The sequence below is a fragment of the Pseudodesulfovibrio profundus genome, from assembly GCF_900217235.1.
GTDB classification, from domain to species: domain Bacteria; phylum Desulfobacterota; class Desulfovibrionia; order Desulfovibrionales; family Desulfovibrionaceae; genus Pseudodesulfovibrio; species Pseudodesulfovibrio profundus.
Genome location: NZ_LT907975.1, coordinates 2,676,730 through 3,138,102, shown reverse-complemented (window position 1 = coordinate 3,138,102; position 461,373 = coordinate 2,676,730). Strand labels below are relative to the sequence as shown.

General features: G+C 54.1%; 437 protein-coding genes, 2 tRNA genes, 1 pseudogene and 1 riboswitch (1 of these 441 only partly in view). Of the genes and pseudogenes, 217 read left to right on the top strand and 223 right to left on the bottom strand.

What is annotated here, in order from left to right; all coding sequences use genetic code 11:
• The 17 genes from DPRO_RS14790 to DPRO_RS14710 form a co-directional block, all read right to left on the bottom strand.
• Nucleotides 1-706 carry the 5' end (the start) of a methyl-accepting chemotaxis protein gene (locus DPRO_RS14790; RefSeq protein ID WP_097012755.1) on the bottom strand. 1,706 nt of this gene lie to the left of the window's left edge, so only the first 706 of its 2,412 coding nucleotides appear in the window; the start codon lies at nucleotides 704-706; its stop codon lies beyond the left edge, outside the window.
• 196 nt (nucleotides 707-902) lie between these two features.
• Nucleotides 903-2,804 carry a YgiQ family radical SAM protein gene (locus DPRO_RS14785; RefSeq protein ID WP_097012754.1) on the bottom strand — a complete coding sequence of 634 codons (1,902 nt, stop codon included), beginning with the start codon at nucleotides 2,802-2,804 and terminating at the stop codon, nucleotides 903-905.
• Between the two features lie 14 nt (nucleotides 2,805-2,818).
• The gene (locus tag DPRO_RS14780) at nucleotides 2,819-3,622 is read right to left on the bottom strand and encodes a hypothetical protein (protein WP_097012753.1); all 804 of its coding nucleotides are present in this window, start codon (nucleotides 3,620-3,622) and stop codon (nucleotides 2,819-2,821) included.
• 15 nt (nucleotides 3,623-3,637) lie between these two features.
• Complete coding sequence (locus DPRO_RS14775; protein ID WP_097012752.1) at nucleotides 3,638-5,410, bottom strand: DEAD/DEAH box helicase; 1,773 nt, start codon at nucleotides 5,408-5,410, stop codon at nucleotides 3,638-3,640.
• Nucleotides 5,411-5,758: 348 nt separating this feature from the next.
• A complete protein-coding gene (locus tag DPRO_RS14770) occupies nucleotides 5,759-6,259 on the bottom strand; it encodes a GDYXXLXY domain-containing protein (protein WP_157917499.1) in 501 nt (166 codons plus the stop codon).
• Complete coding sequence (locus DPRO_RS14765) at nucleotides 6,241-7,329, bottom strand: DUF4401 domain-containing protein (protein WP_162291183.1); 1,089 nt, start codon at nucleotides 7,327-7,329, stop codon at nucleotides 6,241-6,243. The genes DPRO_RS14770 and DPRO_RS14765 overlap by 19 nt, the downstream gene beginning before the upstream one ends.
• Nucleotides 7,330-7,342: 13 nt before the next feature.
• Complete coding sequence (locus tag DPRO_RS14760; protein WP_157917498.1) at nucleotides 7,343-8,374, bottom strand: DUF2157 domain-containing protein; 1,032 nt, start codon at nucleotides 8,372-8,374, stop codon at nucleotides 7,343-7,345.
• 421 nt (nucleotides 8,375-8,795) lie between these two features.
• Nucleotides 8,796-9,152, bottom strand: coding sequence for a DVU0259 family response regulator domain-containing protein (gene divK / locus DPRO_RS14755; RefSeq protein ID WP_097012748.1), 357 nt, complete (start codon nucleotides 9,150-9,152; stop codon nucleotides 8,796-8,798).
• Nucleotides 9,153-9,265: 113 nt separating this feature from the next.
• Entirely contained in the window at nucleotides 9,266-9,667 is a 402-nt protein-coding gene (locus DPRO_RS14750) for a response regulator (protein WP_097012747.1), read from the bottom strand.
• A 17-nt stretch (nucleotides 9,668-9,684) separates the two neighbouring features.
• Nucleotides 9,685-10,605 (bottom strand): universal stress protein, encoded by a 921-nt coding sequence (locus DPRO_RS14745; RefSeq protein WP_097012746.1) that lies wholly within the window; start codon nucleotides 10,603-10,605, stop codon nucleotides 9,685-9,687.
• Nucleotides 10,606-10,609: 4 nt separating this feature from the next.
• Nucleotides 10,610-11,146 (bottom strand): hypothetical protein, encoded by a 537-nt coding sequence (locus DPRO_RS14740; RefSeq protein ID WP_097012745.1) that lies wholly within the window; start codon nucleotides 11,144-11,146, stop codon nucleotides 10,610-10,612.
• 16 nt (nucleotides 11,147-11,162) lie between these two features.
• Complete coding sequence (gene tmcA, locus DPRO_RS14735) at nucleotides 11,163-11,561, bottom strand: acidic tetraheme cytochrome c3 TmcA (RefSeq protein WP_097012744.1); 399 nt, start codon at nucleotides 11,559-11,561, stop codon at nucleotides 11,163-11,165.
• A gap of 9 nt (nucleotides 11,562-11,570) precedes the next feature.
• A complete protein-coding gene (tmcB, locus tag DPRO_RS14730; protein ID WP_097012743.1) occupies nucleotides 11,571-12,890 on the bottom strand; it encodes an electron transfer complex ferredoxin TmcB in 1,320 nt (439 codons plus the stop codon).
• Between the two features lie 35 nt (nucleotides 12,891-12,925).
• Complete coding sequence (gene tmcC / locus DPRO_RS14725; protein ID WP_097012742.1) at nucleotides 12,926-13,585, bottom strand: TmcC family electron transfer complex membrane anchor subunit; 660 nt, start codon at nucleotides 13,583-13,585, stop codon at nucleotides 12,926-12,928.
• Nucleotides 13,586-13,600: 15 nt separating this feature from the next.
• On the bottom strand, nucleotides 13,601-14,857 hold the full coding sequence (gene tmcD / locus DPRO_RS14720; RefSeq protein ID WP_097012741.1) for an electron transfer complex subunit TmcD: 1,257 nt from the start codon (nucleotides 14,855-14,857) through the stop codon (nucleotides 13,601-13,603).
• A gap of 81 nt (nucleotides 14,858-14,938) precedes the next feature.
• A complete protein-coding gene (locus tag DPRO_RS14715; protein ID WP_097012740.1) occupies nucleotides 14,939-15,271 on the bottom strand; it encodes a NifB/NifX family molybdenum-iron cluster-binding protein in 333 nt (110 codons plus the stop codon).
• A 175-nt stretch (nucleotides 15,272-15,446) separates the two neighbouring features.
• On the bottom strand, nucleotides 15,447-16,796 hold the full coding sequence (locus DPRO_RS14710) for a sigma-54 interaction domain-containing protein (protein WP_097012739.1): 1,350 nt from the start codon (nucleotides 16,794-16,796) through the stop codon (nucleotides 15,447-15,449).
• Nucleotides 16,797-17,411: 615 nt separating this feature from the next.
• Here DPRO_RS14710 and DPRO_RS14700 point away from each other — a divergent pair.
• Both DPRO_RS14700 and DPRO_RS14695 read left to right on the top strand, forming a co-directional pair.
• Nucleotides 17,412-18,215, top strand: a complete 804-nt coding sequence (locus tag DPRO_RS14700) for a sulfite exporter TauE/SafE family protein (protein WP_097012737.1) — start codon at nucleotides 17,412-17,414, stop codon at nucleotides 18,213-18,215.
• Between the two features lie 21 nt (nucleotides 18,216-18,236).
• Entirely contained in the window at nucleotides 18,237-18,653 is a 417-nt protein-coding gene (locus DPRO_RS14695) for a MarR family winged helix-turn-helix transcriptional regulator (RefSeq protein WP_097012736.1), read from the top strand.
• Here DPRO_RS14695 and DPRO_RS14690 read toward each other — a convergent pair.
• The 3 genes from DPRO_RS14690 to DPRO_RS14680 form a co-directional block, all read right to left on the bottom strand.
• The gene (locus DPRO_RS14690; RefSeq protein ID WP_157917497.1) at nucleotides 18,650-20,161 is read right to left on the bottom strand and encodes a diguanylate cyclase domain-containing protein; all 1,512 of its coding nucleotides are present in this window, start codon (nucleotides 20,159-20,161) and stop codon (nucleotides 18,650-18,652) included. The two genes, DPRO_RS14695 and DPRO_RS14690, sit on opposite strands and share 4 nt — an antisense overlap.
• Before the next feature lie 143 nt (nucleotides 20,162-20,304).
• Entirely contained in the window at nucleotides 20,305-20,655 is a 351-nt protein-coding gene (locus DPRO_RS14685) for a thioredoxin family protein (RefSeq protein ID WP_232005613.1), read from the bottom strand.
• A gap of 177 nt (nucleotides 20,656-20,832) precedes the next feature.
• Complete coding sequence (locus DPRO_RS14680; protein ID WP_232005612.1) at nucleotides 20,833-23,724, bottom strand: sigma 54-interacting transcriptional regulator; 2,892 nt, start codon at nucleotides 23,722-23,724, stop codon at nucleotides 20,833-20,835.
• Nucleotides 23,725-23,875: 151 nt separating this feature from the next.
• Between DPRO_RS14680 and DPRO_RS14675 the strand changes: the two genes are divergently transcribed.
• The 3 genes from DPRO_RS14675 to DPRO_RS14665 all read left to right on the top strand — a co-directional run bounded on the left by DPRO_RS14675 (nucleotide 23,876) and on the right by DPRO_RS14665 (nucleotide 25,409).
• Nucleotides 23,876-24,118: a hypothetical protein gene (locus DPRO_RS14675; RefSeq protein ID WP_097012733.1), complete on the top strand. Its 243-nt coding sequence runs from the start codon at nucleotides 23,876-23,878 to the stop codon at nucleotides 24,116-24,118.
• Between the two features lie 167 nt (nucleotides 24,119-24,285).
• The gene (locus DPRO_RS14670) at nucleotides 24,286-24,678 is read left to right on the top strand and encodes a response regulator (protein ID WP_097012732.1); all 393 of its coding nucleotides are present in this window, start codon (nucleotides 24,286-24,288) and stop codon (nucleotides 24,676-24,678) included.
• Nucleotides 24,679-24,860: 182 nt separating this feature from the next.
• Nucleotides 24,861-25,409: a peptidylprolyl isomerase gene (locus DPRO_RS14665; RefSeq protein WP_097012731.1), complete on the top strand. Its 549-nt coding sequence runs from the start codon at nucleotides 24,861-24,863 to the stop codon at nucleotides 25,407-25,409.
• 66 nt (nucleotides 25,410-25,475) lie between these two features.
• Here DPRO_RS14665 and DPRO_RS14660 read toward each other — a convergent pair whose 3' ends face one another.
• From DPRO_RS14660 to DPRO_RS14640, 5 genes are all read right to left on the bottom strand, one after another.
• Nucleotides 25,476-27,305, bottom strand: coding sequence for an AMP-binding protein (locus DPRO_RS14660; RefSeq protein ID WP_232005611.1), 1,830 nt, complete (start codon nucleotides 27,303-27,305; stop codon nucleotides 25,476-25,478).
• 67 nt (nucleotides 27,306-27,372) lie between these two features.
• Complete coding sequence (locus DPRO_RS14655) at nucleotides 27,373-30,315, bottom strand: response regulator (RefSeq protein WP_232005610.1); 2,943 nt, start codon at nucleotides 30,313-30,315, stop codon at nucleotides 27,373-27,375.
• A gap of 123 nt (nucleotides 30,316-30,438) precedes the next feature.
• Nucleotides 30,439-31,131: an aspartate/glutamate racemase family protein gene (locus DPRO_RS14650; protein WP_097012729.1), complete on the bottom strand. Its 693-nt coding sequence runs from the start codon at nucleotides 31,129-31,131 to the stop codon at nucleotides 30,439-30,441.
• A gap of 12 nt (nucleotides 31,132-31,143) precedes the next feature.
• Nucleotides 31,144-31,470, bottom strand: coding sequence for an AzlD domain-containing protein (locus tag DPRO_RS14645; protein WP_097012728.1), 327 nt, complete (start codon nucleotides 31,468-31,470; stop codon nucleotides 31,144-31,146).
• Nucleotides 31,455-32,165, bottom strand: a complete 711-nt coding sequence (locus DPRO_RS14640; RefSeq protein ID WP_232005609.1) for an AzlC family ABC transporter permease — start codon at nucleotides 32,163-32,165, stop codon at nucleotides 31,455-31,457. The genes DPRO_RS14645 and DPRO_RS14640 overlap by 16 nt, the downstream gene beginning before the upstream one ends.
• A 120-nt stretch (nucleotides 32,166-32,285) precedes the next feature.
• Here DPRO_RS14640 and DPRO_RS14635 point away from each other — a divergent pair, with 120 nt between their 5' ends.
• The 5 genes from DPRO_RS14635 (at nucleotide 32,286) to hgcB (ending at nucleotide 36,612) form a co-directional block, all read left to right on the top strand.
• Nucleotides 32,286-33,728, top strand: a complete 1,443-nt coding sequence (locus DPRO_RS14635) for an aminotransferase-like domain-containing protein (RefSeq protein ID WP_097012726.1) — start codon at nucleotides 32,286-32,288, stop codon at nucleotides 33,726-33,728.
• An 80-nt stretch (nucleotides 33,729-33,808) separates the two neighbouring features.
• A complete protein-coding gene (gene rarD / locus DPRO_RS14630) occupies nucleotides 33,809-34,720 on the top strand; it encodes an EamA family transporter RarD (RefSeq protein ID WP_097012725.1) in 912 nt (303 codons plus the stop codon).
• An 88-nt stretch (nucleotides 34,721-34,808) separates the two neighbouring features.
• On the top strand, nucleotides 34,809-35,117 hold the full coding sequence (locus tag DPRO_RS14625; protein ID WP_097012724.1) for an ArsR/SmtB family transcription factor: 309 nt from the start codon (nucleotides 34,809-34,811) through the stop codon (nucleotides 35,115-35,117).
• Nucleotides 35,104-36,315, top strand: a complete 1,212-nt coding sequence (gene hgcA, locus DPRO_RS14615; RefSeq protein WP_264175420.1) for a mercury methylation corrinoid protein HgcA — start codon at nucleotides 35,104-35,106, stop codon at nucleotides 36,313-36,315. Before DPRO_RS14625 ends, hgcA begins: the two co-directional genes overlap by 14 nt.
• Nucleotides 36,316-36,324: 9 nt before the next feature.
• On the top strand, nucleotides 36,325-36,612 hold the full coding sequence (gene hgcB / locus DPRO_RS14610) for a mercury methylation ferredoxin HgcB (protein WP_097012721.1): 288 nt from the start codon (nucleotides 36,325-36,327) through the stop codon (nucleotides 36,610-36,612).
• Nucleotide 36,613: 1 nt separating this feature from the next.
• On the opposite strand, the gene DPRO_RS14605 is transcribed toward hgcB, so the two are convergent.
• The 3 genes from DPRO_RS14605 to DPRO_RS14595 form a co-directional block, all read right to left on the bottom strand.
• Nucleotides 36,614-37,681 carry a (Fe-S)-binding protein gene (locus tag DPRO_RS14605; protein WP_162291182.1) on the bottom strand — a complete coding sequence of 356 codons (1,068 nt, stop codon included), beginning with the start codon at nucleotides 37,679-37,681 and terminating at the stop codon, nucleotides 36,614-36,616.
• 149 nt (nucleotides 37,682-37,830) lie between these two features.
• A complete protein-coding gene (locus DPRO_RS14600) occupies nucleotides 37,831-38,211 on the bottom strand; it encodes a pancreas/duodenum homeobox protein 1 (protein ID WP_097012719.1) in 381 nt (126 codons plus the stop codon).
• Nucleotides 38,212-38,318: 107 nt separating this feature from the next.
• Nucleotides 38,319-39,608 carry a DUF401 family protein gene (locus DPRO_RS14595; protein WP_097012718.1) on the bottom strand — a complete coding sequence of 430 codons (1,290 nt, stop codon included), beginning with the start codon at nucleotides 39,606-39,608 and terminating at the stop codon, nucleotides 38,319-38,321.
• A 105-nt stretch (nucleotides 39,609-39,713) separates the two neighbouring features.
• Between DPRO_RS14595 and DPRO_RS14590 the strand changes: the two genes are divergently transcribed.
• Both DPRO_RS14590 and DPRO_RS14585 read left to right on the top strand, forming a co-directional pair.
• The gene (locus DPRO_RS14590) at nucleotides 39,714-40,781 is read left to right on the top strand and encodes an IS5 family transposase (protein WP_097010253.1); all 1,068 of its coding nucleotides are present in this window, start codon (nucleotides 39,714-39,716) and stop codon (nucleotides 40,779-40,781) included.
• A gap of 254 nt (nucleotides 40,782-41,035) precedes the next feature.
• Nucleotides 41,036-41,512 carry a hypothetical protein gene (locus tag DPRO_RS14585; RefSeq protein ID WP_097012717.1) on the top strand — a complete coding sequence of 159 codons (477 nt, stop codon included), beginning with the start codon at nucleotides 41,036-41,038 and terminating at the stop codon, nucleotides 41,510-41,512.
• 84 nt (nucleotides 41,513-41,596) lie between these two features.
• Here DPRO_RS14585 and DPRO_RS14580 read toward each other — a convergent pair whose 3' ends face one another.
• Nucleotides 41,597-42,631, bottom strand: coding sequence for a TIGR00341 family protein (locus DPRO_RS14580; protein WP_097012716.1), 1,035 nt, complete (start codon nucleotides 42,629-42,631; stop codon nucleotides 41,597-41,599).
• Nucleotides 42,632-42,757: 126 nt separating this feature from the next.
• Nucleotides 42,758-44,017, bottom strand: a complete 1,260-nt coding sequence (locus DPRO_RS14575) for a glutamate-5-semialdehyde dehydrogenase (RefSeq protein ID WP_097012715.1) — start codon at nucleotides 44,015-44,017, stop codon at nucleotides 42,758-42,760.
• A 332-nt stretch (nucleotides 44,018-44,349) separates the two neighbouring features.
• Here DPRO_RS14575 and DPRO_RS14570 point away from each other — a divergent pair, with 332 nt between their 5' ends.
• The 5 genes from DPRO_RS14570 to DPRO_RS14550 all read left to right on the top strand — a co-directional run bounded on the left by DPRO_RS14570 (nucleotide 44,350) and on the right by DPRO_RS14550 (nucleotide 50,941).
• Nucleotides 44,350-45,003 (top strand): tetratricopeptide repeat protein, encoded by a 654-nt coding sequence (locus DPRO_RS14570; protein ID WP_097012714.1) that lies wholly within the window; start codon nucleotides 44,350-44,352, stop codon nucleotides 45,001-45,003.
• 36 nt (nucleotides 45,004-45,039) lie between these two features.
• Nucleotides 45,040-46,875 carry an indolepyruvate ferredoxin oxidoreductase subunit alpha gene (gene iorA, locus DPRO_RS14565; RefSeq protein ID WP_097012713.1) on the top strand — a complete coding sequence of 612 codons (1,836 nt, stop codon included), beginning with the start codon at nucleotides 45,040-45,042 and terminating at the stop codon, nucleotides 46,873-46,875.
• On the top strand, nucleotides 46,875-47,471 hold the full coding sequence (locus tag DPRO_RS14560; protein ID WP_097012712.1) for an indolepyruvate oxidoreductase subunit beta: 597 nt from the start codon (nucleotides 46,875-46,877) through the stop codon (nucleotides 47,469-47,471). Before iorA ends, DPRO_RS14560 begins: the two co-directional genes overlap by 1 nt.
• A gap of 96 nt (nucleotides 47,472-47,567) precedes the next feature.
• Nucleotides 47,568-49,148, top strand: a complete 1,581-nt coding sequence (locus DPRO_RS14555; RefSeq protein WP_097013771.1) for a sigma-54-dependent Fis family transcriptional regulator — start codon at nucleotides 47,568-47,570, stop codon at nucleotides 49,146-49,148.
• A gap of 152 nt (nucleotides 49,149-49,300) precedes the next feature.
• Nucleotides 49,301-50,941, top strand: a complete 1,641-nt coding sequence (locus DPRO_RS14550; protein WP_097012711.1) for a glycosyltransferase family 2 protein — start codon at nucleotides 49,301-49,303, stop codon at nucleotides 50,939-50,941.
• Nucleotides 50,942-50,977: 36 nt separating this feature from the next.
• Here the strand turns inward: DPRO_RS14550 and DPRO_RS14545 are convergent, their stop codons facing one another.
• Complete coding sequence (locus DPRO_RS14545; protein ID WP_097012710.1) at nucleotides 50,978-51,526, bottom strand: hypothetical protein; 549 nt, start codon at nucleotides 51,524-51,526, stop codon at nucleotides 50,978-50,980.
• Between the two features lie 130 nt (nucleotides 51,527-51,656).
• A complete protein-coding gene (locus DPRO_RS14540; protein ID WP_097012709.1) occupies nucleotides 51,657-53,285 on the bottom strand; it encodes a glycosyltransferase family A protein in 1,629 nt (542 codons plus the stop codon).
• An 83-nt stretch (nucleotides 53,286-53,368) separates the two neighbouring features.
• Between DPRO_RS14540 and DPRO_RS14535 the strand changes: the two genes are divergently transcribed.
• On the top strand, nucleotides 53,369-55,060 hold the full coding sequence (locus tag DPRO_RS14535) for a glycosyltransferase (protein WP_097012708.1): 1,692 nt from the start codon (nucleotides 53,369-53,371) through the stop codon (nucleotides 55,058-55,060).
• Between the two features lie 39 nt (nucleotides 55,061-55,099).
• A complete protein-coding gene (locus DPRO_RS14530; RefSeq protein ID WP_097012707.1) occupies nucleotides 55,100-55,423 on the top strand; it encodes a hypothetical protein in 324 nt (107 codons plus the stop codon).
• Nucleotides 55,424-55,498: 75 nt separating this feature from the next.
• On the opposite strand, the gene DPRO_RS14525 is transcribed toward DPRO_RS14530, so the two are convergent.
• Both DPRO_RS14525 and DPRO_RS14520 read right to left on the bottom strand, forming a co-directional pair.
• Nucleotides 55,499-55,729, bottom strand: a complete 231-nt coding sequence (locus DPRO_RS14525; protein WP_097012706.1) for a cold-shock protein — start codon at nucleotides 55,727-55,729, stop codon at nucleotides 55,499-55,501.
• A 64-nt stretch (nucleotides 55,730-55,793) separates the two neighbouring features.
• Entirely contained in the window at nucleotides 55,794-57,287 is a 1,494-nt protein-coding gene (locus tag DPRO_RS14520; protein ID WP_097012705.1) for an ATP-binding cassette domain-containing protein, read from the bottom strand.
• Nucleotides 57,288-57,367: 80 nt separating this feature from the next.
• On the opposite strand from DPRO_RS14520, the gene DPRO_RS14515 reads away from it, so the two are divergent.
• Genes DPRO_RS14515 through DPRO_RS14505 form a run of 3 tightly spaced genes read left to right on the top strand, consistent with a single transcriptional unit; the run spans nucleotide 57,368 to nucleotide 61,476 of the window.
• The gene (locus DPRO_RS14515) at nucleotides 57,368-58,288 is read left to right on the top strand and encodes a DUF362 domain-containing protein (protein ID WP_097012704.1); all 921 of its coding nucleotides are present in this window, start codon (nucleotides 57,368-57,370) and stop codon (nucleotides 58,286-58,288) included.
• A 44-nt stretch (nucleotides 58,289-58,332) separates the two neighbouring features.
• Nucleotides 58,333-60,666, top strand: coding sequence for a carbamoyltransferase HypF (gene hypF / locus DPRO_RS14510; protein ID WP_097012703.1), 2,334 nt, complete (start codon nucleotides 58,333-58,335; stop codon nucleotides 60,664-60,666).
• A gap of 3 nt (nucleotides 60,667-60,669) precedes the next feature.
• Entirely contained in the window at nucleotides 60,670-61,476 is an 807-nt protein-coding gene (locus DPRO_RS14505; protein ID WP_097012702.1) for a DUF3298 and DUF4163 domain-containing protein, read from the top strand.
• Here DPRO_RS14505 and DPRO_RS14500 read toward each other — a convergent pair.
• Entirely contained in the window at nucleotides 61,463-63,613 is a 2,151-nt protein-coding gene (locus DPRO_RS14500) for a HAMP domain-containing methyl-accepting chemotaxis protein (protein ID WP_157917495.1), read from the bottom strand. The two genes, DPRO_RS14505 and DPRO_RS14500, sit on opposite strands and share 14 nt — an antisense overlap.
• Nucleotides 63,614-63,682: 69 nt before the next feature.
• Here DPRO_RS14500 and DPRO_RS14495 point away from each other — a divergent pair, with 69 nt between their 5' ends.
• A complete protein-coding gene (locus DPRO_RS14495; RefSeq protein ID WP_097010253.1) occupies nucleotides 63,683-64,750 on the top strand; it encodes an IS5 family transposase in 1,068 nt (355 codons plus the stop codon).
• 532 nt (nucleotides 64,751-65,282) lie between these two features.
• Nucleotides 65,283-66,350, top strand: coding sequence for an IS5 family transposase (locus DPRO_RS14490; protein ID WP_097010254.1), 1,068 nt, complete (start codon nucleotides 65,283-65,285; stop codon nucleotides 66,348-66,350).
• Nucleotides 66,351-66,729: 379 nt separating this feature from the next.
• Here the strand turns inward: DPRO_RS14490 and DPRO_RS14485 are convergent, their stop codons facing one another.
• Nucleotides 66,730-67,872 carry a pyridoxal-phosphate-dependent aminotransferase family protein gene (locus DPRO_RS14485; RefSeq protein WP_097012701.1) on the bottom strand — a complete coding sequence of 381 codons (1,143 nt, stop codon included), beginning with the start codon at nucleotides 67,870-67,872 and terminating at the stop codon, nucleotides 66,730-66,732.
• A 365-nt stretch (nucleotides 67,873-68,237) separates the two neighbouring features.
• On the opposite strand from DPRO_RS14485, the gene DPRO_RS14480 reads away from it, so the two are divergent.
• Both DPRO_RS14480 and lepB (DPRO_RS14475) read left to right on the top strand, forming a co-directional pair.
• Nucleotides 68,238-71,762, top strand: coding sequence for an FAD-binding and (Fe-S)-binding domain-containing protein (locus DPRO_RS14480; RefSeq protein WP_097012700.1), 3,525 nt, complete (start codon nucleotides 68,238-68,240; stop codon nucleotides 71,760-71,762).
• 195 nt (nucleotides 71,763-71,957) lie between these two features.
• A complete protein-coding gene (gene lepB / locus DPRO_RS14475; protein WP_157917494.1) occupies nucleotides 71,958-72,785 on the top strand; it encodes a signal peptidase I in 828 nt (275 codons plus the stop codon).
• Here the strand turns inward: lepB (DPRO_RS14475) and DPRO_RS14470 are convergent, their stop codons facing one another.
• The 6 genes from DPRO_RS14470 to DPRO_RS14445 form a co-directional block, all read right to left on the bottom strand.
• Nucleotides 72,786-73,808, bottom strand: a complete 1,023-nt coding sequence (locus DPRO_RS14470) for a Ppx/GppA phosphatase family protein (RefSeq protein WP_097012698.1) — start codon at nucleotides 73,806-73,808, stop codon at nucleotides 72,786-72,788. It lies immediately after the preceding gene.
• 74 nt (nucleotides 73,809-73,882) lie between these two features.
• Nucleotides 73,883-74,947: an endolytic transglycosylase MltG gene (mltG, locus tag DPRO_RS14465; protein WP_097012697.1), complete on the bottom strand. Its 1,065-nt coding sequence runs from the start codon at nucleotides 74,945-74,947 to the stop codon at nucleotides 73,883-73,885.
• Complete coding sequence (gene ruvX, locus DPRO_RS14460) at nucleotides 74,926-75,336, bottom strand: Holliday junction resolvase RuvX (protein WP_097012696.1); 411 nt, start codon at nucleotides 75,334-75,336, stop codon at nucleotides 74,926-74,928. Before ruvX ends, mltG begins: the two co-directional genes overlap by 22 nt.
• Nucleotides 75,337-75,382: 46 nt before the next feature.
• Nucleotides 75,383-76,405: a glycosyltransferase family 2 protein gene (locus DPRO_RS14455; RefSeq protein ID WP_097012695.1), complete on the bottom strand. Its 1,023-nt coding sequence runs from the start codon at nucleotides 76,403-76,405 to the stop codon at nucleotides 75,383-75,385.
• Nucleotides 76,405-77,328: an ATP-binding protein gene (locus DPRO_RS14450; RefSeq protein ID WP_097012694.1), complete on the bottom strand. Its 924-nt coding sequence runs from the start codon at nucleotides 77,326-77,328 to the stop codon at nucleotides 76,405-76,407. The genes DPRO_RS14455 and DPRO_RS14450 overlap by 1 nt, the downstream gene beginning before the upstream one ends.
• Nucleotides 77,329-77,338: 10 nt before the next feature.
• A complete protein-coding gene (locus tag DPRO_RS14445) occupies nucleotides 77,339-77,536 on the bottom strand; it encodes a hypothetical protein (protein ID WP_097012693.1) in 198 nt (65 codons plus the stop codon).
• Between the two features lie 220 nt (nucleotides 77,537-77,756).
• Between DPRO_RS14445 and DPRO_RS14440 the strand changes: the two genes are divergently transcribed.
• The 6 genes from DPRO_RS14440 to DPRO_RS14415 all read left to right on the top strand — a co-directional run bounded on the left by DPRO_RS14440 (nucleotide 77,757) and on the right by DPRO_RS14415 (nucleotide 83,029).
• Nucleotides 77,757-78,128, top strand: coding sequence for a response regulator (locus DPRO_RS14440; protein WP_097012692.1), 372 nt, complete (start codon nucleotides 77,757-77,759; stop codon nucleotides 78,126-78,128).
• A 163-nt stretch (nucleotides 78,129-78,291) separates the two neighbouring features.
• Complete coding sequence (locus DPRO_RS14435; RefSeq protein WP_097012691.1) at nucleotides 78,292-79,263, top strand: HD-GYP domain-containing protein; 972 nt, start codon at nucleotides 78,292-78,294, stop codon at nucleotides 79,261-79,263.
• A gap of 70 nt (nucleotides 79,264-79,333) precedes the next feature.
• Nucleotides 79,334-79,999 (top strand): site-2 protease family protein, encoded by a 666-nt coding sequence (locus DPRO_RS14430; protein ID WP_097012690.1) that lies wholly within the window; start codon nucleotides 79,334-79,336, stop codon nucleotides 79,997-79,999.
• Between the two features lie 12 nt (nucleotides 80,000-80,011).
• Entirely contained in the window at nucleotides 80,012-81,001 is a 990-nt protein-coding gene (trpS, locus tag DPRO_RS14425) for a tryptophan--tRNA ligase (RefSeq protein ID WP_097012689.1), read from the top strand.
• Nucleotides 81,002-81,334: 333 nt separating this feature from the next.
• Nucleotides 81,335-81,763, top strand: a complete 429-nt coding sequence (locus DPRO_RS14420; RefSeq protein ID WP_097012688.1) for an FKBP-type peptidyl-prolyl cis-trans isomerase — start codon at nucleotides 81,335-81,337, stop codon at nucleotides 81,761-81,763.
• A gap of 90 nt (nucleotides 81,764-81,853) precedes the next feature.
• Nucleotides 81,854-83,029: a pyridoxal phosphate-dependent aminotransferase gene (locus tag DPRO_RS14415; RefSeq protein ID WP_097012687.1), complete on the top strand. Its 1,176-nt coding sequence runs from the start codon at nucleotides 81,854-81,856 to the stop codon at nucleotides 83,027-83,029.
• Between the two features lie 376 nt (nucleotides 83,030-83,405).
• On the opposite strand, the gene DPRO_RS14410 is transcribed toward DPRO_RS14415, so the two are convergent.
• Nucleotides 83,406-85,685: a cysteine synthase gene (locus DPRO_RS14410; protein ID WP_097012686.1), complete on the bottom strand. Its 2,280-nt coding sequence runs from the start codon at nucleotides 85,683-85,685 to the stop codon at nucleotides 83,406-83,408.
• 150 nt (nucleotides 85,686-85,835) lie between these two features.
• Here DPRO_RS14410 and DPRO_RS14405 point away from each other — a divergent pair, with 150 nt between their 5' ends.
• Both DPRO_RS14405 and DPRO_RS14400 read left to right on the top strand, forming a co-directional pair.
• On the top strand, nucleotides 85,836-87,605 hold the full coding sequence (locus tag DPRO_RS14405) for a motility associated factor glycosyltransferase family protein (protein WP_097012685.1): 1,770 nt from the start codon (nucleotides 85,836-85,838) through the stop codon (nucleotides 87,603-87,605).
• A gap of 190 nt (nucleotides 87,606-87,795) precedes the next feature.
• Complete coding sequence (locus tag DPRO_RS14400; protein ID WP_097012684.1) at nucleotides 87,796-88,407, top strand: hypothetical protein; 612 nt, start codon at nucleotides 87,796-87,798, stop codon at nucleotides 88,405-88,407.
• A gap of 14 nt (nucleotides 88,408-88,421) precedes the next feature.
• Here DPRO_RS14400 and pgm read toward each other — a convergent pair whose 3' ends face one another.
• Entirely contained in the window at nucleotides 88,422-90,059 is a 1,638-nt protein-coding gene (pgm, locus tag DPRO_RS14395; RefSeq protein WP_097012683.1) for a phosphoglucomutase (alpha-D-glucose-1,6-bisphosphate-dependent), read from the bottom strand.
• 409 nt (nucleotides 90,060-90,468) lie between these two features.
• On the opposite strand from pgm, the gene DPRO_RS14390 reads away from it, so the two are divergent.
• Complete coding sequence (locus tag DPRO_RS14390) at nucleotides 90,469-92,379, top strand: methyl-accepting chemotaxis protein (protein ID WP_097012682.1); 1,911 nt, start codon at nucleotides 90,469-90,471, stop codon at nucleotides 92,377-92,379.
• 56 nt (nucleotides 92,380-92,435) lie between these two features.
• Here the strand turns inward: DPRO_RS14390 and DPRO_RS14385 are convergent, their stop codons facing one another.
• On the bottom strand, nucleotides 92,436-93,668 hold the full coding sequence (locus DPRO_RS14385; RefSeq protein ID WP_097012681.1) for a M48 family metallopeptidase: 1,233 nt from the start codon (nucleotides 93,666-93,668) through the stop codon (nucleotides 92,436-92,438).
• A 250-nt stretch (nucleotides 93,669-93,918) separates the two neighbouring features.
• Here DPRO_RS14385 and DPRO_RS14380 point away from each other — a divergent pair, with 250 nt between their 5' ends.
• Complete coding sequence (locus tag DPRO_RS14380) at nucleotides 93,919-94,782, top strand: tetratricopeptide repeat protein (RefSeq protein WP_097012680.1); 864 nt, start codon at nucleotides 93,919-93,921, stop codon at nucleotides 94,780-94,782.
• A 29-nt stretch (nucleotides 94,783-94,811) separates the two neighbouring features.
• Here DPRO_RS14380 and DPRO_RS14375 read toward each other — a convergent pair whose 3' ends face one another.
• Nucleotides 94,812-95,075, bottom strand: coding sequence for a hypothetical protein (locus DPRO_RS14375; protein WP_097012679.1), 264 nt, complete (start codon nucleotides 95,073-95,075; stop codon nucleotides 94,812-94,814).
• 48 nt (nucleotides 95,076-95,123) lie between these two features.
• Nucleotides 95,124-95,594, bottom strand: coding sequence for an SMP-30/gluconolactonase/LRE family protein (locus tag DPRO_RS14370; RefSeq protein WP_097012678.1), 471 nt, complete (start codon nucleotides 95,592-95,594; stop codon nucleotides 95,124-95,126).
• Nucleotides 95,595-95,690: 96 nt separating this feature from the next.
• Between DPRO_RS14370 and DPRO_RS14365 the strand changes: the two genes are divergently transcribed.
• Complete coding sequence (locus DPRO_RS14365) at nucleotides 95,691-96,605, top strand: LysR family transcriptional regulator (protein WP_097012677.1); 915 nt, start codon at nucleotides 95,691-95,693, stop codon at nucleotides 96,603-96,605.
• 40 nt (nucleotides 96,606-96,645) lie between these two features.
• Here the strand turns inward: DPRO_RS14365 and DPRO_RS14360 are convergent, their stop codons facing one another.
• Entirely contained in the window at nucleotides 96,646-97,572 is a 927-nt protein-coding gene (locus DPRO_RS14360) for an FkbM family methyltransferase (protein WP_097012676.1), read from the bottom strand.
• A 276-nt stretch (nucleotides 97,573-97,848) separates the two neighbouring features.
• Between DPRO_RS14360 and DPRO_RS14355 the strand changes: the two genes are divergently transcribed.
• Both DPRO_RS14355 and DPRO_RS14350 read left to right on the top strand, forming a co-directional pair.
• Nucleotides 97,849-98,181: a hypothetical protein gene (locus DPRO_RS14355; RefSeq protein WP_097012675.1), complete on the top strand. Its 333-nt coding sequence runs from the start codon at nucleotides 97,849-97,851 to the stop codon at nucleotides 98,179-98,181.
• 423 nt (nucleotides 98,182-98,604) lie between these two features.
• Entirely contained in the window at nucleotides 98,605-99,402 is a 798-nt protein-coding gene (locus tag DPRO_RS14350) for a substrate-binding periplasmic protein (protein ID WP_097012674.1), read from the top strand.
• Nucleotides 99,403-99,627: 225 nt separating this feature from the next.
• Here the strand turns inward: DPRO_RS14350 and groL are convergent, their stop codons facing one another.
• The 3 genes from groL to DPRO_RS14335 form a co-directional block, all read right to left on the bottom strand.
• Nucleotides 99,628-101,280 carry a chaperonin GroEL gene (gene groL / locus DPRO_RS14345; RefSeq protein WP_097012673.1) on the bottom strand — a complete coding sequence of 551 codons (1,653 nt, stop codon included), beginning with the start codon at nucleotides 101,278-101,280 and terminating at the stop codon, nucleotides 99,628-99,630.
• Between the two features lie 55 nt (nucleotides 101,281-101,335).
• Complete coding sequence (locus tag DPRO_RS14340; protein WP_097012672.1) at nucleotides 101,336-101,617, bottom strand: co-chaperone GroES; 282 nt, start codon at nucleotides 101,615-101,617, stop codon at nucleotides 101,336-101,338.
• Nucleotides 101,618-101,831: 214 nt separating this feature from the next.
• Nucleotides 101,832-102,236: a bacteriohemerythrin gene (locus tag DPRO_RS14335; protein ID WP_232005607.1), complete on the bottom strand. Its 405-nt coding sequence runs from the start codon at nucleotides 102,234-102,236 to the stop codon at nucleotides 101,832-101,834.
• Between the two features lie 182 nt (nucleotides 102,237-102,418).
• Between DPRO_RS14335 and DPRO_RS14330 the strand changes: the two genes are divergently transcribed.
• The 7 genes from DPRO_RS14330 (at nucleotide 102,419) to DPRO_RS14305 (ending at nucleotide 111,364) form a co-directional block, all read left to right on the top strand.
• Entirely contained in the window at nucleotides 102,419-102,760 is a 342-nt protein-coding gene (locus DPRO_RS14330; protein WP_097012670.1) for a hypothetical protein, read from the top strand.
• A 214-nt stretch (nucleotides 102,761-102,974) separates the two neighbouring features.
• Nucleotides 102,975-104,123, top strand: a complete 1,149-nt coding sequence (locus DPRO_RS20530; RefSeq protein ID WP_232005606.1) for a lysophospholipid acyltransferase family protein — start codon at nucleotides 102,975-102,977, stop codon at nucleotides 104,121-104,123.
• Nucleotides 104,054-104,815, top strand: coding sequence for a GNAT family N-acetyltransferase (locus tag DPRO_RS20525; RefSeq protein ID WP_232005605.1), 762 nt, complete (start codon nucleotides 104,054-104,056; stop codon nucleotides 104,813-104,815). The genes DPRO_RS20530 and DPRO_RS20525 overlap by 70 nt, the downstream gene beginning before the upstream one ends.
• Nucleotides 104,816-104,977: 162 nt before the next feature.
• Nucleotides 104,978-107,203: a methyl-accepting chemotaxis protein gene (locus DPRO_RS14320; protein ID WP_157917493.1), complete on the top strand. Its 2,226-nt coding sequence runs from the start codon at nucleotides 104,978-104,980 to the stop codon at nucleotides 107,201-107,203.
• 67 nt (nucleotides 107,204-107,270) lie between these two features.
• Nucleotides 107,271-107,909 carry a DsbA family protein gene (locus tag DPRO_RS14315; RefSeq protein ID WP_097012668.1) on the top strand — a complete coding sequence of 213 codons (639 nt, stop codon included), beginning with the start codon at nucleotides 107,271-107,273 and terminating at the stop codon, nucleotides 107,907-107,909.
• A gap of 324 nt (nucleotides 107,910-108,233) precedes the next feature.
• Nucleotides 108,234-110,003 carry a methyl-accepting chemotaxis protein gene (locus DPRO_RS14310; protein WP_097012667.1) on the top strand — a complete coding sequence of 590 codons (1,770 nt, stop codon included), beginning with the start codon at nucleotides 108,234-108,236 and terminating at the stop codon, nucleotides 110,001-110,003.
• 251 nt (nucleotides 110,004-110,254) lie between these two features.
• Nucleotides 110,255-111,364, top strand: coding sequence for a DUF6884 domain-containing protein (locus DPRO_RS14305; RefSeq protein ID WP_197706469.1), 1,110 nt, complete (start codon nucleotides 110,255-110,257; stop codon nucleotides 111,362-111,364).
• A gap of 63 nt (nucleotides 111,365-111,427) precedes the next feature.
• Here DPRO_RS14305 and DPRO_RS14300 read toward each other — a convergent pair whose 3' ends face one another.
• From DPRO_RS14300 to DPRO_RS20250, 5 genes are all read right to left on the bottom strand, one after another.
• Nucleotides 111,428-111,709, bottom strand: a complete 282-nt coding sequence (locus DPRO_RS14300) for a peptidylprolyl isomerase (protein ID WP_097012666.1) — start codon at nucleotides 111,707-111,709, stop codon at nucleotides 111,428-111,430.
• Nucleotides 111,710-111,968: 259 nt separating this feature from the next.
• Nucleotides 111,969-112,688, bottom strand: a complete 720-nt coding sequence (locus DPRO_RS14295) for a transporter substrate-binding domain-containing protein (RefSeq protein WP_157917492.1) — start codon at nucleotides 112,686-112,688, stop codon at nucleotides 111,969-111,971.
• A 216-nt stretch (nucleotides 112,689-112,904) separates the two neighbouring features.
• Nucleotides 112,905-113,114: a hypothetical protein gene (locus DPRO_RS14285; RefSeq protein WP_232005604.1), complete on the bottom strand. Its 210-nt coding sequence runs from the start codon at nucleotides 113,112-113,114 to the stop codon at nucleotides 112,905-112,907.
• A 135-nt stretch (nucleotides 113,115-113,249) separates the two neighbouring features.
• A protein-coding gene (locus DPRO_RS14280) for an IS3 family transposase (protein WP_456154009.1) occupies nucleotides 113,250-114,370 on the bottom strand; the annotation gives its coding sequence in 2 pieces (ribosomal slippage) (nucleotides 113,250-114,092 and nucleotides 114,095-114,370; 1,119 coding nt in all).
• 38 nt (nucleotides 114,371-114,408) lie between these two features.
• Nucleotides 114,409-114,507, bottom strand: coding sequence for an LOG family protein (locus DPRO_RS20250; protein ID WP_232005603.1), 99 nt, complete (start codon nucleotides 114,505-114,507; stop codon nucleotides 114,409-114,411).
• A gap of 332 nt (nucleotides 114,508-114,839) precedes the next feature.
• Here DPRO_RS20250 and DPRO_RS14275 point away from each other — a divergent pair, with 332 nt between their 5' ends.
• Nucleotides 114,840-117,896 carry an HsdM family class I SAM-dependent methyltransferase gene (locus tag DPRO_RS14275; protein WP_097012663.1) on the top strand — a complete coding sequence of 1,019 codons (3,057 nt, stop codon included), beginning with the start codon at nucleotides 114,840-114,842 and terminating at the stop codon, nucleotides 117,894-117,896.
• Entirely contained in the window at nucleotides 117,893-118,543 is a 651-nt protein-coding gene (locus DPRO_RS14270) for a hypothetical protein (RefSeq protein WP_097012662.1), read from the top strand. Before DPRO_RS14275 ends, DPRO_RS14270 begins: the two co-directional genes overlap by 4 nt.
• A 131-nt stretch (nucleotides 118,544-118,674) precedes the next feature.
• Here the strand turns inward: DPRO_RS14270 and DPRO_RS14265 are convergent, their stop codons facing one another.
• From DPRO_RS14265 to DPRO_RS14255, 3 genes are all read right to left on the bottom strand, one after another.
• The gene (locus tag DPRO_RS14265) at nucleotides 118,675-119,259 is read right to left on the bottom strand and encodes an LOG family protein (RefSeq protein ID WP_097013768.1); all 585 of its coding nucleotides are present in this window, start codon (nucleotides 119,257-119,259) and stop codon (nucleotides 118,675-118,677) included.
• 211 nt (nucleotides 119,260-119,470) lie between these two features.
• Nucleotides 119,471-119,797 (bottom strand): DUF2958 domain-containing protein, encoded by a 327-nt coding sequence (locus DPRO_RS14260; protein WP_097012661.1) that lies wholly within the window; start codon nucleotides 119,795-119,797, stop codon nucleotides 119,471-119,473.
• 133 nt (nucleotides 119,798-119,930) lie between these two features.
• Nucleotides 119,931-120,374, bottom strand: coding sequence for a MucR family transcriptional regulator (locus tag DPRO_RS14255; protein ID WP_097012660.1), 444 nt, complete (start codon nucleotides 120,372-120,374; stop codon nucleotides 119,931-119,933).
• A gap of 1,313 nt (nucleotides 120,375-121,687) precedes the next feature.
• Here DPRO_RS14255 and DPRO_RS14250 point away from each other — a divergent pair.
• Nucleotides 121,688-123,172, top strand: a complete 1,485-nt coding sequence (locus DPRO_RS14250; RefSeq protein ID WP_097012659.1) for a primase-helicase family protein — start codon at nucleotides 121,688-121,690, stop codon at nucleotides 123,170-123,172.
• 66 nt (nucleotides 123,173-123,238) lie between these two features.
• Here DPRO_RS14250 and DPRO_RS20090 read toward each other — a convergent pair whose 3' ends face one another.
• Nucleotides 123,239-123,382, bottom strand: a complete 144-nt coding sequence (locus DPRO_RS20090) for a hypothetical protein (protein WP_157917491.1) — start codon at nucleotides 123,380-123,382, stop codon at nucleotides 123,239-123,241.
• 33 nt (nucleotides 123,383-123,415) lie between these two features.
• On the opposite strand from DPRO_RS20090, the gene DPRO_RS14245 reads away from it, so the two are divergent.
• From DPRO_RS14245 to DPRO_RS14225, 6 genes are all read left to right on the top strand, one after another.
• Entirely contained in the window at nucleotides 123,416-124,000 is a 585-nt protein-coding gene (locus DPRO_RS14245) for a hypothetical protein (RefSeq protein WP_097012658.1), read from the top strand.
• 582 nt (nucleotides 124,001-124,582) lie between these two features.
• Nucleotides 124,583-125,182 carry a tyrosine-type recombinase/integrase gene (locus tag DPRO_RS14240; protein WP_097012657.1) on the top strand — a complete coding sequence of 200 codons (600 nt, stop codon included), beginning with the start codon at nucleotides 124,583-124,585 and terminating at the stop codon, nucleotides 125,180-125,182.
• Between the two features lie 147 nt (nucleotides 125,183-125,329).
• Nucleotides 125,330-125,566 carry a helix-turn-helix domain-containing protein gene (locus DPRO_RS14235; protein WP_097012656.1) on the top strand — a complete coding sequence of 79 codons (237 nt, stop codon included), beginning with the start codon at nucleotides 125,330-125,332 and terminating at the stop codon, nucleotides 125,564-125,566.
• On the top strand, nucleotides 125,567-126,592 hold the full coding sequence (locus DPRO_RS14230) for a tyrosine-type recombinase/integrase (protein WP_097012655.1): 1,026 nt from the start codon (nucleotides 125,567-125,569) through the stop codon (nucleotides 126,590-126,592).
• 62 nt (nucleotides 126,593-126,654) lie between these two features.
• On the top strand, nucleotides 126,655-126,864 hold the full coding sequence (locus DPRO_RS20520; protein ID WP_232005602.1) for a hypothetical protein: 210 nt from the start codon (nucleotides 126,655-126,657) through the stop codon (nucleotides 126,862-126,864).
• 30 nt (nucleotides 126,865-126,894) lie between these two features.
• Nucleotides 126,895-127,863, top strand: coding sequence for a hypothetical protein (locus DPRO_RS14225; protein WP_232005601.1), 969 nt, complete (start codon nucleotides 126,895-126,897; stop codon nucleotides 127,861-127,863).
• Here DPRO_RS14225 and DPRO_RS20085 read toward each other — a convergent pair.
• From DPRO_RS20085 to DPRO_RS14215, 3 genes and pseudogenes are all read right to left on the bottom strand, one after another.
• The gene (locus DPRO_RS20085; RefSeq protein ID WP_157917490.1) at nucleotides 127,860-128,036 is read right to left on the bottom strand and encodes a hypothetical protein; all 177 of its coding nucleotides are present in this window, start codon (nucleotides 128,034-128,036) and stop codon (nucleotides 127,860-127,862) included. The genes DPRO_RS14225 and DPRO_RS20085 overlap by 4 nt on opposite strands.
• A 348-nt stretch (nucleotides 128,037-128,384) precedes the next feature.
• A complete protein-coding gene (locus tag DPRO_RS14220) occupies nucleotides 128,385-130,166 on the bottom strand; it encodes a caspase family protein (protein ID WP_157917489.1) in 1,782 nt (593 codons plus the stop codon).
• 442 nt (nucleotides 130,167-130,608) lie between these two features.
• A pseudogene (locus tag DPRO_RS14215) lies at nucleotides 130,609-130,968 on the bottom strand (LOG family protein); the annotation flags it as partial.
• A 264-nt stretch (nucleotides 130,969-131,232) separates the two neighbouring features.
• On the opposite strand from DPRO_RS14215, the gene DPRO_RS14210 reads away from it, so the two are divergent.
• Nucleotides 131,233-132,126 carry a hypothetical protein gene (locus tag DPRO_RS14210; RefSeq protein WP_157917488.1) on the top strand — a complete coding sequence of 298 codons (894 nt, stop codon included), beginning with the start codon at nucleotides 131,233-131,235 and terminating at the stop codon, nucleotides 132,124-132,126.
• A gap of 3 nt (nucleotides 132,127-132,129) precedes the next feature.
• The gene (locus tag DPRO_RS14205) at nucleotides 132,130-132,783 is read left to right on the top strand and encodes an RHS repeat-associated core domain-containing protein (RefSeq protein ID WP_269459715.1); all 654 of its coding nucleotides are present in this window, start codon (nucleotides 132,130-132,132) and stop codon (nucleotides 132,781-132,783) included.
• On the opposite strand, the gene DPRO_RS14200 is transcribed toward DPRO_RS14205, so the two are convergent.
• Complete coding sequence (locus DPRO_RS14200; protein ID WP_097010253.1) at nucleotides 132,746-133,813, bottom strand: IS5 family transposase; 1,068 nt, start codon at nucleotides 133,811-133,813, stop codon at nucleotides 132,746-132,748. The two genes, DPRO_RS14205 and DPRO_RS14200, sit on opposite strands and share 38 nt — an antisense overlap.
• Before the next feature lie 450 nt (nucleotides 133,814-134,263).
• Here DPRO_RS14200 and DPRO_RS14190 point away from each other — a divergent pair, with 450 nt between their 5' ends.
• Nucleotides 134,264-134,956, top strand: a complete 693-nt coding sequence (locus DPRO_RS14190) for a hypothetical protein (RefSeq protein ID WP_157917487.1) — start codon at nucleotides 134,264-134,266, stop codon at nucleotides 134,954-134,956.
• Between the two features lie 226 nt (nucleotides 134,957-135,182).
• Here the strand turns inward: DPRO_RS14190 and DPRO_RS14185 are convergent, their stop codons facing one another.
• From DPRO_RS14185 to DPRO_RS14175, 3 genes are read right to left on the bottom strand one after another with little or no spacing between them, the layout of a single operon-like run.
• A complete protein-coding gene (locus DPRO_RS14185) occupies nucleotides 135,183-136,223 on the bottom strand; it encodes a threonine aldolase family protein (RefSeq protein ID WP_097012649.1) in 1,041 nt (346 codons plus the stop codon).
• A gap of 3 nt (nucleotides 136,224-136,226) precedes the next feature.
• Nucleotides 136,227-136,805: a GDSL-type esterase/lipase family protein gene (locus DPRO_RS14180; RefSeq protein ID WP_097012648.1), complete on the bottom strand. Its 579-nt coding sequence runs from the start codon at nucleotides 136,803-136,805 to the stop codon at nucleotides 136,227-136,229.
• A 3-nt stretch (nucleotides 136,806-136,808) separates the two neighbouring features.
• A complete protein-coding gene (locus tag DPRO_RS14175) occupies nucleotides 136,809-137,255 on the bottom strand; it encodes a pyridoxamine 5'-phosphate oxidase family protein (RefSeq protein WP_232005600.1) in 447 nt (148 codons plus the stop codon).
• A 49-nt stretch (nucleotides 137,256-137,304) separates the two neighbouring features.
• Here DPRO_RS14175 and DPRO_RS14170 point away from each other — a divergent pair, with 49 nt between their 5' ends.
• The 7 genes from DPRO_RS14170 to DPRO_RS14140 all read left to right on the top strand — a co-directional run bounded on the left by DPRO_RS14170 (nucleotide 137,305) and on the right by DPRO_RS14140 (nucleotide 142,403).
• Nucleotides 137,305-138,021, top strand: coding sequence for a TIGR04283 family arsenosugar biosynthesis glycosyltransferase (locus tag DPRO_RS14170; RefSeq protein WP_097012646.1), 717 nt, complete (start codon nucleotides 137,305-137,307; stop codon nucleotides 138,019-138,021).
• Nucleotides 138,021-138,686: a TIGR04282 family arsenosugar biosynthesis glycosyltransferase gene (locus DPRO_RS14165; protein ID WP_097012645.1), complete on the top strand. Its 666-nt coding sequence runs from the start codon at nucleotides 138,021-138,023 to the stop codon at nucleotides 138,684-138,686. Before DPRO_RS14170 ends, DPRO_RS14165 begins: the two co-directional genes overlap by 1 nt.
• Before the next feature lie 30 nt (nucleotides 138,687-138,716).
• Nucleotides 138,717-139,094, top strand: a complete 378-nt coding sequence (locus DPRO_RS14160; RefSeq protein ID WP_097012644.1) for a PH domain-containing protein — start codon at nucleotides 138,717-138,719, stop codon at nucleotides 139,092-139,094.
• Between the two features lie 96 nt (nucleotides 139,095-139,190).
• Nucleotides 139,191-139,391, top strand: coding sequence for a hypothetical protein (locus tag DPRO_RS14155; protein ID WP_097012643.1), 201 nt, complete (start codon nucleotides 139,191-139,193; stop codon nucleotides 139,389-139,391).
• A gap of 46 nt (nucleotides 139,392-139,437) precedes the next feature.
• Nucleotides 139,438-140,067: a phosphatase PAP2 family protein gene (locus DPRO_RS14150; protein ID WP_097012642.1), complete on the top strand. Its 630-nt coding sequence runs from the start codon at nucleotides 139,438-139,440 to the stop codon at nucleotides 140,065-140,067.
• Nucleotides 140,068-140,075: 8 nt separating this feature from the next.
• Nucleotides 140,076-141,698, top strand: coding sequence for an ArnT family glycosyltransferase (locus DPRO_RS14145; protein WP_097012641.1), 1,623 nt, complete (start codon nucleotides 140,076-140,078; stop codon nucleotides 141,696-141,698).
• 48 nt (nucleotides 141,699-141,746) lie between these two features.
• Entirely contained in the window at nucleotides 141,747-142,403 is a 657-nt protein-coding gene (locus DPRO_RS14140) for a BON domain-containing protein (RefSeq protein ID WP_232005599.1), read from the top strand.
• Nucleotides 142,404-142,506: 103 nt separating this feature from the next.
• Here the strand turns inward: DPRO_RS14140 and DPRO_RS14135 are convergent, their stop codons facing one another.
• The gene (locus DPRO_RS14135) at nucleotides 142,507-143,427 is read right to left on the bottom strand and encodes a Gfo/Idh/MocA family protein (protein WP_173806799.1); all 921 of its coding nucleotides are present in this window, start codon (nucleotides 143,425-143,427) and stop codon (nucleotides 142,507-142,509) included.
• Nucleotides 143,428-143,566: 139 nt separating this feature from the next.
• On the opposite strand from DPRO_RS14135, the gene lpxB reads away from it, so the two are divergent.
• Nucleotides 143,567-144,697, top strand: coding sequence for a lipid-A-disaccharide synthase (gene lpxB / locus DPRO_RS14130; protein ID WP_097012639.1), 1,131 nt, complete (start codon nucleotides 143,567-143,569; stop codon nucleotides 144,695-144,697).
• A gap of 47 nt (nucleotides 144,698-144,744) precedes the next feature.
• On the opposite strand, the gene DPRO_RS14125 is transcribed toward lpxB, so the two are convergent.
• Together DPRO_RS14125 and msrB are read right to left on the bottom strand one after the other, a co-directional pair.
• Nucleotides 144,745-146,622: a methyl-accepting chemotaxis protein gene (locus tag DPRO_RS14125; protein ID WP_097012638.1), complete on the bottom strand. Its 1,878-nt coding sequence runs from the start codon at nucleotides 146,620-146,622 to the stop codon at nucleotides 144,745-144,747.
• Between the two features lie 279 nt (nucleotides 146,623-146,901).
• Entirely contained in the window at nucleotides 146,902-148,017 is a 1,116-nt protein-coding gene (msrB, locus tag DPRO_RS14120; RefSeq protein ID WP_097012637.1) for a peptide-methionine (R)-S-oxide reductase MsrB, read from the bottom strand.
• A gap of 231 nt (nucleotides 148,018-148,248) precedes the next feature.
• Between msrB and DPRO_RS14115 the strand changes: the two genes are divergently transcribed.
• Complete coding sequence (locus tag DPRO_RS14115; protein ID WP_097012636.1) at nucleotides 148,249-148,545, top strand: late competence development ComFB family protein; 297 nt, start codon at nucleotides 148,249-148,251, stop codon at nucleotides 148,543-148,545.
• Between the two features lie 110 nt (nucleotides 148,546-148,655).
• Here DPRO_RS14115 and DPRO_RS14110 read toward each other — a convergent pair.
• The 4 genes from DPRO_RS14110 to DPRO_RS14095 form a co-directional block, all read right to left on the bottom strand.
• A protein-coding gene (locus tag DPRO_RS14110) for an IS3 family transposase (protein WP_097010824.1) occupies nucleotides 148,656-149,887 on the bottom strand; the annotation gives its coding sequence in 2 pieces (ribosomal slippage) (nucleotides 148,656-149,533 and nucleotides 149,533-149,887; 1,233 coding nt in all).
• A 106-nt stretch (nucleotides 149,888-149,993) separates the two neighbouring features.
• Entirely contained in the window at nucleotides 149,994-153,164 is a 3,171-nt protein-coding gene (locus DPRO_RS14105) for an efflux RND transporter permease subunit (protein ID WP_097012635.1), read from the bottom strand.
• Between the two features lie 9 nt (nucleotides 153,165-153,173).
• Complete coding sequence (locus tag DPRO_RS14100) at nucleotides 153,174-154,253, bottom strand: efflux RND transporter periplasmic adaptor subunit (RefSeq protein ID WP_097012634.1); 1,080 nt, start codon at nucleotides 154,251-154,253, stop codon at nucleotides 153,174-153,176.
• Nucleotides 154,254-154,267: 14 nt separating this feature from the next.
• Nucleotides 154,268-154,735 carry a MarR family winged helix-turn-helix transcriptional regulator gene (locus DPRO_RS14095; protein WP_097013766.1) on the bottom strand — a complete coding sequence of 156 codons (468 nt, stop codon included), beginning with the start codon at nucleotides 154,733-154,735 and terminating at the stop codon, nucleotides 154,268-154,270.
• A 93-nt stretch (nucleotides 154,736-154,828) separates the two neighbouring features.
• Between DPRO_RS14095 and DPRO_RS14090 the strand changes: the two genes are divergently transcribed.
• Nucleotides 154,829-157,951 (top strand): UvrD-helicase domain-containing protein, encoded by a 3,123-nt coding sequence (locus tag DPRO_RS14090; RefSeq protein ID WP_097012633.1) that lies wholly within the window; start codon nucleotides 154,829-154,831, stop codon nucleotides 157,949-157,951.
• A gap of 13 nt (nucleotides 157,952-157,964) precedes the next feature.
• Here the strand turns inward: DPRO_RS14090 and DPRO_RS20340 are convergent, their stop codons facing one another.
• Nucleotides 157,965-158,108, bottom strand: coding sequence for a hypothetical protein (locus DPRO_RS20340; protein ID WP_173806797.1), 144 nt, complete (start codon nucleotides 158,106-158,108; stop codon nucleotides 157,965-157,967).
• An 82-nt stretch (nucleotides 158,109-158,190) separates the two neighbouring features.
• On the opposite strand from DPRO_RS20340, the gene cbiR reads away from it, so the two are divergent.
• The 4 genes from cbiR to polA all read left to right on the top strand — a co-directional run bounded on the left by cbiR (nucleotide 158,191) and on the right by polA (nucleotide 163,399).
• Nucleotides 158,191-159,018 (top strand): cobamide remodeling phosphodiesterase CbiR, encoded by an 828-nt coding sequence (gene cbiR, locus DPRO_RS14085; protein WP_097012632.1) that lies wholly within the window; start codon nucleotides 158,191-158,193, stop codon nucleotides 159,016-159,018.
• Nucleotides 159,015-159,524 carry a bifunctional adenosylcobinamide kinase/adenosylcobinamide-phosphate guanylyltransferase gene (locus DPRO_RS14080; protein WP_097012631.1) on the top strand — a complete coding sequence of 170 codons (510 nt, stop codon included), beginning with the start codon at nucleotides 159,015-159,017 and terminating at the stop codon, nucleotides 159,522-159,524. Before cbiR ends, DPRO_RS14080 begins: the two co-directional genes overlap by 4 nt.
• A 3-nt stretch (nucleotides 159,525-159,527) precedes the next feature.
• Nucleotides 159,528-160,523 (top strand): DHH family phosphoesterase, encoded by a 996-nt coding sequence (locus DPRO_RS14075; RefSeq protein WP_097012630.1) that lies wholly within the window; start codon nucleotides 159,528-159,530, stop codon nucleotides 160,521-160,523.
• 224 nt (nucleotides 160,524-160,747) lie between these two features.
• The gene (polA, locus tag DPRO_RS14070) at nucleotides 160,748-163,399 is read left to right on the top strand and encodes a DNA polymerase I (protein ID WP_097012629.1); all 2,652 of its coding nucleotides are present in this window, start codon (nucleotides 160,748-160,750) and stop codon (nucleotides 163,397-163,399) included.
• Nucleotides 163,400-163,585: 186 nt separating this feature from the next.
• On the opposite strand, the gene DPRO_RS14065 is transcribed toward polA, so the two are convergent.
• Both DPRO_RS14065 and DPRO_RS14060 read right to left on the bottom strand, forming a co-directional pair.
• Nucleotides 163,586-164,179: a hypothetical protein gene (locus DPRO_RS14065; RefSeq protein ID WP_097013765.1), complete on the bottom strand. Its 594-nt coding sequence runs from the start codon at nucleotides 164,177-164,179 to the stop codon at nucleotides 163,586-163,588.
• A gap of 72 nt (nucleotides 164,180-164,251) precedes the next feature.
• The gene (locus DPRO_RS14060) at nucleotides 164,252-165,403 is read right to left on the bottom strand and encodes a glycosyltransferase (protein ID WP_157917486.1); all 1,152 of its coding nucleotides are present in this window, start codon (nucleotides 165,401-165,403) and stop codon (nucleotides 164,252-164,254) included.
• Between the two features lie 178 nt (nucleotides 165,404-165,581).
• On the opposite strand from DPRO_RS14060, the gene DPRO_RS14055 reads away from it, so the two are divergent.
• A complete protein-coding gene (locus tag DPRO_RS14055) occupies nucleotides 165,582-165,791 on the top strand; it encodes a DNA-binding protein (RefSeq protein ID WP_097012627.1) in 210 nt (69 codons plus the stop codon).
• Nucleotides 165,792-165,797: 6 nt separating this feature from the next.
• Complete coding sequence (locus DPRO_RS14050) at nucleotides 165,798-166,325, top strand: hypothetical protein (RefSeq protein ID WP_097012626.1); 528 nt, start codon at nucleotides 165,798-165,800, stop codon at nucleotides 166,323-166,325.
• A gap of 110 nt (nucleotides 166,326-166,435) precedes the next feature.
• On the opposite strand, the gene DPRO_RS14045 is transcribed toward DPRO_RS14050, so the two are convergent.
• Nucleotides 166,436-166,747, bottom strand: a complete 312-nt coding sequence (locus tag DPRO_RS14045) for a zinc-ribbon domain-containing protein (protein WP_097012625.1) — start codon at nucleotides 166,745-166,747, stop codon at nucleotides 166,436-166,438.
• Between the two features lie 268 nt (nucleotides 166,748-167,015).
• On the opposite strand from DPRO_RS14045, the gene DPRO_RS14040 reads away from it, so the two are divergent.
• Nucleotides 167,016-168,569, top strand: a complete 1,554-nt coding sequence (locus DPRO_RS14040) for a hypothetical protein (protein ID WP_097012624.1) — start codon at nucleotides 167,016-167,018, stop codon at nucleotides 168,567-168,569.
• Nucleotides 168,570-168,688: 119 nt separating this feature from the next.
• Here the strand turns inward: DPRO_RS14040 and purU are convergent, their stop codons facing one another.
• Nucleotides 168,689-169,564, bottom strand: coding sequence for a formyltetrahydrofolate deformylase (gene purU, locus DPRO_RS14035; protein WP_097012623.1), 876 nt, complete (start codon nucleotides 169,562-169,564; stop codon nucleotides 168,689-168,691).
• Nucleotides 169,565-169,768: 204 nt separating this feature from the next.
• On the opposite strand from purU, the gene DPRO_RS14030 reads away from it, so the two are divergent.
• Nucleotides 169,769-170,389 carry a D-sedoheptulose 7-phosphate isomerase gene (locus DPRO_RS14030; RefSeq protein ID WP_097012622.1) on the top strand — a complete coding sequence of 207 codons (621 nt, stop codon included), beginning with the start codon at nucleotides 169,769-169,771 and terminating at the stop codon, nucleotides 170,387-170,389.
• A gap of 253 nt (nucleotides 170,390-170,642) precedes the next feature.
• Here the strand turns inward: DPRO_RS14030 and DPRO_RS14025 are convergent, their stop codons facing one another.
• The gene (locus DPRO_RS14025) at nucleotides 170,643-171,020 is read right to left on the bottom strand and encodes a hypothetical protein (protein ID WP_173806795.1); all 378 of its coding nucleotides are present in this window, start codon (nucleotides 171,018-171,020) and stop codon (nucleotides 170,643-170,645) included.
• 196 nt (nucleotides 171,021-171,216) lie between these two features.
• Here DPRO_RS14025 and DPRO_RS14020 point away from each other — a divergent pair, with 196 nt between their 5' ends.
• Nucleotides 171,217-171,585: a hypothetical protein gene (locus DPRO_RS14020; RefSeq protein WP_232005598.1), complete on the top strand. Its 369-nt coding sequence runs from the start codon at nucleotides 171,217-171,219 to the stop codon at nucleotides 171,583-171,585.
• A 3-nt stretch (nucleotides 171,586-171,588) separates the two neighbouring features.
• Here DPRO_RS14020 and DPRO_RS14015 read toward each other — a convergent pair whose 3' ends face one another.
• The 3 genes from DPRO_RS14015 to DPRO_RS14005 are packed head-to-tail and all read right to left on the bottom strand — an operon-like array spanning nucleotide 171,589 to nucleotide 174,289.
• The gene (locus tag DPRO_RS14015; protein WP_097012621.1) at nucleotides 171,589-172,392 is read right to left on the bottom strand and encodes a metal ABC transporter permease; all 804 of its coding nucleotides are present in this window, start codon (nucleotides 172,390-172,392) and stop codon (nucleotides 171,589-171,591) included.
• Nucleotides 172,389-173,207, bottom strand: a complete 819-nt coding sequence (locus DPRO_RS14010) for a metal ABC transporter ATP-binding protein (protein WP_097012620.1) — start codon at nucleotides 173,205-173,207, stop codon at nucleotides 172,389-172,391. The genes DPRO_RS14015 and DPRO_RS14010 overlap by 4 nt, the downstream gene beginning before the upstream one ends.
• Before the next feature lie 53 nt (nucleotides 173,208-173,260).
• Entirely contained in the window at nucleotides 173,261-174,289 is a 1,029-nt protein-coding gene (locus DPRO_RS14005) for a rhomboid family intramembrane serine protease (RefSeq protein ID WP_097012619.1), read from the bottom strand.
• Between the two features lie 96 nt (nucleotides 174,290-174,385).
• On the opposite strand from DPRO_RS14005, the gene DPRO_RS14000 reads away from it, so the two are divergent.
• Entirely contained in the window at nucleotides 174,386-175,492 is a 1,107-nt protein-coding gene (locus DPRO_RS14000; RefSeq protein WP_232005597.1) for a glycoside hydrolase family 3 protein, read from the top strand.
• Nucleotides 175,493-175,571: 79 nt separating this feature from the next.
• Here the strand turns inward: DPRO_RS14000 and DPRO_RS13995 are convergent, their stop codons facing one another.
• The 4 genes from DPRO_RS13995 to DPRO_RS13980 form a co-directional block, all read right to left on the bottom strand.
• Nucleotides 175,572-176,039 carry an META domain-containing protein gene (locus DPRO_RS13995; protein ID WP_097012618.1) on the bottom strand — a complete coding sequence of 156 codons (468 nt, stop codon included), beginning with the start codon at nucleotides 176,037-176,039 and terminating at the stop codon, nucleotides 175,572-175,574.
• Nucleotides 176,040-176,044: 5 nt separating this feature from the next.
• Nucleotides 176,045-176,503 (bottom strand): META domain-containing protein, encoded by a 459-nt coding sequence (locus tag DPRO_RS13990; protein WP_097012617.1) that lies wholly within the window; start codon nucleotides 176,501-176,503, stop codon nucleotides 176,045-176,047.
• 127 nt (nucleotides 176,504-176,630) lie between these two features.
• Complete coding sequence (locus tag DPRO_RS13985) at nucleotides 176,631-177,974, bottom strand: TrpB-like pyridoxal phosphate-dependent enzyme (protein ID WP_097012616.1); 1,344 nt, start codon at nucleotides 177,972-177,974, stop codon at nucleotides 176,631-176,633.
• Nucleotides 177,975-178,259: 285 nt separating this feature from the next.
• On the bottom strand, nucleotides 178,260-179,000 hold the full coding sequence (locus DPRO_RS13980) for an SIR2 family NAD-dependent protein deacylase (RefSeq protein ID WP_097012615.1): 741 nt from the start codon (nucleotides 178,998-179,000) through the stop codon (nucleotides 178,260-178,262).
• 173 nt (nucleotides 179,001-179,173) lie between these two features.
• Between DPRO_RS13980 and icd the strand changes: the two genes are divergently transcribed.
• From icd to DPRO_RS13965, 3 genes are all read left to right on the top strand, one after another.
• Nucleotides 179,174-180,316, top strand: coding sequence for an NADP-dependent isocitrate dehydrogenase (gene icd, locus DPRO_RS13975; protein ID WP_097013761.1), 1,143 nt, complete (start codon nucleotides 179,174-179,176; stop codon nucleotides 180,314-180,316).
• A 220-nt stretch (nucleotides 180,317-180,536) separates the two neighbouring features.
• Entirely contained in the window at nucleotides 180,537-181,091 is a 555-nt protein-coding gene (locus DPRO_RS13970; protein ID WP_097012614.1) for a HyaD/HybD family hydrogenase maturation endopeptidase, read from the top strand.
• Nucleotides 181,060-181,317, top strand: a complete 258-nt coding sequence (locus DPRO_RS13965) for a HypC/HybG/HupF family hydrogenase formation chaperone (protein WP_097012613.1) — start codon at nucleotides 181,060-181,062, stop codon at nucleotides 181,315-181,317. Before DPRO_RS13970 ends, DPRO_RS13965 begins: the two co-directional genes overlap by 32 nt.
• 73 nt (nucleotides 181,318-181,390) lie before the next feature.
• On the opposite strand, the gene DPRO_RS13960 is transcribed toward DPRO_RS13965, so the two are convergent.
• From DPRO_RS13960 to DPRO_RS13940, 5 genes are all read right to left on the bottom strand, one after another.
• Nucleotides 181,391-181,720 carry a DMT family transporter gene (locus tag DPRO_RS13960; RefSeq protein WP_097012612.1) on the bottom strand — a complete coding sequence of 110 codons (330 nt, stop codon included), beginning with the start codon at nucleotides 181,718-181,720 and terminating at the stop codon, nucleotides 181,391-181,393.
• A 27-nt stretch (nucleotides 181,721-181,747) separates the two neighbouring features.
• A complete protein-coding gene (locus DPRO_RS13955) occupies nucleotides 181,748-182,155 on the bottom strand; it encodes an RNA-binding protein (protein ID WP_232005596.1) in 408 nt (135 codons plus the stop codon).
• Nucleotides 182,156-182,284: 129 nt separating this feature from the next.
• Complete coding sequence (locus DPRO_RS13950; RefSeq protein ID WP_097012610.1) at nucleotides 182,285-182,914, bottom strand: LysE family translocator; 630 nt, start codon at nucleotides 182,912-182,914, stop codon at nucleotides 182,285-182,287.
• Between the two features lie 960 nt (nucleotides 182,915-183,874).
• Complete coding sequence (locus DPRO_RS13945; protein ID WP_097012609.1) at nucleotides 183,875-185,593, bottom strand: nickel-dependent hydrogenase large subunit; 1,719 nt, start codon at nucleotides 185,591-185,593, stop codon at nucleotides 183,875-183,877.
• Between the two features lie 61 nt (nucleotides 185,594-185,654).
• Nucleotides 185,655-186,641, bottom strand: coding sequence for a hydrogenase small subunit (locus DPRO_RS13940; RefSeq protein ID WP_097012608.1), 987 nt, complete (start codon nucleotides 186,639-186,641; stop codon nucleotides 185,655-185,657).
• 549 nt (nucleotides 186,642-187,190) lie between these two features.
• Between DPRO_RS13940 and DPRO_RS13935 the strand changes: the two genes are divergently transcribed.
• Complete coding sequence (locus DPRO_RS13935) at nucleotides 187,191-187,496, top strand: MTH1187 family thiamine-binding protein (RefSeq protein WP_097012607.1); 306 nt, start codon at nucleotides 187,191-187,193, stop codon at nucleotides 187,494-187,496.
• A 140-nt stretch (nucleotides 187,497-187,636) separates the two neighbouring features.
• On the opposite strand, the gene DPRO_RS13930 is transcribed toward DPRO_RS13935, so the two are convergent.
• Nucleotides 187,637-188,389, bottom strand: coding sequence for a UPF0280 family protein (locus tag DPRO_RS13930; protein ID WP_097012606.1), 753 nt, complete (start codon nucleotides 188,387-188,389; stop codon nucleotides 187,637-187,639).
• A gap of 75 nt (nucleotides 188,390-188,464) precedes the next feature.
• On the bottom strand, nucleotides 188,465-189,118 hold the full coding sequence (locus DPRO_RS13925) for a lactate utilization protein (protein WP_097012605.1): 654 nt from the start codon (nucleotides 189,116-189,118) through the stop codon (nucleotides 188,465-188,467).
• Between the two features lie 245 nt (nucleotides 189,119-189,363).
• Between DPRO_RS13925 and rpmH the strand changes: the two genes are divergently transcribed.
• From rpmH to DPRO_RS13885, 8 genes are all read left to right on the top strand, one after another.
• Entirely contained in the window at nucleotides 189,364-189,498 is a 135-nt protein-coding gene (gene rpmH, locus DPRO_RS13920) for a 50S ribosomal protein L34 (RefSeq protein WP_097012604.1), read from the top strand.
• Complete coding sequence (gene rnpA / locus DPRO_RS13915; RefSeq protein ID WP_097012603.1) at nucleotides 189,486-189,857, top strand: ribonuclease P protein component; 372 nt, start codon at nucleotides 189,486-189,488, stop codon at nucleotides 189,855-189,857. The genes rpmH and rnpA overlap by 13 nt, the downstream gene beginning before the upstream one ends.
• A 14-nt stretch (nucleotides 189,858-189,871) precedes the next feature.
• Nucleotides 189,872-190,147, top strand: coding sequence for a membrane protein insertion efficiency factor YidD (gene yidD, locus DPRO_RS13910; protein WP_097013760.1), 276 nt, complete (start codon nucleotides 189,872-189,874; stop codon nucleotides 190,145-190,147).
• A complete protein-coding gene (gene yidC / locus DPRO_RS13905) occupies nucleotides 190,120-191,766 on the top strand; it encodes a membrane protein insertase YidC (RefSeq protein ID WP_097012602.1) in 1,647 nt (548 codons plus the stop codon). The genes yidD and yidC overlap by 28 nt, the downstream gene beginning before the upstream one ends.
• A 54-nt stretch (nucleotides 191,767-191,820) precedes the next feature.
• Nucleotides 191,821-192,912 (top strand): Jag family protein, encoded by a 1,092-nt coding sequence (locus DPRO_RS13900; protein WP_097012601.1) that lies wholly within the window; start codon nucleotides 191,821-191,823, stop codon nucleotides 192,910-192,912.
• A gap of 155 nt (nucleotides 192,913-193,067) precedes the next feature.
• A complete protein-coding gene (mnmE, locus tag DPRO_RS13895; protein ID WP_097012600.1) occupies nucleotides 193,068-194,459 on the top strand; it encodes a tRNA uridine-5-carboxymethylaminomethyl(34) synthesis GTPase MnmE in 1,392 nt (463 codons plus the stop codon).
• 2 nt (nucleotides 194,460-194,461) lie between these two features.
• On the top strand, nucleotides 194,462-194,740 hold the full coding sequence (locus DPRO_RS13890; protein WP_097012599.1) for a hypothetical protein: 279 nt from the start codon (nucleotides 194,462-194,464) through the stop codon (nucleotides 194,738-194,740).
• Entirely contained in the window at nucleotides 194,741-195,193 is a 453-nt protein-coding gene (locus tag DPRO_RS13885; protein WP_097012598.1) for a GNAT family N-acetyltransferase, read from the top strand.
• A gap of 35 nt (nucleotides 195,194-195,228) precedes the next feature.
• Here the strand turns inward: DPRO_RS13885 and nhaA are convergent, their stop codons facing one another.
• Together nhaA and DPRO_RS13875 are read right to left on the bottom strand one after the other, a co-directional pair.
• A complete protein-coding gene (gene nhaA, locus DPRO_RS13880) occupies nucleotides 195,229-196,593 on the bottom strand; it encodes a Na+/H+ antiporter NhaA (RefSeq protein ID WP_232005595.1) in 1,365 nt (454 codons plus the stop codon).
• 226 nt (nucleotides 196,594-196,819) lie between these two features.
• Nucleotides 196,820-199,243, bottom strand: a complete 2,424-nt coding sequence (locus DPRO_RS13875; RefSeq protein ID WP_097012596.1) for a GGDEF domain-containing protein — start codon at nucleotides 199,241-199,243, stop codon at nucleotides 196,820-196,822.
• A 196-nt stretch (nucleotides 199,244-199,439) separates the two neighbouring features.
• Here DPRO_RS13875 and panC point away from each other — a divergent pair, with 196 nt between their 5' ends.
• From panC to DPRO_RS13855, 4 genes are all read left to right on the top strand, one after another.
• Nucleotides 199,440-200,288, top strand: a complete 849-nt coding sequence (panC, locus tag DPRO_RS13870) for a pantoate--beta-alanine ligase (RefSeq protein WP_097012595.1) — start codon at nucleotides 199,440-199,442, stop codon at nucleotides 200,286-200,288.
• Nucleotides 200,289-200,292: 4 nt separating this feature from the next.
• Nucleotides 200,293-200,670 carry an aspartate 1-decarboxylase gene (panD, locus tag DPRO_RS13865; RefSeq protein WP_097012594.1) on the top strand — a complete coding sequence of 126 codons (378 nt, stop codon included), beginning with the start codon at nucleotides 200,293-200,295 and terminating at the stop codon, nucleotides 200,668-200,670.
• 38 nt (nucleotides 200,671-200,708) lie between these two features.
• Nucleotides 200,709-201,878 (top strand): methionine adenosyltransferase, encoded by a 1,170-nt coding sequence (gene metK, locus DPRO_RS13860; RefSeq protein WP_407681390.1) that lies wholly within the window; start codon nucleotides 200,709-200,711, stop codon nucleotides 201,876-201,878.
• A gap of 109 nt (nucleotides 201,879-201,987) precedes the next feature.
• Nucleotides 201,988-202,725, top strand: coding sequence for a substrate-binding periplasmic protein (locus DPRO_RS13855; protein ID WP_097012592.1), 738 nt, complete (start codon nucleotides 201,988-201,990; stop codon nucleotides 202,723-202,725).
• A gap of 1 nt (nucleotide 202,726) precedes the next feature.
• Here DPRO_RS13855 and DPRO_RS13850 read toward each other — a convergent pair whose 3' ends face one another.
• The 3 genes from DPRO_RS13850 to DPRO_RS13840 form a co-directional block, all read right to left on the bottom strand.
• On the bottom strand, nucleotides 202,727-203,959 hold the full coding sequence (locus tag DPRO_RS13850; protein ID WP_232005594.1) for an EAL domain-containing protein: 1,233 nt from the start codon (nucleotides 203,957-203,959) through the stop codon (nucleotides 202,727-202,729).
• A gap of 123 nt (nucleotides 203,960-204,082) precedes the next feature.
• Entirely contained in the window at nucleotides 204,083-204,415 is a 333-nt protein-coding gene (locus DPRO_RS13845) for a P-II family nitrogen regulator (protein ID WP_097012590.1), read from the bottom strand.
• Nucleotides 204,416-204,458: 43 nt separating this feature from the next.
• The gene (locus DPRO_RS13840) at nucleotides 204,459-205,817 is read right to left on the bottom strand and encodes an ammonium transporter (protein WP_097012589.1); all 1,359 of its coding nucleotides are present in this window, start codon (nucleotides 205,815-205,817) and stop codon (nucleotides 204,459-204,461) included.
• A 539-nt stretch (nucleotides 205,818-206,356) separates the two neighbouring features.
• On the opposite strand from DPRO_RS13840, the gene DPRO_RS13835 reads away from it, so the two are divergent.
• The 14 genes from DPRO_RS13835 to arsB all read left to right on the top strand — a co-directional run bounded on the left by DPRO_RS13835 (nucleotide 206,357) and on the right by arsB (nucleotide 219,997).
• Entirely contained in the window at nucleotides 206,357-207,157 is an 801-nt protein-coding gene (locus tag DPRO_RS13835) for a 2-amino-3,7-dideoxy-D-threo-hept-6-ulosonate synthase (protein ID WP_097012588.1), read from the top strand.
• 11 nt (nucleotides 207,158-207,168) lie between these two features.
• A complete protein-coding gene (locus DPRO_RS13830; protein WP_097012587.1) occupies nucleotides 207,169-208,152 on the top strand; it encodes a 3-dehydroquinate synthase II family protein in 984 nt (327 codons plus the stop codon).
• Between the two features lie 126 nt (nucleotides 208,153-208,278).
• Entirely contained in the window at nucleotides 208,279-209,379 is a 1,101-nt protein-coding gene (gene pheA, locus DPRO_RS13825) for a prephenate dehydratase (protein ID WP_097012586.1), read from the top strand.
• Nucleotides 209,376-210,716, top strand: a complete 1,341-nt coding sequence (gene aroA, locus DPRO_RS13820; RefSeq protein WP_097012585.1) for a 3-phosphoshikimate 1-carboxyvinyltransferase — start codon at nucleotides 209,376-209,378, stop codon at nucleotides 210,714-210,716. The genes pheA and aroA overlap by 4 nt, the downstream gene beginning before the upstream one ends.
• Nucleotides 210,717-210,741: 25 nt before the next feature.
• Nucleotides 210,742-211,512 carry a prephenate dehydrogenase/arogenate dehydrogenase family protein gene (locus DPRO_RS13815; RefSeq protein WP_097012584.1) on the top strand — a complete coding sequence of 257 codons (771 nt, stop codon included), beginning with the start codon at nucleotides 210,742-210,744 and terminating at the stop codon, nucleotides 211,510-211,512.
• Nucleotides 211,513-211,788: 276 nt separating this feature from the next.
• Complete coding sequence (locus DPRO_RS13810; RefSeq protein ID WP_097012583.1) at nucleotides 211,789-213,246, top strand: anthranilate synthase component I family protein; 1,458 nt, start codon at nucleotides 211,789-211,791, stop codon at nucleotides 213,244-213,246.
• Nucleotides 213,227-213,799 carry an anthranilate synthase component II gene (locus tag DPRO_RS13805; RefSeq protein ID WP_097012582.1) on the top strand — a complete coding sequence of 191 codons (573 nt, stop codon included), beginning with the start codon at nucleotides 213,227-213,229 and terminating at the stop codon, nucleotides 213,797-213,799. The genes DPRO_RS13810 and DPRO_RS13805 overlap by 20 nt, the downstream gene beginning before the upstream one ends.
• A 4-nt stretch (nucleotides 213,800-213,803) precedes the next feature.
• Nucleotides 213,804-214,811: an anthranilate phosphoribosyltransferase gene (gene trpD, locus DPRO_RS13800; protein WP_097012581.1), complete on the top strand. Its 1,008-nt coding sequence runs from the start codon at nucleotides 213,804-213,806 to the stop codon at nucleotides 214,809-214,811.
• Entirely contained in the window at nucleotides 214,801-215,571 is a 771-nt protein-coding gene (locus DPRO_RS13795) for an indole-3-glycerol phosphate synthase TrpC (protein ID WP_097012580.1), read from the top strand. Before trpD ends, DPRO_RS13795 begins: the two co-directional genes overlap by 11 nt.
• Nucleotides 215,571-216,200 (top strand): phosphoribosylanthranilate isomerase, encoded by a 630-nt coding sequence (locus DPRO_RS13790; RefSeq protein ID WP_097012579.1) that lies wholly within the window; start codon nucleotides 215,571-215,573, stop codon nucleotides 216,198-216,200. Before DPRO_RS13795 ends, DPRO_RS13790 begins: the two co-directional genes overlap by 1 nt.
• Before the next feature lie 81 nt (nucleotides 216,201-216,281).
• The gene (gene trpB, locus DPRO_RS13785; protein ID WP_097012578.1) at nucleotides 216,282-217,445 is read left to right on the top strand and encodes a tryptophan synthase subunit beta; all 1,164 of its coding nucleotides are present in this window, start codon (nucleotides 216,282-216,284) and stop codon (nucleotides 217,443-217,445) included.
• A 98-nt stretch (nucleotides 217,446-217,543) separates the two neighbouring features.
• On the top strand, nucleotides 217,544-218,305 hold the full coding sequence (trpA, locus tag DPRO_RS13780) for a tryptophan synthase subunit alpha (RefSeq protein ID WP_097012577.1): 762 nt from the start codon (nucleotides 217,544-217,546) through the stop codon (nucleotides 218,303-218,305).
• 232 nt (nucleotides 218,306-218,537) lie between these two features.
• Complete coding sequence (locus DPRO_RS13775; protein ID WP_097012576.1) at nucleotides 218,538-218,885, top strand: ArsR/SmtB family transcription factor; 348 nt, start codon at nucleotides 218,538-218,540, stop codon at nucleotides 218,883-218,885.
• 20 nt (nucleotides 218,886-218,905) lie between these two features.
• Nucleotides 218,906-219,997 (top strand): ACR3 family arsenite efflux transporter, encoded by a 1,092-nt coding sequence (gene arsB / locus DPRO_RS13770; RefSeq protein WP_097012575.1) that lies wholly within the window; start codon nucleotides 218,906-218,908, stop codon nucleotides 219,995-219,997.
• A gap of 82 nt (nucleotides 219,998-220,079) precedes the next feature.
• Here the strand turns inward: arsB and DPRO_RS13765 are convergent, their stop codons facing one another.
• The 4 genes from DPRO_RS13765 to DPRO_RS13750 form a co-directional block, all read right to left on the bottom strand.
• Entirely contained in the window at nucleotides 220,080-220,811 is a 732-nt protein-coding gene (locus DPRO_RS13765) for a tetratricopeptide repeat protein (protein ID WP_097012574.1), read from the bottom strand.
• Nucleotides 220,812-221,024: 213 nt separating this feature from the next.
• A complete protein-coding gene (locus DPRO_RS13760; protein ID WP_097012573.1) occupies nucleotides 221,025-221,492 on the bottom strand; it encodes a TadE/TadG family type IV pilus assembly protein in 468 nt (155 codons plus the stop codon).
• A gap of 9 nt (nucleotides 221,493-221,501) precedes the next feature.
• The gene (locus DPRO_RS13755) at nucleotides 221,502-222,812 is read right to left on the bottom strand and encodes a TadE/TadG family type IV pilus assembly protein (protein ID WP_097012572.1); all 1,311 of its coding nucleotides are present in this window, start codon (nucleotides 222,810-222,812) and stop codon (nucleotides 221,502-221,504) included.
• Nucleotides 222,742-223,128, bottom strand: coding sequence for a TadE/TadG family type IV pilus assembly protein (locus tag DPRO_RS13750; protein ID WP_097012571.1), 387 nt, complete (start codon nucleotides 223,126-223,128; stop codon nucleotides 222,742-222,744). Before DPRO_RS13750 ends, DPRO_RS13755 begins: the two co-directional genes overlap by 71 nt.
• A 250-nt stretch (nucleotides 223,129-223,378) precedes the next feature.
• Here DPRO_RS13750 and DPRO_RS13745 point away from each other — a divergent pair, with 250 nt between their 5' ends.
• The 17 genes from DPRO_RS13745 (at nucleotide 223,379) to DPRO_RS13665 (ending at nucleotide 246,642) form a co-directional block, all read left to right on the top strand.
• The gene (locus DPRO_RS13745) at nucleotides 223,379-224,767 is read left to right on the top strand and encodes a sigma-54-dependent transcriptional regulator (RefSeq protein ID WP_097013759.1); all 1,389 of its coding nucleotides are present in this window, start codon (nucleotides 223,379-223,381) and stop codon (nucleotides 224,765-224,767) included.
• A gap of 82 nt (nucleotides 224,768-224,849) precedes the next feature.
• Nucleotides 224,850-225,983 (top strand): phosphatase PAP2 family protein, encoded by a 1,134-nt coding sequence (locus DPRO_RS13740; protein WP_097012570.1) that lies wholly within the window; start codon nucleotides 224,850-224,852, stop codon nucleotides 225,981-225,983.
• Nucleotides 225,984-225,992: 9 nt separating this feature from the next.
• Entirely contained in the window at nucleotides 225,993-226,157 is a 165-nt protein-coding gene (locus tag DPRO_RS13735) for a Flp family type IVb pilin (protein WP_097012569.1), read from the top strand.
• A gap of 422 nt (nucleotides 226,158-226,579) precedes the next feature.
• Nucleotides 226,580-226,762 carry a Flp family type IVb pilin gene (locus DPRO_RS13730; RefSeq protein ID WP_097012568.1) on the top strand — a complete coding sequence of 61 codons (183 nt, stop codon included), beginning with the start codon at nucleotides 226,580-226,582 and terminating at the stop codon, nucleotides 226,760-226,762.
• Between the two features lie 150 nt (nucleotides 226,763-226,912).
• Nucleotides 226,913-227,458, top strand: a complete 546-nt coding sequence (locus tag DPRO_RS13725; RefSeq protein ID WP_097012567.1) for an A24 family peptidase — start codon at nucleotides 226,913-226,915, stop codon at nucleotides 227,456-227,458.
• Between the two features lie 16 nt (nucleotides 227,459-227,474).
• Nucleotides 227,475-228,296, top strand: a complete 822-nt coding sequence (gene cpaB, locus DPRO_RS13720) for a Flp pilus assembly protein CpaB (protein ID WP_097012566.1) — start codon at nucleotides 227,475-227,477, stop codon at nucleotides 228,294-228,296.
• 9 nt (nucleotides 228,297-228,305) lie between these two features.
• Nucleotides 228,306-229,739 carry a type II and III secretion system protein family protein gene (locus DPRO_RS13715; RefSeq protein ID WP_097012565.1) on the top strand — a complete coding sequence of 478 codons (1,434 nt, stop codon included), beginning with the start codon at nucleotides 228,306-228,308 and terminating at the stop codon, nucleotides 229,737-229,739.
• A 19-nt stretch (nucleotides 229,740-229,758) separates the two neighbouring features.
• Nucleotides 229,759-230,040 carry a hypothetical protein gene (locus DPRO_RS13710; RefSeq protein ID WP_097012564.1) on the top strand — a complete coding sequence of 94 codons (282 nt, stop codon included), beginning with the start codon at nucleotides 229,759-229,761 and terminating at the stop codon, nucleotides 230,038-230,040.
• An 85-nt stretch (nucleotides 230,041-230,125) separates the two neighbouring features.
• Nucleotides 230,126-231,313: an AAA family ATPase gene (locus DPRO_RS13705; protein WP_097012563.1), complete on the top strand. Its 1,188-nt coding sequence runs from the start codon at nucleotides 230,126-230,128 to the stop codon at nucleotides 231,311-231,313.
• Nucleotides 231,310-232,692: a CpaF family protein gene (locus DPRO_RS13700; protein ID WP_097012562.1), complete on the top strand. Its 1,383-nt coding sequence runs from the start codon at nucleotides 231,310-231,312 to the stop codon at nucleotides 232,690-232,692. The genes DPRO_RS13705 and DPRO_RS13700 overlap by 4 nt, the downstream gene beginning before the upstream one ends.
• A 2-nt stretch (nucleotides 232,693-232,694) precedes the next feature.
• Nucleotides 232,695-233,669 (top strand): type II secretion system F family protein, encoded by a 975-nt coding sequence (locus DPRO_RS13695; protein WP_097012561.1) that lies wholly within the window; start codon nucleotides 232,695-232,697, stop codon nucleotides 233,667-233,669.
• Nucleotides 233,670-233,678: 9 nt separating this feature from the next.
• Nucleotides 233,679-234,626 (top strand): type II secretion system F family protein, encoded by a 948-nt coding sequence (locus tag DPRO_RS13690; RefSeq protein WP_097012560.1) that lies wholly within the window; start codon nucleotides 233,679-233,681, stop codon nucleotides 234,624-234,626.
• A 23-nt stretch (nucleotides 234,627-234,649) separates the two neighbouring features.
• On the top strand, nucleotides 234,650-235,993 hold the full coding sequence (locus DPRO_RS13685; protein WP_097012559.1) for an SPOR domain-containing protein: 1,344 nt from the start codon (nucleotides 234,650-234,652) through the stop codon (nucleotides 235,991-235,993).
• A gap of 2 nt (nucleotides 235,994-235,995) precedes the next feature.
• Complete coding sequence (locus DPRO_RS13680; protein ID WP_232005593.1) at nucleotides 235,996-238,326, top strand: hybrid sensor histidine kinase/response regulator; 2,331 nt, start codon at nucleotides 235,996-235,998, stop codon at nucleotides 238,324-238,326.
• A 140-nt stretch (nucleotides 238,327-238,466) separates the two neighbouring features.
• Nucleotides 238,467-242,267 carry a DUF748 domain-containing protein gene (locus tag DPRO_RS13675; protein ID WP_097012558.1) on the top strand — a complete coding sequence of 1,267 codons (3,801 nt, stop codon included), beginning with the start codon at nucleotides 238,467-238,469 and terminating at the stop codon, nucleotides 242,265-242,267.
• 53 nt (nucleotides 242,268-242,320) lie between these two features.
• Nucleotides 242,321-245,095: an ABC transporter substrate-binding protein gene (locus DPRO_RS13670; RefSeq protein ID WP_097012557.1), complete on the top strand. Its 2,775-nt coding sequence runs from the start codon at nucleotides 242,321-242,323 to the stop codon at nucleotides 245,093-245,095.
• A complete protein-coding gene (locus DPRO_RS13665; protein WP_097012556.1) occupies nucleotides 245,092-246,642 on the top strand; it encodes a response regulator in 1,551 nt (516 codons plus the stop codon). The genes DPRO_RS13670 and DPRO_RS13665 overlap by 4 nt, the downstream gene beginning before the upstream one ends.
• Here DPRO_RS13665 and DPRO_RS13660 read toward each other — a convergent pair.
• The 4 genes from DPRO_RS13660 to ispH form a co-directional block, all read right to left on the bottom strand.
• On the bottom strand, nucleotides 246,639-249,509 hold the full coding sequence (locus DPRO_RS13660) for a bifunctional diguanylate cyclase/phosphodiesterase (protein WP_232005592.1): 2,871 nt from the start codon (nucleotides 249,507-249,509) through the stop codon (nucleotides 246,639-246,641). The two genes, DPRO_RS13665 and DPRO_RS13660, sit on opposite strands and share 4 nt — an antisense overlap.
• Before the next feature lie 115 nt (nucleotides 249,510-249,624).
• Nucleotides 249,625-250,629 (bottom strand): GTP 3',8-cyclase MoaA, encoded by a 1,005-nt coding sequence (gene moaA / locus DPRO_RS13655; RefSeq protein ID WP_097012555.1) that lies wholly within the window; start codon nucleotides 250,627-250,629, stop codon nucleotides 249,625-249,627.
• Nucleotides 250,630-250,631: 2 nt separating this feature from the next.
• Nucleotides 250,632-250,994 (bottom strand): molybdenum cofactor biosynthesis protein MoaE, encoded by a 363-nt coding sequence (locus tag DPRO_RS13650; protein WP_097012554.1) that lies wholly within the window; start codon nucleotides 250,992-250,994, stop codon nucleotides 250,632-250,634.
• Nucleotides 250,995-251,100: 106 nt separating this feature from the next.
• Nucleotides 251,101-251,949: a 4-hydroxy-3-methylbut-2-enyl diphosphate reductase gene (ispH, locus tag DPRO_RS13645; protein WP_097012553.1), complete on the bottom strand. Its 849-nt coding sequence runs from the start codon at nucleotides 251,947-251,949 to the stop codon at nucleotides 251,101-251,103.
• A gap of 138 nt (nucleotides 251,950-252,087) precedes the next feature.
• On the opposite strand from ispH, the gene DPRO_RS13640 reads away from it, so the two are divergent.
• On the top strand, nucleotides 252,088-252,714 hold the full coding sequence (locus tag DPRO_RS13640; RefSeq protein ID WP_097012552.1) for a TetR/AcrR family transcriptional regulator: 627 nt from the start codon (nucleotides 252,088-252,090) through the stop codon (nucleotides 252,712-252,714).
• A gap of 129 nt (nucleotides 252,715-252,843) precedes the next feature.
• Nucleotides 252,844-253,659 carry a glutaminyl-peptide cyclotransferase gene (locus DPRO_RS13635; protein ID WP_232005591.1) on the top strand — a complete coding sequence of 272 codons (816 nt, stop codon included), beginning with the start codon at nucleotides 252,844-252,846 and terminating at the stop codon, nucleotides 253,657-253,659.
• 6 nt (nucleotides 253,660-253,665) lie between these two features.
• Here DPRO_RS13635 and lgt read toward each other — a convergent pair whose 3' ends face one another.
• Nucleotides 253,666-254,478 (bottom strand): prolipoprotein diacylglyceryl transferase, encoded by an 813-nt coding sequence (lgt, locus tag DPRO_RS13630; RefSeq protein ID WP_097012550.1) that lies wholly within the window; start codon nucleotides 254,476-254,478, stop codon nucleotides 253,666-253,668.
• Nucleotides 254,479-254,594: 116 nt separating this feature from the next.
• On the opposite strand from lgt, the gene DPRO_RS13625 reads away from it, so the two are divergent.
• The 3 genes from DPRO_RS13625 (at nucleotide 254,595) to DPRO_RS13615 (ending at nucleotide 256,751) form a co-directional block, all read left to right on the top strand.
• Nucleotides 254,595-255,341 (top strand): hypothetical protein, encoded by a 747-nt coding sequence (locus DPRO_RS13625; protein ID WP_097013756.1) that lies wholly within the window; start codon nucleotides 254,595-254,597, stop codon nucleotides 255,339-255,341.
• Nucleotides 255,342-255,354: 13 nt separating this feature from the next.
• Nucleotides 255,355-255,987 carry a hypothetical protein gene (locus DPRO_RS13620; RefSeq protein WP_097012549.1) on the top strand — a complete coding sequence of 211 codons (633 nt, stop codon included), beginning with the start codon at nucleotides 255,355-255,357 and terminating at the stop codon, nucleotides 255,985-255,987.
• A 146-nt stretch (nucleotides 255,988-256,133) separates the two neighbouring features.
• The gene (locus tag DPRO_RS13615; protein ID WP_097013755.1) at nucleotides 256,134-256,751 is read left to right on the top strand and encodes a 3'-5' exonuclease; all 618 of its coding nucleotides are present in this window, start codon (nucleotides 256,134-256,136) and stop codon (nucleotides 256,749-256,751) included.
• 44 nt (nucleotides 256,752-256,795) lie between these two features.
• On the opposite strand, the gene arfB is transcribed toward DPRO_RS13615, so the two are convergent.
• Nucleotides 256,796-257,224 carry an alternative ribosome rescue aminoacyl-tRNA hydrolase ArfB gene (arfB, locus tag DPRO_RS13610; RefSeq protein WP_097012548.1) on the bottom strand — a complete coding sequence of 143 codons (429 nt, stop codon included), beginning with the start codon at nucleotides 257,222-257,224 and terminating at the stop codon, nucleotides 256,796-256,798.
• A 111-nt stretch (nucleotides 257,225-257,335) separates the two neighbouring features.
• On the opposite strand from arfB, the gene DPRO_RS13605 reads away from it, so the two are divergent.
• Nucleotides 257,336-257,824 carry a YchJ family protein gene (locus tag DPRO_RS13605; protein WP_097012547.1) on the top strand — a complete coding sequence of 163 codons (489 nt, stop codon included), beginning with the start codon at nucleotides 257,336-257,338 and terminating at the stop codon, nucleotides 257,822-257,824.
• Nucleotides 257,825-257,898: 74 nt separating this feature from the next.
• On the opposite strand, the gene DPRO_RS13600 is transcribed toward DPRO_RS13605, so the two are convergent.
• Complete coding sequence (locus DPRO_RS13600) at nucleotides 257,899-259,929, bottom strand: methyl-accepting chemotaxis protein (protein WP_232005590.1); 2,031 nt, start codon at nucleotides 259,927-259,929, stop codon at nucleotides 257,899-257,901.
• 149 nt (nucleotides 259,930-260,078) lie between these two features.
• On the opposite strand from DPRO_RS13600, the gene ispG reads away from it, so the two are divergent.
• From ispG to dxs, 7 genes are all read left to right on the top strand, one after another.
• Complete coding sequence (gene ispG, locus DPRO_RS13595) at nucleotides 260,079-261,149, top strand: flavodoxin-dependent (E)-4-hydroxy-3-methylbut-2-enyl-diphosphate synthase (protein ID WP_097012545.1); 1,071 nt, start codon at nucleotides 260,079-260,081, stop codon at nucleotides 261,147-261,149.
• Between the two features lie 4 nt (nucleotides 261,150-261,153).
• Nucleotides 261,154-262,890 carry a proline--tRNA ligase gene (locus tag DPRO_RS13590; protein WP_097012544.1) on the top strand — a complete coding sequence of 579 codons (1,737 nt, stop codon included), beginning with the start codon at nucleotides 261,154-261,156 and terminating at the stop codon, nucleotides 262,888-262,890.
• 166 nt (nucleotides 262,891-263,056) lie between these two features.
• Nucleotides 263,057-264,484, top strand: coding sequence for an exodeoxyribonuclease VII large subunit (gene xseA / locus DPRO_RS13585; protein WP_097012543.1), 1,428 nt, complete (start codon nucleotides 263,057-263,059; stop codon nucleotides 264,482-264,484).
• Nucleotides 264,484-265,473 (top strand): M23 family metallopeptidase, encoded by a 990-nt coding sequence (locus DPRO_RS13580; protein WP_097012542.1) that lies wholly within the window; start codon nucleotides 264,484-264,486, stop codon nucleotides 265,471-265,473. Before xseA ends, DPRO_RS13580 begins: the two co-directional genes overlap by 1 nt.
• Nucleotides 265,474-265,560: 87 nt before the next feature.
• Nucleotides 265,561-265,797, top strand: a complete 237-nt coding sequence (gene xseB / locus DPRO_RS13575) for an exodeoxyribonuclease VII small subunit (protein WP_097012541.1) — start codon at nucleotides 265,561-265,563, stop codon at nucleotides 265,795-265,797.
• On the top strand, nucleotides 265,787-266,680 hold the full coding sequence (locus DPRO_RS13570; RefSeq protein WP_097012540.1) for a polyprenyl synthetase family protein: 894 nt from the start codon (nucleotides 265,787-265,789) through the stop codon (nucleotides 266,678-266,680). The genes xseB and DPRO_RS13570 overlap by 11 nt, the downstream gene beginning before the upstream one ends.
• A 21-nt stretch (nucleotides 266,681-266,701) precedes the next feature.
• Complete coding sequence (gene dxs / locus DPRO_RS13565) at nucleotides 266,702-268,600, top strand: 1-deoxy-D-xylulose-5-phosphate synthase (protein ID WP_097012539.1); 1,899 nt, start codon at nucleotides 266,702-266,704, stop codon at nucleotides 268,598-268,600.
• Nucleotides 268,601-269,063: 463 nt separating this feature from the next.
• On the opposite strand, the gene DPRO_RS13560 is transcribed toward dxs, so the two are convergent.
• From DPRO_RS13560 to DPRO_RS13530, 7 genes are all read right to left on the bottom strand, one after another.
• On the bottom strand, nucleotides 269,064-269,522 hold the full coding sequence (locus DPRO_RS13560) for a 4Fe-4S binding protein (protein WP_097012538.1): 459 nt from the start codon (nucleotides 269,520-269,522) through the stop codon (nucleotides 269,064-269,066).
• A 12-nt stretch (nucleotides 269,523-269,534) separates the two neighbouring features.
• Nucleotides 269,535-270,614, bottom strand: coding sequence for a hydrogenase large subunit (locus DPRO_RS13555; RefSeq protein ID WP_097012537.1), 1,080 nt, complete (start codon nucleotides 270,612-270,614; stop codon nucleotides 269,535-269,537).
• 9 nt (nucleotides 270,615-270,623) lie between these two features.
• Nucleotides 270,624-270,992: an NADH-quinone oxidoreductase subunit C gene (locus DPRO_RS13550; protein WP_097012536.1), complete on the bottom strand. Its 369-nt coding sequence runs from the start codon at nucleotides 270,990-270,992 to the stop codon at nucleotides 270,624-270,626.
• 21 nt (nucleotides 270,993-271,013) lie between these two features.
• Nucleotides 271,014-271,457, bottom strand: a complete 444-nt coding sequence (locus DPRO_RS13545; protein ID WP_097012535.1) for an NADH-quinone oxidoreductase subunit B family protein — start codon at nucleotides 271,455-271,457, stop codon at nucleotides 271,014-271,016.
• 3 nt (nucleotides 271,458-271,460) lie between these two features.
• Complete coding sequence (locus tag DPRO_RS13540) at nucleotides 271,461-272,309, bottom strand: respiratory chain complex I subunit 1 family protein (protein WP_097012534.1); 849 nt, start codon at nucleotides 272,307-272,309, stop codon at nucleotides 271,461-271,463.
• Entirely contained in the window at nucleotides 272,309-274,210 is a 1,902-nt protein-coding gene (locus DPRO_RS13535; protein ID WP_097012533.1) for an NADH-quinone oxidoreductase subunit 5 family protein, read from the bottom strand. Before DPRO_RS13535 ends, DPRO_RS13540 begins: the two co-directional genes overlap by 1 nt.
• 338 nt (nucleotides 274,211-274,548) lie before the next feature.
• A complete protein-coding gene (locus DPRO_RS13530) occupies nucleotides 274,549-275,232 on the bottom strand; it encodes a phosphoadenosine phosphosulfate reductase family protein (protein WP_097012532.1) in 684 nt (227 codons plus the stop codon).
• 61 nt (nucleotides 275,233-275,293) lie between these two features.
• Here DPRO_RS13530 and DPRO_RS13525 point away from each other — a divergent pair, with 61 nt between their 5' ends.
• From DPRO_RS13525 to DPRO_RS20080, 3 genes are all read left to right on the top strand, one after another.
• On the top strand, nucleotides 275,294-275,716 hold the full coding sequence (locus DPRO_RS13525) for a pyridoxamine 5'-phosphate oxidase family protein (RefSeq protein ID WP_232005589.1): 423 nt from the start codon (nucleotides 275,294-275,296) through the stop codon (nucleotides 275,714-275,716).
• A gap of 60 nt (nucleotides 275,717-275,776) precedes the next feature.
• A tRNA-Arg gene (locus DPRO_RS13520) sits at nucleotides 275,777-275,853 on the top strand.
• A 280-nt stretch (nucleotides 275,854-276,133) separates the two neighbouring features.
• Complete coding sequence (locus DPRO_RS20080) at nucleotides 276,134-276,313, top strand: hypothetical protein (RefSeq protein WP_157917484.1); 180 nt, start codon at nucleotides 276,134-276,136, stop codon at nucleotides 276,311-276,313.
• A gap of 26 nt (nucleotides 276,314-276,339) precedes the next feature.
• On the opposite strand, the gene DPRO_RS13515 is transcribed toward DPRO_RS20080, so the two are convergent.
• From DPRO_RS13515 to DPRO_RS13485, 7 genes are all read right to left on the bottom strand, one after another.
• Nucleotides 276,340-276,537, bottom strand: coding sequence for a YgaP family membrane protein (locus DPRO_RS13515; RefSeq protein ID WP_097012531.1), 198 nt, complete (start codon nucleotides 276,535-276,537; stop codon nucleotides 276,340-276,342).
• 49 nt (nucleotides 276,538-276,586) lie between these two features.
• Entirely contained in the window at nucleotides 276,587-278,320 is a 1,734-nt protein-coding gene (locus tag DPRO_RS13510; RefSeq protein WP_232005588.1) for a M14/M99 family metallopeptidase, read from the bottom strand.
• Entirely contained in the window at nucleotides 278,283-278,987 is a 705-nt protein-coding gene (locus tag DPRO_RS13505; protein WP_097012529.1) for a hypothetical protein, read from the bottom strand. Before DPRO_RS13505 ends, DPRO_RS13510 begins: the two co-directional genes overlap by 38 nt.
• Nucleotides 278,984-280,243 carry a L,D-transpeptidase family protein gene (locus DPRO_RS13500; protein WP_097012528.1) on the bottom strand — a complete coding sequence of 420 codons (1,260 nt, stop codon included), beginning with the start codon at nucleotides 280,241-280,243 and terminating at the stop codon, nucleotides 278,984-278,986. The genes DPRO_RS13505 and DPRO_RS13500 overlap by 4 nt, the downstream gene beginning before the upstream one ends.
• A 53-nt stretch (nucleotides 280,244-280,296) precedes the next feature.
• A complete protein-coding gene (gene pyrE / locus DPRO_RS13495; protein ID WP_097012527.1) occupies nucleotides 280,297-280,857 on the bottom strand; it encodes an orotate phosphoribosyltransferase in 561 nt (186 codons plus the stop codon).
• Between the two features lie 5 nt (nucleotides 280,858-280,862).
• Nucleotides 280,863-282,158 (bottom strand): adenylosuccinate lyase, encoded by a 1,296-nt coding sequence (purB, locus tag DPRO_RS13490; RefSeq protein WP_097012526.1) that lies wholly within the window; start codon nucleotides 282,156-282,158, stop codon nucleotides 280,863-280,865.
• An 82-nt stretch (nucleotides 282,159-282,240) separates the two neighbouring features.
• The gene (locus DPRO_RS13485; protein WP_097012525.1) at nucleotides 282,241-282,552 is read right to left on the bottom strand and encodes an FmdB family zinc ribbon protein; all 312 of its coding nucleotides are present in this window, start codon (nucleotides 282,550-282,552) and stop codon (nucleotides 282,241-282,243) included.
• 431 nt (nucleotides 282,553-282,983) lie between these two features.
• Between DPRO_RS13485 and DPRO_RS13480 the strand changes: the two genes are divergently transcribed.
• Nucleotides 282,984-283,487, top strand: a complete 504-nt coding sequence (locus DPRO_RS13480; RefSeq protein ID WP_097012524.1) for a hypothetical protein — start codon at nucleotides 282,984-282,986, stop codon at nucleotides 283,485-283,487.
• Nucleotides 283,488-283,590: 103 nt separating this feature from the next.
• Here the strand turns inward: DPRO_RS13480 and DPRO_RS13475 are convergent, their stop codons facing one another.
• Both DPRO_RS13475 and DPRO_RS13470 read right to left on the bottom strand, forming a co-directional pair.
• Nucleotides 283,591-283,794 carry a hypothetical protein gene (locus DPRO_RS13475; protein WP_097012523.1) on the bottom strand — a complete coding sequence of 68 codons (204 nt, stop codon included), beginning with the start codon at nucleotides 283,792-283,794 and terminating at the stop codon, nucleotides 283,591-283,593.
• Between the two features lie 140 nt (nucleotides 283,795-283,934).
• On the bottom strand, nucleotides 283,935-284,528 hold the full coding sequence (locus DPRO_RS13470; protein WP_097012522.1) for a hypothetical protein: 594 nt from the start codon (nucleotides 284,526-284,528) through the stop codon (nucleotides 283,935-283,937).
• Between the two features lie 333 nt (nucleotides 284,529-284,861).
• Between DPRO_RS13470 and DPRO_RS13465 the strand changes: the two genes are divergently transcribed.
• From DPRO_RS13465 to DPRO_RS13445, 5 genes are all read left to right on the top strand, one after another.
• On the top strand, nucleotides 284,862-285,134 hold the full coding sequence (locus DPRO_RS13465) for an acylphosphatase (RefSeq protein WP_097012521.1): 273 nt from the start codon (nucleotides 284,862-284,864) through the stop codon (nucleotides 285,132-285,134).
• A gap of 142 nt (nucleotides 285,135-285,276) precedes the next feature.
• Nucleotides 285,277-286,698 (top strand): HAMP domain-containing sensor histidine kinase, encoded by a 1,422-nt coding sequence (locus DPRO_RS13460; protein WP_097012520.1) that lies wholly within the window; start codon nucleotides 285,277-285,279, stop codon nucleotides 286,696-286,698.
• Nucleotides 286,698-288,044: a sigma-54-dependent transcriptional regulator gene (locus DPRO_RS13455; RefSeq protein ID WP_097012519.1), complete on the top strand. Its 1,347-nt coding sequence runs from the start codon at nucleotides 286,698-286,700 to the stop codon at nucleotides 288,042-288,044. The genes DPRO_RS13460 and DPRO_RS13455 overlap by 1 nt, the downstream gene beginning before the upstream one ends.
• Before the next feature lie 123 nt (nucleotides 288,045-288,167).
• Entirely contained in the window at nucleotides 288,168-289,130 is a 963-nt protein-coding gene (locus DPRO_RS13450) for a chemotaxis protein CheV (RefSeq protein ID WP_097012518.1), read from the top strand.
• 6 nt (nucleotides 289,131-289,136) lie between these two features.
• The gene (locus tag DPRO_RS13445) at nucleotides 289,137-290,726 is read left to right on the top strand and encodes a DUF885 family protein (protein WP_097012517.1); all 1,590 of its coding nucleotides are present in this window, start codon (nucleotides 289,137-289,139) and stop codon (nucleotides 290,724-290,726) included.
• A gap of 10 nt (nucleotides 290,727-290,736) precedes the next feature.
• Here the strand turns inward: DPRO_RS13445 and DPRO_RS20515 are convergent, their stop codons facing one another.
• Genes DPRO_RS20515 through DPRO_RS13435 form a run of 3 tightly spaced genes read right to left on the bottom strand, consistent with a single transcriptional unit; the run spans nucleotide 290,737 to nucleotide 292,882 of the window.
• On the bottom strand, nucleotides 290,737-291,417 hold the full coding sequence (locus tag DPRO_RS20515) for an HD-GYP domain-containing protein (protein WP_232005587.1): 681 nt from the start codon (nucleotides 291,415-291,417) through the stop codon (nucleotides 290,737-290,739).
• Nucleotides 291,414-292,484 (bottom strand): GAF domain-containing protein, encoded by a 1,071-nt coding sequence (locus DPRO_RS20510; RefSeq protein ID WP_232005586.1) that lies wholly within the window; start codon nucleotides 292,482-292,484, stop codon nucleotides 291,414-291,416. Before DPRO_RS20510 ends, DPRO_RS20515 begins: the two co-directional genes overlap by 4 nt.
• Before the next feature lie 17 nt (nucleotides 292,485-292,501).
• Nucleotides 292,502-292,882 (bottom strand): response regulator transcription factor, encoded by a 381-nt coding sequence (locus DPRO_RS13435; RefSeq protein ID WP_097012516.1) that lies wholly within the window; start codon nucleotides 292,880-292,882, stop codon nucleotides 292,502-292,504.
• Between the two features lie 305 nt (nucleotides 292,883-293,187).
• Here DPRO_RS13435 and DPRO_RS13430 point away from each other — a divergent pair, with 305 nt between their 5' ends.
• Nucleotides 293,188-294,336 carry an IS4 family transposase gene (locus tag DPRO_RS13430; protein WP_157917345.1) on the top strand — a complete coding sequence of 383 codons (1,149 nt, stop codon included), beginning with the start codon at nucleotides 293,188-293,190 and terminating at the stop codon, nucleotides 294,334-294,336.
• A 38-nt stretch (nucleotides 294,337-294,374) separates the two neighbouring features.
• On the opposite strand, the gene DPRO_RS13425 is transcribed toward DPRO_RS13430, so the two are convergent.
• The gene (locus tag DPRO_RS13425; protein ID WP_097012515.1) at nucleotides 294,375-297,026 is read right to left on the bottom strand and encodes an ATP-binding protein; all 2,652 of its coding nucleotides are present in this window, start codon (nucleotides 297,024-297,026) and stop codon (nucleotides 294,375-294,377) included.
• Nucleotides 297,027-297,233: 207 nt separating this feature from the next.
• Here DPRO_RS13425 and DPRO_RS13420 point away from each other — a divergent pair.
• A protein-coding gene (locus tag DPRO_RS13420) for an IS5 family transposase (RefSeq protein ID WP_097010290.1) occupies nucleotides 297,234-297,987 on the top strand; the annotation gives its coding sequence in 2 pieces (ribosomal slippage) (nucleotides 297,234-297,571 and nucleotides 297,570-297,987; 756 coding nt in all).
• 280 nt (nucleotides 297,988-298,267) lie between these two features.
• A complete protein-coding gene (locus DPRO_RS13415) occupies nucleotides 298,268-298,699 on the top strand; it encodes a DUF2721 domain-containing protein (RefSeq protein ID WP_097012514.1) in 432 nt (143 codons plus the stop codon).
• Here the strand turns inward: DPRO_RS13415 and DPRO_RS13410 are convergent.
• Nucleotides 298,690-299,181, bottom strand: coding sequence for a hypothetical protein (locus DPRO_RS13410; protein WP_097012513.1), 492 nt, complete (start codon nucleotides 299,179-299,181; stop codon nucleotides 298,690-298,692). The genes DPRO_RS13415 and DPRO_RS13410 overlap by 10 nt on opposite strands.
• 198 nt (nucleotides 299,182-299,379) lie before the next feature.
• Nucleotides 299,380-299,847, bottom strand: a complete 468-nt coding sequence (locus DPRO_RS13405; RefSeq protein WP_097012512.1) for a hypothetical protein — start codon at nucleotides 299,845-299,847, stop codon at nucleotides 299,380-299,382.
• 368 nt (nucleotides 299,848-300,215) lie between these two features.
• Here DPRO_RS13405 and DPRO_RS13400 point away from each other — a divergent pair, with 368 nt between their 5' ends.
• Both DPRO_RS13400 and DPRO_RS13395 read left to right on the top strand, forming a co-directional pair.
• On the top strand, nucleotides 300,216-301,475 hold the full coding sequence (locus tag DPRO_RS13400; protein ID WP_097012511.1) for an HD-GYP domain-containing protein: 1,260 nt from the start codon (nucleotides 300,216-300,218) through the stop codon (nucleotides 301,473-301,475).
• A 93-nt stretch (nucleotides 301,476-301,568) separates the two neighbouring features.
• On the top strand, nucleotides 301,569-302,315 hold the full coding sequence (locus tag DPRO_RS13395) for a substrate-binding periplasmic protein (RefSeq protein WP_097012510.1): 747 nt from the start codon (nucleotides 301,569-301,571) through the stop codon (nucleotides 302,313-302,315).
• Nucleotides 302,316-302,390: 75 nt separating this feature from the next.
• On the opposite strand, the gene DPRO_RS13390 is transcribed toward DPRO_RS13395, so the two are convergent.
• The 9 genes from DPRO_RS13390 to DPRO_RS13350 all read right to left on the bottom strand — a co-directional run bounded on the left by DPRO_RS13390 (nucleotide 302,391) and on the right by DPRO_RS13350 (nucleotide 311,988).
• Nucleotides 302,391-303,215 (bottom strand): carbohydrate ABC transporter permease, encoded by an 825-nt coding sequence (locus tag DPRO_RS13390; RefSeq protein WP_097012509.1) that lies wholly within the window; start codon nucleotides 303,213-303,215, stop codon nucleotides 302,391-302,393.
• A 2-nt stretch (nucleotides 303,216-303,217) separates the two neighbouring features.
• Entirely contained in the window at nucleotides 303,218-304,336 is a 1,119-nt protein-coding gene (locus DPRO_RS13385) for a carbohydrate ABC transporter permease (RefSeq protein ID WP_097012508.1), read from the bottom strand.
• Nucleotides 304,337-304,492: 156 nt separating this feature from the next.
• Nucleotides 304,493-305,749 carry an ABC transporter substrate-binding protein gene (locus tag DPRO_RS13380; RefSeq protein WP_097012507.1) on the bottom strand — a complete coding sequence of 419 codons (1,257 nt, stop codon included), beginning with the start codon at nucleotides 305,747-305,749 and terminating at the stop codon, nucleotides 304,493-304,495.
• A gap of 75 nt (nucleotides 305,750-305,824) precedes the next feature.
• Nucleotides 305,825-306,922, bottom strand: a complete 1,098-nt coding sequence (locus DPRO_RS13375) for an ABC transporter ATP-binding protein (RefSeq protein ID WP_097012506.1) — start codon at nucleotides 306,920-306,922, stop codon at nucleotides 305,825-305,827.
• A 28-nt stretch (nucleotides 306,923-306,950) separates the two neighbouring features.
• Entirely contained in the window at nucleotides 306,951-308,006 is a 1,056-nt protein-coding gene (locus DPRO_RS13370; protein ID WP_097012505.1) for an aldose epimerase family protein, read from the bottom strand.
• Nucleotides 308,006-309,028 (bottom strand): LacI family DNA-binding transcriptional regulator, encoded by a 1,023-nt coding sequence (locus tag DPRO_RS13365; RefSeq protein WP_097012504.1) that lies wholly within the window; start codon nucleotides 309,026-309,028, stop codon nucleotides 308,006-308,008. Before DPRO_RS13365 ends, DPRO_RS13370 begins: the two co-directional genes overlap by 1 nt.
• Nucleotides 309,029-309,030: 2 nt before the next feature.
• Nucleotides 309,031-310,338, bottom strand: coding sequence for a galactokinase (locus DPRO_RS13360; RefSeq protein WP_097012503.1), 1,308 nt, complete (start codon nucleotides 310,336-310,338; stop codon nucleotides 309,031-309,033).
• On the bottom strand, nucleotides 310,338-311,378 hold the full coding sequence (locus tag DPRO_RS13355; RefSeq protein ID WP_097012502.1) for a UDP-glucose--hexose-1-phosphate uridylyltransferase: 1,041 nt from the start codon (nucleotides 311,376-311,378) through the stop codon (nucleotides 310,338-310,340). The genes DPRO_RS13360 and DPRO_RS13355 overlap by 1 nt, the downstream gene beginning before the upstream one ends.
• Before the next feature lie 196 nt (nucleotides 311,379-311,574).
• Nucleotides 311,575-311,988, bottom strand: a complete 414-nt coding sequence (locus DPRO_RS13350; RefSeq protein WP_097012501.1) for a hypothetical protein — start codon at nucleotides 311,986-311,988, stop codon at nucleotides 311,575-311,577.
• A 190-nt stretch (nucleotides 311,989-312,178) separates the two neighbouring features.
• Here DPRO_RS13350 and DPRO_RS13345 point away from each other — a divergent pair, with 190 nt between their 5' ends.
• The gene (locus DPRO_RS13345) at nucleotides 312,179-313,186 is read left to right on the top strand and encodes a Gfo/Idh/MocA family protein (RefSeq protein WP_097012500.1); all 1,008 of its coding nucleotides are present in this window, start codon (nucleotides 312,179-312,181) and stop codon (nucleotides 313,184-313,186) included.
• 89 nt (nucleotides 313,187-313,275) lie between these two features.
• On the opposite strand, the gene DPRO_RS13340 is transcribed toward DPRO_RS13345, so the two are convergent.
• From DPRO_RS13340 to purM, 6 genes are all read right to left on the bottom strand, one after another.
• Nucleotides 313,276-315,462: a glutamine synthetase III family protein gene (locus tag DPRO_RS13340; RefSeq protein WP_097012499.1), complete on the bottom strand. Its 2,187-nt coding sequence runs from the start codon at nucleotides 315,460-315,462 to the stop codon at nucleotides 313,276-313,278.
• A 443-nt stretch (nucleotides 315,463-315,905) separates the two neighbouring features.
• Complete coding sequence (locus DPRO_RS13335) at nucleotides 315,906-316,553, bottom strand: RluA family pseudouridine synthase (protein ID WP_097012498.1); 648 nt, start codon at nucleotides 316,551-316,553, stop codon at nucleotides 315,906-315,908.
• A complete protein-coding gene (locus DPRO_RS13330; RefSeq protein ID WP_097013753.1) occupies nucleotides 316,553-317,332 on the bottom strand; it encodes a hypothetical protein in 780 nt (259 codons plus the stop codon). Before DPRO_RS13330 ends, DPRO_RS13335 begins: the two co-directional genes overlap by 1 nt.
• A gap of 70 nt (nucleotides 317,333-317,402) precedes the next feature.
• Nucleotides 317,403-317,897, bottom strand: a complete 495-nt coding sequence (gene greA / locus DPRO_RS13325) for a transcription elongation factor GreA (protein ID WP_097012497.1) — start codon at nucleotides 317,895-317,897, stop codon at nucleotides 317,403-317,405.
• Nucleotides 317,898-318,102: 205 nt separating this feature from the next.
• Nucleotides 318,103-318,522, bottom strand: coding sequence for a rhodanese-related (seleno)protein (locus tag DPRO_RS13320; RefSeq protein WP_407681389.1), 420 nt, complete (start codon nucleotides 318,520-318,522; stop codon nucleotides 318,103-318,105).
• Nucleotides 318,523-318,735: 213 nt separating this feature from the next.
• On the bottom strand, nucleotides 318,736-319,797 hold the full coding sequence (gene purM / locus DPRO_RS13315; RefSeq protein ID WP_097012495.1) for a phosphoribosylformylglycinamidine cyclo-ligase: 1,062 nt from the start codon (nucleotides 319,795-319,797) through the stop codon (nucleotides 318,736-318,738).
• Nucleotides 319,798-319,958: 161 nt separating this feature from the next.
• Between purM and DPRO_RS13310 the strand changes: the two genes are divergently transcribed.
• The 3 genes from DPRO_RS13310 to DPRO_RS13300 all read left to right on the top strand — a co-directional run bounded on the left by DPRO_RS13310 (nucleotide 319,959) and on the right by DPRO_RS13300 (nucleotide 321,474).
• Nucleotides 319,959-320,243: a hypothetical protein gene (locus tag DPRO_RS13310; RefSeq protein WP_097012494.1), complete on the top strand. Its 285-nt coding sequence runs from the start codon at nucleotides 319,959-319,961 to the stop codon at nucleotides 320,241-320,243.
• 50 nt (nucleotides 320,244-320,293) lie between these two features.
• Nucleotides 320,294-321,313, top strand: a complete 1,020-nt coding sequence (gene amrS / locus DPRO_RS13305) for an AmmeMemoRadiSam system radical SAM enzyme (protein ID WP_097012493.1) — start codon at nucleotides 320,294-320,296, stop codon at nucleotides 321,311-321,313.
• Nucleotides 321,314-321,397: 84 nt separating this feature from the next.
• Nucleotides 321,398-321,474 (top strand) — tRNA-Pro (locus DPRO_RS13300).
• Between the two features lie 503 nt (nucleotides 321,475-321,977).
• On the opposite strand, the gene DPRO_RS13295 is transcribed toward DPRO_RS13300, so the two are convergent.
• The 4 genes from DPRO_RS13295 to DPRO_RS20750 form a co-directional block, all read right to left on the bottom strand.
• Nucleotides 321,978-322,502, bottom strand: a complete 525-nt coding sequence (locus tag DPRO_RS13295) for a hypothetical protein (protein WP_097012492.1) — start codon at nucleotides 322,500-322,502, stop codon at nucleotides 321,978-321,980.
• A 135-nt stretch (nucleotides 322,503-322,637) separates the two neighbouring features.
• Nucleotides 322,638-323,075, bottom strand: coding sequence for a hypothetical protein (locus DPRO_RS13290; protein ID WP_097012491.1), 438 nt, complete (start codon nucleotides 323,073-323,075; stop codon nucleotides 322,638-322,640).
• An 81-nt stretch (nucleotides 323,076-323,156) separates the two neighbouring features.
• Nucleotides 323,157-323,834, bottom strand: coding sequence for a recombinase family protein (locus DPRO_RS13285; RefSeq protein WP_097012490.1), 678 nt, complete (start codon nucleotides 323,832-323,834; stop codon nucleotides 323,157-323,159).
• Nucleotides 323,835-324,132: 298 nt separating this feature from the next.
• Complete coding sequence (locus tag DPRO_RS20750; RefSeq protein WP_097013752.1) at nucleotides 324,133-324,462, bottom strand: PDDEXK family nuclease; 330 nt, start codon at nucleotides 324,460-324,462, stop codon at nucleotides 324,133-324,135.
• Between the two features lie 426 nt (nucleotides 324,463-324,888).
• On the opposite strand from DPRO_RS20750, the gene DPRO_RS20075 reads away from it, so the two are divergent.
• The gene (locus DPRO_RS20075) at nucleotides 324,889-325,065 is read left to right on the top strand and encodes a hypothetical protein (RefSeq protein WP_157917483.1); all 177 of its coding nucleotides are present in this window, start codon (nucleotides 324,889-324,891) and stop codon (nucleotides 325,063-325,065) included.
• Nucleotides 325,066-325,491: 426 nt separating this feature from the next.
• Here DPRO_RS20075 and DPRO_RS13270 read toward each other — a convergent pair whose 3' ends face one another.
• The 4 genes from DPRO_RS13270 to DPRO_RS13255 all read right to left on the bottom strand — a co-directional run bounded on the left by DPRO_RS13270 (nucleotide 325,492) and on the right by DPRO_RS13255 (nucleotide 329,119).
• Nucleotides 325,492-326,520: a hypothetical protein gene (locus DPRO_RS13270; RefSeq protein ID WP_097012488.1), complete on the bottom strand. Its 1,029-nt coding sequence runs from the start codon at nucleotides 326,518-326,520 to the stop codon at nucleotides 325,492-325,494.
• A gap of 10 nt (nucleotides 326,521-326,530) precedes the next feature.
• Nucleotides 326,531-326,806: a hypothetical protein gene (locus tag DPRO_RS13265; RefSeq protein ID WP_097012487.1), complete on the bottom strand. Its 276-nt coding sequence runs from the start codon at nucleotides 326,804-326,806 to the stop codon at nucleotides 326,531-326,533.
• 299 nt (nucleotides 326,807-327,105) lie between these two features.
• A protein-coding gene (locus tag DPRO_RS13260) for an IS3 family transposase (protein WP_097010279.1) occupies nucleotides 327,106-328,268 on the bottom strand; the annotation gives its coding sequence in 2 pieces (ribosomal slippage) (nucleotides 327,106-327,993 and nucleotides 327,996-328,268; 1,161 coding nt in all).
• Between the two features lie 290 nt (nucleotides 328,269-328,558).
• Nucleotides 328,559-329,119 carry a recombinase family protein gene (locus DPRO_RS13255; RefSeq protein ID WP_097012486.1) on the bottom strand — a complete coding sequence of 187 codons (561 nt, stop codon included), beginning with the start codon at nucleotides 329,117-329,119 and terminating at the stop codon, nucleotides 328,559-328,561.
• A gap of 1,047 nt (nucleotides 329,120-330,166) precedes the next feature.
• On the opposite strand from DPRO_RS13255, the gene DPRO_RS13250 reads away from it, so the two are divergent.
• Nucleotides 330,167-330,385 carry a hypothetical protein gene (locus DPRO_RS13250; protein WP_097012485.1) on the top strand — a complete coding sequence of 73 codons (219 nt, stop codon included), beginning with the start codon at nucleotides 330,167-330,169 and terminating at the stop codon, nucleotides 330,383-330,385.
• A 241-nt stretch (nucleotides 330,386-330,626) separates the two neighbouring features.
• Here DPRO_RS13250 and DPRO_RS13245 read toward each other — a convergent pair whose 3' ends face one another.
• Together DPRO_RS13245 and DPRO_RS13240 are read right to left on the bottom strand one after the other, a co-directional pair.
• A complete protein-coding gene (locus DPRO_RS13245) occupies nucleotides 330,627-332,162 on the bottom strand; it encodes a bifunctional GNAT family N-acetyltransferase/carbon-nitrogen hydrolase family protein (RefSeq protein WP_097012484.1) in 1,536 nt (511 codons plus the stop codon).
• Between the two features lie 36 nt (nucleotides 332,163-332,198).
• Entirely contained in the window at nucleotides 332,199-333,227 is a 1,029-nt protein-coding gene (locus DPRO_RS13240) for a succinylglutamate desuccinylase/aspartoacylase family protein (protein ID WP_097012483.1), read from the bottom strand.
• 306 nt (nucleotides 333,228-333,533) lie between these two features.
• Here DPRO_RS13240 and DPRO_RS13235 point away from each other — a divergent pair, with 306 nt between their 5' ends.
• The 4 genes from DPRO_RS13235 to DPRO_RS13220 all read left to right on the top strand — a co-directional run bounded on the left by DPRO_RS13235 (nucleotide 333,534) and on the right by DPRO_RS13220 (nucleotide 337,186).
• Complete coding sequence (locus DPRO_RS13235; RefSeq protein WP_097012482.1) at nucleotides 333,534-333,875, top strand: cytoplasmic protein; 342 nt, start codon at nucleotides 333,534-333,536, stop codon at nucleotides 333,873-333,875.
• A gap of 456 nt (nucleotides 333,876-334,331) precedes the next feature.
• Nucleotides 334,332-335,816, top strand: a complete 1,485-nt coding sequence (locus DPRO_RS13230) for a sodium-dependent transporter (protein WP_097012481.1) — start codon at nucleotides 334,332-334,334, stop codon at nucleotides 335,814-335,816.
• A 9-nt stretch (nucleotides 335,817-335,825) separates the two neighbouring features.
• Nucleotides 335,826-335,927, top strand: a complete 102-nt coding sequence (locus DPRO_RS13225) for a MetS family NSS transporter small subunit (RefSeq protein ID WP_097012480.1) — start codon at nucleotides 335,826-335,828, stop codon at nucleotides 335,925-335,927.
• Nucleotides 335,928-336,079: 152 nt separating this feature from the next.
• Nucleotides 336,080-337,186 carry a substrate-binding domain-containing protein gene (locus DPRO_RS13220; protein WP_157917482.1) on the top strand — a complete coding sequence of 369 codons (1,107 nt, stop codon included), beginning with the start codon at nucleotides 336,080-336,082 and terminating at the stop codon, nucleotides 337,184-337,186.
• Here DPRO_RS13220 and trhA read toward each other — a convergent pair whose 3' ends face one another.
• The 7 genes from trhA to rlmD form a co-directional block, all read right to left on the bottom strand.
• Nucleotides 337,187-337,828 (bottom strand): PAQR family membrane homeostasis protein TrhA, encoded by a 642-nt coding sequence (trhA, locus tag DPRO_RS13215; protein WP_097012478.1) that lies wholly within the window; start codon nucleotides 337,826-337,828, stop codon nucleotides 337,187-337,189. It lies immediately after the preceding gene.
• A 139-nt stretch (nucleotides 337,829-337,967) separates the two neighbouring features.
• The gene (locus DPRO_RS13210) at nucleotides 337,968-338,414 is read right to left on the bottom strand and encodes an RrF2 family transcriptional regulator (RefSeq protein ID WP_097012477.1); all 447 of its coding nucleotides are present in this window, start codon (nucleotides 338,412-338,414) and stop codon (nucleotides 337,968-337,970) included.
• Between the two features lie 44 nt (nucleotides 338,415-338,458).
• The gene (locus tag DPRO_RS13205) at nucleotides 338,459-338,770 is read right to left on the bottom strand and encodes a hypothetical protein (RefSeq protein ID WP_157917481.1); all 312 of its coding nucleotides are present in this window, start codon (nucleotides 338,768-338,770) and stop codon (nucleotides 338,459-338,461) included.
• 110 nt (nucleotides 338,771-338,880) lie between these two features.
• Entirely contained in the window at nucleotides 338,881-339,468 is a 588-nt protein-coding gene (locus DPRO_RS13200; protein WP_097012475.1) for a hypothetical protein, read from the bottom strand.
• Between the two features lie 3 nt (nucleotides 339,469-339,471).
• Nucleotides 339,472-340,089, bottom strand: coding sequence for a cobalt transporter CbiM (gene cbiM, locus DPRO_RS13195; RefSeq protein WP_097012474.1), 618 nt, complete (start codon nucleotides 340,087-340,089; stop codon nucleotides 339,472-339,474).
• A gap of 183 nt (nucleotides 340,090-340,272) precedes the next feature.
• The gene (locus DPRO_RS13190; protein WP_097012473.1) at nucleotides 340,273-341,520 is read right to left on the bottom strand and encodes an HD domain-containing protein; all 1,248 of its coding nucleotides are present in this window, start codon (nucleotides 341,518-341,520) and stop codon (nucleotides 340,273-340,275) included.
• A 131-nt stretch (nucleotides 341,521-341,651) separates the two neighbouring features.
• Entirely contained in the window at nucleotides 341,652-343,034 is a 1,383-nt protein-coding gene (rlmD, locus tag DPRO_RS13185) for a 23S rRNA (uracil(1939)-C(5))-methyltransferase RlmD (protein ID WP_097012472.1), read from the bottom strand.
• A gap of 101 nt (nucleotides 343,035-343,135) precedes the next feature.
• Here rlmD and DPRO_RS13180 point away from each other — a divergent pair, with 101 nt between their 5' ends.
• Nucleotides 343,136-343,408 carry a hypothetical protein gene (locus DPRO_RS13180; protein WP_232005584.1) on the top strand — a complete coding sequence of 91 codons (273 nt, stop codon included), beginning with the start codon at nucleotides 343,136-343,138 and terminating at the stop codon, nucleotides 343,406-343,408.
• On the top strand, nucleotides 343,405-343,674 hold the full coding sequence (locus tag DPRO_RS13175; protein WP_097012470.1) for a hypothetical protein: 270 nt from the start codon (nucleotides 343,405-343,407) through the stop codon (nucleotides 343,672-343,674). The genes DPRO_RS13180 and DPRO_RS13175 overlap by 4 nt, the downstream gene beginning before the upstream one ends.
• A gap of 44 nt (nucleotides 343,675-343,718) precedes the next feature.
• Here DPRO_RS13175 and DPRO_RS13170 read toward each other — a convergent pair whose 3' ends face one another.
• Nucleotides 343,719-344,039, bottom strand: a complete 321-nt coding sequence (locus tag DPRO_RS13170) for a helix-turn-helix domain-containing protein (protein ID WP_097013751.1) — start codon at nucleotides 344,037-344,039, stop codon at nucleotides 343,719-343,721.
• A gap of 197 nt (nucleotides 344,040-344,236) precedes the next feature.
• Entirely contained in the window at nucleotides 344,237-345,007 is a 771-nt protein-coding gene (locus DPRO_RS13165; RefSeq protein WP_097012469.1) for a DUF3108 domain-containing protein, read from the bottom strand.
• A gap of 142 nt (nucleotides 345,008-345,149) precedes the next feature.
• Here DPRO_RS13165 and DPRO_RS13160 point away from each other — a divergent pair, with 142 nt between their 5' ends.
• Complete coding sequence (locus DPRO_RS13160) at nucleotides 345,150-345,635, top strand: CBS domain-containing protein (protein ID WP_097012468.1); 486 nt, start codon at nucleotides 345,150-345,152, stop codon at nucleotides 345,633-345,635.
• Between the two features lie 247 nt (nucleotides 345,636-345,882).
• Here the strand turns inward: DPRO_RS13160 and DPRO_RS13155 are convergent, their stop codons facing one another.
• The 3 genes from DPRO_RS13155 to DPRO_RS13145 all read right to left on the bottom strand — a co-directional run bounded on the left by DPRO_RS13155 (nucleotide 345,883) and on the right by DPRO_RS13145 (nucleotide 349,170).
• Nucleotides 345,883-346,887, bottom strand: a complete 1,005-nt coding sequence (locus tag DPRO_RS13155; RefSeq protein ID WP_097012467.1) for an HD-GYP domain-containing protein — start codon at nucleotides 346,885-346,887, stop codon at nucleotides 345,883-345,885.
• A complete protein-coding gene (gene pyk / locus DPRO_RS13150) occupies nucleotides 346,887-348,329 on the bottom strand; it encodes a pyruvate kinase (protein WP_097012466.1) in 1,443 nt (480 codons plus the stop codon). Before pyk ends, DPRO_RS13155 begins: the two co-directional genes overlap by 1 nt.
• A 181-nt stretch (nucleotides 348,330-348,510) precedes the next feature.
• Complete coding sequence (locus DPRO_RS13145) at nucleotides 348,511-349,170, bottom strand: IS1595-like element ISDae1 family transposase (RefSeq protein ID WP_013515367.1); 660 nt, start codon at nucleotides 349,168-349,170, stop codon at nucleotides 348,511-348,513.
• A 202-nt stretch (nucleotides 349,171-349,372) separates the two neighbouring features.
• On the opposite strand from DPRO_RS13145, the gene DPRO_RS13140 reads away from it, so the two are divergent.
• From DPRO_RS13140 to DPRO_RS13065, 16 genes are all read left to right on the top strand, one after another.
• On the top strand, nucleotides 349,373-349,819 hold the full coding sequence (locus tag DPRO_RS13140) for a division/cell wall cluster transcriptional repressor MraZ (RefSeq protein WP_097012465.1): 447 nt from the start codon (nucleotides 349,373-349,375) through the stop codon (nucleotides 349,817-349,819).
• Nucleotides 349,819-350,802 (top strand): 16S rRNA (cytosine(1402)-N(4))-methyltransferase RsmH, encoded by a 984-nt coding sequence (gene rsmH / locus DPRO_RS13135; protein WP_097012464.1) that lies wholly within the window; start codon nucleotides 349,819-349,821, stop codon nucleotides 350,800-350,802. Before DPRO_RS13140 ends, rsmH begins: the two co-directional genes overlap by 1 nt.
• Nucleotides 350,799-351,083, top strand: coding sequence for a hypothetical protein (locus DPRO_RS13130; RefSeq protein ID WP_097012463.1), 285 nt, complete (start codon nucleotides 350,799-350,801; stop codon nucleotides 351,081-351,083). The genes rsmH and DPRO_RS13130 overlap by 4 nt, the downstream gene beginning before the upstream one ends.
• A gap of 174 nt (nucleotides 351,084-351,257) precedes the next feature.
• Complete coding sequence (locus tag DPRO_RS13125) at nucleotides 351,258-353,216, top strand: penicillin-binding transpeptidase domain-containing protein (RefSeq protein WP_097012462.1); 1,959 nt, start codon at nucleotides 351,258-351,260, stop codon at nucleotides 353,214-353,216.
• Nucleotides 353,191-354,708: a UDP-N-acetylmuramoyl-L-alanyl-D-glutamate--2,6-diaminopimelate ligase gene (locus DPRO_RS13120; protein ID WP_097013750.1), complete on the top strand. Its 1,518-nt coding sequence runs from the start codon at nucleotides 353,191-353,193 to the stop codon at nucleotides 354,706-354,708. Before DPRO_RS13125 ends, DPRO_RS13120 begins: the two co-directional genes overlap by 26 nt.
• Nucleotides 354,705-356,093: a UDP-N-acetylmuramoyl-tripeptide--D-alanyl-D-alanine ligase gene (locus tag DPRO_RS13115; protein ID WP_097012461.1), complete on the top strand. Its 1,389-nt coding sequence runs from the start codon at nucleotides 354,705-354,707 to the stop codon at nucleotides 356,091-356,093. The genes DPRO_RS13120 and DPRO_RS13115 overlap by 4 nt, the downstream gene beginning before the upstream one ends.
• The gene (gene mraY, locus DPRO_RS13110) at nucleotides 356,093-357,169 is read left to right on the top strand and encodes a phospho-N-acetylmuramoyl-pentapeptide-transferase (RefSeq protein WP_097012460.1); all 1,077 of its coding nucleotides are present in this window, start codon (nucleotides 356,093-356,095) and stop codon (nucleotides 357,167-357,169) included. Before DPRO_RS13115 ends, mraY begins: the two co-directional genes overlap by 1 nt.
• A 4-nt stretch (nucleotides 357,170-357,173) precedes the next feature.
• Nucleotides 357,174-358,487 carry a UDP-N-acetylmuramoyl-L-alanine--D-glutamate ligase gene (murD, locus tag DPRO_RS13105; RefSeq protein WP_097012459.1) on the top strand — a complete coding sequence of 438 codons (1,314 nt, stop codon included), beginning with the start codon at nucleotides 357,174-357,176 and terminating at the stop codon, nucleotides 358,485-358,487.
• Entirely contained in the window at nucleotides 358,484-359,608 is a 1,125-nt protein-coding gene (ftsW, locus tag DPRO_RS13100) for a putative lipid II flippase FtsW (RefSeq protein ID WP_097012458.1), read from the top strand. Before murD ends, ftsW begins: the two co-directional genes overlap by 4 nt.
• A gap of 2 nt (nucleotides 359,609-359,610) precedes the next feature.
• Nucleotides 359,611-360,684 carry an undecaprenyldiphospho-muramoylpentapeptide beta-N-acetylglucosaminyltransferase gene (gene murG, locus DPRO_RS13095; protein WP_162291206.1) on the top strand — a complete coding sequence of 358 codons (1,074 nt, stop codon included), beginning with the start codon at nucleotides 359,611-359,613 and terminating at the stop codon, nucleotides 360,682-360,684.
• Between the two features lie 79 nt (nucleotides 360,685-360,763).
• Nucleotides 360,764-362,152, top strand: a complete 1,389-nt coding sequence (murC, locus tag DPRO_RS13090; protein ID WP_097013749.1) for a UDP-N-acetylmuramate--L-alanine ligase — start codon at nucleotides 360,764-360,766, stop codon at nucleotides 362,150-362,152.
• Nucleotides 362,153-362,155: 3 nt separating this feature from the next.
• Nucleotides 362,156-363,037, top strand: a complete 882-nt coding sequence (gene murB, locus DPRO_RS13085; RefSeq protein ID WP_097012456.1) for a UDP-N-acetylmuramate dehydrogenase — start codon at nucleotides 362,156-362,158, stop codon at nucleotides 363,035-363,037.
• On the top strand, nucleotides 363,034-363,885 hold the full coding sequence (locus DPRO_RS13080; protein WP_097012455.1) for a cell division protein FtsQ/DivIB: 852 nt from the start codon (nucleotides 363,034-363,036) through the stop codon (nucleotides 363,883-363,885). Before murB ends, DPRO_RS13080 begins: the two co-directional genes overlap by 4 nt.
• A gap of 124 nt (nucleotides 363,886-364,009) precedes the next feature.
• Nucleotides 364,010-365,245, top strand: coding sequence for a cell division protein FtsA (ftsA, locus tag DPRO_RS13075; protein ID WP_097012454.1), 1,236 nt, complete (start codon nucleotides 364,010-364,012; stop codon nucleotides 365,243-365,245).
• Nucleotides 365,246-365,305: 60 nt separating this feature from the next.
• A complete protein-coding gene (gene ftsZ / locus DPRO_RS13070; protein WP_097012453.1) occupies nucleotides 365,306-366,577 on the top strand; it encodes a cell division protein FtsZ in 1,272 nt (423 codons plus the stop codon).
• 70 nt (nucleotides 366,578-366,647) lie between these two features.
• Complete coding sequence (locus tag DPRO_RS13065; RefSeq protein WP_232005583.1) at nucleotides 366,648-368,411, top strand: radical SAM protein; 1,764 nt, start codon at nucleotides 366,648-366,650, stop codon at nucleotides 368,409-368,411.
• 120 nt (nucleotides 368,412-368,531) lie between these two features.
• On the opposite strand, the gene glyA is transcribed toward DPRO_RS13065, so the two are convergent.
• The 8 genes from glyA to DPRO_RS13025 form a co-directional block, all read right to left on the bottom strand.
• Nucleotides 368,532-369,770 (bottom strand): serine hydroxymethyltransferase, encoded by a 1,239-nt coding sequence (gene glyA, locus DPRO_RS13060; RefSeq protein WP_097012452.1) that lies wholly within the window; start codon nucleotides 369,768-369,770, stop codon nucleotides 368,532-368,534.
• A 378-nt stretch (nucleotides 369,771-370,148) separates the two neighbouring features.
• Nucleotides 370,149-371,387: a beta-ketoacyl-ACP synthase II gene (gene fabF / locus DPRO_RS13055; protein ID WP_097012451.1), complete on the bottom strand. Its 1,239-nt coding sequence runs from the start codon at nucleotides 371,385-371,387 to the stop codon at nucleotides 370,149-370,151.
• A 97-nt stretch (nucleotides 371,388-371,484) separates the two neighbouring features.
• Nucleotides 371,485-371,718, bottom strand: coding sequence for an acyl carrier protein (locus tag DPRO_RS13050; RefSeq protein WP_097012450.1), 234 nt, complete (start codon nucleotides 371,716-371,718; stop codon nucleotides 371,485-371,487).
• Between the two features lie 35 nt (nucleotides 371,719-371,753).
• Nucleotides 371,754-372,497 (bottom strand): 3-oxoacyl-[acyl-carrier-protein] reductase, encoded by a 744-nt coding sequence (gene fabG / locus DPRO_RS13045; protein ID WP_097012449.1) that lies wholly within the window; start codon nucleotides 372,495-372,497, stop codon nucleotides 371,754-371,756.
• Nucleotides 372,498-372,638: 141 nt separating this feature from the next.
• Nucleotides 372,639-373,628, bottom strand: coding sequence for a beta-ketoacyl-ACP synthase III (locus DPRO_RS13040; protein ID WP_097012448.1), 990 nt, complete (start codon nucleotides 373,626-373,628; stop codon nucleotides 372,639-372,641).
• A 193-nt stretch (nucleotides 373,629-373,821) separates the two neighbouring features.
• On the bottom strand, nucleotides 373,822-374,871 hold the full coding sequence (gene plsX / locus DPRO_RS13035; protein ID WP_097012447.1) for a phosphate acyltransferase PlsX: 1,050 nt from the start codon (nucleotides 374,869-374,871) through the stop codon (nucleotides 373,822-373,824).
• On the bottom strand, nucleotides 374,864-375,043 hold the full coding sequence (rpmF, locus tag DPRO_RS13030; RefSeq protein WP_097012446.1) for a 50S ribosomal protein L32: 180 nt from the start codon (nucleotides 375,041-375,043) through the stop codon (nucleotides 374,864-374,866). Before rpmF ends, plsX begins: the two co-directional genes overlap by 8 nt.
• A gap of 79 nt (nucleotides 375,044-375,122) precedes the next feature.
• Nucleotides 375,123-375,641: a YceD family protein gene (locus DPRO_RS13025; RefSeq protein ID WP_097012445.1), complete on the bottom strand. Its 519-nt coding sequence runs from the start codon at nucleotides 375,639-375,641 to the stop codon at nucleotides 375,123-375,125.
• A gap of 195 nt (nucleotides 375,642-375,836) precedes the next feature.
• On the opposite strand from DPRO_RS13025, the gene rpmB reads away from it, so the two are divergent.
• The 4 genes from rpmB (at nucleotide 375,837) to DPRO_RS13005 (ending at nucleotide 379,884) form a co-directional block, all read left to right on the top strand.
• Nucleotides 375,837-376,052 carry a 50S ribosomal protein L28 gene (gene rpmB / locus DPRO_RS13020; protein ID WP_097012444.1) on the top strand — a complete coding sequence of 72 codons (216 nt, stop codon included), beginning with the start codon at nucleotides 375,837-375,839 and terminating at the stop codon, nucleotides 376,050-376,052.
• 319 nt (nucleotides 376,053-376,371) lie between these two features.
• Entirely contained in the window at nucleotides 376,372-377,538 is a 1,167-nt protein-coding gene (locus DPRO_RS13015; protein WP_157917480.1) for an ABC transporter substrate-binding protein, read from the top strand.
• On the top strand, nucleotides 377,531-379,444 hold the full coding sequence (locus tag DPRO_RS13010) for an ATP-binding protein (protein ID WP_097012442.1): 1,914 nt from the start codon (nucleotides 377,531-377,533) through the stop codon (nucleotides 379,442-379,444). Before DPRO_RS13015 ends, DPRO_RS13010 begins: the two co-directional genes overlap by 8 nt.
• Before the next feature lie 164 nt (nucleotides 379,445-379,608).
• Nucleotides 379,609-379,884 (top strand): SHOCT domain-containing protein, encoded by a 276-nt coding sequence (locus DPRO_RS13005; RefSeq protein WP_097012441.1) that lies wholly within the window; start codon nucleotides 379,609-379,611, stop codon nucleotides 379,882-379,884.
• 94 nt (nucleotides 379,885-379,978) lie between these two features.
• Here DPRO_RS13005 and gltX read toward each other — a convergent pair whose 3' ends face one another.
• The 11 genes from gltX to DPRO_RS20070 all read right to left on the bottom strand — a co-directional run bounded on the left by gltX (nucleotide 379,979) and on the right by DPRO_RS20070 (nucleotide 389,919).
• Entirely contained in the window at nucleotides 379,979-381,364 is a 1,386-nt protein-coding gene (gene gltX / locus DPRO_RS13000) for a glutamate--tRNA ligase (protein ID WP_097012440.1), read from the bottom strand.
• Between the two features lie 138 nt (nucleotides 381,365-381,502).
• A complete protein-coding gene (locus tag DPRO_RS12995) occupies nucleotides 381,503-381,727 on the bottom strand; it encodes a NifU family protein (protein WP_173806791.1) in 225 nt (74 codons plus the stop codon).
• Between the two features lie 64 nt (nucleotides 381,728-381,791).
• Complete coding sequence (locus DPRO_RS12990) at nucleotides 381,792-382,865, bottom strand: HDOD domain-containing protein (protein ID WP_097012439.1); 1,074 nt, start codon at nucleotides 382,863-382,865, stop codon at nucleotides 381,792-381,794.
• Nucleotides 382,866-382,969: 104 nt separating this feature from the next.
• Nucleotides 382,970-383,176, bottom strand: a complete 207-nt coding sequence (locus DPRO_RS12985; protein ID WP_097012438.1) for a hypothetical protein — start codon at nucleotides 383,174-383,176, stop codon at nucleotides 382,970-382,972.
• Nucleotides 383,148-384,188 carry an OprD family outer membrane porin gene (locus DPRO_RS12980; RefSeq protein ID WP_157917479.1) on the bottom strand — a complete coding sequence of 347 codons (1,041 nt, stop codon included), beginning with the start codon at nucleotides 384,186-384,188 and terminating at the stop codon, nucleotides 383,148-383,150. The genes DPRO_RS12985 and DPRO_RS12980 overlap by 29 nt, the downstream gene beginning before the upstream one ends.
• Before the next feature lie 81 nt (nucleotides 384,189-384,269).
• Nucleotides 384,270-384,902, bottom strand: a complete 633-nt coding sequence (locus DPRO_RS12975; RefSeq protein ID WP_097012436.1) for an MBL fold metallo-hydrolase — start codon at nucleotides 384,900-384,902, stop codon at nucleotides 384,270-384,272.
• A gap of 5 nt (nucleotides 384,903-384,907) precedes the next feature.
• Nucleotides 384,908-386,308, bottom strand: a complete 1,401-nt coding sequence (locus DPRO_RS12970) for a sigma-54-dependent transcriptional regulator (protein ID WP_097012435.1) — start codon at nucleotides 386,306-386,308, stop codon at nucleotides 384,908-384,910.
• Between the two features lie 103 nt (nucleotides 386,309-386,411).
• Entirely contained in the window at nucleotides 386,412-388,190 is a 1,779-nt protein-coding gene (locus tag DPRO_RS12965; RefSeq protein WP_097012434.1) for a two-component system sensor histidine kinase NtrB, read from the bottom strand.
• A gap of 10 nt (nucleotides 388,191-388,200) precedes the next feature.
• Nucleotides 388,201-389,028, bottom strand: coding sequence for a DUF4405 domain-containing protein (locus DPRO_RS12960; RefSeq protein ID WP_097012433.1), 828 nt, complete (start codon nucleotides 389,026-389,028; stop codon nucleotides 388,201-388,203).
• 170 nt (nucleotides 389,029-389,198) lie between these two features.
• Entirely contained in the window at nucleotides 389,199-389,696 is a 498-nt protein-coding gene (locus DPRO_RS12955) for a Spy/CpxP family protein refolding chaperone (protein ID WP_097012432.1), read from the bottom strand.
• Between the two features lie 52 nt (nucleotides 389,697-389,748).
• Nucleotides 389,749-389,919, bottom strand: coding sequence for a hypothetical protein (locus DPRO_RS20070; RefSeq protein WP_157917478.1), 171 nt, complete (start codon nucleotides 389,917-389,919; stop codon nucleotides 389,749-389,751).
• A 278-nt stretch (nucleotides 389,920-390,197) separates the two neighbouring features.
• Between DPRO_RS20070 and DPRO_RS12950 the strand changes: the two genes are divergently transcribed.
• The 6 genes from DPRO_RS12950 to DPRO_RS12925 all read left to right on the top strand — a co-directional run bounded on the left by DPRO_RS12950 (nucleotide 390,198) and on the right by DPRO_RS12925 (nucleotide 394,565).
• The gene (locus DPRO_RS12950) at nucleotides 390,198-390,407 is read left to right on the top strand and encodes an FmdB family zinc ribbon protein (RefSeq protein ID WP_097012431.1); all 210 of its coding nucleotides are present in this window, start codon (nucleotides 390,198-390,200) and stop codon (nucleotides 390,405-390,407) included.
• Between the two features lie 125 nt (nucleotides 390,408-390,532).
• Nucleotides 390,533-391,282, top strand: a complete 750-nt coding sequence (locus DPRO_RS12945) for a substrate-binding periplasmic protein (protein ID WP_157917477.1) — start codon at nucleotides 390,533-390,535, stop codon at nucleotides 391,280-391,282.
• Between the two features lie 93 nt (nucleotides 391,283-391,375).
• The gene (locus DPRO_RS12940) at nucleotides 391,376-391,834 is read left to right on the top strand and encodes a deoxycytidylate deaminase (protein WP_097012429.1); all 459 of its coding nucleotides are present in this window, start codon (nucleotides 391,376-391,378) and stop codon (nucleotides 391,832-391,834) included.
• On the top strand, nucleotides 391,806-392,969 hold the full coding sequence (gene ribD, locus DPRO_RS12935; RefSeq protein ID WP_097012428.1) for a bifunctional diaminohydroxyphosphoribosylaminopyrimidine deaminase/5-amino-6-(5-phosphoribosylamino)uracil reductase RibD: 1,164 nt from the start codon (nucleotides 391,806-391,808) through the stop codon (nucleotides 392,967-392,969). The genes DPRO_RS12940 and ribD overlap by 29 nt, the downstream gene beginning before the upstream one ends.
• A 120-nt stretch (nucleotides 392,970-393,089) precedes the next feature.
• Complete coding sequence (locus DPRO_RS12930) at nucleotides 393,090-393,869, top strand: substrate-binding periplasmic protein (RefSeq protein WP_157917476.1); 780 nt, start codon at nucleotides 393,090-393,092, stop codon at nucleotides 393,867-393,869.
• Between the two features lie 39 nt (nucleotides 393,870-393,908).
• The gene (locus DPRO_RS12925) at nucleotides 393,909-394,565 is read left to right on the top strand and encodes a riboflavin synthase (protein ID WP_097012426.1); all 657 of its coding nucleotides are present in this window, start codon (nucleotides 393,909-393,911) and stop codon (nucleotides 394,563-394,565) included.
• Between the two features lie 104 nt (nucleotides 394,566-394,669).
• On the opposite strand, the gene cobT is transcribed toward DPRO_RS12925, so the two are convergent.
• Complete coding sequence (gene cobT, locus DPRO_RS12920; RefSeq protein WP_097012425.1) at nucleotides 394,670-395,740, bottom strand: nicotinate-nucleotide--dimethylbenzimidazole phosphoribosyltransferase; 1,071 nt, start codon at nucleotides 395,738-395,740, stop codon at nucleotides 394,670-394,672.
• A 56-nt stretch (nucleotides 395,741-395,796) separates the two neighbouring features.
• Here cobT and DPRO_RS12915 point away from each other — a divergent pair, with 56 nt between their 5' ends.
• Entirely contained in the window at nucleotides 395,797-396,735 is a 939-nt protein-coding gene (locus tag DPRO_RS12915) for a WcbI family polysaccharide biosynthesis putative acetyltransferase (protein WP_232005582.1), read from the top strand.
• The gene (locus DPRO_RS12910) at nucleotides 396,725-397,717 is read left to right on the top strand and encodes a glycosyltransferase family protein (RefSeq protein WP_097012424.1); all 993 of its coding nucleotides are present in this window, start codon (nucleotides 396,725-396,727) and stop codon (nucleotides 397,715-397,717) included. The genes DPRO_RS12915 and DPRO_RS12910 overlap by 11 nt, the downstream gene beginning before the upstream one ends.
• Here DPRO_RS12910 and DPRO_RS12905 read toward each other — a convergent pair whose 3' ends face one another.
• A complete protein-coding gene (locus tag DPRO_RS12905) occupies nucleotides 397,718-399,097 on the bottom strand; it encodes a sigma-54-dependent transcriptional regulator (protein ID WP_097012423.1) in 1,380 nt (459 codons plus the stop codon). It lies immediately after the preceding gene.
• A 1-nt stretch (nucleotide 399,098) separates the two neighbouring features.
• Nucleotides 399,099-401,369, bottom strand: coding sequence for an ATP-binding protein (locus DPRO_RS12900; RefSeq protein WP_097012422.1), 2,271 nt, complete (start codon nucleotides 401,367-401,369; stop codon nucleotides 399,099-399,101).
• Nucleotides 401,370-401,685: 316 nt separating this feature from the next.
• On the opposite strand from DPRO_RS12900, the gene DPRO_RS12895 reads away from it, so the two are divergent.
• The 3 genes from DPRO_RS12895 to DPRO_RS12885 all read left to right on the top strand — a co-directional run bounded on the left by DPRO_RS12895 (nucleotide 401,686) and on the right by DPRO_RS12885 (nucleotide 404,172).
• On the top strand, nucleotides 401,686-402,255 hold the full coding sequence (locus DPRO_RS12895; protein WP_097012421.1) for a cytochrome c3 family protein: 570 nt from the start codon (nucleotides 401,686-401,688) through the stop codon (nucleotides 402,253-402,255).
• A 9-nt stretch (nucleotides 402,256-402,264) separates the two neighbouring features.
• Nucleotides 402,265-403,626 (top strand): multiheme c-type cytochrome, encoded by a 1,362-nt coding sequence (locus DPRO_RS12890; protein ID WP_097012420.1) that lies wholly within the window; start codon nucleotides 402,265-402,267, stop codon nucleotides 403,624-403,626.
• Nucleotides 403,627-403,818: 192 nt separating this feature from the next.
• Complete coding sequence (locus tag DPRO_RS12885; RefSeq protein ID WP_097013745.1) at nucleotides 403,819-404,172, top strand: hypothetical protein; 354 nt, start codon at nucleotides 403,819-403,821, stop codon at nucleotides 404,170-404,172.
• Between the two features lie 41 nt (nucleotides 404,173-404,213).
• Here the strand turns inward: DPRO_RS12885 and DPRO_RS12880 are convergent, their stop codons facing one another.
• Both DPRO_RS12880 and DPRO_RS20505 read right to left on the bottom strand, forming a co-directional pair.
• Nucleotides 404,214-404,528, bottom strand: coding sequence for a heme biosynthesis protein HemY (locus DPRO_RS12880; protein ID WP_097012419.1), 315 nt, complete (start codon nucleotides 404,526-404,528; stop codon nucleotides 404,214-404,216).
• Nucleotides 404,529-404,674: 146 nt separating this feature from the next.
• Nucleotides 404,675-405,019: an IscA/HesB family protein gene (locus tag DPRO_RS20505; protein ID WP_232005581.1), complete on the bottom strand. Its 345-nt coding sequence runs from the start codon at nucleotides 405,017-405,019 to the stop codon at nucleotides 404,675-404,677.
• Nucleotides 405,020-405,186: 167 nt separating this feature from the next.
• Between DPRO_RS20505 and pyrR the strand changes: the two genes are divergently transcribed.
• The 4 genes from pyrR to sppA all read left to right on the top strand — a co-directional run bounded on the left by pyrR (nucleotide 405,187) and on the right by sppA (nucleotide 408,028).
• Entirely contained in the window at nucleotides 405,187-405,729 is a 543-nt protein-coding gene (gene pyrR, locus DPRO_RS12870) for a bifunctional pyr operon transcriptional regulator/uracil phosphoribosyltransferase PyrR (protein ID WP_097012417.1), read from the top strand.
• Between the two features lie 2 nt (nucleotides 405,730-405,731).
• Nucleotides 405,732-406,268, top strand: coding sequence for a homoserine kinase (thrB, locus tag DPRO_RS12865; protein WP_097012416.1), 537 nt, complete (start codon nucleotides 405,732-405,734; stop codon nucleotides 406,266-406,268).
• Entirely contained in the window at nucleotides 406,265-406,879 is a 615-nt protein-coding gene (locus DPRO_RS12860; RefSeq protein WP_097012415.1) for a hypothetical protein, read from the top strand. Before thrB ends, DPRO_RS12860 begins: the two co-directional genes overlap by 4 nt.
• Nucleotides 406,880-407,053: 174 nt before the next feature.
• Nucleotides 407,054-408,028, top strand: coding sequence for a signal peptide peptidase SppA (gene sppA / locus DPRO_RS12855; protein ID WP_097012414.1), 975 nt, complete (start codon nucleotides 407,054-407,056; stop codon nucleotides 408,026-408,028).
• Nucleotides 408,029-408,187: 159 nt separating this feature from the next.
• Here sppA and DPRO_RS12850 read toward each other — a convergent pair whose 3' ends face one another.
• The 11 genes from DPRO_RS12850 to DPRO_RS12800 all read right to left on the bottom strand — a co-directional run bounded on the left by DPRO_RS12850 (nucleotide 408,188) and on the right by DPRO_RS12800 (nucleotide 419,979).
• The gene (locus DPRO_RS12850; RefSeq protein WP_097012413.1) at nucleotides 408,188-409,426 is read right to left on the bottom strand and encodes a phenylacetate--CoA ligase family protein; all 1,239 of its coding nucleotides are present in this window, start codon (nucleotides 409,424-409,426) and stop codon (nucleotides 408,188-408,190) included.
• A gap of 241 nt (nucleotides 409,427-409,667) precedes the next feature.
• Nucleotides 409,668-410,468, bottom strand: coding sequence for an ABC transporter ATP-binding protein (locus DPRO_RS12845; protein ID WP_097012412.1), 801 nt, complete (start codon nucleotides 410,466-410,468; stop codon nucleotides 409,668-409,670).
• A 156-nt stretch (nucleotides 410,469-410,624) separates the two neighbouring features.
• On the bottom strand, nucleotides 410,625-411,842 hold the full coding sequence (locus DPRO_RS12840; RefSeq protein WP_097012411.1) for an ABC transporter substrate-binding protein: 1,218 nt from the start codon (nucleotides 411,840-411,842) through the stop codon (nucleotides 410,625-410,627).
• A 98-nt stretch (nucleotides 411,843-411,940) separates the two neighbouring features.
• A complete protein-coding gene (locus DPRO_RS12835; RefSeq protein WP_097012410.1) occupies nucleotides 411,941-412,987 on the bottom strand; it encodes a branched-chain amino acid ABC transporter permease in 1,047 nt (348 codons plus the stop codon).
• Between the two features lie 125 nt (nucleotides 412,988-413,112).
• The gene (locus DPRO_RS12830; RefSeq protein ID WP_097012409.1) at nucleotides 413,113-414,000 is read right to left on the bottom strand and encodes a branched-chain amino acid ABC transporter permease; all 888 of its coding nucleotides are present in this window, start codon (nucleotides 413,998-414,000) and stop codon (nucleotides 413,113-413,115) included.
• Entirely contained in the window at nucleotides 414,001-415,911 is a 1,911-nt protein-coding gene (locus tag DPRO_RS12825) for an AMP-binding protein (RefSeq protein ID WP_097012408.1), read from the bottom strand.
• Between the two features lie 62 nt (nucleotides 415,912-415,973).
• On the bottom strand, nucleotides 415,974-416,771 hold the full coding sequence (locus DPRO_RS12820) for an ABC transporter ATP-binding protein (RefSeq protein ID WP_097012407.1): 798 nt from the start codon (nucleotides 416,769-416,771) through the stop codon (nucleotides 415,974-415,976).
• Between the two features lie 113 nt (nucleotides 416,772-416,884).
• A complete protein-coding gene (locus tag DPRO_RS12815) occupies nucleotides 416,885-417,541 on the bottom strand; it encodes a CBS domain-containing protein (RefSeq protein WP_097012406.1) in 657 nt (218 codons plus the stop codon).
• 233 nt (nucleotides 417,542-417,774) lie between these two features.
• Nucleotides 417,775-418,779, bottom strand: a complete 1,005-nt coding sequence (locus tag DPRO_RS12810; protein WP_097012405.1) for a 4Fe-4S binding protein — start codon at nucleotides 418,777-418,779, stop codon at nucleotides 417,775-417,777.
• A gap of 92 nt (nucleotides 418,780-418,871) precedes the next feature.
• Complete coding sequence (locus DPRO_RS12805; protein WP_097012404.1) at nucleotides 418,872-419,303, bottom strand: GNAT family N-acetyltransferase; 432 nt, start codon at nucleotides 419,301-419,303, stop codon at nucleotides 418,872-418,874.
• Between the two features lie 190 nt (nucleotides 419,304-419,493).
• The gene (locus DPRO_RS12800) at nucleotides 419,494-419,979 is read right to left on the bottom strand and encodes a PocR ligand-binding domain-containing protein (RefSeq protein WP_097012403.1); all 486 of its coding nucleotides are present in this window, start codon (nucleotides 419,977-419,979) and stop codon (nucleotides 419,494-419,496) included.
• Nucleotides 419,980-420,161: 182 nt separating this feature from the next.
• Here DPRO_RS12800 and DPRO_RS12795 point away from each other — a divergent pair, with 182 nt between their 5' ends.
• The 4 genes from DPRO_RS12795 (at nucleotide 420,162) to DPRO_RS12780 (ending at nucleotide 423,889) form a co-directional block, all read left to right on the top strand.
• A complete protein-coding gene (locus DPRO_RS12795; RefSeq protein WP_097012402.1) occupies nucleotides 420,162-421,040 on the top strand; it encodes a YitT family protein in 879 nt (292 codons plus the stop codon).
• A gap of 12 nt (nucleotides 421,041-421,052) precedes the next feature.
• On the top strand, nucleotides 421,053-421,874 hold the full coding sequence (locus tag DPRO_RS12790) for an SAM hydrolase/SAM-dependent halogenase family protein (RefSeq protein ID WP_097012401.1): 822 nt from the start codon (nucleotides 421,053-421,055) through the stop codon (nucleotides 421,872-421,874).
• Nucleotides 421,874-422,611, top strand: a complete 738-nt coding sequence (locus DPRO_RS12785) for an adenosylcobinamide-GDP ribazoletransferase (RefSeq protein ID WP_097012400.1) — start codon at nucleotides 421,874-421,876, stop codon at nucleotides 422,609-422,611. The genes DPRO_RS12790 and DPRO_RS12785 overlap by 1 nt, the downstream gene beginning before the upstream one ends.
• 90 nt (nucleotides 422,612-422,701) lie before the next feature.
• Nucleotides 422,702-423,889 carry a pyridoxal phosphate-dependent aminotransferase gene (locus DPRO_RS12780; protein WP_097012399.1) on the top strand — a complete coding sequence of 396 codons (1,188 nt, stop codon included), beginning with the start codon at nucleotides 422,702-422,704 and terminating at the stop codon, nucleotides 423,887-423,889.
• Between the two features lie 369 nt (nucleotides 423,890-424,258).
• Here the strand turns inward: DPRO_RS12780 and DPRO_RS12775 are convergent, their stop codons facing one another.
• From DPRO_RS12775 to DPRO_RS12750, 5 genes are all read right to left on the bottom strand, one after another.
• Entirely contained in the window at nucleotides 424,259-425,680 is a 1,422-nt protein-coding gene (locus DPRO_RS12775) for a DUF697 domain-containing protein (RefSeq protein WP_097012398.1), read from the bottom strand.
• Between the two features lie 148 nt (nucleotides 425,681-425,828).
• Nucleotides 425,829-426,707: an Mrp/NBP35 family ATP-binding protein gene (locus tag DPRO_RS12770; RefSeq protein WP_097012397.1), complete on the bottom strand. Its 879-nt coding sequence runs from the start codon at nucleotides 426,705-426,707 to the stop codon at nucleotides 425,829-425,831.
• A gap of 578 nt (nucleotides 426,708-427,285) precedes the next feature.
• Nucleotides 427,286-428,611 carry a sigma-54 interaction domain-containing protein gene (locus tag DPRO_RS12760; RefSeq protein WP_097012396.1) on the bottom strand — a complete coding sequence of 442 codons (1,326 nt, stop codon included), beginning with the start codon at nucleotides 428,609-428,611 and terminating at the stop codon, nucleotides 427,286-427,288.
• A 196-nt stretch (nucleotides 428,612-428,807) separates the two neighbouring features.
• Nucleotides 428,808-429,467: a hydrogenase nickel incorporation protein HypB gene (hypB, locus tag DPRO_RS12755; protein ID WP_097012395.1), complete on the bottom strand. Its 660-nt coding sequence runs from the start codon at nucleotides 429,465-429,467 to the stop codon at nucleotides 428,808-428,810.
• Nucleotides 429,468-429,486: 19 nt separating this feature from the next.
• Entirely contained in the window at nucleotides 429,487-429,834 is a 348-nt protein-coding gene (locus DPRO_RS12750; protein ID WP_407681388.1) for a hydrogenase maturation nickel metallochaperone HypA, read from the bottom strand.
• Nucleotides 429,835-429,994: 160 nt separating this feature from the next.
• On the opposite strand from DPRO_RS12750, the gene DPRO_RS12745 reads away from it, so the two are divergent.
• Nucleotides 429,995-431,857: a sensor histidine kinase gene (locus DPRO_RS12745; RefSeq protein ID WP_097012393.1), complete on the top strand. Its 1,863-nt coding sequence runs from the start codon at nucleotides 429,995-429,997 to the stop codon at nucleotides 431,855-431,857.
• Between the two features lie 95 nt (nucleotides 431,858-431,952).
• A riboswitch (FMN riboswitch) is annotated at nucleotides 431,953-432,100 on the top strand.
• Nucleotides 432,101-432,211: 111 nt separating this feature from the next.
• Complete coding sequence (gene ribB / locus DPRO_RS12740; protein ID WP_097012392.1) at nucleotides 432,212-432,868, top strand: 3,4-dihydroxy-2-butanone-4-phosphate synthase; 657 nt, start codon at nucleotides 432,212-432,214, stop codon at nucleotides 432,866-432,868.
• A 580-nt stretch (nucleotides 432,869-433,448) separates the two neighbouring features.
• Here the strand turns inward: ribB and DPRO_RS12735 are convergent.
• The 6 genes from DPRO_RS12735 to DPRO_RS12705 all read right to left on the bottom strand — a co-directional run bounded on the left by DPRO_RS12735 (nucleotide 433,449) and on the right by DPRO_RS12705 (nucleotide 438,529).
• The gene (locus DPRO_RS12735) at nucleotides 433,449-434,189 is read right to left on the bottom strand and encodes a cephalosporin hydroxylase family protein (protein ID WP_097012391.1); all 741 of its coding nucleotides are present in this window, start codon (nucleotides 434,187-434,189) and stop codon (nucleotides 433,449-433,451) included.
• Nucleotides 434,186-435,277 carry a class I SAM-dependent methyltransferase gene (locus DPRO_RS12730; protein ID WP_097012390.1) on the bottom strand — a complete coding sequence of 364 codons (1,092 nt, stop codon included), beginning with the start codon at nucleotides 435,275-435,277 and terminating at the stop codon, nucleotides 434,186-434,188. Before DPRO_RS12730 ends, DPRO_RS12735 begins: the two co-directional genes overlap by 4 nt.
• Nucleotides 435,274-436,122 (bottom strand): NAD-dependent epimerase/dehydratase family protein, encoded by an 849-nt coding sequence (locus tag DPRO_RS12725; RefSeq protein WP_097012389.1) that lies wholly within the window; start codon nucleotides 436,120-436,122, stop codon nucleotides 435,274-435,276. Before DPRO_RS12725 ends, DPRO_RS12730 begins: the two co-directional genes overlap by 4 nt.
• Nucleotides 436,123-436,829: 707 nt before the next feature.
• Complete coding sequence (locus DPRO_RS12715; protein WP_097012387.1) at nucleotides 436,830-437,027, bottom strand: hypothetical protein; 198 nt, start codon at nucleotides 437,025-437,027, stop codon at nucleotides 436,830-436,832.
• A gap of 276 nt (nucleotides 437,028-437,303) precedes the next feature.
• Nucleotides 437,304-438,236, bottom strand: coding sequence for a hydroxymethylbilane synthase (gene hemC / locus DPRO_RS12710; protein ID WP_097012386.1), 933 nt, complete (start codon nucleotides 438,234-438,236; stop codon nucleotides 437,304-437,306).
• 44 nt (nucleotides 438,237-438,280) lie between these two features.
• Nucleotides 438,281-438,529, bottom strand: coding sequence for an FmdB family zinc ribbon protein (locus DPRO_RS12705; RefSeq protein WP_097012385.1), 249 nt, complete (start codon nucleotides 438,527-438,529; stop codon nucleotides 438,281-438,283).
• 313 nt (nucleotides 438,530-438,842) lie between these two features.
• Here DPRO_RS12705 and DPRO_RS12700 point away from each other — a divergent pair, with 313 nt between their 5' ends.
• The 3 genes from DPRO_RS12700 to DPRO_RS12690 are packed head-to-tail and all read left to right on the top strand — an operon-like array spanning nucleotide 438,843 to nucleotide 441,383.
• Nucleotides 438,843-439,766 carry a tetratricopeptide repeat protein gene (locus DPRO_RS12700; RefSeq protein ID WP_097012384.1) on the top strand — a complete coding sequence of 308 codons (924 nt, stop codon included), beginning with the start codon at nucleotides 438,843-438,845 and terminating at the stop codon, nucleotides 439,764-439,766.
• Nucleotides 439,759-440,355 carry a hypothetical protein gene (locus DPRO_RS12695; RefSeq protein ID WP_097012383.1) on the top strand — a complete coding sequence of 199 codons (597 nt, stop codon included), beginning with the start codon at nucleotides 439,759-439,761 and terminating at the stop codon, nucleotides 440,353-440,355. Before DPRO_RS12700 ends, DPRO_RS12695 begins: the two co-directional genes overlap by 8 nt.
• Before the next feature lie 14 nt (nucleotides 440,356-440,369).
• Nucleotides 440,370-441,383, top strand: coding sequence for a tetratricopeptide repeat protein (locus DPRO_RS12690; RefSeq protein ID WP_097012382.1), 1,014 nt, complete (start codon nucleotides 440,370-440,372; stop codon nucleotides 441,381-441,383).
• Nucleotides 441,384-441,494: 111 nt separating this feature from the next.
• Here DPRO_RS12690 and lon read toward each other — a convergent pair whose 3' ends face one another.
• The 5 genes from lon to lptE all read right to left on the bottom strand — a co-directional run bounded on the left by lon (nucleotide 441,495) and on the right by lptE (nucleotide 446,641).
• On the bottom strand, nucleotides 441,495-444,035 hold the full coding sequence (gene lon / locus DPRO_RS12685; RefSeq protein ID WP_097012381.1) for an endopeptidase La: 2,541 nt from the start codon (nucleotides 444,033-444,035) through the stop codon (nucleotides 441,495-441,497).
• Between the two features lie 98 nt (nucleotides 444,036-444,133).
• Complete coding sequence (locus tag DPRO_RS12680) at nucleotides 444,134-444,406, bottom strand: acylphosphatase (protein ID WP_097012380.1); 273 nt, start codon at nucleotides 444,404-444,406, stop codon at nucleotides 444,134-444,136.
• Nucleotides 444,406-445,089, bottom strand: a complete 684-nt coding sequence (radC, locus tag DPRO_RS12675; RefSeq protein WP_097012379.1) for a RadC family protein — start codon at nucleotides 445,087-445,089, stop codon at nucleotides 444,406-444,408. The genes DPRO_RS12680 and radC overlap by 1 nt, the downstream gene beginning before the upstream one ends.
• A gap of 53 nt (nucleotides 445,090-445,142) precedes the next feature.
• The gene (locus DPRO_RS12670) at nucleotides 445,143-446,132 is read right to left on the bottom strand and encodes a DNA polymerase III subunit delta (RefSeq protein WP_097012378.1); all 990 of its coding nucleotides are present in this window, start codon (nucleotides 446,130-446,132) and stop codon (nucleotides 445,143-445,145) included.
• A gap of 11 nt (nucleotides 446,133-446,143) precedes the next feature.
• A complete protein-coding gene (gene lptE, locus DPRO_RS12665) occupies nucleotides 446,144-446,641 on the bottom strand; it encodes an LPS assembly lipoprotein LptE (RefSeq protein ID WP_097012377.1) in 498 nt (165 codons plus the stop codon).
• Nucleotides 446,642-446,905: 264 nt separating this feature from the next.
• Between lptE and DPRO_RS12660 the strand changes: the two genes are divergently transcribed.
• The 6 genes from DPRO_RS12660 to leuS all read left to right on the top strand — a co-directional run bounded on the left by DPRO_RS12660 (nucleotide 446,906) and on the right by leuS (nucleotide 453,809).
• Complete coding sequence (locus tag DPRO_RS12660) at nucleotides 446,906-447,634, top strand: glycosyltransferase family A protein (protein WP_097012376.1); 729 nt, start codon at nucleotides 446,906-446,908, stop codon at nucleotides 447,632-447,634.
• A gap of 207 nt (nucleotides 447,635-447,841) precedes the next feature.
• Nucleotides 447,842-448,687 (top strand): GGDEF domain-containing protein, encoded by an 846-nt coding sequence (locus tag DPRO_RS12655; RefSeq protein ID WP_097012375.1) that lies wholly within the window; start codon nucleotides 447,842-447,844, stop codon nucleotides 448,685-448,687.
• Between the two features lie 232 nt (nucleotides 448,688-448,919).
• Nucleotides 448,920-450,131: a bifunctional 3,4-dihydroxy-2-butanone-4-phosphate synthase/GTP cyclohydrolase II gene (locus DPRO_RS12650; RefSeq protein WP_097012374.1), complete on the top strand. Its 1,212-nt coding sequence runs from the start codon at nucleotides 448,920-448,922 to the stop codon at nucleotides 450,129-450,131.
• Nucleotides 450,132-450,261: 130 nt separating this feature from the next.
• Nucleotides 450,262-450,729: a 6,7-dimethyl-8-ribityllumazine synthase gene (gene ribH / locus DPRO_RS12645; protein WP_097012373.1), complete on the top strand. Its 468-nt coding sequence runs from the start codon at nucleotides 450,262-450,264 to the stop codon at nucleotides 450,727-450,729.
• 3 nt (nucleotides 450,730-450,732) lie between these two features.
• Nucleotides 450,733-451,179, top strand: a complete 447-nt coding sequence (nusB, locus tag DPRO_RS12640; RefSeq protein ID WP_097012372.1) for a transcription antitermination factor NusB — start codon at nucleotides 450,733-450,735, stop codon at nucleotides 451,177-451,179.
• A 128-nt stretch (nucleotides 451,180-451,307) separates the two neighbouring features.
• Entirely contained in the window at nucleotides 451,308-453,809 is a 2,502-nt protein-coding gene (gene leuS, locus DPRO_RS12635) for a leucine--tRNA ligase (RefSeq protein ID WP_097012371.1), read from the top strand.
• 92 nt (nucleotides 453,810-453,901) lie between these two features.
• Here the strand turns inward: leuS and DPRO_RS12630 are convergent, their stop codons facing one another.
• The 3 genes from DPRO_RS12630 to lepA all read right to left on the bottom strand — a co-directional run bounded on the left by DPRO_RS12630 (nucleotide 453,902) and on the right by lepA (nucleotide 457,474).
• Nucleotides 453,902-454,795 carry a class I SAM-dependent methyltransferase gene (locus DPRO_RS12630; protein ID WP_157917473.1) on the bottom strand — a complete coding sequence of 298 codons (894 nt, stop codon included), beginning with the start codon at nucleotides 454,793-454,795 and terminating at the stop codon, nucleotides 453,902-453,904.
• A gap of 229 nt (nucleotides 454,796-455,024) precedes the next feature.
• The gene (gene lepB, locus DPRO_RS12625; protein WP_097012369.1) at nucleotides 455,025-455,645 is read right to left on the bottom strand and encodes a signal peptidase I; all 621 of its coding nucleotides are present in this window, start codon (nucleotides 455,643-455,645) and stop codon (nucleotides 455,025-455,027) included.
• Nucleotides 455,646-455,668: 23 nt separating this feature from the next.
• Complete coding sequence (gene lepA / locus DPRO_RS12620) at nucleotides 455,669-457,474, bottom strand: translation elongation factor 4 (RefSeq protein ID WP_097012368.1); 1,806 nt, start codon at nucleotides 457,472-457,474, stop codon at nucleotides 455,669-455,671.
• A gap of 316 nt (nucleotides 457,475-457,790) precedes the next feature.
• Between lepA and DPRO_RS12615 the strand changes: the two genes are divergently transcribed.
• Nucleotides 457,791-458,483: a type 1 glutamine amidotransferase domain-containing protein gene (locus DPRO_RS12615; protein ID WP_097013744.1), complete on the top strand. Its 693-nt coding sequence runs from the start codon at nucleotides 457,791-457,793 to the stop codon at nucleotides 458,481-458,483.
• Nucleotides 458,484-458,675: 192 nt separating this feature from the next.
• Nucleotides 458,676-461,357 (top strand): cobyric acid synthase, encoded by a 2,682-nt coding sequence (locus DPRO_RS12610; RefSeq protein ID WP_097012367.1) that lies wholly within the window; start codon nucleotides 458,676-458,678, stop codon nucleotides 461,355-461,357.
• The last annotated feature ends 16 nt before the right edge of the window (nucleotides 461,358-461,373 follow it).

The following is a 461,373-nucleotide window of genomic DNA, read 5'->3' as shown; positions in this document are numbered from 1 at the left end:
GACCCTTTCCTCCCACGTTGACATTCCGAATGAAGCGGCTGAACTCATCGGATATGACGGGTCGCGCCACCTCCAAGGCCCCCATGACGTTTTCATCAAAGTCGCGGATGGCCTCATAGGCGACCACATACCATCCCCCGCCCATCCGCATGATGCCTTCATATCGGTCCCCTGCGAGAATCGCGCGATACGCTTTGTTGCCAGACGGTATGTACACCCCTTTGGCCGAACTTCCGCCAGCAACAGGTATAGTGGTGCTCACTCGAATGAGCTTTTCGTCACTCAACTGAAGCACCGAAGACAATACGCCCGATGTTTCGGCCATTGTATCGACCAGTGTTGAGGACTCGTGAAGATATTTTGATCCGAGTTTGAAGGCAGGAATGGTGACGTCACGAGTTGTCCCTGTCACCTGATCGGTTATGGTCATATCAACATCATAGAGCATCTCGAACATGGGGAGACCGCTTACCCCCATGGTCGATTTGAATATATTCAGATCAGAAATGATTTTCTTGCGGGCGAGGTGATCCTGCATGGCAACGGTTTCCGCCAGCGTAGCAGACACATCTTCGAGTGCAGCGATCCCACTTTCGAGATACTCGCTTCTTGAATTGACAAAATTAACACCTGCCATGCAGGCAATGGTCAAGACGACAATGAACAGCGTGGCAAGGGTCAGCTTGCTCTGAAACCCTAGAGACATGTGGTAACCGCCTGATATAGATTATTCAGATTTCAGGACGGACCATACCCCCGGAATGCGCCGATCATGTTAAATCGGCGTTACGATCAGGCAACAATCCCCGGTCAACCGCAAACAAATGCGCTGCGGTATCAAACTGTTATGACAGTGAAATACACGCTGAAGCGGTTAGTGAGCAGCAAAAGGAATCAACGCCTTAACGTTTCTGCTTTTTGCGCCCTTTACCAGGGGCATCATGACGGGACGGCTTGCCCGGTCGCGACGGTTTACCTGACCGAGCTGGCTTGGAAGATCGGGCGGGCTTGCCGGAACGCGCCGGTTTGGATGAACGCGCTGGTTTGCCGGAGTGTTTTTTTCCCTTTTGAGGAGGACGCCCCCGTGTGGGCATCAAGATGGCGTGCTGACGCAACCGATCGGCATCTGTCTTGGCTACGTAGATAGGCTTTCCATCCATGTCGGTTTCCGCATGGAACATGGCTGCAGCAGCGGTTCCCGGAAGCGGAATGAAGCACTGGACCTGTTCGGGCTTCCATCCCTGGGACCGGAGCCAGTCTCCAAGAGCACGCATGTCGTCATCGGTACAACCGGGGAAAGCACTCATGAGATACGGAATCACGTATTGCTTTTTTCCGGCCTTGCGAGACTCGTGGTCAAACAGTTCAAGAAATTTTTCAAAGGCGGAGAACCCGGGTTTACGCATGAGTTTGAGCACATGGTCCACCTGATGCTCCGGTGCAACCTTGGCTTGCCCACCCACAAATTCACGAATCATGCACGACAGAGAACGCATATCCGTCAAGGCGAGATCAATTCGCCAACCAGAAGCGACTCGCACATGCTTCACGGACTGCATATCAGAGATCGACCGAAGCAGATTCACGAAATCCGACTGAGCAACCTTGTAGTGTTTACAAACGGCAGGAGTTAAACAACTGGAACGCTTGCACTTTGATTGATCTGAAGCACAATGAGCACCCCACATATTCGCGCTTGGGCCACCCACATCCGAGATGGAACCGGTCCACCCTTTGACCTCGGTGACACGCTCCACCTCATCCATGATGGATTCCTTGGTGCGTGAGCGAATCTGTCGCCCCTGATGCAGGGCAAGCGTGCAGAACGAGCAGCCACCGGCACAGCCGCGGTGGGTTGTTACCGAGGTTCTGATCATGTCCGCAGCCGGAATCCGTTCCGTATATGAGGGATGAGGTTGACGAGAAAACGGCAGACCGGCCAACTCATCCAGTCCGGTAGTATCGAGCGGCTCGCCTGGCGGTGTGATGATAACCGCCCTGCCGCCGGTTTCCTGAACAACCACTTCCCGATTCTGGTGGACCTGTCGCTCCAGCATGAGGGTCGCCTTGATCAACTCCTGCGGGTCTTCCTGAATGGCTTCATGGGAAGGCAGTTCCATTACCGGTTTATCTTCCGGCACATCCTTTTTGGCTCCGGCAACCACCAATCCGTTGATTTGCAACAACTTCGGACGAAGTGCCTTGATCGAACGATCTTCTGAATCGCGAAGACACTCGGCGAGTGACACGATGGAATTTTCCGCCATGCCATATGTGATGGCTGTGGCCTTTGAATCGAGCAGAACAGAACGCCGAACCGCATCGACCCAGAAATCATAATGAGAAATGCGGCGCAGGGATGCCTCGATGCCACCAAGGATGACCGGCAACCCCGGAAAGGCGCGCTGCACGATATTCGTATATGCAATACACGCCCGGTTTGGCCGCGCTCCGGCCTGACCACCGGGAGTATATGCATCGTCACTGCGCTTTTTACGAAATGCCGTGTAATGGGCGAGCATGGAATCCAGTGAACCGGCAGTGACTCCGGCAAAGAGTGTGGGTCTGCCCAGCCGCATGACATCATCGGGCCGACCCCAGCGTGGCTGGGCTGAAACACCCACCCGAAAGCCATGATGGACGAGCCAACGACCAAGCAGGGCCGCACCAAACGACGGGTGGTCCACATACCCATCCCCGGTGACGAGAAGAATGTCGATTTCGTCCCAGCCAAGTTCATCCATTTCCTTGCGGCTCATGGGCAGAACCGATGGCTGACTGATTGATGCTCGTGTAGTGCTCATTGTCTGATGATGTCCTAATCAGCGTTTTTCGTCCATGCGAATTGCTCTCGCACGCGCCGAAACAACTCGGGTTTACGGTCATATTGATGCACGACGTGGACGACTTCCCCTTGATCATTGAGAACCTCGCCAGCTTCATTCAGCGGCGGTTCTCCCTGATAGTAGCCCAGAGTCAAAATGGGATTGCCGTTTTCATGCAGTGTCACATCTGGAAGCAGATCGGTACGGATCAACACATTATGCACGCCCTGATCAAAACCGCCCATGCACTCACCCCCGGCAAAGGGAAGAAAGCGGTTTGTCATACGCTCCAGATATTCAACCATTGATTCATGATCGCCCACAGTGGTCCCGGAACAGGAAATGGTATTATCGCTGACCGCAGCCAGCGCCTCTTCTCCCATATGCTCTTGCACCCACCGCGAATTGAACGGGCACGATCCAATGGTCATCTCCTCGTCCTCAAGGGCGCAGTGCAATCCACGGCCCCACGCATACGCAAACGGATCGCGCTGAAACAGCACGTCCCGCACATCAGTAATCATCACATGCTCGAATGGACCTGCCTGTTGCAGATACTCAAGATACAGATAGTACCGGTAGGCATTGTAGGAAACGTGGGCCAAATCATACGGCCGCTCCATGGGAATGATGACAGCACCATGGGCTGCCATCCGTTCCGTATCCCGTGTGGTTTCCGAAACGAACAGCACGCATGTCCCGGCAAACTGCACACGCTCCAGCGAACGCAGAAACGGCGCGACATCGCCATAATGATACCCGGCGGCCAAGCCAAGTATAAGTGTATTGGCTGACATATATGTGACTAGCGGCTAGCGGCGTCTTCTACGACGAGGGCGTCTGCGTCGGGGACGCGACTTGGTACCGGACTCGCCGTCACCACCTTTATCAGCACCGGAAGATTGCTCAGGCCTTCTCTCCGGGCGCGGCTCAGACTGCTGTTCACCGGCAGGCCTGGAAGGCTTCCTCGGCTTGGGTTTGTCACCCGAACGATTTTCGTCGTTGCGTTTGCCTTTGGGACGCCTGTTCTCGGAGGGCTTATCATCGGACCGATTTCCCTCTGACCGGTCATTGCCCGAAGGTCGACCGTGTCCACCATGGTCGCCGCCGCTCCGAGGCTTACGATTCCGCTGCGGCTTTTTGCCATTGCCTTTGGAGGGCTGGTTGGGCTTCCGTTGCTCTCTGGGCTTTTCCTGTTCAGCAACAGGCACTTCGGGCTTGCCGTGCAGAGTATTCTGATAAATTTCGTCCAACAACATGGCGATCAACCCAACCGCTTCTTCATCTGCGGCATACTTCTGAACAAGCGGCAGGAAACGGGCAGCACGTTCACGCTCAAGCGGCTTGAGCTTTCTGAATCGCTTCTCAAGCAGTGCGGTAAGGCGCTCTTCAATGATAGCTGCGACATCTTCTTCGGTCGGGTCCTTGATCTCTTCGAATTTGATCTTGAACCGTGTGGCGATACGCTCAAGCTCCATCTTCTGGATGACATCCACCATGGTGATTGCCTTGCCCGATGCCCCGGCGCGACCGGTTCGCCCTGCGCGGTGCACGTAGGACTCCGGGTCTTCCGGTGGTTCCATCATGAAGACATGAGAGAGTTCGGGGATATCGATACCACGGGCTGCCACATCTGTAGCGACCAGAAAACGCAGTTGTCCGGCCTTGATGCGGGCCATGAGTTGTTCGCGCTTGTTCTGGCTCAGGTCCGAGGTCAATCCTTCGGCATCGAATCCGAACTGTGACAGAAGCGCTGCCGTAAATTCAACATTGCGCTTGGTATTGGCAAAGATAATGGCCGAAGAAGGATTCTCCAGTTCAATCAGCTTGATCAGCTTGCGTTCCTTGCCCATGGCCTGGACCTCGACGAACTGATGCGCAATGGCCGACACGTTGGTCTCATCGCTGGACAGGCTGAGAAATTCCGGATCAACCATGAATTCCCGCGCCAGACGCAGGACCGACTGCGGGAAGGTAGCGGAAAACATATAGCTGCCATCAATTTTTGGGGGCAGGTATCGCTTAACCTCGACCATATCGGGGTAAAAACCGACAGACAGCATCCGGTCGGCCTCATCGAAAATCAGCACTTTCAATTTATGCAGATCAAGGCTTCGCCTGACCAGGTGGTCCAGGATACGACCGGGCGTACCGACCACGAGCTGAGCGCCGTCGCGGAAGGCATCCAACTGCTGCTTGTAACCAACGCCACCATAAACAGCGACGACATTGATACCCTTGTCTCCTGCCAAAGTACGGGCTTCGCTCGCAACCTGTTGCGCCAGTTCGCGTGTGGGTACCATGACCAGAGCCTGACATTCCATCAGGTCTGCATCGAGTTTTTCCAGCAGGGGAAGCACAAATGCACCGGTCTTGCCGGAGCCGGTCCGAGCCTGGACCATGACATCGTTGTCATTGAGCAGGAAAGGCAACGCCAACTCCTGCACCGGCATCAATTTATCCCAGCCCACGCGCACGCACGCATCGTGCAACCGCTCAGGCAGATCCTCAAAACGCATCTTCGGGAGCGAAGAATCTACAGCTTCGTTCTCGTTCACCACTTCGTTGGTGTTTTCCTTTTCCATGATAAAAAACCTATGATGTATGTTATGAATCCCGGCTTGTTGACTGACAATATGAAAGGCCGGGATATAAAAATCGTATTCAAACCGTGGGCACAGTATACCTTTTACCATCGTTTGTACAATAGAGCGGCAATACGACGTTTACGGAGATTAGGGAGATTGGCGGGATTAGCGGGCTTGAGCATAAGACGAAAAGACCGGCCTATTGCAGTCGTGTCGGTAAAAAGAATGGTGAGCTTCTTTTCCCTGTAGCTTGCAAATAGAGAACGAGATCCCCCTGTACGCCCTGCGGAATTCGATTCAGTATGGGCAGACGCTCGTGTTCTCAACACGCTACAGTTTAACGTATCAATTCATAGGCTGTCGTGCTGATAGTAACTCACCATCCGCATCCGCCAACCCAATGAGTAGATACTGGCCTGAGTCTCCCAATGTAAACACACCATATTTGGCATTTTCATAATACTGGGCGTGTCCCTCCTGAAACATGAATGAATCAGGTACAATCTTCGCCTTACCGGTATCATTCAGAAAACGAAGCAGATATTCACCCTCAGCCAGATTCTCTTCCTTATATACTCGAACAAAATGCGCTACCAGCTTCCCGTCCAGGCGAATCACCAGATATCCACGCTTTCCATGCTCGACTAAATCCTTGGTTGGCACATCACGCTCCATTGCATATCGCAGGCGCATGTAATCTCCCTGCATGAGAGAACGCGGGTCAACCGGAGCCAGTTCAAGTAAAAACCTTTGACCGTTTTTTATGATCTGCTCTTTCTCATAGATTCCATAATTGAAAACAATAAGGACAAGCACGGAAAAAACTATCATGAGTTTTGTGCGCATGAGGCTCCTCCATTGTCCCATCCCTTACGCTTCAGGTACACCCTGCCAGCCAATAATATGATTCCACTTCCAACAAGAACCAAAGACTTCTGCAGGAGTGATACATCGAGATTGTAATAATAGATGCTTAGAAACAAAGGCATGAGCAGCACACCGGTAATACTTAGTATTGTTTCATGCTTTGCATACCCAAGCACCATTAATCCGATTGCCAGCAGGATACCGGGCGCAGTAATTGATCCCAGTATCACTGTACCAATTGAAGCCAAGGCCAATGGTTGGGATTTCAGTTTATTGAAGCCCCCTGCAACCCAAGCGAATAAGGCTATCAACCCTCCGGTCAACACCATGTTGATGATGAATGGGTGTTTCAGTGCAGTCTCGGCAAAAAAACCAAAACGAATTCCTGAAGCCGACAGGAGTACACTCATGCACAGTGACAGAATAAAAGCATACGAGAGTGGTATGTACTCACGTTTGATTTTTCCATGCGTTACTAAAACAGCAGCACATATGAATTGAGCGAAAAAGAATCCATTAAACACCAACTCCCACACACCTCGCACATCATGATCCAACGAGAGGTTGATCAAAATAGACAACAGTACCCCGAAAGAAGACAGAAAACGGTCTATCGACATGCGGTATACGGGATAGGTAACGCAGGTGATAACGAGCAATCCCACAGTTGCCCCCCACCCAGTATTCATCAACTGCTGCAAGCCAAATACGAACAACGTCTTTCCAATGCACATTGAAGCAAAGGAAGATTGTATAAAGAAACTACGCTTGACCGTGTACTTATGACCAGTTGCTCGCTGAAGAGCGATAGCCCCCGCGACAAACAAGATCCCTACCAGGATAAGGGACTCTTCATTTGAAAGATCAATCAAGCCGACAAGCCATAAGAACCCCACAAAGAAAAATGACGCAATGGTTGCTCCAAAGCCAGCCAATATCCGAATGTAGAGCGGCAACTCTTTTTCCGGGAGCCGGGAGACCACAAAAGAAGACACACCTTCGTCGATAGCAAACCCCTTGCTTCCAAGCTCATCAAGCAACTGAGCCACAGAGTATATGGGTTTAGGATGAGACATGATCGACCTTCATTTTTTTCGAAACACTGGAGAGATAGGCGACTGCGCAGGCAAATAGGATTATGGTCGCAATCCCCATTACCAGAAAAGTAATACTTTCCGATTTCAACAAGCGGTCACTTACCATTGTATCGACAATAACGGTTTCGACTATAATACAAGCCGATAACACCGCAGCCGCCAACGACCACATATCCGGGAATTTGAAGCGATACAGATAAAACACCAATCCATGAGCAACAAAACCGACAGCCCCACTCACCATGACAGATATGGATGGTTCTCTTTCTCCAGTGATCAAAGAAATGATAGGGACTACAACAATTGATAAAACACCAATGACAAGAAAGCCGCGGGTCCATCTCCCTTTGAGCCATGCATATGTCTTTTTTGCCGACAAGTATTCGCGCAGCCCCAAAGCTGCACCATTCAGCAAGGCCATGTAGGTATGGATCAGGTGTTTCATCTCATGGGAGGGCAGCGCAGCCTGCTCCCACCATAGGATGAGAGAAGTATTTGCGATCACCAACCAGAAAACCCATTGGGGAGCAAAGTTGGAGATTAATGTCCACCCGAGCGTGAGCAATGCCCACATCATGAAGAGTTGATATGCATCGGCTCCTGTTTGGTACACCTGCCCGAAAACGGCAAAAAAGACACCCACCAACATACTTGCCGAAAGCAGTAATATCTGACCAGTCAAGCGTCGTAACGAATAGAACCAGGCTCCAACCAGACAACCAACCAGACCGAACTGGATGGAGAAAAGCTTTATTGTTGGCGTGATTTTTGTCCAATTGAAAGCAAAGAAATAAACGATGCCTGACAGCACCAAGAGAGTTCCGAGAGTGAGCAGTATTCGAGATACCCATAGCCCCCAATGATTATGAGGGTAAAGAGCTTCCAAAGCATACTCCCGTGCTTCCATGGTGATCTTCCCATGGGAATAGAGCTCATCTATTATTCGACGGTCTGCTGTAATATGCTCAAGCGGGGAGCTGCCATCATCTGACTTCATAGTGCTACCAATCATATTTGAGACATCTTCATATTCCAGATGACGTATTTTTTTTACATATTACTTACTCAACACTTCCCTTTCAAAAGCAAGACACACTACCGTTTAAAGGGCAACAATTATCTAATGATACAGTAAGCCTCTTTTACTCCGTACAAAATGTTCATAACAACGTAAAGACCGAGAAAAGAAAATTACATAACACTTTTCAAACACAATAAAGCCATCCCGAAGGACGGCTTTATTGGATACGTTTGGAAGAAAAGCTTAACAATGGAGCATTTGGAACTCCTCTGCTCTGCGCTTCACGACGATGCAGAAAGCAAATGCTCCACTCCACCAGTAGTGAGTATTCAGCCTTGCAGAGGGCTTCCCGGCGGCAGGGGCATGCCGCCGGGAAACACTAGCTGTAAGGGTTCCCCTAGGATTCCAGAGTTTTCCGAATCGCTTCCAGAAGCTCCTGGGGATTGAAGGGCTTTTTAAACGAGGCCACTGCGTTTTTAATGGCCAGATGAATGCCAGACAGACCGGAAACGACGATCACGGGGACGTCCTTGTACTCCGGATCCTGCACCATTTTACGGTAGAAGCGTGGCCCCCACTCGTTAGGCATTTCCAGATCAAGCGTTACGAGATCCGGATTTTCCTTCTTCAGCAACCCGATGGCCTCCTCCACATTGGACGCCGTGCAGGTGCTGAACCCGTCGTCCTGAAGAATGTCCTCGAGGTATTTGACGATATAAGGATCGTCATCAATGATGAGAATTTTATGAGACATGAATCGACCCCCTGTTTATCAGTGTTTCCCGACCCGGCGTTGCCCGGGGTGGGCAGGGATTACTCCCCGCTTATCGATATCGTATTTCCGACATTTTTCATAGTTTTCATCAATTATCGCACCAACGCATGATCGATGATGGCCTTGATGTCGTCCGGTTTGGGTGGCTTCTGAACGTACGCAAAGGGATCTGGGTAGTTGGATTGTCCCACACCCATGATTTTCAGGGCGTGCTTGAAGGTGTCGGCCCCCACTGCGGAGAGCATGATGACCGGCACCTTCCTCAAATCCTTATCTTCCTGTAACCCTTGGTACATTACCAACCCACCTTCTCCGGGCATCATTACGTCGAGGATGATCAGGTCCGGCTTCAATTCCCAGGCCCGCTTGAGCCCCTCCCGCGCATTTCGCGCAAGGTGAGGCTCATACCCGCTGGTTTCGAGCAGCGTCTTGAGAAAGAGCCGGATGTTCATCTCGTCGTCCACTACCAGGACTCTCTTGGTGGCTTCAGTCATGGCGTATCGCCGCCTGTTTAGTCGACTATCCAGTCAGGATGATTGACGCTGGCCACCGGGCAGGCCGAACGCAGAACTACCTCTTCCAGGGTGGTACCGATCTCGGCATCTTCAGGCGGCAGATCCTTGGAATGGTGCGCCATGACGATGAGATCGCCTTCCTTCTCGCGAGCATACTTGAGGATTTCGACGTGGGGAGCACCTTCGCGCACGTCCACTTCGACCATGTTGAAGTCGCCCACCTGTGAGAGGTACTTTTCTTCAATCTTCTTCCGGGCCTCGGCAATCTTCTCTTCAATGGCTTCCTGGCTGGGCTTGCCGCCAAGATCCTCGGAGTTGATGTTCACGGCATGGAAGATGTGCAGCGGACACCCGATATCCTTGGCAACCTTCAGGGCGAAGGTGAAGGCGTAGTCCGCGGCCTTGGTAAAGTCCGTGCAGTACACGATGCTGGAAAAGAGATTCCAGCAGGTGTTGCAGGGGCTGTTGACGATGAGGACAGGACAACGGGCGCGCTTGGAAACCGTCAGCATGGTGTTACCCATGATGGCCCTGAATCGACCGCCTCCCTCTTCCGGGCGGGTGTTGGCACCCATGACGATCATATCGGTGTTTTCCTTGCGGGCAAGACGGAGAATCTCGGTGGCGGGAACGCCGACCGTGGTCATGATCCGGGTCTTTTCCCCGTACAGCTTCAATTGGTTATCATAGGTGTTGCTCAACTCTTCGCGGACCCAGGCTTCGTAATCTTCACCCAGGTTTTCCTTTTCACCCGTGCGGACGTCCGTGGCTTCAACGCTGAATCCTCTGGAGGGGACACCGAGAACGTGGAAAAGAAGCAATTCCGCGTCTTCGCGTTCCGCCAGGTCAAAAGCAATCTTGGCAGGGCTGTCACAAACGGGAGATCCACTGGTCGCAAACATGATATTATTAAACATAATCCTATCCTTTTATGCTGCAATGTTCCGGGAATCGCTGGAAACCGAGTTCCCATGCAATCCCTTCAATGAATTCAAACAGATTGTAATCCGTCTCGAATTCCATGATGTTCACCGAATCCCCGAAGACCGAGTGCTTGAGCATTCCCAACTTGACGGGCATGTCGAGCAACTTGTCGAAATGAAACACTCTGAGTTCCTGTTCCATCTCGTGGTGCCACCCGGTCAAGGAGCAGAGAAAGTTAAACCGGGGTTCGCCCGGAAAACCGACCATCTCCACCCGCTTGACCACTGCCAGGTGCGTCATTCCCTCCGTGACACAGCCCGACTGGGGACATCCGGCACACTCTTCAATAAAGGGCGGTATGAATACGCTGATTTCCTGAAAGACGTCGTACCGGCGCATCATTTCGTAATACGAGCGCAGGGTGTATCCGGTCTCCAGGGAAATCTTGCCCGCAAGGGCCGAGAGCGGACGAGCCACTTCATTCCCCTGTTCCGAGATGAGCATCCCGTTTCGTGCGAGCTTGATGGTATTCATACGTGCTCCCTTTCAGTTACTTTTTGTGACACTCGCCGCAGGCCACAGGCCCTTTGAGCGATTGTTTGTGACAGTCGATACACTGGCGGTGGTAGGCGCGCATGAGCGGGGTCTTGCCATCGGTGGGTTCCACCGCATGACAGGATTCGCAGGACTCGCCTTCGCTGGACATTTCCATGTCGCGTTTGCCGTCGTCCGTCATGGAGTGGTGGCAAACCACACAGTCGTCCAGCTCTGCCTTCTCATTGTGCAAGTCGTGCTGGAAAGCGGCTTGTGGCCGCTCCAGTTTGCCGAAGGCGTCCACCGGAATGTGCGTCATGTCCTCCTGAGAGAAAGCCATTGGCACCATGTACAGAGTCGTCAGCGCCAGGATGGCTGCTCCAAAGACAACGAGTTTGATGTGTTGCTTGTTCATGATCCCCTCCTACACTTCCGGCTTTTCCATCAGTTCGTAGATGATGTCCCCGATGAACTTGCCGTGCATCCCGAGATCGTAATAGCCGATGATGTCTTCCAGGCCGCCGTGACAGTTGTGACACGGGATGACCACATCCTTGACGCCGGTCGCCCTGAGCTGGTCGGCTTTGACCCTGTTGCCCTCCATGCGGGTGTTCTTGAACGGCGGACCACAGTTGATCACACCGCCGCCGGCACAGCAGCAGTAGTTGTGTTCGCGGTTGGGGGTCATTTCCACGACCTCTTCGCAGAGCATGTGGACGACCTCGCGGAGCTTATCCATGAGCCCTCGGCCGCGAATGATGTTGCACGGGTCCTGAATGGTGACAGGACGGTCAAACTTCTTCGGTATCTTAATTTTGCCCGAGGTCAGCAGCTCGTGGTAGAATTCCACGGAGTGAATGACCGGCACCGGCATCTTCTTGTAACCGAGCCAGCGGTTACCCATGTCGTACACGGACCGGAATGCGTGTCCGCACTCGCCCATGACGATGCGCTTGACCCGCAGTTTCTGAGCGGATTCATAGTGTGCACGCTTGAGGCGACCCATATTTTCGAAGTCTCCCACGAACATGCACATGTCCGAGTTATCCCAGCCCGGCTCGGACGGCATGGTGTAATCCACGCCCGCCGCATGCATGATGGCGGCAGCCTGATAGATGAGCTGGGTTCGGAACTTGGGTTCCGGCGCGATGACCGAGTAGTAGACCTCGGCCCCTTCCTTATCGAGGGGGATGCGCAGATTGGGGAACTCGTCGCGGGCCTCGTCTTCCTGCCACTGCAGGGAGTCGATCCATTCGTCATCCTTGACCCACATCTGGTTCATGGTCGACGCATGGGAGTGAGAGGTGTCGCGAATGTACTGCGGGACGACATCCAGCAGGTAACAGATACGGCGTACCATGGACATGATGTAGCCGATATCGATGCCAACCGGACAGTAGTGGGCGCACCGCTTGCACAGGTTACACTCGGTAAAGGCTATCTGCGCCATCTCATAAATGCGTTGCGGCGCAACCTTACCCTTCTTGTCCATGAGTTCGTACATGGTCTCTGTGGCCTTGTTGACCGGGGAGTAACTGGGATCGTCATCATGGGACTTGTAGTAGTGGCAGGCCTGCGAGCACAGTCCGCACCGCATGCAGGTCTCATGATATGCCTTGAGTTTGGCTCCGGTTTCCCCTTCGAGCATCCGGGTGACCACTTCCTGAATCCTTTCGGTAGTCAGGGCGGCCACACCGCTCTCGAGCCCGGGGTCGGAGATTAATCTGTCAGCTATGTGACTCATTGTTCGTACCTCGTATTGCTTGTGGTGGTTGCGGCCTACCAGTCATGGGCGTTACGCACGGCACCGAATTCGGAGCCCATGTACGCCCTGGTAAACGGAACGAAGAGCGCATGGCTCAGTCTCGTGAACGGGATCAGCGCGAGCAGGACTTCGCCCGCCAGGATGTGCAGCGTCGTCATGAGCAGCACCGGGCCAACCTGATGATACGCCAGCACGCCGGTCAGAAACGGCATGACCACGAGGATAAGAGCGAACCAGTCCTTGCTTTTCGTTACACCTTTGACATGAGGCAGCGCCACGCGCCGGTATGCGAATACCGCGCAGGCACCGATGACCACGAAGCTGATGATGTCGCCGACAACCGTGGGCAGACTCGGGAGCGAGATGCCGAAAGCGGTATCCCAGAGCACCACGTGCCCACCCAGGAAAACGGCGACGAGCACGAAGCCGATATGGAACAGGAAAGTGGCCACGGTCATGAGCGGATCAGACTTCCAGCCCAAGGTGCCAAACGGGATCGCCCATCGGAAGATGGAACGCAGGCCGAACGGCAGGCTCATGTAGGCAATGGAAGAGCCATCCTTGGCCTTGGCCAGATTGTACATGGTCACCAGCCGATAGATGGACCCGACGATGAATACGCCCCAGGCAACCCAGGCCAGAGGTCCGCTGACGAAGTTATACAGTTCGATCATAGCGTATCCCTCCGCCTAGAATTGGGCCACATCCGCGACAATGCGGACGTAGCTGTTGTTTTCGAGGGCACGGATGAGCACTTTGGTGCCGTCTTCACTGAAGATCGGCGGCCAGGCACGATCAAAGTCGCGCTCAAAAGGCTTGCCGTTGACCAGAATAATGTAACGACCGCCCTTTTCCACCAAAGCCGCCACGTTGCGGCTGTCGGGTGAAAAGACGGCGGGCCAGGCCATATCGTAGGTATTGGACCAAGCGGTACCATCCACGACGATCTGGAAGTTTGCATTGTCTTCGTTGGCGAGAATGGCTGCACGATCACCACTCGGGGCGACCACCAGATCGGTGACGACTGGGAAGGTTTCGCCCCATGCCGCATCATTGCGACAGGCAGTGAACTGGCCGTAGCTGGTGGCGACGATGGCCCAGAGATTTTCACCATCTTCTGAGAACTGCAGGTTCAGACATTGGATGTAGCGATTGCGCCAGGTCAGGCCGCCGTCCTTTGCCACGCCCCACTTACCCGCCACGCGAACAGGGGCCACGACATACTGGCCGGAAGGATGGAACACGGGTTCCCATACCTGATTGAACGTATCGGTCCATGGCACGTCGTCCACGGCGATGGTGTAGTTGTGTACGGAAGTACGGACCTGCGCAGCGACCTTGCGACCATCCTTGCTGAACGTCGGCGTCCAGACATTGAGGTACTTTCCGGGCCAGCGCTTGCCGTCCACGACCACGGTAAAGATGCCCTTCTTGAACCCTTCGATGTCCGCCTGTCCCAGCGATTCGACCTGGGCGACTCCGGCGGTGTGCGCACCGTCTTTGGTCAGAGTGTACTGGTTGACGTTTTCAAACAGCTCCGGCCATGGCTCGCCATTGACGGCCACACCGTAACGTTCCATTCCCTTGTACATGCAGGCAATGACAGACCCGTCCTGACTAAACTTGGCGTTCCAGACGTAATCCGTGGTCTCGCCGAGCAGTTCGCCATCAACGGCAAGCGCCCACTCCATGTCCTGCTGACACAGTGCAGTGAGCCGGTTGTCGGGCGAAAAGCGGAGCCCCCAGATTTTCTCGAATGTGTTTTCCCAGATGCCGTCATTGATACGGACGGAAAATTCGCCTTCGTCCACTTGAACGACTGCTGCCAGTGTTTCACCGTCGTAGGATACGTACGGCTCTTCCTGCCAGCCATGCCCTTGTTTTGGGGAGAGAGATTCGACGACCGTTTTCTGGCCGACCTCCCAATCCCAGTTGGATATACCCATAACACCCCCTTGGGTTGCGCGTTCGCCGAATTGGCGAACTGTTCGTCAACATGGGGTCGGGTATCGTCGAGATGGCGGTGGTCAGGTTCTGCGCCCGGGCATGATCATCGTTCCAATTCGGTCCTCGTTGAAGGCGTTCAGCACCTCTTCGATGGGACCCTTGACCCAGGGGATGATCTGTATGCCCATGGCTTCAAAGCCGTCTTTCGCAGCCTTTGCCAGGCCGCCGCAGATGACGATTTCGACACCCATGGCCTTGAGGTAGCCCGGAAGAGCCGCGGGGCCGGCAAGCGGCATAGCCGTCATGCCGCTTCGAACCACGTTGCTTTCTTCGAGCGTGTACACCCTCAATTCCGTTGCTGTTTCCAGCAGGGTCGCCACCCGGTTTTGATAGCCAGCGATACAGATTTCCATAGAACCCGAGTCGTTTGTGAGGCCATGTTCCCTTCCCGGACCAGCGACATGACCTCATTGTGCACAGTCCGTACCAACAATAAAAACTACACTATTTCAAATACTTAAACTCTTTCAGCTAACATTTGCCAGCTACAAACTGACGTATTTTGCCGCGCTTTTCTGTCGACATGCCTTATTTTGCTGCTTGCCGCTTCAGTATGCGCCGAACCGTGTCACGGGATATTCCCAAGGCACGGGCAGCGGCACTTTTATTACCGTTATGCTGCTCCAGAGCAGCCAATACCGCCTGGTATTTATGATCTTCCATAACCGCCTTGCTATTGCCCAGACAGGGAGCACAGGTACCGCCATCTTCAGGTGTGGGCTTCAGGTATTCGGGCAGATGATCAATCTCGATCATTTCACCGGAGCATAAGATGAAGGCATACTCAATGACGTTCTCCAACTCGCGCACGTTACCGGGGTAATCGTGCCCCAGCAGGATTTGATGGACCGCTTCAGAGACCGTCTGAATCGATTTGCCCTTCAGGGAATTCTGCTGACGAATGAAGTGATTGATGAGCAGAGGGATATCCTCTGTGCGCTGCCGCAACGGCGGGATATCCATACGGACAACATTGAGTCGGAAGAACAAATCCTGACGAAACTCGCCGTTGCGCACCATCTCCTCAAGGTCACGGTTGGTTGCCGCAACAAATCTAACATCCGCACTCATGGACTTCACGCTGCCCAGCGGCTCATAGACCCGCTCCTGCAAGACACGAAGCAGCTTGACCTGCAAGGGCATGGGCATATCACCCACTTCATCAAGGAAAAGCGTACCACCCTGGGCCAATTCCAGACGCCCCGGTTTATCCTTGCGGGCGTCGGTAAATGCTCCGGCCTTGTACCCGAACAATTCGGACTCCAGCAGATTACCGGGGAGTGCGCCGCAGTTCACGGCCACAAACGGTTCGTTTTTTCGCAGGGAAAGATTGTGAATGGCCCGGGCGAACAGTTCCTTACCGGTACCGGATTCACCAAGAAGCAGGACAGTGGAAGTGGACTGGGCAATGGGCGGAAGAATCTGGAGCGTTCTGATCATATGCGCGTTATTGGTGCGGATGTCCTCCACGGAATACCGCTCCTCCACCTTCTGCATCAGTTCGTGGATGGATGTCAGGTCGCGAAAGGATTCAACACCGCCAACGACATTGCCGTCGTTATCTTTCAGGGGCGCTGAGGAAATACCAATGGGAATCTTCTCGCCGTCCATACGAAGGAGAAAACCGGACTTGGAGACCATGGGGTGGTCATCTTCAAGGCAGGGACGCATGGGGCATCCACCGTCGCAGACATTGGAGGCAAAGACCTCCCAGCATTTCTGCCCAACCGCCTCGGACGCGGCAATGCCCGTTATGTCTGCAGCGGCCTGATTGAAAAAAGTAATGTTCCAGTCCAGGTCCACAGTGAAAATCCCTTCCGCCACCGAATTCAGCACGGATTCCAAGGGGATATTTTCAGGCAGCCTGGCTGTGGGCATGTGTTCTCTCCACACACAAACGGTTTATTTACGAGACCAATAAAGGCACCGTAGCAGAGTGCAGCAAAATGCGCCAGTTGCAAAAATCTGCTGCAGTCACATTCATCTGCCCCAGAGTCAACGACTATTCCCCCACACTTCAGGAGGAAATTATAATCAGACCCAACTGATTTCATTACCTCTGATCAACAGGAGCCCACCGGCGTTATATTCACCACCAAAAACTTGCATCACCTGCCCTCTGTCGTATGATGCAACCATAGTCCAATACCCCTCTTCCAACCTCGTGGTGGACGATGTTAACCCCAGTCCGCCCACGTGTCTTGGTGCGGGCCCAAGGGTCCCTGCAAATGCCCCGGCCCGCACCACATCCTCTTCCATAATCGAACCGATAGCTACACGCTTGCAGCAATGGTTTTCTCCACTGCTTCGCATGGCCGACTCTTTTGCTGTTGCCGACGCACATGGCCGGTAAAGGTATACCTCAACGAGCACTTTCTCCGATTAACAACCTGAAAACGCAGGTCTTATATCAGATAAACATTTTACCTTGACTATCAAACAATCCACCCATAAAGTCTTTTGACTTTCAAGATATAAGGAGCACAAAGCGATATGGACTCACTCTTTTGGGTTGCCATGCAATCCAGCCTCTTCCTCGGACTCATTCACGGCGTCAACCCCTGCGGACATTCCTGGGTCGTGCTGGCCCCATTCGTTGCCGGAGACAAAAGCGGCAAACGGGTCTTCAGCCTGACAACCGCATTCATCATCGGCACCACTGTCGGCTGTCTCGCCATCGGCCTTTTTCTTGGGAGCGTTTCCGCAAGTCTGCCGGAATCGACACGCTATTTCACCGACATCATCACGGCATCCATCATCATCCTGCTGGGAGCCATCCTGCTGTGGCGACCGCACTTGCTGCACAGCCACGACCACGATCACGACCATGACCACGGTTGCGGCTGTCCGGGCCACGGACATGACCACGGGCATACCTGCTCCGAGCACGATCATTCGCATGAGCATGACCACGATCACTCGCACCAACACGAGCACGATCATTCACACGGCCATCACCACCATGCACACAAACCCATCAGCGCCAAACGCTCAACGATTTGGGGACTCGCCACCCTCGGCTTCGTAAACATGATCGTGCCATGCCCTACTGTCGCCATCATGTACTCCTACGCCCTTGAGTCGGCCAGTCCGATGCAGGCGGTATCGGTTTTCGCCAGCTACGCTTTAGGTACGGCGATTGCGCTTGCCGGAGTGATTTATGCAATATACAAGGTAACGGATTTGATGCGTAAATTGCAAAAACCGTGGATCGAGCCAGCCATCATGCGAACGGTGGGCGTGCTCACGATCTTCTTTGGCTTTTATACCCTGTACCTTGACTTTGCCCCGGCCTAGTGCCGACGCGGAGAACTGCGAATGTCCGACCCAACCCTTCTGACACAACGTATCGTGGAATTTTATGAAAAACTCTCTTCATGGGAGCACAGCGTGGTGCGCGATCAGGGGCTGACCCTGCCGCAGGTCCACGCACTGGAGATACTGGGCACGCATAAGGCACTTCGCATGAAGGAATTGGCAGAGAAAATGGGCGTCACCACCGGAACCCTGACAGTCCTTGCCGACAGGCTGGTGAAAGCCGAAATGATTCAACGCAAGCCCCATGAAAAGGACAGGCGTTCGATACTGGTGGAGTTGACGGAAAAGGGGCAGGCGGTCTTTGAAGAGCATGATGCCCTTCACCACCAACTGACTCACGACATCACCGTTTCCCTGTCGGAAGAGGAATGCGAGCAGTTCTCCTCGCTGCTGGAAAAAATCAACAGGGAATTCTAGTCGCTCACCAGCGGCTTGCCAATCCGTGCGGCGGCTTTCAGTTGCACGGCAGTCTCGCCATCCTCCGGGAAGATGGCAAGGCCAACATGTATCTCCGGCGTGAACCTGTCCCCTTTGGATACGAACGGTTCAGTTAATACCTGACGGCAAGCAGCTATGAGTCGCTCTCCTTCATCCCGATTCTTTATCTGCTCTAGGAGGACACCCAACTCATTGGAATCTGTCCGGGATAAAACCGCCTCTTCCGGCAGGATACTTCTGACACGAACCACCACCTGCAACAGGATATCGTTAGCCAATTCAAATCCATAGTCGCCAATGAGATTCTCGAAATCCTCGAACCGAACCACAATCAGCGCAGATCGCCTTTCCTCATCCCGACATTTTCTTACGGTTTCCTGCAAAAGAGTGGAGAACGATTCATAATCGTGAAACGAAATTTGCAGATCACACCGTCCGCACATCTGATAGAATCGGTTGCGCATCGTTAAAAACGACACACCGAGCGCAAGCAGGGCCACCGAAGCCGCACCAACTGCTCCCTTGGCGAAATAATTAAGGAACTCCTCGTACGACTGCTCGTATTTATGCGTATTGGACACAAAGGAAATCAGCTTCCAATAATAATCCTGCGCGTTAAGCACGCCTTGACTCTCCCCAAAAGGAGCAGATGATCCCGGGCTCCATAAAAACTCGTCACGAAGCGGTTTGATTGTCGTAAATGAAATGAGGACATTTCCTTTGATGATCTGGCCGCGCTCGCTGTTCTGTATGGCGTCCCAGTACTGAGGAAACCGGCGGGAAAATCGTCGATTGGTGCGTTCGGGAAACATGAATCCCCACTGATCCTCCACATCCGGAGCAAGCAACCAATACCCATCCCTGTTGACGAGCATGGTTTGCCCCTGAGTCAACTGCCCGGTTTTACGCAACAACCCCAACAAGCGATCAGCCATGTAGTTGATGATCAACACGCACGACAATTCATAATTCTCATCATACAGGGGGACGCCGAAACGGATCATCGGTTTGAACGGGATTTCCACCTTGCCCTGTTCGATGTTCAGATCCATGGGCGAAACGTACACCTCGCCGGGTCGGAGCAAAGCGGTGTCCTTGAAATAGTAGCGAAGCCCTTTGAACTGCAATTGATCGGCACCAACAGCCACGGGAAGACCGCTGTTACGATTGACGCGTACCAGCTCCATCCCCTTGGCATCGAGGAGTCGAATCTGATCATACACCTCGTTTTCACGAATGAATGCCATGAAAAGTTCCTGCACTCCCTCCAACTGATCCTTGTTGCCAGTGGTGGCATACTTACGAATCTGGGCAACGTCTTTCAAAATACTGAGGTCGGTATCAACCCTGTCGAGGTGCTCCTCGATCATCACCGTACGCAGGTCAACGCCTGCCATCTCCTGTTCCAGGACCCAACTGACGACCGATCTGAGTTCATAGGAATAGAAAGCATAGGCAAGGCCGCCTACCAGAGAAGAAAGAATCACTGACAGAGTGAAAAATTTTCTGAAGGATTTTCGAATGGCAGAGTTTATGTCGTTGCTTTGCGTTGGCACACTATCTCCGATGGTTAATTGCGGATAGTGCGCACAGGGTACGACAAGGGGAAATTTATATCAATCTACGGATATTATAATCTGGTAGCTACGTCCTCTTCCAATGAAGAGCGTACGAACTCCTCCAGTGATTCGCTGTCGGTTTCACCGATCAATCTGTTGACCTCCTGCCCTTCGGAAAACAGCAGGAAAGTCGGCGTTCCCTTGATCTTGAAACGCTCCATTGCCGTATCGAGGTAGTCGAAATCATATACAAAGCACTCCAGAGGGTACCCAAAACCATTGCACGCCCTTGTCAGGACATCGGTCTGGCTTCTGAAGCGTTCATTGCGCTTGAGAAAAGCTAAAAGTAGAAGGGAAGTCCCTTGCAGCTCCACATCGAATCGTTGTGGCTCAAGGACTTCTACCAAATTATTCTGTTCCAAAGAGACACCGCCTATCATAATATCCTTTTCACTACATAATTCGCAAAAAAAGAATACCACCACCCGAAAGGCAATGCATCATGTTGACCCGTTATACCGATTATAATTTCCGGATAATGTGTTTCAAACAGGGATGAAATCGACGAAAGGAAGGAACCAGAGAGACCTGTTCCAGAGCTATTCTTCCAGCCCCCATCGCTTCAGTTTGCGGTACAGGGTTGCCCGATGGATTCCCAGCTCCCGCGCTGCACGAGCCTTGTTGCCACCACACTGGTTGAGAACTTCCAGAACGACTTCCCGTCCCACCTTGCGATTGTGATTGATCGGAATGGACTGTTCTCTCATGGCAATCATGCCCTCATCCCGCTCGGCAAAAGGTAAATTAGCCGCTGTCGGATAGGCGCTCATTCGCATCTGCTCCACGAGATCGCGACGCATATGCCGCAACTCGATGGCCCCACCAGGGCACAGAATGCAGGCATGCTCAAGAATGTGCCGCAACTCGCGGACATTACCGGGCCAGCCATAACTCATGAAAATATCCATCACCTCATCCGAGACTTTGGAGAACGTCTTCTTGAACTGGCGGGAAAAGACTTCCAGAAAATGATCGGCCAGGAGAGGGATATCCGCCTGACGCTCTCGCAGGGGCGGCAGTGCCACGGGCATGACATTCAACCGGTAATACAAATCCTCACGAAACGTCCCCTGCTTGACGGCCTGCATGAGATCCACGTTGGTTGCGGCTATGATACGCACATCCGCGGAATGGGTTTTTGATTCACCCACGCGCTCATATTCCTTCTGCTCAAGGAACCGAAGCAGCTTGAGCTGAATGAGTGGAGAAATATCCCCGATTTCATCCAGAAACAACGACCCGCCCTGCGCCGCCTGAATCCTGCCGACCTTGTCACGGACCGCACCGGTGAATGCGCCGCGTACATGTCCGAACAGTTCGCTCTCGAGAAGACTCTCGGAAAGGGCCGAACAGTTGACCTTGATCATGGATGCACTGGCCCTCGGACCGCCGTAATGCAACGCCTCGGCTACAAGTTCCTTGCCTGTGCCGGATTCGCCAAGGATAAGCACGGTGGATTCCAGGGACGAAAGCTGCTCCAGGAGCTTGTACATGTCCTGCATGCGCGAGCTTCGACCGATAATGCCACGGAAACCGTGACGCTCATGCAGTCGTTTCTCCAAATCAACAATACGCGAGACATCGCGAATAACCAGGACCGCACCGGAATGTTCCTTGTCGGGATCGATCAGCGGCGTGCAATTCAGTTCCACCATGCGCTCGCCAAGGGATGGGAGGTCCAGCTTTGCCTCGTACCCGCGAACCGGTTTCCCGCTGGTCAAAACCTGTTTGACCACGGTCAGGCAGGGATTGCCGGAATCGGCGACCAGATCTTCCATGGCCTTGCCGCGGACCTTGGCCCGCTCAAGCACGAGAAAAGGGCTGGCCGCGCTGTTGGTGGCGATCACCCGACACTGGCTGTCCACGGAAATAATGGCGTCAGGGATACTTCGGAATGTCGCTTCCAGATTCCGCCGGTACCGTTCTTTTTCCTCGGTGGCGACGCTTAATGCCCGTTCGGCTTCCCGACGTTCGGTGACATCCCGGCCCACTGCCTGGACCTCCTGCACTTCGCCCCGATTGTTGAGTATGGCCCGATTGGTCCATAACAACCACCGCGGTTCCCCATCAGAACGCAGAACCTGCTGCTCCCTGTCGAAAACCGGCTCGGCAGGACCGGCTTGGCGAACCCAGTGACGCAGGTCACGCCGTTCCTGTTCCGCCAGTTCCGGGAAAAATTCATGGCCGATGATTTCATCCTCATCCACACCGAAGAACCGGGCATAGGCACCGTTGACGAAAGTCAGCAGCCCATCAGGCGCATAGCGGCAGATCAGTTCAGTCTGGTCCTCGACCACGGCCCGGTACAGACGGGCGCCTTCCTGCAGGGCTTCCTGCACCATTTTATGCTGGGAAATATCACGAATATATGCGGTGCAAACATCACGGTCGTTGTTCATGAAATGACTCATGGACATTTCCACCGGGAACTGTGCGCCGCCTTTGCGGACATGGTATTGCAACGGCACACGTCCTGTACCGGAGCGGATGACATCCATGGATCGCTCCGGCTCGCCGGAAAGATCGGCTATGGACATCTCCAGCATGGCTTCTTCGGAGTAGCCATAGAGTCTGCGGGCAGCTACGTTGCAATCAAGGATGGAGCCGTCGGCCCTGTCGAACATGATGATGGCATCACGCGCAGCGTCATATACCGAACGGTACCGCTTTTCACTTTCAGCCAATCCTTCCTCCGAACGACGCTGGGCAGAATGATCACGCGTGACAACAACCATACCCGATAATACGGCCCCTTCAAAAACCGGACGAACTGTCGTCGAGTAGACATGCCCGTTGACGAATTCCTCAACGCGACGTTCCTTGCCGGAAGCCTTCACCTGCTCCAATGTCTCTCGCAACAGCTTGGCCGAAGGGCGCGGAAGCAGGGACAGGTACGGCCTGCCAACAACGTTATCTGAATCCCCTCCAATCTGACGGAGCCCCACATCGTTGGCCACGGAAAGATACATGTCGGCATCAAGCAGAAAAACAGCATCATCAACGGCTTCAAGCACTTCCTGCATTTGGAGCCCACTGTGCGGACAAGCACCATTGTCCGACAGGGCTTTCCAGCAGCGATGCATTTCAATACCCTGACGGGCCAGCGATTCGATCAGATCACGCGTCAGCGGCATTTTCATGTGGGCCATGCCACCAATGTCGGCAATATAATCAGAAGGATGCTCCAGATGGGAATCGACCAGAGCCACGACAGGGATATTCCGGCTCCGACAACGATATATGAATCCTGCCACATCACCGTCCAGACTCATGTCGACAAACGCGACTTCAGCGCCAGTCGTACCGGTCATGTTCTCAGCCTCCTCAAGAGAAGACGCCGACAGAACCCGACATCCCCGTCGGGAGAGAATGTCATGGATCAGCGTGTGGATGGCGGCATCGCTCATGGCGACAAGTATTGTCGAACTCACCGGTAAATCTCCTGAAAAACACTCTTACATCACTTGGCGCACGTTAACCACCCCCTATTCCGGTTCCTGTGAATTATCCTGTCACTTTTCCTTATAAGGGTGTATGGGGAAGATGCGGCAATGTCCTACCAAGGAACAAAGGAGGCGCACTATGTCTACGTTTAAGGAAACCGACCTGCCGATCGACGTACAGCATGGTCAGATGGTTCAACTCGACGATGGAACCACCATTCGATTCGAGTCCAATGGAGAAGCCAAAGATGTCATGATCAATGACGGATTCCAACCAGCGGTGACGTTATTCCCCGGCAATGATTTCTCGGTGGAAGCCAGCGGCTCCACCTACATCATTACCTGTGAATTTGGTGATTGCATGCATATCAAGAAGAAATAACCCCAACAGCTCAAGCCCGTCAGTCCCCGGACCAGACGGGCTTGGGTCATTGAACATATAACCTGCGATCCCTTTACATTTGAAAAAAATGGGATAGGATATAGCAAACCACATTGGCCTGAAATTCGTATTCACCATTCGACACAGGACCTAGCAGGGAGTTGGTCATGAAAAAAATTCTCATAGCCGAAGATGACAGGATATCGCAAAAGCTGGCGGCTAAAATCATTGAGGACATGGGGCATATGCCGTTTGTCAGCCCCAACGGAGAGCACGCGTACGAGGCCTTGATGAACAACAGCGACTTTGACCTGCTCATCACTGATATCATGATGCCGAAAATGGATGGTCAACAATTGATCAAAACATTACGCGGCGACCAGCAGTTCATGACATTTCCCATCATCATCATGTCAGCGGTAGTCGGCGTGAGTGATATATCCAACCTGCTTGAACTCGGAGCCTCCCTCTTCCTTCCCAAACCCTTGGAAAAGGATGAAGTGGTGGATTACGTCAACCGATGTATCAGTAAACAGAACTGCCATTACGTACAAAAGTAATGCCTCTATCACGGCTCCACTGACTTCAGTCACTACACAGTACGCACCCTCAAGGCCGAGTCTTGAGCGGTTGAGGCATGCCAACTCTCCCCCCTTGCGCATGACGAGATTTCCCCGTAAATCAGTGCGTTCAACGGACGTATCACTCGTTGAACGCACAACCAACAACAAGAGAGAACATCATGCGTCATTTCATCAAAAAACTCATTCTGGCCTCCTTGCTCGCCGTCTGCATTATCGCCCCGGCCAATGCGGCCGACCCGGAAAACACCCTGTACCTCGATCTCGAAGACGGCCGTGTCGTCATCGAGATGCAGCCTGAACTCGCTCCGCAGCACGTGAAACGGATCAAGGAACTGGTTCGCCTGAAATTTTACGACGGCATCGTTTTCCATCGCGTGATCGACGGCTTCATGGCGCAGACAGGCGATCCCACCGGAACAGGTCGTGGCGGCTCCGGTCAAAATCTGCCGGCGGAATTCACCGACGCCCCGTTTGAGCGCGGCACTGTCGGCATGGCCCGCGCCCAATCCCCGGATAGCGCAGACTCGCAATTTTTCATCTGCTTTGCGCCAGCACCCTTTCTCAACGGTCAGTACACTGTTTGGGGACAGGTGGTCAGCGGCATGGAGTATGTAGACATGATCAAGAAAGGAAGCGGCCGCAATGGCATCGTTTCCAATCCTGACAAGATTGTTCGCATGCAGATCGCTGCCGATGTCGCGCAATAGCCGGACTCATTATCAAAAAAAAAGGGCGCATCCTAAATGGATGCGCCCTTTTTTTGCGGTAACGTATTATTTTTCCAGATAGATAAATCGCTTGATCTTCTGGGTAGGCGTCTTCTCAAACGGCTCGCTCTGTTCCTTGACGCGGGCAAGGCGTGCAAAGGAAGAGACCTTGGAATTCACATCCTTTCGGACATCCTCCAGAATACCTGCGACCTTTTCGCGCACATCGGATTCGATCAACTTGCTGACGTCGAACACTTCATCCAGCGCGTCGTAGTTCAGGTGGATACGGGCCACGAGTTTACCATCGGATTCGTACACCAATGACTCCATGACAAAATCATGGGTATTGATGATGGATTCCACCTCTTCAGGGTAGATATTCTCTCCACTGGGACCGATGATGACATTTTTCAGACGGCCCTTGATGAAAACATATCCGTCCTCGTCAATGATGCCGAGATCACCGGTAAGCAACCATCCGTCTTCGGTGAAGGTCTTCTCGGTATCCTTGGGCGCCTTGTAGTACTCGCGCATCACATTGGGGCCCTTGGCGATGATTTCACCTTCGCCGGTTGCCGGATCGGCGTCGAGAATGCGCAGTTCAACTCCCGGCAATTGAGGACCGATTCCACGAAGGCGCTGCCGCCCGGGACGCGTTCCAGCCAGGAGCGGTGATGTTTCGGTCATGCCATACCCGATGGCATAGGGGAACTTGGCATCAGAAAGGAATTTCTCCACTTCAGCAGCCAGTGCCGCGCCGCCGATACACATGCAGCGCAGTTCTCCACCAAAAGCCTCTACGAGCTTTTTACCTGCAATTTCGGACACCTTGCGACGGGCGACTCCGATTTTAAGCAGACTACCCACCACGCCCTTGCGATTGAGCTTGGGCTTGATGCGTTTTTTGTAAATTTTCTCAATGATCAGCGGCACGACGTTCATCACCGTGGGCTTGACCTTCTGCATGGCCGGGAGCAACGTCTTGGGAGTCGGCGGCTTTTGCAGATAGTAGACGGATGCACCACAGTAGACCGGCACGATGAGTCCGACAGTACACTCGTAAGTATGGGCCATGGGCAGCACGGAAAGGAAACGGTCGGTTTCAAAAACCGGGATGGTCTTGATGCCGGCGACAGTGTTTGACACCAGATTGCGGTGGGTCAGAACGACACCTTTCGAGTGTCCTGTCGTGCCTGAAGTGTAAAGGATGGCCGCCACGCTGTCCGGCGTCAGGTCAAAGGCCTTGCCTGTTTTGCGGTCAATGAGATTACGTGCTTTTTCGCTCAGTTCATCGAGCTTCTCACGAGCTGAATCAACGGCCTCGGACACCTTTTTCAAGGTTTCCTCATCCGTCCGGCGGTCGAACATTTTTCTGGCCTGGGAGCTGAGGACTTCGAGCTTTTCCCTCGCCACTTCAACAGCTTCGGTAAAGCTCGTGGACTGCGGTTCTTCCTCCGGCTCCACCTCTTCCTCGTCATTGACGATGGAGAGGTCGTCCATACAGATGACCGTCTTGAGGGAAACAAAGTTGTCCCCTTCGACCTTATGGATGTAGCGATTGGACGCCACAACCACCTTGGCCTCCGAGTGCCGCAGTATGTGATGGACTGCACTGGAGTGAAATTCCTGCAGAATGGGAACAGCAATTGCGCCCATGGATGTCACGGCAAAATACGTGATGGCCCAGTTGGGCATGTTTTCACTGATGATCGCGACTTTGTCCTTGGGTCCCACACCGCAACTGGCCAGCAAAGCACACAGCTCGCCAACTTTCTCATAAAACTGAGTATATGTAATCGGCTCGCCACCAACGAAACCAAGAGCCACCCTGTCTCCATGGCGCTCCACAGTCGCTTCCAGCAAGCTCTTAAGAGTCATGTCCTGATCGTTCACACGGTCCTCCAAATTGTACTACGCACAAAAAAGTGCGCAAACAGCCATATCATGTCAGGCCATGGGGTCAAGTATTGGATTTTCGTCGCCATATGCCGGGAGATATTTGAGCGAGGCTTCCGGCCAGATCGGTGAACTCCACCGGTTTGGCAAGATAATCGTCCATTCCGGCTTCCATGAACTTGTCCCGGTCGCCTTTCATGGCGTGCGCGGTCAATGCAATGATGGGCACTTGCGACTTCTCTCCAAGTGACGAATCCGTGCGAATTTTACGAGTGGCCGTCAATCCGTCCATGTTCGGCATTTGCACATCCATGAGCACGACATCGATATCCTGCCACGGAAGTATTTCAAGAGCCTGCAATCCATCATGGGCCTCGATAACTGTATGTCCCATCTTTTCCAGATGCTTGCGCATGGACAAGCGGTTCACCCGTTCATCCTCGACCAGCAGGATATTCATGGTGGGAATTTTCACCGACATGGGAACAGCATTTTCCGAAGCAAGCAGAACTTCAGGACTCTTGTGGACCCGAACAAAAAAGTGGATTTTCGTCCCGTTTTCGTCACTCTCAACGGCAATCTCACCACCCATGAGATTGACCAGCCGCTTGACGATACTCAACCCGAGCCCGGTCCCGCCATAATTTCGGGTATACGACCCATCCGCCTGTGAAAACGCGTTGAAAAGGGAATCGATCATATCGTCGGCAATACCTATCCCGGTGTCAGCCACCGTAACAAACAGGCGCATCGCGTCCTTCCCCTCTTCCGGGGGAAGCGACCATGACTCTACCGAGACAGAACCTTGATGAGTGAATTTGACACCGTTACCGACCAGATTGAACAAAATCTGCCGCAACCGTGCCTCATCTCCTCGGATAACCGCTGGGACGCTGTCATCAACATCAATATTCAATGACAATTTCTTTTCCGCGGCCTGTACCTTGAAATTGTCGAGAACGTTCCCAAGCATTCTACGGAAATCAAAGGGCGATGCCTCCAGTGACAACATACCGGCTTCCATCTTGGAAAAATCGAGAACATCATTGATGATACGCAGCAATCCACGGCCCGAGAGAAGCGCTGTTTCAATGTATTCCTTCTGCTCAACCGTCAATTCGGTTTCCTCGACCAACTGCAGCATGCCGAAGATACCATTGAGGGGCGTTCTGATCTCATGGCTCATGTTGGCAAGGAACTCACTCTTGGCGCGGTTGGCCGATTCAGCCACTTCCTTTGCTTCAAGAATCTGCTCGCCAAAAAGCTTGCGTTCCTCTTCCACTCGAATGGCAGAGGTCAGGATTCCAAACAGTTTTTCATCGCTTTCCTGCAGCGCGTAGCTATTCTTGAAAACAACGCTCAGGATACCGGCAACACGCCCGTTCGCCATGACCAACTGCCCGATGTATGTTTGCAATCCCAGTTCGGGAACGCTCGGATCGGTTCTGGAATATGACGTGTCCGGCAGATCGGTAATGCGAATCAACCCTTGCTGCCCTCGGCCGAGCAGGTCGACGGAAATATGACCTGGCCCGACAACCTTTTTTTGCAGGCTGGCCGGAACATTCCATGACCGCAGGAGCGACAACTGTCCCTGCCGTACCCGGAGGTAATATGCGGCATCACCGCCCATTTCCTCTCCGGCAAGCTTCATGAGACTTTCGATGTTCTTATCCGGATCGGGACCAAGGGCAAGGACGCATTCGTTGATGTTGGCCAGTCGATTGGCACTGCGGATTCGATCAGTGATATCGACCACTGTCACCAGGTATTTTTTTACATCCTGAACATACAACCGGCTGACGAACAGTTCCACATCCCGCACTTCACCGCTGCGAAGCCGGTGCCTGGAGATGACCTGACTGCTCCCCTGCTCAATTTCCCTGACAACCCGCTCCCTTGTTACTTCATCGGCTATGCTGATACTTCGGATGTCTTTCTTGAGCAGTTCCTCATTGCTGTAACCATAGAAAATCTCTGCTGCCGGATTCATTTCAACAATTGTCAAATCATTCGCATCAATGAGGAATTGCGGAAACTTGTTATCCGTGAACATGGCACGGTGACGCTCAAGACTTTCCCAGAGAGCGATCTGTGCCCGCTTGCGGACTTCGGTCTCTTCCTCCAGCTCAACCTTTCGCTGTTTGGCTTCCGATGTAGAGGAGGAAAGTCGGCGAAACACCCAGATGCCGAGGCCTATCTGTGTCAGGATGAAGAAGAAGACGCCTGTCCAGAAAACAGGAGATCGCCAGAGTAACGAATGTCCTTCAACGGGCGACAGCCATTTTTTGAGGGCGATGTGGTAGGCGGAAGAAGGGTCGCTCTTCAGGGTTCCCAGTGCTGCATCCAACTCGCCAAGGAGTTTTGCAGAACGCTGAGGCGCGACTGCCATTCGCAAACTGACAGGGTCAAAGTGAATCTCGGTCTTCACGACCCCGAACGATGCGGAATAACGGGTTCCGTAGAGTCTGCTCAGGATACCGGCCGCAAGATCGCCCGATTCTATTTTTTGCAGTATTTCATTATAGCTGGAAAATTGAACAAGGGTGTAGCTGATGTTCTGGCGGTTAGCCATGGTTTTCAGGGCTTCGGTGTACCTGTTATCCTGTGGCACACCTATGCGCAGTCCCCCCAGTTCGTGCAGATTGGAGATGTGGCGGTCGTGTGTGTAAATGGTTCCCCAGTCCTCTATCAGGGAATTGCCGGTAAAATGAACCGACTCCATCAGCGTGTACTCGAAAGGAATGGAGAGGAAAATGTCGACTTCGCCCCTGTGAAGGCGCTTGAGTCCGTTCTGGGCAGTCCCGGGAACATAGGAAACGTGCCACCCCTTTTCCTGAGCGATGGCATTCATGACATCAATGGCAAACCCTTTTTCAACGCCATCTTCCATGAATGCCAACGGCTCTTCAGGGACAAATCCCACACGCAGTTCAACGGCGCAGGCTTGTTGCCCCCCAAAGAACAACAATACCCACATGCACAACCAGATTGAAAAGCGTTTCAAAGCAGAATCTCCTTGAAGCCCGCACGTTAATCGACAATAAAATGCAAAGCAGGAGATCACATTAGACTAAAAATAACAAGTCATCCATTATTCTTTGTATAAACAGAGAGTTGAAACGGTGATTTAGGAGGAAACAGCACGCCCGACAGCCTGCTGTGCATGGATGACACAAGTATCCAGCAAAGTGACGGAGGTATCATCCTGATTGACCAGCAACCCTATTTCCGTGCATCCGAGTATTGCAGCATCTGCCCCATTGGAGGCTAATTCATCAATTATACGCAGAAATTCCTTACGCGAATCCCGGGTAAACCGCCCTTTGCACAGCTCATCAAAAATGACGGCATCAATGAAGGATCGGTCCTGCTCTGAGGGGACGACCACCTCCATGCCGTGTTCGGTCAGGCGATCAATGTAGAATCGCTCTTCCATGGTGAAGCGGGTACCAAGCAGTCCAAGGGTACGCGCTCCTTTCTTACGCGCCACTTCAGCCGTTGCATCCGCAATATGAAGCAAGGGAATATCTACAGCCGCCGCCACGGTCGGAGCGACCATGTGCATGGTGTTGGTGCCAATCACCAGCAAGTCGGCTCCGCCCTGTTCCAGAACCTGTGCCGCTCGGGCCAGACGTTCACCGATGCCTTCCCAATCGCCTGCCAGCATCTGTTTCCGAAAGGGAGCAAAATCCACACTATTCATGAGAATTTTGGCTGAGTGCAATCCACCCAGATGCTGCTGAACAGCCTCGTTCATTACCCGATAGTAATGTGCCGAAGATTCCCAACTCATGCCACCCAGCAATCCGATTGTTTTCATATCAATCTCCCATTATCCCAGGAAGTAACGACCGGCGGCAACCAATCCCATGCCAAGGGCGACGGTGCCGAAAAACGACTTGGTGCGCCAGGCAAGGATAAAGGCAGGAATGGCGGCCCACAGGAAATAGTTTTCCACGGAAAAATCAAAAGACGTGTCCTTGAGGAGCAGTGACGGCACCAGCATGGCGGACAAAACCGCTGTCGGAACATACGAAAGCCAGCGGATCAGCGGCTCGGGCAACGTGCGGGAGGCAAGGGCCAGCACAGGCACAAACCGGGGGATATACGTCACCAGCGTCATGCCGACGATGGTCAACAATACTATTTGTTCTTCCATGTCTCCACTCCTGCTCCAAAGGTTGCGCCAAGAACGGTGGCAAGAATGACGCTCCACTGATCCGCTCCCATCTGAATGAGGGCAATGGCGGCCAGACCCGAGAAACCAGCCACAAACACATGCAGTCCATTCTTGATCTGCATGGCAAGCAACGCGATGAACATGGCCGGAAGCGCGTAATCAATACCCAGCGGCTTGATGTCCGGTATGGCTGATCCGGTCATGAATCCAAGCCAGGAAGCGATCACCCACGAGGCGTGGGCAAAACAGTTGATACATATGGAAACGGTACGGGACCTATCTCCCTTGGCAAAACGGACAGAGTGAATTGCAAAGGATTCATCAGTAATCTCGTAGCTGAACAGAAGCAACTGCCACTTGCGCCACCCTTTCAGATTGGGAGCCAGGGACGCGCTCATTAACAGGTGCCGAAGATTGACCACAAAAGTTGTGGCAACAATGGACAGGGGCGGCAGGCCGGCAGCAAACATGGCTACTGCGATCAACTGCGCCGACCCCGCATAGACCATCAACGACATGAGCACTGTCGCGGTCATGCTCAGGCCGGTCTTGTGCGCCAGTACGCCAAAGGCTGCTCCCACAGGCAGGTACCCCATGACGATGGGTGCCACCTGTTTCAGGGCCGAGACCACCGGTGTCTGCCCGGGAGTCTCTGAAATAGTTTCCGAATGCAAAACGTCTCTCTCCTTCATCCGTTGTTTTTCTCTCATCAGTCCCTTGCAGTAAAGCCGAAAAACTGCCACCAGTACAGATACAAAACAATTTGAATTTGTACGTAACAGTTTGGAGAGACCATGACAGAACAAGCGGTTGCAAACGATCAGTTCCGATATCAGGCAGTGGAACGACACATCCTGTCCATGATAGACAAAGGAGCCCTCGGCCTTGGCGATAAGCTACCGTCGCTGCGGACCATGAGCACCAACCTCGGTATGTCCATCTCCACTGTGAATCAGGCCTACGTCGAGCTGGAGCGCAAGGGCGTGGTGGAAGCGCGCCCCCGCTCGGGTTTCTATGTTCAGCGCCGCTCCATACGCCTACCCAAAACAGAAAGCGCTGCCGCCCCCATGGATGCACCACGGCCGGTCACGCGTAGCGGCCTGATCCAGACGGTCCTCGAATCCGTTGGGCGGGACGATGCCGTGGAATTGTGCGTCATTGCACCGGGCGCGGAACTGCTGCCGCTCAAGGAACTGGGCAAGATCACCGCGTCCATGATCCGCGAGCACCCGGAACGGGCATTGGGGTACGCCCCCATTCCGGGCGACCCGGAACTGATCCGGCAGATCGCCTTCCACTCCATGGAGCACGGTATCCCGGTCCAGCCGGACGATCCCATCATCACCGCCGGATGCATGGAATCACTCAATCTCGCCCTCCGCTCCGTGTGCCGCCGGGGAAATACGGTCCTGATCCAAGGGCCGACCTATTACTGTTTCCTGCAGCTACTCGAAACACTGGGCCTGCGCGCCATTGAAATCCCGTCCAATCCCGAAGGCGGTGTTTCGCCGGATGATCTGGCCCATGCTCTCAAGACCTTTGACATTTCTGCCTGCATTCTGGCGCCTAATTTCAACAACCCGGACTCCAGCCTCACGCCCGACGATGCAAAGGAAGAGATTGTATCGCTCCTCGCTCGTCGTGACATACCGCTCATAGAAGATGATGTGTCCACGGACCTGCACTTCACCCCGAAGCGTCCGGGTACCTTCAAGCAGTTCGATCGCAAGGGGCTGGTGATGCTCTGCTCCTCTTTTTCCAAAACACTGGCCCCGGGCTACCGCGTGGGCTGGCTGCTGCCGGGACGGTTCCGCGACAAGGTGCTTGAGATGAAGGCAACCACCAATGTCTCCACATCCGCTCCCGCACAAATGGCCATCGGCGAATACCTGCGGCAGGGGCGCATGGCCCGACACCTCAAGCGGTTGCGATTACAACTGGAGAAGCAGATGGACACCATGCAATTCCATCTGGAGCGTCATTTCCCCAAAGGCACACGGGTCACCCATCCCACCGGCGGCATGGTCCTGTGGCTTGAGTTGCCGGGTGATGTGGACACGGTGGAGTTGTTTTTTCAGGCCCGTTCACGCTCCATCGGCATTGCCCCGGGAGCCATCTTTTCCACCCAGGACAAGTTCAGCAATTACATCCGCCTCAGTTGCGGCACCCCTTGGTCGCAGCGGCTGGACGAGGGCATTCGCCAACTGGGAACCATGGCCGCTGCAATGGGACGATGACCGCATAAAAAGGGCTTTACCACCAAACACTTCGGGCGTACTGTCCGCATCTTCCACCAACCGATGCACCGAGGAATGACATGGACAATCGCCCCGACGCCGAAAAAACAGCCGGTTTCCTGGCCGCGCTCAGCGCCTTTCTCATGTGGGGGCTACTCCCACTGTACTGGAAGGCAGTCCAGTCCGTGGACTCCATGGAAATCCTGTGTCACCGCATTGTCTGGTCGTTGGTATTTATCGGGATCATCCTGACATTCAAGGCACGTTGGCGTGAAACACTGGCCCCCCTGCGCTCTCCTCGAAACCTCGGCATACTCGCGCTCAGCTCCATCTGCATCGGGATCAACTGGCTGATCTACATCTGGGCGGTCAATGCCAATCATGTTCTGGCAACCAGCCTTGGCTATTACATAAATCCATTGGTCAACGTGCTGTTCGGGTTCCTCTTTTTCAAGGAACGCCTGAATCGAATGCAAGGTATCGCCATCGGACTGGCCGCGCTCGGAGTGATCAATTCCGTCATCAATTACGGGGCACTGCCCTGGATATCCCTGACACTGGCCGTCAGCTTCGCCTGCTACGGGGTATTGAGAAAAATAGCTGCCGTTGAATCGCTGCCCGGCCTGTTTCTGGAAACATCCGTCCTCACTCCTGTGGCCCTGCTGTATCTGGGCTACCTCAACAGTCAGGGTGTCGGCGCCTTTCCCGGAGCCGAAACGCACATCAACCTGCTGCTCATCGGCGCCGGTGCCGCCACGGCCATGCCGCTCATCGGATTTGCCTACGGCGCCCGACGGCTCCAGCTCACCACGCTGGGGATCTTACAATATCTGGGCCCGAGCATCGCCTTTCTTCTGGGCGTTTTCGTCTTCGGAGAGCCGTTCGGCACCAGCCAGTTCATTACCTTTTGCTTCATATGGGGTGGGCTTGCCGTCTACACATTCGACTCCATCCGCAACTTGCGTCGCCAACGGCGCATAGCCAGACAGTAGTCTTTTCGTTGTCATACTCAGGGCATTGACACCGCCTGCATCATCGCCTATCGTCGATTAACGATTTAACAGGAACCCAAGGATTACCATGCTTGAGGACAAACAAATTGCCGCTATCTGCAAAGCGCTGGGGCATCCGGCCCGCATTCAGATTTTGCGGCATCTGATGGAAGAAGATCGCTGCATCTGCGGCAAGATAGTGACCGTCCTGTCCCTGGCCCAATCCACAGTCAGTCAGCATCTGAAAATATTGAAAGAAGCCGGACTGGTTCAAGGAGAAGTGGAAGGACCGAGGACCTGTTATTGTATCAATAGAGAGACACTTGCAGCTTTTAATACAACCATGAACGCCTTTGCCGCGACCGGCCTTGTGGAGATCCTCGATGAAACTGGATAAAGGAATGGCTGACGAATGTTGTCAGCCTGACATGCAGCCCGGATTACAACCGCCTTTCCCAATGGCTCCATTGGAGCCACAACCATGCGAAGAAATCGACGACGCTCCCTGTTGAGGCCCCAAGCCTGATCCCCGTGCCGGGATCCATGAAAAGCCGGGCTACCGCATCGAGCCGTTTGTCGAAGAATTTCTCTCCACACCAATTGGAGCCGTTCCCCGCGTCGCAACACAGCTTTCCTTTCGCGATCATATGGGAACTCTTTCCGTTCGATTCGGCCAGTCACGCTACGATTACAAGGTGACACCGGGACTGTACTGCGTCGGAACACCGACCAGCCAATCCCCGGTCATCGTCACCGGCAACTACAAGTTGACCTTTGATGTGGTTCGCAGAGGACTGGACGGTACGGATGCATGGGTGCTCGTCACCGATACCCGCGGCATCAACATCTGGTGCGCGGCAGGCAAAGGCCTGTTCTCCACTCAGGAAGTGGTCCGCAGCGTCCGTGACTCCCGACTTGCAGAGGTCGTGCAGCACCGCGACATGATACTCCCGCAGCTTGGCTCCACAGGTGTAGCAGCCCACACGGTCAAAAAAGAATGTGGATTCCGCGTTCACTACGGCCCGGTTCGGGCGGATGACCTTCCGGCTTATATCGAAAACAATCTCGTGGCTGATGAAACCATGCGGTCCGTAACCTTCACTCTGAAAGAACGGGCCGAGCTGATTCCGGTCGAGTTTCACGAGTTCGGAAGAGCGCTTCTTGCCATCATTGCCATTGGATTTGTTTTGTCCGGTATCGGGCCTGATTTCTTTTCCCTTTCAGCCGCCTGGAGCCGTGGGGCGATATTTGCTTTGTCGACGCTGGCCGGAACCATTGCCGGTGTCGTGGCTCTCCCCCTGCTCCTGCCATACCTGCCTTTGCCGGCCTTTTCAGCCAAGGGAGCGTTGACGGGCGGACTGATGGCCCTGCCACTCATGGCATACGCATCGAACACCGTTGGTGCCGCAGAACTGGCAGCCATTCTGCTGTGGACTGTGGCCAGCAGTTCCTATCTGGGTATGAACTTCACCGGCTCCACCCCCTTCACATCCCCCACCGGGGTCGAGAAGGAAATGCGCCGCGCCCTGCCGTGGCAGGCGGGAGCAACCGTGGTCGGCCTGCTTATTTGGATTGCAGCACCCTTTTTCAATTAGGATAATAGCATGAAATCATTCAGATATATTCCGGATGTCGCCACACTAAAATTGAACAGGGACGAGTGCGTCGGGTGCGGCATGTGCCACGCCGTCTGTCCGCATCGGATTTTTCAGCTACGGGAAAAAAAGGCCGAGATAGTCGACCTGGACGCCTGCATAGAATGTGGTGCATGCGCCAAGAACTGCCCGACTGCGGCCATCTCGGTGAACCCGGGAGTCGGATGCGCCTCCCTGATCATGTCCATCTGGTGGCATCAACTGACAGGTAAAGAGATCAAGAACACCTGCTGCTAGGTCAGCCCACGTTGCGATTGAACCACCGCTTGAGCCTCCAGCGCTGCCAATAGGTCATTGGCGGGCGATGTGCTGATTTGCCCTCGGGATTGAACAGCACATCCAGAATGTGCGTCACATCCATGTGCTGGCCCAAGAAGCCTGTGCACCCTGCGCAGGCTGTCACCACCGGAGTGCCTTTGGTAGCCTCCACGCGTTTGGCCGTCCATGCCCGGGCAAATTCGGGACGCACGAAGCCGACCATGCCACCTTCACCGCAGCACTGCGTCAACTCACGTTCCTTCTTTATCGGCTTGAGTGTCAGGCCGGCCTTCTGTGTGAGGGTTCGGACCGCATCCTGAAATGGTGTCGCATGGCGTATGGGACAGGGATCGTGGACAATGACGTCCCCGCTCATCGCAGAGGGCTCGACATCTGTATCCGCCAGAACTTCATAGACTGACACCACATCCACACCTTCGCCATAGGTACTGAAAATCTTGTAACAATTGGGACAGGCCGTCAGTACGCGACTGACGCCACTATCCAGCAAACGCTCAAGCAATCGTGCGTAGCCTGTTTCAAAACGATCCTGCCTCCCCAGGTCATGGGACGGCTTAAGGCAACACCCCAGCGCGACTCCGATCTTTGAATCCACCTGCTGCAACGAACGGAACAGCCGACGCACTACATGCGGCCGTGTTCCCGACAAGGTGCATCCCGGAAAAAAAACGGTATCACCACCTTCCGGCATCTTGATAGTGGACAGCAAAGAACTTTCGCCAAGCGATTCGTATGTCAGAATCGGACGATAGGGTTTCAGGTCCACGATCCCGGTTTGCACCCGTTCTCGCCGCATGGACAGGAACAGCGCCTCGGGGGTCAGCTTTTCAGGGCAGACTTCCGTGCACAACCCACACAGAGAACAATGGAATGGATCAGGACATTGTGAATCAGACAACAACGATTGATGCGCGATATCACCTGGCAGGCCATATTCCTGCAGGAAACTGCACCCTATCTGACACTTGCCGCAACGAGTGCATGCGGCATCGATAACCCGAGAATACTGTGTTATGGAGTTATGCATAGTGCTGGAACAATATGCTCTCAAACTCATTCAAACAATGCCCAAATCAAGATTCGATCAACCGCACTTATTACATTGATACAATCTATAGATAAACAAAAAGGGCGTCGATACAACCGACGCCCTGATTTTGCCAAACCGTAAGAAATTTATGTCAGTTCTATCTGCAAAGGAATGACATGCAGCTTGTTTGTCATCTCACGAGTGGCCCCAAGCTTCCAGGAGCCAAGCTGCTTGCCGGTGGCATCAGCAACGGCTTCAGCCACACCCGGAATGTTGATAATCGGGTGGCGGGAAAAGACCTGGGGCAAACCGTAGGTCAGGTTGCACGCCAGACATTTTCCGGGGCGCTGAGTCAGACGAAGCTCAAAATCGAGGACATCCCCATTTGAACCGCTATAACCGACTGCAATATCATAGCTTCCTTCTTCTGCATCACCAAACAGAGCTTCAAAGAAATCGTCGGCACGGTCAGCCGGGAAAATGGATTCCAACTTTTCTTCCGTAAAAATATCAGCGTATTGGCTCATAATCGAAGCACCCTCTAGATAATTGTTTACCCATGAAAGAGCAGGGATTACAGCAAAACAGGGATTCCATCAAGCAGAACAGGTCTCAATCCGCCGCAAATGTTGCTCTACAGCCAAATCCAGAACAGTAGCGCCCCGCTCGACATAAGTACGACGCAAGGCAGAACGAGTTTTCGCCATGTCCCCATCAGATCACACCCGAAATACTGACAGGTAAGAATGAAGCAGATGTGAATGGGGGAAACCATCACACCGGTGAATCCGGCAAACGTTGCCAGAATGAGGTACGGCACGACCTGCGCATCCATGCCCATGTTGGACAGAAGCCCCAGAAGCAACGGAAAAGTAGCACCCACGAATGCGACATTGATCCCTGCCACCAACCCGACAAGAAACGGCAGGAACACGGCAGCGGCAAACAGCGCGGCACCGCCCCCGGACACACGGGCCATTTCCTCGACCACACCAGCGGCCTGCATGACATCCTTGAAAACAAAGATCGCCACGATGACGAACAGCATGGACCAGACGGATTTTCTGGTGATCACGTCCCGCAAAAACGGCATGCCGAGACTCGTATTCTGTACCATCACGCAGATCACGCCGCCGCCAAGAGCGACCACGACGCCCCACTCGAAATCCACACTCGGCACAAAGACTGAAATAAGTCCCTCCAGACCGATGGCACCGCCAATGGCAACCAGCAGCGGCAGCCCTTCCCTGAGCACGATGCGTTTTTTCCCGCCAGAGGGGATGGGCTGCGCCATGAGTTCTCCGGCACCCAACACGCCGGGCCGAAGGAAGAAAAACCACCCGGCACCGATCATAGCCAAGGTTCCCGGCCAGGTCTTGGAGATCAGTTCAATAATGGTGATATCTGCCAGCGACACCGTCAGGATGATTCCGGGGTACAGCGGCCAGCAGACCTCCCAGACATGCCGAAACCAGTAGTTTACCACTGCCCTGTCACTGTTGGAAACGCGCATTCCTTCGGAGACTGTCTTGACCATGGGTGCAGAGAAAACAGCTCCGCCCGGCATGGGGAGCATACCGATGAGGGCCGGGAAAAACACCAGCCGCAAACGAGGGCTTTGCAAATAACCGGACAAGGCGTCCATAAGACGACGAGACTGTCCTGATCGTTCCATGGCGTCGGACAGCACCAGGATCAGTCCCACGATGGCTATCAAAAACAGAAACTTCTCATGGGTCAGGGCATGCATGCCGGTGACAGCCCACGAAGGAATGGACATGCCGAACAACATCGCCAACACGAAGCCACCCCCGAGAATGGAGGGACCGATGCCAGCCCTCAGCCGAATACCGGCCAGCATGACGACAAACGCAGCCAGCACTTTGAGAAATGGTAGTAACGATTCCACGGAAAATCCTTTCATAATAAGGGAGGATGAAGACTGATCTACGCCTTTTGAAAAATAAAGCAAACAGAGACCTCTGCACGGCAAATCCCACACTTTTACTCTTTAACTATTTGATTTATTATGCTATTATTTCTCCATCCAAAGGAGGAAGGCATGGCTATTCGGCAGAAAGGACCTCGGTTGGGTGATTACTTCCTGGGGCACCGCAGAACCAAGACCACATTTCTGGATGAGATCAACGAACTCATCGACTGGCAGCCCATCAACGCCTTTCTGTGCAAGAAGATCAGGCGCAAGGCCAACGCCGTGGGCAATCCCGCCTATCCGCCTCTGGCGATGTTCAAGATTCTGCTCTTGCAGCGTTGGTACAACCTGAGTGATCCGGGCGTGGAGCAGGCGCTGCTCGACCGGCTCTCCTTTGTCAGATTTACCGGTTTTTCCATCGAGGACGACGTGCCGGACGAGACCACCATATGCCGTTTCCGTAACGGTTTGATCCGCCTGAAGGTGCTGGACTCCTTGCTCGACATGCTTAACCGCCAGCTTGAAGGACAAGGGCTTCTTGTCCGTGAGGGAGCCGTGGTGGACGCCTCGGTAGTCGAGTCGCAGCGGCGGCCGCGCAAGGTTATCGACGTGATGCCTGAGGACCGTTCCGAGGACGCCGAAGAACAGGATGGGCCGGTGGACTGCCGGGTCAGCTATTCGGATGACGAGGAGGCGGCCTGGCTCCGCAAGAGAAATCGGGCCTATTACGGCTACAAGCTCCATGCCGCGACGGACAGTCGAGACGGGTTTCTGCTCTGTGGTCACATCACTCCCGCGAACCATTCGGACACGGGCGAATTCGAGCGGCTCGTGAATGGCGTCGGCCTTGATCCCGGCGCACGGGTTTATGCGGACAAGGGCTATTGCAGCGGGAAGAACCGGGACATTCTGTTTGATCGCGATTTGGAGGACGGAACCATGGACAAGACGCCTCGTGGCGGCAGGCTGACAGACTTCGAAAAGACCCGCAACCGTGACATCAGCAGCATTCGGCAAATAGTCGAGCGGGCCTTCGGCACACTCAAACGTGGCTACGCATTCTTTCGGTCCCGATACGTGGGTCGTGAGAAGGTGGAGGGAGAGTTCCACATCCTCGCCATGGCGTTCAATTTGAAAAAAGCTGTTCGACTGGCGCGAGCCTGAAGGGAGAGGTGCGTCCAAAATCCGGCATTTCGGCCAGAAATGGCAGGAAAAGGCCGGGAATGAGCCCAAGCTGGGGTGCGGTCAGAACATCAAATTGGGTGCGGAGCGCAAGGCACGGACGCGAAAAGGGGATGCGCAGAGGTCTCAAACAAGATATCAATAGAATTACTTATACCCTTGCTGTAAAGCTGACATTGGTCTAGACTGTCTCGGCCTGAACGGATGAATATCGTAATCAATCGGAGACTTATCAGATGCCCATGGACGCCAAGCAGATTCGAGACCACATTTATCGCATCATCCTCGACAAGGTTGAAGAACAGGATGAAGGCAAACGCCAGGAAGCGCTCAATGAATTCATGGCCGTGACCGGCACCGCCGGCAATGCTTCCGAAAAGGTCGCAAGCCTCATTCCGCCCATCATGCATGACCTGTATGATAAATGGATCACCATGTTCATCGATCGACTACTGGAAACCGTTCCTACCCAGAACATCGAGTTGCTGTGCGACGGTTCAGAAAACAACAAGGGCGCTCTGGTCCTCGCTTACATCATGTTTCTCGAATCCGAACGCATGGAAAAGCAGATCGACAAGGACCTGCGGGAACATGGACTGGCTGCCTCCGGGCAGGACGATCTCGGGGATCTCGCTGCCAACTACATCCGCGCCCAGATGACTAAAATCGCGGCTCAGGCCAAAGACGACGATGAGCTTTGCGGCACCTGTTAGTATCAGCAAATAGCTATTTCAAGCCCGTTTCCCTTGGGGAAGCGGGCTTTTTTATGGCTAATAGATTGAAAGCAGCCCTGAGAGTCAGAAGGGAAGAAATGACTCCGGCCAGGCATTGGGAACTGCCGGTTGGGCGTAATGGATTATGACGCTCAACAATATGAGCAAGGCGACCCACAACGTGCCCATGCGCAGAACCAGCGTCAATGCCCGCTCCTTTTCACGACGTCTTTGCGGCTTGACGCCCTGCACCAGGAACATGCCGACTCCGGCAAGATTGAGGCAGATGACGTTGGTGAAAAACAGCAGGATGGCACCGCCTGCCTCCTCGAATTGGCCTGCTCCCACCAACAGTCCGGCAGAAGCCAGTGGCGGCAGCAGAGCCAGCGCGACCATGACACCGACAACCGACGATGGCACACCCATGGTAAACGCCAGAATACCAGCACCTCCGGAAGCAAGGGCCAGCGCAATATCCGAATAGCGTGTCTCGCACCTGTCCAGCAGTTGTTGCGATTCCATTGGTGCACCAAAGAAGTACCCGACACTCAGCGCAATGATAAAGGCGATGATCACGCCGGTGGTCAAAGTCATGGAAGCACGCAATGCCAGTTTGATATCAGCCAGCGTCGTGGCAAGCGCCAGTCCGACGTTCGGCCCAAGCAGCGGTGCCAGGACCATGGAACCGATGATCACAGCCACATTGTCGCGCATCAAGCCAATGACCGCCACGATGGATGAAAACAGGATGAGCAATAGGTAGCTGGGCGTGGTCAGCGAGGTGTCGAGTACATCACTATACAACTCCTCCCGACTGATGCGCCCCTTTTTCTCGGCTTCCCCGTTCTCATCTTCCGGGTCCAGACGCGGCAATGTCGCCTGGGCCGGATACACCACGATTCGATATTGCTCGCCAAAGGACATTTCGTTATCGAGCATGTCAATGACGTTTTCCGATTCCTGCACATCCAATACGATGCGAATGCACAGCATATCCTCATCATCCAAAGGAGATACCCAGAAGATATAATCTTCATCAGGATGATGCTTTTTCAAAGACTCCCGAATGGGCTCTTCATCTTTGCGCGGGGTGACCAGCTCGATAACTCGTAAGGGCATAGCTGTTAGCTATCACCTTTTCTCAACCAAAAGCAATAAAGCGGTTACCGGAAGGCCGCAAAGGAAGAAAAAAGCCTCGGACCAAAACGGTCCGAGGCTGTGTGAGATATATAACGGTATTTTCGGCTACTCGCGAATCTGCCCTTCGCCCAAAAGGACGAACTTGGCACTGGTCAATTCCTTGATCCCCATGGGACCGTAGGCGTGGAGCTTGGAGGTAGAAATACCGATTTCGGCACCAAGACCAAGCTGTCCACCGTCATTGAACCGCGTGGTGGCATTGGCAACAACCAGAGAAGCGTCCACTTCGCGAATAAAACGCATGCAGCGCTCATAGTTTTCGGAAAGGATCGATTCCGTGTGGTTGGAACCATGCTCGGCAATATAATCCATGGCTTCATCCATGGAGTCGACCACCTTGACGGCCATGACCAGATCAAGGAACTCAAATCCCCAGTCAAGGGGACCGGCAGCTTCGGCGTAGTCGCCAAGAAGCGGCAAGGAACGCTCGCACGCCTTGAACTTGACGCCTTTGGGACCGATGGTTTCCGCCACCTTGGGCAGCAGCTTCTCGGCGACATCCTTGTGGACAAGCAGGCACTCCAACGCATTGCAACCGCTGGGGTACTGCATCTTGGCGTTCTCGACGATGGGGACGGCCTTTTCGATATCACAGGCATCATCAGCGTAGATATGGCAAACACCCTTGTAGTGCTTGAGCACGGGCATGGTGGCCTGTTTGGTGACGGCGCGGATCAACCCTTCGCCACCGCGCGGGATGACCACGTCGATGTATTCTTCCAGCTTGAGCATTTCGGCCACTGCTTCACGGTCGGTGGTAGGCGGCACCTGAACGGCGTCCTTGGGCAGTCCGGCACGCTCAAGAGCGGCATGCATCAGTTCAGCAAGGCATTTGTTGGAGTGGAACGCTTCGGAGCCACCACGAAGGATGACAGCGTTTCCGGCCTTCAGGCAAAGAATACCCGCATCAATGGTTGCATTGGGACGGGATTCGTAGATCATGGCCACAACGCCAAGGGGCACACGCATACGGCCGACCAGCATGCCGTTGGGGCGCTTGGTCATGCCTTCGATCTCGCCCACCGGATCATCCATGGCGGCCACTTCGCGACATCCCTGAATCATGGAGTGCAGCACCTTGTCGCTTATGGTCAGACGCTGGACACGCGCCTTATCCAGTCCGCGTTCGGCGGCAGCATCAAGATCAAGCTTGTTGGCCTTGGCAATGGCGTCCTTTTCAGACTCCAGCAAATCCGCCAGAACAAGCAGGGCCTCCTGCTTTGCCTTGCCCGATGCACTGGCCAGACCACGCGCTGCTTTCCGCGCTTTTTTACCCATATTCACCATCTGTTCGCGAATATCCATACAATCTCCTTGAAATATTTGAGAATAATCAACCGAATGAAATTCTCTTCATCATGAACCAAATGTGCTAAACCGGGGCGGCCATAAAAGTCAAACCATGGCTGAACGCATTTTGTTCTCAATATGATGTGTTAAAACGCTGATTTTACGTTTTTTGTCATTTGACGACTAGGACCAATAACCAAAACGGTTGATTTTGTCGAAAACCAACCGTTTTCACAAAATAGGCTTTGACCTTTTTTACAATTTTGCTTATCTAGCCCATTGCGAAGCTGGGCCTCATTTTCCGGCCCTGCAGACCGTATATACACCTTAGGGAGGACTGTAAAAGCATGGTTGAAAATAATACTGAGCAGCAAGGCTCACACGAACAGGTTACCCCAACCCATTCGGGCCAAATGAACCCCTTTATCGAGGCTCTCGTCAAGCACCAGAAAAACATCCTGTTTGGTGCCGCAGGCCTGATAGTCGCTGCCGCCATCTATGCTGGCTTCAACACCTACAGCGAAAAAGCTGAAGGTTCAGCCACCGCCAAACTCGGCACCATTCTCATTGAGACCTCCGGAAAAGAGAAGATCGCTCAACTGGAGACACTGCTCGGCGACAGCCCTTCCAGTGTCAAGCCGGCTATCCTGATCGAACTGGCCCGGACCTCCATGATCAACGCCGATTATGACAAGGCCGTTGAATACTGGGACAAGGTCGCCGCTGAAACCGGATCAAATCTCGAATTCGTCGCCCAGCTCGGCAAGGCCAAGAGCCTGACCATGGCTGGCAAGGCAAAGGAAGCACTGGCTGTCCTGCAGGGACTGTCCGAATCCGCTCCCGAGAGCTTCACCATTCCCCTGAACCGTCAGCTCGCCGTAGCTGCCGAACAGGCACAGGATGACGCCGCTGCCCTGGCCGCATACGAGAAGCTCGCACAAGAGAACCTGCCCGACAAGCAGTTCATCGAATACAAAGTCGCTCAACTGAAGAACAAATAACCGCGCACAGCGCAGACCAATTACGGAGAGACACTTATGGCAAATCCGCTTTTGGCCGACACTCCCGGCGCAACCCATCTGCTCCTCGGCAACGAAGCTATCGTTCGCGGAGCAATTGAGGCCGGAATACAGGTCGTCACCTGTTATCCCGGCACGCCGTCGTCGGAAGTCCCTGACACGTTCTATCGTATTTCCCCTGAAGGGAAGTACTATTTTGAATACTCGGTCAATGAAAAGGTTGCTTTGGAAGTAGCCGGTGGCGCGGCCCTGTCCGGGGCCATGACCCTGTGCACCATGAAACACGTTGGTGTGAACGTCGCTGCCGACCCCCTGCTGACCCTTTGTTACACTGGCGCCCCCGGTGGCCTGGTCCTGTTGTCTGCGGACGACCCGGGTTGCCACTCCAGCCAGAACGAGCAGGATAACCGCTACTACGCCCGCATCGCCGGTCTGCCGGTTTTCGAGCCATCCACCGCTCAGGAAGCCAAGGACATGACCCGCGACGCCCTCAAGCTGGGTAAGAAGTACGGCGCACCCATCATGCTGCGTACCACCACCCGCGTGAACCATCTCCGCGGTCCGGTTGAATTCGGCCCCGCCCCTGATCCGGGCGAAGCTGAAGGCTTCAAGCGCAACCCTTCCCAGTTCGTGCCCATCCCGGCATTTGCCCGTCCCATGCACCTCGCCCTCATGGAGCGCATGGAACAGATGCGCGAAGAAGCGGAAAAATCTCCGTATAACACCGTCACCGGCGAAGGCGATTTCGGTATCGTCTGCTCCGGCATCAGCCGCGCTTACGTGGCAGACGCCCTTTCCAACATGGGGCTGGAAGGCAAAGTCAAAGTGTTTGAGCTTGGCTTCTCCAATCCGCTCCCGGAAAACATGTGCCTCGACTTCCTCAAGTCCGTATCCAAGGTGCTTGTCGTAGAAGAACTGGAACCCATTGTCGAAAACGAACTGCGTGTACTCATCCAGAAGAACAAGCTGGACACCGAGATACTCGGCAAGGACGTTCTGCCCCGCAATGGCGAATTCCACGTCACCCAGGTCGAGAACGCCATCCGCGAACAGGTCGGTCAGGAACAGATCGTCAACTGTGCATGCGAGCTGCCCGAGCTGCCCATGCGTCCACCGAACCTCTGCGCTGGTTGCCCGCACCGCGGCACCTACTTTGCTGCCAAAAAGGTTTTCGGCGACGACGCCGTATACTCTTCCGACATCGGTTGCTACACCCTCGGCATCCTGCCCCCGCTGCAGGCAGCCGACTTCCTGCTGTGCATGGGTTCCTCCATCTCCGCAGGTGGTGGCGCATCCAAAGTCGCCAATCAGACTGTGGTCGCTTTCATCGGCGATTCCACCTTCTTCCACTCCGGTCTGACCGGTATCGCCAACGCGGTCTTCAACGATCATGACGTGCTGGTCGTCGTTCTCGACAACCGGACCACTGCCATGACCGGCCACCAGCCGCACCCCGGCGTGGACAAGACCGTCATCGGTGATAACGAGCACCCTCTGGACATCGAAACCGCCATTCGCGGACTGGGTGTCTCCGAGATCATCGAAGTCAATCCGTTCAACCAGAAGAAGACCCTTGCCGCGTTCGAGGACCTCAAGGCCAAGAAGGGTGTGCGTGTTCTGATCGCCAAGGAACCCTGTCCGCTGTATTCCCGACGCGTGTACAAGAAAGTCGCTCCCATGGTCGCCTACGTGGCCGACTCCTGTGACGGGCGCTTCGAATGTCTCGACAAGCTGGCCTGCCCCGCCATGTACAAGGAAGGCGGCAAGGCTGCGGTGAACCCGATCCTGTGCAACGGCTGCATGCTCTGCCTGCAGGTTTGCGGACACATCAAAGCAAAGAAGAGGGGCAGCTAATGTCTGATACCAAGCAAATTCGTATATTCATGACCGGCGTTGGCGGACAGGGAACCCTGACCGCGACCACACTGCTCGCCAAAACCGTCCTGAGCCAGGGCCTCCCGGTGACTTCCGGCGAGATCCACGGCATGGCCCAGCGCGGCGGCGTTGTCGAATCCACCGTCCTGATCGGCTGCAAGTCGCCCAAGATCGGACACGGCGAAGCAGATATCCTCATCGGCTTCGAGCCCATGGAGACCATGCGTGCGCTGCCCTACCTGAAGTGTGACGGACTGGTTTTGTCCTCCACCGAGTTCATGCCGCCCCTTTCGGTCGCCATGGGCAAGCAGGAGTGTCCGACCATCGACGACATCAAAAAGGCCGTCGCCGGTTGCACCAACAAGATATCCTTCATGCCCAGCCAGACCATCGGTCTGAAAGCGGGCGCTGTTCAGGCGGGTAACATCGCCATGCTGGCCGCCCTGTGCGCCTCCGGCGAACTGCCGTTCGGACCGGAAGCCCTTGAGGCAACCATCAAGGCCAATCTCCCCGAGAAGATTCAGGCCGTGAACCTGAAAGCGCTGGAACTCGGCGTCGCTGCACTGAACGCCTAACCATTTAAGAAAGGCTGTCCTCAAACGATCGTGCATTAATGATATACAACGCATTATCGCACGGGAGTTTGGGGGCAGCCAATGAGCAACATCATCATGGCTAACACAACACAAGACCCCTCTGATCTGAGCTATCTCCATACGCTCAAACTGATTCAGGAAACCCTGAAGCGAGACACCCCGCTTGAGGAGTCTTTGAATGCGTTGCTGAAAATCCTTGCCAGGGACATGGAATACGTCCGGGCGTTCATGGTCATCATGGACCCCAAGACCGAGAATCTCAAACTCTCGTTGACCTATTCCCCAGCCCAGGCAGAGGACGTGACCTACTCTCCCGGCCGAGGCATCATCGGTCGGGTTTTCGATTCCGGCGAGTCCATCACCGTGACCCGGATGTCGGACGACCCTGAATTCCTGAACAAAGCTTTCGGTCGCAGTGAGGAAGAACTCAAGAAGCTCGGCTTCATCTGCGTCCCTGTCATCAATCGCCGCGCCGAAGACGAAGAAGTCATCGGCGCTCTTTCCGTAGACGTCCCGCTCATTCCGGCAGACGACATGTCCGCCCATCGTCAATTCCTGGAAGTAGTTGCCGGCATCATCGCCGGTCATGTGGCCCAACTCCAGGAAGAGATGGCTGCCCAGAACCACATGATGACCCAGGGCATGATGGCTGGTGGGGCTGATGCCGCACCACCCAAGGATTTCGTGGCCGCATCCAAGGCCATGCGATTGGTATTGCGCCAATCGCGCCAGGTAGCACCGAGTCGAGCCACTGCACTGCTTCGCGGCGAATCAGGCACCGGTAAGGAACTGCTGGCCGAGGCCATCCACTCTTCCAGCCCGAGGGCCGACAAGCCGCTCATCAAGCTCAACTGCGCAGCGCTGCCGTCCGAACTCATCGAATCCGAGCTGTTCGGTCACCAAAAAGGTGCCTTCACAGGTGCTTTCCAGACCAAGCGCGGCCTGTTCGAGGTAGCGGATCAGGGAACGCTGTTCCTTGATGAAATCGGCGAACTGTCCATGGATGCACAGGCCAAGGTGCTTCGCGCCATTCAGGAAAAGGAAATTCAGCGTGTGGGTTCGGAACAGTCCATCACCGTTGATGTCCGCCTGATCTGCGCCACCCACCAGCCGCTGGAAGAACTCCTTGAAAAAGGCCGTTTCCGCGAAGACCTGTACTACCGGATCAACGTCTTCCCCATCTTCATTCCGCCCCTCAAGGAGCGTCGCGAAGACATCCTCCCCCTTGCAGAACATTTTCTGACCGAATTCTGCGACGAGTACGGCAAGGAAGTGAAGCGCATCTCCACCCCGGCCATTGAACTGCTGGTCATGTACCACTGGCCCGGCAACGTTCGTGAGCTCAAGAACTGCATGGAGCGCGCGGTCCTGCTGTGCGAGGAAGCGGTCATCCGCACCTACCACCTGCCGCCCACCCTCCAGTCCGCCGAAAGCTCGGCCACCGGCACCAACCTTTCCTTTGGAGAGGCTGTCGCCAAGTTCGAGCAGGAACTGCTGGTCGATTCCCTGAAGAAGACAGGCGGCAATATGTTGCAGTCGGCACGGGACCTCCGCGTCTCCTACCGCATCGTCAACTACAAGGTGAAGAAGTACAACATCGACGTGAAGAAGTTCTCGCAATCAAAGAAGAAATCGAAGAAGAAGCTGGAAAACTAACCCAGCCTCGACATCGAATAAAAGCCCCTTGATCTCTTTTTGGTCAGGGGGCTTTTTTGTTGCGAGCCTAAATTAATCCAGTTGCCGAGGCGGTTGATTAAAGCATGTGAACTCCCTATTCCTTTGCCTTGAGGCATCTGCTACGTTGCCCCATGCATAACAGTTCACGACTCGTTCGCCAGCTTATTACTCTCGTTCGCAACAGTGGCTACCTCCGCCCCGATCACGCCATGGCCGTGGCAGGCAACATTCTCGACGCCCGCCCGCTCCCCGATGCATTCGCCATTCTTTCACCAGCCCTGATTCGACACGCTGCCCTGTTCGATCCCTTTGACCGGGAAAAGCTAAGACTGGCTGAGGACGTCAACAGTCGTGTCCCCCATGAGCCGTTCACACAGTGGGTGGATTCAGCTCGCCGACTGACCGACATGGACCCGGTTCCCGAATACATTACCGCCCCGGACCCGAGTACGGCGTCGCCCGAAGCTTTCGTCCAGTATATTCGTGAGCAACCATCCAATGACAACCGTTTTTCAGCCATACTTCACTTGTGGCAGACCGGTGCCGAGAAAGCATTCCTTGAGGCAGTTCAGATTATCACCGCCTCACCATCGGGCCTGCTGGCCGCGCCTGTCATGGCATGGGGAGCCTATGCGGCAAACCAGGCAGACCTTGCCGGCATGCTGCTCGATGAGGGCGCCAGAACATTTCAGTCAATCAACCTGCGCGCACGGATGGCGTTGGACAATGGCGACACAAAACAAAGCATCGACCTGTTGCGGGAATCACTGGACATGGAACCGTTCCAGCCAGCGATCATCGAGCAACTGGCCAGCCTGGAGCACTCCTCATCACCGGCTCCAACTGCCGACACCCACATCTGTCTCTATACCTGGAACAAGCCGGACACACTGATACAAACCATCACCAGTCTCGCACAAACAGACATCGGCGACGCACAGATTACCATCCTGAACAACGGAACCACCACCTGTTCTCCTGATGCACTTGAACAACGGGTCAGGGAGGCGGCCCCACAGCTTTCCATCCGCTGGCTGCATTTGCCGGTCAATGTCGGAGCACCCGCCGCACGCAACTGGTTGCTGGCCGACGAACAGGTCCGCCAGTCCGACTATGTGGCCTTTCTTGATGATGACGTTCTGCTACCGCCTGATTGGTTGACCCGTTTTCATTCGACCCTTGCCAGGTTCCCAAAGGCTGCGGCTGTCGGGGCCAAGTGTCTCAATGCCCCCATGCGGACCCTGCAGTACGCCTTTCGCAATTTCGAGGATATCGGTGAACTGACAATCCGTTTGACAGCTAACGCCCCAACGCTCATGGACATGGGCCAATTCGACGCGCCACGCCCCTGCCTGACCGTCATGGGGTGCTGTCATCTGTTGGATCGAAAGAAACTGGAATCACATAATGTGCCCGACTTTGACATCCGCTTTTCACCCTCACAAGTGGACGACATCGAACACGATCTTCAGATTTGGAAAGCGGGGGCGCAGGTCATTTATGACGGCGGCGTGCAGGTTGTTCACTTGCAGGACACCGGCAAAGCCCCCAGTCAGGCCGCCATCGGACAAGCCTACGCCAATCATTACAAGATGGAGCGCAAGTTCTCACTGACAGACCTCAAGCAGATGGATGAAGCCGTAAAAGCGGCTGATGAGAAAGCGTTTCGACAAGCCCTTCATGCCGTACTGCCAACCATCACAGGATCAGCCCGGGTCTTTTGGCAGACTCTGGCCCCCCTATTGCGCACCATAAAAAAGGCGAACAGGTAATCCTGTCCGCCTTGAATCTACGTTACTTTTCGCTAGCTATTTGAAGGAACGGGCAAACAGTTCTTCAAGCGCTTTTTTGCCGTTGTCCTCAAGGAAGCGTGTGCCGGTTCCGGTGAAATGCGTGGAGGTGATGACCGGTGCTTCCACATCGACCCACTGGCCTTTCTCCCACTTGAACCAACCGTCCTTGACCTGACCGAAAACAAACAGGTCCTTGTTGCAAATCTTGGCGAACTCCGCACCCCAGCCGGTTCCACCCTTCACGGTGCCGTCTTCCTGAATGGTACCGACAACGAAAATCTGATCGCCGGACTCAATCTGATGCATGACGGTCTGGAGCACCTTGCGCATTTTTTCCGCGTTGGTGAAGCGGCGATTGAGCAGCTTGGAGACATAGGTCAGGCTGACGTCTTTTTTGGTCAATTCCTCGGTCGTGAGTACACGAACGCCGCGTTCGCGCTCGATGCGATGCCCTTCAAAGGTGTAGTTGACTTCGCCGAGGCCGTAGTATTCGGCCAGTTTGCCGAACTGTGCTTCCGCGCCCTGGGCGCCGCCGCTGAACAAGGTGTAGGACTCGTTGGACATGTTCTCTCCTTGAAATTGTATGTCGATGAAATGGATTCCTTACTGCAAATTTCTGTTGCCAATACACGCCTCCGGCATGCGGAGCAATGCCATGTGCATTATTATTTCTGAAATATCCAGCCCTTTCTCGTTATAACTTTGTGCCGCTTTCGCCAAGTGCTTTTATCTTTTTTTGCACATCATCCAGCAAAACCGCATCCATAACCTTGGCCATGGCCTCGAATTCTCCGTCCGAATACTTGGCGAGCAGCTTGTGCATATTGGCTGTTGCCCCACCAGCTTCGGGCTTGCCGGTTTCGCTCAGAGAACCGGATCGCCGTTTGTGCGGGATAGCCAGAAATCCCGTGTAAGCAGCATATCCACCACTGAGCACCATGCGCAGGTCCCGATCCAAATCATCGTACTGGGTGGGAGAAAAGCGCAGGTCGAAATCACCGTTTTGCAACAGACGCGAGGTGCGAAACAGATGTACACAACCTGTCACCGAAGCACACGGGCGCATATAATCCATCTGCCCGAAGTCGCTGTCCTGCAACATCAAGGTCGACATCAGCGTTTCCCTTCGCATGCCGGGAACGGGATAAAGATTGTGTTCGCCGCACTGCATGCGGGATGGGCCATGGTAATCCACAACCTTGCATCCCCAAACACCTGCCTCGGGGTAGCGCGAAGCCACAGCACCCAACCGCTTGAGCCAGTCGCCGGGGAGTTCGATATCGTCATCAATAAATGCCACATGCTCCGATTCACGAACCTCCGGCAGGTGCATCAGCCAGTTCCTCGCTGCCGGAGCACCCACGTTGACCGGCATGGTCACCACAGACGCTTTATCCGAGCCGAACTTATCGATAAACTGTCGGATCACCTCGGGCGTCCGGTCCGTACTGCCGTTATCAAGCACACGAACCTGTACCGACTCCAGGTCAGATCGAACAAGGGAATCCAGCGTCGCAGCCAGATCATCCGCCTTGTTCCAACTGTATGCCAGAACCATGGTCTGACCGGCAGGAGCAGCCAGCGCATTCGCTCCATCCACGGCCAACTCATACTGACGGAGTTGCAGGCTGACATTCCATGGGCGAGAGGCTGCACACTGCTGAAGCAGCAGCAATCCTTCGTCTATCTTCCCACGTCCCAACCATGCCATGGCGAGACGTTCGTCGATAATCGGTAACGGCAACTTCGCAAGCAGATCACCGTACAGAACCGACGCGGCCTTTCTGTCTCCCTTGGCAAAGAGCGCATGGCCCAACGCACAGGAAAACACGCGCGCCAAGCCCTCGGGTGCCTGCGCCTCGGACATCTGCTCGCGAAAAGCGGGCCAGTCACCATGTATGCGGGCGTATTCATACAAATGATGCCACCAGAACAGATTCCGCAGCTGATGACGCAGTTGATCGCGCAGGAAGGTCAACTGCTGGGAACCGCTCCCCTGCATGGCAACCTGCGCCTCGGGGGTCACCTCCGGCTGCCAGTGGGCAAGGACCGATTTGATGGCGGGCAGCAGTCGCTTGCTCACCGCAGGCAACTTGTCCATACGTCCGGCTAAAGCCGCTACGCAATTGCCATCCAGGGGATTCTCGCCCCATGCGGCAAGAAGCATGTCGGCAGCCATGCGAGCGTATAGATCATCAGGTCGACGGCTATGGTTCAAAACCACTTCCACCGCGCCATGGAGATGGGGTCTCCCGGAAAACCCGAGAAGAAGGTGCCGACGAATATCTTCCGGCATTGCTGCGAAATCAAAAGAATCGTTCATGATATTCAACTAGGCGGCAACTCGATGAAAGTCAACATCAGCTACTTTCAGGGCATGGCGTTTTCTGCTATTCATCGAAAATCATGCACCAATTCACATTCGACAATCCATTGCCCCCGACCCGCGGCATCCACCCCGCTTTCAAGGACCGTTTCTCCGGCTGGCACCTCGGCATGGGGCTGCCCGAAACACTCCTTGGCATCATTGGCGGCCTGCACACGCTGGGCAAGGAAGATCGTGCATGCGCAGACACGGCCTGCGCCATGGCTTACTGGGGAATGCAGGCCCACCCGCTGACTCCGGGCATGGCCGCGTGGCTATGCCAATTCGCGGATTCAGGACTGAACGCTCCAGCTCCTTTTATGGATATGTGTCGGTATCTGGCCGCTGTCCCACCACTGGATGATAGCGACCGCGAATCCATGGAAACGTGGTACGCCCTTGTCCGGCAGGATGACCGCTCACTTATCCTCCGTTTTCTGATGGTCACACTGGGGCATCCGGTCAAGGGATTGGCGTGGCTGAACCACTGCTGGCAGGACATGATCCACCTTGGGCAGCCCGAAATAGGCAAAGCCGCACTGGATATGGTCGCATGGGGTCCGGCCGCGCTCCTTAGGCAGCGCATGCAGGCGGAATGGGCGCTACACAGTCTGGAGCCTGCTGGAGCGATCGAGCATGTCGAGGCACTCAATCCTGATCTATGGGGCATGTGGCGGGCATACGCCGGAGCCGAGCTGCTACTACGCATGGGCAGACAGGGCGAGGCCAAGGGCGCGCTCGCCGGATTGTGGAAAGCCATACCGTGGCACGTGAACCTGACGCTCAAGCTTCATGATCTATTTCAACCGACACCAAGTGGAACGGACGCCGACACCGCAGATGTCGCCATCCTCGCCTATTCGTGGAACAAGGCGGATCTGCTGGCAGATACCTTACGATCGTTGGCCGAAAGCGACATCGGCAATGCGCAGATTTTTACCCTCGACAACGGCTCTACCGATCACACGCCCGAGGTGCTCAAAGAGGCGCAACAACGATACGGCAGTGAGCGATTCCACATCGAGACCCTGCCCGTGAACGTGGGCGCTCCGGCTGCACGGAACTGGCTCCTCGCCCTGCCCGGGGTGAAGGCTTGTCGATGGGCCGCATTTCTTGATGACGATATCGTGCTGCCCAAAAACTGGTTACGCCATCTGCTCGGCACTGCCGGAAAATACCCCAACGCCGGGGCCATAGGCTGCCGCATTACTGCGGCCACACCTCCGTACGGGCTGCAATCAGCGGATTACAATCTGTTCCCGACCCCGCCCAAGCCCACCGAACCGGGGCAACTGCCCAATCGAGTTCTCGTTTTCGATAACTGCGCCGGCAGTCCCGACACAGGCATGTTCACCTATGAACGGCCCTGCCTGTCGGTTTCCGGCTGCTGTCACCTGATCAATATGGAGGCCGTGGATAAGGCGGGCGGCTTCGACCTTCGCTACACCCCGTCGCAATTCGACGACCTCGACCGCGACCTGCGTTCCGCTCTGAGCGGCATGCCTGCCGTGTATGCCGGAGGACTGGCCATTCGGCACATTCAGCACTCCAGTCTGGCAAAGTCTCAGACCACGCGACAGATCGGCCATGTCATGGGCAACAAGTACAAGCTCGACACCAAGTACAGCGACGAAGAACTTGTTCGTTTAGGCACCGAAAACAAGGCACAGCTCTGGGCCGATTTACAAACGAAATACGATTTTCTGGTTGACCGCCTGAATTCCGGTGCTTAATTCTTCCTGACCAAACAACTCCGAATTACAGAGGTACATATGGACGACGTAAGAGTTTACGGCGATTTTCATCGCATTACGCCAGAAATATTTGAGAAAATCAAAGAATCCATTCCTTTCGATCAGGTGGAATACGATGGGGATGTGCTCCGTCTGGACCATGAAGGGAATTACCTGATGATCGATGATTTCATCGAAGGCATCAGCGAACTGCTCCCGGAAAACGGGTATGGGCATGTGGAGTTCATCGACAACCTCGAATGGGAAGTCACCCGCTATACCATCAAACCCGGCAAGATCGAGGAGAAGAAGGTCAAAGTGGATAACGTCCTTGACGCCCACATGCGTGATCACGGCCTGTAAACCGCAGAGAATTTGAACAAAAAAACGCGCCCGCAATTGATCTTGCGGGCGCGTTTTGCTTTTGAAACATCGTGTTTACAGGCGGGTGATCTGCGGGCCGTCGGATACCAGTCGCACGTCGAGTGCCTTCAGGCCCACCTCTTCGCCGGTCACTTCATACGTCACGGCTTCGCCCGGCTCCAGTGTCTGGAATCCATCACGAACGATCTCTGTATAGTGAACAAAAACGTCCACGCCATCATCACCCGTGATGAAGCCGAATCCCTTCTGCTCATTAAACCAGCTTACTGTTCCGTTCTGCCGCACATTGACCTCCGGGTCTGAAAACTACACGCATCGTATCGTTGCTGAAGAAACTTGGCAACAACCATTAATGACTTGCACTCTTCTCGTATTCTTCCAGCGTACCGACGAACGCCTGGCGACCGTTCTCAATGGTCATGACACGGTTGATGGCCGGGATGCGGTCCTCGGCGTGATGCGTCACCATGATGATCGGAACGCCCGATTCAGCAAGCTGCTGCAGCAAGCCCAAAAGCACGCCGCGAGAAGCGGCATCAAGCCCGGTCATGGGCTCATCCAGCAGCAACAGGGCCGGAGCCGGGGCCATGGCCCGCGCCAGAAAGACACGGCGCTGCTGGCCGTAGGACAACCGCCGCAAGGGACGTTCCGACAAATGATCAAGCCCCACATGCTTCAGCCACTTCCGGGCACCTTCCAACTCCTCATCCGTGGGCTGATCCAGCATCCCCACCGAACCACGATACCCGGACAGAACGGTTTCCAGTGCCGTCACTTCCCATGCCAGTTCACGGGCATAGTTGATCTGCAAGGCCGGGGATACGACCCCGATCCGAGGGCGGGCCTCGTCCACGGTCAACCCACCAAGACGCTCGACAGTGCCAATCCCGTCGTCATCGTCGGCATAGGGAGCCACTTCGCTGGTGATCAATTTAAGCAGCGTGGATTTACCGGCCCCATTGGCACCGAGCACCAGCCAGTTCTCACCAGGGAGCACGGTCCAGTTGATGTCATGGAGAATGCGCGTTCCGCCCACAACCACCGAGCAATGGCGCAATCGAAGCAAGAAATCATAGGTATCCCGCAACTGTCTGTCGGGCAGATCACAGGCCATCAGTTCCATGCGCCGTTCACCAAGATGATCAACGATGTGCTGGCGAGACCCCGATACCACCACAGTTCCGCCTTCAATGACCACGGTCTGTTTAATGGTTTCAGGGACATCCCCGATTCGATGGGCTGCACAGACCAACGTTGAGATGTTCCCGGCTTTATCGAGCAGGGACCGCACTTCCTCGCGGGAAGCCGCGTCCAGCCCTTCCATGCTCTCATCCAGCAAAAGCACATCCGGGCGCGGAGCAAGAGCGCGGGCAATGACCAGTTTGCGCATCTGACCAGTGGACAAGGTGCCTAGGTCAGCATCTGCCAGATCATGGATGCCAAGAGTATTGATGATCGCGTCTGCCTGAGCTTCCTGCTCGGGAGAAGGCGTGGAATACAGCAAGGGGGTATCGAAAAAACCGGCCAGAATGATGGAGCGGCCACTGGTACGCGGGGCATGGAGCGTATAGTATTCCTGCAACTCCGCCGACACCAGACCGATACGGTGCCGCAGACCTAGGGCGGATGACTGCTCGCCCTCCCCGAAATCGTACAGGCGGATGCCACCGCCATCCGGCGGAAATTCTCCACGCAACAGACGAAGCAGCGTGGTTTTCCCCGAACCGTTCGCACCGATGAGTGCCAGGTGTTTTCCCCGCTCAATGGTCAGGGAAACCGGTCCAACAAGCCGCGATCCGTTGCGTGTAACCGTGCAATTATTCAAAGAAATAAGTGGACACATACCCTATCATTGCTCCAAGTTCCGGGAAAGGCAAGCCTTCTGTCTTGTAAAAGGGAGGAGCTATGACGTACCATGGGTCAATGACCACATCCGTTGCCATCGCCCGCATACAGGAATATGAATCCACGCTGCTGGATTCCGCCACTGCCCTGCTTCTTGAAGAGATCGGATTCACCCCGTCCCCGGGAGAACGAATTCTGGTCAAACCCAACCTCGTTTCAGGCACCAACGCCCGCCATTGCTGTTCCAACGGATTGGTGGTCAAGGCGGCTTGCGCCTACCTGCTGGATTGCGGCGCACACGTGACCGTGGCCGATTCCCCCGGGTATGGCCCGGCCTCTCAGGTAGCCAGGAAGGCGGGACTGACCGAACCGCTCGGAAAACTGGGCCTTTCCGTCCAGACCTTGAAACGAGCCACCCCACTGGAATTGACTGGCGGTGGCACCATCGGCATCTCTCAGGACGCACTCGAAGCAGACCGCATCCTCAACATCCCAAAGCTCAAGGTCCACTGCCAGATGACCATGTCCGGCGCGGTGAAGAACCTCTTCGGCTGCGTGGTCGGATTTCGCAAAGCCGTGGCCCACAACCGCCTTGGACACTCTCACGACGTCTTCCGATCCATGCTCATGGATGTATACGAAGCACTCCCACACGCCAGCCATCTTATGGACGCGATTCATCCCCTGCACAAGGATGGCCCGATCAACGGCGAACCATATGAACTCGGCATGCTGACCGCCTCATCCAGCGGCATCGCCATCGATACCGCCGCCTACCACATTTTAGGACTCCAGCCGGATCAGATACCCCTGTGGCAGGAAGCCATCAGCCGGGACATGGACGGAGCCACCGCCGAATCAATACGCTATCCACTTGAGCAGCCCGAGCTGTTCACCCATGACGGTTTCATCCTGTCCGAGGAGCGGCCACTGGATTTCCACATCATGCGCATCCTCAAAGGGCGAGTGCGAAGTCTCCTCAAATATTTCAAAAAATAGCTACCCCCCTTGCACTCACTGTCTTCGGGGGCTATGACAAATTCATGAATTTTCTTCGTCACCGCTTCATCATAACCGGACAGGTTCAGGGCGTTGGATTTCGTCCCTTTGTCTACAGGGTGGCTCTGGAGAACAGGATCACAGGTTCTGTGAACAACTCCAGCGAAGGCGTCATCATCGAGGCACAGGGAAGTGTCGAGCAGGTGGAGCAATTCGGCAATGACCTTGCCGAGCAGATTCCGCCCCTGGCACGGATCGTGACCTTTGATATGGAATCCATCCCGGTAGTGGAAGGCGAAGAAGGATTCATCATCCTCAAATCGACCGGCGGCCAAGGGCATTCCGTGCTCATCAGCGCCGATGTTGCCACCTGCCCTGATTGCATGGCGGACATGAACGACCCTGCCAACAGGCGACACCGCTACCCCTTTACCAACTGCACCAACTGCGGCCCGAGGTACACGATCACGCGGTCCATTCCCTATGATCGCCCGCATACGTCCATGGCCTGTTTCCCGCTGTGCAAGGAGTGCCAGGCCGAATACGACGACCCGCTCGACAGACGGTTCCACGCCCAGCCCAACGCCTGCCCCCGCTGCGGCCCCAAGGTCTGGCTGACGGACAATGCACAGGTGATGATTGCCCAGGGCGATGAATCGGTCCGCAGGCTGGCCTGTGAACTAGCCGAAGGGAAAATAGCCGCAGTCAAAGGGCTTGGCGGATTTCATCTTGTCTGCGATGCCCGCTCCGACAGGGCGGTATCGGCCTTGCGTCAACGCAAACATCGCCCGGACAAACCGCTGGCGGTCATGGTCCCCGATCTCGACATTGCGCGGGAACTGGCCCACATCGGCCCCCATGAGGAAGAATGGCTGACCGGCATGCAGCGGCCCATAGTTCTCGCAGCAAAACAACAGAATTTCCCCCTGTCCAAACTCGTTGCCCCAGACACCAATTTCATCGGCCTGATGCTCCCCTACACCCCGCTGCACCACGTGCTGCTCGGCGACTTTGCCGAAAAGGCCGCATCCAACATCCCGGCGCTGGTCATGACTTCGGGCAATCTTTCCTCGGAACCTATCGCACTGGGTAACCGCGAAGCATTTGATCGATTGCAGGAAATAGCCGATCTCTTTCTCCACCATAACCGCGACATCCTGATCCGTACCGACGACTCCGTAGTCAGAACCGTCCCTGACAGTGACGAATCCGTCCTTATGCGCCGTGCACGCGGGTTCGCACCGGCTCCGGTTTTTCTGCCGCAGTCCACTGATACGGTCATGGGTACCGGCCCGGAACTCAAATGCACCCTGACCTTGACCAAAGGCGATCAGGCGTTTCCTAGCCAGCATATCGGCAACCTGACGAACCTTGAAACCCTCGAATTCTACAAGGAAATACACGCGCACCTTGAAGACATCCTGCAAGTCAAACCGTCACTCATCGTCCGCGACCTGCACCCGGACTACATGACAAGCGAGCTGGCCGATGATCTGGGCAAGGAGCGTGGCATTCCGGTTGAAACACTCCAGCACCACTACGCGCATATCCACGCGGTACTGGCTGAAAACAAATTTACCGAACCGGTCATCGGACTGGCGCTCGATGGCACCGGTCTGGGCGAGGACGGCACCATATGGGGCGGCGAATGTCTGATGGTCATGCCCGAAGAGTTGGAACATCAACGTCTGGCCCACTTCACCCACATACGACTTCCCGGTGGAGAGACCGCTGTTCGTGAGCCATGGCGCATCGCACAGGCCGCGCTGTGGGAGCTGGGCATCACCGAGCCGGGAAGCTATGAATGGCCCTGGCTCAAGGACTTTACGCAGGAGTCGAAATTTCTTCCCCAGTTGCTTGAAAAGGAAATCAATACACCCAAGACCTCAAGCTGCGGACGGCTGTTTGATGCTGTGGCCGCCCTGTGTGGGCTGGCAAATACCATCACCTACGAAGGACAGGCTGCCATCCGACTGGAGAAAGTACAGGACATGCAGGAGACCGGCGCGTATCCATGCCCGCTGACCTCTGCAGACCCGGTTGCCCTAAACACCCATGAGCTTATCAGGGCGGTGCTGCACGATCTGGATAGCGGTGTTCCTGTGCCGGTCATAGCGCGCCGCTTCCATCGAGGGCTGATCAACGGGCTGGCGGAAATTGCCTACTCATTCTCCATGGTGCTCGATATCCACCACGTAGCCCTTTCCGGCGGTGTCATGCAGAATCTGACCATGGCAAAAGAACTGCCCGAAGCCCTGCGTGCAACCGGCCTCATCCCGCTGACACACAAACATGTGCCACCCAATGACGCCTGCATCTCTCTGGGACAGGCTGCCTGGGGCCAGTACAAATTGTTACTTGATCAAAACAAAGGATAATCCGTGCGGACCATCTTCTATTGCTTTTTCATCCTCCTGATAACCTGTCCGGCCCTTGCTGCCAGTCCCTGTGCGACCGATGCCCCCTGCTCCCCGGCTCTGGTTGATTCGGTGATAATAGATGAGGAAACAACCGGCTTTGATATCAACGTCAACTACCCGGTCCTCTGCTCGGAGGAGGCCACACGGACCATTCGCGACGCCGTGCTCAACGGACTCAACAAGTTCAAGTTGATCCACCCCGACCACGATCTGACCGATTTTCCCCATCGCTACACCATGGACACCCGTTATGCAGTGCAGAGCGCGGCGAATGGTCGCCTGGCATCGGTGCTGCTGCATGTCTCCGTGTATACCGGTGGCGCACACGGCAATCACTGGCCCGTCACATGGTTATTTGAAATGGGCAGAGGGCAGCAGGTCTTTTTGAGCGATATCTTTACTGATGCGCAACAGGGGCTTCACGCTATCACCCCAATGGTTCGTCAGCAGTTACGGGACAAACTCAAGGAGTGGACAGCCGAAGATATGCTCTTGGACGGCACCACGCCGGTGCTGAGCAATTATGAAGATTTTCTGGTCAGTGATGAGGGAATGACATTTCACTTCGCACACTATCAGGTGGCCCCCTATGCGGCGGGAGAACAGACCGTTTTCATTCCGTGGGCAGATATCCGACAGCTTGTCCGGCCAGAATTCATGGCGGTCTTCCTCAGCGGAGCTGAAGTAAGCGCCCGTAACAAAGCAAATGACAAGGCCCGCCGTGATTCTCACGGCGGGCCTTGTTCTGGTTTAATTACAACCGACTGAACTCATCGTCATCATCGGATGGAGGCAACGCTCCGACCGGTTCTCTCCGCTTAGGAGCAACATCCCCCATCTCAAAGAAACTGATGGCTATCTGCAACTGCTGCGCCTGAGCAGCCAACTGTTCGGATGTCGAAGCCAACTCTTCGGATGCGGAGGCGTTCTGTTGCACCGACGAATCCAGGTGACTGACACCGGCGTTGATCTGGTTGACACCCTGAGACTGTTCATGGCTGGCTGCGGCAATATCCTGAACCAGTTCCGATGTCTTCTGGATGTCGGGCACCATCTTCTGGAGCATGTCACCGGCCCGTTCAGCCACGGCCACACTGTTGCTGGAGAGTTCACTGATCTCGGAAGCCGCCTTACCGCTTCGCTCGGCCAGCTTGCGAACCTCGGCTGCCACGACGGCAAACCCCTTGCCCTGCTCACCGGCACGAGCGGCCTCGATGGCGGCGTTCAGTGCCAGCAGGTTGGTCTGGCGTGCAATTTCCTCAATGATGCTGATCTTATCGGCAATATCACGCATGGCAGTAACGGTTCCGGCAACAGCCTCACCACCACTTTCGGCATCCTCGCGGGCCTGATTCGAGATGGACTCGGTCACTGCGGCATTTTCCGAATTCTGGGTGATGCTGGCGACCATTTCATCAACGTTTGAGGAAATCTCCTGCACATTACCGGCCTGAGAATTGGCGCCTTCCGATACGATCTCAGCGGTTGCAGATAGTTCTTCCGCGCCTGAAGCGACCGTTGCCGCAGCCATCGACACCTCATTGAGGGTACGATTGAGCTGATTGACCATGGCCTGCATGCATCCATACACGGAATCCGGGCTGAAGTTGCCAGTAAACCGCACACCCAGCTTTCCTGCAGCAATCTGCTTGGTCACATTCACCAACTGAATGGGGTCCTTACCAAGAACACGGAGAGTCGTTCTCGTGATCAGTATACTTACACCAATACCAAGGAAGATACCGATAAAGCCGATGGTCATGGCCACAATGCCACTTGTCTCGGCGTTGTCATCCGTTGATATGACCTTGGCCTCGACCAGCTCCTTTGCCAAGGCAGCAATGGCATTGACTTCCGGTTCAATGGCATGGACGGCAGCACGCATATCGCCGATTATGCCCTTGATGCGCGTATCCTCTGCGACCAAAGCCTCAAAGGACTGACGATAGGCATCCGCCATCCGCACGGCATTCTCCACGTACTCAGGAGCAGCATCGGAATCCTTGAATGCTTGCACCAGCTTGTCGAGGCTTGCATTGGTCCTGCCCACGTACTTGTCGCTACCACGCAGAAGGTAATCCTTCTCGCCACGACGGACCATCAGAAGCAGCCCCTTGACGTCTGGCACAAATAACTGCTTGAGCGGCTCTTCCATCTGATGAGCAGCATCCCGAACCGACTCGTATGCCCCTTCGGACAAGGTGTTTCTGTATAGATCAAACGCGGCGACATACCTGTTGAATCCACTTTCGACAGCGGTCAGCTTCGCATCCTTTTCGGTTCGATCTGCCAATTCCTGTCGAAAAGACTCCATGGTTGCCAGCATCCGACGCGTATACTTTGCATCATTGGTGCGCGCAAAATCCTTTTCCCAACGTCGCATAAGCAACAGGTCAAGATACAGATCCTGCACCTGATGCTTGGAAAATGCCTCTTCTGCATCATGAACCACGGAACGAAACGCTCCCTGAAGCCCGGATTCATGGTCCAATCCGCGACGCTGCCACGCTTCAACCAATGAGTTGAACGCTGCTTCGTATTGTGCAGCAGAAGCCTTGATGGATTGGGCCTTGGATTCAAGATCAGCCTCGCCGATATCTCGTGCCAGTGATTCGATCAACTGAGCGTTATCAACGACTTTGGCGAGATTCTCCTTGAGTTGGCCGGTGTACTTCATATCCTTGCGGAGAAGAAAATCCTTCTCGTTTCGGCGGCACTCAAGCATGGCTATTTCGGCATCAAGAGCCAATGTCTCAATACGTACTTCCTTATCAATGAGGCTGTCGAACTCGCTTACGGCACTACTCATTGAGAACTGATAGATTCCCATGACAGCCAGCAGCAAGGCCAGAATCAGCCCAAAACCACCCAAGAGTTTTGTCTTCAATGTCACATCATTGAACATAGTGATCTCCAATATGAGACCTCTGCACGGCAAATCCCACACTTTTACTCTTTAACTATTTGATTTATTATGCTATTATTTCTCCATCCAAAGGAGGAAGGCATGGCTATTCGGCAGAAAGGACCTCGGTTGGGTGATTACTTCCTGGGGCACCGCAGAACCAAGACCACATTTCTGGATGAGATCAACGAACTCATCGACTGGCAGCCCATCAACGCCTTTCTGTGCAAGAAGATCAGGCGCAAGGCCAACGCCGTGGGCAATCCCGCCTATCCGCCTCTGGCGATGTTCAAGATTCTGCTCTTGCAGCGTTGGTACAACCTGAGTGATCCGGGCGTGGAGCAGGCGCTGCTCGACCGGCTCTCCTTTGTCAGATTTACCGGTTTTTCCATCGAGGACGACGTGCCGGACGAGACCACCATATGCCGTTTCCGTAACGGTTTGATCCGCCTGAAGGTGCTGGACTCCTTGCTCGACATGCTTAACCGCCAGCTTGAAGGACAAGGGCTTCTTGTCCGTGAGGGAGCCGTGGTGGACGCCTCGGTAGTCGAGTCGCAGCGGCGGCCGCGCAAGGTTATCGACGTGATGCCTGAGGACCGTTCCGAGGACGCCGAAGAACAGGATGGGCCGGTGGACTGCCGGGTCAGCTATTCGGATGACGAGGAGGCGGCCTGGCTCCGCAAGAGAAATCGGGCCTATTACGGCTACAAGCTCCATGCCGCGACGGACAGTCGAGACGGGTTTCTGCTCTGTGGTCACATCACTCCCGCGAACCATTCGGACACGGGCGAATTCGAGCGGCTCGTGAATGGCGTCGGCCTTGATCCCGGCGCACGGGTTTATGCGGACAAGGGCTATTGCAGCGGGAAGAACCGGGACATTCTGTTTGATCGCGATTTGGAGGACGGAACCATGGACAAGACGCCTCGTGGCGGCAGGCTGACAGACTTCGAAAAGACCCGCAACCGTGACATCAGCAGCATTCGGCAAATAGTCGAGCGGGCCTTCGGCACACTCAAACGTGGCTACGCATTCTTTCGGTCCCGATACGTGGGTCGTGAGAAGGTGGAGGGAGAGTTCCACATCCTCGCCATGGCGTTCAATTTGAAAAAAGCTGTTCGACTGGCGCGAGCCTGAAGGGAGAGGTGCGTCCAAAATCCGGCATTTCGGCCAGAAATGGCAGGAAAAGGCCGGGAATGAGCCCAAGCTGGGGTGCGGTCAGAACATCAAATTGGGTGCGGAGCGCAAGGCACGGACGCGAAAAGGGGATGCGCAGAGGTCTCGATACAGGTGTATTCCATACCTCTCCTTGAGCCCTTGCGGGCCAGTGTCTTGCTCTATTCCAGTACTTCAAACATGGTTGATTCATAGTGAAACCCCATGCAAAAAAAGAGTAGATCAAAACTGACCTTACATACACCTTTCGCTCAATTTTAACAATAGACACGTGCTATTAAGAATGACCTAGCGAAAGCATATGTGGACCACCTTTCAAATTGTAAACATATGTTTGTTATTGTTTGTTTTTTTGCTTTTTATGTGCTGGGTATCCAGTGAATTCGATGACATAGGTGGTCCCGGCCGATTTTCCATTTTGGAAAATTTTTCACAACATGAGACCTCTGCACGGCAAATCCCACACTTTTACTCTTTAACTATTTGATTTATTATGCTATTCTTTCTCCATCCAAAGGAGGAAGGCATGGCTATTCGGCAGAAAGGACCTCGGTTGGGTGATTACTTCCTGGGGCACCGCAGAACCAAGACCACATTTCTGGATGAGATCAACGAACTCATCGACTGGCAGCCCATCAACGCCTTTCTGTGCAAGAAGATCAGGCGCAAGGCCAACGCCGTGGGCAATCCCGCCTATCCGCCTCTGGCGATGTTCAAGATTCTGCTCTTGCAGCGTTGGTACAACCTGAGTGATCCGGGCGTGGAGCAGGCGCTGCTCGACCGGCTCTCCTTTGTCAGATTTACCGGTTTTTCCATCGAGGACGACGTGCCGGACGAGACCACCATATGCCGTTTCCGTAACGGTTTGATCCGCCTGAAGGTGCTGGACTCCTTGCTCGACATGCTTAACCGCCAGCTTGAAGGACAAGGGCTTCTTGTCCGTGAGGGAGCCGTGGTGGACGCCTCGGTAGTCGAGTCGCAGCGGCGGCCGCGCAAGGTTATCGACGTGATGCCTGAGGACCGTTCCGAGGACGCCGAAGAACAGGATGGGCCGGTGGACTGCCGGGTCAGCTATTCGGATGACGAGGAGGCGGCCTGGCTCCGCAAGAGAAATCGGGCCTATTACGGCTACAAGCTCCATGCCGCGACGGACAGTCGAGACGGGTTTCTGCTCTGTGGTCACATCACTCCCGCGAACCATTCGGACACGGGCGAATTCGAGCGGCTCGTGAATGGCGTCGGCCTTGATCCCGGCGCACGGGTTTATGCGGACAAGGGCTATTGCAGCGGGAAGAACCGGGACATTCTGTTTGATCGCGATTTGGAGGACGGAACCATGGACAAGACGCCTCGTGGCGGCAGGCTGACAGACTTCGAAAAGACCCGCAACCGTGACATCAGCAGCATTCGGCAAATAGTCGAGCGGGCCTTCGGCACACTCAAACGTGGCTACGCATTCTTTCGGTCCCGATACGTGGGTCGTGAGAAGGTGGAGGGAGAGTTCCACATCCTCGCCATGGCGTTCAATTTGAAAAAAGCTGTTCGACTGGCGCGAGCCTGAAGGGAGAGGTGCGTCCAAAATCCGGCATTTCGGCCAGAAATGGCAGGAAAAGGCCGGGAATGAGCCCAAGCTGGGGTGCGGTCAGAACATCAAATTGGGTGCGGAGCGCAAGGCACGGACGCGAAAAGGGGATGCGCAGAGGTCTCAATATATAAAACTTACAACTAACGTGAATCAATTATCGCCGATAAAGCAGACGACACGCTTTCAGCATGCAGGACGTGCAAAGCCCCAGACAATGATAATTGTTAAATCGGTTGGGTTTAGCTGCTCATACATGAACATTCCGATGGATTAACCGAATGATTCGGTTGAGCAGAAAAAAGGGCTGAACCTGATGGCTCAGCCCGTATTCTATACTGAATCGGTTTTGCCTGTCCTACACGAGCTTTTTCAGCTCTCCTTCCAAAACCGCAAGATACTCTTCAAGCATTTCCGGCTGGATGTCACCCATGTGTCCGATCCGAATGATCTGGCGACAACCGGATTGTTCCAAGGCAGCGTTGAGCTTGCCATAGCCCGGGTCCATCAAATATCCATGAGCGCGCATGGCTTCCTTGATCCCCAGCTTGAGCTGTGCCTGGGTAACTCCTTCCGGGCACACCACAGTCGACACCGTGGGAGAACGGTAGCCTTCGGGAGCGAACATTTCAAAACCGTCGAGGCCATCCACCCACTTTTCCACCATGCCGCGCATCTGCAGATGGCGGTCGAACCGGTTCTGTACACCTTCCTCGTTCACGATACGGTCGAGCTGCACGTACATCTGATTGGCGAGGGTGCAGTTGGGGGTGGTCAGTGTCTGATTCTTACGGGCAGGGACCAACTGTCTGGTGATATCGGTCGCGTGTCCCTTGTTGGTAACCCGTTCGGCTTTCTCTTCAGCTTCCTTGGAGACAAAGCCAATGCCGAAACCGGCAGGCAGGGCCAGTGATTTCTGAGTGGCGGTAACATAAATGGCCGCGCCGGAGTTGACGAGATCAAGGTCGGTCCCGCCAAAAATCGATACACCATCCACCATGGGCAGGGCGTCATATTTTCTAATGAGCGCACAAACCGCTTTCATGTCGTTCATCACGCCTGTGGAAGTCTCGTTGTGCGTGAAGGAAACAACAGCAGGTCGCAGGCTGTCCAGTCGCTCCTCCAGCTTTTCCAGATCAATGGGCTGCCCGTACTCGAACTTGAGATTCTCGGCGTTTTTCCCGTTGGCAACGGCAATATTGTAGTAATGATCGCCGAAAGCGCCCACAGACACGTTGAGCAGTGTTTCATCGTCCGCAACGAGGGAACGTATCGAAGCTTCCATGGCGGATGAACCGGAACCGAGGAACAACACTGGCTCGTACATGTCACCGCAGCCGGACAACTTGCGCAGATTCTCGCGAATGGGGCCGAAGCGAAGTTCGTTTTCCGCATCGCGATGGCCGAATTCAGGTAACAGAGCGGCCTCTTTGACGTCCTGTCGGATATATGTAGGTCCGGTAATGAAGAGTTTCAATTGGGCGAAATTCGGCTTCGTCATGGTATATGTCCCCCTTGGATAGGTGTGGTTCGGATGGGACACCGTTAATATACCGGCAAAAGGCGAAAGTCCAGAGCTGGAGGGGCTTGATGCATGATAAAAGAATTCCCTTAATGCAATATTGACAAGCACCCCTGTACCGTGTTCCGAAAAGGAGCGGGACTTGCCAATGGAATAAAAAAGATTATCGTTTCCCAAGGGAGACACAGACAGACACAAGTCCGCATAACCCCGAAAAATGCAGGTTGATCACCACACTGCTCGCATTGCTGCGTGCAGGGTGTATCGGTTTCCGATACTTGCCAACCATAGAAAGAGGGCGTAATCAAATCCTCTTCACCTTTTTCCATGGAGATTATCTAGACATGGCCCAGTTAGGACCCCATATATCCATTTCCGACGAACAATTGATTTCGCGCGCCCTTGGCGTGGTTGACATGGAACAGTACCAGCACTGGCCTGAGGGCGTGAAGATGCTCGCATCCAATCTCGCCGCAGAGCTGTTCATGGTCCGTTACAACCCGTTCATCGACCCTGACCTTGTGCGCAAGTCCGTGGACCGACGCCTCAACATGTCCAAACCGATGCTCGACAGGGAGTTTGCCACCATCCTGTCCAACGGTATCGATCTTTTCTGGGAACGGTTTGACGCCGAACAGTCTTTCCGCGACGAACTCGTGGAACAACTGAAAATTTTCATGCCCGAGAGCGGCATTGGCGACGCACCGAACCTGCGCATCGAATCAGCCACAGACGCCACCGACCTGCGTATGGAACTGCCGCTGCTGGTTCTTTTCCCCGAGACCGAAGCCCAGATCAGAGGCATCGTCCGACTGGCCAATGAGCTTGGATTCGGCATCATCCCCCGCGGTGGCGGAACCGGTGCGACCGGCGGTGCCATTCCGGCCACAGAGCGCAACGTCATTCTGTCGCTGTCCCGCTTCAAAAAGATTCTCGACGTCGATGCACAGGACAAAACCATCACGGTCCAGGCCGGTGTCATCACGTTGGACGCCATCAAGGCCGCGGCAGAGAAAGACCTGCTGTTGACCGTGGACCCTGCTTCCAAGGCCGGTTCTTCGCTGGGTGGTAACATTTCGGAAAACGCTGGTGGCCCGTTCGCCTTTGAGTACGGCACTACCATCGACAATATCCTGCACTACCGCATGGTCACCCCCACTGGCGACCTGATCGAGGTACGCCGCAAGGATCATCCTCGTCACAAAATCTACGAAACGGATACCGCTGTATTCGAGATATTCGACGAGAACGGTCGTCAGATCGACACCGTCAGCCTGGGCGGCAACGACATCCGTGGCGAAAAGCTGGGCAAAGACGTTTCCAACAAGTACCTGGGCGGCCTGCCCGGTGTGCAGAAGGAAGGCGTTGATGGTATCATCACCGAAGCCAGCTTCATCTGCTACCCCCGCCTCACACACTCCCGCGTCCTGTGCCTCGAATTCTACGGCCGATCCATGATCAACGCCATGTACGTCATCAAGGACGTGGTCGGTCTGCGCGACAAGATTCGCGACGAGGGTGATCTGGTCAAGATTTCCGCTCTCGAAGAATTCGGCCCCAAGTATGTACAGGCCATCGAGTATCAAGCCAAATCCACGCAGTACGAAGGCGACCCGATTTCCGTCCTTATCCTGCAACTGGATTCCGACGATCAGGAAGCACTGGATGCGGCAAGTCAGACCATTGTCGCCCTGGCCCAGCCGTATGAGGGTGTGGATATTTTCAGCGCCCGCGACGAGAAGGAAGCCGAGTTGTTCTGGGAAGACCGCCACAAGCTGTCGGCCATTGCCAAGCGCACTTCCGGCTTCAAGATCAACGAGGACGTCGTCATCCCCATGGATGTCATTCCGGATTTCTCCGACTTCCTCGAAGACCTGAACCTGATCTACCTGGCAAAAATCTACAAGACCACGCTGGAAAAGATCGTGGCCATTGAAGCGGTCAACAACGAAGACCCGGATATAGCCGAGGCCTTTGAGCGTGTGCGCGCCATTCTTGACGGCGAGATCACATCCAAGGATTTCTCCGACACCGAGCAGGAAGCCCAGTGTCGGTTCCTGTTCCTCAAGCTGCGCGACACCTATCCGAAGGCAGATCGTGAAATCAAGGCGTTGTGGCAGGACATGCAGCTCAAGCGCATCGTCATCGCCAACCACATGCATGCCGGTGACGGCAACTGTCACGTTAACCTGCCCGTCAACTCCAACGACCAGGAAATGCTCGCCTCGGCCCACGAAGCCGCGGATGAAGTCATGACCAAGGTTCTCGAGATGGGCGGTGAGGTTTCGGGTGAGCACGGCATCGGTATCACCAAGATCGCGTTCCTCGGCGAGGAAAAGATCAAGGCGCTGGTGGACTACAAGAAGATCGTGGACCCGAAGAACGTCTTCAACCCCGGCAAGCTGACCCAGCGCCAGTTGCCCAGCAAGCCGTTCACTTTCTCCTTCAACCGACTCATCAACGACATCGACGCTACGGAGTTGAAGGATCGGCAGGCGCTCATGGCCCTGCTCAAGAACATCCAGACCTGCACCCGCTGCGGCAAGTGCAAACAGGTCTGCCCCATGTACCATCCGGTCAAGGGAATGATGTTCCACCCGCGCAACAAGAACATCTCCCTCGGTGCGCTCATCGAGGGTATCTACTACTCGCAGATCCAGACCGGTGAGCCTGCTCCCGAGCTGATGGATCAGTTGCGCGATCTCATGGACCACTGCACGGCGTGCGGCAAGTGTCAGGCGATCTGCCCGGTCAAGATCGACTCTGCGGGGTCCGCGCTTTCCATGCGTTCGTTCCTGGACAGCAAAGGCAAGTCGGGTCATCCGATCAAGCAGATCATTTTAAAAAACCTGGCCAAGAATCCGGCTGGCAGCGTCCCGGTAACTGCCAAACTGCTGTCTGTTGGTCAATCGGTGCAGGACAAGACGCTGGGCATGATCCCGGCGCGCTGGCTGTCTCGGGTCGAATCCCCGATGTTCAAGCATCGCAGCCCTTCCGTTGATTTCAAGAACCTTTCGGAAGAACTGAATCTCGAATCCGGTTCCATTTTCAAGAACCCCCGTGCCAAGCGGGACGAGACCGTCCTGTACTTCCCCGGTTGCGGAGCATCGCTTTTCTCCCGGTCCATCGGCATGGCCTCGGTTTACCTGCTGCTCAAGTCAGGGGTGAACGTAGTGCTGCCCGATCACCACATGTGCTGCGGGTATCCCCTGCTCGCCAGTGGTTGCGAAGAGGCGTACAAGACGAACCGTCACCGCAACATTCAGGAATTCCTCGACCTGCTGGTCAAAACCGGTAAGGCCGGCCTGAAGGCAACGACCCTGCTCACGGCCTGTGGAACCTGTCGCGAATCCCTGGGAACCTATGATTTCTCGGGCGAGCTGGCCGATCCGCTTGCGCATATGGATGTCATGCAGTTCCTCATGGATCGCATGCCCTCTCTGCGCCAGACCGAACCCATCGTGTACCACTCTGCCTGCCATGCTGAATGGGTGGATGCGCCCAAGCTCAAGGCAGCGGAGATGTACCGCTCCGGTTTGGCAAAGATCACCAACACTGATGTTGCTCTCTCCCCAGGTTGCTGCGGCGAATCCGGCCTCGGAGCACTGACGTCACCCGGCATCTACAATCAGTTGCGCGGCCGGAAGCAGGATCAGTTGCAATCCGATCTTGCCGGTAACAGCGAGAAGCCGATCGTGGTTGGTTGCCCGTCATGTAAAGTCGGCATCAAGCGCTCCATGCTCCAACTGAAACGGAACAACCGCGTCATGCACACAGCCGAATATCTGGCCGAATGCGTGGGCGGCAAGAAGTGGACAAAAGAACTCAAAGAGCTTTTGCAATCAGTTGAACGCAAAGGCAACGCCTAGTAAAAACGATCCCCCGAAAGTCCTGACTTTCGGGGGATTTTCATTCCTTCCATATTCCTTTTCTGTTTGAATTCTGGCATTCTGTCCCCATTGAACGACATACACGAATCGGGTTTTCCCGGTTGTTGATCACACTGCCATCATGTTGCCATGACTGGCGATTACAATGGAAACTTTGACCAACGCAGAATAATCATGGAAGACACCATCACCAAACCCCGCACCCCCTGGATCGCCGCCGCCATCAGCTTCCTCGCCACCGGACTGGGCCAACTTTACAACGGGCAATGGCAAAAAGCGCTGCTGTTTTTCGCTGCCGAATTGCTCGCGGGAGTCGGTATCCTGCTGAACATGGGGACCTTTCAGTCCATGCTGCTCGGCATCAGCGCATTGCTTATCATCAACATCGCATTTGCAGCCGAAGCGTACATCGCAGCCCGCAAGCTGTATGACTACACGCTCAAACCCGTAAACAAAATGTGGGTCTATGTGGTTTTTCTTGTGGTGACGGCGGCCATCAGCGGTTCGCTCGATTCCTTCCTTAAAGACAAATCCTACGAGACCTTCAAGATCCCCTCCTCGTCAATGCTCGACACATTGCGACCGGGCGACCACCTCATGGCCGAACGTCTGGCTATTGGAGAGCCGATCGAACGCGGGGACATTGTCATATTCACAACCCCCGACTCTGATAAGAACTTCATCAAGCGAGTGGTAGCGCTCCCGGGTGAGACCATCGAAATCGCCGACAAGACAGTGTTCATCAACGGAAGGGAACTGGAAGAACCGTATGCCCAGTTCACCAAGGATGACTATGAGGCCGACCGTGATACTTTGACATCACGCCAACTCGAAGACGATCAGTTTTTCCTGATGGGAGACAACCGCGACGAATCGTACGATTCTCGTTTTGTTGGAGCAATACCACGCAAAGCCATCATCGGCAGAGCGTTGTACATCTATTTCCCGGGAGGAAAAGAGGAACGGGGCTGGTTCAGCCGATTCGGCATTCCTGTCCAGTAATCACCATAGCTCAGGGGAAACGAGTACGCCCTGCGTCATGTTGACCTTGAGAGGGTATACTCTGGTGATGTCGAGCGCCTCCATGTAGCCCAACACCAAAATGAGATTGGTCAGTCGGCTCGGGGCAAAGGCGCTCTTGAAATCACTGTCGTCCTTTGCTGTCCACTGGGCAAGGGCTTCATGCACCTGCGAGCGCGTATAGTATGGAAGCCGTTGTCCCAACAATTCGGGGATGGCATAAAAATGCACGCCACCAATGCCGACAATGCGCTGTGTGCCGGACTGTATCCGGTTGACCAAATCTGATGGCATGTTCAGGTTTGCGTGCGTTTTGACAAACTGCAAGGCGCGCTGCGCTTCTTCTTCGCTTATGGGGTTGGGAGAGGAAAAACGGTTGGCATTTTTGCCCTGAATGATGCTGATGACGGCGTTTTTGAAGGGAACCGACGCCATTTGGTCGGAGAAGAACAACATACCGCCATCATCTCTGCGGGTGGTCATGGTTTGCAATCCGCCGCCGATATCCCAGACCAGCAGTTCGTCATCCCTGCTTTTGGTGGATTCGCGAACCGAGTGGTAACTGATCAGTGATGCCTGTTCCTTCGAGAGAATACGGCACTGGATACCCAGTTCTTCCTCAATGATGGCAAAGAATGCTCGCCCGTTCTTGGCTTCGCGGAATGCAGAACCGCCCACTGCAGAAAAATGCATGGCTCCAACCCCAAGCGCCGCCTTCTTCATGGCTTCCAGCGCGACCATGCCCTCTTCGAGGGTCTCCCTACTGTAGTTCCCATCGTAGGAACGGGCCATGTCTTCAGCGAAGTCGACCTTCCGGGCATCTTCGTAGACCACCTTGGTGATCTCACCCACCAGAACATCCACATCAGCCACTGTACATTTGATGACGGCTGAACCAATGTCAAAAGCAGCCCGCCGAACAATACGCCTTTGCTCGGCCAGTCCGGAACTGCTGACGATCAGAGCGCCCAGCAGGCACGTAAAGAAAACCACTCGATGAAACATCGACAACGCCTCCCCGCGTTTATAGCGGGGATTGTAGTAAAAATAACTGAAAGCCGCAATAAAGAGAAAATCTTTTACTGCTTGGTTGATCGATAGGTCTTTTTATTCCGTCGCAACTGGTATTTACGGACAGCTCGATTGTGTTCTTTCAGGGACTTGCTGAAGTAATGTGAGCCGTCGCCCTTGGCCACGAAGTACAGATACGAATGGGATTCCGGCTCAAGCACGGCCTTGATGGCATCCAGGCCGGGAGAGCAAATGGGACCGGGGGGCAGTCCTCGGCGCGTATACGTATTGTAGGGATTACTCTTGTCCTTGAGATGCACGCGACGCAGGTCTCCGTCGAACGCCTCGCCAAGGCCGTATATGATTGTGGGATCGGACTGGATGAGCATTCCCCGCTTCAAACGGTTCTGAAACACCCCGGCAATACGGGCGCGCTCGGTTACGTCCCCGGTTTCCTTCTCCACGATGGAGGCAAGGATGACCGTCTTGTGCAGCTCTTCCCACTCGGGAAGGCCGTCCGGCCACGCTTTGCGGGCATTGTTGAAAAATTCCTTGATCATGGTCTCGGCCATGTACACGGACTGATCGCCCTGCGGTGGGGTCAGAAGATATGTTTCGGGGAAAAGATACCCTTCTGCGGTGTCGGCCTGTATGCCATAGCGGTCGAGGAGTTCCCGGTCGGCAACGGCACTGGCAAAGCTTTCACGGCTGCCAATACCCGCTTCTTCGACCTTGATTCCCGTCTGCCACCATGTCAGCCCTTCACGGACCGACACCCGTTTCATGATACCGGCGGAGGTGGTCAGCTCATGCAGGATTTCCCCAGGCACCCAGCCGGTGTTGAGCTTGAATTTTCCAGCACGAATAGAAGAACTTTTGCCCTGTTCCATGGCCAGGCTACGGAACCGAAGCGTATCGGTTATCAAACCGGCTTCCTTGAGATTTCTGGCAATGGTGGTGAATATCTGTCCCGGTTCCACCCGAAAGATGACATCGCGCCCGGGGGTCTCGGGAGGCACGGTAAGGAATTGCTCCTGCTGCCACGCCTTGAAATAGAAATATCCGCCGCTTCCGAGGGCTGCCATGAGCAACAGAGAAGTAAATGCTATGATCAGTGTCCGCTTTCGAGCCATGAACGTAAAATAATGACGGCGGCCTGACTGTCCAGTGCCATCTTGCGTTTCCTGCCGCGCACGTCGGCAGCATTGAGTTCTTCTTCGGCCTGCGCGGAAGAGAGCCGTTCGTCCATGAGGAGAATCGGCTTGTCCGTACGCCGTTCCAGACTCTGGGCAAAGTTCCGAGCCTGTCGGGTCGTCAGCGTATCCTCACCATCAAGGGAAAGAGGCAACCCGACCACCACGGTTTCGATGGATTCCTTTACAATGATATCGAGGATTTCGTCAAAGAGAGCGTCACGCGTGGTCCGGACAATGGTTTTATAGGGAGAAACCAGCGTTCCGGTCGGATCGGACACAGCCAATCCCACACGCTTGAGGCCAAAATCTATTCCAAGGGCTCGCATACCAGGAGTGCTCCTCTAAATGGTACCGTGATCACCGTTAGCGCCATCAGGCGGCAGGGATATAATTGCTGCCAAGAACATACCCTCGTCCTTCCAGAAACTCCATAATATCATCGCGCGCTCCCCGGCTGCCCACATACGGAATACAGAAGCCATCGCCCGGAACCGGGATTTCATTCCTGTTGCGAACAGGTATGCCGTTGACCACGTTTCCGATCTTGCGGGGGTCGACATCATAGTAGGCAGCGAACTCCACGCCACACTCCAGCAGCAGGTCTGCCCGCTTGCGCGTGGTCCGTCCCGAGCCGAGGATGTGCACCTCGGGATGATGAGGATTATTGGCCGCCAACCAGCGTGCGAGATATTCGGTCTTGATGCGGTAAAAGGCGTCCACATCATAGCGCGGATGATTACGCGACAAGCGTGTGGGCGGATCGTTCCAGACCATCAGCTCGTCATCGACTTTCGCCATCCTGACTCCGGCTTCCAGCCAGCGAAGCAACAGTTCGTAATCTTCCGGGAAGTCGCCATCAATGTACGGGCCATGCTTCTCGATACACTCCCGTCGGTACATGATGGACGGATTGGGGACCGGAAACTCCACGAACCGGTTCAGGCTGATGGCCTCGTTGGTCAGCAGCGTATTGGTCCAGTCCACATAGTAGGCGTATCCGGCGCATTCCGAACGACACCCGCCGAAACGGACACGGCAACCGACCAGTCCGACATCAGGGTTCTCGTCGAGAAGTTGCGCCTGCGCACGCAAACGATGGGGCAGCATCTCGTCATCCGCATCCATCCGCGCAATGTAACGACCGACGGACGCTTCGATGGCGGCATTGGCTGCGGCAATGACACCGCCATGCTCTATGGAAAAGGTACGAATGCGGGAATCCCGGCGCGCATATTCGGCCAGGATTCCCGCAGTATCATCAGTTGAGCCGTCATCAACGGCCACCACCTCGAAGTCCACCCCCACCTGTGACAGCACACTGTCCAGCGCTCCGGCCACGGTATCCCCGCAATTGTAGCAAGGCATGGTCACGGATATGGAGGGACTGACCGGCATTACACCAGGCCTGCCTCGGTCTTTTTCTGGTGGACGGATTTCTTGATCCGGCAAATGGAGCAGACACCGACACTGGTCGGGGAGCCACACTCTTCGCACGGTTTCAAATCAGCGCCGATCTCCTTTTCCAGTTCGGCAAAGGCTGCCTTACCACGCTGAAGGAACCCGTTGTAGAACTGGAACTTCTGCCCGGGACTACGGTACTCCAGCTCTCCCCACAACTCCTTGTGGTTGGTGAAGCTGGCGCCGGTTGAATAGGGACACGGATCGGAATGAATCTCGATGCCCTTGAGGAATGCGTAGTTGGCGGTTTCGAACTCCGTCAGTCGGAACAGCGGCTTGACCTTGCGGACAAACCCCTCGGCTGCGGGCAGTACCGGACCCTGATCGGAAAGAAACGCCGTATCCCATCGCAATGTATTGGCGAACAGGCGGGCGACTTCATCATCAAGGTTGTGACCGGTGGCCAGCGCATCGTATCCGCCTTCACGGGCGATCCTATTGAAGTGATGGCGTTTCATCTTGCCGCAGACGGCACAGACCGGGCGATCAACGAATTCGTTCACATCGCTGATCGGCAGGCCCCACTTCTCCATCTCGAACACTTCGAGATTCAGTTCATTTTTTTCGCAGAAATCTTCGACCTTTTTCCGCGCCTTCCAGGAGGAATCGGGAATACCAAGGTCAATATGCAGGCCGGTGACATCGTATCCCTGCAACTTCAGCTCAAGCATGAGGCCAAGGGAATCCTTGCCGCCGGAAAGGGCAACCAGAATACGCTCGTCATGGGTGAACATCTTTTCGCGGCGGATGGCTGTTGCCACCTGCTTGGAAAAAAAGAGCGGGAAACATTCGGGGCAGAAGCCGGCGTTATGGCTCGGCAATGCCACACAGGCCAGTTTTTTACAGCGGGAGCACTTCATTGATTCCTCCCTATCCAGCTGATGTGACTTTTCGAACCATCAATGTATCGCCCATGTGCAGCTTGCGATCCGCCGTGAGCAGTTCGCCATCGCGAACAACAATTGCCATGGTCGAACGGAGTTTCAGCCTGTTCAGGACTGCAAGCACGGTCTTGGTGTTGCCGAGCTCGACTACTTTTCCGTCCGGTTCCAGATGGACTGTTACCATATCGTTATCTCCTTTCCGTCAACCATATTGACTGTCAACGGGCTGAGGGACACTACGCAGTAACCTTGGTGAGTTCAAGCATTGAAAAGTGCACGAAACCGAATATACTGGCACCTTTCCGGGTTGAGGTTAGAATCTTTCAAAATAAAAAGAACCATATTGACCCAAAAGTGTTCTATCGATTAGGATAGGTCACAGGTTGTATTCCAAGGAGGATTTCATGAACCAACCGAAGATTCTCGTTGTCGACGACGAAAAACACATCCGCATGCTCTACAGGGAAGAACTTGAGGCGGAAGGATATACCGTTGCAACTTCCGACGGTGAAGAAGAAATTCTTGACGTTATCGAAAGGGAAAAACCGATAATTGTCATTCTGGACATCAAGCTGGGCGTAAATCGATCTGGCCTTGACCTGCTGCAGGAGATCAGAGCCAAAGACCAGCAGATTCCAGTCATCCTTTCCACCGCCTACGACTCGTTCCAGCACGATCTCAAATCCATTGCCGCCGACTATTACGTCGTAAAATCCGTAGACCTGACGGAACTGAAAGACAAAGTCAGAATGGCCCTCAATAAGGCTGGCGTTTAGGCAACCCCTAACGACACCCCTTTTACCGGCGTTTCTCTTCACCGAGAAGCGCCGTTTTTGTTCCGACTCGGTTTGACACGGTCAAGTTAGCAAAGTACATGCAGATTGCACGACTCGGTAGCGCATATCGCGTTGTACCACCCGTTCGAATCAGGAGACCTTGATGTCGCAATTAGCAAATAATAACCAATACTTTGCCATATCGCCCCTTATTATCCGCCCAAACTCATGTGCTGAGTTCGGCGTATATTTGCGACATGAAAACTACTACGTGCTGTTCAATGCCGGAGGCCGGACATTCACCCAGGACAAACGGCAGGAACTGGTCAATAACAATGTCCTGCAGGTCTATATCGCCAACAGGGATCGGGACCTGTACCGGCACTATCTACTGGAAAACATCTCCGGCGTTCTGGATGATGAAAGCATCCCAGTAGCGGAACGTGCGCAGGCCTGGACCAATTCGGCCACCGTGCTCGGCAAGGAACTGTTTGAGGACAACCTGCCCGGACCAGCGTTTGAAAAGCGGTACCTACGGTTTGAAAAACTCATTGAGTCCACGGCCACATTCCTGCAGTCGCCCAAGTCGCTCAAGCATCTTTCAAGCCTCATCAACAAGGGGTATGAAACTTACCACCACGGCATCAGCACCATGGTTTATGCCGTCACTCTGATGCAGGAATTCGAGTATGACGAGTACAAAACCCTGACCTGTGGAATGGGGGCGCTCATTCACGATATCGGCAAGACAGCACTCCCTGCCGAAATTATCAATCAGGACCCGGACAAGCTGGAGCCGGACGAACAGGACATCCTCGCCCTGCACCCCATGGTCGGAGCGCGGACGTGTGCGACCTTCAATCTGCCGACCATCGCGACCAACTGTATCCTGTTTCACCATGAACGGGCCGACGGCAAAGGGTATCCGACCAAAGCGGTCAGCTCCGATCTGCCCATGCACACCAAGATCGTCGCCCTGGCCAATACGTACGACAACCTGACGCGTAACCAGCCATATAGAAAAGCCTTGAAACCATTTCAGGCACTCAAGGCCATCATGGAAGACGACGGGGCCACGGACAAAATTTTGCTCAAGAAATTCATTGAGTTGCTCTCACGAGCAAAGATCACCTAACCCCGGTTTATCCGCGTCAGTCACCGACATTCCGCTTGCCCAGCGGCACGGTACGTGGTAGCCGCTTCAAATGTTCGATTTCTTTTCACCCGAAGCGCTGCAGCGGTATGCCATACTGGCTCCCGGCCTGCTCATCGCTCTGGTCTGTCACGAGGTAGCCCACGGCTATGTGGCCTATCTGCTCGGTGACCCTACGGCTAAATCACAAGGACGCCTGACGCTCAACCCGATCAAGCATCTTGACCCACTGGGAACGCTCGCCTTTTTCCTCGTTCATTTCGGATGGGCAAAACCGGTCCCCATCAATCCGAATTTCTTCAAGAATCCACGCAAAGGCATGTTACTGACGGCCATTGCTGGTCCCGGCGTCAACTTTCTGCTTGCCGCCATATTCGCCCTGGTCATCCACATTCTGACATTCACACATTTTGAACAATCCCAGTTTACGGATACGGTCATCGTACCCCTGTATCTGATTTCGCAGGCAGGCGTTTTCGTGAACCTTATTCTGGGCGTGTTCAACCTGCTGCCCATTCCGCCACTGGACGGCAGCAACGTATTGGCGTACTTTCTCCCGCCTAACTTGGCATACAAGTACATGAGCCTGAACCGATACGGATTCATTATCCTCATCGGTATCATCATGGTCGGGCAGTTTTCCGGCTACTCCCTGGTCGGCGCGGTCATATTCCCGCTGGTCCGCGGAGCCGCGAGCCTGCTCGGCGTAACCATTTAACCCACATATATCATGAGCGAAAACAAACGCATCCTCTCCGGCATGAGGCCCACCGGCCCCCTCCACCTCGGTCACTACTTCGGCGTTATCGCCAACTGGCTCAAACTCCAGGAAGAGTACGACTGTTATTTTTTCGTGGCCGATTGGCACGCCATGACCAGCGAATACGCGAACCCCACCAAGATCAAGGAATTCGTTCCCGGTCTGGTTAAGGACTGGGTCGCAGCCGGTCTCGATCCCGAGAAGTGCGTGATCTTCCAGCAGTCCATGGTCAAGGAACACGCTGAACTGTATCTCTATTTCTCCATGATTACCCCGCTGGGTTGGCTGGAACGCAACCCGACCTACAAGGAAATCAAGGGCGAGTTGACGCAGAAGGATCTGAACACCCATGGTTTCCTCGGATACCCGGTTCTTCAGGCAGCCGACATCCTGCTGTACAAGCCTGCAGCCGTTCCCGTTGGCAAGGACCAACTGCCGCACCTGGAATTGAACCGCGAGATCGCTCGCCGCTTCAACCACCTCAACGGCACGGAGCTGTTCCCGGAACCGGCTGATATGCTCACCGAAGAAGCCAAACTGCCCGGACTCGATGGACGCAAGATGTCCAAATCCTATGGCAACTCCATCATGCTTTCCGAACCCATGGATGAGATCGTTCCCAAGGTTCGCGGCATGAAGACCGATGAGAACCGCCTCCGCAAGTCCGATCCGGGCGATCCCGATATCTGCAACCTTTACCCGTACCACAAGCTGATGACCGATCCGGCCAAGCTGCCCGAGATTCAGGAAGGCTGCCGCAACGCAAGCTGGGGTTGTGTGGACTGTAAGAAGGTGCTGCTCGAATCCCTGGAACGTTTCCTCACCCCGCTGCACGAGCGCCGCGCCGCCTGCACGGACGAGCGCGTTCAGGAAATCCTTGAGGCAGGTAACGCAAAGGCACGCACTTTTGCCGAGCAGACCATGGCCGAAGTTCGAAAAGTCACCGGATTCGACTTTTAATGAAATAACAATGACCGGATGGCCGCTTGCACGGCTGTCCGGTCAATGATGTATTCCCCGTCCCTTCTTTTTGGGCAGGCAATACATCTTTTTATTTCAACCATTGTCAGTAAGACTGATTATGGTTACATAAAATTAAATAGAAACGCCCTCGCGCCGAGACATGTTGTCCGAGCGCCGCCTTCCTTCCCCCCGTTCGATGGCCAGACCGTTGATACGTCAAGCAAGGGAGAAAGGATGGGGGTCTGGGGTAAGGGGAGAGGGAACCTCTTTGTACAGGGAGGTTCCCTCTCCCCTTACCCCAGCCGCCGGAGGCCAAAACAAGGAGTCATTATGACTGCGCAAAAAGGTAGCACGGTTAAGGTTCACTACACAGGAACTCTGAAAGACGACGGCAGCCAGTTCGATTCGAGCGAAGGCCGCGACCCGTTGGAGTTCAAGCTCGGCGAAGGCATGGTCATCGCCGGTTTTGAAAAAGCTGTCATCGGTAAATCCGCTGGCGACTCCGCCACCGTGGAAGTACCGCCCGAAGAAGGGTACGGCGAGCCCAACGATCAGTTGGTATTCCAGGTTCGTAAAGAACAGATTCCGCCGAATGTTGAACTGGAAAAAGACATCATGCTTGAAATCCGCACCGAAGACGGTCAGCCCGCTTACGTGCGTGTCACAGATTTCGACGAAGAGATGGTCACCCTCGACGGCAACCATCCCCTCGCTGGCAAAACGCTGGTGTTTGATATCAACGTTGTCGAAGTTGCTTAAATAATTGCATGTTGATTAAATAAACGCCCCGCCCTTTGCTGTTTCGCTCGGGGCGGGGCGTTTTATATTGAGAGATGAGAGAGTTGAGAGATGAGTATTTCCAAACGCTGTTGTGACATCACCCCGTTTCTGGTCATGGAAGTTCTTGAAGCCGCACAGGAAATGGAACGTAACGGTGAATCCATCATCCATATGGAGGTGGGCGAGCCGGACTTCGATACCCCGGACTGCATCAAGCGGGCATCCTGCAAGGCGCTGGACAACGGGCACACCCACTATACCCACTCGCTGGGCATCATTGAATTGCGCGAAGCCATCGCAGAGGATTACCGGAAGAACTACGGAGTATCTGTTCAACCGGGGAACATTGCAGTCACGCAGGGAACAAGCCCGGCAATGCTCGCCCTTTTCTCGGCAATTCTTGAGGAAGGCGACAAGGTCATCACGTCCGATCCCTGCTATGCCTGCTACGACAACTTCATCACCTTTGCCGGTGCCGAGTCGCTGAAAATCCCGGTCAGTGAAGAGGATTCCTTTCAGTTTCGTGTCTCTGCCATCCGCGAAGCCATTGCTGCCAATGACAATGTCAAAGCCATTCTGATCAACTCCCCGGCCAACCCGACAGGCACCCTGCTCTCCGAAGAACGCATGAAAGCCATTGCCAAACTGGCGGAAGAGTTCAATCTGTGGATCATTTCCGACGAAATATACAATGGCCTTGTATACGAAGGAGAGGCACATTCCATCCTCGAATACACGGATCGCGCCTTTGTTTTGAACGGATTTTCCAAGCTCTATGCCATGACCGGCTGGCGTCTGGGCTATCTCATTGCACCACAGGACTTCATCCGCACGCTTCAGACTGTCTGTCAGAACTTCTTCATTTCCGCGAACAGCATGGCCCAATGGGGCGGCGTGGCGGCACTGAAGGAAGCGGACCTCGACGTTGCGCACATGAAAAAGACCTACAACGAGCGGCGCATTTACATACTCGACCGCCTCAAAAAGATGGGATTTGACATCAAAAACGATCCGACTGGCGCATTTTACGTGCTGGTTAACATGCGCCATTTGGCCGAAAAATTCGACGGCTCCTCCCTCAAATTGGCCTATGACATTCTTGAAAAAGCCAAGATCGGCGTCACTCCCGGTATCGACTTCGGGCCCGGCGCAGAAGGATTCATCCGTTTTTCCTACGCCACGGCAATGGATGACATCAAAGAGGGCATGGATAGACTGGAGAAATATCTGGAGCTTTACGCGTAACACCCTGACCAGATTAAAACAGCATTTACAGCAAGATACACCCCTTTCACGCCCTGAAATCCAATCAGGGTGTGAAAGGGGTTTCCATTGTGCTACCGCTCAAAACTGTTAATTCTTCTTCGCAAAAATCCTGATAATCACCGCTATCCTGCAACTTAAAAACCAATAACTGCTTACAAAACCACGCTCCCCATAGCTTCAGCCTACCTCATTCAGCAGTTTTTCATCATCCAATATCCCCGCATATCATCTTGATGGCTTCCACGTTTTTCCCCAAAAAAAAGAGACTCTCAAACAGTTTTGAGAGTCTCAAGTTTTCATCAACCAGGGATATGTACGCTACAATCTGTAGATCGCCACAGCTTTTCAGCACTCACTATGCACGAAATACACGCGGAACATTGGCAGTATCTTCAAGACGAAATCCGGCGTTCATGATCTGATCGCGCAGTGAATCCGATGCTTCAAAGTCCTTGCTCTCACGCGCTTTTTGTCGATCTGCGAGCATCCCCTGCACCTCTGCGGGGAGATCGGAAAGCGGAATAGGCATCTGTGCGTGATCAAGAATACCAAGAATTCCATCCACGACCCGCAATTCTTCAAGGCAACTTTTTGCAGCCGCCCCGGTAAGTATCCCCTTCGCGGCCCAACCGTTGACCTCTTTCACGAACTTGAAAAGCACAGGCCAGAAGTGATGCAGGGCCGCATCGTCTTCCATTGCCGTCTTGAAACCGGCCTTGAGATTGAACACTGCCTGCTCTACTTCCGAGGATATGACATCCCCATGATTGTCGCTGGCCAATGTGAGCACTGCGGCACATTCCTGAATCTTGCGCCAGTTACGCGCCCACATTTTCAGGTTGTCCTGGGATGCACACAGCGGTTTGCGGCTTGCGGCCGAGAGCAGCCAGAAACGAGCCGCGCGGAATCCGCCCAGTGTTTCAGCTACGGAGATCAGGTCACCATCGGCACCGTCCGTTGCCTGCTGGCAGACCATCCATGCCTGCAACTCACGCCCTGCCGTGGACCAGATAGCCCGCAGGTTTTCAAGATGCGGAAAGCGATGCTTCTCGCTACCGATCATGATGTCGGTCCGCTTCTGCGTGGTGAGAGCCGTTGCCGCGTGCTGCAGGAACCAGCTTGGGCGCACATTGCCCCACTCGGTTTCCAGCACTTCCCCGCGTTTGAGATCAAGAAGCGTAGCCCGTTTCAACAAGGTAAAATCAAGGGGGTTGTCCTTTACATAGCTTCCGAGATCGACGGTTCGTCCACCGGACACCTTATCCATATCCACGGTTCCGATCTCGCCGTAGCGCTTGTCACGGAAGACGTCAAAATATACGGACCGCAGCTTTTCGTACGCCAACCCCTTACCGAGAAGCTTGCGGCACAGCTCAAGAGACATCTCGTCAGAGGCAGAGGACAGCGGAAAAGACACGCTGCTATCCACGCCCATATCTTCAGCCCGACGCAAAATGGCCTCGCGGCGATCGGCCGCAAAGGATTCACGGGAAATCCCGGCCTCACGGGCCGCGGTAAGCGTCCGGTCATCCATATCGGTAAGCCCCACGGCAAGCGAGGTATTCACGCCGCGTGATGCCAGATGACGCGCCATGACATCCTGCAGAACAACACGTCGCCACGCATCGAGCCCGTCCGGATTATCCAGTGACGGCCCCATGGTGTAGAGCCCAAGTCCTGCATTGGTATCGAGATGTTTCTGTTTGCCCGACGCCATATCGAAAACAGAGACGCCACTCCCGCTCTGCTGTTTGTACAGGTGGGTGGAAAGATACCGCTCCCCTGAATCGGGGAAAATGGTGACGATCAGGCCGGACTCCACCCGCTCCGCCATCTGGATGGCTCCGGCCATGGCAGCACCGGAACTCATGCCCACGAAAATCCCTTCTTCACGGGCAAGACGACGACACATATCAAAGGCAACGTCATCCTCAACGTGCAGGATTTCATCAAGGTTGTTCTTGTCGTAAATTCCGGGGGGATAGGACTCCAACATGTTTTTGAGGCCCTGAATCTTGTGCCCTGCGTACGGCTCCACCGCCGCCACATGCACGCCACCTTCCTCATGCAACCGCTTGGCAATGCCCATGGCCGTGCCGGACGTACCGAGCGTCATGACACAATGGGTCACTTCGCCGTTGGTCTGCTCCCAAATCTCGCGGCCAGTGCCGTTGTAATGCGCATCAATGGATGCCGGATTGTTGAACTGATCCATCAGCACGTAAGTTTCCGGCTCTTCACGGGCATAGCGGTACGCCTGCTCGATGGCCCCGTCCGTGGAAAGATGGCCCGGTGTCAGCTCCAGTTCGGCACCATAAGCGGCCATGATCATCTTGCGCTCTTCGCTCGCGGTCTCCGGCATGAGCAGCTTGATGCGGTATCCCTTGATAGCCGCAACCATGGCCAGCCCAACCCCGGTATTGCCCGAGGTGGCTTCAATAATGATCTTGTCTTTTGTCAACTCGCCCGAAGCCTCGGCAGCTTCGATCATGGCTGCGGCTACCCGGTCCTTGATGGATCCGCCGGGATTCTGCGCCTCGATTTTCGCCAAAATCTTGACGTGCGGATTGGGATTAAGATGGCGGATTTCCACCAGCGGGGTCTCGCCGATGAGCGCCAAAAGGTCTATATTCATGGTACTCCCCTGAAATCATGGGCAAAGTATTAATTATTGGTCCCAGCACAGTAGGTCAAAAAGCGCCTTCACGCAACTGGCACATTACGTGCAATTGTCTCAGCGATCGATCAACAGAGCAATCTGCAAACAGTAGTGTGAGGAAATGGCATGACAGCGTACCCGTTTTTACAAGACAACATTGAATATCTCCAGCGAACCGGCAATCCCGTTTACCAGTGGCTGACCAATCAAGAGTTCAAGGAAGAAGCACTCCTCAACAATATCTTCATCAATGAGATGGGGATTCACGACTGGCGCATGGAAAGCGGCAAGGGCATGCTTGAATCGCTGGTGCCCAACGGGCTGTATGCCAACTGGACCAAGAACGACAAGCCCGACACCTCGGCCACGTTCATCGTCGGCGCGAACCTGGGTTACGGCGTGAACCACGTTCTGACCAACACACCCGACACGCACAAAGTCATGCTTTTGGAACCCCGTGCGGAAATGCTCCTCGCCTGCCTCGGCCAGACCGATTACCGCCCCTTTTTCGAGTCCAAGAAATTTCACCTCATGATCCCGGATCAGGACTTCATCTATGAAGTCATCCGAAATCTTGATCTCCAGTTCATCTACGGCCAGATTCACCTCAAGGGCGATATTCCCAGCCAGCAGCTTGGCAAGGAGTACGCATGGTGGACCAAGACAGTTCGCGACAAACTCGAAAACTTTTCGCTGGAACTCTCCACCCTGCGCTACCGGCAGGACGTCATGGTCGGCAATGAAGTTCAGAACTTCAAACGAGCTCTGTCGGACGGTTCGCTCAAGGGCCTTGAAAACAAGGCGGGCGGCGTGGGTGCCGTCATCCTCGGTGCCGGACCAAGCCTGGAGCATCACGCTCCCAAGCTGCTTGAGCACAAAAATCATGTCCTTTATACATGCGGCCTGCAAACCGTCCCCGCCCTCCAGAACATCGGGCTGAAGCCCCACTTCTGCATGGCTATCGACTATGACAAGTCCATGCTCGACATCTTCCACCGGCTGGACCCTGACTTTGTGGCGGATATTCCGCTCATATATTCCACCAAGGTCAACCCGGAAGCGATCAAGCGGTACACTGGGCCGACCATCCCCCTGTGGACCATAGGCGGCATGGGCACTTACGTCATGAAGGATCACGATCTGGTCCTCGACGCGGGTGGCAATGTCTCGGTCACGCTATCCCGCTTCCTGCGCTGGGCCGGAGTCAACCATCTGGTCATGGTCGGGCAGGATTACGCATGGATCAACAACCAGTCCCATGCAGGCGGCCACCACGGTTTCAACAAGAATATGACCATGCGCAGCTTTCATCAGATGACCAAGAACATGGACGGAGAAGAGATTCTGACCACCGTCCAGTACATGACTGCCAAGCGTGAATTGGAAGACGACCTGCGAAAGGCCGCCTTCCCCATTTACAATATTTACGGTGGCGGTGCCGTGATCAACGGTACCAAGGCCATGGATATCGAGACAGCCCTGAAAGAAGGTGTGCTCGCCTCTGCCCCGGGCAGTGTTGATCGATTCATGGGTGAGTTCATTGGCTGCCGCGAAGCGACCAACAGTTTGACGCTCGAACCCCGCGGCCCAATGTGGTCTACATCCATGCGCAATGCTGAAAAGCATCTGGCAAAATTATTCAAAAACATGAACAAGAACCAACAGGAAATCCACCAGACATTCCAGCGCATCGAAGCATTCATCAAACAGGACCCGCTCTACATGCCGTACTTGTTCAACGAGTGCATCGACCTCGCCGGCCTGACCCGTGCCAAGCATTCCTATGACACAAAGGATTTCCCGGAATTCAAACGAATCGCCAAAGCGGTCATGAAAAAGGTTCGCGAGATCGACAAGCTGGTCTGCACGGAAAAGCCAAAGCAAGCGGTCGCGTAAAAGTACAATAACGGAATCATCACAAGGGGAGCTTCATTGCTCCCTTTTTTTTGTTTGCAATCCAAATCCACGCGCCCCCTTCGTTTCGTTTCCTGCTGACGGATAGCCCCCAATCACCAATGATGGCACGGCTTATGCTTGATCCGGCAAAGGGAAAAAAGTTCCACCAACTTCAACTTGTGAGTTTCTCATGACCACTTCCAGCATCGGCAGCAGCGTATATTCGGAAACCAGTTCGCTCTTGAAACAACTGGCTGAACAAACCGGCACCGAGACCTCGACGACCAAAGCATCAGAGCAGACCGCCAACTCCCGGGTTATGAGTTCCATGGGGAGCGAGATACAAAGATATCTTGAGGATATCCCCAAAGGCAGCGACGGCAAGCTCTCGTTTCGCGAGGTCGAGGAGTATCGCAAGCAACTGGAAGTGACATGGGACGCCTCGGTCATGGCCGACCTTGAAGCGCTCGGCGTGGACATCAGCAAGGAATTCCCCCTGACCTACGATCCTGTCACCGGGAAGGTCACCACCGCCGAAGGTCATCCTAACAAGGAGACCATCGACAAGTACTTTGAAGACAACCCGGAAAAAGTGGATGAATTCAACAAGATCATCCAGCTGGGTAAACTGACCAAAGTATCAGAAAACCAACTGACCAACACGGAGCTGAAGCAGAGCCTCCAACAGCAGGCCATGTCCTGGTGGTACGAGGACAACAGCGATCCTACCAACTGGTTCAAGGGCGGCGGGTTGATGCTGGGCTACGGACAGAGCTACACCGGACTCAATCTGACGGTATAATGACCGCCCTGTGATTAGAACAGGGCGGAAACAATTGCCTGCGCTTCTTCCTGAATGGCCTTCAAATGGTCCTGCCCTTTGAAGGATTCGCCGTAAATTTTGTAGATGTCCTCGGTGCCGGATGGTCGAGCTGCGAACCAGCCGTTTTCCGTGGTCACTTTGAGGCCCCCTATTGCAGCGCCGTTGCCGGGGGCATGGGTCAGCTTGGCCGTGATCGGCTCACCAGCCAGAGTGTCGGCCTTCACCACATCCGGCGACAGCGACGCAATGGCGGCTTTCTGTTCCCGCGTGGCCGGAGCCTGCATGCGCTCGTATATGGGCGAACCGTGTTTCTCTTCCAAATCCTTGTACAATTCACCGGGGTCACGCCCTGTCCGCGCCGTTATTTCCGCGGCCAGCAGGTTCATGATGATGCCGTCCTTATCCGTGGTCCAGACAGACCCATCGAACCGCACAAAGCTCGCACCGGCTGACTCTTCTCCTCCGAAAGCACACGAACCATCCACCAGACCATCCACAAACCACTTGAACCCCACAGGCACCTCATTGAGATGTCTGCCAAGGTCTGCTGCCACGCGATCTATCATGGAGCTGGACACCAGGGTTTTGCCGATGGCCGCCTTGGTGCTCCAATCCGGTCGATGAGAAAAGAGGTACTGCACGGCAACGGCGAGATAGTGATTGGGATTCAACAGGCCGCTGCTGCGGGTGACGATGCCGTGGCGATCGTAATCGGGGTCATTCCCGAACGCGATGTCATAGGAATCCTTGAGCTTGATCAGCGAAGCCATGGCATAGGGGGACGAGCAATCCATGCGGATTTTCCCGTCCCTGTCCACGGTCATGAATGAAAAGGCAGGATCAACAACCGTATTGGTCAGCGTCAGGTTCAGGCCGTACTTTTCTGCCATGGGCTCCCAAAAGGCAATGCCTGAGCCGCCCATGGGATCCACACCGATCTTTACACCGGCGCTGCTGATCAAATCCATATCCACGACATTGGTGAGATCGTCGACATACGGCGTGATGTAGTCGTACATGACAGTGGTGTCAGCCTTGAGCGCCTTTTCAAAAGGTATGCGGCGGACATCCTTCAGCCCGTTTCGTAAAATTTCGTTGGCTCGGTTTTCAATGGCAGAGGTCACCTCACCTGGAGCCGGACCACCTGCCGGGGGATTGTACTTGTACCCACCATCACGGGGCGGATTGTGGGACGGCGTGATGACCACTCCGTCAGCCACCCCTGATTGACGACCGGCATTCCAGCTCAAGATTGCATGGGATATGACGGGCGTCGGCGTGTATCCAAGCCCTTCCTGCAACCTGACATCAACCCCGTTGGCAGCAAAGACTTCCACAGCCGAGGCCAGTGCTGGCTCGCTGAGAGCATGAGTATCCATACCCAAAAACAATGGCCCGTCTATTCCGGCGGCAGCCCTATGTTCACACACGGCCTGAGATACAGCCAGAATGTGGTCTTCGTTGAAGCTCCCATCCAGAGAAGACCCACGATGCCCGGAAGTCCCAAACGACACCCGGCACCCCGGCTCGGCAGGATCGGGTTTTGTCAGGTAATAGGCCGATACCAATCGGGGGACATTGACAAGCAAATCCTGGGGAGCGGGCTGACCCGCCAACTCATGCAAAGCCACGTTACGACTCCATTGTTTTATTGATCAAGCGATGAACGAGCATCCGTGAAACACCGAGCGCACGGTACCATGTAACAGCTACGTAACCACTTATTAATTTGACATATCCTCTACACGATTTCCATGCAACCGATACACGCCCACTGGCTGATTCAGCTATCCTGCCAGCACGCTGCAGACACTACTGCCGACAGAAACCAACTTTCCAAGGGATTAAAACCAATTGAACCTATCTCTTTTCTCAACCCTATCCATTGATAAGTATAATCATAATTATAATTGTTAGTTAGGATGCGCCACTCTACGTCACACAGAGATAACCTAAACAATTATTCAAACAGCGTTAGAAGGATTTTAACCAAAACAACATAAGATAATATTTTTAAATCACCTAAAAGAGGGCAAAAAAATGTTACACTGGATATCCAAAAGCCTCAAAAGAACCATATTAATCCCAATCGTCCTAACCATCTCAGTAGCCATCACCGGCCTTGTACTCTACGTCAATGACTCCTCTTACGATATGATTCTTGCCTCGGAATCGTCTGCTGCCGCATCCCAGACCAACAATATTGCCGCCGCCATGCAGCTTTTTATCGAGGACAGTCAGGCCGCCACACACGCGTTGGCCGACAGATGGGAAGTTGTCAGCGCCCTTCGCACGGAGGAAGTTGGTCAAGCCCAAGAGATCCTCTCCGAATATGTTAGCAACAATGACAACCTCTACGGTGCAATCGTTGTCAATCCGGCGGGCAGATGCGTGGCCGGTGTCATTGGAGACAAGAACATCGTCGGGCTGGACCTGAAACAGCGCGGGTATGTCCAGGCCCCCCTCCGTGGTGAGGAGAACGTGATTTCCCAAACGGTGATGCAATCCGTAACCGACGACTCCCTGTTCTTCGCGATCAGCACACCGGTATTCGACAACAATGGGCAAATCATCGGTGCGGTCGCACTGCTGGCCCAGTGGGAATCCTTTTGCAAAACATTCATCGATCCGGTGGTTATCGGCAAGGAAGGGTATGGTTTCATCATCGATGCAACCGGGCGATTCATATACCACCCCAAAGAAAAATCGATCATCCTTGAAGATCGCAGCAGCGACTCATTCGTCAGGACCGCCATTCAGCAGAAAAACGGCCAGATAACCTATGCATGGGAAGGCCGTGACAAGATTCTGGTATTCAAGGAAGACCCGACCACCAACTGGATCGTCTGCATGTCCGCCTATGAAAGCGACCTTGCATCCGGAGCCATTCAGCAAGGTTACGTGCTTGCCGGAACCGGATTCGGCATCATCATGCTGGTCGGTGGTATCGTCATCGCATTCCTGAACAAGTTCGCCATCCGACCGGTAACCGACGGGATGGGCATGGCCGAGCGCCTCTCTAGCGGTGATCTGATTTCAAATATACACAGCGAGTCCCCCAGCGAGTTGGGACGACTCATCCGTTCACTGGGCAGAATGCTTCATAAGCTACGAGATGTCGTGGGAAGTGTAAAAAAATCGGCCGAGATGGTCGCTTCCGGCAGCGAGGAGATTGCAGCATCGGCACAACAGATGAGCGAAGGGTCGGTGGAACAGGCTGCCAGCGTCGAAGAGATTTCCGCATCCATGGAACTCATGTCACAGAACATTGCCCAGAACCTGGAGACCGCACGAAAGACCCGCGACATCGCCGTCCGAACAGCCAATGATGCGCAGGAAGGTGGCGAGGCTGTCAAAAAGACCGTCCAGGCCATGCGGGATATTGCTGAACGCACATCCATCATTGAAGATATCGCACGCCAGACCAACCTTCTGGCACTGAACGCCGCCATTGAAGCCGCCCGTGCCGGAGAGCATGGCAAAGGATTTGCCGTAGTCGCAGCCGAAGTCCGAAAGCTGGCCGAGCATTCCGGCACCGCTGCATCGGAGATCAGCGAACTGACAGGCAATAGCCTTGAGGTAGCGGAAAAAGCCGGAACCATGTTGGAGCAGGTGGTTAAAGACATTAAACATAACGAGGAACTGGTGCAGGAAGTTGCCGCCGCCAGTGGCGAGCAGCACGAATCAGCCCAGCAGATCACCACCTCCATTCAACATCTCGATGTCGTAGTGCAGAAAAATGCGTCCTTTTCTGAAGAACTGTCTGCCACCTCGCAGGAGCTTTCGAGCCAGGCTGTACAATTGCAGCAGGCCATGGAGTTCTTCCAGGTCGAACACCACTCCCGACGCAATGTCTCAGTGGTCACATCAAGACCCAACTCTTTGCAGGCCACGCAACCTAGAGCGATAGGCAACTATGCGGACGACTCCGATGAGTTTGAAAAGTTCTAAGCAATAACCCAAATAACAGTGCTGCAATCACCTGCGGCACTGTTATTTTGGAATACTCATCTGTTTTTCAGAACCCGTACTCGTTCGAGCACCGGAGGGTGACTGTACTCCAACCAGACAACGAGTGGGTGTGGGGTCAAGTTGGAAAGATTGTTGGCTGACAGCTTCTTGAGGGCGGAAATCATGGCGCCCGGATTGTTTGTGGTCTCGGCAGCAAAGGCATCCGCTTCAAACTCGTATTTACGCGATAGATAGTTCCCGACCACACCGAGAACCATTGAAATGGGCGTATACAGCAGGGTAAAAAAGACAAGTCCTGCGTAGACCGACATGTGCTCCATTCCAAAAGCATCGAACAGTCCTTTGGAGTCCAGGAAAAGCGACAACAGATAAAACACGGCACCTGTCTTGATCGTGGCAAGAATCAATTGTTTGCGAATATGACCCCGCTTGGAATGGCCGACTTCATGGGCAAGAACAGCCGTTATTTCCTCCACGCTCTGCTCCTTGAGCAACGTGTCGAACAAGGCGATTCGCTTTCGCTTACCGAATCCAGTAAAAAACGCATTGCCCTTGGAGGTCCGGCGCGATCCATCCATGACAAATATCCCTTCCAGTTCAAAATCGGACTTTCGCGCATAGGCTTCAAGGGCTGTACGCAACTCCCCTTCTTCAAGCGGGGAAAAGGTATTGAAAAGGGGAAGTATCCAGGTGGGAGCAACATAGGTAATACCCAAACTGAATGCCACAGCCAGTACCCAGCACCACATCCAGGCCCATTCGCCTGCACTGCCAAAGAAGTAAAGCACTCCGGCCAGCAAACCACCGCCAAGGATTGCGGTCAGAATCAATCCTTTCAGTCGATCAACGACAAATGTCCATGGCGTTGTATTATTGAATTGGAAGCGGCTCTCAAGAACGAAAGTCTGATAGATTTCAAAGGGCAGACTGACAGTCCAACTGGCTAAGCTCAACAGGCCGATATAGGCAAGTCCACTCAACAGTGGAGCAAGTTCCCAGGAGCGGACAAGTTGATCAAGCCAGTTGAAACCGCCCAGAAGGATGAACCCAATGGTTATTGCCATGCTGATTGAATCCGCAATGGACGAAAAACGCATATTTGCTCTGGCGTATTCCTGGGATTCCGAGTACTTCCGATCATCGTAGACATCGCGAAACTCATCGGGAAGACGAGAAACCATATGTCGTTTGTTGTAGTAGTTGGAGACAATTCCCAACAACCAACTCAAAACAAGAGATGCAAGAATTACGACAAGATAGGTATTCAATTCGACTCCACAAGTAAGATGAATCACAGAATATGGGATGGGCAGGTAAATTATACAGACTCGACAGTCGCGTCAATGGCATGTGAGAAAAATCGACTCCACTTGTCAGCACTGTGGGTGTTTTTCCTTGTGGAAAACTCGCCCCGTCTGCCTGAAACTAGTGGTAACTTCCCATCCTGCTTGCTAAAACCTCATACCTGTATTAGCGTACATGTAAAAACTTAGACAAAAATGGTAAAACTTAATCACCATGTCTCAAATATCAGCAAAAACCATACGCGAAGACATTGCCCGGGCTCGTGCATATGCTAAAAAGAACGAGTACCTCAGGACACTTGAGTGCCTGGCAAACGCACTGAAAAATCTGGTTACCAGCCCCATTTTCGGAGCTGAAAAGTTCGAGATACACGCGCACCTGGATGAAGCCATGCGCGATCTCAACAAGATGCCCATGATCCAGAAGCTGTTCCCCAACGGCCTCACCTACCAGAAGGGCAAGGAAAAGGCTTTTTACGGCAAACTCATTCGCCTGCACAAGAAGCTCGGCGAAGCCATGGAGAAAGCCCGTGTTGCCAAGTTGCGAAAAAGACTGGGCGTGCTTGATGACAACCTGATCAAGGCGGAAAAACTGGTCAAGTCTGACAATCAACTGGAAGCACGGAAGCTGTATCGGAAAATTTCAGAATACTTTCAGGATATTGAAGGGATAGACTCGGATATTGGAAACCGTCTGGCAAACTTCGGCATGTTTCCCGAAGCAGTTGAATACCTTGTGAAAGCCATCCAAGTGCAGCAAAATGATATCCGCGCGCACAATGCGCTGATCCTCTGCTACGAAGGAATGGAGGAAACAGACAAGGCCATCAACGCGATCAAGGAGTGCATGCGCTACGTTGGTTCCAGCGAGAATCTCTATCTTCGCCTTGCCAAGTTGCATCTCAAGAAACGGGAATGGGGCGAGGTATTCAACAACGCTTCGGCCGCTGTTGATCGCAATCCGCTCAATGTCGAAGCAAAGAAACTGCTCAAACAGGCAGAACCGAGAGTTTTCGCCGCATCAAGTGCTTCACCCAAGCAGACAAGTAAGAAAAAGACACACGATCTGAACTTCTAACGTTCAGTGCGTAGAGAGGCGATTCCGGCTTATTTGTTCCGGCAAAAACAGGACTTCACAGGGCGAAGAAATGCTGTTCCGACGCTTATCCCCTGTTTAAGCGTCTTTTTGATCGTACGGTTTTCATCCGTAATGATCAGATATGCCAGGAACATGGCGGCACCCAAATAGATTCCCAACAAAGCACCACCGAGCAAGTTGCACCACAAGGGAGCGGCAAGGAGCAGTTCGACAACTGCCCATATGTATCCGCATAGCCCAACTATGCCCATGGTTGCTACTATAGCTTTCATACCTTTCCTTATCGTCAAACATACAGAAAAACAATAGCATTATATTCACTATTCTTCATTAACAAGTGAACCGAATGGCACCCATTGTATGCGGCCAGTGTCGAGCATAACGACCAGTCCGCCATCCCTGTCCACATTCAACGCGACCGGCACTCCGTCCAAGCGGTAAACCAACTTGGCCCGTCCCTCGGGCCTGACACGGAAAACTCTTCCATCTTCCACTGCCACGAAAACTGAACGCCTTCTGTCCACTCCCATAGCTGTGATGCGCCCTTCTATGGAAGCCAAAAGCCTGGGTTCATCACCGGGAGCAACAACAAACACCTCTCCTGATTGACTATTTGACGCATAAACCGTTCCCCGCCTGTCAATAATCAAGCCTGCATCACACAGTACGGCAGGACAAACTGAAACTGAATCATGATTCTGACGCTCTACCGAATCATTTGCAAAAGCCACGCCGACAGCGAAAAAAACGTGCACACTCAAAACAAGTAATAATGGAATCAAATACTGCATAATGGACCTCCAAGGGCTTTTTCAGAAGCTAGAAAAGCACCATGAATATGTCCAATATATCTTTACAATTTTATTGATACATATTAAGTCTGAATCATGGAACTCAGACAGATCAAATACTTCATTGCCGTTGCAGAAGAACTCCACTTCGGCAAGGCTGCACAGCGGTGCCATATAGCCCAACCCCCACTCTCTCAACAGATAAAACGACTGGAAGAAGAGCTGGAGGTCAAGCTGTTGGAGAGAACCAGTCGGCGCGTATCGCTCACGCCCGAGGGAGAAGAATTTCTGGTTCGCTGCAGGGATATTCAGGACCGCCTGACCGAAGCTGTGGCCTGCATTCAGGACATGGCACAAGGCCTGGAAGGCATGCTGCGCATAGGTTTCATCGGCCCTGCGTCGCTGAGCCAGCTTCCCATGGCGATCCGTGCATTCCGGGAGGCCAATCCCAATATTCGTCTTGATTTTTCTGCCAAGTCGACCACCGAGCAGTTGCCGGTTCTCCGCAGCGACCGTTTGGACATCGCGTTTGTGCGACTGTTCGGGCATGACACGACAGGCCTTAAGTCCATGCTGTTTCTGCGTGAACCATATGTCCTTGCCATTCCGGATGGGCACCATTTCTCGAAAAAAGACCGGATTGACATTCGCGATCTGGAGGGCGAACCGCTGATCTTCAACCAGCGAATCGCCCAACCTGCGCTGTATCGATCGCTGATAGGTTCATTCCACAAGGCGGGATTCATGCCGAACATCGTGCAGGAGGTCAACACAGAACAATCCACTGTGGCACTTGTTTCCACTGGGTTGGGTGTTGCATTGGTGCCTGCCTCCAGTGCAAGGGACAAGCGGTCTGGCGTCTCCTTCAAACCACTGGATGGTGATTTGCCACAGTGGGAAATCACGGCGCTTTGGAAAGCGAAAAATGAATCTGTGATTCTCAAGAAATTTATAGAGACACTGAAGGAATTCCAGGAGATAGCGGAAGAGCCAGCCATTTGGCCCCGATAATTGAAAGAGCCTTATCCCGTCAGGGTTGACAGAAAAGGCCCTACTTCCTGATTTCAAAAGACCATGGGGTGAAGTTCTTCTTCGGCATCTCCGTACCAGCGGGACAGGCGATGATATTCGCATTGCCTCCGGTGGCAACAGCCCTAACAGGCAGGTCAAAGTCGAAATCAACCACGGTATAGAAACCGCGGCGGCAGTTGTGGTAACGGTAAGCGCCACGACGATCAAACTGGTAAAACTCATACCCTTCAGGGAAAAGTTCACGCATGCCTTCAAAGGAACCGTAGGATGCCTTGTTCTCTTCGGCGTGCTCGAAAATGACCAGAGGCCGGTACTTTTCCAGCGTTTCCCCGATCCCCTTCAGCACAAAATGTTCATAGCCTTCGACATCGATCTTGACGGCAGCAATGGACTCGGGATTCAGCTCTCTGATCGCTTCGTCCCCCTGACGAATAGAGATCTCCTCTCGCGGAACATTCGTATCGGGTTTTCTGACGATGCTTGATGAGCCGGAATACTTACTTATGTGGTAGATATAGTCCGTCTTGTTTTCTTCGCCCAGAGCAAAGGGACAGACTTCAATATTCCCCACCTCGCTATTTTCTCTCAAAATATTACGGAGCCGTTCATGGAGGCGTTTCTGAGGTTCGAATGCATACACCTTGTCGGCATACTGCGACATCCAGATGGCATGGTTACCGGAGTTGGCGCCGATATCAAGAAAAACGCCTCCTTTGGGTAACATGGCATAATAGTCGCGTAAAAAATTGAGCATGAATTTTTCATCGCCATCGTACAAATAGATAGACCGTTGAGTACCATCAAACATATTGATTGGTATCTGGACACCGCAGTAGGTGAAATCGATTTCAAACGCACCTTTGTCGTGGGAGCGTACCCGCTTGAGAATCGAGTATTTCATCTTTCGCGAAACGGGCAGATCCATCTGCATGAATTTTTTAAGCATGGTGTCCTCTTATTGGGGGAAGAATCATTAACCGAGCCAAGAAACAGGCCATACGTACACATGCAACGCCTATATATCAAGTTTTTAGCCATAGTCGACCAAAAAACAAACTTGATCGTCAGCCGCCTTCCCTCTTCGACGCCGCTTGCGTCAAAACAACTCATTAATGCTAAGGGGGGCCGATATTACGGAGCGAGTAAAAAGGGAGCCTAATCAGAACTCTCCATACAAAAGAAACAAATTGCCAAACGACAAAGCCGGAGCTACATCATTCGCATGACATCTACAGATACGAACGCTCCACGCACAATCAACCAGTTGAATGAAGAGCAGCAGGAAATCGAAAAGCAAATCGCCGCCTTCAACAGCCACTGGCTGAACCATGAGCACCTTGTCTCCGGCTTTGCTGTTCTAGTCATGGCTCTTATATTTCTCGGCATGCTTATCCCCTCTCTGGAGATCACCGTGTGGAGTCTGTGTGGCATACAGACTGTCACTCTGGCAGGCGTCATGGTCTGGAGAAGAAAGATAGCCAACGATCTGAACGAGCAGATGCAGTCGATTCAACAGGCGATCAAAGTTAAGAAAAGAAGTCGACGGAAAAAATAATCAGTCACTCAGTCTTTTCCCACTTCCAGCTCTCGTTTTCTGACTCTCACGCTGCAGGGCCTTCAGATTTTCCTGTTCTTCATCCGCCGTGCATATGACCTGCTCCAGATCATTTTCATCCAGCCATCCACTGCTTGTTGTTTGAAAACCCCTACTACTCACAAGCCTCTTTCCAGCCAGGCAGGTCTACACATTATAATCACCTTGCAATGAACGACAGAGTCGCTATTAGACGTGCCTGACAATCTGGAAGCAAGATGATACGTTACAATATCGCAATTCATTGAGTCCCCATTCGCCCGACTTCTCTTGTGACCTGATTGCCACTGACCGAACCACGATTAACTGATCTATTGCAGGATAGAAAACGAGCCTCCAAGGCTCCAATCGTGTTGATGAAGAACACACTCTCGGGAGCGAATAATGCCAAGGACAATCACACAGACCCCATTGTTTATTATTCTTTTGGGGACTGTCATTTTTGCCATGACTCCCTTCTCCAAATCACATGCGGATGCTCCCGATACCCAGAAAACAGTCGTGGTTTCGATCGCAGCTCCGGGTTGGCCTCCCTATGCCATTCTCGATGGACAAAAGGACTCGGAGAACCGCGGCATCATGCTTGATGTAATGCACGCTGTCCTTGAACGGTTAGGATATGGACTCAAACTGGAAAGCCATCCTGCGAAGCGGGTAATGATGCTGCTTGAGGACGGGGAAATAGACGCCACCTTGAAAGCGAAGGAGTGGGTTACTGACCCGGACCATTTCCTCTGGAGCAATGCGATACTTCATTCCGAGGATGTTCTGGTCAGTCGCATCAAATCCTACACAGAGCTTGAAACGTTGATAAAACACAAGGGCGCAAGAGTAGCTGGCAAACTCGGCTTCTCCTACCCAAGCCTCCAAGAGGCGATAGAGCAAAAAAAGATCCGGTGGTATACGGCAACGACAACCGAGAACCTGTTACAGATGCTACGCCATGGGCATGTAGATGCGATAGTAACCAACAAACTTGTTGTGAGATGGGCTGTGGAGTCATCCGATGAAGCACAGTCGACTTCATTTTATTACTCCCCCACTCCAATAGCCACCACGCCCTATCGCTTTGCTTTTGCCAGGAAAGAAGCAATGTATCCTTTCGTGAAGCTGTTCAATGAAGAACTGGAAAGACTCAGAAAGGAAGGGGTCATCGCAAACATCATTTCAAAATATCAATAAGATCCGTCACCAAACGATGGATATCCTCATCTATCCTCTCTTCCTCTATCCTGTTTCGCTCACGCCCTTCTTCCGAGTATCTAGTTTTTATATCTTGCCCCAAGTCTCAAACGAGAGATGCTCACCAATGACCGATCTCCTCCAATAATACATTCCTTCAAAAACAAAAAACCGGCCCGCGACAGTGTCGCGGGCCGGTCGATTTTGGCTAGGATAGCGGGATGTCTAGTACATGCCGCCCATGCCGCCCATGCCGGGCATGCCGCCGCCCATACCGGGCATACCGGCAGGACCGTCGTTCTTTTCAGGCTTGTCAGCAATGGCGCACTCGGTGGTCAGCAGCAGACCGGCTACGGAAGCAGCGTTCTGCAGTGCGGTGCGGGTGACCTTCTTGGGATCGATAACACCGGCTTCGATCAGATCTTCGTACTTGTCGGTAGCGGCGTTGTAGCCCATGCCACCTTCAGTTTCCTTGATCTTCTCAACCACGATGGAACCTTCCAGACCGGCGTTACCGGCGATCTGACGGAGAGGCTCTTCCACGGCGCGAGCGATGATGTTGATACCGGCCTGCTCGTCGTCATCTTCGGCGACTACAGAGGCGACAACCTTACCGCAACGGGCCAGGACGACACCGCCACCGGGCACGATACCTTCTTCAACAGCAGCGCGGGTAGCGTTCAGAGCATCTTCCACGCGAGCTTTCTTTTCTTTCATCTCGGTTTCGGTTGCAGCACCAACGTTGATGACAGCGACACCACCGACGATCTTTGCCAGACGCTCCTGGAGCTTCTCGCGATCGTAGTCGGAAGTGGAGTCAGCGATCTCAGCGCGGATGGTTGCGATACGACCCTTGATTTCTTCAGCGTTACCAGCACCGTCGACGATGGTGGTGTTTTCCTTGTCGATGACAATGCGCTTGCAGGAACCGAGATCGTTGACGGTCAGGTTCTCCATCTTGATACCGAGGTCTTCGGAAACAACCTGGCCGCCGGTCAGGACAGCGATGTCCTTGAGCATGGCCTTACGGCGTTCACCGAAACCGGGAGCCTTGACAGCAACAACGTTCAGGGTGCCGCGCAGCTTGTTGACAACCAGGGTTGCCAGAGCTTCACCTTCGATGTCCTCGGCGAGGATCATGAGGGGCTTGGACATCTTGGCGCACTGCTCCAGAACCGGCAGCAGTTCTTTCATGCTGGAAATCTTGGATTCCTTGATCAGAATCAGCGGCTCTTCCATTTCGCAGGTCATGCGCTCGGTGTTGGTCACGAAGTAGGGGGACAGGTAACCGCGGTCAAACTGCATGCCCTCGACGACGTCCAGAGTGGTTTCCAGGCCTTTGGCCTCTTCCACGGTGATAACGCCTTCTTTACCGACCTTGTTCATGGCTTCGGCGATGATGTTGCCGATAGTCGCATCGTTGTTGGCGGAGATGGTGCCGACCTGCGCGATCTCTTTCTGATCACGGGTGGGCTTGGCGACTTTTTCGAGCTCAGCGACGATGGCGTCGACAGCTTTGTCGATACCGCGTTTGATAGCCATGGGGGAACGACCGGCAGCAACGAGCTTCACGCCTTCGTTGAAGATGGCCTGACCAAGGATGGTAGCAGTGGTGGTACCGTCACCGGCAACATCAGAAGTCTTGGAGGCAACTTCCTTGACCATCTGGGCGCCCATGTTCTCGAACTTGTCTTCCAGCTCGATTTCCTTGGCAACGGAAACACCGTCTTTGGTGATGACCGGGGAACCGAAGGATTTTTCGATCACGACGTTACGGCCCTTGGGACCGAGGGTGACCTTAACGGCGTTAGCCAGCTTATCCACACCGGCTTTCAGCTTTTCACGAGCCTTGGCATCGAAAAGAATTTCTTTCGACATTGATTATTCTCCTTAAAAAAATTGGTTGTAGAAATACGCGTCGGTAAGATCGGCGTTATTCAACGATGGCAAGGATGTCGTCCTCACGCATGACCAGAGTCTCGTCGCCATCGATAGCGGAACCTGCGTACTTTGTGAACAGGACGATATCACCGACCTTGACGGTCATGGCGATGCGCTCACCGTTGTCGTCCAGCTTGCCGGGACCAGCGGCAACAATCTCACCCTTCAGGGGCTTTTCCTTGGCGGAATCAGGGATGTAAATACCACCTGCGGTCTTCTCTTCAACTTCCAGACGCTTGACCAGAACGCGATCGTTCAACGGTTTCAGCTTCATTCCTTTATACCTCCAATAATAATTGTCATTCATTGGTCAAAATCATGAACGGCGAACCGTCCAATAGACTTCGCCACCCTGACGACAAGCCATGCATATCGTCGGGCTGTGTGAAAGATAAACATGGTCGACTGAGAGTCAAGCGCCCGAACAAAAAAAAATGCCCGCACCATTCAATTAACGGTACGGGTTGGGAACAGCTTGATAATACATGCTAATTTTTTGAGTAAAACTCGCCAAACGGCTTGTCCAGATTACGAACATGGTCGCGGTACCAATCGTTGAGAAAGTTGTAGACCTTGATCGCCGGGATGGCCGACCCGTTCATCAGCTCGGCCTCCATTCGGGTCAGATCCGTCAGGAAGCGCTCATGTTCACTTTTCTGCTGTTCCAGCTCCGGATAATCGACCTCGCTCATGTAGTCTTCCTCAGTGCGGAAGTGGAGCAGTGCGAACTCGCGCAGATCATACAGAGCGTCAACAACATCATCCACCTGATCATCGTCCATGGGTTTGTACATGTCAGGCACTAGTTGTCCTATCTTCGACATCATTTCATGAAAAGTCTGATGCTGTTCATCAATTTCCGGGATGTCCAAAACAAGTTCTTCGTCACTCACGTCAGTTTTACTCCTAAATTCATTGTGTCTCCCCCAGAACACTATATTGCAATTCATGATTTATATAGACAGATTTCCGGCACATGTCACGCCAAACGCTAAAAATTCTTGTCACGACGCATATAATAGCAAAAGGGGTCCGCGTCTTGCATAATTTAGGTAAACAGGAAAAGGAGGCCACTATGTCCGGTATGCACCAACCAGTTACGCAAAAGCCGCTCGACAATGCTGCGGATTCCGCGCCTGTTCTGCACGTCATCGACTTTGAAGATGTGGCGCTCTCCAGAGAAGGAGCCAAGCTGGTCGTCGAAGGCGCCCGCGCCATTGTTCGCCAGTTCATGCCCGCAGCCGATCACGAAAACCTCACTCCTGCCCAGGCCATTGCCCTGTTCATTGATCAGGTATTCTGGGAGGAAGGATCTGGCGGACTTATCATGTGCGCCGATATGCCGGGCACCAGTCTGTGTCTTCCGGTTCCCAAGGGGCACTGGACAGTGAGAGATGATCTGGGCCAGGTCCAATAAACAGGTAAGCAATACATTATTATAGCTGATTACAGTCCGGCTCTGTTGCACATTACAAGCGACAGAGCCGGTTTTTTGTCCGATTTTTCCGTACATCCCGTCATGAAACAGACTGAAAACTGTCACCTTTAAACAGACATTCGTCACACGCACGGCGTGATGGCAAATCTACGCCCTCGTACTATCTGCCCAACTACATGACGGAGGTAGTACAATGAACAGCCAGACAAACGGCCCGCTGCTCAACCTGAATTCCCCCTTTGACGATCCTGTTCGGCACACGCTCTTTTCTCTTGTCAAAAAGCCCCTGTCGAAAATGCTCCGACTGGAAACTCTCAACTCCCTGTACTCGGAACTCCACAAAAACGAGAGTGCCGAGCCATTTGTTCAACGGGCGTTGGAAAAACTGGGGATTCAGTTCTCCATCGATGGACAACCTGTCAGTCGTATACCTAAAACAGGGCCACTGATGGCGGTATGCAACCACCCTTTTGGCATTATCGAAGGGTTGTTGCTGGTCAATATTCTGCGCACAGTCCGTACCGATATCAAGATCATGGCCAACTTCATGTTAAGCAAAATTCCGGAACTTGAAGACCTGATCGTTGAAGTCGATCCATTTGGAAAAACCGGGTCGAAAACCAAGAACATCAATGGCCTGAGACAATCCATGCAATGGCTCAAACAAGGCGGCATGCTCATTGTCTTTCCCGCAGGCGAAGTGTCCAGCATCAAGGTGAACAAGCGCATGGTGGCAGACCCACAGTGGTCGCCGATGGTCGGACGCATCATCCGCAAGACCGGCGCCAACGTGCTGCCGGTTTTTTTTGAAGGGCGAAACAGCGGCCTGTTTCAAACCCTTGGGATGATACACCCAAGCCTGCGCACGGTTCTCCTGCCCCATGAAAATCTGCGCACAGCATCCAAAGGAACCATTCGCGTGGCCTTCGGTTCAATCATCGATGGAGCAAAACGTGCTGTTGACTCAAGCGATGAGGAGTTGATCGATTACCTCCGCTTTCGGACCTACCTTCTTCGCAAAGAGAATAAGTCCAACTTCACCTTTGCCCCGCGAGAGAAGAAACGCAAACTCGCTCCCATCGCCAATTCACGAGGCAAACACATTCTGGCCAGCGAGGTCGCCTCCCTGCCGGACGAAGCAGTCCTCATCGAAAGTGGCGATTTCACCGTCTTCCAGGCGAACGCGTTTCAGATTCCACGTATCATTCGAGAAATAGGTATCCAGCGAGAAGCGACATTCCGACTGGTGGGCGAAGGCGCACAGGTCGCCCCATGGACATCGATGCATTCGACGACACGTACCGGCATCTGGTTCTGTGGAATCGCAAGGAACGGGAAGTAGCTGGAGCGTATCGGTTCGGCTTGACTGACGAGATTCTCAAAGAACATGGAGCGCAAGGACTCTACACCTCCACCCTCTTCGATTACGATCCCGGCATGCTGGAGAGCATGGGCCCTGCCCTGGAAATGGGACGATCATTCATCATTTCGAAATACCAGAAGAACTACCAGCCGCTCCTGTTGTTATGGAAAGGGGTGGCCGAATTCATCATCCAAAACCCCAAGTACACTAAACTCTTCGGGTGCGTGTCGATATCCGGGGAATACTCCGGCATTTCCCGCGAGTTGATCGTTGGATTCCTGCAACGCCACTGTTCATTGCCGGAACTGGCGAACATGACTCATCCCAAGACTCCGCCGAAGAATCGTCGGCTGAGCAAGGTGGACTTTACCCTCCCCGCCAATGCATTCAATGACCCGGAAGACATAACAGCCATGGTTAGCGATGTTGAAGGCGGCACATCCATCCCGGTACTGCTCAGACAGTATCTCAAGCTGGGCGGTAAAATCATTGGTTTCAACGTTGATCCCGACTTTGGCGACTGCCTCGATGGTCTGATTCTGGTCGACCTGTTACAATCTGATCCCAAGGTGCTCGGACGATTTATGGGCAAAAGCAACGTAAAATCATTTCTCGAAACCCATCGCGCAAACAGGAAACCACAACTGACGGTAATCGAAACGGCGGCCTGATACCCACTCCCTATATCCATTCAAGTATATGCAAAGAAGAGGGACAGTCATACTTCCTCTTTTCGTAACCACCTGTTTAAAAATCGATTTATAATATGACCACACATAACACTGGGCTATTTTTTACTCAAAGCATAATGCAACAGAGTAGGGAGAAACCCAGTGAATATCTACTGTAAACGGGCATCACTATCCATAACGATCATAATCTGGGTCGCATGTTTCGGCGGGTTGGCTGCAACAGCATCTTTTGCGGCAACATCTCCAGTCACTTCGTCTACCGCCATTTCTCTGGCTGACGAAAGCACCATGCAAATATTGCAGACAGACTATCTTTCTGAAACGGAAACTGCTCTTTCCGTGGACTTTCATGCAGGACTGACCGCAGTCTTCTGGTGTGTTATCGGGACCATAGTCGTTATGGCGGCCTCCTTCCTGGTTCTGGTCCTGACCGGAGTTTTCCGCAATCTTGCCATTGCCAAAAAGCTCTACGTGAGCTTCGGATATCTCATTCTTACCGCGTCGGTCCTCGGCGGTGGCGGTTATTATTACCTCAACCACGCCACATCATATGGCGAGCTTGCCAGACTGTTCACGGCCATTGACCTGCTGGGCAGCGAGACCGGCAAGGCCCAGGCGAACTTTCTTCTCCATGGCATCGAAAACAAGAATTACGGTGAACGCCGTGTCGATGAAATCCACTCCAACCTGAAAAAAATTCAGGAACGAATCGACTCCATCAAAGCATCCGGCCTGCTCAACAAACTGATGGCTGAGAATCTATCCAAACTTGAAGCCATTATCCCGAAATATTCGGCGGATATGGAGCGCATTATCAAGGCATTCCATGAGATCGAAACATTCAAGGAAGACCTGGCGCACAAGGCTGCCAGCATGTACAACACGCTGCAATCAACGCTGGGCCACCAAAAAAAACTATTGGCTGAAGCCGAGGAATCGGCCTTCAATATGGATGAAATTCGGCGCAGGACGCTCATTGTCGAGCATCTGGCCGAGGCTGAAGTACAGCTTCTGCTCGCCGCCCGAAACGAGGTCGGATTCCTGCTCGACAAAAATCCCGAGCGCGTGTCCGCCATGGAAGGTCAATTCAGTGCTTTTCTCGACCTTATCCGCCGATTACAGAGTGAAATTCGCAATCAGGAAGAAACCACTCAACTCAAAAATGTTGAATCCACTGCCGGAGAGTACATTGCCGAACTTCGTTTGCTGATCAAGGACGAAGCCATCATTGCCAAGAACAGTGCCGAACTGGATGTGTTGCTCAATCGGTTCATCGCACTGGGCGCGGAGTTGGCGCACGAGGCAGAACTCATGGCCGAGGAAGCCGTGTACGAAGCGGACCTCGCCATCATCATACTGCTCCTCTTCTCGCTCGCCTTCGGGATTCCGGTTTCCATCTACATAGCCCGCCTCATATCCCGACCGGTCATCGAAAGTTCGGCTCTGGCAAACGCCATGGCCGGAGGCGACCTGACCCAAAGTATCGAATACCAGTGCAGTGATGAAGTCGGCATCATGTGCGCTTCCCTGAACAACATGTGCCACAAGCTCAACAGCACACTGATGGCGATTCAGGAGAGCGCGGAAAACGTTGCCAGCGGCAGTGAGGAGCTCTCTGCCGCTGCCGAGAATATCGCCCAGACCGTCGAGGAACAGGCTTCTACCGTAGAAGAAGTTTCAGCAGCCATCGAGGAAATCAACGGTAATGTGAGCAAGACAACCGACCACTGCCACGAGACGGACTCCATCGCGAAAAAGGTCGCGGACGAAGCTGGCGAGGGTGGTGCTGCCGTCAGCCAGACGGTTGTCGCCATGCGGGAAATCGCCGAACGGATCACCATTGTCGAGGAAATCGCCCGCCAGACCAATCTGCTCGCGCTCAATGCCGCCATTGAAGCCGCACGAGCCGGTGAGCACGGCAAGGGATTTGCCGTGGTGGCCGCCGAAGTGCGCAAGCTGGCCGAACGCAGTGGCAAGGCAGCCGGAGAGATCAGCGAGCTGTCCCAATCCAGTACGGCTGTGGCGGAAAAGGCCGGAGCCATGCTCTCGACCATGGTCCCCGAGATTCAGAAGACCTCGCAATTGATCGGGGGAATCACCAACGCCACCGAAGAACAGCAGACTGGCATCGGCCACATCTCAACCGCCATCACGCAGATCGATCAGGTGACACAGTCCAATGCTTCGGCTTCCGAAGAAGTCGCCTCCACCTCTGAGGAACTGGCCGCACAGGCAGAGGTGTTGCAGCAGGAGATCGCATTCTTCAAGGTCAAGTCCGGCGGTTCGACGCGCCATACCGCTGCCCTGCCCGAAGGATCATCCTCACCGGAGGAAGACGGAATCGACGATGCATTCATGCGATATTGATAACCGCCCCGCCTGGTAGCCCAACCGGAGACTTGGCAACACGGCCCGATACGTATAGAGTTTGGGTATGCGAAAATACTTTTTTCTCACCTCATTGGCACTGGCTCTGATCATTCCTTCCTTTGCGCTGGCCGCAGATAAACCCGTTACCGGCTGCTCTCCCCAGTACGCAGCCATCACGGATAGCGCCAAGGTCATTTTCGAAGGAACCGGGGACCTCGACATCACCGTCATTACCGATCCCCTGTGCTGGCACTGCCGCCTGGGTCACAAGCTGCTCAATGAATACCCGAAGCTGTACGGCAAGGTGCGGATGGTCTTTTTCCCGCGCACACAGTTCATCGGCTCGGATATGGCCGCCTGGATTCTTGAGGACGCAGCAGGCACGGATTCGCTCAAAGACAAGGTCGATTTCGCATACAAGCATCTCAGACAACCCACCACAGAGGATATAACCGAAGCACGCATGGTCGTGCTCTCCCAGTTCCTCGTCTTCTTCCCGGAAATGCTCGAAGGCACGTCCATGGAAGAACTCTACCTCCGCCTGCAAAACGACCACGAGGCCCATGTCCTCGAAACAGCCAGACTGTGTGAAGAAGCCGGTCTCGCCGGTACACCCGTACTGTTCGCCGGGAAAGTCGTCCTTGTCGGCTACGGCGCAGGGCCGTGGATCAAAGCCCTCGAAGAGAAGCAGGCCTGCGATTAGCCTTTCCTTCATCCACTGCTAAAAAATCAAGCAAGCCCCACTAAAAGAATCAGTGGGGCTTGCTATATTGATTTTTATTCGGTCAGAAGCACTGGCGTGGATGAATGTTTCCAATAATTCATACTATAAAAGTCGGACTTCAATAGAGACGTTTACTGAAGGCAAGAAGAAAGCACTGCCTAATTGATTTTGATTATTTTTTTCATTTGCTCGCCATACTGTTTGCGTGTATTTTTCTCTTCACCGCTCACCCTATGAGCATTCAATTTTCACACTTGAAGAGGTTTTGTTTTGGGAAATCTTTCGCTTAGCAAGAAATTCGTAATGCTGCTTGTTACGACTGTAGCCATACTCACGGCCGTCATTTCTTTTTGCGTCTATTCATCCTATTCGCTTGTGGACGAGGATGTAAGAAAAGCTCAGGAACTCATGTTGGAAGGCCAGCAGGAGAAGATCGAGGTAGCAACAACCTCAATGGCCCAGGCACTTTCAAAGGCCGTGGCCGGTGTCGATGACGAGCAGGAAATGCTGACCATCTTCCGATCAATCATTTCGGATGCGTTTTTTGAGAAAGATGCATCCGGCTATTTCTTTATCTACGAAGGCACTACAAACGTTGCCCACCCCGTAAAACCGGCTCTTCACGGCAAAGATCTGAAAGGCCTGAAGGGTAAGGATGGCGTGTACTCTGTTCGTGAACTGGCGAGTGCCGCCCGTTCCGGCGGCGGGTTTGTCCACTTCATGTGGGACAAGCCGGGAAGCCCCGACCCCATGCCGAAGCTTGGATACGCCACAATGATTCCCGGAACCAACTACTGGGTCGGGACCGGAGTCTATATCGATAACATCGACGCCCGCGCCGCAAGCATCCGCAAGGAGATGCGAGGCAAGAGCGTCGGTTGGATCCAACTTCAGGCCGGAGTGGCTGCAATACTTTTCCTTTTTATCCTTCTTCCACTCAGCATCACCGTTTCCCGTGGGATCATCCGCGCCGTAAACGACACCAAGCTGGCTGCGCAGAATATCGCTGCCGGAGATCTGGATACAACGCTTGTTCCGACAACCAATGACGAGATCGGCGATCTGCAGAAAGCCCTGACATCAATGGCCCAATCCCTGCGCAAGAGCATGGAAGAAGTGGTAGCCAAGGAGCAGGAGGCAGCCAGGAAGGCGAAGGAAGCCGTACTTGCCACCGAAGAAGCCACAAAGGCAAACAGGTTTGCGGAAGAAAAGACCCAAACATTATTGGCTGCAGCCCATCAGCTTGATCAGGTTGTTGATTCCGTTTCCGAGATTTCCGACCACCTCAAGTCACAGATAGAGCAATCCACCAGAGGCGCCGAAGAGCAGGCCGACCGTGTCGGAAGTACGGCCACGGCCATGACCGAGATGAGCGCCACGGTTCAGGAAGTCGCGGTTAATGCTTCTGCCGCTGCCACCACTGTCGAGGAAGCCCGGAAAATGGCCGACAATGGGGCCGAAGTCGTGCTTCGCGCTGTCGAGGGAATCGGACAGGTTTCCACTCAGGCCCAAAACCTCATGGAAGACATGCAGACACTCGGCAAGCAGGCGGAGAGCATCGGCGCCATCATGAATGTCATCAACGACATTGCCGACCAGACCAATCTGCTCGCCCTCAATGCGGCCATTGAAGCGGCCCGTGCAGGCGAGGCCGGACGAGGTTTCGCCGTTGTAGCCGATGAAGTCCGCAAGCTGGCGGAAAAGACCATGTCGGCAACCAGCGACGTGGGCAATGCTATCTCCAATATCCAGCAGGGAACACGTAAGAATATCGAGAACACGGTCCAATCCGTTGAAACCATTGATCTCGTCACCGAAGAGGCCAATCGTTCCAAGGAATCCCTGCATCACATCGTATCACTGGTGAACGACGTCACTGCACAGGTCCAATCCATTGCCTCGGCAGCCGAGCAGCAATCGGTCACCAGCGAGGAGATAGACAGAAGTCTCACCGACATCAACGAGATAGCAAACCAGACGTCCAACGCCATGGTCTCATCATCCCAAGTCGTCGCACAATTGACAGAGGAAGTGAAAACCCTCTCCACCCTGACCACGGAAATGAAGTCATAGGAACGAGAGTTGAGATTGATGACTGAAAAGGCAGCCCTACACTAGTTTGATCTGCTGATACGTCGAAAGACTGGTTATTTGAAAGCCCCGCCAATGTGATTGGCGGGGCTTTTTTTGTTTGGGTAGATGGAGGGTGTTATAATTTTGGGAGTGGGAAAGCATTCAAGTCGTGCACTTTACATAGAAGGTTGGGGCAAATGAGGCTTTCTAAGACCATTGATTTTACTTTGTGGATAAGGCAGATTCCATGAATGATCATATATCTTGTATCGTGTGTTAAGACTAAGCGGCAGGGGACACACCCCGCCCAAGAATTATACACATCCACCTGGTTTCGATACGCTAAAAAGTATGCAATCACTAAGGCCGATAGATGGTTCATTCTCTCGGCAAAGCATGGTCTCGTATACCCTGATAAGAAAATTGCTTCCTATGAAGAAACACTGAATTCGAAGAAAAAAGTCGAGCGTCAGCACTGGGCAGAAACTGTTTATGAACAGCTCAAAGACGCAATTTCCCCAGAAGATAAAATCGTTTTCCTAGCAGGAACCAACTACCGTGAGTTCCTTATACCCAGGCTTCAGGAACTCGGTTGCGAAATACAGATTCCGATGAAGGGCCTAATGCAGGGGCAACAAATGAGCTGGCTCAAAAAGAACACTTCCCACCGAATCGACCATCTCAAAAGATTGTACGAGTTACTCGATATTTTAGAAACGCGCGTCGGTGGTAAATTTTTGCTTCATGACAGTGATGGGCGAATGGGATGGCCTAAACAAGGGCTCTATCTATTCTTTGAAAATGGTGAAGAACGTTCTGAATCAGGCAAAGGACCAAGGATCGTACGAGTCGGTACTCATGCTGTCTCGGATGGTTCCAAAACAACGCTCTGGAACCGGATTTCTCAACACAAAGGCATCGTGAAATCTGGAGGAGGGAATCATAGAGGTTCCATCTTCAGACTTATAGTAGGTGAAGCCATTCAACAAAAAGATCCGACTGAAATCGTTCATTCATGGGGGAAGGGATCATCCGCCCCAAAAGATATAAGGGACAACGAACTTCCCTTGGAATGCGCAGTCTCTGACATTATCAGGTCAATGCCATTTTTATTCATTGATGTGCCGGGGATTTCAGCGAAAGATAATGACCGCAGCTTATTAGAACAAAACCTCATTGGCCTCCTGAGCAACTACGACAGAGAAACACTCGATCCTCCGAGTCCGAATTGGCTCGGGAGATCGTGTCCACGTAACCTTATCCAATGCTCCGGACTATGGAATTCTCAACATGTGGAGAAAGGGTACACCCCTGACTTCCTTGATCTTCTTGAAAAGTACATATTGAATACCACTATATAGCCACCCACAAAAAAAGGCCCCGATAAAATCGGGGTCTTTTTTATTACAGCAATGAAGAGGTAATTAATCTTCGCGGCTTGTGATCTCCAGCAGGTGGTAGCCGAACTGGGTTTTTACCGGGCCATGGACTTCGCCGATGGCTTCGTTGAAGACAACGGTGTCGAATTCCGGGACCATGTCGCCGGGGCCGAACTGACCGAGGTCGCCGCCACGCTGGCCGGAGGGGCAGCTGGAGTGCTGCTTTGCGATTTCACCGAAATCTGCGCCTTCCTGAATCTGTTTTTTCAGGTCCAGGCAGGTCTGTTCGTCACTAACCAAAAGATGGCGGGCAGTTGCTTTTGCCATGTGCGTGCTCCTGTAAGCTTGAATGTATGTTTGTAATCAACCATGTGTTCATGGCGTTGCGACTCTGTGTCGCAGAAAACTGACTTACATGGATACGCGCTGACTGCAAGGGTAAAACCCGCACTGGACTGAGGATATCACCCCTTTTTTCAACAATAGGTCAGCACGATATCATCTTCACCTGACTGATCCGGACTGCGGAAACCTGTTTGTTTTCATAGGCCTATTTACACAGCACCAGCCTAGTGGATTGGAAGCCCTACTGGCGCCACCGGTTGATGATAGGCTCCAGTTTTCCCTGTTGCTTCAACTTCTCCAACCCATCATTGATCTTTTTCAGCAGCGCGCCATTACCCTTTTTGACCGCGATACCAACGGGTGAAGCCGTAAGCGGTAACGGAAGTGTCTTGACTTGGACCTCGTGCTTTTTCGCCAGATAAAACCCAACAGCTTTTGGAGCGATGAGCGCAGTCACCCGTCCTTCCTTGAGCAACCGCATGGACTCGTCCTTGCTGTTGGTTTGTATAATGCGAATCTTATTCTTCAACCCTATTTCACTGAAATACTCCTCAACAGCCGAATGCCTGTCACCGGCAATCACCCGCCATACAAGATCGTCCAAGGTTTCTATGCGGGCCTCTCTCTCCAAAAGGAACAAAGAAATTTCCCTGATATAGTACGGGACAGAAAAATCAAAGGATTCCAGTCGAATTTCGCTCATCTCCATGCCGATGGCACAGTCGAGATCGCCGTACCGCAGATTGGCGACAACATCATCCCAATCCTTTTGCTCAAAACGATAAGGAACATCTATTATTGTGAAAACCTGGCTTAACACCTCAACATCAAGCCCTATTGGACGACCTGATTCATCCCGAAATTGATATGGGGGGTACCCTTTTGCCACGCCGCAGACAATCGGATGTGGTTCCGCATGGGCAGAGACTCCTGCGAACAGACAAGCTAAAAAAAAGTACATGAAAAGACGCAGGCTCAAATGCACGCAGACCTCAATATCGGTTGGAAGCTAGTTCTGACTGGCATTATGCACATACTCCCTTCACGCTTGGAAAGTGTCAACCAGAGGTTTTTTGGTCATTATCCTACCGAAAAAACGAAAAGTGGAATTATGCTCTGGGACAAAAAAAAGCCCACCGAAAAACCGGCAGGCATTTTTATTCAGAGATAACAGGCTTTACAATCCCTTCTTCTTCTCAATCCACTTGTCCACCTGTGGCGGATCATAGGTCTCGAACTGATCAAGCAGGCCGCCAGGCGTGGAATCGGTCAGGACCATGCGCCGGTGTTCCGGCACGAGGAACCCCTGATTGACCATGCGGTCCATATGCTCGGCAAGGCAGGTGTAATGCGCCTCCCCCCATCCTTTGGACCACTGATCGGCCATTTTAAGGTGGAGTCCTGCGTCCGAGTTTGTGCCTCCGTGGAGGCGGTTCGCCGCAGCCGTTGTGGAGCGTAGCCCGTCCCCGCAGGGGCGGCCCGAAGGGCCGAGGGCGGAGCGGAGCAACGGCTGCGAGCCAAGTCAATGAACATTCAGGTTGCCTCTGTATACGGCAGCGGGAGTTCTTTTGTCCAACGACGAATGTCCGCGCTCTTCGTTGTAATACCGAAAATAGCGCGTAAGCCCATGGTATAGCTCGATTCCATCAGAATACGCCTTGGGGTAAACATCCTCGTATTTCACCGTCCACCACAACCGCTCGATAAATACGTTGTCGATTGCACGGCCTTTGCCGTCCATGCTGATTGCAATGCCCTTGCTCTGCAAAACGCCGGTAAATTCACGGCTCGTGAATTGCGCTCCCTGGTCCGTATTGAACATCTCTGGCGTGGAGATGCGCAATGCCTTGCTCAGTGCGTCCACGCAAAACGAACTGTCCATGGAATTTGACAGTTCCCAAGCCAATACGAATCGGCTCCACCAGTCAATCACTGCCACCAGATACAGAAAGCCGCGCTGCATGGGGATGTAGGTGATGTCAGCACTCCAGACTTGATTCTTTCGCTCAATGGCAACTCCTTTCAGCAGATAAGGAAACACGGGATGCTCCGGGTTGGGGACACTCGTATGCGGCCCTGGAGTAATCGCTTGCAAGCCCATCAGCTGCATCAGTCGCTCAACTCGCTTGTGGTTGATCTGATGGCCTTGTGTCTTCAGCCAATCCGTCATGCGCGGCGAGCCGTAATCCGGCTGACGCAGATACTGCTCGTCGATGAGACGCATCAAGGCCAAGTTCTCATCGGACTCGGCTGCAGGTTTGTAGTAAAACCCCGAGCGGGAAATGCCTGCCAACTTGCATTGCCGCCGGATGGAATACTCCCGATCCGGTTTGATCCACTGGCGGCGTACCTCAAGCGGCAGGCTTACAACTTTTTTTCAAGCCACTTGATATCCATCTTGAGCCGACCGATCTCCTCGAACAAAGGTGCGGTGACCTCCTCCTGGCTCTTGGCTTTCTTGCCACCGGAAAAGATTCCTTCGGCATTTTCAAGGAGCTGCCTTTTCCAGGTGGATATCTGGTTGGGATGCACTTTGTACTCCGCAGCCAACTGCGCCAACGTTTTCACGCCACGGATAGCTTCCAGCGCGACCTTGGCCTTGAACTTATCCGAATGCTTCCGTCTTTTGTTGCTCTTTGTCATACGTCCTTCCTTATCGGTTTAAGGACGCAGATTCCACTTTAACCGGTGGTCCGAATTTCGGGGGAAAGCGCATAATACCCGTTCACATCCAGCAACCCACACGGCTTGGCGTGGTAGCCGAGTTGATTCCAGGTCAAATGTTCAAGCGACGAGTTGCGCTAGCTCCGTTCGGACAAGATCAGCTATGATATCAATCTGCTACCAGCATATCCCGTCGACAGTCAAATCCACCTTGTCAGGCTTTGATATACGCGGTTGATATACATTTGAGTGCAAGGGGATATCCTGGGGTGGACAGGGTGTATACTTAGTTCGAGTCCTTGCGCCCTATTCAGTAGGTCGTGGGTTCAAATCAACTACGCTCAATCAATAATCATAACAACTTAGAATCATTTCTTTCTCAGCTTTTTTTACAAAGCAGAAACCTCAGCTATTGTTTTGATAGCGTTTTTCGTATAATTCTCCAAGAATGGAGAGGGTAAGCACCATCAAAATCCCAGATCAATGGATTCAGGCACTGGAACTTGAACCAAGGGTTGGTCATGGAGTTCTTGTTGAAACGAATCATGATAGCCCTTATGCATCTGTTTTAGAAGATATTTTTAATCTGGGCGTAAGTGCTGTCCATTGTGTTGAAGGAGTACCAAGTGCGGTAATCCTGCACGATGAGCACAACGATCTGATTATGGTCGACCGTGTCCATCAATCTCTTTGGAATCAGGGGCTCGCTGATTTTCTATTCATTGTCCGTGATGATGCTATAACGATTCACACCTTATGGGAATCAACCCCCAATCTCGAAGAGAAGACCACAGACACAAGGCTGCTTGATTGCCTTCATCTTGTAAATCAAGCCGATAGCATTGCAACACTGATACCTAGAATTGAATCTGGTCGTCTCTTTGCCGACTATTCAAAGAAGCTAAATTCAGAAAGCAAAGTAGATGCACGACTCATTAGAGATCTTGCCGCGTACCGAGAGATTCTAGTCAAGTCAGATGGCATTTCAAAGAATGAAGCTCATGAGGCTCTTCTTCAAGCCATGTTTCTTCGCTATCTGTGGGACAGGCAGATCATTTCTTCAGAGCACACACAGCACTATAGCCACGGTACATACAATACTCTTCACGATCTGCTAGTTGGTTCGGAAAGTGGCTGGTATGACTTTTTGTCTTTTTTAAGCAAGGCTTTCAATGGAAGCATGCTTCATCCAAACGATTCGGTATGGAGCAAAGGCAAAAAAACGCTATCGTTATTTTTGCAAGGTGAATTCGATCCAATAACTAGGCAACGCCTATTGCTCCAATTATATCAATTTGACCATATTCCTGTTGAATTGATCAGTGAAGTGTATGACAGGTTTTTAGAGGGCGGAGATGAAAAAGGGACTGCCGGAGCCTATTATACCCCCCGTCGTTTAGCAAATTTGGTTGTTGACCAAGCATGGCCAAAAATTGAAGCATTCTTGAACAACAACTCATCCTTTCGAATTCTTGACCCTACCTGTGGCTCTGGAGTATTTTTAGTCTCCATTTTTCAACGTATTTCTGCATATTTAAGATCGCAAAGCACTGCTGTTGATTGGGATGATTTAAAGCAATTTGCTTCATGTTTACACGGGACAGACATCAATCCTACGGCTGTTAGGATCGCAGCTTTTTCACTTGCATTAGCTATGCTTAACGAGCGCCAACCTAAAGAAATTGAAGCCCGCCTATCTGAAGATGCCCCCCTGCTGCCCCCTTTGATCAATAACAGCATAAGAAAAAAGAACTTTTTTAAGTTAGCTGACTCAGAAAAGTATCAGATCGTAATCGGCAACCCTCCTTGGGGCCAAACCAAAGGAGATGAGCGACAACCAGGTGAAGTCTGGTGCTCATCCGACAAGCAATACAGGCAACCTCCAAACAGAGAAAAATCTTGGCCCTTCCTCTGGAAATCCTCTTTGCATTTAGCCGAAGAAGGGCAACTTCATCTTTTGTTGCCCATGAAAGGCTGCGTGTTGAATAAGGATGCTGATGTTTGCCTAGACATTCTTGCTAACACTCTCCGCATTGAATCATTTTTTGACCTCTCTGACTTGAGAAATATCCTTTTCTCAAAGGCCAAGGTGCCAGCCTGTATCCTTAATGGAACACAAGTGAATGAAAAGGGTATTTCCCATTTTTATGAGCACATTTGCCCTAAAGCCGACTATCATTCGTCTCAATCTGGAAGGATTCTTTTGGCCCCTGAAGATCGGCATAGCACTTGGGTTAGTGAATTGATCAACACCCCCCGATTGACATGCAAACGCTTAATGTGGGGACTGCATAAAGAAGCACAAATCCTTTCGCAATTACAAAGGATGCCCAAGACAAGTGACTTTCTGCGCGAAACGGATCAAGCTCGAAAAGAAGCTGAAAATGATACCCCTGAGTGGGGTGTGGGGCTTGGAGTTCAGTTCTATAACAAGTCGGGCAAAAAAGAGGTTAAGGTTCCTGGCATTGAAAATAAAATGCACTTGGTCTCATCAAAAGCTCTAATCAGATTAGCTCAACCAACGATATCTACAGAATATCCAGGTACGCCTATTCAGTGGAAAAATTTTTATGAAGCCTTTGAAGCACCACACATTGTTGTGGTGCCATCTACTCCAGCGAACTCGGGTTATAGATTAAGGGCAACCTATTCAGAGCAGCCTTTCAGCTATACGAAAAGCATGATTGGTGTCGCGGTGCCAGACACCAGTGCAGGAAGAGAGTTTGGCAAGATATTAACTGCATTGCTGAATAGCTCACTGATCGGTTGGTATTTATTTTACACGACAGATGTTGGGACTGATCGAGAAAGAATTTCACAGAGCAGCACCTTCTTACTGAGTCTTCCGTTTCCTGCATATTGCAGTTTCAAAGACTCTGATTCTGCTTTGGCTGCACATGGTTCGATTATCCAAGTTATGGATGAAATCATAGGGTCAAACCGTCCCCCCACTTCTGCACAGGAAGCGATACTCGACGACTTGGTTTTCAAGCTGTTTCACATACGCTCCGAAGATGCTGCTCTTATAAAAGAGTTCGTCAAAGAAGTAAGGCCCTCTATGCATCCAGGAAGTATAAAATCTCCTGTCTTGTGGGATTCGGTTAGGAAGGAAGAGAGAGATAATTATTGTGAAATGTTGAGTCTAATGCTGTCGAAAAAAATGAAGGGAGACAGGCGGTTTTATAGCCATGTTTTACATTCCTCTCCCAAATACGCTCTTGTGAGGATATCGCGAAAGTCCAAAGAGTCAAAAGAGCAACCAGACACAATTAATGCTTGGGGAGAGTTGCTAGGGTCTGATTCCTTAAATGGTCTTCTCTTCAAAGCTTTGAGGCACAACGTCTATATTGAGCGAGCAGTATTCTTTTTCTTAGGTGATGATGCATACCTGCTTAAACCTATGCAAAGAAGATTCTGGCTAACTCGGTCTGCATACAGGGATGCAGACAGGTTTATTGATTACTTACTGAGTCCCGATGCAGAAGAGAGTAATTACCCACAATGAATAATGATGAAGTAGTAGGTAAGGCAGGATGGAGGCAGCTCGTCCGGCCTGAGTGCACACCTGAAGGAGCAAACATTGCTTTCATCAAACGACTTGGGGAAGCTTGGGAAGCCAAGAGTAGCTGTTTCACTCCTGCAGACCTCGAAGACCACATTAGTCGCACGCTTGCCGCTTGGATTGACGAGGAGCAAGTTCGGTTAGATGGCGAATGGACGGTCGTTTGCCAAGCAGAATCGCTGAAAAGCGTTATCGGAGGCAAAGCTGTGCTTATCGGCCGGTGTGATCTCGTACTAACAATACGAAACCATAAAATAATTTATGAGTGTAAGCGCTTAGGGCTTGTCTCCAAAGGCAAGTATTCCTCTAATGCAGGCCCATATGTCAAAGATGGCATGCACAGGTTTACAGTAGATCAAAAATATCCATCGCGTACCGGGCTCTGCGGAATGATAGGATATGTTATGGACGGGAATGTGAAAAAGGCGTTAGGTGCCGTTCTTGGCAAAATTAAAGAGCTTTCTCCGCAGGGACGACTCATTAACCCCTATCCTCCGACTCCCCATAGGCTAGCACACCGTTTTAAAACTGAACACTTGGTAGACGAAACACATAGGTTGAAAGCTCATCATCTACTATTCCCTGTTTAGTTACAATGGGCTGCTTGTTGCTGCTCCACACACCCGCCCCTCTCACTCTCATAATTTCAAGCCGTTTGACCTTTCTCATGCAGGGCCGCGTATGTTGCGACTAAAGGGAGGTAAGTATATTCCTCCGCAGATCATAGCCCCTTCTTTTTCTCAATCCACTTGTCCACCTGAGGTGGATCATAGGTCTCGAACTGATTCAGCAGTCCACTAGCAGTGGCATCGGTAAGGACCATGCGGCGGTGTTCCTGCACAAGGAATCCGTTCAGGACCATACGATCCATGTGCTCCGCAAGGCAGGTGTAGTAGCCCTTCACATCAAGCAATCCGCACGGTTTAGCGTGGTACCCTAGTTGGTTCCACGTTAAAACCTCAAAAAATTCTTCCAGCGTGCCGATGCCACCGGGCAGGGCGATGAAGCCGTCGGACAGGTCGGCCATGAGTTGCTTGCGCTGGTGCATGGAGTTGACCACATGCTGCTCGGTCAAGCCGTTGTGGGCGACCTCTTTCTCCACCAACAATTCCGGGATGACGCCGACGACTTCGCCTCCAGCCTCAAGACAGGTGTTGGCCAGCAGGCCCATAAGGCCTGAGCTGGAGCCTCCATACACCAATCCGATGCCACGGGCTGCCAGTTCTTTCGCCAATGCCTTGGTTGCTTCCGCATAGGCTTCGTCAAAACCGGGATTAGAGCCGAGATAAACACAGATACGTTTCATGATGTCACCTTGATGATTCTTCAATGTATTTCGCCGGCTCGTCATACGGGAGGTATCTACTTGGTGTCAATGAACGACTCGAAGCAAAACGCTTCACCCCTCTTTCACTTCCGCGATCACATCTGCAAACCGCCTGACCTTGTTCCGACACAGGCCCATATTGCAGGTCTCCCCAAGCCTAGGCTACTTTGACGCGTATTTCCTCCACCCCTCAGCCAAGCCATCCACCTCCGTGCCGTTCATCCATGACCTCTCTGAACTCACGAACCAACCACCTGTCCTCGATGCAAACCACTAACGGCCCCACCCTGAGCTCGGTCAGCTCCGCCAGCGAGAAGTATCCCCACTCCGAGTTCATCATGTCGCCGTTCAGGACCGCGTAGCCGAAGAACGTGTCCTTGCCGTCGAACTCGGCGGCGTACCAGTGGGAGTCGCCGATGAAGAAGTGCGCCCAGATCAGCTTCTCGTCGGCGGGCGTGTCCTCGGTATCGTACAGCCTGGGCATCCTCGGCACCAAGCCTTTGCTCTTGATCGTCATGTTGTGCTCCTGCCGCGCCGCCAGGGCGCGGCTGCTTCGCAAGTTGGAGAATCATGCCGAGCTAGGAGCGTCCGCCCCTGCTCGGCCCTTAAAAAACGAAAAGGCCCGATGCGATCGCGTCGGGCCTTCCTGCTTAGGCATCTTTGGGAGCACCCTTGGCTTTGACCTTGGTGGGCTTCTCCTTGTCGTCGGGCTTCTTGCCCGTCCGCGTCCAGAGCTTCATCTCCTTCATCCGCTCAGACCGCGCCTTGGCCGTCTCCCTGCAAGATAGCGGAGCCCGCTTCTTGTAGCCCCACTTAGCGCGGTACTCGTCCGGCGTCAGCCCGTGCGACTCAAGGTGCTTCTTCGAAAGGGCCTTGAACGTCCGACCGCACTCCAGGCACACGATGGACTTGTTCCTGATCGCCCGCCTGGGATCGCAAGGCGGCTCCTGCCTGGGAGGCTCAATGTACCCATCAGCGATCTTCCGAAGCCTGTCGCTCAGGCTCTTGACCATCTCGCAGGCCTCGTCGGCAGTCATCGGCCTGACCCCGGCCTGCGCCTCCACGACCTTAAGGGCGTTCTCAATGTGACTCATGCTCATCTCCTTGTTTTAGCTTGAGATTCAAGGAGACGTCGTTATCTCGCCCTTTGGGTTTCGTACACCCCAAACGCAAAGAAGGGGGCTATGGTTGCTTTCGTCTCCCCACGATAGGTAGGCTCATTTGGAGGGGAATTCACGCCTCTTCATATACCCCATACCACTCCAACCACTCCGCCATTGATCAACAACCACTTCCTCTCGGAAAATCCTCAAACCATCTCAACTGCCTATACACACCTACCCCTACTACCACTTTCTCCATTACCTCCTAATTCATACACAATCACTCTCTCCTTGCTCCCTTCAAAGTGGACACACGTTTCCCCCCCCACCCCTTTCGTGCACCTCACGCTTTCCCTTCCACTTCTTCCACATCCCCCTCCAAAAAATTCCACCTTCTCCATCAATAAAACTCAATCATTCTATAGCTCTATCCAGAAGAACCACTATTTCCACTTTCTAATAAGCCTATCGTTCTTCAGAAAAACAAACTTTTCAATAGGAGAAAAAAGCTTCCAAAGCACCACTCACGCTTGCGTCATGGCGACGACTCGTCGTCGCCATGAAATTCACTCGAAACGCGCCCCCGCTCCCTACGCGCGCCCTACGCGCCCTCACGCGACGCCTCACGCAGCCACTCGACCAACCTTATTTAGTCGACAAACACACTCACCCACACGCGTCCCCTTGAACACTCCAAATCGCACGACCATGATCAAAGACAATCGCGCTCAAGTTTCGAGCCACCGCGCTCCGCTCGTTCGAACGTAGCGCCCTCCTGCCCACGCCGAGAGCAAGCTCTCGGCGCACTCTCCAACTTTTCTACTCAACTCGCGTTTAATGATGGGTGGTGGCTTGCTATAATGCCTTTTGATGACGAGATGCCCCCGACCACACGAACACGACTTTATTAAACTTTATTTCGATGAGTACGTTTACCCAGCCCCCCTGCTCCGTGTTACAAAGAAGCTCAATCGCGAGACGGATGAGTTCGGCGGTCATCGGCACTACATTTCTCCCACTTTTTTTGGGTAAGCGCGTTTACCAATTGGCCCCAAAAGTCCAATCTTGAGAAATGGAGGGGATCACACCCGAAAAATTTTTCTCCTCATGGCTCTTTGACAATCGAATACGGAATCTGACGGCAAGACCCGAAGCTGCCCAGGACGGCCAACCTGGCACCAGCTTCATCATGTACGCTCCCTGACGGACGAAGGCGTCCAGATCCAGGGAACGGCGATTCGGCACTGGGTTGTCCAACTGCCGGACCGCAGCTCAATAACAAGATTGTAGGAGTAGATCATTAAATGAAAAATGATCGAATCACAGAAAAGGAAGAACTGCTGATCAAGAAGCTCAAGAAAGCCAAGAGGATCAGCGACAACAGCATCTCGGAACTGATAGCCATGAACCGCCGATACTGCGTCGTCATGCACCAGGGCAAGATGTGCATCATGGAGAAAGCCACCGACCACGAAGGGCGAGTAATCCACAAGCCGCTCACGGAAAGGGACTTCAAGCTCCGCCACCGCGGGGAGAAGGTGATGCTGGCCCACTACACCGAAGAAGGCAAAGAGTGGAGAGCTAAGGCCCTGGCCCCGTTCTGGCTCGCATGGTCCCACCGCAGCATCAAGGAGTGCACGGTGTTCGACCCGCGCGGCCTCAAGAACGAAAACGCAGAGCGTTTCTATCCTCTGTGGCCCGGTTACGCGGTCGAGCCCGAAAAGGGAGACTGCTCCCTCATCGTCGCTCACCTCAAGGACATATGGTGCAATAAGAACGAAGAGCACTTCCGCTACCTGATCAACTGGCTGGCGCACATGCTCCAGTTCCCTTGGGAGAAGCCCAACGTGGCCTTGGTGATCAAGGGCGGCAAGGCAGCAGGCAAGACCACCGTCTTTGAGGGCATCCTCCAGCCGATCCTCGGCGACCTGTACTCCAAGATCACGAACCAGGAGCAGATCGTCGGCAAGTTCAATTCCCACCAGGTCTACAAGCTCCTGCTCGTGGCTGAGGAAGGTTACTGGGCCGGAGACAAGCACGCTGAGGGCACCCTGAAGTCGATGATCACGGACAAGTGCACGCTTGTGGAGCCGAAGGGCGTCGACGCGTACGAGACGTACACGTACTACCGTCTCGCGTTCGTCTCCAACGAAACCCGCGTCGTCCCGGCCACCATGGACGAGCGACGCTTCTTCGCCATCCGCGTGTCGGACGAGAAGAAAATGGACGCCAACTACTTCGGCCCGCTCTGGGAGCAGATCGAGAACGGCGGCGTGGCCGCGTTCATGGACTACCTCATGGAGTGGAAGGTCGACCGCAAGCTGGTCTTCAACCCGCCCCACACGGACGTCCTCACAGAGGACATACTTGAGAACATGCCATCGTTCGAAAGATGGGCCTTTGACTTCCTCCACGCGGACGAGGAGGACGAGTTCATCACCTGGGACGCCTCCGTTCACACGGCCAACTTCTTCCAACATTACGAGAAGTGGAGAAAAAAATCCAATGAGCTCGGCGTGTTCGTAGGCAAAGGCGAAGTCGGCGGAGTGACGAAAATGACCCAGGAGGTCAAAAAGCTGTTCGGCTTCACTTACAGGAAGGTAAAAGGGAAACAGAGCTTCATCCTTCCCAGCCGCGACGCGGCCAGAAAGATCTTCCAGGACAAGATCAACGGAAAGATCGTCTGGCGTGACATCGAAGTAGACGACGATGGCGACTTCTTTGACGAATCCATCGCCAAGCCTGAGTCCAGAGGGTTCGACGACCTTGACGACCTGCTCGAAGACTAAATCCAGTCCCGAAAGGACACGAATGGGGCCTCCAGATACTTATCTGGGGGCCCCTCTTCATTTCGTCTACATCTTCCCGAAAAAGAAAAAACCATTAAGAGAGTCGCCCTTGTAGCCCTCGTCAGGGCTAACCTCCAGCGCCGAAACAATCTTTCTGTCCACATAAATAGAATTGTGAACAGCTTCCGGATCGTCCGCCAGCATGCTCACGTTTTTCTATTATATGTAATACGGGAGGATGCTATGTTAGAAAGCATCAATTTTCAGGAACTCTTCGCCGATCTCGGCCTCGACTCGACCATCAAGGGCGGCAACCTCGTCTGCCCGTTCTGCGGCAAGCACGCGTTCAGGGGGTACCACGACAACGGCGTAGCACGGTGCCACGCCTGCGAGTGGGCAGGCAACGCCATCAACCTCGTTAAAGAAGTCGAAGGCGTAGATAGCGTTAAGGCCGCCGAAGCATACGCCAACCTCATCCACATTGAGGACAACGAACGACATTCCTTGAACAAAGCGACTCGCAAGCTTGCAGACGACCGGGATTTTCTCGCCCAGGCCCGAGCATATTTCGCCTTCTACAAGTCGGCCCGAATGGGTGCACCATACTACCAGCAGCAGTCTGGCTACAGCCGATCCCACTTCACGAAGGTTCTCAACGGACAGCCCGACAAAGTTTCAGCGAAATCGTGGAAAGAGATCGTGGCGTTCTTAAGGAGAACGATCAACGTCGGCCAGCTCAGAAAGGACATGATGATGGGCTCGCAGTATTGGAAGGAGTGCATCAAGGACGAAGCATTGCTGAGGGAAAGCGTGGACAAATTCAGGTAGCCAGCTTCTGATAACAACAATCGAGAATGGGCGTTTGTGGGCATGACCTGCGAACGCCCTTGTTGCGTTATGGACGGCAAAATCCATGAGTGGAACACAGCTTGGGTCACACTTGATGAGCATGGGTATGATTGATCGAATTTCCGTTCAGCAAACTTAACAAATTACAAATTGGAATTCATTGAACGAAGCATTGTGCGCTACGCGCATGACCACACTCACCGGAAGAGGTGGGCAACGCCCACCCAACCGATGAGCGATGCTCATTGCTGCATTTCTTGAAAGAAATCCACCAGGCTGAATCGCTCCCGCCGCTTCACCTTCTGCTTGCTACTATTTATCGGAACACTGTGTTCGCAGGGGTGCTTTTCCGCACTTTTCCCAAAAAAAGTTTCAAATTCCCGCATCTTTCTTCTCGATCTCGCGTTCACGATAACTCCTCGACAATGTTAAGTTTTAGACAAAAGTTAACATTCTCCGAAAAGCGACTGTGTTTTTGAAGACTTATCGACTCCTCAAAACAACCCACCCTGAGAATGTTAAAAAAGCACGCAAAACCAAGCAGATACTTAACATTCGAAAATGAGCCCTAGAAACGTCAATCATCCCCCCAAGGGAAGTTCCATCACCGTCGAGCCCATCCGCTCCCTGGAAGCTATCTCGGCCATCAAGGACATGCTCCACGACAAGCCGCGTGACCTGTTGCTTTTCGTGATCGCGACCAACAACGGCATCCGATGCGGAGACCTCCTGCGGCTCAAGGTCGGAGACCTGCGCGGCAAGAACGTCGACGACACCATCGCCGTAAAGGAGTCCAAGACGGGCAAGACAAACGTCCTTGCGGTCAACGATTCAGTCCACTCAGCACTGACGCGGTTCCTCGCGTCAGGCTCGTTCTGCGATGACGCTTACTTGTTCCGATCCCAGAAAGGGGACAACAAGCCGCTCACGATCCAGTCCGTCAACCGCATGGTGAAGACTTGGTGTCGCGAGGCTGGCCTCGACGGCAACTACGGAGCCCACACCCTGCGAAAGACGTTCGGCTACGTGCAGCGCGTCCACTTTGGTGTCGGATTCGAGGTGCTGTGCAAGCGCTTCAATCACGCCTCGCCAGCCGTCACCATGCGTTATCTCGGAATCAGCGACACGGAAGTAGTTAGCATCCTGAAAAATTCCATTTGATTTGATTCGTCGAGTTTACTTCGGGCCCTGGAGTTTGAGAAATTAATGAAGTCGAGGGGGTCAGTCCCGGAAATTTTTAAAAATTTTGAACTTGAGGGAGTTGTTCCCTCATACGAATCAACTACTTCCAATAGGAGGATACCAGCAATGAGCAGGCCCATCACCGTCGAAAGGCAATTTTATACGCAGAAAGAAGCAGCCGAATACTGCGGCTACTGCGTCGTCACATTCAGACAGTTCGCCAAGGACTACGAGATTCCGAAATGTGGCCCCAAACGGGATCGATATCGAAAGGAGGACTTGGACGACTTCATGACCAACCCGACCAGCTTCCACAACCCCGTGCGCACGCGCAGGCACGGCCATGCACAGGTGGTGGTGTAGATGAGTGTAGGTTACACCAAAGACGGTCGTTTTTATGTCCAGTACAGAGTCCCGCACCGCAAAAGCCCAAAGCGTGAGTATTTCGGCAGAGGGATTGAAGCCAAGAAGGCGGCGAAAGAACGTGATGCCGAGGTAAAGCTGATGAAGGCTCGCCATGAAGAAGTAAGGGAAAGCGATGTCTATCTCGATGAGCTTGCTCAGTCCTACATTGATCACGAAAAAGCCATCGGGAAGAAGTCCATCAAAGACCTTACAGAGCTTGCTAACAGGGTCAACAGGTCATATCTCCCTGCGCTGAATCATGCTCCGATCCATAAACTCAAAGCAAGAGACTTCGACAAGCTTGCACTTCAGTACAAAGGGCTCTCCAACTGTTCGTTCAACCGTTACCTTGCTTACCTCAACGTCATCTTCAACTTCGGGGTGGACTCTGACTACATCGAGAAGAATCCCATGGCGAGTTGGTGGAAGAGAGTCAAGAAGCAAGAGAAGCCCAGGGATCTTGAAATCGGTAGGGAGGAAATCCAGGCCATCTACGACAATGCTCCTCCGCACATCAAGCGGGTCATTAAGATAATCATGAACACCGGATGCCGTCCGGGGCAGACCGAGCTGCTCAAAATCAAGTACAGCGATGTAGACTTTGAGAACAAGGTCATCAGGATTCGCGGCACGAAGACGATCAGGAGTGACCGCTACGTCCCTGTGCAAGACCAATTTCTTGAAACGATCAAGGAGTGGCAAAAGAGCGCCAGGACTGAGCACCTTGTCGAGTTCAGAGGCAAGCCCATCAAGTGCGTTAACGGCGCGTTCTTGAGATCCGTGCAACGAGCGGGCATCACCAAGGATATCGTTCCTTACCACTTGCGCCACTACTTCGCTTCCATCATGGTCGCGAGCAATGTTGATATCAAGACGGTTTCCGTCCTACTTGGGCACTCCAGCCCAGCGATGCTGTTCAACACTTACTGCCACCTCATCGGTGACACTAAAAGGCAAGCCATCGAGAAGCTTCCCAGCTTCTAATCCAAACCGCTTGGGTGCTGTTTTGTTGCCCCAGGCCCTATCCTCCCAGCCAGGACACGATCATGAAAAACTTCCTTTCCATCGCGGAAGGCAAGCTCGTCAATGACGGCTTCCAGCCCACCGCCAAGGCCAAGCTCGCCCTTCTGACCGACTCCGAAGACGCTCAGCCCACGTTTTCATTCATCCTCGAAAACCTCGGCCTCCAAGCCTGCCTGGATGCGATGGACGCTGCACCTTACCAGCACGAAGAGTTCATTGAAAAGACGCTCTGACTGCTTGCCATTGACGCAGCACACCGTGTCATGCCCCTGTGGGAGAACTCCGAAGTAGCCCAGGACGGGCTTAAAGAAATACTGCGCCTAGCCCACCTCTATGCCCACGACGAGATAGAGCACGAAGAATACCAGAGCGGCCTCTGGGAGATCGTTACCCCGATCATACGCGAAGACAAATCAGACAGGACTTTGGTCGCAGCGCAAGACGCAAGAGACTGTGCCCTTTATGCGGCCTCCCATAAGTTGATCCCGGCATTGAACAGAGCTATCGAAGCCTTGCAACTCCACCACGGCAACATCGCCATGGGGTGTGCGTACAGCTATAAATCCAACCAAAAGCAAGCCCTGGAGTACGCCTGGAGCCACGGAGGGGCGATTTCATTTGGTGCGACATTCGCCGTGACGTCCAAATATGTCTTAGCAGCCGTCGAAGCTGAAGTTTGGCACGTCTCATACACAATCGCCGACGAGTTGTTTGGCTTCATTGAGTATTATAACGTTAGCATTACTGAAAAAGAGATGGAGAGCTTCCTCCTAAAAGCTCTGGAGTCGGCAGCAAAGGACATAGCGCACGATGTGCTACACAAAAGCGCAAGGCGTGTGATCGACGCGGCCATAACTCCTAAATCATTTGAGGAATCTAGTAAAAAGGCGCATGAGGTCGCCCGGAGAGTGTTCAAGGATGCCTGTTCTGATCCAGACATGTACGAACAGCTAGCGATCGGCAAGACAGCCATCGCCGCAGCTTGCCATGACTTCGAGGACCAAGAGACCTTTGCCATCTGTCACGTTCTACATAGGCTCCACGAAGGGAGCTTCTACAAGGTCCACCCGACCAACACTAAAGCTGACGAGATAGCTAAGAATGTCGCCCTAGACGCCAGGAAAGGACTTTGCTTTGAGCAAATGGCATATGCTGCCGCCAGCAGTCGTGCTGGCAGAGTCGAAATGAACCTCCAGGCGAACGTCCTGGCTCGGTTTTTGATAGACGTTTAGTCGCGTACTATGTTCGGATACTTTTCGGCCAGCTTCGACCCAAATGTCTTGGCCTCACCATCGGTTGAATCGTAAACGCAATCCTTTATGTCTTCCGGCAAGCAATCCATGACCGAGGACACCAGCCCGACCCCGCCTCCCTTTAAGCATGATTTGATCGTGACAATCTGCATGTGCTTCCCGTACTCCTCTCCTCAAGATCGAAGTTAAAGTGCAGCTCGATACAGACGTTGCTCGGTTCGGTGTTGGCTTGGCACTTGCCGTTCAGCGATGCCACGAGTACGTTCTTCGACCATGATATTCTGGCAGGTTCAGCTTGATCAGTTCGTTGATGATTTCTTTGACGATAGGGTAGTTGCGGTAGTTGGGCATTCTTCTCTTCGTTCACGCATGGCGAAGGCGCCCGTGGAGATATTTAGTCAGAGGGATGGATCTTAGGGAATTGTGTCGATTAGGGCTCCACCTTGAAAAACGATCCAGCTTTCTGAGACCGGTCTTTACAATTTATCTTCCACGACAAACTAATATTCGTCATAAACACTGAGGTAGTTTGTCGAGAGCGAGGATTTGATCATTACAAGATCGGTAAATTCGATAGTGGCGATCAACGTATCTTCAAAACCCCAAGCTAAAGCGGTAATATGTTTTTTCGTCGCATCTACCACAACTTCCGAAAGAGGATGTCGGGTTTTTACATCCCAGATATGTACTTTCCCGTCCCCGGTCCCGAAAGCAACAACATCTTCGTCATGATTCGTATCCATGCATAGGTACTCATATGATCGAGCCTCACCCTTGGTGTGATAGTTTATTTCGATCGAATCTATGAATCCGGGAAAAGATTCCGCCGAAAAGGCGCACTGTTGCCAAGATCCGTCCTTGCAATTAAAAAACAACACACCATTTGAAGTTGCACACACGAGCATATCATGTCGTTCCAAATATTTCATACTGTAGAAGAATGAAGTGTTGTGTTTAAGATATTCGTCTCCGAGGATACGCCGCTTCTCTCCATAGTAACTGGATTGATGTAGATTTTGTATCCCACGACTGGTTTCAGTGTAATAAATCATTGCCTCATCACGATTTATAGCAAAAGAGTATGACTCGGTACTACTAATCTCCATGATTTGAGAATCATTCAGGCTATAGGCAAAGACACCTGCACTCCCTGCAAAAAAGATCAGCTGTTTCTGCTCGTCATAATCAATGAAAAAAATTGGATCAGTGGATAGAGAAATCGTTTGGAGGTCTTGATTGCCTGGGACAAAGTAGCCGATACTTCCACCGGAAAACCCCACAAAAAGCTTCCCTTGCCATGTGGCTATTGATTCAACTGTTTCGGCAAATGGCTTTCCATTTCTCAGATTCATTTTGGGGTCGACCAAGCCCATTTCAATTTCATACCCGGTAGTTGGTATCTCATCATAGATAGGTATCTCGAATGCCTCCACGCGCTCAATTTCTAACGTCTTTCCACTCTTAAAGACGGGTCTTACTCCTTTGATAAATTTGCCACCTGGAAAAACAAAGAAGGGAAAATCCTTCAGTGCTGCACAAGAATACCCGGTTCCAAATTGGGTCATAAGAAACTTAATTTCATCAAAATCAAAGGATTTGCATATTGATAATGGTTTTGACAAAGAGGAAATGTCGATAGGCATCTGGGCACCTTTTGTCATACGGAATACGTCTGCTCTCGTTCTTCCCAAGATGCTAGTCATTTCATGTCCATGCTTTTCAAGATTCTTCGCGAGAGCATATGCATAAGGGCTAACGCCGGTGTCTAGATGACTGTCGGCCGCTGACTTACCAAAGTTTGTAGAAAACGACATAACGGTTGACGGCGAGAGAGGCTGGTCAACCATGAACTCAGAAAAGTCAATGTCAGAAGCTACGGACCTGTGACGCATTTTATTGACATCGTTGGGATTAACCCTGCATGCGTCAATAAAAAGAAGAGAGATTCCATCACTCTGGTCGTCACGAATGTCATCTAGAGTTAATGAATAATATTTGGCATTATCGAATTCGAAATCAATGCTAGTAATATGATTTTTCCCATCAATACTAAAACCATGGCCGGCAAAATAAAAAGCATGGACACCAGGCTCTTGACTATATGATTTGTAGTCTTCGACAGCTTGAACCAAGCTAGATATGTCCAGATCGAACAATTCCGTTGTCTTGAAGCCATTTAGTCTCAGAGCTTTCGCAACTAGCTTAATGTCCTTTTCAGGCCCTTTGAGTGTGGAAAGGTCATTATATTTTGAATTACCTATGAGCAGAGCTGTTTTAATCATTCCCAATGTCCTCATGTCCAAATTTCAATGAATGCAGAAAAAATACCGATAATCATTTGTAAAAACAATGATTATATAACAAGTAATACGACCATACAAGAGTGGGGAATGATGTTAATCGACAAAGTGGTGAATTCAAGTTGGAGATGTCTATTAAGCAAAGAGAAGTTCGCTTCTAATCGCCTCTCGGTAAACTTTTGACAACAAGACCAACTTACCCCATAGTCAGCACGGCGTCCCGGCTAACTGCCTAACATCGTATGGATTTTGAGAAACAGCTTCCAGCATAACAAATCAGAAAATCATAAGTAAACGCCCAAAATAAAAGAATTTCACCCTGGTATACGGGCTGTATACCAGGGTGTGCTTTTATGTGCCTAGGCGGCAAAATTCGTCGAAAAAGGTGAATAATTACAACGGATATAAACGTGGGTCAGTGATTCCAGGTCAGAACCTCAAAGAATTCCTCCAGCGTGCCGATGCCGCCGGGAAGGGCGATGAAGCCATCGGAGAGGTCGGCCATGAGTTGCTTGCGCTCGTGCATGGAGTTGACCACGTGCTGTTCGGTCAAACCGTTGTGGGCGACTTCTTTCTCCACCAACAACTCGGGAATGACGCCGATGATCTCGCCGCCTGCTTCCAGGCAGGTATTGGCGAGAAGGCCCATCAAGCCAACGTCGGAGCCGCCGTAGACCAGTCCGAGCTTGCGTTTGGCGAGTTCCAGGCCGAGGGCTTTTGTGGCTTCGGCATAGGCCGGGTCAAAGCCGGGATTGGAGCCGAGGTAGACGCATATTCGTTTCATGATTTCACCTTGAGAGTATTGGTTCGTTGCGCCCTTCGAAACACTCCCTTTTCGAAACCCTGTCAAGAGGAAATGTTATCCCTTTTTCGGTCTTTTTTATCCCTCTGACACCCGTTTTCTTTCGAGACCCAAAACCGGGGTTATAGTTGTCGCGCTTTTTGGAGGCGGTCTCCAAAGGCGTTTTCGACAACCTATAAAACAAGAGGCAAAATGCTCTTCTCAACTCCGGCTAAAGATCGTTATTGCAAGTTTACCTACAACTCCATGACCGGCGAATACGAGCGCGATTGGATCGAATACGCTGACGGCACGTTCGAACCGGTGCGCCGCAACGGTCATCTCAGAAAGAAATGGAACGGCCAGCGAACCAACTGCCAGTGGTGGCACACCCGCAAGCCCGCCGACTGGCTGCCGTGGGAGCACGGCCACGGGTTCGCCTGGAATCACACCCTCGGCCACGATGGCAAGCCCGCCGACCGGGGCGACAATTCCCAGGCCGAAATCAAGGCTGGCAACGCGCCCTATTTCATGGAAGTGGAGACGGACGCGGACAGCCGCATCGAATCACGCACCGAGCGCATCGACGGCAGGCGCGAAAGCTGGGACTTCGCATACGACCAAGACGGACGGCTCACCTCTGTCGTCACGGATATCGACTGGGCGCAGGACTACGAATATGACGACCAGGGCCGCCGCAAGGCCGACCACGACTCCATGCGTGACGTTTTGACTCGCACATTCGAGTACGGCGACGACAACCGCCTGCTCTCGGCGGGTACGGTGCACTACGAGCACGATCAAAACGGCTTCCGCTGCACCAAGATCGACGGCGATTCCGTGACCCGCTATCAGTACTCGGACGACTACCGCTTGCTCGGCGCGCTGCTGCCCGATGGTCATGCCATCGCATACGAGCACGACGAAAACGGCCAGCGATCCATGAAGTACGTGGACGGCCAGCCTACCGAAGCATACCTGTGGCGCGATTTTATCAGCCTCGGCGCGTTCTTTGACGGTGAACGTGAGTACGTCTTCAATTACGAAGAGGGCGAGCGACTGCCGTACTCCATGACCGTGAACGGCAGCGACTACATCCTTGAATACGATCAGGTGGGAACGCTGAAAGCGGTTGTTTCACCAACCGGAAACGTGGTATAGGCCATTCAATACGATGTCTTCGGCAACCTGCTCTGGGATTCCAACCCCGGCCTGCGCATCCCCCTTGGCTACGCAGGCGGTTTGAACGACCCGGACACCGGCTTCGTCCGTTTTGGCTGGCGAGACTATGACCCGGACACGGGGCGTTGGACCGCACAAGACCCGATCGGTGATGCTGGCGGGGATAATGACTGGTACGGGTATTGTTTGGATGATCCGGTGAATGGAATTGATCCGTTAGGATTGTTTGTTGGTTCATTGGCTCCTTTTGTCCGACAGGGGGCAGAAGGATCATCGGACTTTGTACGCAACTACACCGACATGCGAGAAGCAAATACTGTAGGTGCTGACAAGTACTTCCATTGCAAGGCTAACTATGAAGCCTCAAAACGTGGCCCTGGCGGAAAAGCGGCTGCTTGGACATTAAGCGAAGCCAGAGAGCTCTATGGACAATTAAAAGGTGATCCTAAATCGAGACCTCTGCGCATCCCCTTTTCGCGTCCGTGCCTTGCGCTCCGCACCCAATTTGATGTTCTGACCGCACCCCAGCTTGGGCTCATTCCCGGCCTTTTCCTGCCATTTCTGGCCGAAATGCCGGATTTTGGACGCACCTCTCCCTTCAGGCTCGCGCCAGTCGAACAGCTTTTTTCAAATTGAACGCCATGGCGAGGATGTGGAACTCTCCCTCCACCTTCTCACGACCCACGTATCGGGACCGAAAGAATGCGTAGCCACGTTTGAGTGTGCCGAAGGCCCGCTCGACTATTTGCCGAATGCTGCTGATGTCACGGTTGCGGGTCTTTTCGAAGTCTGTCAGCCTGCCGCCACGAGGCGTCTTGTCCATGGTTCCGTCCTCCAAATCGCGATCAAACAGAATGTCCCGGTTCTTCCCGCTGCAATAGCCCTTGTCCGCATAAACCCGTGCGCCGGGATCAAGGCCGACGCCATTCACGAGCCGCTCGAATTCGCCCGTGTCCGAATGGTTCGCGGGAGTGATGTGACCACAGAGCAGAAACCCGTCTCGACTGTCCGTCGCGGCATGGAGCTTGTAGCCGTAATAGGCCCGATTTCTCTTGCGGAGCCAGGCCGCCTCCTCGTCATCCGAATAGCTGACCCGGCAGTCCACCGGCCCATCCTGTTCTTCGGCGTCCTCGGAACGGTCCTCAGGCATCACGTCGATAACCTTGCGCGGCCGCCGCTGCGACTCGACTACCGAGGCGTCCACCACGGCTCCCTCACGGACAAGAAGCCCTTGTCCTTCAAGCTGGCGGTTAAGCATGTCGAGCAAGGAGTCCAGCACCTTCAGGCGGATCAAACCGTTACGGAAACGGCATATGGTGGTCTCGTCCGGCACGTCGTCCTCGATGGAAAAACCGGTAAATCTGACAAAGGAGAGCCGGTCGAGCAGCGCCTGCTCCACGCCCGGATCACTCAGGTTGTACCAACGCTGCAAGAGCAGAATCTTGAACATCGCCAGAGGCGGATAGGCGGGATTGCCCACGGCGTTGGCCTTGCGCCTGATCTTCTTGCACAGAAAGGCGTTGATGGGCTGCCAGTCGATGAGTTCGTTGATCTCATCCAGAAATGTGGTCTTGGTTCTGCGGTGCCCCAGGAAGTAATCACCCAACCGAGGTCCTTTCTGCCGAATAGCCATGCCTTCCTCCTTTGGATGGAGAAATAATAGCATAATAAATCAAATAGTTAAAGAGTAAAAGTGTGGGCTTTGCCGTGCAGAGGTCTCAAATCAGATAAAGAAGCTGATCAAAAGGCGAATCGTAAAGGTCGAGATTCATCCAATCTCGATTCCTGTGGAGATGCATGCAATGAGTACAGGCCACCGTATCTTGATAAAAAATGGTAAACTACTGGCATTGGCACTGGCTGGCATTATTGTCGTAGCCGGATATTTTTGCCTTCCGTGGGTCCAGCAACAGCTGAAGATCGATGCCTGTCTCGACAGAGGCGGACGATGGGACTACGCGGCAGAAAGGTGTTCGGATTCTAAGCCAACAAATAACTAAGCACCACAACAATGGGGGCATCATACCTAGTCGCTTCAGCGAAGTAAGAAGTGGTATGGTGTCACCCTGATGATATGATTTCATACACACAGATATACAAAGTATTGGTGCTTATTATGCTCGCTATGAAGAGCAATCAAGTCAGGGCATATTTGGAAGTAGACCCAGCAATGATCCCACTTGGATACTCGGCGGTCCAATCCGGTGCCTATTCCGTGTTTTTGGGCTTTTTTATTACAAGTTTTTTCCTGGCTCTTCTTGATACGGGAAAACTCGCAATCCTTGCGTTGTCCGCCTGCCTCCTTGTCATTCTTCATTATCCTGCTATGTTGTTCATTTCCGCAATTGTTGCAGGCATGGCTGCTGACATCCCTGTGTCTTTGATAGCCTTTTTGACTTTCTCGATTCTCGCCTTCGCAATGGGGCTCATCCAGATGAAAAAAGAGTCCGCATGGGTGACTCTTTCTCGCATTAATATATGGGATTGTGCAGTAGCTGCCTTTTTGTTGCTTGCTCTTTCAAGTGTCTGGATTTCCGGCTTGTTTGGTGAACATTCAATAGCTTTCCTCAACTACTATGCGACATTCCTTTATGTTGTATTTGCCGTCATGTTGGTTTCTATCTGGCAACCAAAAGTTCTCAAATTTTTGCCTCATCTTGTTTTTCTCTGGTCGATCTTGTTTACGTTTCTGATTGTCTTGTTCGGTTATTGGCAAACAGGCTATTTGTTGACACTGATTTTCCATGGGGTCTACGCAATCACCTATCTTTCTTTCATGACAAAGAAACGACAGGCTCCACTTCAATAGATAAAAGCCACAGATTCATGCCAAGGATAAAAAATGCCACCCTGATATACTTCATGCATATCAGGGTGGATTTCATATACCTAGATGGCAAAACTGACTAAAGGCATGGTATTGAAAAAGATGAACTGAATCAGCAAATCCCCGTCAAAACCTTGAGAGCTCCTCCGGCTAATCGATGCTGCCAGAAAGCACTTCAGCGCCAAAATAGACGCGTACTCTTTGCATATTACCGAACCGCAGCCACAGCTTTTTCGATGTCGGCAACAAACTCGTCGACCATCTCTTCGGTGGTGGCCCAGGAGGTCATCCAGCGGACCGTGTGGTCGTGCTCGTCCCATACATAAAAGTAGTACTTCTCCAGCAGAATCTCCGTGGCCTCGGGTGGGATGTGCGCGAAAATCGCGTTGCAATCCACGGTCCCTTTGATGGTGACGCCTTCGATGGCTCCGGCCTTTTCAGCCAGACGCTGTGCCATGGCATTGGCCTGACGTGCGTTGGTCAGCCACAGGTCATCGGCAAGGTAGCGGTTGAGCTGGGCAGAGACAAAGCGCATCTTCGAAACCAACTGCATGGCCTGCTTGCGCAGGTAGACGAACCCTTCGCCGATGTCGGGGTTCAGGAACACCACGGCCTCGCCCATGAGGCAGCCGTTCTTGGTGCCGCCGAACGAGATCAGGTCAACGCCGAGCGCAGTGGTCATATCAAAAAACGAGCAATCAAGGGCAGCGCAGGCATTGGCGATACGCGCACCATCCAAATGGACGAGCAGATCGCGGTCATGGGCAAATTCGACCAGTTCCTCGATCTCTTTGAGCGTATAGAGCTTGCCGACTTCCGTGGGCTGGGTGATGGAGATGACCTTGGGCTGGGACGCGTGCACGAATCCCACATGGCCGAGATACGGGGCAATGGAGCCAGGGGTCAGCTTACCGTCTTTGGAAGGAACGGGCACCAGCTTGATGCCGCCAAACGCCTCGGGCGCGCCGCATTCATCATTATTGATATGGGCCTGCTCCGCGCAGATGACGGAGTTGTAGGTGTGGGTGACAGCCCGGATGCCAAGCACGTTGGCCGCGGTACCGGTGGTCACATAGTGGATGCGCGCCTGGGATCCGAAGAACTCCTCGAACACTCTGTCGGTGCGGATGGAGATTTCGTCTTCACCGTAGGACTTGAGGTGTCCCACGTTGCAGTTGACCACGGCCTCCATGATGGCCGGATGTGCGCCGGAATTATTGTCGCTGGCAAAGGATTTCAAATCAGACATTATCTACTCCAGCCCGAAAAATGCTCGGGCGGCATTGGATTTCAAAATATGATCCGCGAGATCGGCATATCCCAATCCCGTTGGATGGACGCCGTCACCATCGTTTAAGGCTTGGCCGTATACGAAGGATCGGTGCATGGCGTCAACTGTCGCTACAAAGGGAATCTCAAGGCGTTTGGCCAGTCCTTCCTGCATGCGGGACAGGGTTGTGATGGCTTCACGCTTGGCGGTGTCATTGACCGGGGTCGGACCGATGAGCAGGACGTCGCCCATGGCTTTGGCCTGACTCAGGGTTGCCACAGCCCCGGCAAGAGATTCCTCGCTGGAGACCCCGTTCATCACATCGGCAACGCCGAAGCTGAAAACCAGCTTGAACGGGGTGCCGGGCATTCGCCGCAACATGGCTTCCGGTTTCCAGCGATGCTGGATGTTGACGGAGGTATCTTTACGGACACCGAGATTGTAGCCCGTGGCATCGACGCCCGTCTCGCGCACACCAGCGGTGACGCGCCCGGCCCAGCCGATTCCCTTGTCATCCCCCACCCCGAGGGTGAGTGAATCGCCAAAATACGTAATTATCATGGATTACTCCTTGATCCGAACAGATGCGTTTTCCATGGGAATGGCATAGACTGCGGTGGCAGCCAGCATCTTGTCTGTGTATGGCATGAGCTTACCGGCATATTTGCGAATAATGATATCCAGTCCGACCCGGGCCTCATCAGCCTCCAGCAGTCGGGGGATGCCGGTTCCTGCGACAGAACGAAAACGGTAGCCATAGCTGCAAATGGTATCACCGGTCTTGGCTTCGACGTCAACAGCCGCGGAAAAAGCGACCTGCGCTTCCGTATTCAGAATAGCCGCCTTGCGCCCTTTTTTGCCCGAATGGATGTATATGACACCCTCCTCCATGGCAAAATTGACAGGCACACAGTACGGGCCTGTTTCATCGGTCAATGCCAACCACAGGACGTCGGCTTTATCCAGTACATTCCGGATTGCTTCGGCATCATCTGATACGCGTTTTCCCACGATATTCTCCATGCTTTTAAAAAACGGACAAACCGTTTAGTAATCATCCATGGACCGGAACACAACCTCTCACCCCCTAATTTCCGTCATTATACCCGTATATAATGAGGAAATAATCATTAATGAGACCATCGCGGCAGTCCGACGCCTGAATGAAAATATCGAAATAGTGGTGGCTGACGGTGGATTGGGACACACCACCCTGGCGGCCATCAAGGACTCGCAGACCATCAAGGTGGAATCCCCACCGGGCAGAGGCAGGCAAATGAATGCCGGTGCTGCCGTGGCAAGCGGTGACATATTGCTGTTTCTCCATGCCGATACCGTGCTGCCTGACAGGGCTTTCCCCGCCATAACCGAAACAATAGACCGAGGCATCGAAGCCGGCGCCTTCAGGCTGTCAATTGACTCATCGCGACTCTCGCTGGCCGTGATCTCGTGGTTTGCCAATCTCCGCAGCAGTTGGGAGCGCGTCCCCTATGGCGATCAGGCCCAGTTCATTTTGGCCGATCGCTTTCGAGCCATGGGAGGATTTGCCGACATTCCGATCATGGAAGATGTTGAACTTTTCAAGCGAATCCGCATGGAAGGATTGCCCATAACTATTTTGCAGGATACAGTAAAAACATCACCCCGCCGTTGGGAGCGAGAGGGACCTCTGCGGCGGACACTGACCAACTGGTGGTTACGCATTCAATATGCGTTCGGCGTATCGCCTTCCAGGTTGGCAAACCATTACCGCCCCCACAAGGACGACACCGAATAATGAAAGACTGTATTCTTTTCTTCGCGAAATACCCCATGCCCGGCGAGGTCAAAACCCGTCTTGCCGAAGGGTCGTTCCCGGAACTCGCAGCCGAATTTTATGCCACGTTTGTGGAAGACAAGCTCGAAGAGCTGCTCGCGGAATGTTCATCCGATATCATCGTCTGCTTCGCCCCGGAAAAAGCCGGGGGAGCCATGCGCGACTGGCTCGGCTCCGAGCTGCGTTACATCGGCCAGAAAGGGACCGACCTCGGCCGCCGGATGGAGAACGCCTTTCGGGAAGCATTTTTCATGGGATACGAGCGCGTGGTACTTGTTGGCAGCGACATTCCCGCCCTCAGCGCCTCCATCCTGCAGGAAGCACTGGATTCGCTCACGCCGGAGCAGCCGTGCATCGGCCCGGCAGATGACGGCGGATACTACTGTATCGGATTCCACAAACTGGGATTCATCCCCGATGTCTTCAAGAATATGGAATGGAGTACGGACTTGGTGTTGCAACAGACGGTGAGCATTCTGGAAGACAAAGGGATGCAGTATCACGAACTGCCGCCTCTGGCAGATACAGACACCATCGAGGACGTGGAAACCATGGTCGCTCTCGGCACGAGCGGACCGCTCAAACCCCGATCCCTCGCCCTGGCTCGAAAGCTGGTGGGCGCGTAACTTCGTACAATCCAAAAAGGAGTGGAATAGATGGGACTTCTCGACAAGGTTTTCGGTAATGCGGCAGAGGTTGATGTAGCAGAAATTCAGACGGAATTCGCCCCGATTCTGGCCAGTGGAGAAAATGTGGTCATGGCGTACAAGGTCATCCGCGACCTGTTTGTCTTCACCAACAAGCGCCTTGTTTTGGTAGACAAGCAGGGCATGACCGGGAAAAAGGTCGACTACCACTCACTTCCCTACAAATCCATCACCCACTTCGCCGTGGAGACTAGCGGCCACTTTGACATGGACGCCGAACTGAAGCTGTGGGTTTCCGGCCAGAAGGAGCCTTTGGTCAAGGAACTGAAAAAAGGCACGGATGTCGTTGGTGTGCAGCGCACCCTGGCAGAGTTCGTACTGAAATAGTATTTTTGCTGACGCGTGACCTCTTGCGCAGCGTTACGCGTCAGCGCATCATCATACTCTTGACTTTCCCCTGCAATAGTGAAAGAGTCCCCAGCCATGAACAAGATCGAACCCTACTTCGACGATGACGGGAACCTGATCATCCCCTTCGAGTGCTCCGACCACACCCACAAATACTGGAAACAGGAAGGGAAATCCATGGCCGAGCTCCTCACGGACCTCGGCGCGGACAAGGAAACATGGGCAAAATACACCCATGAAAAATATCCCGAAGAGACCGACGAGCAGTCCTCCTGATTCGAACCGGTTGCCCCCGGACCACCCCTTGGCTTAAGAGAGTCGTATGCGTATCGCCTGGCTGAAACATTGGGCCCTTTTTTCCGCCCCGCTTCTGATCATCCTGCTGGCCATCTGGCTTGGCTTCAACAGTGAAGCCGAGGTTGCCGCTTTTTTCAAGCAGCACCGTGCCGCCAACCCGGATATCAAGCTCATCTGCAAACTGCTGACAGACTGGTCCAACCCGGTCTTCTATGTTCTGTATGGCGGACTGCTGATCCACGCACTGCGCACCAATAACATCGAACGTAAGCGATACATTCTCATATTACTTGGCGTGCAGCTCATCGTGGCTGCGGCCAGCGTGCATTTTCTGAAGCAGACCATCGGGCGCCCCAGACCGGGACGCGGTGTTTTCTTCAATCCCCTGACAACGAGCGGCGGCTACCACGCCCTGCCCTCGGGCCATACCACGGAAATCGTGGGATGGTCCCTGCCGCTGGCGCTCCGCAAAGCGCGCCCGTGGTTGACGGCGCTGCTGGCTCTGTTTGTCGGCGCTGTCGGTTTCACCCGCATTTATCTGGGATGGCACCACCCCACAGACGTTTTCTTCGGATGGCTGCTGGGCAGCTTCGGCGGTTTCGCCACCGTCATCATCGCGGAAACATCCCTGTTTCGTAAGACAAAAAAACGATAAGGCTACCCATGAGCAAGATAGCAACACATATTTGGAATACCCTTGAGGACCACCCCTGGCTGACCATGATCGTGGGAGTTTTCGCCCAGACATGGTTCACCATCAGCAACCGTGCCCTGTGGTTTTCCGACGAAGTTCGATACGCCAATGCCTATCAAAACCTCGTCCTGAACGGGAAATGGATGGTTCTTTCGCTCAATGGGCAACCCTACCCGGATAAACCGCCCATCTATTTCTGGTTCCTCTGGCTCATCGACACATTGACCCCGGCGAACATGCCCACGGTCTTTTTTGTGGGCGCGGCACTGTCCGGCCTGTTCCTGCTCATGGCGAGCTACTATCTGGCTCGGGTCCTCGGCTTCAACAAAAGTGTCTCCCTTGGCGGCGTCCTCATCCTGCTCTCCACCTTCTTCCTGGCGGGCCTTTTCCATTATTCCCGCATGGACCTGCTGTTTACGGCCTTCATCATACTCAGCCACGTCTGTCTCTTTCAGGCATTCAAGCAGAATGATCAGGGCAGGTGGCCCCTGTATGCCTTCCTGCTGGCCGGTGTCGCCACGCTGATCAAAGGCCCACTGGGTTTCATCTTCCCATTGCTGACCAGTGCCGTCTACCTGTTGTGGAAAGGCGAAATTCGTCGGCTGTTCACCATAAAGATGGCGCAGGGCTTCGGGGCCATGCTGCTGTTACTGGCCGCCTGGATTGCCGGTGTGGTCATTGCCGAAGGCCCTGATTTCCTGATGGATACGGTCCTCGGCAAGCACGTTATCCAGCGCGCCACCAAGACGTTCCACCACCGGGAACCGTTCTATTACTACTTCATAGCCTTCCCGCTGGCATGGCTCCCGTGGACGCTGTTCGCCTTCACTGCACCGGTACGACGCGCCTTCTCTCTTGAGCGACTGGGCGAGTTGTGGGCGTCCCGACGTCAGGTCGGTCCACGCGCCTTTCTCTGGATCATGTTCGGCGCAACCTTTGTTTTTCTTTCGAGCCTGAGCGGCAAGGTCCTGATCTACATCCTGCCCATGTTTCCGGCACTGGCATTTCTGACTGCTGATGCCATGGAGCGGATGAAGCCTGAACACGCCCGTTCATTCTGGACCTCGGTGGCAGGGCTCTGGATTGTGCTCGGTGCAGGACTGATTGTCAGCGGCGGTCTGCTGCCCTTTGAGGTGCCTGTACGCGGCATGGGTATTGCCGCCACTCTCCTGCTGGCCGGTGGTGGCGCCATCTATGCCGTACGCGAGTCCGGCTCCCGCACGGCCATACTGGTCTCGACACTGGCTGTCACGCTGTGGCTGTATCCGGTCGGACTGATGGTCGCTCCGTCACTGGACAATGCCATGAGCCCCAAACAGCACGCCCTGAAAGTCGGCGCCCTCGCCGATGAAGGGTTCAAACCCATGGCGTACAAGATTTACTCCGGCATCTTCACCTACTACGCAGGTCACGACATTGCCGAAACCAATGATTGGGATGAACTGCGGTCCATGCTCGACACCCCGTCCCCGGTGGCGCTGACCATCCGTGAAAAGGATTGGAAGAAGTGGGAGAACCGTCCTGAGAATCTACGGATAATCCACCGACAGAACATCTCCGGCATGGTCTACCTTCTCGCCATTCGCGAATAGAATTTTGCCAACGTAGGATTAGACAAAGTCTAGACACTTATTTATAGTATGAGCGTTATGCGTACTGTGCCGTATCAAATTATCATCATTATGCTGCTCGGTCTTTTGACCGGTGGATGCGCCTTGTACCCTGCCGTTCAGGTGGCAGGGGGCGCCATGACGGGATACGACGCAGCTATCATCGCTGATGACTATCTGCCGCGCAGTTCGGTGATCGGTGGGGAACTGCACGCCAAAACCGATGTGACTCTGGAACGTCGACTCCGCGAGCGCCTAGACCTCAACGGCATCAAGGACTTGAAGGTGCATGTCATCGATTGTCGCGCCTATCTGGTAGGAGAAGTGGCCGATCGCGCCACAGCCGATTATGCCATCCAGACCGCAGCCACGGTCCAGGGGGTCAAAACCATCCGCTGCAAATTCTTCCCCAAATCCGCATTCCGCAAAAACACATCCGACGATAAACGCCTCTCGCAGGAGCTGGCGACCATGTACAAGCGCTCAAAGGCTCTCCAACGGGAAGACCTGCGTGTTGAAGTGGTACAGCGCAACGCCATCCTGATCGGATTGACCGACACGGGCATCGAGCGGGCGCGGGCCGTAGCCATGGCCCACGAGGTCGGCGAGTTGGCATCCATCACGGATTACATAGAAGTACGCCGCGAAATGCCGCTGGCACAGGCAGAGACTGCACCCGCCAAGTAACAGTCACAGTCCAACAAAATCTCCCAAGCTATCGTTTCAAATAGAGCAATGAAAAAGGCCGCCTCAATTGAGACGGCCTTCTGTTATTGTGCGTTGTCTGCTCTTAGCAGGCGCATTCGAAGATGCGGTCAAAGGTCTTGAGGACCTCCAGACCATCTTCACCGGTAATGGGAACCGGGGTGCCGTTACGCAGGGCGTTCAGGAACTGGGTCAGTTCCTCTTTGACCGGCTCACGGAACATGAGCGGCCATTCGCGGACGGAGTAGGATTTGTCGTAGGTGGAGAAAGCGGAGTATTCCTTGACTTCCTGGGTGATCAGGTTGGCCTGGATGTACTTGGATTCACAGGCAACATTGATGCGGCGTCCCTTGTAGGGAGTCACCCAGTTGGTGGTGATGTTGGCCAGCACACCGTTTTCCATCTCAGCCGTAATGAGCGCGGAATCCTCATGCTTTCCGAGAGAGGAAGAGGAGACAGCGTAGACGGACTTGAATTCGGAACCGGTCAGGTAACGAATCAGGTCGATATCATGGGAGCCGAGGTCCTTGATGACGCCAACATCCTGAATGCGCGGTGGGTACGGACCGACGCGCTCGATCTGGATGGAGATGACATCATCACCGATCAGTTCCTTGACCCGTTCAACAGCAGGATTGAAGCGCTCGACATGGCCGACCATCAGGGCAATGCCCTTTTCCTTGGCCTTCTTCACCAGATCTTCGCCTTCTTCTGCGGTGGCGGCCAGCGGTTTCTCGATAATGGCATTGATGCCTTTATCCATGACCTTTATGCCGGTTTCGTGGTGCAGGCTCGTGGGCACGCAGATGGACATGGCGTCCAGCTCGTTTTCCAGCAACTCGTCCAGGGACGTGAAGGTCTTTACGCCAAACTGTTCTGCCACTTCCGCACACGCCTTGGGATCGACATCCACGACACCAACCACCTCAACGTCAGCCATTTCAGTGTAGTTGCGCAGATGAACACGGCCCATCCAACCCAAACCGACAACTCCGACTTTCAGCATAATATATTATCCCTCGTTCTAAGTTTGTTTGCACTAGTGCGCTCGTTTTCTACGCACTGTAGGCCATGTTTGCAAGTCCGACACGTCATTTCGGGGTGTCCGCCTTGCACCCCCCACGGACATGGGTTACTAACCTCTTATGCAGACTGACAATCCCAACAGCCCCATCTGGTTCAGCGTGGGCGAGGCTTCCGGCGACCTTCACGGCGCGGAACTCATGAAAGCGCTCAAGGCCCAAGACCCGACCCTCACCTTCACCGGCATGGGCGGATCGGCCATGGCAGCCGAGGGGCTGGATATCCGCTACGACATGGACCTCATCTCGCTGGTGGGCATCACGGAAATTCTTGGCGGATTGTTCAAGATCATACTGCTGTTGCGAAAAATCAAACAGACTCTCACTGAAGTGCGTCCACGGGCCATCATTCTGGTGGACTGCCCGGAATTCAATTTCCGTATCGCCAAGATGGCGTACAAGCTCGGCATTCCCGTTTATTACTATATATCTCCGCAAATATGGGCGTGGCGCTCCGGCCGTGTCCACTTCCTGCGCAAATATGTCCGACGCGTCATCTGCATTCTGCCCTTTGAAAAGCCGTTCTATGAGAAATTCGGCGTGGACGTCGACTATGTGGGTCATCCACTCATGGATGTGCTGCCCTTTGATGAGCTGGATTCCATCCCGGTGGATGACAAGCGCATCGGCCTGCTCCCCGGCAGCCGGTCCAAGGAGATTTCCTCGCTGCTACCGGTCTTCGGAGAAACAGCGCGACTGCTGGCAAAAAAGCACCCGGACCTGCGATACGTCATGGTCTGTGCACCGGGCCGAAACAAGGAACACCTCATGGACCTGTGGCCGGAAGATATTCCGGTGGAATGCGTTGAACCGGACAACCGGTACGCCACCTTCCGCTCCTGCAAGTTCATGCTTGCCGCGTCCGGCACCGTCACGCTGGAAACTGCGCTTATCGGCACCCCGGCAGCCGTGGCCTACAAGGTATCCAAGATATCGGAACTTATCGGAAAACTGCTTGTTAATGTCGACTTCATATCTCTGCCCAATCTGATCATGAACAAGGAAGTCTACCCGGAATACATTCAGCAGGAAGCCAACGCCGAGAATCTGGCTAAACAGGCATTGCAGTGGCTCGACGACCCGAAATCATACGACAAGATGTGGCAGGACCTTGCCGATCTCCGCTCCAGAGTGGGTGAACCCGGGGCTGCCGACCGTGCAGCAACCATCATCCTCAACAACCTGACCACTTAGTAAACAGTTAAGATACGGCGCCCCACCTCCCCACTCATGGGAAAGCACTATGCCTCCAGTTGGAGCATGGCACCTGACCGCACATCCGATGAACCGCTGAAGTCCTCCTCATCCACTCGGAAGAAGCCCATGGCTTCCTGAACGGATGCAGCCTGCTGTGCCAGATTTTCTGCCGTGGCCGCCAGTTCTTCCACTGCCGAGGCGTTTGACTGGACAGACTGATCCAACTGCCCCATGGCATCCGTCAGATTGGAAAGCCCACCGTTCTGCTCGACATTGGCGCTACTGATTTCCTGCACCATTTCAGCGGTCTTTCGAATTTCCGGAATCATCCTCTGGAAGAGTTCACCGGCTTCCTCCGCAACTTCCACGCAACGGGACGACAACCCACCGATCTCACCGGCTGCAACACCGCTTCGTTCAGCGAGTTTACGCACCTCGGAAGCAACGACGGCAAATCCCTTACCCGCTTCACCGGCCCGGGCTGCCTCAATGGCCGCGTTCAAGGCGAGCAGATTGGTCTGGCGGGCGATCTCCTCAATGACTGTGATTCGCTCGGCAATATCATGCATGGCCTCAACCGCATTGGTGATGATTTCTCCACCCTTTTCCGCATCGGCAGCGTTGTTGGCTGCAATCTTTTCCGTAATGGATGCGGCCTCGTTCGTCTGTTTGATATTGCTGGCAAACTGGGTCAAGCTCGATGAAACCTCTTCCACGACAGCAGCCTGCTCAGACACGCTTTGGGACAGGTTCTCCGAGGAGGCGCTGACCTCCTCACTGCCCGAAGCGACCGATGCAGTGGCTTCCTGAATAGTACCGATGACCTCGCGCAATCGCTGCGACATCCTTGCCAGAGCCTGGATGATCCTGCCGATTTCATCCGAACGATCCATCTCCATTCTCGTGGTCAATTCGCCCTCAGCCACTTCAGACGCCATACGGACACCCTGATTCAGTGGACCTGTAACCAAGCGGGTGATGACAACCGTCAGCACGACGGCGACCAGGACGGCGAATCCTGCAATGGACATGGACCGGATATTATCCACTGCCGCGGCTTCGAGGACCTCGGCCTCAACCACATCCATCCGCTCATTGGCCCGCTTCACCACCTGCTCAACAATTGGCTCGACCTTGTGCACGGCTTCCCGCAGGCTGGCAACTCCCTGCGCGATCTTTGCATCCTCGTCCACCAGTGCATGGAACGCCTTTTTGTACCGATCCACATACTGTCTCAACTGATCAAGCTCGCCTGTGGAAATGGGCAATCTCTCCATGGCAGCGAGCAGGACTTCGATCTGGTCGTCGACCCGCTGAATATACTTTTGATCCTGACGAAGGAGATAATCCTTCTCGTGTCTGCGCAACATCAACATCTCGGCTATGGCCGTGCTGCTGGTATCGTTCTGAACCGCTTTATCTATATCCTCCAGCATGACTTCCAGATCACCGACAGACTCACGAAACGACCCTTGAAGCCCTTCTTCATGGGTCAAACCGCGCCGTTGCCACATGGCAACCACATTGCCAAATGCCGTATGATATTGGCCTATATACTGTGCAATCTCGCCGGCATTCTTCACCCCTTCCTCATTTCCGGCCATTTTTTCCAGTGCAGCCAACTGCTGCGACTCTTCCCTGATGCTTTCCACAAGTTTGTCGACACGCTCGGGGTATTTCATATCACCGCGAAGAATGAAATCCTTCTCGCTTCGACGACTCTCGAGCATATGGATATCAATATTCTTCGCCGTGGCACGAATGGCTGCAGTGTTATTGACCAGTCGGCCGTAGGCATTCTGTGTGGAACTGAGCGTTACAGCGTAACTGCCGAGCGCGATAACGAAGACGACAACCACAAACCCGAACCCTAATCCCAGTTTGGCTGACATCGGCAGGTTTTCATATAATTTGCGCAACACTTGGTACCCCCTCGTCGTTCAACTCCATCAATGGATCACTTTTTCGTCACAAAACCGAAACACTTTTGTCACTGTTTCGTAACACAGTTATTTGAACGGAAGGAACCGACGAGCGGAAATAATAACCAAGCTAACACGATGGTATATTGATAGCCGCGCTGGTTTGGCTCATCAACAAACTGATTATTCATAGAAAATGAGCAAAGCAAATCAACAGAGCATTAAAAAAAGGGAGCCTCCATACGGAGACTCCCGGGCAGCGCTTCAAACAACATGGGACTAGTCAAACAGCGAGAGGAACTCACCATACCCTTCTGCCTCCAAATCCTCCTTGGGAACGAAGCGAAGGGCAGCCGAGTTGATACAATAACGCAAGCCGGTTGTCTCCGGGCCATCGCTGAACACGTGACCAAGATGGGAATCCGCCTGCTTGCTGCGCACCTCCGTACGGACCATGAACAACTTTCGATCCTGGTGCTCAACTATATTTTCGTTCACGAGCGGACGGTCGAAACTCGGCCAGCCAGTGCCTGATTCATACTTGTGAACCGAAGCAAACAGCGGCTCGCCCGAAACGATATCCACGTAGATGCCGTCCTGCTTGTTGTCCCAGTATTCATTGCGAAATGGTGGTTCTGTGCCGTCTTCCTGGGTCACTTCATACTGCATCGGGGTCAGGGTTTCGCGGAGCGTCGCATCGTCCGGCTTGACAAACCCAGTCAGACCGCTCTTTCCTGTCTCGGGGGCTGCCTTGAAGTTGGCGTCTTCCCCCCATGTCTCCTTGACGTATCGATCACGGCCGGAAAAATAGCGGTACGTCTTATATCGCGCAGGGCTCTTTTGATAGTAATCCTGATGATACTGTTCTGCGTCATAAAACGTCGTAAACTCGATGATGGGCGTCACCACGGGACCATCCAGACGTCCACTCGCCTCCAGATCCTTCTTTGATTCTTCTGCAATCAGCCGCTGCTCATCCGAGTGGTAGAAGATGGCGGATGTGTATTGGAATCCACGGTCACCAAACGATCCACCTTCATCGGTGGGATCAAAATGCTTCCAGTAGTGATCCAGCACTTCCCGATACGTTATGACAGCGGGATCAAAGAATACCTGTACCGCTTCTCGGTGTCCGGTTGAACCGCTTGAGACCTGCTCATAGGACGGGTCGGATTCATCTCCGCCGGCATAGCCGGAAACCGCCTTGACCACACCAGGCAGCTTCTCCATATCCGATTCGACACACCAGAAACATCCTCCGGCGATGGTCGCTATCTCCAGATTATTCGTGTCGATCATGACACTCTCCTTGTCGGTAGCATGTCCCAGAAAGACCAGCCCCATAAGTAATGTCATCAGCCCAATGGCTGGAACGATCAAACGCTTCAGGGACATGATGCTCTCCTTTATTGCTAAAAATAACTTTTACTACCTTTACAAAATAGGACTGCACTGGGTCTGTGTCAAGGCAATCCACAACTGAGAGGTTGCTGTCTCGTTGACAAATATCCCTGCGTAATGTGCTTTAATCTAGGTACAAAGATACGCTTCTGCCGTTGCCATGGTATGATAATCCGTGCATTATCATACCACCTGTCAAGTAAAACGAGTTCGGAGGAGTACGGAATGGCTGAGATTGAATACCGGATTAATGGCGTTGACGTCAGCAAGATCAAGAACAGAAATGAAAAGCGCCTCATTCAGACGATCCCTGAAATTCTGGAAAGCGAGTACGGAGATTATCTCTTCGAACCGCTCGATATTGAAGATATTTACGCTCTGGCCCTAAATATCTTACCGGCACGGTATGTCCAAAAGGGAACGATCATCTTGTCCGAACAGCTATCCAAGGACGACTTGAAAAACAGTATTCGTGAAGCCACGGACCGGGTTCTGGATAACCCGACCAGAGCAGGCAAATAGCCTTCCATCAGACGCTCTCAATCAGGAAAACTGGCCCCGGCCAGTCTAATGAGCCTACTGTATCAAATTGAGCCGTCCTGAAATAGGTTGACGGTTTTTGAAGGTTTCAATCAGGCTGTGGGGCTAGCCCCACAGCCTGATTCGTGTACATCGTTTGGCGTTCTCATTCCTAGGCTGAGATGTGGCCGTTGTGAATTGTATATCTCAACGGATTCCCTCACCAGGGTATTGAGCTCTGCAAAGTCGTTGCATTTGGTGACCATGAACTCTTGCTTCAGAATTCCATTCATCCGTTCCGCCAAGGCATTTTGATAGCAGTCATAGCCATCTGTCATGGAAGGAACCATGCCGGATTCCTGGAGTTTTCTCTGGTAGACCGAAGAAGCGTATTGGAGTCCTCGATCTGAATGGTGAATTGTATTCACCCTCCTTCGCTTGTTTTCAACTGCCGCGTCCAGCGCTTTGGTTGTGCTTTCCGCACTGAGATCCCGGCTCACGTTGTATCCCATTATCTTCCGGCTGAATGCATCTGTCACCAGCGACAGATAGCATGTTTGCTCACGTGTATTCACGTAGGTAATGTCGCTTACGAACACCTGCTCAGGACATCTCGGTTGAACATCTTTCAACAAGTTGGGATGCTTTTTTAGCCAATGCTTCGAGTTGGTTGTCTTTGTATAGTTTTTCCGTCGCTTGATGAGCATATGCTCTCGCCGCAGCAGGGAAAACAACCCATCACGTCCGAGCCTGATTCCCTTTGCGGAAAATGCGTCCTTCAACAGGTGGTACAGCTTTCGAGTCCCAAGGCGGGGCATCCTGGTCCGCACGTTCAGGACCATGGCCTTTGCCTCCTGATACATGGCTTCCCGTGCATCATGGCGCTTTTCAGCCTGATACACGGACTGCCGACTGACCCCGAGCTGCCTGCAACAAGCAGACAAGCTTATTTGTCTTTCTCTCTGAAGACTTCGTGCAGCTCGGGGGTAAGCTTTTTTCTTATAGAAGTCCCAAACTCGCGGTCGGAAATCTCAATCATTTTATTGAGAAGCGCGGTCTTGATCTTTTCTTCCTCAAGCTCTTTCTCCAGCCGTTTGATCTTCTGGACCGGTGTTTCTCTGGCTTTTGGGTCTTTTCGGGAATGTACCATGGACTTGCTCCAATCAAGGGTGCCGTGCTTCCTGAGCCACTTCAGCACAGTGCTTCGCCCTTGAATACCATAAAGAGCCTGAGCCTGCTTGTACGTCATCTCGCCCTTTTCCACCTGTGCCACAACCGACAATTTAAAGGCCATCGTGTAATCGCGTTGGGTGCGTCTAACTCGCTGTTTGGATTTGTCTTCCATAAATAGGTCCTCTGGGTGTCAACCTATTTCAGGACGGGACAAATAAAATAAAAAGGGCGCACCCGTGATCACGGGTGCGCCCTGCTATTTGTGATGACAGGATCGACTATTCAGCCAATCGCTCTTCGTTGCTTTTCTCCATGCCGATGATGAACATCAACAGTGCAGGGATAACGAAGATGGTGAAGATGGTGGACAGGGCCAAACCACCCAGAACAACCGCTCCGAGTCCTCGGTACAACTCGGAACCGGGACCGGGCGCCACAGCCAGCGGCAACATACCGAAGATGGACGTAGCTGCAGACATGTAGATCGGCCGCAAGCGGGTCCGCGTTGCTTCCAGAACGGCTTCCTTATGTGCCATACCGTGTTCTCGAATGTTACCCAGCGATTGGTGCACGATAAGAATCGCGTTGTTAACAACTACACCAATCAGGATAACGAAACCGAGCATGGTCAGGATATCAAGCGGTTGTGGGGCAATGAATATGTTCTCCAGCTTCAGCCCCAGAAATCCTCCGGCACCGGCCAATGGCACGGTGAAGAGAATGATCAACGGGTACAGGAAGTTGCCGAACAGTGCGGACATCAGCAGATAGGTGATGACCACCGCAAGCAGGAAGTTCCACTGCAATGCTTCACGGGTGACGGACAGTTTATCCGCGGCACCGGACAGGCGGACATCCAGCCCTTCCAGCAGCCCCATGTCGCGCACGGCGGGTATCATGTTGTTTTCAATGGTTTCCATGGCCTGCTGCAGCGGCATATCCGCTGGCGGCGTCACCTGCAAGGTAATGGTACGCTGACGCTCCAGGTGACGAATCTGGTTCATGGAGTTGGTTCGCTCAAGCTGCGCAAGAGAACTGACCGGTACAGCCCAGCCATTGGGAACCGCGACCAGCGAGGAATACAGTTCCTCGGGAGTCGATATGTCCGTGGTCGAACCCTTGAGCACCAGATCGATTTTCTTTTTACCCTCTTCCTTGAAATCACCGATAGTCCGGCCATCAAGAATGACGTCGATAGCGGTACCGAGGTCGGCTGTAGAGAGTCCGGCAGCCCTTACGCGATCGCGATTGGGAATGAAACGGACCTCTGGATAGAGCAGTTCCAGCGATGGCACAGGACGAACCTGTGAGCCGGGAATCTGCTGCATGGACATGCCGAACATGGTTCCCGCAGCAGCGACTATCTGTTCCAGCTTGGGACCCGATATATCAACATTGATCACTCGCCCTTCACCCAGCCCCTGCTCGAAGATGGACGCCTGGAGCGATACACCGAACATGCCGGGGATGGAGTTGAGCACCCTATTGAAGAGCGGAGTCAGGTCAGCGGCACGCTCTTCATCCTCGGAGATGGCACCAAAGAGGTTGATGGTCGGCGCAGAGACAAAGAACATATCATCAATGGCCGGGAATGGACCGACCTCTTTGCCGAAGTGCGGACCGGTCTCTTCATACACGAATTCACCGATGGACAGGCGCTCCTCGTAGGAGAGACCCGGCGGCGGGATGAGGATGTTGATGACGAGGTTCCGGTTACCCTGTGGCAGGTATTCCATTTTCGGGAAGAAAGCCCACACGATAAGGATAGATGCCGCAGTCAGACTGAGCACCGTGACAATGCGGTTGAGCGGTTTCGAGATAGCCAGATCCAGCAGGCTGACCAGCATATCGGACAACTTGCCACCCACACGGGTCAGCGGAGCCAGCAGACGTTTGATCAGTGACAGAGCCGCCGGATTACGAGGCCCGTTGTCCACACCCTTTTTCTGCGCACGGCGTTCAGCGATTCCATAGAACTGGCGAGCCAGCATGGGAATGACCAGAACCGAGACAAACAGGGACAGGATGATGGCGCAGGTAACCGCGATGGCGATATCCTTGAACAGCTGTCCGGCTTCCTGCTCCATGAACACAACGGGAAGGAAGACGGCAACCGTGGTCAGCGTCGATGCCAGAACGGCACCCCAAACCTCGCTGGCGCCATCATAGGCAGCGGCCAACGCTTTTTTGCCCATTCCCCGGTGTCGATCGATATTCTCAAGTACGACAATGGCATTATCCACCAACATACCAACGGCAAAGGAGATACCCGCCATGGAAACAACGTTGAGTGTCCTGCCCGCTGCGGCGAACATGATGAACGCACCGACAATGGAAATGGGAATTGCAACAGCAACAATGATCGTTGCCGAGAATGATTGAAGGAAGATGAACAGCACCACAATGGCCAGGATGGAGCCGATGATGATGTTCTTCTGAACCAGCTCGATGGCACCCTCAATATACGGGCGCTGGTCGTAAACCCAGTCCAGCTCAATTTCCTGATCTTTGAGTTTGTGCTCGTTCAAGTCATCGACCACGGCTTTAACCGCAGCGGTCATCTCCAGCACGTTGGTGCCGGACTCGGGTTTGACACCAACGGCCATACCCGGCACGGCGTTGTGCAGCATGGCTACAGTGGGTTTTTCGTGACCACGCTGAACAGTTGCCACATCGCCCAAAGAGAAGCGATGCTGACCGGAGGAAGAGAGAACAATGGACTCAATGTCTTCCGGCGACTTGAATTCGGCTGGTGTGCGAATACGGTAATCTCGACGTCCTACACCCAGCGAACCTGCTGAGATAGAAACGTTTTCCTCTTTGAGGATACCTTCGAGTTCGGTAATCGTCATATTGTACGCGGCCAGACGGACAGGATCGACGATGATCTGCATCTCGTCCTCACGTCCACCACCCACAAACAGATCGGCCACGCCATTGACGCGCTCGATATACTGACGCACTTCGTTTTCAAAGTACGTCCGGTAGGTCTGCACATCACGGTCATTGCCGGGAAGCGTTTTAAGGATCATCCAGATGACCGGCGAGGTCGATGCACCCGTGGCGGACACGATCGGGCGATCGGAACTGTCCGGGTAGTCAGGTACTTCATCTAGCTTGTTGGAAACGCGGAGCAGCGCGCTGTCCACATCGGTGCCGATCTCGAATTTAAGGGTCAATTCTGCCAGCGAGTTGTAGCAGGAGCTTTCCATTTCGATGAGTCCGGGGATACCCTTGAGAACCTTTTCCTGTTCCTCAACGATATCTCGCTCGATCTCAAAGGGCGTTGCCCCCTGCCAGGTCGTGGAAACCGTGATGACCGGTTCGGTCACGTTGGGCGACAACTGGTATGGCAGCGTTGCCAGAGCAATACCGCCGAACATGACCACGAGGATCACGCCGACGAGTACGGCTACCGGCTTGTCAATTGCGGCTTTGACTATATCCATATATTTTACCTATTGAGCGTTTTTTTGTTCGGCTTGTTGGGGAGCTACGGCCTGTCCGGGGCGCAAGCGCTCGTTCCCTTTGATGACCACATCCATGCCTTCCTTGAGCTTGGGCGACTTCACGCCAGCCTGCAGGCCTCGATAGCCGACAACATATACCGGCATGGAAACGGCCTTGCCGTCCAGAACGGCCCATACCACCTGCTGGCCGTGGAAGGAGATGATGGCATCACGAGGAACGATCATGGTAGCGCCACCGAGCCCGCGAGGCAGGATCACACGGGCTTCCATGCCTTCGGCCAGAGCGCCGTTGTTCTCGACACGAATCTTGACCGGGAATGTACGAGTGGCGACATCACCTTTGGGAACCACGGCAAAGACTTCACCTGGCAACTGTTCACCGCCGAGGTTGATCCCTACCTTGAGTCCGGGCTTGACCACGCCGAATGCTTCACGCGGGGCGTTGACGACCACTTCGTATTCATCATCACGGGCAGTGACCACGACCACGGACCCCACGGACATCCACTCGCCACGGTTGGCTTTGACGTCGATGACAATCCCGTCGTAGGGAGCGCGAATGACTTTCTTGGCCGCTTCTTCAAGCAGTTGACCCAAGGCAGCCTGTTGCGCTTCATATTCGTAGAGCAACCCTTCGGCGTTCAGTCGTTTGGAGTCGAACTCACCTTCGGAAACCGAACGGGACTTGAAGAGAGAGGACACGCGGTCCGATTCCAGTTTGGCGGATTCGTACGCGGCCTTGGCCTGCTTCATCTTGGCCCTGGCGCGGCTGATGCTCTTATCAAGAAGTGAAGAGGAAAGACGGACCAGAATGTCCCCTTTCTTCACACGCTGTCCGTCTTTTACCTTGATATCTATGACCTTACCGGTAACTTCCGATGCAACATTGGAAATTTCGGTAAAAAAGACTGTCCCGATAAACTCGGACTGCGGTGCCATGTCACCAGTGATCACCTTGTCGACCACAACCGGTGACGGTGGCGCTTCTCCACCTTTCTGGGCTGCGGCAGGCGCTGCCATTCCCAGAATAATCAATACCATGATCATATATTTCAACACGTTTTTCATGTGTAGTTTCTCCATTAATCGTTATGAGATTCGCACGAACAGTCCAAGGTTGGTTCGATTATCTGCCACAACACCCGCTTGCAGATTGCCAACTCTTCGGGATCGACATGTTGCGTCAGCCTATCGCGATTATTCACCGCAATATCGACTGTAGCTTCCAGCAGTTCCCTTCCCTTGTCCGTAATATACAAATACTTGATGCGACGATCGTTTTCACAGGCTTCGCGTCTGACATACCCGCGCTTCTCCAGCGCAGCCACCAGTCGCGACACCCCGGTTTTTTCCTGTGACAACAGTTCGCAAAGCTCGCCCTGAGACAAGCCATCCAATTTGTATAGCGGAATAAGCGCCCGCCACTGTTCAACCGTTACGTCGATATCAGCGGAGGCAAACAGACCTGCCAGATCATTCGTCATGAGCCTGGAGACTTTCCAGCTCAGGAAGCCAAGAGACTCCCGTGGTTTCAGTTTCTCAAAAAGCATGGCGATTGTTGTATGCGCAACTAAGTTGTCGGTCAACCACTTTTCATTACGCCACGACTTGCAATAATGCGAGTATAGCTTTACTGTCCCGCCATGGAACGATTTACCGCAGACCTCCACATCCATTCGCGTTTTTCCAGGGCCACCAGCAAAAACCTGACCATCCGCAGCCTCGCTGCATGGGGCCGCGTCAAGGGCCTTCATGTGCTCGGGACAGGGGACTTCACCCACCCGGAGTGGCTGGCGGAAATAGAAGAACAACTACACGACGACGGCAGTGGTCTCTTCGTGCTGCGGGACAGCAAGGGCCTGGAAGAGGAAATCCCTTCCTTTGACGGTGAGATTCCCGGTCGCACGCGGTTCATGCTGCAGACCGAGATCAGTTCCATATATAAGCGTGGCGGCAAAGTGCGCAAAGTGCACAACCTTGTCTACATGCCCAATCTCGACGCCGTGCACCGATTCAATGAACAGCTCGACGCAATCGGCAATCTGGCCTCTGACGGCCGCCCCATTCTCGGACTGGACAGCCGCGACCTGCTGGATATCGTGCTTGAGTGCCACCCGCAGGCGTTTCTGGTCCCTGCACATATTTGGACGCCGTGGTTTTCCCTGTTCGGCTCCAAATCCGGCTTCAATTCAATAAAAGAGTGCTTCGGCGATTATTCCCAGGAAATTTTCGCCATGGAGACCGGCCTCTCGTCCGACCCGGAAATGAACTGGACCTGGAGCGAGCTGGACCGCATCAAGCTGATCTCCAACTCCGACGCCCACTCCGGTGAAAAGCTGGGGCGCGAAGCCAACCTGTTCCGCGGAGAGATGTCTTACGAAGGCATCTACCGTGCGTTGCGCAGCGAAGGATTGGGACACAAATTTCTCGGTACGGTGGAGTTCTTTCCCGAAGAAGGCAAATACCACATGGACGGCCACCGCAAATGCGGCGTGACCATGGACCCCCACGAGACCATGGCCCGAGGCGGCATCTGCCCCGTCTGCGGCAAGCCGGTGACCGTGGGCGTATACAACCGCGTGCTGGAGCTTGCCGACAGGCAGGAACCGGTCAAGCCGCCGGGAGCCGCCAATTTCACCTCCCTGATTCCGCTCAAGGAAGTACTGTCCGAGGTGGTCGGCGTCGGTCCCAACTCCAAAAAGGTCAACACGCTCTACATGCAGCTGATCAAGGAATTCGGGACGGAAATGGACATTCTGCAGCGAGTGCCTGCGGAAGATCTGAACCGGTACTCCTGTCACCTCGGCGAAGGGTTGACCCGCATGCGAGAGGGTAATGTCCTCCGCAAGCCCGGATATGACGGTGAATTTGGCGTCATATCCGTATTCAACGAAAAAGAACGGGCAGAGATCAAGAATGGCGCCAGCCTGATCGCCAAGCCCAAACGAAAAAAGAAACAAACAAAAAACGCGGAACCTGAGGAAGCTGTGTGCACGCCTTTTACCCAAACTGTTGAAGAGACCAAACCGCTCACCTACAACACTGCACAGCAGGCTGCGATCAACGCAGGTCCTGGTCCTGTTCTTGTTCTGGCAGGCCCTGGAACCGGAAAGACCCAGACCCTCATGGGCCGTATCTCGCGTCTTATCGATGAGGGGGTGACTCCCCGCCGCATTCTGGCCCTGACATTTACCCGGCGCGCTGCCCAGGAAATGCGCACCCGCCTGAAGGCCCTCCGCGGAGAAGATGCGGAAATGCCACAGGCCGGCACGCTCCACGCCCTGTGTTTCGACTACTGGAAACACGCCTACAACGAGACCCCAGTCGTACTGCCGGAATCAGCCGCCAAAAAGCTGTTTGCCGATGTGAACCCGGAATTGAACGGGAAGAATCTCAATCACTACTGGAACAAGTACAACGTCGGGCGCGAGCAACTGGCTCCCCTTTCCAGCGATCTCGAAGATGCCCATATCAATTACGGCAATCAGAAGAACCATTGGGACTTGGTGGACTACACCGACCTGCTGGAGTTCATGCTCGAACAATCCGGCGCTCCGACTTTCAAGATGCCCTACACCCACGTTCTGGTGGATGAGGTGCAGGACCTTTCGCCGTTGCAGTTGGCTGTCATCCGCGGCATTGCAGGCGAATCCGGCAACGGCGTATTCTGCATCGGCGATCCCCGCCAGTCCATTTACGGCTTCCGCGGCGCAGTGGGGGACGTTGGCAATCGACTGGGCGAAATCTGGGATAAACTCGAGACCATCACCCTGAGTGAGAACTACCGCTCCGGCCAGAAGATTCTCGACTGCTCCGGCGCCCTGTTCCCGGACGATCCGCCCCTGCACGCCAATCTCGACATCGATGCCACCATTCATTTCTTTGAAGCTCCCGACGACGTTCGGGAAGCGACCTGGATCAGTGACAAGATCAAGGGCCTCATCGGTGCCACTTCGCACTCCATCTCCGATGCTGAGGGACATGGCGAGCTTGCCCCGGGCGACATCGCCGTACTGGTGCGCTTCAAAGCGCTGATTCCCATTCTGGAGAAAGCCCTGAAACGGGCCGGTATCCCGTGCTCCACCCCGGAGCTTGACGGATTCTGGCAGGAACCGCGTGTGGCCTCCATTCTCAAGGCTGCCCAACGTTTTCTGGGCATGTCATTGGAAGGACCGGACGAAAGCGACGATAATGAGTTCGTTGACATCCCCGATCATATCCTGGCCAAAGGCCCGGTCGGACTGGCCGCCTACCTGTCAGAGACACCGCCCTACGATCAGTTTTTCTGGGAAAGCCGTCAGTTCAAAGAGCTGAAAAAAGCCTTTGATGAACGCGGCGGCTGGCAGGGACTGGTCACCTGGGTATCCCTCCAGACCGAGCTGGAATTGATCCGACGCACTTCGGAAAAAGTTCAGATAATGACGCTGCATGCATCCAAGGGATTGGAATTCGACGCTGTTTTCATGCCTGCCTGTGAAGAGGGAATTCTGCCCTTTGCCGGTATGGACCTGCTCACCGCCAAGATTACTTTGACCCCCGGTCGCGGTCAGCGCTTCCACGAAGAACGACGCCTGATGTACGTGGGCATGAGCCGCGCCAAACGCAATCTCTACATCAGCCGATCCAGTCAGCGTAAGCTCTACGGTAAGACCCTGAATCTCCCCAGATCCCGCTATCTTCGCGAGATTCCGGAAAAACTTGTGACCCGTTCCACATTGTCAGCAAAAAGGGTCACCAAGGAAAAGCAGCTCGGTCTGCTGGATTAGTTAGAGTGTTCAGCTAGAAGATGAAACGGTACACACTTCGCTCATAAAGGCGGCTGACGTTGCGGGCGGCCCCCAGGGAGAGCCCCAGTTCGCGCAGACGACAGAACACATGGAGCGGGTTCAATCTATGTTGGCAGTAGAAGCGTAATAACTTCATAGTCACATCCTCGGCCTTAGTTGCACAAATTGTATCTGATTACCATTGTGCAAACACTATACCTATGGATAAGAAGTCAAGAATGACAAAGCATTCGGATTCCACGGCCCACCACGGGCAGGAAAATTCTGCATTGAAGCGACGTAATACCGCCACCTCTGTCCGAAAAAACCGGACAGGTGGTTTTCCCTTTGCTATTGCCGCGCCATCCTTTGTCATTCCTGCCAATGCGGCCGATAACAGCCGGTTCCTTGCCGACCACTTTGACGAGGTGGGAATCCTGTTTTTCGAGACAGAAGCCTGCCTGCGATATACGGATGAGGACCTGCCTGCCGAGCTTGCCCATCTTCCGATATCGTGGCATGTCCATCTGCCCCTCGACCTGCCGTGGGAGCGCGGCTTGGATATTGTCTGGGACAAATTGCTGTGTTTGATGGAGAAAGTCGCTTTTCTGAAGCCGCATTCCTTTGTTCTCCACCCGCCCGGACAAGCAGGATTGCTCAAGTCTCTGGCGACACGACTGCGTCAAACCGGCATTGATCCCGCTTGCTTACTGCTTGAAAATGTTGAAGAAACCGACCTTGCAGCCTGCTGGGAAGAAGCGCGTGAGGCCGGGTATTCCACCTGTCTCGATCTGGGACATATTCTGGCATATGACCAACATCACGTGCTGGAGCTTGACGAATTGTGGGAAACAGTCAAAATGCTGCACATCTACGCACCGGTTCCCGGCAGTGGCAAACATACCGGCCTCGGCCATCTTGATGCTACGGGCCAAGGACTGCTGCGAGACATGCTTGCGGCATTCAAGGGTGAAACCGTCGTGCTGGAAGTGTTCAACGAAAAAGAGATATTTCAATCGTTGCAGTTGATACAGGAATGGATGACCCAATGGAGTGAAGAGGCATGATCACATTTGTCCTTGGCGGCAACAAATCAGGCAAATCTGATTTCGCACTGAATCTGCTGGCCGAATGCGAAGAACCGGGGTTGTTCATTGCCACGGGAAAAGCGCGTGACCTGGAGTTTCGCGAACAGATCAAACGCCACCGACAAACTCGCTCCGAAACGATTGAAGTTGCTGAAGTTTCCGAGGACTTGCCTCGTATGCTGAGAAAGGCTAGTCTGACAGTTCGGCCCTTGCTGGTCGACAGTTTGGATTATTGGCTCTTTTCCTGCCGCGAGGCGGGATGTGAAGAGGAAAAGATTCAAGAATTAATAGATGTTCTTGAAGATTGGAAGGATACGGACTTGATCCTGGTTTCGTGTGAAACCGGGCTCGGGCCACTCCCAGCAGGGAGTGGGGTTCGTGCATTCATACGGAGTCTCGGCGCGCTGAACCAACGCGTTGCCCGAATTGCCGACCAGGCGTTTCTGGTCACGGCAGGACTACCGTTAACCCTGAAACAGGGATAGTACGTGGCACTGTTCAAACAGCTTGATGACCAGGTAGAGCATCTGCTCTCACTGTTCAGTAAAGAGGACAACTGGCTCATCGTCATCAATGCCGACCCCGATGCACTCGGTTCGGCACTGGCGTTACGTCGTATCATGGCCCGCAAGGTCAATGAAGCGGCCATTGCCCAGATCAACGAAGTCAAGCGGCCGGACAACCTGTCCATGATCCGGTACTGCCGTATTCCGACCCGGAAACTCATTCCCAACCTGGCGGCCCAGTACGACAAGTTCGCGCTGGTGGATTCACAACCGCATCACAACCCCGAATTTCAGGACCTGGAATTCGACGTGATCATCGACCATCATCCCCTTTCCCAGGACGCACTGCCTCAGGCCGACTTTGTCGATGTGCGCCCCCAGTACGGATCGGTTTGCACGATGATGACCGAGTACCTCTACAACATGAAAATCCGTCCGGCAAAGCTGCTGGCCACGGCACTCATGTATGGTATTCGGTGCGACACCCGCACCTTTGAGCGCAAGTTCATTGATGCGGACATGGCCGCGTTCAAGTATCTGTCGAAATTCTCGGACTCCAAGCTGATGAACCGCATCAGCCGAAGCGAGTTCCACCTCGACTGGATGCGCTATTTTTCCCGCGCCTTCTACAACCTGCGCCGGATCGGCCAGGGACTGTTCGCCCACTGCGGTGGCGTGGAAAACCCCGACATCCTTGTCATTGTTGCCGACTTCTTCACCCGGGTACACAATGTACCGTGGGTCGTGGTTTCCGGCACGTCAGAGGATAAGCTCGTCTGTATCCTGCGCGGTGACGGACTGCGTCGCGACATGGGCACCATGGCCCAGAAGCTGATGAATGGACTGGGGAGCGCCGGCGGACACAAGCAGGCGGCCCGGGCCGAAGTCTCCCTTGAAGAACTGGAAGGGGAAGATCCCGAGATTTTCCTGCTCAAGCGGTTCGGCAAGGGCGGAAAGAAGACCATCAGCCGCATCTGATCATCCCCGAAAGATTACTCAAAGAATCCAGAGAAGCCCCGAACGGAACAGTCCGGGGCTTCTCTTTTCTCTGGGAAATCCATCGACCACGTTCACTTGAAATACATCAACGACCGACTGCCCCCTCAAGGAGAGATCGCATCGAGCCTGCTTAGGCCTTGCTGACTTTGCGCCTCTTCGGTAGATTGCGTTTCCATCGACAACAACAAACCAGCGATAGATATATGTCCATAAAAGAACGTCTCAATTTCGACCAAGACCCCGTCTACCTCATCGACGGCACCGCCCTGCTCTACCGCGCGTTTTACGCCCGTGCCGACCTCTCGCGCTCGGACGGATTCCCGACCAATGCCATCAATACGGTCATGCGGGTGCTCATGAACCTGATCCGCGATGAAAAGCCCAGCCATGTGGCTTTCCTGATGGATGGCAAGGGCAAGACGTTCCGCAACGATCTGTATGAAGAGTACAAGGCCAACCGCCCTGCCATGCCGGAACCGCTGGCCCAGCAGATCGAACCGGTGCAGCAGGGAGTCGAACTGCTCGGCCTCAAGCTGATGGTCTCGGACGGTGTCGAGGCGGATGACTGCATCTGCGCACTGGCTCAAAAATACAAGGCAGAACGCCCGGTTATTATTCTGGCCTCGGACAAGGACCTCAAGCAGTGCCTTGACGATAATGTGGTCATGGTCAGCCAGCACGGGCGCAAGGAAACCATCTACACGCTGGAAGGCTTCCGTGAAAAGGAAGGGATGGAACCCACAACATGGCCTGACTTTCAGGCGCTTATCGGCGACTCCGCGGATAACATCCCCGGCATCCCCAAAGTCGGCCCGGTCACAGCCCGCAAAATTTTTGCCGAGACCGGCCCCACCCTTGAAGACCTGCGGGAAAACTACACCCGCCTGCCGGAGAAATTGCGCGAAAAGGTGGAACCGGAACTGGACAATGTATTCACCTATCGTGAATTGACCCGCATGAAGGCCGACTGCTGCGACGTTCCTCTGGATGATTTTGCTCTGAATCCGGTAGATGCCGATGCACTGCTCGCGTTTCTGGAAGAGTATGAACTGCGCAGTCTCAAGCGCATCGTTCCGGCGCCGACCTCCAAGGTCACAGCGGCTCCTTCCACTAAGAAGGCAGGCAAACCCGCCACAGCCGACGGCATGCTTTCGCTGTTCGGCGATGCAGCCCCTGCTCCCAAAAAAGACACTGCTCCTCTGGAAGCCACGGAAACGGATATGGTCGGCGACCTGCCGTCACTGGCCGGAGAAGACATTGGACTGACATTCGAGGACGGCGCATTCTACATCGGGTTTGAAGGCAAAGAATACCGCTATACCGGCCCGATTCCGGATTTGATCCGTGCGCTGGAGCACACATCGATCATCGCGACTCCTTCCTTGCAGGAACTCCTTCGACTGGACGAGGGGTGGGACTACATCCTCTCTTCACAGTGGTTTGATCTTTCCCTTGCCGCGTACCTGCTCGACCCGGAAGCACGTAACTACTCCTGGGATCGCCTGCGCCAATCCATCTTTCAGGATGGCCGCTCTGAATTTGCCGACGCTGCCGAGAGCTTACATCCGCAGGCCAAAGGCACGGCTGCTCTGGCCTACATGCGCGGCATAGAGAACCAGATCAGGCAGGCCCATCTGGGCAAGCTCATGGGCGATCTGGAGCAACCGCTCATCCCGGCGTTGGTCTCCATGGAGAAGGCGGGCATCGGCGTTGATCTGGATGCGTTCAAGGATTTTCTGGACGATGTGGCCGGTCAGCTTTCCGCCCTGACCCGCTCCATCATCAAGCACGCAGGCGAGGAATTCAACATCCGCTCCAGCCAGCAATTGGCCTCGGTTCTTTTCGACAAGCTGGAGATCAAGGCCGGAGCCAAGACCTCCACAGGCCAACGCTCCACCGCCAACCAGGTTCTGGAAAAGATTCGCGACGCCCATCCCATCGTGGAGGATATCCTCGAATATCGGATGCTGGAAAAGCTCCGCTCAACCTATCTGGAACCGCTGCCGAAACTGGTGGATGATGCCTCCAGGCTGCACACCCATTTCAACCAGTTGGCAACGGCCACAGGACGCCTCTCAAGTTCCAAGCCCAACCTGCAGAATATTCCCATCCGTGGAAAGTACGGGCCGCGCATGCGCTCATGCTTCACGGCCACCCAAGGGAATCTGCTGGCTGCCGCCGATTATTCCCAGATCGAACTGCGCGTACTCGCCCATTTCTCCAAGGACCCGGAACTTCTGGATGCGTTCCGCAACGACGAAGACATCCACACCCGTACCGCGGCCCTGATCATGGACAAAACCGCTGACGAAGTGCAGGACGACGAGCGTCGCAACGCCAAGACCATCAACTTCGGTCTGATCTACGGCATGGGCGTGCAGAAACTGGCCCGCGAACTCAAGATCAAGCAGACCGAAGCCAAGGAATTCACCGAACGCTACTTCGAGAAACTCGCTACCCTCAAAAAATACTACGAGAGTGTCGTCAAGGATGCCGAAGAGCACGGTTTCGTAACCACCCTTGCCGGACGCCGCCGACTGTTGCCGGAGCTGCACTCCCGCAACAACATGCAGGCCAGCGAAGCACGCAGGCAGGCCGTGAACACGGTCATTCAGGGCACCGCTGCCGATATCATCAAGATGGCCATGGTCGCCGCGCACAAGGACAAGAAGCTGAAGGAACTGGGCGCACGCATCATCCTTCAGGTGCATGATGAATTGATCATCGAAGCCCCCGAAGCAACGATCGTAGAAGCCGGCAAACGACTGATGGAGATCATGCAGGGTGCTGCCGACCTGGATGTCCCACTCAAGGTGGACATGGGAATCGGCAAGAACTGGGCCGAAGCGCACTAGATTAATATGACAAAAAAAGCCGTCCAAATGGGCGGCTTTTTTATTTACATGTTGAGAACTGAGGGGAGACCGCCTTTGGCGGGATTGTCAGGTGACTTCGCCTCTGGCGGCCAAAGGGGGATGCCCCTTTGGAATCCCGCTCTCGCCTTCGGCGAAATTGTTTTATTAATGAAGGACTGCTGGCGATCAGGAATACTGTTTGGGGAATCGCTCGCCCATAAGATATTCCATGGCTTCCTGATCAATGGTGCCGGATGCCACGAAAAACTCCACGCCGACCACCATTGGATGATAAGTCAAGCCATGGGGAAGAGCATCAGCATCACCATAAATGAACCGCTCGGCAGGGATCATGTCGTTGACGGTCACGATGCCGTCGCCGTGCAATCCCGACAGCACCGCGTGATCCAGAATCCAACCGCCTGGCAACGTGGTCCAGATGTGGTACCGCCCGAGATTATCCTCGCCGGTCTGGTCGGCAACCATTTTGCGGAAATCCCCATGCTGCACCGGCAGGCGCATTTCGCCGTTCACGGCCACGTTTCCGATGGTCATGGTAGCGCCGGGAATATGAAATTTCTTGGCCAACATGTGAAACATGCCGAAATTGACATTAAAGGCATTCTCGGCACGCTGGGCAAACGGGATGTGTCCAGTTTCCTCCACCGCATTGAGAATGGTCTGATCAATGGCCATATGCTCTTCGCTCAAGGCGAAGTCACCCAGATCCATTTTTCTTGTCCGGCTACACGCCGCTTTGAAATCCTGAAGGTAACTCATGGCGAGGGAGGTATCATTTTGCTCCGGCAAGGGCAAGAAATCCGCCACGAACAGGGAGATCAACAGAGGAAACTATCCGGCTCGACGGATGCGGGTGGAAGGATCGAGCACCTGATCCATTTCCTCGCGAATCAACTCAGGCACGCCGTGGGTTTCGAGATACGCAAGTATCCCGTTCTCGCTGAGTCGGTCAATGAACGAAAACAGCGATTTCCAAGGGGTTTCCTGCACCATGTTCTGATCAAAGGCCACGCCGTCACCCATGGCATTCATGTCTGCCTGCAACATGGTCAGAATTCGCGGAGTCTCGACAAACAGAGCGCCAAAGGAAGCAACGAGATCAGCACGAACAAGAGCACCCACCTGTCCGCGCTCCTCAAGGTGATTGATGGTATCCAGCAACCCATGCGCCAGATGCAACAGCTCCAAATACAAGAACAGCGGTTCCTTGAGGCGATCAGCCCTTGCAACCCGTTCCAGCATCGGCAGTACCAATGATCTGGACAAGCAGTCCATAAGACCATGCATCCCATTTTTTTTCGCTGCACCAAGTGCCTGTCTGTGGATGGGCACTCGTCCGCGCCGCCACATGCGTCGGCACAACATGGTGCGCGATATCTGCCTCACCTGCCACGCTTTGGCCGAGCCATCACTATACAATTGGTATCCAAGCCGCTTCAGGCGGGTGCACAAGTAGTCGTCTTCGCCAATCTGATCGGTGTGACCAAGAAATCCGCCGGAGTGATCCCAGACTTCCTGACGCATCAAAAATGCACAGCCCGGAATGAAATCGACCATCCCGGCATGTCCATGGTTGTGATTGTCTCCAAAGTGGTGCAGATAGCGGGAGACCAGATTGTCGCCGGAGCGATTTTCCACTGCGCCGCCGACCATGCCGACAGATTGATCCTTCACAACAGGCAGACACCGCTCAAGCCAATCCGCACGCAAGCGCATGTCGCAATCAATGGACAGCAGGTACTCACCGGACGCCATGGACATTCCGGTGGCCTTGGCTTTGACGATACCCTGATTGCGCTCAAACCGGATGATACGCAGATTCTCCGGGGCGTCATCCATATGAAACGGCGTGTTCGATCCATCATCAACCACGATGATTTCATACGGCTGGATAGTGAAATCGACGGTGTGTCGTATGAGTTCCCGTGTGAGTGACGTATCGTTGTACGTATAGGTGACGAGGCTGATCTGCGGAAGTGTCACGGTCCGATCCTTGCGTTCGTTTTTTGACGTGTGATGCCGATTCCACATCATGTTGCAAAAACCGTGACGAGAGCGCCTGTTCGTGCGAAAGAAAACTAAGGCTTGCACTATGCGCCCTCTTTTGCAAAAAACGCCCTCGCGGTGTACATCACCCTTAACTAAAGGGACAAAACTGACGATGAACTTTGAGAAAGAAATAAAAGAACAGGGCTACAGACGCTATCGTGGCGCTGTGGATCGATCCGTATACGAGTATTTCAACTGTGACTGGTCGTGGAAAGCCATATGGTACCTGAAAAAGGGCCACTATCAGTGCTGTGGATGCAAGGAGAAATGCGAAACGTCAGATCCTGACGGATTTCAGTTGTTTCTCGACCTTGGAGAATAATCGCCCATGCGACACTGCAGAATTTTCATCTTCGCTCTCATGACGGTTGTAATAACCGCCTCTTCGGCCATGGCAACGGAATTCATGGACATGGACATCAAGATCGGCCGGGAAGTGGTGGCAAACGCCCTGTGCAAGTCGCCCGCCGAGGTCAACTATGTGACCAAGGTCCGAGACAACCTGTACCTGTACTCGGTCTTCTACGCCAAAAAGGAATCCCACTTCTTTGTCGGCGTATACAAGGACTTCATCCGTCTGCAGGGAAAGGAATTCAAGACGATCACCAGAACGATCCCCTACAAGTTCGACGAAGCGACCAAGTGTGCGGTCGTCCAGTTTTCGGTACCTGACTGCCCCACCGATGCCAACATCGTGGCCTGCTCGGAAAAGACCCTTGAGGAAAAGAAAGACGACGAATTTTGGGATAAATCCATCCCCGAACTGTTGGAAGAAGACCTGGAAAAGGCGATCAAGGCCGGTCAGGAAGAACCGCAACAGAACGACACCGAAGGACAGCCGGAAACACAGCAGTAGTCTGCCCACCAGACAATCCCGCCATAGCTGGGTTCTGCACCAGCCAAAGCAGACGCCTCTTCAAAACAAGGAGCGTGGTGACGCTTGTACTGCGCCTATTCATTCGGGAACTAGATACGACGGAATCGCAGCAAAAGGGCGAGCACGGCCACCGCAGGATACAGCGGCCACCATGTTTCATAATAGACGCACCCGGCTCCCACGGCGATGAGCACGGCCAGGTAGGCCCAAGCCTCCAGCAAGCGCCTGAACGAACGCCACTGATCTGGCGGCAATCCCTGCGGTGTAAACCGGGAAAGTGGCGGCTGGACGGGTTCCTGGGGAACATACGGCTGACGGGAGGACTGGAGCTTCTTGCTGCATTTGCGGCAGGAGCGGGCCTCGTCATCATTGCGCGTTCCACATTTGGTGCAAGTAATCACACCGTATTTATTGCCTTTTTACTCCAGGCGGTCAAGGAAACATGGGCGACCACGCTCTTCTCCCTACAACAGCGTGAAACGATTATGTTTCATCTCTTCACCCTACCCCCTCGATCTTCCATGAGCCCCCTGCACGACATAGAAGGCTTGTCACCCACAGCCTGAGCCCCCTCAACAACTGATTGTTATACTTTTTTTTTGCAAAAAAACCTGAGTTGGCATAGGGTTCAATCGAATTCATACCGTATTAACAATCGATTCGATCACCATGAGCAGACAAGTCCAAGAGAATACAACCCGGCTTCAGGTTGAGCAGCGTCTGACGACGTACCAATCCAAACTGCGCGCGCTGAAAGACCGTTCAGCCCTCCGTGAAGTGATGGAACGGGAACTCCTTTTGACGTTCATTGAGATCAACCACGGTGCCATCAACGAATATCCCCTGATAAAATCCCAGCAGGCTTCTGTCGTTGAGTTGCTGTGTGGGCGCGGGGATCACCCCGGGTATGAGTACATTCACCAGCACATCTCCCAGTTCATCGTCCTGCTCGTTCATCACGAAAAAGCGGTAAAGACCAAGGACGACGAGAAAGCCAAGGAGTTGCAGGCCACCCTGCTCAACACGGAAAACCTGCTCATCAAGTGCGTGCAGGGCATCGTGTACGGCATGGCATTGATCACGGACAACTTCGAGGAGATCGTGCTTCGCTACTTCGGCCAGGGCGCACTCAAGGACTACAGCGCTCTCATCGAAAAGCATGAACTGGACGTCAATTTCTGGAAAGCCTTTGTCGAGCAGTTCATCACCAGTCGGGTGGCCGAAGCGCACCGTGAAATCATTGAGGGCAAAAAATACAACATTTCCAAGGAACGAAATTTCCTGGTTATCCGCTTCCTCTTTGATGACATTCTTTCCAAGCTCAATCCGATTACGCAAAAGATCGACAAGACACGCATCCAGAACAGCTACGTTGAAACGCGGACCAATGACGAAGTCGCCACCCGCGCCAAGCTGATTCACTCCATCCTTGTCAAAGGCATGAGCGCGCTCCCGAAGGCAAAAGAACTCTCGAAAACCGAGTTCATCCAAAGTGCGCGGATCACCTGTATCGATACGGTGGCCAAAGACTTTGAGACTGCCTATGCCGACAGGCTGGCCACTGCCAAAGCTGAAAAGGAAAACCCCGGCTCTGACACACGCTCGCCCGAAGAGGTCAAACAGGCGCAGGCCGAATTCAAATTTCTGATGGATCAAGTCATTGCTGTTGGTATCGGAACATCCATTACCATCAGCAGGACGAGCTATTCGTTCTTCAAAGCGCTGGAAACGCTGGTACCCGAGCAAATCGAAGCCATCAGGCCGCTGACCGGGGATTTCTCCGTGGCGATACTTGAGCGCATCCTGTACTTTTTGCTCGAAAACCATACTATCCACATCCTCACAGAAGTGGGCCGTTCCGAAGGCGGAAAAATTCAGGTCAGAAGCGGCCGGGCAAGACGCGTGGCCGAAGAAACAGTGGATGGCTTGAAGGGGATGTCCAAAATTCGGAAGAAACAACTCTTCGCCAATGACGTCACCCGTGAAGGAACATTGCTGTTCAAGCCGAAGACCGTCAAGCAACTGGTCGGGACCATGGATATGCTCAGTCTCGAACCCGAGTTGCAGGGTGCACTGAAGGATCTTTGGACCAAGGCCATTTTCCGGGTCGACATCATGGTGCTGCTCAACCTCGAACTCATCGCCAAGACTACGACCAATCTCAGGGTACGGCTGACTGAAATCCTCGAGAAATACGGTATTTCGCAGGAATCCATTGTGTGATTTGCACCGAAGAGTAAGCAGATCACACTTTTTTTGACCCGCTGGATTACGATAAAGCATAGAAAACGCCCTGACAGTCGAAACTGACAGGGCGTTTTATTTTCTTACCTGAAATCGTGCTATCGACGAAAGACAATGGTCTTGTTGCCATCCACGATGACCCTGTCTTCCAGATGCCACTTCACTGCCCGCGCCAGCACGTGGCGCTCGATGTCGGCACCAAGGCTCTTGAGCGCATCGACATCATGGGAATGGGTGACCCGAATAACGTCCTGCTCGATGATCGGCCCCTCATCCAGTTCCTTGGTCACGTAGTGCGCCGTGGCACCGATGAGCTTTACGCCCCGTTCAAAGGCACGCCTGTAGGGATCGGCCCCGACAAATGCGGGCAGGAACGAATGGTGGATGTTGATGATCTGATTGGAGAAACGCGCCACAAAGTCCGGCGTCAGAATCTGCATGTAACGGGCAAGCACGAGAATATCGACTTCTCCCATCAGCTCGATGATACGGTCCTCGGCTGCGACCTTGTCCCGCAGTGTCGGGCCGACCGGAACATAGTGGAAGGGAACGAAGTGCTCCACCGACTCGCGCAGGTCGGGATGGTTGGAAATGACCATGGCGATATCCGCCTCCAGATCACCGCGCTTCCATCGCCACAGCAGCTCCATCAGGGCGTGATCGACTTTGGAGCAGAGGATAACCATCTTCTTCGGCTCCCAGACCGGGTTCAACGACCAGTCCATGGTGAAACCGCTGGTAACTTCCTTCTCGAACTCCTCGCGAAGGCCGTCCAGCCCCTCAAGGTCGAGGCCGGGCAAATAAAATTCGTTGCGCATGAAAAATCGACCGCCTTCCGGGTCAGTGGAGTGCTGGTCGGAATGAATGATATTGGCCCCTTTGCGGTGCAGAAACCGGCTGACAGAGGCAACAATTCCCGGCTGGTCCGGGCAGGTGATAAGCAGTCGAACCGTGCTTTCCTTGGATTCGGTCATGATCTTCTTCTTTTTTCGCTTGGTCTTTTTTACATGTTCCGGTACGTGGGCGTCAGCCCAAGCGGTCGATTACCGCAAATTGCAACCGAATAAAAGTCTTTATTACCCACAGCCCCCGGAGCGGTGACGTTGTTTCATTGCACCATGGGCAGATTTGCTATAATCTCGGTCAACCGAAATCACACCATTTTTAAGGATAGATATATGTCTGAAGCTGCGCTCAAAAAAGTCATGGACCACGCCAAAGCCGGACTGCTGGCTCGAAAAACCTTTTTCGAGACCAAAGGGGAACTGGTCGTCGAGATAGCCAGAGCCATGGCCGTCTGCCTGGCTAACGGCGGCAAGATCATGTTTTGCGGCAATGGCGGCAGTGCAGCCGACAGCCAACATCTGGCTGCCGAGTTCACCAACCGCTTCAAGCTGGAGCGCCCGCCCCTTCCCGGTCTGGCACTGACCACCGACACATCCGCCCTCACCGCCATCGGCAACGATTACAGCTTTGACGAAGTGTTCTCCAAGCAGTTGCAGGCCCTCGGCAGGCCGGGCGACATGCTCGTGGGGCTTTCCACTTCCGGCACCAGCTCCAACGTCATCCGCGCCATGCGTGAAGCAAAGCGAAACGAGATCATCACCGTGGGCCTGTCCGGCCAGACTGGTGGTGAAATGGCGTCGGTTTCCGACTTTCTGGTGACCGTGCCCTCCGGCGATACGCCCGTGATTCAGGAAATCCACATCGCAGCAGCACACATGATGTGTCATCTGGTGGATCACTTCCTGTTCGAGGCGGTTGCAGAGCTGACGCCCTTCCTACCCCAGGAAGGATAATTCAAACGACAAAAAGCGTTGCCGGTCAAACGGCAACGCTTTTCTTTTTGGTGGACATAAAATCTGTTTTCACTGTGCGACGTCCCCCCTGCACAGCAGTTCCGATCAAACGGGAAGCACCTGTCAGACCAGATGGTGTCCCCCCCCCGACACATTTCCCTTTACCGTATTTGCATTGAGCTGCGAGCGCTTTTGTCAAAAAAAAAGACTCGCCGCATGACGAGCCTTTACTGAATTGCAGTAAAATGAATCGTCATATCTTCTCCCGCCTAATACGGATGTTCAACCCCTTGCTCCCCAGGTGACGGGACAGCCGTTCGGCTCGTTCCAGCGTCGGCACAGTGGCGATAACCAGTTGTGCATTGCCGCTTTCATCCCACACCCAGACATTTTCCGGCAGAACCACACCTGCCATACGGACCTCAAGAAGCAGTTTTTCACGTGACGCGTTCCGCTTTTCCTCAGACTGAATGTCCAGCGGTTCCCCACACGCCAGGACCCACCAGCCAAGCGGCCGTGTTTCCTTGTCCGGATCTTCTCCGAAGCTGCGCGCCACATCTGCTGCTTCCCCCTGGCGCACGGCCATGGTCATTCGCAGGATGCTTTCCTCTAGTTCATGAATGCTCAGCATGTCTTCCTTTGGTTCATTTGAAGGGAACCCTGTTTCCCTCCGGCGTATCCCAGCTATCCTATCGTTCATACAGAAAAAGGCAAGGGAGATTGTAGCCAACCTTTTGCCACCGACTTGCACATACATTGTCCCCGGTGTATCAACGGACATGGTTTATTTTCCACCCAAAAAGCACCGTACGCGCAGCCAGAAAATCATGCGATTTCTAACCGGCATAGGCGCTATTGCTCTCATTATCCTGATCTTTTCGCAGTTACCCTATGAGATACTGCGGGAAGAGCGATTCAGGCTCTATGGTGAAACCAGAACCACCGGCATCGTCACGCAGGTGCGAACAGACACCGGTGCCACCGACAACGAAAAATTTCTCATTGATTACAAATATCTCGATCAGGATGGCATTGTTCGATACGCAACGGCGCCACTGCCCAAAGACATATGGGTACGCTTCAAGCCCGGGAACAGACTGGATGTGCTCTACGTGCGCTCCCATCCCGATCTTTCACGGGTGGGTGGAGAAATCGAACCGCAATTCCAGCTCTGGCTCAGAAAGATTTTACAGTAAGTCCTATGCCTTTTTCTCGGGCAGCAGAAACGAAAGAAAAAACGAGGTCGCAGCAACTGCGATGATCGTAGCGCCTGACGTGATATCCGCCATGGCCGATACCAGCAGGCCGACAACGGTGAACGCCACGCTCAGTAGAGTCGATACCAGCATCATGGCACTCAACGAACGGGTTCGCCGCTCGGCAATGAAGGGCGGGATGGTCAGCAGCGCTATGACCAGAATCAAACCGACCACCCGGATGATCATCACGACACTCAGTCCCACCAGTGCGATGAGCACAAAATGGAGCACTCCCACCGGGACGCCGCGGCTTCTGGCGAATTCCTCGTCAAAGGACATGACCTGAAAGCCTCTGTAGCAGGCAAAGACCACCAGCAATACCACTGCGGCGAGTCCGGCCATTATCCAGAGATCAGAGCGTGGTACTGCCAGAATCGAACCGAAGAGATAACTCATCAGGTCCACATTGTAGCCGGGGGACAAGTCGAGCAGGATGATACCCAGCGCCATACCCGCTGCCCACAGTACGCCGATAACCGTATCCGAGCGTTCCCGGGCGCGCAGGGTCACCAAGGCCATGATCAACGCGGTGAACAGGGTGAATATCGTTGTCACAGGCAGGATGGGCAGGCCGAAAAAGAAGGCCAGCCCGACGCCGCCATAGGACGCATGGGCAATACCACCGGAGATGAAGACTATCCGATTGACCACAACGAGCGTGCCCACAATGCCGCAGATGATGCTGGCCAGCAGACCGGCCACAAGGGCGTTTTGCATGAAATCGAATTGGAGCAGCTCGATCATTTGGATTCCTCCTCATCGGAAGAATCCGACACGCCATGAAAACCAAGCACCCGATGCGGCAGATCGCCGTGAGTTACCAGCTCCACCGGGCAGCAATTATCCCCATCACCGCCATAGCTCATTTTATACATGTCTCTGGTGATCTCCGGGGCCTTGTGGAAGTGCAGATCGCGATTGACGCAGGCAACGGATTTGACTCCTGATGCCAGCGAGGAAATATCGTGGCTGACCATGATTACGGTCATCTCGCGGTTCAGTTTCGTGAGCAGGGAAAAAAGGGAACTCCGGTGGCTTGAATCAACGCTCGCCGTGGGCTCATCCAGTAGAAGCAATTCGGGAGAGCCGACCAATGCGCGTGCAATGAACACCCGCTGCCGTTGCCCGCCTGAAAGTCCTGCCAGACGTCGATCGGCATGGTCGAGCATGTCCACCCGTTCAAGGGCTTCCTTTGCCTTGTCCAGTTCCTTTGTTGGACGAGATAGCCCGCTCAACCCCATCAGGCCCGGACGTACGGTTCCCATGAGCACGGCATCGACGACGGTAATGGGAAAGAAGCTTGAAACATGGGTGTATTGTGGAAGATATCCGATTCGCTCCCCGACCATCCCGGGTGCTTCGCCCAGAACGGAAACAGACCCGCTATCGGGCTTGAGCAGCCCAAGCATGATCTTGAGCAATGTGGATTTTCCTCCCCCATTGGGGCCGAGCACAGCCATGAAATCGCCGCGCTCGACAGTCAGGGAGACATTGTCCAAGACCGGAACGGTACCGAATGAGAGGGAAACATCCTGAATTTCAATCACTGGGTCAGCCACAGATTACTCCTGAAAAAGTGCTTCAATCCCGGAAAACTAGCACACCCACGCGGTCATGCCAACCACGCCAACCCCCATGCCGCCAATATCAGACCCATGGCACAAATATATAGTCCGATGTCAAATCCGCGGGTCGGGAGACCAGTTCGGGAGACAAGCAGCCCGGTCAGCGTACCCAAACCAAGGCCGCTAACAAAGCCGAACAGGTGCGCGCCAAGATCGGTGTCCTCGCCAGCGCCAAGCATGGCCAGCAACCCGAGTCCCGCTGCAAACGGGATCAGCGCGGAACTGAGAAATCGAAGGAATCGCTGAACAATACTCCCGCTGCCCAAACCGTGTTGTCCCCCGCCCACATGAAAACTGGCAACTCCGGCCAGAAGCCCTGCTGCGGCAAAGGATGCCGTGGAGAACCCGATGGAATTATGCGGTGGCCCAAGCACCATGGCATTGATCCAGTTGCCCATACCACCGCCCAGAATGGCCAGAATCCAGGCCAGCCCGGAGCCAAGTCTGCGCGCCGCCAGCCAGATGAAGACACCGCCGATGATCGCGTTACCCAATACGTGCGCGCCATCGCCATGCAGGGTCAGGGCCGTGAAGACACGCCACCATTCTCCGTTGAGAATTTCGAGAGCGTCAGCGCTACCATGATTCAGCCATTTCTGCGGAAACATGGCAATGGCCGGATAGGTTCGATTATATATCCAGAAGAAAAGAAGCATGCACAGCATGAGGGCCATGGTGGCTTCCCTTCCTCCTACTGGGCGCAAATCGTGGAGAAACATCCCCCGACCATCGGGTACGTTTTCATCGCGGTGTAACCGGATTTCTTCGACAGCCCGCTCCAATGACCAGGCCTGCGTCTGCACACTGTGGCCGCCCCCCTCCTCTGCCGAACGATTACGCATTCGGTACGGGATGGCACGGGAAGCAAGAATCAGCGTCCACAGTTTTGCCGTGGCGTGATCCAGCCTGCACTCGGAACTATCTGGTTCCACACCATATAATTCGGACGCGATGTCCACCCATTGGGGCCGAAAAGTACGGGATAGAACGCCGGGAGGGGTTGATTCGTTCGACATACGCAAATGATAGAGCAATTGAAGCTGACGTCAATCCTGTTTCCCCTTGAAAGAGTGCACCGTGATGCATATACATAAGAAAAACACGGAGTCATCATGCGCACATACCTGACCGCTTTTCTGCTCATCATCACGATCATCGCGCCCGCCACTGCCCATTCGCAGGACGAGGAGCTTGATATCATGATCGGACAGATGCTCATGGTCGGATTTCGCGGCTACTCGGCACCGGAGGATGCACCGGTAATTCGTGATATCACGCAATACCATGTGGGCGGCGTTATTCTTTTCGATAAAGACATGTCCCGCTGGTACAACAGGAAACGCAATATCCGCAGCCCCAAACAGGTTGCCTCACTTACTGAATCCTTGCAGTCGGCCGCAGATATCCCGCTGTTTATCGCCGTGGATCAGGAAGGCGGCAATGTGCAACGCCTCAAAGCCAAATACGGATTTCCCCCAACACCTTCGGCCCAGACACTCGGCAGTCAGGACGATGCTGCCGTCCACAAGGCAGCCAGGTCCATAGCATCCACACTCGACGCCGCCGGATTCAACATGAATTTCTCTCCGGTCGCGGATGTTAACGTCAACCCGAACAGTCCGGCCATCGGCAAGATAGGCAGGAGCTTTTCATCCGACCCGAGTCGCGTAACACGCTGCAACGCCATTTTCCTCGAGGCGTTCGCGCAGCAGGGAATAGTTGGCAGCCTGAAACATTTTCCCGGCCACGGAAGCGCAGGAGCAGACAGCCACTACGGCGTAACCGACGTCACCAACACATGGTCAGAATCCGAATTGATCCCGTATCGCACATTGATCGGTAACGGCTCAGTGCAGATGATCATGACCGCCCATATTTTCAATGGAAAGCTCGACCCCATCTATCCGGCGACTCTTTCAAAGGCCATCATCACGGGTCTTTTGCGGGAACGTCTCGGATTCAACGGCGTTGTCATCACCGATGATATGGACATGCGCGCCATAACCGATGCATTCGGCCGAGCCAAAGCCATCCAACTCGCCATCGAAGCCGGGGCCGACATCCTGCTTTTCGGCAACAACATCACCTTTGACGAGGATGTTGCTCCCACCGCACATGGAATCATAAAGGAACTGGTCGAAACCGGCGTCATCCCACGCAAACGGATCAGCCGTTCCTATGACCGGATCATGCGCCTGAAGAATACGCTGAAACAATAAGCAATTGGTGGGGTGAATTCGCCCTGTCAGATGAGCCGAAAAGAAACGTCCTGCTCCGATGACGAAGCAGGACGTTTTTCTAGTTTGTATTATGAACAGCGAATGATGAGGGTTCCCCGGAGTCGGGCGTCAGGATAAGCAGCCCGTTCTTGAAGGCCACGGCGTGCTTCTCTTTGAGCGATTGAAAAAACCGGAATTCCTGATCATTGATCGCTTCAGGACACAGCTTCATGGTTGCGGCCATATGCCCGAACGAGATGATGCCATCTTTCATTTCATAGGTCCCGGAGAAGCTGTTGCAACCGCCACGACCTTTGACCGTGCCGTTCTCCGCAAACACCATGGATGTATGACTCATATCAATCACGGGCTTGCCGTGAATGTATTCCGCCACCCACACCTTTCCGGCCAAATGGCTGATTATGGTCGCATCATCCATGACAGGAGCCGAGAGTGGTTCCTGCTGCTTGACTGCACACCCGCTCAAGAACGCCAAAACCAGCGAAACCGCCAGTATCTGCGAGAGAATCCTCTTTGCGTTCTTCATGGTTGTTACCACAGTCCACCGTCATCAACGGTAAAGACCATCGGGACCGGATTGTTGCCTATGAACAACAGCAGTTCATCTTCTTCCACCTGCAATCGATCGACCTTGGACAGCAGCGTGTGGAAAGAGAACTCCAGTTCGCCCAGAGCGCCCATGCACGCCTTGCGTGTGGAAGCTAAAGGACCAAAAGAAATATCTTCGGCATCAAGGGTGTACTGCCCACGGAAATCATTGCAGCCACCATTGCCGACAACCGTACCATCCGCCTTGAACTCCATGTACGGCTTTGTTTCACTCCGTACTTCCCGCTCAACCATCTTCTGGCACGTCCACTTTTTGTCAAGCAGTCGGCTCTTGATGGTCTCGGTATTCAACGGGGCGGCTTCCTTGGAACCGCAACCAGCCAGCATGACCATGCCCAGCATCAAAGTCAGGGCGACAATGCCCATGGTGTATCGTTTCATTATTGCATCTCCTTGGCGATATGTTGCTCCACTCTAATTAACAGGCCCGGTGACTGATTGGCAAGAAACAAACAAAAAGCCCGGCCTGAACATTCAGGCCGGGCTGTCAACGGACATTATTGGTGTGTTAATCTACCTTGGGGCACGCCTTGAGTGCCTCTTCGATATCGCGCTGGGGCAACTCGAAGTTGGTCAGCAGGCCCTGGTTGAAGGCATCGTAGGAAGCAAGGTCGAGCATGCCGTGGCCGGAGTACAGGAAGACCACAACGTCATCAGGACCAGCGGTCTTGGCCGCTTCGATGGCGCCCTTGATGGCGTGAGAGGTCTCTGGAGCAGGCAGGAAGCCTTCGGTCTGCAAGAAGAGCTTGGCTGCCTCGAAGCATTCGGTCTGGAAGTAGGCAACGGGATCGCACAGCCCTTCTTCCACGATATTGCAGACGATGGGAGCATCGCCATGGTAGCGCAAGCCACCGGCATGGATTGGGGCAGGCATGAAGTCATGCCCCAGGGTGTGCATCTTGACCAGCGGGGTCAGACGAGCCATGTCACCGAAATCATAACGGTATTCGCCACGAGTCAATGTCGGGCAAGCCTTGGGTTCCACTGGAATGAACTTGACCGGATCACCTTCCAATTTTTCGGGCAGGAAGGGGAACACCAGTCCGCCGAAGTTGGAACCGCCACCGACGCAGGCGACCAGATGAGTGGCCTTTTCGCCGACCATTTCCAACTGCTTTTTCACTTCCAGGCCAGTGATGGTCTGGTGAATGAGGACGTGGTTCAACACCGAACCCAGCGCATACTTGGTGTTGTCATGGGTGGCGGCATCTTCCACGGCTTCTGAGATGGCAAGGCCGAGTGATCCTTTACAGTCCGGGTCTTTTTCCAGCATCTCACGGCCGGTGCGGGTCTCTTCCGAAGGCGAGGCAAAGATAGTGCCGCCATAGGTATTGATGAGCATTTTGCGGTACGGTTTCATCTCATAGGAGACCTTGACCATGTATACCACGCACTCCATGTCAAACTGGGAACAGGCAAAGGAGAGGGCCGTACCCCACTGCCCGGCACCGGTCTCGGTAGCCAGTCGTTCTACGCCTTCCATCTTGTTGTAGTACGCCTGTGGAACAGAGGTGTTCGGCTTGTGCGAACCGGCTGGAGAGCCGGACTCGTCTTTGTAGAATATCTTACACTTGGCACCAATGGCCTTTTCGAGCTTTTCCGCACGAACCAGTGGAGAGGGACGCCAGATTTTGTATACATCCAGAACAGCTTCTGGAATGTCGATGAAACGCTCCTCACTCATTTCCTGGGCAATAAGTGAATCTGGGAAAATGGGGGAAAGGTCTTCCGGCTTCAGGGGTTCCATGGTGGCCGGGTTAAGAGGAGGAGCCAGGGGGGTCGGCAGATCCGGCATGGGGTTGTACCACTGTGTCGGCATCTCGTCCTGGGGCAGGTAAATTTTCTTTGGCATGGAATTGCACTCCAATACAGTTTTGAGACCTCGTTCGAGGCGCTACAGCTTCCCCGTGCGCCTGAATAAAATCGATTGCATAAAAAAACCGATGACTACGAGCCAACGGTTTCCGGTTCTCAAACTGCGTGCGAAAAGGAGCCGTCTCCAGACAGGAGAAGGCTTGCTTCAGCACGCTTCTAAGACTCGGGCCGCTTGACATTGAGCCACCCGCGTCCACAAAAGAATGTGTATGATATGGGTGTTTTCATAATGATGATCGATACTCTCAAGAGAGAATTAAAGTCAAGATAATGACTCGCGCAATCCAGTGGTCAGTTCCGGCAGGATTTCCCCTGCCTTGCCATGCACGGCAAAGTCCATAAGCCCAGTGTTGGGCGTTGGCTCCAGATTGATCTCGACAGTCACCGCACCATGATCCTTTGCCAACTGATAGAAGGAAGCCGCTGGCTGCACCTGATTTGACGTACCGATGGAAATGAATACGTCTGACCTGCCGATCTGATCGATGGCGACCTTGAGCACTCCGGCCACCAGAGGCTCGCCAAACCACACCACACCCGGACGCAGCAAATGGCCGCAGACCGGGCATTCCGGCATGTCGGGCAACGGTTCACGGGCCTCCCGGGCATGAGTGCACTTGGTGCACCGCACCTGCCACAGGCTGCCATGCATCTCCATGAGCTTTTTGCTCCCGGCCTTGGCGTGCAGCCCATCGACATTCTGGGTAATCAGAAGGAAATTCGGAATTTGCCGCTCCAATTCAACCAACGCATGATGTGCCGGATTGGGTTCACATTCGGCCACCAGTTGGCGACGCCAGTTGTAAAATTCCCAAACGAGTTCGGGCCGAGATTCAAAGGCGTCCGGACGTGCGAGGTCTTGGGTGTGAAAGGATTTCCACAAACCATCCTGCCCTCTGAACGTAGGTACACCACTCTCGGCGGATACCCCTGCACCGGTCAGTACGACCACGCGTTTACGTTCATCCAACAGGGCTTTCACCATCTCCAATTCACCAAACATATAGAGCTACCTCTCTGAATTAACTATCTATTAACTACTTTTTGCTGTCTTTTCCCAAGCAACCCGTTGTCTCAATTCTTGATTTTCAACCGAATAAACGTCATAGTCCGTGCCTATTTGAGAGAAACCCGCATTTGGATCACACCCTGATCCCCCTGCCCAAGGAGGAAATTTTGTCTGACAAAACAGTATACTACATCGAAGGCGACGGAATCGGTCCCGAAGTATGGCGTGCCGCCCGTCCCGTTCTGGACGCTGCCGTAGCCAAAGCTTACGGCAACGACAATAAACTGCAATGGGTTGAATTGCTGGCCGGTGAAAAAGGCTATGCCGAAACCGGCGAACACCTGCCCAAGGCGACCATGGAAGCATTGGCAGGAGCCGAGCTGGCCATGAAAGGCCCGCTGAACACCCCGGTGGGAGAAGGCTTCCGCAGCCTCAACGTCACCCTGCGCCAAGTCTTTGACCTCTACGCATGTATTCGTCCCATCAAATATTTCAAGGGTATCGAATCGCCTGTCAAGCGCCCCGATCTCGTGGACATGACGGTTTTCCGTGAAAACACCGAAGATGTCTACGCTGGTATCGAATACCAGTCCGGCTCCCCGGAAGCCAAGAAATTAATCGAATTCCTGGTTGATGAAATGGGTGCCAACATCCATGAAACCGCGGGAGTCGGCATCAAGCCCATCACCCCTGCCGGTTCCAAGCGACTGGTCAAAAAAGCCATTGATTTTGCCATCGAGCACAGTAAGCCTTCTGTCACCTTGGTCCACAAGGGCAACATCATGAAGACCACCGAAGGCGGTTTCCGCGCCTGGGGTTATGAGTTGGCCGAGGAAGAATACAAAGGACAGGTCGTACGCGAAGGCGAAGGTGAAGACGGTGTCATCATCAAGGACCGCATCGCCGACGCCATGTTCCAGAATGTACTGATGTACCCTGAACAATATTCTGTCATCGCCACCACCAACCTCAACGGCGACTATCTCTCCGATGCGCTGGCTGCACAGGTTGGCGGACTCGGTCTTGCTCCGGGCGTGAACATGGGCGACAACCTCGCCTTTTTCGAGCCGACCCACGGCACGGCTCCCACCATCGCAGGCAAGGATATGGCCAACCCCGGTTCGCTCATCCTTTCCGGCGCCATGATGCTGGAGCACATCGGCTGGCACGAAGCTGCTGCCCTCATCCATGCCGCAGTCGAGACCGCCCTTGCCGAAAAGAAAGTCACCGTGGACCTCGCCGCACAGATCAGCGGCGCCACGCAGGTCGGCTGTCAGGAGTTTGGCGAGCGCGTGCTCAACAACCTCTAGATTGTAACAACATTCCATTTCAACCGGCCTGTCGTCTACGCGATGGGCCGGTTTTTTGTGACCCAACACCAACTGGTCTACGCCCTGCCGCAGACTCAGATTCACCCTGATCTATCTCTCATTTCTCCAACCCTCTAATAACAGAAGATAATCGCTTAGACAGGGACATAAAACGCATTTAGCTCTTGCGTTAACGGCCGGTGTTTACTAAGTGTCAACTATGTCTGATTCCAACAAAAAAATACTCATTCTGGGCGTCGGCAACATCCTGTACACCGATGAAGGCTTCGGCGTCCGCATAGCAGAGGAACTTGATCAAAAATATCAGTTCTCCCCCAACGTTGACGTCCTTGACGGCGGCACCCTGGGGACACGGCTGATCGGTCCGATCATGGAATCGGACTACCTGATCATTGTCGACATCGTACTCAACGAAGGCAACCCCGGTGACATTTTCCGTCTGCTTGGACAGGATCTTGAAAAGGCGTGCGCCTTCAAGAACTCCATGCACCAGACAGACCTTCTTGACACCCTTGCCCAGTGCAGTCTCATGGGGCAGGTGCCGGACGACGTCATCCTGTACGGTATCGAGCCGGTCAACTACAAAGACATGTCCGCGGCTCTGTCTCCCGAACTGGAAGCAAAAATGCCCGAGATGATGGACATCGTATTGAAGGAAGTGGAAAAAGCCGGCGGCTCCTACACCCTTCGCTCTGCAACGAACCCTGCCACGGAGAAAATTTATGTGCCTCGCGATTCCAGCCGAAATACTTGAGATTAACGACGGTGTAGCCACCTGCAAAGTAGGAGAAGGCGACACGACTGTTCAGGCTTCAATCATGCTTCTGGATGAAGAAATCACCATCGGTGATTACATCATCATTCACGCCGGTTTCGCCCTGCGCAAACTGGACCCGAAAGAAGCACAGGAGACATTGAAGATATTACGCGACATGGTCGAGCTGATGGGTGGCGAAGGCTACCGGCACGACATGCTCTAATCAATATACCGCAAATAACATATGGCCCGGCGTGTTCAACACGCCGGGCCTTTTACTTTTATTACAGTCCATTTTAATGCGGCGTCGTGCGCGAAAAAATATTGATGATTGCAACTCCCGCCACGATCAGTCCCATACCGATCATCGCCGGTACATCCAGTGTCTGCTTGTAAAGCACCACGCCGGTCAGCGCGATCAGCACAATGCCCAGCCCTGCCCAGATGGCATAGGCTATTCCCATGGGGATGGTCCGAAGAACCAGCGAAAGGAAGTAGAAGGCCACGCCATACCCGACCACGACAACAATGCTCGGTATGGGTTTCGTGAACCCTTCACTTGCCTGCATGGCCGTTGTGCCGACCACTTCTGCAACAATGGCGATAGCGAGATACACGTATCCCATATCCCCCCTCCGATTTATATTGGAAATCTATTGAATGCGCGCTTTCTTGCCCGGCATGAAAGACGAGCGCAGAAAGCTTGGGCGCAAAAAGGCGAACGGGTTACGCATGACCAGATCAGGAAGAATGTGATACCAGCGGTAACCCAGTTTGGAAAAGTACTGCCGAGCCGTATCACCATGTCCAACTTCTTCCGCCGCAAAAATGGCGGCATCACGTTGGCATCGGGATCGAGCAAGGGGTTCCAATATTCGTTCGCTGTAGCCGAACTTCAGGAACATGGCTTTGATCCGCTTGTATTCTCGGTGACGGGAAACCGCATCCGCCATGGCAAAAAACGTCACCACCAGCCAGCCGCCGCCCCAACAGGCGAAAACCACGGCCTGCGGCACGTCGCCGCCAGACCATTCGAGCAAGCCGACTGTCTTGAGTGTCAACGCAATAAGCAAAGACGCTCCACCTGTCATGTATGGCCAGGGAGCGGCGCGCATAAAGCGAAAGGAACGCCTAATCCGAGAAAAAAGCATGACCCAACCTAGCCAAGGCTTATTTGTTGGTCAATCGTTTTAGCTTTTTTCGGGCAGAGCCAGGGCCAATCCTAGGGCGACAAAGACCGAGCCAGCCACCTTCTTCAAGCGCTTCTCGATGGTTGGATTGGTTTTCAAACGATTGCCGATCGCACCTGAGAACAATGCCAGGGCAACGAAAACCGGATAGCTGACAAACATGAACACCAGACCAAGAATCCCAATCTGTGTCGCGACATTGCCCTTCGATGCATCCACGAACTGTGGCAAAAAGGCCAGAAAAAACAGTGCAACTTTCGGATTCAGCACATTACACAGCACGGTTTGGCGCATGATGGTCATCGGTTGCAGGCACTGCGCATCTTTACCAATCATCGATTCCGATCGGCTGCGCCATGTCTGGATGCCCAAATATATAAGGTAGGCCGCGCCCGCCAGTTTGATTCCCTGATACGCCATGGCAGACGTGCGGAGGATGGCTGACAGGCCAAAGGCTGCGAACGCCGTATGAAAGAGGATGCCGAAATTGAATCCGAATGCCGCGTACAGCGCGGCTTTACGGCCCTGGGTTATGCCTCGTGTCAGTGTATAGACGATGTCCGGTCCCGGTGTGATTGCCAGGACAAAGGACGCAGAAACAAACAGCAGCAGTTGGGTGGAATCGATCATCTAACTCTCCTCTTCTGCTGACGGTTCTATTCCTCGCTCGGTTCATGGTCAAGGTTCCTTATTATTTTGGCAGCCAATTTTTGGGGTAAATCAGATTAGGAGCCGCCTTCGGCGGAATAGTCGGATGATTTCGCCTCCGGCGGGCAAGGACTACCGCCCTTGCATCCCATTTGCCCTTCGGGACTGAGTGTCAAAGGGCATCACGAAAGATGCACCGAAGTGACTTTTCTCCATCAACAGACACCTCGCCAACGGCGACAACAGGTTTCCAAAGGGGCTCGCCCTTTGGCCGCCGGAGGCGAAGTCACCTGTCAATTCGCCGCAACGCGGCAGTCATATTCTGATTTCGATTTCAGCAGAGAAGACACAAGACCGCCTTCGGCGGAATGGTCGGATGATTTCGCCTCCGGCGGGCAAGGACTACCGCCCTTGCATCCCATTTGCCCTTCGGGACTGAGTATCAAAGGGCATCACGAAAGATGCACCGAAGCGACTTTTCTTCATCAACAGACACCTCGCCAACGGCGACAACGGGATTCCAAAGGGACTCGCCCTTTGGCCGCCGGAGGCGAAGTCACCTGTCAATTCGCCGCAACGCGGCAGTCATATTCTGATTTCGATTTCAGCAGAGAAGACAGAAGACCGCCTTCGGCGGAATGGTCGGATGATTTCGCCTCCGGCGGGCAAGGACTACCGCCCTTGCATCCCATTTGCCCTTCAGGACTGAGGTTTAAAGGGCATCGCAAAAGATACACCGAAGTGACTTTTCTTAATCAACAGACACCTCGCCAACGGCGACAACGGGATTCCAAAGGGACTCGCCCTTTGGCCGCCGGAGGCGAAGTCACCTGTCAATTCGCCGCAACGCGGCTGTCATATTCTGATTTAATTCACTGCATGAAAAACAAAAAAAGAGGCCCGTATAATCGGGCCTCTTGATATGTGATCTATGAACAAGATCTAGAGGATCTTGAACTTCTTGACGTTACCGGTCTTGTTATCGATGACGTGTACACCACAGGCGATACAGGGGTCATAGGAGTGAACGGTACGCAGGATTTCGACCGGACGTTCCGGGTCGACGATCGGGGTGTTGTCGAGCAGAGCCTCTTCCAGCGGGCCGGGGAGGTCGTTGTCACAACGGGGACCGATATTCCAGGTGGACGGAACCACGAGCTGGAAGTTGTCGATCTTGGAATCCTTGATGTCGATCCAGTGGCTCAGGCCGCCGCGAGGAGCGTTGACGAAACCAACACCCTTTGCTTCGGAAGGCATGTCCCAATCTTTGCAGATGTCCATGTCGCCCTTGGCCACGTTTTCTTTCAGATCGTTGACCCACTCTTCAGTCTTGAGAGTGGTGATCAGGCATTCGATACCACGAGCGCCGGTACGACCCAGGGTGGAGAACAGGGCATCGGGTCCGACACCGAGATGTCCGAGCACGAAGTCCACGTATTTCTTGAAGTCGGGGTGACCCTGAGCATAGTTGACCAGACAGGTTGCCAGCGGGCCGACTTCGACGGACTTGCCATCGTAGCGGGGTGCTTTCATCCAGGAGTACTTGGTCTTGTCGTCCAGGCTTGTGTACATGGGATCCGTTACACCGGAATAGGGGTGCTTCGGAGAATCGTCCTTATACCAGGAATGCTTGACATGCTCTTCGATGTGATCCGAATTGAAGTCCATCACGTTGCCGAGGTCACGGTTGTAGATGACACCGGGCTTGACGAAGCGGGAGTTCAGATCGGCTTCGCCACCCGGAACCGGGAATTCGCCGAAGCTCATGAAGTTGGTGGTACCACCGATGGATGCCCAGTCTTTGTAGAAACCGGCAACAGCCAGGAGGTCCGGGATGTAGCAATCCAGAACGAAGTCCTTGATCTCGGAATAGAGAGCCAGGAAGTCGTTGATGTACTTATCGGTGAGGCCTTCGTAACAGGTCACGCCGCCCATGACGGTGAACTGGGTGTGCGGGTTCTTGGCACCCCAGACAGCCATGGCGCGAGCAGCTTTGACCTGCATGTGCAGGGCCTTCAGGTAATGGTCGGTAGCCAACAGGTTGACTTCGGGGGGCAGGACGTAAGCGTCGTGGCCGCCCAGGAAGTAAGCGTTGGTGAAGATACCGAGGCGACCGGAGTCGACGATACCTTTAACAGTGTCCTTGGTCTTCTGAAGGTCTGCCTTGGAGGAGACAATCTTCGGATCCTGACGGACGGTTTTGGAAACGGCCTGAGCCAGTTCAGCGGCCTTGTCCACATCGGCGCTCAAACAAGCGGCGACATCAACGAAGTCCAGAGCATGCAGGTGATAGAAGTGCACCAGATGGTCATGCATGAACTGAGAAGCCAGCACCAAGTTACGGATGATGGTGGCGTTGTGAGGCAGTTCTTTATCGACGCCGACAGCGTTGTCGACGCAACGGACGGAAGCGAGCGCGTGTACGTAAGTACAAACACCGCATGAACGCTGGGTAAAGTGCTGAGCATCGCGGGGATCGCGGCCCTGCAGGATGATCTCCAGACCACGGAAGAGCTGGGAGCTGCTGCGTACATCGACGATTTTTCCATCATCGACAACGGCTTCCACGCGAAGGTGGCCTTCAATCCTGGTTACCGGATCAACGACTACGTCGTGTTTCCCGTGAGCCATCGCGGGACCGGATTTTGCGCAACCGGACATAGTATATCCTCCTTAGAATGAATTCTGATTTGCGTCTGCGTTAAAACTGTACGACCAGCGACTAGAAGTCGGTGAGGTCGGCGTACAGGTACTTTTCACCATCCCAGTCAGCGCCATCCCAGAAATCGGGCTGAGAGCAACCGATGCAGGGGTGACCAGCCTGAACGGGCCAGTTGTACTGGTTGAACTTCACGGTCGGACAGTTGTTGAATGTCTCAGGACCGCGGCAACCGAGTTTACGCAGACACCAGCCCTTGCGAGCTTCTTCGGAACCAAAGGAAGGAGCGAACTCGTCCATGTCGAAGAACTCCTGCCTCGGGCAGTGATCGTGTACGGTTTCGCCGTAGAAAAGTACGGGACGACCGACATCGTCGAGAGGCGGGACACCCTTGGTCACGTAATGCACGATGGTGCCGACCAGGGAGAACGGGTTCGGGGGACAACCGGGTACGTTGACAATGGGCTTGCCGGGATAGAGTTCCCAGACACCTTTTGTCTCGGTCGGGTTCGGTGCGGCTTTTTGGACGCCACCGTAAGAAGCGCAGGTACCATAAGTGATGGTTGCATTGGCTTTCTCAACGACCTTGGTGGTGTTTTCCAACATGGTGTGACCACCGACTTTACCGTGTGCGCCGGGCTCATTGGCAGTACCGGCAGCAGCGGTGGGAACGCCACCTTCGATGACGGCGACGTAGTTGCCGTTGGCAACGGTATCCCACAGGGCCTTTTCTGCAGCGTGACCTGCGGCGGCCATGATGGTCTCGTGGTAGTTGAGAGAGATATAATCCAGAATGAGAGCGTCGATATAAGGTTCGACAGTTCTCAGGATAGATTCTGAACAACCAGTACATTCAGCGTTGTGCAGCCAGACTACGTCGGGCCTGTTATCGCTGGTGAGGGCTTCGGCGACTTTCGGAGCGAAAGCCGGCCCCATGCCCATCACTGCGGCCACGGTTCCGCAGAACTTCATGAAATCACGACGAGTGACGCCGCGTTTTTCCAGCCGTTCCACGGCTCCGTCCCTGCCATGACCTACGGAAAATTTCATAGAACACCTCCGTAATAAAATGAGTCTGTTATGAAGTGGAGAACACCGTTATTCTCAATCATAACCGTCGGGCACACGCCCGAACTCGGACCTAACCATCTTCAGTGTTACACTTACGACAAGAGTGACACTTTTGACATTCTTTTTCCCGAGTTCGTGCTATAACCCCCCGGAAAAATTTATTAACAATCTCGTATCGCGCTTTACAAACAAAATCAATAGGCAACCCAAAAAAACTTTCAAACGTCCCGGCACGCTACATGCTATCTCCCTCCTGTTTGTGCGTGATTTATAATCGATTGGTTGATCAACTTTTTTCCAACAAAAGTTAAAAAAAGTCCGGTAATTAGGGTGTTGGGAGTAATTTTAGCCCAGAAAAAACAGGCAAAGTCATCTCGGGTAACTCGTATCAACCTGCAACAAATCATTCGTGAGATTTCACACTAGTTTTTTTAACCCGCCTACCCGGCACTTTTCTATTCTGGTTGACAGGCTGAAACCAGCCCCTGATACTCTCGGTGGACACCCCATTCTGCACAGGAGGCAATCATGAGCGTCATCGTCGATTTTTCCATTTTTCCCATGGACAAGGGAACGCAAAGCCTGAGTCCGTATGTTGCTCGCGCCGTGAAAATCGTTCGCGACTCGGGACTTCCCTACCAGCTCGGCCCCATGGGGACAGCTGTCGAAGGCGAGTGGGATGAAGTCATGCAGGTCATCGACAAGTGCTACAAGGAACTCGAACCTGACAGTGAACGTATTTATATGAATATCAAGGTGGATAGCCGCCGTGACAGAACAGACGGTCTGAAGAGCAAAACCACTAGCGTCACTGATAAATTGACTGCTTCATAGAGGGATATCAGGACAATACTCCCTGCTCTGCATAAGAATGTCAGTAAAAAAAGGGCGAGGCGCCAGCCATCGCCCTTTTAAAAGAATGCGGGATAATAAAAAGTTATTGGGAAAAGTGATCGGTAGCAAAAAAAAGCGTATTAGCTTTCGTCAATCGCCACCAACTCAATTGCTCCCCAGGCCGCTATTTTGCTGTCAAACTGAACAAACACACCGTCCAGCCCGAATTCACGCAATTCCTTGGCCTTTTTCAGCACACGATCAATATCTGCTTCGCCTTGAAGCATATTGCATAACGCAGTGGCTGCGGCGTCCGCCAGCCGGGCATCCGAAGAACGAACCGCCACGAGATCACCTGTCCCGAGACTGAGGGAATGGCCGATGACACCGCTTGAAGCACACACGGCAACAGGGAATGACGCCTCTTCGATTTTCAGACCGACCAAAGCGCCGGAGTCCGGTTCAGCCAGCAATGCCACCACCCGCTCTCGCGTCGAGTGCAAGTAGGTATCACCACCGTTTTCGACGAGGATATTCGGGCTTTCAGTAACAAATCGATCACCTACAGCCTGGGCCACAGCTCCGGCCACAGCCGCCATGGGACCCACGTTGCACACCTCGGCTGCACGGGCCATGGCCTGCACAATGTCCGGTGCTGAGTCGGGAACATCCACAGGCACGAGACTCTCGGCAAATTCCGGATGGAACATGATCCAGTTCTTGATCTCACCGCGGACCCGGGAAACATAGTCGGCTATCTCAACCTGCAGTTCCTTTTCAGCAACAATCAGCAGATCGGTCTGCTCGACACCGACCTGAAAGCGATACTCCCCGCTTTGCGGTACAACAGCAGCACGATACGCTCTATCTGTGGAAAGATATTTTTCCTTCACTGGCGGGGACTCCGAGAGGTTTTTCCCTGTTCCGAACATTTTCGGAACAGGGTTAGGAACACGTTATCCACAGGCTTAGAAACCGCCGTCCTCATTGATGAGCACGATCTTGATTCGTCCTTTGGGGAAGGACTTCTCCGTCACAGTCCAGACATTGCAGATTCGCTGCGGGGAATCACAATCCATACAGTACCCGGTCTTGACGCAAGGGGTTTTCATATCCAATCGCATGGTGTTGACCGGAGCGACATATTCCTTAATGCGTTCCATGGCGCGATTCAGATCGGGTACCAGCTTGTTGCGGGTAAGGTAGATGATGACGTTCTTTGGACCGAACGTAATGGCGCCGGTTCGATTGCCGAACATGTCGAGATTGACGAGGTGCCCTTCTTCGGTCACCGCATTGGTGCCGGTCAGGAAACAATCCACCAGCAATGCCTGGCGGCGCATTTCGTACTTTTCTTCGTTCGTCTTGCTCTTGTCCCAGGTATCGATGACCTCATACTCGCCGCAGTCGCGGAGATGGTGATACAGGCCGGTATCTGCCAATGTAACTGAGCCACCCCAGGACAGGGATTTGGGCTGCATCTCGGGCAGAATCTCATTGAGCGTGATTTCTTTGGCATGCTCGGAAGAATCGGCCATGTGGACATCAAATCCATTTTTCACCAACCGCTCTTTCAGTTGCTGCAGATTCAGACTCCAGAAATTGTCGATGGGCTTGTCCATGTCACTCTCCATTAGTATAGTATTGAAGCGCCAGACAGATTCCGTCTGACTCAAATTGATTTTTTACTCGCCTTCCGCCGGGAAAACCTGTAGCAAAAATCCGGACGGGCCGAAAGGCACCCTGCCCCGGCTTTTCCATGTTTTTACCATAAATTTGGCCTTGACGAGCGGAAGGGTCCCGGTTATATGCTTCCGTTCACCGCAGCTTTTTTAAAGCGAAAATCTACTCTCAGGAGATAATCGATATGAAACGTACTTACCAGCCCAGCAAATGCCGTCGTAAAAGAACCCACGGTTTCCTGGTGCGTTCCCGCACCAAAAACGGTCGCGCGGTGCTCCGCCGCCGTCGCGCCAAAGGGCGTAAAAGATTAGCCGTCTAGCTTGGAACAAGGAGCGTCGGCTGCTCAAAAGTCCCCAGTTCACGGTATGTTATGAACGGGGCAGGAAGCATTTCACCAGAAATTTCATCCTGTTCGTCAAAAACAGAGACACAGGCCAGGGCGGACTCCGCCTTGGCCTTACCGTGAGTAAAAAGATGGGGAACGCAGTCGCCCGCAACAGGATTAAAAGGGTGGTGCGCGAGTACTTCCGGCTGCATCAATACGACTTTGAATTGCCTCTGGATATCGTAGTCGTTCCGAAACGGAACCTTGAGGCCAAGCAGTTGACACTCGCCCTAGCCAAAGAAGAGTTCACCCCGCTACTCACCCGTATTCGTACGGAAGCGGCGTCCTCTTAGAAGAGAGGATAATGATGCGCTCTATTCCCTTGGCGCTCATTTGGTTTTATCAAAAAATCATCTCTCCCTTATTGCCTCCGGCATGTAGGTTCGTACCGTCGTGTTCTGAATACGGCAGGCAGGCCTATATCCGCCACGGCTTTCTCAAGGGGACATTACTCACATCCTGGCGTCTCCTCCGTTGCCAACCTTTTTGCCGCGGGGGATACGACCCCGTTCCGGCCATTTGGCCAGACCCTAAATTAATAGCGAGAATCATCCCATGGACAAGCAGGAGAAAATCCGCCTAGTCATTGCTTTGGCCCTGAGCGCAGTCGTCATTTTCGGCTGGCAGTACATTATGGGCCCGTCGCCCGAAGAAAAGGCTGAAATGGCCCGCATTGCGGCCGAAGCCGAACAACAGACCGCAGCTCTCAAGCAGGAGCCCAACCAAGCCGCAACCAACGTTGCTCCGGCTACCGATTTTGTTCCCACTGAAGGTGTCACTGTTCACGTCGACACTCCCCTTTACACCGCTGTTTTCAATTCCCAGGGCGGTATTCTCGAAAAATTTATTCTGAAGCATCACAAGGAAACCATTGAGGCCGATTCCGCCAATATTGACCTTGTTGGTGAAAAAGCTTTCGCCAAAGGCCCTCTCGGTCTTTTCCTCTCCCGTGGCGGCAACGATCAGGTTCACACCTGGCTGCACGGTCAGTGGTCCTTTGATGGCGAAGACATCGTGCTGACCGAACAGGGTTCCGCACGGACCTTGACCTTCACAGGCGAAGTCCACGGTTTCCGCATCCAGCGCGTACTGACTTTTTACGCTGACACATACCAGATTCAGGAAAACACCACGGTCACCAATCTCAACGAGACTGGCGTGGAAGGCGGTATCGCCTACACGGCTGCCACCAAGTCCATGTCCGCAGAGGACAATCGCTACAACCCGACCAAAGTCGTTTACATGACTGCTGACACTCGGGAAGAGATGGAAGACCGCGAAGACCTGGAACAGGAAGGCATGACCGGCACCGGTGCACTCAAATGGGGTGTCATCGAGTCCAACTACTTCATGTTCGCCATTGTTCCGGCCAATGCGGAATCCACTTTCTCCGCAGGCTATCAGGACAACGTCTTCCGTATGGCCGTCAACGAAGAAGCGACCTTCATGCCCAATGTCGCCAAGACATTCCAGGCTTCCTACTTCGTCGGTCCCACCGATCGTGAAATGCTGAAGACCATGCCCAACCAGCTCGAAGACGCTGTCAACTTCGGTTGGTTCGACTTCCTGGCAAAGCCCATGCTCATCGCCATGGACTTCTTTTATGATTACGTAGGCAACTACGGTATCGCGATCATCTTGCTGACCATCGTCATCAAGCTGATTTTCTGGCCGCTTTCTCAGAAGAGCTACGAATCCATGGAGCACATGAAGAAACTGCAGCCCATGGTAGCCAAGCTTCGCGAGAAGTATGGCGACGACAAGCAGCGCCTGAATCAGGAAACCATGGCCCTGTACAAAACATATAAAGTGAACCCCATGGGCGGTTGTTTGCCCATGCTGGTGCAGATTCCGGTCTTCTTCGGTCTCTACAAGGCTCTGCTCGGCGCCGTTGAACTGCGTCACGCCCCCTTCATCGAGTACCTGCCTTTCACCGATCTGCCCTGGCTGGCTGACCTTTCCGCCAAGGACCCGTACTACATCACCCCCATCATCATGGGCGCATCCATGTTCCTGCAGCAGAAGATGACCCCGAGTGCCGGTGACCCGACCCAGCAGAAGATCATGCTCTTCATGCCGCTGATCTTTACATTCATGTTCCTGCAGTTCCCCGCAGGCCTGGTCATCTACTGGTTGCTCAACAACCTTCTCTCCATCGGGCAGCAGCTCATGATCGCTCGCAAAAACAAGGCCGCAGCCTAGAACGATTAACGCCTCCGGAGGGCCTTTACACTCCGGCATGACGAGGAAACTACAATGAGTGACTTCAAAGAATTCCAGGGAAAGGACCTGGACGAAGCCATAGAAAGTGCATGTGATTACTTTAATCTGACACGTGACCGCCTTGAGATTGATATCCTGGCTGGTGGATCCTCCGGTATTTTTGGCATCATGGGTGTCAAAAAGGCCAAGGTTCAGGCCCGGCCGCGTGTTCAGGTAAATGCATCCGACATTCTCAATGGTGAAGAAAAATCCAAGGCGCCCAAAAAGAGCCCTAAGCCCAAGCGGCAGCCGAAAAAGCAAAGTGAGCCAGTGGAAACTGGCAATGTGAAAGAACCTGAAGTCGACTACGAAGAACTCGACCAGAAGGTGAACGGCAATGTGGTTGAACCCGAAGTCGATTTCGAGGCTCTTGATGAGGCTATCAATGGCAACGTTGATCCCGAGTTGCTCGAAAAGCGCAAGAAGAACCAACGCGGACGCAAGGCTCCTGCCAAGAAGCCTCGTGAAAACCGGGATAATCGCGACAATCGCAACAAACGCGACAAGGCTCCTCATGAGCGCAAGCCGCGTCAGGAACAACCACGCAAGGAACCGCGTCGAGAACAGCCTCGTGAGGAACGTCCTCGTGCCAACATGGCCGACTTCGACCCGCAGGTACTGACCGATGTGACCACCGAGGTCATGAACCAGTTGCTCATGCCCATCGTTGGCGAGACCAAGCTGGAAGTGACCATCGAAACCGATCGCGTGAAAGTCTTCATTGATGATGAAGAAAATTCCGGTCTGATCATCGGTCGCGAAGGCCAGACACTCTCTTCCCTGCAGTATCTGGTCAATCGACTGGTTTCCCGCCGCATGGAAGCATCTGTCCGCATTCAGGTGGATACCGGTGATTACCGTGAGCGTCAGGATGAAAAGCTGCGCCAGATAGCCCTGCACCTCGCAGAAAAGGCTGACGATCTGGGACGCACCCAGTCCACCAAGCCGCTCTCTTCCTATCATCGCCGGGTCGTTCACCTCGCGTTGCAGGAAAATGAGACCGTGTTTACCCGATCCAAGGGCGAAGGTCCCATGAAGCGGGTGCTCATCGTCCCGAAGAGCAGAAAAAACGACCGCCGTCGTTAACGCTGATATAATGAAACAAGGCCGAGGGACATTTCCTCGGCCTTGTTTTTTATCCAGTAACGTCCCTCATCAACAGCAGGACTTCCGCCTGTCTTCTCCCTTTTTCTCCACACGGAAACTTTGCCTTTCCGCCAGCCTTGGAGTATGAGCACCTCATGCTTGATCCATCACGAGCCAAAGACACCATTGCAGCTATTGCAACGCCTCCAGGGGATGGTGGTGTCGGCATTATTCGCATAAGCGGACCGTTAAGCCGGGAAATCGCTGCATCACTTTTCGATGCTGCCAGCCCCAGCTTTACCGATTTTCAACCCTACAGGCTCCACTATGGGCTGATGCATGATCGTAACGGGCAACGCCTGGACGATGTGCTTACAGCCTATATGCCCGCGCCCAACTCCTATACCGGGGAAGATGTCATCGAGATCAACTGCCATGGCGGCAGGGCCATCCTCGGAGCTGTACTGGAAGAGATTCTTTCCAAGGGCGCTCGTCTGGCCGAACGCGGTGAATTCACCTATCGCGCTTTCATGAATGGCCGAATGGACCTGTCTCAGGCCGAAGCCGTTGCCGAAATGATCCATGCTCCGACCAAGGCAGCAATGCATCTGGCCCAGGTCAAGATGTCCGGCTTGCTTGGCGAGAAGATCAAGGAACTCAAACTTCGGCTCGAACACCTGCGTGCTCAGTTGGTTATCGCGGTAGACTTCCCAGAAGACGAGTTGGAGTGTCTGTCCCCTGAAGAACTGGTGACCGTATCCAGCGATGTCCGAAGTGAAATTGAGACCATGCTGAGCGCCATGGATCGCACCCGGGCGTGGCGAGAAGGCGCACTGGTTGTGCTTGCCGGACGTGTCAATGCCGGTAAATCGAGCCTCATGAACAGCCTGCTTGGACGCAATCGGGCCATTGTTACGGATCAACCCGGCACCACTCGCGACTACCTTGAAGAATCCGTCAATCTGGACGGGCTGACAATCCGACTGACAGATACGGCCGGTATCCGCGAAACTGACGATGCCATTGAAGCTGCCGGTCTTGAGATGGGTCGTGAACTCATGGAACAGGCCGATCTCATACTTTTCATCACCGATGCCTCGGCTCCGGTGGATGACGAGGTGCTCGATGCAGTCCGGCCTCTCGACAAAGCAAAGACGCTCGTTGTCCTCAACAAAGCGGACCTCCCCGGTTTCGATTTGACCAATGGAGAGCCACTCACCGACCTCGGGGTTGAGGCACAAACGGTCTCGGCCAAGACCGGCACTGGTATCGACACCCTCTGCGACCGGATCCGGGACCGCGTCCTTCAGGGTGCGGGCCAGCCTGATCCTGACGAACTGGCACCCAACGCCCGTCAGGCTTCTGTGCTCAACTCCGCCATGCAAGAACTCATGGATCTGGAGGCCGATGCCATGGGCGGCATTCCGTACGACCTGCTTTCCGTACGTCTGGAGACAGCTTGTGACACGCTGGCAGGCATTACCGGTGAAATCACATCCAATGAAATACTCAACTCGATTTTCGATTCATTCTGCATAGGAAAATAGCCGTGGAAGACAAGCAAGAGAAGCCAGAAATCATTGATGTTCAGCATGTAACCTGCGGATTGGTGCCGCTCATGCAAACGCACCTCGAAGGTAGTGACCCTGAAGTCAACGCGCTGCAATTTCGCATTCGACAAGGCATTGAAACCGAGTTGTGGAACTCCTTTGGTACGGGCGGCCAATGGCGTCTTACCGAGATCAAAAAGGATTTATTCCACGATGTGGCGTGCTTTGTACGTGAGGAAATCAGCGAACTGGACCCCTTGGGACTCATGGATTTTTAAATGCACCTCGAACTGGAAGAAGGCGGTATCGAACGCCTGGATGCTATTCGTCCCTTATGGGAGCGACTGAATCGTCTTCATGCAGACGTAACTCCTCACTTTCGGGCAGACTTCAAAGCCTACGAATTTGAGGATCGCAAGCAGTACCTTGAAAGTAAAAGTACATTAGGTGAAGTGCGTGTCTTCCTGATTACGGATGCGGGGCATGGCATCGGATTTTGTATCGCTTCACTGCGACGCGACCTGCATGGCGAAATTGAATCCATTTACATCATGGATGAATACCGGGGCGCCAAACTCGGCGACCGACTCATGCGCGCCGCCCTCACATGGATGGACACCAATGGAGCACTGACCAAATCGGTCAATGTGGTGTTCGGCAATGAGCAGGCTTTCCCTTTCTATGCCAAGTACGGGTTTTTACCCCGCTCCACCACACTTCTGCAGACCTAACTCCATACGCATCCCTCTATCACGCGCAGGGTCAGCTACTCCCCCTGCTTCTCACTCTCACTCACATCCGGTGTCAGGAATCTCAACACGAGGTATCCCATTCCGCCCGCAGCAAGGGAGGCGAAGAGAATCGCGATCTTTGATAGCTCAATGAAATTGGACGTTTCATCGAAAGCCAGGTTGGCTATGAAAATGGACATCGTGAAACCGACACCAGCCAGACAACTGGCTCCCCAGAGATGGATAAGCGTTGTTCGATCGGGGAAATCGGCCAATCCCAACTTTTTGACAATCCAGCAGGCACCCGTGACTCCCAACTGTTTACCGACGATCAGTCCGAAGAAAATACCCATGGAGACCGGCGTCAGCAGTTCGGTGAACACATTCGCCTGAAAGGTCACGCCCGCATTGGCTAGAGCAAAAATGGGCATGATGAAAAACGCGACCCACGGATGCAGGGTGTGTTCAATATTTTGTAGAGGAGTAGTGGCGTCGTGATACGCGTGCTCAATCGAATGAAGTGCGATCTGCTGCTCCTTGTTCGTCAAAACACTTTTTCCCGGCGTAATGGCCAACTCGAATATTTCCGCTGCATTTCGGAGTTCTTCCACAAAAGACGAACAATTCATGCGAGTTCCAGCAGGAATCGTTAACGCGGCAAGAACACCGGCGATGGTTGCGTGGATGCCTGATTTCAAAAATGCGAACCAGACAATGACACCCAGCAGCAGATACGGAATGGAACTGCGAATATCCCACCTGAAATTGAGCACGGCCATGGCACAAAGAACTGCAACTCCAATCCCCAGAGCCACAAGATCAAGTGAAGCAGTATAAAAAATGGCGATAACGAGAATGGCGCCGATATCATCAACGATGGCAACGGCAGTAAGGAAAATTTTCAGCCCGATGGGAACACGGTTCCCGAGCATGGACATGATCCCGAGGGCAAAGGCGATGTCGGTAGCCATGGGAATGCCCCATCCAGCCAGAGAAGCTTCCCCGCTATTGAGACCGAAGAAGATCAGGGCAGGAACGACCATGCCACCCACGGCAGCCGCTACCGGCATGATGGTCTGACTGGGGGTGGACAGTCCACCTACCAGAAGTTCTCGTTTGATTTCCAGGCCTACCACGAAAAAAAAGATGGCCATAAGACCATCATTAATCCACAGAATAGCCTCTTTGGAGAGCACCCAGTCACCAATACCAACGGTAAGCTTGGTCTGCCATACCGCATCATAGGTATGTGCCCACGGAGAATTGGCCCAGATCAATGCCGCCAACGTACACGCCAGAAGCGCGATACCACCCGACGCTTCCATCTTGAAAAACGCGTCGAAGGATTTCAGCAGGTATTTGACTGGTAAGGGCCGCTGTTCTTTGCCTCCGTTCATCATGACACTCCTATGAGTTTTATATTGGAAAACTATACCACTTTTTCAATTCAGAGCAACCCGCACGCAGGCAAAGGCCTGTAAGGGAGAGGCTGTATGCTAATAAGCTGATTGTTCTAAAGAACAATCAACAAAGTCCCCTCCTGCACAAACGCAGGAAAGGGCCTTTGAAAACAAGTGGTTATTTATGATATACTGAATCATTGACGGCAATGAAGCCGCTTTGCTTCTACCCGGCAGCCCGAGCCGCTACCTTGGCGGCCTCTTCGCCTTTCCCCTGAGCTTCCAGTGCTTCCACAAGAACATCCCAATAGGCATCTTTGCTCGGGGACAGGGCTGAGGATTGGCGAGCCAAGACCTCCGCAATTTGCGGATCTTCTCCCTGATCGAGATAGAGCTTCGCCAGCATGTGCATAGCCTGATGATCGTTGTGATCGGCATTCAGGGCGAGGTGCAGATACTCGCGCGTACCTTCGATGTCGCCTTTTTTGTAAGCGACTCTGGCCAGAGGGCGGAGCACCATGCGCTCGCCACCATCCTGCTCGGCGGCCCGCAAGTACAGTTCCATGGCTTCATCAAGCCGCCCGCCGTTCTCCTCCAGCGTTCCAAGACGCATGAGCGAGTAGACGTGTTCCGGCTCGACCTCCAGGCATAGCCTGTAGGCTTCTTCCGCTTTCTGCAGGTTGTTCAGTCGGTGATTGGCCCACCCCAGATTGTAGAGGGCGAGGATGTCGCTTTGGTCATAGGTGATGACCTCTTCGAAATATTGTCGCGCTTCCTCATATTTACCAAGCTGCGCATAGCAGATGCCCAGTGAGTTGCGTGCCAGCAAGTTTTTCTCGTCATCGACCAGGGCCAGCTTGAATTCTTCGATGGCGCCGTACACATCGCCATCCATGAACCGCCGGTCAGCGGAAAGGTTCAATGAAATGGAATCAAAAACCGCGACTTTGGGATCAGGCAGCAGCACGGCATGCTCCAATGCTTTCCGACAGTTGTCGAGGATGTCGGCCCGATCGAAATTAAGGAACGGGTAACAGGAGGAACCAACTGCCACCTTCACGCCATATGTTTCGCGCACCCGTTTTTCAATTTCAAGTGAGCGCTCCATCAACACTTCCCGGTCCACATCTTCCTGGAAGAAGATCATGCCGTTCAGGCCGAAACGACCACCGAAAGCCGTATCACCGACAACGCCACGGGCCAGTGCGCCGACATCGGCAATGAGCCGATCCATGGCCTCCTGATACCCGTCATCGGATTCAGCGGGCTGGTCCAGCACCCGGATAAGGGAAAGACCGAAGGACTCTGGTGTCAGCCGTGCCGTGGAAAAATTGGATATGAAATCACTGTAATTATATAAATTTGTTGCGGCGTCCTTGCGCACCTTGTCACCCTTGGATGCGGTAGCGTCGGAGAAGAGGGAGTTCTCGCCGGAGACAATGGTCAGGCGATCACCGGGATCAATGTTTGTGCTGACATCGCCTAGAGAAAGCACCTCGGCCAGTGCAATTTCGTTCTGCACTTCGACAAGGACCACTTCGCCCTTGTACATGGCCGGATAACGACCCGCGAGGCGTTCATCTGCTGTCAGATGGGCCGAAGCCGCAGCCCCGGATTTCGGTGCTCGCACCAGAAACCGCTGCCCCTCCTTGGCACCACAGGTCTCGCCCAGAGAGACAACCATCCTGTTCATGGGCAGCACTTCAATGACGCGTCCGCCCTTGGAAAGAATATCCCCATACCCGAAGACTCGGTTACGTCCCTGATCCTTGGCTACGGCAACACCCTTTCGCGCTTTGCGCACCAACATTCTGGACTGCTCGGACAACGCCCGCCGGAACTGAGCGCCTTCAAGCCCCTGTGGGTAATTCACGAACCCGATGGAACCAGTGATTGTGATGGTGTCGTTGGTTATATCATCCACGAAAGAAAGCTTGCTGATGCCCGAACGGATCACTTCGGACAACTGGAACGTGGCACGGGGTTTCGCATCCGGCACCAGAATGGCGAACTTGTCGTTGGAAAAACGGGCCACCGTCGTATATTTCGGGCAGAGCTTCTGGAGCAGGCGCCCCACTTCGGAGAGTATGTCATCGCCGGTCAGGTAGCCGTACTGCTCATTGATCCACTGGAATCCATCCAGATCGAGAAACAGCACCCCCAGCGTGCCGGTGAACGCCATGTCCACTTCCCGACTCTCCACCCCAGTGGCGCAGGTTCCCGTATCAATGCAGCCTTGCACCTGATCAATGGACTTTCCCAATTCATCGAGGAAATAGTCCCGCGAGAACAGGCCGGTCAACGGATCAGTGACCCCTTTCTTGTACAGGGCAATCTTCTCCAGCACGTTGCTGGCCAGGGACATGAGGTATTTAGGTTCAGTTGAAGGCGCCTTGAGCCGAACGCCCTTGGCGATAAAAAAGCATAACATCTCGCCCTGAAAGATCAGGGGCAGAATCAGTTCCTTGTCTTCGGCCCGATATTCCGGATCAGGAATGTCCTCGTACCGCTCCCGAGGGAAGAAAAGACTGTATGATGAAAATGGCAGAAACTCATTGATACAGTCTTTGATGGTGTGCTCGAAATCGATCAACTCCTGGGGAGTGAACGACAGGTATCCGTCAGCGAAGATGTCATTAATTGTTCGCATAATACGGAAGGGTACAATGGGGTCGTTTTTTTCTCAAACAAAAGTTGCGCATTAAAGAGGATCGGCTCTTTTGATTCCGGCTGTTAACCTGCATTGCATCAAAAAGGATATCGACTATATCAATGTATCCAGATATAGAAATTTTTCTTGACTATTCCCCTTAAGCCTGTCAGCTACTCGGTAACAATACGGAACTATGCAAATACTGACTGATCCAAAAACACTGCAAGCCAAATGCCTTGAGTGGCGGAAAGCGGGCCTGACAATAGGCCTGGTTCCGACCATGGGGTTTTTCCATGAAGGCCACCTCGCACTCATGGAAAAAGCGCGTCCGTTGTGTGACAAACTGATCGTTTCGCTTTTCGTCAATCCGACACAGTTCGGAGAGAATGAAGACCTCGACAAGTACCCGCACGACTTCGACGGCGACAAGGCCAAGGCCCAGTCCATGGGCACGGACCTCTTGTTCGCACCGGCTCCAGGCGACATGTACGACAACGACCACGCCACGTGGATCGATGTCCCCGAGTTGGGAGAGCATCTGTGTGGTGCTGCCAGACCGGGCCATTTCCGGGGCGTGTGTACCGTGGTTACCAAATTGTTCATGCTCTCTCAGGCAGACGTGGCCGTCTTCGGCCAGAAGGACTGGCAGCAGCTCGCCATCATCCGGCGCATGGTCAGGGATCTCAACATCCCGATCCGCCTTGTCGGACACGAAATCGTTCGCGAAGCTGACGGCCTGGCCCTGAGCTCGCGCAACGCCTACCTGACGGAATCCGAACGGGCTGCGGCCCCGGCCATCCGGCAGGGACTGCTCAAGATAGCCGAGTCCGTTACCAACGGAGAACGGGACGCGGAGACCATCAAGGAACTTCTGCGCCGCGAATATACTACCAACCTGCCCGATGGACGGGTAGATTACATTGAGGTTGTCGATCCCGACGCCATTACGCCGGTATCCGAGGCAACCAGCACGGTATTGGTTGCTGTGGCCGTCCATTTGGGCAAGGCCCGGCTGATAGATAACATTCTGATAGAGGTGTAAACCATTGGCTCAACGCTGCTTTCTGAGCGCCAAGATTCACGGCGTCACCATAACCTGCGCTAACCTGGAATACCGGGGTAGCCTCTCCATCGACACCAAGTTGATGAAAGAAGTTGGAATCCTGCCGTATGAGCAGGTGGACGTATATAATATGGACAACGGAGAACGTTTGACCACCTACGCCATTCCCGGCGCTCCCGGCGAGATTTGTCTCAACGGAGCTGCCGCACACAAGGGCAAAGTGGGCGAACGCGTCATCATCGCCACCTATATGTGGCTGGATGAAACCGAGGCGAAGACCCGAAAGCCCCGCGTTATCGTTGCTGGCAAAGACAACACGGTCGACGAAATCCTTGAGTGCGACCTCAATCCCGATTTCTAGACGATCATTTTATAGCAGTATCCTGAAGGAGGACTCTGATGCAGATTGAAGGTAAATACCTGTTCACTTCCGAATCCGTGACTGAAGGTCACCCCGACAAAGTCGCTGACCAGATTTCCGATGCCATCCTGGATGCCATCATTGGTCAGGACCCCATGGCTCGCGTAGCTTGCGAAACCCTGGTCACCACCGGCATGGCTTTCATCGCCGGCGAAATCTCCACTTCCGCCTACGCTGATTTCCCCGAAATCGTCCGCGACACCATCAAATCCATCGGCTACAACTCTGCCGACAACATGGGCTTTGACTGGGAAACCTGCGCTGTTATTTCCTCCATCGACAAGCAGTCCCCGGATATCGCACAGGGTGTCGATCGCCAGAAGCCCGAAGAACAGGGCGCAGGCGACCAGGGCATGATGTTCGGTTTCGCTACCAACGAAACCCCGACCCTGATGCCCACCCCCATCTACTACGCTCACAAGCTTTCCAAGCGTCTTACCGACGTCCGCAAGGAAGGCGTTCTCGACTACCTGCGTCCTGACGGAAAGACCCAGGTCTGTGTCCAGTTCGACAACGGCAAGCCCGTTCGCATCGACAACGTGGTTGTTTCCTCCCAGCACGCTGAAGGCGTTGAGCTGGCTCAGTTGCAGGAAGACATCCTCCGCGAAGTCGTGCTGAAGACCCTGCCCGAGAATCTGATCGATGAGAATCTCAAATCCTACATCAACCCCACCGGTCGTTTCGTTATCGGCGGCCCTGTCGGCGACTGCGGTCTGACCGGTCGCAAAATCATCAACGACACCTACGGTGGCGCCGGTGCTCACGGCGGTGGCGCATTCTCCGGTAAAGACCCGTCCAAGGTTGACCGCTCCGGCGCATACATGGCCCGCTACGTTGCCAAAAACGTTGTCGCTGCCGGTCTGGCCGAACAGTGCGAAGTACAGATCGCTTACGCCATCGGCGTTGCCGAGCCTGTCTCCGTCGTGGTTTGCTCCCGCGGCACCGGTCAGGTATCCGACGAGCAGCTCACCAAAGCGGTCACCGAAGTATTCGACATGCGTCCTTACTACATCCTTGAGCGCCTGAACCTGCGTCATCCCATCTTCCAGAAATCCACCAACTACGGCCACTTCGGTCGCGAGTTGCCTGAATTCTCCTGGGAACAGACTGACGCTGTCGACGATCTTCGCACTGCCTGCAAGATCTAGCGCACGCGCACTCTACCTGAACACGACAAGACCCCTGACGGCATGCCGTCAGGGGTTTTCGTTTGTCCGCATTATAGAATAAGATAGGGTGTTCACTTATTCGTTTCACATGCTATTCTACAGTATGAGTAGAAATGCCATTCTCATTATAACTGCTGCATGCGCGGCACTCCTCATGAGTTTTTCGACCGGCATCTGCGGCCAGTCTCGCCGAATTGTACTGGCGACGCACGACCTGAATCCGTACGGATACTATCATGATTCAGGAAAGTTCGATGGCGATGCAGTTCGCGTGGTTCGATACGCACTGGATAAAATGGGAATATCGCTCAATCTCATTGTGGTTCCGTGGGAGCGTGCCCAACTCATGACCTGGGAAGGTGAAGCCGACGGTTTTTTTGCTGCCTCGAAAAATGAATACCGCGAACGCCATGGAGTCATGTCCGAGATCATCGCCGACCAGAAATGGACATGGTACATGCTCAAAAGCAATCCACTCGATCCAAGCAACGACGATTTCAAAGAGAATGCGCGTGTCACATCATTTATTGGTGCCAATATGCTCAAATGGCTCAAGAACAACGGTTATTTGGTCGCCACGCCTCCTAAAAACACAGAAGCACTCGCAAGAATGCTCCAGTATCAACGGTTTGACGCCGCCCTGGCCAACCATCGAGTCATGGAGAACATCATCCACAAGCACAAACTGCACGGCAAGTTCAAAAGCCGCACGCTTCAGGACAAGCCGCTTGGTGTGTACTTCAACCGGAATTACCTGGCACGCCACCCGGAGTTTCTCGAAGAATTCAACCACTATGTACGTGAATACCGAACGCTCAATCCATAAGTCAGGAACAGGTTTTGTCTTCCTCGCGAGTCAAGTCGGCGCATAGGATGATGTGCCGTCCGCTGGCCCGGTGATACACCACATGGGCAATGGTGGTGCACAGATTGCCGGATGCCAATGAAATATATGGCGGCGTAGTGAATTTCTCCAGCCCAGCCTGGATGGGAAGATAGTATTCCTTGAGCGAATGGTCGGCGCCCATGGAGGCCGGTTCATAGAGAAACCGCTTGGATTCCTTGAGCCGCTCGGGGTTGCAGACGGTATCCGTCATCTGCCTGCCCTTCATATCGAGCACATACAGGCACTCCACATTGGGGTACGTGACCATGAATTTGCTCAGGGCATGCCTGATCCCTCGGGATGGCGTGTCGGCCAGAATCTGACACATGGTCAGTACGATCAGGTCAAGGCGCGAGAACAGACGTTTTTCCTCGGCTATGCGACGTGTTCTATTCAACCGATGCTGATCGGCCAAGGCATCCACCTTCTCCGACATGCCCGGAACCGCATCCAGCCCCGGCGCAGGTCTGGCAAAATAGAATCCCTGAAACACATCAATGCCGTTCTCCAGCAGACACATGGCTTCACTGCTTGTTTCGACCCCTTCGGCCACCACAAGCGAGCCTATGCGATTCGACATCTGGGTAAAACTTCGGACGACTTCCAACTTGTGGAAATGACGGTTCACCCCGGAAATCAACGATCGGTCCAACTTGATCACATCCGGTTTGATCAGGGGAATACGATCCAGATTGGAATATCCGGCACCAACGTCATCGAGCGCAATGAGGAAATCCTTTTTCCGGTAGAAGCGCACGAATTCCATGAGTGCATCCACATCACTGCAACGGGATTCGATGATCTCGATAATGACATTGTTAGGGCTGATGCCACACCGCTCCACCAGTTTCAGGAGATGGTTCGACCCTCTGGTAAGCGAGTTGATGCAGGATGCGTCGATGTTCATGGAAAGCATGACCGTCTTGTCGCGTCGATGCAACGCAGCAAAGGATTCCATGGCCTTTGTTCGGCACACTCGATCCAGTGCAAGACGTGACGCCCCGTCATTGGCCTGCTCGAAAAGCAGGTTTGGCGGGATGATGTCTCCGGTTTCGGGATCAAAGCCCCTGCTCAAAGCCTCCAGCCCGATAACCGCTTTTCGCTTGAGCGAAACCTGGGGCTGAAAATGGGTCAGGATGAGCTTTTTATCTACTATTTCCTGTAGGGTAGGCATACTGGTCAACATAGTCGTAAGTGAGGGTTCCAAGAATAGTTAAATACGTGTTTGAACTTATGATGAAAGTAAGCCGGGGCGGGAAAGCCCGCCCCGGCTGATTATCGATTCGCAATCCGTTTTTTAGAGGATGCCGTCTTCGCCGGTACGGATACGGAGGGCCTTGGCCAGTTCCGTGACGAAGATGACACCATCGCCTTCGGTTCCGGTTTGACCGGCGGTCTGTATCGCTTCGATGGCTTTGGCTTCAAAGTCATCATTGACGCCGATTTCAAGACGAACCTTTTTGAGCAGGTTCACTTCCATCTGAACGCCGCGGTAGGTTTCGGTGAATCCTTTCTGGCGTCCTGAGCCGAGGATGTTGGTGACGGACAGTGAGTAGATCTCCTTGGCATAAAGAGCCTGCTTCACGTCGTTGAGCTTTTCGGGTCTGATGTATGCTATGATAAGCTTCATTTTCTTATTCTCCTTGTGATGTCTGGGGTTCAAATCTTCGCGACTATTCGTTGCTGAAGAGCTGGAAGCCGTTGTAGGACTCGGAGCCGTGTTCGGCTATATCCAGACCCTTGAGTTCCTCTTCCTTGGTGACGCGCAGACCGAACATGGCCTTCACGATGGACATCAGGATATACCCTGCGCCGAACGCCCAGATGAAGAAGACGCCGACACCGATGAGCTGTACGCCGAGCTGGGCGAAGCCGCCGCCGTAGAACAGGCCACCGTCGGTATTGAAGAGACCGCAAGCCAGGGTACCCCAGGCACCGCACACGCCGTGGACAGAAGATGCACCGACCGGATCATCGATCTTCAGCACCTTGTCGATGAATTCGATGGACATGACCACCAGCATACCGGCGATGAGACCGATCACGATGGAACCGGAGGGAGAAACAGTGGCACAACCGGCAGTGATACCGACCAGTCCGGCCAAAGCGCCGTTCATGGTCATGGAGATGTCAGGCTTGCCGTAACGGAACCAGGAGATGATCATGGCGCCGAGCACACCGCCACCGGCAGCGAGGGAGGTGTTCATTGCGATGAAACCGATGGTGTTGTCAGCAGTGGTGGTGGAACCGGGGTTGAAGCCGAACCAGCCGAACCAGAGGACGAAGACGCCCAGACCGGCCAGGGGAATGTTGTGGCCGGGGATGGCCTTTGCCTTGCCGTCTTCAGTGTACTTGCCGATACGGGGACCCAGGACCATGGCACCAGCCAGGGCGATCCAGCCACCGACGGAGTGAACAACGGAAGAACCGGCGAAGTCACAGAAACCAAGGCCTTCGAGCCAACCTGCGCCGTCATCGCCGAGCCACAGGGAACCCCATGCCCAGTGACCGGACAACGGGTAGATGACACCGGTCAGGACAATGGATACGATGATGTAGCTGGAAAATTTGGTGCGCTCTGCCATGCCACCGGAAACGATGGTGGCAGCAGTGGCGGCAAATACGGACTGGAAGAACCAGAACGTGTAGGTCCAGGGCAGATCAGCTTCGGCAACACCGCCAAGGGCGTAACCGGAAGTTCCCATGAAGCCACCGGCGTCAAGGCCAAACATGATGGCAAAGCCGAAAAGGAAGAAGCAGATGGATCCGACAGAGAAATCCAGGAAGTTCTTCATCATGATGTTACCGGCGGATTTCGCGCGGGTGAAACCTGCTTCGACACAACCGAAACCGGCCTGCATGAGCATGACCAGGATGGCGGCGACCAGGGTCCAGAGAATGTTACCATTGCTCTGCGTGAGGTACTCTACCTCTTCTGCGTGGGCGAGGGTCGGAACCAGTGCTGCACCAATTGCGGCCATGGCGACTGCGACCTTCGAAAACTTGGGGGTCGGGGACTTTCTTACAAACATTGCGGTACTCCTCCTTGAAGTGGAATGCGTTGCTTAACCTGCCCCTCCTCTATCAAGACCCGTGCCAAAACCGATTAATGTTGCCATTTGCGTAAAAACTGGTATTTTAGCGTTTTTGAAAGTGTTCTTTTTTTGCAAATTTGTTATTTTCTACATTTTTGAATTGTCCAAATTGCATCAAAATTGTCAATTCATAACTACTCGCAAAAATGACCGCCGGTCACACTAATATATAGTAATATACGATATCCACCTGAAATTTCGTAAAATTTTATCGTTGACATAAAACTTGGCATGGTGTTAGTGTTCTTGCATCATGAAGTTTGAAGCCACCCACTCCGCATACTTTTCCTACTTTTACTTTGGATATTGGTATACCCACGCTCGTGGTCTGGGAAGAGGTGCACTGTAACCAAGTGGTGGATACAAACAAACTAGAACCTCTTTTAGGGCCGCGGGCGTAAGCCGGCGGCCCTAATTTTTTTCGACCGCCGGCAAAAACCGTTCGGGGGCCTAGAAAAAAAACAAGGAGCAAAAAGATGCACATCGGCAAAGCAATTCGATTGGAACGAATCGTCAATCGCAATACGGGGAAAACGATCATTGTCCCCATGGACCATGGAGTCACAGTCGGACCAATTGACGGTCTGGTGGACATGCGGGAAGCAGTGGGCAAAGTGGTGGATGGCGGAGCCAACGCCGTCATCGAACACAAGGGACTCGTTCGATGCGGTCACCGAGCCGAAGGAAAAGATATCGGCCTGATCGTCCACCTCTCCGCCTCAACCACCCTCTCCCCCTTCCCCAACGCCAAATCCCTCGTCGCCAGCGTAGAAGACGCCATCCGCCTCGGCGCAGACGCCATTTCCATCCACTGCAATCTCGGTGATGAGACCGAATCCGCCATGCTGGCCGATTTCGGTAAAATTGCCGCCGACGCCTCCAACTGGGGCATGCCGCTTCTTTCCATGGTCTACGCCCGGGGCCCGAAAGTCGGCAATGAATACGACCCGAACATCGTTGCCCACTGCGCCCGTGTCGGAACCGAGCTTGGCGCCGACATCATCAAGGTCAACTACACCGGCGATCCTGAAACATTCTCCAAAGTATGTGACGCCTGCTGCGTACCCGTTGTCATCGCAGGTGGCCCCAAACTCGACAGCACCGAATCCTTCCTCCAGATGGTTCACGATTCACTGGAAGCGGGCGGCGCCGGCTTGTCCGTCGGACGCAACGTCTTCCAGCATGAGAATCCCACCAGACTGGTTGAAGCTCTGAACATGATAGTGCATCATGACGAATCCGTAGAAAAAGCCCTCGAACATATCAATCAACAGTAATTGGAAGCACCATGAAAAAAGTCATCTTCAAATCGGTCCCCTTTGACAAAAAGCTGATCACCCTCGCCCTCGAATCCGGTGTGGACGCCGTTATGGTGGAAAAGGATCAAGTGGAAGCCGTGCAATCCCTTGGTCGCGTCACTGTCATCACCCCTGAAGACATGCCCGTTGTCGAGCTGACAAAAAAGGCGGATGAGGACACCGCGGTCAAACGCATCGCAAAAGGCGAGGACGTGGTCCTGAAAAAGGGCTGGGAAATCATCCCGGTAGAGAACATTCTCGCACAGGTGGATACCCTTGCCCTGGAATGTGAAAATCTGGATCGTGCCGTTCTGGCAGCCGGTATCCTTGAGCGTGGCTGCGACACCGTGGTCGTTCTCCCTGAAGGAGCCGCCGACCTGAAGCAGATCGTTACCGAACTCAAACTCTCGCAGGGAACCATGGATCTTCAAATCGCAACCGTCACTGAAATCGAGCCCACTGGCCTCGGCCACCGCGTCTGCGTCGACACCATCTCCATGCTCAAGAAAGGCCAGGGCATGCTCATCGGTAACTCGTCGGCCTTTTCCTTTCTGGTGCATGCCGAGACCGAGTCGAACCCCTATGTGGCCGCACGCCCCTTCCGCATCAATGCCGGTGCAGTTCACGCCTATGCCCAGATGCCCGGTGACAAGACCACCTATCTCGAAGAACTGGGTGCCGGAAGCGAAGTGCTCATCGTCGGTGCCGACGGCAAGACTTCCCTGTCCACGGTCGGTCGTGTCAAAGTCGAAGTACGCCCCATGCTGCTGATCAAGGCTGCAGTGGAGACCGAAGACGGAACCAAGGAAGGCCAGGTTTTCCTGCAAAACGCTGAGACCATTCGCGTCGTCAACGACAAGGGCGAGCCTGTTTCCGTGGTCACGCTGAAAAAGGGCGACAAGATCATGGTCAAGACAGACGAGGCCGGAAGACACTTCGGCATGCGCATCAAGGAAGAGATCAAAGAGGGATAATCCCCGTACCGATTTCCAATGATGAACGATAGCAGTAGCCCGTGTGGGCGATGAACATACCAACACTTGAAACCAATACCTGACGCCACAGAACAGGCACGACCCCAGGGTCGACAGGAGAAAACGATGGCTGACAACGAACAAAACGACATCCCGGATCTTGGTGAACTGCGCGGTCAGATAGACAATCTGGACCAGCAGATCGTCAACCTGCTCAACAAACGTGCTCAGGTGAGCCTCAGCGTTGGCCGCTACAAGGCAGCCAAAGGCGAGTCCATCTACAAGCCGTTTCGCGAGCAGGAAGTGATGAACATGATCGCAGATTCTTCCCCCGGCCCGCTGCCGGACAGACACCTGCGCACCATATATCGGGAGATCATGTCTTCCTCCCGTCATCTGCAACGCCCGGAAAATGTCGTGTATCTGGGGCCGGAAGGCACCTTCTCCTATTTTGCAGCCATCGAACACATGGGAAGCTCCGCCGCGCTGACGCCCAAGAACAATTTTGAAGAAATCTTCCGCGCCGTGGCCGAAGAAGGGGCCGAACTGGGCGTCATCCCGCTGGAAAACTCCATTGAAGGCACGGTCGGCCAGGTCGTCGATCTCTTCATGAAGTATAAGGTATATATACAGGCGGAGGTCTTCAGCCGCATCAGCCATTGCCTCATGTCCCATGCCGACTCCCTTGATGACGTAGAAGTCATTTACTCGCATCCCCAGCCACTCGGTCAGTGCCGGGAATGGTTGCGCGCGAACATGCGCGACGTGCCGACCATCCCCATGGAGTCCACGGCTGAAGCGGCAAAGCTGGTCGCCAGCAAGAAGGCCGCGGCTGTAGTCGGACACCGCAAGCTGGCTGACCTGCACGGCATGCGCATTCTGGCAGACTCCATCGAGGACCTGCCCGACAACTGGACCCGCTTCCTGATCATCGGCTCTGCTCCAAGCCAGGAAGACCGCCGCGACAAGACCAGTCTTTTGATAACCCTGCCGGACAAACCCGGTGCACTGGCCCGGGTGCTGACAACATTGGCACACCAGTCCATCAACATGACCAAACTGGAGTCCCGTCCGTTCAAGGGCGAAAAATGGAAGTACGTCTTTTTCATGGACCTCGAATGCGATTTCGGAGGCGACCGTTACGAAGATGTACTCGAAGACATTCGACACCAATGCCACACATTGCGCGTATTGGGGTCGTACCCCACTCAGGAGGAAAGGCAATGAGCAAGAAACCAATCATTATCAACGCCCCGGCCAGCAAATCTCTCTCTCACCGCACACTGATCGCGGCAGCGCTGGCCAATGGCCTATCCAGAATCTCGTCTGCCCTCGACAGTGATGACATCACACGGACCCGGGATTGCCTGACCAACTGCGGAGCGGACATCAAGGAAGAGAACGGCGACCTGATTGTCAGGGGCATGACGGATGGTCCCCGAGGAGGCAACGCTGACGGGAAAAACAAAGACGAAGCCCCCCACGAACTCTTCATGCACGAATCCGGTACCACCTGCCGCCTGATGACGGCCGTTGCCGCTGCAGGACACGGATCATTCAATGTTCATGGTGCACCACGAATGCACGAGCGCCCCATGGGCGAATTGACCAGAGCACTGGAAAAGCTCGGCTCGACATTCGATTACCAAGGAGAAAAGGGACACCTCCCCTTCATCATGACCAGCAAGGGCTATACCGGTAAATCGGTGAACATCACCCTGGAAGAAAGCAGCCAATACCTCTCCGGCCTGCTCCTGGGCGCGCCCTTGGCTGATCATTCCGTGACCATCAATGTAACGGGTGAAAAAGCCGTTTCCTGGCCCTATGTTGCTTTGACACTGCGCATCATGGAAGATTTCAAGGCCAGCTTTGTCGTGGAAAGCAAAAAGAGCGGTTCATGGAAAGAGGTCCCCTGGCGTTCGCTGAAAACGGCCCGCCCGGGACAGACCCGCTTTATCGTGGAACCGTCCGGCTACCAGGCCACCGACTACCGAGTGGAAGGCGACTGGTCCAATGCGAGTTACTTCATGGCCGCCGGTGCCGTGGGCAAACGTCCGGTACTGCTCAAAGGACTGGCTGCCGATTCATTGCAGGGAGACCGGGCTATCATGGATATTCTCAGCCAGATGGGAGCGTCCATTCAGGTCACCTTTGACGGCATTCTGGTCGAACCGGCCAACCTGCGAGGCGTAACTGTCGACATGGGCCGCTGCCCGGACCTCGTTCCCACGGTATCCGCTGCCGCCGCCTTTGCCTCCTCGCCCACGGTCATCGAAAACGTGGCCCACCTGCGCATCAAGGAGACCGATCGTCTGGCCGCCTGCGCGGAAGAGGCGTCCAAATCCGGAGCCGAAACCGACATCACCGGCGATTCGCTGATCATCCGTCCGGGCCGACTGCGCAAGGGGGAGACCATCGACTTCACCACCTACGGAGACCACCGCATGGCCATGTCCATGTCACTCTTCCAGTTGGCAAATATCGACACGCAGTTCGACAATCCGGCCTGTGTGGGCAAGTCCTTCCCGGGATTCTGGGATGAATGGGCCAAGATCACCGGCTAACGATACTTCACGATAAAGCAAGACAATGACGAAAGATACGATAACAACGATCACCATCGCCGGAGCCAATGGAACCATGGGATCCCTTTTCCGCGACAAGTTCACGGAAATAGGCTGCCGGGTAACCGGTCTCGACCTTCCCTACACAGAGGAAGCGATCCGCGACGCCCTGGCCGACTGCCAGTTGCTGTTGCTGTGTGTGCCGGTTACCGCCATGGGCGATGTGGTCGACCGATTCAAACCGCATATGCTGGATTCCACCATCCTTGCCGACGTCGGGTCGGTCAAGGTCGGCCCCATGAAAGCGATGACCGAGCGTCACGACGGGCCGGTAGTGGGCACTCACCCCCTCTTCGGAAATGTGATTCCCGAAGATTTTGCCCCGCGGGTTGCCGTGGCACCGGGACGGGAGCGCGACGATCAGGCCGCACAACAGGTCTGCCAGCTCTTTGCCGATTGTGGATATGAAAGTTTCATGACCACGGCCGATGAACACGATCGGGCCATGGCCTTTGTTCAGGGGCTGAATTTCACCTCCACCGTGGCCTTTCTGGCTGCCACACGGGATATCCCGAGCATCAAGAATTTCGTGACTCCGTCGTTCAAGCGCCGACTGGATTCCGCTCACAAGATGCTCACGGTGGACATGGAACTGTTTGAAACCATTTCAGAAGCCAACCCGTATCTACAGGAAACCAACCGCAAGTTCATGACCTACCTCAGCCTGGCTGCGGGTGGTGATCTCGAACTGCTGACTAATCGGGCACAGTGGTGGTGGGACCCGTCCATTCGATGACGAGGTGCGCCATTTGCCCATAGGGCGATCAAGGTATATACCATAGCCGCACCTCCGTTAGGGAGCGGCTGTATTTTTTAAGGAGAAGACAATGCCTTTCACGTGAAAGAAGTACGAAAATCAGAAAAAAGTCAAAGGGTGGCAGGTAATTCCCCGCCCCTACAATTAGCCATCTAGGTTGATCCCGTTGAATACGGACCGGTTCGCCGTGCGCTCCCCGCGCACAGGTGCATCTACTCCTGACTCGACGGAATGGACCGCAACGAAGGAAATTTTATGAGTTCGATTACATTGACGCAGCACGGGAAATGGCTCCCGGCCGACGTCCAGACAACCATCAGCCTCTATATGGGACTGGTGGCAGACCAACCGGGCATCCTGCTCGAATCCGCTGAAGTAGACGGTCGACTTGGCCGATATTCACTCCTCGCCTGGGACTACCGCCTGACCCTCCATCCTGTGGACGGCAAGCTGGTCGTGGACATTGCCGACGACCGACTGGAACCACTCAAGGAATTTTCCGGCATGGACTACCTGCCGGGTATCAAGAAAATCATAGAAAAGCTCTCGATCACGCAGACCACAGAAGGCGGCAACAGCCGCGACGGACTGCCGGGACTCACCCGAGGGCTGTACGGCTATTTCGGTTACGGCGTGGCCGGAATGTTCGAGCGCAAACTCAAGAATGTCTGCAAGCCGGAAGACGCCGAAGCATGCCTTGTCCTGCCCGGACAGATGGTACTCTTCGACCACCTCCGCCACTCCTGCTGCTACCTCAGCCTTGATGAAGGGGCCACCCCCATGCCAGCCCCTGTTCAATGGGGTGCCGACCTCAAAGCCCCGGATGCCGGGACACCCACGGTTTATCCCGGTAAAGAAGCGTACATGGCTGGCGTCGAGCGGTGCAAAGAGCTGATAGCTGAAGGCGAATGCATCCAGGTGGTGCTTTCCACCCGCTTCACCGTTCCTGTCCCCGACGACCCGTTCCGCATTTATCGGCGCCTTCGGCAGGCCAATCCCTCGCCATTCATGTTCTACATGAAATTCCCGGAATGCTCGTCCATGGGCAAGATGTGCGGCACCACCCTGCTCGGCTCCTCGCCCGAGATGATGGTTCGCTCCGCAGACGGCCAACTGGAAGTTCGGCCCATTGCCGGAACCAGATGGCGCGGCGAAACCGAAAAGGAAGACAGGCGACTGGAAGCCGAACTGCTGGCCGATCCCAAAGAGCGCGCCGAGCATGTCATGCTGGTCGATCTGGGCCGCAACGACCTTGGCCGGATATCCAAACCCGGTACGGTCACCGTTGAAAAATTCATGAATGTCGAGCGCTTTTCCCATGTCATGCACCTCACCTCCTATGTTGAGGGCGAACTGAAAGACGAGTTGGACGGTGTGGATGTATTGCAGTCCACCTTCCCGGCCGGAACCCTTTCGGGCGCACCCAAAATTCGGGCCATGGAAATCATCGCCGATCTCGAACCGCAGGATCGCGGTCCTTACGGTGGCTGCATCGGCTGGATGGGACTGGACGACGGTGTTGTTTCCCTTGATACGGGCATCACCATCCGCTCCATGTGGATTCGCGACGGTGTCTGCCACTGGCAGGCCGGTGCCGGAGTCGTTTACGATTCCGATGCTGAAGCGGAATGGAACGAGTGCCACAACAAGGCGCGTGTACTGCTCGAAGTGATCACCGGCAAGGGAGGCACCGATGTTTTTGCTGATAGATAATTTCGATTCCTTCACCTTCAATCTGGTGCAGGCATTCCAGCAGTTGGGCGCTGATCCGGTCGTTATTCGCAACGACCGCGAAAAAGTGCTGGAACTGGCGACCGATCCACAACTGGAGCGCGTCTGCCTCTCTCCCGGCCCGTCCAACCCGGAAAACGCCGGGTTTTGCCTGGAGTTCCTCGCCCGGCTGCCTCAATCGATGCCGGTGCTGGGCGTTTGCCTCGGTCACCAGACCCTCGGGCATTTTGCCGGAGCGCCAGTGGAGCGGGCCGAGCGGATCATGCACGGCAAGACATCCATGGTCTACCACGAAGGACAGGGCGTCTTTGCCGGACTCGATTCGCCTTTCGAGGTGTGCCGCTATCACTCGCTGGTGGTTCCGGCTGAAAAGGCAGCCGACACCATTGATGTAACAGCTCGCACCGAGCGCGGCGAAATCATGGGCCTTCAGTACAAGGACCGTCCATGGCACGGTGTTCAGTTCCACCCAGAATCCATTCTGACACCGGACGGACCGAAATTACTGCAAAACTTCCTGAACGTGAAAGGATAAGCATATGACTGTTTCAGAAATTCTCGAAAAACTGGCCCAGAAAGAAGCGCTGAACGACGAGCAGGCCGACTTCATGTTCGACACGCTCATGCGCGGCGATATGACCGAAGCACAGACCGGGGCTTTTCTCATGGGGCTGCGTGCCAAGGGTGAAGACTCCACCGACCTGGCAGCAGGCGTTCGAGCCGGTGTGGCCTATGCCAACAAGATTCCCGGTTATGACGGGACCAATGACAAGCCGGTGATCGACACCTGTGGCACCGGTGGTGACGGTCAATCCAGCTTCAACAACTCCACTGCCGTGTCACTGTTTCTGGCGGACATGGGATACACGGTTGCCAAGCACGGCAATCGCGCCCTGTCTTCCTCCTGCGGTTCGGCCGATGCACTGGAAGAGCTGGGGGTTCCGCTGGAGCAGACTCCTGAAGAGGCCGCAGCCGGACTGGCAAAGTACAACTTCGCCTTCCTGTTCGCCCCGGCCTACCACCCTGCATTCAAATACGTCATGCCGGTACGCCAACAACTCGGCATCCGCACGCTCTTCAACTTCATGGGTCCGCTCCTCAATCCGGCCCGCCCTTCCCACCAGTTGATGGGTATCGGCGACTCCACCAAGCTCGAATTGATGGGTGAGACCCTGTTGCTGACCGGCGTGGATCGCGCACTGGTCTTCACCGGAGCCGGTAATTTTGATGAGCTGACAACCTGGGGCGTCAACCGCGGGTACGCCATCGAAGAAGGCACCATGGAAAAAATGACCATCAATCCCGATCGTCTGGGCTTCAAACAACACGACCCCAAGGGTGTTCGCGTGGCCGACAAGGCGGAAGCCGTGGCCAAGCTGCGCGACATTCTGGCCGGTAAAGGGCCTGAAGCGATGATGGACATGGTGGCGCTTAATCTGGCAGGGTGCCTCAATCTTCTCGATCAAGGCACCATGCGTGAATGCGCCGACATGGCGCGTGACGCTGTGCACCAAGGACTACAGAAAGGAATACCCTATGTTGGATAAGTTCAAGGAAGCAAAGCAGCTGGAGTTGGACTCCCTGCGAAAGGATTTCGTCGAGGGACGCATCCCCGGCGTGTATCAGGGCGAACGTCCGTCGTTCGTCGAAGCCATCAAGGCAAAAGGCCCCGGAGCCATCATCGCCGAATTCAAACCGGCCAGCCCGTCCAAAGGCGTGTTGCGCGAAAACGCCAACCCGCTCGACTTTGCCGATGACTATGCAAAGAACGGCGCGGCTGCCATTTCGGTCCTCACCGAACACAAATACTTCGGCGGCCACCCGGACTACCTGTTCATGATGAGTCAGGCCGGTGTTCCCCTGCTGCGCAAGGATTTCATCTTCGACCCGCTGCAGGTGGCCATGACCGCGTCCAGTCCGGCCTCGGCCGTGCTGCTCATCGCCCGCATGTGTGATGACGTCAAACACCTTCAGCAGCTTATCGGTATCGCCCGCATGCCGGGTCTTGCACCCGTGGTCGAGATATTCGATCAGGCAGACCTCGACATGGCCCGTGAGGCTGGTGCCGACATCATCCAGGTCAACAACCGTGATCTCGACACGCTGGAGACCACCCTTGATCAGGCCCGCAACTTCATCAAGCAGAAGAAGGACGGCGAACTGTGGATTTGCGCCAGCGGCGTCAACGAGCGCAGTGAAGTAGAGGAAATGGCCGGACTCGGATTCGATGCCATCCTCGTCGGCACCTCGCTCATGCAGGCGGAAAACCCCGGCGAAAAGCTGGCTGAGCTGACGGGAGCAAAGTAATGCCCCGCCCGCTGGTCAAAGTCTGCGGCATGACCCGCATGAAAGATGTGGAAAGATGCGTCGAACTCGGCGTTGATCTGCTCGGATTCATCTTTCATCCCAAAAGCCCGCGCAACGTCGACCCCGATTTTGTGGCCTCGGTAAAAACCGGTAAGGTTTCCAAGGTCGGAGTCTTCGTCAACCAGCCCCATGAAGAGGTTCTGGAGATCATGGAGCGATGCGGCCTGCACGCCGCACAGCTCCATGGCAGCCCGGACATCCACTACTGCTGGCGCATCGGGCCGGATCGGGTCATTCGGACCTTCTGGCCCGATACGTACAGCTCGGGTGCCGCGCTCCAGGCCGACCTTGCACGATTCGAGGAAGCGTGCGGTCATTTCCTGCTGGATGCAGGCACCAAAGGCCAGGGCGGGACAGGGCAGACCATTGATTTCAGCAAGCTACAAGATATTGAAATTCATACACCTTGGTTTCTAGCAGGAGGAATCGGGCCACACAATATTGATGAAGTGCTGGCCCTAAATCCTCCGGGCATCGATATCAACTCCGGCGTTGAGAAGTCGCCGGGGATCAAGGATGCGGACAAGCTCCGCGCCGTCTTTGATCGCATTGATGCCGCAACTGATTGAGAACGATACAGATTACGCCGTACGACAAACGATGCAGGTCATTAATACCTGCTTTTGACGGTACGGCTGGAGATACGAGCCATGAAAAAAGGATACTTTGGCGATTTTGGCGGACAGTTTATTCCTGAACTGCTCATGCCACCGCTCATCGAACTGGAAGAGGCCATGGAGCGAATCCTTCCCTCGGAAGAATTCAAGACCCGTTTTGCCAACATGCTTAAAGAGAATGTCGGACGGCCTTCGACCATCACCTATTGCCCGAACATGTCGAAAGAGCTGGGGGTCGAACTCTGGCTCAAGCGCGAAGACCTCAACCACTCCGGCGCGCACAAGATAAACAACACCCTGGGTCAGGGATTGCTCGCCAAGATGATGGGCAAGGAAGTGCTGCTCGCCGAAACCGGCGCGGGCATGCACGGCGTGGCCACCACGGTTGCCGCGGCCATGCTCGGCATGAAGGCGGTCATCTACATGGGCGCCACTGATGTGGTTCGTCAGGCCCCTAATGTCAACCGCATGCGCCTCATGGGAGCGGAAATCGTCGCCGTTGAATCCGGCACGAAAACACTCAAGGACGCCATTAACGAAGCACTGCGCCGCTGGTTGGCTGATCAGGAAAACACCCACTACTGCTTCGGCACCGCAGCCGGACCGCACCCCTTCCCCAAGCTGGTACGGGAATTTCAACAGATCATTTCCAAGGAAGCCCGTCAGCAGTTCATGGACCGCAACGACGGCGACCTGCCTGATGTGGTCGTGGCCTGTGTCGGCGGCGGCTCCAATGCCATCGGCATGTTCCACAACTTCGTACCCGACGAATCCGTCAAGATCGTCGGTGTCGAAGCCGCGGGAACCGGCGAACCCGGTTGCCATGATTCTGCCCCGCTGGATCACGGCACGGACGGCATCCTGCACGGCATGAAGACCAAGCTGCTCCAGACCAAGGAAGGCCAGATTTTACCATCCCACTCCGTGGCTCCCGGCCTCGATTACCCCGGTGTCGGCCCGGAACATGCGCATCTGCAGGACATCGGACGCGCCGAGTACGTGACCGTCAATGACGCACAGGCCATCAACGCCTTCAAGATGCTTTCCCAACGCGAAGGCATCATCCCTGCTTTGGAATCCTCCCACGCCGTGGCTTACGCCATTGAGCACAAGGAAGAACTGCAGGGTAAATCAGTGCTGGTCTGCCTGTCCGGGCGTGGCGACAAGGACCTCGGGATTCTTGACGAAATCCTGTAAGACTGTCGCATGGGCCAACCGTTGCCACGCAACTCCGGCCCTTTCGTAATCATGATGGTGCGCCGTGAAGCGCAGCTCGCAAATGAAGGGGAAAAATGATGAATCCCATACAAATATCCATTGATAAAGCCAAAGAACAAGGCAAGGTCGGCCTGATCCCATTCCTTCCAGCCGGTTATCCCAACCGCGACCAGTTCTGGAAGGAGCTGGAGCAATTGGACGCAGCCGGAGCATCGGTCATCGAAATCGGCATGCCGTTTTCCGATCCTGTCGCTGATGGACCCGTGGTCGAAAAAGCATCACTCAAATGCCTTGCTGACGGCATCGATCTCGCTTGGATTTTCGACGGACTCAAAGAACGCAAAGGCCAGTTCAATGCGGCCCTGCTGCTCATGGGCTACCTGAATCCGGTCTACCAATACGGCCTGGACCAATTCGGCGCCGACTGCGAGGCCGCCGGAATCTCCGGCCTGATTATCGCCGACATGCCGTTTGAAGAATCCGATTTCGTGAAAGAGGCCATCGAGCCGCACGGCGTTGCCCTGATTCCGCTCGTGGGCCTGAACACGTCCAAGGAACGCATGAAGCTCTACGCTGAAAACGCTGCCGGTTTCTGTTACTTTGTGTCGGTCCTCGGCACCACCGGCCAGCGCGATTCCCTGCCCGAACGGGTCAAGGAAAAGCTGGCCGAGGCCAAAGAAGTCTTCGACATCCCCATTGCCCTTGGATTCGGCATCAAACACCCTGACCAACTCGAACAATTCGACGGACTGGTGGATGCCGCGGTCTTCGGTTCGGCCCTCATCACACACATCGATGAAGGCAAATCGAGTACACAGTTCATGGAACCATGGAAATAATTCAATCACAAAGAAAGCCCGGGCAACCGGGCTTTCTTATTTGATGACACCATCCAAAAAAAGCCTGCATACATTCCTCATCGCTTCGCCCTGGCCGCTACTCCTGCTACTGATTCTTCCCCGCTGAAATGCACTCTCTCAAACTGTGCTTTGCCTGTTACTTCTCAGTGACAATGAGAAAAAGATCGCGCACGGCCATTGACATATCTGCTTAAGCGAATATGTTTTGCCGATGAAAGAAATTGCCGAACGCCTTAAAGCCCTTTCCGATCCGACACGTCTGCGGGTTCTCAACCTGTTGGAACACGGCGAGTTGTGCGTCTGTGATCTGATGGCCGTGCTGGAGCTTCCACAACCAAAGGTGTCCAGACACATGGCTTTTCTGAAACGAACCGAGTGGGTTACGAGCAGACGATGCGGGAAATGGATATATTACAGCCTGGCCGCTCCTGAAAATCCGGTTCAGGGCAGCGTACTATCGGCACTGCGGCAGGCAATGCCACAGGTTCCGCAAGCAACAGAAGACCATGAGCAACTATGCCGCCATCTCAAAACCAAAAACACTGGATCATGTGGGTAACAGGTCAGCAAGGAGCTATTATGTCCGAGTCAGTTGTAAAAAAACTCTCGTTTCTGGATCGATATCTGACACTCTGGATTTTTCTGGTCATGTTCGTAGGTGTCGGTGTCGGTTACCTCTATCCAGACATCAAGAACGTGATTAATTCATTTCAGGTGGGCACCACCAATATTCCCATTGCCGTCGGGCTTATCCTGATGATGTACCCACCGCTCGCCAAGGTAAAATACGAGCAACTCGGGCAGGTGTTTCGCAACTTCAAGGTCCTTGCCCTCTCCCTCGTCCAGAACTGGATCATCGGCCCCATCCTGATGTTTGCCCTCGCCATCACTTTTCTGTCCGGTTACCATGAATACATGATCGGGCTCATCCTGATCGGGCTGGCCCGCTGCATCGCCATGGTCATCGTCTGGAATGATCTGGCAGAGGGGGATTGCGAATACTGCGCAGGACTGGTTGCCTTCAACTCCATCTTTCAGGTGCTTTTTTTCTCCCTGTACGCCTACCTGTTCATCACGGTCCTCCCCGGCTGGTTCGGGCTTAAAGGCGTTGTGGTCGACATCTCCATCGGGCAGATCGCCGAAAGCGTCTTCATCTATCTCGGCATTCCGTTCATCGCAGGGATGCTGACACGCTTCATCGGGCTGAAGCTCAAAGGGCGCGAATGGTATGAAAACACCTTCATCCCCAGCATCAGCCCCCTGACACTGGTCTTTCTCCTCTTTACCATTCTGGTGATGTTTTCCCTCAAGGGCGAACAGGTCATCCAGCTTCCCTTTGATGTCATTCGCATCGCCATACCGCTGACCATCTACTTCCTGGTCATGTTTCTGGTCTCGTTCTACCTCTCGTACAAGGCGAATGCCACGTATGAGCAGGCCACCACGTTGAGCTTCACTGCCGCATCCAACAACTTCGAACTGGCCATCGCCATTGCCATCGCGGTCTTCGGCATCAATTCCGGCGAAGCCTTTGCCGCGGTCATCGGCCCCCTTGTCGAAGTTCCGGTCCTCATCGCTCTGGTCAATGTGGCGCTATACTTCAAGAGGAAGTTTTTCCCCAATGCTGTTGAGACCATCACCGGTGTCTGCCATGTTAAATGCGATACTTAGCCTCCTTCAAAAAAATCATATGCGCATAAAAAAAGGCTCCACTTTTTGTGGAGCCTTTTTTTTAGCAATGATCCAAGGAAACTCAGTTCAGACGTTTCTGACAATATTTCAAAAACCGCTGCGCCTCCACAAACTCGGGATTGAGATTCAACGCCGCTTCGAGACAGCTAATACAGTGATCATTCTGTCCTTTCTCGAAATAAACACGGGCGAGATTGAAGTGGACGTTTTCGTCATCGTCCACGATTTCCAGTGATTTCTTGTAGTAACGAATGGACTCGTCATAGTGTCCGTTTTTGCGGAGACTGATACCGAACCGATTGAATTTCTGCCGGTGTTCATAGGTGAACGCTTCGGCCAATCCCAGCAAGGTATTCAGTACTTTTTTCAGCTTATTGAATTCTTTTGTCTCCGAGTACACTTCACCCAGGCCATAGTTTGCATCGATATTCTTGTCGTCGATCATCAGCGCCTTGATAAACTGCGCCTCGGCAGTATCGAAGTCGCCGTCAGCAAAGGCCTGTTCGCCTTCGTCGATTTTTCTGGCCAGGGATTCCAGCGCCGGGACGGTGTGGATTCGGTAATATGTAGGCTCAGGTGTGTACTGCCGGAGAAAATCCATGCGCTGCATGACACTCCGAACACCGGAAGGGACATGATGGGCATTGAGGGGCTGCACTTCAAAATCATCATCCGACAACTGGCGAGCATACCAGTAGGTGACGTTCGCATGTTTGTCCGCTGTGCCGCCGGTCCCTACTTCCGACTCCAGATACAACGAATAGACACCCAATATTTGTGGAAATTCACTCAAAACATGGTCTCCAATTAATCGTGAAAAGAGGTACCGCCGCTTATCTGAACAATTGCCCTGTGTTGACTGTACATTCTGTACAGCAGGGTCAATGGAAAATCAATAATTCTTCTCAATTCCAATATCTTCCCACAAAAAAGGGAAGGAGCCTCTTTCGAGACCCCTTCCATAGGCTAAGGGCGGTGAAACCGCAAAAGGACTGTTCATTGCGTGCTATTCGCACGGCTTCCAGGGTTCATTCAATTTTCTTTCGCTGCCTTCCATCATGATCACTTCGGGAAGAAGAGAACTGATAAGCGGCGTAAATGGGTGGTAGGCATAATTGACGGCCACCTCGACGAGCTGGCAAGGCCCACCGGCACTCCCTTCAACGCCTTCTCCACTGGCTTCACGCGTGGGCCAGAACCTAAGCACGACTTCCTTGTTTCCCTTATCGAGGGAGGCGACCCATTCTTCGGTGATCTGCACGATCTGGGCATTACGGGTTCCCTCTTCCTCCCCGATCCCGGTGGTGGCGAAACGGGCACCGGTTTGTGCCGCTTTCTGTAGGGTCATCCACGAATAGAACATAGTCCCAAGCTCTATCAGCCCCATTGTCATCACAAGGATAAACGGGAGGATCAGGGCCAATTCCATGGTCGCGATACCACGTCGCTGCTTGCGTTTTTGCAGGTGTCTCATGTCTCCCTCCTAGTTGAGCAGTCGCCAGCCGAGCTGTCTGCCGATCTTCTTGAAGATATCCGGGATATCGTGTTCCGAGGGAGCATCGAAGTAATGGTCATCCGTCCCGGGCTTGCTGGAAGCTATTTCCTTCATCAAGGCTATGTCCGTGGAATCGGAACTACCGAATCGAATGGAAAAGATTTCAATACCGGCATCCTTGGCCATCTGGGCTTCCTTCAGCATTTCCTCATTGAGCACGCCACCGTTTTCGCAGTGGGATTGATCGTCACCCATACGGAAGTACGCATTGGTCCAGTAGTTGTTGGGGCGATATCCGGCGCGATAACGGCCACCGCACTCACCGTCTTCCGTGTCACCATCGGTCAGAACGATCATGATCTTGCGGAAATCTTCCTTGTCGCCGCCCTCGGTATAGGGCGCTTCAGGAGTCAGCACATGACGGCCCCACTTGATGCCTTCGGGAATAACGGTTCCCGACGAGTTACCCGTAGCGGTCTGACGATTGATGGCGGCGATGATGGCCGGCCGGTCCTGAGAAAGGGGCATGGTCTCGGGGATATTGGAGCAGGTATCCATGGCAATGGCGCGTCGATACTGATAGGGAAGCGCCCAATACATATCCATGAAATCTTCATGCAATCCGTCTTCGTTGAGTGAACCATCGGCATTTCGGCATCCGGCCAGCAGCCCGTCAACGCCTTCACCAATACGAACCTTGCCGCGGAAGGGGACCACACCGACCTTGGTGTCGGGCGTCGCTCCATCAGGGATGAGCAGCTTGGTCAACTCAACGGAAGCCAGCTTGACCATACTGATGGGAGAACCACGCATGGAACCGGAATTATCGACGACAAAGACCACTTCCAGCTTGTTGAATCCTGCTGCGGCGCTGGCTCGTACCCACTGGTCGGCTATGCCAAGAAAACGCATGAGCAGCAGCTTGACTTCAGCCTTGCCTTCGACGATCACACTGCGGACTTCGGTCCCCGGGGAAACGGATTCGACTATGGCAGTGGGCATGTTCTTTGCGACCATGTCATTGACCGAGGCTTCTACTATCCCCTTCTCCAAATCAGGATCATACGGGAGTTCCAGACTACCGGCCAACGCTCCAGCGTCAACAGCCGCCTGCAGACGTGTATGCGTCACATACATGTTGCCCATGTCGATGGCCAAGCCGGCAACGGCCAGGATGACCGGCAGAAGCAGGGCGATAACGGTACTGGCTGCACCGCTTCGTGAAATATTACGGCAGCGGCATGGTTGTCTGCGCCACGATCTGGAGTGAAGGACTGCCTGTAAGAAGTTCGAGGGCATTTTCGATAAACGGTTGATAAGCATAGGATACCTCTACTGTCACTGAAGTGTTGCCTGTATCGGTTGTCACGAGGGTTGTCAGGGCGTCGGAATCCAGTTCCTGCGTCACCGCCCGAACAAGGCTGTCGATGTCGGATGTGGGCCCTTCCATCAACGCTAGACGAGCGCCTTCACGGCTGGCTTCAACCAAATCGGAATACGCCTGCATGGCATGAGCACCCTCGACGAGCACGAAAAACAACAAGGCCAGGACCGGCAGGATCAAGGCAAATTCCACAACTGCTATTCCGTTGCGTGATTCATCCCTGTGTCTCATTGCCAATCTCCTTTTTATAGATAAATGCCATGGTTCTATTGTGTAGCCAGTCAATGCAGGAGTTGGACCAATTTTAACGCGACTTGACGCAACTGATTACTAACCTCCCTATATCAAAGGAGAAAAAACGTATGTTTCATTTTGCGTGAAATGCCTGACTTTATTGATTAAAACACAAACATCTATTTTTTGTGGACACACCAAAGAATACCTGTATACTTTCAGATAAACCGAATTGGGAGTTTTCATGGTGTCTGAGCGAATACTCATCGTAGATGATGACCGCGCTTTTCGAGGTATGCTTGTCGAGGCTTTGACCGACACAGGCTATCAGGTCGTTACAGCATCCTCGGCGGAAGAAGGAATCAAAAAGGCCGGAGCGGAAAGCTTCGACCTCATTCTCCATGACATCAAGCTCCCCGGCATGTCCGGCCTTGAAGCTCTCCCCCACCTTGCGGACGCCGCCCCCGGCGTCGATGTCATTGTCATGACCGGCTATTCTTCAAAGGATTCCGGCGTGCAGGCCATGCAACTCGGAGCCTATGACTACTTTACCAAACCATTTCATCTTTCGGAAATGGAAGTGGTTGTACGCCGCGCCATGGAAAAACGGCGTATGCAGAGCGAGCTGGCCGAACTGAGGAAACGGGGACGCTCGACGCCGCTCAACAATATCATCGGCCAATCAACACCCATGATGGCGTTGAAAGAGCGCATTGCCCGCGTGGCCGAGCTGAATGCCGACGTGCTGATCATGGGGGAGACAGGAACCGGTAAGGAACTGGTCTCCGACACCATCCATGCCTTGAGCAACCGGGCCAGCGGTCCTTTCATCAAGATAAACTGTGCCGCCATCCCGGAAAATCTCATTGAGAGTGAACTCTTCGGCCATGAGAAGGGGGCGTTCACTGGTGCCACAGGAGCCAAGCCTGGCAAGTTCGAGCAGGCCAAAGGTGGCTCGATCATGTTGGACGAACTCGGCGAGATGCCGTTGCACCTGCAACCCAAGCTGCTGCGCGCCGTTGAGCAGAAACAGGCAGAGCGACTGGGCGGGGCCAAACCCATTCAATATGATGTCCGCATCATTGCCGCCACCAACCAGGATCTGGAGCAGCGCATAGAAGACGGCGAGTTCCGCAGCGATCTATACTATAGACTGAATGTCGCCACGCTGATTCTGCCGCCGCTGCGCGATCGTAAATCCGACCTGCCCGAACTGGCCGACTTCTTTCTGGATCGTGCCAACCGTCGATTGGGTACGGATATCGCCTCGATCTCGTCCGATGCCATGGAAATATTTTTCAACTATGACTGGCCCGGTAACGTGCGCCAGTTTGCCAATGCCGTGGAACGCGCCGCCATTTTCTGTACCTCATCAGTGATTACCCCGGCTGAGGTGGATCAGGCCTTTTCCAACAAGCAGCCTGAACCAGAGCAGCGCGGCATGGTCCTCCCGGAAACCGACCTGCCCCTCAAGCAGGCACTTATCCAATACGAGCGCCATCTTATCGAACACGCACTCCGCAAGGCCGGAGGAACCCAAACCGATGCCGCCGACGCTCTGGGCATCTCTGCCAAGAATCTTTGGAACAAGCTCCAGAAACATGGCATCGATCCTGCAATGTTCAAGAACCGGTAGCTGAATCACACTGTTTATCCATTCTTAGTGGATAGGTTCAGCATCTTACTCGGATCAACATCTGAACAATGCGGGACCATCTATGCCTCAAGCAAAGTCAATAGCGGCTTCCATGCCATCGAACGCGTTTGCCCTGCATGCGAACACCGTGCTCCATGCGCTGCTCGATTGCGTCCGCCACCATCGCTTCATCATAGCGTTGTTCGCGGTCTATGCTTTGTCGTGTGTGGCTTACACCAATTATTTCGGCCTGCAAGCCCTCTCAAGCTTCAGCCTTTTCGGCATCACCGGCGTCTACCTGCTCCTCCTGACCATGGCCTGTTTCTTTATAATGTATTGTGTACGGATGCAGGTGAAGGACCGTCCACGCAAGCTGCTGCCCCATGTTTACGCACGCCTCAAGACCGACTTCTTCTCGTACGAGCGGTTCTTCAGCGCCGCCATCGCCATCGCCTGCTTCTATTTCCTGCTGGCCGTGTTTTCCAACTTCAAGCGCATGATCCCCCTTGTGGTTCCCTTCTATCTGGATACCGCCTTTTTCGAGCTGGACAGAATCATCCACTTCGGCATCGATCCATGGCGATTGCTGCAACCCATCCTCGGCTACCCGCTGGTCAGTTTCATCATCAACTTCCTTTACAACATCTGGCTCTTCATCATCATCATGGTTTTCTACTGGCAGGCCTTTGCCACAGACAACCGGCAATTGCGGATGCAGTATATCAGCGCATTCTTCCTGTGTTGGGTCCTGATCGGCACCGCGGCTGCCACCCTGCTCTCGTCTGCCGGACCATGCTTTTACGGCCAGATAGTCGAAGGACGGGACGTATACGCTCCGCTGATGGACTATCTGTACAAGGCCAACGAGACATTCCCCATCTGGGCACTCCAAATGCAGGAAACCCTGTTCACGAACTACGAAACGCGCCATGTCAGCCTGGTTTCGGGAATCACAGCCATGCCGAGCATGCATGTTTCCATTGCCGTGCTGATGGCTCTCCTTGGCTGGCGGGTCAACCGACTCGCGGGCTGGATCTTTACCATCTATTGCGGATTCATCATGATCGGCTCCATCCACCTCGGCTGGCATTATGCCGTAGACGGATATGTCTCACTGGTCATGACCATTGCCATTTGGCATCTATGCGGTTGGATATCCCGTCGCATGACTTCCGGGAGAGGCTGCACCTCCTCCCACCGACCCATTCACCCATAGGAGGATGACATGTTACGGCTCATACAAGATGAAAGCGGTGCCACAGCTTTGGAATACGGCCTCATAGGCGCCTTGATCGCAGTGGTCATATCCGGCGCGGTCATGTCCCTTGGCACGCAGATGCGGGGCATCTTCAGTTCCATCTCAACTGCCATCACAACGGTAGTCAATTAACGCACCCACACCACCGATATTACAGGTTAATGGAAGAGGGCTGCCCCACGCCGGGGCAGCCCTCTTCCATTGTCTCCACCAACTGTGAATCCACTTTTCATCGGAACACACCCTCAATCCATTTTTAATAGACACTATGTAACTACCTGTAAAAACTGACTCTCTAATGAACTCCGATTTAAATAGTCAGCTTTAGCACCTCCACAAAAAGTGGACCCCTGCTGCTTCAATCAACCGTTTGAATACGCCAACACACAAATTCATTTTTTTATAATCAGTAAATTCAGTGTGTTAAACATAAATTTTCACCAAGCAAAAACCACTGGCACACGGGTTGCTATATTGAGGGCGTGGCTGATGTGCAGAACACAAAAACAAATTTCAAAAAATCCCATACCGGGAAATGTTCAAGGAGAAACACTATGATGACCATCAAGAATCTGATCATGAATGAAGACGGCGCAACCGCTCTCGAATACGGCCTGCTCGCCGCCCTGATCGCAGCAGCTATCGTTGGCGCAGTTACCACTCTCGGTGACGTCGTATCCACCACCTTCAGCTCCATCGCGAGCAGCATGACCGCCGCTACCACTTCTAGCCCCTAGAGGTCGAGCAAAACAGAAATTAGGTACTACCGTTTAACGGAAGCAGCCAGAGCAGCCGAACCGGGGCAGCGGGAAAGCGCCCGCCGCCCCGGTTCAGTCATCTGAGGGGAAAGCAGATGAACTGCGGGAGAACTGGCACCGGGGGGAACCATGGATATTTTCATCACCATCGTGCTGGCAACAGCACTCCTTATCGCAACCATCACCGATCTCAGAAGCCAGAAAATCTACAACTGGCTGACATTTCCACTCATCCTGAGCGGACTGGTTGTTCACTCCATTCATTCTGGCCTGGACGGCCTCCTGCTCAGCGCAGCCGGTTTCGCCCTTGGCCTGATCCTCATGGTCATTCCCTTCTTTCTGGGTTCCATGGGCGCGGGCGACGTCAAGCTCATGGCCGGTATCGGCGCATGGCTGGGCGTTAACGCAACCTTCACCGCATTCCTTTTCACCTGTCTGGCCGGCGGCGTCTACGCACTGGTGATCCTGGCTCGCAGAAGAGATGTCCTGAAGGCCGTTCTCGCCAACATCTGGGGCACCTTCCTGCGGCTCACCGCCACCAAAAAGTACGACTACTCCCCCATCGAAACGGAACAGACCATGCCGCGCCTCTGCTACGGAGTCGCCATTGCCATCGGCACCGTTGGCGCCATGATCCTGAATTTTACCCAGACCGGCTCGGTCATCATCCCATAGGAAGGGAGGGAACAACATGAGCAAGTCAACACGCGCACTCCTGCAGATAGGCCTGGCACTCATGCTGGCATCCGTTGCCGGTGTCCTGATCTTCATGTGGACCAACAAGCTGACCAGCCAGCCCGCACAGACAACTGTAGCCCCGAAGACCGTACCCGTCGTCGTGGCACAGGTCGATATCCGTCGCGGCGCCAAGCTGAAGCCCGAGATGCTGCAGGTCAAGGAATTTACCCCGGACTCCAAGCCCAACGGTTCCTTCGCCACCATTGAGGAAATCGAAGGACGCGTCCTGAATGTCGATGTATCCGGCAATGAAGCGGTCACCAACATGAAGTTGGCCGACCCGTCCGTCATCGGCGGCGGCATGTCCGCCCTGATCAGCCAGGGCAAGCGTGCCATGTCGGTTCGCGGCAACATCGTACTCGGACTGGCCGGTTTTGTCCGCCCGGGCGACCGTGTTGACGTCATTGTCACCCTGCCCCACGGCTACGACAAGAAGCCCGTTACCAAGCTGGTACTGGAAAAGGTCAAGGTGCTCGCCACCGGCAAGCAGATCAATCCCCCGGACGAAGAAGGCATGACCGCCTCCGTCGAGGTGTACACCCTGGAACTGACACCCAAGGAAGCCGAGCGTCTGGCTCTGGCAGCCACCCAGGGAACATTGAATTTCGCCCTGCGCAACGAGCAGGACGACGAAGAGGTGCTGACTTACGGCGTCAATGAACGACAGACTCTGGCGGCTCTTCGCCCAAAGCCCAAGCCGCGCCGCGGAACCAAGCGCACCATACATAAGGTCGAAGTCATAACCGGCGGAGACTCCCGGACCCTGAAGTTTTAGGAGCAAGCCATGACCAATATTACATCATATATAAAGCACCTGCTGCCGATGCTCGTCCTGGTCGCCATGATCGGACTGGCCCCGGCCTCGGCCCCGGCAAAGGGCGGTATTCTGAATACCGAAGCCCCGGATGTCATTCGCCTGGTGCTCGACAAGTCCACGATTCTGACCACCGAGAAGCCCATATCCCGCGTATCACTGGCCCAGCCCGGCGCTGCATCCATCGTCGTACTCTCGCCCAATCAGATATACATCACCGGCAATACACTCGGCACCACCACCCTGACCCTGTGGGAAGGCAAGAAGGTCAGCTCGGTATACGACCTAGTCATTACGCCGGACGTCACCCGCCTCAAGCGGATGCTCCACGAGATCCTTCCTGAAGAAAAGAACATTCAGGTTCTCTCTTCCGGCGAATCCATCACCCTGTCCGGTTCGGTCACCTCCACCGGCAACCTGACCAATGTACTTTCACTGGCCGAAGCCGAAGCCCCGGACAAGGTCGTCAACCTTCTGCGCGTGGACGGTGTTCAGCAGGTCATGCTCGAAGTCCGGGTCGCGGAAATGAGCCGCTCCGGTCTCAAGAGAATGGGCGTCAACTTCGGCGCAACCTTCTCCAACTTCAGCATTTACTCATTCCTGAACAACCTGACCCGGACCAATACGGACGGTGAATACTTCTACACAGACAAGATCAGTGGCGTCGGCCAGTACAGCAACGGCTCCACCAGCGTCACGGGGTTCATTGACGCCCTCAAGATGAACGGTGTCGCCCGCCTGTTGGCCGAACCCAACCTGACCTGCGTATCCGGTGAATCTGCCGACTTCCTGGTCGGTGGTGAGGTTCCGGTTCCTCAGCCCGGTTCTCTGGGTACCGTAACCATCGAGTACAAGCCCTTCGGCGTCGGTCTCGAATTCACGCCCACGGTCCTCAGCTCCGGCCTCATCAACCTGCAGGTCAGCCCGGAAGTCTCGGAACTGGATTACACCAACTCCGTCAGCTTCCAGGGATACGAAATTCCCGGCATCACCACCCGCAAGGCATCCACCGTTATCGATCTCGCTGACGGCCAGTCCTTTGCCATCGCCGGTCTCATCAGTGAGTCACTCAAGGAAACCAATCGTCGCTTCCCGGTTCTCGGCGATGTTCCGGTCCTCGGCACCCTGTTCCGCTCCACGGATTATCAGAAGGGAAAGACCGAGCTGGTCATCATCGTCACCGCCCATCTTGTGAAGCCTTTGGATATGGCCACCCAGACCCTGCCCGGTCAGAACTTCAAGGAACCCAGCGATTACGAATTCTACATGCTCGGCCTGCTGGAAGGACAACACGATGACGAACAACCTACAACGCCAACTTCACGCAACGTCAAGACGAGCGGAGCCGTGGTCCGACCGGAAAACGGATTCGACGGCGAACTCGGCCACTCCTGGCCCAAGTAAGGATGACAGGGAGAATCAAATGCAAAACGTACTTATTTACCTCGCAATCATCGGCATCATGCTTCAGGCCGGATGCAGTGTCGTCCAGGTCCAGCACGAAGAGTCCTCCATCGCCTTCGGCAGCTCCGCCAGACTCGCCATGCGCCAGCAGATACTCAATCCCGAAGCCGGTGGTGACGCCCCGGTAGTCGGCATTGACGGACGCTACGCCGAAACCGTTGCCGAAAAGTACCTGAAGGGTCCGAAGACCAAGTCCGAATCAGGCCAGTCCATTTCGGAAGTCATCATCGGTACTCGATAAGACGAATATACACGGCCTGTCGCTTTTTGGAGATGAAGCGGCATCAGCCTAACGACAAGAGACAACCTCGGGGAAAGGGGGAACCATGAATAACCGCATCATACCAGTCACGCTGGCATTGAATGATTCCGAAGAGCAGAAGAAGCTCGAAAAGATCATCGCATCCAGCCACATGGTGCGCCTGGCCGATGACGACGCCGATGAAATGGGCGTTCTCATCTACGAGCCCGGCGAGACCGTGGACGAAGACATGCCGCACATCATACGTGCGCTCGAAGCAGGAACTGCGGAAGACGTCTACCTTGCCGGTCACAAGGCCGACTCGGACATACTCATTCGCGCCATGCGCAGCGGCATTCGCGAATTCCTGCAATATCCCATAGAAGAAAACGACTTTCGTGCCGCAGTGATGCGGACCGCCATGCGCGAATCCCTGGCAGACGACAGCGCCGAAAAGGGCAAGGTCATCACCATCATGAGCGGCAAGGCGGGCCTCGGCGCCAGCACTGTTGCCGTCAACCTCGCATGGACCCTCAACGAACGCTTCCCCAGCCGCACTCTGCTCCTCGACCTGCGCCGCCCCGCAGGCGAAGTCCCGTACTTTCTCGACCTCAAGTATGAATACACCTGGGGCGACCTCGTGCAGGACATTTCCCGACTCGACTCCACCTACCTCCACTCCGTGGTTTCCGAACACGACTCCGGCATGCATGTACTGCCCGCCCCGGTGGGCGGCGATCGCCCGGACGGACACACCCTGCACCTGATCCTTGAACAGCTTCGTCTGGCTTACGACTTCATCGTCATCGACACCGGCGACACCGAATCAGAAGAGCTGCCCAAGGAAGTCGAAAGCGCGGACATGATTTTCATCATCCTGCAGCTCACCCTGCCTTGTCTGGCCCGCACCTCGCGCCTCATGGAATCCATTCGCACCCAGGACCCGGATTTCGAACGCCGTACCTCCATCATCGCCAACCGCGTGACCAAGGACACGACCATTGCCGTAGCCGATGCCGCCGACGTGCTCTCCCGTCCCATACAGTGGGTATTGCCGGAAGACAGCGCCTCGGTCCTTTCTGCCCTGAATCAGGGCAACCCGCTCGTGGGCGCATATCCCAAGTCTCCCGTGACCAAGAAGATTCTTGAAATCGCCAAGTCAGTGGACAAGAGGGAAACACCCAAGACCAGAAAGTTCACCCTGCCCTTTGCCAAGCTCTTCTCCCGCAAGAAGAACAAGAAGGACATCAACCTCGCAGGAGTTGAATCATGAGCATCGCAGCACGATTGAATCGCAAGAGTTCCAAGTCCGCCCCCAAGCCCAAGGCCGGACAGCGCGGCAAGGAAAAGAAGTCCGACCATACGGACCATTACTTTGACATCAAGACCCGTATCCACGATCGACTCATCGACATGATCGATCTGTCCCTGCTGGACACCCTGAGCGAAGCGGAAATGCGTTCGGAAATTTCCAAGGTGGCCGAGGGGCTGCTGTGGGAAGAATTCCAGAATGCACCGCTGAACCTTGCCGAACGCAAGCGCATGCTTTCCGAAATTCAGGATGAGGTTATCGGACTGGGCCCGCTGGAACCCTACATCAAGGACCCCACGGTCAACGATATTCTCGTCAACGGATACAAGCAGGTGTACGTGGAACGCTCGGGAAAGCTGGAGCTGACCCCGGCTCGTTTCAAGGATGACAACCATCTTCGCAAGATCATCGACCGCATCGTTTCTCTGGTGGGACGTCGCATCGACGAATCGCAGCCCCTGTGTGATGCCCGTCTGCTCGATGGATCACGCGTCAACGCGGTCATCCCGCCGCTGGCCATCGATGGTCCCTCGCTTTCCATTCGTAAGTTCTCCGCCGACCCGCTGGAAGTACAGGACCTGATCAACTTCAACTCCCTGACCCCGGAAATGGCCGATTTGATGGATGGTATCGTCAAGGCCCGCCTCAACGTCCTGATTTCGGGAGGTACCGGTTCGGGTAAGACCACCCTGCTCAACTGCCTGTCGCGCAACATCCCTGAAGACGAACGAATCGTCACCATCGAGGATGCCGCGGAATTGCAGCTCAAGCAGGATCATGTGGTTCGACTCGAAACACGCCCCGCCAACATCGAAGGCAAGGGTGAAATCGATCAGCGTGAACTCGTCAAGAACTGTCTGCGTATGCGCCCCGACCGGATCATCATCGGTGAGTGTCGTGCTTCGGAAGCACTCGACATGCTGCAGGCCATGAACACCGGTCACGACGGTTCCCTGACCACCATTCACGCCAACACACCGCGCGACGCCCTGATGCGTCTTGAAACCATGGTCTCCATGGCCGGGCTGAACCTCTCGCCCCTGTCCATGAAGCGCTACATTTCCTCGGCAGTGGACGTCATCATCCAGGCCACCCGCCTGGTGGATGGAACCAGAAAGGTCATCTCCATCACCGAGATATCGGGCATGGAAGGTGAAATGATCACCATGCAGGAAATCTTCGGATACGAGCAGACCGGTATCAGCACACAGGGCAAGGTGGAAGGTTACTTCACTGCCCGCGGAATTAGACCGAAGTTCGCCGATAAGCTGGATCGCATGGGACGCACATTCCCTGCGGAAATGTTCCACGTCAATCCTCTGGCCAGAAAGGGGGCATAATCATGAACGTCACGTTACTCGTAGCCGCAGGCGTTGCCGTTGTCGCCTTCTTCCTGGTCATGTCCATCGGTGCCCTTTTGCGGGCCGGAAAGGACGAGGCCGACAGCAAGGTCAAGGAACGCCTTCGTCAGTTCGCCCTGACCGAAGTGGAATCCGACTCCATCGACCTGATCCTCAAGCACGGCTCCATGAGCCAGGTATCCTGGTTCAACCGACTTCTTGAAAAGCTCCGTTTCGCTTCCAATCTGGAAGACACCATCAAGAAGGGAGACAGCAAGGGATCAGCCGGTATCTACCTCCTTTTGTGCGCCCTCCTGGCCCTGATCGGACTGTATGTGGGAATATTCCTGGCCAGCCGCATCTGGGTGGGATTCGTTCTCGCCGGAATGCTCGGCTACATCCCTGTCATGTATCTCAACCGTCGCAAGGACAAGCGTATGGACAGGTTCCAGAAGCAGTTGCCCGACGCCCTTGATCTCATGACCCGCGCACTCAAGGCCGGACACACCTTTGGTGGTTCCATGCGCATGGTAGCCGACGAGATGGATGATCCCATCGGTTCCGAATTCCGCATTACCCTTGAAGAGATCAACTTCGGCATGGATGTGGATCGCGCACTCGCCAACCTCCAGAAGCGTGTGGATGTCGATGATCTCAAGTTCTTCATTGTCTCCGTCAACATTCAGCGCGAAACCGGTGGTAACCTCTCCGAGATCATATCCAACATCGCCCGACTGGTTCGCGAACGCTTCGTCTTGTTCGGCAAGATCAGAATCCTTTCTGCCGAAGGCCGCATCTCCGCGCTCCTGCTCTCTGCGCTGCCGTTCCTGATCACCGCGGTTCTCTACTTCATCAACCCGGACTACATGTCACTGCTCTGGACCACCGAAGTGGGTCAGGCCATGGCATGGGGTGCCGTGATGTCCATGGTTCTCGGAACCATCGTCATGCGCCGCATGGTCAAGATCAAGGTATAGGAGGCCGACATGGATATCACTTACATCCCATACATCGCTGCCGCACTGGCATTTGGTTCCGTCCTCCTCGCCGGATATGGCATTGTCGGCTACTTCACCGGGACCAGCAATACGGCCCGCCTCAAGGAACGAGTCTCCGGCACCACCGACTCCGATGGCGCGGATAGCCCGTTCAAGGATCTGCAGGACCGAACCACCGCCATTTTCGAACAGATGGGCACCAAGATCGGACCCAAGGATGAAGAGGAAATCACCAAGACCCGCAGCGCACTGATTCAGGCCGGTCTGCGATCCCCCAATGCCCATATCAAGTTCCAGGGCGTCAAGGGTGCACTGGCTCTGGTCCTGACCGGATCGTTTCTCGTAGCCCGCTTCCTCTTTCTGCACGACATGGAAATGGCCGTGACGGCCATGTGCGCTGTCGGACTCGCCGCAATCGGCGTCTACGGCCCCGAATTGTGGCTCAAGAAGAAGATATCCGCCCGCCAACTGGCCGTATCCAACGAACTGCCCGACGCCCTTGATCTGCTGGTAGTGTGTGTGGAATCCGGCATGGGTCTGGATCAGGCCATTGAGCGTGTCCAGTACGAAACCCGGGAATCCGGCCCGATCATCAGCCTCGAATTCAAGCTCCTCAATCTGGAACTGCGCGCCGGTAAGTCCCGCATCGATGCACTGCGTTCCCTGTCCGACCGCGTTGGCCAGGACGACCTGTCCAGTCTGACATCCCTGCTGATTCAGGCCGACACGTTCGGCATCAGCGTCGGACGCACCCTGCGCGTCTATTCCGATGCAATGCGGACCAAGCGCTCCCAGCGCGCCGAAGAAAAGGCTGCCAAGCTGCCGGTTCTTCTGCTGCTGCCCCTGGTCACGTTTATTTTACCCGCCCTGTTTATCGCCATCATGGGCCCCGCCGTCATCCTGTTCATCGACATCTTTGCGACGCTCGAAGGATAACGGGAAAGGAAAAGGAGAAAATCATGAGAAATTCCATCGCCATCATCGTAGCCATACTGGGCATCTTCGCCCTCACCGGTTGTGCAGCCAAGTCCAGCCCGGACACCACAAGCTTCAACGAGTTTGCCAACCCCAAGGAAGGCGGCGTCATCCTCACTGCCGAGCAGCACGAGCAGGTTGCCGACGGCCAGATGAGCCGTGGCAATCATGAAATGGCCTTCATGCATTACAACAAGGCCCTGAGCCTTGATCCGAGCAATGTCGAAGTCCGCATCAAGAAGGCCGACCTGCTGATCCTCAAGGGACTCGATGAGCAGGCTCTCTCCGAATATATCAAGGTGCTGGAAGAGCAACCGGACAATGCCGTAGCCAACGGCGCTGCTGGCGCCGTCTACTTCCGGGCCGGACTCTACGAGGAAGCCCGCACACATCTGGAAAAGTCCATCCGCATCAATCCGATGCTCTGGAAGTCCCATAACTACCTGGGCATTCTCAATGACCGTGACGGCTCATACGACGCAGCAGCCGAAAACTTTGCCACCGCCCTTGATCTGCACCGCGGCAACAACAAGGCTGAAATCTACAACAACCTCGGCGTCGTCCATATCGCTCTCAAGCAATACAGCCAGGCCATCGATGCCTTCCGTCGCGCCCTGAAGAACGGCGATGTCTCCTCACGTACCTACAACAATCTCGGTCTCGCCCTCGCCCGCACCGGACGCCTGCAGGAAGCACTGGAGTCCTTCAAGTACGCTGGCGGCGAAGCCCGGGCCAACAACAACCTCGGCTACGTTCTCCTCGCCGACAACCAGCCGGGCAAGGCCGTTCCCTACTTCGAACGCGCCATCGAACTCTCACCCAACTTTTACGTCAAGGCTGCCGACAACCTGAAGCGCGCCCGTCTGGCCGATCGCTTTCAGCAGGCATCCAACGTAACCGATACAAGCGGTTCCACCCCGAACCCCCTGCACCGTAAGTCTTTCCCCGACGCGGTGCAGAACCCCGGCGGGCCTGCGGCATCTCCCGCGTCTGCAGGTCCGCCTTCCGGGGATTTCCGAGAGATATCTCTCGCTCCGGGTTCCGGGGACGATATACAAACTCCCTCTTACGGCATCCACGTCAGCTCATGGCGGGACTATGAACAGGCCTTCGGCCACTGCGAACGATTGCAGAAGCAGGGATTCGAGACCTGGGTCAACCAGGTGGACCTCGGCAGCAAGGGCATCTGGTATCGCGTCCTGGTCGGTCGCTTTGATTCCAAGGCCGAAGCAGCCAAGGGCCGCCCGGATGTCCTCGCAGTGCTGGGACTGGACAGTGCCATGGTATTCGAACGTGTGATGCCCAACCCTGATGCCACCCGCATGTAGTGGTGTCTGACAAAACAAAGCAGAAGCACACAGCCACCAGTGGAGCCCCGACCCTGAAGGAATCATCCAGTCGGGCCGGGGCTTCCGGTTCTTCTCTTAACCTTTCTTTTTCGGAGAGATTATTTTACATTTCCAATAAGCGATCCATCGCCGCATTGAACCGCAAACAACTGGAGAAGACATCCGTGTCGCCCAACAACCGCCGCTTCCGAGTCCTTGCCGTCGATCATGATAAAGGCATGCTGACCCGATACAGAGATGTTCTCTGTTTTGAGGGAGAAGAAGCTGCGGAATTGGAAGCGTTGTTCAACGATGACGTCAAACTGCCATCCCAGGACGACATCAGGGCGGAAGCCGAAAATCCCATTTTCGAGGTCGACTCATTCACCAATGCCTCGGATGCGCTGAAGGCCGTTCATAAGTCCATCAAGCATGACGACCCATTTGCGATAGCTCTCATCGATCTCCATCTGAATTCGACCAACACCGCGACCATGCTCGGCGTAGATCTTGCCGAAGAAATCCGAGCACTTGATCAACATATCGAGATCGTACTGCTCTCGCCTCAAGCCAGTGTCCCTCTTAAGGAAATCAACAAACGAGTCCTGCCGCCCGAGAAACTCCTGTTCCTCCAGAAGCCATTCCAGTCCGCTGAGTTGAAGCAGATTGCAGCTTCGCTTTCATCGAAACGGGAACTGGAGCGACGGCTGTATATTCTGAACGAGACCCTCGCCTCAGAAGTCGAGGTACGCACATCGGAACTGAACGCGGCCAACCGCCGCCTCCGGCTCGATATCTCCAAGCGTGCCGCGGTTCTGCGTGAACTGCAGGCCAGTGAGCAGCGGTACCGGCTTCTTTTTGAAAAAAACATCACCGGCAACTTTGCCTCCGACGGTGACGGGCTGATTCTTGATTGCAACATGGCGTTTGCCAACATGTTCGGTTTCGACTCACCCCAACACGCATCAGGAGCCGATGTCTTCAAACTCTGGACGGCCATGGGAGCTGAAGAGCCGCTCAGTAATATCCTGCGGGGAAAAGAGCGTGTCACCAACCTGGAAGTGCTCTTGCAACGGGATGGCATGGACCTCTATCTCCTGGCCAACTTCGACACCGTCCGCAATTCTGATGGCGTGCTCACTGAAATCCGGGGATACATATTTGACATGTCAGAGCCCAAGCGCCTTGAAGAGCAGCTGCGCCAGTCGCAAAAGATGGAAGCGCTCGGAACATTGGCAGGTGGTATCGCACACGACTTCAACAACATCCTGGGCGTCATTCTCGGCTACTCGGAAATCATTCAGAATTCGGCAGAACCCGAATCAGGGCTGGCACGACGCGTCGGCGAAATCACCAGGGCCGGGAAACGGGCACGTGATCTCGTCAATCAGATTCTCAACTTCTCCCGTCAGGGGCCACAGGAACGCCACCCGATCACATTGACGCCCCTGATAAAGGAAGCACTCAAGCTGCTCCGCTCAAGTGTGCCGACCAATGTGGGAATCATCACCCGCATCGAGACCGACAAGGACAGCGTGCTGGCCGATCCCACCCAAATCCATCAGATCATGCTCAACCTGTGCGGCAACGCCTCTCACGCCATGCAGAAACATGGTGGTACACTGACAGTGACATTAAGCGACGTCACCAATGACGACCCGATCATCCCCCCGGCAGAACTGGGTAAACCGGAACGATTTGTCCGGCTGTCGGTCGAGGATACCGGCGGCGGCATCGCTCCCGATGTGGTTGCCCGCATTTTCGATCCCTTCTTCACCACCAAGAAACAGGGGGAAGGGACCGGCATGGGGCTGGCCATGGTCCACGGTATCGTCAAGCGACACGACGGGTATCTGGAACTGAAAAACACTCCGGGCGAAGGGGCTGGCTTTCATGTTTTCCTGCCCAAGACAGATGATGCCGCACGTCCTGTGGCCGAAGCCGCCACCGAACTGGTCTTCCGCCAGGGTCGTATCCTTTTCATCGACGACGAGAAGCCGCTGACGGATATTGGCCGGGAGATGCTGGAGTCCTGTGGTTTCGAAGTTGTTACCCGTACCTCTTCCATCGAAGCGCTCGAAGCATTCAAGCACCGGGCCGATGATTTCGACCTCGTGATTACCGACCAGACCATGCCCAACATGACCGGCATGGAACTGGCGAGGGAAATCCTGAAAATCCGTCGGAACATACCCATCATTCTCTGCACCGGTTTTTCCGATGCGGTGTCCTACGACCGATTGCGTGATCTCGGTATCGGCGACTTCATCATGAAGCCCATACTCAAGCACGATCTCATTGCCAGCATCAGTCGGCAGCTTTCTCAAGATTAGCCAGACATGTCGAGCAAGTAACGCGCTCGCCACCTTTCAAACCTTTGTTCAAGTAATAACGTCTACCCTGTAGCGGACCGTTGAAAAATCGGCTATCTTTGGTAAGCCGAATAATTTCAACTCAGATAGACAGGATTATCATGCTGGCATTCTTAGACAAAATACACTTCGCTACCCCCCGCATCCGGCGCATCATTTTTTGGTTACTGGTCTCCTTCACGGCCTATCTGCTCATCGGTTTTCTAGTTTTACCGCCAATTCTCCAGTCGGTGATAACCACACAGGCTACCAAGGAATTGAAGCGGACCACCTCCATTGATGATATCGATTTCAATCCCCTCAGCATGAGTTTCGAGATTTACGGGCTGAAAGTTGCCAAAAAGGATGGCGACGGGCACCTGATAACCGTGGGCTCGTACCACATGGCGCCCTCTTTCGCGAGCATATGGGAATTTGCTCCTGTGGTTTCCTACATGCAGCTTCGCGACATGACACTGGACATCACCTTTTTCGGCGATGGCAAATATTCCATCTCCGACCTGATCGGTGCGTCACGTCCCGAAAAGCAAAAAGAGGACTCCAAAGACGAAGGGTACAACGTATTTCCCTTTGCGCTCTACGGGTTCGAGATGACCAACGCACGCATCATCTTTGATGACCGCACCCACAACAAAAAGCACGTCATTGAAGACCTCGACCTCATTGTTCCATTCACTTCGAGCATCATGGACATGCGTAAGGAGTTCACGCAGCCCAAGATCACTGCCATTGTCAATGGGGACCGGATAGAACTCAACGGGCTCACCCTGCCCTTTGACCAATCACTGCGTACCGAATTCCAATTGGAAGCGGTGGATATCGACCTTGACCAATATTGGCAGTATGTCCCGTTGCAATCGCCGCTGCATCTGGTCAAAGGAGCTTTCACTTCCAATATTTCACTGTTCTTCGAGCGACCCAATGCCCAGAGGATCAACCTTTTCCTGGGCGGCGGCGGAACGTTTTCCAATCTGGAATTGTCAGTTCCCGGTGATGATACCGTCCTGTCTCTTGATGCATTGAAATTCGAAATGGAGCGTTTCTCCCTTGGCGACAATGAACTCATTCTGAACTCCCTGGCGCTGAACTCTCCCTACTTCAAGGTCATCCGCCGGGAGAACGGAGACATCAACTGGAAGGAATACTTCCCCACCGCCGTAGTTGAGGACAAAGCCGAAGAGGCTGCCCGACCGGAACCGGAAGTTGAACAGGCCCCTGCTGAAACTGCCGATCTGGTAACCGAACAGGCCGAAGAACAGTCCACGCAACAGGTTGCGAATGAAGCCTCGGAGCAGGCCGTCGAGCAAGTTCCTGAACAAACAGTTGAAACCGATGTCGTGGACCCGGCATCGCCATTCCGATTGACAGTCAAATCCATGGCTGTAAACGAAGGCACACTGGATTGGCAGGACAACAACGTCACTGGCGGTTTTGCCAAGACCTACCCGCACTTTTCTTTACAGGCGGAGAATATCCTCTTCGGCGGAGAAGGCGCTTCCTCCTTCAATGTCGGTATCGGAGAAAGTGGTCTGCTTTCCGTCAAAGGCACGGCAACCATCGATCCGCTGAACGTCACGGCCAATGTGGAACTCACGCAGTTCGATATCCCCACCTACCAGCCGTATATTGGTGAATACTTCCCCATGATCGTGGATTCGGCGCTACTGGACGTCAACTCGACCATCAATGTCGAACAAGGGGAGGCCCTCCAGATTCAGGTACAGAACGGCAAGCTGACACTGAGTGATTTGGCGCTACGCAAACCGGAAGCGGATGCACCGAGCATCACCCTTGCCAATCTGAGCATAGCCGGCGTGAACGTCAACGTGGCGGAGCAACAGGCCACGGTACAGGAGATCAGCCTGACCTCGCCAAGTATCGATGTCGTGCGCACCAAGTCCGGTGCCATCGATTTGCTGGAGCTTATGGAGACCCTTCCAAAAGACACGGCAACGCCCAGGCCGGAACAGGAGCAGGAGCAGGATGATAAAGAGCTTGCATGGCAGGCTTCGATCCAGGCTTTCAGAATCAACGAAGGGCAGACAACCTTCAGGGACAACACACTGAAAACTCCGGCCAAGCTGTCGCTGGACAAGATCAATGCTGCCATCGATACCATTTCCACCCAGCAGGAAGAGCCGATGAAGTACGATATTTCGGCCCGATGGGGAGGAAGCGGTACGATCAATGTCGAAGGCACGGCACGCACGGACAACTTCTCGTCCAATGGCCGTCTTCGTTTGAGAAACATCGGTTTGCGTCCGCTGGACAACTATGTCGGTGAATTTGCGGATGTCCTCATCGCCAAGGGAGGCGCGTCCGCCGACCTGCGTTACGACTACTCCGGAATCGACAAAAACACTGTTCGCGTTTCGGGTTCTGCCGGTCTCGACCAGGTCAAGATTACGGGCGACTGGGGGAAAGGTGAACTGGCTGGCATAGAGCAACTTGCCATAAAGGGAATCAGTTTTGAGAACAACCCCAACCAGTTGTCGATAGACAGTGTCAGTCTCAACAACCCCCGCGCCAGCCTCTCGTTCAACGACAAAGGGCGACTGAACATACGCCGCGCCCTTCGCATCCCAGAGCCTGCCCCTGTTGAGGCAACGGATGCAGAGAGCGCCGAAGATTCGGAGGCCGCGGCTGATTCCACTGCCATCGAAGACCACGATGATGCCGAAGCACCCCAGGGAGCCGCCTCTTTCTTCAAAACCTTGAAAATTGCCGAAGTAACCATGAACAACGGAGTGGTTTCATTTGAGGACGATTCGGTTTCTCCCCGATATTCGACCACTCTGAGTCAAATGAAAATGCAACTCAAGGGAGCGTCGCAGGACCCGGAAGCTCGTCCTGAACTGGATTTCAAGGCCAAGCTCGGGCCGACTCCCCTAACAATCGGTGGCGTGGTGAACCCCATCATCACTCCCATATACTCTGACCTGAAGATTACTCTCAACGGCCTGGAAATGGTTCCTCTGACACCGTACACCATACAGAGTATGGCATATCCGGTGGAAAAAGGCCGACTCTATGCCGATGTCTCCTTCAAGACCGAAGACTGGGTACTGAGCGCCAACAACCGCTTATTTGTCGAGCAACTCGTACTCGGCCCCAAGGACAAGCGGCCGGATGCACCCAATGTTCCCGTCAAGTTCGGTCTGGCATTGTTGCAGGACAGCAATGGCGACATGCAGCTGAATCTGCCTATCAGCGGTCGACTGGATGATCCGAACTTCCGCATCGGCGGCATTGTCCTAAGAGCCATTGTCTCCTTGTTCTTCAAGGCGCTGTCCTCGCCATTTTCCATCATCGGCTCGATTTTTGGTGGTGGCGAAGACATGGACTACGTCGTGTTTGAACCAGGCGGCACGCAGATTGCCGGACAAAGCATCGAAAAGATCAACACCATCATCAAGGCATTGACAGACCGTCCCAAACTCACGCTTGAAGTGGATGGAGTCATTGATCCGAGAGCCGACAAAAAGGCGCTGGAGAATATGATCTTCAATGCCAAGCTCAAGCAGCAGAAGTATGATTCCCTTTCGCGCAAGGAGCGCTCCGAAACCACCATGGAAGCCATGACCATCGAATCGGAGGAATATGCCGAATTGCTCTACGAGGCTTACAAGGACGAACCCGATCCCGAGGACGTTCGACCAACAACACTGTTTGTCGTCGACGAGCAACCCGTGGATGTCATGGAAGCATTCATTCGCGAACGTATCCAGGTCACGGATGAAGATCTCAAGGAATTGGAACGAAAGCGCGCAAGAGCGGTGAAAGAGTATATTCTTTCCAATGACCCATCGCTCACTGAGCGGGTGTATCTCCTCGATCGAACCGGCAGCAAGGTGGACAAACCCGGAACACCTATGCACAGGGCGGATCTCGGCGTGAAGTAGACACAACATGATCCGGTGCGGCCCGACCGCACCGGATAACAAGGAGTGCAGATATGAGGGCACGGCAAAGACTGAAACAAGGCCTGTGGTTCACACCACTCGCAGGACTTATGGTCATGCTGTGTGCTCTTCTGAATCCGTGTTTCGCCAACGGACAGGCACTCCGGCCCGTGACGCTGCAACTCCGGTGGTCACACCAATTCCAATTTGCCGGATACTACGCCGCCAAAGCCATGGGATACTATGAAGATGCCGGGCTTGACGTGTCGTTCCGTGAGCGTACTCCCGGCATGGACAACGTGGAAGAAGTGCTTGCCGGGCGTGCAGAGTTCGGGGTGGGGGATTGCGAACTGCTGCTCGATGCCGCAAAAGGGAAACCGCTTGTGGTGCTCGGGGTCATTTTTCAACACGCCCCAAACGTCATTCTTTCACGGGCTGATTCAAAAATCCGCACCCCCGAAGATCTCCGCGGCAAGCGGCTCATGATTCTCGATTCCAATGCAACGCCCATCTGGGCAATGCTCGCCCACATAGGCGTATCGCGTGATGAAATGGAGCTGCAACGCCTGACATGGTCCACCAAGGAACTGATCAACCGCGAAACCGATGCCATGTCAGCCTACCTGACAAGCCAACCATATGAGCTGAAATCTCGCGGTATTCCGGTCAACACCATCAACCCCATAGCCTATGGGATCGACTTTTACGGGGACAACCTGTTCACCACACGACAACTGGCTGAACACGAGCCTGATCTGGTGGAGCGATTTGCCAGAGCATCGTTCAAGGGATGGGAATTCGCCATGACACATCCCGAACAGACCATCACGATCATTCGTAACAACTATGAGACAAAAAGTTCGGTTGATCGGCTCCGCTACGAAGCCAACACCATGCATGAGCTTATTCTTCCACGGCTCGTCGAAGTGGGGTCCATGAACCACAAGCGATGGGAGGATATCTCTGACCAGTATCTGAGCCTTGGATTGCTGGATAATAAACCTTCACTCGATACGTTTCTCTATACTCCCCGGGACCTTCGAAGACAGGAAAAGCTGGCACGCTGGACCCCGATTCTGGTTTCCATAGTTGCCGTCGTTCTAGGTATCGCCCTCTCGCTCCTCTACTTCAATCAGCGACTGAACAAGGGAATCCGCCAACGTACCGAGGAGCTCGAACGCAGCCGGGGCAATGTCAGGCAGGTGCTCGATCTGGTGCCCAACATCATCTACGCAAAGAATAGCGAAGGCCGGTTCCTACTTGTTAACCAGGCAATGGCCAACAGTCTGGGCTTGCAGCCGGAAGATATTGTGGGAACTCTACACAAGGATGTTCACCCGGACAAGGAACAGGTCAGGGCCATGGACCGTGACGACCTGAAGGTCATCGAGACAGGACTCCCGAAAACCTCCATGGAAGAGCCGTATCAGCACGTGGATGGCACGACACACTGGCTCCAGTCCACTCGCCTGCCCTTTACTCCGGCCGATTCCACGGAACAGGCTGTGCTGACACTTGCGGTAGACATCACAAACAAACGGATATCCGACGCCGCCCTCAAGGAGAGTGAAGAACGTTTTCGCGCCATATTCAATCAGACCTACCAGTTCACCTGCATTCTGGATATGGACGGAATCATCATTCATATCAATGAAACCACCTTGTCCACTTTCCGGCTGAAAGAAGTGGATATAAAAGGCAAACCATTTATTGATGCACCATGGTGGCAGGCCGATGAGCCGACTCGTAGCCACATCCAGAAGATCATACACATGGCAACAAACGGAACTACTGTTCACGAGGAAGTAATCACACTGGTTCCGGATGGAGACAGCATCACACTGGACTTCACACTCAAGCCCGCACGCAACGACGAAGAGGAAATCACCCTGCTCATAGCAGAAGGCCGTGATATTTCTGAGCTTAAACGATCCCAAGCCGAACTCATGCAATTGAACGAGGAACTTGAGCTGCGCGTTGCCGAACGAACGAGCAACCTGGAAAAGGCCAAGACCGATTTGATGGAGTCCCTTGAGCGTCTGAACAAGACCCAGGAAGAGCTGATCATGTCCGAAAAAATGGCTGCGCTTGGCGGACTGGTGGCCGGTGTCGCTCATGAAATCAACACGCCGCTGGGCGTGGGGGTGACAGCAGGCTCATACCTCCAAAGCAAGATCAATGAACTAAGCACCAAATTCAAAAGCAACGCGTTGAAAAAATCCGACTTGGAGCGATTCATCCAAATGGGAGAAGAATCGAGCAGAACCATTCTGACCAACCTTGAGCGCGCGGCAGAACTCATCAAGAGCTTCAAACAGGTCGCCGCCGACCAATCGTCGGAAAAAGCCCGGCAGTTCAACCTGAAGGAGTATGTTGACGAAGTGCTCATGAGCCTGCGCCCCAAATACAAACGAACCGAGCACATCATCGAAAACCAATGCCCGGACATCACGCTTTACAGCTATCCCGGAGTATTCATGCAGATCATAACCAATTTGCTCGTCAACGCTCTCACCCACGCTTACAAAGGGCAGGAAGCCGGCCACATCATCATCGACGGCTCTGTTGACGGCGACATCCTGACATTTCGTTTCACGGACGATGGTTGTGGCATAGCACCGGAACATGCAGCCAAAGTATTTGAGCCGTTCTACACCACCGGCCAGGATACCGGAGGAACCGGGCTCGGCCTGCACATTGTCTTCAATACGGTAACCCAGAATCTCGGGGGAACCGTCCGGCTTGAAAGTGAACCTGGAAAGGGAAGCCGATTCATCATTACCATGCCCTTTACTCAGAACGATTTACCCACCGGGAAAAGCACATGACTGATAAAAAAGACGAATTGATCTTTGCCGCCGAAACCAAGCACGAAGACCAGACACAGAATGCAAAGCCATGGAAACTGCTGGTTGTTGATGACGATGATTTTGTCCACAAGGTGACTCGACTGGTCTTTGCCGAGTACCGCTTCGAGGAACGTCCGGTTGAAATTCTTTCCGCGCATTCCGCCGAGGAAGGCAAGGAAATGTTGAGCCGTCACCCGGACATAGCCGTTGTTCTGCTTGATGTGGTCATGGAAACGCAAACAGCCGGGCTGGAAGTGGCTGCCTGGACTCGCGATATATTGAAGAACACCATGGTTCGCATCATCATGCGAACCGGCCAGCCCGGGGAGGCTCCTGAGCAGGATGTCATCTTCAAGTACGACATCAACGACTATAAGGAGAAATCGGAACTGACGTCGCAAAAGCTGGTGACAACCGTAACGGCAGCCATCCGTTCCTACCGCGACATACGTACCATCGAACACAATCGCCGTGGGCTGGCTCGAATTGTCAAATCGACTCCCACACTCTTCAAAACCCAATCCATGAACGAATTCGCATCCGGCGTCCTGACCCAGCTTTCGTCCACAATCAGTGAGGAAGACAATTCTCTTATGGTGCGGGCCTCAGGGCTGGCAGCCTGTAAAAACCATGGGAAGCTCCAGGTCGTTGCTTCAACCGGGCGATTCAACAACGGACTGGGGTATGGCATCGAGCAGATCAAGGATGTTGAAGCGGTAGAGTGTATCAACAAGGCACTCAAGGAGAAAAGCAGCTTTTTCACCGGCAACTCGTTCACCGGATATTTCCGCACCACGTCCGGCTCGGAAAACATCATTCACCTCACGGTTGCCCCTCCGTTGAAAAAGCAGGACCGAGAACTTATCGATATCTTTTCCACCAATATAGCTGTGGCATTCGACAACATCGATGCCAACGAAGAGATGACGGAAACGCAGCGGGAGTTGCTGCTGACGATAGGTGAAGCGGTGGAAATGCGGTCCACAAGCCTGACGAGCCATGTCCGGCGGGTTTCCGAATATGCATACGTTCTTGCCAGGCACATTGGCATGGAAGCGAATCGCGCCGAAATTCTCAGGCTGGCGGCTCCCATGCATGATATCGGCAAAATAGGATCGCCGGAACACATCATCTACAAAGACGACACCCTTGACCCCGAGGAAGTGGAATCCATAAAATCACACACGGAAATCGGCTACGAAATCCTGAAAGGCTCAAACCGCACGATTCTGCGAACCGCTGCATCCATTGCCAGAGAACATCATGAACACTGGGACGGCTCAGGCTACCCCAATGGTCTGAAAAACGACGAGATATCTCTTGAAGCCCGCATCGTCGCGCTTGTGGATGTCTTTGATGTTCTGGGAAGCAAACGTATCCACAAGGGGCCATGGAGCGACGAGGACATCATGGCGTATATCGAAGAGTACAAGGGAGTTCGCTTCGATCCGCATTTAGTCGATGCTTTCATGGACAATCTGGAAGACATCTACTCCATCAGGGAGCAATACCCAGACAATATTTAGATATGGCAGTCGACGCCTTCACTGCGCAGGTAGACAATGACGTCTTCCAACGGAAGCGGAGGACTGTAGTAGTATCCCTGCACCAGTTCACAATTGAATGACTGGAGCATGTCGATTTGCTCTTTGGTTTCGGCACCTTCGGCCACAACGCCGATCCCGAGGTTCCCGGCCATGAGAATAATCGTTTCAACGATCTGGGCATCCGACTCATCCGTTGTGATGTCCCGAATGAAAGAGCGATCGATCTTCAGTCTGTCGATGGGGAAATTCTTCAAATAATACAATGATGAGTGGCCTGTTCCAAAGTCATCAATGGAAATGGACATCCCCATATCAACCAGCATGTTGAGCTTGGCGATGGATTTTTCCACATTGGTCATGAGGGTCGATTCCGTGATTTCCAGCTCGATTTTGGATGGAGAAACGCCGTTCATTTCCAGTTTTTCAGTAATCATCTCAACGAGATCTTCCTGATCAAACTGAATGGGCGAAAGGTTCACGGCAATGGAAATGTCATCACAACCGATACCTTCAAACAACTGCATGGCCTTGCAGGATGCATCCATGACATATTCGCCCAGCGGGACGATCAATCCGGTTTCCTCGGCTAGGGGGATAAAATCCGCCGGGCTCACAACAGTCCCGTCCGGCTTGTGCCAACGCACCAGCGCTTCCATGCCAGTAACAACATCGTTGAAGAGATTGACCTTAGGCTGGAAATAGACTGTAAACTCACGATTCTTGAGGGCCTGACGCATGTCGTTTTCCAGCTTCAAACGCTTGGAAATACGCAGATTCACTTCCTGAGTGAAAAGGAAGTAGGCGTTTTTCCCCTTGGCCTTGGATTGATACATGGCCATATCGGCATTCTTGATCAGCGTTTCCGCGTCGCTGCCGTCATCCGGGTACATGGTCACACCTATGCTTGGCGTGACATGCAACTCCTCTCCCCTGACAACATACGGCGTTTCAAAAACCGCCAGGGCGCGCTCGGCCAGACTGGCCACCTCACGCTCTTCACCCACGCCTTCAATGATCATCAGGAACTCGTCACCGCCAAGACGGGCAATGGTATCCGCATCCGGGAAATCCTTCCTGAGTCGGGCAGCGACCTCTTTCAGCAACAGGTCCCCAAAGGAGTGACCCATCGAGTCGTTGATCTTCTTGAAATTATCAAGGTCCATGAACAGGACAACAACAGAACTGCCGTCGCGCTTGGCATGGGTGATGGCAACCGAGAGGCGGTCATGGGCCAGAGAGCGGTTAGGCAGGCCGGTCAGCGCATCATGATACGCTTGATGCTCGATCTGCTTATCCTTGAGCTTCATATCTGAAATATCATGAAAAACAGCAACGTAATTGCTCACGCTCCCAGTTTTGTCCTGTACCGCACTGATGCTGAGAATTTCCGGGTAGGATTCACCATTCTTCCTGCGATTCCATATTTCTCCATGCCATGAACCATTGGTATACAACGATTCCCACATTTCTCTGTAGAAGGACTCTTCGTGTCTATCGGATTTGAGAACGCGGGGGTTCTTGCCCAGAACATCTTCGGGTTCAAACCCTGTAATGATGGTAAAGGATGGGTTCACGGCAACGATGTTGCCTTGTTTGTCAGTGATGGAAATACCTTCGAGCGCATTCTCGAAAACCATGGCAAACAATTGCAACTGCTGCTCGGCACGGCGGCGCTCGTCGATCTCGTTTTGCAACTCGTTCCGATACTCGCCCAGTCGCTCCATGTACTGATTGAAGTGTGTCGCCAGCTCTGCTGCTTCCCCATACCCATCCACTTCCGCCCGAACAGACAGGTCACCTTTGTCAGCCTGCGACATACTGGTGGCCAGCTTCGTGATGGGATTGGAGAAGGATCGTCCCAGATAATAGGCCAGAGGAAGGACTATCAGTACCGTGAGTATACCGCTGAAAATGAGGAATGACTGGATGCGATACAATGGGGCATAGACCTCATCGACATACCCGGTTGAGCCAACAATCCACCCAAGCTCCGGAATCTCGCGATACACCATGACTTTCTCGGTGTAGGTGCCGGTGCTCGGTTCTTTCCAGGAGTAGGAGAAGCGGCCGTTACGATTGAGGACCATATCGGTAAACAGCGTATGGTCTTCGTCCGGCAAAAATTCGGTAACATGTCCATGAATCCAGGGGTGGATGAGCATATTGCCCTGTTTGGTCATCAGGAAGGCATAGCCTGAGTCGCCCAATGCAAAATCTTCGACTCCGGCCCGGAAATCCTCATGATCAATGAGCTGGTTGAATTCCGAGCGATAGCTCGAAACGGATACAATCCAGTCCCAGGGAGCATAGTATTCCATGTAGAGTGCTTTTTCCCGCTTGGTCAATTCCCCGGGATTCGCCCATGAGTACTCAAGGTACCCCTGTTTCATTTCTGCCTGTTTCTGCCCAAGCCATTCGGAAGAGATATCCTCTCCCTCAAGGGATGAGGCCGGGTGCATGGCTATTTTGCCTGTGGTTTGTATCACATAAACATACCCGGAAGAGCCGATGGATTGACTTCGCAGAATCCGCTTTCCTTCAGCCCGGGCCTGCTCAGGAGTCAATTCCCCGGCATCAACGCGGCGCTGCAACCCGCTGAGTATGTCGACATTTTTTTCGGCTATGGCACGAAGACGGTTTCGTACTGAGACCTGTGCCGCAGTACGGACCATGGATTGGATGGCTTCAGATGAAACGCGCAGTTCAGTGAAGACGTTCTGCTTGATGGTATCACGCACCAGCACATACACCGTCCCCGCCGTAAGAGCGGTGGTCAGTACGAAGAAGAAGGAAAACCACCCCATGAGGCGGTATTTTATGCTGATACGACGATTTTCAAACGGCAACGCTATTCATCCTTGTATAAACTGGCGCACCAATGCGGTGAATCGCCAACAAAGTGAATGATACAGGTTCTATCGACCTTTGAAAAGGTCGTTATTTTGTATAGGAATTGAGCGTCTATCCGCCGATGGATGCCATGCGGGTTCGGCACACGCCCTGACCTGCGGGCATGCGCTCCAGCAGCTCATGTCCCATGGGCTTGTGACGGCTTGCACGGCGCAGAATTTTTTCTACGGCCTGAAGACCGAGCTTGGGGTGTCGAAGCACGGGACGCAAGCGATAGACCTTGTCGGAAAAGAGACAGGTGCGCAGATTGCCGTCCGATGTCAGGCGCAGTCGATTGCACGTACCACAGAAGTGGTTGGTGTATGGTGAAATAAGCCCAAGACGCCCTTTGCCGCCCTCGATTGAGAACATGCGCGCCGGGCCATGCTGACCGCCCTCTTCATCGGTGACCGGCTTGATATCGGCCAGATTCTGCGCCTGGGAGAGAATCTCTTCGGCTGTCCAGACTGCGTCGCCCTTCCAGCCTGTTTCCAGTCCCACCGGCATGAACTCGATAAAACGCATGTCCAGCTTGTTATTACGGGCAAAGTCGATAAAGGCAGGCAATTCATCATCATTCACGCCTTTCATGGCGACCGCATTGACCTTGACCTTCATCCCGGCTTCCAGGCAGCGATCAATATTGCTGCGAACCGTATGGAACAGGTCATTGCCCGTGATGGACTGGAACTTCGCCGGATCAAGTGTATCCAAGGAGATATTGACTCGCTTGATACCGGCATCAGCAAGGGAGTCCACATACTTCCCAACGAGGGTCGCATTGGTGGTGACGCACAAATCCAGCGTCGGGAATTGTTCGGCAGCACGAATCATGAAATCACCGAACCCTTTACGGACAAACGGTTCACCGCCGGTAAAGCGCACCTTCTCCACCCCGAGATTCACGGCCAATCCCATGAGATCAAGGATTTCCTCGTACCGCAAAATGATGGGGTGGGGAATGAACGTCTGCCCTTCGCCAGCACAGTAGGTACATTGCAGATTGCAACGATCCGTTACGCTGACGCGCATATAGCTGGCCTTGCGGCCGTGTCTGTCCTCAAGGAGTTTGTGCATGATTATGCGAATATTTCCTTCTTGGTGACGGCCTCGGCCTTGACCCTGTCCAGAAATTCCGCAAGTGCAGCCTTGACGTTTTCACGGATATCTCCTGCAACGATCAGATACAGCACATCGTCCCCCGGCTTCATCGGACCGGAATAGGCGTGAGCCACAGCACGGAAGATACCTTCCTTGGCCTCGATGTCTTTACGAATCTCTTCGATCTTTTCCCTGTCGGGATTGACCTCGATAGCGGTGACTTCTGCACGATCCTTGCGGGACCAACCACGGACGATGCCGTTGTGAACCAGTATCATGCCCACATTGTCGTTGAATCCGGGTTCTTTTTTCAAATCTGCGATGGCTTGATTGATATCCATGAAACACCTCTTGGGTATTGTGGTTGCGTTCCTTTTCCAAGTAAGCACGCATCAGGGCCGAGGCAAGCCTCATGCATTACCTTTCGGTCCGGCACCCGCATATGCGCTACAGGGCTTCCAAGGCCTCGAGCACTTCGTCGATGAGTATGCGAGGGGTGGATGCGCCAGCCGTCACACCTATCCGTCCGTACTGCCTGAGATTTTCCAAATCCAGATCAGCCACGGTCTCCACATGTTGCGAAGGCGTGCCTTTATCTGAAGCCACCTGAGCAAGTCGACGGGTATTGCCGCTGTTGAACCCGCCTACGACCACCATGTAGTCGACTCCTTCGGCCAGCTCGCTCGCTTCTTTCTGCCGTAGCTTGGTGGCATCGCATATGGTCTGCAAAACCTTGACGTTGACCGAGTCGTTTTCCTGAAGCTTCTTTGCCATCGCCTGAAACAGTTCCCGATCCTGGGTCGTCTGGGCGGCAAGGACATAGGATTTGTCCGGCGACAGAGGGTAATCATCAAGTTCTTCAGGAGCGCCAAACAGGAAGTGACCGTGCTCCGCATAGCTGACCAATCCTTTGACTTCCGGATGATCAGCCTCGCCGTAAAGCAACAGCTCACGCCCTTTCGCGGTATGCCGTGCAATGAGGAGCTGGGCTTTTTTCACTCGCGGACACGTCGCATCCTTGATGACCACATCCCGCGCCTTGAGCTGCGCTTCGACCTCACGGGTGATGCCATGAGCACGGATTACGACATAGGCACCGCCGGGCACTTCGTCCGGCTCTTCGGCGATGGTCACTCCCTTTTCCGCATATCGCTTCAAGACCTGCGGATTGTGAATGATCGGTCCGAGAATGAATATGGGCCTGCCGTCTGCTGCTTTGACCAGCTTATCCAGCCGCCGCAGGGCCAAATCCACTCCCATGCAGAATCCAGCCGTTTCCGCGAGGATCACATCCATAGAATAGAAACTCCTTTCCAGCGGCATCGAACAGCTCCGCGCCGTGGATATATTTTGACTTGACTTGAGCCGCTTGCAGGAATAGCGTTTGTCAAACGGTCGTTTAAAACAATTTCAGCGTAACGAGATGCAATCATTATGAACGAAAAGCAAGACGTCAACACAAAAGATGCTCTCCTGGAAGCAGCCATTGAAGTGTTTGCCGACAAGGGATTCGATGCGGCAACAGTCCGCGACATATGCAGCAAGGCTAACGCAAATGTAGCGGCAGTCAACTACCATTACGGCGGTAAGGACGCCCTGTACATGGCTGTTCTTGAAGTGGTGTTTCCTTCTGACGAATACGAACGCTACACATCTGACGACACGGAACCCGAAGAGCGCCTGCGCCAGTACCTACGCAAACTGGTTCGCGAAATCTATGAGCGCGGCAACAACATCGTCACCGAGCGTTGGTCCATATTCCTCAGGGAAATGGCAAAGCCGAGCAAGAACCTGGATTTTATCGTCAAACGGCAGGTCCAGCCGCGTGCGGACGAACTGCGCGACATCGTCAGCGCATTTCTTGGCCCCCAGGTCTCTGACCGAATACTCGCCTTCACCAGCTCCAGTGTCTGGATTCTGCTGCTCGACCACCTTCTCACCCAGCCGATACTCGACAGACTGACTCCCAAGCGTCCCGCCATTCGCGAGGACAACATCAACGAATTCGTGGAGCATGTGTTGACATTCTCCATCGGCGGCATCAGAGCGGTCAAAGGATAACGGCCAACCAGCCCCACCTTGACCGAACCCGCGTTTCCTGCGAACTGTCATGTATACGAAGGGCGAACAAATCATTCAATTGTTCGCCCTTCGTATACATGATTAATGAGGTCTAACAGGGAGCGCTCCGTGACTCGAATTACCTACCTTCTGGCAACCTGCTTCATCTTCTGCTGCACTCTTGCGCCAGCCTTGGCACGAACGCCGACCTACCCATGCCGCATCATCAACGAGTATCCGCACAACCCTGAGACATACACGCAGGGACTCTTTTTTCATGAAGGGAAAATGTACGAGTCATCCGGGGGATTTGGCGAATCATATCTCGCCATGATCGAGCCGGAATCCGGCAGAACCCTCAGATTATACCCGCTGGAAGGCAAATATTTCGCAGAAGGAATCAGCCGCCGTGGTGACGCGTTGTACATGCTCACATGGTTGTCGGGTACCGGATTCATCCACTCGCTCGAAACATTGGAGCGCATCGGCACATTCGAGTATCGCCAGTCCTGGGAGAAAACCGAAGGATGGGGGCTGACCTCGGACGGAACACAGTTCATCATGTCCACCGGCAAGCCGAGACTGCGCTTTCACACACATGCCGACTTCAAACATCAGGCGGTCATGACCGTCCTCGACAACGGCGAACCGGTCCGACTACTCAACGAGTTGGAGTACGTTGGCGGCACCCTGCTTGCCAATGTCTGGAAAAAGGACGTGATTGCCGTCATCGCCCTGGAAACAGGCAATGTGCAGGCCTGGATTGACCTCAGCCCGCTTCGGGAGCGCCTGGGATCACAGGCAGGTGTGGCAAACGGGATTGCGTATGATGAGCACTCCGGGCGACTGTTTGTCACCGGAAAGCACTGGGACAAACTCTTCGAGATCACCATGGATGCCGTACTCTGGCGGCAACCGGTCACACCGCCTGCCGCCAGCAACTGATCTATCCTATCGATACTCCGCCGGAATGGTCGGATGAGTGGATTCCCGACGATATGCCCAGACCATATACCCGACGCCGAACAGAATCATCGGCAGGCACAGAACCTGTCCCATGGACATCCAGTTGAGCGCGACAAACCCAAGGTGGGCATCCGGTTCGCGGGCAAACTCCACGATGAATCGGAATACGCCGTAGCCCAGCAGGAACAATGCGCCGACACATCCTTTGGGACGCGGTTTGGCCGAATACCACCAAACGATGATGAACAGCAGCAATCCCTCAAGGGCGGCTTCATACAACTGGGACGGGTGACGAGGCATACCCCCTGCGCCGGGGAAGACCATGCCGTACCAGCCATCCGTATGCCGTCCCCACAGCTCCGCATTGATGAAGTTGCCGATACGTCCGAAAAAGAGTCCGGGCGGCACCAACGGTGCGATAAAGTCTCCCACCTCAGGGAAGGTCATTCCATTTTTGCGGCCAAAAAGCCAGCAGGCCAACAGGACGCCAAGCAGACCGCCATGAAAGGCCATCCCACCTTCCCACACGTAAAAAATCTTGTGCGGGGCGTAGAAGTAATAATCGAAATTATAAAACAGGCAGTACCCAAGTCGTCCACCAGCAACCACACCGACCACGGCCCATGTGATGAAGTCGTCCATGCGGGCGGGCGTCATCTTGTTCCATGGTTTTTTGGCACGATACCGTCCCAGCAGCCAGCCGGTGACAACGCCGAAAACATACATCATCCCGTACCAGCGCAACTGGAGCGGACCGATGGAGATCATATTCGGATCAAAATACGGGTAACTGAGCATAATCACATGCGGCGTGATCGCCGTCTTTGTTTTCTCTTGCGATTCGGGTATACTGCGATTTCGGGCACAGGGTGTGCCTTTTTACCCAGTACGTCAACCCCGGACACAGCATGGCCATGGAAAAACCGCAAGAACTCGACATAGTGCAGATGCCGGTGGAAGGACTGGCCGCCTACTGGCTCTCCATCAAAAAGATCCTCGACACCAAAAAAGGGCGAACCATCATTGATGACGAGATCGCCCACACCGACGAACCCTACATTCGCCATCTGCTTGAAACCGTTTTTTCAGGACTGTCCAGAGAACACGTACGCCGTCTGGCCGGGGTCAAACGGGATGTGCTGCTGGAAGATTACACGCGAAAAATCGACCTCATGCGTATAGCCACCTATGCCGTGGCTTCGGGGGAGAACCCTCAGATCACGCTGGTCCGAATGGACTCGAAGTTCGCCACCCCGCCCATCACCGAAGACAAGGCCCTTGAGATGGCTTCGGCCATGTTCAAGGCTATCCAGCCCAGAGGAGTTGATTTCGACATTCTCCTTTCAGTGGACCACAAACTCCAGGCTGACAGGTTGCTGGTCAAGCTGCTTTTCTTCTCGATGTATGCCCGGCGCGAAGGACGCGAAAGCCTTGAAAAATTCCTGCCCCACTTCGGCTCGCACTTCTTCTCTGAGGGCATTTCCCTTGCCATCGATAATTTTGATGCGGATTTTCTGGGAAACCACCTCAAGAATATGCGCGACAATCTCATCAGCGAGACCAAAAGGAAAATGGACATGGCGTTTGAAATGGCCCTCGCCATACGGGACAAACTCTCGTATGAGGACATCTTCCGCATCGCCCGAGCCTACATGCTGTAACCCGAGGTACCCCATGCGCCAACTCAGTTTTATCCTCATTCTTCTCGTCGTCACCCTTTTCGCCTGCGACAACATGACGCCCGCCCGAAAAGGGAACAAGGACTTTGAGCGAGCTTGGCGCTCACTCATGCTCAAGGATTTTGCCAAGGCATCAGAATATTTTACCGACGGCGCAGATGATTACGCCCAGGCGCTGGCAGACGAATCCGACAGCCGCCTCATCGAGTTCGGATCAACACAGGCCAAGGCAGGCATGTCTTTCTACTTTGCCGGTCGCTACCAGGAAGCCGCCGACACCATGAAGACACTGGCCGCTGTAGAAAAGGAATTGTGGGAAGCGCCCCTGTTTGCCGCGCTGGCTCATGGCAGACTTGGCGACCGTGAAGCATTCGTGCATTGGCTTGAACTGTTTCGCGCGAACAACCCCGGCCTGGCAAAGCTCAATGAAACCATGCGGGCAACCACCATCGGGCTGGCATCTCGCGCCATGTCTCTGGAAGAAGCCACGGAGACACTGGAGCAAGGTGTCGTCAGTCAATACATCCACAATGTCCGCATTGGCGTAACCACTGGAACCATCGGCAAGGAGCGTTGTGAGGGCCAGTATTGGTGGCGTTATTACGACACCCCCTGCACAGGCCGGTAACAGGTGTTTATTTGAGCACGTCCAACTGACCGAAATATATTCATTTGGCTTTTTTTCATTCCCGGACTTGACGAAACCGCTCAAATATTCAACCATCCCTCCACTTCAACTGGGTATGCCCCCGATAACGAGCTGTATTGTATTTCATGACCAAGGTCCCAACCATACCGGAACAATATCTCAAAGCGTTCACCAAGAGCGACATCAATGAGATGCCCCTACGTCGTTACGAAGGGCCAATCGAAGTCATACGCACCGAAAAGCAGCGGACACGCGCGCTCAAGGACATTGAAGGAGAAACGCTCCTCGGCTTCGATACGGAAACCCGCCCGGTTTTCAAGAAGGGCAAAAAACCCGGACCACCATCACTCATCCAGCTCGCCACCGCTTCCTGTGCCTACATTTTCCAGATCAATCTCCTGCCTCTTTGCAACGGCTTGTGCGATCTGCTGGCAGATGAATCCATCACCAAGACCGGCGTAGCCGTCCGCGACGACATTCTCGGCCTGCAGCGTCTGGCAGAGTTCACTCCGTCCGGGTTCATCGATCTGTCTGATGTATCCACGGCAGCGAAAATGCAAACCCACGGTCTGCGAAACATGGCTGCAAATCTGTTGGGATTCCGTATCTCCAAGTCAGCGCAGTGTTCCAACTGGGCCAAGGAAAAGCTGACCACCCAGCAGATCAACTATGCGGCAACAGATGCCTGGGTCAGCCGCGAGCTGTACCTCGCATTGCATGATCTCGGTCTTATCCGCTCCTGATCCGTTTCAAGCTTTCTGACTTTCAACCAGGGCTGACCTTCTGATCAGTATTCCTTGCTGACGTCCGGTGTCTTCCGTGCCTTCTTGCGCTGGGCTGTTTGCTTTTTTCGTTCCAGACGGCGGCGTTTTGCGGATTTTGGAACCGCTGTGGACTTGCGCTTTGTCACCGGCTTGAGCGCCCATTGCATCAGCTCCACAAAGCGTTCGATTGCTGAATCCTTATTGGATTTCTGGCTGCGGAATTTCTGGGAGGTCACACGGAGTATGCCTCGTTTATCTATGCGTCGACGCAATTTTCCGTTGACAGCGACTTTCTGAAGCTGCGACAAGGCATTGCTCTTTTCAACACTGAACAGCAGAGTGACCCGCGTATCCGTCGTGTTCACATGCTGGCCGCCAGGGCCAGAACTGCGTGACGTAATAAAGCGGATTTCTTCGTAAGGGATAACGACCTTTTCGGTAATGCGAATCATGACCTAAGAGTGACATGCCAATCAAGGTCCCGCAACCCTGCAATTGCCGATTGACAGACCGTTCCCTTTCTATACAATCCGCCCATCAACAAACTAACCAAGGATAGACACATGACCAAGCCCTGTCCGTGCGGTTCCGGCAAGGAACATGTCGAATGCTGCACCCCGTATATTTCCGGTGAAAAACCCGCCCCGACCGCCGAGGCGCTCATGCGTTCCCGCTACTCTGCCTACGTGCTGAACGAGCTGGACTACCTCAAGCAATCCCTTGCCCCTGAGGCACTCAAGGACCATGACGACTCTTCCGTCAAGGAATGGGCCGAAAAAGCCGACTGGCTCGGACTGGAAATTCATGACACATGGGCCGGTGGCGAAGGCGATGAAGCCGGCATTGTCGAGTTCACCGCAAATTATGCCATCGACGGCGAAGAGCTGTCCCATCGTGAACGCGGAGAATTCCGCAAGATTGAAGACAACTGGCGATATGTTGATGGCCAGATGGTCTCTGGTCCGCCGGTTCGCAAGGAACGGAAGATCGGGCGTAACGAGCCCTGCCCCTGTGATTCGGGCAAGAAATACAAGAAGTGCTGTGGCCGCTGATAGATCGGCTACAGTCTCAATAGAAAGGGCGCTCTCATGTGAGAGCGCCCTTTTATTTGGTCTGTTACCGGATATTAGAAGCGTTCGAAGTCGCCGTCATCATCGTCCATGTCCAGAGACACGCCGGAGTTGCCGGAAGGCTTCTGGGAGCCAAGCTGCTTTGCCGGGGCCACCTTGGGAGCCTTGGCCGGACCAGCCGAAGGCAACTGCGCCTTGGGCTTGGAGCGAACCACCGTGGAACTTCTGGACTGCCTTCGACCGTCGCCCTGACGGACCTTGAAGAAGGCAATGATATCCTGCAAGCCGTTGGCCTGATTGGCGAGGTCGTTGGAAGTGGAAGCCATTTCCTCGGATGCCGCCGCATTCTGCTGAACGACCTGATCAAGCTGCTGCAACGCTGCATTGATCTGCTCGGCTCCGGTTGTCTGCTCGTTACTTGCAACCGATATTTCCTGAATAAGTTCAGCCGTCTTCTCAATATCAGGTACCATCTCGCGCAGCATGACACCGGCCTTTTCGGCAACCTGTACGCTGGAGGATGACAGCTCACTGATTTCCGCGGCTGCGTCACCGCTTCGTTCGGCCAGCTTCCGCACTTCGGCGGCAACAACCGCAAATCCCTTGCCGTGTTCACCGGCTCGGGCGGCTTCAATGGCTGCGTTCAGCGCCAGCAGGTTGGTCTGACGGGCAATCTCTTCGACAATGGAAATCTTCTCGGCGATTTCCTGCATGGCGGAAACAGTCTTGGCAACCGCCTCGCCACCCACACGCGCATTCTCCGAAGCCCGGTTGGCGATGGTTTCGGTTTCCCGAGCATTCTCGGCGTTACCGCTGATATTGGAGGCCATTTCTTCCATGGAGGAAGAGACCTCTTCAAGAGAGGCAGCCTGTTCTGTTGCACCCTGAGACAAAGCCTGCGACGTATCCGAAAGCTCTTCACTGCCGGAAGCGACGCGGGAGCTACCGTCCACAACATCACTGACAACGCTGGTCAGCCGGTCCGACATTTCCTTGAGCGCGGCATAAATATCGCCGATGTCGTCCTTGCGGTCACTTTCGATACGACGGGTGTAATCGCCGCTTGCTGCGAGCTTGAGAATCTGGACGATCTCGACCATGGGCTTGATGATCAATCCGTTCATGTAGAACCAGATTGCGGTGGCGATACACAACAGGGCCAAAAGGGACAGGCCCACGATGCTGATGCCGGACGACCATACCGGGGCGATGATATCTTCATACTGAACCAACCCGACAAGCTTCCAACCGAGTTCATCGGACGTGTGAACAAAGGATACATACTCGACATCATCTATTGTCACGCGCAGTTCGCCGCTCCCCTTGCGAAAACATTCGGCCAACCCACTATCACTCAGATCGTTGACGTTCTTGAAATTGTTATTCTCATTGGACGGATCGGCCATGATGACACCGTCGTCCTGAATCAGGACCACGAAGCCGCGCTTGTTCAGCTTGATGTTCTTGACGATTTCCGTCAGTTCGGCCAGGGAAATATCCAACCCGACAACAGCCAGTGCATCGCTGCCGCTCACCACGGCCTTGACCGTGGAGACCATGGCATCGCCAGTCGTGGAAACATAAGCCGCAGATACTACAGCCTTGTTGGGAGTAGCCAAAGCAGAGGTATACCAGGGACGGGACCTGGGATCATACCCACCGGGCAAACTGATTGCATTGCCGACAACGAATGCGCCCTTGCGCGTTCCGACATAGGCGTCCATATAGCTGTCGTGACTATCGGTCATCATGTTGAACAATACCGACATCCCCTGCCCGATCGGATCGTCGGCGCGGGACTGGGCAGTCAGGCTGTCACCCTTGGCATCTATATAGGAAGTAGTGATGTCGTCCGCCTGCTGCAGGCGAGGATCAAGAGAGAGAAGAACGGTGTTCTTCTTGGCTTCCGTGACAAATGTGGAAAGTATACCGTCCACCTGTTCCAACTGATCGGCAGTGGATGTGACGTTGTATTCCAGCGAGTCGTTATACGTCTGGGATAAACCCAGAATCAAAATAGCGGCACACAACACCACAAGCGACACAATGAAAGACAAAAGTATCTTTGTCCGAATGTTGAGCTTCATATCCATCCCCTTTTGTATTCTGTTGGCAACTGCTTCCAACGGTCTAATAATATGTGCGAATAAAGTCTTACTCCATTATTTTTCTTTCGGGGAAGATGTTATTCCGCCGCTTGGCTTGAGTTAGGAAATATCGTAAAGTCCCACTCCTCATGCAACGAAAGCAAACAAACGCCATATCAGTCGGCAATGTGGGCATAGGCGGAGCCAACCCCATCCGGGTCCAATCCATGTGCAACACCGACACCCGCGACATCCTTTCCACCACTGCTCAGATCAGGCAACTGGCTGATGCCGGGTGCGAAATCGTCCGTCTTGCTGTTCCTGACGACAAGGCTGCGGCAGCACTCAGCGCCATCCGCGAGCAATCCCCTGTTCCGCTCATCGCCGACATCCATTTCGATCACCGACTCGCCCTGGCCGCTCTGGATGCGGGTATGGATGGGTTGCGCATCAACCCCGGCAATATCGGCGATGAATCCAAGGTCGATGCCGTTGTCCGCGCCGCCCAGCAGCATGGTGCGCCCATCCGTATCGGTGTGAACGGCGGTTCACTGGAAAAAGACCTGCTCAAGCAGTTCGGCGGACCAACGCCCGAAGCCATGGTCGAATCCGGTCTGCGCCATATCCGTATGCTCGAGAAGCGCGGATTCACCGACATCAAGATTTCCCTGAAGACGTCATCGGTCCTGAATACCATCACGGCTTACAAGCTGATGGCCGACCAGATCGACTATCCGCTGCATATCGGCATCACCGAAGCCGGTACGCTGGTGCGCGGAGCCGTCAAGTCTGCCGTCGGGCTGGGTGTACTCCTGTACGAGGGAATCGGCGACACCCTACGTGTTTCACTGACTCACGATCCGGTGGCGGAAATCGGTGTGGCCTACGAGATTCTGCGTTCACTAGGGCTGCGCGAACGTGGACCGGAAATCATCTCCTGCCCGACCTGTGGTCGCACGGAAATTCATCTCATCGAACTGGCCGAACAGGTGGAAGAAGCCCTGCGCGGTGTGGACGAGGTCTTCACCGTTGCGGTCATGGGATGCGTGGTCAACGGTCCCGGCGAAGCAAAGGAAGCGGATATCGGCATAGCCGGCGGTCGCGACCTCGGCATCATATTTCGAAAGGGCGAAGTCGTCCGCAAAGTCAAGGGTAACGACAACCTGCTGCCCGAATTCATGAAAGAAATACAAGCTTTTCTCAAAGAAAGGAGATCATAAACTCATGCGTCTTTCCAAGTACTATGCACCCACCTTGAAAGAAGATCCGGCCGATGCCGAGGTCGTCTCGCACAAACTGCTGATGCGTGCGGGCATGATCCGCAAACTCACCAGCGGCATTTACAACTACCTGCCGCTCGGCCTGCGCTCCATCAACAAGGTGGCTCAGATCGTACGCGAGGAAATGGACCGCTCCGGTGCCATGGAAGTACTCATGCCTATGGTTCAGCCCGCTGACCTGTGGCGCGAAACCGGCCGCTGGGACTACTACGGCAAGGAACTCCTTCGCATCAATGACCGCCACGGCCGTGATTACTGTCTCGGCCCCACGCACGAGGAAGTCATCACCGATCTCGTTCGCGGCGAAATCAAGTCCTATAAGCAGTTGCCCATCAATCTGTACCAGATACAGACGAAATTCCGCGATGAAATCCGCCCCCGTTTCGGCCTGATGCGCGGCCGCGAGTTCATCATGAAAGATGCCTACTCATTCGACAAGGACGAAGAGGGTGCCGAGCAGTCCTACTGGACCATGTTTGAGGCATACAAAAAAGCCTTTGCCCGTATCGGCCTGCGTTTCAAGCCCGTACAGGCTGACTCCGGCGCCATCGGCGGTGACTTCTCCCACGAGTTCATGGTGCTGGCCGAAACCGGTGAAGACACCATCGCCTCATGTAAGGCCTGTGAATTTGCGGCCAACCTCGAAAAGGCCAAAGTGGCGCAACCCAAAGGGTTGTGCAACTGCGACGATGATTCTGTCCCGGCATTGGAAGAAGTGGAAACACCGGGCAAGCACACGGTGGAGGAAGTCTGTGATTTCCTGTCCATCCCCGCTTCCAGGCTGATCAAGACCCTGCTCTTTGTGGTGGATGGCAATCCGGTGGCAGCACTGGTACGTGGTGACCGTGAACTCAATGATGTCAAGCTCCGCAACCTCGTTGGCGGCAATGACATAGAGATGGCCGATGAAGCATTGGTAAAAAAGCTGACCAATGCCCCGGTCGGATTCGCCGGTCCCGCTGGCCTGAACCCGGAAGTGCCCATCTACGCCGATCAGGAGCTCTGTGTCGAAACCGATTGGGTCGCAGGAGCCAACAAGGGCGACACCCATGTTCGCCATCTTTCCCTTGGCCGCGACTGCACCATTGAAAAATTTGCTGATCTCCGCGTCATCGAACCGACCGACCCCTGCCCGGAATGTGCCGGTGAAATCGAATTCACCAAGGGCATTGAGGTAGGTCACGTCTTCAAGCTTGGCGTAAAGTATTCCGAAAAGATGGAAGCGACTTTCCTCGATGAGAACGGCAAAGCCAAGCCCATGATCATGGGTTGCTACGGCATCGGCGTATCCCGCATCGTTGCATCTGCCATCGAGCAGAATCACGACGAGAACGGTTGCTGCTTCCCGCCTTCCATCGCTCCCTTCGAGGTCTGCGTGATTTCTCTTGGCGGCAAGGATCAGGCGGTCACGGACAAAGCCGAAGAGCTGTACTCCGAGATCAAGGACCTTGGCGTTGACATCTGCTACGATGACCGCAAGGAACGCCCCGGCGTCAAATTCGCCGAAGCCGATCTCATCGGGTACCCCATGCAGCTCGTGCTCGGTGGCAAGGGACTCAAGAACGGCATCATCGAAGCCAAGAATCGCAAAACCGGCGAGAAGATCGAGCTGCCGCTGGAAGGATTCAAGGAAGCCTTCCAGGAGTGGCGCACCGCCGTTTGGGGCGACTGGGGCCTGTAGCCCCGGCTCTCCCATCGAGAGGAAACACATGATGTATCACGCACCCCGTTCAGAACGGGGTGCGTTTCTTCATATTCGGACCAGTGGTCAAACCCCTTTCAGGCTATTGTCCACGCCCATCACCAATGATATGTTGGCCGGTATAGATTGAGAAACGGAGGCATAGTTGTCAGCCATCTTCACCGTCAGTGAGCTTACCCGCTCCGTCAAGAACCTGCTGGAAGCGGAGTTCCCTTTTGTATGGGTTCGCGGCGAGATATCCAATCTCTCGCGTCCGGCCAGTGGTCATATCTATTTTACGCTGACCGATGGGAACGCGTCCCTTTCCGTGGTCTGGTTCAAGTCGGCCCAGACATCCGGCGAAACCATCAGCCACGGAGAAGAGCGCATTAATCCCCTGACCGGCGAAGTGGAGGAGCAAAGCGGCGCCACCGGATTGACCGGCACGACCATAGAAGACGGGATGGAGGTCCTGTGCGCCGGACGCCTCAACGTCTATGAACCCCGAGGTCAGTACCAACTGGTTGCAGAGCTGGTGCAGGATCAGGGTGTTGGGGATCTGGCCATTGCCTTTGAAGCGCTGAAACGCAAATTGGCAGAGAAGGGCTACTTTGACGAAGACCGAAAGCTCACTTTGCCCGAGAATCCCAAACGGGTCGCGGTGGTGACTTCGTCCTCCGGGGCAGCGATCAGAGACTTTCTGCGTCTGGCCGATACCCGCGGCACCGGGGCGCAAATCCGCATCTATCCTTCACTGGTACAGGGAGATCAAGCGCCAAAGCGAATTGCCAAAGCCCTTGATCAGGCTGACGAAGATGGTTGGGCCGAGGTAATTGTGCTCATTCGCGGCGGCGGATCACTGGAAGACCTCTGGGCCTTCAATACCGAACCGGTAGCTGATGCCATCTACCGCGCTCGCCTGCCTGTCATCTCCGGCATCGGCCATGAGCCGGATGTGACCATAGCCGATTTTGTGGCAGACAAGCGCGCAGCCACACCCAGCCACGCTGCGCAGGAGCTGTGGCCGCGACGCGAGCAACTCGCCCAGAAAATTGATGACCTGGAGATGCGACTGACCCGCCGGTACGCCGAATGGTTGCTTGGCAAAGGCGCGGCTTTCGAGCAGCTCCGCAAGGCATTGATATGGCTGTCACCCGAGCGCAAGTTGGAACGAATGCAGGACCGCTTCGGTCATCTGATCGGCCGATTGGAAGCAGCCGGACAAACGCAGGTCGACCGAAAGCTGCGCGAAATGACCGGCACCGTGCAACGTCTGCACCGGGCTCACGGCCCCCGAGTGGTTCGGCAAACCGCCAGCCGCACCGCATCGCTCGTCGAACGACTGACCCAAGCCATGAACCGCCATCAGGACATCAAGGAGCGCAACTTCGAGTTGATGCAGACAACGCTGGCCGGTCTCGATCCACAGGCGCCCCTCGACCGCGGGTACTCCCTTGTTCGCATCGATCGCACCGGTGATTTTCTCCGTGATCCGAAAGAAGTGACGGCAGGCGATACTCTTGCTATCACCGTCAGGGACGGCAGCGTGAGCGCCGTCGTAACCGAAGACAGCAATGACTCCCGGGAGCAATAATGAAACGTTTGATTCTACTGATATTTCTCGTCACAGCCCTGACCCTTCCCATGATCCCCACATCCGGGACAGCCCAGGAATTCGGCCTGCAGGAAGGTGACGACGCTGGCTTCCTCCTGCCCGGTGAAGCCGTGGCTGCAGAGGCTGACACCGCCGCGGATACCGGTGCTTCCGCGCTGGTTCTGGCTGCTCCGTCGCGAGTCGGCACCGGCCAGCCGTTCATCGTTCGTCTGACTTCGGATCAGCCCCTCGATTCCGTCGCCTTTCACTGGCAGGGCAAATCCGTTGTTCCTTCCATCTCTGTATGGAACAATCGCCACGTGGCCCTTGCCATGCTCGGCACGGACGTCCTGAACGCCAAGCCGGGCAAGGAAGAGCTGTCGGTCATCGCTTCCATTGATGGCAAAGAGAACACCTTCCGCCGCTCCATAGTTATCAATGCCGTGGATTACCCCAAGCAGGAGTTGACCCTTCCCAAGAAGATGGTCACCCCGCCCCAGGAGGTCTACGACAAGATCAAGGCGGACCGCGTCGAGATCGGCGAGGCATTGACCACCGTTTCCCCGGACCGCACCTGGAGCCTGCCGTTTTATCGCCCGGTAGAGGGCAAAATGACCAGCACCTACGGGCTCAAGCGCATCCTCAACGGCAAGCCCAAGAATCCCCATCGCGGACTGGATTTCCGCGCTCCCATGGGGACGCCCATCAAGGCCATTGCCGACGGCACGGTCATTCTGGTCGGCGACCATTACTATGCAGGCAACTCCGTGTATATCGATCATGGCAACGGTGTCATTTCGATGTACTTCCATTCGTCCGAAGTCGTCGTAAAACAGGGCGACAAGGTCGAGCGCGGACAGGTTATTTCCAAGTCGGGCAGAACAGGACGCGCAACCGGTCCGCACCTCCACCTTTCGGTTTCCATCCTTGGCAAACTGGTGGATCCGGCACCGCTTTTCGCGTCCAGCGTTGATGACATGCTCAAATAGGAGCGGCCTTTTTTAACGACAGCAAAATGAGAATTTAGCGGTTGCACCCTGACGGCAACATAAGGCAACCGGATTTTGGAGAAATAAATGGCAAACGAATCGTTTGAAGACAGGCTTGACCGCCTCAAAACCATCGTTGAACGCCTCGAAAGGGGCGACCTTCCGTTGGAACAGGGTGTATCCCTGTACAAGGAAGGGCTGGAGCTGGCCAAAGCCTGTGGCAAGCAACTGGAAGGTGCCCGACACGAAGTGACCATTGTTTCCGATGGTTTGATCAAGGAGTTCGAGGCATTGGAAGCACTGGGAGAAGACAATGACGGCTAAAGAAAAGCTTGCCGAACGCGCAACGGAAGTGGAGTCCTACCTTCAGAGCTGTCTCAGGGATCGAGGCATCCCTGAACGTCTGCTTGCCTCCATGGAATATTCCCTTCTTGCCGGAGGGAAGCGCTTCCGTCCGGTTCTGACCCTCTCCTGGGCAACCATGCTCGGCGGCGATCGAGATGCGGTCATGCCCTTTGCGGCCAGTCTGGAGTGCATCCACACCTACTCGCTCATTCACGACGATCTTCCGGCCATGGATGATGACGACCTGCGTCGTGGCAAGCCATCCAATCACAAGCAATTTGATGAAGCCACGGCCATCCTTGCAGGAGATGGACTGCTCACCGAAGCCTTCGGGCTGATGTCCGCAGCCTCCATCGTCAAGGGATTGCCGGCGGACCGAGTCCTCCGCGCCATCCATGTTCTCGCTACGGCTGCCGGTTCCGGCGGCATGGTCGGTGGACAGGTGGTGGATATGCAGTTCACCGGACGAAACGGTGTTCCGCTCGAAGAACTGCGCACCATGCACGCCATGAAAACCGGCGCATTGATCACCGCGGCCTGCCAGTGCGGGGCCATTCTGGCTGGCGGTACCGATAGAGATATCGACAACGCCCGCGAATTCGGCAAATCCATTGGCGTCGCCTTTCAGATCGTGGACGATGTGCTCGATGTGGTTAGCGATACAGACACCCTTGGCAAACCCGCCGGGAGCGACGTGGCCATGGGCAAATCCACCTACCCCGCGCTATTGGGACTGGAAAAGAGCAAGGAACTCGCATCGCAGCACATTGACGATGCGATAAAACGACTCGATGACTACAGTGGTGACGAGAAGCAATTCCTGACGGAAATGGCTCGTTACATTGTAGACAGGGTGTATTGATTGGCATAGAGTGACCCGCTTATGAGTAACCACGACTCCACATCGCTCCTTGCAAAGATCAAGGAGCCAGCAGACGTACGCAACCTGTCCATGGCAGAGCTGGAAATCCTGGGACAGGAACTCCGTGAAACCATCATCGATCAGGTAGCGGCACACGGTGGTCATCTCGCGCCCTCTCTCGGCGTCATTGAGCTGACCATGGCACTATTCAATTCTTTCAACATCGGCCCGGACAAGCTTGTCTGGGATGTCGGCCATCAGGCATACGCCCATAAACTCCTCACAGGTCGGGCAGATCGATTCCATACCCTGCGCCAGAAAGACGGCATCAGCGGCTTTCCTCGCCCGGAGGAATCCGAATACGATCACTTTGGTGTCGGTCATTCATCCACTTCCATTTCCGCAGCGCTCGGCATGGCCATGGCTCGGGATCTCAAAGGGGATGACAACGAGGTCATCGCTGTCATCGGCGATGGTTCATTGACTGCCGGTATCGCGTTCGAGGGACTGAATCAGGCAGGAGCACTTGGCCGAAAGATGGTCGTTGTCCTCAACGATAACGAAATGTCCATCTCCAAGAATGTCGGCGCCCTTTCGCAATTCCTCAGCCGAAAGATGACCAATCCGTTCCTCCAGCGACTGAAAACCGATGTGGAAGGATTGCTTGGCGGCATTCCCAAAATCGGTGACGATCTGGCCGGGTACGCCAAACGTTCAAGCGACTCGCTGAAGTCATTCTTCACACCGGGCATCCTGTTCGAGGCTTTCCATTTCACGTATGTGGGTCCCATTGACGGGCACAACACGGCGCAGATGGTCAAGGTTTTCGATGAGATCAAGAAGCTCGACAAACCGGCGCTGGTCCATGTGCTGACCAAGAAAGGCAAAGGGTATGAACCGGCTGAGTCGGACCCCACGCACTTTCATGGAGTCGGCAAATTCATTCCGGAGACCGGACTTGCCCGCAAGTTTTCCGGCTCGGGTTTGCCGTCCTACACGTCGATCTTCGGCTCCACTCTTTGCAATCTTGCGAAGAAGGATGATAAGATTTTCGCCATCACAGCGGCCATGCCCGAGGGGACTGGAACGGAATGTTTCCGCAAAAACTACCCGGATCGTTTTGTCGATGTCGGGATTTGCGAGCAGCACGCCGTCACCTTTGCGGCCGGTCTCGCAACGCAGGGATACAAGCCTGCTGTAGCCATCTACTCGACGTTCATGCAGCGTGCCTACGATCAGATCGTCCATGATGTCTGCCTTCAGAACCTGAACGTCAACCTGTTCCTGGATCGCGGTGGACTGGTTGGCGAAGATGGTGCGACCCATCACGGTGCTTTTGACCTGAGTTTCCTCCGCCACATCCCCAATCTTGTGGTCATGGCGCCCAAGGATGAGGCCGAACTGGCCCGCATGATGGCAACAGCTTTTGACCACGAAGGCCCGACCGCCATCAGGTATCCCCGTGGTACCGGCGTTGGAGCCAATGTATCAAGCAATCCCCGCAAAATCCCCCTTGGCAAGGGCGAGATAGTCCATGAAGGCGATGATGCCGTCATCATCACCCTCGGTTCCAGAGTGTATCCCGCAGTGGAAGCAGCCATGGAACTGGAGAAGGAAGGACTGAATGTGGCCGTGTTCAACACCCGCTTTGTCAAACCGCTGCCCAAGGCGCAACTCCTTGAACTGGCAGCCAAATACGACAACATCCTTCTGGTCGAAGAGAACGCCCTCGCAGGTGGATTTGGTTCAGCCGTGTTGGAGATGCTCAACGAAGAAGATGCACTGACCAACCACAAGATAAAGCGCCTCGGCCTGCCCGATGAGTTCATTGAGCATGGAACGCAAAAAGAGTTACGCCATCTGGTTGGAATCGATATGGCAGGCATCAAGAAAGCAGCCAAAGCTCTCTGCAACAAGTAACCGCACATCACATTTAGACGGTAGAAGGTTTTCGTGCTGAACAGCATGAATACAGCTCCCCTTCTGCCGCCCTCTTACCCCGTCAATCATCATAAGATGCTGCTGAGGATGATCGCTTCAGCTACATGCCAGCCGGGTTTCTTTTTTTTGAGAAACAGGCAGGCTGAGCCACGCCTGTACTTTTCCATATATACGATATGGATATACCAGCAACACACCACCCTATTTCGCGCACTAACACCTTCTCAACGCATTGCACACTCTCGATCGGCATGTGTGCGCATAGACGTGTTTCCTTGCGTGAGAATCAAAATATCGACCTTTTTCTTACTTACACGCGCTTTCAGATGCAGAGATACAAACCCATTTTTGCAGGAGATGTAATCCCCACTAAAAAGGCCCGGACAAATTGTCCGGGCCTTGTCTATTCTCAGTCGAATCTGAGTTGCTGCTATTTGGAAGCTTACTTTTTGGAGTCAGCTTTCTTCTTTGCAGCAGGCTTTTTCTCCGCCTTTTCTTCCTTGGCAGGTGCAGCTTCCTTTTCAGGAGCGGCTTCCTGCTTGGGGGCGGCTTTCTTTTTCTTGGGCTTGGGAGGCGTGCCCTGTTCCACCCAAGTGATGCGCTCGGTCATCGGCTTGCGGTGGACGTCTTTCATGTCCAGACACTTGGTGGGACAATGGTCGCGGCAGACACCGCAATACACGCATGCATGCGGATCGCAGGCCCAGGTCCCGGCCTTTTTGTCAACAGTGATGCACTGGCTGGGGCATTTGCGCTCGCACATGCCGCAGAAGATGCACTTATCAACATCAATGATCAACTCACCGCGGTAGTTCGCAAATGGCTCACGAACTTCAAACGGATAGTTACGAGTTGCAGGCTTCTTGAGCAGGTTCTTGACGACTGTAGGTGTAAACAGCATGTCAGATCCTCCTTAGCGTTCGGTGCAGCTGATGCACGGGTCGATGGACAGGACGATAACCGGCACATCAGCCAGCTCGCAATTGGGCATCATGGCCAGCAGCGGCGGGATGTTGGCAAAGGTGGGCGTCCGGATGCGAAGACGATCCAGATGCTTGGTGCCGTTACCCTTGATGTAGTACATGCATTCGCCGCGGGGCTGCTCAACGCGGACGTAGGCTTCGCCTTCCGGCGGGTTGCCCTTGACCTTGACGTTGATGTCGCCCTCAGGAAGCTTGGAGATGGCCTGACGAACCAGATCCATGGACTGGATGCACTCACGGAAACGAACCGTGGAACGTGCCCAGCAGTCACCGGCGGTTTCCACGATCGGCTCAAAGTCGATCTCGGAGTAACCACCATAGCCCAGCATGCGCATATCCTGTGCAACGCCGGAACCGCGGAGGGTCGGACCTGCAGCACCAAGCTCGTAAGCCTGATCCTTGGTCAGAACGCCGACTTCGCAGGTACGGGCCTTGACGGTGTAGTCGTTCATGATGGTGTCCTGGAGCTGGCGGACTTCTTTTTCCACGATGTCGATTTCGCTGAGAATCCAGCGAATCTGATCGGGAGAAAGGTCAGCACGGACGCCGCCGATGACGTTGACAGACACGATAACGCGGCTACCGGTGGTGGCCTCGTTGATGTCCATCACGCGTTCGCGGATTTTCCAGAACTGCATGAACAGGGATTCAAATCCGAACGCATCGGCAAACAGACCCAGCCACAACAGGTGGGAGTGTGTGCGGTGCAGCTCGGACCAGATGACGCGGAGCAGTTCAGCGCGTTTGGGCACTTCGATTTCCATGAGCTCTTCAACAGCCTGCGAGTAGCAGACAGCGTGGATCATGGAGCAGATGCCGCAGACACGTTCACAGACCTGAATCATCTGATGGTAGTCACGGATATCAGCCAGTTTTTCCAGGCCGCGGTGGACGTATCCAAGCGCCGGGATGGCCTCTTTGACGATCTCGTCCTCGACCTTGAGGGTCAAGTGGACCGGCTCAGGGAGAACGGGATGCTGCGGGCCGAAGGGAATTACAGTAGTAGCCATTTCAGCCCCCTATTTTTTAGGTTCGATCTTGACGTTGGACACCAGCGGAACCTGGGTGACCTCGGGGTCAAGGTAGAGCGAACGGTTGAAGTCTAAGACCAGGCCGTCGAATTCGACATCCCACTGGTCGCGGATTTCGTTTTCCACCAGCAGGGCGGCAAAGAGCACCCCGGAAATGCTGGGAATGGGTTTGTCCATATCCGCAACAAGTCGCAGGTGGGTGGTCTCCAGATCCTTATCGAAGTGGTACAGAATGCCGATCTTGTTCTCATCTTCCTGATAGGTTGTGAACGTGACCAGGCGCTGCCCATCATTCTTGAGATTCATGACTTCGCCGACAATATTGTCGACGGTAACGTCTATGATTTTACCTTTCATTTTTCACCTCTTGCGGAACGCCTAGTCGGCCTGTTCCACTTTTTCTGCGAACTTGGCCAAACCGGCGACAACGCCATCAATGATGGCTTCGGGCTTGGCAGGGCAACCGGGCACGTAGACATCCACGGGGATAACTTTGTCGATACCACCGACAACGTTATATGCATCGCGGAAGACGCCACCGGTGTTACCGCAAGCGCCAATGGCGATAACGGCTTTGGGCTCGGGCATCTGATCATAGATGTTCTTGAGCACCTTCTTGTTCCGGTGGTTGACTGTGCCGGTGACCAGCAGCACATCGGCGTGCTTGGGGTTACCAACGTTGATGATGCCGAACCGTTCCACGTCGTAGAGCGGTGTCAGGCAGGCCAGAACCTCGATATCGCATCCGTTGCAGCTACCGCAGTCAAAGTGCATGATCCACGGAGATTTGGCGCGAGATTTCTTTATGAATGAACCGAACATGATTTACCCCGCGTACAGCCAGATGAGGTTAACGACGGACATGCCCATGCCGAGCAGCCAGACACGCTTCAGCATCCAGCGCCAGGTCATACGGGCCATGGTGTTGTCCACCAGGATTTCGAGCATATAGGTACCGAGCAGAAGCGCACCCATCCAGAACAGGTTCGTGCTCCAGAACAGGGCACACAGGCCGAGAACCAATACGGTTTCGTACCAGTGAGCGATCTCGACCAGGGCCAGGTAGGGGCCGGAGTACTCGGTGAGTACACCCTTTACCAGTTCCTGGTGACCGTGGTGAGAAGTGGAGAAGTCAAAGGGAGACTTCCGCAGCTTGATGGTCAGGGCGTAACCCAGAGCCAGGTACAGCAGCGGCATCTTGGCCAGCAGCGGCTCTTCGAGCTGCCACACGGCTTCGATGGAGAAGCTGCCCGTGGTCAGGTAGAAGCCGACGAAGACGAGGATCAGAACCGGCTCGTAAGCCAGAATCTGCATCAGCTCGCGCTGGGCGCCGACCTGGGAGTACGGGGATTTCGCAGCCATGGCACCCATGACCAGGAAAACCGCACCAACGGCCTGAACAAAGAAGATCAGCAGCAGGTCGCCCTGAGCGAAGAACAGACCAACCGAAACGGCGGCTGCGATCAGGTAGATCCACGCACAGAAGATCTGCCACTGGTTGACGACCATTTTCTCCTTACCGAAGAGTTTGGCCACATCATAGAATGCCTGCATGACCGGCGGTCCCTGTCGAGACTGGAACCAGGCGGTGACGCGGCGGTCGAGACCGGCGATCAGGCCGCCGACAAGCGGGCCGACCACAATGCCGATGATGATCAGTATCAGAGTATCCATTAGAGAGCTCCTCCCAGCATGAGGACGATCAGCGCGACCGCCAGAGCGTTGAAGACCGGAGTAAGCTTGCCTTCGGCGAACAGCTCGCCCAGGTACATATTGGAAGCGACGAACGGTACGGTTCCATTCATGGGACCAACATATGCACCGTCATTGTCACCAACCACGTTGGCACCGCCAACGTACGGCGGCATGACCTTGGCCTTGCGGAATCCGGATGCAGCCTTGGCAGCATAAATGACGCCCAGACCGAGTACGATGAACAGCGGGACAACGGCGAAGGAGCCGGTGGAAGCTGTCAGCGAACCGAACTGAAGTGCGAAGGGAGGCGCATCGAACATGGGTGCCAGCATGGAGTTGTAAATCCACGGGGCAGCGATGGACAACACGACAGCACCTGCACACAGGGCCATCAGCGGAATGCGGATCAGGGTAGCCTGCTGTTCGGCCGGAGCATCAGCGTCGCGGCTTGCCATCAGGGAACCGGCCCAACGGGCCCAGTACACGACGGTCAGGGCAGAGCCCATGGCCAGCATGATGATGACGTAGATGTTGGCGGAAGCAGCTTCGATAGCCATCCACTTGGCCATGAGCACACCGAACGGGGGCAGCAGCATGGTCAGGATGCCGATGATCGTGATCAGGGCAGTGCGGGGATGCTTGGTGAACAGACCGCGCATGTCCTCGATATCGCGAGAACCGATAGCCTGCTCAATGGTGCCAACGCACAGGAAGAGCAAGGACTTGGAAATGGCGTGGAAGATGATCAGCATCACCGCAGCGGTGGTGGCCAGCGGAGTGTTGATACCCGCACAGCAGATGATCAGGCCCAGGTTGGAAACCGTTGAGTACGCCAGGATTTTCTTACCATTGGACTGGCCGATACACAGGGCGGCACAGGCAACGAAGGTAAACGCGCCACAGATAGCCACGCCATCGGAGAGCAATGTCCCCATGTAGGCGGGAGCAAAGCGCAGAACCACGTAGACACCGGCCTTGACCATGGTCGAGGAGTGCAGCAACGCGGAGACCGGAGTCGGGGCAACCATGGCACCGAGCAGCCAGGACTGGAAAGGAACCTGAGCGGCTTTGGTAAAACCGGCAAGACACAGGAAACCGATACCGGTAACCATCATCGCGCCCTGCGGACCGGCTGCCAGAATGGCAGAGATGTCGAGGGTGCCGATTTTTGCGTACACCAGCATCATGCCGATGACGAAAGCTACGCCGCCGAAGGAGTTCATCCACAGGGCGCGAACAGAGTTGCGAGTGGCAACTTCGGTGCCGTCATGCCCGATGAGCATGAAGGAACACAGCGTCGTGACTTCAAAGAAGAAGTAGAGCCACAGAATGTTGTTGGAAAGGACCAGACCATTCATGGCGCCCAGGAAGAGAAGCAGGAAGAGGAAGAACCGCGGCTGGCGGGACGTCTTCAAATGCAGATGATCTTCATGTTCCTTCATATAAGGAATGGCAAAGATACAGATCAGGGAACCGATGACGGAAATCACCAGAACCATGATCAGGGAAAGCTGGTCGCCGACCAGGGCGGGAACCGCCACATGATCGATCATAACGAACTCAAACCAAACGAGCAGAGCAGCCTGTGCCAGGGTGAAACCCTGAATCAGGAGACTCCGGTGTTTGAGACCATAATAAAAGATGACACCCAACAGTGCGAAATCCAGGACCGTGATCAGGAAATCGCTGCTGATGCCAAGAAATGAACCGACCATAATCGGTTCAAATGTTCCCTGCGCCAACAGACCCAGCGATGCGAGCGTCAAGATCGCACCGGTGGCTACAACAGTCAGCTTACGAACGGCACTGGACCGAACCAGATAGCAGACCAAAGCAGCTGCGGCAGGCAGGAGAATGAGAAGTAGAAGCAGATTCGACATGAAGACCTCGTCTCATAACATTGAATACGAGTACAACGGACACCCGAATTTCGGATCACCTCCAACCGAAAAACGGATGCGAATGCACCTTACCCATAGCCTATTAAACATGGGTCAATAGGTGAAGTGGCGGCTTAGGTCAAGGGGGGTTCAAAATTTGTTTGATCAATCAACTAGGTTGGTTAAACTGCTGTTTTATAAGTAAATATGATCGTTTTTTTATATTTTACTTAAAAAAAACAGCATAAAAAAGTAGGGAAATTTGTGAATAAAAGTGAAAATAACCGACTCGGGAGATTCTCCCGGGTCGGTCCAATAGAAAAACGTGATAATTTGGATCAGAAATATCCCAACTTGGTCAGCGTACCCATTACTGTCTCTTTTCCCTGTTGCCGACCACCGCGTTCCCCCTCCCCTTTTCCCGGGCGAACCGTGCATGGGCGACACCCCAGGGAGCGGTATCCTTCATCATATAATATACAATATGGAAGCTCGAACCGGGAATGAAATGCCCATATATCCATTTCCGTCCATTCAAGAACAGGATTGATCAGTGTATGGGAGGGGTCATCACGGTGCTCTACCGTAGTTCGATTAGCCCTGTCGGGATGTTCATCGCGTCGGATGCCTGAAATAAGATGTGTGATGCCGGTCTCCCGAATCGCCTTTTTCAAAGGAGAAACCTTGAGATCATGGCAACATGTCACTGCATCCTCTGCAAGCGGGTACGAATCGAGGGAAAGGGTTGGCTGGGCCACATGCAGATCAAGGCCCCACTCGGTGGCCATTGTATCTCTGAACGACATAACTTCGGGGAATTTACATCCCGTATCTATATTAATAGCTCTAATGGGTGTAGCTCGGTGATGCTGCAAAAGCATCAGCCATATATAAAGAACTACGGTCGAATCCTTGCCGCCGGTCCAAGCTACTGCGGCCCTATCCGGCCCTGCCTGTTCAAAAACCTGTTGCAGACACGATTCAGTATACCGTATTTTATCATCCAACGATTGCACAGACATGCATTCACCATCCTGTATTCAAAATAATAGCGCGAAGCGCATTGTTGAGGTAGGCTGTCCCATGAGCAAAAACAAAATGCAACTCATTGACGATCTGGTTTCCAATGCAGATTTTTGCGTCCTTGCGACGACCAATGGCATTGAACCTCTTTGTTCGCTTATGACCTTGTTTGCCGATCACGCATCCATGAAATTTTATTTTCTGACAAACAAGGACTCTCAAAAAAGCAAAAATATCAAACAACATCCTCATGCTTCTATTCTTATTGATAGAAGAGAAGAAAATATCGCATTGACCGTCCAAGGGGTCTACTCCCCTATCAAAACCCAGCAAACCACCAAGGCGATCATGAAGCTCTTCCTTCACAAGCACCCGGAATTAAAAGACTTTGTCGACCAAGACTCCACAGAACTCATACGTATTGTGGGCAAACGAGGCAAACTTCTGACCGGTATAGATGATATTTTTGAAACAAAATTTTAATTTTTTCTTAAAAAGTGCTTGACGTATGAAGGCCTTCGACATAAACAGTCCTTCCACCGCGCGCCCGTGGCTCAGCTGGATAGAGCATTCGGCTACGAACCGAAAGGTCGCACGTTCGAATCGTGCCGGGCGCGCCACAAAAGCAAAAAGCCCTCAATCATCAGATTGAGGGCTTTTTTCATGTCCATCGACAGCCAGTTGATCGTCTTGTCCACCACCGTGCCTGAAAGGCGAACCTCCACCTTCCGCGACTAAACCTGCATTGGACCTACAGATCATTATACCTGGAAAAAAAATATAGATAAGAGACTATACTATCTGGTGTTTCTTTGTTAATGAATCGCCATGCAATGTCCTAGTTGTGGAAAAAATATCCATTCGCGCTCATCTCTGTGCAAATTTTGCGGCGTACATATTGTGCGCAGAAGCGAAAAGATGGCCCGCAAGATGATGATCAACTCCCGCATCGCTCAGGCAAGCGGTGGTCTGCTCATATTCTTGTCCGTGCCTCTGGGCTTTTACGAAGCGTACCTCTTTGCCGCCACAACGCTGATTGCAGGCTCTACACTGCTCTTCATAGGCAAAGCCATCGACTAACCCCATACAGGGCCTCTAAACGAGTATTAGGGACAGGAATACTTGAACCCTATACGCTTGAGAATAGTCATGGCCGGACACCAGTTGGTCAATGAAGACTGGAACAGGTTCATTCCGACAAATGCGGTGAACCAAAGCCAGTAAGGGGAGTGGAAGTGGGCCAGCAACAAGCTGACCAGAATGAAAAAACCTGCCATTCCACGCACAATTCGCTCAACAGTCATCGAACACCTCGCAAGGTCTTCGTCTGCCGAACCATGACAGGCGCTACGACTATCGTTCTGCCAAACCAGAAGCCGTAAACGTCATCGTCCCGATTCCGGCAAACGTGGTTGCCTGACGCACGGTAAGCTGCAACGGGTTCGCATAATCCACCTTGAAGCCATGACCGGTTGATACGGGCACTTCTCCTGTGGTAGCGACCAGCTTGTCACCTGGACCGTTACTCCATGCGTCCTCAAGAACATACTCCCCCTCAGGAAGAGAATAGCTGCCGCCGGGATTCCATGGAATGAACAGGGAGCGCCCCTGCTTGTCCGCCAAACGCAATGCATGGATTCGACGCGGCTCGATGTCGATATAGAAAGTCGCAGGCCGTGTACCGGGCGTTTCACGTACAACACGGTATCGTGTCACGCCGGGACGGCTGGATTCAAGGCTGTACTTGCTCAGAAACGTTTCTGGGTCGAGAATGATCTCCCAGCCCATATCCTGACCATTATTGGCCCAGGGAATGGCGACAAACCCTTTGAGGTTGACCACTTCCTGTTTGTCGCTGCCCCATATGCCTTCAAGGATCAGTTGATCCCCGAACACAGTATTCAGCACTTCGCCCTCACGGACAAAGGTCGGATTCCCATTGAGCCAGCAGACAAAGACCGTCTTGTCGTTCCCGGGTGAATTGGGCATCTTGCCCGTCCATTTGACACGAGCCCTGGCAACACGCTTGCCGTCGCTGCGCAACTCCAACTCGGAAAACGGCTCAAGGGCCATACGATGGGCATTCAGCAGATTTACGCCAGGACGATCAGAGGCAAACAGCGCCAACTCAGGAGCAAATTCACTTGGTCCGGAAGCCAGTGACTCCACAGCGAGAGTGGTCCCGGGAGCGAGAACCAGCGAGGCATCGCCCTGCATGATGCGGCCGTTCACCTGTACCTGTACGTTAGTCCGCGAATAAGCACGTACATCGCTGTCGCTGAAATCGGGCGCAGTGACCGTAACGCCCAGGCGGTCCAGCAGCATGATGGTAGCGTGGAGTTGCTGTCGCACCTTCCAGTCCAGCTGGATGATATCCTTACTGACCTCCACAGCCATGGCCGGGATACCGTGCTCGGAAAGCGCATAGCAAGTCAGCGACTTACGCATCTCGGGGTAACTGGTACCCGTATCAAAGGTCTTGGTATTGAACAGTCTGAAATGATAGTCGGAAGAGAGAATCCCGCGATTCAGTTCATCGAGGACGGAGTTGGCCGTGGCTTCGAGATCGATACCACCGTAATGGAGCGTATCAATGATGATGGACTGTCCGTATCGATTGGGATTGCGAAGATTGTCCACATAAGTGGGATGATAGAAACCGCTTCCCTCATGCAGATGGATGAAGGCGTCCGACTGTGCCAACAGGAATCGGATGACCCGGGCGACACGATCTTCATAAAACCGGTTGTAGTTCTGGTCGAACCGCCGGTTCATATCCACGTTCACCTGCCGCTTGCGCAGGTTGATGGAAGGCACATTGGCCCGAGGCAGGATGATGACATTGCCTTTGGTGACTTTGGCCTGCGTCAGTAACTGTGCCGTGACAAAGCCAGCGGTTTCGTCACCCTGGATGCCGCCTTGTACCATGACCGTCGGCCCCGGCTCACTGCCTTCCAGATACACGACCCGTAACGGGTACTGTGTACCTCCGAAAAAGGAGTGTTCCCAGGAACCGGCAAGCGCTGTCGTGGCTGCGAGCAGGATCAGACTAAGAACGGATATGATAGATAGGATAGGTTTCCGCAAAAAAGATTTCCCCGCCCTTGCTCTTGATTTCGAGTCGCAGTCCGAACAAATCCTTCTGTTCTACACCTTCAGGCAGAAGGAACGTGGTTTTGATTCGTTTGAAACGCTGAATCTGGAAGCTCAAATCGCTTTTCTTGACCTCCGGCACGCTTGTGGAGCCGTCCTTCTTGACGACCTTGACATCAATTGTCCCGGTAACGGCCTTTGAAGCCTGCAGATTATTCAATTCAAAACTGATACTGACTTTGCGCCCGGAAATCTTGGCCTGGAGATTTTCCACGCCAACCTGCTGCGTATCCACACGGGTGAAAACTTTGTTCAGGTCGATTTCCACCGGCTCGGGAGCCTGCTCAACGTCACTTGTTGCTGCGGAAAGGAGCGATTGGAGTTCGGCCGGATCGTAGGATTGAAGAATCTTCTCCATGTTGCCCAGTCGTTCAAGCCGGACTTCCGCATCCACGAGTCGCTGTTCCAGACCCTTGTTTTCAACCTGAAGCCTGTTGTTCAGCTTGAAACCGCGAACGCCCATGTAAATTCCACCAGCGGCACACAATAAGAGGAACACCTGGGAGAAGACGAATATCTTCAACCAGAATGGACTTATGCGATAGCGAGTGACATCCCGGTCATCCCGCATGAATAAAACGCTGTATTTGGAATTGCTCATCGACCCCGTCTCCAATGTTCGCTACCGATTTTCCATGTAGCCCCGTCCGGGACCATCACCATGGTCTTACGACCGATATCGGAATAACCGCCCGCATCCTCGAAACGTTGCACAAAGGCTACCTGAAGCCCTTTGGGGTGTGTGGAAATCTTCAGGTCATCAACGTGCACAGTAACAGGTGGAGTCTTGGCCCACAACGCCTTTTTATAATCAATAATGCGACTTGCGCCTCTCCGATTTCCCTGTACTGCATCGCGGCTGTACAGTTCACCGTAAGCGTCCGCATTCATGCTCAGCCATGCATCGCGCCACGCATCAATGACTTCACGGACTTCTTCGGATTTGACGGCAAGATATTTGTCTTTCAGGTCTTCCCCGGCCGGAACGTATTCACGACCGACGATACGCCACTCGCCTTCCGCATCGCGCATCCAGTAAAACCGCTTGCCGGTCATGGAAACCATGCCGGAGGTACGGTAATACTGATCAAACCACGTGACCCAGTAATCAGGCCCGGGAATGGCACGAATGTTATCGACCATGACGTGAATCCACGGTTTGGCGGCAAAGACATTCTTTTTGTGCGAAACAAAACTGTTGAAGGAACTGCCTTCGGAAACGGACATCAGCGCCGAATCATAATGCTGGAAAAAGGCATCATTCTGCCCTTCCCAATCCTGCGCCCAGGCCTGCAGCCGCGCTGCCAACTGCTTGGCAACCTTGTCGGCTTCGCCCGGCTCGGGTGTCCACTCAACATCACGGGCAATGACAACCGGTGTGCCGAATTCAAACTCCTTGGACACATCGAGCATGTCCGGCACCTTGAGCGCCACACATCCAAGAGTGTCGCGGGGCAGGAATTCCTTGCCACGGCCATGGATCCAGATGCCGCTTCCGGTCTTTCCTTTAATTTTATCTATCGGATTCGGGTAGTTGAGAGAGTACGCCAGGTTCCCGTACAAATCCCAATTGAGCGTGCGATTGATCTTGGGGCCAACAAAATACACTCCCTCGGGAGTGCGCATGTCGCCTTCGACCAGTTTGTCACCAGTCAACTGTCCCGTGGTGCACGGGAAACGTCGAACCTCACGCAGGGGCGATTTACGTTCAAACATCATGAACGTCTGGGACTGCTTCTCCACAGCAATAAGCCGTTCCGGCCCATAGTTGTGCGAGGAGAGCTTCGTCGCCCATCCTTCGGCCAAGGCCGGGACGGCAAACACTAGTATTGATAGTATGGCAGTAACTAATCGCATGGTTCGATCAACCAGCTCCTTGCGGTCGGTTTCCCCTCGCCCGGAACCCCGAGCTACCCTCTTCCGGCGGCCAACAGCTCGGCGCGGGTGAAGATGGAGTGAAGCTCCAATCCTGCTTCCGCAAGCTTTTCCCGTCCGCCTTCCTCTCGATCCAATACAGCCAGAACTCCGGCAATTTCCAGCCCTGCGTCCCGCACGCATTCGGCTGCGGTGATCAGTGTGCCGCCAGTGGTACAAACGTCCTCCAGCAAGACGACCCGATCACCTTCTTCGAAATTGGCCAAACCTTCAAGATATTGATTGGTGCCGTGTCCCTTGGATTTCTTGCGAATGATGAATCCCGGCATCGGGAGTCCTTCCAGGTGGGATACCACGGTCACGCTCGACACCAGGGGATCAGCCCCCAGAGTCATGCCACCAACACCTTTACAATCGAAATCCTTGAGCATTTCAACGAAAAGCCGCCCGATAAGATAGCTGCCTTCAGCATGCAAAGCCGTCTGCTTGCAGTCGAAGTAGTAATCACTTTTCTTGCCGGATGTCAGCGTGAAATCGCCTTCACGGTAAGAGAGTTCAAGCAACAGTTTGGCGAGCTTTGTTTTCATTTCTTTCATAGATATTAATCCTCGAAGACGCGGGTAAAGACCACATCCTCATAGCGTTTGTAATACGAGGGGTCGAACGCTTCGTCAAGTTCGTTAGCCGCAAGATGCTTGTTTACTTCCGCATCCTTACGGATTTCATCCTCGAACTGCACTTTGCCTTCCCAGCATCGCATGGCCACTTTCTGGACCATCTCGTACGCTTCCTGACGCTTCAGGCCGGTAGCGATGAGTTTATTCAGCACACGCTGGGAGTAGAACAGACCGAACGACCCAAGCAGGTTACGCTCGATGTTGTCTTCCTTGACCACCAGACGCTCCAGAACACCGGACATGCGATGCAACATGTAATCCATCAGAGCGGTGGTGTCAGGCATTATAACACGTTCAACTGAAGAGTGGGAGATATCACGTTCGTGCCACAGGGCCTGGTTTTCCATGGCGGCCACGGAGTTGGACCGGATGACACGGGCCAGACCGCACAGATTTTCAGCGGAGATCGGGTTTTTCTTGTGCGGCATGGCGGAAGAGCCTTTTTGCCCCTTGGAAAATCCTTCTTCGACTTCGAGAACTTCTGTCCGCTGCAGGTGGCGCAACTCCAGCCCGAGGCGCTCGATACCACCGGCCAGCATGGCGAGGGAGGTAAAGAACTGGGCATAGCGATCGCGCTGCACGATCTGCGTGGAATGCGGATCGGGATTCAGGCCGAGAATGGCACAGGTGCGTTCCTCAAGCTCGGGGCTGAGGTGTGCGAACGTTCCGACCGCACCGGAGAGTTTACCGACACGGATATTCTCGCGAGCCGCCTCGAAGCGCTCCTGATGGCGCTTGAACTCGGCGTAGAAACCGGCAAATTTGAGGCCGTATGTGGTCGGCTCGGCATGGATGCCATGGGTGCGTCCCATGCAGATCAAGCCTTTGTGGGCGTGGGCTTTTTCCTTGAGCACGGCGAGGATACGCTCAATGCCTGTAGCCAGGATGTCGGCGGAACGGGTCAGCAGCACGCCATTGGCGGTATCGACGATATCCGAAGAGGTGCAGCCAAGATGGATGTACCGGGAGTTGGCGCCGACCTTTTCCTCTACAGCGGTAAGAAAGGCGATAACGTCATGTTTGGTGGTTTCCTCGATTTCGAGGATACGATCCAGCTCGAAGTCCGCCTTTGCGGCGATATCTTCGTAGGCCTCCATGGGGACTTCCCCCATATCCGCCCAGGCCCGGGTCACGGCCAGTTCCACTTCAAGCCATACCCGGAATTTATTCTCCAGGGTCCACAAATTTCTCATTTCCGGGCGGGAATATCTCTCTAACATGCTCTCTTATCTCCGTAAAAAAAGTGATGTGAGCCACAAGAACCAAAAAAAAGGCAGCCATGGCTGCCTTTTTCCTCGTCTATCAGGATGCGGAGCCTGCGGACGAACTATCCGAGGACTCGCTTTTCTTTGCTGGCGCCGTATCGGTTCCGGCGGAATCTCCGTTGCCGGAACCGGCTGGTTCAGCCGCTTTGCCTGGCGTTGAGCCGGACTTGGTTCCACCATACCCGTCTGCATACCAGCCACTTCCTTTTAAATGAAAGGACGAGTGAGAAATCAGACGCTTGGACTGTCCACTGCAATCGGGACACTCCAATTCACGATCCTCAAATCCGGTCTGCCATTCCTCGAAAACGCAATGGCATTCCTGACACTGATACTCATAAATAGGCATAACGTAACTCTTCAGTATTGTTTACAGTTATGAATCAATCAACGAGATAAACGTCCTTGCACACACCGATCCCAATCAATTGCGACTTGCGCAATTTTCCGGATTTCGCCATGCAACAGGACGGTTATCGGGAAAGCTTTTCGCTAGGCCTTTGCAGCCTTGGCTTCCTTGATGCGGGCCTTGATAGCCTTTTTACGACGCTGACGTTTACGATCCAATTCTTTTTTGCGCTCATGCTTCTTGTGACGTGCCATGTTGGTCTCCTTAATATTTCAGCCCGGTTTGGGCTTTTCTTTCTTGCGAGCCGCACTTCATATAACAATCGTCAAGCGTTTGTCCAGTCCCGAGGCCCACGATTTTCCCCTTGACTCATACCGAATGGATGACCATAGTCCCTTTCCAGCGACAACCCCCATGATAAGGATGATATAATGATCAGAAGTGTCAGCGTAAAAAGCGCCATCAAGGATGCCCTGGAAGTCTTTCAATTCGACCAATGGATTCGGTTCTATTACGTCGTCGAAAAAGAGAAAGAGCTTTGGATCGAAATTCCCGAAGCCGTGCTGGAAGGACTGAAGAAAGATTACCCTCACCTGCACCCCTATGCTGATATGGTGAACGAACTCGTTACTGACTATCAGCGCAGTCAGGAAAATGTCTGTTCCTTCATCGCCTCCCGACTTGATGGTCAGAAGTACGAACAAACCGTTCTGCCCCAGGTTTTCGACAGCTCCACATTCAAAGTGGAAATGTACATTTTCAATGTCTGGCTCAAGATGCACGAATCGCACCTTGACGAAGAGCCCATGACCTTCACCGAGTGGCTGGACATGTACGAGGGCTGGAATTCCCTTGACGAAGTTCAGGAATACCGCACCAAGCTGCAGGACTCCGGCACTGATCCCGGAATGCCCACGTGCAGCACCAAACAGTAGATTGACCAATAGAAAAGCCCCGACTCCAATGAGTCGGGGCTTTTTTTCTATCTTCGGAATGAACAGACTTCGCCGGCCTCTTGCGAAACAGGCTCGCCATCGACTACTTTTTCTTATCCTTGCCGGAGGACTTGCGAACGTCCTTCACCTTGCCGCCCTTTCCGGTAATGATCACCTTTCCAGGCTTATCACGGTCATCCTTATTGGCAGCAAGAACGTATGCATCCGGCACATGCGAGATTTGCGCCTGCGAAGTGGCAGGTATTGTCAGCATCATGAGTGCAACAATCATCAGTACGATACGCATCAGATCCTCCACATGGTAAGTTGCAACGTTCGTTCCTGCAAAAAACCGCATACATTCCAAGCAAGAAAATACTTGCGGCAAATATCCCCATCGAAAACTGCGCTGGATGAAACAATCCTTGCGCACCAAACCAGCCGGGACTAGCGCTCCAGATAGAGCGTTGAGACCACCTTGTCGATGGCGACGACACCGTCTTTGTCTCCGGGCTCGACAAGGCCCACGAACTTGAGCATGCCTTCCCGCGCATAGACGATGTAAACCACGGAAACCATTTCGGAGCCGGTGGAATCCCGACGGTCCATCTCCAACCGAAGCATTTTCTTGCTTCCATTGTAGCTGGCTTCCCGCAGACGGACAACAGGTTCACCGCTATTCGTCACATGCTGTTCGCCCGCTTTCTTGACCTGACGAATCACGTGCCGGTTGAAATTGCTGATAAAAGCATCGGAACTGGCTTTGCCCGACAATTCGGAAACCAACAGGCGAACGGTGCTATTGCCGTTCAAGACATACCCGGCTTCCCATCCGACCATATGTGCAGCGAGTCCATCATCAAACTCTCTGAAGTCGGACAACATGTCGTCCGATGCTTCATGCCATTCCTTGGGAAGCCATATGATATACCCCAGCTCCTCATTGTAATAGGGCAGCGAAGCCCAGGCAGGAGTAATGGATACAGCCACGTAAAAAGCGATAGTAACGATGAGTGTCGAAATGTTCCTAAATTTGTCCATGGGAAAACCTTTGCTTCAAGGGTTTGAAGCGTTCAGAGCAGGAAAGGAACATACATTGACGGCGTGATAAATTCAACCTCAAAACCACTATTCTTGACAAACGCATCAAACCCGACAAACGCGGTAATCGTTCATATCAAAGCAAGCGTCGTATATGGACAATCGCACCATTCGACCATCACAATTCAGCTTTTTCAATCTCTTGAAAGAAGCCCTCGGCAACTGTTCCTGAAACGATTTCCATACTTTTTTCACCTTCCCCCTTCCCATAACAGGAAATATTTCTTATATATTCAGCATGAAACAAATTCTCAATCCATACGGAGGCGCGTAATGAAGAGCTACACCTGCATCATTGAAGGAAAGGTTACCGGTGGAAATTTCCAATCCTGGGCACAGTCCACTGCGCAACAGCTCGGCCTGACTGGCTGGGTTCGGAATATCGCCGACAGAAAGGCGGAAGTCCTTCTTCAGGGTACTGCAGAAGCCTATGCCGCTTTCCGTGAACGCCTCAAGGACGAAAGCCCGGTTGTCGATCTGGAAAACATCACTTGTAATGCCATTGAATATGACAAGGTTCACGACCAGTTTTCCGTTCGCGGATAACGGTTCGTTGACAAAACAGCACAGCCGAATGCGCTTTTGCGCGTGAGCCACATGGCCGCCGGAATCGGATAACTCCCCCGAATCCGGCGGTCTTTTTTGCTTCGACTTTACCCGGAGGCCCTACTCCGGCTACTATCCGCCTATGCCACACCTAAAGAACATTTCCATCGCCACCAAACTGACCATCTGGTCGTGCTCGCTGGTTGTGGTTTTTTTCAGCATCGCCGCATACTTGTTCAATCAGGTTCGCAGTGATGCCGAGCTTGCCAATCGCATCGTGGCAGTGAATCACGACCTCGACAGCGCCATCCAGCGAATGCTTGAGCGCCTGGACAGTGTACAGGAAAACATTCGTCGATACCGATTGCTCGGCACCGACAGGGTGGTCGATTTCATCGTCCAGGATTTGAACCGCTTTGGCGAACTGCTGGACCAGACACTTGAAAAGCATCCCGGATACGCTGAAGAATGGCAGGACCTGCGCCAGGAATTCACCATCACCCTGACCCCCTCCGATGAGGGCGGCGACACTTTTGCCCCCAACGCAACGGTTCTGGACTGGACAGATATTCTGGAGCAATCCTTATTGGACAATCAGGCGGACATGGAACTGAGCCTGACAAAAATGCGGGAAGCCGGAGAACGGGCCGCCACCATCGGCATGTACAGTCTCATCATCTGTCTTGCCCTCAGCATCGGTGGCGGATTGATACTGGCATATACGCTCACCCGTTCCCTGCGGGAGATTCGACGCGGCATCCGTCAACTCGGAACCGGCTCTGCTCCTCGTGACGTCAGGGTTCTGTCCCATGATGAACTGGGAGAGCTGGCCGAGGCTTTCAACGCCATGGCCGAACGACTGCGGCATGAAGAGGCCATGCGTGCGGACTTCATTGCCATGTTGAGCCACGAGATCCGCACTCCCCTTACATCCATGCGCGAATCCGTTGACCTTATCGCTGAAGGTACATTCGGTGAAGTCACGCCTAAACAACGACAATTTCTCGATATTGCGGCCCAGGAAGCCATACGCCTATCCGAACTGCTGGAGCGGTTGATGACCGTATCGCGCATGGAGGCCGAATCCCTCCAGTTGCAATTGAAGAGCATTGATAGCGCCGAACTGGTTTCCACGGCGGTGGAACGAATACTGCCCGCGGCCCAAGCCAAGAATATTTCCGTGGAGTCGCTCCTCGACCCCGGTATTGTCTGTCGATGCGATCCGGCCCATATCCAGCAGGTGCTGCTCAATCTTCTGGGCAATGCCATCAAGTTTTCACCGGAAACAAGCATTGTAACCATCAAGGTTGAACAAGCGGACGACAAGGCGGTCTTTCATGTCACGGATCAGGGGCCCGGAATCCCCGAAGAGGAACAGGTCCGTATTTTTCGCAAGTATTATCGAACACCGGAGGTGCGTGAAAGCATTGACGGCGCAGGGCTTGGGCTTTCCATCGTCAAACGGATAATCGATGCCCACGGCGGTACAATCCACATCGAGAGCCGCCCGCAGCAAGGGGCAACCTTTCGCTTCACTCTCCCATTGGACAACAAGGATATCTGATGAGCACAAAGCATATTCCAACGGTTCTCGTCGTTGATGACGATGACAACATACTCCAGGTTATCGAGGCCCGACTTCTGGCATCCGGCCTCAATCCGCTTCTGGCCGACAGCGCAGAAACAGCCCTTGAAATACTGGCCGACCACTCTGTCGACTGTATTGTGTCGGACGTCAAAATGCCCGGCATGGGCGGATACGGCCTGCTCAATGAAGTGCTGAACAACTGGCCGCATATTCCGATCATCATGCTGACAGCCCATGGGACCATCCCAGATGCGGTGGATTCCATCCAGTCCGGTGCCGCCGATTACCTAACTAAACCCTTTGAGGGTAAGGAACTGGTGCGACGCATTCGGGCCATCATGGAACAGGAAGCCAAGCCGGAACCAGAACCGGTCGCCAAACAGCCCGCTTCCCCCAAAGGCATTTGGGGCGGCAAAGCTCCGGCCATGGCGCGCTTCATGGAACTGCTTGAGCGTGTATCCAAGGCAACGGTTTCCGTTCTGCTGCTTGGCGAATCTGGCACCGGCAAGGAGCTGGCTGCGAAATATCTACACGACAACAGTCCCCTTGCGGCTGGTCCTTTTGTGGTTGTGGATTGCGGCTCAACCCAGCCCACTCTCCTTGAGAGCGAGTTATTCGGACACGCCAAAGGGGCGTTTACCCATGCAGTCAAAGACAAGACCGGCCTCATTGAAGCGGCAGATAGCGGAACGTTGTTTCTGGATGAGATAGGCAACATATCCCCCGAGATGCAGACGCGCCTGCTTCGCTTTCTGCAGGAAGGCACCATCCGTCGGGTCGGCGAGACTCGTGAACGGCAGGTGCAATGTCGCGTGGTAGCCGCCACCAACGCCAATCTTGTCGAGAAGGTGGCGCAGGGAGAATTTCGCGAAGACCTGTACTATCGGCTGAAGGTCGTGGCCCTTACCATACCGCCATTGCGGGAACGCATGGAGGACCTGCCGGAACTGGCAACGCGCTTCGTTGCAACACTCGGCAAGGAACAGGGGGTAAACAATGCCACTATCACGGAGGGAGCCATGGATAAGCTCCTCCACCACCAGTGGCCCGGCAATATTCGGGAACTCAAGCACACATTGCAAGGTGCTCTGGTCTTTTGTGCTGATGGAACCATCACTGCGGACGATCTGCAAATCGACCCTGTTCCGATGGATTCACCAGCAGCAACGGGCAACTCGCTATCGCTGGAAGACAATGAACGCGAAACCATACGACGCGCCCTTGAGAAAACCGGCGGCGTCAAGAAGGAAGCGGCCGACATTCTGGGAATCAGCCGACGCGCCATTCACTACAAAATCAAAAAATATGACCTGAACGGGTAACGATTATAACGGGAGTATCGAGAAAGCGGCACAACCGGGCTTGCAAGTAGTGAAGAGCTTGGTATATATGCTATGTTTCAGACCTGCCGCTTTATTTAAAGACCAGAACCGGAGACATCTTTCATGCCCGAAACCAATATTCTACTCGAATCCGGAACCAATGAACTGGAAATCGTCGAATTCTACTTGGACGAAGACCGGGGAAAGGATACGTATCGAGGGTTTTACGGCATCAATGTCGCCAAAGTCCTTGAAATCCTGCAGATGCCAGAACTCACTGACATGCCTGAGGTTTCGCATCCGGCAGTCCTTGGTGCCTTCAATCTGCGCGACGAAATCATCCCCCTGATCGATCTGGCCGGATGGCTCAACAAAAAGCGGGTCGAGAAAGAGGCGCCCAAAATCATCGTCACGGAATTCAACCGGACGAAAACCGCATTTCTCGTGTCTGGCGTCACCCGAATCCATCGCATCAACTGGAAAGAAGTGGAAGCGCCCACTGGGTATGTTTCCTCCCTGACAGTCAATTCCATCACCGGCGTGGTCAAGATATCCAACAGAATCATTTTCATTCTGGATATGGAAAAGATCACCGCAGCCCTCAATCCCGATCAGGCACCGATTGAGGAACCGGCTGAAAGCGTGAAGCAGGAAATAGAGCAACGTCGCATCAAGGCTCTGGTTGCGGATGACTCCACCATGGCCCGCAAGATGATTGTCTCCATTCTCCAAAAGGCCGGGATACATGTTCACTCAGTTGAAAACGGCGAGTTGGCGTTGCACTATCTCAACCGCTGTAAGAAGCAGGCTCTGGAAGCGGATCTTCCCATACAGGACTACGTGGATGTCGTTGTCTCCGACATTGAAATGCCGATCATGGACGGTCACACCCTGACCCGCCAGATCAAGGAGGACCCCTTTTTCCACGGTGTTCCAATTGTCCTCTGTTCCTCAATCATCACTGAAACACTCCATCACAAGGGTATTGCCGTAGGCGCCGACGATCAGGTTTCCAAAGCGGAACTCAATGAACTGGTGAGCAAAGTGTACAAACTCATTCAGCACCCCACGGGTTCTGGTGCCTAAAAACGCATGTTCAAATTCGAAACCGCTGACAGATTTTTCGCCTATATCGGCAAATATTATCCAGTAATGTGTTCGTCAGGGGCGTTCCCCCTGATGCCGCCTGTGGCAGACGCCGCCAACTGGCTGGACAGATACGATGAAGTCAATGCCAAGGCCATTGCCAAGCATCTCGTCAAACTCAAAAAGTTTCGCAGTGATTTCGAGACCATGGAGATCAAAGGCGGTGCCGTAGCCAACAGGGCCACCGCCCATGCCCTTGCCATGTGCGCATCAGCCGCCATTGCCGAGCTGGAGATCATCCGTACCTGGGAAACTTCGCCAGACTTCTATTTACGCATCGCCTTTACCGGTCTTGATCAGGCCATGAACATGCCTGCCAAAAGTGACCGGGTGCGAGAAAAACGATTCCTGAAACGGCTCAAGGCAATTCCTGCCCTTTTGGCGGAAGCCGAAAACAATATCGAAGCGGTTACGCCCACTGCTCGCGGCCGTGCCCAGACAATGATCAGGGATTGCGCCCGATATGTTTCCGCATTGAACGAAAGCGATTTGGGTAAGGCTGGCAAGGCGCCACGGTATATTGCAGCCTGTTCCATTGCTCTCCGGGATTATGATCGTCTGCTGTCCATGTGCAATGAAATTCCGGAACGGGAAGGACCGGCTTTTGAGGTCATGCTGCGCTCCGTACTGGGGACGCAGAAAACGCCGGATGAGATTTTCACCATTGCCGAGGCTGAATATGAGCGCAGAGTGGAGTCCATCCGTTTTCTCGAATCCGAGATAGGCACTCCATGGGCTACCGCGCTGGAAGGATATGCCGGGCCTGCCCGAGAAGGTGAAGACGCCATCGACTGTATTGTTCGAGAGGTGCACCGTCTGCGCAATTTCATTTTTGAAAGCCCGCTGGCTCCCATCCTTGAAGACAGTTCGTTACGTATCGCCCAACTGCCGCAGTACCTTGCGGCTACCTTACGCCCGATCCATTACGATCCGGCCCTTCAAAGCGACATTCCCTCTCACTGTTTCGTGAGTCCGCAACTCTTCTCCGGACGAGGCTTCCGGGACGACCCAACTCGCCTTGGTCGCATTCGACGCGAATACCTGTTTATGGCTGCTCGCCAGTCCTATCCCGGCCGACACCTGCTCGATACCCAACGCCGTGGTATCAAGAATTCTCCACTGGCACAGATCACCAATCCCCTGTTCATGGAAGGATGGTCATCCTTTGCCGAAGACATGCTCGAAGAACTGGGCTACCTGGAGAAGCCGCTGGATCGGCTGGTACTTCACCAACGCGGCCGTATTCGAGCTGCGCTGGCAATGATCGATGCCGGACTTGCCGTGGGCAATCTTGATCAGGACAAATGCCTGAACATATTGATGGATTCAGGATGCTCCAAAGAGGAGAGCCTGGCTCGCGTCCGCAGCATTCGACTGGAACCGGGCAACCGCGTCATGCCGGTACTCGGCCTGCATGAAATCCGGTCCCTGCGTCGCATGTCCAAGCAGATGCTGCCGCAGTTCTGCAACACCATCCTGTCCCACGGACAGATTTCCTTTACCCACCTGGGCGAGATTATTCGAGAACAGACCTAGCGAGATTTTGCTAGAGAGTTGAGAGATTGCCGATTTCCGAGAGATGGGTGACACGAGTGGACCTGACCCGTTCCGAGAGCATTTCAATGGTGTCGACATTGGTCAGGAAGAAGTCGACCAGATCGCTGTCCAATTTACCGCGATCCCGCTCCTTTGAAAGGATTTTCAATGCCTCACTTCGGGTTCGTGCCGGTTTGTAATGCCGCTCCTGCGTGATGGCGTCGTAGATATCCACAATAGCCATCAATCGGCTTTGCAGCAAAAGCTCGGTGCCCAGCAGACCATCCGGGTACCCGGAACCGTCCATCCGTTCGTGATGCTGACGAATGATCGTCAGTAGATTGTCGTATCCTTCCTGAAGTGGAATGTGCTGGAGAATCCGCTCGCTCTCTGCGGGGTGACGTTCAATCTCATCCCGTTCTTCAGATGTCAGATTACCATATTCGAGCATCAGCGCCTCCAACTCGTCATCATAGAGAAGGGGCGGTCTGTCATCACCGAGCTGCCAGCGAATCTGGCTGATCTTTTTTACTTTTTCCAACTCTTCAGTTGAAGGAGTCATGCTCGAATTGACAGCTTGTATGGTTTCATAGGCATCATGCCAATCAAAATCCATTACCTGGGCGTGCAATTGAAAACGCGCACGCAGTACGTCCAGGCGACGCTTGGGAAGTCGTGTTTTCTTGGTCAACACGTCTTCCTTGATGCCGATCTTGCCGACGTCGTGCAGAATGCCTGAATAATACAACTCACGAAGGTCAAGGTCGTTAACCGCAGATTCGGGAATGCAGGAGACTCACCCAGCATGTACGCAAAGGCCACGGCAAGATGAGCAACCCGCTCGGAGTGACCTGCGGTGTATGGATCCCTGGAATCGATGGCCTCTGCCAGAGCCTGAAGAATCGCATTCATCAGAGTCTGGATGCCTTCGAAATTGAACGCGTTGGAAACGGAAATACCGGCCACGGAAGCCAACGTGCTCAGACTCTTGCGGTGAGCCGCTTCAAAAAGGCCCTTGTTTTCGGACCCCAGCACAAGCATCCCTTCCACCCGATTGGGGGAAACAATGGGGATAATGGCCATGGAACCGATGCCGGGAATCTGATTGCCCCAGCGACTGTCCTTGCTCAGGTCATTGATTATTTCGCCATGCCCGTCTTTGACGACATCAAGAAAGAGCCGACTCTCGACCATGGCTTGGGGATTGCTCCCAAAATGGAACCCGAACTGGACCGCCAGTCTGAAGTGGTTTGTCCCCGGCTCGGAAAGGAAAACCATTCCCAACTCGCCGGGGTAATTTTCTCGACGACACTCATTGATGAGCGCCCCCACAACATCGCGCAGACGCAACGATGTATTGATGGAAGGAACCGAACGATGGAAGACAGCCAGTTCCCTGTATTTGGCCAGCGCTTCATCGGCTATACACCGCCTGGCACGCTCCATGTCGATAAGTTCCTGAATGGAAAAAGCAGCAAACTCAAAAGCTCGCACATAGTGTTCGCGCAAGTCGTCAGAACAATCTTCAGGCATGTACATGCGCAACTGCCCTGAATGAATGTCATTGAAATTGAGTGCTTTGCTAATACAATTGGTTGAATCAGCGATAAAGCTACCACCGTTTTCTTCGCCAGAGTGCAGCAGCACTTCGCCCTCAAACTCAATGGCGTAAGCACATTGCCCACCAGTGAGGTCATAGGCTTTGCGCAGGATATTCCTGAGCACTCCAGGACGAATGAATCTCTTAAACGGCGTCATGAAAGAAAAAAAATGAATTACAGCTCAAGCAAATCTTTGGAGACCTTAAGAATCTCATCAGGGTCAAACGGTTTGGTCATGTACATTTTGGCGCCAGGTTCCAGCCCCTGCTTGCGATCGACTTCCTGTCCCTTGGCGGTCAGCAGGATGATCTTAATCTCATTGAATTCAGGATCATCCATTACTTCCCGACACACCTCATACCCATTCATTTTGGGCATCATGATGTCGAGAAAAACCAGGTCCGGCCGCTCACTTCTAATGAATTCAAGCCCTTCCTCACCATCTGAGGCCGTGAAGAGTTCCACATCATATTCGTCTTCCAGCTCTTCGAGCGTCTGCTCAAGCAACATTTTGATATGAACTTCATCATCGACTATGAGGATTTTCTTGGGCATCGCTGTATCCTTCAACAAACCAAAAACACAATAGTTACTGACCCCTGACTGACGATCAAAACGATCGCTTCAAGTAACCATAGGCCATCTGCGCTTTCGCGACAACCCGATTATACGTATTTTCATTGCTGTCCGGTTAAGAACCGTTGGTATCCCAGGATTTCGGCATGAGCATTCACTTCCTAGGCGAAGGTTATTTGATGGACATGTTTGACAGCCCTTCAAAAAGAAAAATGTCCGAATTCTCCTCTTTTTGTGATATGCAGAGGATGTCTAACTCACTGCACAAAAAGGAGATTTCGGACATGGCTCATGCTAACACAATCTTTCATCAAGTGCTATCCCTGATCCCTCGGACTGAATTCGAAGCCCTGGCCAAAAAGTACAGTACCGGCAGGGCGTTCCGGAGTTTTTCCCGGTGGAACCAGTTCGCATGCCTGCTCTTCATCCACCTTGCAGGTCGCCAAAGCATGCGTGACGGCATCCGCAGCCTGGGTGCCAACATCAGGCAAATGTATCATCTGGGGCTGCGCAGCGTGGCACGCTCGACCTTTGCCGATGCCAACTCCAAGCGGCCAGCGGAGTTCTTTCAGGCGATTTTCGGCAAGCTCTACCAGCGTTGCTCGTCCGTGGCTCCTGGGCATAAGTTCCGCTTCAAAGCCAAACTCTACAGCTTCGATTCCTCGGTCATCAAGCTCTGCCTGTCCGCCTTTCCATGGGCATCCTATCGGGCTAAAAGGGGTGGCCTCAAAATCCATACAGTCCTCGATCACGACGGATACCTGCCTGCCTTTGTCCGTGTCACCAATGCCCGACTTCATGACTCCAAGATGGTCAAGATGCTCAGGCTCCCCAAGGGGTCCATCGCCGTCTTCGACAAAGCATACATCAACTATTCCTGGTTTCGGACCCTCAGCGCCTCGGGGCTGTTCTTCGTCACCAGGCTCAAGACCAACGCCGTGTACAAAGTTCTCAAAAGAAACCCGGTTCGGAAAAGCACTGGCGTCACTTCCGACCATGTGATTGTCGTCTTCAGCCAAGACAAGGAACTGCACCTTCGGCGGGTTGGCTACAGGGATCCAGAAACCGGCAAGTTCTACGAATTCCTGACCAATCACTTAAACCTCTCGGCCAAGACCATCGCCGACATCTACAAGGAACGCTGGCAGATCGAGACATTCTTCCGGCTCATCAAGCAAAATCTTCGCCTCAAATCCTTTGTCGGCACCTCGGAGAACGCCGTTCTAAGCCAGATCTACGTGGCCATGATCGCCTATCTCATGCTGGCTTGGCTTAAGTTCAAGTCCAGCGTTGCCTTCAGCCTCCAGGAGATGTTCCAGTTGCTCCAGGTCAACCTCTTCGATCGGCGAGAAATGGAGGACATCTTCAAACCACCCGACGCCTTCCATGACAACATCAACAACGATTACAGGCTACTGAGCTATGTCGCTTAACCGGACAACACTGACGTATTTTCATTGAATAGGAGTGATTATCCGTTAGCCAATTCAACCGGCTCTTGTGAAGGGACCAGAATCACCTGCAACCGCACATGACTACTGAGTCGCTGGATGTCGATGTCCTGCACCTGGGATTCAGGCACGACAACAGTCCCCTTGAACCCGCTCTCAACCATCTGCCACATATCTTCCCTGGTGCAATGGGTGACATCATCACCGCACAGAACGGGCAATGGACATATCCCTGCCGTGCCAACGGAGAGCGCGGGCAGCGTGGCGGTTTGACGATCGAGAAACGCCGCCACCACCTGCAGTATGGTATCGCCGTTCAACGGCTTGAGCATGGCGATGTCCCCCCCGGCAGTCCGGCATTCTCCGGCCGAGGAGATAACGAGGATAGGAATGTTGCTGAAACGCTCGTCAGCCTTGAGTTCCCGGATCGTTTCCTCGCCTCCCATACCAGGCATCAGCAGATCCGTGCAGATGATATCCGGCCGCAACTCTTCAACCATCCTCAGGCACTCGCGCCCGTCAGCGGCAGTCTGAACCCCGTAGCCAGCCTTTTTCAGATACATGGAAAGATATTCGCGCACGGTCATGTCATCATCGACAACAAGGACCAACGGCATGTTGTCTGGTACGGCAGGCGGCATCACAATGTGCATTGTCGTCCCGCGACCCAGTTCCGAACTCGCCCAGATCCGGCCATCATACTGCTCGATGATCTGCCTCGATATGGCCAATCCAAGACCTGTTCCCGATGGTTTTTCGGTCAGGGTATCGCTTTGTGCCTGTTGAAATTTGTCGAAAATCCGCTCCAGGTACTTTTCTTCAATCCCCTGTCCGGTGTCCTGAACCTGTATGCAGACTCTCCCTCGAACATCCTGGAACAAATCAATATATACAGCACCCGATTCGGTAAATTTCGCTGCATTGGACAAGAGATTGATCAGCACCTGATGAATTCGATCGGGATCACAAAGTACCGGCGGCACTTTTTCAAAGCGCCGGAGAGAAAGCTTGAGTTGCGAATTCTGTGCAAAGGCACCGGATGAAGCGGTGACGGCCCGGTTGATGGCTTCGGCCAAATCAACCTCGATATATTGCCACTCGTCCTGGCCCGACTCGATGCGGCTGAGATCAAGCACGTCATTGATCAACCCGGTAAGGCGCTCCCCTTCGTTGCTGATGATATCGAGGTTGGACTGAATACGCTCACCAATGGAGCTGCTTTTTTCACAGTCAGCCAACGGCATGAAAATACGGGAGAAATCACGTTTGATGATCTTGGAGAAGCCGATGAGGGAAGTGAGGGGAGTGCGCAGCTCGTGAGAGACAGAGGTAAGGAAAGTGGATTTGAGTTCGTCAAGTTCTCGTAGTCGTTCGTTGGCTTCCTTGAGCTCGGAGGCCTTTTCCACCAACACCTGCGTGCGCTCCCGGACAAGCTCCTCCAGATCGGAATTCATTGAGGCGAGATCCTGCACCCTTTGCTTGCGCTCTGTTATGTCACTGACAATCAGTACAATCTCGCCCCGGCTGGTCTTGTAGGACCGGACTTGCATCCAGCGACCGTCACGCAGTGGCTCTTCCTGCATGGAAAACGGCTTGCTTTGTTGTTCCAACCGTTCCTGCGCCCACTCTTCTTCCCGACCGTAGGCATTGATCAGCAGGCCGCTTTTCGCCTGTTCGTGCAACACATCTTCTCGTGACATTCCCGGCTGAAGGTATTCAGCATTGGGGCCGGCCATTTCCATGATCCGCTTATTGGTCAGCAGCAGTCGGCCATGCTTGTCATAAAGAATGAAACCTTCCGATGTGGCGTCAATGACCTCGAACAACCGGTCATTGACCGTATCCACCCGCACTTCCATGTCGTAAACCAGCGAATTGATGCGCTCGGCCATCCCATTTATGGATTCCGCCAGTTGACCGAATTCATCACCACTATCAAGCTCGGCCCGGGCCTCCAGGTTGCCGTAGCTCAACTCATAGGCTGTATCGCGAAGCTGAACAACGCTCCTGACCACGGTCCGGTTGAGAACCCACGTGATACTTGCGGCCAGCAACAATGCAAGCAGCACAGAGGCTATAAGCAGAATCTTGATGACCATGCTGGTTTGACTGATCGCGGCCTGTGCGTTGCGAGCCTCGTCCGAAGCTGCCAGCGCCAGTTGACGGACCAGAGTCGTCAGCGAAAGGTACTCGCCATCCAGCCCGCTGACCAAATGCTTGAAGGTATTATTGATCCCCTCGCTTTGTGCAACCTCGGCCAGATGGTTGAATGTATCGAGATACTGTTCCAGTCCTTTGCGCAGTTCCATAAGTCGGTGATTGGAGCGGGCCTGCAAAGGCTTCCCCGCATCCATTCCGGCCAGATTCTGCAGCCAGAGCACATTGCGCACAGCGTCATTGACGTTGTCGAGAAACTCAACGCCATATGCTGCATTGGACCCTTGAACACCCAGTTCATGCAGATGCAAAATAAAATCGCGCTCTGCCTGACGGGCCAACTGAAGTCGGGATTCGACCTCCAAGGCAAGGCGTTGGACACGCATCGAGTCGGCAACAATATCAGCGACCTTTTGCTCCTGAAACGTGAGGGAGAAAAAGCCGATAGTTGCCACAAAAAGGATGAGGGCCACCATGGAGCCCAGAGCCAATGCAAACTTTCGCATTACGCTCATGCCACTCCATACCCTCGAAAGGTACCGATATACGATCATTAATATTCCTCGGTGTCCGGCATTGTATTCAACCGCCGAAAGAGTGCGCCTTGACACCAAGCGTAGTAGAGTTGTCGTTCTCTTATTGGTAGAACAAACTGCAACCGGCCCTAGGGCGTGTCGACAATCATTCTGAGATTTGCTATACTTCTTGGCAGGAGGTTGGCAGTGCAAAAAAGACACGCTCTACGCGACGATCAGTGGGATAAAATCAAAGAATATCTTCCAGGAAAACAAAGTGACTGCGGTGTAACTGCAAAAGATAACAGGCTATTCATTGATGCAGTCATGTGGATTGGCAAGACAGGGGCGCCTTGGCGAGATTTGCCAGAAAGCTATGGCAAGTGGTCTTCGGTCCATAAGAGATTTATCCGCTGGGCCAAGAAAGGTGTATGGCAAATGATCTTCAACACGCTTGCGGTAGACGCTGATACTGAATGGCTCATGATTGACAGCACAATAGTGCGAGCTCATCAGCATTCGGCTGGCGGAAAGGGGGCACCTCCAGCAGTCGGTGGGGAAATCTAGAGGAGGGTTTTCAACGAAAGTCCATGCTGCCACAGATGCTCTCGGATGTCCAACTAAATTCATATTAACACCTGGAAATACAGCGGATTGCAGTATGGCGATTCCGCTTATTGAAGGACAGGCTGCCGAGCATGTCCTTGCTGATAAGGGCTATGATTCAGATGAAATTGTAATGGCAATTGAAGCCATGAATGCCAATCCGGTTGTCCCTCCTCGCTCTCACAGAAAGACAAGGCGAACATATGACAAACATCTCTATAAGGAGCGAAGTGCTATAGAGTGTATGTTTGGAAATTTAAAACAGTTTCGAAGGATTGCAACACGATACGACAAGCTGGCGACGTCCTATCTTGCTTTCGTGTACGTAGGAGCAATGTGGCTGTGGCTGAAGTGATTGTCGACACACCCTAGTCTATAAATTGCCATTTGTCCAGCAACTGCAAGGGCTGCACGTCGATTGCACATCCCGTGAAGTCGCATGATTGTATCGCAACCTCTCCACCTCGTTACGCATTATCCCAAAACGCACAATCCGAAAAATATTTGGACATTGCTTTTTTGGGCAACGTCATTTCACAACCAAAAAACAAGCAATCAAGATATTGGACGAAGAGCGCGACTGTCAGTATGCTTTGCAGCATACTATCCGTCAGTTTTTTCCTAGGAGATCTCTCATGCAGATATCAGTCACCACCCCCGCCCTGCTTTTCCCGGCAATCTCACTTTTCATGCTTGCCTTTACCAATCGCTTTCTGTCACTTGGTGCGCGCATACGCCACCTCCACGATCAGTACAGGGAAAGACACGACGAATCCATTCGACAACAGATCGAGAACCTTCGGATCAGGGTACACATGATTCGGCGTATGCAGGGATTCGGCGTCATGTCGATGCTCTCCTGCATTTTTTCAATGATTTGTCTGTTTCAGGACTGGCCGCTGGCCGGATCGATTCTGTTCGGAGGGAGCCTGCTATTCCTCGTGCTGTCGCTTGGCATATCGTTTCTGGAAATACGCATTTCGGTTCGCGCCCTCGATATTCTGCTGGAAGACATGGAGAGCCCTACCGAGGAAATGATTGCTGAAGTGAAAAGCGATCACAGATAGATTCGCCGGACTGTATTTCCACTTTTCTGCGTGGCCCATTTCAGTTCTTCAGCGGCTTCAGGCACGGCGGTTTCCATATGTTTCACCAACCGTTTTCTGGGTACCTTCCGGCTCCAGAAAGCCACCTCCATTTTGGGAGCCTGGCATCGCAGTCTCAGCACGAGGACTGTATCGTTTTCTATTTCTATGGGGGCGAATTGGTCTTCCAGCTCAAGGTTGACTTCAATGCTATCAAAGGACAGGGAAAAACGGCTCATCAGGCGGTTGATTCGTGTAATCTCCTTGCCGGACAGATTGAGATCATCAGCTCGAATGGTTCCGGTGACCGTCACGGAATCAACCAAAGCGCTGTCATATACAGGCTGATTGGAGCGACTGAAAAATCCACTTTGAAAGACAACGACCGCACCCGTCGCCATCATCAGTAACAGCACAATCATCAGGATTTGCTTGCTGTTGGATTTCTTCTTTTTTTTCGCCATGGTATCATCGCCCTCACGAGGCTTCGCCTCTGCATTTACTCTGTCATATCAGCGAAAATGTATACCGACTTTTCCTTCTGGAAACAATGATTACCACACCCATTTATTGTACCCAATCCATACCACCCCACTTCAGTCACACGACAAAAAAAATCCCCGCACATGGCGGGGATCAAAAAAATCTCGTTAATCAAAAGGCTAGATGTACAGACACTTGAAATTTTGCTGTACGTCAGGGAATTTCTTGAATTCCTCATATTCCCTGGCCGCCTTTTTCATATACACTTCCATTTGGGAGATCAGCTTGTCCCGAGATACCTTTCGGCTCCAGGAGCGCACCTCACAGTTCCCATCTGTCTCCAGGACCATGGCCATCACCAAGATGGTTGTCGGCTCTGACGGATCCTTGTCCTCTCGTGCATCCAAAAAGACATTGACCTTGGTGAACATGTTTTTATGGCTTCCGACAGCCCGGTTGATACGTTTTACGTCCGCTTTACTCAACCCGAGATCACGGGCAGCCACAGATCCTTTGACGGTAACCATGCCGGAAAGTCCATCACTGGGATCGCTGCCGGTATCCACTACACCAACCTGAACAGCGATCACACCGCCAAGAATGATGAACACCGTCGCTATAAGCGTATTTCTTATAAATGCTTTCATGCTATTCTGCTCTTGCAGCTCCCCGCATAAAAAAGTGTGTAAATTCAGACAAAAAGGCCACCACGGCGTGAACCACCTAGATGGCGTAAACCATTTGACACTGCTTGGCAACACGGATGGTGTGGGTTTTTCCTACAAAAATGACAAACATATTCTAATTTTTGAAAATTTTTTATAATCTTTTTTTAAACCATTTGGCTCAACAATTATTATCATTACCACATTTTGGCACCGAAGAAAAAGATGTCTCTTTCTGGCTCCGATGTCAGGCAAAACCAAATGACTGGTGCATAATCGTGCAGCACACACAGGGAGTTGTGTGTTTACGCATCATGAGCTAATATCTACGGATTATGGATGACACAAATATGCCAGAATACCGCATCTCGGTCGACTTGCTTCGTCCGGGTGTTTTCATTCGGTTGGAAAAAACCAACTGGTTTGATCACCCGTTCCTCTTTAGCAAGTTCAAAGTGAAGGACGAGGAGCAGGTGGCGTTGCTACGCAACCTTGGCATAACACATGTCGTCTGTATTCCTGAAAAAAGCGACGTTCTGCCCAAGCGTCCGACAGCCGGTAAAAAGACCGCTCCGGAGGCAAAGAAGGAGCTATCCCAGGAAGTCATCGACCGCCTGTGGGAAGTCAAGAAGGAACGCACCCGGCGACTCAGGGAAAAGAAGCTTCGCATCGCTGAATGTGAAGAGAAATTCAACACCTGCATCAAGCCCTTCGACAACATCCTCAAAGGCGTCATGGGGGGCAACTCCCAGTCCATAGAGGATGCCATTCGCTTTGTGGACCGTCTTTCCCGTTACTTTCTGGATGACACGGAATCGACCCTCCACCTCATGAATGTGGTTGACCCCGAAGAGATTGCCTATTCCCATCCGATGAACGTTGCGGTTCTTTCACTCATGGTCGGACGGGAGGCCGGTCTGGATGGTAAGGAGATGCTCGCTCTGGGCCTTGGAGCGTTGTTCCACGACATCGGCAAATATCGAATCCCGAAGAAGCTCCTCAAAAAGCGTGGTCCGCTCACCAAGCCGGAACAGGCCCTGATGGACCAGCACGCCGCTTTCGGGGCCAGCCTGCTTTCAAGCATAAAGGTTTTCCCCAATGCCGTTGCCCGGATCGTGGCCCATCACCACGAGCGCATTGACGGCTCGGGCGGGCCTGAGCAACTCAAAGGGGACGCTATCGACTCTCTGGCACGGATCGTCGCCATTGCCGATACCTACGACAATCACACCAACTCCAAGGACCCGGATAAATCCCTGACCCCCTACCTGGCCCTTTCCTACATGTTCGGTCAGCAAAAGCAGTTGTTCGACGTGGAGATGCTGGCGCTTTTCATTCGCTGTCTCGGCGTCTACCCTCCGGGTACAGTAGTTGAACTGTCCAACGGCGCCATCGGGATGGTCATGGCGGTCAACCCGAAAAACCAGCTCAATCCCAGCGTTGTTCTCTACGACGATGCCGTTCCAAAAAAGGAAGCGCTCATCGTGGACCTGGCAGAAGAGCCTGATTTGCGGGTGGAAAAATCCATACGGGTCTCCCATCTTCCTCAAAAAGTACGTGATTACCTCTCTCCCCGGACCAAGATCACTTACTACGTCGACCCTTCCTGATCCACGAGGATTTGCAAATCCCACTACCGTCTTCGCTGTAAAGTATTTGCAAAAACGCAAGCATTAGCTACTATTCATATAGAGGTGGACTCTATGCGATACATGCTGCTTGTTTTTTTACTGGCCATTTTCTCGTTTCCCGGGTCGGCTTTCGGAAAAGAAACATACACAGTTGTGACCGATTACTGGCCTCCTTTCCGTATTCAGAATCCCTATGGAATCGGCGGGATAGATATGGAATTGCTTTCCGTCATCGGAAAGCGGATGCATATCGACTTTGAAACAAAACGAGCGCCATGGGCCCGCTGCCTCATTGATATGGAACACGGCAAAGCCGACATCATGACCGGCCTCGCACGGACACCGGAACGCGAAAAGTACATCGCCTACACCTCTCCTGAATATTTCACCTGCTCCCCTGCATTTTACGAACGGGCCGACCGCAAAGGTAAGCCAGTCACCACCTATGAACAGCTCCGCGAGCTGACCATCGGATACACCCGTGGGTCGGCCTACTTCGAGCCTTTTGACTCCGACATGCAGCTCAACAAGATCGCCATCAAGGATGAGGGATTGATGCTCAAGATGATGCAGGAAGGTCGATGGGATGTCATGATCGGAACCGACTGTCAGGTGGATTACGACATACGACGAAAGAACCTGGAAACGACCCTTCGCAAAGTGCCCTATCAGCCGGACGTGCACATCGAACTATATATCGGCATTTCACGCAAATCCCCACTCATCGAACGAAAGGATGAGCTCGGAGAGGTATTGCAGGGGATAATTGATGACGGGACCATGGATGTCATACTGGGGCATTACTTCAGCACGGACTGACTGCATCAGCAAGCAACAGAAAAAGGCGGCACTTCCACGAAGAGCCGCCTTTTTTGATTATCGAACAGTTGCCGATTACTCTTTCACCGAACCGGCCAGCAGTCCTCGGATGAAGTATCGTCCGAGGAAGATGTAGATGCACAGCACCGGCACCGCAGCCATGATCGAACCGGCCATGGGCAGATTCCAGCTCACGGCCTGTCCACCGGCCAATTGCGCCAGCCCGACGGTGATCGGATTGTCGGCGTGACGGGTCAGACAGATGCCCCAGAGGAACTCGTTCCAAATCTGGGTGAACTGCCACAAGCTCGTGACCACAAAGCCCGGAATGGACAGCGGAAACACAATCCGCAGATAGATGGAGAAGAATCCTGCACCATCCAGACGGGCGGATTCAATGAGCGCTGTCGGAATCTGCGAATAAAAATTCCGAAAGATCAACGACGTGATCGGCAACCCGTAGACGATGTGCGCCAGAATCAATCCCGGCAGGCCACCGTACAGGTTCATGGCGCGCAGGGTCTGAAACAGAGGAATCAGGATAACCTGATACGGTATGAACATGCCGAACAGGAAGAGCGTGAACACGACCTCGCTGCCCTTGAACTTCCACTTCGAGAACACATACCCGTTGAGCGAGCCAAGAACGGTGGAGCCGATAGTCGCGGAGATCGTCAGGATAATGGAATTGACGAAGTTAGGCTTGAGCAGATCGATGGCCTGACTGAAACTCGCCCAGTTGAATGTGGCTGGCAGTTCCCAGGCCGAAGGCAGGCTGATGTCCGCAGGCAGTTTGAGCGCCGTGACGAACGCCATGTAGGCTGGCATAAGGAAGAACAGCGCCAGAACGCCGAGAGTCCCGTAAAGAAGGACCGAGCTGACAGGAGAAGAACGTTTCATGATTATCCCCGCCTCCGCTGTCTGTACTGCCCGATGAGATAGGGGACGATAAACGTCGCTGCCACCAGAAACAGAACGATTGCAATGGCCGCACCCACGGCAAAGTCATTGGCGCGGAAGGTGGTCAGATACATGTTCAACGCGGGGTGACCGGTTTCCGCATTGTCCGGCCCGGTCATGGCAAAGACGAGGTCGAACATCTTGAGTGAAATATGGGACAGGATAATGACCGCACTGATGGTGATGGGCTTGAGCATGGGGATAGCCACATGGCGATAATACCCGGCTTCCGTGGCTCCATCGAGCAGCGCCGCGTCGCGAAGATCCTGCGAAATGCCATTGAACCCGGCAAGGTAGAGAGCCATTGTATATCCTGAATACTGCCAGATGGTCGCGATGATGATTCCGAGGGTTGCCAAGTTGAATCCATGCATCTCTTCCATGAACAGTGCCTCGGGCAGCATGCCGCCAAAGAGCCAAGCGCCACCGCCGACAACGATACCGGGGCCAAGCCATTTCTTCACAGCAGCATTGCCGTGACTGCGCAACTTGTACAGACCGACCATGATCATGATGAATGCGGCCACATACAGGATGATCTGGAACAGGTTCTGCCAGTTGAACTGCAGGACAGCTTCGGTGCTAGATAACCAGGAAAAGGAAAGCGGCTCCAGACCGACATAGGTCGGCAGCACGTTCACGCCGCCCTGGGGAGCGAGCAGCCAGCGCCAGATGGTACCGGACACGATGAAAGAAAGAGACATGGGATAGAGGAAGATGGTCCGCAACACATCTTCGCCCTTGGGCTTCTGGTCCAGCAAAATGGCAATGAACATGCCCAGCCCGATGGCACCGGCCAGCAGCATCACGGAGTAGTACACCGCGTTCACCAGATCCTGACGGAACCCGCCGCCCAGAAATCCGGTAAACAGCTCAACGTAGTTATCCAGTCCGACGAAATTCTTTTGCGGGGTCATGGAGAGCGATCCCGTTCCACCCCAGTCGGTCATGGATGTCCATATGGTATTGCCTATGAAGCCATAGACGAAAATGCCTATGAGCAGCATGGATGGCAGCAGCGTCAGCAACGCTTTCAATTTGTCTCTTGATGCTTCGCGCATGATTCCTACTCTTCACTAATCCTCTTCGGGCACCATGGCCGCCGCCCGATCATATCTCCGAACAACTCCTGTTGACGCTTTGTCAGAACGAGTTGGCGGAGCGTTGAAAGCCTCCCGCGCCCATGGAAGCGGCGCGGGAGGGTTGATGAATGCGTTTTAGATACCGGCCTTCTTGGCGAGCTGAGCGCACGCCTTGGCAGCGGCAGGAGCGTTCTTGGTCTTCAGGAACATCTCCATGACGGAAGCGAAGCCACCCATGAAGGTTTCATTGGCTGCAACGCCGTGTGCCAGAGAACCAACCACACGATCCTTGCCGAAGTCGGCAGCAGTGGCCTGCAGGTAGCCGTTGTACTTGGACAGGTCGGAGTCGGTACGGGCAGAGATGGAACCCTTCAGGGGGTTGAATGCATCAGAGCCTTCCTTGGAACCGAGGACCTTCAACCAGGCAATGGCGTTGTCACGGTTGGGAGCACCCTTGGGCAGACCAAAGGAGTCGGCCAGGAACATGAACTCGCCGTTGGTACCGGGAGAGGCCATGAAACCGAACCCTTCGCCGGGAACGAGCTTCTTGGTGGTGGCCATGTAACCGGCAGCCCAGTCACCCATGATGTTGAAGGCGGCGCGGCCATCGATGACCATATCCGTGGCCTGCTGCCAGGACAGGGAGGAAGCATCGGCATTGGTGTACTGGAGGACCTTGCCGAACAGTTCCCATGCCTTGACAACTTCAGGGGAATCAAAGGACAGCTCGCCGTTCCACAGGGCGTCCCACTTGTCCGGGCCAAGAGAGGCCAGAGCAACAGATTCCCACAGGTGGTTGGCGGTCCAGTTCTGAGCGAGAGCCAGCGGCGTGACGCCAGCGGCTTTCAGCTTGGGAGCGATGGCAAAGAACTCATCCCAGGTCTTAGGAGCTTCAACGCCCCATTTTTTCAGGTTGGCAGGCGTATACCACATCACGTTGGAGCGGTGGATATTGACCGGCACAGACCAGATGCCGTCTTCAGTACCGATGAGCTTGATCAGCCCTTCGGGGAAAACGTCCATCCATCCCTGCTCCTTGAAGAGCGGGGTCAGGTCTTCCATGCGATCCGCTTTAACCCAGGTACCGATAAGTTCCTGTCCGGCGTGAACCTGGAAGGAATCCGGCGGCTCACCACCGAGCATACGGGTCTTGAGGACAGCCTTGGCGTTGACGCCGGAGCCGCCTGTTACTGTGGCGTTGATTACGTTAACTTTGGGATTTTGTTTTTTGTAGATGTCGATGAGAGCCTGGAGTGCCGGACCTTCGTCACCAGCCCACCAGGAGAAGATTTCCAGATCACCGGAAAATTCCTTGGCTTGCACGGCCTGCGGCGCGGAGAGCAGCAGAGCGGCAACCATGAAGAACAGCACACGAGCAAAAGCCTTTTTCATAGTACCTCCTAACGTTAGCAAACGATTTTCCACAATCAATTAGCAATTAAAACAAACACTTCGCAGACCGCAACATCAACGAAGCGCATTGGTTGTCTCCGGATCGAACAAGACCATTCTGTCAAATTCGAAACCGATGGGAACAATTTCACCGGGATGGGCGATCACCCGTCCCTCTACCTCGGCGATCAGTTGATTCTCCCCATCCACGACGATCTCCAGATGGGATTGTCCGCCAAGGATTTCCGACACGACCACTTCACCACGACACCACCATTCTTTGGGCAGTTTCTCGATGTTGTCGCCCATTTTGATGGAGTCCGGTCGAAGCCCCACCAGAACGGGCGCACCGTCCTCCAAAGCCTCGGCCTTGCCGTCGATCACCGGGAATGTTGAAGCCCCGACTTTCACCGACCGCTTGCCGTCCTGGATATGGCAAACGCCTTCTAGGATGTTCATGGGCGGATTACCGATAAACTGGGCCACAAACACGTTGTTGGGGTCCTCGAATACGTCGATGGGCGTGCCGACCTGCTGAATATGTCCATCCTTGAGGATGACGATACGATCAGCCAGGGTCATGGCCTCGATCTGGTCGTGGGTGACATAGATGGTGGTGGTTGCCAGACGCATATGCATCTTGCGCAGTTCCATGCGCATCTGCGTGCGAAGCTGAGCGTCGAGGTTGGACAGCGGCTCATCAAAAAGGAACACATCGGGCTCGCGCACCATGGCGCGCCCCATGGCAACGCGCTGGCGCTGGCCGCCAGAAAGCTCCGATGGTTTGCGGTCCAGATACGGCTCCAGCTCAAGGATATGGGCAACCTCGGCCACCTTGGCGTTGATATCCTCTTTGCTCCACTTGCTCATCTTAAGCGAGAAGCCCATGTTTTCACGCACGGACATGTGGGGATACAGAGCGTAGTTCTGGAAAACCATGGCCACGTTTCGATCTTTGGGCGATTCCTGATTGACCACCCTGTCACCGATGACGATCTCGCCACCGCTGATCTCTTCCAGCCCTGCCACCATACGCAGAACCGTCGATTTGCCGCACCCGGACGGACCGACCAGCACGATGAATTCATTATCCTGAATCTCCAGGTCGATGCCGTGGACCACTTCCACGGAACCATACCGTTTGATCACTTTCTTCAGTTGAACATTCGCCATTGCAGTACCTTGGTCGCTAGTTTCAGCCTCACATGTTCGAGAAGCGGTATTCGGTTACATGATGATACGTTTCCCCGGGCCGCAGTGTAACGGCAGGGAATTCCGGTCGATTGGGCGCATCCACATACCCTTGCGTTTCAACACAGAAACCCGAGCGTGGTCCATATAGCACACCCAGTTTCCCATTGATACGGTCTGCCATGTGGTTTCCCGTGTAAAATTGCAATCCGGGCTGCGTGGTGCAAACCTCCAGCACACGCCCGGAACCGCCGTGAAATATTTGTGCTGCCGGTGTCAATTCACAGGGATCACCGTCAATGATGTAGAAATGGTCGTAGCCATGGGCCAGTTCCAGAGGCGGAAAGGATTCATCGATCCGAAGCCCGATGGCGGTTGGCCGGGAAAAGTCCAACGGTGTACCGGCAACTTCGGCCACTTCACCTGTGGGAATCTGCTTTTCATCCGTGGGCAGCCAGCCGCTGGCATTCAGTGTGACCACGTGATCAAGAATGGAGTCAGCCCCTCGGCCGCTCAGATTGAAATAGGCGTGGTTGGTCATGGTCAGCACGGTCGGGGTGTCGGTCGCTGCCCGATACTCCATCCGCAGCCCATTTTCGATCATGGAAAAGACGGCCTGTACATCAACATTACCGGGATACCCCTCTTCCCCGTCCTCGCTGCGATAGGAAAGGATCAGCTTGGAGCCGGTAACGTCGTTGCGGATTTCCGCTTCCCACAACCGGGAGTGAAATCCACCTGCGCCACCGTGAATCTGGAATCCATCCTTGTTCTGGACCACCTCATGGACCTTGCCATCCAGCATGAAACTGCCGCCGGAAAGACGATTGGCAACGCGCCCGATGGTCGCGCCGAAATAGCCGCGACCATGAACATACTCGTCCAGCGTATCAAACCCCAGTACGACATCGGCCATATTGCCGTTATTATCCGGCGCTGTCAGGCCGATCAATGTCGCGCCATAATTGGTTACGACAGCCTGCATTCCTCTGGCATTGGACAGGGTAAAACGCTCTGCCCAGCGCCCGTCCTTCAATTGTCCCCATTTCTCCCGCACTACTTCCATTAGGCCCCCTTTGGCCGGGATGAACCGCGAACCAACAATTTTGTAGCCAAGGTTACTTTTTCGGGAGCGATCATATCATCATCTGTATCAAATTGCTTTAGTAAAAGTGATGCAGCCGTCTGCCCCATTTCGAATGCGGGTTGGTACACGGTGGTCAATGGCGGATCGATAAGAGCCGCAGCCGGGGTATCGGAAAATCCGACCAGCGCGATGTCGTGCGGTATGCGCAACCCCGCTTTTTTGAACTCCGAGAACAGCCCGACTGCCACGGGATCGTTGATGGCGAGAATGGCGTCCGGCATCTCATCCATGGCCAGAAATTTTGCTGCTCCGACCCGACCGTCATCTTCGCGGTAACCGCCATGCAGGTGCCAACGACTGTCATATTCCAGACCATGATCGCGGAGGGCGTCCCGGTATCCCAGGAATCGATGATGGTTGAGGGCAATGCCGTCCTGCCCCGCCATATGGCCGATACGCCGGTAGCCTGCCTGAATCAGGTGCTCCACCGCTTCATAGGCGGCCTTGTAGTCATCAACCACGACCTTGCTGGTATCCAGCTCCTCCACGACCCGATCGAACTGGACCAGTGGCACGGAGCGGCGAATGACGCTCTCAAGGTGCTCGAAGCGCGTTGTTTCCGAGGAAATGGCGATAAGCAGACCGGCCACGCGGTTGGCAACCAGTGCCTGCGTGTTGATGATTTCGCGCTCGATGGTTTCGTTGGATTGGCACACCATGATGGTGTAGCCGTGCTCATAAGCGACCTCTTCGATGCCGCTGATGACGGTGGAAAAGAAATGATGTCGGATTTCCGGGACAATGACCCCGATGGTGCTGGAACGGCGCTTTTGCAGGGACTGTGCGAGCTGATTGGGCTGGTAGTGATATTTTTCGGCGGCTTCAACGACTCGCCGTTTGGTCTCTTTACTGATGTCTGGATGATCGCGCAAAGCCCGAGACACAGTGGACGGGGAAATCGAGAGCTTCCGGGCCAAATCCTTGATGGTGAACTGCCCCATGCCTACCGCTCCCCTTTGCTCGAAGCAGGCATGATCAACTCACGGCCCGGCTTTCGGATGGACAGCGGGAGGACCGCCCCGGCCCCGAACACCCCTTCCATGGAGGAAATATAGCTGTCCAGCCGGTCAAGCGGCACATACGCCTGAATGGTTCCGGCGAATCCTCCCCCCTGTATGCGCCAGGCTCCCTGCCCTTGTAGGTAGCGCCTGGTCAGCGCAAGGGCGAGGGTGATCCCCTGCTCATCCGGGCGTGTGGTGGAAATACAGTTCTGCAACAATCGCCATGAGGAGTCACCGGAAGCATTGACGAGATCAAGGTATGTATCAATCTTGCCCTGTGACAACGCCTCGGCCTGCGCCTGCGCCCGCTCGGTCTCCTCAATGAAATGTATCAGACGAAGCACGGCGCGATCACCGGCCTCGCGTCGAATGGCGGGCGCGGCTTGCAGCACATCGTCAATGGTCAATCCACGGGCACGCTCCTGACCGAGCACTCGCGCCGCACGGCCCATTTCATGTGGGATGGCAGTGTACTCCGGGGTCAGGTCCGCATGACTTCCCCCAGTATCGACCACCACCAACTGGTATCCGGCCGCCTTGAAATCCACATCCACTTCCCGAATCACGGGCTGGGCCTGATCCTTGAAGTCAATGGACAGGACCCCCTGTACCGCACAGGCCAGTTGGTCCATGAGGCCACACGGTTTGCCAAAAAAAAGATTCTCTGCGCGCTGTCCGATGCGAGCCAGTTCCAAAGGCGGAACTTCGCCGTTGTTGTACAACTGACTGAATATCTGCCCGACACAGATTTCAAAGGCTGCAGACGAACTCAATCCCGCGCCCATGGGTACTTCTCCGGCCACACAGGCATTGAACGGACCGATACGGTAGCCCGCCTTGACCAGACCATCGGCCACACCGCGGATCAGTGCCTGAGGCGTGTCAGCTTCTTCCGGTCTGGGGGCCGTGTCAGACAAATCCACTTCAATGGTGCCGGGGAACCCTTCGGAACGCATACGGATCGCCTTGCCGCCACCCGGTGTGGCAAGGGCCAGGCAGTCAAAATGCACGGCAGCGGCCAACACCACACCGTTATTGTGATCCGTATGGTTGCCTCCCAATTCGGTCCGGCCCGGCGCACTGACAAGAGCGGCCCGCTGCCCGCTGTCAAATCCCCGCTCCATGCGACGCAGCAAGGTTCGCACCCGCTCCTTCTGCCTGACAAGAGCGGCCTCACCATACAGGGCGATCAGGGATTCATCCAAGGCGCCACTACGCAAGGCAGACAGATAGCCGACCACGGTTTCCATTAGAGGGACTCCAGATAGTGTGTTTCCGACAACTCACGCAAACGCGCAGCAGCGGCTTCGGCTGTCAGATCCCGCTGGGGCATGGCCATCATCTCGAAGCCCACCATGAATTTTTTGACGCTGCGGGAGCGAAGCAGGGGCGGATAAAAGTGCATGTGCCAATGCCAGTGGGGATAGTTTCCGCCATCTGTGGGGCGTTGATGAATACCCATTGAATAGGGGAATGAGGTCTGGAAAAGATTGTCGTATCGAATGCCCAGTCGCACCAGCGCATCGGCCAGATCAAGCCGCTGTTTGCCCTCCATCTCGGAGATGGACGTCATGTGCACCTTGGGCAAGACCATGGTTTCAAAGGGCCAGATCGCCCAAAACGGCACGACAACGACAAAGGAGTCGTTCTCGAAAATCAATCGCTCGCTGCTCGCCAGTTCCTGCTCCATGTACCGGCACAGGAGACATGATCCCTGTTCCCGCAGATGGACTGCCTGTCTGGCGTCTTCCGAGGCCGGATACATGGGCGTGGCACCGGTGGCCCAGATTTGTCCGTGCGGATGCGGATTGGAACATCCCATGACTGAACCGCGGTTTTCAAAAATCTGGACGTAGCCGATATCTTCACGCACCCCGAGCTCTTCGTATTCGCGACACCATGCATCGACCACGGCTGCAACGCGTTCGGTTCCCAGACGGGCCATGTTCAGATCGTGACGGGGGGAATAGCAGATTACCCGACACAGGCCAGGCTCAGGCTCGGCAACGAAGAGGCCATCAGCAACCGGCTGGCTGTCGGGAGATTCGGGCAGCAGAGCGGAAAAATCATTGGTGAAGACAAACACACCGTCATACTGATCATTGACGGCGCCCCCGGCCCGTTCATTACCGGGACACAGGTAACACGCAGGATCGTACTTCGGAAGCGTCGCCCTGTCGGATTCCTCTTCCTGCCCCTGCCAGGGACGTTTTGTTCGGTGCGGCGAAACCAGCACCCACTCCCCTGTCAATTGATTGAGGCGTCGGTGCGGCTGATCGTCAAAATTCATGCCTTCCCCTGTCCTTGCTTTCACTTCACCACAAAGAAATGAAATGCCCGCTATCATCTCTTTTCAGCGGGTCGCAAACGATACCGCAAACGTTTGCGGCACCTGTTTGCAACAAATCACAAGGGACCATTCCTGTCAAGAAGGCATGGACAAAATGGTTGCTGTGCAAGCGACAGCAGCGAGGACTGCCTTTCTGCTACTCGGCTGGAACCTGAGACAACACCTGACCGATGACGGCAGCTACGTAGATGGAAAAGCAGAGGCGCGCCTTTGTATCGCCAAAGAACACATCCACATAGATGGTTTCATTGTGCTGGAAGGATTCATCATCCGTGCGCGTTACAAGCGGCAACTCGGTCATCTGCGTCGTATCAATATCGAGGGGAATCATCCCTGCCCGCTCGGGACCGATATCGGCCTGGCTCATGTTGGCAAGGGCTGCTGCAAACGGCGCACACGCAGCAAGACTGACCGGGATAAACAACTGGTCGAACTGCAGCAGGCATACGTCATGCTCTTCAAGCAACATGGCCTGCGGCTCCATGGCGAGTTCCTGCAAAAGATACGGGCCTTTATCGCCAAACTCTATTCTCTGTCCTTCTTCCGACATATTTCCTCCGGCTGTTAAGCGCCGCAATCATATTGAGCGCTTCTATTTTCAACTATTTTACTACGCTAACAACGTATCTGCCACAGACTGTCCGGGTCAAGGCAAGATCGCGGCCCTCGCCTGCGGCACAAGTGTTGCCAGAACTTCCCTGCATACGATAGGTTGGCCGGAAACACATGAGGATCGTACCATGAAAACAATTCGCTTCGGCATTCTCAGCACGGCAAAGATCGCACGAACCAAGGTCATCCCCGCTCTGCAACAAGGGGAATATACAACCGTGGACGCCATCTGTTCACGCAACGAGGAATCAGCGCGGGCTGCAGCCGACGAGCTATCCATCCCGAAGTCGTATGGCTCATACGAAGCCATGCTGAACGACCCGGATATCGATGCCGTGTATGTCCCGCTTCCCAATCATCTTCATGTGAAGTGGTCGATCAACGCCATGGCTGCGGGCAAGCACGTCCTGTGCGAAAAGCCCATCGGCCTCGACACCGAAGACGCCAACAAGCTCATCGATGCAACCAGCCGCTACCCTCACCTCAAGGTCATGGAAGGGTTCATGTACCGTTTCCACCCACAATGGATCGAAGCCAAGCGCCTGGTGGATGAAGGAGAAATCGGCGATCTGGTGACTATCCAGTCCTTTTTCTCCTATTTCAATGACGATCCCAACAACATCCGCAACATGGCAGCCATTGGCGGCGGCGGATTGATGGATATCGGCTGCTACAGCATTTCCCTGTCCAGGTTCCTTTTCAATGCCGAACCGACCCGCTGCTGCGGTTTTGCCGATCGCGATCCCGAGTTCGGTACCGATCGACTGTTTTCCGGCATGATGGATTTCAACGGCAAGGTCTCTACCTTTACCTGCTCCACCCAGCTTTCGCCCTATCAACGCGTCAACATACTCGGCACCGACGGGCGGATCGAAATTCTCATTCCTTTCAATGCGCCGCCCAATGCGCCGACACAGATCATTGTACAGCGTGATCGACTGGAGGATGAAGAGGATCGGATACGAACCACGACCTTCGGGGTCTGCGATCAGTACACATTGCAAGGCGATGCCTTTGCCAAGTCAATCATCGACGATACGCCGGTCCCCACACCGCTGACCGATGCCTGGGCCAATATGCACACCCTTGAGGTGCTCATCGAATCGGCCGGTATCGGCCAATGGGTCGTCTGCTAAGAGCCAATTCAAACTCCTGCGATTCAAAGGAAAGGGGCCCGCTCTCGCAAGCGGACCCCTGACTTTTCTCTCTCTTCTGCTCCGGAATACTATTTGATGAACAGCATTTCCTGGTAGCTGGGCAACGGCCACAGATCGTCTGCTACCATGCCTTCCATTGCATCTGCGACTTCGCGGACGGCGAGCATGGCAGGCAGGGTCTCTTTGGTCTTGTAAACAGCTTCTTCTTCGACGTTTGCGAAGTCGCACTTGTCCATGACGGCTTCCAGTGCGGCGACAGCATCGGTCATCTTTCCGATCAGTCCGGTCACTTCGGTCAGGCACGGAGTTGCCACACCATCAATACCAGCGGCCTTGAGGTTGGCAGCGGTACCGGCCAGTTCACCCTGATAGCGGATGGCGGCAGGCAGGATGATGGTCTTGGCGATCTTCACGACCAGTGCGGACTCGGTCTGAATGTGCTGGTTGTACTGCTCGTGGTAAATCTCGTGACGGGAGTACAACTCGTCCTTGGAAAGTACGCCGTACTTCTCGAAGACTTCAATGACTTCCGGCTCGACCAGCGCGGGCAGTGCGTCAGCAGTGGTTTTCAGGTTGGGCAGACCGCGCTTCTCAGCTTCAACCTGCCAGGCATCAGCATACCCGTCACCGTTGAAGATGATGTGGCCATGCTCTTTCATGATGTTCTGAATGACCTTCTGGCACGCTTCGCTCAGCTTGGAAGCGTCACCCTTGGTGATGGCTTCGATTTCATCGCACATGTAATCGAGCGCTTCAGCGATGATGGTGTTCAATGCAACCTGTGCACCGGCGATGGACTGGTTGGAACCAACAGCGCGGAACTCGAAACGGTTGCCGGTGAATGCGAAAGGCGAGGTACGGTTACGGTCGCCGGAATCCATGGGCAGCGGAGGCAGCGTATCAACGCCGACGCGGAGCTTGCCTTTGGACTCGGTACCCTTGAGGTCGCCCATTTCGATCTGGTTGAAGATTTCGGCCAGCTCGGCACCCAGGAAGATGGAAATGATGGCCGGCGGGGCCTCGTTGGCGCCAAGGCGATGGTCGTTACCAGCAGAGGCAACAACCGCACGCAGCAGTTTGCCGTATTTTTCCACGGCGCGGATGGTGGCGGCGGTCACGGCCAGGAACTGCATGTTCTCTGCCGGGGTATCGCCCGGGGAGTACAGGGAACCCTGGGTCTCGGTGGACAGGGAGTAGTTCACGTGCTTGCCGGAGCCGTTGATACCGGCGAACGGTTTTTCGTGCAGCAGGCAGGCCATGCCGTGGCGCTTGGCTACGGACTTCAGGGTGGTCATGACCATCTGGTTGTGGTCGGTGGCCAGGTTGGACTGCTCGTAAACCGGAGCGATCTCGAACTGACCGGGAGCCACTTCGTTGTGACGGGTCTTGACCGGCACGCCCAGCTTGTACAGTTCACGCTCGACTTCCAGCATGAAGGACAGCACACGGCGGGGAATGGCGCCGAAGTAGTGATCGTCCAGTTCCTGGCCCTTGGCGGGTTTGGCGCCGAACAGGGTACGGCCACAAACCATCAGGTCAGGACGGGCAAAATAGAAGTTGCGATCAAGGAGAAAGTATTCCTGCTCGGGACCGGCATTGGAAACGACCATGTTGCCATCGTCATTGCCGAAGAGTTCCAGGAAGCGACGGCCAGCTTTGTTGATGGCCTGGTTGGCACGCAGCAACGGGGTCTTCTTATCCAGCGCATGCCCTTTCCAGGAGATGAATGCGGTGGGAATACAGAGGAAGGTACCGTTGGGGTTTTCCAGGATGTAAGCTGGGTTAGTCACGTCCCAGGCAGTATAACCGCGGGCTTCGAAAGTTGCACGCAGGCCACCGGACGGGAATGAGGAAGCATCCGGCTCACCCTGGATCAGCAGTTTAGCGTCGAATTCGGCAATGGCGCCGCCTTCACCGTCCGGAGACAGGAAACCGTCATGCTTCTCTGCGGTCAGACCGGTCAGAGGATAGAATACGTGAGTGTAATGGGTCGCGCCTTTGGAGATGGCCCATTCTTTCATGGCGGCGGCAACAGGGCCGGCAATGGCCGGGTCCATCTCCTTACCGGCTTTTTTGGTTGCCATCAGAGACTTGTAGACGTCTTTTGGCAACATGTTCTTCATGACCTTGTCGCAAAAAACGTTGGTACCGAACACTTGGGTCGGGGACGTTTCAGCGAAGTTCAGGGGTTTGACCGTGGGGGTGTAGTTGGTCACCGCTGCGATTGCGGTCTGACGAGTCTGGTATCCGCTCATGTAAGAATCTCCTTCAGGCATATAAAAAAGGTTTTCCGGCTCTTCCGGACCAAAGGGCGCCTGACCCTTTTATTGTCTTGGCGTCACTATTACCAAGTTACGTGCCAAACAAAAATAATCTATTATTTTTGAACACTTACGTATTTACAATTTTTCAGCATAACTCAAAATGATACGAAATTGTAGTATACTTGCTCAATTCTGGGATAAAACAGAAACAATTTTGTTAAAAAAAAAGCTATTTTTTTTAACAATCAGATTTAATTGAAATTTATGGTGACATTAATGAAAAAACCTCTCATCAAAAAAGGCAAATCGGCACTAATGTGTCTTTTTTGCACAAAAAAATGCCACTTTTGCCGGATTCAAATATGTCAATGCAGTGGATTAGGAATGCATTCGTACCAGATTGGTACATTTGAACGACAGGTTCGGGAGTAGACCTAAAATGGGGGAGAGGAGGAAAATTCCAGAGGCGTCCGGTTTTCCGGGTGTCGGAAACGCAGGACAGAAGCATGGAGTTTCAACTGTCCGGGGGCTGTTCCTGTACCGTACAGACGGTCACCGACAATGGGAACGCCCAGCCCTTTCTCGTGGGCTGCGTGCAGTCGAAGTTGATGGGTTCGCCCTGTCATGGGCATGAATTCCACCCGGGTGTGACCGTTTTCCACGCCAAGCTTGCGCCAGCGGGTGGTGCCGAGCTTCCCTTTTTCAGGATCATACACCTGATAGGGCCGGTTGTCCGGATCAAGTCTGAACGCCAGTTCAATGATACCGGCATTCTGCTCCACAAGCCCTTCAAGCAGGGCCACATAGCGCTTGCCCACCAGACGATCCATAAACTGTATGGACAGATTTCGGTGTGCCTCTTCGGTCCGGGCCATGACAAGCAGTCCCGAGGTGTCCTGATCGAGGCGGTGCACGGACGGCTGAACGATGGAGTCGGGATACATCTCCCTGAAACGGGAAACGACGCAATCCTGATTCGCTTCACCCTTGCCCGGAACGGACAGCAGACCGCTCGGTTTGTCGACAACAACGAACGTCGTATCTTCATGGACGATGGTCAACCCATCGGGAATTGTCGACATCAGCGGCACTCCTCACAGAGCATGTATCCCAGAATTCGCTGGCACTTTTCGCTACAGGCAGAGTACATCCCGCCATGTTTCCTTGTTCCGGCCCGATTTTCCTTGCCGACGTAGAATTCTGCCAACCCAAGGGGGGTGAGTGAGTGTTTGGCGGCATACCCGATCAGCTTGGGAGCGCAACAGTCGCCCATACCAGTAGGTATCCCTTTATCTCCGGCGACCACTTCCTGCAGCGGGCGCAGGTCCCCGGCAATGTTTGGCACCTTGTACAGAGCGTGAATATCCTTCATCAATGCCCGGGAAACAGCCTTGCGCTGTTCGATCAGACGCGTTCTGGTTGCCGAGGATGCATCCAGCTCGTCAATCATTCGCCCGAGCATTTTGATTACGCGCTCAACACCGAAGCTGATGGCATCCACCTCGTCCGTATTAACAAGGGGCGGCACCCATCCCGGGACATTCCATGCCCCGTTGTACTGGCCCGAAAATGCCTTGAGCACGCCGGTCGCCCCGTCCATGTCACGCACAACCAAAACCCCGAACATCTGTCCACGCGCTTTGCCGAACAGGTAATCCAAAGAGAATCGGGAGTCCGCTTTTTCCTCGGGCACAGACAGGTCGATACGACGCTTTTCATTCAAGGTCTGAAAAAGCCGCCGCGCATAGGGCGTGGCATAGCCGACCACCGTGGAGTGCTCCCGGCCACAGACTTCACAAAAGCCCTTGGCCGCGACGCGGGTGTCGAAACTGCCGGATACGTTCACTGGTTCTATAAGCATAATGAAAAACCCCACCGGAATACCGGTGGGGCCAGTGTACATGGTTCATGCCACGAGACAAGAACATTCTCTAATCTTTGGGCAAACCTTCGGAGCCGAGGTATTCAACGGAGACTACTTCATACTCGATGCGTCCACGGGGAGCATCAACGATGACCTCATCGCCTTCCTCTTTGCCAAGCAGAGCCCTGCCCATAGGAGACATGACCGAAATGGAACCCTTCTTGTGATCGGCGTCATCCGGGCCGAGAAGCAGGTATTTGCGGGTTTCCTCGGTATCAATGTCCTCTACAACAACGGTGGCGCCGAAGATAGCACGGGTATCGTCCAGCGTATCGATATCGATAACGTCGAAAAGCGGCATGCGCGAGTTGATGTAGGTAATACGGGCTTCAAGCATGCCCTGCCGTTCACGCGCGGCGTCGTAACCGGCGTTTTCACTCAAGTCACCCTCTTCGCGGGCTTCCTTGATTGCCTGAATGATAGCGGGACGCTGTGCCTTCAGGTCTTCCAGTTCCAGCTTGATCTTGTCGAACCCCTGTTTTGAAATAGGAATACGATCCATTGTGTTAACCTCGTGTTAAGTCAAAAAAAGGATAAAAAAAAGATGCAGATCACGCGGCTTCTCAGGGAGGGTCCGCGCCCCTGCAAATCAGTATCATTGGTGGTTGACTTCCTCTATCAATAGTCCATTGAGGCATATTGGTCAAGGAAATCCGGCCATACATAGCGACGACGGGCCTTTCAGCCCGCAGCCGCTTGCCAGAGTACTACTTTAATTGAATAGGAAATCCCGAAACCTCCCAGTTATGCCACCCGCCTTTTAAGGCATACACATCATCAAAACCGGCCGCGATCAGCTTCCGCGCCACCCGGGCGCTGGTGTACTCATTGCTTCACGCGCAGTACAGGACAATGGTTTTGCCTTGGGGTAGTGTGTCCACCCAGCTTTCAACATCATCATAGGGTTTACGGACACTGTTCTTGATCATCTTGCCGCTGCCTGTCCAGTCACCACCGCGACGAACGTCAATAATCAGCACATCCGGCGAATCAATCTGCTCCAGCAGTTGATCAGCCTCCATGCGCGGAACGTCCTGCGCGAAAGCAACTTCGGCAGTGGTTGCCATCACCATGAGAGCCACCAGCACCATAAGGCTGATGACAGGGACTAAACACTTCTTCAACATTGGCACCTCCGGTTGGTGGTATCGCCCGAAGAACAATCACTCCGAGGTCGACAAAAGGGATTCCTTTCATCAATAGACCAGAAGCAAACCGATCAGACAAGCCAATCCTGAAAATATCAATCACCGCTCACCCACGGGCAAGGGGTGTTCATAAGACCAAAAAAAAAGCCCCGGCGCAGAGGCCGGGGCTGATACAACATATAATCCGCCGGTCTACGGGAAGAGCACTTCACACTGCTCGGCTGCTTTTTCGCTCTCGACGATTTCGCCGATACGGTAGCTGTCCACATCATCGCGGGCATCAAGCATGTCCAGAGCCTTGTCAGCCTCTTCAGCACTGACAATGACAATGTATCCGATACCGCAGTTGAAGATCTGGAGCATTTCCGGCCAGGAGAGATCGCCCTGCTCCTTGATCCAGTCGAAAATGGGCAGCATGGGCCAGGAGCCAAACTCGATGCGGGCCGCGACCTGCTCAGGAAGAATGCGGGGGATGTTATCGTAGAACCCGCCACCGGTAACGTGCACCATGCCCTTGACCGTGACGGCTTCGAGCAACTTAAGCACCGGCTTGACATACAGACGGGTCGGCTCAATGAGCACTTCGGCCACGGTTTTCTCGGTACCGGGGAAGGTGTCATCCGCCTTGAGACCGGATTCATCGTAAAGTTTGCGGATGAGCGACCAGCCGTTGGAGTGCGCGCCGGAAGAAGCCAGACCGATGATCACATCGCCGGGGGCGACGTCTTTACCGGTGACCATCTTGGGCGTATCGACCATGCCCACGGCAAAGCCAGAGAGGTCGTACTCGCCGTCCGGGTAGAACCCGGGCATTTCGGCAGTCTCGCCGCCCAGCAGCGCGCAATCGGACTGTCTGCACCCTTCGCACACACCGGACACGACCTGTTCGGCCACGCCGGATTCGAGCTTGCCGGTGGCAAAATAATCCAGGAAGAAAAGTGGCTGCGCACCCTGCACCAGCACATCATTGACAGACATTGCCACCAGATCGATACCCACGGTATCGTGGCGGTCGAACATGAAAGCCAGCTTGAGCTTGGTTCCGACACCATCGGCACCGGCCACGAGCATGGGCGCTTCCATTCCGGCAATTTCAGGTTTGAACAACCCGCCAAAGCCACCGATATCCGTAGCCACGCCAGGCGTGAACGTGGATTTCACCATGTCTTTGATGCGGCTGACGAACTGGTTGCCTGCCTCGATATCAACACCGGCGGCCGTGTAGGCCTGGGACCGTTTTGCACTGTCGCTCATTCTCTCTCTCCGTAATACGCGTTCAAGATGGAAGCTCTATAGATGGTTGCCGCTGCAAGTTCAAGTATAGACTTCACCCGGCGCGTCAATTGCATTGCAAAAGGCGTCTGGACTATATATTATGAAATATGGATACATTTCCATCCAATGGAGGTCTTGTCATGCGACATATATGGAAAAATCTGCTTCTGGCCGTTACAGTCGTCATTTTGACGGCATCCCTTGGGTTTGCCGCGAAATTCGAAAACAAGGACACGGCAAAGAATCGCAAGGACAACACGTTCGGCACCCACCCGGACGAGGGCAGACAAAAGGAGACATCCGTCACCACCGATGAGGACGGCAACACCGTCATCCGCTCCAAGCCGGACAAGAGGGAGCAGGAAGACTGGTACGACAAGATCATCATCACCGTGGACCCCGAGGTAAAGATCGAGGACAAGTAATGACTGAAAAGACAGAGCTATTCAGTCCATAAGCGCAAACGGGAGTCGACATGATCGAAGCAAGACTCTGGAAACCTCTCAAAAACGATGCGGTCCAATGCCGCCTGTGCAACCACTACTGCGTCATCAAACCGGATAATCGTGGCCTTTGCGGAGTGCGGGAAAACCGAAGCGGCACGCTCTACTCGCTGAACTACGACAAGGTAGCTTCCTACAGCATGGATCCGGTCGAAAAGAAGCCGCTTTATCATTTCCAACCCGGCAGCCGAACCTTTTCCTTTGCCACCATGGGCTGCAACCTGAGCTGTTCCTTCTGCCAGAACTGGTCGCTGTCGCAACCGCCGCGCACCAACGGGACCATCACTGGGCAGGCCATTCCGCCCGAAGCGCTGGTGGATGCCGCCGTTGATCAAGATGCCTCATCCATCTCATACACGTATTCCGAGCCGACCATTTTTTTCGAGTTGATGCAGGACACAGCCCGGCTCGCCCATGCGCACGGGCTGAAAAACATCATGGTCTCCAACGGATTCATGAGTCGCGAGTGTTTGGACGAACTCGCCTCGGACATTGACGCCATCAACGTGGACCTCAAATGTTTCAGCGAGTCGTTTTACACAGAGATTTCCGGAGCACGATTACAGCCTGTGCTCGACAACCTCATGTACATCAAGCACGAACTCGGCTGGTGGCTGGAGATAACGACGCTCCTGATCCCCGGCAAAAACGATTCACCGGAAGAATTGGAGCAACTGACGGATTTCATCGCCAACAAGATCGGCACGGACACGCCCTGGCATATTTCACGGTTCCATCCCGACTACAAAATGGACGATCTGCCTGTGACAAACGGTGCATCGCTCGATCTGGCGTATGACATGGGCAAGCGCAAGGGCCTCCACTATGTATACATCGGCAACATGCCCGGGCTGAACAAACAGCACACGGATTGTCCGGGCTGCGGAAAGGAAATAATCAACCGCACCGGCTTCTCCGCATCGCGGGTGGATGTCATCGACGGGAAGTGCCGGCATTGCGGCGCAAAAGTCCATGGCGTAAATATGTCATGATGGTGCTTGCCAACAACAATCTTTTTCAGTAGGTATTGCGTCCGCACGGCGTCGAACCGACTCAGGTCACGCCGCACAAAAAGTCGGGGCATGGCGCAGCCTGGTAGCGCGCTAGTTTTGGGAACTAGATGCCGGGAGTTCAAATCTCTCTGCCCCGACCAAAAAAAATTAAGCAGGTTAGCCATTTATGCTAGTCTGCTTTTTCTTTTTCCACCCATACCCCACCATAGCACCACCTCTTAGCAGGACTCGCATTATCCAAAAGATCTCTTAGATTTATTTACAACGGCTTCCAATTAAGTCATCTGCCGTTGACATCCTTGAGCATCCCAAAGGCCCCACCCAAAGGGACCGAATAGGGATGCGGAACTCGCCACCATGCTAAAATTGCGAATACTGCTAAATAGCTCACGGAGTATGTTTTGAAGCACAGCCAAACGAGGCGCAAACGCAACGCACACAGTATAAAAAAGACACTAACGGCTCACAGCCCTTTTTTCAGTCTCGGTAATCCCTATACTTGGTTGATGTCGCCTGCGTAGACATGGACCTTCAATTGGCCAGTGAGTTGGAGATTTTCACACAAGAAAATACTCTCCATGAGAACTTTGCCCATCCTGACTTTTCTTATTGGGTAGGTGTCAATCTGACACTATCCCCCTGGCTACGGCTGAGTCTCTACCCGTGTAATATTAACATTAAGAACAAGTTGCTCAATTGGTGTGCGCGCCCCCCACGGTGTCAGCTTTGGAGTAAGCCAGACGCTTGTCGCAGACTTTCCAGGAGGTATGATTCGGTCAGATGTATAGCGGTCATACCCCCCAGAATTCAGCTTATTACTGTGACCTTTCTTTTTGACGACAGGCTCCCAAACTATTTTGGTAATTGTCTCGTTTGTGGTGTTGTTAAATGTGACGCGCCAAATATGCCTATTCACATACTCTTCATCTAAAATGTCCCAAAGTGACTTGTCCCTAGACTCTGTTTTCGGCGGCAAATCTTTCAAAACGGTAATATTTACACCACGAATTAGTGTTTCTTGTTGGTAGTCTTTATACCAGTTTTGGGCAAACAAATAGCCTACCCCGATGGCTGCAAGGCTAACTAACACTCCGCCGCCAATTAGCGTTTTTTTAGGCCACCTCCAAAGGAGGAAAACAAGCACTATGGCCGCCGCTATCCATTCCACTATTCTGCTCCTATTAATTTTATAAGGGCACCTATAGAACTAAAGTACACATTCCTGTCAACACTGCAAGAGGGTATGCGGCATACAAAAAAACGGGAGCCGAAGCCCCCGTCATGGTTGATTGCCATTAAAAGATTATCGTATCTCTGAGGACGCTTGGGGCTGTTTTTTGTCAAGCAGTGTGAAATGGTGGAGAAGCTCAACTGAACCCTTCAATTTGTCGGCCTCCTGCCCTTTAGCCGCCAACACCTCCTTCACTCTCTCAATGGTGGTGCTGTCCGCAATTTCTTCCGGCGGGGTATTCGGAGTCGTTGGTTCGGTCGATTCGGGCATAAGCAATCGTTCGGCATCTTCTAACTCTTCTGCGGCTTGTCCCATTTCGCCACTCAAAGACCGAAGAATAACTTCCCAACCATATTCTTCCTTGCTAGCAAAAGCCTCTTCTAACTTCTCAAGCGCACACCGTAGGTCATAGACCATTGAAAGAGCGTGAATGACTTTTCCCTTCGCCTTTTCGGTCACTTCCACGGGGATTGCCTTTACTCCATTGTTGGTTACAATATTTTCAGCCATTTTCGTACCTCCAAAGTACGTTTGTGGTTAGGTCCTTGGGGGTGCTTCAACCACTCCCTTGGGCCGATTCTATGAGTTCAGCTACTTTTGCTGTTCCCTCCATATGATTTGCTGGAGATTGCCGGCCGTGAAAGGCTTTCCCGCCATCGTGGTATGCCCTTCGGCGTTTAGGGCCTCGGCTATTTCACGATACGACTTACGCTTGCCGAGCCTTGGCTTGCGGTACAAGCGTTTGATCTCTCGCCACGTATCGGGCTTGCCTTCCTTCAAAGACTTCCGACCTTCACACTTCCCGGTTTGTTCACGTTTTCGCTCTCGGGCCGCCTTGAGCTTTTTGACAAGCATAGACTTTTCAAGCTCCGAGAATATGCCCTGCATCTGAATAAGGGCTTTTCTCATAGGGTCGGCTTGCATGGCCTCGGTTACGTCTTCACCTGTCCTGGCTGATATGAGCGTTATATCTTTTGAAGCCAAGTAAATGACCAGACTTTCCTGTATGCGATACTCACGGGCTAGACGGTCCATGCCTTCTATGACGATGGTACGGACACCATTCTTCAATATGGCGGACACCATTTCCTGAAAGGCTGGCCGATCTGCTTCGTCGGCTGTACCGCTCACGCCCTCTTCACGGTAGTAGCGTACGATCTCGATACCGATGGCTTTTGAATGACGCTCGATCTCTTCTTGCTGGCGGATAAAACCATCACCATCAATTTGACCGGACCCGCTCACTCTTAAATATCCGTATGCCCTCATGGATTCCCCTCTTGGCCAGATTTTTATATCCAGCTTCGATGCCACCATAAAGGCATTAAATTAATTTTGTCAATATTATTTCTTTAGAAAACGTATTAAATCTACAATGAGAGATACAAGCCTTCAGCCTGTCGCCAACAAAAAGGAAAAGCGGACCTCGACAAGCTGCCGATAGTCCGCTCTGATATAGCCGTGGCTCTCTAAAAACACACACTCACGCGCCGATTAATGGAGTCTAGCGCCTTTGATGGGGCATTAGTCGTCTTGGGGTGTCCGCCTTCAAAAAACCGACTGTGAGTTAGTTATTAGGATAAACTTGCCTGAGAAGGCTTAGGAGTTCCTCGGCTGGTATGATTGCCAACCAAGGCTTACGGCTTTGCCTATGAAGCACTATGGGTATTTTCTCAGCTCCTGCGTCCTGAGTCGCTTGCTCAATTGCTGGATACAATGACAGACGTTCCGTGCGCTTGATCTCGAAGTGTAACGGCAAACCATCGGCTACCACGTCCGGGGAGTCTGGTCCGCCTTGATACTGGCAACCTCGCCTTGCCTCGAATCCATATTCTCTGAGAAGGGCTGCCGCTTCACGTTCGCCGCGCTTGCCCTTGTCTCGACTGGCCTTACCCATTGGCACCCCCCACACCCTGACGCGATGGGTTCGAGCCAAAGCGATATACAAACAAAGCACAACTTTCAAAGTCGCAATCTCCCACTTGCTTTGGAGAAAACCCACAACAGTCAAGGCAGCGCTTCCGTATGGCCTTGAGCACAGACTTTACTTTGTTGGCTCCTGTCGCAGGGTCTTTATTGATGCCGTTGCGAATTGGGTAAACAGGGCATCCATTCGCAGTACACAGAGAGGCTTCTCGGGTGCTACCGCCACAACATTCGACACAGTGTGCTCGTACCGCTTTCAGTGGGGTCAGTTTTGTCATGATATACGTCCTTGTAAATGTCATCAACGTCCTGTCGATGGGTTGAGGTTGTCGCAATATAAAAACATTCATTTGAATATATGTGAGGCCGTGCTATGAAAAAGGTCAGGAGAAGACCCATGAAGAAGCTCATTGTTATGATTTGTCTGGTTGGTTTGCTGTTCGGTTGCGCTGCGAAGCAACAACAAACGACAAAGACTGAGAAGAAGGAAGAAGAGACCACTCAGCAGGAGAAGAAGAAGGACAATTCAGCCTTGAAGACTGTAGACAGCATCCTGTATATATTATCTATCTAGACTATCCACCACGGTCTGTTGTCACCACTCGACCCGCTGTCTTTGAGACCTTCGGTCTTGTTAGTATGTCCTACATAGTTCAGGTTGCTACCCTTGCAACAAATCCTGATAGCATTAAACCGTTTAAGGATATTCAATGAAACATCCACTTTTCATATTGCTTGTTTTGTTTGGATTGACCGGCTGTACAACGTTTGACGATTTTCAAAACGCTGCCCTGCCTCAATGCCGCACTCAAGAATGCGCCAGAGCGCATGGAGAGTCTGATCCTAGTAAAGTGAGGCGGACGACTGAACCGCCGTCATGGGAAGATGCGGGATGGTTTGCCCTTGATGTTGGGATAGGTACCGCAATAGGGACTATCCTTTGGAATAACGATCTCCCCGATCAAACGGGCCAGCGTCCGCCAGACTGGTGGGATGAGGATTAAGTCAGAAAGCCGCCTGAAGACCACCACGGCTTTCGGCTGTGGTTGCCGCTTCGCTCTCTGTAGCTCGGCGTTGGGTTCGGGTTGGTTATGCCATAACTGTTCAAGGTCAGCCCGGTATCCATGACTTTTGCCATTTGGCCCAGTTGCGACACGGCAGGAACTCCGAGCAGCCCAAGCCCCATAGACACAGGAGCACTAAAGGCCGAGGGTTGTGCCTGCTTGCCGAGTGTATCCAGCCCCATTTTAGCCACACGTCCGGTTGCTTTTGCCATTGGGACGTTGCCGGTTAAGCCATAAGTACCTTTTGCCATCATCCCCGCAACGGGTGCCGAGGTAATACTCATTAGGTAGCCTGCGGGGTTCATAGGGCCGAAGCCAGACGTTTCCCCCTGCGAGTCGAGTTGCCCGCCCGCTTGCAGGGTGTCCCGGTCTTCAAAGGACGTTTGAACATCATCACCCTTGACTCCAAACATGTTCCCAAGAAGACCGCCGGAGTTATGGGTTTTTCTCATTGCCGAGGGTTGGCCAAGAAAACCTTCAAGCTCGTTCAGGTCTCCTTTATAAGCGGCTTTGGTTGCCATAATATGGTCAAATGGGCTGATTGCCCCCATCTTGGCTTGTTTCGCCAGTGTAGCCCTATCAAGCGCCTCCGCTGATCGTTTTGCCGCGAAGTTGTCACGGATATTCTTTTGAAGATTCTGGCGATACTGGTTGTGGAACGGGCTAGCCTTGTTGCTCATGGTCATAGCCTTCCACGCCTGATTCATGTTGCCATTACGCATGGCGTTCTGAAAGCCGACCTGTCCACCAACACCGGTGGTCATCATGCCGCGACCAGTAAGGGATGGTTTGCCAACCTGAACTATTCGGCCTGTTCGTTGGTCATAGCCCCATGAGGTATTTTTCTCAGACGCTCCACCGCTAAAGTCGTTTCTGCCGCCACCAGGACCACCAGAGCCTGAGCTTCCAAAACCAGAGCCTCCAGCCGCACGGTCATTCTGATAGCCACCACCAAAGTCAGGCATAGCTATTCTCCTAATGGGTTACAGTTTTTTGGCCTTGGCTTTCGCGCTGGCGGTCTTGTTCGTCGCTTATGTTAAGAAGCGGCATGGGGGCAGCTGAACTTTTATCACTGCCTAACAGACGGATTTCGACTATCCGCTCGTGTATCCACTCTTTACGTTCTCGGTTCCGTGGATACTTGGTCACAAGCTGTTCCAAGCTGTCGGCAATGACCAACGACTCAATAATCAGTGGCTGCTCTTTCGGATCCTTGTGGTCCAGGTGAGTTGTTACTGCAAAAACGTGCATAGTTAATTTCTCCTATGCTCTGCCGCCGTCTTCCATGACAGCGGGTTGCAAGGTTTATCGGTAAAGATTCTCTTGTTTGAAGTGGACTGCCCCCTGGGGGGTGTGTGGGGTCGAAGTGGGGGTATAGGCGTAACTGCTCCAGTGCTGCCATGTCCGAATAAACAAAGGTTATTACCCATACGAACGACTTGGACTATACAGGGGGGTGGGGTATTTTAGAACGCTGAATGTTTTGGAGAGAAGTGGCCTCGGTTCTTCGGACCACTGAGCGACGATTTTAAGGTGGACACGTTTACGAGCTACGCCGCTCTTTCGTTCCAGGCCAGAGGGGGTACCCCCTCTGGCCTGGAACGGTTCTGATATATCTCCATCGGCTTCTTGCCGTCAAAAGCAAAATGCGGACGTCGATTGTTGTAGAAATCGAACCACCAAGCCAAGGCTTGCCGCAGTTCGCTTCCGGTTCCCATCTCACGCAGGTAAGCACATTCATATTTCAACGAACGCCACAGACGCTCGATCATCACATTATCCATCCATCGGCCTCGACCGTCCATGGAGATACGAATTCCAGCCTCTCTGAGCGTCCGTGTGAACTCGTAGCTGGTGAACTGTGATCCCTGGTCGGTGTTGAAGATTTCCGGCACCCCATAACGATTCAGGGCTTCTTCCAAGGCAGACACGCAGAAATCAGCATCCATCGTGTTTGAGAGCCTCCACGACAGGACGGCCCGACTGTGCCAGTCCATGACCGCCACAAGGTATAAGAAGCCGCGTGTCATGGGGATATACGTGATGTCGGCACACCAAACCTGATTGGGCTTCGTAATCGCCTTGTGCCGCAGCAAATACGGATACGTCTTATGTTGCGGATGCGGATGGCTTGTCTTTGGCTTTTGGTAAATCGCCATCAGGCCCATTTTACGCATCAGACGTCGTACCCGTTCACGACCGACCCTTTGCCCTTCGTCTCGTAGGGTATTACGCATCTGTCTGGAACCGAAAAACGGCAGCTCCATAAACAACTCATCGATTCGGCGCATAAGGGCCAGGTTGGCCGGAGATTCGCCGATCGGTTCGTAGTAGTACGTCGATCGGTACAGCTTGAGAATTCGGCATTGCCGCCGGATACTGAGCTCGGGGTGAGTCTTGTCGACCACCTCTCGCCTTCGCTCACAGCTCAAATTTTGGCGAAGGCTTGTTGCAAAAAATCCTTCTCCACCGTGAGCTGGCCAATCTTGGCGTGAAGCTCCTTGATCTGGGCCCCGTTATCCTGACGGCCGACGGCCTTGCCTGAAAAGGACGCCACGATCCCTTCCTTGGCCTGCTTCTTCCACTGGGAAACCTGATTGGGGTGTACGCCGTACTTGCTGGCGAGTTCCGACAGGGTGTGTTCCCCGGACAGGGCATCCAGGGCGACTCGGGCTTTGAATTCCGCGCTGAAACGTTTTCTCGTCTTGGACATGAATTGCCTCCTTCGGGCAGTTTATGTCCACCTTATCGAGTGGTCCAGTTTTCCGAGGCCACTTCTGTGTATTCTTTATTAATGAGGTATATATTAATATAATAGTATATAGAGAGTGTATACAGTAAGCCTATAGTAATATATATAGTAAGGGGAGGGGCTTCGCCCTTCTATCCATGCTGATGGAGCACCTTGTTAGGAGAGTCTCACAAAGGTTAAACATTTAACCATTTAGCAATAAACCTAAGTACCCCCCCTACATGGGTTTTCCATGGTCATGGGTTAAATGTTTAACCTTTCTCAGCAACCAATCTGTAAAGCGTTTGACGACTGATACCAAACTCAGACGCTAAAACCTTCTTTTCATCCCCAGAAGCAACCCTTTGACAGAGTTCATCTACTTGTTCCTTTGAGAGTTTTGGCTTACGTCCCTTGTATTTGCCTGCCTTCTTAGCCTTCGCGATTCCTTCAGCCTGTCTTTCCCTTATGATTGAACGCTCAAACTGTGAGACTGCACCAAGCATCTGGAACAAAAGAGTCTGGGTAGCATCCATACCCCCTGCTGAGAACGTCCATCCCTCTTTATGGAATCGTACATTGATACCTTTCTTGGTTAAATCTTCCACCATATCCTCAATATCTCTCATGCTACGAGCAAGACGGTCCATACTGTGTACGTGGAGTGTATCCCCATCCCGTAGGTAGTCGAGGCACTTTTGCAGTTCTGGCCTATTGATAGTCGAACCGCTGATCTTTTCTTCATATACTTTGTCGAGGTCCACACCATCCAACTGGCGGTCTGTGTTCTGGTCTACTGTACTTACTCTAATGTATCCGATCTGCTTACCCATTTAGACACTCCTGCGGATTGAAACTATGGTTACATTGCCCATGTCGTGTAACAATAGACTCTAGTCTCAAAACAGAATCGTGTCAACAAATACAAAAAGGACCCTAATGAGAACAGCATTGCTAGCCTCACAGCCACACACGATGTGTCACTTTAGGGTAAACTTAAATAAGAAAGACTTGCGGAGCATCTGTACTACTATGTCGAGGCCCGAAACAGTTGGAAGGTATCAACAGTAAAACAAATGATTTTCAGGAGAGCAAAGGGAAGAGGCTAATGGGGGGAATAGAATAGGTACGAGTATACTACATACCCTGACACAAAATTTTCTCAATTTTTCATCTAGCAAAAGGTTAAACGTTTAACCCTTTCAAGAAATACCTAAGTACCCCCCTCCTTATGAACTAAAGAAATGAGACAACAAAGAGTAAAAAGGGGGAATAAACCGAGGCGTAATACCTTCCATTCAATGATTGGGAGATAATGAATGAATCTCTATTAGGATATACTGGGTATATTTATATTTAGGTATACTCAGTATATTCCTATTCCTTGTAATAGTCTTATAATAGATACTATAGTAATATATAGAAATAAGATAGTATAGCAGATGAATCTAAAAAGGTCAATAGTAATTTCTACTATCTAGGACAGGTATCAAAAAGAGAGGGTATCAACCAAAGGACAGTAAACCAATGGTATCTCCACTACACAGATTGGGCGCGGCGGTGCGGTGGGGAGTGGAATCTTCCATATTTAGCCTGTGAGCGTATTTAGTGGTTAAACCTAGGCAATGTGTCATGAAAAGAATTAGGATTCGTTCTAGGGCCATTTCTGAGCGAATTTCAAGGTAGTAATCATTGTCCAACACGACAATACAATCAAGAAGACTGAAATGGCTATATGAAAACCATGAATACTACGTTGGCCTAATCAAACAATCGAGGTATCGGTTCGGAAACTGAAACTAACTATTTAATATTGCACAATTTTACCTCTATGATATGCACTCCTCTTCTCATAAATTCTAAATAGGAGGAAACTGCAAATGGAAATGGACCTCGACAAAAAAGATTACTCATTCTTGAGCCTGACAAGCCCATATCACGCTCAGATCACAAAGGGAGGTAAAGAGATTCTCATGTTAGAATGGGATGATCTGAATCAAGCACAAAGAGATAAGTTCCTTGCTTTAGAATCAGAGCTAGAAGCCATACAAAGGAAGTATGTAAAAGAGGTACTTGCTTTGGCTGACCTAGTTGAGTGACAAAATCATACGAATTAAGCCTCTTGAAACTGGTACAGAGGAGTGGTACAATGGACAATCGAAGACAAACGATAAACAACTGAGATAGAAGGACTTTATACATTGAATAATCAAATCTCTCTGCCCCGACCACGGATAGAATAAGAGACTTCAGATTATTATCTGAAGTCTCTTTTTTGTTTCCTGACAAGTGTATGTCCGTCGGAGAAATCTAAGGGGAGTGTGACGACAGCCCCTGACTCTACTTCCCGCCTTTCCACCTCAATTCATATAAGTCGGTCCTTCGGCTGTCCATGTTGCGGACGCTTCCCTGGGAGCGGAGTTCCTTGAGCAGGTCGAGGTCGACGTCGGTGATGAGGGTGGTTTCGATGCCCGGGGTCACCTCCGAGGCGATGGCATCGTGGGGGAAGGCAAAGTCGGATGGGGTGAAAATGGCGGACTGGGAGTATTGGATGCCCATGGTTTCCACTTTGGGGATGTTGCCGACACTGCCGGAGATAGCGACAAAACACTCGTTTTCGATGGCTCGGGCCTGAGCGCAGCGGCGCACACGGAGGTAGCCGTTTTTTGTGTCCGTCCAGAAGGGAACAAACAACATTTTCATGCCCTGCATTGTTTGCAGTCGCGCCAATTCCGGGAATTCCACGTCATAGCAGATCAGCACGCCGATCTTGCCGACATCGGTATCAAAAACTTTCAGCTCGTTGCCACCGGTGAAGCCCCAGTGTGCGTCTTCCTCCGGCGTGATGTGCAGCTTGGTCTGACTATCCCAGGTACCGTCACGCCGACACAGGAAGCTGACGTTCTGAAGCGTACCGTCCTCCTGAATCTGGGGAACACTGCCGGTGATGATGTTGATATTGTAGCTGAGAGCCATTTCGGTCATGGCCTGACGCATGCCTTCGGTGTGTTCCGACAACAGCCGCATGGCATCTGCTGGGGACTTGTCATCGTACATGCTGATGAGAGGCGCATTGAGCAGCTCGGGGAAAAGGATGATATCCGACTGGTATGCGCTGACCGTATCAATGAAGAACTCCACCTGCTGCATGAACTCTTCAAACGATTGGAATCGACGCATCTCCCACTGGACAACACTGAGGCGGGCAATGGATTTGGTACGCCCCACCAGTCGAGTTTTCTTCTGGTAGTAGATGTTCACCCATTCCAGCAGTACGGCATTGCCTTTCGAGTGGTGGTCGCCGGGCCAGTAATCATCCAGCAGATTGCGGACATGAAAGTCGTTGGAAATCTGGAAGGTGAGCACCGGGTCGTATATCTCACGGTTCTTGACCTTGAGGATATACTCCTGCGGGGTCATTTCGCTTGATACGTTATGATAGCCGGGAATTCGACCGCCCAGCAAAATGCCCTTGAGATTGAGGTTCTCGGCAATCTCCTTTCTGGCATCGTACAATCGACGGCCAAGTCGCATCCCATGGTACTCCGGGTCCACAAAGACCTCTATCCCGTAGAGGTAGTCTCCCTCGGGATCATGGGATTTGAAGGTACCGTTACTGATGATCCGGTCATAGGTATGCTGCTCGCCGATCAGGCTGAAATCGACGACGATGGACAGTGCAATCGCTATGGGAACGCCATTGTCCTCGATGCAGACCTGACCTTCGGGAAAGATTCTGGTCAGCAGCGCTATCTGCTCTCTCGTCCACGGGGTGTCTATCCCCTTGTAGACCCGCTTGTAAATATTGCGCAGTTCATCATAGTCATCCATGCGGAGATGACGGGTTTGTAGTTTATGCTCAATTTCTTCAGTCATGCGAGCTGTCTCCATCAAAATTAATAAGTAAACCCATCAGGATATGAATTCCTCGTCCATGATGATTTCCGAGAATCTGTCCACGGATGCTTCTGCTTTGGCAAGGGCTTCAAAGCAGGCGATGTGCATCACCGCATCTCCCTTATACACTGTTGGCAAGGATTGAACGCCGATCACCACGCCGTTTTTCGGGGACTCGACAATGGCACTGTGTGAGCCATACGGGTCGAGAATCGCTCCCAACGGCTCCCCTTTGTCGACTCGCTGGCCCAGTTTGACCTTGGCCTTGAACAGGCCGCTGGCATTGGCTCTGCACCATGTCCGGTCGTGAGCCACCTGCATGGGGATTCGCTTTCTCTTTGTTTTTTTCCGTGGAGTCAGCATGCCCAGGTGCTCCATGACAGATGTGATACCCCGAACACCAGCGCGGATGGAGAACTCGTCAAACCGGAGAGACTCCCCGGCTTCAAAAAGCAGAATTTTAACCCCTTGCTCCTCAGCAGTATATCGTAATGTCCCCTCAGTCCCTGACAGAGTGAGAGCTAAAGGAGCCCCAAATGCCTCGGCCATGTTGCGTACGACTTCATCATCCATATTACCACGTAGATGAGGGAGATTCTTCCTGTGGTTGGAGCCTGTGTGCAAATCAATACCGTACTGGCATCGCTCAACAACGTTTTCGAACAGGACGTTGGCTAGCTCTGACGCCAATGACCCACCGGTTTTTCCCGGGAAAAAGCGGTTAAGATCCCTTCTGTCCGGCAAATAGCGCGAGTTGGATGTGAATCCGTAAATATTGACCACAGGAACAGCATACAGTGTCCCGGCCATGGATTTGAGACGCTTGAGATTGATCAGTCGCCGGACGGTCTCAATGCCGTTCAGTTCGTCGCCGTGAATGGCGGCCGTAATGAAGAGGCTCGGCCCCTCGCGCCGTCCATGCCAGACATGAACAGGCATGCCGGAACCTTGCCGCAGGGACGTATCCGGAACAGGGAGGACGATGGTCTTGTGCTCGCCGGGAGCAACAACCTGCCCCGCGATCTCAACAGATGCTCGTTTCATGAAAGCTGCCTTTATGCAGGGCGGGATGCTCTCGACCCCCTACCCCGAATTTCGCATTACCTGGCTTGGCGTTTTCTTCAACTTGATAGCCATAACCAGCGTCTGCCTACTTTTAATCACTACTGCTTTTTAATAAACCCATGATGTATAGTAAAGCCTTCTTCAACAAGATATTACGCATCAATTGAGGGTGTTACAAATTCCACTCAACAAACACACGAAACGAATGCCCCCTTTCAGTTGCACATACGTTCACATGTCGGCTACATTGCCGGCACGTAATGTAACCAACCCAATGGAGTTGATATGTTTTGTTTGTATGCGTTCAACGGCGAATTGATGTGCTTTGTTCATGTGCTGCTCAATGCCGTGGATATGAAGAGCAAAGGGAAAGAAGTGACGATCGTCATTGAGGGAGCAGCGGTCAAACTGATCGGTGAACTGGAAAAGGAAAGTTGTCCGTTTCATGGCCCGTACATGAAGGCCAAGGAAGCGGGTTTGATCAGCGGCGCGTGCAAGGCGTGTTCAGCCAAGCTGGGAGCAACAGAAGCAGTCGAAACCGCAGGTCTGCCACTGCTTGATGACATGATGGGCCATCCTTCCATGGCTGCGTATGCTGACAAGGGGTATACGATCATTACATTCTAGAATGCACTGATGCAGCCCCGACTGCCCAGCAGCGGGGCTGCATCAGTGGTAAAAAAGCGCTGTATTTTCAATATTGAAGCATTTGCTCCATCTTCCTCATTTTTGTTCGGTTTTCCGTTTTTTGGAAGATGGAGATATTTATTTTCCTACAAATATGAAATAATCTTTTCCTGCACACACCCCCGGCACGACTGGCAATTTAGCATGTCCCCCCTTCCTAAACCCCGCGAATTGCCAAAAACAAAGAGTTCTCCGAGGTAGACAAAATCGTTTTTTTTACATAGTGAAAATTCCGTTTTTTGGGGAGAAAAACAGGAAAGAGTCACCGAAAATTTGCTTTTTCGTCAAAATTTCCGACTTTTTCACGTTTGTGGACGATATTTCGACAATCACTGTCTCGTCCTTTCTTGAACCCGCATAAATGCGGGAATGACTTTCTAAAATAGGTGAATCATAATGGCTCAACGTGAACAATGGGGTTCCCGTGCCGGTTTCGTACTGGCAGCGGTTGGCTCCGCGATAGGACTGGGAAACATCTGGCGTTTCCCCTACATGGCGTATGACAACGGCGGCGGCGCCTTCCTCATCCCATACATCTTTGCTCTGCTCACAGCAGGTATTCCCTTCATGATCCTTGAATTCGGCATGGGACATAAATACCGCGGCTCCGCGCCCAAGGTATTCCGTGCTCTCGGCTCGAAATACGAATTTCTCGGCTGGATGCAGGTTCTGGTAGCTCTGGTCATTTCCATTTACTATGTGGCCGTCATCGGCTGGACCATCAACTACACCGGATTTGCCTTTAATCAGGGCTGGGGAGCCGATCCAAAGGCATTCTTCTTCGGTGACTATCTGGGACTGACCGGATCGCCCTTTGAGCTGGGCGGCATCCGCTGGCCCATCCTCGGCGCCTGCACCCTTGCCTGGGGTATCACCTGGCTGGCCATCACCTCCGGTGTTCGCAAAGGTATCGAGCGTGCCTGCAAGGTCCTCATCCCGCTGCTGTTCATCCTGGTGCTGGTGCTCATCGCCCGCGTGGTCAATCTCCCCGGCGCTGCAACCGGCCTCGACTTCCTGTTCCGTCCCGACTTCTCCAAGCTGGCAGACTTCTCTGTCTGGGCCGATGCTTACGGACAGATTTTCTTCTCCCTGTCCATCGGTTTCGCCATCATGCTGGCCTACTCCAGCTACCTGCCCAAGAAATCGGATATCAACAACAACGCGGCCATGACCGTGTTCATCAACTGCGGCTTCTCCCTGCTCGCCGGTGTGATGATCTTCTCCGTGCTGGGTAACATGGCCCAGGCTACCGGCCAGAGTGTCTCTGACGTCGCCGGTGCCGGTGTCGGCCTTGCCTTCATCACCATTCCCGCAGCCATCAACACCATGCCCGCACCCGCCTTCTTCGGCACCCTGTTCTTCCTGTGCCTGACCATGGCGGGCCTCAGCTCCCACATTTCCATCGTGGAAGCTGTCTGTTCCTCTTTCATCGACAAGTTCGGCATCAGCCGCAAACGCACCGCAACCCTGGTTTGCGCATTCGGTTATGCAATGACCCTGGTCTTCACCACTGGCGGCGGCCTGCTGATTCTCGACATCGTCGACCACTTCATCAACAACCTGTGCATCCTGGGCATGGCTCTGGTGGAAATCATCCTGATGGGTTACGTCGTCGGTCTTGATGACATCCGCAAGCACGTCAACGCCACCTCCGACTTCACAGTCGGCTCCCTGTGGCAGATCTTCCTGAAGCTGGTGACTGTCGCTGTCCTCGGTTACACCTTCATCATGAACGTCGTCACCGACATCGGCACCCCGTACGGCGGATACGCCTCTTCGGATCTGATCCTGCTGGGCTGGTCCCTGTTGCCTGTCGCCTTCATTCTGGCACTGGTCCTGAACAAGCGCGAAGCATCCTACGGTTTCGTCAAAAAAGACTAGGAGTTATCCATGTCCACTTCTGCAATTCTGATGATGTGTGTTGGTCTGGGCGTAACATGGGGCGGCGCAATCTACTGCATGCGCCTTGCCATGAGCAAACGCGACAAATAGTCTGGTCTCACTCGAATAAACAGGGGCGGCATCGTATGATGCCGCCCCTTCTTTTTTGAGCCGGAAAATCCCGGAGTTGTCAGCTCACATGTAAAAAGGTTAAGGTTAAAAAAAAGACTAACAACGACCCCAAAGGTTGCAGTGGTGGCAACTTGAAACGAATCATTATTTTCTGTTTTCTCCTGACATTGGCAGGAGCATCAGTGGGAACCTGCCGTTCCGCGGCAGCTTTCGACTCTCCTTACCTGCGGATCGATGATTTCCTGCAGATACACTCGGAGCAACGCGAGCTGATGGACTCCTTCGCCCAACAGGTGCGAAAACCGGCGCGAAGGTACGAATCCGAGGAAAAGACTCCTGTCACCGTCGCCATCATCTACCCTTCCCTACAGGTCTCAGACTACTGGCGCCGCAGCCTTTCTTCATTCAAGGCACGGATGGATGAAATGCGGATCGGATACAATCTTGATCAGTATTATTCGACCCCCGGGAGGAAGGGAGAGCTGGAACAGCACCTTCAGGAAGCGCTCAGCAAAGATCCCGACTACCTTGTCTTCACCCTCGACATCTACGATCACAAGGAGCTCATCGAACCTCTTCTCAAACTGGAACGCCCAAAAATCATCCTGCAAAACATAACGACTCCGCTGAAGGAGTGGGAAGGGAATCAACCCTTTCTCTACGTGGGATTCGATCACGGTCTCGGAGCGCGCCTCCTTGCCGACTATTATATCAAGGCCACCCACGGACGCGGCGGCTACGGCGTGCTCTACTATACCCTCGGATATGTCAGCACCATGCGCGGTGAGACATTCATTCGGTATATGCGGGAAAACAGCGACCTCAAGCTGACCAGAAGCGCCTACACCAGTGGAAGGGCTGAAAATGCGGCCACAGAAGCGCTGAGCATGCTTGCAGACCCCAAACTATCATTCATCTATGCCTGCTCAACCGACGTCGCTCTGGGTGCGATTCTCGCCTTGAAACAGTCCCAGCGCGAGGATGTGCTGATCAACGGCTGGGGCGGCGGCAGTGCGGAACTGGACGCCCTCATGAAAGGCGATCTCGATGTTACAGTCATGCGCATGAACGACGACAACGGCGTAGCCATGGCCGAAGCCATCCTGATGGACAAGCAGGGCAAAAGCGATCTGGTGCCGACCATCTATTATGGCGACATGGTGCTGGTGGACAGTAAAACGTCAGCGGAAGACCTGGACAAACTCAAACAGCGTGCCTTCCGCTATTCCGGCCAATAGCTAGACATACCAATACATCAAGGCGAAATGACACGCGCTTCCACCAATGACAAAGAGGTGGAATATCTCATGGAAGCCAAAACGCTCCGGGAATGGGTCGGGCCACTTAATCGCGTAAACAACGGCCCCGATGGAGTAGACGATGCCCCCTCCGGCCAACCAGAACAACGCCTCCCAGGGAAGCGACTGCACCAGCGGGTATATCCCGACCAGAGCAAGCCACCCCATGGCAAGATAGACCAGCGTTGAAAACCAGCGCGGGGCTGAAAGCCAGAAAATCTTCATGAAGATGCCGCCTATGGCCAGTCCCCAGATGACGCCGAACAGTGACCATCCCCATGGTCCACGAAGTGTTATCAGGCATATTGGCGTGTATGTGGCAGCGATATAAAAGAAGATCATGGAATGATCCACACGACGCAGAAAGCGAACCCATTTTTCCGAAACAGGCAGCCAATGGTAGAGGGTGCTGGCGGTATACAACAGAATCATACCGCCCCCGAATATTGAAAAAGTCACGATATGCCACGGCATGGCAGGATTGACCGAGCGCAGAATCAACAGCACGGTTCCAAGAACAGCCAACAGGGCGCCTATGCAATGGGTCAGCCCGCTCATTGGATCTCGTAGTCTGCTAATCATATCAGCCCCCTCGGCAATATTTACTTACTCATTTTAAAGCACGTGTTTCAGGTAGAGTACAAAAGACTCGGACAAATGCAAAGCCATCCGTACCTTTTGGAAACGGCTAGTCTCTGAACCTATGATGGATTATTAATGGCTAGTCCATGAGCATCGGCGTCGCTTCGGAGGACTCGCACTGCTCCACATCGGCGAGCATATCGGCCAGGGTAAAGCTGTTGAGGCGCTCGTACATGGCTTCTGCCGCCTCGCACCACAGTCGGCGAGTCAGGCAGACATCGATCCGAGAGCATCCCCCTTTACCACTGCGGCACTCCACCAGCGAGTCATCGCCTTCCAACACACGAACGACCTCCCCCATGGGGATTTCCGAGGCCGGACGAGCCAGGGCATGACCTCCACGCGGCCCTCTCTTGCTCTTGATGAAACCGGCATCCTTGAGCTTTCGGATCAGTTTCTCCAGATACTTGACCGAGACACCCTGTCGATCCGCGATATCCTGAATGCGAACCAGTCCATCGCCGCAATGCTGGGCGATATCAACAGCCATCCTTGTACCGTAACGGCTTCGTGTGGTCAGACGCATATGGTTTACCCTTTCTTTTACAGTTCCGTTTTCCGTTCGAGTTGCTAGGAGCCAATGACATTGAGCACGGTCTGAAGCACACTGAGAACAACCATGATCTTGGCCAGTATGGCCCAGACCTTTCGTCCGGTGTACTTGTCGGCACTCCGCCAGATGGCTACGGCAATGAACAAGGTGTAGATTATGGAAATGAACCAGAAGACGAACATCGGCCAGATGGCTCCTGTTCCAGCCAGACTCCGACTGAGGAGGAGGACTATACCGTTGAGCAGGAAGGAAGCCAGAACTCCAAAAATCCAATACGTTTTGACCAAGGCGACTTCGCCCCGCCACAACTGCCTCAAGAAATTCATCATTCCCTCCACATAAAAACGGACTATTTTGTAGGGGAATTAGCACAAAAAAACCGCCACGACAATGGCGGTTCAAACATTTGCTTTCCTGACTCCCCAACTGGGGAATAACATCACGAGCGTCGGCTTTTCATGTAGGCGACTATGCCGAACAGACCTATTATATATCCGATCCCGCCAACAATCTCTGTCACACCCGGGCCGGACTGGTGCATCTCAGACACCATCTGTTTCAATGGAGCAAGCTCCCGGCGGACAACGACCTCGACCTCACTGGCGGTGATGGTGCTCTCTTGAGAAACAGCAACGGCCTTATGCCCATGTTCCGGTTCGGAAGCGGCAAACGGCCCCTTGGCAGCGCCGTATTCAGTATACTTGACGGTCCACTCGGCCTGATGCCCGGTTCCTGCCTTGAGCCGGAGCAGCAGATCCATTTTCTGCGAGCGGGCCTCATCAGGAATGATAAAATCGTATTTGCCATTGTCATCGGTTTCACCGGAAAGAAGCATCGTCCCTGTTGCGGCGTCATACACTTCGATAATGCCGTCATGCACGCGTTTGGATCGACTGTAACCGGAATCGGTGACGATGGAGTTACCGTCCACATAGGCGAACAGGTTGACTTTATGGGCTCTGGAAGTTGCGGCCAGACACAGTGTGATGGCCATGGCGATACAAACTCCGATGAGTAGTCTGCGCATGTATTATCCTCGATCAGCTAAAGAAGACACTGCCAGGGCTTCGGGTTTGACCTTGGCAAGAAACGTATAAACAAAACCAGTGATGACGCCCTCGATAACCATGACGGGAAGATGGGCGGCCAGCAGCACCTTGGCGGCTCCGACAAAGGCTTCGCCGGTCAGGGCGAGGGCTCCGGCGGTCAGCAGGGCACTCAACAGCATGGCCATAAAGCCACAGGCAAAGGCCCCGGCGAATCGGTTCGCGCCATCCTTGCTCAGCATTGGCTTGAAGACATAAAAACAAAGGACTGCCGGAGCAGCCATTGTAAACGTATTAAGACCCAGGACGGTAAACCCGCCAAATTGAAAGAGAACCGCCTGAAGGACCAGCGCGACCAAGATGGAAGGAAACGCTGCCCAGCCCAGTACAACGCCGAGCAACCCGCTCAGTATCAGGTGGGCATTGGCAGGTCCTACAGGAACATGCACCAGGGACGCAATAAAAAAAGCGGCCGAAAGCATGGCCACTGACATGATTTGATCGTAGTCGATCCGCTTCAATCCGATCACGGTCCCCGCGACGGCGAGCCCTGCTCCTCCAAGCAGAACCGGACCCGATAAAACCCCTTCAGAAATATGCATGGATCGACCTTCCTCCGATGTGTCCGAGAAACACCCTGTTCCGGACCATTACGGACATCCGCAATAGCGTGTGAACAATTTGTGATCCGTATACACCCGGTAGTCACTTTTTACAAGGGGTGATTCGACATGTACTCGATAGATGATAGAGGTTGTCGAAAGAGTATGAGTAGGCCCGAACTGCTAATCAAAATCGGCCAACAGGGCACTGACCTGAACCCCGGAAACCACAGGTATTTCATTATACCGGGACCGGATACGAAACAGTGCCTGGTGCAATTGGTCCGATGATATCCCATTTTTCAGGGCCGTATGCGCTTCGATGTAGGCCGCGAGGGAGTCGCAGACCTTGAGCAACGGGCCGTCCTTGGGATCGAGGGAGTCCTGATTGTATTCGCCCGCCATCTGGGACTCGGCTGCAACGACAATCTCTCCATCCCGGCAGACCGTCGCCTTGAATTCGCTGCCCACTTCCAGCCCGAGCAGATATTCGAGCCTGTCGGCTATTTCACTGTAGCCGCCTTCCTTGAGCGGACGAAGCACCACCCTATTCAGTTCGCGAATTTCATATTCATGAATCAGATCGCCAATTTCCTGCGAAGCCCCTTTCACCGGCGAGATGATATCCCGGGTGAGCAGCTCGGGTAGGTCGTGAAACAGCCCGCTGAAAAAGTTGTTCTGGCGACGGGCGCGGCACGCCCCGACCTCCATGCTGAAAAACCATGAATAGGCGGCAACGATGAACATGTGGCCCAGCACCGATGTCTCAGGGACGCGAGGGGTCTGGGACCACCGCTTCTGGAACCGGAGTCGACCGCACATGCGGGCGAACCCGCCGAGCACATTGTTGTCTTCATCCAACAGCTCGGAAACGCCTTCAAGGTCGCGCATGGAATCCAGACGAGCCACGAAACTCTCTTCGATTTCGGTCAGCTCATGGTCCATTCTGTTGATAGACTTGAGCAGCTTAAACTCGGAATAACTGGCGTACAGATGGGCGGCATGAAGGATACGTCTGGCCAGCCCCTTGTCCTCTGGCTGCATCAGATAATCGTTCATGCGTGTCAGGAAATCCTCACCAAGGGGCATGATCCGTGGCCGCAACTGCTGAAGCACCCAGTTGGTCAGGGTGCGGTAGTCGTCGGGGTTTTCCTTGATGCGATAGAAGACAGGCGGCTTGATGTCCGTGATGACCAGCCGGTAGAGGTAATCGAACAGCCCGCCTTCGACGATGGATTCGCCCAGCGCGCGCTTGCGGGCAACATCCATATCCCGGGAATTGAGCAGGAACAGGAGCCAGGCCACGATCATTTTGTGTGCCTGTTTATCCACTTCCACCAGTTCCATAGGGCGGAGCTTGTCATTCCAACGTTTCATGAACGCACCGGAAAAGATGAGTTCGAGGAGGCTTTTTCTGATAATAACGGACATGATGTATGAAGAGTGCCGAAAATACTTGGTAAAAGCAAGAAGACCAGCAAAAAGGGCGTATCGTACAACACGATACGCCCTTATTCAGTGCGATTGCTGACGGCCGGGAATCAGCCGATCATCTGCCGATATTATCGACGAACCAGCAAGGCCACGGTTTCGATGTGGTGGGTGTGGGGGAACATGTCCACCGGACGGACCCGGGTCACATCGTACTTTTCCGCGAGCTGTTTGACATCTCTGGCCAGAGTGGCCGGATCGCAGGACACGGCAACGATTTTCGGCGGTGCCATGCTCAGGATCGACTCGATGGTTTTCGGCTGCATGCCGGACCTCGGCGGATCGACCACGATCAGATCAGGCGTGGGCAGATCCTCAACGCCTTCAATACCGGAATCCAGAGACAATGCGTGAAATTCGCAGTTGTTGATCCGGTTGAGCTTGGCGCTGGACCATGCCTTGCCGATGGCCTCTTCGTTGACTTCATAACCAACGACCTGTGCTGCCTTGTCCGCCAGGTACAACCCGATGGCTCCGGCACCGCAGTACAGATCAAGCACGGTCTCGTTGCCTTCCAGACCGGCGAACTCATCAATGGTGGAGAACAACTCCGCCGCGCCGCCGCTATTGGTCTGGAAGAAGGTGTTCGGCGCAAGGTGGTACCGGATTGAGTCGTCGCCCTTGGGCAAACGCTCTTCTACGAATTTGTGTCCCAGTCGGTACACAACCTCTTCACCGTAGGCCACAGTAGACCGCTTGGTGCGGGTCGAATGCACGTAGGACACAACCTCGGGGAATCGATCGGCAAGAATATCGCCCAACTCTTCTGTCAGGTTGTACTTGCGATCATCCGCCGTGGTGATGAGGTGAACCTGCACCTGACCGATGGATGTATGGCGCAAGACAAGATGACGCCAGAAACCGGTGCCTTCCTGCGGATGGTAAGCCGTCACATTGGAATCGCGACAGAAATCGCGCACACAATGCATAATAGCCACATCGCGTTTGGCACACAGGTGACACTCTTCGAGATCAAAGACTCTGCCCAGACGCTCACTCTTTTCCGGGTGGGCGCGAAGTCCCAGGAACAGCTGGTCATCCTGCTGCTCAAAGGCAAATTCCATTTTGTTTCGGTAGCGCCAGATGGCGGGGGACGCGACCGGCGCGTCCATGGGAGGATTATTCACTCCGCCGATGCGCACCAAACTGCTCTTGACCTGATCGGCCTTCTGAGCCAGTTGTTCGGCATAGTCCAGATCCTGAGCCGTGCAGCCTCCGCACGTGCCATAATGGGGACATGCCGGTTCCACTCGCTTGTCAGAAGGTGAAACCACGGATTCGGCCACGGCCTCGGCGAACCGTTTTTTTACTTTGACCAGACGGGCCTTGACAGTATCGCCCGGCAATCCACCGGCCACGAAGACAGCCATACCGTCTATCCGTGCTACTCCCTTACCACCATAGGCCAGGGATTCGATCTCACATTCCACAACGCTGTTTTTTTCCAGAATCATACTACTCTCCATATTACAATGAGGCGCCTGATTGACATGCTTTTTACCGCCTGTCTATGGTTAATTCCATGATAGACAAAGCGACTGCCATTCCAGTTATCATGAATAAGCTCAAAAAGCTTCCGATAGGACACGCCATCGACCTGCGCACATACAAACGCAACCGCTCGGTCGTCATCGCCCGGATCGGCAAGGATTCATTCGACGTGGTGGAAAAAGGATTCCACGATGATCGGTTCCAACTGCCCCTGTCAAAAATGAAAAAGCTGCTCAAGAACCTGATGAAAAAGGAATTTCCCCGTTCCACGAAAATCCGCTGCTATGACCTCGGGGAATCGGAAGCGGACGTGCATATCAGGAGAAAGAAAATATGATCGACATGGCAAACGCCCTGCCAACCATCATGACGCGCTCAAAAAAGCTCGCCCTTGGCGAAGGCCTTGACCTGCGCACGTTCAAACGGGATCGATCAATCGTCATCATGCGCACCGCCGATGACACCTACTCGATAACCGAGGACGGCTTTCATCGAGAGCAATTCAAGGCAAGCCACAAGAGCCTGAAGAAAATCATGAAAACCTTGCTGAAAAGAGAATTCCCGCGCAGCAACAAGGTGAGGATTTACACCATCACGGAGTAAATGAACGCCCTCCCGGCAGCAGGACGGAAAGGAAATCGCAAGGGCTAGTCTTCGTCATTGCGCCCTATTTTTATGTCATCGAGCTTCTGTTTGACCCATTCGGGATCGTCAAAGACAGCCCGACGCACCTCCTCGGAGACTCGGCCGCACATGGCCATGAGCAATTCAGGGTCATCACCGAGTTCTTCGGCAAGCGCCACCATGCGCTTCTCAGAAAGAGATGCCGGTTCCCCGCGCTCGATTTTACTGAGGTACGAATGGTGTATGCCTATTCTCTGCGCAACTTTCCTGATGGAATAATCCGGATCACTCTCGCGTAGCGACTCACGCCTTGATCGTATATAATCTCCAAAAAGCTTACTCACAACATCCTCGCCCAAATGATATCAAACACTATCCCCCCCTTGCCTGCGTCTACTATACAGTAGCCAACAACCCATGAACAAGATTGAATAAGTATTGACCTTTTATAATCTTTCCAGACGAGCTTCAGACACCATTTCCTTCTTAATTTAACACAAGGCTCAAGCCTAACTGAGAATAAAAATAATTACTGTAATACTCACATGTTGTTTGATTTTGGCGGGCGGTAGTCCACCAGTTCGAGGGTAAAATGCCCCACCACAACTTTGGATCTGACCTTGACCGGGATGCGTCGTTCATCGGCTGAAAACCAGACAACCAGCTCGGCATCCTTGCTTTTTTTGAACACGCCGGACAAGTGCTTGATGTCGAGCACGACCTTGAACGCCCGGATGACTCCCATGGGTGTTTCGACATCCTCTGTTGTCTCGACGTACGATTCACCCATCACGGTCTTTTTGCCATCCGTGACATTCACTCCAAACTGCATGGTCTTGTACAGCAGTTGCTTCCTGAAGTTATAGAGAACCGACATGGTATCAAAGACGATGTCCGGCTGCGGTAGGGTCTCTCTCAGCTCTCCCTTCACATATCGGCGGGTCACGTTCTGGTCCTTGTCAAAAACGAGGTCCACCTTCTTGTGATAGTTGCCTTCGTTCTGATCCTTCAGATGACGAAGAGCGTAGGAAACATCCATATCCGTCCATGATTCCATGGTGTCCCGCACCTTATAGAACGCATCGACCCATGGAACGGTTCGTGCCGTGGCCTTGAAATGGCGAGCTTTGACACCGTTCATTTCCGTATCGGGCATCATTTCCAGTTCGGCATTGCCAGCGTGCACGAAAGTCCAATGAATTTCATAGGAAAGCTTTTCTCCGGGACCAAAGGGAGTCTTCACTCCAGCAGTGGCCAGGCTCGCACACGTCAGCATCAGGATCAGGGCAATAGCAATAGAAATTTTTCTCATACCTTCCTTTTCATATGGTTTATTTTCTAAGTCAAGTATGTGCCAAATACTGACAAATGTAGACAAATTGGCAGGGAAGAGCTAACTATGGAATCAGGAAATACCGGTAATATCTACGTCTAGCCGAAGGAGATACCCTGTTATGATGCTCAGAAAGCGCGCCTGGGACATGATGCGCGACGAATTCCCGACCGTACAGGAAGATGCCAGCCTCGCTGAAACCATCCGCGTCATGCGCAAGGCCATGATCAACGATCCTGATTCACAGGTGGTCGTTGTCAAGAGTAAGGGCGGCAAGCTTGTCGGCGCCATCAATCTCTGGAAGCTGTTCAAGGCCGTTAAGCAGTCGGTCCTGAAGGACGACAACCTCATCAGCGCCGGGGACGTGGATTGGGATCAGCAGTTTGCCAATGCTTGCCTGATCTGCACGCAGATGCGCCTGGATGATTACATCATCCGCAATCCGCCCATCCTGAAGCCCAACGAACCGATCCTTCTCGTGCTCGACACCTTTCTCAAGTCCCGCCGAGATTGGGCGCTGGTCGTCGAGGGCGAGCGCGTCATGGGCGTGGTCTACGTCACCGACGTCTACCGCGAAATGACACGGGATATGGTGCAGGTTTTTTAATCCGACCTATCACGATCAAGACAAAAAGAGCGCCCCGCTTCAATTGAAGCGGGGCGCTTTATATATTGTAATAGATACTATTGCCGAAAGCGGTAAGAATCTGATCCAGGCCATACTCAACGCTGAAAGCACAAGCACGGCTCCCGATGCCAACCGACGCGGTTCATCCCCTAACCGGCGAAGACAACTGGACACAATCGGGCAAGAGCAAAAGATCTTCCCGCTACCGGACTAGAAATACAATCCGTTATTTCTTCATTTTCAAATCAACCATCAGCATGATCTGCAACGCCTTGGTCATCTCCTGATCATACCGACCGTCTGAGGCCAGATCATTGGCCGCCTGGACCATGGTCATGCCTTCGGCGTAGGGCCTGTCGGCAATCATGGCGCAGAAGGAATCGGCCACGGCGCACAACCGTCCGGCAAATCCCTGTTCCTTGCTTTTGGAGGGGTAGCCGGAGCCATTGACCCGCTCATGGTGTTCGGTAACGCACTGCTCGACTTCGGGATAACGCAGGTTGAGCTTGCTCAACATCTCGAACCCGGTCTTGGTGTGATTATTGACCTTGCTTCGCTCATCAGGTCCCAAAGGCTTATTCTTCTCGCGAATGAACGGCGGCACTTTGGCCATGCCCAGATCATGCAGAAACAACCCAGCCGTCATGCGATCAAAGGTCTTGCGTTTCACACCGTCAGTGAAATTCTTGCCCTTGAGTTTGCTCCACAAAGCAAGCCCCAGAAACCCGCTGTTCAAGCTGTGATTTGCCAGTGAATGCTTCTTATGCAGTCTGCGCACCAGTGCTTTGACTCGACGGATATCCTCATACAGATATTCCGTTAGAACCATCAGATCCACCCACAGCTTATCGAACACCGCAGGAACCGGCTGCTCGAAGAACTCTTCCAACCGCCGCGTCAGAGCCTGAGTGAAAATATCAGCGATTTCCTTTTCTTTCAGGTTCTTGTCTACGAGGACAAGATCAAGCTGGTAGCTGATGTGCTTGACGTAAACAGGGTGATCTTCGCGTGAAACGAAAATGAGCCCTTCGTTCGTCATCTGTGCCAGTTCTTCGATCTGCTCGTTACTCAACCGTCCGCCCACTTTGTAGTAGGGCATGATCCGGGCAACATCTTCCTTGAAGCTGTAGATGTTGAGCGGTGGACGGTACTTGTTGAAGCTGCCGAGTATGTCCTGGCTGATCTGGTAGTACTCTTCGTTCAGTCCATCGGGGATGTTGTAATTACTCATCAATTTACTTCTTTAGCTAGCTTTTCATAGAGCTTGACAACGTTGGTCTGGGTCACGGTCTTACCCTTTTCAGGTTGTCCGGCGGTGACGATGACGATATCGCCCTCCACAAAATCTGGAGACTGCCGAACAAAGACCTCTGCCCGTTCCTGATGATCGTCAATGACATCGAGTGGTTCCGCCGGGATAACCCCCCAGGAAAGATTTGTGAAGTGCCGAACGATAGGATCGGAGCTCAACGCATACACTGACTGCTTCGGTCGACGCGACGAAAGGATGCGGGACGTGGCTCCGGATGTGGAGTGACACACAATGGCCTTAGCGTCCGTCTTGCCTGCCAGCATAGCTGCGGCATGGGCCAGGAAAGTGGAGGGGTGCTCCTTTTCCTTGTCTGTCGCCGGACCGGCCAGACCGGATTCGAACATGAATCGTTCGATCTCGTAGGCGATCTTGCGCATGAACCGGACCGTATCTCCGGGGTACCGGCCAATGGCGGTTTCTTCGGAGAGCATGACACAGTCGGCACCATCCAGAATGGCGTTGGCGACGTCCGTGGTTTCCGCACGGGTGGCCATGGGCGAATTGACCATGGAGAGCAGCATCTGAGTTGCCACGATGACCGGCTTTCCGGCAGCGTTGCACGCCTTGATGATGCGCTTCTGGGCAACGGGCAGTTCGGCCAGGTCCAGTTCCAATCCCAGATCACCGCGAGCCACCATGATTCCGTCGGCTTCGGCAATGATTGCATCGAGGCTTTCGAGAGCGGCAATTCGCTCCAGCTTGGCAATGATCGGAATCCGCCGTCCGTACTGAATCATCTCCGCGCGAAGGTTGCAGATATCTTCGGGCTTCTGCACGAAACTCATGGCAACGACATCCACGCCGATCTCCATGCCGATGGCCAGATCCGCCTTGTCCTTTTCGGTCAGCGGTGCGAGCGGAGTCTTGGTGCCCGGGAAGGTAATACCCTTTCGGGGCGGACACATGCCGGAGTTGATCGCCTCCAGTCTGATAAGGAACTCATCCTCGATCTTCTTGACACGAAAACGGATCATTCCATCGGACAAGGCAACCGGGTCGCCCACTTTAACGCCTTCGAACAGTTCAGGAATATCCAGGCAGATGAACGGTTCTTCCACACCTTCGGCCTTGTCGGGAACACCCAGCAGCACTTCGGTCCCCTTGGAGACTTCAATGGCGCCGAGTCCGACATCGCAGGTTCTGATTTTGGGACCGGAGAGGTCCTGCAGGATGGTCAGGGTCAGGCCGGTCTCTTTTTCCAGTCGCCGGATGATGACAACCATCTTTTCGAAAAATTCTCTTCCACCATGGGAAAAGTTCAGGCGAAAGATTTTCGCCCCGGATTCTACCAGTTCCTTGACTGCTTCGTAGGAATCAGTACCAGGCCCGAGTGTTGCGATAATCTTGATATGTCTGTCCATGCTTCCCCCCTTCGGGAATTATCACGTTTTCTGATCTGAAAGGCTATTCTCAGGGCTTCCGCCCAACATGCTTCGGCTTTACCAACTGATTTATCATGGTTTTCCGAAATCGTACATTCGTTACTTTGAGCGAAGTTTAGGCTGCTGCGCGCAAAAAAGCAATAGGGGCTGTCCTAGCTAACTAGGATTTTCCCCGCTGATTAATCCACTTTTTCAGTTGCTTAAGTAACATTTTATGGTCACCACAATTGAACCGCCACTCACACTCTTTAAGGAACAGGAAAAAACTGTCCCTGGGGATGCCGTTGAACCGGCGGAGGTGGCGCTTGGCTTGGTTCCAAAAGTTCTCAATCCCATTGATGTGGTTTTGCCTGTCCACGAACCTTTCAGAGTGATTGATCCGCACATGGTGGAAGTCCGAGACATCCAGCGCATCATAGCTTCTGAAAGCGTCAGTGTACACGATACTGTCCGGCAAGATCATACGCTCCATGATGGGGAGAAGTGTCGTGCTCCGGGCGTTTGGGATCATGACCGTATAAACCCGCCCTCCACGCTTCAACAAGCCGAAAACAGGGACTTTCCCTGCAGCACCTCGACCGCGCTTGCCTTTCCTGACTCCTCCGAAGTAGCTCTCATCAACTTCAATCTCACCGTCGAATGGCGATGCCTTTTCCATCTCATCGGCAATGATTTTCCTCAGCCGAGTGAAAAACGTGGCCGCCGTGTTCTTGTTGACGTCCACCAGTTGAGCGGCAGCACGTGCCGTTGTGCCGGCAATGAAGTGCTCAATGAGCCTGGCCCGCTTCTGTGGGCTGAGCCTGCTTTTCCTTTCGTACATGATGCCATCCTAAGCCTAAGCGGAGTGCTTAGCTAGGACAGCCCCAAGCAATAATACCCGCTTTTTTTTACCCTCTCATTTCATAATTAGCGGTTGACTTTCTCTTGATTTTCAAGCACCGGTGTAAAGAAGTGGATCACATTCCCAATTTTGGGACATAAAGTGGAAGAACAGTGGAGTGAGTCTTCACTCCGGGGGCAGAATGAAATTCAGAGGTCACGCACATAGAAGCCTGGACGACAAGGGACGGCTGGTTTTGCCGCCCGAGTTCCGGGATCTTATCCGGTCGGAAGTACCGGATGCGACCATCGTGCTGACCATCTACGACAAACATGTCATCGGCATTACCCCGGATCAATGGACACTCCTCGAAAGTGAACTGGAAAAGGTGAAAACGCCGAGCCGTGCGCTCCAGAACACCATCCGTATTTTGTACTCCGGTTACACGGAAACGCCTGTGGGCAAGCAGGGACGCATAGCCATTCCCGCGCACCTGCGCAAGTCCGGCAAGCTGGAGAAGGATGTTGTGGTGCTGGGAGCAGGGCGACGCTTTGAGATATGGCCTGCCGACAGTTATGAACGCCTGCTCGACGAGGATTACGACGTGTCCGACGAGCTGGCGGAAAACAACGTCAGCATGCCGTTCTAATGCCTAAGTACAACGTGGACCCGGCGTCCATTCACACAACAGTTCTTTTACATGAGGTGGTTGAGTGGCTTCGCCCCAAACCAGGCGGTCGTTACATGGACGGCACCCTGGGCATGGGCGGGCACAGCCAGGCCATTATGCAGGCTGCAGAAGGTCAGGCAGAGCTGCTGGGGCTCGATAGGGATACAACGGCGCTGGGACATGCGCGGCGGCGGCTTGAGGAATTCGCCGAACGCGTCAACCTGTTCCACCTGCCCTTCTCCCGCTTCGAGGAAGCCCTGGACGAACTCGGATGGGACGAGATTGACGGCGCGGTTCTGGACCTCGGCGTATCGTCCATGCAGCTCGATGAAGCCGATAGAGGATTCAGCTTCATACACGACGGCCCCCTCGACATGCGGATGAACCCGGATTCCGGCGACCCTTCGGCCGCTGATCTGGTGAGAACGCTTAAACACGGTGATCTGGCGCGGATCATCCGGGTCTACGGGGAAGATCCCCTGGCCGGAAAGATAGCGTCTGCAATACTGAAGGCTCGGGATAAAGGAGCGATTACGAGGACGCTCCAATTGGCAGAAATAGTCCGGCTCGCCTATCCGCCCAAGATGCGGCATACGGCCCGGAACCATCCTGCCACCCGAACATTTCAGGGACTGCGCATAGCGGTCAACAGGGAAACAGAGGAACTCGAGTACTACCTTAAAACCATAGTCGGACGACTGAAGCCCGGCGGACGAGTTGCCATTATTTCGTTCCACTCCCTGGAGGACAGGGCAGTGAAACATTCGTTCAGGGATGCCGCTAAAGGATGCAAATGCCCCCCGCATCAAATCCACTGCACCTGCGGCGGCGTTCCCGAACTGAAAGTACTGACGAAAAAACCGCAACTTCCCACCGAAGAAGAGTTGAAAGTGAATTCCAGAAGCCGAAGCGCGAAACTGCGCGTGGCCGAACGACTCACAGCCGATGGAGAGGAAGTATGAGCCAAGTCGACAGAACCCTTTTATGGATGATCCTCACTCTTCTGGGTGCGGCTCTGACTTTGGGTTTGGGAGCAGTATGGCTGAACATCGAGCGTATGGACGTGGCTTACGACCTGCGCAAGATGGAAAAAGAACTGGACCGAAAAAAAGATCTGGCGGTGAAACTGACGGTTGAGAGAAACAACCTGACTTCACCCTACCAGCTCAAACGACTGGCCGGCCAACACGGTTTGGCCGTTGCCGCTCCGGGACAGATTCGCCGCATTGCGGATTCGAGATAACAGGCGCGCGAACATGATGTTCGAAAGACCGTTGACGACAGACCGGACGCGAGGTGCGACAGAGCCCCTGATCGGCATGCTTGAAAGGCTATGCCACTCAGGGACGATGAAGCGGTAAGACATTCGGCGATCGTATAACCGTCTTGAGCGCTCTAGTGGGACACAGGGAATCAAATGGCTAAAGGCAGCCAAGGGCGCAAAGATCTCAGCAAAGTGAAGATTGGACTGGTAATGGTCCTCTTCGCTGTTGCGCTTGTGGGTCTTTGGGCCAGGACAGGATGGGTGCAACTGCACGATGGCAGCGCCCTTCTGAGCAAAGCATCGAAACAAAGCCATGCCGCTGAATATGAATTCGGCGAGCGGGGCCGTATTTTCGATCGCAACGGAGCGATGCTTGCCACCAGTGTGGAGGCAAAATCCGTCTATGCGCGTCCTTTCCAGATAGAAAATATCGATGTTGCCGCCGACACCCTGTCTCGTGATCTGAAAATTTCACGCCGCACAGTCTACCGCAAACTCAAATCCAAGAAGAAATTCGTCTGGATAAAACGACAGGTGACCGACAGGGAAACTGCGGCCATCGAACGCGCCGATCTCAAGGGCATCAGCCTCCTCAGTGAATATTCCCGCATCTACCCCAATGGGCACCTGTCCGGTCAACTTCTCGGCTTCGTCAATATCGACGGTCAGGGCCTGGAAGGTATCGAGCGAATCTACAACGAGCGCATGAAGCCCGGCAAAGCCGAATATGTGGTCCAGCGCGACGCCAAGGGCGGTCGGATGTACCTCGACGCCCAGGGCCGCGAGATGGACATCAACGGTCTCGACATTCGATTGACCATCGACACACACATCCAACATGCCGCTGAACAGGCGCTGGCAACCTCCATTGAGAAGTATCAGGCCAGAGCCGGTATCGTCATGGTGGTGGACGTGGATTCCGGCGACATCCTTGCCATGGCCAACTACCCGTTCTTCAATCCGAACGCGGTCTCCAAATCCACAGCGTCACAGCGCCGCCTGCGCGCCATCACCGATGTGTACGAACCCGGCTCCACCATGAAGCCGTTTCTTTTTGCCGCTGCACTCGAAGAAGGCGTTATCGAACCGGATACGCTCATCAACTGCGAGAATGGTCGCTGGCGGGTCGGAGGCAAGACCATCCGCGACACCCACCCGGAAAAATGGCTCCCGGCCCATAAGGTCATGCGCTACTCCTCCAACATCGGTACCGCGAAGATCGGTTTGGATCTCGGCGCTGGCGTCTACCATTCCTACCTTTCCCGCCTCGGATTTGGTGAAAAGACCAACATCGGGCTTCAGGGCGAAACCCGCGGCATCATGATGCCGCCGGACAAGTGGACCAGCGTCGATCTGGCCGCCATCAGCTTTGGTCAGGGCATCGGTACTACGGCCATCCAGATGGCAAAGGGTTTTCTCACTTTGGCCAATGGCGGCGTCACCAAAGACCTCCGGTTGATCAAATCACCGGAAAAAGCTCGTAAAAACAACGCAGAGCAGATTTTCAGCCAACAGACCGCTGACACGGTTCTTTCCATGATGAAAGACGTTGTTCACGAGGACGGCACCGGCCGCAGAGCACGCATCGCAGGCATCACCATGGCCGGTAAAACCGGCACCGCTCAAAAAGCGGCCAAGGGTGGTTACGGCGATCAATATCTTTCTTCCTTCGTCGCATTGGTTCCCGCTCTGGACCCGGAACTCCTGGTGATCACCATGGTCGATGAGCCGCAGAAATCCAACTACGGCTCCATGGTTGCCGCTCCCGTCTGCCGGGAAGTGACCGTGCGCACACTGGCCTATCACGGCAAGCTCTCAGAGACCCTTGATACGGCAGTGGCAGAGAATATTTCCGTAGAATCCCTTGTCGAGCACCCTCTGGAACAATCCATGGATGCTCCGAGACAGCAACCAATGACGGATCGTGTTCCGGATTTCAGACAGCTTCCCGTACGCCGGGCGCTGGAGTTGCTCGTCAAAAAAGGGATAGTCCCGGTCATCAAGGGCCAGGGCATGACAGTCAAACGGCAGGAACCCGCTGCAGGGCAACCATGGCCGGATGACGCAAATAAGGAGGGAACGGATGATGTTTTTGTTCTCTGGCTCTCCTAGTCAGAAAAAGGTGGGCGTAATGGATTTCAAGGAACTGCTCAACAAAGCCGGCAAAGGACTTATGGTCCGTACGGACTCTCGCAAGGTGCAGGAAGGGGAATGCTTCGTGGCCATGCCGGGAACCGCCGTGCGTGGTATCGATTACATCCCTGCCGCACTGGACAACGGAGCGCAATTCATCATCGCACCAAAGACTGCTCGTGACGAAGTCGCACCCGTTGTCGAAGATCGCGCCCAGGTGGTCTACCACGAGAATCCCGCCATCGCCCTAGGCGAACTGGCCCGCGCCCATTTCCACCTTCCTGATCGAGAAGTGAAACTGGTCGGCATTACCGGTACCAACGGCAAGACCACCACGACCTACATCATTGAACACCTGCTGGCCGCCAGCGGCCTCAAGGTCGGTGTCCTCGGCACGGTGAGTTACCGCTGGCCCGGCTTCGAGATCGAAGCGACCCTGACCACGCCCGACTGCTGGATGATCCATGAGCTGATCTACAACATGAAGAAAGCGGATGTGGATATCGTCCTGATGGAAGTCTCTTCGCACGCCCTCGAACAATATCGCGTGGCAGGTCTGGATTTCGCGGCTGGCATTTTTACCAATCTCACTCAGGACCATCTCGATTATCACGGCGAAATGGAAACCTACTTCGAAGCCAAGGCAAAACTCTTCAAGGACTACCCGCTGGAGAACAAGGCCAACGTCATCAACTACAATGACCCCCATGGCCGCCAGTTGCTCAAGGAATGCCCCGACTCCATAGGTTACGGCATCGGCGATACCGCCATTGTCCGACAGGAAGTCGGCAACCGTGAAATGGTACAGGGCCGCATCGTATCCATGGACGGCAAAGGCATCGAGCTGGAGAGCACCTACAAAGGCAAGAGCTGGACTATCCACTCGCCGCTCATTGGTGAATTCAACGCCATGAATATCATGGCTGCTCAGGCTGTCTGTTTCCAACTGGGCCTCAACTGCAAGCACATGCGCGCCTCAAGCGAGTTCCCCGGCGTCCCCGGACGACTGGAGCGCGTGGTGAACGACAAAGGGCTTGATATCTTCGTTGATTTCGCTCACACATCCGATGCCCTTGAAAGTGTACAGCAGACGCTCAAGGCCCTCGACTTCAAGCGGTTGATCACCCTGTTCGGCTGCGGTGGCGACCGCGACCGCACTAAACGCCCCCTCATGGGCGAGGCCGTGGCCCGCTACGCAGATGTGGCGGTCATGACCTCCGATAATCCCCGGTCCGAAGATCCGGAACGGATCATGGACGATATCCGCCCGGGACTCAAAGGCGTTGACAAAATCATAGAACACCCCGACCGCCGGACCGCCATCGAAATGGCCGTGCGTGAAATGCGTACAGGCGATGTGCTGCTGATCGCCGGACGGGGCCATGAACCCAGACAAACAATAAAGACCGGCAAGATTCCGTTCCTCGACAAGGACGTGACCGCCGAAGTCATCAAGGAAGTTTATTCGTGAATTTAACATTGGCCGATGTGGAACGCTGCCTGAGCGGCATGTCCGAAGAGGGGCACGAAAAAGTCACCATCAACTCGGTGCAGACAGATAGTCGCACCGTGTATGAGGGCGACCTCTTTTTCTGCATCGACGGCGCGAATTTCGACGGGCACGAGTTCGCCCACCAGGCGGAGCGCCAAGGGGCCGCAGCCGTTGTGGCATCGCGAGTGGTCGATGTCGACGTGCCGGTCATCATGGTCCGCGACACCACTGAGGCGCTTGGACGCATTGCCGCCTGCTGGCGCGACATGTGTGGTGCGCGACTGGTGGCTGTCACCGGGACTGCCGGAAAGACCACGGTCAAGGAAATGCTCTTTGCCGTGGTGTCGCAAAAACACACCGCAGCCAAAAACTATCGCAACTTCAACAACCAGATCGGCCTGCCCATGTCCATGCTCAAAGGCACCTGCAACCAGGATTGGTGGATCATGGAGCTGGGAATTTCAGTCCGTGGCGACATGGAAGAGCTGGCCCCCATCGCCAGCCCGGATGTGGCAGTGATCACCAACATCGGTCACGGCCACCTGGAAGGACTGGGCGACATGGCCGGTGTAGCGCAGGCCAAGACCGCCCTGCTCCGCTATGTGCGCCAGGCCGGTTCAGCAGTCGTATCCATGGATTATCCCATGCTGTGGGATGCTGCCCGGGAAATAAACAATGCACCCGTAGGATTCTCGACACAGAATTTTGAAGACGCCGATTTTGCCGCATCCTATCTCGGAGCTGAGTCTGAAGGATGGGGACGTTTCCGGCTCAAGACCCCGGAAGGCGACAGCGAGATGACCGCTCCTTTCTGCGGCGAGCACTACGCTGAGAACCTGGCCTGTGTTGCTGCCACCGCGCACCAGCTCGGACTGGGCCGCGACGATGTGATCAATGGCGTCCAGGCCATCGAGCCAGACAGTCAGCGATTCTGCTGCAAGTCCGGTGGCAATTTCATGGTCATCGACGACACATACAACGCCAATCCGCTTTCCATGGAACGATCCATCAAGGCGGCTGCCAATATGGCAGGAGAACGCCCGCTCGTTCTGGTTCTGGGCGACATGCGCGAACTGGGCGAAGAAGCCGTTGAGCAGCATGTGAAGCTTGGCAAACTGGCTGCGGAGATCGCTCCCAAAGCACTTTTCTACAAAGGCGACCACCTCGATGATGTGGCAGCCGGGTACGGCGGTGTCATCACCGAACTGAAGGATACGGAAACGTTCATCAAGAAGTGGCAGGCCCTGGGGCTGACCGGCGCGGTAGCACTGGTCAAGGGTTCGCGCTCACTTTCCATGGAAACATACGCCAATCTCCTGAGCAGGGAGCTCGGCTGCAAAGCGGGAACCGAGGAGAAGAAGTAATGATTTACAACATACTCGCACCGCTCGCCTCTGAAGTCGGCGTACTCAACGTTTTTCGGTACATCACGTTCCGCTCGGTCTGGGCACTGCTCACCGCGCTGATCATTTCGATCCTGTTCGGACCGGCCATGATCCGCTGGCTCCAGCGCATCAAGTGCGGCCAGTACATTCAGGAAGATGGCCCCAAGCATCAGGCCAAGCAGGGCACCCCCACCATGGGCGGCATCATGATCATCATATCTGTTGTCGTATCCACTCTGCTCTGGGGCGACCTGACCAATATTTATGTCTGGCTGACCATGCTGGTCTTCGTCGGGTTCGGTGCCGTTGGATTTGCCGACGACTATACCAAAGTCATCAGGCGACAGAACGAAGGGCTTTCCGCCAAGTCCAAATTTTTCTGGCAATGTTTGGTGGCCGGTGCCGCACTGTATCTACTCATCCAGCAACCGGCCTACTCGACAGAGCTTTCCGTGCCGTTCTTCAAGAACTTCAATCCCGACCTCGGCTGGTTCTACCTGCCCTTCGCCATGATCGTGATGGTGGGCGCAAGCAACGCCGTGAACCTGACAGACGGACTGGACGGACTCGCCATCGGCCCCATGATCGTGGCCATGGCCTGCTTCGCCATCTTCATCTACGTGTCGGGCCATGCGCAGATGGCGGAATATCTCGCCATCCAGAACATCCAGGGCATTGGTGAAGTCACCGTGTTCTGCGGTGCCATGGTCGGCGCCGGACTAGGCTTTCTCTGGTTCAACGCCCACCCGGCACAGGTCTTCATGGGTGACGTCGGATCGCTGTCCCTTGGCGGTGCGCTCGGCTTCGTGGCGGTTCTTGCCAAACAGGAACTCCTGCTGGCCATCGTGGGCGGCGTCTTCGTTTTCGAGACCCTCTCGGTCATCCTGCAGGTGGGGTATTTCAAGCTCACCGGCGGCAAACGCATCTTCATGATGGCCCCGCTCCATCACCACTTTGAACTCAAAGGCATCCCGGAATCCAAGATCATCGTCCGGTTCTGGATTCTGTCCATACTCATGGCCCTGATGGCCCTGTCCACACTGAAACTGAGGTAGTCCCGTGAATCGTATCGTCCGCAAATTCATTGATGAGTCCATCCTCTCCGGCAAGCAGGGAGTGGTCGTAGGAGCAGGCAAATCCGGCCTGGCCGCCGCCCGTCTTCTTGATGTGCTGGGCGCGCACGTGCGCGTGGTGGATCGCAATGAAAAGGTATCCGATACCGTCCTGGGCGATCTCAAGGGCAAGGTGGAGCTGATCACGGGTGAGCACGAGAAGTCGCATTTCTCCGATGCCGACATCGTCGTGCTGTCACCGGGCGTACCCGTTAAAAAGATGGCCCATGCGCTGGAAGACGTACCTGCCGTCAATATCGTGGCCGAGTTGGAATTCGCATCATGGTTTATCGAAGCGCCGATCCTCGCCATCACCGGCACCAATGGGAAAACGACGACCACCACACTGGTCAGCGAAATATTCGAGCACGCAGGTCGCAAGGTTTTCACCGGCGGCAACATCGGCACACCCCTGTGCGAGTACCTGCTGGACATGGAACCGGCAGAAGTCATCGTGCTGGAGGTCTCCAGCTTCCAGTTGCAGAACTGCCGCCAGTTCCAGCCGCACGTTGGCGTCCTCCTGAACTTTGCAGCCAATCATCTGGACTACCATGAATCCATGGAAGAGTACCTTGAGGCAAAGCTGATGCTCTTCAGCCAGATGACTGGTGAAGGCACTGCGCTGATTCACGAGTCGGTCAAGCCCGTTCTGGATGAGAACTATGATGGACGCGGATTCACCAACGCCCATGTCGAATGGTTCGGTCCCACCGACCGTTTCGAAGCCCCCTATCTCCCGGGCGAGCACAACCGCTCCAACGTGGAAGCCGCCTGGCAGGCAGTGAAACGTTTCGGCATCACCGAAGAGCAGGCAGCCGAAGCCATCAGGAATTTCAAGCCCCTGTCCCACCGCATCGAGCCGGTGGAGGAAATCGACGGGGTGCTGTACGTGGATGATTCCAAGGCCACGACACTTGATGCCGTCATGGCCGCGGTCAACGCGTTTGATCGTCCCATCAGGCTGCTCATGGGCGGCGTCTGGAAAGGCGGCGATGTGGAAGGCTTTGCCAAGGCAGTCAAAGACCGCGTGGTCCACATTGGACTGTTCGGTGGCAGCCGCGACATTTTCGAGCCGGTTCTGTCCAAGTCATTCCCGGTGACCTGGGACGAGACACTCGGTCAGGCCGTCAAGCGGCTGGCTTCCGATGCCCGCAAAGGCGATGTGGTCCTGCTTTCCCCGGCTACGGCCAGCTTTGACCAGTACAACAGTTACGGTCATCGCGGCGACGACTTCAAACGCGCCGTGAAGGAGCTGACATGAGCAATCAGCTAAACGCCAAAAAGCATACCGCCCCAATGGGCAAGATTGATCCCTGGCTGCTGATGATCACCCTGCTGCTGTGCGGTTTCGGTCTGATCATGGTGCTGTCCTCCAGCGGCATCATGGCCGAGCGCGTGTACGACGACAAATATTTCTTCTTCAAACGCCAGTTGATGTTCAGTTGCGTAGGCATTGCCGCCATGCTCATCTGCATGCAATTGCCGCGAAAGATCCTCTACGGGCTGACCTACCTCTGGGTGGCCGGGGCCATCGTGATGCTCGGCCTGTGCCTCTCGCCCCTGGGCGTCAACGTCAACGGTGCCAGCCGCTGGATCAACCTCGGGCCGGTCAACCTCCAGCCGCTGGAATACGCCAAGGTCGCACTGGTACTGTATCTCGCGTACTTCTTCGCCAGAAAACAGGACATGGTTCAGACATTCTCGGTGGGCTTCCTGCCGCCGTTCATCGTCACCGGTTTCCTGTGCGGTCTGCTCCTGCTCCAGCCGGACTTTGGCGGCGCAGTGGTGCTGTCCGGTTTGCTGTTCTTCATGTGTCTGGTCGGCGGCACCCGACTCAGCTACCTGCTGCTTTCCATGATTTTTGCCGGTGGTGCAGGATGGCTGCTTATTTCGTCATCCCCCTACCGCCTCAAGCGTTGGACCGCCTTCCTTGATCCCTTTGCTTCGGCGCAAAACGAGGGCTACCAGTTGGTCCAGTCCTTGTACGCCTTTGGATCGGGCCGTATCTTCGGCACCGGCATCGGCGCAGGAAAACAAAAGCTGTTCTTCCTTCCCGAAGCGCACAACGACTTCATCATGGCCGTGGTCGGCGAGGAATTGGGCTTCGTCGGCATGTCCCTGTTCTTCATTGCCATCGGCTTCTTCCTGTGGCGCGCATTCCGCGTCACGTTCCAACAGGAAGACCTGCAGGATAGATTCACCGGCTTCGGCGTCACCTGCATCATCGCTCTGGGTATGATCCTCAATCTGGCCGTGGTGCTCGGAACCGTTCCGCCCAAGGGCGTTGCCATGCCGTTCATCAGCTACGGCGGCTCCAGTCTGACCGTTTCACTCATCTGCGCAGGCATTCTGCTCAACTTGTCAAGGACGGCAAAACAATGAGCATGAATCGCGTCATCATCACCACCGGCGGAACTGGCGGCCACATCTTCCCGGCTCTGGCCCTGGCAGACGAGCTGCGCCGGCGGAACCCGGATGCGGCAATCCTGTTCATGGGCGGCTCCGGTCCCGAAGGCGACCTCGCCCGTGCGCACGGTATCGAATTTCAGGAACTTCCAGCCAAAGGTATTGTCGGTCGCGGCATTTCCGGCCTGCTCTCCGGCCTCGGCTGGCTCGCAACCGGTCTGCCCAAGGCAATGAAAGCGGTTCGCGATTTCAAGCCGGAAGCCGTTATCGGCTTCGGCGGCTATGCCGGTTTCTGTCCGGTGTTCGCGGCAGCCCTGCAAGCCATCCCGACCGCTGTTCACGAACAGAACTCTGTTCCGGGCGTCACCAACAAGGTACTCGGCAAAGTGGTTCGCCGTGTGTTCCTCAGCTTCCCGGACGCCAAGGGTGTTTTCCCAGCCGGAAAGACCCGCTTGGTCGGCAATCCGGTTCGCGACGCAATCATTGCTGTTGGGGACAAGCGAAAAGACCGCGCCGCCGGTAAGCGAATTCTGGTCCTTGGCGGCAGTCAGGGCGCACGTCCCATTAATGACGCCATCATCGACGGTTTGCCTCTGCTCATGGAGGCCGGAATTGAGCTGGTCCATCAAGCCGGAAAACAGGATTTTCAACGTGTTCGCGCCTCCTATGAAACCGCCAAAGCGGACCCGGCGCAGGTTCACGGATTTATAGACAACATGGCGGACGAATACGCCAAAGCCGATCTGGTGATTTGCCGGGCCGGTGCCACAACGGTTTTTGAAATAGCGGCAGCAGGGGTTCCGGCCATTTTCGTGCCTTTCCCCCACGCAACGCATGATCATCAAACAATGAACGCCAAAGCCATGGTCGACATCGGCGCAGCCGTCCTTCTCCCGCAAAAAGGGATGTCCGGGGACAGCCTGGCCCATATGGCGATGGAGTTGCTCGGCAACCCCGATCGCCTCTCAACCATGGAAACAGCGGCTCGCGGTTTCGCAAAGAAACACGCCGCCGCCGATATAGCTTCGGGTTTACAGGAAATGATCGCCTGATCGGGCGGTCGAAGAGGACAGTATTATGGCAGCAGCACAGGGACCTTATCTCACAGTCAGCGGCGAAGCATGCCCCGCCATGCGCGCCCGGGTGAACAATATCCACATGGTGGGTATTGGCGGCTCCGGCATGAACGGCATTGCCGAAGTGCTCATCAACATGGGATTCAACATCACCGGCTCCGATCTCTCTGCGTCGTCCGCAGTACGACGCCTGGAGAAACTGGGTGCCAATGTCTTTATTGGGCATGGTGCCGAGAACGTCGGGGAAGCTGACGTGCTCATCAAGTCCACTGCCATCCCGGACAAGAACCCGGAGATTGTCGAAGCGAAAGAGCGCGGCATCCCCATCATCCCACGTGCCGAGATGCTGGCCGAACTGATGCGCCTGCGCACGGGCGTGGCCGTTGCCGGAACCCACGGCAAGACGACCACGACTTCCCTGCTCGCCACCATTTTCACCGAAGCGGATCACGATCCGACCGTCATCATCGGCGGCCGCCTTTCCATTTACGGTTCCAATGCCCGTCTGGGTGATGGCGACTACCTGATTGCCGAAGCCGACGAATCCGACGGCTCATTCCTGCTGCTCTCCCCCATCATCACCGTGGTCACCAACGTGGACAAGGACCACATGGACTTTTACGACGACCTGCAGGCCATTGACGACTCGTTCACCCAGTTCATGAACTCCATTCCGTTCTACGGCATGAACGTGGTCTGTGGCGACGATGAAGGCGTGCAGCGCCTCCTGCCGAACATCAAGCGCCCCTGCCTGACGTACGGCCTCGGTCCCAAGAACAAACTGCGCGGCGAAATCATTTCCACCCACTTGCGCTCGCTCTTCAAGGTCTACCTCGATGGCGAAGAATGGGGCGAAGTGACCGTGGCCCAACCCGGTATACACAACGTACTCAATGCCCTGGCCTGTATCGGCGTGGCACTGGAAGCCGGACTGGACAAGGAAGACATCATCAACGGCCTCGCCAACTTCGGCGGTGTCGGACGCCGTTTCGAGCGTCGGGGCGAAAACAAAGGCGTCATCGTTGTCGACGATTACGGCCACCATCCCGCAGAAATCAAGGCGAACCTCGAAACGGCCAAGGCATGCTACCCGGACCGGCGTCTGGTTGTGGCGTTCCAGCCCCACCGTTTCACCAGAACACAGGCCCTGTTCGGCGAATTCTGCGAAGTGTTCAAGGACGCCGATCTGTTGCTGCTTACCGAAATTTATCCGGCCAGCGAATCACCCATCCCGGGCGTTTCCGGTTTGTCACTGGCTCAGGGCATCAAGCAGGTTTCAGAAACCAAAGTGGAATTTTTCCCCGACTTTGACGAGTTGGAAAAGACCCTCAAGGACACCTTGCGTCCCGGTGATCTGTTCATGACCCAAGGGGCCGGTTCCATCTGGAAAATCGGCGAGAACTGGCTCAATCAGGACGATGAAACCGAGAAAAGTGAGGGATAGAGAATGTCGCTGGAACTCATAAGCCATCCTTCTTTGAGCGAGAGAACGAGTCTGGGCCTTGGCGGAACCGCCGAGGTTGAAGTGGTGGTGCGCAACGAGCACGACCTCGACGAGCTGAGTGAGTTCCTGACCACAAGAACCCTTCGCCCATTCGTCATCGGCGAGGGAACCAATCTGCTGGTATCCGACACGCCGCTCGACATGGCCCTCATCCGCATCGATGCCAGCCACGGCCCCAAACGCGTTGAAAAGATCGACGACAAGCTGATTGTTGGTTGCAGCGCGGACCAGCGCCTTCCCGGTCTGCTTGGTTGGGCGCAAAAAGCCGGACTGACGGGCATGGAAGGCCTCACCGGCATTCCCGGCAGCGTGGGTGGCGGCATCGCCATGAACGCCGGTTCATACGGCACCGAGATCAAGGATGTGCTTCACCGCATCCGCATCTGGACTCCCGGTGCGGGACTGATCTGGGTTGACGCTTCGGACTGCGAGTTCGGCTACCGTCACTTTTCCTGTCCGGTCGTTCCGGGCAAAGGCCTGATCTGGGAAGCCGAGTTCATTCTCAGCGAATCCACGCCGCGCAAGGTTCAGGCTGGCATGAAGGATGTCTACTCGAAAAAACGCGCCACCCAGCCGGTCACGGCACGCTCCGCCGGATGCGTGTTCAAGAATCCGCCGGACAAATCCGCCGGACTGCTGCTGGATCAGGCTGGCATGAAGGGTGTGACCCTCGGCGGCATGGGCTTTTCCGACATCCACGCGAATTTTCTCGTCAACCACGGCGGCGGCACGGCAGTCGAAGCCCTTGAGCTGCTCGATCAGGCTCGGGCCGCTGTCCTGAAACGATTCGATGTTACTCTGGAAACGGAGGTCATAGTACTGTGAGCACGCTGACAATGGGCAACAAACAGGGCCGACTCAAGGTTGGCAACAAGCGCAACAACAAATTGCGCCGGACAAAGGGCAAGTCGGTTCCCAAGCTGACCAGTGCAGGCCAGACCATCGTGCGCATCATCATGCTGCTGCTCACGGTCTCACTCGTGGCCGTGCTTGGTGTCGGCCTGCTGTACGGGTACCGCTATATCACTTCCCACTCGTATTTCGAGCTCAAGGAAATCCATGTGACCGGCAACTCCCGCCTCTCACAAGGCGACATCACCACCATCGGCGATGTCTCCCTCGGGCTGAACTGCCTTGAGATGAACGTCGGCGAAGTTGAGCACCGGCTTTCAAAAAATCCGTGGATACAGACTGCCACCGTCCGTCGCGAGTTCCCCAACCGATTGCGCATCAGCGTTACGGAAAAGGTCCCGGCATTCTGGATCAGGCAGGGCGACGGACTGTACTTTGCCGACGCAACGGGCACGGTGATTGCGCCGATGCATCCCGGCGAGATGGCCTCGCTTCCGATACTGGAAGTAGCTGACTCCATCGATGATGGCGCCGGCGTGCTCAAAGGAATTTTACGCAAGATAGAAGAAAAACAGACACCGTTCACCCAGGCGCAGACCGCCTGGATCAAACTGACCTCGGCCCATGAAGTGGAGATTTATCTCGACGGCCATGCCGGGGGCAAAGGCCTGATGGTACGACTCTCCATGGACCGTTGGGAACTGCAACTGGAACGGCTCAAGATCGCCTGGCGTGATATGATGCGCCGCGGCGAATTCAAGCAGGCGGCAATCATTGCAGCCAGCGGTGACAAGATTTGGGTGAAAAAACGACCGGCATAGGCCCGGGCAACAATAGAGCTACAAGGCAGGCAGAACGGGTTCACATATGTGAGGGGAAGCCCATCACATAGACCAAACCGATTCACCGGCCGGAAATATTACAGGGAACAACAGAGGAGTTATTATGGCCAGAAATGATCTTATCGTCGGCCTGGACGTGGGTACGACAAAGATATGTACCGTGGTGGGCGAAGCCAGTGAGAACGGCGTCGACATCATCGGCATCGGCACCTCACCGTCCACAGGACTCCGTCGCGGCGTCGTGGTCAACATTGAAAAGACCGTACAGTGCATCAAGAAATCTCTCGAAGATGCCGAGCTGATGGCTGGTTGCGACATCCGCTCCGTCTACGCGGGTATCGCCGGAAGCCACATCCAGGGATTCAACTCCCACGGCGTTATCGCGGTCAAGGGCGGCGAAGTCACCCAGCGCGACGTGGACCGTGTCATTGAGGCGGCCAAGGCGATCGCCATCCCCATGGATCGCGAAGTGCTGCACACCCTGCCACAGGAATTTATCGTGGACGACCAGCGCGGCATTGCCGATCCGCTGGGCATGGCCGGTGTTCGTCTGGAAGTGAAGGTCCACATCGTCACCGGTGCGGTCACTTCGGCCCAGAACATCATCCGCTCGTGCAACCGCTCCGGGCTGGATGTTTCCAACATCGTGCTTGAGTCCCTCGCCTCCAGTCAGGCCGTCCTTTCCGCCGAGGAGCGGGAAATCGGTGTTGCACTGGTGGATATCGGCGGCGGCACCACGGATATCGCCATTTTCTCCAAGGATTCCATCAAGCACACATCCGTGCTGGCGCTGGGCGGGCACAACCTGACCAACGATATCGCCTACGGATTGCGGACGCCCATGATGTCTGCGGAAAAAATCAAGATGGACTACGGCTGCGCCATGGCCGACCTCGTCACCTCCGATGAAATCATCGAAGTGCCCAGTGTCGGCGGCCGTGAATCGCGCAGGATGAGCAAACGGGTTCTCGCGGAAATCTGCGAGCCACGCTGCGAGGAAATTCTCGCACTGGTGGACCAGGAGCTTATCAAGTCCGGTTTCAAGAACATGATCGCGGCGGGCGTCGTCCTTACCGGCGGCACCACCATGATTGACGGCATGCAGGAGCTGGCCGAGCAGATATTTGATCTGCCGGTTCGTATCGGCGTGCCGGGTGAAGGCATCGGCGGCCTGACAGAGGAAGTCCGGTCACCGGCGTATGCCACGGCTGTGGGTCTGCTGCTCCACGGAGCAGAAGAGGAAGGCTTGCAGCGGGTACGCCCCTTCAAGATTCGCGACGATTCCGGTTTCGACCGCATCCTGTCGCGCATGAAGAAGTGGTTTACCGACATTGCATAGAGGATTGAGGACTACGAGGAAACAAACGTTAAACAGGGAACGTTTTAGGAGGACACAGTAATGGAATACTTTGAAATTGAACATGAAAGCAATGCCAAGATCAAGGTCGTCGGATGCGGCGGCGGTGGCGGTAATGCGGTCAACAACATGATCCAGTCCGCGCTCAAGGGCGTGAAATTCATCGTGGCAAACACCGACCACCAGGACATCAACAAGTCGCTGGCCGAACACAAGATTCAGATCGGTGAAAAACTGACCAAGGGACTCGGCGCAGGTGCCAACCCGGAAATCGGTCGCTCTGCCGCCATGGAATCCGTGGATCAGATTCGCGAAGCCCTTGAAGGCTCCGACATGGTTTTCATCACCGCGGGCATGGGCGGCGGAACCGGTACCGGCTCTGCTCCCGTAGTCGCCGAAGTCGCCCGCGAACTGGGTGCACTGACCGTCGGCGTCGTGACCAAGCCCTTCTACTTCGAAGGCAAACGCCGTTTGCAGCAGGCAGAAGAAGGCACTCGTGAACTGGCTGATGTGGTGGATTCCATCATCACCATCCCCAACGATCGCCTGCTCCAGCTCGCAGCCAAGAAGGCATCCTTTGCCGACATGCTGAAAAAGGCTGATGAGGTGCTCTACTACGCGGTCAAGGGTATCGCTGACCTGATCACCGTGCACGGCCTGATCAACCTTGACTTCGCCGACGTCAAGGCCGCCATGCACTCATCCGGCATGGCATTGATGGGCACCGGCATCGCTTCCGGCGAGAGCCGCGCCAAAGAAGCCGCCATGAAGGCCATCACCTCCCCGCTGCTGGAAGATGTTTCCATCGAGGGAGCCAAAGGCGTGCTCATCAACATCACCTGTGGCCCGGACATGCTCATCGACGAGGTCTCCGAAGCCGCTGACATTATTTACAAGGAAGCTCACGACGACGCGGAGATATTCTTCGGAACCGTCTTTGATCCGGATGCAGGCGACGAGATGCGTATCACCGTCATCGCCACCGGTATCGAAACCGCTGCCGAAGAACCGGAACCCGCTTTGTCCAAAGCCGAACAGCAGAAGCTGCTGCTCCTCGGACCCCGCGGTGTCAACAGCACTCCGGAACCGAGAGCCAACAAGCGCCCGGGTCATCAGCGCGTCATCAACACTGACCGCAATATCCCGGCATACCTGCGTAAAGCAGGTGGCGACCTGGATACCACCGAGCTGCCCAAGCAGCCCATGGCAAAACGTGCCGTTGGTGGTGCCGCCCCAGGTGAGGAGGAGTTCATCTTCGACGATGCCGAAGAGAACTTCGATGTTCCTGCCTTCATTCGCAAGAATGTCGACTAGAACTCGATCCTTCTTTGACTTGTAGAAACTGAGTATTAATCAGGTCGTTCACGACGGTTTCATTGCGACCGTGGCGAACCGAGGAGCGGAGTGCGCACTATTGATGCGCCTGCAATCCCGATACGTCGCGCCTGCGGACCACGCGACGACCAATGCGCGAGAGGATACCCTCATCGGCAAACGAGCCCTGTATTATGGCGTCAGGGAGCCTGAAGCTCCCGCCCTCGGTGGACGGCTGCCCGTAGCGATAGCTGTACCCGGCGGTGAAAAGAACGCCCTTTCGACCCTTGGATGGCAGTCTGTGTATCGGACGCTTTCCGAGGATCCCGGCCTGGCCGTTGAACGTGTCTTCCCGGACAAGCTGGGACTGACCGATGGCGGTGATCCGAAAACGCGCGAATCAAATAGCCCACTATCCTCATTCCCTGTAACCGCCTGGAGCGTCACGTTCGAGGAGGACTTCCTCACCCTGCCTCGGACGCTTCAGGCTGCGGGCGTTCCGCCGTTAGCGGCGGAACGCTCGCGCCTCCCTCTGGTCATCCTTGGTGGCCCCATTGCATTTCTCAATCCGGCTCCCATTGCCCCGTTTGTGGATATCTTCTGGGTCGGTGAGGCCGAAGGCGAATTTCTCGCCTTTCACCACAAGCTCAAAGAACTGATATTCGACGGACAGGACAGGGATACCATTCTGGAAGCCGTCAAGGATCATCCCGGCGTGTACATCCCTGGTCGGTCCAAAACACCGGTCAAGCGACTGGTATCCGGCCCCATGGGGACTCTGAACGATCCCGCTTTTTCCTGTTTCATCTCCGGCCACGCCACGTTTCGAGACACCCTGCTTCTTGAAGTCAATCGGGGCTGTCCCTATGGCTGCCGTTTCTGCGCTGCCGGTTTCATTTACCGCCCACCCCGGCATGCTGATATCGACGAGCTCAAGCGAATCGTTGAACTGACCGATCCGCCCAAGATCGGGCTTGTGGGAACCGCCCTCACCGACTGGCCCGAACTGCTTCCGTTCATCAAATGGATACACGGACAGAAAAAGAAATTTTCCCTCTCCTCATTACGCGCCGACGGCATCACTGAAGATTTGCTCGTCTACCTTCGCGAGCGTGGCATCCGCACCATCACCCTCGCACTCGAAGGAGCCAGCAACCGACTGCGCAACATGATGGCCAAGAAGCTCGACCCACAGGACTTCCTCAATGCCGTCAGACTCTGCGCTCGGTACGGCGTCAATCATCTGAAGGTCTATCTCATTGTAGGCTGGCCTGACGAAACCGAAGAGGATTACGAGGAGTTGCGTGCATTTCTCGAAGAAGTCGTGCGCATCCGCTCCGAAGAGCCCGGTGGTCGGAAAAAGCAGTTCATGCGCATCACCATTGGTATCAGTTCGCTGGTACCCAAGCCGTTTACGCCCTTTCAGTGGGCGCCGATGATGAGCGAAGAGAAGCTGAATGCACGCATGAAAATGCTCCGTCAGATGGTCAAGCCGTTCAAGGGCGTCACCCTGCACCACGACAACCCATTTCAAGCCCGATTACAGGGGCTGCTTGCCCGAGGTGGCGAGGAACTGGCGGATTTCATCATGCTGGCTGCCGAGCATGGCGGCTGGAAAAAAGCCCTGAAGCGGTGGGATGGCGACCCGTCGCAGGTTCTGGATAGAGAGCGCGGGGCTGATGAAGTATTCCCGTGGGAAGTCATTGATATTGGAGTTCGCCGTGAGCATTTGTACAAGGAATGGCAGCGAGCCAAGGAAGCCAAAACTTCTGCCGGATGCTCTGCCAAAGGCTGCACCCAGTGCGCCGGATGCGGGATGGAAGAGTTTCTCTAGCCTTCAGGACTGTCCAGATTTGCCCCCACTGACTGTACGCAAATTCACCAGACGACAAGAAAAGAAAAAGCCCACGACTCCGAGAGTCGTGGGCTTACTTTCATCATATTTGGTAATGATTTACCAGGCGTAGAGCGGGAATTCAGAGGCGAATTCCTCAACTTCCTTGCTGATTTCCTCAAGGATTTTGTCGTCGTTGATGTTGTTCAGTGCAGCAGTGATAGCTTCTGCAACAACGATCATGTCTTCCTCGATCATGCCGCGGGTGGTCAGGGCGGGAGTGCCGAGACGGACGCCGGAGGTCTGGAAAGGAGACTTGGTCTCGAAAGGAATCGTGTTCTTGTTGGCGGTGATACCGGCCTTGTCCAGAGCAATCTGGGCGTCTTTACCGGTGTAGTCCAGATCAGAAAGATCCATGAGCATCATGTGGTTGTCGGTACCGCCGGAAACCAGCTTGTGACCGGCTTCCTGCAGGGAGGCGGCCAGTTGCTTGGCATTCTTGACGACCTGCTGCTGGTACTCGACAAAGCCCGGGGAAAGCGCTTCACCAAAGGCCACAGCCTTGGCTGCGATGACGTGCATCAGCGGACCGCCCTGGATACCGGGGAAGATATTGGAGTTCAGCTCCTGCTCGAGATCTTCATTGGAGAGAATCATGCCGCCGCGAGGACCGCGCAGGGTCTTGTGGGTGGTGGTCGTGGTGTAGTGGGCGTGCTCGATGCAGGTCGGATGCTCGCCGGCAGCGATCAGACCGGCAATGTGAGCCATGTCGACCAGCAGCTTGGCGCCGACTTCATCGGCAATGGCGCGGAAGCGGGCGAAATCGATAACACGGGGGTAAGCGGAAGCACCGGCGATGATCAGCGTGGGCTTGTGCTTCTTGGCCAGCGCCTCGACTTCATCGTAGTCGATGGTCTGGGTTTCCTTGGAAACACCGTAGTGAACCATGTTGAACAGCTTGCCGGAGAAGTTGACCGGGGAACCGTGGGTCAGGTGCCCGCCATGGGACAGGTCCATGCCGAGAACGGTATCACCGGGCTTGCAGGCGGCAAAGTAGACGGCCATGTTGGCCTGGGAACCGGAGTGGGGCTGGACGTTCACGTATGAAGCGCCGAACAGCTCCTTGGCACGTTCACGAGCCAGATCTTCGACCTGATCCACGAATTCGCAGCCGCCATACCACCGTTTGCCGGGGTAGCCTTCGGCATATTTGTGGGTCATGATGGACCCCTGTGCCTGCCGAACGGCGGTGGAGACAAAATTTTCACTGGCGATCAATTCCAGCTTGGAGACCTGACGGTCCGCTTCGGAAATGACGGTTTGGGCTACTGCCGGGTCCTGAAGAAGCAGTTCTTCCATGGTACGTTACCTCGTGTTGAGTGTGGATACGAATGGCTTCCCATCCCAAATGCACGGCCCGAAAGGTCCGATCGCGCTCGCTCCTCGGTTCGGGCTTATTCCCCCTCCCCGGCTGACGCTCCCTTCCTTTCCGCGTGGGATGGAGATCCGTCCTTATATCGACACAACAGCCTCGTTCGAGCCTGCTGATTGTTGCCTGTTCTCTTACGTTTCAACGGTGCCGTTAGCAAGGTGAAAAGCGACACCGGTATCGGTTGGACGAAATAAACTGTGAAAGACATGGATCACGACACAAGCCGCGCCGCATCAATCTCATATCATGAAAGGCAACGTTTCATTGCACCAAAAGAAAAGGGAGGCCGCGAAGCCTCCCTTTGATTATCCGTCGAATCGCTTGAACAGCAAACAGCCGTTCGTCCCGCCGAACCCAAATGAGTTCGACAGTGCGTATTTGACCTGCTTTTCGCGAGGTCCGTCCGCGCAGACATCCAGATCACAATCCGGATCGGGTGTTTCGCGGTTGATGGTGCCAGGAATGACTCCCTCGGCAATGGTCTTGACAGCGAAGACCGCTTCCACGCCGCCGGCAGCGCCGAGCAGATGCCCGACCTGAGACTTGTTGGCGCAGATATTGATATTGTAAGCGTGATCGCCGAATACTTTCTTGATGGCACGGGTCTCACACATATCGTTGAGTTTGGTGGAGGTGCCGTGGGCGTTGATGTGATCGATCTCGGAAGGATCAACCTTTGCCTCACGAATGGCAGCCTGCATGGCCAGAGCCATGCCTGTTCCGTCTTCCGGCGGAGCGGTCATGTGGTGAGCGTCACCGGATGCACCGGATCCGACCACTTCGGCCAGGATATTGGCTCCACGGGCCTTGGCGTGCTCCAGGGATTCCAGCAGCAACAGACCGGCGCCTTCACCCATGATGAACCCGCTGCGATCCATATCGAATGGACGGGAAGCAAGTTCCGGCTCGTCGTTGCGGGTGCTCAACGCACGCATGGCGTTGAACCCGGCGATGCCGAGCTTGGTGATGGTCGACTCGGCGCCACCGCAGATCATGACATCTGCGCGGCCCATGACGATATCCGTGTACGCAGCGCCAATGGCGTGGGTACCGGACGCACAGGCAGTGGTGGTGCAGATGTTCGGACCCTGCGCTCCTGCCTCGATGGAAACCTGACCGGCCGCCATGTTGGCAATGAGAATCGGAATGAAGAACGGGGAAATACGTCCCGGTCCTTTATCCAACATCTTCTGGTGCGTATCTTCAATGGCCTGCAGGCCTCCAAGGCCGACGCCGATGACGGTGCCTGCGCGATGGCTTTCCTCTTCGGGAATGGTCCATCCAGCCTTTTCAAACAGCATCTTAGTACAACCCACCGCATACTGGGTGAAGATTTCCATGCGCCGGGCTTCCTTTTTGGGAATGTAGATGGTCGGATCGAAATCCTTCACTTCCCCGGCGATTTTGGTTGCATGTTCGGATGCATCGAATCTTGTGATCTTGCTGATACCGGACTTACCGGCCAGAAGATTTTCCCAGCTTGTCTCTACATCATTACCGATGGGTGTGATAGCAGCGACGCTGGTGACAACAACCCTATTCATATTGTTATTCCGTTGGCTCGTAAAAAATGAAAAAGGAGCGCCTGACACAATAAGTGTACAAGACGCTCACATTATTACCCATTCAAAGACCGTTTAATTAGATGGCCTTTTCGATGTGGGAAATGGCATCTTCGACCTTGACGATCTTCTGAGCTACTTCGTCGTCGATTTCCAGGTCGAATTCTTCTTCCATGGCCATGATCAGTTCGGTCAGGTCCAGAGAATCAGCGCCCAGATCTTCAACGAAAGCTGCGGAGTTAACGACTTCGTCTTCGGAAACACCAAGCTGCTCAACGATGATATCTTTTACTTTTGCTGCGACATCGGACATAACTTCCTCCAGTATCAAATTGGTTTATTTTTCAATTACATGTACATGCCGCCATTGACGCCCAACACCTGACCGGTGATGTATCCTGCACCGGGACCGGCCAGGAATGCGACTGCGGCTGCGATATCCTCGGACTGCCCGAGGGACTTTAACGGAATTTGCGCCAGCATCGACTCCACGACCTTCTCAGGGAGTTCGGCGGTCATGTCGGTTTCGATGAAGCCAGGAGCCACGGCGTTAACCGTAATTCCACGTCCGGCAAGCTCGCGTGCAGCGGACTTGGTCAGGCCAATGAGACCCGCCTTTGCCGCGCAGTAGTTGGCTTGGCCAGCGTTGCCCATCTGTCCAACAATGCTGGTAATATTTACGATGCGACCACGGCGCTGTTTACCCATGATCTTGGAGGATTCCTTGAGAAAAGCGAAACAACCGGTCAGGTTGATTTCGATAACCTTGTCCCAATCCTCGTCCTTCATGCGCATCATGAGGCCGTCGCGGGTAATACCCGCGTTGTTGACCAGTACCTCAAGCGATACTTTGCCCTTGATCTCATCCTTGAAGAAGGCAGCGATAGCTTCCCGATCACCGGAGTCCAGTTGGAAGGCCTTGGCCTGTCCACCTTTTGCCTCGATTGCACCAACGACTTTCTCCGCTTCTTCAGGGCGGGAAACATACGTCAGGTAAACGGCAAAGCCGTCTGCAGCCAGGCGTTCAGCGACTACACGACCAATGCCACGGGACCCACCCGTGACCAGTGCGACTTTCGGAAGATCACTCATATATATACTACCTCGAGATTTTCTCTTGAACAGCACCCCAATATACTAATTGATCTGCGACTGCAAATTTCCGGGTGCAAAGAGAGCAGTCGTCTATCATACTTCTGTTACGAAAGTATAGCGAAACGGGTGTTTGAATATCTAAAACTGTATCAGACCCGCGCCCCAGGTGAAGCCGCCACCAAAGGTCGGCATGAGTACCAGGTCGCCTTTCTTGACGAATCCGGTTTCTACCGCTTCCGTCAGAGCAACCGGAACCGAGGCTGCGGATGTGTTACCGTAGCGATCAATGTTGCTGAAGACTTTTTCTTCGGGGATGTCAAACTTGCGACCGACGGCATCGATGATGCGCAGATTGGCCTGATGCGGGATGAGTACATCCACATCGTTTTTGTCGATGCCATGCTTGGCGAGCAGCTTTTCGGAGATACCGACCATGTTGCGCACGGCATGCTTGAAGATGTCGCGACCCTGCATCTGGACAAAGTACTCGTCGCCTACAGTCTCGCCCTTCTTGTAGGAATGGGCAGAGCCACCGCCGTTGACGGTGAGCAGATCGCCAAGCGAACCATCGGCAGCCAGGATGACATCCACGATTCGGGGCGTTTCATCCGCTTCGCCGGTGGTGATGATGGCTGCGCCTGCGGCATCGCCGAACAGGACACAGGTTGTCCGGTCTTCCCAGTTCAAACGACGGGAAATGACTTCGGAGGTGACGACCAGCACCTTGCTTTCCGGCTCAAGGGCCAGATAGCCTCGGGCGGTCTGCATTGCATAAAGGAAACCGGAGCAGGCAGCCTGTACATCAATGCACATCTGGCCGGTGATGCCCAGTTTTTCCTGAACACGGCAGGCAGTTGAGGGAATGATGGCATCAGGGGTGAACGTACCGCACACGATGTGTGTCAGCTCATCGGCTTCCATTCCAGCATTGGCAAGGGCCTTTTTGGCGGCCTCGTAAGCCATGTCGGAAGCAGCCTCATCCTCGGCAACAACGTGCCGTTGCCTGATACCCGTCCGAGTGGTGATCCACTCATCGGACGTATCTACTATCTTTTCAAGATCGACGTTGGTCACGACACGCTCGGGCGCATACATGCCAAGGCCGCGTATGATGAAGTTTGTTTTCATGGTCGCTCATGTAAGTGATTGATTGTAAACGGTCAAGTACTACGAAAAATTACGCAAACAGCCGTTTAACAACGTAAACACTCAATATTATGTAAGATAAAAACCCCGCGAATCAATCTGATTTCGCGGGGTTATTTTTTAATCATTGGCTTAGCGGCACTTGCCATCAGCACATGCTTCCGGGCGAAGTCGCTCAGGCAGCAGTCTTGCCCTGTGTGCCTGACAGAGCCTGATGCTCTGCAAGCCCCTTGGACAAATGCTCATGGGTTTTATTGCGCACGGATGTAGCAGCCATCTTGATACAATTGGAAACAGCCAGCTCATTGGATTTACCATGAGCGACAATAACCGTTCCCTTGAGACCAAGAAGCGGAGCACCGCCATACTCGGCGTAATCCACAACTTTCTTGAATTTGCGGAACGCACGAATGGAAAGCAATGTGCCGAGCTTTGACAGCCAGCTCGAACGCAACTGAAGCTTGAGGATGCGGCTCATGGACTTGGCCAGCCCTTCAGACAACTTCAGGGCAACATTGCCCACGAAGCCGTCACAAACAACCACATCAACATCACCGGTGAATATGTCGCGTCCTTCAACGTTGCCGATGAATCGAAGGTTCGATTCACGCAGCAGGTCAAACGCTTCGCGTACAGCAGCGTTGCCCTTTCCTTCTTCCTCGCCAATGGAAAGGATACCTACGGAAGGATCCTTAGTGCCGAGAACGAAACGGGCAAGCACGTCGGCCATGAGACCGAACTGGAAGAGATGCTGCGGCTTGGAGTCCACATTGGCCCCGACATCGATCAGAACAACGGGGTTCTTCTCGGTGGGCATGATTCCAGCCAGCGCAGGGCGCAAAACACCCTTGATCCTTCCCAGCACGAACATGCCGCAGGCAACGGTCGCGCCGGAATTACCAGCAGAGACCACGCCATCAGCATCACCCGCCTTGACCAGACGGCAAGCCACCTGGATGGAAGAATCACGCTTTCGACGCAACGCGTCAGCGGGCTTGTCATTCATCTCGACAACCTGCGAAGCCGGGACAACTGTTATGTCCAGCCCATTGGTATCGAGCTTGACAAGCTCGTCATTGATCTGCGCCTCGTCACCGACAAGGACAACAGCAACTCCCTCGCGAGCGGCTTCCACCGCACCGGGCACGACGATTCGGGGGCCATAATCTCCCCCCATGGCGTCAACGGCAATGCGTGGCGCCACTGTCTCCTCGGTGTTAGGCATCTTCGCTGCTAACTACCTGACGGCCCTTGTAGGAACCGCACACGGCGCAAGCGCGATGAGAAAGATTGGGCTCACCGCATTCGCAGTAAACAACATTGGGAACTGCCACGCGATCGTGGGAGCGGCGCATGCCTTTACGGGACCGGGATGTCTTTTTCTTGGGGACTGCCATGATGTATACCTCTTTAATATTCTCTATTTCTGTTACGCTTCGGAAACGGTTCACAAGGAAGCCGTCCAACCGAAGGGCGTTACTTTATCTTTAAATTGCGGAAAACCGCAAGCCTTTCGTCGCCCTCATCCTGCTCACAAGTGCAATCACCCTTGTTCAGGTCCTGGCCGCACTTGGCGCACATTCCCTTGCAGGCATCGCCGCACAAGGGTTTTACCGGGAGAGTCAGAGCGAATTCTTCCCAGAGGATGGCACCGATATCGAGCTGCAATTGCCCGCTTTCCTCGCGTACTCGCGGTTCTTCGTCGTAGTCTTCGTCAGGCAACTGCTCGTATGTATCGAACTGTGCATCGACAGACAATTCAAAATCGGAGGTGCAACGATCACACGGCAGAAGCACGCTCCCCTTCAGGGTGCCACGCACCAGGGCAGCGTTTTCGCCTTGCGGTAAAACGGTGTATTCGGCGACCAAGTCATCTTTAGGACGCACGTCGATGGAAAACTCTTTCCACCCGTCACGCCACAATGTCTGGTCGTCAAAAGTAAAGGTCCGCCCTTCGGCGGAAATGTCGCTGATCGCTATCCATAAATTCGGCATAATATTCTCCGCCCGGTTGTGGGCAACCGGAGTTCCCTATATGGGAAGTTTTTCTGTTGTCAAGAAAAAAACACTTGCCATTTGCGAAAAGGCTCGGTAATGAATCACTCCCGCTGCCTGGGGGAGCTAGCAACCCCATCCGGCGAAAATTTTAAAAAAGTAAACAATTCGTTTAGAATATACTAGGAGGTCTCCATGTCCCAGGTTTGCGATATATGTGGAAAGGGTCCCCAGACCGGCAACAACGTCTCTCACTCCCACATCAAGACCAAACGCCGTTTCATGCCCAACCTGCAGAAAGTTCGTCATCAGCTCGAATCCGGTCAGGTTGTCAGCATCAAGGCTTGCACTCGTTGCATCCGTAGCGGCGCTATCACCAAGCCCGTCGCTCGCCAGAAAGCAGAAGCTTAGGCTCGCGCAACATTTCGCTCTCTGAGCACTGCTGCCGCCGTTCATATCGGCGGCAGCTTTTTTGCGTCTTCTGATCAGCCAGCAGCTATTCCTGTAGTTCGCCAATATCTAATTCATTTTCATAGCTGTTTATGGCAGACTGTCTGCGATGATATCTTATGCGGTCGTCATATCTTGTTCAAGAAGATTTGGGATTCAATATATCACATCCCTTTTCGGCACCCTGCTGTGTTTGGTTGCCGCGCATGCCATCGTCCCTTCTACAGCCTCTGCTGATCATGCTAACGATCTGATATTTCTTCATTATTGGACAGATGACTTGAGCGGCGGCATCAATGAAATGATGCAAGCCTACAACAAGCTCCACGACAAGGCCCCGGTCAGGGCAACCGGTTTTGAACACGAGTCATTCAAGGTCGGCATCAATGTGATGCTCGACAGCGGACACCCTCCGGACATGTTCTCATATTGGGCCGGAGCACGAACCGAAACACTGGTCAACCTCAATTACCTCACCCCCATCGATCAAGTGTGGTTGGAGGCTGGACTGGATAGTATTTTCTCCCCGACTGTTCAGAAAGCCTGCACTTACCATGGGCATAAATACGCGTTACCCCTGACGCAGCACTATGCAGCCTTTTTCTACAACAAAAAGCTCTTTGAGCAACACGCACTCAAACCACCCACCGATTGGAAATCCTTCCTCATAGCCTGTGAAACACTGAAACAGGCTGGGGTGACCCCCATTGCCCTGGGTTCCAGGGACAAGTGGCCTGCCCAGTTCTGGTTCGATTACCTGTTACTACGCACAGCCGGCCCGGCTTTCCGCGACAAGCTCATGAAAGGCGATAAACCATACGATGATCCTCGTGTCATCGAGGCGTTTGCAATGTGGAAAGGGCTGCTGGATTCAGGCTACTTCAATCAAATGCCCAACCTCCTCGACTGGGCCGAGGCGGCCAAGCTTGTCCACTCGGGACAGGCGGGCATGACCCTCATGGGTACGTGGATCATCGGACTTTTCGAAAATCAGCTTCACTGGAAACAGGAAGAGGATTATGACTTTTTCCGCTTTCCCATCATCAACAAATCGCTCCCGCTGACGGCTTTGGGGTCCATGGATGTGGTACTCGTCCCCCGTCACGGCCGACACAGTGAAGTCAACAAGATACTTGCCTACCTTTCCAAGCCCGAGCCGCAAATGGCAATGAGCCGAGGATCCGGCGCATTTTCTCCCAGCTCTGCCGTGACTTTGGATTTTTATCCACCAATGCAGCAGCGAATTCTCAAAACCATACGATCCACTCCCAACTGGGCCTCCAATTACGATCTCTCCACTCGCCCCTGCATAGCTCGTCAGGGTCTGGACATGATGGCACGCTTTATCGACTCCCCGGACACATACAAAACGTTACTCCAACAGCTCGCCAAGGACACATGCCTGTCAATCTCCCCACCACGAAGTTCGCAGGTACCACATGATTAGTCTGCTCAAAAAAAGCCTGATCCTCAAGTTCAGTGTCGTGGTAGTCCTCGTCGAGATTGCAGTACTGGCACCCCTTGGTCTCTTTTATATCGATCGCTTTTCCAGTCAGGTCGACGCGTTTCTTGAAGAGACCATCAAAATGCCCGGCGAACTGATGAACCACCAATTGCTTCGCTATGAATCCGTGGCAGACCTCAAGGTCATGAACAAGCTGGTTGGTGAGACTTTTCTTGATGGGATGGTCATTGGAACCGATGGGCGGATCTATTACTCCCTCCATCAGGAGAACGTCGGCAAATCCCTTTTTGACCTGCCGAATATCGAGTCAGAGTTGAAGTCGAATCTCAACACGGAATCCCTGATTATATTTCGCCCTAGTACCACGACCATTGCCTCCATCACTCCACTGGTCGCCTACGAAGGGGCAAAGCCGTTTTTCATCGTCTACATCAAGTCCAGCACCACTGAGTCGCAGGCTCGCAAAGGGCGCATTGCGGCCATGTTCATTTTAGGTTCCCTGGCATGCATCACCCTCACTTCCCTCTTTATCATCGGGTACTCACGCCGCCACCTGACGAATCCCATCAATCATCTGAAAGAGGCAACCGACAGTGTTCGACGCGGTGATTATGATGTGGAATTTCCGGTACAACGCATTGATGAAATTGGCAGCCTCGCCAATGGTTTCTCCGCCATGCAGCAAGCCATCAACCGCAACATTGACGAACTCACCCAGGCGTATGCCGATATCAGCATCAAGGAACAAAAACAGACCGCGCTGATCGAAGCCATGCCCGATCTGGTCCTCATACTGGACAAGGATGGGACATATCAGGAAATTCACGCTCCTGAACACAACGTACTGTATGAGGACATAGAAAATCTCAGAGGTAAACGGCTCCACGATGTCATGGACACCAAGACTGCGGACCGTTTCTTTCTGGTCAATGAAACATGCATGCGCACCGGCACTGTCCAGACCATTGAATACGACATGAATGTCCTGAGCGGACACCGATGGTTTGAAGCTCGCATTTCTCCCATTGGCAAGACATCGCAGTACCAGGGGGCGGTCTGGCTCATTCGGGACATTACCTACCGAAAGGAGATGGAAGAGACTCTCACCAAGGCCAAGGAAGACACGGAAAAAGTCAATCAGCAGCTACGCGAACTGGACAGGACCAAGTCTGCGCTTGTCTCATCGGTATCGCATGAGCTTCGCACCCCGTTGACCTCCCTCCTCGGGTTCTCCAAACTCATTCTCAAGAATTTCGCCAACAATTTCTGGCCGCTTGCAAAAGGAAACCCAAAGCTTCTGACCAAGGGTGCGCAGATAGTCGAGAACCTGAACATCCTCATTCATGAAGGCAACCGATTGACCCGGCTCATCAACGATGTCCTTGACCTCAACAAGATTGAAATGGGCTACACTGAATGGCGGGATGAACCGATCAATGCGGCCACCCTGGCCCGAAATGCGACCAATGCAGTGAAGGGGCAGTTCGAAGAACACCCGACCATTGATCTGGTCACGAATACCAGCAGCAACTTGCCTGACATCGTCGTCGATGCCGACCGTATGACCCAGGTGCTACTCAATCTCCTGACCAATGCAGCCAAGTTCACAGCCAGAGGCAGTGTTACGTTTTCCACTTACGTCACAGAGGCAGGCATGCTTCGCTTTGAGGTGAAAGACACAGGGCCTGGCATCGACACGTTGGAGCAGGATCGTATCTTTGATGTCTTTCATCAGGCTGGCAACACAGGGCCTTCTGACAGCAAGCCGCACGGAGCCGGACTCGGGCTTGCCATCTCCCGAGAGATCGTCAAGCACTACAATGGGACCATCTGGGTGGAGTCGGAACCGGGCAATGGGGCAACCTTCATCATTGAGCTTCCGCTGTAGCCACACCAATCACCCTCATGTGCAACTATGACACACAAGAGCATGCAATATGATGCACAAGTGCACATCGCGCTAAATGCTATAAATCGACAACCAATTGATATTTAAGCTGATAAAGTTTGGCACACATACTGCTCTCCTTTAAGCAAAAGCAAGGAGGACAGATGGAATTTTTATCGAGCTTCAATAGTTGGTGTAGCGGCCCAGGATTCTTTCAGGGCGCCGGGCATGGATGGGGTGGCGGATTCATGCCGTTTCACATGGGCTCCATCTTCCAATTGCTCATTATCGGCCTCATCATCTATTTCGTCGTGCGCATGTTGAAAAAACCTGCCACGCCCACCGACACACCCAGCCCCGAGGCCATTCTCAAAAGACGGTATGCCAACGGTGAGATTGACGAACAGACCTTCAAGAGCATGAAGAACGACCTGAAATAATTTTCGATAGACGCGCAACATTCATCCTCTCCCAAAAGAAGCCCCTGCCGGATCATCCGACAGGGGCTTCGTGCATTGATATAGGAAAAAGGAATTACAGTTCAACAGCCCGCTTCATGCGTGCCAGCGTTTCTTCCTTGCCAAGAACCATCATGGTCTCGAACAGACCGGGAGACTGGGTCTTGCCAACAATGGCGACCCGAATGGGCTGGGCAATGACTTTGAACTTGATATCCTTGTCTTCAAGGAACTGCCGGTGGACATCTTCCAGCGCCTTCTCCGTGTACTCGTCCATGGCTTCGATGCGCTCGGCAATCTCTTCCAACAGCGGCTTGGATTCCTCGGTGAGGAATTTCTTCACGGCCTTTTCGTCGTAGGGAAGGAAATCGGACTTGACGATAAACGGACGGGACTGCTCCAGCATATCCACGATGGACTTGGCTCTGGGCTGCAACAACGGCGCAATCTGAGCGAACAACGCCTTATCGACAGGCTCGGCTCCCTCACGATCCAGGAATTCACACAGCAACCCGGCCAGGTACTCAGGATCGGCTTTCTGCATGTACTGTCCATTGACCCACTCGAATTTAGTCAGGTCAAAGACAGACGGCGACTTGCCGAGATTGTCGGTGGAGAACAACTCGATCATTTCATCCATGGTGAAGAGTTCCTGATCGCCATGGGACCAACCGAGGCGGGCGAGATAGTTGCACACCGCTTCAGGCAGGTAGCCCATTTTCTCGTATTCCATGACCGAAAGTGCGCCATGACGCTTGGAAAGTTTCTTCTTGTCCGGTCCAAGGATCATGGGAACATGACCGAACTGCGGTACATCCCAGCCCATTGCCCGGTAAATCAGGATCTGACGAGGGGTATTGTTGACGTGGTCATCGCCACGCAGCACCGTGTTGATCCCCATGTCGTGATCATCTACCACAACGGCGAGGTTGTAGGTCGGCGATCCATCGCTTCGACGCAGGATCATATCGTCCATCTCGACGTTTTCCACGTTGATGGGGCCCTTGACCATATCAACGAAGCCGGTGTGTCCTTCTTCAGGAGCCTTGAGGCGCACAACGCCTTCGGTCAGGCCCTTGGCACGACAGCTACCATCGTATTTCGGCTTGCGGCCCTCTTTCATCGCCTTCTCGCGCATGGCATCCACTTCTTCCTTGGAGCACTGGCAGTAGTAGGCGTGGCCGTTTTCAATCAACTGATCGATAACTTCATTGTGACGGTCCGCCCGGGTGGACTGAAAGACGATCTCGCCGTCATGCTCCAGGCCCAGCCACTGCATGGAATCGATAATGGCATCCGTTGCTTCCTGTGTAGAGCGCTCCCTGTCTGTATCTTCGATACGCAGCAGGAACTTGCCGCCCGAGGACCGGGCCAGAAGCCATGAAAACAGAGCGGTACGGGCACCGCCGATATGCAGATAGCCGGTTGGACTTGGCGCGAACCGGGAAACAATTTTCGTCATCGTATGTATCTCCTGTCTCGGCCCTTGAGCATATGCTCGTAGCGACCGAAAGCGTGGCACCATCATGGTACCCAGTATTCAATTCAATAAATTTCAAACGGGCAAAGGCAAGACCATGATGGTCACATGCCTCAAGGGCTAGTCCACGGCTTCGACGCGCTTCACCGAAGGGACTTCCTTGAGCACGATCCGCTCAATACCGTTCTTGAGAGTCATTTGTGACATGGGACACCCTTTACAGGCGCCGGTCAGCCGGACCTGAACTACGCCGGTATCAGTCACATTCACGAGTTCCACATCGCCGCCATCGGACTGCAACATGGGACGTACTTTTTCCAGCACCTTTTCTACCTGTTCGAGCATACTTGCCTCCACATGAATATATTGGTGCGAGAAGTACGGCTTTGCGCCGGCCATGTCAATGCAACTACTGGTCAAGGAGGATGGTAAACGCTTCTTCCAGCTCTTCGTCCAGGTCCTCGATCATCTCTTCCATGCGATCGGGCGACAGGTTCATGGAAGCCCAGACTTCCGGGTTGGGCGGCTGGACGAAAAACTCGCCACTCGAACCAATCCCCAATGCCGTGGCAATGGTTTCCGCGCAATGAACCAACGCCGCTTCCGGCTCTTTCTGTTCACGTTTGGGCTGGTGGTGCTCAAGGACAGCTGAAACAAGTACGAAGGGGAAGTTCCATTTGCGCAGCAACATGCCGCCAAGGGTGGCGTGATCGAAACCGAGCAGTTCCTTTTCCTCTTTCCACAGCAGCACATCCTTGGCCTTGGCGTGCTTCATGACGCCGGCAGCCCGTTCCGGCTCTGCCTTCAGCAGAATCAGCAGCCCGATATCGTGCAGCAGTCCGGCGACGAAAGCGCGCTCGGGTTCGCCTTTGCCCAGCGTACGACACAGCCGTCTGGCAACCAGGCCACAGGTGATGGAGTGTTTCCAGAACTGCTCCATATCGAGTACTTCGGCAGGCACATCCTTGAACAGCGACATGACCGACGTACCCACGGCCAGCGTGGAAAGCTGATTGACGCCAATGACCGTCACGGCTCGCGAGATCGTATCAACAGGCTGTGGCAGACTGTAAAAGGCGGAGTTGACCATGCGCAAAAGAAACGCCGTCAGGCTCGGGTCCTGACTGATGATGGCTGCCAGATTGTCGGCTGATGTGGATTTACCGTTGATGGCCCGCTGCAGGTCGAGAAAGACCTGCGGCAGTGAGGGCAACTGATGTTCCTTGCGAAGGATATCCAACGGGTCCAGCGGCTCGACTTGTGGCGGCTCTTCGGTTTCAGGCGTCTGCTCATATCGCTCCGGGCACTTGGTCATGTCCCTTGCTATATATCGGACACCCAAACGGGCCAAGCGTATGAGGGTTGCATCCGGGTCCGTGACGAACTGGAACCGTTTGCCCATCAGTTTTTTGGCTGCGGTCATGGTTTCCGGGGCGATCACGACCTGCTCTTCAGTGACTTCTTCTGTTATTTCATCTGCCATTTGTCATCCCTGTACAGTTTGAAGCATACCAGTATTCAGATCATAAAAGAAAAGGAGTCGGGGAAAAAGTGCTTTATACTTCCCTTCCTCTTTGGCTGCTCTTTCTACAGCAGTTGGAAGTCATACTGCAAGCGTAAGCGAACCTGCACTCCGTCGCGTTCGCCTTTGCTTTCCTGATAGGACCAACGGTTGAGTATGGAAAACCCTTTGAGGTCGCCATCAAAAGCATAACTCATGTTCAGATCATACTCGTTTCTGTCAGGGGAAGCGGTGCGCCCTTCGTCAGGCGTTGTGGCAAAGGATGCTTTCACGTTCGTGCTGAACCCATTTGAAATCATAGGATGCGCCGAGATACAACGCCTTTTCACCGGCCCGATTATTGGAGTAGCCCATCATTTCATTGAAAAACGGGTATGAAGCCCATTCGGTAACATCCGTGGTGTCATCCACAATGGTACCGCCGACATCCATGGTGAATCCACTGACGGTCAGACCAGCCAATGCGCCACCCTCCGCTACATTGAAATCGCCGGCATCTTCACTACCCAGACTCCGCTGATCAAGGCCGATCAACTGCCAGTGCCAGGAGAGGTCCTCGGCCAATGGATGCGTTGCGCCAAGGTGAAAAAAGGAAGTTTGAATGTAATCGGGAACTGCATAGTAATACACCTTGGATTCAAAGGAATCGGGCGCCCATTCCCCACCGATCATCCACATGCCGCGCTGGGACGAATCCAGAGCACCCGTCACTTCGCTCATGTATCGAAACCGCTTGGTATCACGAAGCTTTATCTTGTCGATCCAGCCACCAATCAACCGCAGGTCGTCCTCGTCGTATTCGAGAATATACGCTTCGTAGGTCTGCGGGATCATCCGGCTGTCATTGGAGTTGATCAACGGAGTCTCGATCTTCTGACGATACAGACTGGAGACCACGCCCTGAATGTTCATTTTTGCATAGGCTTCGCCCAGCACAGTGATTCCGGTATTCTGACTGGTGAGCAGATTGGTTCCGGCTCTGTCGGTCTGGTTGAATGTCTCGGGGAACGGCTGGGAGGTATACATGGCAACGCCACTGTTGAAGACATCCTGGATCCAGGGAGTCTCGTATTTGAGGTATCCGCCAAGGGCCAAGGATTCCTTGACATCTTCGCTCGCCTGCCCGTCCACATCATCACGTTGCGTAAAATAATAGTACCGCAACTGACCACTGACCTTGCCAAATGCCCAGGGTTCTTCTTCATCAGCGGCCCACGCTGGGAACGCCAGCAGACACAATACGAAACACAGAACAATAGACACTGGTTGCTTCATGCTTTTCATCTTTCTCTCCTGATATGTACTCGTTACATTCGGGCATATCATGAAAAGAAAGTAAATGCATAAAAAAAGAGAGATAGGAGATTACACCCCGCGCTGAAACTCCGGGTTGTTGGCTTTTTCATGGGTCACGGTAGTCATGGGACCATGGCCCGAATAGATACGGGTTTCATCCGGCAGGCTGAAAATGCGGGATCGAATGGACCCGATCAACTCGGGACCGGACCCGCGAGGCAGATCGGTCCGCCCGACCCCGATCATGAAAATGAGGTCGCCCACAAACACGCAACCGGCAGCCGGGAAAAAGTAGGACAGGCTGCCGGGCGTATGACCGGGCGTGGGCAAAACGATAACCGGCTGGCCCAACACCGTCGTTTTTCCCGGCTCAAGAGGGCTGAGGGGAAAGTCGAGGTACTCCACGAACTCCCTTATTCCGCCACCCTCAAGGGATATTTCCTTGAGAAAGAGATCCTTGGAGCTGCCATAGACCGGTGCAGGATGGGCAGCGATGAGTTCCTTGACGCCCCCGATGTGGTCGAGGTGAAAGTGCGTGATCAGAACACGCTGCAATTGCAGTCCCTGCTCCGAAATACGCTCGATGAGCCGGTCAGGAGCAATGCCCGGATCGATGACAACCGCTTTCCTGCCCACGCTGAGCAGGTAGCAGTTTGTCTCGTCCGGGCCGAGAACAAAGGTTTCGATGGTGAGCTTGTCCATGTCTGCTATCGACGGGTCAGTCCGAACTTCTTGAGCTTGTACTGCAAGGTCCGACGGCTGATTCCCAGCGCGTCGGCTGTTCGTTCACGGTGGTTGCCGTTCTCTTCAAGAGCGCGCATGATGGCCAGCTTTTCGGCTTCTTCCAATGACGCGGGCGTGCTCATGGAGGAAGACGCGTGTGGCGCAGGCTCCATGCCGTTGCTCATGTCGATGGCAGCTTCGCGAGCACCTGTCACCTGTGGCGGCAGCAGGTCCGGACCAAGGGCATCCGATCGCGACAGGATGAGCGCACGCTCCAGAACGTTTTCAAGCTCACGCACGTTACCCGGCCAGTCGTAGCCGGAGAGCGCATCCAGGAATGCAGGGGTCACCGTGCGGATGATCTTGTTGTTCTTGTTACCCAGTCGCCGCAGCAGGAAACTGACCAGCAGAGGCAGGTCTTCCTTGCGTTCGCACAGCGGTGGGATACGGATTTCAAGCACCGCGAGCCGGTAATACAGGTCTTCGCGAAAACGCCCTGCCTCGACCTCGGCCTTGAGGTTGCGGTTGGTGGCAGCAATGATCCGGGTGTCGACCTTGATGGTCTTGACGGACCCCAGCGGCTCCACGGTCTTTTCCTGCAAGGCGCGCAACAGCTTGGCCTGCAAGGCAGCAGGCATCTCACCTATCTCATCGAGAAAGAGCGTGCCACCGTCGGCGAGCTGGAATCGTCCGGGCTTGTCCTTGACCGCACCGGTGAATGCGCCCTTCTCGTAACCGAAGAGTTCGCTTTCCAGCAGGTCGTCGGGCAACGCCGCGCAGTTGACCTTGATCAGCGGACGATTGGCCCTATTACTGGATTGATGCAACCCTTCGGCAATCAATTCCTTACCGGTACCGGACTGTCCGAGAATCAGGACCGTAGCCTCGGTCGGCCCAGCCTGGGCCACAAGATCGCGCACACGCTGGATACCGGGGCTGTCCCCGATAAAGTCGGCCTCACCGCCCATTTGCGCTTTGAGGCGAGTATTTTCCTTCACCAGCTTGTAATATTCGTACGCCTTGCCGAGCACGGCGGTCAGTTCGTCATTATCGGCGGGCTTTGTCAGATAATCGAAAGCGCCCTTTTTCATGGCATCCACAGCGCTGCCCACACTACCGAACGCAGTCAGCAGCACAACGGGCATACCGGGACAACGCACCTGCAACTCCTTGAGGAGCTGCATGCCGTCCATGCCGGGCATTTTCATGTCGACCATGGCCACATCGGGGAATGTCGAGGATTCCGCTTCTTCGGCGAGGACAGACAACGCCTGTTCGCCGGAGTCGGCCTCCAGAACCATCCACCCGTCATCTTCCAGAACGGCGCGAACCATCATCCGGTGTCCGGGTTCATCATCAACAATCAGTACTATTCTTTCTTCCATTGGTGCCTCCGGCATCTCGCAGGTGACTTCATTTCGTGTGATTGGCTTCGATCATATCAGCCGGAACGAAAAAATACAGTTCCGACTCAATTTTATACTTCGCCTATTCTCCATCCGGGAAAAACAATCGAATGGTCATGCCCTCACCGGGTCTGGAATCCAACTCCAGCTTCCCCTTGTGGGCGCGCATGATATTCTGAACAATGGCAAGCCCCAAACCGGTGCCGGTCTTCTTGCCGGTCACAAAAGGCTTGAGCACTTCGTCACCAAAGTCCTCAGGCATTCCCGGGCCGTCATCGGCAACCGTAATCCAGACCCCGTCACCTGTGTGCTCGGAGGTCAAGATAATGTGGCCGGGCTTGTCGCAGTCCGTGCAGCCGGTAATGGCGTCAAGACTGTTGGAAATAAGATTCAGCAGTATCTGGCGCAATGCGTCCTGATCAGCGTGGGCCGGTTCCGGCCCGAAATCAAAGACCAACTCCGTGTCCCTGCTCTCAAAATCGAACCGCATAAGCTGTCTGAGCGACTCGCCCACAGCGGAAAGATCCACGGCAACAGGGTCGAGCTGGCGCGGCTTGGCCAGATACAACAGGTCCGTCACCACTCGGTTGAGGCGATCCGCCTCCTGAACCATGGTGGTCGCGTACTGATCAAGCGGCGGCTGCCCTTTGAGCTTGTTGGCAAACAGTTGCGCAAATCCGCGCAAAGAACTCAAGGGGTTGCGCACCTCGTGGGCCACACCGGCAGCAAGCGAACCGATGGCTGCGAGCCTGTTGGCTTCGTGCAGGTCTTCCTCAAGGGAACGGATTTCGGTTCGATCGCGAATCAGGACCAGTCGCTGGCCCAGCTCGGACGTCTTCTCCTCACCGTTGGCCTGCAAGGGCAGTGAAAGAATTTCCAGTTGCCGTCCCTGATAATCATACTGCTGCCATTGTGGAGCATCGGCCGTACCATCACCATTGGTTTCAGCAAAAGGCAGGGTATTCCAATGAATACCGAGAATTTCGTGTTCCCCTTCCTGATCGGCCGGGGCAAGGAGTCGCTTGGCGGAATGGTTGGCGGCCGTGATCTCACCCGATCCGGAAACGGTGACCAGACCATCGGGCATATTGTCGAGCAGCTTGTTCTGGAAGCGCTCCATGCGCATCAGCTTTCGGCCTTCACCCCGGCGACGCATATAAGCAAAGGCCAGAGACCAAAGGACAACGGCTGCCAGAAAAACATAACCTGTCTGATATGTTGCCGCACGGCGATACTGACGGAACTGGGCAAAGTGCTTTTCGGCGTTGAAGCCCACGACAAGAAATACATCCGGGACATCCTGCGCACGATTGCCGCCGTGTCCCCGGCCCTGCATCATGCCATGGCCCATCATGCCACGGGGGTTCTTGCCCTGAACCAGAGCGGCCATGGGATTGGGTACTTTCAGACCGGATATCAGCACGCTGTGCTTGTTGAATTCGGCCATGACGTGCCAGACCAGTCCGACCTCGACGTCCTGAGTGACGTTGGAAGGTAGTTCGATAGTAGGCTTGGTCTTGTCCTCTTCGGAGGTGACAATGGGCTTCCCGTCAACACTGTACAACGTGATAAAACGGATATCCTCGGAAGCGGCAAGCTCGGTGAACAGCTCTTCAGCCATGGTCGGGAAAAGCGGTGCCGCCTTGGGATTCATGCGCAGGGAACGCATCAACCGGGTCAGGTTGTTATCCACGCCACGCAGAATGGAGGACCCAGTCATGATCATGTGGTCCTCGACGATCTGCCGCTGATGCGCAATAGACCGCCAGGTCAGATAGAGACTGCCCAGTCCCAGCACGATAAGCGCCAGGACAAGGGCGATGAGCGGTCCTTTTTCCTTACTTATGGCGTGTACTTCCATTCCGTTCTCACTATGGGGTGGCTCGCAAGGCGTCGTAGACTTCCTTGGGATTCATCCCGTTTTCATTAGCTATTTTTTTCATCGTCCATGCGCCGTCGGCCTTGATGGACTGTGTGTTCAACTTGGCGACCGCCTCCTGCAGGGGCAGTCCGAATGTCTTGCAGATGTCAGCCAGCGCGAGCTTCCCGGTTCCTTCCGGTGGCGTGGCTGGCATCGCCGCAAACGGATCCATGGATTCGCCCAGAGCAACCCGGATATCATCAAGCACCTGCTGAGGGCTGACACCCTTTGAGGCAGCAATCTCCTTCACCGGCGTCTGCAGGGATATGTCGGGACCGTACCCTTTTTGCTGCAGGGCCGCCAGAGCCTTTTCTGCATCGAAACCGAGGAAACCGCAGAACTTTTTCAGCGGACTCAGCTCGGCATGACCATACGGAGGATTACCATATGTCGCCACGGCTCCATCCTTTATGGAAGCCCCAAGATCGATCAATTGCTGCATGGGCGGAAGCCCCAGCAACGTACCGACCGTAACGAACGCTGTCAGGGCAACACTGATAATCATGGGCTTGGTCATGACCACCATTTCTCTGGCCTGATTCTTCATGTAGGCGGTAATTGGTTTCCAGTTCAGCCAGAGGTGAATGAACAGCATGACCAGAAACAGTGTTCCGACCGTGATGTGGATATCGCCCCATTGCTCCTTGGACAGGCCCATCAAATGCCAATCCGCCCAATAGGCCACGCGGCCTTGTGGGACGATATACAAAATGACACTTGTCACCAACGTGATGATCAGGGCCAAAAAGCTTGTCAGGGAAGTGATCTTGCGCAACATCGGAAGTCTCCTTTAAGTGTGTATTAGCGTAATCTCCCAATTACGGACTCCGAATATCGTGCTGTAATCATTATTGGATGCGGTCTATTATATTTAAAAAAACGGAGTGGCATTCCCCGTGAATGCCAGCTCCGTTCTTATCCTGTTTTCCGGGGTATTCGGAAATGTTGCTAGTAGCGTCCACCACCGTGGTAACCGTGGCCTCGACCCTGTCCCTGAAGACCGGGGCAGTCACCATAATTACCGCCGCCGTGGAATCCCTGGTGATGACGTCCGCGTCCACCAAAGCCGGTCAGTCCGGTTTCCTTTTCCAGTTCGGTAGACATCTGGGTACGCAGCTCGAACATCTGGTCGCGAAGCTCGGTCACTTCCTTGGTCAGCTTGCCGATCTTTGCTTCATCAGCCTGGCCGCCATTGACCATTGCCTGCAGGGTGGAGTGCTTGGTCCACATCTGAGTGCGGAGCTCCTCGAACTGCTTGTTGTACTTTTCAACGATGGTATCCACTGCAGCCTGCTTTTCAGGGGTCAACTGGCTGTATGCGCCGTTGCCGCCGTAGGGGCCGCCGCAGCCGCCGCGTCCGTAACCGGGACCGGCAAAGGCCATTGCGGAGATGAAAAGAGTCAGAACTGCTGCCAAAGCGGTGATAGTAAGGTTCTTCTTAGTCATTGTGTGCTCCTTGCTTTAAAAAATGTTTCTCTTGCTTTTAACCAATTCAGGCCTATTGACCTGTCATGTGATTGTAGGTGCCATGACCACCGTATGAACCACCATTGCCGCCGGGGCCGCCACATCCGCTGCGTCCGTAACCCGGGCCGGCAAAAGCCATTGCCGTGAGAGAGAGGGTCAGAACTGCCGCCAGCGCGGTGATGATGATACTTTTTTTAGTCATTAATGTGCTCCTCAGTTTATATGTTCATGCAATCAGGAAGAAGAGAGTGTGTGTGTCTTCTTGCCCACTATAGAAGCACAGCGCGTGCCAAACACATTAACAATCTGTTTTTACTACTAAAACATATATCGGACTTTTATTAATTCGAGAGATTTGTGCAGTTGGATGCACTATTTTTTGCACAAACATGTGCGACAAGTGCAACAGCCCGACTTGACAACTGCAATACAAGCATCAATTTGGTAGAATCCAACCCATTTAAACACAGAGGAAACATTATGCCCATATACGAATACACATGCAGAGAATGCGGCAACGAGTTTGAAGAACTGGTGTTCTCCAGCACGGCACTGCCTCCTTGTCCCAAATGCGCATCCGAGAATGTAGAGAAACTCATGAGCGCCTGTTCTGTTCAGGCAGACAGTGGCAGCAAGACACCTTCCATGCCCCAAATGCCTCCCATGGGTGGCTGCGGCGGGGGCGGTTGAGGCATCTGATCCGTACCCCGGGTCGGGGTACTTCAAACCAATGGCGAAAATATTGCGCCGTTATAAATAGAATAAGAAACTAGACTTGCAGACAGGGAACGACGAAAATCCCCCGCATGCTTAAAATGCTACGTCATATCCCGGCTGCGATCATGGTTCTGCTTTTTACTGTCTCCTCGGCGCAGGCTGAGGCTTTCACTGTTTTCACCAATACGGTTCCCCCCATTAAATTTGTGGAGAACAACAGGCTCAAGGGCGTTGCAGGCGAAATTCTCGATGCCTTGCTGCGCCGTACCAATCATAGTGTCGACACGGTCATCGCCCTTCCGTTGAAAACAGCCTATGAGCAGGTCCGCCAGACGAAAAACTCCATCTGTCCCGCCCTCGGCAGAACCCCGCAAAGGGAAAAACACTTCAAGTGGGTAGGGCCGGTGTACTCCACCCGGTTCGGTTTGATCGTCAAAAAAAGTCGCCTGGAGGAGCTGAAATCAGTGAACAGTTCCGATCTGATTGTCGGATCCGTGGCTCAGAGTGTACCGGAACAAAAATACCGGAAGCAATTCCCGTCCAAAAAAGTCCGGCAAATCCCCACCACGGACCAAGCCATCCGCCAACTGGCAGGTAACACCATAGATGTTCTGGTCTTTGCCCTTACTCCGGCATTCCATCTGATCGCACACGAGGGGCTGGACCCGCACGATTACGTCGTCCTCAATGAAATAGACAGCGTGGATTTGTACATTGCCTTCAACCTGCATACCAGCGACCAGACCATACAACAGTTCCAGGATGCCCTTGAAGACATGAAGCGTTCGGACGATAACGACAACGAGTACAAACGAATCATCTCCCGCTATTTCGTGCCTTCCCTCTGATTGCCGCACACCATTTCGGCCATTTCTTTTCACCGCGAGAAGTGATAAGCGACTGTATCGCACAACCACGCCAGAACGCGAGAGGAACAAATCATGGACGAGAGACTCCCCTGGCCCGAATATTTCATGCGGATCGCCCATCTGGTGGCACAACGCTCCACATGCACCCGACGGGCTGTCGGCGCCATTGCCGTACGAGAAAAACGCATACTTGCCACCGGTTACAACGGTGTCCCCACCAACATAGCTCACTGCGCCGATGTCGGCTGCATCCGTGACAAAATGGGGATTCCTTCCGGAGAACGGCATGAACTCTGCCGTGGCCTGCATGCCGAGCAGAATGTCATCATCCAGGCCGCGACCCACAGTCTCGAACTGACCGGATGCGACATATACTGCACCACCAAGCCGTGCATCCTGTGCACCAAGATGCTGATCAACTGTGAAGTCAAGAACATCTACTTTGCAGACAACTATCCTGACGAGCTGTCCGAACAGATGCTTGAAGAAGCCGGAGTGAACTATGTCTACATGCCGGGTGAATTCCTCTAACGACGAAGGATTCATGGCCTGCGCCCTGGACCTGGCAGCGAAAGGACGTGGCCCGACCGCACCCAATCCGTGTGTCGGGGCAGTACTGGTTGCCGACAACGGACAGGGCGAGGAAGTGGTCGCCGGGGGATGGCACACGCAATATGGTGCACTCCACGCCGAGCGGGAATGTCTGGCTGCCGCCCGCGAACGCCAGCTCGACCCCTGCGGCATGACCATGTACGTCACGCTCGAGCCGTGCAATCATCACGGCAAGACACCTCCCTGCACCGAGGCGATTATCGAGGCGGGCATTACCCGTGTCGTCATCGGCACCCGTGATCCCAACCCGATAGCTGCCGGCGGCATTGAAAAGCTCAGGGAACACGGAATCCAGGTAACCGAAGGCGTGCTTGAGAACGAATGCCGCGACATGATCGCCGACTTTCTCCACTGGCAGAACACCGCCGGCACCTTCAACATCGTCAAGATGGCCACCACCCTGGATGGGAAGATCGCATCACGGCACATGGTACCCGAGCCGGTCTCTTCTGCCGAATCCTTTGCCCGTGTCCATGACCTGCGCGGCATGGTCCATGCGGTAGTCGTCGGCGGCGGAACCTTCAGAGCAGACAATCCCAGCCTCACCTGTCGACAGGATGAATTGCCAAAAGACTTTCGGCAGCCCTTCGGTGTTATCGTGACCTCACGACTTCCGGATAAAGCCGGAGAATTCAAGCTGCTCCGTGACCGCCCCGATCAGGCAATCTTTTTCACCACGGAAGAAGCGGCCCGAAGCACCAACGCCGATGCTCTTCGTGAGCTGGGAGCGCGTGTCTGGCCCCTTGGAGGAACCACGGGCGACCTGGACCTCAAGCAGGGATTCGAGCGCCTCCGCGATGAACTCCAGTGTTACTACACACTGATCGAAGGCGGCGGTCGCTTTGCCATGCAGTGCGTGGAATCCGGCCTGGCGCAGGAGCTGGTCCAATTCATCGCACCCCGCATTCTGGGCGACGACCAGGCTCCAAGCGCATTCAGCGGACGTGAAAACATCAGCATGAGCCAGACCCGAAACTTCCGCATTATCAAGACCCAACGGTCAGGCCCTGACATGATGATGGTCATGCGCCCCGTCGAACCGGACGCAGAATAGGCCTATGAGCCAAAACTGAGCATCCTTTAGAAATACCAATGCTGTTCGGATTGGCTATTGATATTGCCGATCCCTTGATGCACCATGGTTATGGGGGAACAAGAGCAAAGGGAGGGTGCTATGCGATACGCCTTTTTTGCCGCCCTTATATGGATGCTGAGTATGGCCCTGCCCTGCATGGCCGACCCCTCACTGACACCCGCTGATCTGCGCTATCTTTCAGAAGATTACCGACCATACAATTACAAGGAATACCATGAATCCAAAGGGCTGGTGACCGACTTTCTGTTCGCCATGTTGAAAAACATGGGAGTGGAAGAGCAACCCATTGATTTTTTGCCGTGGCCGCGAGCATATGAAATGGCAGTTCAGGGTTCGGTAACAGTCCTTTTTTCAACTATCCGCACTCCGGAACGAGAATCCCTTTTCAAATGGGTTGGCCCGGTTCTCACCACCAGCGTTGTACTGATTGGTCTTGATAACTTTGACAAGAAAATAAGCAGCCTGGAAGATACGTCCGGCCTTCGCATTGGTGTCATCAAGGGGTATGCGGAAATCTCACTGCTCCAAAGCCACAAGAATAAACTCTATCTCGATATTCTCAATTCACCTGAGATTGCCATAGACAAACTCATGGCCGGTCGGCTCGATCTGGTTTTTTTCGACCGGATAGCCTTTGAGTATATTGCTAAAACCAAGCACATTCCTGCAAACCGATTTCGGGTCGTCTACCAGCAACCGCCATGGGGTGTGTACTTTGCGCTGAGCCGCAGCCTGCCGGACTCCCTTGTGGAGCGAATGCAGATAGCATGCGACTCGGTGCGCAACTCGCCCATGTACTCAACGATCCTGAAACAGTATTTGGGTGAAACGACAATTTACACCCAGCCCGCTCCCTGATACTACTCGTTCCCAACAATACATATTGCGAGGAATACCATGTTTACAGGACTGATCATGGGAATGGGCCGCATCGAAGCGGCTGAAAACCGCGGAGCCGAAACCCGTTTCCGCATCAAGACATTATTCGACCTGCCAGAGATCGAACTGGGCGAATCCATTGCCGTCAACGGCGTCTGTCTGACAGTGGAGACCTTCGGCGACAACTGGTTCACCGCCTATGCAAGTCGTGAGACCATGTCCGTCACCAGCCTGGGGGAACTCAGGATAGGCAGCAAGGCCAATCTTGAACGGGCCATGGCCATGGGCGACCGGTTCGGCGGCCATATCGTGTCCGGCCACGTCGATGCCCTTGCGGATGTGCTTGAAGTGCGTCCTGCCGGTGAATCCAACATCTACAAGCTCGGATTCGACGCTGCCCACGGCAAGTACGTCATTCCCAAGGGGTCCATTGCGCTGGACGGCATTTCGCTGACGGTCAATGACTGCGGTCCCACATGGCTTGAGGTGAACATCATCCCTGAAACACAAAAAGCGACCACCATTGCCGAATGGACTGCTGGCCGCAAGGTGAATATGGAAACCGATGTCATCGGCAAGTACGTCGAACGCATGGTCCAGCCGTGGGTGGCCGAGGAATCGGAACCCAAAAAGACAGGCATCACCATGGACTATCTTCGGGAGCATGGATTCTAACCCGATCCAGCCATTCCCTATCCATACGCAACAAATAAGGGCGACATGATCACATGTCGCCCTTTTGTTTTCACTGCTGGATGGCAGCGACCGAAAACAGCCACTTACTCAACGGCTTCGGAAACCCCGGCCGCACTGAATGTTGCCATATCATTGTAAATATCAGCAGCACTGCGCACCAGATACATGACGCACGCTCCACCGGTTCCTTCGCCCAGACGGAAGCCGAGATCAAGGTACGGTTCCATGCCCATGGCGGCAACCGCATCACGGTGTCCGGGTTCGGCTGAAACATGGCTGATGATGCAGTATTCCTTGACCGTGGGGCAGAGTTTCCATGCAGCGGCATAGGCAGCGGTGGAGATGAAACCATCCACACAGACAAGCTGTTTGTTCCGCGCACCACCGATAATCAGCCCTGCAAGGGTGGCGATTTCCAGTCCACCCAGTCCTGCGAGGATTGCCAAAGGGTCACCCGAAGCAACAGCTTCACGGTTGGCCTCAAGTCCACGGCGAATAACGGCAGCCTTGTTGGCGACCCCTTCGGCATCCAGACCGGTTCCGGGACCGGTAATGATCTCCGGCTCAAGGCCAAGGTAGGCACAGTAGAGGGCAGTGGACGGCGTGGTGTTCGAAATACCCATATCGCCGGTCCCCAGTACCTTGACACCTTCGGCGTGGGCACGGTCGGCCAAGGAAACGCCGAGCAGCAACGCCTTGAGGCACTGCTCTTCTGTCATGGCCGGGCCTTTAGCGAGGTTGGCCGTGCCTTGGGCCACTTTTTCCTGAATAAGGTAGGGATGCTCGTCATACCCACCGCCACAGGAACCGGCATCAACAACATACAGTTGCGCATTGGCGGTCTTCGCCAGCACATTGATTCCGGCGCCGCCGTTCAGGAAATTCAGGATCATCTGGCGGGTGACTTCCTGCGGAAAGACAGAAACACCTTCATCATTGACGCCATGATCACCGGCCACGGTATAAATCCGCATGGGATCGGCCTGGGGCGCTTTGCCACCCTGAATGAGGAATAACTGAAGAGCCAGATCTTCCAGTTTACCCAGGCTGCCCTTGGGTTTGGTCAGGTCGTCAAGATGAGCCTGCCCCACGGCGGCAAGGGAGTGATCCAGCGGTTCAACGGCCGCAACGATATCGTCAAATTTCTTTCGCATTATATGCCCTCAATGGTCTTTGTGTGATTTGTCGCAGCACAGATACACCCTTGCACGTGAAGTGTAAACTAGACGATGCAGCGGTATTGATGGGCATGGGCATCCGTGGTACTTCTTTGATCGCGTCGAAGAGTGGATATTTCAACAGGTTCCGGGACATCATGAACAAACGACTTTGCATACTGCACGCCAACTGTCAGGGCGAACCACTACTGGCACGGCTCAACGCTTCCCCGGAATTTACCGATCAATACGAATGCCGGATCATCACCAATTACACCCGTGAAGCGATCCCGGACGGCCTCCTTGAGCGGTGCGATCTGTTTCTGTATCAGTATCTCAACGCAAACTGGGGAGAGCTTGCTTCCGACACCCTGCTGGGCAAACTTAAGACAGACTGCAAGAGTCTCTGCATCCCGAACATGTTCTTTGCCGGATACTGGCCCTTCTGGAACGGAAAGCCGGGATTCAACTACCGCTGCACCCACCTGGACGACATCATCAACATGGGCCTGCCCGACGAAGAGACCGTCCTGCTCTACCTTCGCTCCAACCTGTCCCAAAAATTTGACCTGAATGCACTGCTGCACCAGACCATCGCGCAGGAACAACAGCGCGAAGCACACACGCCGATCAAGTATGTGGACATCATTGAAAACGAACACGGCCAGCACCGCCTCTTCAACACCGTAAATCATCCCAACGCCCGACTCATGGACCATGCGGCCACGGAGGTACTGCGCCATCTGGGCATGACGCCTCCGGACAGAGCGGTCCTCGACGCGCTGGGCGATCCATTCCCTGAATTCGAGCAGCCCATCAATCCGCACATAGCCGCTCACTTCGGATGGCCCTTTGGTGGAGCCGATGCTCAGTACAACGTGTACGGCATACCCATGAGCCATGCCCGCTATGTGGCGAATTACGTATCCTGCCAGAAAGCGGGCATCGAAGATTTCATCGGTTATCTGCAAGGGGAATATCGTGAATCCTAAAAAAGTGGCCTGGATAGGCGGCATCTACTTCAAAAACGAATTCGCTGATCTGGGTTATTCCGTTACCCATATCCCCATGACCGAGCCGGACCTGCTGCGCTGGGAGGAGATCGTCGACCGTGTGGGCGGTGAGCCCGACATGGTCATATATGCAGACCGGAGCTTTCCCCCGCCCCTGCTCGGCGTAGAGCGCTTCCCCTGCCTGACGGCCTTTTACGCCATCGATTCACACATCCACTCATGGTATCCCATGTATGCACAGGGATTCGATCTGGCGTTGGTCAGCCTGCGCGATCATCTGCCGCGCTTTCGGCAACGATTACGGGATGATCAAGTTATCTGGCTACCGCCCTATCCGCTACGCGACCTGCAACCGCCCACAGAACCGGTCGCCAAGGAATGGGACCTGTTGTTTGCGGGGAGTGTGGACAAGGAGACAACGCCAGAACGGTACGAATTCCTCAAGGAACTGAAAAGCCGGTTCCCCAATCTGGAAGTGCGCTCCGGCCACTTCGGCGAATTGTTTCCCAAGGCGCGGGTGGTGCTGAATATCGCTGAACGGGGAGATCTGAATTTCCGGGTTTTCGAAGCGTTGGCCTGCGGCTCATGCCTGCTCACCCCGGCCATCGGCAACGGCCAATCGCAGCTTTTCACGGATGGCGAACACCTTGCCACCTATCCGCCCGATGACATGGACCAACTGATCGAAACCGCCTGTCGGCTGCTGGATGACGAAGGTACACGGGAGCGCATGGGCATAGCAGGGAGTAAAGCCATCGACGATGCACACCGCCCCGTGCATCGCGCAAAGTCACTGCACGACGCCATCACTACCTTACCGGACGAGGTGGTTGCCAACCGACTGGCTGACGCCGCATTCATCCACACCAAGTATCTGAAGCTGGTTTACCTGCACTGGGCCGAGGTCTACGGCGACACCCCGCTGGGGCGAGCGTACCTCAAGGCCGCGCTCAATCGCTGATTACCGTTTCAGCCCGTGTTTCTTGATCAGTTCGTACAGATAGCCGCGAGAGACTCCGGCTGTTTTCGCCGCCTGTTTCATGCTTGAGTCGGTCCGTTCCAGAAGCAACTCCACATATTCACGCTCGGCCTTGTCTCGATAATCCTTGAGCTTGGGCATGGGATGCCCTTCCGCCTCGGCACGCGGCACCGGCGACACGGCAGGTTCCAATCCCTGCTGCGCAACCTTGATACGGATCTGCGTGGGCAGATGCCGACTATAGATGACCGGCCCATCCTGTGCCGCAGCCAAAGCACGGCGAACAGCGTGTTTCAATTCGCGCACATTGCCGGGCCACGGATAGTTGGCCAGTGTGGACCAGAATTCATCGCTGATATCCTTGGGGCCGCCGCCCATCTCTTCACAGGCGTGATCGATATAATGCCGGGCCAACGGTTCAATGTCTTCCGGCCGTTCTCGCAGTGGCGGCAGAGAGACTGTCACACCCCGCAGCCGGTACAGCAGATCACTCCGAAAGAGACCAAGTCGACTCATCTCTTCCAGATCACGGTTGGTGGCAGCAACCAGTCGAAAATCCGATTCCCGCTCGCGCTGACTCCCCACAGGACGATACCGACCGGTTTCCAGAACCCGCAGCAGGGACGCCTGCATCTCCAGTGGCAACTCCCCGATTTCATCCATGAACAGCGTGCCCGTATGCGCCTGGGCAATGACCCCTTCCCGGGAACGGTCCGCCCCGGTGAACGCTCCGCGAACATGGCCGAACAACTGGGAACCGATAAGAGTGGGCGAAAGCGCGGCGCAGTCCAGCGTCACGAACGGTCGAGAGGAGCGACTACTCCGCTCATGGACCGCCTTGGCAAACAATTCCTTACCGGTGCCGGTCTCCCCGTGGATCATGGTCGCCACATCAAGGCTGGCCGCTTCGTCGATCTTACTCAGGCATTCGAGCAGCTTGGGACTTGAGCCAATAATATCTGACGGGCGTGATGACGGCTTCACCGCGCCGTGGTTGTTCAGTCTGTAAGTAATGACATCGCGCATGGACTGTTCAATCTTGTCCACGGTGAGCGGCTTGGTCAGATACTCCCATCCCCCCTGCTCCAGCACCGTGGCCGCACCCGTCGATTCACCGTAACTGGTGATGACGATAATCTCCGGGGATGAAGGCAACGATTTGTAGCGCTGCAATTCCTCGATACCGTTGCCGTCAGGCAGCAGCACATCAAGAAACACGACATCGTGCTCACCGCTTCTGGCCTTGGCCCATCCTTCGGACAACGATTCGGCAGTATCCAGCTGATGTCCAAGCCCTGCGGCAACATCGCCGAACAGGACATGCATCATGGGTTCGTCGTCGATTAATAAGATGCGGGACACGCTACACCTCCAGACAGCGCTTCACCGCTGCCAGTGCCTTGTCCGAAACCAGTCGCAGGTTATCGAACAACTCGGGAATCTCGGTCAGGCGATTTTCCCGTACCGCCATTTCCATATCCAGCGCCACCTCGGCCATGGAGTTAGCCTGAATCATACCAGCGGAATTCTTGATGCCATGGGCCAGGCGCAACACATCATCCATGTCGCCCTCGGCTATGCGTTGACCCAGATCGTCCATCTTTAACGGAACATCTTCCATGAACTTCGCCGCCAGCTTGTCAAAGAGTTCCCGGCGACCGCCAAGCCGCTTCAGTGCAGCATCAATATCGATGGTCATTTCGCTTCCTTTCACATCACCCACAATCACTTCACAATTCAGTTCCTCGTCTTCGCAGGTGTACATCGCCACCGCCCGGAGCAGATCACTGCTCTGCATGGGCTTGACCACGTACCCGTTCATTCCGGCCTCGCGGCACTTCTCACAATCGCCACGCACGGCAAATGCCGTGGCAGCAACGATGGGAATATTCCTGGCGTGCTCTCCTGCTTCTCCGGCACGTATGCGACGAGTGGCTTCCAGCCCGTCCATGTCCGGCATCTGAACGTCCATGAACACCATGTCGAAATCCGCATTGCGGAGGGCTTCCAACGCTTCGATACCGTTTTCGACTATGACGACGGGATGACCGGCCTCTTCCAGTATCTCCTGGGCAAAGGTCTGATTGAGTATGTTGTCTTCGGCAACCAGTATCTGACGGGGACGTGTGGCCGGAATCTCATCAGAAGACACTTCATCTTCCAGCCCTTCGACATCGTCCAATGCTTCTTCCACCAAGACATCAAAAGAGAAGACCGATCCTTTGCCCGGATCGCTTTCCACGGCAATGGAGCCGCCCATCATTTCAACCAACTGGCGGCAGATGGTCAGGCCGAGGCCGGAGCCTTCATGCTTTTTGGCATAGGAATCATCCACCTGCCGGAAGCTGTCGAAAATCCCCTTCTGCTCCTCGACAGGTATCCCGATGCCGGTATCCTCAACTTCGACACGCATACGTACAAGATCAGGATTGGCCCCTTCGGGAGATGCCCCCCTGAAGACTCGCACCGAGACCTTGCCATGATCTGTGAACTTCACGGCGTTACCGACCAGATTGGTGAGGATCTGCTTAAGACGGAACACGTCGCCCTTCAGTTTGTTCGGCAGATTGGGGGCGACGATGGAAGAAAGTTCCAGCCCCTTGGAGCTGGTTTCGTAACGAAAGACCGAAAGGGTTTCATGCAGCATCTCACGAACATCAAAAGTCACTGCCGACAAGTCCATACGGCCCGACTCAAGGCGGGAGAAATCCGTGATGTCCTTGACGATTTCAAGCAGGGTCCATGCCGAATGGCGCACCATGTCCGCATACCTTGATTGCTCCTGGCTCAATCCCTTCTGCTGCATCAGTTCGGTCATGCCCATGATGCCGTTGAGCGGCGTGCGCATGTCGTGGCTCATGTTGGCGAGAAATATGGATTTCGTCCTGTTGGCCCGTTCAGCTTCGTCGCGCTTTTTCTGCACGAGATAGGTGGAGCCGCATATCCCCACAAATCCCACAAGAAAAATCATGGTGAACGCCAGATGGGTCTGGGCAACGGAACTCTTGCGGGTCTCGACAAGTGGGGCTGCTGAAAATGATACGGAAATACCGCCAAGGATGTCGCGACCGTCATGCCCGTATTTGGCATGGCATTTCATACACCGCTCTTCGGCATCGAGTGGCGCCATGTACCGGAACTGCTGGCCGCCAGAGGTCTGCACCAGCTCAAACTTTTCCCGTCCCCCGCTGCTGAATTCCGTCAGAGCACCGGATTCCCACTCGTCAGCCTTGTTCTCGGGTCGAATGGGATCAAGGCTGGTGATGTGAAATTGTACCTGATGGTCTTCATTGGCGATGGAAGATATCTGACGGGTCATGTAGGCCGGATTGATCATGGTTAGCATACGACCATCAACGGTCTCGACCAGCCGATCCTCGACCGGCAGATATTTATTGGGTGGATTGGAATCCGTTGCGAGCACATACACGCCGCCATGGGCCGCGTTCCAGGAGCGGGTCACGACAACCTGCTGAAAAAACGCTTTGGCTTCCCGCTCGGCCATTCGCATCACGTGCTCTCGCTCGGCCTGCACCGACCATATTGCGAGCACCAGTAGGAAAATCAGCCATAGAAAACCAAGTCCCAGCGGCCAGACCAGTCGATTTCGGATTGTGAATTGTCCCTTGTCCATGCTTCCCTCGCGTGATTCCGTGCGTGTGTCATGAATAACAAACAGTATGTTTAATTTACATGACACATGTCATAAATAAATGACAACATTTTCTCATCTATCCCGCCCCATCTTTTGCACCAAGCGTGAAACCCGCTGATACCAAGGCTCATCTCCTGCCCCGGCAAACACCACAAGGTGGCATGAAACTTGTTCTTGCACAGCCATCATTTCAATCGTCGTCCATGACAAACGACTGAAATTACGAGGTTGGCTGGGGGCTGGCGGCATCAATCGGTCGCACATGACACGTTCAACAAAAGCAAGGGATGTATGAATGGCAGACAGTGAAAAGCGACTGAGCAGAAAGCTGTTGCCAGGCATGCTTGTGGGAGTTGTGCTCACCATAACCGTGATTCTGGCCTCGGGTTACATGATCCAGGTCACCAATACGGATGAATTCTGTGTTTCCTGCCACGTAATGACACCATTCAGAACTGCATGGAAAAAAGAAACACACGGAGGAGCCAACGCCAAAGGCCTTGAAGCGCAATGTGTTGACTGTCACCTGCCGCATGGCGGTTTTGTGGAGTATGTGACCGCCAAGGCGTACACCGGGACTCGGGACATCATCATGAACATGATCATCGACCCCTATACGTACGACTGGGCTGGACGCGCCAAGTTCCGGCGCGAATTCACCTACGACAATGCCTGTAGAAAATGCCACGTGAACCTCGAGCCCAAGGGCATGAGGACCAGCGGTATTCTCGCGCACAGGCAGTACCTCATCGGCGATCTGGACAAACGTTGCGTGGATTGCCACGAGCATGTCGGCCACAAGAACATGGTCACGGAAATCAACAACTATTTTAAGCAAAGCCCGCAAGTCGCAGGCAAAGAGTAGGAGAGGTTTATGAAAAAGGTCTTCGGTACGTTATTCGTCGCCGGATTCGTTTGCTGCATGACCCTCATATTCGCGGGACAGGCGCAAGCCGCCGCAGAACTTGAGGGGATTGAACTCGGCAAAAAAAGGCTCGTGGTGCACAGGGGCTACACCAAGGAAGCCAAATCGTGCATCGAGTGTCACTCCCAAAAAACACCCGGTATCATCGAGAACTGGAAAAACGGCAAAATGGGCCATGCAACGGTCTCCTGCTACGACTGTCATGTCGTGGAAAAGGACTCCCCCATGGCCAGTCAGTGTGAAGGTTTGAGGGGAACCGATATCTACACGTCCCCCATGGTCTCTTCCAAGACCTGCTCCAGATGTCACCCTCGTGAAGTGGAGCAGTTCCTGGAATCCAACCATGCCATGGGCGCAGGCCGTCCATTGCTGGAAGTGCCCAAATTTCAGTCGCTCATGTACCACAATGAAGGCGCTGAATTCCTCGGCGTAGAACTCGGCTCCGGTCCCAATCGCGCTGCACGCGCTTCCGGCTGCCAGATGTGCCACGGCACCAAGGTGGAGCTTGGCCCGGACAACAAACCCATCAATGAGACCTGGCCCGGCGGCGTTGGCACCCGCTACCCCGACGGTTCCGTTGGTACTTGCACCGTCTGCCACACTCGTCACCAGTTCTCGGTAGCCGAAGCGCGCAAGCCCGAAGCCTGTGCCTCCTGCCACCTTGGGCCGGATCATCCGCAAATCGAGATTTACGAAGAATCCAAGCACGGCCAGATTTACAACGCCCATGGTGAGAAGTGGAACTTTGAAGCCGCTCCCGACACCTGGGAACCGGGCGACTACGATGCACCCACCTGCGCCGTCTGTCACATGTCCGGCATAGGCGAGTTGAGCACCACCCATAACGTGGCCGACCGCCTGAAGTGGGACCTTGTCCATGCCCGCTCCGAGATCCGCTCCGGCACCCGCGGCAACGGCATGGAAGGCGACAAGAAGATGCGCGCCGTCTGTAAGAATTGCCACTCGACCACCCACACCAATGTCCAGCGCGACCTGCTCGATAACAGCGTTGCCCTGTACAATACATACTGGGACAAGGCAGTTGAGATGAAGACCGTGCTGAAGGAGAAGAATCTCCTGGGCGAGGACCCGTGGTCTGACGGCTTCCAGGAGTTGATGTACTTCCTGTGGCACCACTGCGGACGCCGCGCTCGTCACGGAGCCGCCATGAACGGACCGGACTACGCTCACTGGCACGGTTTCTTCCAGGTCTTCCAGGTCTATAAGGACATGGCCGCCCTGTACGATTACCGCCTCAAGCATGGAAAGATCGAAGAGTTGTCTCACGTGATGAGCACAGCTCCGGACTAGGCCGACACCTGTTGCCGCCTACGACGCCTGCCTCGAACACGACAAGGCCCCCTGATATCAGGGGGCCTTTTTCGTGTCGTACAAGTGGTGAATCGGCCGCTCAAAAAGCAGCTGACAAGCGTCCTTCATATAAAGGAAATGGAGAATTCGTCCGATAAGGGAAGCATACACAGCCACCAGGGAGGGTCGGTCATGTATATTGAATTTAATGAAGCCCGGACAGGAGGCACCAGTTTCGAGATGCATCTCAGGGAAGTGGCACAAGCCGAAGCAAAGCGCTTGCTCGGTGATGTGACGGAGTTCTCCGAGGAGGCCATCGCGGCGTTCAAGGAAGCAGCCATCGAACCGATAAAGAACGGCACGTTCTCGCTGGAGCAGATCGAGCGCAGGATCAGCGTGGTTCGCTCCGAGATCGCACAGGTATGGAATTCGGCACTGCCGGATGACGAAAAGTATCGTCAGATATCATCCAAGGAAAACGAGATCGCCCTGCTTCAGGCAGGACAGTTCACCTTTGCCAAGGCAGGGTTCGCAAAGACCGTGTGATGTATAAGATAAGGATATGGGAGAAAAAAGAAGGAGCCGGCTTAACTGCCGCAGTCGCGTGAACCATAGGTTCGTTCGTACCGCTTGTTGACCGGTTTTTCGCAGTCAACGCTGAAGCCGGTGGTACTGGTGTCGATGTAGACATCTCCTGCCGCTTCAGCCAGACGTTCATTGATCAGGAACGTCAGATCGTTGTAGGTGACGTATTTGTCTCCCGAGCAATAGTCGTCAAGCGTCAACAGCAAGCCGGACCCGTTACAGTCATCTTCTGCAAACTGTATACGAATAGGCCTGACATCCTTTCCTTCAAAAAAGGTTGCCAGCCCCTGCATGGCTGCTTCTGACACCTTGATCATTCACGCTCCTTGGACTCAAAGTTGAACGAGTATAGCCAGGAATCATTCTTTGTAAAGCGTAATTATGGTAAAAAAAGGACGACACTCAACAGAGTGTCGCCCTTCTTATTTCCATACGCTGTACTCGTTCAGCAAGTACTCGCAGGTTAGCAGGAACAGCCGCTGGAAGAGCAGCCGCCACCACTATCGGTGCCGCAGCCGGAAGAGCAGCCGCCGCCACCGCCAACCGGGTTTTCGGATTCAACAACAAAACCGTAGTAGGTCATGTCGATCTTCACTTTGCCGGTCTGGGCTTGAAGTTCTTTGTCGATGAGGAAGGTGAATCCACCGGCCTCTAACACTTCGTCTTTATCGTTAGGCTCATCCAGAGCCAGGGTCAGGCGAGGGCCTGCTCAACCGCCAGCCGCAAGATAAACGCGGATGGGGGATTTTTCTTTGTCCTGGAAGTAGCCTTCAAGCTGCTTCGCTGCAGCTTCGGTCAATTCAAACATTTGCTAATTTCCTCCTATGGGTGGTCGGGAATAGAAGAGGTAAGACCTATATTCGGCTTTGTCAAATCGAAAATGGCTACTTTTCGCCGATAGTGTTGACCCACATTATAGCATAGGATATTTTCTCCCTTTGCTAATCAGCCCCCGGGCAACAAGAGGCATTACATATGAAAGATTGCGGCACCATATTGAATTCCAAGGAAATGAACCGGACGCTGGAGCGTCTGGCGCTTGAAGTACACGAGCGTAACGGCGACGACGAGAACCTCGCCATACTCGGTATCCAGCGACGCGGAGCCGATTTGGCGGAACGTTTGAAACTTCTTCTCGACGAGCGTCTGGGGCGCAAGGTTCCCCTGGGCAAGCTCGATATCAACCTGTACCGGGACGACTGGACCACCAATCTCGAACTCGCTCCGACCATCAACTGTTCCGAAATCGGGTTTGACATCGAAGGCGCGACCATCGTGCTGGTGGATGATGTCCTCTACTCGGGCAGGACCATCCGTGCAGCCCTTGAGGCCATTCTCGACTATGGTCGTCCCAAGCGCGTGGAACTGCTCGTCATGGTCGATCGCGGCCACAGGGAACTTCCCATCCAGGCCGACTACATCGGCAAAAAGGTCGAAACCATTGGCGCCCAGCACGTCAACGTGCTTGTCACCGAGCGCGACGACGAGGATCGTGTCTGTCTGGTCGAAAGGAACTGATCATGGCATTCACCCCTCTGGATCGGGACCCGATCCCGCAACCCTGCATCACGCTCGTCGGCATGGCGGCAGCGGGTAAATCCACCCTCGGGCAAAAACTGGCCGAACGCCTCGGCTGGGGACAGCTCGACACTGACCGCCACATGGAAGCCTTTTACGCCATGCCGCTGCAAGGGATCATGGACACCTTCGGGCTGGACGAATTTCTTCGTATTGAAGAAACGCTGGTCAGCGATCTCGGCCTGACACGGACCGTCATATCCACCGGCGGCAGCGTCATCTATGGCCCCAAGGCCGTTGCCCGGCTCAAGGAGCTTGGCAAGATCGTCATGCTGGATATCGACCGGGATACGTTTCTGGAACGCGTCGGTGACGGGGAAAACCGCGGGCTGGCCATTGCTCCGGGCAAGAGCATGAGCGATCTTTACAACGAACGGCAGCCACTGTATCGTGCCGCGGCTGACATCGTTGTCCGCACGGACCGCCACACGCCGGAAGAATGTGTGGATCAAATTCTCGAAGCCATCAATCTACCATGAAAAAGCTCACTCCCAAGGCCGCATATCGCAAACTAGCCGCCATATACGATAAAATGGTCGCCCAGTACGGGCAGGCAGCCGACGCCATCGGACTGACCTGTGAAGGGTGCACTGACAACTGCTGTCTCACCTTTTTCCAACACCACACCTACATCGAGTGGGCGTACCTTTGGGAAGGCCTCAACGAACTGCCCGCCGACCAATTGGAAGCGATCAAGGCCAAGGCACAGCAGTACGTAGAGGAAGCGCAATCCGCCCTCAATCGCGGCGAACGCCCGCACACCATGTGTCCGCTGAACATCGACGAAAAGCAGGGAATCTGCGGTCTGTACAAGCACCGGCTCATGATCTGTCGTATGCACGGCGTCCCCAATCTGCTGGTCAAGCCCAACGGACAACAGGTACAGTTCCCGGGATGTTATCGATGCCAGGAGCAGACCGAGGAGTATGAAAAGGACGGCAAAGTCGCACCGGTAGTCAACCGAACCGCCCTGTACAAGGATCTGGTCATGCTGGAGATGCAGTTCGTGGGCAAGAACCTGCGCCAACTGCCCAAGGTGGACCACACCATTGCCGAGATGATCGTCCTCGGTCCGCCACGGATCAAGTAGACGTAACGTCACATGTATTTTCAAAGCCGCCTCTCAGGCGGCTTTTTTCATGTCGCCACGCTGACTCGCATACCACCCGGGCCACACCTCCACAGTTTTCCCATTACCACCTTGGCAAGACGGTTTGTGCCGCGTAGTCTGGAACAATTGCAATCGATAACCATGGAGGTCCCAATGCTACGATACATACTCCTCGCCCTGCTCGCCGTGAGCATCCTGCCCGGCTGTGCCCCGAAACTGAAAATTTTCGCTGCCCCCACAACCGAACCGCTCAAGGAATTCGTGATCGACGGTGAAGGGGACGGGAAAATCGCCCTGATCCACCTGACCGGATTCCTGCAGACCCAGCCCAAACAGGGTGCGCTGCGCTCCAAGCCCAGCCAGTTGCAGGAGCTGGTCAGCGCCCTTGATCTGGCCGAAAACGACGACGATGTACGCGGCGTAATCATCGCCATCGACTCCCCCGGCGGGACCACCACGGCATCGGATATCGTCTATCACGAGATAGATGATTTCAAGCTGCGCACCGGCAAGAAGGTCGTGGTGACCATGCTCGATGTGGCGGCCTCGGGCGGCTACTATGCAGCGCTTCCGGCCGACTGGATCATGGCCCATCCCACCACCATCACCGGTTCCGTGGGCGTCGTGTTCATGCGGCCCAAGGTGTACGGGCTGCTGGATAAGGTCGGTGTCGAAGTTGAAGTGTCCAAATCCGGCAGGGACAAGGACATGGGGTCGCCTTTCCGCCCCACCACCGAAGAAGAAACCATCCTCTTTCAGGCGATCATAGACGACTATGCCCAACGCTTTCACGCGCTGGTCGCCAAGCACCGCTCGCTGTCTTCAACCAGCATGGATGTGGTCAAAACAGCGCGCGTATTCACCGCAGGGCAGGCCGTGGCCCTCGGCCTCATCGATCAGGTGGGCTACATGCAGGACGCCTTTGCCAAGGCTCGCTCGCTGGCGAATCTGCCTGACGATGCAAAGATCGTTGCCTACCGTCGCGACATGTACCCCAACGACAACCCGTACAACACCATGACGGCAACAGGCGGTGAAAAACTGAACCTGCTGGGTGTGGATACCGATTTGATCATGCCACCCAGAGCCGGATTCTACTACGTCTGGCCCCAAGGCATGAGCCAGTAACAATACAAGGCGGCAGGAGTGAGACTCCTGCCGCTTTTTTGACTGAAATATGAAGAGACTTTACGAAGCGAGTTCGTACGACTAGACAAAGAAAAAGGGCCGATGCACCGATGCACCGACCCACTCGATTAGGACCGCAACCCCAGCTAATAGCCGGGTTTAATCGAAAGTCCTTTCATCGACGAGCCGGGGAGCGGCATCCGGTATGGTACCGGGCGCAACGGTCTCGACGAGAGGCTTCAATTTCATGGTGGACTGAAAATCTTCGGCAAACGCCTTGGTGTCCAAATCCACGCTTGTTTCCAGTAACACGATCAACGCATCGCGTCCATCGGGATTACGCACTCTGACCTGCCAGTTTGACACGTCGGGATACAGCCGCATGACCGAAGCAGCCTGAGCCGGATAAATGAATTGTCCCTTGACCTTGGCCGTATCATCGGCCCTGCCCTTCCAGCCGGTCAGCTTGCGGGCCGTTCGACCACAGCCGCACATGGATGTATCGATGGACGACAAATCGCCGGTGGCAAGGCGCACCAACGGATAATCCGTGAAGAACGGCGTCACCACCACTTCCCCGATCTCACCATCAGGAAGCGGCTCGCCCGTTACCGGGTCGCAAATTTCCACGTGCCGGTAGTTGGAGAGGTGCATCCCGCCAAGTTCCATGCACTCGTAGGCAATGCACCCGACATCAGCGGTGCCATATCCCTGACGCACGGTGATGCCGAACATCTCTTCCACTTCAGCGCGTAGCGTTTCCGGGAGCGGCTCGGCAGCGACGTAGGCCTTCTCCAGAGAAAAATCCTCTTTCAGATCAAGACCGGCAGCCAGGGCTTTCTCACCGATCACTTTCAGATAACTCGCCATGCCGATAAAGGCGGTGACAGGAAGGCGGGTCATCAGCTCGATCTGCTTGTCGGTATTGCCGGGGCCAGCCGGGATGACCGCGCAGCCGATATCGCGCAGCGGCTCCTCAAGCATCAATCCGGCCGGGGTCAAATGGTAGGAGAACGTCATCTGGGCCAGATCACCGGGACGGAAACCGGCCGCGAAGAATCCTTCGGACCATGCCCAGTAATCCTCTTCCGTGCCTTCGGGATCAAAGATGGGACCGGGAGATTGATAAATACGCTTCAGCTCTCCGGGTTTGCAGTTGAGGAACCACTCCAGACCGTGCTCTTCCTGCCAACTGATGATGTCCTGCTTGCGCAAGGGCGGAATCTTACCATAATCCTCCCACCCCTTGATATCCTTGACGCATGCGCCAAGGGTGGACAGGCGGTTGCGGAACTCGGCAGACGCTTTTTCCGCCTCGAACAACACTTCACGAACGCCTTTCCACTTGCGTTTCATCCGCTTTTCGCGGGCCTCGGTCTCAAACTCAGTATAGTACATGAACAACCTCCGACAATCAGAACCGGCAACCGCCGTCCCAACAGCCCTCCACCGTACATTCAGTGTCTCTTCGGAACTCGGGATGCTGCGCTTTGCCTTCAGTTCCCGAGCCCATGAAAAACCCTATTTTTCCACCATGGGTAATAATACGACAAATCATCGCAAATCTCTATCAGGATTTCCGAAATACCCTAACGTACACAATCTGTATTCGCGGGCCGACATCCCGAAGGATAGGAGACTATCCCAGCCAACGCTTGCGACGACGATAGTGCTTCACATCCCGGTAACTGCGCTTGTCGCCACTCTGCCCCATACCCAGATAGAACTCCTGCACATCCGGGTTGTTCAGCAGGTCCGTGGCCGTTCCATCCATCACCACGCGCCCGTTTTCCATTATGTACGCCTGTTTCGCCACCGACAGTGCGGCGCGAGCATTCTGCTCCACGAGCAACACCGTGACGTCTTCGGCTGCGTTGAACTTCTTGATGATGTCAAAAATCTCTTCCACAAGCATGGGAGCCAACCCGAGGGACGGCTCATCAAGGAGCAGCAACTCAGGACGGGCCATGATGGCGCGACCAATGGCGCACATCTGCTGTTCACCACCGGACATGTATCCGGCCAACTGTTTGCGACGCTCCTTGAGGCGGGGGAAATAATCGTAGACCTTTTCCATGGACCCGGCGATCTCGGAACGGGGGCGCGTGAACGCCCCGCACTTGAGATTCTCCTCAACGGTCAGATCCTCGAAAATGCGCCGCCCTTCCATGACCTGAAACACGCCTTTACGGACGATCTTTTCGGGGATGATGCCCTGTATAGGCTCATCGTTGTAGACAATGGACCCATCGGTCACCTTGCCGTCTTCGGTTTCGAGCAGACCGGAGATGGCTTTCAACGTGGTGGATTTTCCTGCGCCATTAGCGCCAAGCAGGGCCGTGATCTCGCCGCGAGGGCAGGACAGGGACAGGCCTTTGAGGACCAGCACCACATCGTTGTAGACCACTTCCAGGTTTTCAACCTTCAAAATATCACTCAAGGGATGCCTCCCGCGCTCCAATCACCCATCAACCGAGGACTGAAGCCAGCATATACGTTCCACATGCCGCAGCCGGGTTTCGACAGCGGCCCGCATGGATTTCACCATGAAGCAGCCCCGGAGACCCACAGGTCTCCGGGGTATATCTCAATTCTTCTAGTGACCGAGCCAGTCGACCCTGCGGTCAAGGTTTTCCTCTTCCACAAAGGTCAGTTGACCATCCTTCACCGTATAAATGAAGACCGCCATATTGGGTCGGTGATCATCCGGGAAGAAGGAAATGGCCGGAGACAGTCCCATGGGATCGTAGTCACGCAGGGTTTCCAGCGCATCCTTGATCGCCTCACCCGTCACTTCGCCCTTTTCGGCGGCGCGCTTCATTCCTTCGGCCATGACCAGTATGGAAACGAAACCGCGAGTGTAGTGCGTCATCTTTGATTCGCCGTTGGTGTACTGCTCGATGATCTTCATGCCCGGGACATCCTTTCCGTATACGGCAGCCGACTGGTTGGAGTAGGCGCCGTTGGCATCGTCACCGGCCAGCTTGAACAGGTTCTCATCCGAACCCCAGATATTGGTGAAGAAGGTGGTCTCCATGCCGATGTTCTTGGCCGACTTCAGGATGACCGAAGTGGACGGCGTAGTACCGCCGATCCAGCAGAAATCCGGGGCAGTATCCTTGAGCGGCAACAGCTCGGTGGTGGCGTCGATGGCCTTGAGCGATACGTTGGCGTCACCGACCAGTTCAAAGCCCAGTTCCTTGGCGTATTCCTTGCCGCCCTTGATGGGAGCGAGGCCATACGGGTGATCCGGGTAGATGAAGGCCAGCTTGGGAGCGCGTTCTTCGGTCCATGTATCACGGAAATACTTCAGCGATGCACGCAACTGTGTGGTGTAGTCCGCAGCAATGAAGAAGTTGTACGGGGCTTTTTTCGGGTCAGTCAGATGCGCCGAGTAGGATGCCGAAAAGTTGGGCACCTTGTCCTTGGCCAGATTTCTGATCAATGCTTCGGTAACGGCCGATCCATATCCCTGAATGCACACCACCTTATCGGTGTTGACCATTTTCTTGTACAGGGACAATCCCTGCTGGACGTTGTAGGCCGTATCCTGAAGATCGAACTCAAGGGGACGACCATTGATGCCGCCGTTGTCGTTGATGTACTGAACCGCATCCTTCAGCCCTTCGGAATACGGTACGCCAACCGACGATGTCGGCCCGGACAGGTCGATCAACCCGCCCACTTTGACCGGAGCCTGCGCTGCGGTTTCCTTGTTTTCAGCCGGTTTCTGTTCTTCGCCTCCGCAGCCGACCAGCATCAGACCGGCCAGGACCATGATGCAGACTGCGGTTATGATTTTTTCAACCCTCATTGTGGTTCTCCTGAAGAATTGAGGTGTTCATGTCCGCTCAAATTGAACGGAACAACCATTGTATGATGAACCCGCCCGAAGCGGGATTGTGCCACGCCCTAATGGGCAAACGGATACAGTTTCCAGTAGGCCTTGAGCAGCCGCCAGCGGTGAGCCAGTCCTTCCGGTTCGTAGATGAGGAACAGAATCAGAACCAACCCGAACACGCCATCTTTGAGCGCAACGATGTATTGCGTTATATCAGGGAAGTAGCCGCCGAGACCATTGGAAATCACATTGAGCAGCTCGGGCAACAGGGTCAGGAAGACCGCGCCGAACACGGACCCCAGCACACTCCCCAGACCGCCGATGATGATCATGGCAAGATAGGAAATGGAAAGGCCGATATTGAACTGCTCCGCAGAGATGTATCCGGTGTAATGTCCCCACAAACCGCCGGCCACACCCGCCAGGAACGAGCTGATGCCAAAGGCGGCCAGCTTGTACTTGAACAGGTTCACGCCAACGATTTCGGCAGACAGGTAAAAGTCGCGAATGGAAACAAACGCACGCCCATACTTGGTGCGCATGATGTTCGAGACCATCAGCAATGATGCCGCTGCAAAGAACAGCAGCAGGTAGTACATCCGGGCTTCCGAATCGAAGACGAACCCGAACATGACAGGCGGATCGAGCAGCAGCCCGTTGGAGCCACCGGTCAATGCGCCGCCGTGCAGAAACACATATTCAAGCACCAGCTGTGCGGCCAGTGTCGCAATAGCCAGATAGATGCCTTTGAGCCGCAGGGACGGTACGCCAAAGACCATACCGACCATGGCGGTAACCAGCCCGGCCGTCAGAATAGCCAGCGGAAACGGCACACCGTGCAGTGTACACTGCCCTGCCGCGTACGCTCCCACGCCGATGAAGGCGCCATGCCCAAGAGATATCTGCCCGCAGACACCGGTCAGCAGGTTGAGCGACACCGCCGCAATAGTGGCGATGAAGATCATGTTCATTATGGATGTCAGGTGGATATTCAACACCGCCGGTGCTGCGAGCAACACGAGCAGGAATCCGCCGATCATCAGCTTTTGGAACCCCGAATGGAACAGTTGCGCCTCGCCCTGATAGGACGTGAAGAACAACCCGCATTTACCCTGCATGGTCGCCTCCTGTCGCCTGAACGCTACCCGGGCCAATCACGCGGTCTCCCGCCTTGATCGAGAAGGTCGTCATATCACACCCCAATTGTTCGTTGGATATATTCATCATGCATAATCCCTTGGGGTTAGACCCGTTCGATTTCCTTGGTTCCGAACAGCCCGTACGGCTTGATCATCAGGATGATGACCAGAACAATGAACGCCGCCACCTCGCGGAATCCGCCAAGACCAAGCAGCTGTCGGGCCGCGCCGTCGCAGACGTTTTCCAGCACGCCGATAATCAATCCGCCCAGCGCTGCGCCAAGCAGGGAATCCAGCCCTCCGAGGATAACCGCCGGGAAGACTTTCAGCCCAAGATGACCCAACTGGGAGTTGATACCATTGATGTTGCCGAGGATGATGCCGCCCACAGCGGAAACGATGCACGCGATGCACCAGCTCATGGCAAAGATGTTCTTGATGCCGATACCCATGGACTGGGCAGCCTGCTGATCAAACGCCGTGGCACGCATGGCGACGCCGGTTCGCGAATACTTGAAGAAGGCGGAGAAGATGACGAACAGGACCAGCGAGAGGGCAAAGGCCGCGATATAGACCGGAGCAATGGGCAGTCCGGCAACAATGATGGGTTCGCTTGGCAGCACCTGCGGGTAAACGCGAATCTGCGTTCCCCAGAAAAGCTGCACCAGTGACTTGAGTATGGAACTCATACCCACCGTGACCATGATGACCGAGATATGCTCCTCACCAATGAGTGGTCTGAGGACCATTCGCTCAATAGCCAGCCCGAGCATCACCGAGAAGCCGAGAGTCATGAAAAATGCCCAGACAAACGGGATGTTGAACTGCACGGTCAGCGCAAAACACATGTATGCACCCACCATGACCAGCTCACCCTGGGCAAAGTTGACGACCTTGGTCGCTTTATAAATAATGACGAACCCGAGGGCCACCAGCGAGTAGATACTGCCGACGACCAGTCCGTTAACGATAAGTTGCAGATAATATTCCACTTACGCCTCCATGTCCTCGATGCGGATTTGACCGCCCATTTCACGAACCCGACCATCCTGATAGGTGATTTGTGTCTTCAGGTTCACGCCCGAAACATCCGTATACAGCGCGTCAATCAACTCGCCGTACCGGTCATTGATGACCTTGCGCCGCACTTTGCGGGTTCGGGTCAACTCGCCGTCATCGGCGTCCAGCTCCTTGTAGAGCAGGCAAAACCGCCTGATGCGCGTCTCTTCGGGTAGTGTTTCGTTGGTCTTGGCTATTTCTTCCCGTATCAGTGTGTAGACTTCATCCTTGGCAGCAAGGTCCTGATACGTGGTGTAGGTGATCATTTCCGTTTCCGCCCAATGGCCCACAATAGCCATGTCGATGCAGAGAATGGCAGCGGTGTGGTCACGATTGCCACCCATGACCACGGCCTCGCGCAGGAACGGCGAGAACTTGAGCTTGTTTTCCAGGAATTGAGGCGAGAACTGGGTGCCGTCGTTGAGATACATCACGTCCTTGAGGCGATCGATGACAACCAGTCGTCCGTTGTCGTCAAAGTATCCGGCATCGCCGGAGAGAAGCCAGCCGTCTTCGGTAACGGTCTCTCGCGTGGCTTCCTCGTTCTTGTAGTAGCCGAGAAACACCGCCGGTGACCGCGACAGGATTTCGCCTTCCTCGGAGATCTCCACCTCTGTCTCGGGGATGGGTGCCCCGACCGATGTGAAATCCACTTCGCCTTCGCGGTGAATGCATGAAATGCCGGCGATCTCGGTCTGTCCGTAAATCTGCTTCAAATTGACGCCGATGGCGTGGAAGAAGCGGAAGATATCCGGTCCCAGCGCCGCGCCACCCGTGGTGGCTGACCGCATGTTGGAAAACCCGAGCCGGTCGCGCAGGGCGCGGAACAGCCCCTGATCCGCAATAAAGTATTTGAACCGAAGCAGTGCCGAGGGTTTCTCGCCCGCAAACAGCGTATCCACATACTCGTGACCGATGGGCAGGAAGAGATTGTACAGAAACCGCTTGAAGGGCGTGGTTTCCATGATATCCCCCTGCACCTTGGCAGCGATGGATTCGTAAACGCGAGGCGGCGAAAACAGGAAGTGCGGCCCGATCTCACGGGAGTCCGACTGCGCCGTGACCGGCGTCTCCGGGAAGTTGACGCAAAAGCCGTACAGCAGCGCGGAAGCCACCGCCATCATCTGCTCGCCGATCCATGCCAGCGGCAGGAACGAGACAAACTCGTCCGTGGGGTGCTTGGGGTCCACCTTGCCCAGGTTGTGCGCCATGGAAAGCAGGTTGACGTGGGACAGCATGGCCAGCTTGGGGCGGCCAGTGGTGCCGGATGTGGTGGTGATCAACGTGGGGTCGTCGGGATTCAGCTCCCCGACCCATCGCTTGTAATCTTCCACCGGTTCGGAGTGTGCCTCGCGTCCCTTGCGGCGAACCGCATCGAAATCCTTGAGTCCGTCGACCGACTTTTCGTACGCGACGAGTCCCTTGGGATCATGGTAAACGATGTGCTCAAGGGCAGGCAGGTTCTCCCGGAACGAGAGGATCTTATCCACCTGTTCCTGGTCCTCGGCCACTACCAGTCGGCAGTTGGCGAGGGCAAAAATGTATTCGATTTCTTCTGCGGGCGAGTCCTGATAGAGCCCCAGGGCCATGCCGCCGAGTGCCTGGATGGCGAGTTCCGCCCATATCCATTCGGGCCGGTTGTCGCCGATGAGGATGACGATGTCGCCTTTGCCAAACCCCAATTCCTTGAGGCCGCAGGCGAATTCCGCCGTAATTCTGAGGTTGTCGCGCCAGTTGACCGTCTGCCAGACGCCCCACTCCTTTTCACGGATAGCGGGCTTGTCGCCGCGTTCGTGGGCCTGTCTGATGAGCAATCTGGGCAACGTTGTTGTATAAGATGCCATATGTCCGTCCGTATGTCTGAAATGTGTCTCGTCTCCTGAAACAGGAGCCGGGCCTTGTTATTTTATCTCCCTGTGAACGTCGCTTCTTCGGTACCTAGGTACGCGGCGATGACGTCCTTGTTTGCCTGCACTTCGTCCGGCGACCCCTCGGCAATTTTCTGACCGAAATCGATGACCACGACCTTGTCGGAGATGTCCATGACAACTCCCATGTCGTGTTCAACGAGGAGCACGGTGACTCCCCATTCTTCGGATATGTCGAGAATATACCTGGCCATGTCCTCGGTTTCTTCGAGGTTCATTCCGGCCATGGGCTCATCCAGGAGGATGAGTTTGGGTTCGGCGGCAAGTGCGCGTCCTAGTTCCACCCGTTTCTGCACGCCATAGGGTAGGCGGCCCGCATGCTGGTGCCGATAGGGTGAAAGATTGAGAAAGTCGATGACATCTTCTACACGGCGGCGATGGGCTTCCTCATGCCGAACGGCCTTGCCCCAATACATGATCGAGGAAAGGATACCGTAGTTCATCCGGCTGTGCCGCCCGACCATAAGGTTGTCGAGAACGGACAGCCCCTTGAACAGGGCAATATTCTGGAAGGTACGTGAAAGCCCCAGCTCCGTGCGTTTATGCGCGGGCATGGAGAGCAGACACTCGCCGTCGAGTTTGATGGAACACGGGCCGGCTGCGCCCCCGTCGGGGATGTAGCGACCACTGATACAATTGAGCATGGAGGTTTTACCGGCGCCGTTGGGGCCGATCAGGGACGCAATAGTTCCCTGCTCCACGGTGAAGGACACACCCATGAGGGCAGCAATGCCTTTGAAGGTGAGTGTCACGTCACTGACGTCAAGATAGGCCATAATCCTGCAATTATGGTTGAGAACCTACCCCATGTTCACGATGTTTGTACGGCCGGTGGGTGAATCCTGTAACACCGCCCCCGGTCCTGCACTATCGAGTTGTGAGCAGACCCTTAGGTCCATTCTCCCTGAAAATCTTCGGGAGCGACCAATTTGTAGCCTCGTTCCTTCAGCGCGGCGGCCACGGGAGACGAGTCTTCGGTATCTATTCGGACGACCACGACGCGGCGTCCGTTATAAAAGAATGTGCCAGTAGAGATGATGGACATCTTCATATTGGCAATAACGCCTGCGACTTCATAAAGAACGCCTGAGCGATCTTCGACCTCGAGGGTAATGCGGCTGCCGCCCTCGCGGTATCCCATCTCTTCGGACAGGACGTCGAGCATGACGCTTCGGTTGATGTATCCGATGAGTTCTCCTTCCTTGTCGACCACGGCCAGTCCGGCCAGGTTCATCTCATACATCATGTCCGCCGCGCCCTCGATTTCGGTCTCCGGGGTGACGGTCTTGATGTCGGTGCGGTAGATTTTCTCCACCGTGAGTTTGCTCATCAGATAGTTCAGTTCATGTTTTTCCAGGGAGGTCATGATGCTCGGCAGGGCCGCGGAGATATCCTCCTTGCGAACGTAGCCGACCAGTTTGCCGCTGTCGTCAACCACGAGAAGCATCCAGAGTTTGCTGTCCTCCAGTTGTTTCTGGGCGTCCTTGACCAGGGTGTTCGGGGTGACCTTGACGAAGTCGCGCAGCATTTTCAGACCGACGTACATTGAGCAATCCTCCTTGGATATGGCTGTTTACCAACCGCTACAAACCGGTTCGTTTATGTCCGGCCTGCATACACGGTTTACGTCCTCGACGCAATGAACGCGGACGCAATACGGTGCAGCCGATTGATTTACAAACAATTTCGACCAAAACAGTCAAGATAAAAAATGACTATTTCTCAACCTTTCATGGCGAACGGTCTCAAAATGACGGCAAGCGGCCAGCAGTAAATCACTTATACAGCACCGAGAAACATGGAATACATCCGCTTGAACATGAAGGGTGGCATTTCCGAGTCCCAGTGACCTGTCAGCTTGGCCCATCCCCAGAAAAGGAGCAGCACGGCCACCGAACAGATGCCGACGGTCAGCCAGTGAACGCGGAATCGTCCGGCGGCTTTCACGGTCAGGCAATCGTCAACAGGACAGTGGCCCACGCATTCCATGCAGCCGATACATTCCGGCGAGCGAACGATCTTCTTTTCCTCCACCTTGATGGCACCGGGGCATCCTTTGGTGCATTTGCCGCACCCGATGCACCGCTCTTCGTCACGCGTCACGGCAGTCGGACTGAGCCAGGAGAACAGCCCGAGTAGTGCGCCATACGGACACAGGTAGCGACACCACGCATTACGAATGACCAGACTGAGGAGCACGATGGCGGTCACGACGATCAGCGATGTGGTGGACGGGTCGGTAAAAAAGGCCATCATCTTGGCGTCGGCCACCATGTTGTACGGTCCTGTCAGGAAGGACTGTACCGAACGAAGGTCCATGGAGATGAAGACCGTGTAGCTGAAAAAGCCCACCCCGAGGTATTTGATGCCGGTCAGCGGATAGTCTGCCCATGGCCGGGGGACGCGGGACAGTTTCAGGCGGCGGCCCGCCCTGTCGATGAGGTTGGAGATGAATCCCACCGGGCAGATATAGGCGCAGAATCCCTTACGAAACAGGAAGGCCATGGTCACGATTGCCAGAAAAATGGTCAGCCCTGCCGGATGCACAGGGTCCCATTCCGCCGTAGACAGCCACTGGCGCAATCCGAGCAGCGCACTGATGGGCAGAAAACCCTCGACCGCACCGGGTTTGGCTACGAATACTTCCGATTTACCAAGAGCCCATGACAGGAACGCCGCGAATCGGATTCCCACATAGATATTGAAAAGCGTGAAGGCCGCCTGGAGCAACAGGCGAAATTGGACAGGTGTCAGGCGTTCGCGGGGGGATTCATTGATCTGCATGCATCGGCCCTAGCCAATCCATTAGAGAGTGGCAATCATGTGCAACAAGTGCAACCCTCACCAACAAATTGCCATCGCCGCAGATGTTGTCGCTACAGTTCCATATGAAGGAGAGGGAACGGCTTGCCCATTCCATCCAGTGGTGAACGGCCTACGACCTTGAAGCCCATGTGTTCGTAAAAGCCGACAGCGGAAGGATTCTGCTCGTTCACGTCAACCTTTGTCGCGCCGAGATTGTTGATCGCAAACTGCAACAGCACCCTACCTATCCCTTTGCCACGAGACTCTGGAGCAAGGAACAGCATCTCGACATTGTGCTCGGCCACACCAATGAAACCGAGAATAGTGCCATCTTCGTTTTTAGCGCAATAGAGCGTGACGGCTGCAAGGTATTCATTCAAAATCAGCGGCTTGAAAAACTGAATATCCTCTTCAGCCAAGAAGTCATGGGTAGCCCGGACAGATGCTTCCCAAACAGCAACGATTTCCTGGTAATCCGACTCAACTCCAACAACGATCTCCATGATGCCCCACCTTTGTCATTTCTGGCACCCATACAAAAAAACAGCCTCTACACGACTGTGTGGAGGCTGTAAAATCATGCGATAACCGCCCATGCGGCATACCCGATCTATCGAGCGGACATGGCGCACAGGCGGGCCGACCTTCCCTGCACAGGAGGGAAAAGCATGACCGGACATCCCGGCTGTCTGCTTATGACAGGGATGCCAGACGACTTTCTATGTAGTCCTGAATTTCCTGAATATTCTCGTAAGAAACCGTGGACACCGTTTCTATTGTCTGGCTGATGTCATCCTCGGAGAGATTACTCATCATGCCGATGGTAAACCCGTCCACTTCGCCGTCTTCGGCCACGACGCCGCAACCACCCAATGCACCCAGGTGCTCGCCATCAACCACAATCGGAACGGAAATCCGGGTCATCCCGGCGTCACATTCCTCTACGAACGGCTGCCCTTCCTGTACCATTTGCGTGAACATCATCCCGGCCGTGGCGCAGATCGCCCCGTACCCTTTACTGTCTGCACGCAACTTGTGGCACAGTTCGTTACCCCAGGTATTTCCGGCCAGACGTTGCCCCTTGCTGTTCACTACATCTGCGTTCAGCCCGAACCGATCATGCAGTTCGTATTGCAACGCAACCCAGTCCTCTACCGGCATTAAATCCGTGAGTTCCATTTGTATTGCCCCTCAGCTTTTTGATGAAACATGCCATGCGAATTGCCCCTCGCATGACTGCCGGACTCCGTTTCTACTCTCATTTCCATGCATGCGCAAGTGTTCATACATATCGCAAAAAGTGTGCAATAAAGGTTTCCAGCGCTGACAAAAGTCGCTAGAAAAATGGGCGGAGACACACTATGCAACAAAAGAACTTCAAAACCACACTGCGCGGCCTGACATTCGGCGTGCCGTGGAATATCATGATGCTGACCTTCGGGGCTTTCCTGATCGCTTTTTCGGTCAAGGCAGTGGCCGTCCCTCATGGTCTGCTCACAGGCGGTATGTCCGGTATCGCCCTGCTCTGCTATTATGCGTTCGGCGGGCTGAGCACCGGTCAGTGGTATCTGCTGCTGAACCTGCCGGTATTCGTACTCGGCTGGGTTTTCGTTAGCCGTCGATTCTTTTTCTATTCCCTCTACGGGATGTTCGCCACTTCCATCTTCATTGACATCATCCCCTGGGAACTGCCTATCCAGGATATCTGGCTGGCCGTGCTCACGGGCGGCGGACTCATGGGCGCAGGCGTCGGCGTCGCCCTGCGCTCCCTCGGTTCCACCGGCGGTGCGGATATTCTGGCCGTGCTGTGCAAGGAAAAATTCAACATGTCCATGGGCTCGTTCGAGTTCTGGTTCAACATGATCGGCTTCATCGGCGGGTTCATCTATCTTGAAATGACCATCGTCCTGTACTCCATCGCCATGACCTTCGTCATCGCCATCAGCATCGAGTACGTGCTGGGCATGTTCTCGGAACGAATGATGTGCATCATCATTTCCGACAAGTATGAAGCGATCAAGAAATCCATCCTTGAAGACCTTGACCGCGGCGTCACCGTCCTTGATGGCACGGGCGGCTGGTCCGGCACCAACAAGAAGGTCATCCTGACCATGATCTCGTCCATGCAACTCAAGGAGCTGGAAGAGCTGGTTTACGCCGGTGATCCCGACGCCTTCTTCATCATGGGGTCCGGGTTCCACGTACAGGGGCAGGGTTTCTCGGCCAGAAAAATATATTAAGGCGAGGTAACAATGTTCACGCCACGCAAAGAGGAAACACCGCCGCGCACCATTGGACTGCTCACTGATTTCGGGCTTTCCGATCCGTATGTCGGCCAGATGAAAGCGGTGATAAACGGCAAGGCTCCGGCCTGCACGATCATCGATATTTCCCATGACGTGGCCCCTTTCAACGTGGCGCAAGCCGGATTCTTTCTGGCAGCCAGCCATGTGCACTTTCCCAAAGACGCCGTGATCCTTGCCGTGGTCGATCCCGGTGTGGGCACAGACCGGCGAATCGTTGGCCTGCAACTGGACGAGCGACTGCTCATTGCACCGGACAACGGACTGCTTTCGCTGGCTCTGTCTTCATCGTGGACCAATCAGGTACGCGCCTATGACCTCACCAAGGCCGTGGAAGCCCCGAACAAGGTTTCGCACACCTTCCATGGCCGGGATGTATTCGCCCCGCTGGCGGCATGGCTCGCCCTGGGCGGCAACCCGGCCGGGCTTGGCGGTGAAATTGATCCAGCGTCACTAGTGCGCTGCGACTGGTCCGCTCCTGAAGTGAAGGAAACGTCAGCGCGGTGTCACGTGCTGCATATCGATCGTTTCGGCAACTGCGTGCTGAATCTCGAAGCAGCCAGTGTTCCCAACATCTCGCGCCTGCACCTGCAATCGCCATCCCGCTTCGACCTGGCGTACGTCACCACATATGCAGAAATGCCTGATGGCATGCCCGGGCTGCTTGAAGGCAGTCAGGGGTTTCTCGAAATAGCCATGAACCAGCATTCCGCTGCCAAAGAACTGGGACTGTCCATGGGTGATCAACTCACCCTGACCTGGGAGGAATAATGTTTTCGATCCGATCGCTTGGCAACACCCTCGGTTTTCTGACCCGACTCGCTCCGGCGCGTATTGTGACTGAACAGGAAATGAACCGATGCATGGCATACATGATGCCGGTGGGGCTCATTCTCGGTGTTGTTCTGGTATTTCCTTTCTGGCTCGGCATGTTTTCCGGCTCCACATGGACGCAGGCCTTTCTCATCACGGCGCTGAATGTCTACCTCACCCGCGGGCTTCACTTTGACGGGCTGGGGGATGTCTGTGACGCCGTGACCACCCATGGCGACCCCGAACGTTTTTGGGAAGTCATCAAGGACAGTCGGGCCGGGGCTTTTGCGATCATCGGCCTGTGCCTGACCATCGTCGGCCAGATCATCCTTTTCGAAACCATGCTGGCCGCCGGTGCATACGCTGCCGTGGCCTGGGCGTTTGTGCTCGGACGCGCTGCCTGTGTCGGGTTCGCCTATGTAGTGCGCCACCTTGCCCGTCCGGGCCTGGGCAAGCTCTACATGGACGGGGCCACCCTGCCGGTCACGCTCATTGCTTCCGGCTCCACATTCATTCTCGGTGTATTCATGGCCGGGCCGATCACCACCTTGAGCGCCATGTTCATCGCCACCTGTGCCATGTACGCGCTCTATCGCCTCGCCACCCGCGTGGACGGCGTGAACGGCGATTTCCTTGGCTGCTCGGTACTCCTGGGCGAACTCGCCGCAGGACTTGGCTTCGCACTTTTTCTCTAGCCCCCTTTCGACGCCACCCCCTTGCATTGTTGCGAGCGGCGTGGCTTTGCCGTACAGTGGCGGCTTCAATTCGACCATAAGGAGATTTTCATGCAGCTCATTTCATCACAGATGACCGGATATATTAAAAAGGCGTCCTGGATTCGTAAAATGTTTGAAGAAGGGATCAAGCTGAAACAGGAGTTCGGTGCGGAAAACGTACACGACTTCAGCCTCGGCAATCCCGACCTGCCGCCGCCGTCCATCATCAAGGAGACCCTCGCCGAGTTGGCCGATGAGGCTGATCAGCCATTCTTCCTCGGATACATGCCCAACTTCGGCTACCCCGATGTTCGCCAGCGTCTGGCCGAGGAAGTCTCCAAAGAGCAGGGTGTTGAAGTCCCGGCCGACAGTCTGGTCATCACCTGCGGCGCTGCCGGAGCGCTCAACTCGGTGTTCCGCGCCGTGCTCGAACCCGGTGACGAGATCATCACCCCGGCCCCGTTTTTCGTTGAGTATGGATTTTATGCCGACAACCATGCGGCACAGCTCAAACCGATCCCATCCAAGCCGCTGACGTTCGAGCTGGACCTCGACGCCATCGATGCAGCCATCAACGACAAGACCCGCGTAGTCCTGATCAACTCCCCCAACAACCCCACCGGCGCAGTCTACAGCCGTGAAGAGTTGGAAAAGCTGGCCGCCATCCTCGAAAAGCACAATGCCAAGCGGGAACGCCCCATTTTCATTCTGTCGGACGAACCATACCGCTTCCTTGCCTTTGACGGCGTGGAAGTGCCGAGCGTTCTCGACATCTACCGCTACTCCATCGTCTGCTCCTCGTTCTCCAAGAACCTGAGCATGGCTGGCGAGCGCGTAGGCTATGCCCTGATCAATCCGGCCATCGAAGGCAAGGAAGTGCTGATGGGCGCCATCATCATGTCCAACCGCATTCTCGGTTTCGTCAATGCTCCGGCACTGGCTCAGAAGCTGCTCGGCAAGGCTCTTGGCAGCTCGGTGGATGTTTCCATCTACGACAAACGCCGCAAGGCCATGGCTGAAGTGCTCGACAACGCCGGGTTCAACTACACCATGCCCAAGGGCGCCTTCTACTTCTTCCCCGAGGCTCCGGGCGGCGATGATGTCGCTTTCTGCGCCACCCTGCAGGAGGAAAAGATTCTGGCAGTTCCCGGCACCGGCTTCGGCTGCCCCGGCTACTTCCGCCTCGCCTTCTGCGTGGGCGAAGATGTCATCTTGCGCGCCAAGGATGCGTTCAAACGCGCCATGGACAAAGCATAGAACGACTTGCCGCCAAATGAGGCGGCTCTCACGATGACGAAATGTTCTCGTGACACCCATTGAAAATGAAGAAGCCCGCTTGTGCGGGCTTCTTTTTTTTGCACCAAGGCCAGCAGTTCAAAAATTTTGTCCCCAGGTCAGTGAAAATGGAGTGGGTAAAATTTTTTGTACACACTCCGGTATTTCCTGCCCCACTGCCGCGGGGAACAGGTTGAGTGCAAACAACTGTAAAACAACGGCTTTTAAGTTTTATTTGTTTTATGCTCAAACTTGGCACGCCGAGTGCAATATAGAAAGCATCTTCCTTTTGTTTGCACCGAGAAAACGTCAGCCTCCGCAAGGAGGCTTTTCTCGTTTTAGAGGGGTGGATTATTCAGCGTCGTCTTCTGACTGCCTGGATCGCTTCCACAACCCGCGAATCCGTTTCGATGCCGACTCCCGTTTTTTCTTGAGCGAACTGCTGATGTCAGACAGTGCCTTGCCGGTCTTTCGTCGTGAATCAGCGACGGTCTTGCCACTTTTTTCAATAACCGTTTCAGCCGATCGCTTTAGAGAACTTGTTGTCTCCTGCAACTTACGAGCGCCATCTGCGGCTTTCTGACCTGATTTGCGCGTCCCCTCCTTCACGGAAGAAACGGTATCCTTGGCCTGCTTGCCGATGGAGCTCACGGCAGACTTCACGGCTCCGGTGGTCGAATTGACGGCCTGACGGGTTCCATCGCTCACTTTACGCACGCTCTGCTTTGAACGGTCACCCACGCTTCGCACTGTTTCTCCTACAGCAGAAGCGCTGCTTTTCACTCCCTGACCGACCTTGCGCACACCACTGCCCACGGCTTCTGCCGTTCCGGTTACGGTACCGGTCACGCCTCGAACAGCCCGAGCCGATCCCGACTTCATGGCCCCGGTGGTGCCTTTGACCAGCTTCCGGGTGACGTAGGTCACGGTCTCGGCGCTCATCGATACGAACATCCGAGATGCTTCCATGGTCGCATTACGCCGCATGCTGCCTTTGGAATCAAGGTTGAGGCTCATGTAGTTCCGAGCCAGAATACCGCACCGAAGAGTCATCAGACCATTGGCCGATCCGGTCAGCACGGAGTTGGTGATGGTCGAGGATATGGCCTGCGCTCCGGGCACCGCTCCGATGGCGGAGCCTCCCACAAGCGGTCCCATCAGTTCGGTCACGTGATCCTCCAGCCCGAGGTCTTCGAGGCTGCCCGCCACAAAGGCGGTGATCGCCACATTGGCGTAGAGGTTCATGAGTTCGCGATAATGGGGGCGCTGATTGTAGAGCTTGGCAATGCGCCAGTTCAGGCGCGTGATCAGATACAGAACCACCAGCACATCAAGGCGTCCGTTTTGGGATATGGCCGTGCTGATGAAGACCCGCTTGGCCGTGGATCGGATTTCTTCGTCCGCCTTCTCTTTAAGATACGCCAGCGCATGATCCATTTCCGAGGCGTCATTGATGACCACTTCCGCATCACGCAAATACTTGTTCTTGCGCAACCGCCCCAGCAGGATGCGGCGAAAATCCTCCATCTCCTTTTCCGTGGGATTCTCATGGACCATCATTGGTCGCGGCCGCATGAATGCCACGGCCATGGACCACAGGACCAAGCCACCGGCAACGGCACTCAACGTCCAGAACAGCCATGGTTCCAGCGCAGGATTTATCCGACCGGCAAAGCCGGAAAGCCCGACAATGCAGTTATAGAGAAAAACAAGAAACGAGCCGATGATGATCACAGCGGCAAACGTGACAAGATGTTTCAGATGTTTGGGCATACGCAATGGTACCTCTTTTCAGACCGCTGGTGAAGTGATGTGTCAAACTCGGCACATGGTTGGCGCAGACAGTATCAGGTTCGGATTCCCTACAAGAAAGGCCCGGAAAGCCTGATGCTTCCCGGGCCTTTTGAATTCGGAACAACTACTACTTTTCCAGCTTGGACATATCCGGCAGATGCAGCATGGGACGGATGATCTCCTCCATGGCCTTGCCGGTGGCGGTCTCCTTGTGAACCTTCATGAAGGGGAACCCTTCGTCACCGGAGTGAGCCACTTCCGGGTCCATGGGGATACGACCGAGGAACTGTACGCCAGCTTCCTTGGCCAGTTCTTCGCCACCGCCGGAATTGAAGATGTTATGTACGGAACCGCAATCGGGACAGGCGAAACCGGACATGTTCTCCACCAGACCGAGCACGCGGTTGCCGACCTGACCGACAAAGGACAGGGAGCGACGCACGTCGTCGATGGCCACGCCCTGCGGGGTGGTGACCACAACTGCCAGCGCGGTGGGGCCGAGAGTCTGGAGTGCGGAAAGGGGTTCATCACCGGTGCCAGGAGGGCAGTCCACGACCAGATAGTCGAGGTCGCCCCACATGACGTCTTCCACGAACTGCTTGATCAGGCCGACCTTGACCGGTCCACGCCAGATCACAGCCTGACGTTCGTCTTCCAGCAAAAAGCCCAGGGACATGACGGAAAGATTCTTGCTCCAGGGGACCGGCTCCATGCACTCGTCACCCATGTGCGGCTTTTCACCCTTGAGGGAAAGGAGTCGCGGAACCGAAGGACCGTGCACGTCCACATCCAGCAAACCGACTTTCTTGCCCTGCAGGGAGAGGGCCACTGCTATATTGGTGGCAACGGTGGTTTTACCCACGCCGCCTTTTCCGGACATGACAACTATCTTGTTCTTGATACGACCAAGCGTTTTCTGAAGCTTTTCATCACCCGGCTGACAGCCGGCGCTGCTGGAACAGCTTCCATCCGGGGCCGCAGAAGAACAACCACTGCATCCGCTCATAACTATACTCCTAATATGACGGCTCCTGGCCGCCGTTGAATTGCGTACCGATAGACCGGCGTAACGCCGACGGTTTCAGAGAAATACTCATCAGAAGGGAAAAGTCAAATTACAGAGCGAATAAGTCTGCTTTTACCAACGGTTTCAGCCAATTCCATAGAAAGGATTAATACATGCGAAAACTTGCGCTGCAAAAAAAGGGATGCGTTTTCGCCAGGTGCGGCAAATTGCGCCACCCGACAGCGGAATACCCCGCAGGCCAATATGGCGGATGTCCTGTCCATAGGGTCCTTTGAGGGAAGGGATAGGAGGCCTGCGGGGTAAATATGGGCACCGTGTGCATGAAAAGTTACGGTATAACAACCTCTTTTGCTAAAACGACACAGGGACCTTCCTCGACAAGGTATGATACTGAAGATATCCGCCGCCGCTTGACTGATCTATACTGCCAAAACCGACAAACGGATTTAGCACGGAACATGCCAAAAAATTATCGTCCACATTTCAACATTTTGCAGGGAACGCGACAAAAGAAGCGACGCAAAATGCGTCTATCATAAGAGGAGAAGGACGAATTTTTAGCCCAAACCGCAGCGAGCAAGCATACGACGGAGGGTATCCTTGGAGATCTTCAATTCACGGCAGGTTGCCATCTTTTTGCCGTTGTTACGCTCAAGGGCGATCTGGGCTGCGCGACACTTGATTTCATCCATGGTCCCTTTGAAGAGATCGCGCCCAAGCCCGCCTTTGGCAAACTGGAGATTGTCGGGCAGATGTTCAACCTGAATAGGGCCTGTTGAACACAAAATAAAGGCATACTCGATGATGTTTTCCAGCTCCCGGACATTGCCGGGGAAGTCGTATGACATGAGGAGTTGCAGCACCTCACTGCTGACTCCATCCAATGACTTGCCCTGCAACGCATTGAACCGATCGACAAAGTGCTCGACCAGTACCGGAATATCTTCTCGTCGCTCTGTCAGCGCGGGAAGCGGAAGGTTCACGACATTGAGCCGATAGTACAAGTCCCGCCGGAATGAACTGTCTGCCACGGCCTGTTCCAAATCACGATTGGTTGCAGCGACAACTCGCACATCGGCCTGGACCGGCTCGACACCGCCAAGCGGCTCAAAGGTCCGTTCCTGCAAAAACCGCAAGAGCTTCACCTGCAACGGTCCGGGCAAATCGCCGACCTCATCCAGGAAAATGGTCCCGCCCTCTGCCCGCTCGATGCGCCCGGGTTTGTCGGTTCGTGCATCCGTGAATGCGCCGGCCTTGTATCCGAACAGCTCCGATTCCAGCAGGGTCTCGGGCAATGCTCCGCAGTTCACCGCCACAAACGGTTTCTCCTTGCGGGGGCTCAGGTTATGGATAGCGCTGGCAAACAGCTCCTTGCCGGTTCCCGACCGCCCTGAAAGCAGCACGGTAGCCGAGCTGTCGCTTACCTGAGGGAGTATTTTGAGAACCCGGTTCAGCGCCGAACTACGCCCGACGATATCCTCAACGCCGTACAGGTCATGCACCCGTTTCCGCATGCCGTTGATTTCAGTCAAATCACGGAATGTTTCCACGCCGCCGACCACCTGCCCCTGCTTATTACGCAATGGGGCAGCGGAGATGGAAATCGGGACCGTAGTACCGTCCGCACGCTCAATGGATATGGATTTATTGTTCAGCCGTTCCCCTGTTTCCATGCACTCGGCCACGGCACAGTTGCCGTCACAAAGGCTCGACCGGAGGACATCCCAGCATTTGCTGCCCAGCGCCGATTTGGACGACATACCGGTAATACGCTGGGCCGCCTCGTTGAAGAACGTGATGTTCCACTCCGCATCGACCGTAAACAGGCCGTCGGCTATGGAGGAGAAAATATCGTCTAAAGCCAGGTCATCCGGGAAAGACATGATTACAACATACGCCTCCCCACAATTTCTGCCAATGGGAAAAGCTCACGAATGAACAGGATATAATCCCAGCAGGTAAAATACTCGCATTGCGTGCATTCTTCCTCAAAGCCGGATGCTCTTTGCCCGACAGGCACAAAAAAATCCCGCCCGCACAATGCGGACGGGATTGTAAAACCATATTGGTTCCCAGCGGTTACTGCTTTTCGGCCCGCTTTTCGCGCAACCAGGAGTACCACTCCTCAAGGTTTTCTCCACTACGTGCGGAAATAGGAATGACCTTGATGTCTTTGTTCAATTTGGTCGCATGTCCGCTTGCCTTATCCAGATCAAAATCCACATACGGCATCAGATCGACCTTGTTCAGCAGCATGACCGCGGAAATATGGAACATGAGGGGATACTTCTCCGGCTTGTCGTCCCCTTCGGCCACGGAAAGCAGGGTCACTTTGTAATCTTCGCCCACTTCAAATTCAGCCGGGCAGACGAGGTTGCCTACATTTTCCACGAACAGAATATCAAGTCCTTCCATGTCAATGGACTTCAGAGAATCCAGCACCATGCCGGAATCAAGATGACAACCGCCTTCGGTGTTGACCTGGACGGCCTGAGCACCAGTGGCAGCGACACGCTGCGCATCGTTATCCGTCTGCAGGTCGCCTTCGATGACAGCCATCTTGAACTCGTCCTTCAAATCGGTGAGGGTGCGTTCCAGCAGCGTGGTCTTACCAGCGCCGGGGGAACTCATGAGATTCAGACAGAGAATCTTCTTCTCTTTGAATGTCGCCTTGAGTTCTTCGGCCAGACGGTCGTTGGCCTCAAGGACATTGCGGACGATAGTGACTTCCTGTGTCATGCTTTTCTCCTGATATATGTTACTGCTCGTCGTCGATTTCAATCGAATCGATAAGCATTTCCTTCCCCTGGATCACGGTATGCCCCAGCAGCTGGTCACACTTCGGACAAGGCATGCAGCGCGTATGCTCCGGCATGAACTCCTCACCACAGTCACCGCAAGCTACCTTGATAGGCACTTCAATGATTTCCAGTTGGGCACCATCAAAACCCTCTGCGGGGGTCATGGCGTCCCAGGCGAACTTCAGAGCTTCAGTGACAACCCCGGCCAGTGCGCCGTTCTTGATCACCACTTTCTTGAGCTTCTTGCCATCGTGTTTGACCATCTCTTCCTGCAGAATACCGAGAATGGATTGAACTATAGACATTTCATGCATGGAGAACTGGGTACCCCTTTTTTCAAATGGCGGCAAGAGGGTGTTTGCCCTCAATTCGGAAGATATTCAAATTACTTCTCTGATCCGACAATATCTTCTTCAGGATGAATTACTAATATACACGGTGGAAAGAGTGGATTACAGGTAATTCATGAAGCTGCGAAACATACTTTTTGCATCATTAGGCATACTTGCTGTCATTGTTCTGTCAGTTGGATACGCCATAACCAACCGCCTTGTAAGTGGCGCTTTTCTGCAATTGGAAAAGGAAGAGATTACCTCTCATGTGGTTCGTGCCAAAAATGAACTGCACAATCAGTTACATCGACTTGATCTTTTTTTATGGGATTGGAGTTCCTGGGACGACACCTTCGATTTCGCCATGGACGGCAATGAAGACTATCGCACATCAAACCTGATGCCATTGACATTTCAGGAGCAGCATCTGGCTGCCATGATCATCAACAATGGCGACGGTAAAACTGTTTTCGGAAAGGCATACAACGAAGATGGCAGTGAGAACCAACCGCTCAATCAGTTTCTGAGAGACATCATGGCCCAACCCGAAACCCTTCCGGCCATCTCAGATGAAGGCGGACGAGGCGGATTCGTCATAGTCGGGGGCAAGCCATACGTATTCTCTGTTCGACAAATATTCACTTCAGCAGGTCGTGGTACTGATATCGGTCACTTTCTCATGGCCCGACATATTTCTCCTGCACTGGTCGAAACCATAGCAGAAGACCTGGTGTTGGACATGACGGTTTTCACTGAAGCACAGTCACCCATTGATTGGGACGAATCGAGCGATATCCTTCCTCACTCCACGCCTGATCCCACTATCATCCCGGAAAGTGAAGACACCATCAAAGGGTTCATCACCATTGGCGACATATACAACAAGCCCGCCCTTGTCATTCAGGTGTCATCTGATCGGCGCATCATGAATTTGGGCAAATCCGTTTCGCAGCTCAGTGCCATTTCCATGGCCGTAGTCATTCTCGTTGCAGGCATTCTGATCTTCATCATTCTCCAAAGACGCGTTCTCTCACGACTGGAACGGCTCAATTCACAGGTCCAGCGCATCCGCATTTCCGGCCACACTGACAGGGTTAACATCAGCGGCAGCGATGAGCTTGCCCAGCTCGCATACAGCGTCAACATGATGCTTGAAAGACTGGAATCCGATCAGCGCAAGTTGAGCGAAGCCCGTGATGAGCTCGAAGACAAAGTGGCAGACAGGACCAAGGAATTGGAAAAAGCCAACAAGGAACTGCGAACACTCGATATCGCAAAGAACCACTTTCTGTCGGCCACGTCCCATGAATTGCGCACCCCGCTGACAGCCATCCACGGGTTCGTCAAACTGATGGAACGTGATTTCAAAAAGCATTTCAGCCCGCACCTTAAACAACAAGAAGACCTGACAACCAAGGTCTCAAAGCATCTGACCAACTTCACCGTGGTTCACAATGAAACCAAGCGCCTCGGCACACTCATCGGTGACATGCTTGACCTCAACAAAATCGAAGCGGGCAAGATCATCTGGCGGGATGCCAATGTCGCCCCCGGCCAAATCGTCAATCGTGCGGCAAAATCTATCGCCGGACTCATTGAATCCAATGGCGCCGTCGAGTTGCTGGTCGACATCGAGCCGCAACTTCCACATGTGCATGTAGACAAAGACCGGCTCCATCAGGTCCTCATCAATCTGTTGAATAACGCCGTTAAGTTCACCGAGGATGGTTACATCAAGATATCCGCCAGCAAAGTGCCGGACGGTGTACAGTTCTCTGTTTCCGACACCGGCAAGGGCATTAGCTCCAATGACGTTCCTCGGCTCTTCGAGCTGTTCTATCAAGCTGATCGGGGTGACAGGGAAACACCTTCACTCGGAACAGGCATCGGGCTGGCGATCTGCAAAGAGATTGTCGAGCACTATGGCGGCACCATCAGCGTCGAATCCGAGATAGGCAAAGGAAGCAGTTTCTTTTTCACTATCCCATCGGCATAGCTTCGGCTTTTCACTCCTTCCGCCCTCTCTTGATTTCTCCCCGGAAGACACTCCTTTCTATTGACATTCAGGGGGAATTATATGAGGTTGCATGCACTTGTTCTCAGGGCGGGGTGGAAGTCCCCACCGGCGGTAATCTGATCTTTCAGAAAGCCCGCGAGCGCTTCTCCGTGTGGAGAAGGTCAAGCAGACCCGGTGTAAATCCGGGGCCGACGGTAAGAGTCCGGAAGAAAGAGAATGAGGCAGTCACCCGCTGTCGGTTTTTCACCCGGCACGCGTCCGAGACACGGCCACGCCGTGCTCCACTGTCTATCCTTGCGCCCTGATTCACCATCTTCCAAAGAGGAGATTCAGATGAATCAGAAAACCCAACTCACTGATTTCGGCGATGCCATCGAGCGTGTCGAGAATGCGCTGACGGCCTTGCGCGAAGGTCGCGGCATCCTTGTTACCGATAACGAGGATCGCGAAAACGAGGGAGACCTCATTTTTGCGGCAGAAACGCTGACCGACGAACAGATGGCTCTGCTCATCCGCGAGTGCAGCGGCATCGTCTGTCTCTGCATGACCGATGAAAAAGTCCGTTCACTCAACCTGCCCATGATGGTCGAGGAAAACAACTCGCAGTACCAGACCGCATTCACCGTTTCCATCGAGGCCACCGAAGGTGTCACCACCGGTGTTTCCGCTTCCGATCGCGTCACCACGGTCAAGGCTGCCATCGCAAAAGACGCCAAGCCCACCGACATCGCCAGCCCCGGCAATGTGTTCCCGCTCCGCGCCCGCAGTGGCGGCGTTCTTGAGCGCGGCGGACACACTGAAGCGACCGTGGACATGACCCGACTGGCCGGTTTCGAGCCATGTGGCGTATTATGCGAAGTGACCAACCCCGACGGCACCATGGCCCGGTTGCCCGAAATCATCGAATTCGCCAACAAGCACGATATGCCCGTATGCACCGTGGACGATATCGTCGCCTATCGCAGGGCGAAGGAACGCGTGGCAGCATAACGCCACCAACACTCCTCCCCCTCATCTAAACAAAATATAAGGCCGCTCGTTTGGGCGGCCTTTTCTTTTGCCTAAAGATATTCATGGGAAACCGCCTTCGGCGGGATTGGTCAGGTGATTTCGCCTCCGGCGGGCAAGGACTACCGCCCTTGCATCCCATCTGCCCTTCGGGGCGAGTTTGCCGAAGTACACCGCCAACTACCCACATACCCTTCGCCAACGGCGACACAGGATTCCAAAGGGGCTCGCCCTTTGGCCGCCAGAGGCGAAGCCATCCAATAAATCGCCGCAAAGCGGCATTCAGATTTTATCTCTTGTTACCGAAAAATGACCAATAGCGAAAAAGCCACACTCTAGTTGTAAAACGGAGTGAAAGAGTGCAGCGAACTTCATACCCATAGGTCGATCAGTCTGCGATCCGAGATTGAGCAGGCTTTCACCCTCTAGATAGGATAATTATATCCAGAGAGTGAAAGCCGGATTTTCAATTAATCATGGTCCTGAGAGGAAGGCACGCTCAACAACACCTTGGGGGTCAAAGAGCGCCTACCCTGGCCTTGAAGCCCTTGAATAACACCTATCAATCTTTGATGCATTTCAAGTAGCCGCGAGGAGCGACTGAAAACATGAGTTTGTTGTCAATGTCCGTGTCACGCACAAAGCGGTCATTTGTCTTCAGGAATTCGTCAACAGCAGTCATGGGGTTATTACCAGGCGCCCACGGACGATCGGCAGACGCTTCTTCCGGGAGTTCTTCAATGACCGTGTCGAAAACAACCATGTATGAACCTTTTTTGACAAGAGGTGAGTATAATTTCATTTCTTCAAGGACATGTTCATGGGTATGATTAGAGTCAAGAATCACCATGGGGTTCTCGCACCCCTTGGCAAGGTCGAAGGCTGATTCCACAATCTCGGAGTCGATGGAAGAACCTTGCAACATGGTGACGTTCTTACACATGGGATGTGCCTCAATTTCGGCACGATTGTGGTCGCGAATATCGATATCAATACTAACGGTTTTTCTTTCGCCGCCCAAAAGCTGCAGCATTGAGGCGTGAAACAACACAGTTCCACCATGTGCGATACCGGTCTCAATAATAATATCAGGCTGCACATTCCATATGAGTTCCTGCATTGCGATGATATCTTGAGGATACTGTATGATGGGACGCCCGAGCCAATGAAAGTTGTATGAATATCCTGTCTTGATCGACTCACGCATAAAACTGTCTGCAGCTGATTTCAGTTTCTCATTGCTGCCCTGCGCGTTAATGCGTTCTTGCCGTTCTTTCTTGAAATCTTCAATTGGATTGCTCATATTTCTCCTAATGTCAGCAGTGCGTTAGGATTTCTTTCGCACATGGCTTGTATTTCATCTTTGTAATTTTCGTTCATTATGATGATGTCTGCATTTTCATGATCTCGCAGCTCATCGGGCGATAATATTAAGTGACCACTTTTAGCCGCATAACGGCCTTGTTTTTTAGGGCTGATGTCGACGATTCCGCCAAGCACCGTCCCTTGAGGATCGACCTGATTGGCGAATGCAATCCCTTTTGCACCAGCACCCCATATCAGGCAACCAGGGCGAAGGGCCACATACTTCTTCAGCCGCTCCACTTCATCAGAAAAGATGTTGGGATCGACTGTAGCTTGGCAGCTTTTTTTGCAAGATGTGAATTCTCTGAGCTTATTGATATCGGCGATTATCCACATATATTGATCTTCAAAACACGGAACTACGGAGCATTCATCAAAAAGGCCAGCAATAGAGGATTCCGTGAAATAATTACAGTGCTCATGAAAGATGTCCCAAAAAGCCCGCCTTTGAACAATCCATTCGAATCGAGGGACTTCGATCAGTATTTTACCAGTGAACCCGTTGGCCTCACAGATGGCATGAAGGAACTCAACAGGAGCCGCCACATGCTCCAGTGTGTGGCGCAGAACGACAATATCCCCTGGAGTCACATCAAGTTCTTTGTTGAAATATTCCGACACAACATCGGGATCGTTGCCTTCATGGGCCGGGTCGTAGCCTGTGACTTTGTAACCGGCATCCCGGATCATGCTCAAAAAAACACCCTTTCCACAACCTATTTCAATGACGTTTTGTCCTGGCTTAGCGATACTATTAACCACTCCAAGCGTGTCATTCAGGTGTTTTTGGAAAGCCAAGGAGTGCGCTTGCTCATTTTGATAAGATTCATCATATTCCATGACCTCAGGGTGAAACAAATGGTTCCATGCAAAGCCACAAGAGGTGCATTGCATGAGTTCCACCGGGAAACATGGGGTGTTCAAAGCGTCGTTTTTATTTTCGTACACCCTGTTTTGAAAAGCCGGAACAGCAGCATTGGAGTATATGAGAATAGCTTCGGTTTCGTTACACAGGGGGCATTTCATCGTTGCTTTCTCACTTTTTCCAATAGGTGAGGGGCCCCCCAAAACTTGAAGGGTTCCCAGTCGGGATACGGGAATACGCCAAGATTCAATTTGATATCTGCGTTGTGATTTTCGAGATATCTTTTCACAAGATCAAGCAAGGGAACATTCTCTCCGGAACAAACATTTATCGTACCGGTGTGAGTAGGGTGACAAATAAGATCTGCAATGGCCGCCGCGACTTCCTCCACTGGCAGATAATCACGAATCTGTTGACCGCCGGACATGTCGAATTCATCGCAACCAGACTGAATGGCCTTCTGGAGTTGCGCAAAAAGAGATTTGGGATTCTGCCCTTTGCCGTACATGTAAAAAAGTCGTGCCCACTGTAAATCCGTATCTTTGTCTTTCAGATAACTTTCCAGTTCCAAGCGAAGTTGATTTTTGGCTCGACCGTATGGGTTGTCAGGACGAGGGGGAAACTTTTCAGACAACTCCCCTTCCTGCATTCCGTACTCAAAACAAGTTCCTGCCACCAGAATTTTCTGAATCCCTTGATCGATGAGCTTGCATAGGAAATTCTTGCTTTGAGGCAGACTATGATTGAGATGGGTTTCGGACTTATAGTCGGGCAGGTTAGGCCACGCCAGGTGGACACAATGGCTAGGGTGGTGCAACTGATCCATGAGGGAGTCTGGTAGTTGATCCAAATCCATTTGGACTAGCGTAACGGCATCAGCCCACGGCGCCTGTTTCATCTTACTCAGACTGCGCCCTGTGGCCACTACTTCCACCCCTCTTTCAACAAGGGTAGAAATTACGTGATGGCCCAAAAAACCTGTCGCACCCGTTACAAGTATCTTCATTGGTACGGTTTATCCTCGAGTCTATTCTGCAACCATATTAATCTGGAATTATCGCCATTGAAAAGCATACATCTTCTGATTGCCTAAGATGTTTGGCTGCAGCGAAAATTTCGATCAGGATACACCGACACAACTAAACGCCCTTCTTCCTCGGCGACAAAGCAGCAAGGAACACGGAGGCCAGAATAGGGATACCTACTATAATGATTTGATCGACCATGAGATTGCCTGACGTTTTCAGGACCATCCAGCTAGGATAGAGAACCTAATTGACTCTATGTCCTCTCGCACCAACTCTCGCTATTTTGATGAATCCTGAAACAAGTTTCGTTCAAAAATTATACACAAAACCACTTTTCCGTGCAACAGCGAACAATCAGCCCCGAAACGGACTACCGCCCTTGCATCCCATTTGCCCTTCGGGGCGAGTTTACCGAAGCGCACCGCCAAGAAAAGCCAGCGAACGACTTGTTCTACCCACATACCCTTCGCCAGCGGCGACACAGGATTCCAAAAGGGCTCGCCCTTTGGCCGCCGGAGGCGAAGTCATCTAATAAATCACCGCAAAGCGGCATTCATATTCTGCTTGTAAAGTCTTGAAATAGAGAGATGTGCAGATAGGGAAAGGGGAAAAAGCGATTTTGATCAGCCAAAAAAATAGGGCCGATGCGGTGCACCGGCCCTACTCGTGTAACGAACCACGTTTCTTATGCATTTCCAAGATCTCCGGCGACAGCCTGAATGACTTCACCCTTCGCGTTGTAGGTACCTGAAGCCTGAACCTTGACGAGGTCACGGGCCATTTCCGGGTTTTCCAAAACTTCTCGCTGCAGCCGAACCTTGCGGATGTTCTTCATCTGATCCGCTTGATTGAATGCACTTACGTTGAGACTACCAACTTCCATGATTCGAACCTCCTTGCAATGTATTTGTTGCAGTGTATTTACGGTTCTTATCGGATTGGCGATGGAAACCTTTAGGGGATTTCGGGGATCGCGAAGAGTTCGCTCCCCAACCATCTTGATTTTGGTGACTTTTTTTACTGAAAATTTAGCTCTGGACATCTATTTATCACAATTGTCCCGTTCGGGATTCAGAATTTATTGCGAACAGCAATAACGATTCAGTGATAGCCAATAGAGAAACTCCGGCCCGGAATGCCGGGCCGGAGCAATCAAAGACTATGCGGATTCGCGAGCGTAGACGCGATCAAGGATTTCCTTGGCGCCCTGCTCCAAGACTTTTCCGGCCAGAATCATGCCGATATCCCAGGCATTCTCGACCTTGCCTTCAGCCATCATGCGGATGGGATTGGAGCCATCGACATCGGCCACAAAGCCGGTGAGGCGAACCATGTCGCCATCGAGCTGAGACCATGCGGCAATGGGTACCTGGCATCCACCGTCAAGACCGGTCAGGAAACCGCGCTCAGCCATCACCTGATGCTTGGAGGGGGTGTGATCGAGGAACTGAAGCATTTCGATCACTTCAGTATTATCCTTATTGTATTCGATACCGAGGGCACCCTGGGCTACAGCAGGAAGGAAGTCCGGCGGTCCGAGGATCTCCTGCTTGGGCGCTGAAATTTCCAGTCGATTCAAACCGGCGGTGGCAACAACAATGGCATCGAAGTCGCCATTGAGCAGCTTATTGACGCGGGTATCGAGGTTGCCGCGCAGGGACTCGATCTTGAGATCGGGACGCAGGGTGGCCAGTTGCGACTGACGACGGAGGGAAGAGGTGCCGACGACAGCACCTTCGGGCAGCCCTTTCAGTCCATCATAATGGACGGAGAGCAGAGAATCGGTCGGTGCTTCACGCTCGGGGATGATGCCGACTTCCAGTCCTTCAGGCAGTTCGGTGGGGACGTCTTTCATGGAGTGAACCGCAATATGCGCGCGTCCATCCAACAATGCTTCTTCGATTTCCTTTACGAACAGACCTTTACCGCCGACTTTAGCCAGCGGGACGTCCAAAATTTTGTCCCCTTTAGTCTTGATCTTGAGCAGTTCAACGCTCAGTCCGGGGTGTTCGGCTTCAAGTCGATCCTTAATATGATTGGCCTGCCAGAGGGCCAGAGCGCTACCGCGCGTGGCAATGACGAGTTGTTTCATGATATCCTTGTGGTCTGGTGCCGTTTTGAGAAGGCGGTCTGGAATTAGCCGCAGCTGGAACAGTCGCCGCCGGAACAACCGGCGCATCCACTGGGGGCGGAAGGAGCGGAGGCCATTTCGGAATCGCCTCCCATATCCGGTGCACCGCCGCCAACGCGAGAACGAACCGCGCTCATCAGCTTTTCGGTTTTCGAAGACCCACAGCCGGGACAATTGGGACATTCATCCCTGTCAAATACGAGTTCTTCGAATTCTTTTTCGCAATCGTTACAAATATATTCAAATATCGGCATGTATTACTCCGAATGCATGGTTTATCCACAACCAAAGGCTGTCGGGACAGAGAGACTCAATAGCTCAAAAGGTCAATACTGGCAACGGTCGGTTCCTACATGCCCACCGCAACCGTAAAGTAGGATAAATCGTCATCCGTGCTTGTCCAGTCCCACATTATAAATGACGGTGAAAGTGGTGAGCGGTAAGGTGGAGACTGATCAAAACAACTGTTTATTGGAATCGACATAATCGGCGGTAACATATACACTACTTACATCTTTGTCATCGGGGGGATGACTTCCGGCCACATCAGTGCCGGGCAGATAGACAATGCAAACCAGGACCCAAATGCGTTCACAGGTTAAACCGGGATGTCCAGGGCTCGAGAACACCAACGAGCCTCTCAAGTGCGTCTTCTCAACGGTGACGACCTTCAAAGTCGGGACCGGAACCACCGCAAAAAAGCAACAGAGTAAAAACCTCTGGTTCGCCAAGCAGTGCGACGAGGATTCGTATGCCATACGCAAAATAAATCCGCAGTTCGTTCCCGTGGGCGATGAGACATACGTAGACCGCGAGACCCTGCTCTCGGAGTATACCCCTGAGGTCGAGATTCACAACCAGCAGGTACAACCGGCCATGGCGGCGCTCAACAAGACCCTTGCCAAGGGCGACAAGCACCGTGAGGACAACAAGCCGCTTTCAGCCGAGATGGAATACACCAGGGCGCTGGATGTTGACGAAACCAATGTCCGCGCCATCTTCGGGCTGGGGCTTGTGTACCTGGAACGCAACGACAGGGAAAAGGGGTTGGCGGTTTTCGATCAACTGGTCGCCATGGAGGCGGCTTTCGACGAAGACCACAAGCACTTGTTCAACGAGTTCGGCATTGCCTTGCGAAAGAACCAGCTCTATGAAGAATCCATACGCTACTACACTCGCGCTTCCGAGTTGACCGAAGATGACGAGAATCTCTTTTACAATCTGGCCCGTGTTTTTTATGAGAAAAACGACTGGGAGCACTGCTTCCTTTTCGTGGAAAAGGCACTGAAACTCGACCCCGACCACACCGCAGCAATTAGCTTGGGACAAGTCATGTCCATCATGGCGGATGATCCGAAGAAGCGGGAAAAGCACGGCAAACCAGAAGTACCAACTGAAATCGCGGAACAAGTCAAAACACTACTAAAAAAGAGCAACTCTTCAGCAATGATGGAATTTCCCACGGAAGGTTTAGGAGGAAAACGTGTCTAAGCGGCTGGACGTCACCATGTTCGGCACCGGCTATCGTGTCGGGGCCATACTCCTCTCGCAACAGACGATCTCTGCCGGAGTGGCCGCCTATGGACGCAGAGAGTGGCATGTCCTTCTCATGGATATAGCGCTGGGAGTGGCCTCTTCCCAGAAAGTGAAACAGGTCAATCAGGTGGTTGGGGCAAACCTGTCACCACTTTTTGTCAGCGAAGGGATTGCCATGCAGGACGAAGAATTCGGCATGGAGATATTCCACGAAGGCCGACCCGTATCCTTTACACAGGTCGATGCCGCCCGCCGTATCCCTCGCCCGGAACAGTTCCTGAGTCAGGGCAAGGCCAAGGACGTCCTCGGTGTCTATCATGCCCGACGCGACACGGCATTGAGCTTTCGATGGGACGATGTTGATGCCTTCCGCCAGGAGGACGTCACCCTCTCCATTGACAACTGCACTCGCCTTCTTGGTGGAAAGTTCAAACTGGAGTTGGCAGTGGGCGTCACCTGGAAAGGCGGTGCAGGGCGAAATGTCGGTGTGGACCGCAATGAGGAATGGGGCTACTTCGGCCATGTCTTTCACCAAAAGAGCTGATGCGATCAAGAGTTATGGATAAGGATGATTTCAAGCTTGATCTGGGTGATACGCCCAAGAGCAATGGAACGGTCTCCGGTTGGGACTATCTGACAGAAGACGGGATCATCAAATGCGTCTTTTCCTCGATATCTGACTCGGACACGAGCGATACGAACGATGCCACGTCTGATGATCGCCAGTATTGGTATGCGCATCAAACCGGCCCCGAGCGCATCGAGCTTCGCCAAATCAACGACAATGATCTGCCCGACGGCGAACCGGCCACCATCCCCCTGCATAAGCTCATCAATGAGTACACCCCCCATTTCGGCTACTACGAAACCACGGTTCTCCCGGCCATGAAAGAACTGGCCGAGACCCTGGATCGGGGCGATGCGCTTCGTGAGGAAGGCCGCCTGTACAGCGCAGAGATGGAATACGGCAGTGCTCTCAAGCTCGAAGCCCGGAATATCCGCGCCCTGTTCGGCATTGGCCTGATCTGCTCCACGCGAAAAGAGGTGGAACGGACACGCGAGATCATGAATGAACTGGTGCAGATTCAGTCTGCCTTTGACGGCAAGAATCAGCATCTTTTCAATGAGTTCGGCATCGCCCTGCGCAAAATCGGCCTGTTTGATGAGTCGGTTCAGTATTATCGCCGAGCCATCGAGATGGTCAAAGATGACGAGAATCTCTATTACAATTACGCTCGCGCCCTTTACGAAAACAAGGACTGGGAAGGGTGTATTGACGGCCTGCTTCTCTCCCATCGGATCAATCCGAAACTCGAAGTCACTCAGGACCTTTGCCATGTGATAGTGGCGCTCTCTGACGACGAATCCCTGCTGGTCAAATACGACAAGCCGCCGGTCCCGCCGGAAGTCGCTGCCGCCGCCCGCCGCATGATCGAGCAACAGGAACCGAAGGTGCCCCTCGACGAGAAGCCCGTCTTCGACGCCCCGGAAGAAGGCCGCGCCCAGCAACAGCGCTCCCACCAGGTGGAGGACGGCGAAGAAGTAGATATCGACAGCCTGCTGGGAGATTGATCAATTCTCACTCACACCCGAGCAGCATGAATTGAATACGATAAAAATTTGCTTATAAAAAAAGCCCTGTCATCGGATGACGGGGCTTTTTATACTTATTGAGTATGGCCGTTATGCTTTGGCAAGGGGCCAGACTTCTTCGATCTTTTCGACGGTCTTGATCTTGATCCGCTTGCGGAGTTCTTCCGGTATTTCGGTGAGGTCCTTTTTGTTCTGGGCCGGGATCAGGACAATATTCATGCCACGGGCTACCGCGGCCAGAATCTTTTCCTTGATACCGCCAACAGGCAGGACACGACCACGGAGACTGATTTCACCGGTCATGGCGATCTCGGGGTTGACCGGAGCATTGGACAATGCCGAGATCAGTGCCGTGACCAACGTGACACCGGCGGACGGGCCATCCTTGGGAGTGGCACCAGCCGGAACGTGAACGTGGATATCCATCTTCTCGTTGAACTTCGGATCGATGCCATATTCGTCGGCGCGAGCACGGGCGATGGACAGGGCGGCCTGAGCCGATTCCTTCATCACATCACCGAGCTTACCGGTCAGTGTCAGACGGCCTTTACCGGGCATGGTCGTTACTTCGATGTGAAGCAACTCGCCACCCACAGGTGTCCAGGCCAAGCCCACGGCAACGCCCGGAGGCAGGCTGGTTTCCTTTTCATCGTCAAGAAAATGCGGCGGCCCGAGCAGCGTGTAGAGGTTCTTGGCCGTCACCTTGAACGGTCCCTTCTCCCCTTCTGCCTTCTTGCGTGCCATTTTGCGGCACAGGGTTCCGATTTCCCGTTCGATATTACGCAGCCCGGCTTCGCGGGTGTACTCACGAACGATTTTTGCGACCAGCTTGTCAGAGACCTCCAGTTCATCATCCTTGAGGCCGTTGTCGCTGACCTGACGAGGGATAATGTAACGGCGGGTAATAGCAGTCTTTTCCTGCTCCGTGTAACCGGGGATGCGAATGATCTCCATGCGGTCACGCAACGGGCCGGGAATAGAATCCAGCATGTTGGCCGTACAAATGAACATCACCTTGGACAGGTCAAACGGCACATTCAGGTAGTGATCGGTAAAGGAGTAGTTCTGCTCCGGATCAAGCACCTCCAGCAATGCCGAAGACGGATCGCCACGGAAGTCCGAACCGAGCTTGTCGATTTCGTCGAGCATGATCACCGGGTTACGGGTACCGCACTGCTTGATTCCCTGGATGATTCGTCCGGGCATGGCGCCGATGTATGTCCGGCGATGACCGCGAATCTCTGCTTCGTCGCGCATGCCGCCAAGCGACATACGGTGGAACTTGCGGCCAAGGGAACGGGCAATGGATCGACCAAGAGAGGTCTTACCCACACCGGGAGGGCCGGAGAAGCAAAGGATGGGACCTTTCATCTTCGGGTTGAGCTTGCGAACACTCAGATATTCGAGGATACGTTCCTTGACCTTCTCAAGGTCATAGTGATCCTCATTCAGAATGGTCTCGGCCTTTTTGATGTCGAGCCTGTCGCGGGAAAGCTTTTTCCACGGCAGCTCAATCATCCAATCGAGATATGTTCTGATGACAGTGGCTTCACTGGATTCGGCGTGCATGGATTCAAGGCGACGCAACTGCTTGTGCGCCTCTTTCATGACATCCTTGGGCATGCCGGATTTGAGGATACCCTGCTTGAGTTCCTCCATCTCTTCGGAATCGTCACCGTCGTCACCCAGCTCGCGCTTGATGGCCTTCATCTGCTCACGCAGGTAGAAGTCACGCTGTGCCTTGTCCATGCCTTCTTTGGCCATGGTCTGGATCTTGTTCTGCATATTGGCAACTTCCACTTCCTTGAGAAGCTGGGAGTTGACCAGTTCCAGTCGATCCATGGGGTCCTGGCATTCGAGAATCTTCTGCGCGACATCAACCTTCATTCGCAAGTTGGATGCGATGAGATCAGCCAGACGCCCCGGCTCGGAAACATTGTTGAGCACGGACATGATATCCTGCGAGGAAATCCCGCGCAGGGTCAGGATGCGCTCGGACTGCTCGCGGGAAGAACGGATAAGCGCTTCCTGCTCGCTGGTCAGTTCAGGCACTTCCGGCTCGATGAGCGGTTCAAGCTCTGCGATGTGATACGGATCACTGGACGTGATACGCTTCACCTTGGCACGGGCCAATCCCTGTACAAGCACCTTCAGACGGCCATCCGGCATTTTCAGCATACGCATGATCATGCCGACGGTGCCGGTCATGTACATTTCGTCCGGGTTCGGGTCTTCGACCTTTTCGTCCTTCTGGGTGAGAATCAGGATATACCTGTCCCCTGCCAGTGCCGCGTCCACGGCCTGGATGGATTTCTCCCGTCCCACGAAAAGAGGAAGGATCATGTAATTGAAAACAACGATATCCCTGACGGCAAGCACCGGAAGGGTGGAAGGAATATCCGCCGGATTCGGACCGGCCAATTCATCACCGTCGCCAAACAGGGACGCTGTTCCGGGAGCGTTGGTCAACGCTTCAATGATATCAGGCAGTTCTTCGCCTTTACCAGGCTCGACAGGCGCGCTTTCCGGGCGCTTCGGCTTATTTGCAGGCCCTTTCCTGCCGCCGGATTCAGGCTTTTTGCGCTTGATCCTTGTCGGCTTGATGGGCGATTTACTTTTTTTCCTGCTCAAGGTTTCATCCTTTTATTTCTGTGAAAATCTGGTTGTTTTACCCAAATAAGTCGTCAAAACGGGTTGGCAAGTCCGATTTTTATGCAATTTGACACTTCTTATCTACGTACGTCAAACGAGTCGAAGACTGTCTCTTTGTCTCCACTTTTCACAACGACCTCCGTCACCCTTGCCAAGGGTGGGCCGTCGTGCAGACGCTCAATAAACTGATCCAGGACGCCCTTTTCCGCTTGGGCAAGAGCCTCCACACTCCCATCGGGAAGATTACGCACCCAGCCTGCAACTCCCAGCTCGCGGGCGATGTCTCGGGTCCAGGCCCGAAACCAGACTCCCTGCACCTTGCCGTGTATGACTGCTACAATTTCTTCCATCACATCCGCCCATGATCATTGAAACTATAGAACTCGGTATCCGTCACCACCAGATGATCCAGCACGCGAATATCCAATGCCTGCGCCGTTTCCTGAATCCGTGCCGTCAGCAAGATATCTTCCGAAGACGGCCTCGGGTCGCCCCCCGGGTGGTTGTGGGCCAGGATGATGGAGACCGCCTCCAGTCGGAGTGCAGTAGCCATGATCTCCCGCGGAAAAACCGGCGTGGCATTGACCGTACCCTTGGAGACCTGCTCCCAGGCGATCACCCGGTTCTTGGAATCCAGAAAGGCCGCCCAGAATTCCTCGGTTCCCTTGTTGCCGATGCGGGCCATGGCAGCACGAGCCACCTCAACAGGGTCAGACAGAGGCTCGCCGCTCCGGGCCTGCGCCTCACCCATGCGGGCGAACAGCTCCTGAATGAGCTGCCAGTGGTATTTCACTCCGGCGGCAACACCCTTGATCTCGTCAAGCTGATCAGGGCGGGCCATCATGGCGTCTTTCAAAGATCCAAAGCGCTCGATCAAGGCCTTGGCCAACGGTTTCGTGTCCCTCCGGGGAAGCACGGAAGCCAGAACCAGTTCCATGATCTCATAATCAGCCAGGCTGCGAGGTTCACCGGCCAGCTTCTCTTTCAGGCGCTGCCGGTGGCCTACGTAATGGGGCTTTTGTTTTTGTTTCATATCGGGGAAGTCAAGACGTGAGGAATGATTTAGAACGATTTATAATAAGCCTATCAACGACGCATCCGGGCTTTAGGCTGAAACAGATCGATGAGACCGGCGATGAGGCTGTCCAGTACTTCGTCGTACTTTCGCTCGCCCGATTTGATGGAATATTCGGCCTCCAGAGCCAGATCAATCATGCGCGCAACGCCCTGCTGCCCAAGCTGACGGGCAACCGGTGTCTTTTTCTTGATGACATACGGATTACCCGCGACCTTGCCGCCACCGAGGATCATCCCGAACATCCGGGCCTGTGAAGCCAAAAATCCGATAAGATTGAAAAGCATCTGGTCCTTGGCAGCCTTTGCGTGATCATCAATGACCCGCTTCCATACAGCGGCCTCGGCTCCCGGACGACTCAGGGCGTCCATGAGATCGAAAAACGCCATCTCTCCGGTCTGGGCGATCAGTCCGACATGCTCTCTTTTGACCATACGCTCGTCACCGGCAGCCAACTCGATCTTGTCGAGCTCCAGTCGGGCCGCGACAGCATCTGCGGGCAATGCCTGGGCCAAGGCGCGATCCGCCCCCGGCTCAAATGCCATGTTGTTCTTTTGCGCCCATGTCCGCACGAAATCACCCAGGGACCGGGCATCCAATCCCTGCGATTCCCATATCCAACCGGCTTCCTTGGCCTTCTTGAACAGACCTCGTCGAGCCAGTGTGGCCGGAATGGGCGCCTTCTTGGTCTTCCATTGTCCTTCGAGACAGAAAATCGGATAGATGTCCGACCCCAAGCCTTTGACACCGGCATCGAGCTTATCCCAATGCTCTGCCTTGAGGGCATGGGCGCGGCGCACGATCAATGCCTTGGGTTGCGGGAAAAGCGATTTGATCGTCAGGTCGGTCCAGAATATCTGAGGCAGCGGATCGTCATCATCACCCCAGAATGTCTTTATTTCCCAACCGTCCTGCCCCGAGCTCTTGAGTCGCTCGTCCACGTGGGACTTGATCAGCTCCGGGTCAGGACAGACAAGAAAAATGTATTTGGGTCGATTCATGCTATTCCACTCTAATAGTTCTGGGACATTCTGTTAGCCAAATCACGGATGCCAAGGCGCGTGACTTCTTCATCGGCTTCGGACTCCTGCCCGGAGAAGAACGGCCAACTCTGCGTAATGCGGCCGGAGCTCCAGAGGACAGAATCATCCACGGCAGAACGGACCACTGCGCTGAACTCCAACTTTGCGCTGGAACGCAAGGTTTCGTCATTTTCGCCTTCCACCGCGGTACGCCGAGTATAACTTTCGATATCGATGGAGATCAACGCGTCGGCATCCTCCCGATCATCCACCCAGGTAATCACGCCACGGTTGGTCATCTCGTCGCGCAACAGCTTGCGAAGACGTGGCTCAAGCCAGGTGAACATGGTCGGGTTGTCCACTTCAGCTATCCCCATTGTTCGGTATTTTTCGGCCAGAACAAAGTGGTCGCTGCTGGGACCAACGGAATATCCGCACCCAACAAGGAAAAAGCACAGCAAAAGAGGCATATATTTGGCTACGTTCATCGTTTAACTCCACGGAATCGATTTTGGTGGCAGATAGTACGTGGAAACGAAGCAAAGGTCCACTTTGACCTTGGCTCATTCCGACCCTGTTGACGACTTCCATGCAAACAACTTGATACGCCCCCCTAAAGAAACTGCTCATCTTTGCCGATACAACCCATGAAGCGGTGAAATATACGCTAACAATACAGCTTAATAAACAAGACGAGATTCGTACTTGTAAAACCCGCACGAACAGTGGGGGAGGGATAGGAGATCACTGCCATGGACGGCACACTCTTTTCGATCATAATTCCCTCTACAGGCAGGCGGCCCAGGGCTTTGCAGAAGGCGGTGGAATCCGTTGAAAAGGCGGCCAGGTTCGCAGGACTGAAGAAGGAACAACTGGAAATTCTCATAGGCTTCGACGGAGTCAAGGGGACAGCACCGCAGTGCGCCTACCCGGTCCAGGCCTTCAATCTGCCCAGGGATAACGACTGGGGCAACGGCATACGCAACACGCTGCTCAAGATTGCCAGCGGCGACAAGCTCATTTTTCTTGATGACGACAACGTCATCAAGCAGCACGCTTTGCGCACCTACATGCGGTATACGGATACGGAGATGATCATCGCCCGTATCGATACGCAACTCGCCTTTGACAAGCCGTTTCTGCCGGTCAACGACAACGGCTCACTGGTGCGTCCGGGCAATATCGATCCACTGTGCCTGTGCGTTTCCCGACGACTGGTTGTCGACCGCTGCGGCGGCTGGCTCTATCAGGGCAAGTACGAGGCAGATTATCTGAACATCCTCCAGTGGTACCGCCGCTCGCACTCCACAAAAGTGCTTGAAGAGGTCGTCGGCGTGTATGATGCGGGCAGGAGCCTGGACAACAACGCCTTGTCCAGACGTCAGGCCAACATGCTCGACAGACTCGCCAATGAACGAAGCGTGTCCGCCGATCAGGTTCGCCGTCCGGCTACAGTGGAACTGCACGAGGCTCTCGCCTGATCCGCACAGCCCGGCTTTGCACATCGAGGCCCAAGTGGACCTCAAAAGGCCCCGGCATCAAAAACAATCCATGAATCGACCCGACTCGCAGCCAACAGCGAGTCGGGTCATTTTTTTCAAAAACGGTATTTTCAACTTTCACTCATTGATGTATAGGAGGCTCAACCAGAATAGATCGATAAAAAGTACCGGAATCCCGAGAATTCAATGAAGAAGTTGTCCACACCCCGCCCTTTCCGCATCTGGCTGCTGTTCGCCATTCAGGTCGTCATGGTCATGACCGTCTTTCTTTGTGGTGTGTGCGCGGGATTGTCCCTCATTGACGGCCGATCCGAACCAATACTGATGAGCGCTGCCATTTTTGACATCTCGACCATCAAATCGGCCATGGATGCCAACCGGACAATGGTCTTCTCTTTTGTGGCCGCCTGGACCTCGGTGATCGTGGCAACCTTCATTTTTCTTACCCAGCGACTCACCAGACAACTGAAAGCTGCCACCGACGTACTGGTAGAGACAAGCGTCAACGATCCGCTGACCGGTCTCGCCAACCGGCGTTACTTCTTTGAACGCCTTGAGCAGGAAGTGGACCGGGCCGTCCGATACAAGACCAACCTGTCGCTGATCATGATCGACATCGACAACTTCCGCAAAATCAATGACGAACTGGGGGCGCAATACGGCGACCTGGCGCTGACCGAGGTTTCGCGCCTGCTGGCTGCCAACATCCGCACCTCGGATATCATCGCAAGGTACGGCGGCGAGGAATTTGCCATCCTCATCCCGGCCCTGGACGTCAACAAGGCGGCAATGGCTGCGGAAAAGTTGAGGAATGTGGTCGAAGTAAACGACCTGACCATGGAAGGCCCGCGCCTTAAGGTGACCATAAGCGCAGGCGTGGCTGACCTTGAATCCATCGAAAACACGGATGGCCCCGTTCGCGAGCACCTGATCCGGTCAGCCGAAGACGCCATGTACAAGGCAAAATCCCTGGGTCGAAACTGTGTCGTGGCGCACAAACGGATCGTGGAAAAACAACTCCCCCTACTCTAATCCCCTTGTCATTTGGCCTCCAATGACTACATTCCTTCTGGCCGTGGAGCTTCCCTTGTTGGAAGACCAGGAACATCAAATCAGCATCCGCTTGTTATCATTGCAGTTTTGAGTGAAAAATTTCCCCTTTCCCACCACGACCATTTACGATAAGTAATTTGGTTCCGCGCAAGCAGGTCAGGACAGCGACGTGCTGCGGTTTCGGAAAAATCTTTCTATGAGGTAACGACGCATGGCATTGTGTAGAATTGAAGACGCCATTGAGGATATCCGCCAAGGTAAAATGATCATCATGGTGGATGACGAGGACCGTGAAAACGAAGGCGATCTGGTGTGCGCTGCTGAAGCGGTCACCCCTGAGATCATCAACTTCATGGCCACCCATGGACGCGGGCTTATCTGCCTGCCCATGAACAACAGCATGGCTGACAAGCTCGGTCTTGAGTTGATGGCCCAAAAGAACGAGTCTGGTTTCGGCACCAACTTCACTGTCTCCATCGAGGCCCGCGAAGGCGTTACCACCGGCATTTCGGCCGCAGACCGTGCGACCACCATCCTGGCTGCCGTTGAAGACGGCGCAGGTCCGGACTCCATTGTCACCCCCGGCCACATTTTCCCACTCCGAGCCAAGGACGGCGGTGTTCTGGTTCGTGCCGGACAGACCGAAGGCGGCTCAGACATCGCCCGCCTTGCCGGGTTCAAGCCCGCGGCTGTCATCTGCGAAATCATGAACGAAGACGGCACCATGGCTCGCATGCCTGATCTGGAAGTCTATGCTGAAAAGCATGACCTCAAAATCTGCTCCGTTGCCGATCTCATCGCCTACCGCATGAAATTCGACGGCCAGTCCGTGGAAAAGGTGGCCGAAGCCAACCTGCCCACCCGCTGGGGCGAGTTCAAGTCCGCGGCATTCCATTCCGAGGCAGACGGCAAGACCCACATCGCCCTGTACATGGGCGACATTCACCCGGACGAGCCCACCTTGGTGCGTGTCCATTCCGAGTGCCTGACCGGTGACGTGTTCGGCTCCCTGCGTTGCGACTGCGGCCCCCAGTTGGCCGATGCCATGTGCATGATCCGCAACGAAGGCAAGGGCGTACTCGTCTACATGCGGCAGGAAGGTCGCGGTATCGGCCTTGGCAACAAGATCAAGGCGTACCACTTGCAGGATCAGGGTTTCGACACGGTTGAAGCCAACGTCAAGCTCGGCTTTCCGCCGGACCTTCGCGAGTATGGCACCGGTGCCCAGATTCTGGTCGCTCTCGGTGTTTCCAAAATGAAGCTGATGACCAACAACCCGAAGAAAATGGTCGGCCTGGAAGGGTACGGCCTGAAGGTCACCGAACGTGTACCCATCGAAATCGACGCCTGCGAGATGAACGAAAAGTATCTCAAGACCAAGCGCGACAAGATGGAACACATGATCAAGGTGGATACACCGTAGTTGCCGCAAGGTGACTGATAACGCCAAAAAAAACGGCGAATCGGCCAACAGGCTGTTCGCCGTATTGACTTTTGAAGAACCGATAACTTATTACACCGCTATATATACATATAAATAGGGAGACCGATCCATGCCCTTGAAGACCATTGAAGGACAGCTGAACGCCAAAGGTTTGAAAATCGCCATCGTGGCCGCCCGTTTCAACGACTTCATCGTTGACCGACTCATTTCCGGCGCCACCGACTACCTTGTCCGCCACGGCGGAAGCGAAGAAGACCTGACTCTCGTCCGCCTACCCGGCGCATTCGAGCTGCCCATCGCTGCCCAGAAGCTGGCCAGATCCGGCGACTACGACGGTGTGGTTGTACTCGGCGCGGTTATTCGCGGCGCTACCCCGCACTTCGACTTCGTATGTAACGAATGCGCCAAGGGCGTTGCCCAGGCCAGCATGGAATCCGGCGTTCCCATGGGCTTTGGCCTGCTGACCTGTGATTCTCTGGACCAGGCCATCGAACGTGCCGGTTCCAAGGCAGGCAACAAAGGTGTTGAAGCCGCTTCCGCTCTGCTCGAAACCATCCGCGTTCTGGAACAGCTCTAGACCATGGGCGGTAAAAAGAAGGGCAACAAGCCCGGCATCCGCAGGGTAGGACGTACTCTGGCGTTTCAGGTGTTGTATGCTTCCCATTTCGTGGACGCAGACAATCCCATGGACATTGGTTCGCTGTTCGACATCAATCCGCTGGTGAAGGAAGAAGAATCCGAAACCGCCTGCGAATTCGCTCGCGACCTGGCCCTCGGTGTTGACGCTCAACGCGCCAAGCTCGACGAGATCATCCAGGCCCAGACCCAGCACTGGAAAATCGAACGCATCGCCATTGTGGAGCTCTCCATTCTCCGCCTGTCCCTGTATGAAATGATGTTTACTGATATTCCGGTCAAAGCCGCTATCAACGAAGCCATCGAACTGTCCAAGACGTTCGGTGACGAGAAGTCCCGTTCTTTTGTCAACGGCATTCTCGATGGTGCAGCCAAGAAGCTGAAACAGTAGGCAGAGTTACAAAAAGACAAACAGCTGCGTGATGCCGAGGATGCAACAGCGCCCCTTGCGGTCGCGACACCTCCTCGGCTTTCGTGCGACAGAACGGATAACGCGCAGCAATCGACAAGGATATTACTATGCCCTTAGGTAAATACGATCCGGAAAAGATCGAGAAAAAATGGCAGCAGGCATGGCAGGATTCCGGCTGCTTTGAAGTTGAGGTGGATACGGACAAACCCAAGTACTACGTACTGGAGATGTTCCCCTACCCATCCGGCAAAATCCACATGGGCCATGTCCGCAACTACTCCATCGGCGATGTGGTTGCCCGTTTCAAGAAGATGCAGGGCTTCAACGTGCTGCACCCCATGGGCTGGGACGCCTTTGGCCTGCCCGCCGAGAACGCGGCCATCAAGAACGAGACCCATCCTGCCAAGTGGACGTACCAGAATATCTCCGAGATGCGCGAGCAGTTGCAGCGTCTTGGCTACTCCTACGACTGGCGCCGCGAAGTCGCTTCCTGCCGTCCCGAGTACTACAAGTGGGAGCAGAAATTTTTCCTGAAGTTCCTGGAAAAGGGCCTCGCCTACCGCAAGGACTCCCCCCAGAACTGGTGCCCCAGCTGTAACACCGTCCTCGCCAACGAACAGGTCGAGGAAGGGTTGTGCTGGCGCTGTGATTCCGAAGTCGAACAAAAAGACATGGAACAGTGGTTCCTGCGTATCACCGATTACGCCGAAGAACTGCTCAAGGACCTTGAGACCCTCGAAGGCGGCTGGCCCGAGCGGGTTCTGACCATGCAGCGCAACTGGATTGGTAAATCCTACGGCGCGGAATTGACCTTCAATGTCAAGGACATGGACGAGACCATCACGGTCTTCACCACCCGCCCCGACACCATCTACGGCGCTACCTTCATGTCTGTCGCGGCCGAGCATCCCCTGGTGGATCAGCTCATCGCCGACAGTGAGAACAAGGCCGAAGTCGAAGAGTTCGTCAACAACATCAAGAATATGGATCGCATCAAACGCGGCGCCGACGATCTTGAGAAAGAAGGCATCTTCACCGGCAAGTACTGCATCAACCCGGTTACCGGTCGCGAGATTCCCATCTTTGTGGCCAACTTCGTCCTCATGGGCTACGGCACCGGCGCGGTCATGGCCGTTCCTGCTCATGACCAGCGCGATTTCGAATTTGCTCAGAAGTATGATCTGCCGCTCCAGGTTGTCATCAACCCCAAGGAGATGCACGACAAGGGCGAAGTGCTCGAAGCCGAGTCCCTTGAAGCGGCCTTTGTCGATCCCGGCATCATGGTCAATTCCGGCGACTTCGACGGCATGGAGAACGAGCCTGCCAAGAAAGCCATTGTCGAGCACCTCGACAAGGCCGGTGAGGCCAAGATGGCCATCAATTACCGCCTGCGCGACTGGAACGTTTCCCGTCAGCGTTTCTGGGGCGCACCCATTCCGGTCATCTACTGTGAAGACTGCGGAGCTGTCCCGGTTCCCGAAGACCTGTTGCCGGTGCTGCTGCCCGAAAACGCTCAGGTACGCAAGGACGGCAAGTCCCCGCTGCCGCAGATGGAGGAATTCATCAATTGCGAATGCCCCAAGTGCGGCAAGGCAGCCCGACGCGAAACAGACACCTTCGACACATTCTTTGAATCATCCTGGTACTACCTGCGTTACTGCGATCCCCGCAACGAGGCAGAACCGTTCTCCAAGGAAGCCACCGGCTACTGGATGAACGTGGACCAGTATATCGGCGGTATCGAGCACGCCATTTTGCACCTGCTCTACTCCCGCTTCTTTACCAAGGCACTGCGCGACACCGGCTTCATCGAATGCGACGAGCCGTTTGCCAACCTGCTCACTCAGGGCATGGTTCTCAAGGACGGCGGCAAGATGTCCAAGTCCAAGGGCAACGTGGTCGATCCCAACGCCATGATCAACCGTTTCGGCGCTGACGCCACTCGTTTGTTCATCCTGTTCGCATCACCGCCGATCAAGGAGCTTGAGTGGTCGGATCAGGGCATTGAAGGTTCCTTCCGCTTCCTGAATCGCCTCTGGCGTCTGGTTGAAGGACTGGAAGACAAGCTGACGCCCACGGTGGCCGCTTCCTACAATGACCCCAAATCCGAAGCAGCCAAGCAGCTTCGTTTCAAAGAGCACGACACCATTCGTCGTGCCACCAAGGACATCGAGAACGAGTTTCAGTTCAACACGGTCATCGCCGCTGTCATGGAACTGGTCAACGAGATGTACCAACTCAGGGATGCGCTGGCCGAGGAAGAGCCGCAGGCCCTTTCTTCCGCCATTGCTACTGCCATTTCGCTGCTCTCTCCCGTCACCCCGCATATCTGCGAGGAGCTCTGGGAAGTCATGGACAACGAAAAGGGCCTGACCGAACAGCCCTGGCCGACCTTTGACGAAAAGGCGCTGGTCAAGGACGAAGTGACCTTGGTCGTTCAGGTCAACGGCAAGATGCGTGGTAAATTCCAGGCACCCAACAATGCGCCAAAAGACGAAGTCGAAGCCATTGCTCTCGGTCTGGATAACGTCACCAAGTTCACCGATGGCAAGACCATTCGCAAGGTCATCGTGATCCCGAACAAGCTGGTCAACATCGTTGCCAACTAGTTCGATCACCTGCCAACAGATCATTCAAGGCCGCTCCGAAAGGGGCGGCCTTTTTTATGTATGGAAAACCAGAAGCTTGAAACAAAGACTGACTACGGGACCTTTTTCAAGACGAACACACACTGGGAGGCAGACATGTCGGTCTGGCCGATGAGTATGGGCGAGGACTTGTAGAGCATGCCGAGGCAGCCGAAATCCTTTGCCATCTGACGAAAGCTGCGTTCGGAGAGAAAGGAGACATGGGTCTGCGCATCCTTGTACCACCAAGCCGAAAAGTCCGGATTCTCCCGCCAATCAATCACACCGGTTGTACCGATGAGGAATCCACCGGGACGCAGGGCGCTCATCACAGCAGTCATCTCTTTACGTGGCCGGGTAAAGTGCTCGAACACCTCGGTCATGGTGATGATGTCGAACTCCTCTTTGGGCAACGCGTCCAGCGGGATAAAGCGTTTACGCATGACAGGTGCCAGTGCCGGATTATACATGTCGGCCGGATAGTCCGTATTGGTGAAATCGAATTCCGCATAATCCGTTGCCCAAGGGCGCATCTCGTGCTGGAGCATGAGGTTCATGCTGAGTCCGGTACCGCATCCAAACACCAGAATCTTGGCTCGTTTGACATCGACATGCTGTAACGCAGCGTAATTGATGACCATAACAGTTTCTCGGTATCCCCGATTAATCCGCCCTTTGAGCAGGCTCTGGGTGGCCATGCCATCGTATATCCAGTCGAGTTCCTCCGCACAGAGGGCATCAAAATCGGTACAAAAAATGAAGTTGCACTTCGGACACTGGTAGTAGGGACGTGCGTAATCCGGGCCAAAAAAGTCATATACTGGCAACGGCTCGTGCTCCTCCCGCAGCCAAAGGATGGGCGACGGCGTACCGCACATCTTGCAGTTATGGATCTTGACGTGATTGGTGAGCGTGGGCTTACCCGGCGTGATTTTCGCGGGCTGATGTGGAATCGATTTGTCTGGCATCCGAACTCCCTGGTACGGTGTCATTGTAAGCGCAAAAGTCCTCCCCATTCACAATATTGCATACCCTATTAACACACCAACTCTTCGGCAGCAAAGTCTCCGGTGAGCCGCATCTATAAAGTCGGTACTCAGAGTGCCACCTGACTGAATAAAAAAAGTGCGGTAGAGGAAATTTCCTCTACCGCACCTTAAGTTGCGTTTGACTATGAATTCACACTAACATCGAAGGTTAGTTGAATATCGTTCCGATTCGATCAAAACGGATATCGCTGATGGATCCCCAGGACCAATAGATGATCAGCGCCTTACCCACGATTTTCTCGCGCTTGACCGGTCCCCAGAAGCGGGAGTCGTAGGAGCCTTCCCGGTTGTCACCCATCATGAAATAGTTGCCTTCGGGAACCTTGTAAGGGCCGAAGTTGTCACGTACCGGCATGATTCCCGGCTTGGTGTGCAGAACATACGGCTCATCAAGGGGATTGCCGTTGATGAACACGACCTTGTCCTTGATCTCAATGATATCGCCGGGCAGACCTATGATGCGCTTGATGTAGTCCTTGGATTCATCTTCCGGGAACTTGAACACGACGATATCGCCACGCTCGGGGTCGCCCACACGGAAGAGCACTTTGCCGCCGGTGGTTTCCAATAAGAGATTGGACGGGAGCCGAACATCATACGCGAACTTGGTCACCAGCAGGTGATCGCCGATCTGCAAGGTATCCAACATGGAGCCGGACGGAATCTTGAAGGCTTGAACGACAAAAGCCCGGATAACCAGAGCCAGCAGCAGCGCGACAACGACAGCTTCTATGGTGTCGCGAAATGATTTCATTGAGTCATGTGACATGTATGTTCCTTGCGTGATTTCATTTAATCTTCGTCAGCTTTGAGAACAGAAAGGAATGCTTCCTGCGGGATTTCCACGTTGCCCATGCGGCGCATACGCTTCTTACCCTCTTTCTGTTTTTCCAGGAGCTTGCGTTTACGCGAGATATCACCACCGTAACACTTGGCGGTTACGTCCTTGCGGAACGGTGCGTTGCGCTCCTTGGCAACGATCTTGTTGCCGATGGCAGCCTGGATGACGACTTCAAACATCTGGCGCGGAATGGAGCGCTTCAGCTTGAGAGCCAATGAACGTCCGGTTCGCGAAGCATTTTCACGGTGCACAATGCAGGAGAACGCATCAACAGGATCACCGTTGATCAGAATGTCCAGGCGGACAAGGTCTGCCTCACGGTAATCGATGATCTCATAGTCGAGACTTGCATACCCCTTGGTGGAGGATTTCAGCTTGTCGAAGAAATCATACATGACTTCGGCAAAGGGAATCTCATAGGTGATGACCACACGTTTTTCCGTGATATAGGCCATGTCCTTCTGAATTCCGCGCTTCTCCTCGCACAGAGCAAGCACCGCACCGACATAGTCGTTGGGCACATGAACCTCAAGACGTACGAACGGTTCGCTGATGGAACCAATCTTCGTGGGATCGGGCAGCTTGGACGGGTTGTCGATCACCATCACTTCACCGTTGACATCCACGACCTCGTAGATAACCGATGGGGCCGTCGTGATGAGGCGCGCCTCAAACTCACGTTCCAGCCGTTCCTGAATGATTTCAATATGCAGCAACCCGAGGAAACCGCAGCGGAAACCGAAGCCCAGAGCCTGGGATGTTTCCGGTTCATAGCTGAAAGCGGCATCGTTGAGTTGAAGTTTTTCCAGCGCGGCCTTGAGGTTTTCGTACTCTTTGGGCTCAACCGGATACAATCCGGAGAACACCATGGGCTTGACCGGTTTGAAGCCGGGATACGGCTCCGTGACCGGATTCTCGGCCTTGGTGATGGTGTCACCCACGGGTGCGTCACCGAGGTCTTTCATGGATGCGCAAAGGAATCCGACCTCTCCCGGTCCCATGGTCTTCATGTCCACGGGTTCGGGCATGAATGCACCGAGGCGTGTGACCTCAAAGTTCTTGCCGGTGGAAAAGATCTTGATCTCATCCCGTTTCTTGAGGGTTCCGTCAATGATGCGGAACAGAACGACAACCCCCTGATACGTGTCGTACCAGGAATCGAAGATCAACGCCTTGAGCGGCTTGTCCGGATCACCTTTCGGCGGCGGCAGGAGATTGACGACTGCATCAAGCACCTCCTGGACGTTCTTGCCGGTCTTGGCGGAAACAGCGATCGGATTGGAGCAATCCAGGCCGATAACCTCTTCAATTTCCTGGCTGATGCGCTCCGGGTCGGCGCTGGGCAGATCAATCTTGTTGAGCACCGGAATGACCTCAAGGTCGTTGTCCAGTGCCAGGTACACGTTGGCCAGTGTCTGTGCTTCCACGCCCTGTGTGGCATCCACCACCAGCAGAGCGCCTTCGCATGCGGACAGCGACCGCGATACTTCATAACTGAAGTCCACGTGGCCGGGCGTGTCGATGAGATTCAGGATATACTCCTCACCATCGGAATCCTTGTAGGGGATTCGTACGGTCTGTGCCTTAATGGTGATACCGCGTTCACGTTCCAGATCCATCTTATCGAGGTACTGGTCCTTCTTGTCCCGGTCACCGACCATGCCGGTGATCTCCAGAATGCGGTCCGCCAACGTTGACTTGCCGTGGTCAATGTGAGCGATAATGCTGAAATTTCTGATTTTATCGATCTTGCTCATATTCTTTTTGCTTAGATTGTTCCTCAAACCACTTAACACCATCCGTTCGTATTCCTGTCCGGCATACCACATGCCGTCATGAGAAGGCCCGACTCGGAATATCGAACGGATCAAAATTGTCTTCAGCGGCCTGATTCGCAGGCAATGGGAAAAGACCCCTTGCGGGCGTATCGGAACCGTCTTGTAAGGCATTTGAGAGAGGTTGTCTAATATATAATATGCACATTGCGTCGCTTTACAGCCCCCAAAAAGGAAAGGCGTGAACCATATCGATTTTTATTGTAGACTGATTGCATTCATTGAAAAAGGAGCAATCATGAGCCGAAAAAATGTACTCTTTATCGTGACGTCGCATGCCTCTCTTGGCGACGAAAAGGAAACCACCGGACTGTGGCTTGAGGAACTTGCCGCTCCCTACTACGCCTTCATCGATGCCGGTTGCGATGTACGTATTGTATCCATCAGTGGGGGCAGCGTTCCCATTGACCCGAAAAGCCAGGCCGAGCGCGGGGAGAATCCCGAGTCGGTCGAACGGTTCCTTGATGACAAAAACGCCATGGCCGCCATCCAGCATACGCCTTCAGTAGCCGAGGTGGACACCTTCGGCTTCGATGCCTTATTCATTCCGGGCGGGCATGGGACCATGTGGGACATGCCAGACAACGAGCACCTCGCCAAGTTGGTGGCCGCCACCTACGAATCCGGGCGCATTGTGGCGGCAGTCTGCCACGGCCCGGCCGGACTGGTCGGTGCAAGGCTTTCCAATGGTGAGCCACTGGTCAAGGATCGCGATGTGTCCGCCTTTACCGACAGTGAGGAAGAAGCGGTCGGCCTGACCGATACGGTCCCGTTCCTGCTCGAATCCCGTCTGACCGAATTGGGGGCCAATGTCCGTTCTGCACCCAACTTCGAGCCATTCGCGCTGGCTGACGGCAACCTGATTACCGGGCAGAATCCGCCTTCATCGGAAAAGGTGGCCGAACTCGTTCTTCGTGCATTGAAAATGTAACCGCAACCCTGCATAAGCCATAGATGGCCGCCCGAACGGGTGGCCTTTTTTCTATGATGCAGGAAAAACCATGGGGTCCCCACTTGCCCACACCCTCGATTCAACGTAGAACGGATATGGAATTTGATTCTCCTTCAGGCCCTCTCTCGCACACTGTAACCATCTGTTAAAACGAACAGTTATCAGTATACCATGGTCAAACAATCGGTCTTTGCCGGCATTCCCGATATTTTGGACGAGCAGAAATTCGCCCACGGTGGCAACCTGCGCAAAATGGCGGAACAGGCCAAATGCTCGCCCAGTGATATTCTCGATTTTTCCGCCAACGTGAACCCCCTCGGCCCTCCGCCGTGGCTGGGACAGGTAGTCGGAAAAGCGCTGCAACAGGTTGACTCCTACCCCGATCCCGATTGCCACGATCTGCTCATGGCGGCATCGGAAGCGTACAAGGTCTGGCCCACGCAGGTGCTGGCAGGCAACGGGGCTTCCGAGTTGCTGTTCGCCGTGGCCGGCATGGGTGGTTTCTCTCAAGCGATCATTCCTTCCCCGGCCTACGTGGACTATGCACGGGCGTGCAAAGCGCACCGGATCACAGTTCGCGAAGTGCCAATGACCGAAGACTTTCAGGTGGATTTCCCCAAACTCGGCCCGCTGCTGACCACACCGTCCCTCGTCTATCTATGCAGCCCCAACAATCCCACGGGCAGCACCTTCTCTGCCGAGGATCTGCGCGAAGTGGCCACCATGTTCCCCCACTGCCGATTCGTTGTGGATGAATCCTTTGCCGACTTCCTGCCCAAGGATGCCGACCGCCTGATACGCAACCGGCCATCCAATGTGATCACCATTGTTTCGCTGACCAAATTTTACGCCATCCCCGGCATCCGACTCGGATTGGCCTTTGCCGACCCGGACGTCATCATCCGCCTCAAGCAGCGACTCCCGGCATGGTCGGTCAACATTCTGGCCCAGAAGGTAGGCGTTCGCTGTCTCAAGGATACGCAGTACGCCCAGTATACCCGCGAACAGACGGCGTTGCTGCGTGAGAATCTCGCCTCGGGATTGCGTCAGATTCCGGGTATCACCGTGTACCCGGGAGCAGCCAACTACCTGCTTTGTCGTGTGGATCGCATCGGCCAGAACGCTGAGCCACTGTTTGAGAAGCTGCTCATGGAACACCGCATCGCCATTCGGCTGTGTGGCAACTATGAAGGACTGGACAATCGCTGGTTCCGCGTGGCTGTTCGCGACGAGGCTGACAACGAATGGTTGATCAATGCCATGGAAGCCGTGTCCGGCACGGCGCGCGCCCCGGTGGTCAAGCGATCCAAACGCACTCCGGCGCTCATGCTGCAAGGCACCAGCTCCAATGCGGGCAAATCCGTGCTGGCTGCCGCCTTTTGCCGAATCCTGCTGCAGGACGGGTACTCCGTAGCGCCCTTCAAGGCACAGAACATGTCCCTCAATTCGTTTGTGACGGACTCCGGCGGAGAGATGGGACGGGCGCAAGTCACTCAGGCCATGGCCTGCCGACTGCGCCCCGAGGTCCGCATGAATCCGGTTCTGCTCAAGCCCGGGTCCGACACCGGCTCGCAGGTCATCGTCATGGGTCAGCCCGTGGGCAACATGTCCGTGCGCGAGTATGTTCGCTACAAGCCCCGCGCATGGGAGGCCGTCAAAACAGCCTATGATTCACTGGCAAACGAATATGACGTCATCGTCCTTGAAGGAGCAGGCAGTCCGGCCGAGGTCAATCTCAAGCACCACGACATCGTGAACATGGCCATGGCAAAGTATGCCGATGCCAGGGTGCTGCTGGCAGGTGACATTGATCGTGGCGGTGTGTTCGCTTCCATTGTCGGCACCATGAATCTGCTCACTCCCCAGGAACGAAGCCTTGTGGAAGGGTTCATCATCAACCGGTTCCGAGGCGACCCCAGCCTGCTTGATCCCGCCTTTGGGCAGATGTTCGAGCACACGGGCAAGCCGGTCATGGGCACCATCCCTTACATCCAGTCGCTGGGCCTACCTGAGGAAGATTCAGTATCTTTCAAGGAAGGATTCCGTCCCGAGTCAGATAAATTTCCCGAAGATCAGTGCGTGGACATCGCGGTCATCGACCTGCCGCGCATTTCCAACTTTAACGACATCGACCCGCTCTATGCCGAGCCGGATGTCCGTGTTCGCATCGTCACCGACCCGAAACAGATCGGGACACCAGACGCCATCATCATCCCCGGCTCCAAATCCACGGTGCCGGACATGAAGGCCCTCAAATCCACGGGCATGGCCGCCATGATCCGCGAGCTGGTCAACAGTGACAGCAAAACGCAGGTGGTAGGCATTTGCGGGGGGTTCCAGATGCTGGGCGATCTGGTGGACGATCCTTTCGGACTGGAATCCGAGACCTCGCGCATGGAAGGATTCGGGCTGCTGCCCGTCCAGACCACGCTGGTCCCGGAGAAGACCCTCACAAGGACCTGGGGCAGGCACACGAAGTCCGGCCATCAGGTGCATGGGTACGAAATTCACCATGGCCAGACCGTGACTCTGGCCGACAACCTGCGCGTGGCCCTGCGCGACAATAACGGCGACCCCCTCGGTTTTGCACGGGCCGATGGCCGGGTCTGGGGGACCTACCTGCACGGCCTGTTCGACGCTGACGAATTCCGGCGTTGGTTCATCGACCAACTCCGCATGCGCAAAGGCCTCTCACCTCTCGACGAGGTGCAGGTACGGTTCGACATGGAAGACGCCCTTGACCATCTGGCAAGCGTGGTGCGCGAGGCCGTGGGCATGGACAAGATTTACAAGGCCCTCGGCTTTTCCGGTTGCTGCAATCAGGCCAGCCTGTTTTTCAATCTCGGCGGCTGATAACCGGCACATATCT

Excerpts from the sequence above, each read along its gene's own strand:
- DPRO_RS14785 (WP_097012754.1), bottom strand. The coding sequence starts at position 2,804 with ATGAGCACTACACGAGCATCAATCAGTCAGCCATCGGTTCTGCCCATG.
- DPRO_RS14780 (WP_097012753.1), bottom strand. The coding sequence starts at position 3,622 with ATGTCAGCCAATACACTTATACTTGGCTTGGCCGCCGGGTATCATTAT.
- DPRO_RS14775 (WP_097012752.1), bottom strand. The coding sequence starts at position 5,410 with ATGGAAAAGGAAAACACCAACGAAGTGGTGAACGAGAACGAAGCTGTA.
- DPRO_RS14770 (WP_157917499.1), bottom strand. The coding sequence starts at position 6,259 with ATGCGCACAAAACTCATGATAGTTTTTTCCGTGCTTGTCCTTATTGTT.
- DPRO_RS14760 (WP_157917498.1), bottom strand. The coding sequence starts at position 8,374 with ATGAAGTCAGATGATGGCAGCTCCCCGCTTGAGCATATTACAGCAGAC.
- divK (WP_097012748.1), bottom strand. The coding sequence starts at position 9,152 with ATGTCTCATAAAATTCTCATCATTGATGACGATCCTTATATCGTCAAA.
- DPRO_RS14750 (WP_097012747.1), bottom strand. The coding sequence starts at position 9,667 with ATGACTGAAGCCACCAAGAGAGTCCTGGTAGTGGACGACGAGATGAAC.
- DPRO_RS14745 (WP_097012746.1), bottom strand. The coding sequence starts at position 10,605 with ATGTTTAATAATATCATGTTTGCGACCAGTGGATCTCCCGTTTGTGAC.
- DPRO_RS14740 (WP_097012745.1), bottom strand. The coding sequence starts at position 11,146 with ATGAATACCATCAAGCTCGCACGAAACGGGATGCTCATCTCGGAACAG.
- tmcA (WP_097012744.1), bottom strand. The coding sequence starts at position 11,561 with ATGAACAAGCAACACATCAAACTCGTTGTCTTTGGAGCAGCCATCCTG.
- tmcB (WP_097012743.1), bottom strand. The coding sequence starts at position 12,890 with ATGAGTCACATAGCTGACAGATTAATCTCCGACCCCGGGCTCGAGAGC.
- tmcC (WP_097012742.1), bottom strand. The coding sequence starts at position 13,585 with ATGATCGAACTGTATAACTTCGTCAGCGGACCTCTGGCCTGGGTTGCC.
- tmcD (WP_097012741.1), bottom strand. The coding sequence starts at position 14,857 with ATGGGTATATCCAACTGGGATTGGGAGGTCGGCCAGAAAACGGTCGTC.
- DPRO_RS14715 (WP_097012740.1), bottom strand. The coding sequence starts at position 15,271 with ATGGAAATCTGTATCGCTGGCTATCAAAACCGGGTGGCGACCCTGCTG.
- DPRO_RS14710 (WP_097012739.1), bottom strand. The coding sequence starts at position 16,796 with ATGCCCACAGCCAGGCTGCCTGAAAATATCCCCTTGGAATCCGTGCTG.
- DPRO_RS14700 (WP_097012737.1), top strand. The coding sequence starts at position 17,412 with ATGGACTCACTCTTTTGGGTTGCCATGCAATCCAGCCTCTTCCTCGGA.
- DPRO_RS14695 (WP_097012736.1), top strand. The coding sequence starts at position 18,237 with ATGTCCGACCCAACCCTTCTGACACAACGTATCGTGGAATTTTATGAA.
- DPRO_RS14675 (WP_097012733.1), top strand. The coding sequence starts at position 23,876 with ATGTCTACGTTTAAGGAAACCGACCTGCCGATCGACGTACAGCATGGT.
- DPRO_RS14670 (WP_097012732.1), top strand. The coding sequence starts at position 24,286 with ATGAAAAAAATTCTCATAGCCGAAGATGACAGGATATCGCAAAAGCTG.
- DPRO_RS14665 (WP_097012731.1), top strand. The coding sequence starts at position 24,861 with ATGCGTCATTTCATCAAAAAACTCATTCTGGCCTCCTTGCTCGCCGTC.
- DPRO_RS14650 (WP_097012729.1), bottom strand. The coding sequence starts at position 31,131 with ATGAAAACAATCGGATTGCTGGGTGGCATGAGTTGGGAATCTTCGGCA.
- DPRO_RS14645 (WP_097012728.1), bottom strand. The coding sequence starts at position 31,470 with ATGGAAGAACAAATAGTATTGTTGACCATCGTCGGCATGACGCTGGTG.
- DPRO_RS14635 (WP_097012726.1), top strand. The coding sequence starts at position 32,286 with ATGACAGAACAAGCGGTTGCAAACGATCAGTTCCGATATCAGGCAGTG.
- rarD (WP_097012725.1), top strand. The coding sequence starts at position 33,809 with ATGGACAATCGCCCCGACGCCGAAAAAACAGCCGGTTTCCTGGCCGCG.
- DPRO_RS14625 (WP_097012724.1), top strand. The coding sequence starts at position 34,809 with ATGCTTGAGGACAAACAAATTGCCGCTATCTGCAAAGCGCTGGGGCAT.
- hgcB (WP_097012721.1), top strand. The coding sequence starts at position 36,325 with ATGAAATCATTCAGATATATTCCGGATGTCGCCACACTAAAATTGAAC.
- DPRO_RS14605 (WP_162291182.1), bottom strand. The coding sequence starts at position 37,681 with ATGCATAACTCCATAACACAGTATTCTCGGGTTATCGATGCCGCATGC.
- DPRO_RS14600 (WP_097012719.1), bottom strand. The coding sequence starts at position 38,211 with ATGAGCCAATACGCTGATATTTTTACGGAAGAAAAGTTGGAATCCATT.
- DPRO_RS14595 (WP_097012718.1), bottom strand. The coding sequence starts at position 39,608 with ATGAAAGGATTTTCCGTGGAATCGTTACTACCATTTCTCAAAGTGCTG.
- DPRO_RS14590 (WP_097010253.1), top strand. The coding sequence starts at position 39,714 with ATGCTATTATTTCTCCATCCAAAGGAGGAAGGCATGGCTATTCGGCAG.
- DPRO_RS14585 (WP_097012717.1), top strand. The coding sequence starts at position 41,036 with ATGCCCATGGACGCCAAGCAGATTCGAGACCACATTTATCGCATCATC.
- DPRO_RS14580 (WP_097012716.1), bottom strand. The coding sequence starts at position 42,631 with ATGCCCTTACGAGTTATCGAGCTGGTCACCCCGCGCAAAGATGAAGAG.
- DPRO_RS14575 (WP_097012715.1), bottom strand. The coding sequence starts at position 44,017 with ATGGATATTCGCGAACAGATGGTGAATATGGGTAAAAAAGCGCGGAAA.
- DPRO_RS14570 (WP_097012714.1), top strand. The coding sequence starts at position 44,350 with ATGGTTGAAAATAATACTGAGCAGCAAGGCTCACACGAACAGGTTACC.
- iorA (WP_097012713.1), top strand. The coding sequence starts at position 45,040 with ATGGCAAATCCGCTTTTGGCCGACACTCCCGGCGCAACCCATCTGCTC.
- DPRO_RS14560 (WP_097012712.1), top strand. The coding sequence starts at position 46,875 with ATGTCTGATACCAAGCAAATTCGTATATTCATGACCGGCGTTGGCGGA.
- DPRO_RS14555 (WP_097013771.1), top strand. The coding sequence starts at position 47,568 with ATGGCTAACACAACACAAGACCCCTCTGATCTGAGCTATCTCCATACG.
- DPRO_RS14550 (WP_097012711.1), top strand. The coding sequence starts at position 49,301 with ATGCATAACAGTTCACGACTCGTTCGCCAGCTTATTACTCTCGTTCGC.
- DPRO_RS14545 (WP_097012710.1), bottom strand. The coding sequence starts at position 51,526 with ATGTCCAACGAGTCCTACACCTTGTTCAGCGGCGGCGCCCAGGGCGCG.
- DPRO_RS14540 (WP_097012709.1), bottom strand. The coding sequence starts at position 53,285 with ATGAACGATTCTTTTGATTTCGCAGCAATGCCGGAAGATATTCGTCGG.
- DPRO_RS14535 (WP_097012708.1), top strand. The coding sequence starts at position 53,369 with ATGCACCAATTCACATTCGACAATCCATTGCCCCCGACCCGCGGCATC.
- DPRO_RS14530 (WP_097012707.1), top strand. The coding sequence starts at position 55,100 with ATGGACGACGTAAGAGTTTACGGCGATTTTCATCGCATTACGCCAGAA.
- DPRO_RS14520 (WP_097012705.1), bottom strand. The coding sequence starts at position 57,287 with ATGTGTCCACTTATTTCTTTGAATAATTGCACGGTTACACGCAACGGA.
- DPRO_RS14515 (WP_097012704.1), top strand. The coding sequence starts at position 57,368 with ATGACCACATCCGTTGCCATCGCCCGCATACAGGAATATGAATCCACG.
- hypF (WP_097012703.1), top strand. The coding sequence starts at position 58,333 with ATGAATTTTCTTCGTCACCGCTTCATCATAACCGGACAGGTTCAGGGC.
- DPRO_RS14500 (WP_157917495.1), bottom strand. The coding sequence starts at position 63,613 with ATGTTCAATGATGTGACATTGAAGACAAAACTCTTGGGTGGTTTTGGG.
- DPRO_RS14495 (WP_097010253.1), top strand. The coding sequence starts at position 63,683 with ATGCTATTATTTCTCCATCCAAAGGAGGAAGGCATGGCTATTCGGCAG.
- DPRO_RS14490 (WP_097010254.1), top strand. The coding sequence starts at position 65,283 with ATGCTATTCTTTCTCCATCCAAAGGAGGAAGGCATGGCTATTCGGCAG.
- DPRO_RS14485 (WP_097012701.1), bottom strand. The coding sequence starts at position 67,872 with ATGACGAAGCCGAATTTCGCCCAATTGAAACTCTTCATTACCGGACCT.
- DPRO_RS14480 (WP_097012700.1), top strand. The coding sequence starts at position 68,238 with ATGGCCCAGTTAGGACCCCATATATCCATTTCCGACGAACAATTGATT.
- lepB (WP_157917494.1), top strand. The coding sequence starts at position 71,958 with ATGGAAGACACCATCACCAAACCCCGCACCCCCTGGATCGCCGCCGCC.
- DPRO_RS14470 (WP_097012698.1), bottom strand. The coding sequence starts at position 73,808 with ATGTTTCATCGAGTGGTTTTCTTTACGTGCCTGCTGGGCGCTCTGATC.
- mltG (WP_097012697.1), bottom strand. The coding sequence starts at position 74,947 with ATGGCTCGAAAGCGGACACTGATCATAGCATTTACTTCTCTGTTGCTC.
- ruvX (WP_097012696.1), bottom strand. The coding sequence starts at position 75,336 with ATGCGAGCCCTTGGAATAGATTTTGGCCTCAAGCGTGTGGGATTGGCT.
- DPRO_RS14455 (WP_097012695.1), bottom strand. The coding sequence starts at position 76,405 with ATGCCGGTCAGTCCCTCCATATCCGTGACCATGCCTTGCTACAATTGC.
- DPRO_RS14450 (WP_097012694.1), bottom strand. The coding sequence starts at position 77,328 with ATGAAGTGCTCCCGCTGTAAAAAACTGGCCTGTGTGGCATTGCCGAGC.
- DPRO_RS14445 (WP_097012693.1), bottom strand. The coding sequence starts at position 77,536 with ATGGTAACAGTCCATCTGGAACCGGACGGAAAAGTAGTCGAGCTCGGC.
- DPRO_RS14440 (WP_097012692.1), top strand. The coding sequence starts at position 77,757 with ATGAACCAACCGAAGATTCTCGTTGTCGACGACGAAAAACACATCCGC.
- DPRO_RS14435 (WP_097012691.1), top strand. The coding sequence starts at position 78,292 with ATGTCGCAATTAGCAAATAATAACCAATACTTTGCCATATCGCCCCTT.
- DPRO_RS14430 (WP_097012690.1), top strand. The coding sequence starts at position 79,334 with ATGTTCGATTTCTTTTCACCCGAAGCGCTGCAGCGGTATGCCATACTG.
- trpS (WP_097012689.1), top strand. The coding sequence starts at position 80,012 with ATGAGCGAAAACAAACGCATCCTCTCCGGCATGAGGCCCACCGGCCCC.
- DPRO_RS14420 (WP_097012688.1), top strand. The coding sequence starts at position 81,335 with ATGACTGCGCAAAAAGGTAGCACGGTTAAGGTTCACTACACAGGAACT.
- DPRO_RS14415 (WP_097012687.1), top strand. The coding sequence starts at position 81,854 with ATGAGTATTTCCAAACGCTGTTGTGACATCACCCCGTTTCTGGTCATG.
- DPRO_RS14410 (WP_097012686.1), bottom strand. The coding sequence starts at position 85,685 with ATGAATATAGACCTTTTGGCGCTCATCGGCGAGACCCCGCTGGTGGAA.
- DPRO_RS14405 (WP_097012685.1), top strand. The coding sequence starts at position 85,836 with ATGACAGCGTACCCGTTTTTACAAGACAACATTGAATATCTCCAGCGA.
- DPRO_RS14400 (WP_097012684.1), top strand. The coding sequence starts at position 87,796 with ATGACCACTTCCAGCATCGGCAGCAGCGTATATTCGGAAACCAGTTCG.
- DPRO_RS14390 (WP_097012682.1), top strand. The coding sequence starts at position 90,469 with ATGTTACACTGGATATCCAAAAGCCTCAAAAGAACCATATTAATCCCA.
- DPRO_RS14380 (WP_097012680.1), top strand. The coding sequence starts at position 93,919 with ATGTCTCAAATATCAGCAAAAACCATACGCGAAGACATTGCCCGGGCT.
- DPRO_RS14375 (WP_097012679.1), bottom strand. The coding sequence starts at position 95,075 with ATGAAAGCTATAGTAGCAACCATGGGCATAGTTGGGCTATGCGGATAC.
- DPRO_RS14370 (WP_097012678.1), bottom strand. The coding sequence starts at position 95,594 with ATGCAGTATTTGATTCCATTATTACTTGTTTTGAGTGTGCACGTTTTT.
- DPRO_RS14365 (WP_097012677.1), top strand. The coding sequence starts at position 95,691 with ATGGAACTCAGACAGATCAAATACTTCATTGCCGTTGCAGAAGAACTC.
- DPRO_RS14360 (WP_097012676.1), bottom strand. The coding sequence starts at position 97,572 with ATGCTTAAAAAATTCATGCAGATGGATCTGCCCGTTTCGCGAAAGATG.
- DPRO_RS14355 (WP_097012675.1), top strand. The coding sequence starts at position 97,849 with ATGACATCTACAGATACGAACGCTCCACGCACAATCAACCAGTTGAAT.
- DPRO_RS14350 (WP_097012674.1), top strand. The coding sequence starts at position 98,605 with ATGCCAAGGACAATCACACAGACCCCATTGTTTATTATTCTTTTGGGG.
- groL (WP_097012673.1), bottom strand. The coding sequence starts at position 101,280 with ATGTCGAAAGAAATTCTTTTCGATGCCAAGGCTCGTGAAAAGCTGAAA.
- DPRO_RS14340 (WP_097012672.1), bottom strand. The coding sequence starts at position 101,617 with ATGAAGCTGAAACCGTTGAACGATCGCGTTCTGGTCAAGCGTCTGGAA.
- DPRO_RS14330 (WP_097012670.1), top strand. The coding sequence starts at position 102,419 with ATGTCCGGTATGCACCAACCAGTTACGCAAAAGCCGCTCGACAATGCT.
- DPRO_RS20530 (WP_232005606.1), top strand. The coding sequence starts at position 102,975 with ATGAACAGCCAGACAAACGGCCCGCTGCTCAACCTGAATTCCCCCTTT.
- DPRO_RS20525 (WP_232005605.1), top strand. The coding sequence starts at position 104,054 with ATGGACATCGATGCATTCGACGACACGTACCGGCATCTGGTTCTGTGG.
- DPRO_RS14315 (WP_097012668.1), top strand. The coding sequence starts at position 107,271 with ATGCGAAAATACTTTTTTCTCACCTCATTGGCACTGGCTCTGATCATT.
- DPRO_RS14310 (WP_097012667.1), top strand. The coding sequence starts at position 108,234 with ATGCTGCTTGTTACGACTGTAGCCATACTCACGGCCGTCATTTCTTTT.
- DPRO_RS14305 (WP_197706469.1), top strand. The coding sequence starts at position 110,255 with ATGATCATATATCTTGTATCGTGTGTTAAGACTAAGCGGCAGGGGACA.
- DPRO_RS14300 (WP_097012666.1), bottom strand. The coding sequence starts at position 111,709 with ATGGCAAAAGCAACTGCCCGCCATCTTTTGGTTAGTGACGAACAGACC.
- DPRO_RS14295 (WP_157917492.1), bottom strand. The coding sequence starts at position 112,688 with ATGTACTTTTTTTTAGCTTGTCTGTTCGCAGGAGTCTCTGCCCATGCG.
- DPRO_RS14285 (WP_232005604.1), bottom strand. The coding sequence starts at position 113,114 with ATGGCCGATCAGTGGTCCAAAGGATGGGGGGAGGCGCATTACACCTGC.
- DPRO_RS14275 (WP_097012663.1), top strand. The coding sequence starts at position 114,840 with ATGGAGAGGGTAAGCACCATCAAAATCCCAGATCAATGGATTCAGGCA.
- DPRO_RS14270 (WP_097012662.1), top strand. The coding sequence starts at position 117,893 with ATGAATAATGATGAAGTAGTAGGTAAGGCAGGATGGAGGCAGCTCGTC.
- DPRO_RS14265 (WP_097013768.1), bottom strand. The coding sequence starts at position 119,259 with ATGAAACGTATCTGTGTTTATCTCGGCTCTAATCCCGGTTTTGACGAA.
- DPRO_RS14260 (WP_097012661.1), bottom strand. The coding sequence starts at position 119,797 with ATGACGATCAAGAGCAAAGGCTTGGTGCCGAGGATGCCCAGGCTGTAC.
- DPRO_RS14255 (WP_097012660.1), bottom strand. The coding sequence starts at position 120,374 with ATGAGTCACATTGAGAACGCCCTTAAGGTCGTGGAGGCGCAGGCCGGG.
- DPRO_RS14250 (WP_097012659.1), top strand. The coding sequence starts at position 121,688 with ATGAAAAATGATCGAATCACAGAAAAGGAAGAACTGCTGATCAAGAAG.
- DPRO_RS14245 (WP_097012658.1), top strand. The coding sequence starts at position 123,416 with ATGTTAGAAAGCATCAATTTTCAGGAACTCTTCGCCGATCTCGGCCTC.
- DPRO_RS14240 (WP_097012657.1), top strand. The coding sequence starts at position 124,583 with ATGAGCCCTAGAAACGTCAATCATCCCCCCAAGGGAAGTTCCATCACC.
- DPRO_RS14235 (WP_097012656.1), top strand. The coding sequence starts at position 125,330 with ATGAGCAGGCCCATCACCGTCGAAAGGCAATTTTATACGCAGAAAGAA.
- DPRO_RS14230 (WP_097012655.1), top strand. The coding sequence starts at position 125,567 with ATGAGTGTAGGTTACACCAAAGACGGTCGTTTTTATGTCCAGTACAGA.
- DPRO_RS20520 (WP_232005602.1), top strand. The coding sequence starts at position 126,655 with ATGAAAAACTTCCTTTCCATCGCGGAAGGCAAGCTCGTCAATGACGGC.
- DPRO_RS14225 (WP_232005601.1), top strand. The coding sequence starts at position 126,895 with ATGCCCCTGTGGGAGAACTCCGAAGTAGCCCAGGACGGGCTTAAAGAA.
- DPRO_RS20085 (WP_157917490.1), bottom strand. The coding sequence starts at position 128,036 with ATGCAGATTGTCACGATCAAATCATGCTTAAAGGGAGGCGGGGTCGGG.
- DPRO_RS14220 (WP_157917489.1), bottom strand. The coding sequence starts at position 130,166 with ATGATTAAAACAGCTCTGCTCATAGGTAATTCAAAATATAATGACCTT.
- DPRO_RS14210 (WP_157917488.1), top strand. The coding sequence starts at position 131,233 with ATGACCGGCGAATACGAGCGCGATTGGATCGAATACGCTGACGGCACG.
- DPRO_RS14200 (WP_097010253.1), bottom strand. The coding sequence starts at position 133,813 with ATGCTATTATTTCTCCATCCAAAGGAGGAAGGCATGGCTATTCGGCAG.
- DPRO_RS14190 (WP_157917487.1), top strand. The coding sequence starts at position 134,264 with ATGCTCGCTATGAAGAGCAATCAAGTCAGGGCATATTTGGAAGTAGAC.
- DPRO_RS14185 (WP_097012649.1), bottom strand. The coding sequence starts at position 136,223 with ATGTCTGATTTGAAATCCTTTGCCAGCGACAATAATTCCGGCGCACAT.
- DPRO_RS14180 (WP_097012648.1), bottom strand. The coding sequence starts at position 136,805 with ATGATAATTACGTATTTTGGCGATTCACTCACCCTCGGGGTGGGGGAT.
- DPRO_RS14170 (WP_097012646.1), top strand. The coding sequence starts at position 137,305 with ATGGACCGGAACACAACCTCTCACCCCCTAATTTCCGTCATTATACCC.
- DPRO_RS14165 (WP_097012645.1), top strand. The coding sequence starts at position 138,021 with ATGAAAGACTGTATTCTTTTCTTCGCGAAATACCCCATGCCCGGCGAG.
- DPRO_RS14160 (WP_097012644.1), top strand. The coding sequence starts at position 138,717 with ATGGGACTTCTCGACAAGGTTTTCGGTAATGCGGCAGAGGTTGATGTA.
- DPRO_RS14155 (WP_097012643.1), top strand. The coding sequence starts at position 139,191 with ATGAACAAGATCGAACCCTACTTCGACGATGACGGGAACCTGATCATC.
- DPRO_RS14150 (WP_097012642.1), top strand. The coding sequence starts at position 139,438 with ATGCGTATCGCCTGGCTGAAACATTGGGCCCTTTTTTCCGCCCCGCTT.
- DPRO_RS14145 (WP_097012641.1), top strand. The coding sequence starts at position 140,076 with ATGAGCAAGATAGCAACACATATTTGGAATACCCTTGAGGACCACCCC.
- DPRO_RS14140 (WP_232005599.1), top strand. The coding sequence starts at position 141,747 with ATGAGCGTTATGCGTACTGTGCCGTATCAAATTATCATCATTATGCTG.
- DPRO_RS14135 (WP_173806799.1), bottom strand. The coding sequence starts at position 143,427 with ATGCTGAAAGTCGGAGTTGTCGGTTTGGGTTGGATGGGCCGTGTTCAT.
- lpxB (WP_097012639.1), top strand. The coding sequence starts at position 143,567 with ATGCAGACTGACAATCCCAACAGCCCCATCTGGTTCAGCGTGGGCGAG.
- msrB (WP_097012637.1), bottom strand. The coding sequence starts at position 148,017 with ATGTCCCTGAAGCGTTTGATCGTTCCAGCCATTGGGCTGATGACATTA.
- DPRO_RS14115 (WP_097012636.1), top strand. The coding sequence starts at position 148,249 with ATGGCTGAGATTGAATACCGGATTAATGGCGTTGACGTCAGCAAGATC.
- DPRO_RS14105 (WP_097012635.1), bottom strand. The coding sequence starts at position 153,164 with ATGGATATAGTCAAAGCCGCAATTGACAAGCCGGTAGCCGTACTCGTC.
- DPRO_RS14100 (WP_097012634.1), bottom strand. The coding sequence starts at position 154,253 with ATGAAAAACGTGTTGAAATATATGATCATGGTATTGATTATTCTGGGA.
- DPRO_RS14095 (WP_097013766.1), bottom strand. The coding sequence starts at position 154,735 with ATGCTTTTTGAGAAACTGAAACCACGGGAGTCTCTTGGCTTCCTGAGC.
- DPRO_RS14090 (WP_097012633.1), top strand. The coding sequence starts at position 154,829 with ATGGAACGATTTACCGCAGACCTCCACATCCATTCGCGTTTTTCCAGG.
- DPRO_RS20340 (WP_173806797.1), bottom strand. The coding sequence starts at position 158,108 with ATGAAGTTATTACGCTTCTACTGCCAACATAGATTGAACCCGCTCCAT.
- cbiR (WP_097012632.1), top strand. The coding sequence starts at position 158,191 with ATGACAAAGCATTCGGATTCCACGGCCCACCACGGGCAGGAAAATTCT.
- DPRO_RS14080 (WP_097012631.1), top strand. The coding sequence starts at position 159,015 with ATGATCACATTTGTCCTTGGCGGCAACAAATCAGGCAAATCTGATTTC.
- polA (WP_097012629.1), top strand. The coding sequence starts at position 160,748 with ATGTCCATAAAAGAACGTCTCAATTTCGACCAAGACCCCGTCTACCTC.
- DPRO_RS14065 (WP_097013765.1), bottom strand. The coding sequence starts at position 164,179 with ATGAGTTACCTTCAGGATTTCAAAGCGGCGTGTAGCCGGACAAGAAAA.
- DPRO_RS14055 (WP_097012627.1), top strand. The coding sequence starts at position 165,582 with ATGAACTTTGAGAAAGAAATAAAAGAACAGGGCTACAGACGCTATCGT.
- DPRO_RS14050 (WP_097012626.1), top strand. The coding sequence starts at position 165,798 with ATGCGACACTGCAGAATTTTCATCTTCGCTCTCATGACGGTTGTAATA.
- DPRO_RS14040 (WP_097012624.1), top strand. The coding sequence starts at position 167,016 with ATGAGCAGACAAGTCCAAGAGAATACAACCCGGCTTCAGGTTGAGCAG.
- purU (WP_097012623.1), bottom strand. The coding sequence starts at position 169,564 with ATGACCGAATCCAAGGAAAGCACGGTTCGACTGCTTATCACCTGCCCG.
- DPRO_RS14030 (WP_097012622.1), top strand. The coding sequence starts at position 169,769 with ATGTCTGAAGCTGCGCTCAAAAAAGTCATGGACCACGCCAAAGCCGGA.
- DPRO_RS14025 (WP_173806795.1), bottom strand. The coding sequence starts at position 171,020 with ATGCTGAGCATTCATGAACTAGAGGAAAGCATCCTGCGAATGACCATG.
- DPRO_RS14020 (WP_232005598.1), top strand. The coding sequence starts at position 171,217 with ATGCGATTTCTAACCGGCATAGGCGCTATTGCTCTCATTATCCTGATC.
- DPRO_RS14015 (WP_097012621.1), bottom strand. The coding sequence starts at position 172,392 with ATGATCGAGCTGCTCCAATTCGATTTCATGCAAAACGCCCTTGTGGCC.
- DPRO_RS14005 (WP_097012619.1), bottom strand. The coding sequence starts at position 174,289 with ATGTCGAACGAATCAACCCCTCCCGGCGTTCTATCCCGTACTTTTCGG.
- DPRO_RS14000 (WP_232005597.1), top strand. The coding sequence starts at position 174,386 with ATGCGCACATACCTGACCGCTTTTCTGCTCATCATCACGATCATCGCG.
- DPRO_RS13995 (WP_097012618.1), bottom strand. The coding sequence starts at position 176,039 with ATGAAGAACGCAAAGAGGATTCTCTCGCAGATACTGGCGGTTTCGCTG.
- DPRO_RS13990 (WP_097012617.1), bottom strand. The coding sequence starts at position 176,503 with ATGAAACGATACACCATGGGCATTGTCGCCCTGACTTTGATGCTGGGC.
- DPRO_RS13985 (WP_097012616.1), bottom strand. The coding sequence starts at position 177,974 with ATGCCAAAGAAAATTTACCTGCCCCAGGACGAGATGCCGACACAGTGG.
- DPRO_RS13980 (WP_097012615.1), bottom strand. The coding sequence starts at position 179,000 with ATGTTTGGTGAATTGGAGATGGTGAAAGCCCTGTTGGATGAACGTAAA.
- DPRO_RS13970 (WP_097012614.1), top strand. The coding sequence starts at position 180,537 with ATGTCTGATTCCAACAAAAAAATACTCATTCTGGGCGTCGGCAACATC.
- DPRO_RS13965 (WP_097012613.1), top strand. The coding sequence starts at position 181,060 with ATGTGCCTCGCGATTCCAGCCGAAATACTTGAGATTAACGACGGTGTA.
- DPRO_RS13960 (WP_097012612.1), bottom strand. The coding sequence starts at position 181,720 with ATGGGATACGTGTATCTCGCTATCGCCATTGTTGCAGAAGTGGTCGGC.
- DPRO_RS13950 (WP_097012610.1), bottom strand. The coding sequence starts at position 182,914 with ATGATCGATTCCACCCAACTGCTGCTGTTTGTTTCTGCGTCCTTTGTC.
- DPRO_RS13945 (WP_097012609.1), bottom strand. The coding sequence starts at position 185,593 with ATGTCCGGTTGCGCAAAATCCGGTCCCGCGATGGCTCACGGGAAACAC.
- DPRO_RS13940 (WP_097012608.1), bottom strand. The coding sequence starts at position 186,641 with ATGAAATTTTCCGTAGGTCATGGCAGGGACGGAGCCGTGGAACGGCTG.
- DPRO_RS13935 (WP_097012607.1), top strand. The coding sequence starts at position 187,191 with ATGAGCGTCATCGTCGATTTTTCCATTTTTCCCATGGACAAGGGAACG.
- DPRO_RS13925 (WP_097012605.1), bottom strand. The coding sequence starts at position 189,118 with ATGGACAAGCCCATCGACAATTTCTGGAGTCTGAATCTGCAGCAACTG.
- rpmH (WP_097012604.1), top strand. The coding sequence starts at position 189,364 with ATGAAACGTACTTACCAGCCCAGCAAATGCCGTCGTAAAAGAACCCAC.
- yidD (WP_097013760.1), top strand. The coding sequence starts at position 189,872 with ATGCGCTCTATTCCCTTGGCGCTCATTTGGTTTTATCAAAAAATCATC.
- yidC (WP_097012602.1), top strand. The coding sequence starts at position 190,120 with ATGGACAAGCAGGAGAAAATCCGCCTAGTCATTGCTTTGGCCCTGAGC.
- DPRO_RS13900 (WP_097012601.1), top strand. The coding sequence starts at position 191,821 with ATGAGTGACTTCAAAGAATTCCAGGGAAAGGACCTGGACGAAGCCATA.
- mnmE (WP_097012600.1), top strand. The coding sequence starts at position 193,068 with ATGCTTGATCCATCACGAGCCAAAGACACCATTGCAGCTATTGCAACG.
- DPRO_RS13885 (WP_097012598.1), top strand. The coding sequence starts at position 194,741 with ATGCACCTCGAACTGGAAGAAGGCGGTATCGAACGCCTGGATGCTATT.
- nhaA (WP_232005595.1), bottom strand. The coding sequence starts at position 196,593 with ATGATGAACGGAGGCAAAGAACAGCGGCCCTTACCAGTCAAATACCTG.
- DPRO_RS13875 (WP_097012596.1), bottom strand. The coding sequence starts at position 199,243 with ATGCGAACAATTAATGACATCTTCGCTGACGGATACCTGTCGTTCACT.
- panC (WP_097012595.1), top strand. The coding sequence starts at position 199,440 with ATGCAAATACTGACTGATCCAAAAACACTGCAAGCCAAATGCCTTGAG.
- metK (WP_407681390.1), top strand. The coding sequence starts at position 200,709 with ATGCAGATTGAAGGTAAATACCTGTTCACTTCCGAATCCGTGACTGAA.
- DPRO_RS13855 (WP_097012592.1), top strand. The coding sequence starts at position 201,988 with ATGCTATTCTACAGTATGAGTAGAAATGCCATTCTCATTATAACTGCT.
- DPRO_RS13850 (WP_232005594.1), bottom strand. The coding sequence starts at position 203,959 with ATGCCTACCCTACAGGAAATAGTAGATAAAAAGCTCATCCTGACCCAT.
- DPRO_RS13845 (WP_097012590.1), bottom strand. The coding sequence starts at position 204,415 with ATGAAGCTTATCATAGCATACATCAGACCCGAAAAGCTCAACGACGTG.
- DPRO_RS13840 (WP_097012589.1), bottom strand. The coding sequence starts at position 205,817 with ATGTTTGTAAGAAAGTCCCCGACCCCCAAGTTTTCGAAGGTCGCAGTC.
- DPRO_RS13835 (WP_097012588.1), top strand. The coding sequence starts at position 206,357 with ATGCACATCGGCAAAGCAATTCGATTGGAACGAATCGTCAATCGCAAT.
- DPRO_RS13830 (WP_097012587.1), top strand. The coding sequence starts at position 207,169 with ATGAAAAAAGTCATCTTCAAATCGGTCCCCTTTGACAAAAAGCTGATC.
- pheA (WP_097012586.1), top strand. The coding sequence starts at position 208,279 with ATGGCTGACAACGAACAAAACGACATCCCGGATCTTGGTGAACTGCGC.
- aroA (WP_097012585.1), top strand. The coding sequence starts at position 209,376 with ATGAGCAAGAAACCAATCATTATCAACGCCCCGGCCAGCAAATCTCTC.
- DPRO_RS13815 (WP_097012584.1), top strand. The coding sequence starts at position 210,742 with ATGACGAAAGATACGATAACAACGATCACCATCGCCGGAGCCAATGGA.
- DPRO_RS13810 (WP_097012583.1), top strand. The coding sequence starts at position 211,789 with ATGAGTTCGATTACATTGACGCAGCACGGGAAATGGCTCCCGGCCGAC.
- DPRO_RS13805 (WP_097012582.1), top strand. The coding sequence starts at position 213,227 with ATGTTTTTGCTGATAGATAATTTCGATTCCTTCACCTTCAATCTGGTG.
- trpD (WP_097012581.1), top strand. The coding sequence starts at position 213,804 with ATGACTGTTTCAGAAATTCTCGAAAAACTGGCCCAGAAAGAAGCGCTG.
- DPRO_RS13795 (WP_097012580.1), top strand. The coding sequence starts at position 214,801 with ATGTTGGATAAGTTCAAGGAAGCAAAGCAGCTGGAGTTGGACTCCCTG.
- DPRO_RS13790 (WP_097012579.1), top strand. The coding sequence starts at position 215,571 with ATGCCCCGCCCGCTGGTCAAAGTCTGCGGCATGACCCGCATGAAAGAT.
- trpB (WP_097012578.1), top strand. The coding sequence starts at position 216,282 with ATGAAAAAAGGATACTTTGGCGATTTTGGCGGACAGTTTATTCCTGAA.
- trpA (WP_097012577.1), top strand. The coding sequence starts at position 217,544 with ATGAATCCCATACAAATATCCATTGATAAAGCCAAAGAACAAGGCAAG.
- DPRO_RS13775 (WP_097012576.1), top strand. The coding sequence starts at position 218,538 with ATGAAAGAAATTGCCGAACGCCTTAAAGCCCTTTCCGATCCGACACGT.
- arsB (WP_097012575.1), top strand. The coding sequence starts at position 218,906 with ATGTCCGAGTCAGTTGTAAAAAAACTCTCGTTTCTGGATCGATATCTG.
- DPRO_RS13760 (WP_097012573.1), bottom strand. The coding sequence starts at position 221,492 with ATGAGACACCTGCAAAAACGCAAGCAGCGACGTGGTATCGCGACCATG.
- DPRO_RS13755 (WP_097012572.1), bottom strand. The coding sequence starts at position 222,812 with ATGCCCTCGAACTTCTTACAGGCAGTCCTTCACTCCAGATCGTGGCGC.
- DPRO_RS13750 (WP_097012571.1), bottom strand. The coding sequence starts at position 223,128 with ATGAGACACAGGGATGAATCACGCAACGGAATAGCAGTTGTGGAATTT.
- DPRO_RS13740 (WP_097012570.1), top strand. The coding sequence starts at position 224,850 with ATGCCTCAAGCAAAGTCAATAGCGGCTTCCATGCCATCGAACGCGTTT.
- DPRO_RS13735 (WP_097012569.1), top strand. The coding sequence starts at position 225,993 with ATGTTACGGCTCATACAAGATGAAAGCGGTGCCACAGCTTTGGAATAC.
- DPRO_RS13730 (WP_097012568.1), top strand. The coding sequence starts at position 226,580 with ATGATGACCATCAAGAATCTGATCATGAATGAAGACGGCGCAACCGCT.
- DPRO_RS13725 (WP_097012567.1), top strand. The coding sequence starts at position 226,913 with ATGGATATTTTCATCACCATCGTGCTGGCAACAGCACTCCTTATCGCA.
- cpaB (WP_097012566.1), top strand. The coding sequence starts at position 227,475 with ATGAGCAAGTCAACACGCGCACTCCTGCAGATAGGCCTGGCACTCATG.
- DPRO_RS13715 (WP_097012565.1), top strand. The coding sequence starts at position 228,306 with ATGACCAATATTACATCATATATAAAGCACCTGCTGCCGATGCTCGTC.
- DPRO_RS13710 (WP_097012564.1), top strand. The coding sequence starts at position 229,759 with ATGCAAAACGTACTTATTTACCTCGCAATCATCGGCATCATGCTTCAG.
- DPRO_RS13705 (WP_097012563.1), top strand. The coding sequence starts at position 230,126 with ATGAATAACCGCATCATACCAGTCACGCTGGCATTGAATGATTCCGAA.
- DPRO_RS13700 (WP_097012562.1), top strand. The coding sequence starts at position 231,310 with ATGAGCATCGCAGCACGATTGAATCGCAAGAGTTCCAAGTCCGCCCCC.
- DPRO_RS13695 (WP_097012561.1), top strand. The coding sequence starts at position 232,695 with ATGAACGTCACGTTACTCGTAGCCGCAGGCGTTGCCGTTGTCGCCTTC.
- DPRO_RS13690 (WP_097012560.1), top strand. The coding sequence starts at position 233,679 with ATGGATATCACTTACATCCCATACATCGCTGCCGCACTGGCATTTGGT.
- DPRO_RS13685 (WP_097012559.1), top strand. The coding sequence starts at position 234,650 with ATGAGAAATTCCATCGCCATCATCGTAGCCATACTGGGCATCTTCGCC.
- DPRO_RS13675 (WP_097012558.1), top strand. The coding sequence starts at position 238,467 with ATGCTGGCATTCTTAGACAAAATACACTTCGCTACCCCCCGCATCCGG.
- DPRO_RS13670 (WP_097012557.1), top strand. The coding sequence starts at position 242,321 with ATGAGGGCACGGCAAAGACTGAAACAAGGCCTGTGGTTCACACCACTC.
- DPRO_RS13665 (WP_097012556.1), top strand. The coding sequence starts at position 245,092 with ATGACTGATAAAAAAGACGAATTGATCTTTGCCGCCGAAACCAAGCAC.
- moaA (WP_097012555.1), bottom strand. The coding sequence starts at position 250,629 with ATGCACAAACTCCTTGAGGACAGACACGGCCGCAAGGCCAGCTATATG.
- DPRO_RS13650 (WP_097012554.1), bottom strand. The coding sequence starts at position 250,994 with ATGGATATCAATCAAGCCATCGCAGATTTGAAAAAAGAACCCGGATTC.
- ispH (WP_097012553.1), bottom strand. The coding sequence starts at position 251,949 with ATGGATGTGATCCTCGCGGAAACGGCTGGATTCTGCATGGGAGTGGAT.
- DPRO_RS13640 (WP_097012552.1), top strand. The coding sequence starts at position 252,088 with ATGAACGAAAAGCAAGACGTCAACACAAAAGATGCTCTCCTGGAAGCA.
- lgt (WP_097012550.1), bottom strand. The coding sequence starts at position 254,478 with ATGCTCAGTTACCCGTATTTTGATCCGAATATGATCTCCATCGGTCCG.
- DPRO_RS13625 (WP_097013756.1), top strand. The coding sequence starts at position 254,595 with ATGGAAAAACCGCAAGAACTCGACATAGTGCAGATGCCGGTGGAAGGA.
- DPRO_RS13620 (WP_097012549.1), top strand. The coding sequence starts at position 255,355 with ATGCGCCAACTCAGTTTTATCCTCATTCTTCTCGTCGTCACCCTTTTC.
- DPRO_RS13615 (WP_097013755.1), top strand. The coding sequence starts at position 256,134 with ATGACCAAGGTCCCAACCATACCGGAACAATATCTCAAAGCGTTCACC.
- arfB (WP_097012548.1), bottom strand. The coding sequence starts at position 257,224 with ATGATTCGCATTACCGAAAAGGTCGTTATCCCTTACGAAGAAATCCGC.
- DPRO_RS13605 (WP_097012547.1), top strand. The coding sequence starts at position 257,336 with ATGACCAAGCCCTGTCCGTGCGGTTCCGGCAAGGAACATGTCGAATGC.
- DPRO_RS13600 (WP_232005590.1), bottom strand. The coding sequence starts at position 259,929 with ATGAAGCTCAACATTCGGACAAAGATACTTTTGTCTTTCATTGTGTCG.
- ispG (WP_097012545.1), top strand. The coding sequence starts at position 260,079 with ATGCAACGAAAGCAAACAAACGCCATATCAGTCGGCAATGTGGGCATA.
- DPRO_RS13590 (WP_097012544.1), top strand. The coding sequence starts at position 261,154 with ATGCGTCTTTCCAAGTACTATGCACCCACCTTGAAAGAAGATCCGGCC.
- DPRO_RS13580 (WP_097012542.1), top strand. The coding sequence starts at position 264,484 with ATGAAACGTTTGATTCTACTGATATTTCTCGTCACAGCCCTGACCCTT.
- xseB (WP_097012541.1), top strand. The coding sequence starts at position 265,561 with ATGGCAAACGAATCGTTTGAAGACAGGCTTGACCGCCTCAAAACCATC.
- DPRO_RS13570 (WP_097012540.1), top strand. The coding sequence starts at position 265,787 with ATGACGGCTAAAGAAAAGCTTGCCGAACGCGCAACGGAAGTGGAGTCC.
- dxs (WP_097012539.1), top strand. The coding sequence starts at position 266,702 with ATGAGTAACCACGACTCCACATCGCTCCTTGCAAAGATCAAGGAGCCA.
- DPRO_RS13560 (WP_097012538.1), bottom strand. The coding sequence starts at position 269,522 with ATGCTGTTTACACCTACAGTCGTCAAGAACCTGCTCAAGAAGCCTGCA.
- DPRO_RS13555 (WP_097012537.1), bottom strand. The coding sequence starts at position 270,614 with ATGGCTACTACTGTAATTCCCTTCGGCCCGCAGCATCCCGTTCTCCCT.
- DPRO_RS13550 (WP_097012536.1), bottom strand. The coding sequence starts at position 270,992 with ATGAAAGGTAAAATCATAGACGTTACCGTCGACAATATTGTCGGCGAA.
- DPRO_RS13545 (WP_097012535.1), bottom strand. The coding sequence starts at position 271,457 with ATGTTCGGTTCATTCATAAAGAAATCTCGCGCCAAATCTCCGTGGATC.
- DPRO_RS13540 (WP_097012534.1), bottom strand. The coding sequence starts at position 272,309 with ATGGATACTCTGATACTGATCATCATCGGCATTGTGGTCGGCCCGCTT.
- DPRO_RS13535 (WP_097012533.1), bottom strand. The coding sequence starts at position 274,210 with ATGTCGAATCTGCTTCTACTTCTCATTCTCCTGCCTGCCGCAGCTGCT.
- DPRO_RS13530 (WP_097012532.1), bottom strand. The coding sequence starts at position 275,232 with ATGTCTGTGCAATCGTTGGATGATAAAATACGGTATACTGAATCGTGT.
- DPRO_RS13525 (WP_232005589.1), top strand. The coding sequence starts at position 275,294 with ATGAGCAAAAACAAAATGCAACTCATTGACGATCTGGTTTCCAATGCA.
- DPRO_RS13515 (WP_097012531.1), bottom strand. The coding sequence starts at position 276,537 with ATGACTGTTGAGCGAATTGTGCGTGGAATGGCAGGTTTTTTCATTCTG.
- DPRO_RS13505 (WP_097012529.1), bottom strand. The coding sequence starts at position 278,987 with ATGAGCAATTCCAAATACAGCGTTTTATTCATGCGGGATGACCGGGAT.
- DPRO_RS13500 (WP_097012528.1), bottom strand. The coding sequence starts at position 280,243 with ATGCGATTAGTTACTGCCATACTATCAATACTAGTGTTTGCCGTCCCG.
- pyrE (WP_097012527.1), bottom strand. The coding sequence starts at position 280,857 with ATGAAAGAAATGAAAACAAAGCTCGCCAAACTGTTGCTTGAACTCTCT.
- purB (WP_097012526.1), bottom strand. The coding sequence starts at position 282,158 with ATGTTAGAGAGATATTCCCGCCCGGAAATGAGAAATTTGTGGACCCTG.
- DPRO_RS13485 (WP_097012525.1), bottom strand. The coding sequence starts at position 282,552 with ATGCCTATTTATGAGTATCAGTGTCAGGAATGCCATTGCGTTTTCGAG.
- DPRO_RS13480 (WP_097012524.1), top strand. The coding sequence starts at position 282,984 with ATGATCAGAAGTGTCAGCGTAAAAAGCGCCATCAAGGATGCCCTGGAA.
- DPRO_RS13475 (WP_097012523.1), bottom strand. The coding sequence starts at position 283,794 with ATGCGTATCGTACTGATGATTGTTGCACTCATGATGCTGACAATACCT.
- DPRO_RS13470 (WP_097012522.1), bottom strand. The coding sequence starts at position 284,528 with ATGGACAAATTTAGGAACATTTCGACACTCATCGTTACTATCGCTTTT.
- DPRO_RS13465 (WP_097012521.1), top strand. The coding sequence starts at position 284,862 with ATGAAGAGCTACACCTGCATCATTGAAGGAAAGGTTACCGGTGGAAAT.
- DPRO_RS13460 (WP_097012520.1), top strand. The coding sequence starts at position 285,277 with ATGCCACACCTAAAGAACATTTCCATCGCCACCAAACTGACCATCTGG.
- DPRO_RS13455 (WP_097012519.1), top strand. The coding sequence starts at position 286,698 with ATGAGCACAAAGCATATTCCAACGGTTCTCGTCGTTGATGACGATGAC.
- DPRO_RS13450 (WP_097012518.1), top strand. The coding sequence starts at position 288,168 with ATGCCCGAAACCAATATTCTACTCGAATCCGGAACCAATGAACTGGAA.
- DPRO_RS13445 (WP_097012517.1), top strand. The coding sequence starts at position 289,137 with ATGTTCAAATTCGAAACCGCTGACAGATTTTTCGCCTATATCGGCAAA.
- DPRO_RS20510 (WP_232005586.1), bottom strand. The coding sequence starts at position 292,484 with ATGACGCCGTTTAAGAGATTCATTCGTCCTGGAGTGCTCAGGAATATC.
- DPRO_RS13435 (WP_097012516.1), bottom strand. The coding sequence starts at position 292,882 with ATGCCCAAGAAAATCCTCATAGTCGATGATGAAGTTCATATCAAAATG.
- DPRO_RS13430 (WP_157917345.1), top strand. The coding sequence starts at position 293,188 with ATGGCTCATGCTAACACAATCTTTCATCAAGTGCTATCCCTGATCCCT.
- DPRO_RS13425 (WP_097012515.1), bottom strand. The coding sequence starts at position 297,026 with ATGAGCGTAATGCGAAAGTTTGCATTGGCTCTGGGCTCCATGGTGGCC.
- DPRO_RS13415 (WP_097012514.1), top strand. The coding sequence starts at position 298,268 with ATGCAGATATCAGTCACCACCCCCGCCCTGCTTTTCCCGGCAATCTCA.
- DPRO_RS13410 (WP_097012513.1), bottom strand. The coding sequence starts at position 299,181 with ATGGCGAAAAAAAAGAAGAAATCCAACAGCAAGCAAATCCTGATGATT.
- DPRO_RS13405 (WP_097012512.1), bottom strand. The coding sequence starts at position 299,847 with ATGAAAGCATTTATAAGAAATACGCTTATAGCGACGGTGTTCATCATT.
- DPRO_RS13400 (WP_097012511.1), top strand. The coding sequence starts at position 300,216 with ATGCCAGAATACCGCATCTCGGTCGACTTGCTTCGTCCGGGTGTTTTC.
- DPRO_RS13395 (WP_097012510.1), top strand. The coding sequence starts at position 301,569 with ATGCGATACATGCTGCTTGTTTTTTTACTGGCCATTTTCTCGTTTCCC.
- DPRO_RS13390 (WP_097012509.1), bottom strand. The coding sequence starts at position 303,215 with ATGAAACGTTCTTCTCCTGTCAGCTCGGTCCTTCTTTACGGGACTCTC.
- DPRO_RS13385 (WP_097012508.1), bottom strand. The coding sequence starts at position 304,336 with ATGCGCGAAGCATCAAGAGACAAATTGAAAGCGTTGCTGACGCTGCTG.
- DPRO_RS13380 (WP_097012507.1), bottom strand. The coding sequence starts at position 305,749 with ATGAAAAAGGCTTTTGCTCGTGTGCTGTTCTTCATGGTTGCCGCTCTG.
- DPRO_RS13375 (WP_097012506.1), bottom strand. The coding sequence starts at position 306,922 with ATGGCGAATGTTCAACTGAAGAAAGTGATCAAACGGTATGGTTCCGTG.
- DPRO_RS13370 (WP_097012505.1), bottom strand. The coding sequence starts at position 308,006 with ATGGAAGTAGTGCGGGAGAAATGGGGACAATTGAAGGACGGGCGCTGG.
- DPRO_RS13365 (WP_097012504.1), bottom strand. The coding sequence starts at position 309,028 with ATGGGGCAGTTCACCATCAAGGATTTGGCCCGGAAGCTCTCGATTTCC.
- DPRO_RS13360 (WP_097012503.1), bottom strand. The coding sequence starts at position 310,338 with ATGGAAACCGTGGTCGGCTATCTGTCTGCCTTGCGTAGTGGCGCCTTG.
- DPRO_RS13355 (WP_097012502.1), bottom strand. The coding sequence starts at position 311,378 with ATGAATTTTGACGATCAGCCGCACCGACGCCTCAATCAATTGACAGGG.
- DPRO_RS13350 (WP_097012501.1), bottom strand. The coding sequence starts at position 311,988 with ATGTCGGAAGAAGGACAGAGAATAGAGTTTGGCGATAAAGGCCCGTAT.
- DPRO_RS13345 (WP_097012500.1), top strand. The coding sequence starts at position 312,179 with ATGAAAACAATTCGCTTCGGCATTCTCAGCACGGCAAAGATCGCACGA.
- DPRO_RS13340 (WP_097012499.1), bottom strand. The coding sequence starts at position 315,462 with ATGAGCGGATACCAGACTCGTCAGACCGCAATCGCAGCGGTGACCAAC.
- DPRO_RS13335 (WP_097012498.1), bottom strand. The coding sequence starts at position 316,553 with ATGTCGACAATTCCCGATGGGTTGACCATCGTCCATGAAGATACGACG.
- DPRO_RS13330 (WP_097013753.1), bottom strand. The coding sequence starts at position 317,332 with ATGCTTATAGAACCAGTGAACGTATCCGGCAGTTTCGACACCCGCGTC.
- greA (WP_097012497.1), bottom strand. The coding sequence starts at position 317,897 with ATGGATCGTATTCCTATTTCAAAACAGGGGTTCGACAAGATCAAGCTG.
- purM (WP_097012495.1), bottom strand. The coding sequence starts at position 319,797 with ATGAGCGACAGTGCAAAACGGTCCCAGGCCTACACGGCCGCCGGTGTT.
- DPRO_RS13310 (WP_097012494.1), top strand. The coding sequence starts at position 319,959 with ATGCGACATATATGGAAAAATCTGCTTCTGGCCGTTACAGTCGTCATT.
- amrS (WP_097012493.1), top strand. The coding sequence starts at position 320,294 with ATGATCGAAGCAAGACTCTGGAAACCTCTCAAAAACGATGCGGTCCAA.
- DPRO_RS13290 (WP_097012491.1), bottom strand. The coding sequence starts at position 323,075 with ATGGCTGAAAATATTGTAACCAACAATGGAGTAAAGGCAATCCCCGTG.
- DPRO_RS13285 (WP_097012490.1), bottom strand. The coding sequence starts at position 323,834 with ATGAGGGCATACGGATATTTAAGAGTGAGCGGGTCCGGTCAAATTGAT.
- DPRO_RS20750 (WP_097013752.1), bottom strand. The coding sequence starts at position 324,462 with ATGGGTAAGGCCAGTCGAGACAAGGGCAAGCGCGGCGAACGTGAAGCG.
- DPRO_RS20075 (WP_157917483.1), top strand. The coding sequence starts at position 324,889 with ATGAAGAAGCTCATTGTTATGATTTGTCTGGTTGGTTTGCTGTTCGGT.
- DPRO_RS13270 (WP_097012488.1), bottom strand. The coding sequence starts at position 326,520 with ATGCCTGACTTTGGTGGTGGCTATCAGAATGACCGTGCGGCTGGAGGC.
- DPRO_RS13265 (WP_097012487.1), bottom strand. The coding sequence starts at position 326,806 with ATGCACGTTTTTGCAGTAACAACTCACCTGGACCACAAGGATCCGAAA.
- DPRO_RS13255 (WP_097012486.1), bottom strand. The coding sequence starts at position 329,119 with ATGGGTAAGCAGATCGGATACATTAGAGTAAGTACAGTAGACCAGAAC.
- DPRO_RS13250 (WP_097012485.1), top strand. The coding sequence starts at position 330,167 with ATGGAAATGGACCTCGACAAAAAAGATTACTCATTCTTGAGCCTGACA.
- DPRO_RS13245 (WP_097012484.1), bottom strand. The coding sequence starts at position 332,162 with ATGACTGAAGAAATTGAGCATAAACTACAAACCCGTCATCTCCGCATG.
- DPRO_RS13240 (WP_097012483.1), bottom strand. The coding sequence starts at position 333,227 with ATGAAACGAGCATCTGTTGAGATCGCGGGGCAGGTTGTTGCTCCCGGC.
- DPRO_RS13235 (WP_097012482.1), top strand. The coding sequence starts at position 333,534 with ATGTTTTGTTTGTATGCGTTCAACGGCGAATTGATGTGCTTTGTTCAT.
- DPRO_RS13230 (WP_097012481.1), top strand. The coding sequence starts at position 334,332 with ATGGCTCAACGTGAACAATGGGGTTCCCGTGCCGGTTTCGTACTGGCA.
- DPRO_RS13225 (WP_097012480.1), top strand. The coding sequence starts at position 335,826 with ATGTCCACTTCTGCAATTCTGATGATGTGTGTTGGTCTGGGCGTAACA.
- trhA (WP_097012478.1), bottom strand. The coding sequence starts at position 337,828 with ATGATTAGCAGACTACGAGATCCAATGAGCGGGCTGACCCATTGCATA.
- DPRO_RS13210 (WP_097012477.1), bottom strand. The coding sequence starts at position 338,414 with ATGCGTCTGACCACACGAAGCCGTTACGGTACAAGGATGGCTGTTGAT.
- DPRO_RS13205 (WP_157917481.1), bottom strand. The coding sequence starts at position 338,770 with ATGATGAATTTCTTGAGGCAGTTGTGGCGGGGCGAAGTCGCCTTGGTC.
- DPRO_RS13200 (WP_097012475.1), bottom strand. The coding sequence starts at position 339,468 with ATGCGCAGACTACTCATCGGAGTTTGTATCGCCATGGCCATCACACTG.
- cbiM (WP_097012474.1), bottom strand. The coding sequence starts at position 340,089 with ATGCATATTTCTGAAGGGGTTTTATCGGGTCCGGTTCTGCTTGGAGGA.
- DPRO_RS13190 (WP_097012473.1), bottom strand. The coding sequence starts at position 341,520 with ATGTCCGTTATTATCAGAAAAAGCCTCCTCGAACTCATCTTTTCCGGT.
- rlmD (WP_097012472.1), bottom strand. The coding sequence starts at position 343,034 with ATGATTCTGGAAAAAAACAGCGTTGTGGAATGTGAGATCGAATCCCTG.
- DPRO_RS13180 (WP_232005584.1), top strand. The coding sequence starts at position 343,136 with ATGAATAAGCTCAAAAAGCTTCCGATAGGACACGCCATCGACCTGCGC.
- DPRO_RS13175 (WP_097012470.1), top strand. The coding sequence starts at position 343,405 with ATGATCGACATGGCAAACGCCCTGCCAACCATCATGACGCGCTCAAAA.
- DPRO_RS13165 (WP_097012469.1), bottom strand. The coding sequence starts at position 345,007 with ATGAGAAAAATTTCTATTGCTATTGCCCTGATCCTGATGCTGACGTGT.
- DPRO_RS13160 (WP_097012468.1), top strand. The coding sequence starts at position 345,150 with ATGATGCTCAGAAAGCGCGCCTGGGACATGATGCGCGACGAATTCCCG.
- DPRO_RS13155 (WP_097012467.1), bottom strand. The coding sequence starts at position 346,887 with ATGAGTAATTACAACATCCCCGATGGACTGAACGAAGAGTACTACCAG.
- pyk (WP_097012466.1), bottom strand. The coding sequence starts at position 348,329 with ATGGACAGACATATCAAGATTATCGCAACACTCGGGCCTGGTACTGAT.
- DPRO_RS13145 (WP_013515367.1), bottom strand. The coding sequence starts at position 349,170 with ATGTACGAAAGGAAAAGCAGGCTCAGCCCACAGAAGCGGGCCAGGCTC.
- DPRO_RS13140 (WP_097012465.1), top strand. The coding sequence starts at position 349,373 with ATGAAATTCAGAGGTCACGCACATAGAAGCCTGGACGACAAGGGACGG.
- rsmH (WP_097012464.1), top strand. The coding sequence starts at position 349,819 with ATGCCTAAGTACAACGTGGACCCGGCGTCCATTCACACAACAGTTCTT.
- DPRO_RS13130 (WP_097012463.1), top strand. The coding sequence starts at position 350,799 with ATGAGCCAAGTCGACAGAACCCTTTTATGGATGATCCTCACTCTTCTG.
- DPRO_RS13125 (WP_097012462.1), top strand. The coding sequence starts at position 351,258 with ATGGCTAAAGGCAGCCAAGGGCGCAAAGATCTCAGCAAAGTGAAGATT.
- DPRO_RS13120 (WP_097013750.1), top strand. The coding sequence starts at position 353,191 with ATGTTTTTGTTCTCTGGCTCTCCTAGTCAGAAAAAGGTGGGCGTAATG.
- mraY (WP_097012460.1), top strand. The coding sequence starts at position 356,093 with ATGATTTACAACATACTCGCACCGCTCGCCTCTGAAGTCGGCGTACTC.
- ftsW (WP_097012458.1), top strand. The coding sequence starts at position 358,484 with ATGAGCAATCAGCTAAACGCCAAAAAGCATACCGCCCCAATGGGCAAG.
- murG (WP_162291206.1), top strand. The coding sequence starts at position 359,611 with ATGAATCGCGTCATCATCACCACCGGCGGAACTGGCGGCCACATCTTC.
- murC (WP_097013749.1), top strand. The coding sequence starts at position 360,764 with ATGCGCGCCCGGGTGAACAATATCCACATGGTGGGTATTGGCGGCTCC.
- murB (WP_097012456.1), top strand. The coding sequence starts at position 362,156 with ATGTCGCTGGAACTCATAAGCCATCCTTCTTTGAGCGAGAGAACGAGT.
- ftsA (WP_097012454.1), top strand. The coding sequence starts at position 364,010 with ATGGCCAGAAATGATCTTATCGTCGGCCTGGACGTGGGTACGACAAAG.
- ftsZ (WP_097012453.1), top strand. The coding sequence starts at position 365,306 with ATGGAATACTTTGAAATTGAACATGAAAGCAATGCCAAGATCAAGGTC.
- glyA (WP_097012452.1), bottom strand. The coding sequence starts at position 369,770 with ATGGAAGAACTGCTTCTTCAGGACCCGGCAGTAGCCCAAACCGTCATT.
- fabF (WP_097012451.1), bottom strand. The coding sequence starts at position 371,387 with ATGAATAGGGTTGTTGTCACCAGCGTCGCTGCTATCACACCCATCGGT.
- DPRO_RS13050 (WP_097012450.1), bottom strand. The coding sequence starts at position 371,718 with ATGTCCGATGTCGCAGCAAAAGTAAAAGATATCATCGTTGAGCAGCTT.
- fabG (WP_097012449.1), bottom strand. The coding sequence starts at position 372,497 with ATGAGTGATCTTCCGAAAGTCGCACTGGTCACGGGTGGGTCCCGTGGC.
- DPRO_RS13040 (WP_097012448.1), bottom strand. The coding sequence starts at position 373,628 with ATGAAAACAAACTTCATCATACGCGGCCTTGGCATGTATGCGCCCGAG.
- plsX (WP_097012447.1), bottom strand. The coding sequence starts at position 374,871 with ATGCCTAACACCGAGGAGACAGTGGCGCCACGCATTGCCGTTGACGCC.
- rpmF (WP_097012446.1), bottom strand. The coding sequence starts at position 375,043 with ATGGCAGTCCCCAAGAAAAAGACATCCCGGTCCCGTAAAGGCATGCGC.
- DPRO_RS13025 (WP_097012445.1), bottom strand. The coding sequence starts at position 375,641 with ATGCCGAATTTATGGATAGCGATCAGCGACATTTCCGCCGAAGGGCGG.
- rpmB (WP_097012444.1), top strand. The coding sequence starts at position 375,837 with ATGTCCCAGGTTTGCGATATATGTGGAAAGGGTCCCCAGACCGGCAAC.
- DPRO_RS13010 (WP_097012442.1), top strand. The coding sequence starts at position 377,531 with ATGATTAGTCTGCTCAAAAAAAGCCTGATCCTCAAGTTCAGTGTCGTG.
- DPRO_RS13005 (WP_097012441.1), top strand. The coding sequence starts at position 379,609 with ATGGAATTTTTATCGAGCTTCAATAGTTGGTGTAGCGGCCCAGGATTC.
- gltX (WP_097012440.1), bottom strand. The coding sequence starts at position 381,364 with ATGACGAAAATTGTTTCCCGGTTCGCGCCAAGTCCAACCGGCTATCTG.
- DPRO_RS12995 (WP_173806791.1), bottom strand. The coding sequence starts at position 381,727 with ATGCTCGAACAGGTAGAAAAGGTGCTGGAAAAAGTACGTCCCATGTTG.
- DPRO_RS12990 (WP_097012439.1), bottom strand. The coding sequence starts at position 382,865 with ATGGCAGATGAAATAACAGAAGAAGTCACTGAAGAGCAGGTCGTGATC.
- DPRO_RS12980 (WP_157917479.1), bottom strand. The coding sequence starts at position 384,188 with ATGAAAAGCATGAAGCAACCAGTGTCTATTGTTCTGTGTTTCGTATTG.
- DPRO_RS12975 (WP_097012436.1), bottom strand. The coding sequence starts at position 384,902 with ATGGACAAGCTCACCATCGAAACCTTTGTTCTCGGCCCGGACGAGACA.
- DPRO_RS12970 (WP_097012435.1), bottom strand. The coding sequence starts at position 386,308 with ATGGAAGAAAGAATAGTACTGATTGTTGATGATGAACCCGGACACCGG.
- DPRO_RS12965 (WP_097012434.1), bottom strand. The coding sequence starts at position 388,190 with ATGGAAGTACACGCCATAAGTAAGGAAAAAGGACCGCTCATCGCCCTT.
- DPRO_RS12960 (WP_097012433.1), bottom strand. The coding sequence starts at position 389,028 with ATGTTGCGCAAGATCACTTCCCTGACAAGCTTTTTGGCCCTGATCATC.
- DPRO_RS12955 (WP_097012432.1), bottom strand. The coding sequence starts at position 389,696 with ATGACTAAGAAGAACCTTACTATCACCGCTTTGGCAGCAGTTCTGACT.
- DPRO_RS20070 (WP_157917478.1), bottom strand. The coding sequence starts at position 389,919 with ATGACTAAAAAAAGTATCATCATCACCGCGCTGGCGGCAGTTCTGACC.
- DPRO_RS12950 (WP_097012431.1), top strand. The coding sequence starts at position 390,198 with ATGCCCATATACGAATACACATGCAGAGAATGCGGCAACGAGTTTGAA.
- DPRO_RS12945 (WP_157917477.1), top strand. The coding sequence starts at position 390,533 with ATGCTACGTCATATCCCGGCTGCGATCATGGTTCTGCTTTTTACTGTC.
- DPRO_RS12940 (WP_097012429.1), top strand. The coding sequence starts at position 391,376 with ATGGACGAGAGACTCCCCTGGCCCGAATATTTCATGCGGATCGCCCAT.
- ribD (WP_097012428.1), top strand. The coding sequence starts at position 391,806 with ATGTCTACATGCCGGGTGAATTCCTCTAACGACGAAGGATTCATGGCC.
- DPRO_RS12930 (WP_157917476.1), top strand. The coding sequence starts at position 393,090 with ATGCGATACGCCTTTTTTGCCGCCCTTATATGGATGCTGAGTATGGCC.
- DPRO_RS12925 (WP_097012426.1), top strand. The coding sequence starts at position 393,909 with ATGTTTACAGGACTGATCATGGGAATGGGCCGCATCGAAGCGGCTGAA.
- cobT (WP_097012425.1), bottom strand. The coding sequence starts at position 395,740 with ATGCGAAAGAAATTTGACGATATCGTTGCGGCCGTTGAACCGCTGGAT.
- DPRO_RS12900 (WP_097012422.1), bottom strand. The coding sequence starts at position 401,369 with ATGGACAAGGGACAATTCACAATCCGAAATCGACTGGTCTGGCCGCTG.
- DPRO_RS12895 (WP_097012421.1), top strand. The coding sequence starts at position 401,686 with ATGGCAGACAGTGAAAAGCGACTGAGCAGAAAGCTGTTGCCAGGCATG.
- DPRO_RS12890 (WP_097012420.1), top strand. The coding sequence starts at position 402,265 with ATGAAAAAGGTCTTCGGTACGTTATTCGTCGCCGGATTCGTTTGCTGC.
- DPRO_RS12885 (WP_097013745.1), top strand. The coding sequence starts at position 403,819 with ATGTATATTGAATTTAATGAAGCCCGGACAGGAGGCACCAGTTTCGAG.
- DPRO_RS12880 (WP_097012419.1), bottom strand. The coding sequence starts at position 404,528 with ATGATCAAGGTGTCAGAAGCAGCCATGCAGGGGCTGGCAACCTTTTTT.
- pyrR (WP_097012417.1), top strand. The coding sequence starts at position 405,187 with ATGAAAGATTGCGGCACCATATTGAATTCCAAGGAAATGAACCGGACG.
- thrB (WP_097012416.1), top strand. The coding sequence starts at position 405,732 with ATGGCATTCACCCCTCTGGATCGGGACCCGATCCCGCAACCCTGCATC.
- DPRO_RS12860 (WP_097012415.1), top strand. The coding sequence starts at position 406,265 with ATGAAAAAGCTCACTCCCAAGGCCGCATATCGCAAACTAGCCGCCATA.
- sppA (WP_097012414.1), top strand. The coding sequence starts at position 407,054 with ATGCTACGATACATACTCCTCGCCCTGCTCGCCGTGAGCATCCTGCCC.
- DPRO_RS12850 (WP_097012413.1), bottom strand. The coding sequence starts at position 409,426 with ATGTACTATACTGAGTTTGAGACCGAGGCCCGCGAAAAGCGGATGAAA.
- DPRO_RS12840 (WP_097012411.1), bottom strand. The coding sequence starts at position 411,842 with ATGAGGGTTGAAAAAATCATAACCGCAGTCTGCATCATGGTCCTGGCC.
- DPRO_RS12835 (WP_097012410.1), bottom strand. The coding sequence starts at position 412,987 with ATGCAGGGTAAATGCGGGTTGTTCTTCACGTCCTATCAGGGCGAGGCG.
- DPRO_RS12825 (WP_097012408.1), bottom strand. The coding sequence starts at position 415,911 with ATGGCATCTTATACAACAACGTTGCCCAGATTGCTCATCAGACAGGCC.
- DPRO_RS12820 (WP_097012407.1), bottom strand. The coding sequence starts at position 416,771 with ATGGCCTATCTTGACGTCAGTGACGTGACACTCACCTTCAAAGGCATT.
- DPRO_RS12815 (WP_097012406.1), bottom strand. The coding sequence starts at position 417,541 with ATGTACGTCGGTCTGAAAATGCTGCGCGACTTCGTCAAGGTCACCCCG.
- DPRO_RS12810 (WP_097012405.1), bottom strand. The coding sequence starts at position 418,779 with ATGCAGATCAATGAATCCCCCCGCGAACGCCTGACACCTGTCCAATTT.
- DPRO_RS12805 (WP_097012404.1), bottom strand. The coding sequence starts at position 419,303 with ATGGAGATCGTTGTTGGAGTTGAGTCGGATTACCAGGAAATCGTTGCT.
- DPRO_RS12800 (WP_097012403.1), bottom strand. The coding sequence starts at position 419,979 with ATGGAACTCACGGATTTAATGCCGGTAGAGGACTGGGTTGCGTTGCAA.
- DPRO_RS12795 (WP_097012402.1), top strand. The coding sequence starts at position 420,162 with ATGCAACAAAAGAACTTCAAAACCACACTGCGCGGCCTGACATTCGGC.
- DPRO_RS12790 (WP_097012401.1), top strand. The coding sequence starts at position 421,053 with ATGTTCACGCCACGCAAAGAGGAAACACCGCCGCGCACCATTGGACTG.
- DPRO_RS12785 (WP_097012400.1), top strand. The coding sequence starts at position 421,874 with ATGTTTTCGATCCGATCGCTTGGCAACACCCTCGGTTTTCTGACCCGA.
- DPRO_RS12780 (WP_097012399.1), top strand. The coding sequence starts at position 422,702 with ATGCAGCTCATTTCATCACAGATGACCGGATATATTAAAAAGGCGTCC.
- DPRO_RS12775 (WP_097012398.1), bottom strand. The coding sequence starts at position 425,680 with ATGCCCAAACATCTGAAACATCTTGTCACGTTTGCCGCTGTGATCATC.
- DPRO_RS12770 (WP_097012397.1), bottom strand. The coding sequence starts at position 426,707 with ATGAGCGGATGCAGTGGTTGTTCTTCTGCGGCCCCGGATGGAAGCTGT.
- DPRO_RS12760 (WP_097012396.1), bottom strand. The coding sequence starts at position 428,611 with ATGTCTTTCCCGGATGACCTGGCTTTAGACGATATTTTCTCCTCCATA.
- hypB (WP_097012395.1), bottom strand. The coding sequence starts at position 429,467 with ATGACACAGGAAGTCACTATCGTCCGCAATGTCCTTGAGGCCAACGAC.
- DPRO_RS12750 (WP_407681388.1), bottom strand. The coding sequence starts at position 429,834 with ATGTCTATAGTTCAATCCATTCTCGGTATTCTGCAGGAAGAGATGGTC.
- DPRO_RS12745 (WP_097012393.1), top strand. The coding sequence starts at position 429,995 with ATGAAGCTGCGAAACATACTTTTTGCATCATTAGGCATACTTGCTGTC.
- ribB (WP_097012392.1), top strand. The coding sequence starts at position 432,212 with ATGAATCAGAAAACCCAACTCACTGATTTCGGCGATGCCATCGAGCGT.
- DPRO_RS12735 (WP_097012391.1), bottom strand. The coding sequence starts at position 434,189 with ATGAGCAATCCAATTGAAGATTTCAAGAAAGAACGGCAAGAACGCATT.
- DPRO_RS12730 (WP_097012390.1), bottom strand. The coding sequence starts at position 435,277 with ATGAAATGCCCCCTGTGTAACGAAACCGAAGCTATTCTCATATACTCC.
- DPRO_RS12725 (WP_097012389.1), bottom strand. The coding sequence starts at position 436,122 with ATGAAGATACTTGTAACGGGTGCGACAGGTTTTTTGGGCCATCACGTA.
- DPRO_RS12715 (WP_097012387.1), bottom strand. The coding sequence starts at position 437,027 with ATGGAAGTTGGTAGTCTCAACGTAAGTGCATTCAATCAAGCGGATCAG.
- hemC (WP_097012386.1), bottom strand. The coding sequence starts at position 438,236 with ATGAAACAACTCGTCATTGCCACGCGCGGTAGCGCTCTGGCCCTCTGG.
- DPRO_RS12705 (WP_097012385.1), bottom strand. The coding sequence starts at position 438,529 with ATGCCGATATTTGAATATATTTGTAACGATTGCGAAAAAGAATTCGAA.
- DPRO_RS12700 (WP_097012384.1), top strand. The coding sequence starts at position 438,843 with ATGCAAACCAGGACCCAAATGCGTTCACAGGTTAAACCGGGATGTCCA.
- DPRO_RS12690 (WP_097012382.1), top strand. The coding sequence starts at position 440,370 with ATGGATAAGGATGATTTCAAGCTTGATCTGGGTGATACGCCCAAGAGC.
- DPRO_RS12680 (WP_097012380.1), bottom strand. The coding sequence starts at position 444,406 with ATGGAAGAAATTGTAGCAGTCATACACGGCAAGGTGCAGGGAGTCTGG.
- radC (WP_097012379.1), bottom strand. The coding sequence starts at position 445,089 with ATGAAACAAAAACAAAAGCCCCATTACGTAGGCCACCGGCAGCGCCTG.
- DPRO_RS12670 (WP_097012378.1), bottom strand. The coding sequence starts at position 446,132 with ATGAATCGACCCAAATACATTTTTCTTGTCTGTCCTGACCCGGAGCTG.
- lptE (WP_097012377.1), bottom strand. The coding sequence starts at position 446,641 with ATGAACGTAGCCAAATATATGCCTCTTTTGCTGTGCTTTTTCCTTGTT.
- DPRO_RS12660 (WP_097012376.1), top strand. The coding sequence starts at position 446,906 with ATGGACGGCACACTCTTTTCGATCATAATTCCCTCTACAGGCAGGCGG.
- DPRO_RS12655 (WP_097012375.1), top strand. The coding sequence starts at position 447,842 with ATGAAGAAGTTGTCCACACCCCGCCCTTTCCGCATCTGGCTGCTGTTC.
- DPRO_RS12650 (WP_097012374.1), top strand. The coding sequence starts at position 448,920 with ATGGCATTGTGTAGAATTGAAGACGCCATTGAGGATATCCGCCAAGGT.
- ribH (WP_097012373.1), top strand. The coding sequence starts at position 450,262 with ATGCCCTTGAAGACCATTGAAGGACAGCTGAACGCCAAAGGTTTGAAA.
- nusB (WP_097012372.1), top strand. The coding sequence starts at position 450,733 with ATGGGCGGTAAAAAGAAGGGCAACAAGCCCGGCATCCGCAGGGTAGGA.
- leuS (WP_097012371.1), top strand. The coding sequence starts at position 451,308 with ATGCCCTTAGGTAAATACGATCCGGAAAAGATCGAGAAAAAATGGCAG.
- DPRO_RS12630 (WP_157917473.1), bottom strand. The coding sequence starts at position 454,795 with ATGCCAGACAAATCGATTCCACATCAGCCCGCGAAAATCACGCCGGGT.
- lepB (WP_097012369.1), bottom strand. The coding sequence starts at position 455,645 with ATGTCACATGACTCAATGAAATCATTTCGCGACACCATAGAAGCTGTC.
- lepA (WP_097012368.1), bottom strand. The coding sequence starts at position 457,474 with ATGAGCAAGATCGATAAAATCAGAAATTTCAGCATTATCGCTCACATT.
- DPRO_RS12615 (WP_097013744.1), top strand. The coding sequence starts at position 457,791 with ATGAGCCGAAAAAATGTACTCTTTATCGTGACGTCGCATGCCTCTCTT.
- DPRO_RS12610 (WP_097012367.1), top strand. The coding sequence starts at position 458,676 with ATGGTCAAACAATCGGTCTTTGCCGGCATTCCCGATATTTTGGACGAG.